Below are 461,373 nucleotides of genomic sequence, written 5' to 3'. Positions count from 1 at the left end.
TCTCAAGGCCAATAGTCGTTTCATCGTTATGAAAAGCAGGCAGGCAATGCAGGAATCGGGCGTCAGGATTGCCCGTTTTTTCAAGCATAGAGGCATTCACCTGATAGGGCGTCATCAGACGTACACGCTCATCCCAGGCCGCTACCGGTTCACCCATGGAGACCCAGACATCGGTATAGATAAAGTCACATTCATGCACCGCTTCTTCTACGGACTGTGTGACGGTGATTCTGGCTCCTGATTTTTCTGCTAATGGCTGGCAGCGTTCGAGCAGTTCCTGGGCAGGGGTATAACCTTCTGGTGCGGCAATTCTGAAGTCAACGCCCATTTTGGCACAACCTACCAGAAGTGAGTTCGCCACATTATTCCGGCCATCGCCTGCATAACAAAGCTTAAGTTTGTTCAGGGGGCGCCCTTTGCCATGTTCCAGCATAGTCAGAAAATCTGCCAGAATCTGAGTCGGGTGCCAGTCATCGGTCAGGCCATTCCAAACCGGGACGCCTGAGTATTCTGCCAGTTCTTCAACATGCTGCTGGGAGTGGCCACGAAACTCAATGCCGTCGTACATTCTTCCCAGAACCCTGGCAGTGTCTTTCACAGATTCTTTACTGCCCATCTGTGAGCCACCGGAAATGTAAGTCACATTGGCACCCTGATCAAAGCTGGCTACTTCAAAGGCACAGCGGGTTCGGGTGGACGCTTTTTCAAAAATCAATGCGATGTTGCGACCCTCAAGAAAACGGGGCTCGTTACCGCTTTTTTTGGCCTGCTTCAGCTGCGCTGACAGATCGAGCAGCGAAGCAATATCCTCTTTAGTGAAATCAAGCAGTTTCAGGAAATGGTGGTTGGGCAGTCTGAAATCCATCGTTTTACTCTTGCTTTTTGGTAGGCGCATGGTTACATGCTAAATGCACTGGTCGTATCTTCCGGTGGCACTCCAGACGTAAAGGTACACGATTCCGGGAGGCAATAGAGTATATGCGCAAAAACCGGATGACACTACGTAGAATTACTATTAATGTTGCTGCTCAAAGTAGATAAGGCTCTCGTAATCAGTAAGTACTTACGTTATGTTTTTCATCTAAAGGATTAAAACCCAAGAGCTTCTATTTCTTCACGAGCAATATTGCGCACCACAAAATGCAAACTACCGCTATGTGCTAAAGAGTAGGAGGTCGTTATTTCCGCGAAGGAGGCTGTCGCAAAGGCGGGAATCATTCAGCTCGAGTTAACAAGCTTGCAGTCATACCTGCTGGCGAGTAAACACTCACTCTTTTATATCAAGGTTCGTTACGAAATTGTCCCCTTCAGAGATCGTGTCGTCACCAGAATATACGCAACTAAACCCTCAGTTCTTCAGGCTTTTTTCAGTCTTGGTTACTCTTTGGAAGCTCGTACCTTGTCAAGGGCATCAAATTCGATGCATCGCCAGTATCCGTTTTTTTCTGTCGGTACACGGAAGGGGTCGACAGATCGTGCTCTTGAGAACCATTTATTCCATTCTTGATCACTGGCCCCCATCATCCTGAGACAATGGGCTTTTTGCGAATAAGCTCCAGCATTTGGAGGGTAATTTTTTATGACGGATTCCACAAACTCAAGCGCCTTGTTAAGGTTATCTTTTCCTGCCGCCGCGCCATCTTTGCTTATCTGCTTACAAGCCAGAGCATAATAGTGGATCGAGGTCGCCAGCAATGTGTTGGCACTTTTCGGATACCCGGCAATCATTTCCATAAACCCTACTTGCCCAATGAATAATTTAAACAGTGCCGATTCACATTCATCCGAACGATATCTTGTATAGCAATGCTGAAGCAGTCTTATAGCCGGTTCCGTTTTGCCAGCCGTTTGCCAGAGTCGCGCCAGAGCCAGGTCAATGTCATGATGCCCGGAAGGTTGCCACAGGCTCTCTTCACTATTATCGGGGTGTTTGCCAGTCATGTTCAGCAGCAGTCTTTCAGCCAGTTCATATTTGCCAAGCGACTGCCAGAGTCGCACCAGAGCCAGGTCAATTTCATAATGCCCAAAGGGCTTGCAAAGGACTTCTTCACCGGCATCAGGGTGCTTGCCAGTCATGTTCAGCAGCAGCCTTTCAGCCCACGCAAATTTGCTTCTTCCCTGCCAGTGTCGTACCAGAGTCAGGTCAATTTCGTGGTGCCCGCAGGGCAGGCACAGAGACAGCTCACTGGCATTGGGGTGCTTGCCGCTCATATTCAGCAGCAGTCTTTCAGCCAGTTCATGCTTCTCCATTACCTGCCAGTGTCGCACCAGAGTCAGGTCAGTGTCATAATTCCCACAGAGCTTGCAGAGGGCCTCGACACTGGCATCAGGATGCTTGCCACTCATGTTCAGCAGGAGTCTTTCAGTCATTTTATATTTGCCCATCAGCTGCCAGTGCCGCGCCAGACAGAGGTTGACATCATGATAAGCACAGGGCTTACACAGGGCATCCTCGGTGTCATCGGGGCGTTTGTTGCTCATGTTTAACAGCAGCTTTTCAGTCAATTGATGTTTGCCCATTATCTGCCAGTGTCGCGACAGGCAAAGGTTAATGTCATGGTGCTCACAGGGAGTACAAAGGATTTCCTCAGAGGCATTGAGGGGCTTGCCACTCATTTGCAGCAGCAGACTTTCAGCCGGTTTATGCTCACCCTTACACTGCCAGAGTCTTACCAGAGAAATATTGACGGTATGAAGGTATTTACTTAGTTTCTTTATGGTGCGAGGAAACGTCGATAACCGCAGCTTTTCAGTCAGCTCTGACTTTAAGTTCTGAAGTAGCGGTTCAACCAGCTCATATTTGTACAACAGCTGCCACTGCCTGGTCAGGCAAATATCAACTTCGTAATTGCGGGAAGGTTTGCACAGCGTCTGCACATTAGCATTGGGCTTTTTGTTACTGAGAGCTAAAAGTCGTGCTTCAGCGTGGAGGTTTCTTCCAAGTAGCTGTTCACAGCGGCTCAGGGTTAGATCAAGGTTATGAATGGTTGACGCCCCGTACTCAGTGAAGGTTCCGGTCAATCTGAGTTCTTCCAGAAGATAACAGGCCTCTTTCAGCTTTTCGTAGGTTTGTTCTTTCAACGATCTTGCAAGCCCTATGACTGAGCTTTGGTAGTGGAATTCACCCAGTACGGCCCTGCCATTTTGTATGATCCTTCGGAACATTCTTTCAACATTGATAAAATTTTTTTCTTTTATTAGTTCATCGAAAGCGCTATCGATCTGTTTTTGAATAGCTTCAGGACAACGGGCATTCGCCCTTGTTTGAAACTCCCGGGGAAAGCGCGATTGGAATACAGTTGTTTGCCGGTTCCTGATATTGGAGGGTCTGTTCCAATGTTCCCAGGCACACTGAGCAGGTTGATTAAACACTAAAGCTTTCGGGTCTATGGCAGATGGACGCTTTGTTGCATTATGGTCAGAACCTGAGGCACGATGCTGTAAAGGTTGCGATATTGTTCCGGTCGCAGTGCTGATTGTTGGTGGTAATCCGTAATTCATAGCAATCTAATCTCTCTGGCTATGCCTCTGAATCTGATGGGCATAAAGGTTCATGTTTATTTACTTGCTCTTTGTGGCTTAACACCTTCTGAAGAGCAGCAGATTCGCAGCTTCGCCAGGACGTATTTTTATTCTTATGTGTCCGGCTGGAGTCAAGTAAGCTGGCTTTATTGAAACAGGCCCGCCATACCTCCTCACTGGCGCCCATCATTCTGAGACAGTGGGCTTTTTGTGAATGAGCGCTTGCATTCAGGGGGTACTTCTCCAAAACTGATTCAACATATTGAAGAGCTTTATTGAGATTATCCTTTCCTGACTTCAGGTCATCATTGATGATCTGTTCACAAGCCAGATTGAAATAATGGATCGAGGTTACCAGCAATGTGTTGGCACTTTCAGGATAATGGCTAATCATCTCCATAAATCCTGTTTGCCCGGCGTACAGACATAACAGAGATAATTGAAATTCATCCGAATGATAAAATTTGCTGCAACGCCAGAGCAGTCTTTCAGCCAGTTCATTTTTGCCCGTCACCTGCCAGATGCATGCCAGGGCCAGGTCAATGTCATGTTGCCCAGAGGGCTTGCACAGGATGTCTTCACTGTCATGGGGGTTCCTGCCACTGATGTTCAACAGCAGCTTTTCAGTCAGTGTATGTTTGCCTATTACCTCCCAGTGTCTTGCCAGAGCGAGGTCAGTGTTATGATGCGCACAAGGTTTGCATAGGTTTTCTTCACTGTCATCGGGATGCTTGTTGCTCATGTTTAGCAGCAACTTTCCGGTCATTTCATGTTTGTCCATCTCTTGCCAGAGTATTGCCAGAGCCAAATTAATCTCATGCTGTGGACAGGGCTTACACAGGCTTTCTTCGCTGCCATCAGGGTGCTTGCCACTCATGTTCAGCAGCAGTCTTTCAGTGCGTTCAGATTTGCCCATCATCTGCCAGACGCGCGCCAGAGCCAGGTCAATGTCACGATGCTCAGAGGGGCTGCACAGTACCTCCTCACTGGCATTGGGATGTTTAACAATCATGCTAAGCAGCAGGTTTTCAGCCCATTCATATTTACCCGTCAATTGCCAGTTTCGAGCCAGAGCCAGGTTTACGGTATGGAGATAGCTGTGCCGTTTTTGTGAAGTGACAGCGGACCGGTTTGAATGCAGCTCTGTAAACAGTGCTTTTCCCATGTTCATCAGAAGTGCTTCAGTCAGCGTGTTTTTTTTCATCAACTGCCACAGTCGGGCATTAGTAATATCTGCGTCAAAATTGCCAGAAGGCGTGCACAGTGCCTGAACATCGGCATCGGACTTCAGGTTCCTCAGCGCTATAAGTCGTGTTTCAGCTTCAAGGTATTTTCCCAGTACCTGTTCACATCGGCTCAGGGTCAGATCAAGGTGATGGATGGTCGAAGCCCTGAACTCGGTAAACGATCCAGTCAACCTGAGTTTTTCCAGAAGAGAGCAGGCTTCCAGCTGTTTTTTTCGGGTTTGCTCTTTTAGCGACCTTGCAAGCCCTATGGTAGCGTTCTGGTAGTCAAATGTGCTTAGTATCTGCTGGTTTTCGTTTAAAATGTTCCGGAATGCTGTTTCTGCATCGATGAATTTTCGTTTTGTCAGTTCTTTGAATGCATCATTGATTCTGCCTTTAATATCCGCAGAGTCTTTTGGCTCGGTCCATTGCGAAAGTGTCTGGGGTATAAGCGTTTGGCATGCCGCTGCCTGTCGGTCTTTAATGTCTGAAAGTTTGACCGAATGCTCATGAACACGCTGAGCATGCGGAATAAATACTGAAGCTTCAGGGTTTAAGGTGTATTTGCTTTTTGTTGTCGAACGGGTTGTTGTCGAACAGGTTGTTGTCGAACTGGCGGCAGCAGCCGAACCAACGGCAGCGCTCGAATGGGCTGCGTTGCTCTTGACTGGCGGTAATCCGTAACTCATAGCAATCAAACTCTGCTGAAAAACTATGCTCTTGGACAGTTAATGGAGATAAAAGTTCATCTTGATCCATTCAGTCTGTGACGTCCCTTATCTTCTGGAGGGCAGCTGATTCCATGATTCGCCAGCAGTCGTTTTTGTCCTTCACTGCACGAAAGGGTTCAAGGAATGTTGATTTTAGGAACAGCTCCCGCCATACAGGCTCTGCTGCACCCATCATTCTCAGGCAGTGTGCTTTTTGCGAAAAAGCGCCTGCACTCGGAGGGTACTTCTCCAATGCTGATTCAACAAGCGCAAGAGCCTTGTTAAGGTTATCGTCTCCTGACTTCGGGCCATCCTTTATTATTTGCCGACAAGCCAGATTGAAATAGTGTAAGGAAGCTGCCAGCAGTTTATTGGCGCTGTCCGGATACAGGGCCATCCTTTCTATAAACACTGATTGTCCAATCGATAAACACAACAGTGCTGATGCACATTCATCCGAACGATACAAGGCGAAGCAACGACTAAGCAGTTTTTCTGCTGACTCATAGTTGCCAGCCTTTTGCCAGGTTCGAGCCAGGGCCAGGTCGAGCTCTTGATTCCCGGAAGGTCTGAACAAGTTGTCCTCACTGTCATTGATGGACTTGCCGCTCATACTCAGCAGCAGTCTTTCACTCCGTTCATGATTACCCGTGACTTGCCAGAGTATTGCCAGCGCCAGATCAATAGCATTTCTGCCAGTGGTCTTGCACAGATTCTCCTCACTGTCGGCGGGGCACTTACCACTCATGTTCAGCAGCAGTTTTTCAGCCAGTTCTTGTTTGCCGATCAGCTGCCAGTGTCGCACCAGAGTCAGATCAATATTACAATGCCCACTGGGCTGGCACAGGGTCTCCTCGTCGTCACCGGGATTCATGCCAGTCATGTTTAGCAGCAGTCTTTCAGCTCGTTCATGTTGGCCTGATATCTGCCAGTGTCGCACCAGAGCCATGTCAGTGTAATAATTCCCACAAGGCTTGCACAGGATCTCCTCACTGTTATCGAGACGCTTGCCACTCATCTTCAGCAGCAGCCTTTCAGTCCGTTTATCTTGGCTCATTATCTGCCAGAGTCGTGCCAGAGCCAGATAAAAATCATATTTTCCAGAGGGCTTTAACGGGATATCCTCACCGTTATCAGGGTGCTTGCCAATCAGGTTCAGCAGCAGTCTTTCAGCCCGTTCGTATTGACCCATCAATTCCCAGAGTAGTGCCAGAGCCAGATCAATATCATTTTTTCCAGAGGGCCTGCAGAGGATCTCCTCACTGTCATCGGGGTGCTTGCGAGTCATGCACAGCAGCATGCTTTCAGCCCATTTGTATTTGCCCATTACCTGCCAGTGTCTTGCCAGAGCGAGATTTACGGTATGAAGGTTTCTACGCAGTGCCTTGACAGTGGGAGCTAGTGAGGTCAATTGCAACCGGGACATCAGCTTTGCTCTCAGTTTTATCAGCAGTGTTTCAGCCAGTGTGTGCTTTTCCATAAGCTGCCATAGTCGTTCATTAGCAATATCAGCGTCAAAATTGTCAGAAGGTTCACACAGGGACAGCTCATCGGCATCAGGCTTTTTGTTTCTCAGTCTCGAAAGTCGTTTTTCAGCATCAATATACTGTCCCAGCGCCTCTTCACATCGGCTCAAGGTCAGGTCAAGGTTATGAATGGTCGAGGCCCCGAAGTCATTGAGCGGTGCTTTCGACCTGAGTTCTTCCAGACAAGAGCAGGCCTCTTTCTGTTTTGAGTAGGTTTGCTCTTTTAGAGACCTTGCAAGTCCAATGACTAAGTTCTGGTGCTCGAATGTACTTAAGCTGCTCTCGTTTTTGTCCAGGATGAGCCGGAAAGCTGCTTCTGCATCTATGAATTTTTTATTTGTCAGTGCTTCGAAAGCCTTGTTGATCGCTTCTGTAATGGCATCAGGACAGGAAACATTCGTCCTTTGCTGAAATGTCCGGGAAGCAAAGGTTTCATCTGCAGTGACCCGCCTGCCAGAAATAGTTGGGAGCCTGTTGGAACGATCATCAATACGTTGAACGCGTTCAGCACGTGGAATGAACACTGGAGCTTCAGGGTTAAGGTTAGAGGTATGCTCTGAACCTGTCGCACGATTCTGTGACGGTTGTGATGTCGTATTGCTTGTGGCGCTGGCTGTTGCTGTAAATCCGTAACTCATGGCAATCAAAACTTCCGGGAAAACTAGGCTCTTGGACAGTTAACGGATATTAAAGTTCCTTGTGATCCATTTGCGCTTTGAGCCCCTGCAGCTTCTGAAGAGCAGTAGCTTCGTTTCTTCGCCAAAACTCAGTTTTACGCACATGCCCACGGTTGATGGCGAGGGAAGTGGCTTTTTTGAAGTATTTCTTCCATTCCTCAACGGTGGCACCCATCATTCTGAGACAATGCGCTTTTTGTGAAAGACCGGCCGCACTGGTGGGGTACTTTTCCAGGAGTGATTCCACAGTCTCAAGGGCTTTACTCAGGTTTTTATTTCCTGACTCCGGTTCATCATTTGTTATCTGTCCACAAGCCAGAGTGAAATAATGGATTGAAGTGGCCAGCAATCTACTTTCACCTTCCGGATAGCGGCTAACCAGTTCCATAAATCCCGGTTGCTCGCAAGATGAGACCAGGAGTGTGAGCTGACACTCCTTGGATTGATATAACTCACTGCAATTTTTAATCAGCCTCTCTGCCAGCCAATGTTTGTCAATCATCTCCCAGACGCGAACCAGAGCCAGATCAATGTCATGACGTCCGCAAGGTTTGCAGAGAATGTCCTCACTGGCATCGGGATGCTTGCCACTCACCTTCAGCAGTAGCTTCTCAGCGAGATGATATTTTTTTGTTGTCTGCCAATATCTCACCAGGGCCAGATCGACAGCATCATGGCCAGAGGGTTGGCACAGAATATCCTCACTGGCATCGGGATGCTTGTTACTCATGTTCAGCAGCAGCTTTCCAGCCCGTTCGTGTTGGTCCGACTCCTGCCAGAGTATCACTAGGGACAGGTCAATCTCAGAGTGCCCGGAGGGTTTGCACAGAATTTCCTCAAGGTTATTGGGGTGTCTGCCACACATACTCAACAGCAGCCTTTCGGCCAATCTGTGTTTGCCCCCATGTTCCCAGTGATACGCCAGAGTTATGTCAATTTTGTAATGCCCACAAGCCTGGCAAAGGAGATATTCACTGGCTTTGGGGTCCTTGCCACTCAGGTTCAGTAGCAGTTTTTCAGTCAGATGATGTTTTCCTGTTACCTCCCAATTTCGTGCCTGAGTCAGATCAATATCAAGCTGTCCAGTGGGTCTGCACAGGGCGCTGTCACTGGCATTGGAGGGCTTGTTACTCATGTTCAATAGCAGTTTTTCAGCCAGGTGATTTTTGCCCGACACCACCCAGTGCACAGCCAGAGCCATGTTAATGTCATGATGCCTGCAGGGTTTGCACAGTATGTCCTCGCTTGCATTGAGGGGCTTACCGCTCATGTTCAGAAGCAGCTTTTCAACCAGTTGATATTTGCCCATTTCCTGCCAGACTATTGCCAGAGTCAGATTCACGTTGCGATTTTCACAAGGCTTGCAGAGCACCTCTACGCTGGCACCCGGGTGTTTGCCACTCATGTTCAGCAGCAGACCTTCAGCCTTTTCGTAATGGCTTTTCCCCTGCCAGAGTCGCACCAGAGCAATTTTTACGATATGGAGGTATTTATCCAGTCTTTCGGTAGTTTCAGTGGAAGTTACAGTGGATTGTCTCAACTTCAGCTCAGTTATCAGCTGTTTTTCCATGTTCAGCAGGAGTGTTTCAGCCAGTGTGTGTTTTTTCATAAGCTGCCATAGTCGTGTACTGGCGATGTCAGCGTTAAAATTGTCAGAAGGCTTGCACAGGGTCTCCTCATCGGCATCCGGCTTGATGTTTCTCAATGCTGTAAGTCGTGCATCAGCATCAGCGTAATGTCGAAGTGCCTGTTCACAGAGACTCAGGGTCAGATCAAGGTCAGGAATGGTCGAAGCCCCGTGCGCAGTGAACCTTCCCTTCAACCTGAGCTCTTTCAGAAGAGAGCAGGCTTCTTTCTGTTTTTCGTGGGTTTGCTCTTTGAGCGACCTTGCAAGTCCTATCGTCAGGTTTTTCCATTCGCGATCACTCAGTTTATTCTTGTCTTCCTTCAAGATGGTCCGAAATGCTTCTTCTGCATTGCTGAATTTTTGTTTGCTCAGCTCTTTAAAGGCGTCATTGATTTTTGCTCTTTTAACACTCTTGGGTGGTGTCGCACTATCGCTTTGCTGAAACGTTTGTAGTGAAGGGTTTTGGCTTGCCTTTGTTTGCCGGTCCCTGATATTTGATCTGTCAGGATATTGGTGACCACGTTGAGCATGCGGACAACGCGGAATAAACGTTGGAACGTTCGTGCGTGCGGAAGATTGGCTCTTTTCGGTCGCATCCCGATCTGAACCTGACGCACGATACCCTGGCGGTTGTATTGTCGAACTGTCCGTGGTGCCGGTGGTTGCTGTTAATCCGTAGCTCATAAGTCACACAACATACTTGTAAAGTTATGCCTTTGGACAGCAAACGAACAAAAAAGTTCATGCTTACCCAGGTACCTGATCAGGTAATTTTTTAGTGAGACCCCTTAACTTCTGAAGAGCAGTGGCTTCGTTGCCTCGCCAAAAATCAGTTTTACTCCTGTAGGCCCGTCCGGGATCAAGGGATTCTGCTCTGTTAAACCATTCCCTCCATTCTTGCTCACTTCTACCCAGCATTCTGAGACAATGCCCTTTTTGTGAATAAGCTCCCGAATTGACAGGGTATTTTTCCAGTGCCGATTCAACAATCTCAAGCGCCTTCATAAGGTGATCGCTGCCTGCCTTTGGGTCATCATTTGTTATATGCTTACAAGCCAGACTGAAATAATGGATTGAGGTAACCAGCAAGGTATTGGCACTTTCCGGATAGCGGCTGATCATTTCCAGAAATCCCGCTTTCCCGGCAGACAAGCCCAACAGGGTTAATTGACATTCATCCGAATGATATAACTCACAGCAACGCCTGGATAGTCTTTCAGCCTCTTCAAATTTGCCCATAACGGTCCATAGTCTTATCAAAGCCAGGTCAATCTGTTGATTCCCGGAAGGCTTGAACAGGCTGTCTTCATCGGCATTGAGGTGCTTGCCACTCATGTTCAGCAGCAGACTTTCAGACAGTTCAAATTTGTTCATATTCTGCCAGAGTCGTGCCCGGGTCAGGTCAATGTTATGATGCCCGAATGGCTTGCACAACTCTTCCGCAATAGCTCCGGGGGGCTTGCCAATCATCTTCAGCATCAGCTGTTCAGACCATTGATATTTGCCCATCATTTGCCAGAGTCTCACCCGAGCCAGGTCAATTTCCAGGTTCCCACAGGGGCTGCACAGGCTGTCTATACTGGCACCGGGATGCTTGCCAGTCATGTTCAGCAGGAGTTTTTCAGCGAGTGTATATTTGCCAACAACCTCCCAATATCGCACCAGAGTCAGATCAATCTCATGGTGCCAGCAAGGCTTGCAAAGTTCTTCCTCGCTGGCATCAGGATGCTTGCCACTCATTTTCAGCAGCAGCTTTTCAGCCAATTGATTGTTGCCTACCTGCTCCCAATACCGCATCAGAGCCAGGTCAGTCAGATAATTCCCACAGGGGGTGCAAAGGGTCTCCTCGTTGGCATCAGGGGGCTTGTTACTCATGTTCAGCAGCAGTTTTTCAGTTCGTTTATGTTTGCCGACAGTCTGCCAAAGTCGCGCCAGGGTCAGATCAAGGTCGAACTGCCCAGAGGGTTTACACAGTTCTTCTTCACTGTTATTGGGGTTCTTGCCACTCACGTTCAGCAACAGCTCTTCAGCCAATTTATATTGGCCCGTCTGCTCCCACTGTCGCACCAAAACAATATTTACGGTACGGAGTTTTTGATGCAGTTTTTCAACAGCTGCAGCGGATTGCTTCTGCTGCAGCTTTTCAGTCAGCCTTGTTTTCATATTTAGCAGGAGTGTTTCAGTCAGCGTGTGTTTTTCCACAAACTGCCAAACTCGTGTAATAGTCATATCAGCGTCAAAATCGTCAGAAGGCTCGCACAGTGCTTTCACATCGGCATCGGGCTTTTTGTTTCTCATTCTTAAAAGTCGTGTTTCTGCATCAAGGTATCGTCCCAGTGCCAGTTCACTTCGGCTCAGGGTCAGGTCAAGGTTATGAATGATCGAGGCCCCGAACTCATTGAGCGGTGCCTTCGATCTGAGCTCTTTCAGAAGGGAACATGCTTCTTCCTGTTTAGCCCGGGTTTGTTCATTCAGAGACCTGGCAAGCCCTATGTGCATCTTTTGGTAGTCGTATTGGCTCAGTATGTCCTGGTCTATGCATAAGATGGATTGAAATGCCACTTCTGCACTTCTGAATTTTTGTGTTTTCAGTGCATCGTAAGCGTCATTTATCCTTTTTACCGTATCATCAGGGTATGTTGGTTTCTCTCTCCATCGATGAAACTTCTGAAGTACATCGGTTTTGCGTTCAGTGGCTTGTCGGTCTCTGATATTTGAGGGGGTGTTCCATTGATCAGCACCCTGATTACGAGGAACAAACGGAGCGGCTTCCGGGTTTAAGGTAAATCGACGTTCTGTTGTTACAGAATCTGCATTCTGTGGCGGTTGCGGTGTCGCACTGGTCGCAGGGTTGGTGATTGGAGGTAGTCCGTAACTCATAGCAATCTAAAATGATTGGAAACTTATGCTCTTGGACGGCAAACGGGTCTGAAAGTTCACTGATATCTATCTGACCTGTGAGGCCAGCACCTTTTGAAGAGCGGTAGATTCGTTGCTTCGCCAAAAATGACTTTTAACCTTATATACCCGAGCGGGGTCAATAGCTTCTGCTCTGCCAAAGCATTCTAGCCATTCTTGCTCACTTCTGCCCTGCATTCTGAGACAATGCGCTTTTTGCGAATAAGCTGCCGCATTGGAAGGGTACTTTTCCAGTAACGATTCAAGAATCTCAAGCGACTTATTAAGGTTATCGTTTCCTGCCTCCGGACCTTCTTTTATTATCTGCTCACAAGCCAGTTTGAAATAGTGGATTGAGGTAGCCAGCAGGGTGTTGGCACTTTCCGGATAGTGACTAATCATTTCCATAAATTCGGGCCACCCGGAAGATAGGGTTAAGAGCATATACTCACATTCATTCGTCTGATACAAATCACGGCAACGCCTGAGCAGCCTTTGAGCCCATTTGTTTCTGCCTATCATTTCCCAGGAGCATACCAGAGCCAGATCAATGTCATGATGACCACAGGGTCTGCACAGGCTTTCCTCACTGTCATTGAGAGATTTGTTACAAATATTCAGCAACAGTCTTTCAGTTTGTTCAGGTTTACCCATCACCTGCCAGAGTCGCGCCCGAGCCATGTCAATATCATAATTTCCACTGGGCCCATACAGGATCTCCTCAATGTCACTGGGGTGCGTGCCAATCATGTTCAACAGCAGTTTTTCAGCTCGTTTATATTTGCCTGTATTCTGCCAGTGTCGTACCAGACTCAGATCAATGACATGCCGCCAGCAGGGCACGCACAGGATCTCTTCTCTGGCATCGGGATGCTTGCCACTCATGTTCAGCAGCAGTTTTTCAGCCAATTTATTTTTGCCGATCTGCTCCCAATATCGCACCAGAGCCAGGTCTGTTTGACCATTCCCACAGGGCTTGCAAAGGGTCTCCCTGTTGGCACCTGGATGCTTGCCACTCATGTTCAACAGCAGTCTTTCAGCTCGTTTATGTCTGCCAATTATCTGCCAGAGCCGTGCCAGAGTCAGATCAAGGTCATGATCTCCACACGACCCGCAGAGGGTCTCCTCGTTGTCATTGGGGTTCTTGCCACTTATATTCAGCAACAGTTTTTCGGCCAGCTCATTTTTGTCCATTGTTTCCCAGATTCGCACCAGAGCCAGATCAATGCTTCGCTGGCCAGTGGGTTTGCACAGAATCTCCTCAGGGTCATCGGGACGCTTGTGACTTGTTTTCAGTAGCAGCTCTTCAGACTGGTGATGTTTGTCCATCAACTGCCAGATTCGTCCCAGAGCCACATTGACGGTATCGAGGTATTTACGCAGTTTTGATGTATCAGGAATGTATGGTTTTGACTGCAGCTCGTTAATCAGCTCTGCTTGTATGTTCATCAGGAGTGCTTCAGCCAGCCTGTGTTTGCCCATAGACTGCCATAGTCGGGCATTAGTAATGTCTGCAGCATAATGGCGAGAAGGTTTGCACAGGACCTCCTCATTGGCATTGCACCTTTTCTCTCTCAGTCTCAAAAGTCGTAGTTCGGCGTCAAAGTGCCTTCCAAGTGCCTCTTCACAGAGGCTCAGGGTCAGATCAAGGTGATAAGTGGTCGAAGCCCCGAAGCTGGTGAATGTTCCATCTAACCTCAGTTCTTCCAGAATAGAGCAGGCTTCTATCTGTTTTTCGAAGGTTTGCTCTTTTAGCGATCTTGCAAGACCGATGGTTATGTTTTGCTTATCGAATGAACTCAGTATGCCCTGGTTTTTGTGTAAGATGATCCGGAATGCTTTTTCTGCCTCTGTGAAATTTTTGTTATTGAGTATTGCGAAAGCATCACTGACCTCTTCCTCAATAGCTTCAGGAGATGAGCTCTTAGTGCCCGGGTGAAAGGTCCGGGGAGTAACCCCCTGGTATTCAGAGGCCTGACGGTCTGAAAGAGTTGAGAGTATGTTCGAACGTTCTTGTACACCTTGATGAAGTCGCCTGCCTGGAATAAACGTTGGCGCTTCCGGATTTAAGGTAAGCCTGCGCCCTGTTGCTGCAGCCGCATCTGAACCTGACGCACCATACTGTGACTGTTGCGATGCCAAAGTGGTCGTTGAGTTCGAACTTGTGGTAGCACTGGTTGTTGGTAATCCGTAACTCATAGCCATTTAAACTCTCTGGAAAACATTACCCCGTCTGCCTGAAGGTGACACCTTCAGGCAGACGGGGTAGTCGTTGGACAGTCAATGGACAAAAAAGTTCATGGCTATCTACTTAACCTGTGAGGCCAGTAACTTTTGCAGAGCAGTGGTTTCGTTGCTTCGCCAAAAATCAGTTTTAACCTTATATGCCCGGCCGGGGTCGATCATTTCTGCTCTGTTAAACCATTCCCTCCATTCTTGCTCACTGCTTCCCAGCATTCTGAGACAATGCGCTTTTTGTGAATAAGCTCCCGCATTGAAAGGGTATTTTTCCAGTGCCGATTCAATAATCTCAAGTGCCTTCATCAGGTTATCGTTTCCTGACTTCGGACCTTTTTCTGCTATCTGTTCACACGCCAGGCTGAAATAATGGATCGAGGTAACCAGCAAGGTATTGGCACTTTCCGGATAGTTGCTAATCATTTCCATAAATCCTGCCTGCCCTGCAGATAAAGCTAACAGCGTATATTCACATTCATTCGTTTGATACATATCACGGCAACGCCTGAGCAGTATTTCAGCCCATTTATGTTTACCTGTCTTTGCCCAGACACATACCAGAGCCAGATCAATGTCATGATGACCAGTGGGCTTGCAGAGGCTTTCTTCACTGACATTGAGGGACTTGCTACTCATGTTTAGCAATAGCCTTTCAGTCCGTTCAGGTTTATCCATGATCTGCCAGAGTCGCGCCCGAGTCAGGTCAAGATCATTATGTCCACTGGGCTCACACAGGATCTCTTCAGTGTTATTGGGTTGCATGCCAATCATGTTCAACAACAGTCTTTCACTCAGGTGATATTTGCCCACAACCTCCCAAAATCGCACCAGAGTCAGATCAATGACATAATTCCAGCAGGGCTTGCACAGAATCTCTTCACTGGCAACGGGATGCTTCCCACTCATGTTCAACAGCAGCTTTTCAGCTAATTTATATTTGCCCGTCAGCTCCCAATGTCGAACCAGAGCCAGGTCAATTTCATGATTCCCAGTGAGCTTGCACAGTTCATCCTCGCTGGCACAAGAGTGCTTTTTACTCATGTTTAGCAGCAGCTTTTCAGCTCTTTGATGTTTGTATAACTTCTGCCAGAGTCGCACCAGAATGAGATCAGTGTCATGATGCCCAGAGGGCTTACACAGGACCTCCTCATCGTCATTGAGGTGCTTACAACTCATGTTTAACAGCAGTTTTTCAGCCAGCTTATTTTTGTCTGTCTGTTCCCAGGTTCGCACCAGAGCCAAGTCAATGCCTTGATGGCCAGTGGGCCTGCACAGAATCTCCTCACTGTCATCGGGATGCTTGCGACTCATGCTCAGCAGCAGTCTCTCAGCCCGTTCACGCTTGTCAAAATCCAGCCAGATAATAACCAGAGCCAGGTCAATGTCTTTACGATCGGAGTGCTTGCAGAGCTTGTCCTCATTGTCATCGGAGCGCTTGCCAATCATTTCGAGAAGAAGCTCTTCAGATTGTTGTTGCTTGTTCATCAACGGCCAGATCCTTCCCAGAGCCAAATTGACGGTATCAAGGTATTTACGCAATCTTGCTGCTTTAGGCGCGTATAGTGTTTTCTGCAGCTCGTTAATCAGCTCTGTCTTTATGTTCAGTAAGAGTGTTTCAGCCAGCGTGTGTTTGCCCATAGACTGCCAGAGTCGGGCATTGGAAATATCTGCGGCATAGTAGCGAGAAGACTTGCACAGCTGGTTCTCATCGGCATTGCGATTTTTTCTTCTCAGTCTCAAAAGTCGTCTTTCGGCTGCAAAGTTCCTTCCAAGTGCCTCTTCACAGCGGCTCAGGGCCAGATCAAGGTTATGAATGGTTGAAGCCCCGAACCTGGTGAATCTTCCATCTAGCCGGAGTTCTTCCAGAATAGAGCAGGCTTCTTTCCGTTTTTCGAAGGTTTGCTCTTTTAACGATTTTGCAAGACCTATGGTTATGTCCTGCTTCTCGGATGAACTCAGTAGGCCCTGGTATTTGTGTAAGATGAGTCGGAATGCTTTTTCTGCCTCTATGAAATCTTTATTATTGAATATTGCGTAAGCCTCATTGATATTTTTCTCAATAGCTTTAGAAGAGGGCCTTTTCGCCACTGGTTGAAACGTCCGGGGAGTACGCCCCCGGTATGCAGTTGCTTGCCGGCCTGAAATATTTGAGGATCTGTTCGACGGTTGATGAACATCTTTTAGAAGTTGGGCTCGCGGAGCAAGAGATTTAGCTTCCCGGTCTGAGGTAGATGGTTGTTTTTTTACCGCATCAGCATATGAACCTGACGCACAATACTGAGACGGTTGCGATGTCACAGTGCCCGGACTGGTCGTGGTGCCCGAACTCGCGGCAGCACTGGTTGTTGTTGGTAATCCGTAACTCATAGCCATTGAAACTCTCTGGAAAATGGGTACCCCGTTTGCCTGAATGTGTTGCCTGTAGACAGAAGAGGTAGTTTTTGGACAGTCAACGGACAAAAAAGTTCAGGGTTATCTATTTAACCTGTGAGGCCTGCACCTTTTGAAGAGCGGTGGTTTCGTTGCTTCGCCAAAAATCAGTTTTACCCCTGTGTGCCCGTCCGGGGTCAAGGGATAAAAAAAAAAAAATAAGACACCCATAAAAAAAATAAGACACCCATTAAATAAATAAGACATTTAAAAACTGTATTCCCAAAAAAGGATCTGAAAACCTATCTTCGAATAGCCTATCAGCGAGCCACACAGGAGCATTCGACGAACAGAGGCTGCTCGAGCCATGTTCAGACGACACAAACTTATTCCGACTTAAAGTCGAGGAGGGATAAAGAGAAAGTGTTTAATTTCTTAACTGACTTCTACGCTAACTTGTCAGATACAACCGCCTGCAGGCGTTTAAACCTCGAAGCCACTTCTGTCCGGCTTCAAGTGCATAAGCCTTCATCGCCTTCAGACGGCCAACTGCCCGATAAAAACGATTATTCCATTGCATGGTTTTCAGCCACTCATCCGGATCAATTTCCAATCTTTCAAGAATCGGAGGGGTGCACGACGGGATGGAACCTTTCTTGTCTGTTCTGACAATGCGACCACTCCAGTCAACCAGTTCCAGATAGTCGTGAAGAAGGTAGGGAAGGGCAACGTCCGTATTCTGGCCCTGCGAACAAAAAGGTTTCAGGGTCAGCGGCTGTTTTTTAGTCTCAGAATGTGTAACCTGCTCCACGCGTTCCTGAATCGACGTGTAGTCTGATGCTTCCGGTGTTTCTACCTTACCAGCCCGAATCGGATTCAAGTCAACGTAGGTCATGCAGGTCAGTAAGGCTGCTTCGTCCAGCAATGCCTGGCTTTTAAAGCGTCCTTCCCAGAAGCGTCCTTTACACTCGTCTTCTTTGTTGGCCTTACGAGCAAGACATTCATTCAGGCAGCGCATAAACCAGCTGATATCCGTTAAACGACGCCGGTATTCCTCAGCATATTCATCAATACGGGCCAATTCAGCGCTGCCCAGTTTGTCAGCGGCCAGATGCCTTTGCACCAGAAGTGGGCCTGCGAACAAGGTCGTCCAACGATGAAGCACTTCATTCCGTGACCAGCCTCTGGCAGATGACTGATTGATGTGCAAAACCACATGATAATGATTCGACATGACAGCGTAAGCGCAGACTTCGATAGCAAAGACAGAAACCAGTTCCCGGAGTTTATCCACCACCCACTGGCGGCGATGCTCGTAACTCTTGCCAGTCAGGTGGTTCTCTCCACAGAGGTAAGCCTGACGAACACATCTTGCCATGCAGTGGTAATAAGGCGTTGAGCCGGGATCAATCAGGGTACTGCGAGCTTGGGCCATGAACTCACCTGTCTGGACAAAAAATCAGTTGTAGGTGAAAAGTAGACCAGGTGGATGGTAAAGCAAATTTATGGGTGTCTTTTTTTCTTCCACTGCGAGCTTGGGCCATGAACTCACCTGTCTGGACAAAAAATCAGTTGTAGGTGAAAAGTAGACCAGGTGGATGGTAAAGCAAATTTATGGGTGTCTTTTTTTCTTTTTTTAAACTTTGAGACTGCGCAACTTCAGCAGAGCAGTGGCTTCGTTGTTTCGCCACAAATCAGTTTTCTCTTTATAAAGCCGACCGGGGTCAAGGGATGCTGCTTTTTCAAACCATTCCCTCCATTCTTGCTCACCTCTGCCCAGCATCCTGAGACAATGCGCTTTTTGCGAATAAGCTCCCGTGTATAGAGGGTACTTTTTCAGTATTGACTCAACAATCTCAAGCGCCTTTTCAAGGCTATCCTTTCCTGACTCCGGGTCGTCATTTGTTATCTGCTTACAAGCCAGGTTGAAATAGTGGATCGAGGTGACCAGCAAGGTATTGGCAGTTTCTGGATAGTTGCCAATCATTTCCATAAATCCTGCTTGCCCCGCAGAAAAACATAACAGCGTATATTCACATTCGTTCGTATGATATAAATCACAGCAACGCCTGAGCAGCCTTCCAGCCCATTCATGTTTGCCCATCATCTCCCAGAGTCGAACCAGAGCCAGGTCAATGTCATGTTGGCCAAAGGGTATGCAAAGGCTTTCTTCACTGTCATTGGCGGACTTGCCACTCATGTTCAGTAGCAGTTTTTCAGCCAGCTCATGTTTTTCCAGTTTTTCCCAGAGTAGCACCAGAGCCAGGTCAATGTCGTTATGGCCACAGGCCCTGCATAGTTCTTGTTCACTGGCACAGGAGGACTTGCCACTCATGTTCAACAGCAGTTTTTCAGACCATTTATATTTGCCCATGACATCCCATTGTCGCACCAGGGTCAGATCAATGACATTTTTCCAGCAAGGCTGAAACAGAATCTCTTCACTGGCACCGGGTTGCTTGCCACTCATGTTCAGCAGTAGTCTTTCAGCCCGTTCATGTTTGCCCATTATCTGCCATAGTCGTGCCAGAGCCAGATCAATGTCATGATGACCAGAGGGTTTGCACAGGCTTTCCTCACTGTCATTGAGGGGCTTGGCACTCATGTTCAGCAGCAGTCTTTCAGCTCGTTCAGTTTTATCCATATCCTGCCAGATTTTCGCCCGAGCCAAGTCAATATCATGATGTCCGCTGGGCTCACACAGGATGTCCTCATCGTCATCGGGGTGCTTGTGAATCATGTTCAACAGCAGTCTTTCACTCAGGCTATGTTTGCCATTAGCCGCCCAATGTCGCACCAGTGTCAGGTCAATTTTACGCTGCCAGCAGGGCTTGCAGAGAATCTCTTCACTGGCATCGGGATGTTTGCCACTCATTTTCAGCAGCAGCTTTTCAGCCAATTTATTTTTGCCTGTCAGTTCCCAATGCCTTACCAGAGTCAGATCAATGTCATGCTTACGGCAGGGTTTGCACAGTTCTTCCTCGCTGGCACCGGGGCGCTTACCACTCATGTTCAGCAGCAGCTTTTCAGCACGGTTATTTTTGCCTTTTATCTGCCACAGTCGTACGAGGGTCAGGTCAGTGTCAAGATGCCCACAGGGCTTGCACAGAGCCTCCTCACTGTCATTGGGATGCTTGCGACTCATGATCAGCAGCAGTTTTTCAGCCGATTCATGTTTATTCATCACTTCCCAGAGTCGCACCAGCGCCATATTTACGCTGTCGAGGTATTTCTGCAGCTTTGGTGCAATTGCAGCGGAGGGTTCTGACTGCAGCCTTTCGATCAGATCTGCTTTGACGTTCAGCAGGAGCCTTTCAGCCTGAGTGTTTTTGCCCATAGACTGCCACAGTCGGGCATTATTAATATCTGCGGGATAATAGCGAGAAGACTTGCACAAGGCTCTCTCATCGGCATTGGGACTTACTCTTCTCAGTTTCAAAAGTCGTGTTTCAGCCTCAAGTTGCTTTCCGAGGGCCTCTTCGCAAAGACTCAGGGTCAGGTCAAGGTTACAAATGGTCGAAGCCCCAAACCAGCTGAGTTTACCTTCCAACCTGAGTTCTTCCAGAAGAGAGCAGGCTTCTATCTGTTTTTCGCGGGTTTGCTCTTTTAGTGATCTTGCAAGCCCTACGGTTGTGTTCTCCTTTTCGAACGTAGTCAGTTCGCCCCAATTGTCGGTTAAGATGATCCGGAATGCTTTTTCTGCACCTATGAAATTTTGATTATTGAGTATTGCGTAAGCACTATCGATCTCTTTTGCAATCAGTTGTGAAGAGGCTTCCCTGACAGCTGGTTGAAACGGACGGGAAGTAGACTTCCGGTTTGCAGTTGCTTGTCGTTCTGAAATATTTGCAGTCCTGTTCGAACGTTTGTGAACACCATGATGATGCGGAGCACCTGGAATAAACGTTCGAGTTCTCCTGTTAAAGGTAAATCCAGTCTCTGTTGTCGCAGGGGTATCAGTACCTGACGCATAATCCTGTTTCGGTTGTGATGCCGTAGTGGTCGAGGTGCCCGAACTTGCGGCGGCACTGGTTGTTGTTAATCCGTAATTCATAACCATTTAAACTCTCTGGAAAGCGGTACGCCTGTCTGAATGTAACAGGTTCAGGCAGTGGGGTAATGGTTGGACAATCAATGGACATAAAAGTTCACGCTCATGTCTGAACCAGTACCTTTTGAAGAGCCGCGTATTCGTTGCTTCGCCAGGCGTCCGTTTTACCCTTATATTTGCGGGCGGAGTCAAGGGCATTGGCTTTTTGAAAGTATTCCCCCCATTCTTCCTCATTTTTCCCCATCATTCTGAGACAGTGCGCTTTTTGTGAATAAGCTCCAGCAGTCGGGGGGTACCTCTCAAGTGTTAATTCCACATGCTCAAGCGCCTTAATGAGGTTTTCCTCTCCTGACTTGGGACTGGCTTCTGATATCTCCTTACACGCCAGTGCAAAATAATGGATTGAGATAACCAACAACTGATTGGCACTTTCCGGATACCTGTTAATCACCTCCATAAAACTTGCTTTCCCGACAGATAAGGACAAATGTGATAATTCACATTCATCGGAATGGTATAAGTCACAGCAACGCTCAATCAGTTTTTCAGCCTGTTTATCTTTGTCGATCATCTGCCAGAGGCGTACCAGAGCCAGATCAATATCATGATTCCCGCAAGGCATGCACAGGCTGTCCTCACTGTCGTTGAGGTGCTTGTTGCTCATGTTCAGCAGCAGCCCTTCAGTTAGATGATGTTTGTTCTCTATCTCCCAATGCAGCGCCAGAGCCAGGTCAATGTCATAGTTTCCACAGGGCCTGCAAAGTTCTTCTATAGCGGCATCGGGGCGCTTGTTACTCATGTTCAGCAGCAGCCTTTCGGCCCGTTGATATTGGCCCATTAGCTCCCAGAGTCGTGCAAGAGCCAGATCAATCTCATGTTTTCCAGAGGGCTTGCACAGGATCTCCTCAGTGTCATCGGGGTGCTTGTAAATGACATTGAGCAAGAGTTTTTCACTCAGTTGATGTTTGCCTGTCTCCTGCCAGAGAAGCGCCAGAGCCAGATTGAATTCGGGGTGCACAGAGGGTGTACAGAGGCTCTCGATACCGTCTTTGGAGTCTTTGCCACTCATGTTGAGCAGCAGTTTTTCAGCCCATTCATATTTACCCATCACCTGCCAGTGTCGTACCAGGTCTATGTCATGATGCCCAGAGGGTTTGCAAAGGGTCTCGATACTTTCATCGAGGTGCTTGCCACCCATGTTCAGCAACAGATCTTCAGCCCGATCATATTGGCACTGCTCTTGCCAGTGCCGTACCAGGGTTATATTTACGCTATCGAGGTAATTATGCAGTTTTTCTACTATGGCAGCGTGTGGATTCGACTGCAGCTTATTAATCAGTCCTGCTTTCATGCCCAACAGCAGTTTTTCTGCCAGCTGGTATTTTCTCATATGCTCCCATAGTCGTGCATTAGCGATATCAGCGTCAAAATAGCCAGAGTGCTGGCAAAGTGTCTCCTCGTTTGCATCGGGCTCTTTGTTTCTCAACCTTAAAAGTCGTGCTTGCGCATCATGGAACCGTCCAAGTGCCTGTTCGCAGAGGCTCATGGTCAGATCAAGGTTACGAATGGTTGAAGCTCCAGACTCGGTGAACGTACCATTCACCCTGAGTTCTTCCAGACGAGTAAGGGCTTCTTTCTTCTTTTCCGAGGTTTGTTCTTTCAGCGATCTTGCAAGCCCTATGACGGTTCTCTGGTGGTCGAATTCATTCAATGGTTCATCTTGCAAGATGGTCTGGAATGCTGCTTCTGCATTTATGTAATCTTGTTTTTTTAATAGTTTGAAAGCGCTATTGATCCTTTTAGCCGTTTCAGGACAGGATTTATTCACCCTTTGGTGGAACGTCCCGGGAGACGGCCACTGGTATGCCTTTGCTCGCCGGTCCAGGATATTTGAGGGTGCGCCCGGATCTTCCTGAACAGGTTGCATCCGTGGAACAAACGCTGGCGCTTTCGGGTTTAACTTAAACGGAGGCTTTGTTGTTTCAGTGGTGGCATTTGAACTTGAGGCACAATATTGCAGCGGCTGAGATCTGGCAACGGTTGCGGTGCACGAAAGGGGCGCGGAACGGGTTGTTGTTGGTAATCCGTAATTCATAGCCTCATTAATTCCCTGAAACTTTCACTTTATGACAGGCAGTGGATGTAATAAAGTACAAGGCCATCTAACCTGTGAGACCTCGTACTATCTCAAGAGCAATGTATTCATTCCTCCGCCAGAAATCAGCTTTCCCCTTTTGGGTTCGGCTGTAGTCAAGGGCTTGCGCTCTAGCAAAACATTCTGTCCATTCTTGCTTACTTCGACCCAGCATCCTGAGACAATGGGCTTTTTGTGAATAAGCTCCGGCATTCGGAGGGTACTTTTGCAACGCTGATTCAACCTGCTCAAACGCCTTTTCAAGGTTATCCTTTGCAGACTCCGGGCCGTCTTTTTTTATCTGGTCACAAGCCAGGGTGAAATAATGGATCGAGGTAGCCACCAGAGTATTGACACTTTCCGGACAGCGGCTGATCATTTCCAGAAATCCCGCTTTCCCGGTAGATAAGCACAACAGGGTTAATTGACATTCATTCGAATGATATAACTCACAGCAACGCCTGGTCAGTCTTTCAGCCTCTTCACATTTGCCTGTAGTGTCCCATAGTCTTACCAAAGTCAGGTCAATCTGTTGATTCCCGGAAGGTTTGCACAGGCTGTCTTCATCGGCATTGAAGTGCTTGCCACTCATGTTCAGCAGCAGCCTTTCAGACAGTTCAAATTTGTTCATTTTCTGCCAGAGTCGCGCCCGAGTCAGGTCAATGTCATGATGCCCAAATGGTTTGCACAGCTCTTCTGCAATAGCTCCGGGGGGCATGCCAATCATGTTCAGCATCAGCTTTTCAGACCATTCATGTTTGCCCATCATTTCCCAGAGTCTCACCAGAGCCAGGTCAATTTCCATGTCCCCACAGGAGCTGCACAGGCTGTGTATATTGGCATTGGGGTGCTTGCCAGACATGTTCAGCAGCAGCTTTTCAGCCAGTTTATATTTGCCCGCCAGCTCCCAATGTCGTGTCAGAGTCAAATCAATTTCACGATTCCCACAGAACTTGCACAGTTCTTCCTCGCTGTCACCGGGGCGCTTTCCACTCATGTTCAGCAGCAGCTTTTCAGCCAGTTTATAGTTGCCCGTCAGTTCATAATGTCGTGCCAGAGCCATATCAATTCCACGATTCCCAGAGAGCTTGCACAGTTCTTCCTCGCTGTCACCGGGGCACTTTCCACTCATGTTCAGCAGCAGTTTTTCTGCCAGCTCTTGTTTGTTCATTACTTCCCAGAGTCGCACCAGAGCCATATCAATTTCACGATTCCCACAGAGCTTGCACAGTTCTTCCTCGCTGTCACCGGGGCGCTTTCCACTCATGTTCAGCAGCAGCTTTTCAGTCAGTTTATATTTGCCCGTCAGCTCCCAATGTCGTGCCAGAGCCATATCAATTTCAAGATTCCCAGAGAGCTTGCACAGTTCTTCCTCGCTGTCACCGGGGCGCTTTCCACTCATGTTCAGAAGCAGTTTTTCTGCTAGCTCTTGTTTGTTCATTACTTCCCAGAGTCGCACCAGAGCCAGGTCAATGTCACGATGGTCAATGGGGTTGCACAGAATCTCCTCACTGTCATCGGGACGCTTGCGACTCATGTTCAGCAGCAGTCTCTCAGCCCGTTGATAGTTACCCCTCACTTGCCAGATTCGCACCAGAGCCAAGTCAATGTCGTTGTGGCTGGTGGAGTTGCACAGAGTCTCCTCACTGTCATCGGGATGCTTTTGGCTCATGCTCAGCAGCAGTCTCTCAGCCTGTTCATATTTACCCTTTGCTTGCCAGACTCGCACCAGAGCCAGGTCAATGTCTTTATGACCAGAGTGCTTGCAGAGCGTGTCTTCACTGTCACCGGAGTGTTTGCCAACCATCTCCAGCAGCACTTCTTCAGCCATTTGATGTTTGTCCATCAACTGCCAGATTCGCCCCAGAGCCAAATTGACGGTATCGAGGTATTTACGCAGTTTTGATGTATCAGGAGAATAGGGATTTGACTGCAGCTTTTTGATCAGTTCTTTTTTTATGTTCAGGAACAGTGTTTCAGCCAGAGTGTATTTGCCCATAGACTGCCACAGTCGGGCATTATTAATATCTGCGTTATAATAGCAAGTAGGTTCGCACAGGGTTTTCTCATCGGCATTGCGGCTTTTTTTTCTCAGTCTCAACAGTCGGGTTTCGGCATCAAAGAGTCTTCCAAGTGCCTCTTCACAGAGGCTCAGGGTAAGATCAAGGTTATAAATGATCGAAGCCCCAAACCTGGTGAATTTTCCATCTAACCTGAGTTCTTCCAGAATAGAGCAGGCTTCCAGCTGTTTTTCGCAGGTTTGCTCTTTTAGCGATCTTGCAAGTCCTATGATCACGTTATGCTTGTCGAACGGATCCGGTATGTCATGCTTGCCGTGTAAGATGACCCGGAATGCTTTTTCTGCATCTATGAAATTTTTATTGTTGAGCATTGTGTAAGCGCTACTGATCTCTTTTTTAAGAGCGTCAGGAGGGTAGGTCTTCGCCTCTGGTTGAAACGTCCGGGGAGTAGGTCTCTGGCATGCAGTTGCTGACCGGTCTGGAATATTTAAGGGTCTGTTCGAATGCTGATGACCACGATGATCTCCATGAGGAAGTTGCGAACGTGGGATAAATGTTTCAGCGTTCGGATTCAAGGTAAATTTTCGCCCTTTTGACGCACCGGTATCTGAACCTGATGCAGAATACTCTGACGGCTGTGATGTCGTGGTGCTTTTAGAACTGGTCGAGGCAATTTTTGTGGGTAATCCGTAGCTCATGGCCAAATGACCTTCCTGGGAACTTACGCTCTTGGACAGTCAATAGACATAAAAGTTCATGCTTATGTCTGAGCAAATACTTTTTGAAGAGCCGCGTATTCGTTGCTTCGCCAGGCGTCCGTTTTACCCCTATATTTTCGGGCGGAGTCAAGGGCATTGGCTTTTTGGAAGTATTCCCCCCATTCTTGCTCATTTTTCCCCATCATTCTGAGACAGTGCGCTTTTTGTGAATAAGCTCCAGCAGTCGGGGGGTACCTCTCAAGTGTTAATTCCACATGCTCAAGCGCCTTAATGAGGTTTTCCTCTCCTGACTTGGGACCGGCTTCTGATATCTCCTTACACGCCAGTGCAAAATAATGGATTGAGATAACCAACAACTGATTGGCACTTTCCGGATACCTGTTAATCACCTCCATAAAGCTTGCTTTCCCGACAGATAAGGACAAATGTGATAATTCACATTCATCGGAATGGTATAAGTCACAGCAACGCTCAATCAGTTTTTCAGCCTGTTTATCTTTGTCGATCATCTGCCAGAGGCGTACCAGAGCCAGATCAATATCATGATTCCCGCAAGGCATGCACAGGCTGTCCTCACTGTCGAAGAGGTGCTTGTTGCTCATGTTCAGCAGCAGCCCTTCAGTTAGATGATGTTTGTTCTCTATCTCCCAATGCAGCGCCAGAGCCAGGTCAATATCATGGTTTCCACAGGGCCTGCAAAGTTCTTCTATAGCGGCATCGGGGCGCTTGTTACTCATGTTCAGCAGCAGTATTTCTGCTTGTTTATGTTTGTTCAACTTCTGCCAGAGTCGAACCAGAGTCAGGTCAATGTCATTATGTCCACAGGGCTGACACAAGGTCTCCTCATTCACATCGGGGTGCCTGACACTCATGCTCAACAGCAGTTTTTCGGACCGTTGATATTGGCCCGTTACCTCCCAGAGTCGTGCAAGAGCCAGATCAATATCATGTTTTCCAGAGGGCGTGAACAGGATCTCCTCAGCGTCATCGGGGTGCTTGTCAATCAGGTTGAGCAACAGTTTTTCACTCAGTTGATGTTTGCCTGTCACCTGCCAGAATTGTGCCAGAGTCAGATCAATTTCATGTTTTCCAAAAGGCGTGCACAGGGTCTCCTCATTGTCATCGGGGCACTTGCCACTCATGGCCAGCATTAGTCTTTCAGCCAGCTCATGTTTACCCTTTACTTCCCAGAGTCGCACCAGGGCCAGGTTCACGTCATTATGACGGGAGGGCTTGCACAGGAGCTCGATACTGTTACCGGGGTACTTGCCACTCATGTTGAGCAGCAGATCTTCAGCCCATTCATATTGGCCTGTCTCTTGCCAGCATCGCGCCAGAGCTATATTGACTTTATGGAGGAAATCTTGCAGTTTTTCTGCAAGCGCTGCGTGCAGGTTCCACTGCAGCCTGTCAATGAGCCCGTATTTCATGCTGTGCAGCAGCTTTTCAGTCAGCTGGTATTTCCTCATAAACTGCCATAGTCGTGCATTAGCCATGTCAGCATCAAAATAATTAGAATGCTGGCAAAGGGTTTCTTCATCAGCACCGGGCTTTTTGTCTCTCAGTTTCAAAAGTCGTGCTTCAGCATCAGGGTTCTTCCCAAGTGTCTGTTCACAGAGACTCAGGGTCAGATCAAGGTTACGAATGGTTGAAGCCCCGAATTCGTTTAACTCTCCAGTCAACCTTAGTTTTTCCAGATGAAAACAGGCTTCTTTTTGCTTTTCACAGGTTTGCTCTCTGAGTGATCTTGCCAGCCCTATGATTGATCTTTGGTAGTCGGATGTTCTCAGTAAGTCCGCGTATTCTTGCAAGATGGCCCGGAATGTGTTTTCCGCGTCAATGAAATTTTGGTTCATCAATAAATCGAAAGCGCTATTGATCTTTTCACTGGCCGCTTCAGGAGATGTCCTCTTCACCGATGGGTGCAATGTCTGGGAAGAAAGTGTCAGGCACGCAGTTGTTTGTCGGCGATTAATAGTTGTGGGTGTGTTCGAAAGTCGATCAACACCAGAAGCACGAGGAATAAACGGTGGAGCTTTCGGGTTTAATTTAAATGGAGGCTTTGCTTCCTCATTGGAGTCAGTAAAGCGATTTTGCGCCGGTTGCGATGTCGTAACGGATGCGCAGTTGTAGGTTGGTGGTAATCCGTCATTCATAGTCATGAAACTTCCTCTGAAACTTGTGCCATTGGACAGTCAACGGATATAAAAGTTCATGCTTATGTCTGAGCCAGTACTTTTTGAAGAGCCGCGTATTCGTTGCTTCGCCAGGTATCCGATTTACCCTTCTGTTTTCGGTTGGAGTCAAGGGCTTGGGCTTTTTGGAAGCATTTCCTCCATTCTTGCTCATTGGCGCCCAGCATTCTGAGACAGTGCGCTTTTTGTGAATAAGCTCCCGCAGTCGGGGGGTACCTCTCAAGTGTTAATTGCACATGCTCAAGCGCCTTAATGAGGTTTTCCTCTCCTGACTTCGGACTGGCTTCTGATATCTGCTTACACGCCATTACAAAATAATGGATTGAGATAAGCAGCAACTTATTGGCACTTTCCGAATACCCGTTAATCACCTCCATAAACTTTGCTTTCCCGGCAGATAAGGACAGATAGGATAATTCACATTCATCCGAATGGTATAATTTACAGCAACGCTCAATCAGTCTTTCAGCCTGTTTACCTTTGTCGATTAGCTCCCAGAGGCGTACCAGAGCCAGATCAATATCATGATTCCCGCAAGGCATGCACAGACTGTCCTCACTGTCGTTGAGGTCCTTGTTGCTCATGTTCAGCAGCAGCCCTTCAGTTAGATGATGTTTATTCACTATCTCCCAATGCAGCGCCAGAGCCAGGTCAATGTCACGGTTGCCACAGGGCCTGCAAAGTTCTTCCATAGCGGCATCGGGGCGCTTGCCACTCATGTTCAGCAGCAGTATTCCTGCTTGTTTATGTTTGTTCAACTTCTGCCAGAGTCGAGCGAGGGTCAGGTCAATGTCATGATGCCCACAGGGCTGACACAAGGACTCCTCTCTCTCATCGGGGTGTTTGAGACTCAGGTTTAACAGCAGTATTTCAGCCCTTTGATATTCGCCCATCTCCTGCCAGAGTCGTACAAGAGCCAGATCAATCTCATGTTTTCCAGAGGCCGTGCACAGGATCTCCTCAGCGTCATCAGGGTGCCTGGAAATCATATTGAGCAGCAGTTTTTCACTCAGTTGAAGTCTGCCTGTCGCATGCCAGAGAAGCGCCAGAGACAGATCGAATTCGGGGTGCTCAGAGGCTGTACAGAGGATCTCGATACTGTCTTTGGAGTCTTTGCCAATCATGTTGAGCAGCAGTTTTTCAGCCCATTCATATTTGCCCATCACCTGCCAGTGTCGTACCAGGTCTATGTCATGATGCCCAGAGGGTTTGCAAAGGGTCTCGATACTTTCATCGAGGTGCTTGCCACCCATGTTCAGCAACAGATCTTCAGCCCGATCATATTGGCACTGCTCTTGCCAGTATCGCACCAGAGCTATATTTACACTATCGAGGTAATTATGCAGCCTTTCCACTATGCCAGCGTGTGGGTCCGACTGCAGCTTTTCAATCAGCCCTGCTTTCATGCCCAACAGCAGTTTTTCAGCCAGCTGGTATTTTCTCATATGCTGCCATAGTCGTGCATTAGCGATATCAACGTCAAAATAGCCAGAGTGCTGGCAAAGTGTCTCCGCGTCTGCATCGGGCTTTTTGTTTCTCAACCTTAAAAGTCGTGCTTGCGCATCATGGAACCGTCCAAGTGCCTGTTCGCAGAGGCTCATGGTCAGATCAAGGTTACGAATGGTTGAAGCTCCAGACTCGGTGAACGTACCATTCACCCTGAGTTCTTCCAGACGAGTAAGGGCTTCTTTCTTCTTTTCCGAGGTTTGTTCTTTCAGCGATCTTGCAAGCCCTATGACGGTTCTCTGGTGATCGAATTCATTCAGTTGTTCATCTTGCAAGATGGTCCGGAATGCTGCTTCTGCATTTATGTAATCTTGTTTTTTTAATAGTTTGAAAGCGCTATCGATCCTTTTAGCCGTTTCAGGACAGGATTTATTCACCCTTTGCTGAAACGTTCGGGGAGACATACACTGGTATGCCTTTGCTCGCCGGTCCAGGATATTTGAGGGTACGCCCGGATCTTTCTGAACAGGTTGATCAGGTTGCATCCGTGGAATAAACGCTGGCGCTTTCGGGTTTAATTTAAACGGAGGCTTTGTTGTTTCAGTGTTAGCATTTGAACCTGAGGCACAATATTGCAGCGGTTGAGGTGTGGCAACGGTTGCGGTGCACGAACGGGTCGCGAAACTGGTTGTTATTGGTAATCCGTAATTCATAGCCTCATTAATTCCCTGAAACTTACACTTTTTGACAGGCAGTGGACGTAATAAAGTACAAGGCCATCTAACCTGTGAGACCTCTTACTATCTCAAGAGCAATGTATTCGTGCCTCCGCCAAAAATCGGCTTTCCCCTTTTGGTTTCGGCTGTAGTCAAGGGCTTGCGCTCTAGCAAAACATTCTCTCCATTGTTGCTTACTTCGACCCAGCATCCTGAGACAATGGGCTTTTTGTGAATAAGCTCCCGCATTCGGAGGGTACTTTTGCAACGCTGATTCAACCTGCTCAAGCGCCTTTTCAAGGTTCTCCTTTGCAGACTCCGGGCCGTCTTTTTTTATCTGGTCACAAGCCAGGGTGAAATAATGGATCGAGGTAGCCACCAGAGTATTGACACTTTCCGGACAGCGGCTGATCATTTCCAGAAATCCCGCTTTCCCGGTAGATAAGCACAACAGGGTTAATTGCCATTCATTCGAATGATATAACTCACAGCAACGCCTGGTCAGTCTTTCAGCCTGTTCACATTTGCCCGTAGTGTCCCATAGTCTTACCAAAGTCAGGTCAATCTGTTGATTCCCGGAAGGTTTGCACAGGCTGTCTTCATCGGCATTGAAGTGCTTGCCACTCATGTTCAGCAGCAGCCTTTCAGACAGTTCAAATTTCTTCATTTCCTGCCAGAGTCGCGCCCGAGTCAGGTCAATGTCATGATGCCCAAATGGTTTGCACAGCTCTTCCACAATAGCTCCGGGGGGCATGCCAATCATGTTCAGCATCAGCTTTTCAGACCATTCATGTTTGCCCATCATTTCCCAGAGTCTCACCCGAGCGAGGTCATTTTCCATGTTCCCACAGGAGCTGCACAGGCTGTCTATACTGGCATTGGGGTGCATGCCACAGATGTTCAGAAGCAGCTTTTCAGCCAGTTTATATCTGCCCGTCAGCTCCCAATGTCGTGCCAGAGCCAAATCAATTTCACGATTCCCAGAGAGCTTGCACAGTTCTTCCTCGCTGTCACCGGGGCGCTTTCCACTCATGTTGAGCAGTAGTTTTTCAGCTCGTATATATTTGTATTTCCTCTGCCAGCGCAGTGCCAGACCGAGATCAATATCATGATGCCCAAAGGGTTCACACAGGAGCTCCTCATTGTCGTCGGGTCTCTTGCCACTTATGTTCAGCAGCAGCTTTTCAGCCAGCTCAAATTTGTCCAATTCTTCCCAGATTCGCACCAGAGCTATGTCAATGGCAGGATCGCCAGTGGGGCGACAGAGAATCTCCTCACTGTCATCGGGATGCTTGCGACTGATGTTCAGCAGCAGCCTCTCAGCCCGCTCATGCTGGCCCAACGCCCGCCAGATAAACGTCAGAGCCAGATCAACGTCTTTACGATCAGATTGCCTGCAGAGTACGTCCTCATGGTCATCGGGGCGCTTGCCAATGATTCCGAGCATCAGGAGTTCAGCCTCTTGATGTTTGTCCATAAACTGCCAGAGTCGCACCAGGGCTATATTGACGGTATCGAGGTATTTACGCAGTTTTGATGTATCAGGAGAATAGGGATTTGACTGCAGCTTTTTAATCAGTTCTTTTTTTATGTTCAGGAACAGTGTTTCAGCCAGAGTGTATTTGCCCATAGACTGCCACAGTCGGGCATTATTAATATCTGCGGCATAATAGCGAGAAGGTTCGCACAGGGTTCTCTCATCGGCATCGAGCCTTTTTTTTCTCAGCCTCAACAGTCGGGTTTCGGCATCAAAGTGTCTTCCAAGTGCCTCTTCACAGAGGCTCAGGGTCAGATCAAGGTTATAAATGGTCGAAGCCCCGAACCTGTTGAGTGTTCCATCTAACCTGAGTTCTTCCAGAATAGAGCAGGCTTCCAACTGTTTTTCGCAGGTTTGCTCTTTTAGCGATCTTGCAAGCCCTACGGTTACGTTCCGCTTTTCGAATGGATCCGGTATGCCATGTATGCTGTTTAAGATGACCCGGAATTTTTTTTCTGCATCAATGAAATTTTGATTGTTGAGCATTGCGAAAGCGCTATTGATCTCTTTTCTAAGGGCTACAGGAGAGTAGGTCTTCGCCTCTGGGTGAAACGTCCGGGGAGTAGGGCGCTGGCATGAAGTTACTGGCCGGTCTTGAATATTTGAGGGTCTGTGCCAATGTTGATGACCACGATGAGGAAGTTGTGAACGTGGAATAAACGTTTCAGCGTTTGGATTTAAGGTAAATTCACGCCCTTTTGCTGCACCGGTATCTGAACCTGACGCACAATATTGAGATAATTGCGATGTCTTAGTGCCCGAACTCGCTGGAGCGTTAGTTGTAGGTGTTGGCCCGTAACTCATAATGATATAGATTCCCTGAAAATCTATGCTAAGTACCTGACCAGTTGGTTTCGCATATTCTGGCGAGTGGATTTTTTCATCCTTCAAGGCGCAACGATGGGCGCGTAGCCATAGCTACGCAACCAGAGTTGGAACGCAGAAGGATGGAAAAAGCCGCCGTCCAGAATATGCGAAACCAACTGGTTAGGTGCTTATTGGACAATCATCAGGCATAAAAGTTCAAGGATGTTTTTTTTATTCTTTGAGATTCGATAACTTCTGGAGGGCAGCGGCTTCCCTGCTTCGCCAAAGATGAGTTTTTGCCCTGTATGCCCGGCTGACGTCGAAGGCTTCCGCTCTATCAAACCATTCCCTCCATTCTTGCTCATTTTTCCCCAGCATTCTGAGACAGTGCGCTTTTTGCGAAAAAGCTCCCGCACTGGGAGGGTATTTCTTCAGTGCCGATTCCACAATTTCCAGAGCCTTATGAAGGTTATCTTGTCCTGACTCTGGACCTGTATCGATTATTTGCTTGCAAGCCAGGTTGAAATAATGGATAGAGGTAGCCAACAGGGTATTGATCGTTTCCGGATAGTGGCTAATCATTTCCATAAATCCTTCTTGCCCGGCAGATTGGCTGAGTAGTGCCTGTTCAAATTCATTCGAATGATATAATTTACAGCCTTGCTTAAGCAGTCTTTCAGCCTGTTCATGTTTGCCTATCCTCCCCCAAAAGCGTGCCAGAGCCATATCAACGTTATGATTGCCAGAGGGTTTGCACAGGCTGTCTTCAGTGTCATTGGCGTGCTTGCTGCTCATGTTCAGTAGCAGGAGTACAGTCCATTCGGGTTTATCCATGATCTCCCAGAGCATCGCCTGAGCCAGATCAAAATCATGATTCCCACAGGGCTTGCAAAGGATCTCCTTACTGCCATCGGGGTCCTTGCCACTCATGTTCAGCAGCAGCCTTTCAGAGAGGTGATATTTGCCCGTGACCTCCCAGTGTCGCATCAGTGTCAGATCAATTTCCTGCTGCCAGCAGGGCTTGCAGAGAATCTCTTCACTGGCACCGGGATGCTTGCCACCCATGTTCAGCAGCAGCCTTTCAGCCAGGTTGTGTCTGCCCTCCATCTGCCAGAATCGAGCCCGGGTCAGGTCAGTGTCACAATGCCCGGAGGGCATGCACATTTCTTCCTCACTGGCACCGGGTCGCGAACCGCACATGTTCAGCAGAAGTTCTGAAGACTGTTTAAATTTGCCCATTATCTGCCAGAGCCGCACCAGGGCCAGGTCAATGTTAGCTTTCCCAAAGGGCTTACACAGAACCTTCACACTGTCATTGGGGTGCTTGCCAATCATGAGTAGCAGCAGTTTTTCAGCCAGCTCATGTTTACGCGTTTCTTCCCAGAGTCGCACCAGAGCCAGGTCAATGTCATGATTCCCGGAAGGTTTGCAGAGAGTGTCCTCACTGTCATCGGGACGTTTGTTACTCATGTTCAGCAGCAGTCTCTCAGACTGTTCATATTTGCCCATTAACCGCCAGAGTACCGACAGAGCCAGGTCAATGTCTTCACACTTGGTGAGCTTGCAGAGAATGTCCATATAGTCATCGGGGTGCTTGCCGCTCATGTCCAGCAAGAGGTCTTCAGCCAGTTGATATTTCTCCATCAGCTGCCAGAGTCGCGCCAGGGCCATATTGACCTTACCGAGGTATTTACGCAGTTTTTGTGCCGCAGGAGAGTCCGGTTTCGACTGCAGCTTTTTAATCAACTCCTCTTTTATTTTCAGGAGGAGTGTTTCAGCCAGCCTGTGTTTGCCCATAGACTGCCACAGTCTGGCATTAGTAATATCTGCAGCATAATAGCCAGAAGGCTTGCACAGGGTCTTCTCATAGGCATTGGTGCTTTTCCGTCTGAGCCTCAAAAGTCGTGTTTCGGCGGCAAAGTGCCATCCAAGTGCCTCTTCACAGAGGCTCAGGTTCAGATCAAGGTTGTGAATGGTCGAAGCGCCAAACTTATTGCATGTTCCATCCAATCTGAGCGCTTCCAGAAGAGAGTAGGCTTCTAACTGTTTTTCGTTGGTCTGTTCTTTCAGCGCTCTTGCAAGCCCTATGGTCGTGTTCTGTTTGTTGAATGGACTCAGATTGCCTTGGTATTTCTTTAAGATGACTCGAAATGCTTTTTCTGCGTCTGTGAAATTTTGATGTCTCAGTATTGCGAAAGCACTATTGATCTCTTTTCTAATAGCTGCAGGAGAGGGGGTCTTTGCCTCTGGATAAAGCGTCCTGGGGGTAGACCTTTGGTAAGCTGATGCCTGCTGGCCTGAAATATTTGAGGATTTGTTCGAATGTTGATGAACACCCTTTGCCAGTTGAGCGCGTGGAGCAAGAGGTTTAGCTTCCCGATTTGGGGCAGATGGCGGCTTTTTTGCCGCATCGGCATAGGAACCTGACGCACAATACCGTGACGGTTGCGATGTCGTAGCAGGCTGGCAGGCAGATGCCTGCCGACCTGAAATATTTGAGGGACTGGTCGAACGTTGATGAACAACTTGTGGAAGTTGAGCCGGTGGATTGAGAGATTTAGCTTGCTGATTTGAACTAGATGGACGTTTTTTTGCCGCATCGGCATAGGAACCTGACGCACAATATGGAGACGAGTGCGATGTCGTAGTGCTCGAACTCACTGGAGCGCTGGTTGTTGGTGTTGGCCCGTAACTCATAATGATGGAGATTCCCTGAAAATCTAGGCTGTTGGACAGTCATCAGTCATAAAGGTTCAAGGGCGTTTTTTATTCTTTGAGATTCGATAACTTCTGAAGGGCAGCGGCTTCCCTGTTTCGCCATAAATGAGTTTTAGCCCTGTATGTCCGGCTGGAGTCAGAGGCTTCCGCTCTATCAAACCATTCCCTCCATTCTTGCTCACTTTTCCCCAGCATTCTGAGACAGTGCGCTTTTTGGGAAAAAGCTCCCGCAATCGGTGGGTACTTTTTCAGTGCCGATTCCACAAATTCCAGAGCCTTATGAAGGTTATCTTGTCCTGACTCAGGGTTATCCTGAATGATCTGCTCACAAGCCAGACTGAAATAATGGATCGATTTAGCCACCAAGGTATTGGCACTTTCCGGATAGTAGCTAACCATTTCCATAAATCCTTCTTGCCCGGTTAATAACTTTAATAGTGTGAGTTCAAATTCATTCGAATGATAAAATTCACAGCCACGCTTAAGCAGCCTTTCAGCCCGTCCAAGTTTGCCGGTATTCTCCCAGCAGCGTGCCAGAGTCAGGTCAATGTCGTGATTGCCAGAGGGCTTGCACAGGCTGTCTTCGTCGTCACCGGGGTGCTTACCACTTATGTTCAGCAGCAGTCTTTCAGTCCGTTCAGGTTTATCCATCATCTCCCAGAGCCGTGCGAGAGCCAGGTAAAGAACATCATGACCACCGGACTTGCCCGGGATCTCCTCACTGTCATTGGGTTGCCAGCCAATCATATTCAACAGCAGTCTTTCAGAAAGTTTATATTTGCCTGTAAGCTGCCAGCATCGCACCAGAGCCAGATCAATGTCATGCTGCCAGCAGGGTTTGCACAGAATCTCTTCACTGGCGTCGGGATGCTTGCGACTCATGTTCAGCAGCAGCTTTTCAGCCAGTGTATATCTGCCCGTCAGCTCCCAAAATCGAACCAGAGCCAGGTCACTTTCACGATTCCCACAGAGCTTGCACAATTCTTCCTCGCTGTCACCGGGGCGCTTTCCACTCATGTTCAGCAGTAGCTTTTCAGTTCGTATATATTTGTATATCCTTTGCCAGAGTAGTGCCAGAGAGAGATCAATGTCATGATGCCCGCAGGGCTTGCACAGTTCTTCCTCGCTGTCACCGGGGCGCTTTCCACTCATGTTCAGCAGTAGCTTTTCAGTTCGTATATATTTGTATTTCCTCTGCCAGATTAGTGCCAGAGAGAGATCAATGTCATGATGCCCACAGGGCTTGCACAGTTCTTCCTCGCTGTCACCGGGGCGCTTTCCACTCATGTTCAGCAGTAGCTTTTCAGCCAGCTCAAGTTTGTTCATTTCATCCCAGGTGCGCATCAGAGCCATGTCAATGGCACGATGGCCAGTGGGGCGACACAGAATCTCTTCACTGTCATCGGGATGCTTGCGACTCATGTTCAGCAGCAGTCTCTCAGCCCGCTTATGCTTGCCCAACGCCCGCCAGATAAACGTCAGAGCCAGATCAACGTCTTTATGATCAGATTGCCTGCAGAGTATGTCCTCATCGTCATCGGGGCGCTTGCCAATGAGGTCGAGCATCAGAAGTTCAGCCTTTTGATGTTTGCCCATCAACTGCCAGAGTCGCATCAGGGCCATGTTGACGGTATCGAGGTGTCTACGCAGTTTTGATGTCGCAGGAGAATAGGGTTTTGACTGCAGGTTTTTAATCAGTTCTGTCTTTAAGTTCAGTAACAATGTTTCAGCCAGAGTGTATTTGCCCATAAGCTGCCAAAGTCGTGCATTACTGATATCTGCGGCATAATAGTGAGAAGGTTCGCACAGGGCTCTCTCATTGGCATTGCGCATTTTTTTTCTCAGTCTCAACAGTCGGGTTTCGGCATCAAGGTGTCTTCCAAGTGCTTCTTCACAGAGGCTCAGGCACAGATCAAGGTTACTAATGGTCGAGGCTCCTAACCTGGTAAGTTTTCCATCTAACCTGAGCTCTTCCAAAATAGAGCAGGCTTCCAGCTGTTTTTCGTGGGTTTGCTCTCTTAGAGATCTTGCAAGCCCTATGGTTGCTTCCTGCTTGTCGAAGCGATTCGGTATGCCATGCATGCCGTTTAAGAGGGTCCGGAATGCTTTTTCTGCATCTATGAAATTTTGATTGTTGAGCATTGCGTAAGCGCTTTTGATCTCTTTTTTAAAAACTTCAGGAGGGCAGGTCTTCGCCTCTGGGTGAAAGGTCCGGAGAGTAGAACTCTGGTCTGCAGTTGCTGGCCTTGAGGGTCTGTTCGAATCTTGATGACCACCATGAGGAAGTTGTGAACGTGGAATAAACGTTTTAGCGTTCGGATTTAAGGTAGATCTACGCCCTTTTGATGCACCGCTATCTGAGCCTGACGCACAGTACCCTGACGGCTGAGATGTCGTAGCAGGCTGGCAGGCAGATGCCTGCCGACCTGAAATATCTGAGGGACTGGTGGAACGTTGATGAACAACTTGTGGAAGTTGAGCCGATTGAGTAAGAGATTTTATTTCCCGATTTGTGGTGGATTGACGGTTTCTTGCCGCATCGGCATAGGAACCTGACGCGCAATATGGAGACGATTGCGATGTCGTACAGCTCGAACTGGCTGGAGCGCTGGTTGTAGGTGTTGGCCCGTAACTCATAATGATGTAGATTCCCTGAAAATCTATGCTAAGTACCTAGGTACTTATTCGACAGTCATCAGTCATAAAGGTTCAAGGATATTTTTTATTCTTTGAGATTCGATAGCTTCTGAAGGGCAGCGGCCTCCCTGTTTCGCCAAAAATGAGTTTTCGCCCTGTATGTCCGGCTGGAGTCAAAGGCTTCCGCTCTATCAAACCATTCCCTCCATTCTTGCTCACTTTTTCCCAGCATTCTGAGACAGTGCGCTTTTTGGGAATAAACTCCCGCACTCGGTGGGTACTTTGTCAGTGCTGATTCCACAAATTCCAGAGCCTTATGAAGGTTATCTTGTCCTGACTCAGGGTTATCCTGAATGATCTGCTCACAAGCCAGGCTGAAATAATGGATCGAGTTAGCCAGCAAGGTATTGGCACTTTCCGGATAGCGGCTAATCATTTCCATAAATCCTTCTTGCCCGACAGATAATTTTAACAGTGTGAGTTCAAATTCATTCGAATGATAGAATTCACAGCCACGCTCAACCAGTCTTTTAGCCCGTCCAAGTTTGCCTGTAATCTCCCAGCAGCGTGCCAGAGTCAGGTCAATGTCATGATTGCCAAAGGGCTTGCACAGGCTGTCTTCGTCGTCACCGGGGTGCCTACCACTTATGTTCAGCAGCAGTCTTTCAGCCCGTTCAGGTTTATCCATCATCACCCAGAGCGTCGCCAGACCCAGATCAATATCATAATTTCCACAAGGCTTGCAAAGGCTCTCCTCACTGCCATCAGGGTCCTTGCCACTCATGTTAAGTAGCAGTCTTTCAGAGAGGTGATATTTGCCCGAGACCTGCCAGTGTCGTACCAGTGTCAGATCAATTTCCAGCTGCCAGCAGGGCTTGCACAGGATCTCTTCACTGGCGCCGGGATGCTTGCGAATCATGTTCAGCAGCAGCTTTTCAGCCAGTTTATATTTGCCCGTCAGCTCCCAATATCGCATCAGAGCCATGTCAATTTCACGATTCCCACAGGGCTTGCACAGTGCTTCCTCGCTGTCGCCGGGGCGCTTTCCACTCATGTTCAGCAGTAGCTTTTCAGTTCGTATATAGTTGCATTTCCTCTGCCAGAGTAGTGCCAGAGTGAGATCAGTGTCATGATGCCCACAGAGCTTGCAAAGTTCTTCCTCGCTGTCACCCGGGCGCTTTCCACTCATGTTCAGCAGTAGCTTTTCAGCCAGCTCAAATTTGTCCATTTCATCCCAGGTTCGCACCAGAGTCATGTCAATGGCACGATGGCCAGTGGGGCTACACAGAATCTCCTCACTGTCATCGGGATGCTTGCGACTCATGTTCAGCAGCAGCCTCTCAGCCCGCTCTTGCTTGCCCAACGCCCGCCAGATAAACGTCAGAGTCAGATCAACGTCTCTATGGTCAGATTGCCTGCAGAGTAGGTCCTCATCGTCATCGGGGCGCTTGCCAATGATGTCGAGCATCAGGAGTTCTGCCTTTTGACGTTTGTCCAGCAACTGCCAGAGTCGCCCCAGGGCCATATTGACGGTATGGAGGTATTTAGGCAGTTGTGCTGTAGCAGGAGAGTAAGGTTTTGACTGCAGGTTTTTAATCAGTTCTGTTTTTATGTTCAGTAATAGTGTTTCAGCCAGAGTGTATTTGCCCATAGACTGCCACAGTCGGGCATTACTAATATCTGCGGCATAATAGCGAGAAGGTTCACACAGGGCTCTCATGTCGGCATCGCGCCATTTTCTTCTCAGTCTCAACAGTCGAGTTTCGGCATCAAGGTGTCTTCCAAGTGCTTCTTCACAAAGGCTCAGGGTCAGATCAAGGTTATTAATGGTCGAAGCCCCGAACCTGGTAAGTTTTTCATCTAACCTGAGTTCTTCCAGAATAGAGCAGGCTTCCATCTGTTTTTCGCAGGTTTGCTCTTTTAGAGATCTTGCAAGCCCTATGGTTGCTTCCTGCTTTTCGCACCGATTCGGTATGCCATGCTTGCCGTTTAAGAGGGCCCGGAATGCTTTTTCTGCATCTGTGAAATTTTGATTGTTGAGCATTGCGAAAGCGCTTTTGATCTTTTTTTTAAGAATTTCAGGAGGGCAGGCCCTCGCCTCTGGGTGAAACTTCAGGGGAGTAGCGCTTTGGTATGCAGTTGCTGGCCAGTCTGGAATATTTGAGGGACTGTTCGAATGTTGATGACCACCATGAGGACGTTGCGAACGTGGAATAAACCTTTCAGCTTTCGGATTTAAGGTAGATCTACGCCCTTTTGATGCACCGGTATCTGAACCTGACGCACAATACTGTGACGGCCGAGATGTCTTAGCAGGCTGGCAGACAGATGCCTGCCGACCCGAAATATTTGAGGGATTGGTCGAATGTTGACGAACACCTCGTGGAAGTTGAGCAGGTTGAGTAAGAGATTTAGTTTCCCGATTAGAGGTAGATAGACGTTTTCTAACCGCATCGGCATAGGAGCCAGACACACAATATTGAGACGATTGCGATGTCGCAGTGCTCGAACTGGCTGGAGCGCTGGTTGTAGGTGTTGGCCCGTAACTCATAATGATGTAGATTCCCTGAAAATCTATGCTCAGTACCTGGCCAGTTGGTTTCGCATATTCTGGCGAGTGGATTTTTTCATCCTTCAAGGCGCAACGACGGGCGCGTAGCCATAGCTACGCAACCAGAGTTGGAACGCAGAAGGATGGAAAAAGCCGCCGTCCAGAATATGCGAAACCAACTGGTTAGGTACTTATTGGACAGTCATCAGTCATAAAGGTTCAAGGAAGTTTTTTTATTCTTTGAGATTCGATAACTTCTGCAGGGCAGCGGCCTCCCTGTTTCGCCAAAAATGAGTTTTCGCCCTGTATGTCCGGCTGGAGTCAAAGGCTTCCGCTCTATCAAACCATTCCCTCCATTCTTGCTCACTTTTTCCCAGCATTCTGAGACAGTGCGCTTTTTGGGAATAAACTCCCGCACTCGGTGGGTACTTTGTCAGTGCTGATTCCACAAATTCCAGAGCCTTATGAAGGTTATCTTGTCCTGACTCAGGGTTATCCTGAATGATCTGCTCACAAGCCAGGCTGAAATAATGGATCGAGTTAGCCAGCAAGGTATTGGCACTTTCCGGATAGCGGCTAATCATTTCCATAAATCCTTCTTGCCCGACAGATAATTTTAACAGTGTGAGTTCAAATTCATTCGAATGATAGAATTCACAGCCACGCTCAACCAGTCTTTTAGCCCGTCCTAGTTTGCCTGTAATCTCCCAGCAGCGTGCCAGAGTCAGGTCAATGTCATGATTGCCAGAGGGCTTGCAAAGGCTGTCTTCGTCGTCATCGGGGTGCTTACCACTCAGGTTCAGCAGCAGTCTTTCAGTCCGTTCAGGTTTTTCCATCATCTCCCAGAGCATCGCCAGAGCCAGATCAAAATCATTGTTTCCACAAGGCTTGCAAAGGCTCTCCTCACTGTCATCGGGGTCCTTGCCACTCATGTTAAGCAGCAGTCTTTCAGAGAGGTGATATTTGCCCAAGGCCTCCCAGTATCGCACCAGTGTCAGATCAATTTCCTGCTGCCAGCAGGGTTTGCACAGGATCTCTTCACTGGCGCCGGGATGCTTGCGACTCATGTTCAGCAGCAGCTTTTCGGCCAGTTTATATTTGCCCACCAGCCCCCAAAATCGCACCAGAGCCAGGTCAATTTCACGATTCCCACAGAGCTTGCACAGTGCTTCCTCGCTGTCACCGGGGCGCTTTCCACTCATGTTAAGCAGTAGCTTTTCAGTTCGTATATAGTTGTATTTCTTCTGCCAGAGTAGTGCCAGAGTGAGATCAGTGTCATGATGCCCACAGGGCTTGCACAGTTCTTCCTCGCTGTCTCCGGGGCGCTTTCCACTCATGTTCAGCAGTAGCTTTTCAGCCAGCTCAAATTTGTCCATTTCATCCCAGGTTCGCACCAGAGTCATGTCAATGGCACGATGGCCAGTGGGGCTACACAGAATCTCCTCACTGTCATCGGGATGCTTGCGACTCATGATCAGCAGCAGCCTCTCAGCCCGTTCATGCTTGCCCAACGCCCGCCAGATAACCGTCAGAGCCAGATCAACGTCTTTATGATCAGATTGCCTGCAGAGTATGTCCTCATCGTCATCGGGGCGCTTGCCAATGATGTCGAGCATCAGAAGTTCTGCCTTTTGATGTTTGTCCAGCAACTGCCAGAGTCGCCCCAGGGCTATATTGACGGTATCGAGGTATTTAGGCAGTTGTGCTATAGCAGGAGAGTAGGGTTTTGACTGCAGGTTTTTAATCAGTTCTGTTTTTATGTTCTGTAACAGTGTTTCAGCCAGAGTGTATTTGCCCATAGACTGCCACAGTCGTGCATGAGTAATATCTGCGTCATAATAGCGGGAAGGTTTGCACAGGGCTTTCTTATCGGCATCGCGCCATTTTCTTCTCAGTCTCAACAGCCGGGTTTCGGCATCAAGGTGTCTTCCAAGTGCTTCTTCACAAAGGCTCAGGGTCAGATCAAGGTTGTTAATGGTCGAAGCCCCGAACCTGTTGAGTGTTCCATCTAACCTGAGTTCTTCCAGAATAGAGCAGGCTTCCATCTGTTTTTCGCAGGTTTGCTCTTTTAGAGATCTTGCAAGCCCTATGGTTGCTTCCTGCTTCTCGAACCGATTCGGTATACCACACTTGCCGTTTAAGATGGTCCGGAATGCTTTTTCTGCATCTATGAAATTTTGATTTTTGAGGATTGCGAAAGTGCTTTTGATCTCTTTTTTAACCGCTCCAGGAGGGCAGGTCTCCGCCTCCGGGTTAAACGTCCGGGGAGTAGAACTCTGGTATGCAGTTGCTGGCCAGTCTGGAGTATTTGAGGGTCTATTCGAATGCTGATGACCATGATGAAGTTGCGAACGTGGAATAAACGTTTCAGCGTTTGGATTTAAGGTAAATTTATGCCCTTTTGATGCACCGGTATCTGAACCTGACGCACAATACCCTGACGGTTGTAGTGTCGTAGCAGGCTGGCAGGCAGATGCCTGCCGACCCGAAATATCTGAGGGATTGGTGGAACGGTGATGAACAACTTGTGGAAGTTGAGCCGGTTGAGTAAGAGATTTAGTTTCCCGGCCTGAGGTAGTTAGAGACTTTTTTGCCGCATCGGCATAGGAACCCGGCGCACAATATTGAGACGATTGCGATGTCCTGATGCTCGAACTCACTGGAGCACTGGTTGTAGGTGTTGGCCCGTAACTCATAATGATGGAGATTCTCTGAAAATCTATGCTGTTGGAAATGTTGGACAGTCATCAGGCATAAAGGTTCAAGGAGGTTTTTTTATTCTTTGGAATTCGACAACTTCTGAAGGGCTGCGGCTTCCCTGTTTCGCCAAAAATGAGTTTTAGACCTGTATGTCCGGCTGGAGTCAAAGGCTCTCGCTCTAGCAAACCATTCCTTCCATTTTTGCTCATTTTTCCCCAGCATTCTGAGACAGTGCGCTTTTTGCGAATAAGCTCCCGCACTTGGTGGGTATTTCTTCAGTGCTGATTCCACAAATTCCAGAGCCTTATGAAGGTTATCTTGCCCTGACTCCGGGGTGTCCTGAATGATCTGCTGACAAGCCAGGCTGAAATAATGGATCGAGTTAGCCAGCAAGGTATTGGCACTTTCCGGATAGTGGCTAATCATTTCCATAAATTCTTCTTGTCCGGTAGAAAACTTTAACAGTGTGAGTTCAAATTCATTCGAATGATAGAATTCACAGCCACGCTCAACCAGATTTATAGCCCGTTCATGTTTGCCTGTAATCTCCCAGCAGCGTGCCAGAATCAGGTCAATGTCATGATTGCCAGAGGGCTTACAAAGGCTGTCTTCGTCGTCATCGGGGTGCTTACCACTTATGTTCAGCAGCAGTCTTTCAGTCCGTTCAGGTTTATCCATATTCTCCCAGAGCACCGCCAGAGCCAGATCAAAATCATGGTTTCCACAAGGCTTGCAAAGGATCTCCTCACTGCCATCAGGGTCCTTGCCACTCATGTTAAGCAGCAGTCTTTCAGAGAGGTGATATTTGCCCAGGACCTCCCAGTATCGCACCAGGGTCAGATCAATTTCCTGCTGCCAGCAGGGCTTGCACAGGATCTCTTCACTGGCGCCGGGATGCTTGTGACTCACGTTCAGCAGCAGCTTTTCAGCCAGTTTATATTTTCCCGTCAGCTCCCAAAATCGCACCAGAGCCAGGTCAATTTCACTATTCCCACAGGGCTTGCACAGTGCTTCCTCGCTGTCACCGGGGCGCTTTCCACTCATGTTCAGCAGTAGCTTTTCAGTTCGCATATATTTGTACATCCTCTGCCAGAATACCGCCAGAGAGAGATCAATGTCATGATGCCCACAGAGCTTGCACAGTTCTTCCTCGCTGTCACCGGGGCGCTTTCCGCTCATGTTCAGCAATAGCTTTTCAGCCAGCTCAAGTTTGTCCATTTCTTCTTCCCAGGTTCGCGCCAGAGCCATGTCAATGGCACGATCGCCAGTGGGTCTACAGAGAATCTCCTCACTGTCATCGGGATGCTTGCGACTCATGTTCAGCAGCAGCCTCTCAGCCCGCTCTCGCTTGCCCAACGCCCGCCAGATAAACGTCAGAGCCAGATCGATGTTTTTATGATCAGATGGCCTGCAGAGTATGTCTTCATCGTCATCGGGGCGCTTGCCAGTGATTTCGAGCATCAGAAGTTCAGCCTTTTGATGTTTGCCAATCAACTGCCAGAGTCGCATCAGGGCCGTATTGACGGTATTGAGGTGATTACGCAGTTTTGATGTAGCGGTAGAGTGGGCTTTTGACTGCAGGTTTTTAATCAGTTCTGTTTTTATGTTCAGTAACAATGTTTCAGACAGAGTGTATTTGCCCGTAGACTGCCACAGTCGGGCATGAGTTATATCTGCGGTATAATAGCGAGAGGGTTCGCACAGGGCTCTCTCATCGGCATCGCGTCTTTTTCTTCTCAGTCTTAACAGTCGGGTTTCGGCATCAAAGTATCTTCCAAGTGCCTCTTCGCAAAGGCTCAGGTTCAGATCAAGGTTACCAATGCTCGAAGCTCCGAACCTGTCGAGTGTTCCATCTAACCTGAGTTCTTCCAGAATAGAGCAGGCTTCCATCTGTTTTTCGCGGGTTTGCTCTTTTAGCGATCTTGCAAGCCCTATGGTTACTGTCTGCTTGTCGAACGGATTCGGTATGCCATGCTTGCTGTGTAAGATGGCCCGGAATGCTTTTTCTGCACCTGTGAAATTATGATTGTCGAGCATTGCTAAAGCGCTTTTGATCTCTTTTTTAAGAGTTTCAGGATGGCAGGTCTTCGCCTCTGGGTGAAAGGTCCGGGGAGTAGAACTCTGGTATGCAGTTGCTGGCCAGTCTGGAGTATTTGAGGGACTGTTCAAATGTTGATGACCACCATGAGGACGTTGCGAACGTGGAATAAACGTTTCAGCGTTTGGATTTAAGGTAAATTTACGCCCTTTTGATGCACCGGTATCTGAACCTGACGCAGAATACCCTGACGGTTGCAATGTCGTAGCAGGCTGGCAGGCAGATGCCTGCCGACCCGAAATATCTGAGGGACAGGTGGAACGTTGATGAACAACTTGTGGAAGTTGAACCGGTTGAGTAAGAGATTTTATTTCCCGATTTGAGGTGGATAGACGTCTTTTTACCGCATCGGCATAGGAACCTGATGCACAATATGGAGACGATTGCGATGTTGAAGTGCTCGAACTGGCTGGAGCGCTGGCTGAAGGTGTTGGCCCGTAACTCATAATGATGTAGATTCCCTGAAAATCTATGCTGCTGACATGTTGGACAGTCATCAGTCATAAAGGTTCAAGGAAGTTTTTTTATTCTTTGGAGTTCGATAACTTCTGAAGGGCAGCGGCCTCCCTGTTTCGCCAAAAATGAGTTTTAGCCCTGTGTGTCCGGCTGGAGTCAAAGGCTCTTGCTCTATCAAACCATTCCTTCCATTCGTGCTCATTTTTCCCCAGCATTCTGAGACAGTGCGCTTTTTGGGAAAAAGCTCCCGCACTCGGAGGGTATTTCTTCAGTGCTGATTCCACAAATTCCAGAGCCTTATGAAGGTTATCTTGTCCTGACTCCGGGTCATCCTGAATGATCTGCTTACAAGCCAGGTTGAAATAATGGACCGAGTTAGCCAGTAAGGTATTGGTACTTTCCGGATAGTGGCTAATCATTTCCATAAATCCTTCTTGCCCGGTAGGTAACTTTAATAGTGTGAGTTCAAATTCAATCGAATGATAGAATTCACAGCCACGCTCAAGCAGTCTTTTAGCCCGTCCAAATTTGCCTGCATTCTCCCAGCAGCGTGCCAGAGTCAGGTCAATCTCATGATTGCCAGAGGGCTTGCACAGGCTGTCTTCGTCGTCACCGGGGTGCTTACCACTCATATTCAGCAGCAGTCTTTCAGTCTGTTCAGGTTTATCCATCATCTCCCAGAGCATCACCAGAGCCAGATCAATATCATGATTTCCACAAGGCTTGCAAAGGATCTCCTCACTATCATCGGGGTCCTTGCCACTCATGTTAAGCAGCAGTCTTTCAGAGAGGCGATATTTGCCCGAGACCTCCCAGTATTGCACCAGTGTCAGATCTATTTCCAGCTGCCAGCAGGGCTTGCACAGAATCTCTTCAGTGGCGCCGGGATGCTTGCGACTCATGTTCAGCAGCAGCTTTTCAGCCAGTTCATATTTGCCCGTCAGCTCCCAAAATCGAACCAGAGCCAGGTCAATTTCACGATTCCCACTGAGCTTGCACAGTGCTTCCTCGCTGTCACCGGAGCGCTTTCCACTCATGTTCAGCAGTAGCTTTTCAGTTCGTATATATTTGAATTTCCTCTCCCAGACCAGTGCCAGAGAGAGATCAATGTCATGATGCCCACAGAGCTTGCACAGTTCTTCCTCGCTGTCACCGGGGCGCTTTCCACTCATGCTCAGCAGTAGCTTTTCAGCCAGCTCAAGTTTGTCCATTTCATCCCAGGTTCGCACCAGAGCCATGTCAATGGCACGATGGCCAGTGGGGCTACACAGAATCTCCTCACTGTCATCGGGATGCTTGCGACTCATGTTCAGCAGCAGCCTCTCAGCCCGCTCACGCTTGCCCAACGCCCGCCAGATAAACGTCAGAGCCAGATCAACGTCTTTATGATCAGATGGCCTGCAGAGTATGTCCTCATCGTCATCGGGGCGCTTGCCAATGATGCCGAGCATCAGAAGTTCAGCCTTTTGATGTTTGTCCATCAACTGCCAGAGTCGCATCAGGGCCATGTTGACGGTATCGAGGTGTTTACGAAGTTTTGATGTAGCAGGAGAATAGGGTTTCGACTGCAGGTTTTTGATCAGTTCTTTTTTTATGTTCAGGAACAGTGTTTCAGCCTGAGTGTATTTGCCCATAAGCTGCCACAGTCGGGCATTACTAATATCTGCGACATAATAGCTAGAGGGTTCGCACAGGGCTCTCTCATCGGCATCGCGCCTTTTTCTTCTCAGTCTCAACAGTCGAGTTTCGGCATCAAGGTGTCTTCCAAGTGCTTCTTCACAGAGGCTCAGGCACAGATCAAGGTTATTAATGGTCGAAGCTCCGAACCTGGTAAGTTTTCCATCTAACCTGAGTTCTTCCAGAATAGAGAAGGCTTCCATCTGTTTTTCGTGGGTTTGCTCTTTTAGAGATCTTGCAAGCCCGATGGTTGCTTCCTGCTTGTCGAACCGATTCGGTATGCCATGTTTGCCGTTTAAGATGGTCCGGAATGCTTTTTCTGCATCTGTGAAATTTTGATTGTTGAGCATTGCGAAAGCGCTATTGATCGCTTTTTTAAGAGCTTCAGGAGGGCATGTCTGAAACGTCCGGGGAGTAGAACTCTGGTATGCAGTTGCTGGCCTTGAGGGTCTGTTCGAATGTTGATGACCACCATGGGGAAGTTGCGAATGTGGAATAAACGTTTCAGTGTTCGGATTTAAGGTAGATCTACGCCCTTTTAACGCATCGGCATAGGAACCTGACGCACAATACCGTGATGGCTGAGATGTCTTGGCAGGCTGGCAGACAGATGCCTGCCGGCCTGAAATATCTGAGGGATTGGTCGAATGTTGACGAACACCTTCTGGAAGTTGAGTTGGTGGATTGAGAGGTTTAACTTCCCGACTTGAATTAGAAGGACGTTTTTTTGCCGCATCGGCATAGGAAACTGGCGCACAATACTGGGACGATTGCGACGTCGTAGTGCTCGAACTGGCTGGAACGCTGGCTATAGGTGTTGGCCCGTAACTCATAATGATGTGGATTCCCTGAAAATCTATGCTTAAGTACCTGGCCAGTTGGTTTCGCATATTCTGGCGAGTGGATTTTTTCATCCTTCAAGGCGCAACGACGGGCGCGTAGCCATAGCTACGCAACCAGAGTTGGAACGCAGAAGGATGGAAAAAGCCGCCGTCCAGAATATGCGAAACCAACTGGTTAGGTACTTATTGGACAGTCATCAGTCATAAAGGTTCAAGGATGTTTTTTTATTCTTTGAGATTCGATAACTTCTGAAGGGCAGCGGCCTCCCTGTTTCGCCAAAAATGAGTTTTAGCCCTCTGTGCCCGTCTGAAGTCAAAGGCTCTCGCTCTATCAAACCATTCCCTCCATTCTTGCTCACTTTTCCCCAGCATTCTGAGACAGTGCGCTTTTTGGGAAAAAGCTCCCGCACTCGGTGGGTATTTTTTCAGTGCCGATTCCACAAATTCCAGAGCCTTATGAAGGTTATCTTGTCCTGACTCCGGGTCATCCTGAATGATCTGCTCACAAGCCAGGCTGAAATAATGGACCGAGTTAGCCAGCAAAGTATTGGCACTTTCCGGATAGCGACTGATCATTTCCATAAATCCTTCTTGCCCGGTAGGTAACTTTAATAGTGAGAGTTCAAATTCAATCGAATGATAGAATTCACAGCCACGCTCAAGCAGTCTTTTAGCCCGTCCAAATTTGCCTGTATTCTCCCAGCAGCGTGCCAGAGTCAGGTCAATCTCATGATTGCCAGAGGGCTTGCACAGGCTGTCTTCGTCGTCACCGGGCTGCTTACCACCCATGTTCAGCAACAGTCTTTCAGTCTGTTCAGGTTTATCCATCATCTCCCAGAGCATCGCCAGCGCCAGATCAATATCATGATTTCCACAAGGCTTGCAAAGGATCTCCTCACTGTCATGGGGGTCCTTGCCACTCATGTTAAGCAGCAGTCTTTCAGAGAGGTGATATTTGCCCGAGATCCCCCAGTGTCGCACCAGTGTCAGATCAATTTCCAGCTGCCAGCAGGGCTTGCACAGGATCTCATCACTGGCGCCGGGATGCTTGCGACTCATGTTCAACAGCAGCTTTTCAGCCAGTTCATATTTGCCCTTCAGTTCCCAAAATCGAACCAGAGCCAGGTTAATTTCGCGATTCTCAGAGAGCTTGCACAGTGCTTCCTCGCCGTCACCGGGGTGCTTTCCACTCATGTTCAGCAGTAGCTTTTCAGTTCGTATATATTTGTATTTCCTCTGCCAGACTAGTGCCAGAGAGAGATCAATGTCATGATGCCCACAGGGCTTGCACAGTTCTTCCTCGCTGTCACCGGGGCGCTTTCCACTCATGTTCAGCAGTAGCTTTTCAGCCAGCTCAAGTTTGTCCATTTCTTCCCAGGTTCGCACCAGAGCCATGTCAATGGCACGATGGCCAGTGGGGCGACACAGAATCTCCTCACTGTCATCGGGATGCTTGCGACTCATGTTCAGCAGCAGCCTCTCAGCGCGCCCACGCTTGCCCAACCCCCGCCAGATAAACGTCAGAGCCAGATCAACGTCTTTATGATCAGATCGTCTGCAGAGGACGTCCTCATCGTCATCGGGGTGCTTGCCAATGATGTCGAGCATCAGAAGTTCAGCCTTTTGATGTTTGTCCATCAACTGCCAGAGTCGCATCAGGGTCATGTTGACGGTATCGAGGTATTTACGCAGTTTTGATATAGCAGGAGAATAGGGTTTTGACTGCAGGTTTTTAGTCAGTTCTGTCTTTAAGTTCAGTAACAATGTTTCAGCCAGAGTGTATTTGCCCATAAGCTGCCACAGTCGTGCATTACTAATATCTGCGGCATAATAGTGAGAAGGTTCGCACAGGACTCTCTCATTGGCATCGCGCATTTTTTTTCTCAGTCTCAACAGTCGGGTTTCGGCATCAAGGTATCTTCCAAGTGCTTCTTCACAGAGGCTCAGGCACAGATCAAGGTGACTAATGGTCGAAGCTCCGAACCTGTTAAGTTTTCCATCTAACCTGAGTTCTTCCAGAATAGAGCAGGCTTCTATCTGTTTTTCGCGGGTTTGCTCATTTAGAGATCTTGCAAGCCCTATGGTTGCTTCCTGCTTGTCGAACCGGTTCGGTATGCCATGTTTGCCGTTTAAGATGGCCCGGAATGCTTTTTCTGCAGCTGTGAAATTTTGATTGTTGAGCATCGCGAAAGCGCTATCGATCGCTTTTTTAAGCGCCTCAGGAGGGCAGGTCTTCGCCTGAAAGGTCCGGGGAGTAGAACTCTGGTATGCAGTTGCTTGCCTTGAGGGTCTGTTCGAATGTTGACGAACACCTTCTGGAAGTTGAGTCGGTGGATTGAGAGGTTTAGCTTGCCGATTTGAGGTAGATGGAGGCTTTTTTGCCGCATCGGCATAGGAAACTGGCGCACAATATTGAGGCGATTGCGATGTCTCAGTGCCCGAACCGGCTGGAGCGCTGGTTGAAGGTGTTGGCCCGTAACTCATAATGATGTAGATTCCTTGAAAATCTATGCTGTTGGACAGTCATCAGTCATAAAGGTTCAAAGAAGTTTTTTTATTCTTTGAGATTGATAACTTCTGAAGGGCAGCGGCTTCCCTGTTTCGCCAAAAATCAGTTTTACTCCTCTGCAATCGGTTGGGGTCAAGGAAGTTGGTTTTTTGGAACCATTGCTTCCATTCTTTCTCGCTGGCACCCATCATTCTGAGACAATGCGCTTTTTGCGAAAAAGCGCCTGCACTCGGGGGGTACTTTTCTAATGCTGATTCAACAAGCTCTAGCGCCTTGTTTAAGTTATCTTTTCCTGACCCCGGGACGTCCTCTGCTATTTGCTCACATGCCAGTCTGAAATAATGGATCGAGCAAGTCAGCAGGGTATTAGCACTCTCCGGATACCTGCTGATCATTGCCAAAAATCCTGCTTGCCCGGCAGATAAGCTCAACAGTGATAATTCACACTCACTCGAAGGGTATAAATCACAGCAGCGTGTGATCAGTTCTTTAGCCCATTCATATTTGCCAATTCTCTGCCAGTGTCGTACCAGTGTCAGATCTATAACATTATTCCCGCAAGGCATGCACAGATGGTCGTCACTGTCATCGGGGTGCTTGTTACTCATGTTAAGCAATAGCCTTTCGGCCAGATAATGTTTGTCCATTAACTCCCAAAGTCGCGCCAGAGCCAGGTCAATGAAATGATTCCCGCAAGGTTTGCACAGGCTGTCTTCGCTGGCATTGGGGTGCTTGCCACTCATGTTCAGTAACAGTCTTTCAGTCAGGTAATATTTGTCCATTGACTCCCAAAGTCGCGCCAGAGCCAGGTCAATGAGATGATTACCGCAAGGTTTGCAGAGGCTGCCTTCATCGGCATCGGGATGCTTGCCACTCACGTTCAGTAACAGCTTTTCAGTCAGGTAATATTTGTCCATTAACTCCCAGTGTCTCGCCAGGGACAGGTCAACGGCATGATTTCCACAGGGCCTGCACAGTTCTTCCTCACAGGCACAAAAGTACTTACCACTCATGTTCAGCAGCAACTTTTCAGACAGTTGATATTTGCTCGTATTTTGCCAGAGTCGCACCCGAGCCAGGTCGATGTCTTGATTCCCGGAAGGTTTGCACAGGGTGTCTTCATCGGCATCGTCTTCATCGGCATTGTCTTCATCGCCATTGTGCTGCATGCCAATCATATTCAGCAGTAGCCTCTCGGACAGTTTATTTTTACCGATACGTAGCCAGAGTCGCACCCGAGCCATATCAATGTCATGATTTCCTGAAGGCCTGCACAGGCTGTCTTCATCGGCATTGGGATGTAGGCCAATCATGTTCAGTAGCAGCCTTTCAGAGCGTTCATGTTTGCCCATTAGCTGCCCGAGTCGGATCCGGGTCAGGTCAATTTCCTGATTCCCACAAGGTTTGCAAAGGCTGTCTTCACTGGCATCCGGGTGCGTGCCGCACAGGTTAAGGAGCAGTCTTTCAGCCAGTTGATATTTGCCCGCCAGCTCCCAATGTCGCACCAGAGTGAGGTCGATAATAGGATGCCCAGAGGGCTTGCAAAGGCTGTCTTCACTGTCATGAGGATGTTTGTGGCTCATGTTTAGCAGCAGTCTTCCAGACAGTTCATGTTTGTCCATATCCTGCCAGAGGCGAACCTGAGCCAGATCAATAATATGATTTCCGGAGGGCTTGCACAGGTAGTCACAACTCTCATCGGGGTGCTTGCCACAAGTGCTCAGCAGCAGTCTTTCAGCCAGCTTATGTTTGCCCATAATGATCCATAGTCTTGCCAGAGCCAGGTCAATGTTATGATCTCCTGTGGGCCTGCAGAGAATGTGCTCAGTGTCCTCAGGATGCTTTTTGCTCATTTTCAGCAGCAGTCTTTCGGCCTGTTTATGTTTACCCATATCCTGCCAGAGACGCACCAGAGCCAGGTTGATGTCATCATGGGCGGAGGGCTTGCAGAGAATGTCCTCACTGTCATCGGGATGTTTGCCCATCATATCCAGCAGCAGGCTCTCAGACAGTTGGAATTTTTCCAGATGCTGCCAGAGTCGAGCCAGAGTCAAATTTACGGTGTGGAGTTTTCTGCGCAAGTTTTTTACATCATATGGATTCAACAGCAGGCTATTAATCAGCCCTGCTCTCATGTTCAGCAGGAGTTTTTCAGACAGCGAGTATTTGTGTAAATGTTGCCATACCAGGGCCATAGTAATATCTGCGTCAAAATTGCCAGAAAGCGCACACAGGGCATTTTCATTATCATTGAGCCTTTTGTGTCTCAACGTCAAAAGTCGTGCTTCTGCGTTCAGTTGCAAACCAATTTTTTCTTCACAAAGGCTCAGGGTCAGATCAAGGTTATGAATGGTTGAAGCCCCAAATGCATTAAGCGGTCCTTTTGATCTGAGTTGTTTCAGAATATTGCAGGCTTCTATCTGTTTGTTAACTGATTGCTCTTTTAGCGACCTTGCAAGCCCTATGATTATGTCTCGATAACCGAACTGGTTTTCTATTCCCTGGTTTTCGCTTAAGAGGGTCCGGAATATTTCTTCTGCTTTTATGAAATTTTGTTTTTTTAGTGCTTCGTAAGCGTTATCAACCTTCATTGCAGTTTCTTTGGAATAATTTTTCCTCCTCTGTTTTTGAAACGTCTGAGGAGGAATGTTCTGGCCTGCAGTCGTTTGTGGGTATCTGACAGATAAGGGTGTGTCCGGACTTTGCTTAACCTGTTCAGAGCGTGGAATAAACGGTTCTGCATTCGGATTTAAGGAAGATTTATTCGCTTCAGGCGTTGCTGCCGGAGCGCTGGAACTGACCGCAGTGCCGGTCGTCGGTGTTGGTCCATATGCCATAGAACTATTACATTTTTGTAAAACGGTGCTCCTTGGACAGCAAACGGACATTAAAGTTCATGGTTGTTCGTCTATATTGAGAGCCTGCAAGGTTTGCACTTTCCGGATAGCGGCTCATCATTTCCATAAATCCTTCTTGCCCGGCAGATGGGCTTAAGTTATCAGGCATATCAGGGGTGTCTGTTTACTCTTTGAGATCCCGTAACTTTTGAAGAGCAGAGGATTCTTTGCTTCGCCAAAAATCAGTTTTACTCCTATGCAATCGGTTGGAGTTAAGGAAGTTGGCTTTTTGGAACCATTGCTTCCATTCTTTCTCGCTGGCACCCATCATTCTGAGACAATGCGCTTTTTGCGAATAAGCGCCTGCACTGGGGGGGTACTTTTCCAATGCCGATTCAACAAGCCCGAGCGCCTTGTTTAAGTTATCTTTTCCTGACCCCGGGACGCCCTCTGTTATTTGCTCACATGCCAGCCTGAAATAATGGATCGAGCAAGTCAGCAGGGTATTAGCATTCTCCGGATACTTGCTGATCATTTCCAAAAATCCTGCTTGCCCGGCAGATAAACTCAACAGTGCTAATTCACACTCACTCGAAGGGTATACATCACAGCAGCGTGTGATCAGTTCTTTAGCCCATTCATATTTGCCGGTTCTCTGCCAGAGTCGAACCAGTGTCTGATCTATAAGATAATTCCCGCAAGGCATGCACAGACGATCGTCACTGTCATCGGGGTGCTTGCTACTCATGTTCAGCAATAGCTTTTCGGCCAGATAATTTTTATCCATGAACTCCCAAAGTCGCGCCAGAGCCAGGTCAATGAAATGATTCCCGCAAGGTTTGCACAGGCTGCCTTCGTCGGCATCGGGGGGCTTGCCACTCATGTTCAGTAACAGCCTTTCAGTCAGGTAATGTTTGTCCATGAACTCCCAAAGTCGTGCCAGGGAGAGGTCAGTGAGATGATTTCCACAGGGCCTGCAGAGTTCCTCCTCACTGGCACATAAGTACTTACCACTCATGTTCAACAGCAGCCTCTCAGACAGTTCATATTTGCTCATATTTTGCCAGAGTCGTACCCGAGCCAGATCAATGTCATGATTCCCGGAAGGTTTGCACAGGGTGTCTTCACCGGCATCGGGCTGCAGGCCAATCATATTCAGCAGCAGCCTCTCGGACAGTTCATCTTTGCCGATAACTTGCCAGACTCGCACCCGGGCCATATCAATGTCATGATTCCCTGAAGGCCTGCACAGGCTGTCTTCATCGGCATTGGGGTGCAGGCCAATCATATTCAGTAGCAGCCTTTCAGACCGTTCATGTTTGCCCATTAGCTGCCCGAGTCGCATCCGGGCCAGATCAATTTCCTGATTCCCACAAGGTTTGCAAAGGCTGTCTTCACTGGCATCCGGGTGCGTGCCACACAGGTTAAGCAGCAGTCTCTCAGCCAGTTGATATTTGCCCTCCAGCTCCCAATGTCGCACCAGAGTGATGTCGATAATAGGATACCCAGAGGGCTTGCACAGGCTGTCCTCACTGTCATGAGGATGCTTGTGGCACAGGTTCAGCAGCAGTCTTCCAGACAGTTCATGTTTGTCTATTTCCTGCCAGAGGCGTACCAGAGCCAGATCAATAACATGATGCCCGGAGGGCTTGCACAGGTAGTCCCAACTCTCATCGGGCTGCTTGCCACAAGTGCTCAGCAGCAATCTTTCAGCCAGCTTATGTTTGCCAATAATTATCCATAATCTTGCCAGAGCCAGGTCAATGTCATGATCCCCAGAGGGTCGGCAGAGAATGACCTCAGTGTCCTCAGGATGCTTTTTGCTCATTTTCAGCAGCAGTGTTTCGGCCTGTTTATGTTTACCCATATCCTGCCAGAGAAACACCAGAGCCAAATTAACGAGATGGAGGTGTCTGTGCAATTTTTGTACATCGTATGGATTCAACAGCAGGCTATTAATCAGCTCTGCTCTCATGTTCAGCAGGAGTTTTTCAGACAGCGAGTATTTGTGTAAATGTTGCCATACCCGGGCCATAGCAATATCTGCGTCAAAATTGCCAGAAAGCGCACACAGGGCATTTTCATTATCATTAAGCCTTTTGTTTCTCAACATCAAAAGTCGTGCTTCCGCGTTCAGTTGCAAACCAATTTTCTCTTCACAAAGGCTCAGGGTAAGATCAAGGTTATGAATAGTCGAAGCCCCAAATGCATTAATCGGTCTTTCTGATCTGAGTTGATTCAGAATATTGCAGGCTTCTATCTGTTTGTTAACCGTTTGCTCTTTTAGCGACCTTGCAAGCCCTATGATTATGTCTTGATAGCCGAACTGACTTTGTATGCCCTGGTTTTCGCTTAAGAGGGTCCGGAATATTTCTTCTGCTTTTATGAAATCTTGTTTTTTTAGTGCTTCGTAGGCCTTACCAACCTTCATTGCAGTTTCATCGGAATAATCTTTTATCCTCTGTTTTTGAAACGTATGAGGAGCGATGTTCTGGACTGCAGTCGTTTGTGGGTATCTGACAGATAAGGGTGCTTCCGGACCTTGCTTAACCTGTTCAGAGCGTGGAATAAAGGGTTCTGCATTCGGGTTTAAGGAAGATTTACTCGCTTGGGGTGTCGTAAATGTCGGAGCGCTGGAACTGACCGTGGCGCTGTTGGTTGATGTTGGTCCGTATGTCATTGCAATACATCTCTGTAAAACGGTGCTCCTTGGACAGCAAACGGACATTAAAGTTCATGGTTGTTCGTCTATATTGAGAGCCTGCAAGGTATTCGCACTTTTCGGATAGCGGCTCATCATACCCATAAATCATTCTTGTCCGGCAGATAGGCCTGAGTCATCAGGCATAAAGATTCAAGGATGTCTGTTTACTCTTTGAGATTCGATAACTTCTGAAGGGCAGCGGCTTCTTTGCTTCGCCAAAAATCAGTTTTACTCCTCTGCAATCGGTTGGGTTCAAGGAAGTTGGCTTTTTGGAACCACTCCTTCCATTCTTTCTCCCTGGCCCCCATCATTCTGAGACAATGCGCTTTTTGCGAACAAGCGCCTGCACTCGGGGAGTACTTTTCCAATGCTGATTCAACAAGCTCGAGCGCCTTGTTTAAGTTATCTTTTCCTGACTCCGGGACGCCCTCTGTTATTTGCTCACATGCCAGCCTGAAATAATGGATCGAGCAAGTCAGCAGGGTATTAGCATTCTCCGGGTGCCTGCTGATCATTTCCAAAAATCCTGCTTGCCCGGCAGATAATCTCAACAGTGCTAATTCACACTCACTCGAAGGGTATACATCACAGCAGCGTGTGATCAGTTCTTTTGCCCATTCATATTTGCCGATTCTCTGCCAGAGTCTTACCAGTGCCAGATCTATATGATGATTCCCGCAAGGCATGCACAGACGATCGTCACTGTCATCGGGGCGCTTGCTACTCATGTTCAGCAATAGCTTTTCGGCCAGATAATTTTTATCCATGAACTCCCAAAGTCGCGCCAGAGACAGGTCTATGAGATGATTCCCGCAAGGTTTGCACAGGCTGCTTTCGTCGGCATTGGGGTGCTTGCCACTCATGTTCAGTAACAGCCTTTCAGTCAGGTAATCTTTGTTCATGAACTCCCAAAGTCGCGCCAGGGACAGGTCAGTGAGATGATTTCCACAGGGCCTGCAGAGTTCCTCCTCACTGGCACATAAGTACTTACCACTCATGTTCAGCAGCAGCCTCTCAGACAGTTCATATTTGCTCTTATCTTGCCAGAGTCGCACCCGAGCCAGATCAATCTCATGATTCCCGGAAGGTTTGCACAGGCTGTCTTCATCGGCATCGGGCTGCAGGCCAATCATATTCAGCAGCAGCCTCTCGGACAGTTCATCTTTGCCGATAACTTGCCAGACTCGCACCCGGGCCATATCAATGTCATGATTCCCTGAAGGCCTGCACAGGCTGTCTTCATCGGCATTGGGGTGCAGGCCAATCATATTCAGTAGCAGCCTTTCAGAGCGTTCATGTTTGCCCATTAGCTGCCCGAGTCGCATCCGGGCCAGATCAATTTCCTGATTCCCACAAGGTTTGCAAAGGCTGTCTTCACTGGCATCCGGGTGTGTGCCACACAGGTTAAGCAGCAGTCTTTCAGCCAGTTGATATTTGCCCTCCAGCTCCCAATGTCGCACCAGAGCGATGTCGATAATAGGATGCCCAGTGGGCTTACACAGGCTGTCTGCACTGTCATGAGGATGCTTGTGGCACATGTTCAGCAGCAGTCTTCCAGACAGTTCATGTTTGTCCATTTCCTGCCAGAGGCGTACCTGAGCCAGATCAATAACATGATGCCCGGAGGGCTTGCAGAGGTAGTCCCAACTCTCATCGGGGTGCTTGCCACAAGTGCTCAGCAGCAGTCTTTCAGCCAGCTTATGTTTGCCCATAATTATCCATAATCTTGCCAGAGTCAGGTCAATGTCATGATCCCCAGAGGGCCGACAGAGAATGTCCTCAGTGTCCTCAGGATGCTTTTTGCTCATTTTCAGCAGCAGTCTTTCGGACTGTTTATGTTTCCCCATATCCTGCCAGAGACGCACCAGAGCCAGGTTGATGTCATCATGGGCGGAGGGCTTGCAGAGAATGTCCTCACTGTCATCGGGATGTTTGCCCATCATTTCCAGCAGCAGGCCCTCAGACAGTTGGAATTTTTGCATAAGCTGCCAGAGTCGAATCAGAGCCAAATTTACGAGATGGAGGTGTCTGCGCAATTTTTCTACATCGTATGGATTCAACAGCAGGCTATTAATCAGCGCTGCTCTTATGCTCAACAGGAGTTTTTCAGACAGCGACCATTTGTGTAAAAATTGCCATATTCGGGCCATGTTAATGTCTGCGTCAAAATTGTCAGAAATCGCACACAGGGCATTTTCATTATCATTGAGCCTTTTGTTTCTCAACATCAAAAGTCGTGCTTCCGCGTTCAGTTGCAAACCAATTTTCTCTTCACAAAGGCTCAGGGTCAGATCAAGGTTATGAATGGTCGAAGCCCCAAATGCATTAAGCGGTCCTTCTGATCTGAGTTGATTCAGAATATTGCAGGCTTCTATCTGTTTGTTAACCGTTTGCTCTTTTAGCGACCTTGCAAGCCCTATGATTATGTCTTGATAGCCGAACTGACTTTGTATGCCCTGGTTTTCGCTTAAGAGGGTCCGGAATATTTCTTCTGCTTTTATGAAATTTTGTTTTTTTAGTGCTTCGTAAGCGTTATTAACCTTCATTGCAGTTTCTTTGGAATAATTTTTTATCCTCTGTTTTTGAAACGTCTGAGGAGTGATGTTCTGGCCTGCAGTCGTTTGTGGGTATCTGACAGATAAGGGTGTGTCCGGACTTTGCTTAACCTGTTCAGAGCGTGGAATAAACGGTTCTGCATTCGGGTTTAAGGAAGATTTACTCGCTTCAGGTGTTGCTGCCGGAACGCTGGAACTGACCGCAGTGCCGGTCGTCGGTGTTGGTCCATATGCCATAGAACTATTACATTTTTGTAAAACTGTGCTCCTTGGACAGCAAACGCTCATTAAAGTTCATGGTTGTTCGTCTATATTGAGAGCCTGCAAGGTTCGCACTTTCCGGATAGCGACTCATCATGTCCATAAATCCTTCTTGCCCGGCAGGCTGGCCTGAGTCATCAGGCATAAAGGTTCAAAAATGTCTGTTTACTCTTTGAGATCCCATAACTTCTGAAGAGCAGCGGATTCTTTGCTTCGCCAAAAATCAGTTTTACTCTTTTGTAATCGGTTGGGGTCAAGGAGGTTGGCTTTTTGGAACCATTCCTTCCATTCTTTCTCGCTGGCACCCATCATTCTGAGACAATGCGCTTTTTGCGAACAAGCGCCTGCACTTGGGGGGAACTTTGCCAATGCTGATTCAACAAGCTCGAGCGCCTTGTTTAAGTTATCTTTTCCTGACCCCGGGACGTCCTCTGTTATTTGCTCACATGCCAGTCTGAAATAATGGATCGAGCAAGTCAGCAGGGTATTGCCATTCTCCGGTTGCCTGCTGATCATTTCCAAAAATCCTGCTTGCCCGGCAGATAATCTCAACAGTGCTAATTCACACTCACTCGAAGAGTATATATCACAGCAGCGTGTGATCAGTTCTTTTGCCCATTCATATTTGCCGATTCTCTGCCAGAGTCGTACCAGTGCCAGATCTATATGATGATACCCGCAAGGCATGCACAGACGATCGTCACTGTCATCGGGATGCTTGCTACTCATGTTCAGCAAGAGTCTTTCAGACAGGTACAGTTTGTCTGTTTCCTCCCAATGTCGCGTTATAGTCAGGTCTAGTTCCAGATTTCCACAGGGGCTGCATCGTTCTTCCTCAGTGGCATAGAGGTGAGTACCTCTCATGTTCAGCAGCAGGCTTTCAGCTAATTTATTTTTTCCCGTTATCTCCCAGAGTCGAACCAGGGCCAGATCAGCTTCATGATTCCCGGAAGGCGTGCAGAGCCTGTCTTCATCGGCATTGGGATGCTTGTGACTTATGTTCAACAGCAGCCTCTCAGACAGTTCATATTTGTTCATATTTTGCCAGATTCGTGCCTGACACACGTCAATGCTATGATTCCCGGAAGGCGAGCAAAGGGTGTCTTCATCGGCATTGGGGGGCTTGCCTCTCATATTCAGTATCAGTCTCTCAGACCATTCATATTTGCCCATCAGCTGCCAGAGTCGCATACGGGTGAGGTCAATTTCCTGATTCTCACCAGGAGTGCAAAGGGTGTCTTCACTGGCATTTGGGTCTATACCACACATGTTGAGCAGCAGTCTTTCAGTGAGGTTATATTTGCCCGCCAGCTCCCAATGTCGTGCCAGAGTGATGTCGATAACATGATTTCCAAAGGGCTTGCACAGGGTGTCTTCACTGTCATCGGGATGCTTGTGGCTCATGTTCAGCAGCAGTCTTTCAGACAGTTCATGTTTGTCCATATCCTGCCAGAGACGCAGCAGAGCCAGATCAATGACATGTTGCCCACATGGCCTGCAAAGGATGTCCGAACTCATACCAAGGTGCTTGCCACTCATATTCAGCAGCAGTCTCTCAGCCCGATCATATCTACCCATCTTCTGCCAAAGCCGCACCAGAGCCAGATCAATTTTACGATGATCAGAGGGGGTGCAAATAATCTCCTCACTGGCATAAGGAGGCTTGTTACTCAGGCTCAGCAGCAGTCTTTCAGATTGATAATTTTTGTCCATCACGTTCCAGAGTCTTGCCAGCGCCAGTTTAATGTCATGATGGCAGGGACGGTGCAGGAACTCCTCACTGCCATTGGGGGCTATACCAATCATGCTCAACAGCAGACCTTCAGCCCATTCATTTTTACCTCTCTCCTGCCAGAATATTGCCAGAGTCATATTAACTGTATGGAGGTTTTTATGCAGTTTTTGTAAGGCGTAAGCGGATCGGACCGACCGTAAATTAATAGTCAACACTGATCGCATGTTAAGCAGGAATGTTTCAGTCAGTGTGTGTTTTTCCATAACCTGCCACAGCTTGCTATTAGCCATATCAGCGTCAAAATTGTCAGAAGGCTGACAGAGGCTCGCCTCATCAGCATCGGGATTTATGTTTCTCAGTCTCAAAAGTCGTGCTTCAGCATCAAGGTACCTTCCAAGTGCCATTTCACATTGACTCAGGGTCAGATCAAGGTTTTTAATGGTTGAAGCCTTGAGCGCGGTGAGCTTTCCTTTCAACCTGAGTTTTTCCAGAAGATCGCAGGCTTCTCTCTTTTTTTCATAAGTTTGCTCTTTTAGCGATCTTGCAAGCCCTATGGTTGTGTTCTGCTCTTCTAACAGGGTCAGCTTGCCCTGGTTTTCGTTTAAGATGGCCCGGAATGTTGCTTCTGCATTTATGAAGTCCTTACCTTTTAATGTATCGAAACCGCTACTGATCTTTTCTTTAATCGCTCGTTGAGTCGCTTCAGGGCGAGAGCTATTTGCTCTTTGGCCAAACCTCCGGGGAGTAAACGTTGGGTATTCAGTCGCTTGTCGGCGCCCGATATCTGGAGGTGTGTTCGTACATTCCTGAACACCTTGAGCACGTGGCATAAACGGTCGAGCTTCCGGGTTTAAGTCAGATTTACGCTTTGGTGCATTATCGGTACTTGAACCTGACGAATAATACCGTGATGGTTGCGATGTCGTAGTGGTACTTGAACTGGCGGCATGGGTTGTTGTTGGTAATCCGTAACTCATAGCAATAGAACATCCAAAGAAATCTATGCCATTCGACAGTAAACAGGCATAAAAGTTCATGGTTATCCAGTCCGGAGTTCTTGATTCCGCTATTTCTCTGGAGTGTGAGTACCTTGCAACTAGCGGAAATTACTCTTGGCAAATACCTGTAATGCAGATTTAACAGCTGCAACTTCCGGATAACGTTCTAATTCCGGAGGACAATAAAATGATAAATGTACCCGAAGCGCGTTAGCCAGTTCATTAACATTGAGTTGCACCAACTGACCACTTTGCAACAAAGGCGCAGCTAAAGAGTGCTCCAGGATCGCCCACCCGTCTTCAAGCAGTAGAGTCAGTAGTACATCATTATTACTCACTAAGCATACATGGGTAGAAATGGAATAAAGTTCAGGATTACTATTATGGTGGTTTTCGCTTAAGTATTGCGTGGCCAGTTCAAGCTCATCCATTTGAATACAATCTCGCTTTGCCAGTGCGTGCTCAGGATGACAATAAAAACCGTGTTCACTGGTACCCAGATTAATAAAACTGAAGGTACGCTCAGGCATGTTTCTAAGCCGGCTTTGCATAATGGCAACACAATGCTGGTTGCTCACTAACGCGTCCAGCGTCTCATCCCGGTTTCGATGCAACCAATGCAGGCGCAACATCGGAAACTGATCCCTGACTGATTGATTAACCACTCTTATCAAGCTATTGGGTACCAGGTTGTCATGGTAAACAATCAGAGATTCAAGTGCCTGTTTGTAGCTGTCGATCATTCGGCGATAGAGAAGATTACTGTTTTTAACCAGCACCTTTGCTTGACGATAGAGGGCATCAGCTTCGTTTGTTGCCACGGCTTTCTTTCCCTCAATGGCAAACAAACGGATTGCAAAACTGTCTTCTAACGCCTTCACTTGCTCACGAATGGTGGTTCTGTCTTTGTGCAGTTTCTTTGCTGCTTTGCTGTAGCTGGCTTCTTCAAACGTGGCGCAAAATGCGGCTAAGTGCTCGTATGAGAACATTTATCTTTCTCCTGCTGCCCATAAAAAATGAATGTAATTGCCCATCATAATGCATTTATCATGGCCGTTTAATATTGCTATTTTTTGCATCTTGCCTTTTGGTGGAGTGGTTAACCCGGGGATGCTCTGCCTTTTTCATTGACGGTTTGTAATATGAAAAATATCTTCAAAGTTTCCGCATTAACTGTGTCCTTATCCATCCTGGCAGGGTGCTCAATCGGAGGGGGTCCAGATGAGTCTGTTACCAGCCCCATCACTGTATTTGTCTCCAATGACATCATTACCCTCTCAGAGACCATTAAAGACAAACCCACCGCCATTGCAGTTCAGGATGGGAAGATTATCAATATCGGCCATCAGGAAGCGTTAATAGAAGCCTACAAAGACGAAAGTAATCTGGTGGTAGATACACAATACATCGATAAAACGATTCTGCCGGGTTTTGTCGAACCTCATATGCATATCTGGATGAGCAGTCTGTTACTGAGTATGGATTTCATCACCCCCGCAGACTGGGCATTCCCCTGGGGGTATGTGAATGGTGTCCAAAATGAGAAAGCCTACTTTGACCAGCTTACTCGACTGGAACAGTCTCTGCCTGAGGACGAACCTCTTATTACCTGGGGATATCACAACTATTTTCATGGTCAGAACATGAGCAAAAAGGCCTTGAATAAGCTCTCCGAAACCCGGCCAATCATTGTATGGCACCGTAGCTTTCACGAGGTTTATTTTAACGATGCTGCCCTTAAGATGCTGGGCTGGAAGGAAACGGATTGGAAGAAAAAACAAATATCCCAGCTTAATTGGGATAAAGGTCATGCCTACGAGACGGGTCTGAAAGCGATCATGAACGAGCTCTTTATGTATTTCTTTGACTCGGGACGATTTGCCAAAGGGGTTAAACGCACCAAAGACTATGTCCATTCAGGTGGTATCACCACGGTGATTGACCCGGGTGTCCTGCTCTCTGCGCAGATGTATAACGAAATGGTGGATGTCTTGACCAATGATACCTTTCCGATGGACTACTGGTTGATCCCGGCAGGCAATTTCACCTACATGCTATCGCAAAATGATGCCGAAAAAGGCAAAGCCATGGCAGAACAACAAACCCGGACCTACAAAGAATCTGACCAAATCAATTGGCTGCCAAAGTACGTCAAATTATTTTCTGACGGGGCAATGTATAGCCAGTTAATGCATATGAAAGATGGCTATACCGATGGCCACAAAGGCGAATGGATCCAAAAACCGGAAGAACTCGAAGACAGCATGAGGCCTTACTGGTACGACGATTACACGGTTATTGTCCATGCAAATGGTGACCTCGGGTTTGAAACCGCTATCGATATTGTTGAAACGCTAAACAATGAAGCGCCCAGAGAAGATCACCGAACCGGATACCACCACCTGGGCTTTACCGGCAAAGACGATATTACCCGAGCCGTTGACCAGGGCGCCAACTTCAGCGTTAATCCTTACTACACCCACATACTGGGTGAGCTTTATAGCGTGCACGGAATCGGGAAAGAGCGGGCGGAAACCATGTCCCGTGGCCAATCGTTCATTGATGCAGGCGGTGTACTTTCCCTACACTCTGATGCACCCATGGCACCGGCGCAGCCACTGAGCCTGGCTTGGGCAGCAGTTAACCGCTTAGGCTTATCCGGCAGTAGAACACTTGGGCCTCTGGAGCGGATCAGTGTCGAAGAAGCACTCAAGGCCATCACTATCAACGCGGCCTATACTGCCCGCTTAGAAAACCAGATTGGCACCATTGATGTCGGGAAGTACGCCAACTTCACTGTATTGGACGAGAGCCCGTTTGAAGTCGATCCGAAAGATCTGAACAAGATCACCGTCTCAGCCACAGTCTACCGGGGAGAGCCTGCGCCGGTTAAACACAGTAATGCCGGTCTGGATATGACCTTTCGCTCCCACAAGGCAGTGAGAGTAATTAATAGGCTTTCAGCCAGAGATGGTTCAGGGGATTTCTGCACCACCAGTATTGAGATGCAGCGCAGTGCGCTGGGAGTGGTAGAGCATTAACTGAACCATAAGGCTCCAATATCACCAGGCTGCTGTACCGGGTGCCCTGCGCGAGCGGGGAAGGGTATTCCCCTGCCTGGTATTTAAGCCGATTTGGCGCAGGCTTAATCGGACAATAGTGGTAATTCAGCGGAAATCGCCATGGAACATTCATGTTTGCGTTTCATATAGAGCTGTGCAGTATTGTCCCAGATGACGTCTGCAAAGATACTTTTGTCAAGGTTGTCGTCTACCTGACATTTTATGGAATAGGCCTCAGAAGGTTTGGCAGTCCCCCATGGAATCTTGTAATAGTCACCATTAGCGCTTCTTGTCCATAAATTCTCTATTAGCGATGTATCATCACTCTCTGTTGATTCGCCAAAGGTGGCTGAAAATAAAAGACCCTCCTCTGAACGCAGAGAAAAAGTGTCGTTCCCATTTACTTTTTTGACAGTCATTGAGCCATAAGATGTATTGTATTTGTCGAAATATTTGAGAACATATTTCATTTTCAATGAATCAGTATGTGCTTTGATTGCCAGATATGAGCCTTTGCTGAGTTCCAGCATCCAGATAGCCTCGGTGTAAACTAATTGAAAGAAGTTAGGCAATGGAATCTTGAAGGCGCTATCAATGTTAATGGTGACCACCAGCATAGCGCAGCTTACTCGTTCCGGTGAGTCTGCCGACGACACGAATTGAAAAGCCTCACCGGCCAGCTCAATAGCCTTGTCCCGGGGAACGGAGCCTTTTATAAAGAATCCCACATACTCACTGCCCACAAAAGAATACCCAGGTTCCGGTTCAACCTTGTCTTTTGATACCGAAGGGGCGCTTGACGGGTTACATTCAGTCGCTGCCCCCGGGTCTTTATGACCCGAACATTCGTCAGCACAGGAGCCACTCACCTGCATGAGCAGAGAGACAAAAGCCAGTGCCAACAACTTGAAGAGCTGATAATAATGATAAAAAGCCAGACGAAACATAATGACAACACCAAAGTAAAATCATGAAGCGAGCTAAAGTCATTAGCGCGTGTAAATTGCTACACTGACCGACAGCTTTAAAGAGTAGACGATGATAAAAGTCAGAAGGTGTAGATTGGGTAAGATTCTTAATCTGCGAATTCGGTGGGGGTATTAGGAAAGGCTGAGGTTGTCGTCTGGTTTTCAGGCTTATGTTTGTTTTGTCAGACCCCGAACCTAAAAAAACAGTGGGTTCGTTGTTAAGTCAATGCCCTATTGACCATAACAAACGTGCAGCCTGTTCACTTGCTTTCAAAAACTACAGTGGGAGTTGGGGTTGAAAGGTTATGAACTGTTGATGTTTATCATGTTACTCATATAGCCTGCCCCTATAATGTGAAACTCTTGTCAGAAAGTGGAAGCAGGCATGTCTTTCTATAACTATTGGGGCAAAGCAGGTAATCAATCTGAAGGTGATAATGCCAGTTATCATTTGTTGGTTTATCACTGTTTGGATGTGGCTGCGGTTGCGAAGGTTTGGTGGCAAGCATCTGCGTCACTCCGCCGTCAGTTTTGTCATCAAAGTGGCCTGCCAGATCAACAGACTCGGGCCTGGCTACTTTTTTTTATTGCCTTACACGACCTGGGCAAATTTGATATCCGTTTTCAATTAAAAGCAAAGGATGTCTGGCGGCAGGTTAATCCTGAGACAAATTGCTTTAAGCCTGACTTTCTTCAAGAAAACATTAATGATTATTATCACGGGCCCGCCGGTGTTTATTGGTTGTATCAAGACTGGCAGGATCGTTTTGCAGGTGAGCAGGATGACAGTTATATTTTTTGTGATGATGACGAAAACGAAAGCTGGCGAGCGTGGTTTAGTTGGCTTGGACCGGTTGCAGGGCATCATGGAACCCTGGCAGATAACTCCGACAAAGATGACTGCAGCTTTGGTTTTTCACCGGGTATGGTCAGTGCCCGGGGGTTGGAATCACTGCAACAGGCTCGACAGGATTGGTTGAAAGCACTTGAGTCTCTATTTTTAAAACCCGCCGGGCTGACACTGGAAGATGACCCGCCAGTTCTGGCTGATGGCACTTTGCTGGCTGGTTTTTGTTCGGTTTCTGACTGGTTGGGTTCAGCCAGTGATGAGGGTGATTTTGAATTTCAAAGCCAGCCGACAGGTGATCTTCAGGAGTGGTTTGAATCGCGTCTGACGATCGCCAGACGTTTGCTTCATCGAGCAGGGATTATTGGTTATCAAACTCGTGACAATCCTACTATTCAGAACTTGCTTGAGAAAGGGTATCAGCCGCGACAAGTTCAGTGTCTGGTGGATCGGTAACTTTCAAGGTAGATGTCGCCTCAACTTATGCAGCTAAATCACAATGCTGCTGATTCTCTGATCGCTCAGGGTTAAGCCACACCTCTACCGGTAATTGCCAGTTTCTGGTTTCACGGCTTCCCCATCGCTCAGGGTGTTGCTCTTTTGCTTTACGGTAAACTCTTTCACGATTCAGAACCTTTTTCTGAGCCTTCCCTGTGTGTCTGTCGTAGGGGGTCTGGAACTTGATGCCACTGTGCTTATGCTCCATGTTGTACCAGTTTACGAACCCATACACCCACTCTCTGGCTGACTCCAGACTGGCGAAGTGATTCGGATACCCGGGACGATATTTCATGGTTCTGAAGCCTGACTCTGAGTATGAGTTATCGTTACTCACGCGTGGCCTGCTGAACGATGTCTGTACACCCAGCTGCTGAAGAGTACTCAGCATGGTCGCCCCTTTCATTGGGCTGCCATTATCGGAGTGCAGAACCAGTGGTTGCTCCTGAAGGCTGATTTTATTCTGCATGAAGGCTTTGCGGATCATCTGAGCAGCCAGATCAGAGGACTCCCTTTCATGGACTTCCCAGGTCACAATCATGCGGCTATAGACGTCCAGAACCAAATAGAGATAATAATATTTACCCCTGATGGGCGACCCCAAGAATGTTATATCCCACGACCAGAGCTGATTCGGTGCCGTAGCCCGATGCGATGTTGGCTTCCGCTTTGAGGGCTTCTGACTGCGACCGCGGTGATGCTGTTGATTATGGGCCTTCAGCACTCGATAAAAGCTTGACTCAGAAGCTATATAAACACCTTCGTCGGCCAGTGTCGGTACAATCTGGCATGGCGACTTACTTTTGAATCGCTCGCTGTTACAGACTTTCAGAATCTCGTTTTGCTCACTCTTGGTTAGTTGGTTGGCAGGCATTGGCCGGTCTGCGTATTGACGCTGATCTTCCCGCACCTGTTCTACATCTTTTTGCCAGCGCTGAACCGTGCGTATCGACAGGTTGAGCGCAGCACAGGCTTTCACTTTACGTGCACCCTGTGAAACAGCTTCCTGGATTAAAGCAACGGCTTCCTTGCGATCAGGGAGAGGAATCAATCGTCCTCGCGCTCCCCCCAGATCGCGTTTGCCTTTTTTGTTAGAACCAACAGTGCTGCGGTTTCAGCAAGTGCTTTGTCTTTGCGTTTGAGTTCTTTTTCCAGTTTCTGGATGCGCTTCTTGTCATCTCGTCTGGCAGCGGCCTGTACCTGACGGGATTCAGCAGGCTTTGTGCTGCCTGCGATAAAATCAGCTTTCCACTGCTGGAGGTCTTCATAGTAGAGACCCTTCTTACGACAGTATTCGGATAGCTCTGTTGTGTTCATGTTGGCGGTTTCCATCAGAACCGCGAACTTGTTTTCAGCACTCCACTGCTGAGGATTCTTACCATCACCGGGCACGACTACACCTTGCGCTTTTGCCTGTTTGCGCCAAGTATACAGGGTCGCATCAGTAATGCCGGTTTCTCTTTTAAGCTGAGCCACGGAAACATTATTTGGCGGCATCATCTTCTGGATAATGGACTCTTTCATTTCTTTGGAATAGCGAGCCATAACAGCCTCTTTCTAAATGCTCTCAGTTATTGAGAGTCATGAATCAAAAGAGGCGACATCTATCCTGACACAGCGGGGATTTAAGTCTGCCTCCATAATTGGCTGATCCACTGGCACGTGAAAGAGTTTGCTTTTAATGCGTTAAGTAAGTAGGCCCCAAAGCGGTGCCCCTTCTTGGTTCGATCATTGGCAAGCCTCTATTCCGGAATTTTTACTCTATCAAAAACCGGCAAAAAATAATGGAAAATATCCATAAAACCCTTTGTTTAGCTATGCTAGACTGGAAAAAAGATCGGCAAAAAGATCGGCAAAAATGACTTCCATAACACCATTTTTACTTCAGGATAGTGCTTCAGGGGAGCTACAAGATGCTGCGGTTGAGCTGATGCAACTTGATGCAGCACTCAATGCCCATATACCTGAATCTCTCAGAGAGTCGCTCAAATTTATGCTTAGAGTTGTAAACTCTTTCTACAGTAACCGCATAGAAGGAAATCCAACTCAGCCAGCAGAAATACTAAAGGCACAATTAAACAAAGAAAAAGATTTAAAAGATGATTTATTTGAAATAAAGCATCATATTGATGTTCAAAAATATTTAAATCAAAAGTCGTTAGATAGAAATGAAATTTGCACTGTTGATTTTTTAAAAGAACTTCACAGATCCTTTTATGAAGGGATGCCTAAGAAATTTCTTGAGATTGACAACGAAGAAACCGGTGAGAAAATCAACATTCAACCTGGTAAGCTTCGCACAAGAGATGTTCATGTAGGAAAACATATTGCTCCCGAATACCAAGAACTCACACGCCTTCTAAACTGGTTTTCGAACGCTTACAGCCCAGATAGGATTTTTGGGACCAACCGCATTTTTGCTGCCGCTGCCTCACACCACAGACTAATGTGGATTCACCCCTTTATGGATGGAAATGGTAGAGTGGGCAGGCTATTCACAGATAACTATATGAAACACTGTGCCAACCTTGGTGGGTATGGTTTGTGGTCGATTAGCCGTGGTTTTGGCAGGGATGTTGACTCTTATTACCAAGCTCTTGCAGCAGCTGACATGGAGCGACAGGGTTCAAGTGATGGCAGAGGGATGCTGTCAGATAGAGGCTTATTAAAATTCACGACCTATTTTATTGAAACCGCATTGGATCAAGTTAAGTTCTTTTATGAACTACTCGACCCTAAACGCTTGGTTGAGCGAGTAGATATTTATTTTGAAATGAGAAACAGGCAGGCTATAACAGGCTTGGATGGTAGCCATCTTCCAAAAATGAGGCCTGAAGTTAAGACAATATATAAAGAACTGCTGACAACAAGAACAGGCGAATTAGAAAGAACTGAGATACAAGGAATGTTCAATCTTGGAGAGAGAACAATAAGAACTATTTTATCTCAAATGGTCGATGAGCGTTTGGTCAGCGCCCCTCCCAGAAAGCCAGTATCTCTCTCTTTGTCTCCAAACTCAGTGGAAATCCTGTTCCCAAGATTGTGGTAAATCATTGCACGTGTTAGCGTAACCGCCGATAAAGTGCTTCTGTTAACCGTACGACCATGGCTAAATGATTGGGCGGTTAGAGCATCTTAGGAATAAAGCAGCCTGTTGCTACTGGCTATGACGCTTAATTGGCACTGGCTGCTAGGAGCCTGACCGAGAATAGACTGCCCTACTGCGGCGGCAGCAAATTGGTCTGAAAATCCGCTTTTGTTCGTCAAATAGCTCGCTATTCTCCTTACAAAACCGAATTTTCATCCTCAATTTTCTGCCGTCCTCGCTACGGGCGCTATTCTCGGTCAGGCTCCTAGCAGCCTGTCGGACTTAAGACTGTCCTACACGGCAACTGCTCCTGCGTTGCTCTAGTTCCTGCATCCATGCAGTCGTGCGGTTGCAATAAATTGGTCTAAAAATCTCTGTTTCTTCGTCAAATAGCTCGCTATTCTCCTCAGAAACAGAGATTTTTATCCTCAATTTCTTGCAATCCTCGCTACGGACGCTTAAGTCCGACAGGCTGCTAGTTCGAGAGGTATGAAAAAGTGTTCCCTGTGCCTGCAGGGGTGGACCGCCATGCCTCTCAGAATGACACGTTTATATTTGCTCTTATGTCATGCACCTTAAAAAGGGCTCTGCTGATTAGCCAGGAGATAGCTTCAACTGCTCCAATTCACATTCATCCAACTGATACAATTCACTGCATCGTTTCAGCAGCCTTTCAGCCAGTTCATGTTTACCCATCACTCGCCAGAGATTGATCAGAGCCAGATCAATGTCACGGTTTTCAGAGGGGATGCACAGAATGTCTTCACTGGCACTGAGTTGCTTGCCGCTCATGTTCAGCAGAAGTCTCTCAGTCTGTTGATGTTTGCCCATCAGTGACCAGAGTCTCACCAGAGCCAGATCAGTGTCACTCTGTTCAGAGGGGGTGCACAGAATGTCTTCACTGGCATTGGCTTGCTTGCCGCTCATGTTGAACAGCAGCCTTTCAGCCAGTTGATATTTGCCCACTAGCCCCCAGTGTCGCACCAGTTTCAGATCGATGTCATGATGCCCGGAGGGTTCGCTGTCTTCACTTGCATTTTCGTGCCTGTCACTCATTTTTAGTAGCAGTCTTTCAGCCTGCTCATATTTGCTCATCACTTGCCATATTCGCACCAGAGCCATATTAACGGTAGGGATGTGCTTACTCAGTCTTTGCACAGAGGGAGCGTGTGGTTTTGACCGCAACCTTCTGGTCAGCTCTGAATTTATGTTCAGAAGAAGTGTTTCAGTCAGTGTGTGTTTGTCCATAGACTGCCAAAGTCGTGCAATAGTAATATCTGCGTTGAAATTCCCTGAAGGTTCGCACAGGGCCCTGTCATTGGCATTGGGCTTTATGTTTCTCAATGCTAACAGTCGTGCTTCAGCGTTAAAGTACTCTCCAAGTGCCTCTTCACAACGACTCAGGGTCAGATCAAGGTTATGAATGGTCGAAGCCCCGAACTCAGTGAATGATCCAGTCAACCTGAGTTCTTCCAGAAGAGAGCAGGCTTCTATCTGTTTTTTGCGGGTTTGCTCTTTTAGTGACCTTGCCAGCCCAATGACTATGTTTTGGTAGTGGAACAGACTCAGTATGTCCTGATCTTCGTTTAATATGATCTGGAACACTTTTTCTGCATTTGTGAAATTTTGTTTTTTTAGTTCTTCGAAAGCTTTATCGATCCTCTCTCTGGTGGCTTCAGGGTAAGAGGGCCTGGCACTTTGCTGGACTCTGGTATTTGAGGATCTGTTCGAATGTTCATGAACACGCTCATTAATTGATGAAGATTCCGGGTTTAAATTGGATCGGCTCTTTTTTGTTGTTTTTGTTGCACTACTGGCCGCAGCGCCAGTTTTTGGTTTTATTACATACCTCATATCAATAGAACTTCCATGGAAAAGTTAATCTGTTGGACAGTAAACGGTTGTGAAAGTTCATGTTTATCTATTTATCTTGTCAGATTTTTTTTCTTATGAGCGGGGTAGCGGATTCGTTGCCTGGTCAAAAATCAGCAAGACAAAAGGCGATGAAGCTCGTTATCACCATGAGTCGGAGGAGCTATAAAACTCATACCTCCAGATAATCAGCGGGGACAGAGGTTCATGTTTGCTTTGTGAGACTTTTCATCTTAGCCAGGGCAACGGCTTCTTTGATTCGCCAATGATCGGTTTTATCTTTATGTTGCCGGATGGGTTCAAGGGATCGGGCTCTACTGAACAATGCTTTCCATACTTGCTCACTGGCACCCATCATTCTGAGACAATGCGCTTTTTGTGACACCGCGCTTGCATTTGTGGGGCTCTTCGCCAATGCTGATTCTACAAGCTCAAGAGCGTGTTTGAGGCTATCACTTCCTGATTCAGGGCCACTCTTTATTATTTGCTCACGTGCCAGGATGAAATAATGGATCGAAGTCAACAACAGTGTGTTGGTATTTTTCGGATACCGGGCAATCATGTCCATAAATCCTGCTTGCCCGAGATGAAAGTTCAAGAGTGACAATTCACATTCAGTTGAATGATAGAGTTGACAACAACTCTCAATCAGTCTCATGGCCTGTTGAGATTTGCCCACTATTTCCCAGTGATGTGCCAGAGTAAGATCAATATCATGATGCCCGGAGGGTTTGCACAGCTCTTCCTCACTGGCATCAGGGCACTTGCCACTCATGTTCAGCAGCAGTCTTTCAGCCCATTTATGTTTATTGCCTTCCATCAGCTCCCAGAGTCGTACCAGAGCCAGATCAGTCTCGTTATTTCCAGAGGGTTTGCACAGGACTTCCTCAGTGGCATCAGAGGGCTTGTTACTCATGTTCAGCAGCAGTCTTTCCGCCCATTCATGTTTGCCATCTATCGTCTCCCATAGGCGTGCCAGAGTCAGGTCAACTTTATGATTTCCAGAGGGCTTGCAAAGGACTTCTGTATCGGCATCAGGGTGCTTGCCACTCATGTTCAGCAACAGTTTTTCACAGCATTTATCCTTGTCCATTATTCGCCAGAGTATTGCCAGAGCCATATCAACAAGATATTTTCCAGAGACCTTGCACAGGACTTCCTCACTGGCATCAGGGTGCTTGCCACTCATGTTCAGCAGCAGTGTTTCAGCCAGTTTATATTTGCCCATCACCTCCCAGTGTCGTGCCAGGGTCATATTGATGTCGTCATTCTCACAGGGGCTGCACAGGACTTCCTCACTGGCATCAGGGTGTTTGCCACTCATGTTCAGCAGTAGCTTTTCAGCCAGTTTATTTTTGTCCATCAACTGCCAGAGTCGCACCAGTGCCAGATCGGTGTCATGCTTGGTGGTCTGACACAGACTGTCCTCATCGGCATTGATGCGCTTGCCACTCATGTTCAGCAGCAGTTTTTCAGCCAGTTTGTATTTGCCCATTATTTCCCAAATTCGCACCAGGGACAGGTTGGTGACATGATCCTCACAGGGCCTGCACAGAGTGTCTTCACTGGCATTGGGGTGCTTGTTACTCATTTCCAGCAGCAGTTTTTCACTCCGTTCATGTTTGCCCTGCGCCTGTAAGAGTCGCACCAGAGCAATATTGGCGTTATGGAGGAATTTACCCAATTTTTTTTTAGCGTTGGCGGATGGGCACGACCGACGCTTTTGAGTCAGCTCTGCCACGACTTTTAGTAGCAGTCCATCGGCCAGCTTGATTTTGTTCATAGTCTCCCATAGCAGGGCCAGGGCAATATCAACGGTGTAGTTGCCAGAGGGCTCACACAGTGCTCTCTCGTTGGCTTGAGGCTTTTTGTTGCTCAGCATTAAAAGTCGTTTTTCAGCCCTGAGGTGCCTCCCCAGCGCCTGTTCGCATTGGCTCAGGGTCAGCTCAAGGTGGGTAACGGTCGACGCTCCGAATGGATAGAATGTTTCATTTGATCTGAGCTCTTCCAGAAGAGAGCAGGCTTCTAACTGTTTTTCGCGGTTTTGTTCTTTTAGCGACCTTGCAAGCCCCAGCAGTACCTCATGTCGCTGGTATTGATTCAGTGACTCCATACAGTTTTTCAAGATGGTACGAAACGCTTTTTCTGCCGTTGCGTATTTGCGGTCTTTGAATTCTTGGTAAGCATTATCAATCATGTCTGAATAAGGGCCAGGACCTTTCTTCTGACTGAGTTGTTGAGACCTCAGGGAAGAAGGTTTCTGGTTTACCGTTGTATGCCGGTCTCTGATATTTGCTGGTGAATTCCAATGTTGCTCAGCACTCTGAACACGTGGAATGAACGCTGGCGCCTCGGGGTTCAATTTAGATTGTGGCTTTGATGTTATGGAATCTGCAAGGGCCGAACTTGTATTGGCTGTGGCGCTGGTTGGAGTTAGTCCGTGATTCATAGCGATATAACTCTCATGGAAACATGCTCTTTGACTGTTCACAGGGACAGAAGTTCATTTTAACTCTGCGCGACCTCGCACCTTCCGAAGAGCTGCGGTTTCTGCACTTCGCCAATGATCGGTTTTATCTTTATGCTCTCGACTGGGTTCAAGGCGACGGGCTCTTTGGAACAATCCTTTCCATACTTGCTGATCGGCGCTCATCATTCTCAGACAGTGCGCTTTTTGCGACACCGCGCCCGCATTTGTGGGACACTTCTGCAATGCTGATTCTGCGAACTCAAGAGCTGTTTTGAGAGTATCTTTTCCTGATTCCGGGCCACCCTCTGTTATCTGCTCACATGCCAGGATGAAATAATGGATCGAAGTCGTCAGCAGTGTATTGGCATTTTTCGGATACCGGGTAATCATTTCCATAAATCCTGCTTGCCCGACATGGAAGTTCAACAGTAACAATTCACATTCAAGCGAATGATAGAGTCCACTGCAACGTTCAATCAGTTTCCTGACCCGTTGAATTTTGCCCACTGCTTTCCAGTGACGCGCCAGAGCCAGATCAATATCATGATTCCCGGAGGGCTTGCACAGGTCTTCCTCACTGGCATCAGGGCTCTTGTTACTCATGTTCAGCAGCAGTCTTTCAGCCCGTTCATGTGTGCTCTCTGTCATCTCCCAGAGTCGCGCCAGAGCCAGATCAATTTCTTTATTTCCACAAGGCTTGCACAGGGCTTCCTCAGTGGCGTCAGGGGGCTTGCCACTCATGTTAAGCAGCAGTCTTTCAGCCCATTCATGTTTGCCATCTGTCATCTCCCAGAGTCGCATCAGAGCCAGGTCAATTTTATGATCTCCTGTGGGCCTGCAAAGGACTTCCGCATTGGCATCAGGGTCCTTGCCACTGATGTTCAGCAACAGTTTTTCACTCCATTCAATGTTGCCCATCACTCGCCAGAGTATTGCCAGAGCCAGATCAATAGCAAACTTTCCAGAGATTTTGCAGAGGTGTTTCTCACTGGCATCAGGGTGCTTGCCACTGACGTTCAGCAGCAGTTTTTCAGCCAGTTTATATTTGCCCATCACCTCCCAGTGTCGTGCCAGGGGCAGATTGAGGTTTTCATGCTCACAGGGGCTGCACAGGACTTCCTCACTGGCTTCAGGATCCTTGCCAGCCATTTTCAGCAGCAGTTTTTCAGCCAGTTTATGTTTGTCCATCAACTGCCAGAGTCGTACCAGTACCAGATCAATGTCATGCTTTGTGGGCTGACACAGACGGTCCTCATTGGCATCGGCGCGCTTGCCACTCATATTCAACAGCAGTTTTTCCGCCAGTTTATATTTGCCCATTACCTCCCATATTTGCACCAGGCTCAGGTTGATGTCCAGATGCTCACAGGGCCTGCATAGAATGTCTTCGCTGGCATTGGGGGGCTTGCCACTCATCTCCAGAAGCAGGTTTTCAGCCCCTTGCTGTTTGCCCATCCGCTCCCAGAGTAGTACCAGAGTCATATTTGCGTCGTGGAGGTATTTGCAAAATTTATTGGCAGCGCGAGCGGATAGACGTGACTGAAGTCTTTGAGTCAGTTCTGCCAGGATTTTCAGTAGCAGTGTTTCAGCCAGTTTGCGTTTGTTCATAATCTCCCATAGCCGGGCCAGTGCAATATCAACGTTATAATCCCCGGAAGGCTGACACAGTGCCCACTCGTTGGCATTGGGCTTTTTGTTGCTCAGAATTAAAAGTCGTGTTTCAGCCTTGAGGTACCTTCCCAGCGTCTGTTCGCATTGGCTCAGGGTCAGCTCAAGGTAGGGTATGGTCGAAGCTCCGGATTGAGAGAATGTTCCATTTGATCTGAGTTCTTCCAGAAGAGAACAGGCTTCTAACTGTTTTTCTTGGGTTTGTTCTTTTAGCGACCTTGCAAGCCCCATCAGTACAGAATGGCGCTGAAATTGACTCAGTGTCTCCTCAGAGTTTTTGAGGAGGGTCCGAAATGCTTTTTCTGCCGTTGTGAATTTGTGTTTTCTGAGTTCTTTGTAAGCATCATCAATCATGCCTGAATAAGCGTTATGATGTTTTTTTCTGTGTTGTTGAAACGTCGGCGTAGAAAGGTCCTGGCTTGCAGTTGCTTGCCGGTCTCTGATATTGGCGGGTGGATTCCAATGTTGCTGAGTACTCTGAGTACGTGGAATAAATGCTGGCGCCTCAGGGTTCAGTGTAGATTTTGGCTTTGATGTTGTGGAATCTGCAGGGCTCGTGCTTGTATCGGCTGTGGTGTTGATTGGGGTTAAACCGTGACTCATAGCTATAACTTCCATGGAAATCTTTGCCTTTGGACAGCGAGCGGACATGAAAGTTCATGGTTATCCGGCCTTTGACTCTTGAATCAGTGCATGGAGGGCATAAATAGTGGTGACAAATAATCCGGGCCGGGTGTCAGGGTAAACAGGTCCTTTTCTCAAAAGGCCTTGAATTGCTTGTGATAATTTGCGTTCATGTTTGCCCCATGGAGCTACGCACTTTTTGAAGAGCACTGGCTTCGATGCTCCGCCAATAATCAGTTTTATTCTTCTGCGCACGGGAGCTGTCGTGGTGTCCTGATTTATCAAACCAATACTTCCATTCTTTCTCACGGGCACCCATCATTCTGAGACAATGGGCTTTTTGTGAAAAAGCGCCTGCATTTGGAGAGTACATCTCTATTATTGCTTGCACTGACCTCAGGGCCTTATTGAGGTTGTCCTGTCCTGACTCCGGGCCATCGTTCATTATCTGCTGACAAGCCAGAATGAAATAATGGATTGAGGTAGCCAACAATGTGTTGGCATTTTCTGGATAACCGGCAATCATTTCCATGAACTCTGCCTGTCGAGCAAGTACGACCAATAGAGTTAATTCGCATTCATTCGAATGATATAATTCATCGCAGCGCCTTAGCAGTTTCTCAGCCTGTTCATATTTACCCGCTCTTTGCCATTGTCTTGCCAGAGCCAGATCGACGTTATGAAGCCCAGAGGGCTTGCACAGGACTTCCTCAGAGGCATCAGGGTGCTTGCCAATCATATTCAGCAGCAGTCTTTCAGCCAGTTTATGATTACCCACCATCTCCCAGCATCGCACCAGAGCCAGGTCAATATCATAATGCCCGGAGGGCTTGCACAGTCTGAACTCATCGTCACCGGGGTGCTTGCCAGCCATTTTCAGCAGCAGTCTTTCAGACTGTTCGTATTCGCCAATCTCCTGCCAAAGTCTTATCAGAGCCAATCCGGTAACATAATGAGCAGAGGTTTTGAAGTGGCTCTCCATACGGCTACCCGGGTTGTTTCTACTCATGTTAAGCAGCAGTCTTTCAGCCAGTTTATATTTGCCCATTGCCTGCCAGTGTCGCGCCAGAGTCAGGTTGATTTCATGATCTTTACAGGGGGTGCAGAGGCTTTCCTCATTGCCATCGGGGTTCTTGCCACTCAAGTTAAGTAGCAGTCTTTCGGCCTGTTCATGTTTTTCCATCACGTGCCACAGACGCACCAGAGCCAGATTAATGTCATCATGTTTACGGGCCTTGCGTGGGGTTTCCTTACTATCATCGGGATGCTCTCCACCCATGTTAAGCAGCAGTCTTTCAGCCAGTTTATATTTGCCCATTACCTGCCAGTGTCGCACCAGAGCCAGGTTGATTTCATGATCTTTACAGGGTTTGCAGAGGCTTTCCTCACTGCCATTGGGGTTCTTGCCACTCATGTTCAGCAATAGTCTTTCACAGGCTTTATGTTTCCCTGTCAGCTGCCAGTTTCGCGCCAGAGCCAAATTGACGATGCGTATATATTTATGCAGTTTGTTGACATCGGAACTGAATGTGTCTGTATGCAAGCTGTCATTCAGCGCTGCTTTCATTTTCAGTAATAGCGTGTCGGTCAACTTGTATTTGCTCATAATCTGCCAGTGTCTGGCTGCAGCAATATCAATTTCGAAATTGCCACCAGGCTCGCACAGGGTTTCCTCATCGTCATCGTGCTTTTTGTTTCTCAGAGCCAATAGCCGTGCTTCAGCCTTAAGGTGTTGCCCAAGTCCCTGTTCACAGCGGCTCAGGGTCAGATCGAGGTTATGAATGCTTGAAGCCCCGAATTCATTGACTGATCCTTTCTGTCTGAGTTGTTCCAAAAGGGAGCATGCTTTTTCCTGTTTTTCACGGCTTTGTTCTTTTAGCGATCTTGCAAGCCCTATGGTTACGTTTTTGTAGTTGAACGGACTCAGCCTTTTTTCTTGCAAGATGGCACTGAATACTGCTTCTGCATCGCTGAAACGTTGGCGATTCAGTGCCGTGAAAGCCTCATCAATCCTTGCTTGAATGGTCAAGGGTGCCTTTTTTTCCCGGGGGTGAAGCCTCTGAGGAGAAAGCCTTGAGTGTGCTTTTGCTTGCCGAACTTTAATATCTGAGGGCGTGTTCCTACGTTGAAGAGCGCATTGAGACGGTTGAGTCCGTGGAATAAATGGAGCAGCCTCCGGATTCAAGGACGATGGGCTCTTTGTTGCCGTCTTATCAGTATCAGAATCTGGCGCGTAATGCTGTGAAGGTCCTGGTATCTCACCGGCCAAAGCGATGGTAGGCGTTAATCCATAACTCATAGCAATCTAATCTTCGTGGAAATCTGTGCTTTTCGACAGTCAATGGACATAAAAGTTCACAGTTATTCAACACGGCTATCTTTATTGGCATGCTTTCCTGGGCATCATGAAAAAAGCTGCTCGTCAGTTTGATCACTTGTTGGTGGGGTTGAAAGCGGACCGGTCAGGAATAATGAATTATTTGAATCTGAAAATGCAGAGAATGGAACTATCATTTATTTTTATGGTCTTAATTTATGGGAAGCAAATTTAATTCTTTCGACAGATTATCAATCCCAAATATCCAATGGATTTTGTCAGTTGCACTATCGCAAATGTCAGGGAAACTGATTCTCTTTAAAGATAAAGTAATTTGAACGATTCATAGTTTAGAAAAAGGAGGTACCTTGAGATGAATATAAATAATCAAGCAGCCGGTCATCCAATTGCTGATCAAGGCACACAGGCAGAACCAGAAACGGGTTCAAGTGTTGGTCAATTCCTGACGAGGTCCGTAAAAAAATTATCCATCAGAAATATTTTCTGGGATGTTGATCAGTATAATAAATACTCCAATGATGGAAAGTTTTATATACAACAACGAATGGCGTTAATCCCTCCATTGACTGTTTCCGCTTTCTGTTTTTCTGTTGCGAAATATATGTCATGTAGTAATTTAGGGATTGCGGTCGCAACCGCAGCTGGGTGGTTAGCTGGCTCTCAGATAAGTCACTCGATCGGGAAAGAGTTTTTTAAGGAACTTGATCGATTAGAATCTGAAGCTATTCGAAATGCAGTAGTTGCTTTTCAACCTCAGCGGGACTACATCGATGAAGACTTAGAGAATCCTCCACCATCCTATGAAGAATGTGTGCCTGATAACACAGTTCGTCAAAGAGTAAATCGCTCTGATGGTTCAAGCTCACAAACAAACGTGGAATAGTGTCCGGAAAAACTGGTCGGAGCGAGAGGATTCGAACCTCCGACCCCCACAACCCCATTGTGGTGCGCTACCAGGCTGCGCTACGCTCCGACTTTCGCTTTGGGGTTTCTGAAAGTGCCCCGCTGACGAAGCCGTATATTAACCTGTCGACCTTATTTTGCAAGGGGTATCTGCGACGGATTCGCTCCAGCCGCGTGTCGGCAGCCCGTCCTCTGCTCAGTGCAGGGTTTCGTCTTTGATGCTATGAAATCTGGCCAGTACTTCGTGCATCATTCTCATTTTCTTCATAATGCCCTCAATCGTGGCTCTCTGGTTTTCAGGTTCCATAATGGGCAGACTTTCAATTTCGTCATTTAATTCGATCAGATAGGGCAGAAAACGGTTAGCGGAGGCACTGAAGCCTGAGTCCTTCTGAAAAATGGCAGAAAAGTTGCCTTTCTCTTGTTTTTGCAGAATCTCCAGCTGTTCATCGGCATTGAGTGCCAATGTGTAGATGTCTTTCAGGGTGAGAGTCAGTTTGGCCTGAATTTCCTGAATAATTGAAGTTGAATTCATGGGTTACTCGATGGGATTAATAATGGCGCAGTATAGGTTAATACTGAGCTCTGTTGTAGTGATTTGCACCTTCAGACCGGGCTCTCTGAAGACTGGCTCTGCAGTTGCTCGTAGAACTTTTCCAGCTCGTCCACATCACAGGCCTCGGCAATTTGCAGAAGGTACTGGCAATAGGTCTGCAAATGTGCTTCTTTGAACTCATCCGTTATGGACGTCAGTTCTTGTATATCACCGAATTCAAGCACCCGGGAGACCTTTCTCAGCAATGCTTTTTTATGAGTCTCATCCAGTTGCGGCAGTTCAGAAACTTCTGCTTTATCGGCGGCTACGCGAGACTTCCTGATATCCAGATTCAAAAGGCTGGCCACTACTTGTAGCAGGTAATTCACCTTGAAGGGTTTGGCCAGCACGCCGTCAAATCCTGCCTGCTTGAGTCTTGTCTGGATGTCAGAGCCTGCGCTGGCGGTCACAGCGATCACTTTCAGGTTTTTCAGCTCGGGATTCAGACGGATATGTTTGAGTGCTTCCATTCCATCCATTTTGGGCATTCTGATGTCCATCATAACCAGCTCCGGTTTCTGGATTTCCAGGCGAGCCAGAGCTTCCAGTCCATCACTGGCCTGCAGGGTTTTGAAGCCGGCTTCTTCCATGATGACTTTAAGCAGGTCACGGTTTATTTCCAGATCATCAACAATCAGTGCGGTGTAGGTCTGATTGTCAGCCAGTATCAGTTCCACCTGGTCGGAAGAAAAAACATTATCGGTATCCAGCGCCGGAACTTCTTTCAACGGGATCGAAAACCTGAAGCTGCTACCCTGGCCGACATGGCTGGTAACAGTCAGGTCATCTCCCATGGCTTTAACCAGGTGGCGACTAATAGCCAGACCCAATCCGGTGCCTCCTGACTTCAGGCTTTCATCCAACTGTCTGAAGGGGTCAAAGATAATTTCAAAATTATCCGGATCAATGCCTACGCCGGTATCTTTCACTGAAAAGCAGAGTCGTTCATCCACCGAATCAATGCGGATTTCAACGGAGCCTTCTTCGGTATATTTAATGGCGTTGCCCAGAAGGTTGGTCAAAATTTGCCTTAGCTTGACATCATCAACTTCTATCCACTCCGGAACCTGCTCATCAATGGTCAATATTAACTGTAAATCTTTATACTCTGCCCTTGGGACAAAAAACTCCCGGGTTTCCAACAGCAACCGTCTGAGGTTAATTGATACCGGGTGCAGGTCCACACCCTGAGTCTCAATTTTAGTAAGATCAAGAATGTCGTTAATCAGGGTTAGCAGATGCTGGCCACACCGCTCAAGAATGGCCAGCTTCCGGTGCTGTCCGGGGTTCAGTCCTCCTGACCGCTGTAACACCTGCGCATAGCCAATGACACCATTCAATGGTGTTCGTAACTCATGACTCATGCACGACAGGAACAGGCTTTTTGAGCGACTGGCGGTAATCGCTTCGTCCCTTGCTCTCAGCAGGGCCAGCTCAATCTGTTTGCTTTCCGTGATATCCCGGATGACAACGTATATAAGAATACCGTCGCGGGTAATCAGTGGATTACTGGTTAACTCTGCTGGAAAGGTGCGCCCACGTCGGTCAACGGCTTCTGTCTCCCGACGAAACAGTTGTGTTCGCTTCCAGGCTCTTTCTAGCAGAGGGCTGATCAAAGGATGGTTCTCCCGGGATTGAGGAGGAACAAGCAGAGAAAGGGGCATATTGATAAGGTCATCGCGAAGGAAGCCCAGTAGTTCGACAGCTCTGGTATTGACCATGACGATAATGCCATCCGGATTCAGGATGATCATGGCATCTGGTGCAGAATCCAGCAAAGCCTTGAATTTAAGGGTATCACTAACCCGTTCAGTGACATCATTGGCCAGTCCTTCAATCACTCTTTGCTGTCCGGAAGTCATGGCGTTCCAGAACAGTTCAATCCTTCGGGACTGTCCCTGTTTATTCTGGATATCCAGTTCAAAAGCTTCTACCGGCTCTCCTCTCAGTGCTTTCTCAAAATTGACTTTGTAGTTGCAATTGCCCGGATCGTGACTCAAAAAGTTCTCCAGTGGGCCGGAAAACTCTTCACTGCGATAGCCCAGGACCGATTTCACCGAACGACTGATATGAACAATTTTGCCGTCAGTGTTGAGCTGGAAATAAAAGTAGCGTCCTTTCAACCCCTGAACGATATGCCCCATATTGTTGGCTCTGGCCTGGTGCAGGGCAAGGTCCCTGGCATCAAGCCACTGAGTCAGTTTTACAAATGAACGGGCCAGGGAGCCGGCTTCGTCCCTGGAATGGGTGTCGGGCAGTTCAACAAGCTTATGATGCTCGATAAAGTTATCCATGCAGGATTTCAGGGTAATCAGGGGGTTGGTGATTTTTTTGGAGGCATAGCAGATGCCACCCAGAATCAAGAGCAGGGAGATCAGCATAATAGCAATGTCCAGCAAGGCTATGTCGAGCACTCCCTGGAGAGCATGTTGTCGACTGACTGAGGTATAGAGCCACCACTGGGAAGAAGACACCGGGGCACCGAAGAACCAGTATTCTTTTTGATACTGAGGGTTTGGCAGCCAGGCCCGGAAGGTCTCGGCCCGCCCGGAATCAATCCACTCCTCGATCTTGTTGCCGAACCCTTCGATACCATAAACTTCACCGGTCTGGCGCAGGTTTTTATGGCCAAAGCGGTTCGCCTGAATGCTGTCGCTGTAGAGGTAGTCACCGCTGCGGTCGACCATATTGAATTTCCAGAGGTTGATCCCGATATTGCGTCCTTCAAACAGCTTTGGATTGATGACATCGTGAACCATACGATTGATATCAACATCCAGTTTAAGCAGATGCCCATCGCCCTTTTGAGAGCTCGGGACAATAAAACTGACCAGTCTCTTGCCGGTTTTGGCATCCCGATAGAGCTTGCTCCAGTAGTCATTCTGTTTGAGCAGCTGCAGCCAGTTGCTGCCCAGTTCGGTGGGCGGCATTGCGGGCAGTTGGGTGGGTTCTGCCTTGTTTTTGCGTTTATTGATACACGCTGAAGTCGCTATATTTTTAGTGTCAATCCAGCAGACTCTGGTCAGGAAGGGGCTGGAAGCGAGAATACTGTGTAGCAACGGGTAGGTCGGGTAGCTTTCAGTCTGTAATAAACGAATCTGGGCTTTAGCCTGGGACATGATCTCCTGAGTGTAGGCATCCAGGGTACGGGCAAAGTGCACAATGTTGTTGCGCATCTGTATCTCTATCTCATGGGAGGACTCCTTGAAAGAGGTATAGATGTGCAAGGCACTCAGCAGGTTATAGAAGAGTGTGACGGGCACTACGGTGAAAAGAATGATTTTTTTTCGAATAGAGGGTTTGACCACGCCCTGCCTCAAGCAAAATCTTAGCAACCTGTTCAGAATAGCCAAGGGAGATGAAGTTGGCGGCTAAATGTTTCGTTTCCATCAACCGTCTGAGACGTTATGCACGACCAGAGTCATAATAATCACCAGCCAGCGAACCCAGTAAATTCCTTCAAGTACACTGGGTGCCCTTGTTGCCATCAGACTTCCATAGTCCCCGGGCAGGTAATCTTCAGGGATCTCAATGCCATCATTGTCAGAGTAATCGCTCCCGAATGCGGACAGGGGAGGCGGGGATTCAGGCTCGGTTTTTATGTCAAGGAGAGAGATAACAGGCTGTTGTTCAGAAGAGGAGTCCTTCGTTTTAAGGCTTACCGCTGGAGCTAATGTCTTCGGTTGCGGTGTTCGCACAACAGGCTGCCAGTGATTGCCAGCGTTTATGAAATTATCTGCGATCAGTGGCGCTTGCAGATTGCCATGGAACAGTGTGATGGTGCCCCGATCATCAAGCCATTCTGCGATCTGCGAGGAGTCATGGCTGGGCACCGGCATCGCCCCAAGGGCGGGGTTGCCAGCCATTGCCGGTATAAACATGGCACCCAGCGGGTTTTGAAAGTTGTGAACGGCAGGAGTAACAATCATGACGTTCAGCGGCGTATTCGCTGCGCGTAGCAAAGGCATCAGAAGGTGTTCTACGACATTGTTATCCCCCCACATATGTTGTCCCGGCTGAATAGGCGTAAGACCCTGAAGCATCTGTAAGCCAGCCTGAGTGGGATTGTCGATGAGATCGTCAAGGGCCTGGGCTCCCAGTCCGAGAAACAAAATATAAGGCGTTAACCTGGAGCCATCCTGATGCCATTGGTTGCTCAGATGCTGAACCAGGTCATTAATCAGTTGTATTTGTTGGGTTTGACCGGCAAAAACCGCTAATTGGTTAATCAGGTCCGCTAACAATAGATCAAGAGCGGTATTGTTACCTGAATGGGTGATCAGCTGATTCAAGAGGGACCATAGTTCATCGCTATCCATGGTGTCGAGTGTGTCCAGGGTCTCCTGGTAGCTCGCAGGCAGATGTTCACGAAGGTGTCTGGGCAGATGGCTCAGGAATCCTTTGAGCGTATTCTTGAGCAGGGGAGTATCATTAAAGAGCAGGTGTCTCAGCTGGAACAGAAGATGATGGCTGATTACATTGTTTTTTAAAGCCAGAAAGATAATGTTTCGAAACAGGCCGGCAATAATTTGAGAATTCATGCCATCAGGTCGGGTTAATACCAGTTTTCTCAGCAGGGCGATGATATGGTCAATGAGCTTACTGGCAGTTTCAGGCCTCATATTCAACAAGTGAACCAGGCTGTTGTAGAGGCAGAAGTGGTCTGGAGCTACGTTTACAGTTTGCCATCGTTGTGATTTCAGGGCATTGACAGCCTCTTGTTCCAGCTGATTCAGGTTCGCCTGTAATGCAGCCTGCCGGGCTCTGAGCCGGGTCAGTTCTGCCAGTGATAATTCCGTGACTCCCCGTTGTTCCAGCTCTATGTATTCATGGGGGGTCAGGGGAAGGTTTTCCGGTTTGGTTCGCTTAAAAGGGTGGAACGACTGCGAAGTCAGGGGGGGGGGTAATTGATCCCGCAACATCTGGTTATCGGTGAGAGTTTTTCTTCTGTCTCTTTTACTTTTGACGGATTCAGGCAGTTTGAGGGTGAACCATCGATCTTCATCGCTAACACTTAAAATCCTGAGGAGATAGTCGTAATTTCTGTTCTCAACAATCCATTGGTTTAATTGTGCAAGGGGGATGCTCACCTGTTTAACCTGACTCAATTTTTCGGACTCGTGAGGACTAGGGCTTGACTGAATCACGATGATTCTGGGCGGTGAGGGTGGAGGTGCGGAGTGATAGGTGGCACCGGATATCGTTTCATCAATAGATGAGGAAAAGTCAATAATCACCAGAGGTTTTGGCTCGCGACTCTGATTTCTATGCTCCATGACTTCCTTGATCGCTTGAATCAGCGTGTCCCTGTGGGTGTAACTTGGAAATTGCACTTTGTCATGGCTGGATATTAGTCTGAGCTCTCTGGCCAGGTAGTGACGTTCATAAACCCGGGGTCTTAAACGCAATCTGACGGTTTCCGGCAGTGGGTAAACCGCAGAAATGGGAAAGGAAGTATTAAGATTATTCAACGCTTTGGCCCAGCTCTGGGATTTCAGTCGGCTATAGGCCTCAGGAAAGGTCGTGGCTTCCGCCTGCACGACGTCCATAGGGTAAACACCCCATTTTTTCATCAGCTCGGCAAGGCCTTTTCGGCTAAGGCTAATGGCCCCGTTTCCTGTTGTCAGTAATTCACTGGCCGGGGACGGCTGTGTCAGCTCTACCCGTTTTGATTGTTGGCTGACAGGAGAACTGCTTCTTTTTACAGGCGCATTGTCCGGTTCATCGATGACCATATAATCCCGTTCCTGCTCTGTGGCAGAAGCGCATTCATCAGTAAACAGAGGAATACGGGGATCGGATAAAATTTCCCGGATGAGTACCTCAAGCAGGGAGTCGTTGGCCAATAGCGGTATTTTATCTTCGAAAGCTTGCTCTCCTAGTGCGCGGTACAGGGTGGCTTGTATTTTTTCTGAATACTTCTGATTGACCTGTTGTATCCACTCATCTTTTTTGATGGTATCAAGCTGTTTCTGCTCGCCTTTTGACAGGGGTGGCTGGTGACGGTTTACCAGGTGCGACCAAAAAAGTTGTTGTAGTTTGCTGAATCCCTTTTTGAAAGCTTTCAGGCTGTCTTCATAAATTTCATTGGCACGAACCGCTTGTAATTCAAATAATTTATTAGCCGGCAAGCCTGGCCATTGATTCCTATGCAGGCTTTGGAGTCGACTTGAGTAAAAGTGGTTGACTCTTCGAATGAGGTAGTCTCTTTCGATTCTTTTTAACTCGCCTTCATGTTTTTTTCTTTGTTCTTGCTCATGCTCGGGTATCCTGCCGACCATGATATGCCAGTTGATAAGTCGGCTTAATTTTGCTTCATCGACCAATGTGCGGTCGGCCGCTACCGAATTGACCAGTGTTCTCAGAAAGTCGCTGGCCACCTTACTGGGCTCACTATCATTCGTCTGATTGGCTTCCAGTTCAGAGAAGCGACTTTCCAGCGCTTTTGAAAAATCATCCCGGTATTTTTTGTCCACGATACGCAACCACCAGTCCTGTTGATAGTCAACGGGTAGATAGAGCTGATGATTGAACTGTTCAGGTCGCATCTCTCTGGTCAGTTTTAAAAGGTAGTGGTGAAGCTTTAGCTTGAGATTATTTCTCGAGCTATTGTTTCGATACTGAATCACACTCTCAGCCGTAATTTCATCGGGATCAAAGAACAGTCGGTCCAATGGCAGTTTACCGGCATCAAACTGTGGAACGGGGCCCTGACGCAGGTAGTCCATATAACGTCGACTGAGTTCCGGGCTGGATTGCCACTCATCCAGAAGCATCACACGCGTTCGGTCTACCAGCTCTGGCATGATCTCATACGCCATATCGCCGGCGTGATAGGCAATGTTTGCCAGCGATTTAACAATCAGCTGTTTGGCATCAGCCCAGTTTTTAATCTTCTCTTGATACCCCTGGTAGGGGTTGTAGCCCAGGATGTAGGTGAGCAATGCAGCTTCAGGGCCGCCATCGAAAAGCAATTGATCAAATAACACTAGAGAGCAGGGATGAAAATCCGTTAGATCAGCCTGAGTGATCACGTCACGAAGGTATAGGTTGTTTCTTTTCCACTCCTTACGGTATGAAAAGCCAACGGCAAAGTTATCGGGTTTGGCATCGCAGCAGATTCTGTGGGCACAATCTTCGTTGCCCAGTTTAACCAGGTTTTTATAGATGGCGGCGATTACAGCATGCAGAATGCGGCTAACCGCTTCTGCGTATCCCATCTCGTGAACTTCACCAATGCTGCCCTGGGATTTGATTGACATGGCAATTTCATCAGGGCCAAAGTCCAGCAAACCTTCGATGAAATTTTGGGCCAGTTCATCTTTTTTCAGGTGACGCTGGATCATGTAGATGGTAAAACCCTCTCTGGCTCTGATCCTCAGAAGCCGGGTGGGCTCGAGGTTGACACCCAATTCCTTGTAAAGCTTCAGTGCTGCTTCGTGGGTTAGCAGAAAATTGTCAGCGTCCCTCTTGTTCGTGTAACCGGGGAAACGTCGCAAAGCCAGGCCGGGCAGAACATCGAGGGTAAAAACAACAGAAAACTGGCCTCTTCCAATCACTCGGGCATCGGCATGTCCTATAGACTTGTATGCTGATGAAACGTCTACGCTCATTTCGTCCTCGACATTAAGGAATTCAGCATGGATATTTTGTTCAAAGACCTGAAGGAACCTCTGATAGTCAACATCTCTGAGTGTGGAAGTATAGGGAGCGCCTGATAATTCTTGCTCAACAGGATTATTGAAAATGCTTCTCGGGTCATAAAAGTGGCTCGCTGTCCTCAGGTCATGGATGCTCTTTTCGTCTTCCTGAGTCTCAAACTCTACGCAGACCTCACAGGTTGAGTTTTGACTGTTGATGTAGTGACAGAAAAAGGTTTGGTCGGGTTTGTGTTCTGGCTTGAGCATGGCTGCAGTGTGAGTTGCATCATAGGGCACAAGAATAAACGTTCTCTGCTTGGGCCTGGGGTCTCCGGTTCTGTGGTTCTGTACCCTCATTCTGACACTGAGCAAAGTCTCATCGTCCAGATTAAACGTAATGGGACTTCCGCTCGCACTCAGTTGCCTGAAGGTAGAAAGTCCCATTCTTTGAAATGGCGGGCCATTGACCAGAGTATGGTTCTGGTAGTCAATGCGCCAGGAAATAAAGTGTTGGCTGCTACCCAAAAATGGGTTGCTTGCAGACAAGGAATGAAGTTCGAAAGCGTCAGGAGACTTGGGTGATCCCAGCAAAGGGCTACCCACAGGAGTAGAACTCAGTTCAGGGTCGATGAGCATATATTCTGTGCGATCAATACGAGAGCGCAGTATATGCACCCGCCAATATTGATTACGGGTGGTAGAGGTCTCTCTCGAACTCTGGGCAATATCTCCCAGCATTTTGAAATAATGTTCATACTTTTTGACCTGTTCGACATTTTCCAGAAGGCTGCCCGAGGAAGCTGAAGCTAACGTCGAAGAGAAAAGAAGGAAAACTACGAATTTGGTATATTTGTTCCAATAATTACGGGACAGAAACAGGTTAAGGAAGAGCACATAAACCGTGATCTTTCCCAGAATAGCCATGGATCCCGAAAATAATTTAGTCAATTTACCGCAGATAGTTCAGTCGTTATTTATTGATGCCTGGCCTTTAGCTTGCCTTTAGAAAGTTTCCCTTCGGTTCTGCTACCTAATGCCACGTGTATCCTTGAACGGTCAAAAATTTATATTTATGAACACTCCAGATTAGACCAGTCTTTCACCGAATAGGATTGTAAATGTTTAATTTATTTTTTGGTTCGTTACTCAAGTGACTTTTTAGCAAACTTTTAAATACTTTAACGAAACTCACGGAATTCTCCGTCCGTAGCTTCTTATCGGGAGCTTAGCCACCTTTGGCAGTCTGGATGGAAATGGTTTATGGAGGACCGAAGCCTGCAAGGGCTTTGAAGAGAGGTTGGAAAGTGTCCCGGATAGTGGTGAGGTGTCAGTGCACCGGGCTTGTCGAAGGTTGTGGCGAAGATTGTGGCACTCTGCTTCAACAAACCTGGCGCGAGCTAACGCCTGGTTGGCACTGGTATATTTTGATGATCAGGTTAACAGACCTGCACGAGCCAGTTGCCAGCGTTTTTGCTGTTCCTGCATGGACGATTTCATCTCTTCATATTGCTTATGAAGCTCTGAGCTTTCCCAGTTCTGTTTCAGCTCCCGGGCTTTGTGTTCAACCCACTTCTGACGAAGTTTGTTCCAGTCATGCCAGGTGCTGCTCACCAGTTCATACTGTTCTTCCAGCTTTTGCAGGGCAATCTGGCATGTCAGTTTCTGGCTGGCATATTTGTACTGCATATCGATCCGGGCTTTTTCAATCCGATAATCACTGACCCGCTTCAGTTTGCCAGTCAGGCCGATTTTCGAGAAGCCGAAGATCAGCCACTTGGTGGGATCAAAATGCCACCAGCGTATGCCGTTGCGGTAATCATACTGAAAAATATGGTGGTAGTTGTGATAACCCTCACCCCAGGTCACCAGAGCCAGGATGCCGTTATCCCGGGCGGTATTTTTATCGGTGTAAGGGCGCTTGCCCCAGATATGAGCCAGAGAGTTGATAAAGAAAGTGAAGTGATGACTCAGCACCAGTCTCAATACCCCGCCCAGAAGAAGCATGGCAATAATATCGCCCATCAGCAATCCTGCCAGTGTTGGTATAAACAGGTTCATCAACAGTACCAGTGGCACATAGTATTTATGCTGCCAGACTACAATGGGGTCTCTTTGCAGGTCCTTGATATTAGAAAAATCACCGGCTTTTGGGTCATAGTCACGAAGCATCCAGCCAATGTGGGAGAACCAGAAACCACGACTTGCAGAGTAGGGGTCTTTGTCGTGATCGTCGACAAAGGCGTGGTGGCGGCGATGACCAGAAGCCCAGTTCATGATGCTGTTCTGAATCGCCATGGCACCCCAGATTGCAAACCAGAGGCGCACTGACCAGTGAGCTTCATAGGCCTTGTGAGACCAGAGGCGATGGTAGCCAGCAGTGATAGCAGTGCCATTAAACATCAGGATTAAGCCGGCAACGATCCATTCACGGAGTTCAAAACCATGGGTAATACCGTACCAGGGAACAAGGGTGACCATGGCAAAAAACGTTAGCGAAAAAAGTAACGTGGTCACCCAAATGCGACGGGGTTTCTCCATTATGCGCTCATAAAGTCTTTGTCTAGGAGTCTTGATTCTCGCACAATGTTGCCAAGCTGTTAAGGCGTAATAGTCGCTGTGATCCCTGGTGCATACTTTTTATTCGTTGGGTTGATCGGTGAGTTGATTAATCAACCAGGCAGCCAGTCTGGCTGTGCGCAGGTCTTGATCAAATTCAGGGTTGTATTCAGCAATATCCATTACCCTGACTTTTGCGCAGTCCTTGATGGTCTGCAGAAGGGTTGCTGTCAGGTCCAGTGGAATGCCCCTTACAGCCGGAGCACTGACCCCCGGAGCCTGGTAAGAGGGAAAGGCATCCAGATCAATGGTTAAATAAACATGATCCACCATAGAGGTGAAACAAGTGAGTTCTTCGATCAGAAAATCGAGGTTATCCCGATGAATCTGATCATCGGTGATGTAAGCCACATTGAGCGCATCGGCCCGTTCGAACAACGCCTGAATGTTACTGCTGCGGCTGATACCAAGACACAGACAGTGAAAATCGAGATTCTGATGCTCGCAGAACTGAGCCATCTGCCAGAAGGGGGTTCCGGAACTGGCGCCTTTCTCTGGCTTTCTCAGATCAAAGTGGGCATTAAAATTGATCACGCCAATATTCAATCCTTTGGGGGTCTTGTGATCCTGGGTCAGAAAGTCTGCCAGACCTTTAAAGCTTCCCCAGGCTATTTCGTGTCCCCCCCCCAGACCAACAGGCAGCAAGCCTTCCATGAGGGCTTTCACCAGTGTTTGACTGAATTGATTCTGTGCACCCTCCAGATCGCCATCCTGACAGTGGACGTTACCCAGCTCATAAAGTCCATCGTCCCGGTTCCAGGGGAGATTGGCGAGGCATTTTCGAATCAGGTCCGGGCCATTGGCGGCACCCACCCTGCCATGATTGCGCCTGACGCCTTCATCACAGGCGAGCCCCAGCAATGCCAGGCCGCTGGAGCCTGAGTGTTCTGAGAAGGGTTTAATCTTCTGGTGCCAGCGTTGTGTCTGCTGCGGGTCGCCATCGTAATCTACCCATCCGTTCCAGATTTCGGGTTCTACAGGTTTTAACTCAGACATGAGAAGTAGGCACTCTTACTGTGAAATACCGCCCCTTAGGGCTTCAGCAGCATTCAGTGATCCGGGGAGGCGGTAATACCGGTTCAAAGCTGTTTTTGTCTCAGGCTCCCGGCATCATCTGGTTTCACCGTTACGAAGCGCGAGCGAAAGTTTTTCTCCGAAGAGGCAGGCTACCAGCACCATGGGTATGTCTGACTCTCGAGGTTTTTCAACTGGAGGGAGTCGTGGTTTGTTCAGAAAATAAAAAGCTACTCGCAATAATGTAGCAACTGTGGCGCTGTTCTCCACTGATTTCGTGCCTTCTTCACGGCTCTCACATTAAACAATCTTCAGGAATTGTAACTTCAAACTCATCTGACACACCCGGATTGTCGGAAGGAGACAGTCGTACATTACTACGGTCATTTTGATTCCTGTCCAAGAATTGCAACTTTATACCAAACGGAACCAATACGAATTCGAAGCGTTTGAGCTTCAACATCGAAGCTTTCGATCTTAATCCGTGTGCTCAGATACCTCCCACCACACCTGTGTGCCATAAAATGCAGATCATCCAGTTTAAAAATGGTTGCCGTCTCACAAGAACATGATTCATAAGATAAGGGAGACGTAACTTTGTAGACCTGGTATGCGTATACAGGTAATGATATAAGAAAAACTGATGCCAAAAAGAGCTTTCTTAAACTCATCTAACACACCTGAATTGCTAGGAGCCTGACCGAGAATAGACTGCCCTACGCGGTAACTGCTCCTGTGTTTCTCTAGCTCCTGCATCCATGCAGTCGTGCGGTTGCGATAAATTGGTCTAAAAATTTCTCGCAATCCTCGCTACGGTCGCTCAAGTTCGACAGCTAGGTTGATGAGCGCCTGGAATGAACGTTTACCTGCCGGATTTCGACGCATGAGCTCTCTGCAGGGTTGCTTTGCTGACTGTAAAAGACTTATGCAAAAAAATAGGCGGTTGCTGTCCATAAACAAGCCGCTAGTGAAGCAGCAAATATTGCCGGAATGATCTGAGACTTAACATGATCCATCAGGTCACAGCCAGTGGTCATCGAGCTTAATATGGTTGTGTCAGATATAGGTGAACATTGATCTCCGAACACACTTCCGTTCAATACTGTGGCGAAACATACCATCATAAACAGCTTTGGATTTGCTAATGACTGTGATTGCGCGATGGCCCAGGCAAGAGGCATGGTAAGGGGGAAGGTGATTGCATAGGTTCCCCAGCTGGTACCCGTTGAAAAGGCAATGACCATAGTCATCAGCTGTAAAATTACCGGCAATAACCAATAGGGAAGCTGCTCGCCGAGTAGCGACACGACATATGATCCTCCGCCAACTTCCTTGCTGATACTGCCAATGATCACCGCAAGCATCAGGATGACCGAAGCAACCACCACACCTTTTAACCCATCACCAAAACCTTCAACGACATGGGTTAATGACATACCTTTAGCGATGGCAATGGAAGCAGAGAGCAATAAAGCGACTCCGAAGGCCCAGTTAACTTTTGGAGTGCCCAGGTAGATGAACGTTAAGACAGCGATAGCAATCAGACTGACCAGAGGAATAATGAATTCCAGAACATTCGGCCTGTAATTTTCGGGGACTTTCGGTGTTTGTAGTTCGGTGGTGCTGAGGGGTGTTGCACCTGGAGCGTCCAGCTGACCGGTTTCCAGAGCCCTTCTATGTGCCTTTTTCATGAGGGAACCGGAAAAACAAGTAATATTCAGACACAGTAAAAGTGTTCCGGTAACGGCCAAAATACTATAAAAGCTGAAAGGCACACTGCTAAAGAAAAAAGCTAAACGATCCGCTTCCGTTGCCAGAAATGATACACCGGGCACAAAAATTAATGCCTGCACGTAAGTAGGCCACGCGTTGAATGCCAGTACAGAAGCAATGGGAGAAGCCGTTGAGTCGACAATGTAACTCATTTCTTCATGGCTGACTTTCGCTTTATCAGCAATCGGACGTATAGTAGTACCTACCAGTACGGTACTTATTGTCCCCCCCTGGAAAAAGAGAACACCCAGTAGCCAGGCGACTATTTTTGCGGAACGTTCACCCTTTACAAAGTGTTTGGTCATAAAGGTGGCAAATGCCTGTGCAGCGCCCGTTTTGGACCAAACCCCCAAGAGGCCGCCAAGAAGCCATAAATACAGCAATAGTATTGATGCAGTGCCTTTTTTAGCCAGGTTGGGAATAATCACTTTGTCAGTCAAATCGTATTGACCGAGCATAATTGCACCAACAATGATGCCACCCAATAAGGCTGTTAGTGGCTCTCTGGTGATCAGGCACAAGGCTATTGTTACTAATCCGGGAAGAAGCGACCAAAAGCCATAATGAAAAGTCGGCTCGAGCAATTCGTGATTGCCTTCATATTTGTGGCTAACATTAACTGCAGCCAAAACCCCTAACACAAAGATTATCAACGCAAAAACATTATAATTCTTCATTGACTATACCTTTTTTGCTAAAAGAGCTCAGATGGATTCAAGCAATAAGTGCAATAGCCTGCTCAGTTTAGACCTTAGCCGGGTTCGTCTATCGAGAAACTTTTCTGGCATAATTTCTGGTGTGGCTCTTGTGTTCAGCTTACAGGGGGCGGCAGAAGCGATCGCTCTGGCCGGTTGCGGAATCGGGTCAATCAGTGCAAGAAACGTCGTGCTGCCGGAGGATCGTCATTTGAGTGGTTTGCAGGCAGCGGCTGCTTCAGCGCGAGAACTCACAGGTTATTGTTCTTCTTCTTCTTCTTCTTCTTTAAACACCGTTATAGCCTGGCCTTCATCACCGGCATAAACAACAACGATTTCTGCAGGCTCATCCGATGTGTTCACTCCGTAATGCCACTCATCTACCATCTCAACCAGCGCATCACCGGCTTTCAAGTTCAGTTGCTTGCCATCAGACAATCGAATCACCGTTAATTCACCTTTAACCAGGTAGCCTGCATTGATAACAGGGTGCTTGTGAATGGGCAGTCTTGAGCGTGGGGCGATGGTAATACGCAGTACACGGACTTCAGGGTTCTCAAGGATGACACTTTTCAGAAGGGTACCATCCCAGCTGCTTGTGCTGTGAGCCAGCACTTCAGTAAAGACTCGCCCAGCAGAAAAAGTGAAAGAACTACCAAGAGTCAGAAATAGAACCGCGCTTCTGAAAACGGTTTTCATTATGATTTTACTCTGGGGAAGTTTAATAATTTTACATCAAATAAAGATGAATTCTGACCTGTTCAGGTGCAGGGGGGGTGGCAGTTTTAATTATCCTTATGCAGGCACAGTAGTCTATTTGTTGATATTGATCAGTGCGATATCGACAGGGGGGGGATTTGTAGCCCTAAGGACATAACTGACAGGCTTATTCAGCCGATATCCTGCCGATCACAAAATTAAAATAACAGATCTCAGTTGGTCAACAGACTGACTTCATCAAGCAGTTCTTTCAGTCGCTCCATTTTTTCCTGACTTAAACCCTCGGTTAGACGGCTATAACTGTTTTCCACCATAGGGGTCATCTCGTCCAACAGTTTCCTGGCTTTAGGAGTAGCTTTGACCAAAATACGTCTATGGTCTTCTGATGATTTGCGGCGGCTGACATAATCCTGTTGCTCAAGACGCTGGATAATGCCTGTCAGACTCGGGCTCAGAATGCAGCAGGCATCAGCCAGCTGTTTGGTCTCCATCTCGTCGGTGTCGTTCAGAACCCGCATCACGCGCCATTGCTGTTCGGTAATGGAGTGTTCTTGCAGCATGGGACGGAAGAAGCTCATGGCAGCCTCTCTGGCCTTAAGCAATTTGAGTGGTAGAGAATCTTCGTACTTGCGCATCGTGTTCAGTTTACAGCTAATAACTATGATTGGCGGATTGTGTGCATCTTGTTCAGGATAATCAAGACAATGATGTAATTAATTACACCGTATTTATCCGTACTCGAAAAAATCTACAGGTAATCATAGTCGTTTCTCTAAAGGGGGGATGTGGCCGGAGTGTTCGCTTTCATGGGGGGTGTCGGAAATATATAGGATTGTACACGTGCGGATGAGTATATTCTGAAGTACAGGCTCCTGGCCTGATAGTGTGAAAAATAATCAATGGGTGTGCAGTTCTGGACGATACTGATATATTGAAGCAGACTTCAGGTCGTTAAATACCTGGGTTTTAGTTTCAATCGGAATCCTGCATATTATATGGGTATCACTCTTTTTGATTGCGCTGACATGACAACAACAAACACCCGGGAGTGCTGATCATGGCAACGGTAGCCTTTATCGGTCTTGGTAATATGGGAGCGCCCATGGCGGCTAATCTGATCAGGGGCGGTCACGATGTGAGTGTATTTGACCTTGTTCCCGAGGCAGTGAGTTCTCTGGCCACTCTGGGAGCGAGAGCAGCAGCCAGTGCAGAGCAGGCATGTTCCGGAGCCGGGTTTGTTATTTCTATGTTGCCCGCCAGTAAGCATGTAGAAAGTCTCTACCTGGATCAGGGTTTGCTGGATTCCGCTCCCACTTCTGCCATTCTTGTCGACACCAGTACCATTGATGCGGACACCGCCAGAAAGTTATCGGCTGCTGCTGCCGGGAGAGGGAGGTCAATGATTGATGCGCCTGTGTCCGGTGGCGTTGCTGGTGCGACTGAAGGTACTCTGTCGTTTATGTGCGGAGCCGCCGACCCTGAAGTGTTTGAAAAGGTGAAACCGATACTTCTGGACATGGGTAAGAATGTTTTTCTGGCCGGTGGACCAGGAGCTGGTCAAGTGGCCAAAGCCTGCAATAACATGTTGTTGTCCATCTCAATGATTGGTACCTCGGAGGCGCTTAATCTTGGAACCAAAAATGGCCTTGACCCAGAGGTACTTTCCAACATCATGCTGGCCAGTTCAGGAAAAAACTGGGTACTGGAGGTTTATAATCCATGTCCTGGTCTGATGGAAAACGCTCCGGCCTCCAGGAATTATGAGCCGGGATTTATGAGCGAGCTGATGTTGAAAGATCTTGGGTTGGCAATGGCGGCTGCCACTAGCAGTGAGGCTATGACCCCTTTGGGTGGCCTTGCTTATGAGCTGTATAACCGCCATGTTTCCGGGGGAATGGGCAAGAAAGATTTTTCCAGTATCTTCCGGGCCATAGAAAGCTTGCAGCCAGAAAGTTAATCACTGGCTGCTGCGGATACCGGATGTTTCAATTTTAATAAGACGCTGCTTGTACAGCCCACCCAGCGCCATTTTAAAGGCACGTTTGCTGGCTCCGAAGACCCGTTTGATTTCAGCAGGATCGGTTTTATCGTTCATAGGAAGAAAACCTCCGGCAACTGCCAGTTTGTCCATAATCTGTTGACTGAGAGAGTCCAGCGCCTGTTGATCAAAGCCGGGCTTTTTCAGACAGAGGTCTATTTTTCCATCCGGTCTGATACGCTTGATATAACCCTGTACTTTATCACCCGGTTTGACTGAGTCGTTTGCTTCCTGGCTGAAAAGCAGTCCCTGGTGTCTGTTATTGATAATGGCCATATAGCCAAGGTCGGTTTTATCGTAAATCAAAAGGGATACAGGTTGGCTGTTCTGGTACTCTCCTGCTGAGCGATCAATGAACTTATGCAGCCTTGAGGATCCTACGATGCGTCTTGTTTCTTCGTCCTGGTAGAGATAGACAACATAGTGTCCACCTTCGCGCATACGGGTTTTTTGTTCACGAAAGGGGACCAGCAGATCCTTGCCCAGATTCCAGTCCAGAAAGGCTCCAATCGGATTGACTTCTTTGACTTTCAGCGCTGCAAACTCACCAACACAGGCCAGTGGTGTTTCTGTCGTTGCGATCAAATGGTCGTCGGAGTCAAGGTAGACAAAGACATCCAGTTCATCTCCAATATTGCAGTCTGCAGGGGCATGCCTTTTGGGTAGCAGGATTTCATCAAACTGTCTGCCATCCAGAAATACGCCGAAGCCTGCTTTACCGACGACTTTCAGGCGATTTTTCTGGCCAACTTTAACGTATTTTCCGGACATATCTGTGCCTTTGAGCGAAAGGTGAGAAGTCAGAGTTTTTTCTCCCAGAACAGGGCGTGTCCGAGCTGTTCATCCAGTTCGAAACCCGAGAAGCCAAGCTTTCGGTAAGCAGCCTGTGCTACATGATTCCCTTCCACAACTTCCAGCGTGATTTTGCAGCACTCTTTTTCTCTGGCGATCTGTTCAATTTTTTCGAAAAGTTTTCTGCAAAGGCTTTGACCTCTGAATGACTCATTAACGACCACATCATGGATATTGATCAGAGGTTTGCAGGCAAAAGTAGAAAATCCTTCCAGACAGTTGGCCAGAGCGGCTGGTTGTCCATCAACCAGACAAAGTACCGAAAATGTGAAAGGACGTTTTGACAGTTCCTGAATCAGATGTTCTCTGGTGAAGCTGCTTAGTGGCATTCCTCCACCCATCGGGTCTCTGGCGTAGTGGTCGAGCAATTCAATAATGGCCTGACCATGATCAGGGTTTGAATAATCGGCTACGAAAATATCGGGCATGAAAATGACTTCTGGTAGATAAAGCTAAACAATCAGGAAAAGTATTCTTGCATAACGGGCCTTGAATGGATAGCAGTCTGACAGGGTTCCGAGTCATCTTATCAAGTAACAGTGAAGAGTAACTTCTGTGGCTTATGGCCCGGAACTTTTTATTCTCTACCGGGTCAAAATTATAACGATTAGCGAGAAATCTAACATGGAGGTTAGAATTATGACCCCTTCCTGTGTAGCCGGGGCAAGCGGATACCCGGCGTCTTTAAGGCCTGAAAATACTGCGCCAAGTCGCGTTGGTGCTATCTGGCGCACCATCACCGGCGCATTCAGATGTGTTGGCTGCACGAGTGATGATGCTGTGTTGCCCGGTAACCAGAGATATTCAGCAAGTCCTCCAACGGATTTGAAGGACAGAGACGTTAAAGGAATATCTTCAAACCCCCTGGATTTACCAGGCACTGATGACCATGCAAAGGCGTTTAAAGAAGTTGTTCGCAGAATTAAGACAGACCAACAATCATTGATCATGGAAAAGGTTAATGCCATTACCAAAGATCATCTCAAACAAATTGTCCAGTGTTGTCGCAAGCCAGAACAAATCACTGATGAACACCTCAGCTTTTTTAAAACTGATACCTTTGCCTATGCAGCGCTTCGTGCATTTCGGGAAAAGAAAATCAGCGGCAATGAATTTGCAACCCTGGTCACCCTGCAGGGCGTTTACCTGGAAGGTATCCGGAATATAAAATCATTTGAAATTGTTCATCACAAGCTGTTTGACGGTAACAGAAACGCTAATGAAGCCAACTGGGGCATCATTGCGCTTTCACTAGAAAGGTCAAAGTGGTTTTTTAACGGTTCTTCTTTTGATGTGAGTTCCATCATCGAGAAAATGAAGCGTTTGCTTGAAAAAGCACCTCCGGTTGAGGCAAGTTTCTGGAGCTGCACGTATCCGGATTCCTCAGATAAAGACAAAGGGCTGCGTACGATGTATAAAGTCCTGTCAAACAGAAGCTTCAACGTTTTATTAGTTGACTGGTGGTGGACTGGTTGGGTGATATGCCCATCCATCACGTTGCGACAGGCTTTTATTGACAGTTTTTGTCAGGAAGAAGCCCATAAAATCAATCCAGTGATCGGGGCCAGTTCGCTTGAAGATATCAGAACCGGCGGGTTGAAAGGTTTCAGAGACATGGCTATTCCGTTTCCTGGTCACCCTTTGCCAAAAACTGCTGACCACATAGTTGCTCAATGGATTCTCGAGTTTATGCAGCATGATTTTTATCATGCAGTGCGAGCCAGTATGTTAAAAAATGCGGATATCCATTTAATCATTGCCATTGCCGATGTTGTGAGAAAGATCAAAGCATCCTTCAACAATGAGTACTACAGGGTAACCCGGCTTTTTCAGCAGCGGGAAGAAGAATTTGAACACTCTATTTCCAACCAGCTACAGAAACAACGAGGCAGAATGAAAAACGATTGGCAGAAGAGTGAAGAGGTGGTCAGTATAAAAAATACACTCGAATATCTGAAACGGACCAGAAAAGCCCTGGGCCAGTTTGCATTTAACCTTGAAGATCTGGATACCCATAAACCAACGTGGGATATAAGTTCGTATAATTATGATAAAGAACGATGCAGAGAGCACTTGTCAAATATTCTGCTTCAATTGAACAGCGGTTCGGGAAAACCCTGGAGTGAGTTACTGAGTGAAACCGATGCTGGTATTGTCGGTCAGTGCATTATTCCGATGATTTCCGGTAATTTGTCTAATCCCCTGGAGTTGTATAATCATTTCTGCCGCAAGATTGATTCGGAAATAAGTTCTGGTTCCAAAAAGCATCTCTCAAAAGAAGAGAAACAGAAATACCTGGCCAGAAGTAAAAAGTTGATTGAACCGCTGAATCCATCGGTTAAACTGGATCAGTCGCAATGGCCAATTTTTCTTCGGGAAACAATGAAAAATGGAGTGCATATTCCAAACTCCGAGCTTGATTAATGAATAAATGAAATTATGCAATTTGTTGATTTTTTTTGATTGAACATACAATCAATTAAAACATCTGGTACGGTCAGCGCCTGACCCAGTGACTTTCATACAGGCAGTTGTTTGGATAGTAAGCGTCTAATGTCGTGCTAAACCCCTTATGGGTATAAATGACAGTGGATTCTGCACATAACAAACGGTTATATTTATATCCCCTATCGATATATTTGATATTTCTGTGATGTTATGGATCTGAGCCTGTACCCGCAATTAATAGCCATGGTCGTTGTTTTCCTGGGAGCTTTGATCCAGGGCATGATTGGTTTTGGTATGGCAGTGGTAGCCGCTCCCATTCTCTTTGTTGTTGCACCGTCTCTGGTGCCGGGCACTCTGATCTGCATGGCAATGTTGCTGTCTCTGTTGACGGTCAGAAAGTATCGGGAGGCACTGGATCTGGCAGAGATGAAGTATGCGGTGGCTGGCAGAGTTCCGGGCTCACTGCTGGGAGCTTATCTTCTGGTAGTGGCCTCCAGAGAGCATATGAGCCTTTTTATAGGTGTGGCTGTTCTTATGGCTGTCATTGTGAGTCTGTTTTCTGTAAAAGTTCGGGCAACCAGGTCCAGTTTGTTTGTTGCCGGTGTTATTTCTGGCATCACGGGTACAACATCATCTATTGGCGGACCTCCGATAGCTCTGGTCATGCAGAATGAAACCGGGGACAAAATTCGGGCCAGCATGTCCATTTATTTTGTTTTCAGCAGTGCGATCTCACTGATATTTTTATCAGCAGGTGGCATGGTGGGGCTCGATGACTTTAAGGATGCCCTGATGCTGGTTCCACCCGTATTGTTGGGGAGTAAAATTGCTTCCCATCTATCTCACCGGATTGATCAAAGAATGATTCGCCATGCCTTGCTGGTTCTTTGCAGCATTGCCGTTGTCAGTGCTATTGCTTCCGGTGTTCGATAATCGATCTTTTCAGGTCATGCAGAGCCTGCGTGCTCTGCTGGTAGCGGCTGGTTGACTTTAGTTTTGGTGTCTATTACGATCCTAGGGATGCGCTGATTTGTCTTGGCTTGCGGGCGCTATAGAAATACCGCTAAAAGAAGGGTTTATGAACGAATTCATGAAAAACCACTCTGTTTAGCACAGGGTGGTTTTTTTTTGCCCTTGAAAAAGAGGTCGTTTAATCGACCTGAAGGCTGAAACTTTCGAGTGGGCAGTAGATACCTGATCAGGTATTTATAACCAGCTCTCACGCAACCCGCCAAGGCAGAAGAACTGATTGAACTCACTGAGTATAACTCAGGCAGTCATGCACTGATTGTATCTGAATCAGGCAGGAGTGATGATGATAGAACTGAAAAACCTTACCAAGGTGTTTAAAGCAGGAGGCAAGGAGGTCAGGGCTCTGGATGACATTAATCTCAGTGTCCCGGAAGGGTCAATCTACGGTGTGATTGGCTCAAGTGGTGCTGGCAAGAGTACGCTGATTCGCTGTGTCAATATGTTGGAGCACCCCAGCTCGGGTCAGGTCATAGTGGACGGTCAGGATCTTACTCATCTGGCCGGAAAGGGCCTGCGCCTGGCTCGTCACAATATAGGGATGATTTTCCAGCACTTCAATCTACTGTCGAGCCGAACGGTTTATCAGAATATTGCTCTGCCACTGGAACTGGCCGGTGCCAGTAAGCCTGAAATAGAAACGGCGGTGGCTCCTCTGCTGGATTTGACCGGTTTGAAAGAAAAGCGGGACAGCTATCCATCCCAGCTTTCAGGAGGGCAGAAACAGAGGGTGGCTATTGCCCGTGCCCTGGCCAGCAAGCCCAGAGTTCTCCTGTGTGATGAAGCTACCTCGGCACTGGATCCTCAGACTACGCGATCGATTCTGGCACTTTTGAAGGATATTAATCGTGAGTTGAAAATCACTGTGTTGATTATTACTCACGAGATGGATGTTGTTAAAACCATTTGTGATCGGGTTGCGATACTAAGTCATGGTCAGCTGATAGAAGAAAATGATGTCGAATCTTTTTTCCTGAATCCAGAAACGGAACTGGCGAGAGAGTTTGTCCGCAGTGCTATCCACGAAAAGCCGGCGGCTGAAGTGGAAAGTCGTTTTCAATCAGAGCCAAAAGAAGGCTCAAGGCCGGTTGTGCGGATTACCTTTGTCGGGCAGCGGGTAGTGGAGCCCCTGATTACCCGGGCGGCGAAGCGGTTTGGTACTGATTTTGTCATTCTGCAAGCTGACATTGAAACCGTTCATGGTAAGTCCATGGGGTTTCTGATGGTAGAAATTATGGGCGAGGAGTCAGACGTTGAGGCTTCCATGAAATTTCTTAAAGACAATGTGCAGGTGGAGGTAGTGGGCTATGTCAGCTGATTCCTGGCTTCTCCTGGGGAAGGCGCTTTGGGAAACCCTTTACATGACAGTAGTTTCTGGCGGACTCAGTTTCCTCTTTGGTATTCCGTTGGGTGTGTTGCTATATATTACCAAGCCCGGACGTATTAAAGAAAATGCAGCTTTAAACTCAGTGCTGGGTGCCGTCGTTAACGCTACACGTTCTGTGCCGTTTATTATACTGCTGGTAGCGATTATTCCTCTGACTCGCCTGCTGGTAGGAACCTCTATCGGGACAACGGCCGCGATTGTGCCGCTGACCCTGGCAGCTATCCCTTTTGTTGCCCGTATTGCTGAAGGTGCTATCAATGAGGTGCCTTCTGGACTGGTGGAGGCAGCCCAATCCATGGGCGCAACGCCTTTGCAGATTGTCAGTCGGGTATTGTTGCCCGAAGCACGTCCCGGGCTGATTAATGGTATGACCATTACTCTGGTGACCCTGGTCAGTTATTCGGCCATGGCGGGAGCCATTGGCGGTGGTGGTCTTGGTGACCTGGGTATCCGCTATGGCTACCAGCGTTTTGATGGCGTCATCATGCTCGCCACTGTGGTGGTGCTTATTGTGCTGGTTCAGTTGATACAGAGCATTGGCGACCGTTTGCAAAATTATTACGACAGAACTCGCTGAGTGTTTGTGAATTAAACCATTGCATGGGACAGGTTGTTTCAGTGCTTTGTCCCGAACTGGTTGAATGGAGAAGTGAAGAATGTTTGCAGTCAATAAATTAAAAGCACTTGCAGGCGCAGTGCTTATGGTCGCCAGTGTCCTGCTGGCGGGGTGTGGCTCTGAGAATTCCCCGGAAGGTCCTTTGAAGGTAGGCGTTATGGCAGGTCCGGAGGCTGACGTTATGAAAGTGGCCGCTGACATTGCTAAAAAAGATCATGGAGTGGATGTTGAATTGGTCGAATTTTCTGATTACGTCTCTCCCAATGTGGCTCTGGCAGATGGTTCTATTGATGCTAATGCCTTCCAGCACAAACCTTATCTGGACAGCATGATTCGTGATCGTGGTTTCAAGCTGGCGGCTGTAGGTAATACTTTTGTGTATCCGATTGGCGCATACTCCAGAAAAATCAAGGATATCAGCGAGCTCAAAGATGGAGCCAAAGTGGCTATTCCAAACGATCCAAGTAATGAAGGCCGTACACTGATCCTGCTGGATAACAAGGGCTTCATTAAACTCAAAGACGTCAGTAATCTTGAAGCGACACCGGCTGATATTGTTGAAAATCCTAAAAACCTTCAGTTCATTGAGTTGGATGCTGCCCAACTGCCTCGCTCTCTGGATGATGTTGACCTGGCTTTCATCAATTCAACCTACTCTGTGCCTGCAGGTCTGCTGCCAGGGCGAGATGCACTGCTGGTTGAAGGTAAGGACTCACCTTATGTCAATCTGATTGTGGCACGTGAGGATAATAAAGGGGATCCTCGCATTCAGACTCTGGTTGAGTCTTACCATACTCCGGCAGTGGAAGAAAAAGCCAGGGAGTTGTTTAAAGGCAGTGCAGTTCCTGGCTGGAAGTAATTTGTTTTCCTCAAAAGATCTTGAGTAGCTTGTGAGAAAGCCCGCTGATTTCAGAGGGCTTTAGCTTGTTTGTTCGGATTTTTAGGGTTGTTCTCTGGGTTATTTGCTCTTGTTTTACGAAAGTTTCCGTGGTGCCTATTCCGCAGGGCGTAAAGTTTGCTAAGATAACCCGTTATTTTCTTGTGTCGGCCCGTCAAGTCAGCGCTGCTCATCCGAATTATGGGATCGAATGAGTAAGCTGGCTCGCTCGGGAGCTCTTTTCCTTTGCATGAGGCGGGGGTACTTCATGGCTGTAGTTGCCAAAAAGTCATCCATGATTTTTTTCTCGGATCCATCTGACCACTACTGTCACAGGGTTCGTATTGTTCTGGCCGAAAAAGGGGTCGCGGTAGATATTCAGGATGTGAACCCTGAAAATCTGCCTCAGGAACTGTCTGATCTCAACCCGTATAATAGTCTTCCAACTCTGGTTGATCGTGAGCTGGTGCTTTATGAGCCGAGCGTCATGATGGAGTATCTGGATGAGCGTTTTCCTCATCCACCACTGTTGCCGGTTTATCCGGTCAGCCGTGCCCAGAGCCGTCTGATGATGCACCGCATCCAGAAAGATTGGTGCAGCCTGGTAGATGCTATTACGGATCCAAAAACCAAAGAGACGCCTGCGGCCCGTGCTCGTAAAGAGCTTCGTGAAAGCCTGTTGTCCGTAGCGCCTATTTTTGCTGAAAAGCCATTCTTTATGAGTGATGAGTTCACCCTGGTGGACTGCTGTGTAGCCCCAATTCTCTGGAGGCTTCCCGCGATGGGCATTGAACTGCCCAAGCAGGGGCAGGCGATCCTGGATTATGCTGAACGTTTGTTCGAGCGCGAATCCTTCAAAGAAAGCCTGTCTGAAATTGAAAAAGAGATGCGTGAAACTCTTTGATTTGAACTAGACCCTGGCAGTCTGGCTGCCAGGGCTAAATAATCTGGCCAAGCAGCCATGAGCTGAGAGTATCTTCGAATCTTTGACTGTCAGACGATTGTTCCAGGCAGCCGATGCTCTTGGCAGATTAGAAGTGTTTTCTCTGTTTCAGGGGCTGTCGCAAAAATGGTGCACTTCGCCGATACGGTGTTAAAAAGTGACCTGCTTTGCTTGCTGCTTTTCGAAACCCTTATCCACGGAGAGGGTCAGGGGACTTCTTCTATAGTGGCTATTGATGGCTCCTGGGTCAGACAGTTGTCGGGAGTTAGTCTGGATGGAGACATATTATGACAATGACCAGCAGTCGCCCTTATATTGCCAGAGCAATCTACGACTGGATTCTTGAAAATGACTGCACCCCATACATTCTGGTGGATACTGCTCGTAAAGGGGTAGAGGTGCCCAGAGAGTATGTTAAGGATAATCAAATAGTCCTCAATATTTCCCCGGCAGCAGTGCGTGCCATGCATATGGGAAATGATGTTATTACCTTTGATGGTCGCTTTGGTGGTGAGGCATTGACCATAGTGGTTCCTGTTGAATCGTTGATGGCCATCTATGCCCGTGAGAACGGTCAGGGTATGGTATTTGAAGTTGAGCCTGTTGCCGAGTCGGAAGAGCATGTGTCTCCTCATTTTGAGCTGGAGGCTGTGTCGGGTCCGGAGTCTCAGGAAGCCTCCGTTGAAAAAGAAGAGCGGTCCGAAAAAACTCCCCGTAAGCCTGGCAAGCCGAATCTGAAAGTTGTTAAGTAAGTCGGGGCTTAAAACTCTGCGGTTTATTTTTTGGTTTGGTTTTTCTGACCAGGCTGGCTTCGCTTTAGCAGGGTGTTCTGGTTATTATTTCCCGGTGTTTGGTAATCGGAATAGTTATACCAGTCGTGCTTTCTAACTCCCGTGATGAGCGTGAGGCGTCATAGCCTTAGCTATGGCGACGTCGCCAACGCAGGATTAAGGCTCAAATCTTCAGCCCAACAGGGAGTTAGAAAGTTCGATTGGTATTAGAAGAGGTGTTGATGAACCTGGCTATTATTAGCGGAAGCCACCGTAAGGAATCCCAGAGTGCTCGTATCAGTCATGTGCTCAAACTGCGTGCACAGGCACTGGCGCTGTTTGATCAGGTAGATATTCTTGATCTGGCAGAAAATCCTCTGCCATTGTGGGATGAGTCCATCTTTTCTGGCAATAAAGAGTGGAAGTCCCTTTTGGCTCCCTGGAAAGCCAGATTAAACGACAGTGATGCGATTATAGTGGTGTCGCCGGAGTGGAATGGCATGGTTCCTTCAGGTCTGAAAAACTTTTTCCTGATCTTCGGGGCGCAGCAGTTAGGACATAAGCCAGGCCTGATCACAGCTGTGTCTGCTGAGCAGGGCGGTTCTTATCCCGTTATGGAGTTGCGCTCAAGCAGCTATAAAAATTGTCGTCTCTGCTACATTCCAGATCACCTTATTGTACGAAATGTGGCTTCTGTTATGACGGGTGAAGATGCAGAAGCTGATCGCCAAATGCAAGAGCGTATGGATTACAGTCTTGTTGTCCTGAAAGAGTATGCACTTGCGTTGAAAGGTGTGCGTGAAAGCGGTGTTATTGATCACAAGACTTTCCGGAACGGTATGTGAGTTTCATTCAGAGTGCGTTCATTGCGCTCTTCCCCCCTCCTCTTCGGTGGTTATTCTCTCGTCTGAAAATGTGCGCTTGATAGGCTGAGAAATCCCGGATTTTTGGTTGCAGGTCTGAAATCCTTTTCTAAGCTATGGTCATGGTTATACAGGAGTGTTTTATGAAGCGCAGCAGTCTGCTTCTCATTCTGGCTATCATCGTTCTCCTGATCGGACGATCAAGCCCTGTTACCAAAGATAGTCGTTCAATTACGACGAAAGACGCTCCTCGTATGAATCTTATGGATTCTTTTTCGGAACTCTGCAGTAGTCTCTTGGTTGAACTCACTAGCCTTTATTCTGCTTGGACGCCCATCTCATAAAGTTTAAAAAAAGCTGCTTGCCGTTATCGCCGGACACTTCAGGGTGAAACTGTACGCCAAGTATCGGGCGGTCATTGATGCTGATCGCTTCTACGTCGTAAAACTCCGACTCTGCCAGGATCCTTGTGTTCGCTCCTGCCTGAATGCCCTCGCAATGATCCTCTTTAAAGAGAGGGAGTGCTGGAAGGTCTTCAAAAAGGCCATGCTTTTCAAGAATAATGATGCTGTCTTGATCTCGTCTTTCCTGTCCCCTGAAGACTTGGCCACCATGTATCAGGGCGATTGCCTGATGACCAAGGCATATACCGAGGGTGGGTGGGAGAGGTTCCCGAAGGAATTCAAATTGTTGCATTAACGCCTCTGTTTTCTCAGGGCTGTCAGTAAACAGGAATGGACCGCCGGAAATAATGACGGCTGTTGCCTGTTTGAAATTGAATTGATTGGCGCTTTTCAAAGCAATAGTTTTGGAAGCTGTACCCAGACTGGAAAGGGTCTTTTTTATCTCGGGAGTTGTGTTACTGCCGCAATCAATAACGATGACCTGGTTGGTTTTGATCTGATTCATCATACTCTCGGGAAATAAGGATGAGCGTTTATCAGGGGCTTTATACCAATTGAACTTTCTAACTCCCTATTGCGCTGAAGATGTCACTGGGAAGAAATAAAGGAAGAGGGAGCAAGGCGCAAGGCTTTCCCCTCATTCGATTACTGAATATATTCAAAGACTTTGACTATTTTCTGAACACCGCCAGTGTTTCTGGCAATATCCACTGCTGCCTGTGCCTGTCTGGGAGTAGTCAGTCCCATCAGGTAGACAGTGCCTTTTTCTGTATTGATCTTGATGCGGTCTGCAGAAACTTCTTCACTCTGGATCAGGTTCGCTTTCACCTTGGTGGTCAGCCAGGAGTCATTGCTCTGTTCAAGCAGGCTGGCATTACTGCCCAGAGTGAGTTCGTTGTAGACCTTGTCAACTTCTTTCACATTCCCGGCGGTTTCTTCTGCAAGGCGCTTAAGTTCATTACTGGATACCTGTCCGATTAAAAGCACGGTGCCATTGAAGCTGACGATTTTAATCCGGCTGTCTTTAAACCGTTCATCGGCTTTATTAATGTTAACGGCGGCTATGGTTTCGATGGTCTGGTCGTCTATCAAGTTGCCCCATGAGCGTTCAGTGGGGTCTGTTCGGATGGGGTCTTCATTGACGCTGCCGACAATGGTCGCACAGCCCCCCAGCAGAAAGAGTGAGCTAGTTAAAATCAGAGCGTTTAAACGCTTCACCTTGTTACCTCCTGGTGGGGGATGAATTAAACGTAGTCAGTCTTATAGTCAAAATAGTCTTTCATCGAGACTTACTCTCCGGAAAACAGGAACTCATCGACCAGGTCACACAGGCAATGAACGACCAGTTTATGAACTTCCCGAATACGTGGAGAGCTATTATCCGGAACCCGGATTTCAATATCTTCCGGATGCAGTAATCTCGCCATATCGCCACCGCTTTTACCCGTCAGGGCAATGACCTGGATATCGCGATCATGAGCGGCCTGAATAGCTTGAACGATATTGGGACAATTGCCCGATGTCGAGATCGCTAAAAGAATGTCGCCTTGTTGCCCCAGTGCCCTGATTTGTTTTGAGAAAACTTCGTGAAAGCTGGTGTCATTAGCGATTGAGCTTAATATCAAATTGTCGGCGCACAGAGACATGGCTGGTAATGAAGGTCTTTCTCGTTCATAACGATTGAGCAGCGCGGAAACAAAATGCTGGGCATCTCCTGCGGAGCCGCCGTTTCCGCAGGCCAGGATTTTTCCTTCGTTAAGAAGGGTTTGCACCATAAGCTCGGATGCCTGGGCGATCAGGGGAGGCAAACAGTCAGCGGCACGAATTTTGGCGTCAATGCTGTCTGAAAAATGTTGTGTAATGCGCTCATGCATGTCTCAAAATCCCGAATAGTTCGACGCCGTGCGTTTCGCAACTGGCATTTTCTTTCGCTATGGGCATTAGAAAACCGTGAAAGCCTCATGAGTTCATGGCTAGCCAGGTACTTAATAGATCAGTTAGTTTACCGTGATTTTTTTTTCATTACCCCTTTTAAATACCATCATCCATTGGGGAAGTTAAGAGCGAGTGATGTTTACGCATTTTATCAGTTGTCAGGTTGCATACAGGTTTAAAAAATACCTTTGATCCATTCTATAGGCTTTTCGGAGTTTGCGTCATCATGGATGGATGCATTTTTGAGCAAAAGTGCATCGAAGCGGCAAAGCCTGTGCTGGTGGTTCGAGTGCAGGGCGAGAAAGTGATTGGCTGCTTTTCTGATTTTATTTTGCTTGCGGTAGGTAATGGACTCGGCAGCTGAACCAAATTGTGACTGTGATCTGAATCGGACTTCTACAAAAACCAGTGTTTCTTTTTCGAGCATGATCAGATCTATCTCTCCTGCTTTGCAGGCATAGTTTCTATTGACCAGCTTCATGCCCCGGGCTTTGAGGTATTCCAAAGCCCGGTTTTCTGCGCAAAGCCCCTTATTATTGAGAAGCTTTAATTGCCAGAACATCAGCTTTCCTTTGAATCGAAACAGGCAGTGCTCTCAGTCGACCATCCCGGAAGATTTGCCAGGAAAGCTCCCTCACCACATGGTGTTTGTTGTTAATGCTAAGCATGCCTGTCAGTCCTTCCAGACGACTGCCTGGCAGACTGGCAAGTTGTTGCAGGCGGGGATACAACTTAAAAGCGTCAGCTCCCATGGCGTAAAGACTGCCATACTGGCCTTTTGAGCTGCTCCAGGTGGCTTTTATATTGGACTCGAGACTGCTTTTCTGGCCAGGCAGGTACCAGGTCATTACAGGGATTCTGAGGTTGTTCAGATCCTGATCTCTGCCAGGGTCGACTCTACCGGAGTATGCGCTGGAAGTGGCATAAACAGGCAGCTTGCCAGCGAACTGGTAAGAGAGGGCAGGCTTGAGCTGGCGAGCTTCCTTGGGGTGGGAAGGCATGTAGATCATGTCAATATCGTGTCTTCTGCGGGGAGTAAAGCCCAGTGGCTCTCTCAGAACTCTGCTCAACTCTTTGGCACGTTTCTGGCTTTCGTCAACCAGCAGCGCCTGACCAGCCAGTTGGCTGAATTCGGTCTTGTTGTTGAATTTAGTAACACCGGCCACCTCGCCACCGAGTTTTGTCCATTCGGACACAAAGCTGTTGGTGGCTCTGTCACCCCATGAAGTCTCCGGGCGAAGTATCAGTACACGATGGTGTCCATCCAGAACGCCGCGACGGGCCACAGCTCTGCCTTCATCTTCGATGGATAGACCGTACTCGAAGAAGCTGTTCTTTTGTCCGGGGTTGCTCCTGCTGTCTTCGAGGTTGTTCAGTGCAAGAATTGTAAGGTTGTCGGGCGTATTTTCTTTTAACAGGCCGACGTTAGTTTTATCCAAAGGACCGATGATCAGTTTGGCACCTTCATTTTTGGCTTGGTTAGCCAGCTCGACAACGTTCTTGCCGTGAGTGTCCAATATGCTCACTTCGGGTAGGGTCTCATCAGCAAGATTCTGGTGATAAGCAGCGAGAAAGCCGTCGCGAATGGCTCTGCCTGCAGAGGCCAGTGGGCCGCTGACAGGAAGAAGAAGAGCAATTTTGTCGGGCTGCTGAGTGTTGGCTGTCTGAAGCGCACTGATGTCTTTCGGCAGGTAGGTTGTTGCAGGGTGGCCAGGCCAGCGAGTTCGCCAGTGGCTCAAGTCGGCCAGTTGCTCGCTCACGGATTTGCCCGGGCGGTAAATCAGGGCAAGTTGCAGCCAGCCTTTCATGGTTTTGTTGTTAGTCTGACTGTCCAGGCTGATCAGGCGCTCTTCAGGTGCGTTAAGCAGGGTTTCCCAGAAGGCGTTGCGGCTTTTGGGTTGTTGGTCGAGTTCACTTATGTTGGACAGCATGCTCCATTCATCCAGCGCTGCAACGTACTCCCCGAAGCGGTTATACGCGCGTGCTTTGAGGATATGGCTTTGATCCAGAAGCCCGGTATTGCTGCTGTTAATGACGACAGCTCGATCCAGCCAGACAAATATTTCCCGGTTCTGCCCTGCCTGCTCAGCAATGCGGGCTCTTGCCACGGCCACTTCTGCTTTCAGAGTCTCGGGTAGCTCTTCATAATTCAGGCTGTCCAGAATGGTTTTTGCTCTGCCCATCTGGTTGTTGATCAATTGCCCGGCGGCCTTGATTTTGAGTCTTGCGCTCTCCGGAAATGAGCTGCGTTCGGCTCGTTCCAGCAGTTGGTCTGCTCCTTCCGGGGCCAGTTCGTGGGTGGGTGCAGGCAGTTCAGCAACTTTGCTGGGCTGCAATGAGCACCCCGTAAGCACTGCGCTGATCAGCAGTGTATTGATGAGAATGCGTTTGGAAAGGTTCTGGCTCATAAAATCGGAGTCAACGACCGAACTGTTTTTGATCTCCCTATTCTACCTCAACAGGGTCATTGCGTCAGCCTGATGGACGTGGTTTGAGAAATCAGTTAGCTAAGGATTCTGTCAACGACGATATGATAAGAGTAAACTCATGGTCGTTTGATTCTTAATACTTCCCTTGCTATGAACGACCTTCATACTGGATAAACTGGCTGGCAGGATATGTCTGAAAGTGCACTTTTTGTTGTTTCGACCCCCATTGGTAATCTCGATGATATGACACCAAGAGCCATTGAGGTGCTGAAGCAGGTGTCAGTGATTGCGGCGGAAGATACCCGACACAGTCGCAAGTTACTCAATCACTTCGGGATCGATACCCCCATGATTCCCTGTCATGAGCATAATGAACGGCATCAGGCAGAGGTGTTGCTGGCTCGATTGCAGCAGGGTGATTCTGTGGCATTAATCAGTGATGCCGGAACGCCCCTGATTTCAGACCCGGGTTTTGTATTGGTGCGAATGGTCAGGGAGCAGGGTATTAAAGTGGTGCCTGTGCCAGGTGCCTGTGCGCTTGTGGCGGCTCTCTCGGTCAGTGGTTTGCCAACAGACAGGTTCTACTTTGAAGGCTTTCTACCGGCCAAATCCTCTGGTAGGAAGAAAAGGCTCGAAGCGCTGGGTGCGATGACCAATACATGGGCTGTGTACGAATCTACACACCGAATTCTGGATAGCCTTGCTGATTTTCGGGAAGTGTTGGGTGGAGACCGGTACGTTGTGTTGGCCAGGGAGTTGACCAAAACATTTGAGACGGTGCTGGCGGGCAAGGTAGAAGCGTTGGAGAAAATACTGCAGGAAGACTCCAATCAGTGTCGTGGCGAGTTTGTGGTTTTGGTAGAGGGGGCTGAGGAGCAGAAGCAAGAGGCTGTTGATCCTGAAACCGCTAAATTACTGCAACGGCTGCTGCAGGAGTTGCCCGCTAAAAAAGCCGCTGCCGTGATTGCTGATGTTTCCGGGTATCGCAAGAAGCAGCTCTATGAGCTGTCACTCGCAATGAAATAAGTTGTAATTGATTCAGATAATAAGTTTGTGAAATGAACGAATTGCAGTGAGGGGAATCATTCGGTAGTATTCGCCGCCTCGAGTTGGCCGGGCAGTCGCTGTCAGTTACTGTTTCAGTATCTGGTGGAGGAAAGTCCGGGCTCCAAAGGGTACGGCGCCAGGTAACGCCTGGGGGGCGAGAGCCTACGGAAAGTGCAGCAGAGAGCAGACCGCCTAAGTCACCATGCGGTGACCGGTAAGGGTGAAAGGGTGTGGTAAGAGCGCACCGCGTGACTGGTAACAGTTCACGGCATGGTAAACCCCGCCTGGAGCAAGACCAAATAGGAATCCTGAAGGTGTGACCCGCACTGGATTCGGGTAGGTTGCTTGAGGTGTCTGGTGACAGGCATCCCAGATGAATGATTGCCCAGACCTGTCTTCAGGTTGGACAGAACCCGGCTTACAGGCCAACTCGAGATTTACTTTTTCTTCCGCTATCCATTACCCGAATCTAACCGGAAACGGCTTTTTCAGGTGTCACTGACCGGTCAGCAGATCGCTGGTGCTTTGGGTATCAAAATCGTCAATTGTCTGAAATTTTTACAATTTTTTTCGGGCGCTTTTCCTGCTTCATGGGCTTAAACAGCTCTCCTCTTCAAGCTGCTCATTTTTATGCACTTTTTTAATGCAGGGCACTGTGTGTGAGGTCTCTGGAGGAGTCAATTATTTGACCCATAAGACAGATTCTGACCTTGACGTGGGTTTTTCAGGTTTCTATAGTGTGCTTCAGTGGAGTAAAGTGGATAAATGTGGAGTTAAGTGTGCATTACGTGGAGAAAAGGGATGTCGGTTAACACGTTTTCTCTTCGGACTGTGGCCTGCCATTCTGGCTGAATTGACTAGAGGGAAGCGGTTTGTTTCGTGGGGTTAATGCCATCAACCTCGATGCCAAAGGGCGTCTTGCAATACCTACCCGTTATCGGCAGGTGTTGAAAGATCGTTGTGAGGGCAGTCTGGTGGCGACCATTGATACCGATGAGCCCTGTCTCCTGATTTATCCACAGGATGAGTGGGAGGCTATTCAGGCAAAGATTGAAGCCCTGCCCAGTTTTCATCCGATGACACGCCGAATACAAAGACTTCTTATTGGTCACGCTACCGACATTGATATGGATGGCAGTGGACGAGTTTTAGTGCCTCCCTTGCTCAGGGATTATGCGGGTATGGATAAGCGCTGCATTTTGCTGGGACAAGGCAAAAAATTTGAACTGTGGGATGAAGCCTGCTGGAACCAGAGACGAGATGATTATCTTCACGAAGCCAGTGGGTCCGCTGAAGTGCCGGCTGAGCTCCAGTCTTTGTCCCTCTGATGGGTATTTGCCCGGACAAGATAGATGACATTGCAAGAGCAATTAGATCAGCATATTACTGTGCTGCTAGAAGAAGCGGTTGAAGCTTTGGTTACAGATCCTGACGGGCTCTATGTCGACGGGACATTTGGTCGTGGCGGTCACAGTCGTGCAGTCCTGGAAAAGCTGTCTGACAGAGGCAGGCTGGTAGGCATCGACAAGGACCCGAGAGCGATCGCTGCAGCCCGGGAGCTGGCTGAAACGGATAGCCGTTTTTCCATTTATCATGGCTCTTTTGCTGATTTGGAAGAGGCCCTTGATGGTCAGAAAGTAGAAGGTGTTTTGCTTGATCTGGGGGTTTCTTCGCCGCAGTTGGACAACGCCGAGCGAGGTTTCAGCTTCATGCAGGATGGTCCGTTGGATATGCGGATGAATACCACGCAGGGAGAAAGTGCAGCTGACTGGATTAATCGTGCGCAAGAGCAAGAAATCAGCAAGGTGATCTGGGAACTCGGCGAAGATCGTTTTTCGCGCAGAATTGCCCGGGCCATCGTCAGGGAAAGGGAAGGAGAGCCTATTACGACCACGAAACGTCTGGCAGGAATTATTGCTTCTGCCAGTCCTTCCAGAGAGAAGAACAAGCATCCGGCTACCCGTGCTTTTCAGGCCATCCGCATCCATATCAATCGCGAACTGGATGATCTGGTGGATTGTCTGGATGCTGCATTGGAAGAGCTCAAACCAGGTGGGCGTCTGGTGGTTATCAGTTTTCACTCACTGGAAGACAGGATTGCCAAAAGGTTTATCAGAAAACAGTCCAGAGGCGATGAGTTGCCGCGCTGGATTCCGGTGACGGAAGATCAGCTTAACAAACGAATGCGGCCCGTCGGTAAAGCGATCAAGCCCGGCGAGCAAGAGGTCAAAGCTAATCCAAGAGCGAGGAGTGCCGTCATGCGAATTGCTGAGAAGCTAATCTGACAAGGCTGTAAAAATGGACAGACAACCGCTGCAGGCTTTGTTTCGCAAATCTGGTTTAGTCAGTGTGATGTTGCTGGCCTGTGTTCTTGTGTCAGGGGTGGCTGTGAGCTTTGTCAAGCATGAAAACAGACTGCTTCACAATGAACTTCAACAGGCGTTTGAGCAGAGAAACAAAGCCCAGGTTGAATGGGGGAAGTTGCTTCTGGAGCACAGTTCCCTGACCAGCCCGGGGCGAGTGGAAAGAATTGCAAGGGATGAATTGAACATGGAAGTGCCTGATGCTGGAAGTATAAAAATGGTGATGCCGTGAAGACTGCAGCAAGACCGGCCAGTGCCAGCAGGAAAAAACAGGCTGGCGAGGAAAAGGCTCTGCCTTACCGCTGGCGAGTAAAGCTTTTGCAGATCTTGTTTATAATGGCTGGCCTGGTGATTGGTTATCGTCTCGTAGATCTTCAGGTTTTAAATCGTCATTTTCTTCAGAGCGAAGGTGATAAACGCGCTGTTCGCCATGAGTCCATACCGGCTCATCGGGGCGTCATATTTGATCGAAACGGTAAGATTTTGGCGGTAAGTGCCCCTGTGATGACCGTATGGGCTGACCCTCAGGACTTGATCAAGGCACCAGAGCACTGGCATAAGCTGGCATTTGCGCTCAAGGTTGATGAAAGCTGGCTGGCAAAAAAGGTAACAAGCAACGCAGCAAAGGAATTTATCTATCTTAAACGTCAGATGACACCGGAGCAGAGTGAGAAAGTCGAAGCTCTGAAAGTGCCCGGCGTGCATATTCTTGACGAACAGCGACGTTACTACCCTATGGGTGAAGTGACGTCGCATCTGGTGGGCATTACCGGTATTGATGATAAAGGTCAGGAAGGGCTGGAGCTGGGATATGATCATTGGTTAACCGGCTCCGAGGGAACTCGCAGGCTGCTGAAAGATCGCCGGGGTCGCCTTGCCAGAGAGGCCGAACTCGTGAAAAGCGCCCAACCCGGTAAGGAATTGATGCTCAGTATTGATTCCAGGCTCCAGTATATGGCTTATCGTGAGCTGAAAAGTGCTGTAGAAAAGGCCAAAGCCACAGCGGGCTCGCTGGTGATGATGGATGTCCAGACCGGAGAGATTCTGGCTATGGTCAATCAGCCGTCCTACAACCCGAATAATCGTACCGGGCTTCAGCCTTACCGAATGAGAAACCGGGTGATGACTGACCTGGTGGAGCCGGGCTCTACTCTCAAGCCTTTTACTGTCGCGGCAGCCATGGAGACCGGCAAGTATGATCGCTATACCCGGATTAAAACCGGCGTTGGCTACATGCGTGTTGGACAAAATGCGGTTAAGGATGTCAGGGGGTTTGGAACCATTGATGTCGAAACTGTTTTGAAAAAGTCCAGCAATATCGGCGTGAGCAAGATGGCACTGGATATCGGTGTCGATAAGGTTGTAGATCTGCTGCGCCGCGTGGGTATCGGGCAGAGCCCGGGAACGGGTTTTCCCGGAGAGAGGGCTGGGTTTCTCCCTTACAAGGATCGCTGGAGCGACATTGAAGTGGCTACCCTGTCCTTTGGTTATGGCTTGACAGTCACGCCATTACAGCTGGCGCAAGCCTATTCTGTGCTGGGGTCTGGTGGCTTACTCAGGCCAGCATCACTGATCAAGCGTGATGTGGCACCTGATGGTGTTCGGGTTATGGATGAAGATGTAGCACACGATGTTATGGAAATGCTTGGCAAAGTGGTGGGTAAAGGAGGGACTGGTTGGCGCGGTGCCGTCAAGTCCTACAATGTGGGTGGCAAAACGGGAACGGTTAAAAAAGTGGGTGGCAGTGGCTACCTTGAAGATCGTTACGTGGGTCTCTTTGCCGGTGTGGCTCCTGTGGGAAATCCTCGCATTGCTACTGTTGTCATTATTGATGACCCGGCTGGTCAGGATTACTACGGTGGCGTCATAGCCGGTCCGGTGTTTTCCAGGGTCAATGGTCAGGCTTTGCGGATGCTGGGTGTCAGACCCAGTGAAGAAAAGGTACTGACAGCTAAAAGACCCGGTCTGGAGCAGACCGGAGTTATGAAAATGAAACAGGATGGAACATGACCTCGTGTCAAATGACGTCTTTAAATGAAGTGCTGGCGGAGCTGAATCATCCTCCACTGGATGAAGACAAGACCCTCACAGGACTGACCCTCGACAGCCGCAAGCTGATCGGGGGTGAGCTGTTTCTGGCTGTGCCAGGGCTGAGTTCTGACGGTCGGGCGTTTATTGGTGCGGCCTTGGAGGCGGGCGCCTCTGCAGTGCTGGTTGATTCAAGTGGGGAGTCATTTTCTGAGACTGAATTTCTGGTCGGTAAACCTGTTATTTTTATCGAAAACTTAAAAACGCACATTAGCTTTCTTGCCGATCGATTCTATCGACAGCCGTCCACAAAGCTGAAGCTGATTGGCGTGACAGGAACCAATGGCAAAACCTCAACCTGTTGGTATGCAGCGCAGCTACTCTCTCTTCTGGGTGAGCCTTGTGCGGTGATGGGAACCCTGGGTAAAGGTCTTCCAACTGAGCTGGAACCCTGTCTGAATACTACTTCAGACCCTGTATCGACACAGGGCTTTATGGCTGAACTGGTGAGCAGAGATGTGTCTTCCATGGCCATGGAGGTTTCTTCTCATGGGCTGCATCAGGGGCGCGCAGATCAATTAGCGTTTGAAGTAGGCGTTTTTACAAATATCAGTCGTGATCATCTTGATTATCACAAAACGATGGACGCTTATGCAAAAGCCAAGGCTCTGCTTTTTGCCAACGGTCGTGTCAAAAAAGCGGTGATTAATCGGGATGATGACTACAGCGAACTGATGCTGTCCAGTTGTTCCGGTGATACTGAAGTTTTTACTTTCTCTACGGCCTCTGATCTGGCGGATATTAAGGCTCGAAATATCCGCCTGGATGCAGGTGGAGTCAAGGCTGATCTTGATACGCCCTGGGGTAAAGGGCAGTTGAGGACGTCTCAGCTGGGTCGTTTCAGTCTCGAAAATCTTTTGGCTGTTATCGGGGCGGTATGCTGTCAGGGCTATTCCCTGGAGCGAGTGCTTGAAAAAGTGCCTCAACTGAGCACGGTGCCGGGGAGAATGCAAAGGTTGGGTGGTGATCAGAAACCGGTGGTTGTGGTGGATTATGCTCATACTCCGGATGCCCTGGTGAGTGTCCTGAAAGCGTTGAGAGAGCACGGCGCTGCAAAATTAATTTGTGTCTTTGGTTGCGGTGGTGATCGTGATCGGGGTAAGAGGCCGCTTATGGCCCGAGCTGCTATCGAGGGTGCAGATGAAGTGGTCGTGACCAGTGATAATCCCAGAAGTGAAGATCCTGAAGAAATAATCAGAGATACACTGACGGGAGTAGATCTGGCAGGTAGGCCAGTGACATCTGTCATCAATCGCGCAGAGGCTATTCGACAGGCTGTCAACAAGGCTGCTGTCGGCGATATTGTTGTTATCGCAGGCAAAGGACACGAGGATTATCAGGAGGTTAACGGCGTCAGGCATCACTTTGATGACAGTGAAGAAGCTGCAAAAGCCTTGAATCTCTGGCAGCCATCAACGTGTTCAGCCAGTGAGAGGGTAATATGATTCGTCCATTTACCCTTTCTGAAATAACCCATGAGCTTCAGGGCATTCTTCTGAGGGGGGATTCTGGTGCTGATACCACTATAACCGGTATAAGCATTGATACCAGAACCCTCGAGCAAGGTAATCTTTTTGTCGCCATCAAGGGCCCTCGGTTTGATGGTCATGCCTATGCGGATCAGGCTGAGGTTGCAGGCGCTGCGGCGGTCGTGGTTCAGGTGCCAGTTCCAGGTCTGGGAATTCCCCAGATTCAGGTCCAGGACACTGATCAGGCACTGGGACGACTGGGGCAGTTTAATCGTGAGTGTTTTCATGGCCCTGTCGTGGCAGTAACAGGAACCTGTGGCAAGACATCGGTCAAAGAGATGCTGGCCTCTGTCTTCGAGCAGGTTGGTAAGGTTCTGGCAACCCGGGGGAATTTAAATAACGCTTATGGTGTGCCTCTGACCCTGTTCAGGCTGGAAGCAGATCAGCAGCATGCAGTGATTGAGTTAGGAACCAGTTCCCCTGGAGAGATTGATTACATCACTCGCCTGACCGAACCGGATGTTGCCATCATTACCAATGCCTCAGAGAACCATCTCAAAGATTTGTTAACGCTTGAGGGCGTTATTCATGAGAAGGGTTTTATTCTCGACGGTCTCAAAAAAAATGGTATTGCCGTACTGAATTTAGATGATCCCAGCTTTCAACGCTGGAAACAGAGGGCTTTGAGACAGCCTGATCGAAAAGTGTTGTCCTTCAGTCTGAATAAGCGAGAAGCCGATGTGTTTGCCTCAGAGGTGTCTTCAACGTCTGAAGGTATGAGCTTCAGGCTGCATATTGTAAGGGAAGGGGTTGAAAAACAGTCGATCGTCAATTTGTCTTTCTGGGGAAAACATCAGGTTCAGAATGCCTGTTGTGTGGCCGCAGCAGCGTCTGCCGTCGGACTAGGGCTGGACATTATTGTCAGTGGACTGGAAAATGCCCGGCCTTATCAACAAAGAGGGACTCGTTACCCCCTGTCGGAGGGCCTTCTGGTCATCGACGAAAGTTATAACGCCAGTCCGATTGCCACTCTCGCTGCCATCGACCAGCTGGCAGACTGCGAGGGTAAAACCATCATGGTACTGGGAGACATGCTGGATCTTGGTGAGGTGAGTGAAGCCCGGCATGTTGATGTAGGTGAGTATGCTGCTACCCGGCATATTGATTGTTTTGCTGCCTATGGTGAGGCGACTGTCGCCTCTGTTGATGCATTCAGTCGTGAACTTCGCGGGGCTCAACGAGGCATGAAGGCAAAACATTTAAATGATAAAGAGGCTCTCTCGAACTGGGTAAAAAGTCGGATACAGGCGTTCAGAGAGCAACAGGCGGATTGTCCCATCACGGTTCTCGTCAAGGGATCGAATGGAATGAAAATGTTGGATGTAGTCAGATCCCTGGTGGGATCAGAATTTAAGGGAGAGCGCTGCTGATGCTGCTCTGGCTTGCGGAATTTCTAACGCAATACTATCACGGCTTTGCCGTTTTTAAATACCTCACACTCAGAGCTATTCTGGGTGTGCTTACTGCATTGGGAATGGGGCTCTGTCTCGGGCCCTATATGATTCGTCGGCTGAGCTACCACCAGATTGGTCAGGCAGTGCGTGATGATGGTCCACAATCTCACCTCAGCAAGGCTGGAACCCCGACTATGGGTGGGGCATTGATTCTGGTTTGTATTGCAGTCAGTACGCTACTATGGGCCAATCTGAGCAATCGCTATATCTGGGTAGTTTTACTGGTAACAGCGGTATTCGGAATTGTTGGCTGGGTGGACGACTACCGTAAGGTGGTGGAAAAAAATTCAAGGGGCCTGCCAGCGCGCTGGAAGTTTTTCTGGCAGTCGGTCGCTGGATTGGGAGCAGCTGTCTTCCTTTACGCTACGGCTAATTCACCGGTAGAGACCAGTCTGATTGTACCTTTCTTCAAAAATATCGTCATTGATCTTGGGCCCTTTTTTATTGTACTGGCTTACCTGACCATTGTCGGTTGCAGTAATGCTGTGAATCTGACAGATGGTCTGGATGGTCTGGCGATCATGCCTACCGTTCTGGTGGCTTCTGCACTGGCAGTTTTTGCTTATGCCAGCGGTCATGTGAATTTTGCCCAGTACCTGCTCATTCCTTTTGTGCCTGGCTCGGGAGAGTTGGTGGTTTTTTGTGCCGCTATCGGTGGCGCGGGTCTGGCGTTTCTCTGGTTTAATACCTATCCCGCACAGGTTTTTATGGGGGATGTAGGTGCTTTGGCTCTCGGAGCAGCATTAGGTGTACTGGCGGTCATTGTGCGTCAGGAAATTGTGCTGGTCATTATGGGGGGGGTTTTTGTGATGGAGACGGTATCGGTGATTCTCCAGGTGGCTTCGTTCAAGCTCACCGGGCGCAGAATATTCCGTATGGCTCCACTGCACCATCATTTTGAATTGAAGGGTTGGCCTGAGCCCCGGGTGATTGTCCGCTTCTGGATTATTACCCTGATTCTGGTCCTGATTGGTCTTGCGTCACTGAAGATTCGTTAACACACTTTGCTCGGGAAAAAAATCCGCGTGTCAGCACTGATAAGCTCAAATCGTACAAGGGTAGTCGTAGGACTCGGCAAGACCGGAATGTCCTGTGTGCGATATCTTGCTGAAAGACAACGCCCATTTAAAGTGATGGATACCCGGAATAACCCGCCAGGTATAGACGAACTCAAAACTGCTTTTCCGAATGTTCCTGTCCATCTGGGTGGATTGAACACTCAGTGGCTGAATGGAGCCGATGAGTTGATTCTCAGTCCCGGTATTGCTCTGGCTACTCCTGAGATTGCTGAGGCTGTAAGTAGAGGTGTTGAAGCCGTTGGTGATATTGAGCTGTTCTGTCGCGAGGTGAATAAACCTGTCGTTGCCATAACTGGCTCTAACGGCAAGAGCACGGTCACAACTCTGCTGGGAGAGATGGCTCAAGAGGCCGGTTTGGGTGTTGCTGTGGGTGGCAATATTGGTACTCCAGCTCTTGAGCTTCTTGAGAAAGAAAATGTCGATCTCTATATCCTGGAATTGTCCAGCTTCCAGCTGGAAACCACTCATTCTTTACGTGCAGCCGCCGCGACGGTACTGAATATCAGTCCTGATCATATGGATCGTTATGAGACCATGATGGACTACCATAAGGCAAAGCAGCGTATATACCGTGGTTGTATACATGCGGTATACAACAAGCAGGATGCTCTGACTGTGCCTCTTCTTCCCCAGGCTACTCCCGCAACAGCGTTTACTTCCGGCAAGCCTGATTTACACGACTATGGCCTGATCGGGGATGAAGAAGGTATGTGGCTTTGTAAAGGTGTCGAAAGACTCATCAATACAGCGGTCATGAAGTTGCCGGGTCGTCACAATCAATTGAATGCACTGGCTGCCCTGGCCCTGGGTGAGTCAGTGGGTATCCCGATGACACCCATGCTGAAGACTCTGAGCCGCTTCACAGGTCTTTCTCATCGATGCCAATGGGTAGCGGAAAAAAACGGTGTGGTCTGGATTAATGATTCCAAAGCCACCAATGTCGGTGCATCGGTTGCGGCCATTGAAGGTCTGGGTGAGACCCTGACCGGAAAAATTGTTCTCATTGCCGGTGGGGACGGCAAGGGGGCAGATTTTAATCAGCTGAAACAGCCATTACAAAAGTTTGGTCGTGAGCTTGTGCTGATAGGGCGTGACGCACCTGATATCGATAAAGCCGTCAATGGCGTTATCCCGGTTCAATATGCTGAGGGTCTTGCTGCTGCAATAGATCGTGCCTTCGAGGTCAGTGAAAGCGGTGATGCTGTCCTGCTGGCTCCCGCTTGTGCCAGTTTTGATATGTTCGAAAGTTTCGAGCAGCGTGGCGATAGCTTTATGACTCTGGTCAGGGAGCGTCTTGCATGACTCTACACCAGAAGTTTCTCAGCGAAATAAGATCGCCTTTTACAGGCCGCCGTGGCAGTGTTCTTGATCTGCCGCTGCTGGGTGCTGTGCTGGGACTTCTTGTGATTGGTTTGATTATGGTCAGTTCCGCTTCTATGGAAGTGGCGGGCAGTCTTTATTCCAATCCGTTTTATATCCTCATCAAGCAGGCTTTTTTTGTTTTCGTCGGACTGTCGCTGATGGGTGTCATTTTGATGGTTCCGGTGACAACTATTGAGAAATACAGCTGGCTTTCACTTTTTGGTGGTCTGGGGCTGCTGCTGGCTGTGTTGGTTGTGGGTCGGGAGGTCAATGGCAGTGTTCGCTGGATTCCTCTGGGCTTTTTCAATCTGCAGGCATCAGAAGCGGCCAAATTGATGATTGTCGTTTACCTTGCGGCCTACCTGGTGCGTCGGTTGGAGGAAGTCAGAACCAGATGGACAGGCTTTTTCAAGCCTATGACTATTCTTTTTGTCTCATCTCTACTGTTGCTGATGGAGCCAGACCTTGGAGCGCTTGTGGTGTTGATGGGCGCTTCCATGGGAATGATTTTTCTGGCAGGCGCCAGACTCTGGCAATTCGTTATTCTGTTCCTGGTGCTGGTTGGGTCTATTGCCGCCCTGATTGTTTTTGAACCTTATCGCATGGCACGCCTGGCTTCTTATATGGACCCCTGGGCCAATGCTTTTGGTAGTGGCTATCAGTTGACTCAGTCCCTGATTGCTTTTGGGCGAGGTGAATGGTTTGGTGAGGGATTGGGTAATAGTCTGCAAAAGCTGTTCTATTTACCGGAAGCTCATACAGATTTTGTCTTTGCCGTTCTGGCTGAAGAGTTTGGTGTCCTTGGAGCAGTCTCTGTCCTGACTCTGATTCTGTTTATTTCCTGTCGAGCGCTGCAAATCGGTTACCGGGCAGAAGCAAAAAAACTACTGTTTCATGGCTACGTTGCATATGGAATCGGCTTGTTGTATAGCAGTCAGGCGTTGATCAATATTGCTGTAAATACCGGGTTGCTGCCCACAAAAGGTTTGGCGTTGCCTCTGATCAGTTATGGGGGTAGTAGCCTGTTGATAAACTGCCTGGCTTTTGGATTGTTGCTGCGGATTGATTATGAACGACGGCAGTTTAATGTCACAACAGATAATAAAAGCAGGGGAGTGTCATGAGTACTACTGACAAACCTACTGTTTTAATAATGGCGGGTGGTACCGGTGGGCATATTTTCCCGGCGCTGGCCACTGCCAGAGAACTTGAGAGGCGTGGCTACACTATTCACTGGTTGGGTACGGCCAACAGTATGGAAGCTGAACTGGTGCCGCGCCACGGATTTGAAATCAGCTTTATCCCGGTCACCGGATTGAGAGGTAAAGGCTTGAGCTTTTTACTAAAAGCGCCCTGGAAGCTCGCTGTTTCACTGTTTCGTGCCTTGAAAGTGATTCGAAGCTGCAAGCCTGTGTGTGTTCTGGGAATGGGTGGCTTTGCAACAGGACCGGGTGGGGTGGCCGCACGTTTGTCGGGTGTTCCCCTGGTGGTTCACGAGCAGAATGCGATTGCAGGCTTCACGAACAAGGTTTTATCAAGAGTTGCCCGCAAAGTATTGTTGGCTTTTCCCGGTGCTTTTGGTCCAGAGAGTGGCTCTGGCAAATTTATTCTGACCGGTAATCCGGTGAGAGCCGATATTGCAAATCCGGATTTACCTTCCCAACTGAATGGCAGGGCTCTAAGGCTGTTGGTGGTTGGTGGCAGTAGTGGCGCTGTAGCCATCAACGAGCTGGTTCCAAAAGTACTCACCCGGTTTAAAGGTCGCTTCGAGGTTTGGCATCAAACTGGCAGAAATAATCTCGATGCTACCCGTGAGTCTTATCGTGCTTTGGGTGTGGAGGGGCGCGTAGAACCCTTTATCGATGATATGGCTGGTGCCTATGAGTGGGCTGATCTGGTGATTTGTCGCTCTGGAGCCCTCACCGTTTCAGAGCTGGCGATGGCCCGAAGAGCGGCCCTGCTGGTGCCTTATCCCCATGCTGTTGATGATCATCAAACGGTCAATGGTCAGTACCTGGTTAATCAGGGGGCCGCCATGATGGTGCAGCAGAAAGAACTGAGCGAAACCTGTCTGATCAATATGTTAGAGAATTTTGTGGGCAATCCTGAGCAGCTGGTGACTATGGCCAGGGCTGCAGGCAGTGTCGCCAGGCCTATGGCGGCTGTGGAAGTAGTTGATCATTGTCTGGAGGTGGCTCATGCCCGCTAATAAGCCTATTTTTCCTGTGGCTCCTATACCTGAAATGCGTCGTATAAAAAATATTCATTTTGTTGGCATAGGTGGTTCGGGCATGTGCGGCATCGCAGAAGTGCTTAAGAACCAGGGGTATCAGATCTCTGGATCAGATATTCAACGCTCACCGGTAACCCAACGTTTGGAAGATCAGGGAATTAAAGTCTTTATTGGTCATAAAGCTGCGAATGTTGAGGGGGCGGATGTAGTGGTCACTTCTACAGCAGTCGCTTCGGAGAATCCGGAAGTGGTTACGGCAAGAGAGCTGCGTGTACCCGTAGTCCCCAGAGCTGAGATGCTGGCGGAACTGATGCGCTACCGTCATGGTATCGCAGTGGCAGGCACCCACGGCAAGACTACCACGACCAGTCTGTTGGCCTCGGTGTTGGGTTATGGTGGTCTGGATCCTACTTTTGTGATTGGCGGTCGTCTGAATTCAGCCGGTACCAATGCCAAGCTGGGAGGCAGTCGCTACCTCGTGGCAGAAGCGGATGAGTCAGATGCATCTTTCCTGCATCTGCAACCGATGGTTTCTATTGTCACCAACATTGATGCAGATCATATGGCTACCTATGAAGGAAGCTTTGACAAGTTAAAGAAAACCTTTGTGAGTTTTCTTCACAACCTGCCATTTTATGGTCTGGCTGTGGTCTGTACAGACTGCCCTGTGGTAAAAGAACTGTTACCATTAATTAAACGACAAGTTATTACTTATGGTGAAAGTGAGGGGGCCGATTTCCGGGCTGTTAATATTCAGCAAAAGGGTATGAAGACCTCTTTTGAGCTGGAGCGGAAATCTAAAGGCAATAAAAAGGTAAAAGTTGAGCTGAATATTCCAGGTCGTCACAATGTTCTCAATGCACTTGCCACTTTTATAGTTGCATCGGATGAAGGAATGCCTGATGAAGTGATCTGTGAAGGACTCAGGCAGTTCCAGGGTGTTGGCAGACGATTCCAGGTGCAGGGGTACTTTCAGACTGAGTCTGCCCAGATGATGCTCGTTGATGATTATGGGCACCACCCGACAGAGGTGGCGGCAACGATCAAGGCTATCCGCGCTGGATGGCCAGACAGGCGGCTGGTTATGGTTTATCAGCCACACCGCTATTCGAGAACCCGGGATCTTTACGAAGATTTCGTTGAGGTGCTGTCCCAGGTGGATGTCTTACTTTTGATGGAAGTCTATCCGGCAGGAGAAGAGCCGATTCCGGGTGCAGATACACGAAGCCTCTGTCGAAGTATTCGTCAAAGAGGCCAGCTGGAGCCTATCTTTATCTCCAGTCCTGATGAAGTTAGTACTGTTTTGCAAGGTGTTGTTGAAGACAATGACCTGGTTTTGACCCAGGGGGCCGGAGATATCGGTGCTTTGGCTGTGAGACTGACAACAGAGCTGGGTGAAAAACTGGACGATATAATTCAGGACGGAAAGGTAGCTTAAAGATGTATAGCCAGGACCAGGGTCAAGTTGCCATTGATGCAGACAGTTATGAGCTAAAAAGAGTATTCGGTAAAGTCGCGGTATTACTGGGTGGTTGTTCAGCTGAGCGGGAAGTAAGTCTTGCATCCGGTAAACGAATCTTTGAAGCCCTGAAAACCAGTGGCATAGATTGTTGTCTTATTGATCCAATCGAGGGGCTGGTCTCACAGCTGGTGGAACAGAAGCCTGATCGCGTTTTTATTGCTTTGCATGGTCCCCGCGGTGAGGATGGTACGGTGCAGGGACTGCTTGATCAAATGGATATTCCTTATGCGGGCAGTGACATTATGTCTTCAGCATTGGCCATGGACAAATACAGAAGCAAACTGCTCTGGCAAGCGGTTGGTTTACCCACCCCGGACTTTATGCTGATTGAGCAGGCTGAAAACCTTGATTGCTGTGCAGAGATATTGCCGGCTTTTGTAAAGCCCAGTCTGGAAGGCTCCAGCGTGGGGATTACCAGGGTTGATCGGGAGCAGGATCTGCTGCCAGCCTGGGAGCAGGCTTCAAAATACGGTGGTTCTGTGCTGGTGGAACAGTTTATTGATGGTCCTGAATATACGGTCGCGATTCTGAATAGTCAGCCCTTGCCTGCTATTCGAATCGAATCGGCAGAGTCTTTTTATGACTATGACGCTAAATATGTTTCAGGAAATACTCAATACCACTTACCCAGTGGTCTGTCTGAAAGCAAGGAGCAAGAACTTCAGGCTCTGGCACTGACCGCTTTTGAAACGCTGGGCTGCTCTGGCTGGGGTCGAGTCGACTTTATGCAGGACGAAAGAGGACGCTTCTGGCTACTTGAGGCAAATACCGTACCTGGTATGACTGAAACGAGTCTTGTTCCTATGGCCGGAAAGTCAGTGGGTTTGAGTTTTGAAGCATTGGTTCTGGAGATTCTGAAGTCGTCCCTGATACCGGCTCGTCAGAAAGAGGCTGGAATAAAGAGAAGCAAAGAGCTTGTTCAAACTGAATCAGAAGCCACCTGACGACTCTGGCAGGCGCGGTCGTGGGGCAAGTCGGGGAATAGAGAAAAAGCTGGCTCGGCCTGGATCGTGGAGACGCTGGTCAGGATTGACTGCCATCTGTGTTCTGGCCGTGTCTTTGCTCTGGATTTGGCCGACATTGATGATGTGGGTTAATCAGCCGATAGCACGGGTGGAAGTGCGTTCTACGTTCAATTATCTGGAACGTGGTGATGTTGAAAAACAGCTGGCCCCCTGGTTGGTCAATCGGTTTTTTTACCTTGACCTGGAAGAGATGAGAAGGGCTGTCCTGGATATGCCCTGGGTAAGGGAAGCCAGTCTGCGACGTGAGTGGCCGGATACTCTGATCGTCAGTCTGGAAGAGCGAAAACCGATTGCCCGTTGGCAGGATGACGGTTTGATTGATGAAGACGGAGAAGTTTTCAGACCGGGATCTCTGGAGGCCTTCAGTAAGCTGCCAAAGCTGTCAGGGGTGGAGGATCGTTCTCAGGATGTAATGCAGCAATACCTGGCGTTTAGTCAGGTGATCAGGCCCCTGGGAGTTGCCGTTAGAGAGTTGCGGCTCAGTACAACGGATTCCTGGTGGCTGAAAGTAGATCACGTTGATGTCAATCTCGGGCGTGATCGCAGAATGGAAAGATTGCAGCGTTTTATCAGGTTGTATTATGCAAGGCTCGATGATCGCTGGCAGGATGTAAAGCGCGTTGACTTGCGCTATTTGAATGGGGCTTCGGTGGCCTGGAAATAGTCATGAAAACGTCATTATGCGTTTTCGTGGCAACACTGGAGTAGTGGGTTCGGCGCACTGACTATTTTGGTCAGAGTGGTTTGGGATGATAGATGCCATGACAGCGGCAGATAACGGAAATTTAATAGTCGGACTCGACATTGGAACTTCCAAAGTTGTAGCGATCGTCGGTGAGATAACCGCAGATGGCCAGCTGGAAGTGATCGGGATCGGCTCACATACCTCACGGGGTCTGAAGCGTGGTGTTGTTGTCAATATTGACTCTACAGTCCATGCCATAAAAAGGGCTGTGGAAGAGGCTGAGTTGATGGCCGGTTGTCAGATTCACTCCGTTTACGCCGGCATCGCAGGTAATCATATACGCAGCCTGAACTCCCACGGAATTGTTGCTATCAGGGAGAGAGAGGTTACCAGTGCCGATATTGACAGGGTGATTGATGCCGCCCAGGCTGTTGCTATTCCGGCAGATCAGCGAATTCTTCATATTTTGCCTCAGGAATATGTGATTGATACCCAGGAAGGTGTGAAGGAACCATTGGGCATGTCAGGAGTGCGTCTGGAAGCGAAAGTGCATCTGGTGACCTGTGCTGTCAATGCAGCGCAGAATATTGAGAACTGTATTAAACGATGTGGTCTTGAAGTAGACGACATTATTCTGGAGCAGTTGGCTTCGAGCTATTCAGTGCTTTCAGAAGATGAGAAAGAGCTCGGTGTGTGCATGGTTGATATTGGAGGTGGCACCACCGATATTGCTATCTTCACTGAGGGAGCCATACGACATACGGCAGTTATTCCTATAGCGGGTGATCAGGTCACCAATGATATTGCCATGGCTCTGAGAACACCCACTCAGCATGCTGAAGAACTTAAGATCAAATATGCCTGCGCTCTTACCCAACTGGCGCGTGCTGAAGATATGATCAAGGTTCCGAGTGTTGGAGACAGGGCAGCCAGAGAGCTGTCTCGACAGTCGCTGGCAGAGGTGGTTGAGCCAAGGTACGACGAGCTGTTTACACTGATTCAGGCGGAATTGAGACGAAGTGGTTTTGAAGATCTCATTCCGGCCGGTATCGTGCTGACGGGTGGTACGTCCAAAATGGAGGGTGCCGTAGATCTGGCAGAAGAAATTTTTCACATGCCGGTCAGGCTCGGCATGCCTCAGGCCATTCAGGGGTTGACAGATGTCGTTTGTAATCCTATTTATGCAACAGGTGTCGGCCTGCTTCACTATGGTTTGAAAGCTCAACAGGAAGGGCGAAGGGAAACGGCCAGTTTCAGCAGACAGGAAGAAAGTCTGTTCAATCGGCTTAAAAAATGGTTTCAAGGTCAATTCTGATTGAGGGTTGGTTAGCAATCAACAGAATTAATCCTGCAGAAGGCAATGGCTGATTGTCATTGGCTAAACAGGAGCACACTGCATGCAGGGTGTTCCTGCAGGAAAGTGATTGAAGTTTAATGGCATTTAATATTCAGAAAATATCCTGTTTACGGTGACAGAAAGGAGAGAGCCATGTTTGAACTGGTGGATAATGTTCCGCAGGAAGCGGTGATAAAGGTTGTAGGCGTAGGTGGCGGTGGCGGTAATGCAGTCTGCCACATGTTGAACAGTCGGCTGGAAGGTGTTGAGTTTATCTGTGCTAATACGGATGCCCAGGCTCTGAAAAAACAGCACCTTCAGGCTCATACCCATCTGCAACTGGGAGCCAATATTACTCGTGGCCTCGGGGCTGGAGCAAATCCGGAGGTCGGTCGTGATGCAGCGATGGAAGACAGAGACCGTATTTCTGAAGTGTTGGCGGGCTCTGACATGGTTTTCATCACTGCCGGTATGGGAGGAGGTACAGGTACCGGTGCTGCTCCGGTTGTGGCTGAAATTGCCAGAGAGATGGGGGCTCTGACCGTAGCGGTGGTGACCAAGCCGTTTTCTTTTGAAGGTCGCCGCAGAATGACAGTGGCTGAAGAGGGGCTGAATCAGTTAAAAGAGAGCGTAGACTCCCTGGTCTGTATTCCTAATGAGAATCTTCTGCCTGTTTTGGGTCGTGATGTCAGTTTGCTGAACGCTTTTGGTGCAGCAAATGACGTACTGCTGGGCGCAGTTCAGGGTATTTCAGAATTGATTACCCGTGACGGCCTGATTAATGTTGACTTTGCTGACGTCCGGACTGTTATGTCTGAAATGGGCATGGCTATGATGGGTACAGGTTCAGCCACAGGCAGCAACAGAGCGATTGAAGCGGCCGAGCGAGCTATCCGAAGTCCTCTCCTGGAAGACGTCAACCTTCAGGGGGCTCGCGGAGTGTTGGTTAATATTACTGCTGGTCTCGATCTTTCTGTGGGTGAATTTCATGAAGTGGGTGACACTGTTCGTGAATTTGCTTCCGATAATGCCACCACTGTAGTAGGTACAGTTATCGATCCGGAAATGACGGATGAATTAAGAGTGACTGTTGTTGCCACTGGTCTGGGAGACAGTGACGAAAAGCAGGAACAGTCCCTTAAGGTGGTTGATGGTTCCAAGCCAAGGGCGACCCGTCCAGACGGTACCCTGAACCTCAAGGAGCTTGATATTCCTCCTCATGTTCGCAAGAAAGCAGCTGAACAGCCCGAGGTAGAGGAAGCTGAAAAGCCCCGCAGGCAAGCACCATCAACTGACAATGTGGATTACCTGGATGTACCGGCGTTTTTGCGCCGACAGGCTGATTGAATCAATGACCGGTTGTGTCATGTGTAACTTTTGTTACAATGAGTCGTTGCATTCAAATAACAGGGGCCTTTGAGGTCGCGGAATAGCGTTATCATGATCAGACAGCGTACCCTGAAAAATATTATTCGAGCTACGGGAGTGGGGTTACATTCCGGTGAAAAGGTCTATTTGACTCTTAAGCCGGCTCCCGTCGATACCGGCATTATCTTCTGTCGCACAGATCTTGATCCTGTGTTGGAAATTCCTGCTCGTGCAGAAAATGTCGGAGAAACTACCCTGTGTACCTCTTTGCAGAAAGACGGTGTTCGGGTAGACACCGTTGAACACCTGCTTTCGGCAATGGCTGGTCTGGGAATCGACAATGCCTATGTCGAATTGAGCGCCCATGAAGTTCCGATCATGGACGGTAGTGCGGGACCTTTTGTTTTCCTGATCCAGTCTGCTGGTATTCAGGAGCAGGAGGCAGCCAAGAAATTTATTCGTATCAAGAAAGAAGTGACCGTCACTGATGGTGAGAAAACAGCTACTTTCAAGCCTTATGACGGCTTCAAAGTCAGTTTTACTATCTATTTTGACCACCCTGTTTTCAAAGGTCGTTCACAGACCTCTGAGATTGATTTTTCCAGTACTTCTTTCGTAAAAGAAGTCAGCCGTGCCCGTACCTTCGGATTCATGCGTGACGTTGAGTATCTGCGTTCACAGAATCTGGCTTTGGGAGGCAGTGTTGACAACGTTGTAGTGGTTGATGACTACCGTATTCTTAACGAAGACGGATTGCGCTACCATGATGAGCTGGTTAAACACAAGATTCTGGACGCCATCGGTGATCTGTACCTATTAGGTAATAGTCTGGTTGGCCAGTTCGTTGGCTACAAGTCCGGACACGAATTAAACAATAAGCTGGTCCGTTCTCTGCTGGAGAATGAAAAAGCCTGGGAAGTAGTGACATTTGAGGATACTGAAGTGGCACCGATTTCCTACCTTAAGCCGGCTGCGGTTACTGCTTAACTCATATAGTCACCTTTCATTGAAGGTCGCAGAAGCGACCTTTTTTGGAATCTATGCTGGTTAAATGAGGCATCTGGTTTTTAAAGATTTACCTGAATCTGAAAACCATCAAGAGTGAAGAAAACAAGAATGTGGGAGAACGACAGCAAAGTGACTTTTTTACCAGGGTCAAATATTGCTGACATGGTTGTGTCGATTCTTCATGACTGAATAGCGCTATCCTGTTTCAAGACAGGATGTGGATATGACGCTCTATCGCCTTTTGCATTGAAGCCCGGGTGATGAGCAGTTATTTCCATGATAATGAGTTAATAAGGTTGAATCATTGGGAGTACAGGGCTTCCTAGAATGAAAGTCATTGTTGTAAAGCAAGATCACTCTCGAACACAATCGTTCAGAGTCACAAGCAAGCGGCTGGCACTGGCTGCTTTTTCGGCGGTTTTTCTCTGCATGATGCTGGGTGGAGGTATTACCTATCTTTTCCTCAATTCGAAATCTGGCGTTGTCCTGACTGAAGAGGGCCTGCAAGAATGGCGGACAGTCCTGAGCGGACAGAGAAAAGAAGTTGAAAATGTTCGTCTTGCTGCAGAACGTCAAATTGATGCCCTGACCATTCGTCTGGCAGAGTTACAAGGGCGGATTACCCGACTGGATGCTGTTGGCGAGAGACTAACCATTGCTGCGAAACTGGATGATGGCGAGTTTTTCTTCGATGAAGTGCCAGCTATTGGTGGCCCGGAAGCGCTGCCTTCCAATGAATCTATCTATTCAATGCCCCCGCTTATTGATGCTATTGATCAACTTTCTGAGCAGATAGACAGCAGAGAGCAGCAGTTTGATATTCTGACCAGCCTGGTCTCTAACAGGACCATGAGTAATGATGTCTTTGTGGCAGGGCTTCCTGTCAAGAAAGGTTGGCTTTCTTCTCGTTTTGGTCAGAGAGCAGATCCTTTTACCGGAAAATTATCCTGGCATTCAGGTATTGATATGGCCGCTGTAAATGGTTCTGACATTATTGCTGTGGCTGCCGGTGTCGTGACCTGGTCAGGTGATCGCTCTGGCTATGGGCTTATGGTTGAGGTTAACCATGTTAATGGCTATGTGACACGATATGCGCACAATTATTCCAACGAAGTCAAGGTGGGCGACATCGTTACTCGAGGTCAGGTTATTGCTAAAGTAGGAAGCACAGGTCGTTCAACAGGGCCGCATGTTCACTTTGAAGTCATTCGCAATGGTAAGCATGTGGATCCACAGCGCTACATTTATCGGGCAAGCAAGTGATCTTTCCTGACAAGAACAAAGCGCTCCTCATATTGCTGGTATTTCCGATCCTTTTTCATGACTTGTTTTTTCGATGAATCTCACTGCCCGATTATTCAGTGCTGATCCTGCGAGTTGTCAGCGAAAAAGTAGCGCTCTTCCCTTGAAAGACTTCTTTCCAGTCCCTATATCCTTTACTGATGAGTGTAAATGTCTGTAAGGTTTGGATTTTTCTGCCTTTAATCCAGATTGTTGCAAACGTCTGGCGTTGACGTCAGTCAATAAAAAACCATCTTAAGCTTTACGTTTATGGCTTATAAAACATTAAGGGCCAGATTTATAGCTAATATGGATGAGACTTTTGTGTGATTGTCATAGAATATTTGGCTGTTCTTAAGCTTGTCTGCCCACCCGGGATTGTCGGCAAGAGAGGCAGCCCCGGAATCAGAGTGAGACTGTAACCAATCTATGTTAGCTTCGTTAGTCAAAAAAATTATCGGCAGCCGGAATGATCGCCAGCTGAAACGCATGGGCAAGCTGGTCAAACAGATCAATGCTCTGGAAGATCAACTGTCTGGTCTCAATGATGAAGAGCTCAGGGGGCGGACTCAGTCCCTCAAGGATCGCTATCAGCAAGGCGAAAATCTTGATGACTTGCTGCCCGAGGCCTTTGCTGTCGTCAGAGAGGGCAGTAAACGCAGCATGGGCATGAGACATTTTGATGTCCAGCTGATCGGTGGCATTACTCTTCACGAAGGTCGCATCGCCGAGATGAGAACCGGTGAAGGTAAGACACTGATGGCGACACTGCCTGTTTACCTGAATGCCATCACAGGTAAGGGTGTTCATGTTGTTACCGTTAATGACTATCTTGCTCGTCGAGACGCCCAGTGGATGAGTGCTCTTTATGAGTTTCTTGGCCTGACAGTCGGAGTAGTCGTTCCCCAGCAGTCTCCTGAAGAGAAAAGGGCTGCTTATCAAGCTGACATTACCTACGGAACCAACAATGAGTTTGGCTTCGATTATCTTCGTGACAATATGGCGTTTCGCAAGGAAGATAAGTTTCAGCGTGAATTGCACTATGCTGTTGTCGACGAAGTGGACTCCATCCTGATTGATGAAGCCCGAACGCCACTCATTATTTCCGGTCCGGCGGAAGATTCCTCTGAACTCTACAAACAGATGAACAAACTGGCTCCTCAGCTGAAAAAACAGGAAGAAGAACTCGGAGAAGGTGAAGAGCCAACCGGTCATTACCTGCTGGATGAAAAGACCCGTCAGGTTGAGCTGACCGAGATCGGCCATTTGTTTATTGAAGAGCAATTGCAGAAGCTGGGACTCCTGCCTGAAGGAGAGAGTCTCTATTCTGCCCATAACCTGAATATGCTTCATCATGTGAATGCAGCGTTGAAAGCTCATGTCCTGTTCATGCGAAATGTTGAGTACATTGTGGCCGACGGCGAAGTGCTGCTGGTTGATGAACACACGGGAAGAACCATGCCGGGCCGTCGTCTCTCTGAAGGTCTGCATCAGGCACTGGAGGCTAAGGAAGGACTGAATATTCAGGCTGAGAGTCAGACCCTGGCCTCGACAACCTTCCAGAACTACTTCCGACTCTACGAAAAGCTTTCTGGTATGACCGGTACAGCGGATACAGAAGCTTTCGAGCTTCGCCAGATTTATGGTCTGGACGTTATTGTTGTCCCGACCCATAAACCAATGGTACGTGAGGATGGTAACGATCTGGTTTATCTGACCATTGAAGAAAAGTACGAAGCGATCATTGCAGACATCAAGGAAACCGTTCAGCAAGGGCGTCCTGTTTTGGTGGGTACTGCATCTATTGACGCTTCCGAACTCTTGTCCAATGCCTTGAATAAGGCCAGGATCCCTCACAATGTTCTTAACGCCAAATTTCACGAGAAGGAGGCCGAGATCATTGCCCAGGCGGGGCGTCCGGGTGCTATTACCATTGCTACCAACATGGCGGGTCGTGGAACTGACATAACCTTGGGTGGTAGCTGGGAGGCCGAGCTATCAGCCGTTAAAAATCCAGATCAGCAGCAGGAAGACCAGATCAAGTCTGAATGGCAGAAGCGCCACAAGGCCGTTCTGGCAGCCGGTGGTCTGCATATTATCGGTACTGAGCGTCATGAATCCCGCCGTATCGATAATCAGCTGCGTGGCCGGTCCGGTCGTCAGGGGGACCCGGGTTCTTCCCGTTTTTACCTGTCTCTGGAAGATAACCTGATGCGTATCTTTGCCTCTGACCGGGTGAAGAACTTTATGAAAGCACTGGGTATGGAAAAAGGTGAAGCTATCGAGCACCGAATGGTGACCAATGCGATTGAAAAAGCCCAGCGCAAGGTTGAGGGTCGTAACTTCGATATTCGAAAGCAGTTGCTGGAATATGATGACGTCGCCAATGATCAGCGCAGAGTGGTCTACAAACAGCGTGATGAGCTTCTGAATTCTGAAAACGTGCAATCCAGCATTGATAGCATGAGATCTGAAGTGGTCAACGATGTCATTTCCCAGCACATCCCACGCGAGAGTCTTGAAGAGCAATGGGATGTGAAAGGTCTCGAGCAGAAGCTTGGGGCTGAACTGGCTATCCATTTGCCGATCCAGAAGTGGCTGGATGAAGATGACAAGCTGGAAGAAGAAGGTCTGAGAGAGAAGATTCTGGCTGAGGTCATCTCCAACTACAAGCAGAAAGAAGAACTGGCGGGTGGCGAGTCCCTGAGGAACTTCGAGAAACATATCCTGTTGCGTGTACTGGATGACAAGTGGAAAGAACACCTTGCGACCATGGATCACCTGCGTCAGGGCATCCACTTAAGAGGTTATGCCCAGAAGAACCCCAAGCAGGAATACAAACGTGAAGCCTTTGAGTTGTTCCAGTCCATGCTGGAAGATATCAAAACGGACACCATTCGTATCCTTTCTCATGTTCAGGTTCAGCAGGATGACAAAACCGAGGAAATGGAGGAGCAGCGTCGTCAGGAACTGATTCGTCGTATGCAGTTTCAGCATGAGCAGGCGCATGTTATGGAAGATCATTCAGGGAAAGAAGGTGAACTGCCAGAAGGTGTAACCGAACCTTTCGTTCGAGAAAGTCGCAAAGTCGGCCGAAATGAACCCTGTCCCTGTGGCTCCGGCAAGAAGTATAAACAGTGTCACGGTAAAATAGTTTGATATTGACCCGTTATTTTAAAGAAAACAGGCCGCTTCGCGGCCTGTTTTCTTTTATGGACTGTTTTAAACCGGCTGATTTATCGATGCATTGGGGTATAATTAATTTTTACTATCATTCGGCCAGTTAAGAAGTCCAATGGAGCAACTTGTTTTAAAGCCCATTTCCCGCGTGCAAGGGGAAGTCTCTATTCCTGGCTCAAAAAGCCTGTCCAACCGTATTTTACTGCTTGCTGCACTGGCAGAGGGTACAACCACCATCACCAATCTTCTGGATAGCGATGACGTTCGCTATATGCTGAAGGCTCTGAAAGCAATGGGTGTCCAGTATCGACTGTCAGATAACAATACAGTTTGCAAAGTCATCGGACTGGCTGGCCCGCTCGGTTCTGGTGAAAGCCTGACTCTGTTTTTGGGAAACGCCGGCACTGCCATGAGGCCATTGACGGCAGCCTTGTGCCTGGGGCAAGGAGAATACACCCTGACGGGTGAACCCCGAATGTATGAGCGACCTATCGGCGATCTGACTTCCTGTCTTGAGCAGGCCGGTGCAAACATCGAGTACCTGGGTGAGAAAAACTTTCCACCTCTGAAAGTCCTTGGTTCGGGCCTGAAGGGAGGAGAAGTCAGCATCAGGGGAGATATCTCCAGTCAGTTTCTGACAGCAATGCTCATGGCAGCACCATTAGCATCAGATAAAACGGTCATCACGATTGAAGGTGAACTGGTTTCCAAACCCTATATCGATATCACTCTCTCGGTTATGGAGCGCTTTGGTGTTAATGTCCAGAATAATGAATACCAGAACTTTGTCGTAGAAGGGGGGCAGGCTTACCGATCCCCGGGTGAAATTATGGTAGAAGGAGATGCTTCCTCGGCTTCTTACTTTCTGGCAGCTGCAGCAATCGGAGGTAAGCTGAAAGTTCATGGAACCGGTAATGCCAGTGTGCAGGGCGATGCCCGATTTGCTGAAGTACTGGAGCAAATGGGCGCTAAAGTCACCTGGAGTGACAACTGGATTGAAGTAGAAAAAGGTGAGCTTAAAGGTGTGGATATTGATCTGAACCATATCCCAGACGCAGCCATGACCATTGCTACTACTGCTCTGTTTGCCAGGGGCCAGACGGCTATTCGAAATATTTACAACTGGCGGGTCAAAGAGACTGACCGGCTTTCAGCGATGGCGACCGAGCTTCGTAAAGTGGGAGCTGAAGTTGAAGAAGGTGAAGATTACATTGTGATTAATCCCCCTGAGCAGATTCAGTCTGCAGTCATTGATACCTATGATGATCACAGAATGGCCATGTGTTTTTCCCTGGCGGCATTCGGTGGCAGTCCAATTACCATCAATGATCCTGGCTGCACCTCAAAGACCTTCCCGACTTATTTTGAGATATTTGAAAAAATCGTTGGATAATGAATAACAAAATGTAAATGGTTAGCTATAAGTGTATTTCGCATAGGGTCAGTTGAATCAATGCTCTCTGGCCCGATTCTCTGTGTCCGTTATCAGGATTATTCAACCCGGGGGGTAGCCGGGTTGAAGGGATGGCGTGGGCAGCGAATTGGAATGAAAAAAGAGGAGATGGAGAAACCATGGCAGTAGGATCAGGAAGCTGGCCGGAAATGCATCCAGTAAAAGGCTTTCGTCTGGGGACAGCAGAGGCAGGTATCAGGAAGCAGGATCGTAAGGATCTTGTGATTATGAACTGGGATCAGGGTGCTTCTGTTGCCGGTGTTTTCACTCTAAACCGTTTTTGTGCTGCTCCGGTCCATCTGGCCAGGCGTCGCATTAACCGTTTGCCTGAGTATTTTGTTATTAATACTGGCAATGCTAATGCGGGTACCGGTGAACAGGGAATGGCGGATGCCACCGAGGTCTGTCGTGCATTGGCTGAATTTGCCAGGGTGCAGGAAGATCAGGTGCTGCCTTTTTCAACCGGTGTGATTGGCGAGCCTCTCCCTGTTGGCAAAATTGTTTCTGGCCTGCCCACTGCTTTCTCGGATTTGAGTGAAGATGGCTGGCACAGAGCCGGAGAAGGCATACTGACGACCGATACCCGCCCCAAAGGTGCCAGCCGACAGTTTGAAGTTGACGGTAAACGTTACACGGTAACGGGAATCAGCAAAGGGTCGGGCATGATCAAGCCGAATATGGCCACCATGCTGGCTTTTATGGCCACAGATGTTTCCGTAGATGAGACTGTTTTACAAAGCCTTCTGTCTGATGCTGTTAATTTGTCGTTCAATAGAATTTCAGTAGATGGTGATACTTCCACCAATGATTGCTGCATGCTGGTAGCCACGGGCAAGGCCGGAAATGAATCCATAATGCAGTCTCAGGGGCCTTTGTACCAAGCTCTGAAAGAGGCTGTTGAAGAGGTAGCTATGACACTCGCACAGGCTATTGTCAGAGATGGAGAAGGCGCTACCAAGTTTGTAACCATTCAGGTTGAACAGGCGAGCAGTGTCGTTGATGCCCTTGAAGTTGCTTATACCATTGCCCACTCTCCACTCGTCAAGACTGCATTATTTGCCAGTGATCCGAACTGGGGCAGGATTCTTGCTGCGGTGGGAAGAGCTGAGATCGAAGAGCTAAAGATTGATAAGGTTTCCATCTGGCTAGACGACGTTTGCATTGTGCAAGATGGGGGTGTTGCCTGCTCTTACACCGAAGCGGAAGGTGAGCGTGTAATGAATCAGGAAGAGATACTGATCCGTGTTCAGCTGGGGGCAGGTACTATCACGGAAACACTCTGGACTACTGATCTTTCCCATGAGTATGTTCGAATCAATGCTGAATATCGAACTTGAAAACAGGGCAGTAGGTGATGTCTTCAGAAAATCAGGCGGGTGTCAGGAAGGTGGTGCATGTTGCGGTGGCAGTTATTCGCGGGGATGATGGACGAATTCTTATAGCACGGCGACCGAATGATAAGCACATGGGTGGCTACTGGGAGTTTCCGGGTGGCAAGGTGGAAGAGGGAGAGTTCGTTACGGCAGCCTTGAATCGTGAACTTAAGGAAGAACTGGATGTTGAGGCAAATCAGTTCCGAAAGTTGATTTCGATTCGGCATGATTACCTGGACAGGTCTGTCTGTCTCGATACCTGGTGGGCGAACGATATCATTGGCCAGCCTCGTGGTAATGAGGGTCAGGAGATCCGATGGGTCGATCTGAAAGAGTTACCCGAGCTGAACTTTCCTCCGGCTAATGGTCCCATCGTTACGGCAGTCCTGTTACCAAATCGCTATATGATCACCGGTAAGTTTGATGTGGCTGCTGAGCTTCTGGAAAAAGTGAGTTACCAGCTTGAGCAGGGAGTAGAGCTGATACAGTTTCGGGCTCCATGGCTGGATAAAGGAACCTATCAGCATTTAGCCAGAGAGCTGCATCACCTTTGTCGGGAAACCGGGGCCAGCTTGCTTCTTAAAGGTGAGCCTGAACTACTGGCCAATAGCTGGTGTGACGGTATCCATCTTACCTCGAAACAGCTTCAGCAGGAGGGTGTTGATTGGCGAAGTGCTTCTCGTTCTGGTCAGTGGCTGGCAGCTTCCTGTCATAATCAGGAACAAATCGATCGGGCGGTATCACTGGGTGTCGATTTTGTAACACTCTCTCCGGTTATGTCGACACAGACGCATCCGGGCTGTGAAACCTTAGGAATGGAAAAAGCTGCAGAGCTGACAGAGCGTTGCCCATTGCCTGTGTTCTGGTTGGGGGGGATGCAGCTTGCTGATCAGGAGCAGTTCATAGACCGGGGAGCCCAGGGGTTGGCTGCCATCGGTGCTTTCTGGTCGCAAACTTATTGAGGCCGTATACTAGTCTTAATTTAAGATTAAAGACTTCTTGCAGGGAAGCAAATGTCTCACTCTAATATCGGACCTGGTGGCAACAAATCAACATCAGTTTTGCCCGCTGATTCAACATTCCAATCCCCGTCAACTGCTGGCAGTGACTCACTGGGTAGAACAGTAGGTTCACTGGGGAATCTGCCTGGTACCGAAGGGCTGGATGAAGAGGCCTCAATGCTGGGGCAGCGTCCTGTTCAGGATCGGGCGGTTGCTTATTTCGAAGAGACCGGGCAGGTTGGCAGAAATATTCTTCCATCCATTAATGACAGGCCCTTTGGTGAATATTGGGAGGAGCTCCCCGGACAGGTCTACCGGGGAGTTGTTGATCACCGGTTCATGCGGATCAAAACAGATTCGAGAGGGGCCGGGAGAGAATCAGATTCTACTAAAGCTGGAAAAAAGGAAGAGTTTTGGCATGTCAAAACACTCGGGTATGAATCGGGTGCTGAAAAGTTTAAACGGTTGCTGCAAAAAGTGATCCACCTGATCACTGGAAAATCTTACAAAGCCCGTTTTTATGATGATCGAAAAGTGTTGGCCCAAAGGGAGTGCCTTGCTGCCGAAGCCTACAAACAAGTGATGGGTTACGGGCAAGAGTACATTCATCGCTACAGTCTGGACGAAAAAAATCAGGATCATTGTGTAGCTTCTAAAGACCTGAAAGGCTTCTACCCTGGCAATACCTTCTTTCAACAAACATTATTCCCTTCTATTTGTCAGTTTACTGATGATCATAACCCGGTTACCAATCTTGTCATGAGGCGATTTCTTCTGGGCGATCAGGACTATCTGAAACTTGATAATTACCTCTTCAAGCATGCCGAAGATGACGAGCTGCTGACTGGTAAGTTAGTCAGTATTGATTTCGGTATGTCCTTTTATAATCGATTTTCCCTCCCCAGGAACTGTTCCATTGATGAATTTAGCCAGAGGCTTTTGCGTCCTTCAAAATTGCACAGGTTTCAATATCGAGGTAAGAAGACACTATTGACAATGGTTGAGCAGATGCCGCCAGAGCAAGTGGGAAGATCGATAAAGTTAGCTTTGGAGAGAATTACCAGACTGTCGGATCAGCAGTTGAGCGAGCTGGCTGAACATATGCACCAGCCAGAGCTTCGTGAGGTAATGTATCAAGTCCTCAAGTTCAAACGCTCTCAGGCAGAAGCCCTGTTGAACCTGAGATCCTGGCCTGTGAAACCAGGAGCTGGTGGGGGCTCATCAGTGCTTTAAATGGTCATCAATGTCGCTGGTCATCAGATCATCGAAAGCAGGGTTTCCGGGTATCGAACGCTCTTCATTCGCCCAGGCTCCAAGATCAATCAGCTTGCATCGTTGGGAGCAGAAGGGTCGAAACCCGTTTTCTTTCTTCCATTCTACTTTTTTGCCGCATTTCGGGCACTTCACAGTTGTTGGCATTGAATTACTAAACCAGAAGGTGGAGTGGCCTCCTGCTGGAAGCCACAGGGAATTACTGTTTGTTCCCGGGAGGTTGGGGAGCAACCGGGGTCTGCGCTTTCTGCTTTTCAATACCTGAATCACCCAGCAGGCCAAAGGTCACGGTATAAAGCAGCGAGGGATCGACATCACCGAAGGACTGGTAGCCGATGAATTCACCCTGTTCATTGAGTAGATTCGAATTCGGGAAATTCAGCTTTAAGACCTCAAGGGTTTCATTCGCGGGCTCTATCAGGCCCAGTCGCTGATAACCTTCCACCATGATACCCAGTGCGGGTTCTACCGCCGGGGTCTTCTGCATATTTTCAACAACATACTTGCCACGGTTCACAGCCGCTACATAGGCTTTGCGTTTCAGGTAGTAATTGGCTGCATGAATCTCATAATCAGCCAGACGATTTCTCAGGGCTACCATCCGCTGACGGGCATCTGGTGCGTATTTGCTGTCCGGGTAGCGCGTCAGCAATTCACGAAACTCATTGAAGGATTGGCGAGCCTGACCAGGATCACGCTTTGTGTTGTCTAATGGCAGGTAGCGCTCGATGAGACCCATGGAGGCCGTGTTAGAAGCCAGACCTTTCATATAATAGGCATAGTCTGCATTGGGGTGCTGCGGGTGCAGGCGAAGGAAACGATCCGCTGCTGCTCTGGCGGCTTCAGGCTCTACATTCATGAAATAGGCATAAACCAGGTCCAGCTGAGCCTGTTCTGCAAAAGAGCCGAAGGGGTAGCGTGACTCCAGTGTCCGCAGATACTCTACAGCCTTTGTATAACTCTGGTTATTCAGGGACTGGTTGGCCATCTGGTAGAGTTCGGCCTCAGTCAGGGATTCCGGAAGCGTCTTTTTTTCGGGGCTTGATGAGCATCCTGCCAGAACCACCGCAGCAAGGATCAGAAATATCAGGCGCGAATATGTGGTTTTCAGTATTGTCATGGTATTTACAGTTTCCGTACTCCGGCATGATTGTGAGGAAATAGGGTGTACAGGCCTCCCCTGAACTTATAACAGGGAGGCAGGCCGATAAAGTTTTGAGCATAGCTCAGCCAGACCTGATGATGTGATAAACTACCCGCCTTTGATCAACTAATTTAAACACAGTCCGCTGTAAAACGAAAAGAAACTGGTTCTATTAATAATCATTCAACTGCTTTCGGGAGGTTGGAGATTTTTATTAACCTGTTCCGTTGCAGCATCTGGCCTTCGGCGGCTGAGATTTTTTGTCCGGGAGCAGGGTCGGGAATAATGCCCGCTCAGGCTCCTGTTACTTGAGAAGTAGTTAATGAGTGAGCGGATCAATCAGCAGGTCGTCGTACCTGATGAACTTGGGAGCAAGAGACTGGACCAGATTGCAGCCAGCTGCTTTCCGGACTTTTCCAGGGCACGCCTTCAGGAGTGGATCAAGAATGGCGATCTGCGAGTGGATGGCCAGAAGAAAAAGCCTAAAGACAAGCTGGTCGGTGGCGAGAAGCTGACTCTCAGCGTTGAAGTCGATGATGAAGAACGTTGGGAACCTGAAGATATTCCATTGAATATCATTTACGAAGATGATGTCATCCTGGTCATTAATAAACCGGTGGGACTGGTAGTTCATCCTGCGGCAGGAAATTACTCAGGTACCTTGTTGAATGGCTTGTTATATCATTATCCGGAGATAGCCTCTGTACCCAGGGCCGGAATCGTGCACCGTCTGGATAAAGATACTTCAGGACTGATGGTGGTAGCCAAAACTCTGGCCGCTCATACTGATCTGGTGGCTCAGCTTCAGGACCGAAGTGTCAGTCGAGAGTATGAGGCCGTGACTCAAGGTGTTATGACGGCGGGCGGGACGGTTAATGAACCCATTGCCCGTCACCCGACCCATCGTCTTCGTATGGCGGTGGTGCCCGGTGGCAAAGCCTCTGTAACTCATTACCGGGTTCTGAAGAAGTTTAATGCTCATACCCATGTCCGCTGTAAACTGGAAACGGGCAGAACTCACCAGATCAGAGTGCATATGAGCTATATTCGCTTCCCGCTGGTAGGGGATGATCTGTATGCTGGCCGTCTGAGAATTCCCAAGGGGTGTTCTGCCATCCTGGAAGAGACTCTGAGGAGCTTCAAACATCAGGCGCTTCACGCCAGAAAGCTGGGTCTTATGCACCCGGTGTCCGATGACTACATGGAGTGGGAAGCGCCCTTACCGGATGACTTTTCAGCGCTTCTGGAAGTATTAAAAGAAGATGTTAAAGAGTCCTGAGCAGGATTTGCTGTTTTATGAGTGAACTCATGCTCCCAGGGCGTTGCAATAGAGAGAACTGAACATGTCTGAAGATCGTTACCTGCTCCCGGACTGGTCTGCGCCAGAAGGTGTCAGGGCTTTTGTCACCCTCAGAACCGGCGGGTACAGTCAGGGAGCTTTCAGCAGCTTCAATCTGGGGCTGCGGTCTGGTGATGATCCTGATGTGGTAGCAAAAAACAGAGCATTGCTCGACGACCATTATCAATGGCGGTACAGGCCGCAGTGGCTCAAACAGGTTCATGGTACTGATGTAATAACGGCCCAGCCGGATAACTCAGAAAGAGAAGGTGATGCGGTTTGGACAGATAAGCAGGGGTTGCCCTGTGTCGTCTTAACTGCAGATTGTCTTCCGGTTATTTTTTGCAACTCGTCCGGCACCCGTGTTGCCGTTTCTCACGCCGGTTGGAAAGGGCTTCAGGCTGGTGTACTGGAAGCCACAGTTAAAGCTATGGGCGATGAGCCTGGCCAGGTGATGGCCTGGTTGGGTCCAGCTATCAGTCAGTCTCATTTTGAAGTGGGACCTGAAGTTCGCGACGCTTTCCTGAATTCTGATCCGCAAATGGAAACGGCTTTTATTCCCGGTCAGGGTGATCGCTGGTATGGGGATCTCTATGAACTGGCAAGGCTTCGGTTACATAAATTGGGTGTAACAGAAGTCAGTGGCGGCAATTTCTGTACTTATAAGGAAAATGACCGTTGGTTCTCTTACCGAAGGGATGGCGTCCAGTCCGGACGTTTAGCCACAGCGGTCTGGATTGAATAAGCAGGAAGAGCTCTCAATGAGAGTTCTTCCTGTCATTGACAGCTAGCTGTAATAGCGCTGCCTCAGTCCTTCAAATAAATTGGCCAGATCAGGCGCTGGTGCAGGTGACTCTGCGGGAGCGCTTTCTGACCAGGATCTGTGGATATGATTGGCATCATCATTCTGCTTATAAACTCTCTTCAGGTAGTGGTTGTAGTTTCTGCTGGCAACAGTGTCTACATGATACCAGTGGGCTTTCGTTCGACTATGAGTGATATCCAGCAGCACATAGCCTTTCTCGCTCTGGTTGGTCCATTTAAGGTTTGGCAGAGCACCGTCAAGGGCCGCTGACGCTATTTTGGCAAGACCCGTCTTTTCAGAAAATCCGGATGTAACTGCGGGGGTTCCAAATTCTCCACCCAGTGCGCCAAAACCTGAAATCCGTCCGTAGTGAGGGAAGCGCGGTTCAGGTGCCAGATCAAATGCCCACGAGCTGTGAGTATCACCGGTCAGTACCATCAAGTTATTAATGCCCTGATTTTGAATATGATCAAACAGACGCTGTCGGGATGCCTGATAACCATCCCATTGATCCATAAGGATAGGAAGGTCCGGATTGAGAGTGAGCTGTGACATCATGACCTGCTGTCCCAGTGCCCGCCAGCGAACCCCTTCATTCATGGATTGACTTAAGCCATTATGCAACCATTGTTCCTGATCTGCTCCCAACAGGCTTCTTGATGGATCTTTAGCGGCTTTGGCATTCAATGGCAGAGCCTGCCGGTCTCTGCCAGTCAGTCGGGTATCCAGCATAAAGAGATCCATCAGGTCACCAAAGCGGAACCTTCGATAAATGGTTCTTTGTCCAAACTGGTCAACAATACCACTCTCTCTGATAGGCATCCATTCAAAGTAAGCCTGAATTGAATCATTGCGGCGTGATTCCCAGGCTCCTTCACCCAGGTTATGGTTTTGAGCTCCACCTTGCCATGAGTCATTGGCGGATTCATGATCGTCCCAGACGCAGATGAAAGGATGCTGACGGTGAACTTCCTGCAAATCCGGATCGGATCGATACTGGGCGTAGCGTTGTCGGTAGTCCTGAAGTACTGTTATTTCTTTCGCAGGAATCGGGTTCCGGCCAAGGCCGTTGTTTGTCCCATAACCACCAGGACCATACTCATAGATGTAGTCTCCAAGGTGCAGTACGGCATCCAAATCAGGTCTTCGGGCTATTTCCCGGTAGACGTTAAAGTAGCCCGCCGGGTAGTTGGAGCAGGAGCAGAATGCCAGTCGCAGACTGTTCAGGTGGCCTTCTGGCAAGGTTCGTGTTCTGGCCACCGGCGAAGGTTTTCCATTGGAAAAGAATCGGTAGTAGTAAACAGTGCCAGACACCAGACTGTCTGCATCAACCTTAACGGTGTAGTCAACATGTGGTCCGGTAACGCCTTCGCCGGACCGGACTATCTGGTTCATCTGCGGGTCAAGGGCCATTGCCCAGGAATAGGGAACGATAGCCTGTTGAAAGTCCGGGTCTGCATCGGGTGTGATCCGGGTCCAGAGGATCACTCTATCAGCCAGAGGATCGCCACTGGCTACTCCGTGCTGAAAAGGTTGGTGGCTGCTCGCAAACGTCTTGAGCAACGGCAATGTAGCAATCCCCAGGGCGGCTCCCTGAAAGAAACGTCTTCTTGTTATAGCCATATTCAATCCATGACAGGTGTTTTTTAAAATTGTCATGGCAGGATAAAAGCGCAATGTGTCAGTATGAAGAAGGTTTGTTGACAAAGTCTGAGAAAGAGCAAAAATCAAAATGGGTTGTTAATCAAAAACCAAAGCCGTTGATCTGATCTGTTGTCGAATGTCTGTTTCGAGTGATTCATGGCTGACGAGATTTCGAAGCAGGGCTGGCTTAAAAAATGAAACTCACTGCGATCTGCATTGGTAAAACAAAGCGTCATAAAATACGTGGCCACGATGTCACAACGGCTTACCTGAAGTCTGAAGTGCGGGGTTCGGTAAAGGTTCATGCCAGTGGTATTGAGGGCAATGAGGTGGCAGTTCATAACGATCACATCTACGCCGTTTTAACAACCACTTATGATTACTGGAAAGATCGTCTGGGTGGCAACGATGAAGACTGGCCAAAGGGTCGTTTTGCCGAAAATCTTATCATAGACGGACTGGACGAGGTCGCCCCCAGCCGACCCAGAAGTGCCTACATGCACGAGACTCTGGCGGTCGGAGACAGCTTGCGCGTGTCATCTCCCCTGGGTCAGTTTACCCTTGCTCGTGGCAACCCAAAACCTGTCGTTTTGTTTGCGGGCGGGATTGGCTTGACCCCGCTTCTGGCCATGCTGAAAGCACACACTTCTGTCAAAAACTACCCACCTGTATTTTTCTTTCACGCCGTTCAGGATGGCCTTCATCATGCTCTGCTGTTCAAGACCCGGTTCTGAAAAGGTCACAATCACGCTGCCCTTGAACACAGACAATGGTTTTGATCCTGTTGAAGACTGATGGCAACCTGTCTCGACGTCCAGCTATACCGGTTTGGGTTCAGCGATAGAGCTCTTGATATTTTTTAATTATTCCTGATCGATAGTCAACCGAGTATACCCTGAACTTATCTGAAGAGGTGCTGTAGGCGGCCTCTGGACAATAGGAAAAGCCTGCCAGTGCGCCATCCTGGTCAAATATTGCAACAGTGTTATTGAAGTACCAGTGCCGCAAACTTGCAGGCAGGTGATTGTTCAGGGAGAGTATGTAGGATTGTCTGGTGATGTTAGGTTTTAACCAACGCTTTTGCCATTGCCAGTGAACATCATTCCAGTCTCCGGTCATTGCAAGACACTTCCAGAGAGGCGTCCACCAGATTGGGGTTGCCTGTTTGGAAACTTTGGCAATGCTTTTATTTTCCGGGTGCTCTTCTAAAATGATCGTTACTATCTGTTTCTCATCAATGTTTTTTTTTAGGCTTCTACCTGATTGCCAGTCATGTTGATTGAAACCTTCCCAATAACTGAGTTCCTGCGGGCTTCTGTAGATGGTGTAATTGCCAAATCCACCGTGTTTTGCGCAAGGAACTGAAGTGGTGACCTCTTTCTCTCCTGTTACAACGCCAAGACAAAAGCCGGTCGAAGAAAAGCCATCGTAAATGACAACGAGACTATCTTCCGGGTTGGGGGAGGTTGCCATTGCCTGAAAAGAAAGGGCGAATAGAAATGAAGATGTCAGAAAAAACCTTGCATACAACGGATTAGATGGGACTGGCTGACGTTCTTTATTGTTTGGGTTCCATAACTTTTTCATAATATTGAAGACTATCTCGGATTAAATCAAAACCTCTCAATCTAGCAGACATCAGGATATTAGCCAGTTCACGGGGGGCAGGAAAGCCAGCTCTTGAAAAGATCGATTCTGCCGCAATATAGGATTACAGAAGCAGCCCTATCGGCAAGTAATAAAACGCGGGAGAACTCACTATGCGAGCAGACAGACTGACCAGTAAGCTGCAGTCCGCATTGTCAGATGCTCAGTCACTGGCTGTGGGTAAGGATCACAATCAGATAGAACCTGTCCACCTGTTAATGGCGCTGCTTAATCAGCGGGGTGGTTCTATCAAGCCTCTTTTGAGTCAAGTGGGCTTTAATTTGCAGCAGCTGGCTGATGAGCTCGAGAAGCTGCTTGATCAGGTTTCAGTCATTAATAATCCAACCGGCGATATTCAACCGTCACAGGAAACCATTCGCTTGCTTAATCTGGCCGATAAACAGGCTCAGAAAAGGGGGGATCAGTTTATTTCCAGTGAAACTGTCCTTCTGGTGATGATGGACGGGAGTTCGTCAGTTTCCCGTGTCCTGAAAGGGCAGGGGGTGAGTCAGCAGGCTCTGGAAAATGCCATCAACAATCTCAGGGGAGGCGAATCCGTCAATGATCCCAATGCTGAAGATAATCGCAATGCTCTGGCCACCTACACCATTGATCTAACTGAGCGTGCTGAAGCAGGCAAGCTGGACCCTGTCATTGGCCGGGACGATGAGATAAGACGCATTGTTCAGGTGCTGCAACGCCGTACCAAAAATAATCCGGTGATTATTGGCGAGCCCGGTATTGGTAAAACTGCCATTGTGGAAGGGCTGGCTCAAAGAATTATCAATGGTGAAGTGCCTGACGGTATCAAGGGTAAAAGGCTTTTGTCGCTTGATATGGGGTCGTTGATTGCCGGGGCCAAATTCAGGGGTGAATTCGAGGAGCGCCTGAAGTCGGTACTCAATGAGCTGTCCAAACAGGAAGGGCAGATCATCCTGTTTATTGATGAGCTCCACACTATGGTAGGTGCCGGTAAGGCAGAAGGTGCCATGGACGCCGGTAATATGCTTAAACCCGCTCTGGCCCGGGGTGAACTCCATTGTGTTGGAGCGACGACACTGGATGAATACCGGCAATATATCGAAAAAGACGCAGCGCTGGAGCGTCGATTCCAGAAAGTACTGGTGGATGAGCCTACAGAAGAAGACACTATTGCTATCTTGCGTGGTCTGAAAGAGCGTTATGAGGCCCACCACGGTGTTGACATTACCGACCCGGCCATTGTCGCTGCCGTAAAACTCTCCCAGCGCTACATCACTGACAGGCAACTGCCCGATAAGGCCATCGATCTGATTGATGAGTCAGCCAGTCGTATACGGATGGAGATGGATTCCAAGCCAGAAGAAATGGATCGCCTGGAGCGTCGTCTGATTCAACTGAAAATCGAACGGGAAGCACTTAAAAAAGAAGACGACAACGCATCCAAAGAGAGGCTGGTACTCTTGGATACAGAAGTGGGCCGCCTTGAGAGAGAGTACTCAGACCTTGAAGACATTTGGAAGGCCGAGAAAGTCGTCCTTCAGGGGTCTCAGAAGTTACGGGAGGAGCGTGAGCAATTACTCATTGCCCTGGAAGCTGCACAGCGTTCTGGTGATCTCGCCAAAATGTCAGAAATTCAGTATGGCCAGCTTCCCGAGCTGGAAAAGAAGCTGGCTGAAGCGGATGCTGCCAAGTCAGGTGGAGAAACCAAGCTGCTTCGCAACCGGGTCACGGATGAAGAAATTGCTGAAGTGGTCTCTCGCTGGACTGGAATACCTGTTTCCAAAATGCTGGAAGGTGAGCGTGAAAAGCTCTTGAAGATGGAAGACGCACTTCATGGTCGTGTAATTGGTCAAGACGAAGCAGTAGTTGCTGTTTCTAACGCTGTACGCCGCTCAAGAGCAGGCCTGGCCGATCCCAACCGACCTAATGGCTCCTTCATGTTTCTTGGGCCAACCGGTGTGGGTAAGACAGAACTTTGCAAAGCGCTGGCGGCATTTCTGTTTGATACAGAAGACGCTATTGTTCGCATCGATATGTCCGAGTTTATGGAAAAACACTCTGTTGCCCGCCTGCTGGGAGCGCCTCCCGGCTACGTGGGGTATGAAGAAGGGGGTTATCTGACAGAGGCTGTTCGCCGTAAACCCTATTCGGTGGTGTTGATGGATGAAGTAGAAAAGGCTCACCCGGACGTTTTCAATATTCTCTTGCAGGTATTGGAGGATGGTCGTTTAACTGATGGCCAGGGAAGAACGGTAGACTTTAAAAATACTGTGATTGTCATGACTTCCAACCTCGGCTCTGATGTTATTCAGACCATGCAGGGTGAAGATTTTGAAGCATTGAAATCAACGCTTATAGATGTAGTGGGAGCTCACTTCAGGCCTGAATTTGTCAACCGTGTCGATGAGCTGGTGGTCTTTCATCCCCTGACAGAGAGGCAGATAGAAGGCATTGCGGCTATTCAGTTAAGCCGACTGAACAAACGTCTTGCGGAAAATAGTCTGTCCCTGGAAGTTTCTGATGAAGCAATGAAAAAACTGGCTGAAGTGGGCTTTGATCCTGTGTACGGAGCCCGTCCGTTGAAACGGGCCATACAGCGCAGTATCGAGAATCCTCTGGCAGAATCCATACTGTCAGGTCAGTACTCTCCCGGTGATGTCATCAAGGCAATACTTACAGAGGGTGAGATTACGTTTGAGTAATGCTCTTCAGTCGAGGCCGCTATCCAGCGGCTTCCTTTTTTTGTTATTCCTTCAGGGTTAACCCCTCTGCGTGTAGCAGTCTGGGGATAGTTAGCTCATTAACTTTCGTAGATGCGCCTATTGCCATAAAGTGAGACAAGTGTGCATAATTACAGGGGCTAAGCCACCTGTTTTGTCTGTTCATCACTGTGTCATGAAATAGCATCAGGATACAGATAAAACGTACTCTCTTATGAGGTATACATGTATCCCGTTGTTGTCTCAGACCTTGATGGTACCCTTCTTAATGACCAGCACCAGCTGGCACCTCGCACCAAAGAAGTTATTCGTCGTTTAAGCAATCAGGGAATCCGTTTTGTTTTTGCCACGGGCAGACATTACCTGGATGTTGAAGAGATAAGAGCACAGCTGGACATCGATATGTTCACCATTACTTCTAATGGCGCACGAGCACACAACCCCAAGGGAGAGACGATTGTCAGTCATGATCTTAATCCCAGGTTTATTCAGCCCTTAATTGCGCTTGGCCGTCAATACAGTGATACCGTTTTTTTGAGTGTGTACAGCGAAGATAAGTGGTATGTCGAGCAGCATCATGAAAGCTTGTTGGAGTTTCATAAAGACACAGGCTTCAGCTACACTGTGCAGGATCTGGATACGATTCCTGTCGACAAGATTATCAAAGTGTTCTTTGTAGCCAAAAAGCACGATGAGTTGCTTGATCTTGAGCGGGATATTCATGAAACCTTTGGTGACTCGGTGAATATGGCTTTCTCTCTGGATACCTGCCTTGAAATCATGGCGCCAGCGGTGAGCAAAGGTGCAGCTCTGGAAGAAGTCATGAAACTCAAAGGTCTGGAGCCCAAAGACGCAGTAGCTTTTGGTGACGGCATGAACGACGTTGAGATGTTACAGGTGGTAGGCAAAGGACTGGTTATGGGGAATGCGACAGAGCGTTTGAAAGCGAAACTGCCTGATCATCAGGTGATTGGCCAATGCAATGATGATGCTGTGGCTCAATACCTCGAAAATCATTACCTGAATTGAGTTGCGAACAAGCTCACCGGTGTCCCGGTGAGCATTAATCAATGCCTTTACGAAATTCTTTCGAAACAGCCAAAAAGCACTGAAAATCATTATCAAAAGTCATGTTTTGGCTAGCTCTGACTGGAATCTCAAGTTCCACTTGTGATATTGCGGTAAATGCTCAAATTGTGTTCATTTCTAACGCGAGCAAATTTCTCGAACGATTTAAATATCCCGGAGTCAGGTAAATCTGAGTTTCTTGTCTAGAATAATTTCTTCATTTCTATTTCAAGCTCAGGTATCTCATGACTTTTGTTTTTATTGTGCCTATCTTGCTTTTGTCGTGTAGTAGTCAGGCTTCAGTTCCTCTCGCTTCATCTTTCGTTTCCGGCGACAGTGTCGAAGCAATTCTTGCTTCTTTCTTACCTGATCCCATTCGTCTACCAAAATCTGACGTTGCCCAGCTGTTGCTGTTACAAAAGGGTAAAAAAGGCTCGATAATCAGTTTGCCTGTCTCTGAAAGGGATCGGCTGCAGCCGAATAAAGGTACAACGTTTACTGGCTATCCATTCGAATTAAACCGTTATGGCAATGAAAACAAGGAACAGTCTAAAACCGGGGGTAAATCTCCGCCACCGCAGCAAGAGCAACAAAGCAAAAAGCAAAGCGAGAAAGGGCAGGGCGGTTCTGGCTCTTCTGGCTCATCAGGCTCTGGTGCCGCATCAGCATCAGCTTCCGGTAACGATGAGAGTCATGCCAGGCATCTTGAAAAACTGAAAGAAATCCTCAAAGCCGCTGAAAAGTCATTGAAAACAATGGATCAGAAAAAAAATATTGATGAGTTTCATGCAGAATTGAAAAGATTGTATGCGGAATCCCCCGATATTTTGAAGGAGAAGGGCTCCCTGGAGAGTGGTGAACACCGTTGGAAAGCGATTTTGAGGTTGCTTAAGCTTCATTTTCCCAACAAGATGGAAAAAGGTGAAATGTCACACGTTTTACTTGAATATCCTGGTCTAGCGAGCCTGCCAGAAGAAGTGATCAGATTTTTTGCCAGACAGAAGCTGACAGAACCTGCATTAGCTGAAAGTTTGCCCAAACAGTTGTTAGTTGACAGCATTGTGGATGCTGCCAGCCCGTCAATCCTGAGGTATATACAAGCTCATCTGGGCTACCCCTATTGTCTTCAGCAGCTGATTGGGCTATTTATAACCCAGCTGTCTTTAGTGGCAACGGGTGAATCTAAAGAGTTTATTTTTCAGGATCATACAGGGGGGCAAGTTAGTGTTTTTTCTATCCGGAAAAATGCTAAAGGACGTTATCGTGTTTTTGTCGTTGATGGTTTAAGTGTTGTTAAGCGTTGCTACGAAGATCAGGTCTATTCATCTCTACCACATTTTGTCATTTTCGCTTTGGCACTGGCTTTAAAATATCATGGCTTTACTGATTCCCGATTTTACTTCCTGTCTCAACGTCAGGCTGGTGACTTTGGCTCTGAATCATTCATGCTGCACGACCTGGAAACATTGTTGCAATCCCCTATGGTGACTGGTAACGGTTATTATGCGGATAAAGAACCTATTCCTAATGACAAAGTAGCCATGTTTTCGTTGCAAATAACATTTGACGAGAGTGCTGAGCAACTCGGTCGATTGCGAGTCAATGGGGAGATTAAGTATTTTACGGACACAGCAGATAAACCTGAACTTAATGCACATGACCTAAGCACCCTTATTATTATGTCGTTGCAAACCTGGGTTACAATGGGGCTGGAACCAGATTTGTTTAAATTTTATCAGTTGCGTCAGTTTCCTCAGAGGTTTGCACATCTGACCCAAGGGCAGCAGCGACTAAAGCGATTGCTTGAGAAATTCCCTGAAGAACGGCAAAAAGAGGTGGAACAGGTAGTTGATGAAACACGGGGCTTGTTGTCTGGCGATGATGGAGTCTGCAATAACAATGCTAATCTGGCTGCTACCCTGCTGTGGATGAAAATGAACATTGAGTTGCTGGAAATGAACAACCGTCCCGGGCAGGAAGAATAAACAAGATATCCGTAAGTTCACCATCATCGGTTATGATCAATTTCATAGCATGAAATTAACTCAACCTTCGTGATTTGTTCAAGTAGTTGCCATAAGCAGCTCTCACAAAAAATCCGGTACCGCTTCACCTGCCACTCAGGTGTCCAAAGTCGTCTTTTAGCTAACTCTGAGACTGGACATCTCAGATTCTGCTTGTGATAGTGGGATAAATACTCAAATTGTACTCATTTTTAACCTGAGTGAATTTTTCGAACGATTTAAATATCATGGAGTCAGCAAAATCTGAGTTTCTTTTCTAGAATGATCCTTTTATCTTTACTTGAAGCTCCGGTATTTTATGACTATCGTCTTTATTCTGCCTGTCCTGCTTTTGTCGTGTAGTAGTCAGGCTTCAGTTCCTCTCACGTCATCATTCGTTTCCGGCGACCGTGTCGATGCAATTCTTTCTTCTTTCTTACCTGATCCCATTCGTCTACCAAAATCTAACGTTGCTACTCTGTTGCTGTTAAAAAAGAGTAAAAAAGGCTCAATAATCAGTTTGCCTGTCTCTGAAAGGGATGGGTTGCAGCCGAATAAAGGTACGACGTTTACTGGCTATCCATTCCAATTAAACCGTTATGGCAACGAAAACAAGGAACAGTCTAAAACCGACGGTAAATCTTCGCCACCGCAGCAAAAGCAACAAAGCAAAAAGCAAAGCGATAAAGGGCAGGGCTCTTCTGGCTCCTCAGGCTCCGGTGCTGCATCAGCATCAGCATCAGCTTCCGGTAACGATGAGAGTCGTGTCAGGCATCTTGAAAAACTGAAAGAAATCCTCAAAGCCGCTGAAAAGTCATTGAAAACAATGGATCAGAAAAAAAATATTGATGGCTTTATTGCAGAATTGAAAAGATTGTATTCGGCATCCCCTGATCTTCTCGAGGAAAAGGGGTCACTGGTGAGCAGGAAATACAGCTGGAAAGCGATTCTGAGGTTGCTTAAGCATCATTTTTCCGACAAGCTGGAAGAAGGTGAAATGTCGCACGTTTTACTCGAATATCCCGATATTGAGGGCCAGCCAGAAGAATTAATCAGATTACTTGCCAGAGAAGTGCTCCCGGAAACTGAATTACCTCAGGAGGTGCCCAAAGAGACGTTAGTTCACTTCATTGTGAATTCTGTCAATCCGATAACTCTATGGTATATGCAAACTCATCTGGGCCATCCTCAGTGTCTTCAACAGCTGCTTAGGTTATTTATAACCCAGCTACCGCTAATGGCAAAAGGTGAATCTAAAAAGTTTATTTTTCAGGACCATACGAGTCACATTAACGTTTTTTTTATCCGGAAAAATGCTAAAGGGCGTTATCGTGTTTTTGTCGTTGATAGTTTAAGTGTTTTTAAGCGCTACGACGAAGGTCAAATTTATTCGCCCCTGGCACATTTTGTCACTTCAGTTTTGGCACTGGCGTTAAAATATCATGGCTTTACTGATTCCCGGTTTTACTTCCTGCCTGAACGTCAAGGTCCTAACCTTGGCAGTGAGTCATTCATGTTGCACGACCTGAAAACGTTGTTGGAATTCCCCATGTTGGCTGGTAACGGTTATTATTCGGACAAAGAACCTCTTACTAATGACAATATGTTCAGGTTTTTTTTGAACATAACGTATGATCCGGAAGGTGAGCAACTCGGTCGATTGCGAATCAATGGGGAGATTAAGTCATTTACGGACACAGCAGATAAACCTGCAATTGCTACACATGACCTGAACACCCTTATTCTTATGTCGCTCCATACCTGGACTACAACGGGTCTGGAACCAGATTTGTTTAAATTTTATCAGCTGCTTCAGTTTCCCCAGAGGTTTGCACATCTGACCCAAGGGCAGGAGCGACTGAAGCGATTGCTTGAGAAATTCCCTGAAGAACGACAAAAAGAGGTTGACCAGGTAGTTGATGAAACACGGGGCTTGTTGTCCGTCAGAGGTGGAATCTGCAATAACAACACTAATCTGGCCGCTATTCTGCTGTGGATGAAAATGAATATTGAGTTACTGGATATGAACCCTCCTGGGCAGGAAAAATAAAAAAGATTTCAGGAAATTCGCCATCAATGGCAATGATCAATTTTATACCATGAAATTAACTCAGCCTTGATGACTTGTTTGAGCGGTTGCCATAATCAACTCTCTCAAAAAATCCGGTAACGCTTCACCTGCCACTCAGGTGTCCAAAGTCGTCTTTTAGCTAACTCTGAGACTGGACATCTCAGATTCCGCTGGTGATAGTGGGGTAAATACTCAAATTGTACTCATTTTTAACCTGAATGAATTTCTCGAACGATTTAAATATCATGGAGTCTGCAAAATCTGAGTTTCTTTTCTAGAATGATCTTTTTATCTTTTCTTGAAGCTCCGGTATTTTATGACTATCGTTTTTATTCTGCCTGTCCTGCTTTTGTCGTGTAGTAGTCAGGCTTCAGTTCCTCTCACTTCATCATTCGTTTCCGGCTACAGCATCGATGCAATTCTTTCTTCTTTCTTGCCTCCCATTCGTCTACCAAAATCTAACGTTGCCCCGCTGTTGCTGTTACATAAGAGGAAAAAAGGTTCGATAATCAGTTTGCCTATCTCAGAAAGGGGTTGGCTGCAGCCGAATAAAGGTACGACGTTTACTGGCTATCCATTCCAATTAAACCGTTATAGCAACGAAAACAAGGAACAGTCTAAAACCGACGGTAAATCTCCACCACCGCAGCAAGAGCAACAAAGCAAAAAGCAAAGCGATAAAGGGCAAGGCAGTTCTGGCTCTTCAGGTTCCTCAGGCTCTGGTGCTGCATCAGCATCGGCTTCCGGTAACGATGAGGGTCATGTCAGGCATCTTGAAAAACTGAAAGAAATACTCAAGGCTGCTGAAAAGTCATTGAAAACAATGGATCAGAAAAAAAATATTGATGACTTTAATGCAGAATTGGAAAGACTGTATGCCAAATCCCCCAATCTTTTGAAGGAGAAGGGTTCCCTGGAGAGCGCTGGATACCGTTGGAAAGCGATTCTGAGTCTGCTTAAGCATCATTTTCCGGGGAAGCTGGAAAAAGGTGAAATGCTACACGTTTTAATTGAATACCCCAAGCTAGAAAGCCTGCCAGAAAATTTAATCAGATTATTTGCCGGACGTGCGTTTCCGCAGCTTGTTTTACCTGAAGGGATGCCCAAAGAGTTATTAATTGACACGATTCTGGATGTTGCTAGCCCGTTAACTCTGAAGCTTATGCAAACTTACATTGGCTTCCCTCAGTGTCTTCACCAACTGGTTGGGTTGTTTATAACCCAGCTGCCATTGATGGCAATAGGTGAGACTAAAAACTTTATTTTTCAGGAGCAAACAGGCCATGTTAACGTTTTTTCTATTCGAAAAAATACTGAAGGGCGTCATCGCGTTTTTGTGGTTGATAGTTTAAGTGTTTTTAAGCGTTACTACGAAGATCAAGTTTATTCGAACTTGGCGCATTTTGTCACTTTAGCTTTAACACTGGCGTTAAAATATCATGGTTTTACTGACTCCCGGTTTTATTTCCTGCCTGAGCGTCAGGCGAGTGGCTTTGGCTGTGAGTCATTCATGCTACACGATCTCGCAACATTGTTGGAAGCCCCCATGTTAGCTGGTAACGGTTATTATGCGGACAAAGCCCCCCTTAGTAATGACAATATGGTGAAGTTTTTTTTGCAAATAATGTATCAGGTGGATGCCGAACAACTTGGTCGATTGCGACTCAATGGGGAGATTAAATATTTTACAGACGCAGCAGATAAACCGGCATTTGATACCCATGACCTGAACATCCTTATTATTATGGCGCTCCGGGCTTGGGAGGTGTCTGGGCTGGAACCGGATTTGTTTAAATTTTATCAGTTGCTTCAGTTTCCCCAGAGGTTTGCACACCTGACCCAAGGGCAGCAGCGTCTAAAACGGTTGCTTGAGAAATTCCCTGAAGAACGACAAAAAGAGGTGGACCAGGTAGTTGATGCAACACGGGGCTTGTTGTCCGGCAATGGGGGAGTCTGCAATAGCAACATTAACCTGGCTGCTACTCTGCTGTGGATGAAAATGAATATTGAGTTGCTGGAAATCAACCAGCCCGGGCAGGAAGAGTAAACGGAATATCCGGAATTTCGCCATCAACGACTATTCACATCATGAGATTAACTCAGCCCTGATAATTTGGTCGAGTGGTTGCCATAAGCCACTCTCTCAAAATTCCGGAAACGATTTATAAGCCTCTTTATAACCAGCCGCCCAGATCCTTCCAGCGGTTGACGATAGAGCAAAATAGCTCGGCAGTTTTCTCTGTGTCATAACGGGCAGAGTGGGCTTCACCCTTGTCGAAATGAATCTCTGCGGCCTCGCAGGCTCTGGCCAGCACGGTCTGCCCGTATGCCAGTCCGGACAGGGTGGCTGTATCAAAGCAGGAGAAGGGATGAAAAGGGTTGCGTTTGATATCACAGCGCTCTGCTGCGGCCATCAGAAAGCCAAGGTCAAATGATGCATTATGACCCACCAGCACTGCCCGGTTACAACCCTGTTTTTTAACTTCCTTGCGCACTGTTTTGAAGATACCGTTCAGTGCCTGCTCTTCTTCTGTGGCAATGCGAAGCGGGTGGAAGGGATCAATACCGATAAACTCTATCGCCGCCTGTTCAATATTGGCGCCTTCAAATGGTTTGATATGGAAAGACTGAGGCTTACCGGGGTGCACATAGCCGCTTTCATCCATTTCAATGACCACAGCTGCAATTTCCAGCAGGGCATCGGTGGCGGAATTGAAACCTCCGGTTTCTACATCCACCACAACAGGCAAAAAACCACGAAAGCGGTTGGCCATCAAATGGCTATCATCGACCACGGAATCTCCTTAATTCATTCAGAGTCAGTGGAAAGTCAGCCTTCTGAGGGCTGACTTTCCGGTCTTCAGTGTTAGTCCTGGGTTTGTAAACGCCAGTTCAGGGTTTCGCCTGCACGCAGAGGAATCACCTGATTGTCGCCCAGGGGGATAGACTCTGGCAATTGCCATTCTTCTTTAATCAGGGTTACAGAAGCCTGGTTTCTGGGTAGACCGTAAAAATCCGGACCAAAGTGGCTGGCAAATCCTTCCAGTTTATCCAGTGCATTCATGCTCTCAAAGGCTTCAGCATACAATTCCAGAGCTGCCGGTGCGGTATAGCAACCTGCACAGCCACAGGAGGTTTCTTTTGCATCTACCGTATGAGGTGCAGAGTCGGTGCCAAGGAAAAATTTCGGATTGCCACTGGTTGCGGCTTCCAGTAAGGCCTGCTGGTGGCTATTACGCTTCAGGATTGGCAGGCAGTAATAATGGGGGCGAATGCCTCCTGCCAGCATATCGTTGCGATTGTAAAGCAGGTGGTGTGCAGTAATCGTGGCGGCGACATTGCTGTGGCTGCTTTTGACAAATTCGACCGCATCAGCGGTGGTGATGTGTTCCATGACCACTTTCAGGTCAGGGTGCCGAAGAGTAATGTCTCGCAGGTAACGATCAATGAAAACTTTTTCACGATCGAAGATATCAATGTCTTTGTCAGTGACTTCAGCATGTACCAGCAGCAGCAGGCCAACCTCAGCCATGGTCTTCAGACTTTCCTCAATATTGTTGATATCAGTGACACCTGAGTCAGAGTTGGTGGTCGCTCCGGCTGGATAGAGCTTCAGAGCTTTGACATCGCCTCTGGCCTTGGCTTCACGAACCATTTCGGGGGTGGTGTTATCCGTCAGGTAAAGTGTCATCAGTGGTTCAAACTGACTACCAGCAGGCGCATGCTCAAGGATTCGGGCCTTGTAAGCGGCAGCATCATCGGCGTCCAGTACCGGTGGACGCAGATTAGGCATGACAATAGCCCGGGTAAAGTTTCTGGCTGCTGAACGCACTGTTTCAGCCAGGGCTGCGTCGTCTCTCAGGTGGATATGCCAGTCATCAGGACGTGTCAGGGAGAGCTTTTCTTTCGCTATGGGCATTTGCGTCATCTTCTGAAGAGTACCTGTTCCGGAAAAGAAAGGTTGACTGCTAAGTAGCAACAGTTTAATCGTGTTTTTATCTTGAGTCCGCTAAATACAGCACGGGATGATCAAAAAAGCACGTGAATAAAATGGAGTAGATTGGAGAGTTCAGGAGACCCCCTTCACCGGGCTAGCATCGTATCTAAAATCATGCAGGCTTGGTAGTAATATTTGCCGTTCAGAGCATGCCCTTCGATCAATTTGCAGGACTTCAAAGGCGTTGATTTTCAGTTGTTTGCACATTTTCGGTCTTTATCAGTTCAGGTGAAGTGCTTTTGAGATTCCCCGGTCTGGAAAATAGGGAAGCATTCGAGAATAATGGTGTCCGCTCTGTGGCTATCGGAAGTCGGTTGGGTAATTTCCACATCGGGCTTTCAGAGTTAAGAGGTAGCCATAAAAAATGGGAATATTGAATTAATATGTAGATTTTTTGAATAAATATTGATTTTCAATTTTGGATCATCAATACTCTTCAATCAATCAGGTTTACCGTATCGGGAATTGGGAGTGCACGGTGAAAGAGATCAAAAAAGTGGTACTGGCCTATTCGGGTGGACTGGATACCTCAGTCATTGCCAAATGGCTGGAAGATACTTATCAGTGCGAAGTTGTTACATTTACTGCGGATCTGGGTCAGGGTGAAGAAGTTGAGCCTGCCAGGGCCAAAGCAGAGGCACTGGGCATCAAAGAGATCTATATCGAAGATTTGCGTGAAGAGTTTGTTCGGGATTTTGTGTTTCCGATGTTCCGGGCCAATACCATCTATGAAGGCGAGTACCTGCTGGGTACTTCTATTGCCCGTCCTCTTATTTCCAAGCGTTTGATTGAAATTGCCAATGAGACGGGAGCCGATGCTATCTCCCACGGTGCTACCGGCAAGGGTAATGACCAGGTGCGTTTTGAACTGGGCGCTTATGCTCTGAAGCCAGGTGTACAGGTAATAGCTCCGTGGCGTGAGTGGGATCTGAATTCCCGTGAAAAACTGCTGGCCTATTGTGAAGAGCACGGTATACAGGTTGAAAAGAAGAAAGGTAAGTCTCCTTATTCTATGGATGCCAACTTGCTGCACATTTCATACGAAGGTGGCATCCTGGAAGATCCATGGGCTGAAGCCGAAGAGGATATGTGGCGCTGGAGTGTAGCTCCGGAAAATGCCCCGGATCAGCCACTGTATCTTGAGCTGACCTATAAGAAAGGTGATATCGTTGCCATCGATGGTCAGGAAATGACGCCCGCAACCGTTTTGACTTACCTGAACAAGGTGGGTGGAGAGAATGGTGTGGGTCGTCTGGACATCGTTGAGAATCGTTATGTCGGTATGAAGTCCCGTGGTTGCTACGAGACTCCGGGTGGAACCATCATGCTGAAAGCCCACAGGGCGATTGAGTCCATTACTCTTGATCGTGAAGTGGCACACCTGAAAGACGAACTGATGCCCAGGTATGCGAAACTGATTTACAACGGCTACTGGTGGTCTCCCGAGCGTGAGATGCTTCAGAAGATGATTGATGAAAGTCAGGGTTGCGTGAATGGTGTCGTACGTTTGAAACTCTATAAAGGTAATGTAACGGTTGTTGGTCGTCAGTCTGATGATTCCCTGTTTGATGAGAATATTGCCACCTTTGAAGATGATGCCGGTGCTTATGATCAGGCAGATGCTGAAGGCTTTATCAAGCTGAATGCATTGAGGCTGAGAATTGCTGCCAATAAGGGGCGTAATCCTGGTTAATTGAGTGAGTAAAATGTTGCTTTTTGAACTCAGTTCATCACCCGCCCCCTACTTCGGGTGTCCTAAAGCTTTCTAAAGCTTTGGTTCCCATGCCCCAGAGGCTGTCGCAAGAGTGCGAGCAAGGCTGAGACAAGGCAAAAAGTGGCAAAAAAGCGCAGTTTACAGCGAGTAAATGAGCATTTTGAGCCACTTTTTAACGCGGTATCAGCGAAGCGCGGCACTTTTGCGACAGCCTCGAAAGGGCTAGATCAGGCCGTTACTTGTGCATTTTACCTTCTGGATTGCTGAATTCATCGTTATTGAACACATCAACATGTTTGCGTTTTCGATGCATTCTTTTATGACAACAAAGTGCTTGAGCATTGTCACAGATCTTTCCGCATGGTCGCAGTTGGCCATCTTTCCCAATCATCTTTTCGTAACAGGTTTGTTGCCCGGTGTGCTCTCTTCTTTTATGATCCGACAGGGCTTTAGGATTCTTGCAGACCGTCCCGCATAGCTGAGGCTGGCCATCCTTCCTGATCACTTTTACGTCACAGGTTTTTTGCCCGGTGTGTTTTATTTTTTTGTGATACAGGAGGGCTACAGCATTCATGCAGACCGTTGCACATGGCTGCAGCTGACCATCCTCCCCGGGCACTGCTACGTCACAGGTTTTTTGTCCGCTGTGATATCCGGCTTTGTGATCTGACAGGGCTTTAACGTTCTTGAAGATCTTTCCGCATGGTCGCGTCTGGCCATCCTCTCCGACCAGGATTTCGGCACAGGTTTTTTGCCCGGTATGGCGTCTTCTTTTGTGTTCTGACAAGACCTGAACACTTTTGCAGACCGTCCCGCATGGCTGCGGCTGGCCATCTTCCCCGACCATGGTTACGTCACAGATTTTTTGCACGCTGTGGTTTCTTTTTTTGTGACCCCGCAGGGAGCGAGCATGTATGCAGACCTTACCGCACGGCTGGGGCTGACCATCCTTTCCAGCCACGATCGCGTCACAGATTTTTTGCTGATAGTCGTATTTGTTTCTGTGACCCGATGAGTCTTGAGGGTTTTTGCAGACCGTCCCACAGGAATCAGGCTGGCCGTTCTCTCCGACCAGGGTTTCGCCACAGGTTTGTTGCCCGGTATGGTGACTTCTTTTGTGATCTGACAAGACTTGAACACTTTTACAGAGCGTCCCGCACGGCTGCGGCTGGCCATCTTCCCCGACCAGGGTTACGTCACAGGTTTTTTCCACGCGGTGGTATGTTCTTTTGTGTTCCCGCAGGGAGCGAGCATGTAACAAGACTCTTCCGCATGGCTGCAGCTGACCATCCTCTACGGCCACGATCGTGTCACAGATTTGTTGCCCAGAGTGGCATCTGTTTTTGTGTTCCGACAGGTCTTGAGCGTTCTTGCAGACCGTCCCGCATGGACCAGGCTGGCCATCCTCCCTGACCAGGGTCACGTCACAGGTTTTTTGCCCGGTGTGAAATTTGCTTTTGTGAGTCGACAGAGTTGGAGAGTTTTTGAAGATCTTTGCACATGGCCGCAGATAACCATCCTCTGAGGCCACGATCTTGTTACAGATGAATTGCCTGTGGTGGTGCTTGCTTTTGTGACCCGACAGAGCCTTTTGGCAATGGGCAGTGGCTTCGAGAGCAAGGCAATCATTCTCTGGTATTGCCAGATCATCACTGACTGGTCCGGTAGATGCATTTGTATAGGCAGCCCCTGCGCTCATTGAGTCTAAAGCGAACCCATCCAGGGCGACCCCGTCTATAGGGTTGCAGTTATTAGCCGGGTTGACATCAATGTCATGCGCCTCTGCCTTAAATACTTTATCAGAATCAAATACTGGAGTGTCAGGGCAATTACCCAATAACCTGAAAATTGAGTTGTTTTGAGAATATGTAGTGTTTGGAGGATCAAAATAGTCCATGCAAATAAAACAGTATCCATTGACCAAATGAGAGCAAAAGCTATTTTCGGCTATCGAAACTTCTTCGATATCCAGCGTCCGTTCTGCGCGCCCCCCGGGATCGGATAATGGTCGGAATTGACAAACGCCATGACAGGGATGGATGAAACAATTTAAACCCAAAGTATGTGAGTCTTGATGAGGGCCTCGGTTACCGCCCCGATAGTCAGTATTCTGAGGGGCAATAAAAGAGCCTGCAGTGCGGGTGTTGGCTTGCGGAGCTTGCTGGTTGGACGATTCTGACGGCTGGTATTGATGTTGGTCGTGTCCGGAGCCAAACGTTACAGTAATGGCCTGATGCGGATGATCATGACTCGGCGCTTGTTGTTCTATGGCGTTAAACAGTGGTGAATCGGCGCTCCAATAGCTTTGCAAAAGCCAATCGACTAATGCAAGCACTTCTGGAGATAGCCGTGAAAAAGGGGATCTCAAGGGAGTCTTTTTGATGGTCAGGATCAGTTTGTAATCAACCAACATATGAGTGGCGAAAAGCAATGGCCAGGAAATCGACTCAATAAGGGGCGTTTTTACCCCATCACCATCGGGTCTCTGTGGTTTGTCATCGGGCGGTGAACCTGCTTCTGCATAGCCGCTTGAGTCGGTGATGTCTGATGATGAGCTGTGCCGTTCAAGCTTTATAGAGAGGCTCTGTTTTTGAAAGCCTGTATGCTGTTCAAACTCGACCAGCAAAGGTTTTGTCAGTGGTTTGGCCTGACAGATGGCAGGCAATGACAGGAACAGCAAAAATGGTGCTACAAAGAGTGGGTGTTTAATAATTCTATCCTTGCTATCCGGTTTCAGGAAGAAAAAATAGATCACCCTATGAAATAGAGTGTTGCAAAAAACCAGGTTCACATGCTCCAGCTCCGGGGCTCTGGGTTTCTCTCAAGTTGTCGATACAGGTTATTCTTTTCTACATTTCTCAAATTCACTTTTTGCAAATTGATAACCGGGAGCATCAGGAGCATAATAGAGTTCATTAAATAAGTCTTCGGTTTTAATCCTTGCTGACTCCCCAGACGTCCAGTGACCTTCAAATCTATCTTCACTGCCAGTTTGTGTTACTGTGAATAACACCTTACCCCTGTAGTAGACGAGATACCAAGTATCGCTATAGCCATCATGGATTGAGTAGTTACAATTTGAGTCAGTCACTTCCGGACCTTGTGAAATATCGGAAGGGTCAAGATGTTCAAGTAATTCAATGGCATTCCTGAATACCTGAATATCCGGGGTAGGGGATTCGACTTTATAATGCGCATCGTTTTCAATGAGAATAGTTATTAACGTATTCATGTGCTCTATGATTTCTGAAACAATGTCATCTGCTGTTGTGTTTGATTCATCAATTTCGATGTCAGGCACGGCGTTAGCAAGTGACTCAGAATACTCGTCTACTTCCTGTAACCTGTTTTTTTTCGCCTTTTGTCCTGTCGAACTTTCTGTGGAACTCAGCTTCTCTTCCTCACTACTATTGGATGCCTGTCGGAGTTTACAAACGCCATGACAGGAATCGACGTAACACTCCAAACCTAAAGTATGCTGGTCTTGTTCAGGGTCTTCTTTATCTTTGTTACATAAAGACGACAATAGTCTTTTGATAGAACCTGTAACATGGCGGGTTGCCCCTTGGGCTTGCCGACCCGATGATTCTGATGGTGGGTTTTGTTGGTTGCTTTGTTGTTTGTTTTGTCCTGGGAGCGTCATAGTGGTGATCGTAAACGGGTCATCCCGACTCAGTTGATCCATTGGGTTAAACAGCAATGAATCGGGGGTCCAATAGCTTTTTAAAAGCCAGCCGACAGCGACAAACACTTCTTCAGGTATCCATGAATAAGTTTTGCCCCTCAGGGCAGGGTTCCTGGTGTTCAGGGCCCATTCGTATGCAACCAGCACGTTAGAGGCGTAAAGCAATGGCCATGAAATAGACTCAATAAAGGTCATTGGTAGCCCGTAAACGCCAAGTTTGTGTGGTTTGTCATCAGGCGGCAAAAAAACTGCGTAGACATTTGTGTCGGGAAGGTGCTTCCGATTGTCCGGCAATGAAATAAGGCTGCGCTTAACAGAAAAGCTCTGAGTGTTCTGTTTATGCTCGACAACAAAATGTCTTATTAACGACTCTGCCTGACAGATGGTAGACAAAGGCGAAAGCAACAACATCAGTGCAGCAAAGAACGTTTGTTTCAATGTTCGATCCATGTGTTACTGGTTTTATAGTTGGAAATTCCTGCTGTGTTGTCCATTGCAACGCTTTGGAATAGAGCTGTCTTGATCATCAGCCTTCTTATGCACCTGAACATTCACAGGAGTTGTTTGCAGTTTACCTGACTGCTCTGTTTTTTCCTTTGTTCCTCAAATTCCCTTTTTGCAGATTGGTAACCCGGGCCATCAGGTGCATAATATAATTCATTAAATAAGACTTCGGTTTTAATGCTTACTGAAATCCCACATGTAAGAGCAGATGAAAAGCTTGTTTTATTTGCAGTGCGTATTATAGCGAACAGCATCTTGCCTCTGTAATAGACGTGATAATAAGCATAGCCATCGATATCGTCATCGCTATCGCTATCACCATAGGCATGATTGAGGTGATAGGCATTATAGAAATCAATCTCTGGATAGAGACTAAACGGTTCCAAGTCTGTTGAAATATCGGAAGGGTCAAGTAATTCAAGTATCTCGATGGCATTCTCAAATGTCTGAATATCCGGAGAAGGGGAATTCGCGTTGGCATGCACATCGTTTAACGTGTGATTAAATATTAATCGATTAATGTGCTTTATGATTTGTGAGACAAGCACACCTGCTTTGCTCGCGACTTTTGCGACAGCCTCATGGGTCTCTGGTTTAAGGGGATGTTCAGCTAGCTCACTACTATTGGATGATTGTCGGAGTTTACAAACACCATGACAGGAATTGACGAAACAATCTAAACCCAACGTATGCTGGTCTTGTTCAGGGCTCTCATTACCATCGTTAGAGCCAGACGACAGGGTGTTGGTGACAGAGCCTCTGACATGGCTGGTTGTCCCTGAGGCTTGCTGGCCAGATGATTCTGATGGCGGATTTTGTTTGTTGCTTTGTTGTTGGTCACTTTGTTGTTTGTTTTCTCCGGGGAGCGTCATAGTGTTGATCGTAAACGGATCATCCCGACTCAGTTGATCCCTCGGGTTAAACAGCAATGAATCGGGGTTCCAGTAACTTTTTAAAAGCCAGCCGACAGCGACAAATACTTCTTCAGGTATCCATGAATAAGGTTTGCCTCTCAGGGCAGGGTCCCTGGTGGTCTGGATCAGTTCGTATGCAAGCAGCACGTTGGTGGCGTAAAGTAATGGCCAGGAAATGGACTCAATAAAGGTCATTGGTAGCCCGTAACCCCCAGCTTTGTGTGGTTTGTCATCAGGCGGCAATAAAACTGTATAGCCTTTTGTGTCGGGAAGGTGCTTCCGATTGTCCAGCAACGAATTCAGGCTGCGCGTAACAGAAAAGCTCTGAGTGCTCTGTTTATGCTCGACAGCAAAACGTCTTCTTAACGAGTCTGCCTGACAGGTGGCAGACAAAGAGAAAAGCAGCAACAGGAATTTCGCAAAAAACGATCGTTTCATTATTCGATTCGTACATTACTGATTTTGGAATAAGGAAAGGTAGAGCAGGGCAGTGGCAATTCAAGAAAGTAAGTGTGTTTTGCCGTCAAAAACTAAATTCAGACATCACCGTTGTAAAAGTCTTTCTGAGCTTTGGTGACTTTTTTCAGATAGTTTCTTGATTCCTGTCTGGGGTGTTTGCGGGTGAGAGACCAATACGCTTCTTCTGGTTCCATCTCATTGAGGATTTCTATAGCCCGGGTGCGATTGGAATGGAAGGTTTTCAAAACATTGCCTGTTCCACCGTTGTAGGCAGAGATAATAGCGTAATGCTTTACCAGTGGATCTCTGACATTTTTCAGATAGCGGGTTTCAAGAAGGTGCAGATAAGCGGTGCCTGCATCAATATTGTTAAACGGGTTGAAAAGATAGTGTCTGCTGGGCTGTCCACTGCGACGTTTGACCAGCTTGAAAACATCTCTTCCTGCCGTTGATGGGATAATCTGCATAAGACCGTAGGCATTAGCATGGCTCACCGCGTAGGGGTTGAAACTGCTCTCTGTCCTCATGATCGCATAGATCAAACTTTCCTTAATCTTGTATCTTTGCGACATCTGTCGAACGATACCGGCGTATTGATACTGTCTTTTGATCATATGGTCGCCAACCAGATCAAGATCAACAGAGTAAACGGTACCCTTGCTGCTGGCACGAGTGGTTAACTGATGGTCGATCAGGTAGTCGGCAAACTGACTGGCCCGCCACTCCCAGCGTATGGGCTGCCCCTGATGGTCCACGACCTGTCCATAAAGCATGGGCTCTTCCCCGATGGGGACGGCTTTGTCGCTGAACAGGTCAACTTCATCAGGATTGTAAGGCGTCAGCAGGGTGACAATAATCGCTTGTTTCAGGTCTTCTCTATCCAGCGTTTCAACGTGAACCTTGCCCTGTTCGAAGTTAACAAATACCCGGGTGCGGTAATGGTTGGTGTATTTGACGTATTCCTTCCTGCTGGCACTTTTTTCGTCACCCCAGTTAACACGGGCCTCTGTTGACAGAATCCTGACCAGGGCTTCAAAGGCGATTACATCTTTCTGGATACTCTTGACGGCCTTAACCGTTGAGTAGACTTCAGCTGCAGGTCCACCCAACTCTCGAACCACAACATCAGTCGCATAGTTAACAGCTGAATGACTGGAGCAGCCTGAAAGCAGAGGGAACATCAGGCAGAGGGCAGCTATTCTCTGAGTCTTTTTGCTAGAGGTATCGGAAGGTTTTTCAGGATTGTCTGGCATTGACTGGTTCACTTCCCTGTGTTTTTTCCTTATCCCTGAAGTCCCCGGGATGCGCTTTTGTTCTGGATCATTTCGATTTTGTAGCCATCGGGGTCTTCTACAAAGGCGATCTCTGTCGTTCCGCCCTTGACCGGACCCGGTTCACGGGTGATCTTGCCACCGTTGGCACGGATGCTCTCACAGGTTGCATAGATATCATCAAAGCCAATGGCTATATGACCAAAACCCGTACCAGGGTCATAGTCACTGGTACCCCAGTTATACGTCAGTTCAATAACGGCCTGTTCTGATTCATCGGCATAGCCAACAAAAGCCAGAGTGTATTTGTATTGCTCGTTATCGTGCTTTCGAAGCAGTTTCATACCCAGGATATCAGTATAAAAAGCAATGGAGCGATCAAGGTCGCCCACTCGAAGCATAGTGTGGAGAAGTCTCACGGAAAGCTCCTGACATTGAGGTAAAGGAGTGTTGCAACAGAAGCCGCCATTTTATCGGAAACCCGAAGCAACAGACAGCGGGTTCGTTATATCCGTAACACAAAACCAGATAGTCTTTTATGAAGCCTTTGTATCGGGACTGGCTGAGATCCCCCGCAAGATCTATTTGGATGGCTTGGGAGTAATTCCTTTAATCGTTTTGCCATCCAGTTCACCACCTTTGAACTGAATCAGATAGTCTGAGCCGTTTTCTTTCTGATGCAGTTGCACAAGAACATAATCCCAGTCTTTGGCAAACCAGATCCAGGTCTCGCGGTCTTTATCTTCGCGAACCACTTTTACACGGGTCGTATTGAGTGGGCCGGCGGGTGTATTCAGTATTTCATCGGCTTCAATCACAAACCGCCTTTCGTAGACTTCATCATCCTCAACAATCGGGTAAACCAGCTCTTTTTTTCCAGCCTTCAAGTCCAGCCGAAGTTGAAGCTGGTATGAGAGAGGGTCCTGGGCGCCAGATTTAAATGAGATCTTTGATTGTTTCTCAGCCTGCTGCCAGGAGGCTTCCATGGATTTCCAGTCAAATCGGGCAGTTTTAGCCGGTTTGCTACCTATTCCCTTTCGCTCGTACTGGTAATCCTGGGGAAGTGCCTGACCCTTTTGTAGATTGAAGCGACTGGTTTCATCCAGACTGATGGAAGCAATGATGACCGATGCACTGGCCCCAAAATCCAGAACCCACTGGTCGCCCTCTTTTTTCAGACTGCGTGTACCTGAGCCACTGATACCGGAAACTTCCGCTTTATACTCCGCTGTGAATGGCTTTAACGTAGCTTCTGTGGGTTGTGCAATGGAAGGAGTGCTGGCGATCAAAAGGCCAGAAGCCAAAATGGCTGAGACGGTCTTGAAAGGGGTCATCAGGATAATTCCTTTTTAAGGGAATACCTCCTGCCAGGAACAGCGAGGTATTCACAGCTTATGGCCACTCATCAATGAAACCGTTTTTAATGCTCGAATCAACAAGAAAAGTCTAAAACGGAATCAGTTTGCCGTGGCGATACTTTTTTCAGATATACGATATCCTTGAGGGCCAAGCGGCTTTTTGTCAAGTAATATGGCATCGTTCTGGATTGTTATCCGGCCAGAAACAATCCAGTCTATAGCCTTGGGATAAAGGTGGTGTTCCATGACCTTGACTCTCTGTTCAAGCGTCTTCGCTGTATCAACATCAGTGATATCCAGCGTCGCCTGCATCACAACAGAACCACTGTCCAACTCTTCCGTGACATAGTGAACCGATGTTCCATGCTCTTTGTCACCGGCATCCAGTGCTGACTGATAGGTATTCAAACCTTTATGCCTGGGGAGCAGGGAAGGGTGTATATTGATCAGTTTTCCCTGATAGCGCTTAACAAAAGCACGGCTGAGTATGCGCATATAGCCTGCAAGTACAACCAGGTCAGGTTTAAACTCATCAATACGTTGCACCAGCTCAAGATCAAATGATTCCCGGCTTGAGAAACCTTTGTGGTCAAGGCTAAAGGTGTCAAGCTCCGCTTTCCGGGCTCTCTCCAGGCCATAGGCATCAGGACGGTTGCTGAGCACCCCGACCACCTGATAGCAATACTGTTTCTGCTGATCAAGAATGGCCTGTAAAGTGGTACCACTGCCCGATAGCAATACGACGACTCGATGGTTATCCGTCATTTCCGCTCTCAAGATTTTTATCTGCTTTGGTAAAAGGCTTGAAGAACACTAGCAGCCTGTCGGACTTAAGACTGTCCTACTGCGGTCGCGATAAATTGGTCTAAAAATTCCTGCTCCCTCGTCAAATAGCTCGCTATTCTCCTCGGAATCAGAAATTTTTATCCTCAATTTCTCGCAATCCTCGCTACGGACGCTCAAGTCCGACAGGCTGCTAGGAGCCTGACCGAGAATAGACTGCCCTACTGCGGCGGCAGCAAATTGGTCTGAAAATCCGCTTTTGTTCGTCAAATAGCTCGCTATTCTCCTCACAAAACCGAATTTTCATCCTCAATTTTCTGCCGTCCTCGCTACGGGCGCTATTCTCGGTCAGGCTCCTAGGAAAATGTTGATCAAGCCTTTTTTACCTTAACGGTAAACGACTTTGTCACCAGAACCTGATTCCATATGACCGATGATGAAGGCCTCTTCACCCAGTTCATTCAGTCTGGCTACGGCCTGTTCAGCCTGTAATTGAGGAACACAGACCACCATGCCAACACCGCAGTTGAAGGTCAGGTACATTTCTGACTGGGCAATGTTGCCCGCTTGCTGCAGATGTTTGAAAACTTCCGGGATTTCCCAGCTTTTGGTGTTAATGACGGCGACACAGCCTTCAGGAATAACCCTTGGCAGGTTTTCAGTCAGACCGCCGCCGGTAATATGTGCCATGGCATGGACTGGCAGTTCTTTCTGGAGCTGTAGTAAGGGTTTGACGTAGATTCGGGTTGGAGCCATCAGGGCTTCAGTCAGTGGCTTGCCATCAACTTCACTGCTCAGGTCTGACTGGCTGACTTCCAGAACCTTGCGGATCAGGGAGTATCCGTTAGAGTGCGGGCCGCTGGATTTCAGGCCAATCAGAGCATCGCCGGCGGCAACTTTGCTGCCATCAATGATATTGGACTTTTCAACGACACCAGTGCAGAAGCCCGCCAGGTCATAGTCTTCGCCCTGATACATACCGGGCATTTCTGCGGTCTCACCACCAATAAGTGCGCAGCCAGCTTGTTCACAGCCTGCACCAATACCGGTAACGACCTGCTCAGCAACGTCAACATTGAGTTTTCCGGTTGCGTAGTAATCCAGGAAGAACAGGGGCTCGGCACCAGAAACCAGCAGGTCGTTGACGCACATGGCCACCAGATCAATACCAATGGTATCGTGCCTGCCCAGATCCATAGCCAGTTTCAGCTTGGTGCCTACACCATCAGTGCCGGCAACCAGAACCGGCTCTTTATAACCTGATGGTATCTGGCACAGGGCACCGAAGCCTCCCAGGCCGCCCATGACTTCGGGACGTGAGGTGGCTTTGGCTACATGCTTGATGCGATCTACCAGGGCGTTGCCTGCCTGGATGTCGACACCTGCGTCTTTATAGCTCAGGGAAGAAACAGGGGAATTTGTATCGCGGTCGCTTTTGCTCATCGGAGATGTATCCGCACCGTGGAATCTAAAGTGGATTGATCAGAGCGCGCATTCTAACGTAACCCGAAAAATTCATAAAGCCGCCTGCTATTGCTCAGGTTTTATGGTCGGCCTCCTGATGTTTAAGAAAGATTTTCTACAAAACCGGAAAGTTATGGCAAAATGAAGGGATAATCGGCTCCGGGCGTTTCGTCTGGGTAATTAGTACTCTTTACAAAGATAAGCAGTCTTGTCGGAAGTCGCTGTCATCTGTAAACCGGCCTTTGGCTGTATTGATGTTTATGACGGTTTGTTCACGAAGAGTGCCTGTTTTTGATTCCGGACATTATGTATAAAACATGCAAGCTGGAACGATTGTTCCCTCTTTCCAGACTGATATTCACCCTTCTTTTGGCCCTGTTGTCTATTCAGCTGCCTGCTGCAGAGATGAACGGACTTTATCGTGTCGGCGTACCTGTCACCAGTCAGGGGAATGAGGAAAGGGAAGCAGCCATTAAGCAGGCTCTGTCTGAGGTCCTGGTTAAAGTAACCGGGCAGCGCAGTACCCTCAGTAATGAGGCGGTGTTACAGTCACTTAAGAATGCCTCTGCGCTGGTTCGGAGTTTTGGTTATGAACGCCGTGATACCGAGTCAGGACAGCAACTTTTTCTTCAGGTGCGTTTTAATGAAGCGGCAGTTAATCGACTGCTGCGAGAAAATGATTTGGGGATCTGGGGTTCCAACCGACCAGATACCATTGTCTGGTTAGCCATTGAAAAGCAGGGAGGCAGGCAGATTCTGAGAGAATTGGCAGACTCACCTCTGGTGAATAATCTGGAGCATGTTATGGCTGCCCGCTCATTGCCTGTGACTCTCCCTCTTATGGACTTTGAAGACAGTGCTGCGATTTCTGATGTTGATGTCTGGGGACTGTTTTCGGACAAGTTGGCTCAGGCGTCAAGAAGATATGGCTCTGAGGCTGTATTAGGGGGGCGTCTGAGTGAAGTGCGCGGACGCTATAATGGCCGCCTGGTTCTTCTCTTCAAAAATCAGCAGTTTGATGCCACAGTCCAGGACCTCTCTGCAGAAGGACTGGCTCTGGCTATTGCTGATCTTATTGGTAATTCCCTCTCCCGGCACTATGCAGTCATCTCTGGTGGCAGCAGTGTCAATCCGATGCTGGAAGTGGAGGGTATTGACAGCACACAGGACTATGCAGGATTAATTAAATACCTGAAAGGTTTGACGGCGGTGAGGGATGTGATGGCAGTCAAGGTCGGCGGTAATAAAATTCAATTGGAGCTGTTAATTGATGGTACGCTTAGTCAATTATCGGATGCTATTGCCCTGGGACGAAAGATGAGAGCGACTGGTACTGATGAGGTCAACCAGACGTTGCAATACCGTTGGCTGGGAGGCTGACAGGAAGTCAGATATTAAATTCCGGAGTGCGTTTTTTGCATGCACCCTGCAAGGCGAGTTGCAATAGAAGGAAGAAAATGACCAGACAGCAACAGTGGATGCTAGCAGGCATCGTATTGGTTGGCGTAGTGCTGATTAATTTTGTCGGGGCGGTCATGACACCCTTTGCGATCAGTGCTGTGCTTGCCTATTTAGGCGATCCGCTGGTTGATCGTTTGGAAAGACTGAAGCTCTCCCGGTCACTTTCGGTGGCACTGGTTTTTCTGGTGATTTTTACTTTTCTGGTACTGATGCTGCTCATTCTGGTACCGGCATTATTCCAGCAAGTTAAAACCCTTATGCAGTTGCTTCCGGTCTGGGAAGAGTGGCTCAGAATCAATGCCATCCCAAAACTGGTTGAATACACTGGTCTGGACCCTGAGTGGTTTGATATCAGTCATCTGGTCAAGGCGATGGCGGGTGAGTGGCAAAAAGCTGGTGGGCTTCTGGCTCAGCTGGGTCGTTCAGTCACCAGCTCGAGTCTGGCAGTAATAGGTTTTCTTGTGAATCTGTTCCTGGTTCCGGTTGTGACTTTTTACCTCTTGCGCGACTGGGATCATATGATGGAACATATCCGTCTGATGCTACCTGTCAACCTTGAACCTATTGTGGTTGAACTGGCCAGTGAATGCGATGAAGTCTTGGGTGCTTTCCTCAAGGGTCAACTTATGGTCATGCTGGCCCTGGGGTTGATCTACGGTATAGGACTCTGGGCGGTAGGCCTGCAGTTTGCGTTGTTGATCGGACTACTGGCGGGGCTGGTCAGTATCATTCCTTACATGGGGTTTGTGGTTGGTTTCACCACAGCCATCATAGTGGCTATTTTTCAATTTGACAGCTACCTGCCGTTACTTTTGGTGACCGGTGTGTTTGCCCTGGGACAGGCTCTTGAGGGGTGGGTGTTGACACCTTATCTGGTGGGTGACCGGATTGGTTTGCATCCGGTGGCTGTAATCTTTGCGCTGATGGCAGGTGGGCAGATTCTGGGCTTCGTCGGGATGCTAATAGCACTGCCATTAGCAGCCATTATTATGGTACTCTTGCGTCATCTGCATCGAAATTATAAGGCGAGCCACCTGTATAATGCTGGTGAGCCGAGGGAGTAAGGTGATCTATGCCCGCAGCGAACAGAAATTCATTTTGCCATGCCATTCAGACGAGGGATAAGTGAAATGATTTTGTTGCAGCTGTCTCTTGCAGATTCAATCAACCCGCTGAAGCTGGCATTTTTCAATACAAATGCTGCAACAGAGGGTTCGGAATGTCTATCCATTGTTAAGGTTGAGCGGCATTTCCCGCTCAAGGCTATTTAATGTCGTATATGAGCCAGCCTGTGCAATTACCGCTCAGTGTTCAGATCAGGGACGATGCCACCTTTGAAAATTTTTTCAGCGGAGATAATGCTGCGCTGGTCAACATTCTGGATATGGATCAGCGGGTCAGTGGGATAGACTCAGAACAGTTTATCTATCTCTACGGAGCTCCCGGCGTTGGTTGCAGTCATCTTCTTCAGGCTGCCTGTCATCAGGTTGATCGCAGAAAAGGTCGTAGTATCTATCTGCCTATGAAAGAGCTTGTTCACTATCCTTCAAAGCTGCTGGAGGGCATGGAAAGACTGCAACTGGTGTGTGTTGATGATGTGAATGCTGTAGCAGGCATACCAGAGTGGGAAGAAGGTCTTTTTGATCTGTTCAATCGCCTCAGGGATTCCCGGACTCGCCTGCTGGTGGCGGCTGATTGCCCACCCAAAAGACTTTCTATCCTGTTGCCTGACCTGGTCTCGAGACTAAGCTGGGGCCTGGTATTTCAGGTTCAGCCTCTCAGCGACAGGGACAAAGTGTCGGCATTGCAGCTTCGGGCTCACCTGCGCGGGCTGGATATGAATGAAGATGTGGCCCGGTATATCATATACCGCAGTAACAGGGATATGGGGCATTTATTCAAGATGCTGCAAAAGCTGGACAGTGCTTCATTGAGGGCCAAAAGGAAGTTGACCATACCCTTCGTCAAACAAGTCATGAATTGGTAATCAAGAGAAGAAGTATGCAAACCCAGAAGCCGGCTATCCGGTTTGTGCTCTTTGTCGTTGTTATTCTGGCCATTCTGCTGTTTCTGATTTCAGTGATGCTAATGGTTCCTGGTCGGTATACAGACCAGCTGCTCCAGCAAATAGAAAATCAAACCGGGGTTGAAGTCCTTCCCGTTAAGAAAGAGTACTCTTTCTTATCCGGTAAATTCCTGCTCACCAATCCGGAGCTCAGAATCTCGCCCGGAATTACTCTTAAGTCAGAATCTATGGTTGTCAATGTTGCCTGGACTTCCCTGTGGAAACAAGCCATTGACCTGGATCGAATCGACTTTAAAAAGCCCGGAATTTTTATTGATCTGGCGATCATCGGTCAGAAACCACCCATGCCCAACCTTTATCAATTTCTCAGGGAAACGGAGCAGTTTGTTTTCGAAGACGGATCGATGAGGGTCGTGAACTCCGAACAGACCGGTTCCAGTAAAGTGGTCAGTATTGATTTCAGTAAAATGGAGCTGAAAACCTATCGTCCTGATCAAATAGATGTTGAAGTTGTCAGGGATTCAAGTCACATCAAGTGGTCACTGGGTGGTATTATTGATTTAAAGAAACTGGCACTGTCTGGTCAGTTATCCATTGATGAGCTTCCACTGGCTGATGTTGTCAGCCAGAACTTTCTTGAATGTTCAAATTGTTCGCTGGAAGGCCGCCTTTCGACAGACTTATCTGTTGAATGGTCCGAGGATCACGGGGTGGAACTGACTGGCACGGCGAAAGTGCTGGAGGGTGAATATCGTGATTTGAACTCCGGTCTTGATCTGGGCTGGAAAGAATTATTTGCAGAGGGCTTCCAATTCAGATCCCGGAAAGCTTTTGTCGAAGACCTTTCATTCAGGGGTGGCTTGTTGACGATCAATGGCAGTCCTTTGGAGCAAGTCGCAAAAACGCTTAATCGTTCATTATCCGCTGATGGTTCTGTACCATTCACCGTAAAAAATATCGAATTCAATGGCGCTGTCCAGTCATCCCAAAAGCAGAATCGTAAACTATTCAGTAACAGTCGGGTGGAGCTGGCAGTGATGAATCCGGAACAATTCACCTTTCAGCTCAATGGGCAATGGCTTGAGCGTGTTCCACTCTCTATGAAAGGCAGTGTCGATCTGAAGAATGCAGTAACCTCGAGACTTAACATTGCTGCCAGGGATGTGGATTTGTCTTTGCTGCCTGTTTCAGATCGGTCTGTTGCCGGATATGATCTGGCCGGAAGTCGTGTTAACCTTAATCTTACTTCCTCTGCAGGAGGAGGCAGCAAGGGCAAGTTGACTTTTTCAAAGCTTACAGGCAAGCCTGTCAAGCCTGAGCTGGATATCAATCACGTGAAAGCTTTGATGGCTAACCCTCAGTCCATCATTTCCATAGACGTTACGAATCGCGACGAGCTGTCGCCGCAGGTTGCGGCAGCGGAAGCTACGAGGGAGGCATGGGAGCGTGTGCTGGAACAGCCCCTGCAGTACCTTTCCAGCCAGGCCGGTATCAAGCCAATTTTATCCGGTGATATACAGATGCCGTCGGGTAAGGCTGTGTTGACAGAAAACGACAAAACACAATTGAAGGGCTGGGGTCGAGTGCTCAGAATAAGGCCTGAACTCAGTCTGTCTCTGAAAGCAATAGCCAGCAAGAATAAAGATTGGCCCAGTCTCTCCAGGGCAGAGCTTGAGTCCGATCTGGTTGAACTCTATTCGGCCATCCATCAAACAAAGCCGGGAGAGGTGACAGAGATTCCGGCTGACGTCAGAGGGCATTTGATTGAGCAAATGTATCTCAGGGCCCACAATCGAAAATTACCCGAAGTGGGTGATGCCAGTCAGAGCAAGCGTATCAAAGAGGCAGAGCAATGGCTGTTGATAAACTGGCCAGCGAATCAGGAAAAAATGAATAAGCTGGCCACTGACCGTCTTAATCTGGTTTATGATTTTCTGCGGAATGAAGGTGTCAGCGAGAAACGTATCATCAGCAGTCCACCCTCAACGGTGGAAGAGGCCGGTTCAGCCATCGAAGTTCAGCTGTCCTATTAGAATCGGTTGACGAAAAATAAAGCTCTTGCCAACGCAGGAGCTTTTTTTTGAGAAGAAAAAGGTCGGTCTTTCTGGGAAAGGTTCAGTCAGCGGGCTGATTGTTTAACTGCCCCTGCCAGCGGGTAAACATCATGGCAGATACAAACAGCGCACTGCTGAATGCGGTAATCAGCCATCCATGTATGGAGTTTTTGATAAACCAGGCGTCAAGCACACCGCTGATAAAGTAAAAACAGAGAATGAAGCATAACCAGGCCGATGCCCTTGGCTGTCGCCTGATCAACCCGTAAAGAGGTAGCAACAGTGGAACAATCGTGAAAGACGCAATCATCCATAGCGAATTTTGAGGTGGGTGCAGCCAGAGCACTTTTGCGATCTGCGAAGCTAGCAGGCAGAAGTAGAGTAGCAGGCTCAGCCGATAGCATAGCCTGGCTTTTTGATTCAGGTCCACGATTAAAGGATCTCCAGAACGGATTCTGGCGGGCGACCGACACGCGCCCGACCGTTGCTTACGACGATGGGTCTTTCAATCATTTTGGGGTAGGCAATCATTTTTGCAATTTGCTGCTGCTCTGAAAGTTCCTGGCCTTTGATGTGGTCCTTGTACTCCTGTTCGCCCTTGCGCATCAGTTCTTCGGGGCTCTTACCGAGTTGTTTCAGAATGTCAGTCAAAGCGGCTTCGCTGGGCGGGGTATCCAGGTAAAGCACTACCTCAGGGCTGATACCTTTTGCTTCGATCAGGGCCAAAGTCTGTCTGGACTTTGAGCAGCGGGGGTTATGGTAAATCGTAACGCTCATATGGCTTTGCTCTCGAACTATTTTCATAACAGGCAGTTGTTTCGACAGGCTGGTGCCTGAAGTATTATTTCTGTGATGGGAAGATTATCGTTGAATGGGGTTCGGTGCAATTGAAGTCATGTAGCCCGCAAATATTCTGTAAATTCACACACTTCTAACCAAATCAACCCTATAATTCTCCACCGATTACTGTCAGAGCTGGCTGGTGGGCGCAGATCTAACAATAAACCCTTTCCAAGAGTGCCACACCCGAAGAGCGGAGTGAAAAAATTAATGCTGCGGTTGAGGGGATACTGAATGGCTTTCCTCCGGGGCATAAGAACTGATAGGCTTCTCTGAGCTGGAGCCTGGCTAAAAATCCTCGGGTCAGGCTCTTTTCAATATCAGGGATTCGTTATGCCAGACTCGCTTTTTTCCACTTCTTCACAGGCTCAATATGTTCAGTGGCTCCGTGCCTATTTCCTGTCTGTCTCTGATACTTTCTTTAAGCACCGTTGCCTCAATAACGCCGCTGCTCTGACTTATACGACACTGTTTGCTGTGGTGCCGATGATGACGGTTACTTATAGCATGTTATCGGCTATTCCTTCTTTCCAGGGGGTTGGCGAGATGGTTCAGAGTTTTATATTCAGTCACTTTGTTCCGACAGCGGGCGAGCAGATCCAATCTTATCTTTCCAGCTTTTCCCAGCAGGCCCGAAAGTTGACTGGCTTGGGCGTTGCCTTCCTGGTGGTCACGGCATTCATGATGCTCAGGACCATTGATGGTGCCATTAATCAGATCTGGCAGGTAGACAGGGTTCGCCGGGGAATTGCCGGCTTCCTGCTCTACTGGGCGATTCTGAGCATGGGGCCCTTCCTGCTCGGTGTTGGTTTTGTGCTGACATCTTATCTGGCGTCCCTTAAGCTGATAGCTGATACCACTGCCTATCTTGGGGTTGATCAGTGGCTCTTACGTTTAACTCCCATTCTGTTGAGCAGCATTGTTTTTACTTTACTCTATATGGCTGTACCCAATCGATATGTACCTTTTCGTCACGCTTTTACAGGAGCGCTGATCGTAGCTTTTTTGCTTGAAATGGCAAAGAGTGGTTTTGCTCTGTTTATTACTCTGTCACCGTCGTATCAATTGATCTATGGTGCTTTTGCGGCCGTTCCCGTGTTCCTGCTTTGGATTTATTTAAGTTGGATACTGGTTCTTTTTGGTGCCGTACTGGTCAGGAGTTTCGCTTTATCCAACCAGACCCGGAACGAGGCGCTTCCACCTTTAATGGGTGTTCTGGTGATCCTGAACGGATTTAATGAGCAGTTTCAAAAAGGATTGAGTTTCAAGCTCGAACAGCTGCACCAGTCGGGATGGAATCTCTCTCTTGAGGATTGGGAGCTTTACACCAGCTGCCTGTTGGAGGAGGGAGTGGTCAGTAAAAATGATCTGGGTGAAATGATACTGGCCAGGGATCTCAGACATCTGGAACTCAATAACCTTTGCCAGCAGCTCCCCTGGTCATATCCATCGGATCAGCAGCTGGAGTCTGTTGTGACTCAGGATAAGCCTGTATGGTATGGTCAACTGGTTGATCGACTGAAACAGTTGAATGAACAGCAGCGGGTTGTACTCGATTGCCCTTTGGATGACCTCTTTACTGAATCCTGAAAATACTGACCTCAGTCAAAATTTCATTTAATGAATGTGATCGTTTAGGTTCCATGCACAGCCGCAAGCTGATCATCAGGCTTTCGTAACAGGTGTTACCAGTCTTGCCCGTTGTTTTGAATCCTTGATGTCTGTTATTGCCATTATTTTTGTGTTGCAGTCTCGCTCCAACAGGCTTCCGTGCGACTTTATGAGATATTCCAGCTAGAATCAGAACAAACTCATCACAGGGTCTGAGGCTAATGCGACAATTTTTTTTCCGCTTCTTTCCGTTGGTACTGACCACTCTGTTTCTGTCTGCCTGCTCTAAACCGGATTTGACAGATACTCAGGGAAAAGGCGTTTTTCTCAAAGATGATAAGGGTCGGTGGACTGCTATAAACATCTGGGCCCACTGGTGTGGGCCCTGTCGTGAAGAGATTCCGGAGCTGAATGCCCTGGCCAGTGACGGAAAGGTTCAGGTTCTGGGGTATGATTTTGATGACAGTCAGGGAAAAGAACTGATAAAAAAAGCCAGAAATATGGGTATTCGGTTTCCTGTTATTACCGAGAGTCCATTGGTGTTGCTGGAGACCAGAAGTCCTCAGGTATTGCCTGCGACCATGATTGTTAATCCACAGGGAAAACTGATAGAAATATTGTATGGGCCTCAGACAAAGGAAAGCCTTGAAGAGAGCATCCGGGTATTGATGAATATGGTTGATGAAAATGGCTAATCAGTGCAGACGTGCAAAGGTTGAGGGGAGGGTGCAGGGCGTCTGGTATCGCGGCTCAACCCAGCAAGAGGCCAGAAAGCTGGGGATTACCGGATGGGCAAAGAATTTGCCAGACGGGAGGGTTGAAGTTTTAATGTGTGGTGAAGAGAGAGAGCTGGACAAGCTGGAAGCCTGGCTGCAAAGCGGTCCTCCCATGGCTCGAGTTACTGGCGTTAGTGTTTCCCTCGAACCTGAACAGGAGTTTTCCGAATTTACTACGGGCTGATCAGGTGCCGACATAGTTTTATGAAGTACATCTCAGTCATTGCGCCAGTGACGATCCCAGTTTTTATACACTCGCTCCGGGTACCAGGTTTTGCCAAGGCTGCCATTGTAACGGGCTAATGCCCGGGTCAGGTTGCCTTTTTCCTTTTCCAGATAATAACTGAGAATATGGCTACCATATTTCAGGTTGGTCTCTACGTCGGTCAGGTTATCTTGTGGGCGGCCAATGACGTCTTTCCAGAATGGCATAACCTGCATAAGGCCCTGGGCTCCGGCAGAAGAAACAGCAAATCGGTCAAAAGAGGATTCTGTCTGAATTAATGCCAGCACCAGTTCGGGGGAGAGTTTAGCGGCAGTGGCCTTTTTGTGAATTTTTTTGAGCAGCTCCAGGCGCTGTCGAGGACTCTGATGTTTCATGAACGGCGTTAGCCGGCTGGACATATCGACCAGCCAGACTTCTGCCTCGAAACGATCTGAAAAGCTCTCAGTGCTGCTGAGAGCCTCTTCAAGATAGATCCGAAGCCCTTCATCCACTTTTTGCTGACTCCAGCCGGTTGTCGGAGTCAACAAAAGTGCGAGGGTGAAACCTGTAATCAGGCTGTTTTTATTATAAAACGACGGCCGTTTGATAAACGGTTCAGGCCAGACGTTCCTTAAGAAAGTCGGAAATTTCACTGAGTGCCACGTCTTCGCGATCTGCTGCCCTGCGATATTTGTATTCTACCTGACCGTTTGCCAGCCCTCTATCACTCAGGACCACCCGGTGTGGAATACCGATCAGTTCCATGTCGGCAAACTTGACGCCCGGACTGGCTTTACGATCATCCAGAAGGACGTCGTAGCCCGCTTCAGTCAGTTCCTTATAGAGGTTCTCGGCGGCTTCCCGAACGGCTTCAGACTTCTCAATCTTCAGACCAATAATGGCGATCTGGAAAGGCGCAATGCTTGCGGGCCAGATGATTCCCCGATCGTCATGATTTTGCTCAATGGCGGCTGCGACGACCCGGGAAACGCCCAGCCCGTAGCAACCCATTGCCATAGTCACGGCTTTTCCGTTTTCATCCAGAACGGTCGCGTTCATTGACTCAGAGTATTTGGTGCCCAGTTGGAAAATATGGCCCACTTCGATGCCGCGCTTGATTTCCAGGGTGCCCTTACCGCATGGGCTGGGATCGCCTTCTACAATATTTCTCAAATCGGCGATGCGGTCGAAAGATGCGTCTCTCTCCCAGTTGATACCTAATTGATGTTTGCCATCTGTGTTGGCGCCAGCCCCAAAGTCAGACATGACCGCAACTGTGCGGTCAACAATACATGGGATACTGATGCCAACAGGGCCCAGAGAGCCGGGTCCGGCTCCCATGACGGGCTTGATCTCTTCTTCTGTTGCAAAGCGCAGAGGTGCTGCAACTTCAGGCAGTTTTTCCGCTTTTATTTCATTCAGTTCATGATCACCACGAACCATCAGGGCAACAAAGTCCGCTTCTGATTCTTCGTCTGCTGCAACAATCAGAGTCTTGACCGTCTTCTCAATGGGTAGATCAAATTGCGCAACCAGGTCTGCAATGGTTTTTGCTTCGGGGGTATCGACCAGGCGTATTTCTTCAGACGGAGCTGCTCTCTCGTGAGAAGGTGCCAGAGCTTCTGCTTTTTCAATGTTGGCTGCGTATTCGCTCTGGTTGCTGAAGACGATGGCGTCTTCTCCAGATTCGGCCAGGACATGGATTTCGTGTGAGGCGCTGCCACCGATGGAGCCCGTATCCGCTTCTACAGCCCTGAAATTGAGGCCCAGACGAGTAAAGATACGGTTGTAGGTATCGTGCATGTTTTCGTATTCACGACCGAGGCATTGGTCATTGGAATGGAATGAATAGGCATCCTTCATAATGAACTCTCGACCACGCATCAGGCCAAAACGGGGGCGGATTTCATCACGGAATTTGGTTTGGATCTGGTACAAATTCATGGGCAGCTGTTTGTAGCTGCTGATAGTGTCTCGAACCATATCGGTGATGACTTCTTCATGAGTAGGACCAATGACGAAATCGCGCTGATGACGGTCTTTAAATCTAAGCAGTTCGGGGCCAAATTGATCCCAACGTCCGGTTTCCTGCCAGAGTTCAGCCGGTTGCACGGCAGGCAGCAGGACTTCCTGTGCGCCAGAGCGGTTCATCTCTTCACGAACAATGTTCTCTACCTTCTGGAGAACGCGCAGACCCATCGGCATCCAGCTGTAGAGACCGGATGCCAGTTTACGGATCATGCCTGCTCGCAGCATCAGCTGATGGCTGACGACGACGGCATCAGAAGGTGTTTCCTTGAGGGTGGAGATCAAGGATTGACTAGTACGCATGTGCTCAGTTATCCGATTATCAAAACGCAAAAGTGGCATATTACTACGGTTGTGCAGAGACGTCATGGCTACTGAGTGAATCACAGTCGAATTTCACCGGCAGGTTAGCTATAGTGCTGCAAATTATTACTGGCAACTCGGCTTAATCGGAGTAATTATGAGCGAATTTCAGCTGGATAAGAGGCTGGATAAGGACTGCTTTGTCATGGGGGATCTGCCCCTCTGCCGGGTTTTGCTGATGAATGACAGTCAGTATCCCTGGTTTATTCTGGTACCCAGGGTGGCAGGGGTTTATGAAGCTTTTCATCTTGATGAAGAGCAGCAGCTACAGCTGGCCTGTGAGTCGTCATTGACGGCAGCCATTCTGAATGATGTCTTTGAGGCGGATAAAATGAATGTAGCGTCTCTGGGTAATGTTGTGAAACAGTTGCATGTTCATCATATTGTCCGTTATGAAAGTGATGTTGCTTGGCCAAACCCTGTTTGGGGCAGGTTGCCAGCCAAGCCATACGGGCAGGCGCAGGTCGCTGAGATCAAAAAGAAGCTGGAATCATTGTTCAGCTGCTTTGAATCAGTGGGGGGAGTGAAATGAAAGAGGAATTGATTGAGCTGCAGACCCAGCTCAGTTTTCAGGAAGATACCGTTGCCCAGCTTAATGAGGTGGTCACCCGTCAGCAGCAGGAAATTGATCGTTTGAAGCAGGAAATGATTCAGCTGCAGAAGCAATTAATGGCTATGGCCAGCTCTCGGTTGGAAGAACAGAAGGAGACTGCTCCTCCTCATTATTAATAAGGGTCAGAAGCCTTAACGGGGCCGGAAAGAGCCCCATTCATTAAAAGTATTGATGTTAGCGGCCTTTGGGTGCAGCAATCACGTCTTCTGCCTGCAGTCCCTTATCTTTTTCCACCACGATAAATTCTACCCTTTGCCCTTCAGACAGTGTCCGATGACCCTCTCCACGTATCGTGCGGTAGTGGACGAAGACATCTTCACCACTATCCCGGGTAATAAAGCCGAAGCCCTTTGAAACGTTGAACCACTTGACGGTGCCTGTTTCTCTATCGGAATCTACGATTTCCATTGGGCTTGTGGGGTTGAAGGATCTCAGGTTGATTACGACGTGCAGCAGAACCCCGGCAACGAGGAGTAGTGAGGATGGAATCTCAGGTGTCTGGTGAGAAAATATTGCCCAGCCACTGAGTGCAGTCGCTGCAATCAGCATAACTGAAGCCATTGCCTGCAAAAAGGATTTCTTGCCACGATAGACTGTCAGATAGCAGCCAAGGCAGAGGTGAATCAGTGCGGCAGTGAGCAGCAGCATGGTAGCTGAGGCGATAGCCAGTGCGCCACCCAGCAGCACATTGAGGACAGACCCCTCCACAATTAATGCTGCCAGTGAAAGGATGCCTAAGATCATGTGGATAAATTTAAGATGTTTCAAGTGCTGAGTCCTTTTGGTTGTTATGAGTGTGACTGTAAAAATATGTCGATTTCAGGCATTACTGCATTAAAAAGCGCCTTAAACCGGTAAAACATCAATAAAGCTCCTTGCTGCAAGCTCTCTATGAAGTGACTGCCTCCCGAAATTATGGGAATGCTTTGAAATCAGTAATGCGGTCAATTCAGCGCGCAAACAAACGGGCAACAAAAAGCCACAGCGTAACACTGCTGTATGGATTAATGTAACGTCATTGTGCCTCTATCTCAAACTCTTTCTATGCCCCTTATATAGAGGGCTATGGCAATGCTTAAAAGGGTGCAAAAAAGACTACCACTGTAAAAAATCACTTGTTATAGTGATTTCAGATGTTTCAAAAGTCTGGTTTTGCAGGCTCTCTGAGGTTAGGGAAGTTTAATGTCCGATTTTTCGGACTTGCCTCGTGAAACATTAAATCAGCCTGGTGAAGTGGCAGATCACAATCCGCTGGTGCGGAAGGTAACCTACAGGGAAAATCCATCAGGAGAGTAATTGTATGGCAGCGAAGAAAGCCACAGCTATCAAGGATAAGTACAGTAAAACCCAGATTCTTGCTGATATTTCAGAGAGTACCGGTTTGAGTCGGAAAGAAGTGGGCGCTGTGCTGGAAGAGTTGGGAATACTGGTAGAGCGTCATATCAAGAAGCGGGGCTGTGGCGAGTTCACTCTTCCGGGACTGCTCAAGATCGTGACCAGGAAAAAACCTGCTCAGAAAGCCAAGAAAGGCGTACCCAATCCATTCAAGCCTGGCGAGTTAATGGATGTGCCCGCCAAGCCCGCCAGTATTCAGGTCAAGGTGCGTCCTTTGAAAAAGCTCAAGGAATACGCCGCTTCGTGATGACGCTGGTGTTGACTCTTTGAGTTCTTCTCAGTCCTTCAAGGGAGGTATTCAGCCTCCCTTTTTAGTGTCTGATGTATTTGTTTAGCAATGATTGCCTTTTGATGGGGTGCTGTTTAAGTCGGTTTGCTGCTTTCGGCAATAAAAAAGCCCCTGCATGTGCAGAGGCTTCATAAGGTTGCTCTTCTGATGGTTAGATCAGAATACAGCGACGTTGTACTTCAGGATGACTCGTGTGTCGGTCTTGACAACATCGTCTGCACCTTTGGCTTCAACAGTATTGTTTGCGTATCTCAGGCGGGCAGTCAGACCCTCAACCTGAGGAATTGCATAATTGATGTCCAGGTTGTATTCAGTTTCGTCCTCAGACTTAACTTCACCCATGACGTAAATACCCTTGACACTCAGGCCGTCAACGACGCCTTCAAAATCATATCCTGCAGAGAAGCCCCAGGCTTTTTGGCCATTGCTGTTGAAGTCAGAGATCTGGATAGAGTTATAGCCAAAGTAACCGGTGTCATCGTCACCGCCAGCCCAGCCAATTTTGTATGCGCCCAAGTCTGTGCTTTCAACTTTTGTGTACGCAATGCCAAAGTCGGCATGGCCTACACCAGCGGCCACTTTCAGTCCATAAGTGTACTGACTCTTGTCTCCAGTCGCTGGCTTGCTGTCGCCAGTAAGTTCGACTTGCCCGTACTGACCAGCCACACCCACTTCAACACCTTCAACTTCTGTAGAGAAGCTGGCTTCGCCCAAGTATTTCTTGGCATAGTTGCTCTGGCTGGCATAGTCTGCGCTTAATTCCAGACCGTTACCAAAGTCGTAGGCGCCACCCAGTGTCATTACTGCTTCACTGTCGTCGCCTACCTCGTAATCTTCAAAGCCTGACTCGGTTTTACCATTGCCTTTCGTAATCCAGGCTGTATGAGCAGACAAGCCGGATAAGGTGATGTCTGCATAGAAACCTTCGCTCAGGCTTGGCAGAACACGGCTATCAGAGTCGTTGACCAGAGGTGTGTCCAGGAACATGCGTCCATATTTCGCTACACCCATGTCAGCAAGATTGAATTTAATTGCGTAGGATGTTTTGCCGTAGCTGTGGGAATCGCCATTGCCGTCAACCCTTAGCAGGCCGGGATTTTTAAGGCTCTCATCAATGAGATCGATGTTAGAGGCGCCCAATTTCAGAGAGTAGTAAGCACCCAAGTCCAACCCAACGATGTTCTCAAAATACCCAGACGAGAAGTCAAGACGAACACCCTGCGCCCACTGAGAATTAGCGTAATCCACAGTGTCGCCACTTTTGGTTGGTTCTTTGTCAGCGGTTTTGGCTTGATAGAAGTTGCGCAACTCCAGGTTCAGGCTTGATTCGTCCAGGAAGGCGTTAGCCTGAGCAGAGGTAGCCATAAAAATGGCAGCACTCAGTGCACTGATTTGTGCGAGTTTCATTAGTGTTCAGCTCCTTGCTGCATTCGATGTGTGTTCTAGCCCTGGTTTCAAAAATCCTTGTACTGCTCGGACGGAATGTACTGCGAAACCTCCCCATAGGGCTAAGAGTGATTCTTATACAATCCTTAACAGGATGCAACAGGGTTTAGAAAAATCTCACATCTTTTGTACAAGCGTTTAGCGGGGCCGCATCCTTGTATGATAAAGCTATCCAGCAATCCCGCCCCAATAAGGCACCGACTGTATAACCGACATCGAGGTGAGTAACAGTCATGTCCTCGTACTCATAGAAGTGCCGCAGAACCGGACATGAACAGAGTCTTGCTCAATTCTGGCAACGCCTATGATATTTTCCAGACCTAATATGCCACAACTATCTCCATCAGCCGACTTGCCAGCTAAACGAATGACAACATCAGAGCAGCACTCATCGTAGTTATAACGACAAGTTTCAAACGTAAGAAGACATGAAACTTGAAATTATCAGGCCCAGCCCTTTTTGATTAAGTGTTTAGGCAATATGAGTACTTGAGTAAAACAGCGATCTGATATTTTGCAAATCATCTTAATGAATAAAAATTAGTTCTTTTAATTTCTTTTTGTTGGTTTGACAGGATTAATGAATGAAAGTCAGAAAAAAATGAATGTTTATAATGAATTGAGATCATTTGTTTTTCAGGGATGAAATATGAACAGCTTGCAGCAAAATGCTGAAGCAGGAAAAGACCTTTGGCTGACTTATTTAAGACGGGGCGGAACGATACGTGAATTAAGAGGGCTGGATCAGGGGCAGATGGAAGCCATCTATCAGCTTGGATTCAGTCATTTTGGTATTGGTCACTACGCAGAAGCTCTTAAAGTCTTCCGTTATCTGGCTCTTCTGGATCATCGCAGTTCTCGTTACTATTTGGGAATAGGGCTGGCGCTTCATCATTTAAACCAGGATGCAGCTGCAATCCCCGCACTGAGTTATGCCGAAAGGTTGGATAATGAAGATCCTCGTCCTTCAATTTGTATGACGGAGTGCTTTATTCGTCTGAAAAATCGAAAATTGGCGGTGAAAGCACTATCAAATGCAGCGAAAATTCTGAAATCATCCAAAGGGTGGGAAGAAGAGCGAAAGCAGGCCAAACAACTAAAGCACTATCTTATAGAACCTTCAGGGAGGAAGTGACTATGAATCCAGTCGATCCCAATTCCGGAATATCCCAGACTCCTGTGCAACAGAGTGGGCAGGTATCTCAAACTCCAGCACAGGCGCAGGTGAGCCAGGGATTCAGTAATTCGAATTCGATTTCCAGCTCGCAAAATAGCAATAGCGGTCAGGCGGTCAGTGTCAGTCCAGATCAGCCAGGCGTCTCCAATGCCGACAGTCGTGACTTTCTCCAAAAAGCTTTTGACGCCAGACTGGATGGCTTCAGGGCAGCAGTGCATGAATTCAATCGTCGCTTCAATGCTGAGGATATAGATATTAGTGACACTCAGTCACTCATTCTTATTGTTAAAGGGATGATCAGTGATGCTCAGGCTATGGTGAGTGCTGCTTCTATCGATCAGAATTTCAGCAATCGGGTCTATCAGCAAAGCAGGAGGGAGGATAGTGCAGTCAATGCCCTTAATCTGAGAGAAACTATTCGATCCAGAACCAGGGATTTAAATGACATAGCGGCTCAGCGGGAAGTCTATGCAGAACTCCTGGCCAGCAAAAATCTTCATAAAACCCTGAAAGAGGCTGAATTGGCCAGTGCTCAGTCTAATCAAGCCGGTAACAATAGCAGCGGTGGTCAAATAAACCGGTTGATGAATGAAATTACAGCGCTCGAGTATCAAATTGCAGGTGTTGCCACAGAAATCAGTGCTCTGAGTCAGCAGATGAAGACATTGGAAGCCAGTAATACCGCAGATCATGCCGCATTACTCAAAGCTAACAGGCAGCTGAATACAGTGACCTCAGAGTTTGTGCGTGTTAACAGTCTGCTGGGGCGAATTCGTCAGCGGTTCGATCCTGCTGCTATGAAAACCGGTGAAGAAGGTGTGCAAGCCGTAAAAGAGCTCGAACAGAGGGCTCAGAAAGAGCAGGTAAGGGAGTTCAGAAGAAGGGAGCAGAACGAGGACGGAGTAAAGTCGCTGGATAAAGAGCACAAAGAAGGTGAAATCCGGTCAGAGGATGACCGGATTGAGCTTGAGGAGGGTGCTAACCAGTTTCTTGCCACTGAGGATCTGGAGACTCTGCAACAGGTATTCTCTCCCTCTGACCCTGCAGAGCTGAGAAGTGCTGTTCAGCTCCTTGACGATAAACCTCAGGCAAGAACCTCTCCTGCAGTGGAAGAAGGGTTCGCTATTGCTTTGCATAGCGTCCCCTCAGAAAAGGCGCTGGAGGATGCAGTCAACCCTGCAGCGGAGACTCACCGGGGTGATAATCTCAGTTTTGAAGGTGCAAGCAGTCCTCAGGTTTTTGCCCGCCTCTGGATGGAATCAAAGCTGGAAGAAGGTCAGGAAACTCAGGATGTGAAAGAAGATCATCTCGATGAAGTGGCTGAGAATGTGGATGCTCAACGCAAGAGTGTTGCTGAGCATCTGCAGGATTTTGAGTCGATTCTACTGGAAGTCGCTGAGTCGCTGGAAAAGCAGCAGGAGGCAGCTGTTCAAATCAGCAAAAGTAATCGAGTTTGAGAGCAACGGGGAGGGGCTCCCTTCCTCGTCTTTCGTAAAGTCTGCACAGTCATCGAAAATATCCCTGATCCCGTCTCTATTTTCTGATTATTGGTCTGGACACTATCTGGTGAAAATCAAGGGTTCAGGTATAATGCCCCAGTTCTGACAATGGCAAACAAAGGATAGACAGATTCAATGCCGATCTACGAATATCAGTGCGGAAGTTGCGGTGGTGTGCAGGAAGTGATTCAGGCGTTCAGCGATGCACCTCTGACTGACTGTGGTGTCTGTGGTGAGCCTGAATTGAAAAAACTGTTGAGTGCCCCGGCCTTCAGGCTGAAAGGTGGCGGCTGGTATGAGACAGACTTCAAGAGTGGCAATAAGAAGAATCTGTCCTGCAATGATAATCAGGGCCCTGCCAAGGGCTCGGGCGGCACTGCAGCCGCCAGTGAATAATTCGGTCATTTGAGTGCTGAGGTTGTGCTTCACCCGGAGTGACTCAAAACCATAAATTCAGGCACAAAATTTCAGATGATTCTGTGCTGAACCTGAACAGCCCCCCAGTTTCGAGGTATGTTATGCGCAGCCATTATTGCGGCGAACTGAATCTCTCCCATGACGGGCATGAGGTTACCCTGTGTGGATGGGTACACCGACGTCGCGACCATGGTGGTGTGATCTTCCTGGATATGCGTGACCGTGAAGGTATCGCCCAGGTTGTTATTGATCCTGACACCGAAGAGGCGTTTGCTCTCGCTGATAAAGCACGCAGTGAATATGTGCTGAAAATCACCGGATTTGTACGCCCCCGTCCCCAAGGCACTGTAAACACCAATATGGGCACCGGTGAAATTGAGGTGTTGGGTAAGCAGGTAGAAATCCTGAATGAAGCCCAGACACCGCCTTTCCAGATCGAAGGCTACACCGATGTAGGTGAAGAAGTTCGTCTGAAAAACCGTGTTATTGACCTGCGTCGTCCGGAAATGCAGGAAAAAATGATCCTTCGCAGCAAGCTGACCAGTGCTGTTCGCAGCTTTATGGATGAGCAGGGTTATCTGGATGTTGAAACCCCTGTTCTGACCCGTGCGACCCCGGAAGGTGCCCGCGATTACCTGGTACCCAGTCGAACTCACGAAGGTAAGTTCTTTGCGCTGCCACAGTCTCCCCAGCTGTTCAAGCAAATGCTGATGGTGGCAGGTTTTGATCGTTACTATCAAATTGTAAAATGCTTCCGTGACGAAGATCTGCGTGCTGACCGTCAACCAGAATTTACTCAGATCGATATCGAAACCTCCTTCATGGACGAGTCCAGGATCATGGGTATGGCTGAAGACCTGGTTAAGACCACTTTTAAAAAGGTAGGTGGTGTTGAACTGGGTGAATTCCCGCACATGACTTTTGCACAAGCCATGAACCTTTATGGTTCTGATAAGCCAGACCTGCGTATCCCTCTGGAGCTGGTGGACGTTGCTGATCTGATGGCCGGAGTTGAATTCAAGGTCTTCAAAGGACCGGCTGAAGATCCGAAGGGGCGTGTAGCCGCACTGAAAGTACCCGGTGGAGCTGAACTTTCCCGTAAGCAGATTGATGACTACACCCGGTTTGTCAGCATCTACGGTGCCAAGGGTCTGGCCTGGATCAAGGTTAACGAAATCGAAAACGGCGCAAACGGTCTTCAGTCTCCGATCATCAAGTTCCTGGGCGACGATGTCACCATGAAGATTATGAAGCGTCTGGATGCCAGCAATGGCGATATCGTCTTCTTTGGTGCAGACAAAGAGAAGGTAGTCAACGAAGCTCTGGGTGCATTGCGTTGTAAGGTCGGTGCTGACCTGAATTTGTATACGAAAGAGTGGGCGCCACTGTGGGTTGTTGACTTTCCAATGTTTGAAGAAACAGACAACGGTGAACTGACCGCGCTGCACCATCCATTCACAGCGCCAACGACTTCACCTGAAGAGCTTGAAGCAAATCCTGCTGAAGCGCTTTCCCGTGCCTATGACATGGTTATCAATGGCTATGAAGTCGGTGGTGGTTCTGTTCGTATTCACAACCAGGAAATGCAGCAGACAGTATTTCGTATCCTGAAAATTGAGGAAGAAGAGCAGCAGGAAAAGTTTGGCTTCCTGCTGGACGCTCTTAAATACGGTGCGCCTCCCCATGGTGGTCTGGCGTTTGGGCTTGACCGTCTGGTTATGCTGCTGTGCGGGACCGATAATATTCGTGACGTTATTGCCTTCCCGAAAACTCAGTCCGCAGCCTGTCTGCTGACTCAGGCTCCGGGCGAAGTGGATGCTACCCAGCTACGCGATCTGAATATCCGTATTCGTCGTGATCCGGCGTCTGCAACCAGTCACTGAGCGTCTGCGGCTGTTCCAGAAAACGTCTGCGACCATTTTATAAATTGCTGAGGCCGGTTTTTACCGGCCTGTTCAAGAAGAGATAAAGGGTATTTTCTATGGCAGGTCATAGTAAATGGGCCAATATCAAACACCGTAAGGCGGCTCAGGACGCCAAGCGTGGCAAAATCTTCACCAAGATCATTCGTGAGTTGGTGGTGGCGGCCAAGCAGGGCGGTGGGAATATCGAGGATAACCCCAAGCTGCGTCAGGTGGTTGACAAGGCTCTGGGTGCCAATATGACCCGTGACACCGTCAACAGGGCGATTGCTCGTGGTGCCGGTGGTGATGACGATTCCAACATGGAAGAAGTGACCTACGAAGGTTATGGTGCTGGCGGTATCGCGGTGCTGGTGGAATGTCTGACAGACAACCGTAACCGTACCGTTGCAGAAGTACGCCATGCTTTCTCCAAGCATGGTGGTAATCTGGGTACTGACGGTTCTGTAGCCTACCTGTTTGAGCGTAAGGGGCAAATCTTCTTCGAACCGGGTCTGGATGAAGACACTGTTATGGAAGCCGCTCTGGAAGCCGGTGCTGAAGATGTACTGACTAACGACGATGGCTCCATTGAAGTGGTCACTGAGTGGACTGAGTTCATGGCGGTAAAAGAAGCCATTGAAGCTGCAGGTTTGAAACCAGCGGGCGGCGAAGTAGCGATGATCGCTTCTACCCGGACTGAACTGGACAAAGACGGTGCGGAAAAAATCATGAAGCTGGTGGATCGCCTCGAAGACCTGGACGATGTGCAAAATGTTTACACTAACGCTGACATTCCTGCCGAAGTGATGGCGCAGCTGGACTAAGTTGTTCTGTCGGTATGAAGGGCCTCGATAACGAAAGTGTCGGGGTTTTTTTGTTTCTGTTCCGGAGATACCAGCCCGGCTGGAATATCTGTGAACGCCCAGACATTGAAGCCTACCAGCAGCATAAACAATAGAATAATGATGCCTGTGATAATCATTAATGTTTTTAGCAGGTCGGACATTAATCGTTTCCGGATCATCTTGTGGAGTAAAACAGTCTTGAGCAAGAACAATGATCTTTGCGGTTCTCGCCACGAAAGTATTACCAGAGAAATACTAAGCTGCTTCTATCGTTACTCACAGGCAAATTTGGTAATTCAGTGTTCTTGAATTGTAAGTTTCTGATACCCACCGGCACCGCTGGTATATTGTATGGGTGTACAGTATCCTTTTGACATAACCATGACTTTGAACCCTCGCCTGTCAGATTTTTTTGGCAGAAGCTGTCACACTCATTGACCCCGGGGGGCATCAAACGCTGTCATTGAAAATAGCGACATCTGACTTGAGAATACATTCTGAATGGCCATCCTGATGGGGATAGATCCGGGCTCAAGAATTACCGGCTATGGATTAATTGAAGAAGTAGGCAATAAAACACATTATGTGGCGTCCGGTTGTATTCGCATCCGGGAGGCGCCTCTACCTGAGCGCTTGCAGCAGATTTATGAAGGCATCAGCACTTTGATCGAACGTTACATCCCGCAGTCCGTTGGTGTGGAGCAAGTGTTTATGTCCAGAAATGCTGATTCGGCACTGAAACTGGGTCAGGCCAGGGCTGCGGCCATTGTGGCTGTGGTTAATCACAATATTGAGGTGTCGGAATACTCTGCCCGGCAGGTCAAGCAGGCTGTGGTTGGTAAAGGCTCTGCGGATAAGTACCAGGTAAAGCACATGGTGAAGTCGATCCTTGACTTGAATGATACCCCTCAGGCCGATGCTGCGGACGCTCTGGCGGTTGCTCTTTGTCATGCTCATACTCGTTCCAGTCTGGTCAGGATGGCGGGTGCTACGGGTACTCGACGTCGTCGTCTTACGGGGCAGTCTTAGTTTGGGTGGACACAAAGGTGAAAGGAAGCAATGCAAAACACCAGATCCAGGATCTGTTGTGGCGTGTAGATTTTCTTCAGTTCTTTCCAGTTCTCCGGACTTATGATCTGTTCTTTGTAGAGTTCTTCAGTGGTTTTCAGTAACAGGCGTTGTTTGTTGTCCCAGCCCGGTGCCAGATGGCCACGGGAAACCATTTGTACATCACTGGCTTTCAGTCCCGTATCCAGTGCACATTGAGCAATATCCGGGATCAGGTGTCTGGTATTGCAAATGTACGCACTTCTCAGGGCAACCAGAGCGCGATCTCTCATCGGGAGGCTGCTGTAGCCTTGTATATAACTGATGAAGCTGCGAGCAGGCTTATCAAGCTCAGGTGAGTTTGCCGGGCGTCCCGGGAAATCTTCCTTTAACAAAGATTTTTGTGACTTGATGAAAGGGATGGGAATAGGGCCACCGGATACAGCTGGGTGGTATTCACTGGCCAGGCCAGCCTCGGGCAGGATCTGCCAGAGTGATCCCAGAAATGTGCGAAGTTTCTTCAAGGGGGCAGCTCCTTCAGATCATCGAATTGAACTTCTCTTAGTGATTAGAGAGTGACAATTCTCAGGAGTTCTACGCCCTCGTCGTATTGTTAGGCGTTCTGACCTTATAGTCAGAAAATAAAAGATTTGGAAAACAGGATGATTGGAAGAATTCGGGGCCTTCTGGCTGACAAACAGCCCCCTCATTTGCTGATAGAGACCCATGGTATCGGGTATGAAGTGGAAGCTCCGATGTCGGTTTTTTATAAACTGCCGGACGTTGGTCAGGAGGTCGTGTTATATACCCACTTTGTAGTGCGCGAAGATGCTCAGCTCCTATACGGTTTTAGCAATCGTGATGAGCGGGAGTTGTTTAGAACTCTGATCAAGGTCAATGGGGTTGGTCCCAAGCTCGGACTGACCCTGTTGTCCGGTATAGAAGCTGATGCTTTTGTGCGCTGTGTGCAGGAAGGTGATAGTGCCACTTTGGTGAAGTTGCCGGGTGTGGGTAAAAAAACAGCCGAGCGGCTGATTGTTGAAATGAAAGATAAGCTGGATCGTTGGCAGTCAGCACCTCTGCTGGAAGGTAAGCCTCTGGTTGCCGGTGGCGAAATGGCTGCCGAAGCAAAAGATATTGAACAGGAAGCCGTCAGTGCTCTGGTGGCTCTGGGTTATAAACCCCAGGAAGCCGGCAAAGTCATTGGTAAGTTGCTCAAGGATGGCATGACCAGTGAAGAGCTGATTCGTCAGGCTCTGAAAAGTATGATCTGATAACACCGCGTCTTATTTAAAAGGTGAGACGATTGAGCCTCACCTGCTTGTCTGCTTTGTAGTTTACCGGATGAACTTCCTGACCGAGTCAACGCAGATGGCTGCCGTTGCCAGCCAGATAAAGCTATAGCTGAGCCACTGCTGTAAGGTGAAGACTTCTCCGAGAACGGTGACAGCCACCACAAATATCAAAGCAGGCTCCAGGTAGCTCAACAGGCCAAACAAACTGACAGACAGATGCCTGGAGGCGTTGATGTAGCAGATCAGTGACAGGCTGCAGAGTAGCCCCAGACCTGGCAGCAGATACCAAAGAGTGACGGAATGGGTCAGGTTTTGCATAAAACTCTGATCACTCATCAGTATGAAAATACCGGCCGGAAGGAACAACAGGTGCTCAAAAAGCAGAGCTGGCAAGGTATCGACCTGCAAAGGTTTACGGATGATGAAATACACCGGATAAAGTCCGGCCACTGCCAGGCTGACCCAGGGTAATGAGCCCTGTTGCCAAATCATGGCAAGCACGCCTAATGACGCGGACCCCATGGCAAAGTAATGAGCCTTGTTCAGTCTCTCGTTAAATACCAGCTTGCCGGTTAATGCCAGGGTGAGTGGCAGCAAAAAATAGCCAAGGGAGAGATCCTGTGTTTTATCATTCACGGGGCCCCAGACAAACAGCCACCACTGAAAGCCAACAATCAAACCACCCAAGGATAGCATCAGCACAGTTTTCCGGCAGAGAAAAACCGCCCTGAAGCCCCGGAGCCGGTCCATGCGATAGCAGACCATTGTCAGGCAGAGAGCGCTGAAAATGACCCTGTTCCAGAACAGGGTATTTCCGGACAGCTTAATAAACTGTACATAAATGGGCACAAGCCCGAACATCACGGAGGCCATGACCGAGTTAGTCAGGCCTTTTCCAGAAACCAAATGTGTATTCATTCTGAGTACTTCCTTTAATCAGAATTTAAAACAGAGAGTATAGGAGTCCGATGACTCCGAAGTTTAAAAGGTAATGCACCCCCGGGCAGCTAAGTGCTCGCAAGTGCTCTTTTTACGTTCAGAGTGCTTGGACGATTAAATGTAGCGTTTTGTTCCCAAAGCTGGATTATTTTTTTAACAGACTGGAGATGGTACGCTGAGAGTAATGGTAGACGAGCTAGAACATGATTGAAGCAGATCGATTGATATCCTCCTCAGAACGCCCTCTGGAAGAGGTGCTGGATCGGGCTATTCGCCCGGTAAAACTGGCTGATTATGTGGGACAGCCAAAAGTCAGGGAGCAGATGGAAATTTTTATCCAGGCTGCAAGACTTCGTAATGATGCCCTTGATCATACCCTTATATTCGGACCTCCGGGGCTGGGTAAAACCACGCTTTCCCACATCCTTGCCAATGAGATGGGCAGCAATATTCGAACGACTTCTGGCCCGGTGCTGGAAAAAGCGGGTGACCTGGCAGCTCTTCTGACCAATCTTGAGCCCAATGACATTCTGTTTATTGATGAAATTCACCGCCTCAGTCCGGTAGTGGAAGAAGTATTGTATCCGGCGATGGAAGATTATCAGCTGGACATCATGATCGGTGAAGGCCCTGCTGCGCGATCTATCAAGCTGGACCTGCCTCCCTTTACCTTGGTGGGAGCGACAACCAGGGCGGGTCTGCTGACGTCTCCGCTCCGGGATCGTTTTGGTATTGTACAGAGGCTGGAGTTTTATAATATTGAGGACCTGACTTATATCGTAGAACGTTCTGCCGGAATTCTCGGGGTGGGGATTGATAAGGAAGGTGCAGGAGAGATTGCCCGACGCTCCAGAGGAACGCCCAGAATTGCCAACCGATTGCTGAGAAGGGTGCGTGATTTTGCCGAAGTAAAGGGGAATGGTGTGATCCACAAGGAGACGGCCGATGCCGCATTGAATATGCTGGATGTTGATGCCAGCGGTTTTGATCATATGGACAGACGGCTGCTGTTGGCCATGATCGAAAAGTTTGATGGTGGGCCGGTCGGGGTAGACAGTCTGGCGGCTGCCATCAGTGAGGAGAGGGATACCATCGAAGATGTCCTGGAGCCTTATCTTATTCAACAGGGCTATATGATGAGAACCCCCAGAGGGCGGATGGTCACCAAGCACGCATACTTGCATTTTGGGCTTGACTACCGGATAGAAGAATAAGTCTTTCCGGTTTAATATCTGGATCGTTCTTTTGAAAAACGAGTGGCTAAGGAAACGCTGATGCTCATGAGAATTTTAGGAATCTACTGTCTATTTGTTCTGTCGCTCACTGCTCTGAGTGGTTGTCAGACTATTACTACGGAAGCGACGCCAATGCGTCCAGGGTTCTACTCTGCACCTTTCTCTGTCTCGGCGGCAAGTTGCTCGCAGGTGCTTCATGGTTCCAGCCAGCTGCCGATTGATCTGTATCATGCCGGAGTCTGCTTCGAGCAGGGAGTGGGTACAACAGCTTCCTTAGCCCAGGCTGTTGAGCGTTACTCCATGGCGGCTCGATGGGGGATTCCGGAAGCCACCCAAGCCTTGAAACGTTTGCACAAACCCGTTCCAGCTCCTGATTTGCTGCAACGCAGAACAGAGCAGGAACAACGCCTGAACAAGCAGAGACTGGATGAGGAAAAACTCAATAAAGGCTCCTATCCTCCGCCTCATAATTTCCCTCATTGTGGTCGTTCATCGTGTTATTAACTTGCCAGGGTATCGGCGTCTCTGGCAGTCTCTGATCTGGTTTAATGTTATGTGTACTGCTCTGTGACTGATACCTTTTCTATTCCCATTCGAGTCTATTATGAAGATACCGATGCCGGCGGCATCGTATATCACGTCAATTACCTGAAGTTTATGGAGCGAGCCAGAACCGAATATCTGCGAACTACCGGTTATGACCACCAGAAGTTGTTGAAGGAAAAGAAGCAGCTGGTAGTGGTTGATGCTTCTGTTCAGTTCAAACACATTGCCCGGTTGGATGACTCTCTTAACGTGACTGTCGCAGTTGAAAGTATGGGTAAAGCCAGGATGGTTTTTCTGCAACAGTGTTTTCGTGAAGGTCTTTTGATATGTGAAGGTCGGTTTGTGGTGGCTTGCCTGAACAGTCAGAGCAGAAAGCCCACAGCGATTACAGAATCCTTACGGAATAAATTAAGTCCTGACAGCAATTCGCCCTGAGATTGGTGGTACTATCCATAACTGCCTGTTTATCATGAAAATGCAGTCACAGCGTCTGGCCCGATTCCAGAATGATTGTCGATGATCATTTCTCTAACAAGTATTAATCAAATTAAAAGCGAGGTTTTCAGTGGCAGATAGCATGTCCATTTGGTCACTGGTAGGCAATGCCAGTTGGATCGTTTTACTGGTGCTGATACTGCTGGTGGTGGCATCTGTTGTTTCCTGGGTGATGATCGTTCAGCGTGGCGTACTCATTCGTTCCGCTCAACGCAATATGACGGCCTTTGAAGATCGCTTCTGGTCGGGGATGGATCTGACCCAGCTCTATAAAGAGCTGGACAAAGAAGAAGACCTGGGTGGTCTGGAATTGGTTTTCCGTTCAGGCTTTAGTGAGTTTTCCCGCATGCGTTCTCAGGGTACTGGAGAGGCTGATGCTGTCATGGAAGCCACACAGAGAGCCATGAGAGTGGCCATCTCCCGTGAGCAGGAAAAACTGGAAACGCATCTGCCCTTTCTGGCCAGTGTCGGTTCGACCTGTCCTTATGTTGGTCTGTTCGGTACCGTAGTCGGCATTATGAACTCTTTCCGTGGGCTGGCAAATGTGCAGCAGGCCACTCTGGCATCGGTTGCTCCTGGTATTGCTGAAGCCCTGATGACGACAGCGGTTGGTCTGGTAGCTGCGATTCCTGCGGTGGTAGCTTATAACCGTTACGCATCCAGAGTGGAAGCTCTGCTGTCGAACTACGAGACCTTTGCGGATGAATTTTCCAGTATTCTTCATCGCAAGGTTCACAGTCGTCACAGTGCAGGCTAAGGGAGCGAGTAAAAAAATCATGGCTCGATCCAGAACCCGGCGCAAGCCGATGTCAGAAATCAACATGGTGCCGTTTATCGACATCATGATGGTCATGCTGGTGGCCTTTATGGTCAGTGCCCCGATGCTGACTCAGGGGGTAAAGGTAGAACTTCCGAAGGCAACCAGTAATCCGATGCCACTGCCTGATGATGCCAAGACTCTGATTATCTCTGTCCAGTCCGATGGCAAGTTCTTTATTGATCTGGGCGGTCATCAGGAAAGTGCCAAAGGAATGGATGAAATCAGTGAGAAGGTAGGTAAGGTTCTTTCTGCCAGTCCCGAGACCCGGGTGTTGATAAAGGGGGATCGTAAAGTTGACTATGGCTCAGTGGTTGAGCTGATGGCCAGATTACAGGGAGTAGGTGTTAATGATGTGGGATTGATTACAGATCCTGCGTTGCTCAATGAACGGACGAAGCGCTGATGATAGAAAGTGTTATCCCCTGGTTTGACTGTCAGTCAGAACAAATCATGATCATGGTGTTGTGGAACGCAGGGCTGTAATGAAGAAAATTCCATTGATCGGTGCTTTATTGAATCATAAGCTTTTTCAGGGTTACGGGTTTGCAGTGGTGTTTTCCTTACTGCTGCACGTTCTGATACTGGGTCTGGTGTCCTGGGACTGGTCAACTGCAGATGAGTTGAGGATTGTAGCGCCAAAAAGTATCAAAGCCAGTGTCGTTGAAATTGCCCAGCCAAAGCCAATACCGCCAGCGCCCAAGCCTGTTGTAGACAACTCGGCACAAAAAGCTCGTGAGCTTGCTGCTCAGAAGCGCAAAGAAGAAGCCCGCCGACAGGCAGAAATTAAAAAACAGAAAGAGCTGGCTCTGAAAAAAGAGCATGCAGCCAAAGAGAAAGCAAAAAAGGAAAAAGCAGCTCGTAAAGAACAAGAGCGACAGCAGCGTCTGGCTGAAGAAAACAGGAAGAAAAAGCAACAGGAAGCGTTACTCAGACAGCTTGAGCAGGAGCGGGTTGCCCGTGAACAGGCTCAGGCAGTTGCTGCCGAGCAGGCAGAACAAGAGGCTGGAGAAGTAGCTTACTACTCCGAACTGCTGAAAAACCTTATTGCCCGGAACTGGAACCGACCGCCCAGTGCCCGTAACAATATGGTGGCTCTGGTTCAGCTCAGTCTGTCGCCTTTTGGTGACTTGCTGGAAGTAAGGTTGCTTGAAGGCAGTGGTAATGATGCCTATGATCGTTCTGTCGTACAGGCGATACAGAGGGCGGCGCCTTTTCCTGAATTGAAAAAGCTGGAACGGCGTGTGTTCGATAATAAATTCAAGCGCATTAACTTTAGGTTCAGGCCAGAGGATCTGGTGAGATGAAGCAACAACTGCAATGGTTTTCTGCCGGATTGTCGGGCAGCTTTAAAAGTAAGCAGACTGTCTTCAGGGAAGACACCTGTCGTCGTGTTTACCTATTAATCTCTTCTGCAATATTTTCATGGTTCCGAAGTAGGAGCGTTTTGGTCTCATCTCTGTTTGTTGCCCTGCTGTTATCAATGCAGAGTGCTCAGGCCATTCTCACAATCGAAGTAACCCAGGGTAATGACAAGGCCGTCAAGGTGGCAGTACCACCCTTCAGCTGGAATGGTAAGAAAATTCTGCCCGAAGATATGGCTTCTGTTGTAGAAGATAACCTTCATTTCAGCGGCCTGTTTGCAGCTTTGCCCAGAAAGGATATGCTCAGCTTTCCATCCAGTGCCAAAGATGTTGTTTACCGTGACTGGAATATACTGGGTGCTTCCTACCTGGTTACCGGAGAGGTTAAACAGGAAGGCAATACGTTTGAAGTGGACTATCAGCTGTTTGATATTGTTCGCCAGAAAAGCATTATGAAAGGCAGGGTTCGAGGCGATGAAAGTCAGCTGCGCGGGTTGGCTCATCATATCAGTGATGCGATATACGAAAAGATCACCGGTATTCCCGGCGATTTCTCGACCCGAATCATGTATGTCACTGCTGATCGTAAAAGTGCTGAACATACGGATTACAGTCTAAACTATGCCGATGCCGATGGTCAGCGCCAGCGCGAGATACTTCGTTCAAGAGAGCCTATACTGTCACCGAGCTGGTCACCCGACGGCAGTCGTGTTGCCTATGCTTCTTTTGAAACCGGTCGTCCGGCTATCTATATTCAGGAACTGGCTACCGGTAAACGTCAGAAGATAACTGACTTCAAAGGGTTGAACAGCTCTCCGGTATTTTCTCCTGATGGCAGGCAGTTGGCACTGGTTCTGTCCAAGGAGCAGAATCCGGACATTTATGTGATGGATCTGGCCACTGACAAACTCAGTCAGATTACATCACATTTCTCGATTGATACTGAGCCAGACTGGATGCCAGATGGGAAAAGTCTGATCTTTACATCTAACCGGGGAGGCAGTGCCCAGATTTATCAGATCGGTCTTGACAGGTTGTCGAACGGTACTGTGGTTGCTGAAGGCAAACCTAAACGGCTGACGTTTACTGGTAAATTCAATGCCCGTGCTAAAGTATTCCCTGATGGTAAATCTCTGGCACTAGTCCATAAAGGTCAGGGAGCCACAGAATTTAACATCGCCATTCTGGATCTTGATACTGGACGACTGCGTCAGCTTACGTCTGCCCGGTTGGAAGATTCGCCCAGTGTTTCCCCTGGGGGCCGTCGTCTAATCTATGCGGTATCGGGAGGCAAAAACGGGGAGCTTGGCATTGTTACAGCGGATGGTCGGGTAAAATATCGCTTGCCATCGGCGGAGGGTGATGTCAGAGAGCCGGTTTGGGGGCCATCAATAGCTACACAGCGCTAAATCGGGTTGGATTGGTTCGCTGGAGTCAGTCGAACTTGGCATTCGAGCATAAAATTCAGTAGAGTGAGCCAGCTCTTCAAATGGTCTTGTGCGAATAGTTAATTTATTCAATCAAATTCATCTGTAGCGCTGGACGCTCTTTCCGGATTTCAGGCCGAAGAAGTTGCAAGTTCAGCTGACCCCCTTGGTATTCGGGCTAGTCCGGAGTCTGCAGTTCTGATACTGTACTGCATCAATCAATACATTGATTTTGATTTACCAACATTGAACGAACAATTGGAGCTTGTCATGCGTTTTGCCAATTTTGTCAAAGCCACCGCACTCACTGCCACTGCACTCTGGCTGGCTGGTTGTGCCTCTACAGGTGGTCAGAGTACTTCTGATGTTGAATCTAACACTGACTTCGCGACTGAAGAAGTTGTGATTGAAACCTTCCCTGCTTATAGCCCTGCTGTTCAAGCCGTAATTGATAGCGGTGAGATTCAGGCTACCCCTGAAGAGATCGAACAATTGCTGGCGCATAAAACTTATCACTTTGCTTTTGACAGCTCTAAGCTGAAAGAGAGCGATTATAAGGCTCTGGACGTACAGGCTATTTATCTGAATTCCTCTGAAGGCCGTGGCAAGAAAATCACCATTCAGGGTAATACGGATGAGCGCGGAACTCGCACATATAACCTGGCTCTGGGCGAGCGTCGTGCTAATGCAGTTAAGAACTACCTGGTCAGCAAGGGTGTATCTCCAAGCCGCATTGAAGTGATTAGCTTTGGTTTTGAGAAGCCTCTGGACCCGGCTCACAATGCAACTGCCTGGGCTATGAACCGTCGTGCTCACATTGTGATCAACTGATGGCCATAGTTTTAGAAAAATATTGATTTCATAATGCAGCCATGGCCCATTCACTGGTGCAAAGCCCTTGGGTGGGCAGCATTTCAGACTCATGGCTGCCCGACAGGGAATGAGACTGAATGCCTCTGAAACGATCTGTTTGCTCTGCTTTTGTTGTTGTCGGCCTGGCCTCTTATGTTCAGGCAGAGGTGCCGGTGGTGGACTCCCAGCCTTCTGGAAATGCTTATTCTGTCAAGAGTTCACAAACTCGTGAATCGACTTCAGTGGCATCATCGGCAGGAGGTACTGCCCACTTATTGAACCTGGTGGATGAGCTTCGTCAGGAGACCATGACCCTCAGAGGGCAGTTGGAAGAGCAGGCTTATCAGATCAGGCAGCTGCAGAAAGAGAACCGGGAGCGTTACCTGGATCTTGATCAGCGCATTTCTCGTCTGGGTGACTCTTCTGGTGAGGCGCCTGCTGCCGCAGGAGGCGCTTCAAACTCCCCGGTGACTTTACCTGCTATCGGTAACAAGCCTTCAGTGTCTGAGACTGGTGCCCGCGAGGAAGCTGCTTATCAGGCTGCTTTCTCCCTGATCAAGGACAAGCGTTTTGATGAGGCTATTACGGCCTTGAAAAAGTTGTTGAAAGACTATCCCAAAGGTCAGTTTTCGGATAATGCCCAATACTGGTTAGGTGAAGTTCAGATGGCTCAGGGCAAATACAAGGAAGCTCTGGGCGACTTTCAGTCTCTGATTGACAATTATCCGGACAGTCCGAAAGTATCTGACGCTACCTACAAGCTGGGTCGTATTCTTGATTTGCAAGGCGAAAAAGACGCTGCCAGGAAACACCTTGAATCAGTGATCAGTCAATACCCCGGCAGTGCTGCTGCCCGATTGTCAGATACCTATCTCAGGAATATGTCCGATTCCTGATTAATTCTGCCTGCCTCCGGGTGGGCGTCGACTCTGTTTGGGTATTTCATCCATTTCCTGTTTTCTCCCTTGAGGGGATCTTGCATTCTGCTCGGGCAGTTAAACCAAAATTGACTTAAGTAGGATGGGCTCCTAGTATTGCCGACCTGAATGTCTGGTGAGAGCTCAATGACTGCTGATACCCTCAGAATTACTGAAATTTTTCACTCCCTGCAGGGAGAGTCCCGTACCTCGGGCCTGCCTACAGTGTTTGTCCGTCTGACGGGCTGTCCACTTCGTTGTGTCTGGTGTGATACCGAGTACTCATTTCACGGTGGCACCCGTATGTCTCTCGACGAGATCATAAAGGAGGTAGACGACTATGGCGCTAAATATGTCTGTGTAACAGGCGGTGAACCTCTTGGGCAGCCAAATTGTCTGCCTCTGCTTGAGCAGCTGGTAGACAAAGGCTATGAAGTATCACTGGAAACCAGTGGTGCTCTGGATGTTTCCCTGGTGGATGAGCGAGTGGTCAAAGTGCTCGACCTCAAGCCACCGGCATCTGGTGAAAGTCACAGGAATCTGTACGAGAATATTGAACACCTTACCGCTAATGACCAGGTTAAGTTCGTCATTGCCAATCGGGAAGATTATGAGTGGTCGGTCAGTAAAATGTTGCAGTACAACCTTGCGGGCCGGGTGTCAGATGTACTGTTTTCTCCCGTCAACGACCAGTTGGCTCCTGATCGGCTGGCTGACTGGATCATCTCAGACAAGCTTCCGGTTCGGTTTCAGGTGCAATTACATCGCGTGATCTGGGGCGACAAAGCCGGTGTTTGAGTCAAAATCCTAATCAGGTAGGCTGCAAGCTATTTAAGTTAACTCGTAAGCGTTTTATAACAGTCTGGTCAGCGCTGGATCGTCGATTGTCGCGAGCGTCGCTGTAACCCTCGACTTGGCCGCATTTATAGAAAAGCAGGCCATGAGCGAAGAAAAATAGGAATAAAGAGCATGACAAAAAAAGCAGTCATTTTACTGTCCGGTGGTCTGGATTCTTCCACAGTACTCGCCATTGCCAGAGATCAGGGATATGAGTGCTATACCGTCAGCTTTGATTACGGTCAGCGACACAGAGCAGAACTCGAAGCCTCTATTCGTGTTTCTGAGGCATTGGGTGCCAGGGATCATAAAACCCTGAAACTGGACTTGCGTGATCTTGGTGGCTCTGCTTTGACAGATGATGATATTGATGTCCCTGAGGATCTGGGCGAGGGTATCCCTGTAACTTATGTACCAGCACGAAATACTGTATTTCTTTCTCTGGCACTGGGTTGGGCTGAAATTCTCGGTGCCCGGGACATTTTCATTGGCGCTAATGATGTAGATTATTCCGGCTATCCGGATTGTCGTCCTGAGTACCTCGAGGCTTTCGAGAAAATGGCTAACCTGGCCACCAAAGCGGGAGTTGAAGGGGATCACTTTCATATCCGCGCTCCACTGCTGGAGCTGACCAAGGCTGAGATCATAAAGGAAGGCAGTCGTCTGGGGGTTGATTACGGGATGACCGTTTCTTGTTATCAGGCTGACGAACAAGGTCGCGCCTGTGGTGTCTGTGACAGCTGCCGCTATCGTAAAAAGGGCTTTGCCGAAGCCTCTGTCGCCGACCCAACGCCTTATGTAGAATCTTGAGTGATCCAACCTGACCGCTGAACGTTTGCAGGTCTGTTCAAGTTCATACTGTCGTTCTCAAGCCAGTCCTGAGTACGGCAGTCAGGAGATCTATTGCATCTTGAACAGTTTTTCAGGCACTCTGAAGAAGATAACATCAGTGCTTCTTGGCTTGGGAAAATTGGCACCATTATCGCCAACCAGAACCAGTAGCCTGCTGTCGTCAGTCCCGTGAGGTCCAATCGTCACCCCTTCGATATTGATTCTTTTAAAGTCCGGGAAGGTTTTTTCAAAATCCCGGGTGCTCAGCAGAAGCTTCTTTCTCAGTAAGGGCAGAGACGTATTAGCAGTCTCTTTCGGTTGCTCTTCTGGACAGGTGCATTTATTGCCCTGGGTTGGGGGAAGAGGGTTATCCAGATCAACCAGATAAACTTCCGTGTATGTATAGTTTACGGTTTTTCTGTCGGCTTTCCTGATGAAATTTTTTTCGATGACAAGAAACTGGTGATTGTTGACGGCCTGGGCGTCGCTGATGCTCTGTACAATGACGTCTACCTCGGGGTTGTAAAGCTCTGCAGGAACAGAAGTGGGCTGATAGTGGTATTGAATGTCTGGTTTCACAGAAGCTGAAACCTGATGGACCGCTTCAGCCATTGAGAAACGCAATACCCGACCAGGTACAGGGCCTTTATGATGTTGTTCATCCTGAAGAATCCCCTGTTCAGATATAGCAAGATAATCAGGGGTTCCCGGAAGGTGGATGACAGTTTCGAAGCCCCGGTTTCGCTTGACCCCCTTTTTATTGGGGTCTTCACTGTGCCAGTTGAACTGAGTGTCATAGATGCCGGGTACCCAGTGAGGTATCTTCCAGTCAAAGCGCCAGCCGATATTGGAAAATTCTCTGGGGTATTGGTATGCGCCCAGAAGAGATCCGTCTCTTCCTACTTTCAGAAGAGAGCTGTGAATATTCCATCCAGGGAATCGAATCCAGGGGCAGACCAGGTTGAACAGAAAGGTCGCGTTTTGTTCCGAAGCGACCAGAAAAGCACTGTCGCCAAGAAAGTCAAAGCCTTCTGTATCAATATGCCCATGGGTTGTCCAAAAAACAGAGTCATTAGGTTCAATGACAACTTCTCTGACCCGTCTGCCAGACTCTTGCAAGAAAGTACCTTTGCTTTTTGGAATGCCTTTCCTGGTAATCAGGGTTTCTTCCGGGATGAGATAGTATCGGGGCAAGCCGTTTTTGTTGTAATAGTTGGGAATGGCCCCGGTATCATCTGAAAGCAGAATGAATTGATTGTAGGCTTTGTCGTAACGGATGGAAGAAATTCCCAGGATTGGCTGATCTTCACTGTAATCCAGCTTTTTACTGCCGAGAAGCATTACTCCGTTCTGGCTGGCAATGGCAGCTTCAGAGGATAACAAAGCGTAGGTAAAAAAAAGGGAGAGAGGCCATAATCCTTTGGATGACATGAGGCTACCTTAGTTAAAGGAGGTTTATAGAAACTGGTATAATCCTAGTCTAAATTCAGGACGTTACCGGAGGGTCAACTGGTCAGTTTTAGTGGAATACTTCAGGGTTGGAATCATTCGCAGATGAGTATTCAGTGACTAAACAGATGCGTTAGCGCCTGATACCTGACAGGCAGGGAAGGCTGAAGAAAAAACTTGCAAGATTTAACCGACTGAGTAATATGGCGCCGCGTCGGGTCGTTGGCTCAGTTGGTAGAGCAGTTGGCTTTTAACCAATTGGTCGTAGGTTCGAATCCTACACGACCCACCAACTCCTCTTCTCTTTTTCCCGGCTGTCTGAATCTTTCATTTGTGTTAAAATCGCGTGGATTTGCCTAATAATGTCTTCTAGAGACTTTCAGAACAATTTTTATGAGTGTACTTAGTGATAGAGCATTTGTTCAGGAGCATCTCGGTAGCGCACCCGTTCAGGGCCTGGACGAAGCAAAAGAGCAAGCACTGAAGCAGAAAGTGCGAGAGCTTCTGGAACAGGAAAACGCTGTTCTTGTTGCTCATTATTACACTGACCCTGTCGTTCAGGCGCTGGCCGAAGAAACCGGTGGTTATGTAGCGGACTCCCTGGAAATGGCTCGCTTTGGACGTGATCACTTTGCGGATACTCTGGTCGTTGCTGGCGTTCGCTTTATGGGTGAGACTTCCAAGATTCTCAGCCCTCAAAAACGTGTTCTGATGCCAACGCTGGAGGCAGAGTGCTCTCTTGATCTTGGTTGTCCGGTCGATGAGTTTTCGGCTTTTTGTGATCAGCACCCCGATCGTGAAGTGGTTGTCTATGCCAATACATCTGCGGCGGTAAAAGCACGGGCTGACTGGGTTGTGACTTCCAGTTGTGCTGTGGACATCGTTGAGCATCTGATGGATCAGGGCAAAAAAATCATCTGGGGGCCGGATAAATATCTGGGCAGTTACATCCAAAAGAACACCGGGGCAGACATGCTGCTCTGGAACAGTAGCTGTATCGTTCATGAAGAGTTCAAGGCCAGGGGTATTGAAGACCTCAAACGGGTTTACCCGGATGCTGCGATTCTTGTGCACCCTGAATCACCAGACTCTGTTGTCCAGGTGGCAGACGTCGTTGGTTCTACCAGCCAATTGCTGAAAGCCTCTCAGGAAATGCCAAACTCAACCTTTATCGTGGCAACGGATCGAGGTATTTTCTACAAAATGCAACAGGCTTCCCCAGACAAGTCTTTTGTAGAAGCTCCAACTGCGGGTAGCGGTGCTACCTGCAAGAGTTGTGCCCATTGTCCGTGGATGGCAATGAACTCTCTGGAAGCACTGGTTCAGTGTCTGGAAAAACCAGGCAAGTTGAATCTGGTGAATGTCGATGATGAGTTGCGAGAGAAGTCTCTGATACCTCTGAATCGTATGCTCGACTTCACGGCATCACTATCAGCCTGAGGTATGGCCGCCGACAATGACGGCCTTTTCTGATCAGCTTTTTTCAAGTTTCTTACGATATTCGAATATGTCGTTTAACTTTTTGTCGATCTTGGCTCTCAGGGCGTAATTATCTCCCACCATTTTTCGAGCAAACTGAAGGTGCTTGATGGCATCGTCAAGATTGCCTGTTAAGAAGAAGTACTCTGCCCGAGCCTGGTGTAAGCCCAGAATGTCATCGGACTGACCCTGGGCTTCCGCCAGTTCATACCAGATATCCGGGTCGTCGGGTCGACTGCGACTCAGTTTCAGAAGAAGGTCTCTGGCTTCGCTGAATTTTTTTGCCTGAATCAAAATATCCGCTTTGGTCGCCATCAACGGATAGTTATCCAGATGAATTGAAAGCGCCGCATCCAGTCGTTTAATCGCTTCATCGGATTTTCCGGTAACTGATTCGAGTCTGGCCTGAGCCATAATCAAATGCAGGTTGCGAGGGTGTTTCTTCAGTAGCGCAGTCAGTTCTTTTTCTGCTGTTTTGTAATCTCGTGCTTCAATGCTCGCCAGTGCAAGACCATAGCGGGTAATGTCTTCCGAGCTGGTATGACTGGACTCCAGCTCCTTCTGTAACTGATGTGCGTAACGGGCCGGATCTTCGGTGCTGAGTACGAACAGTCTCATTCGAATTAAAGAATAATCAAGGCTGCTGCCCTGGGAACCCTTGGAAGGCAATTGTGCAGCTCTGGCTCTGGAGTCTGAAATACGGTTGTCGGTAACAGGGTGCGTCAGTAGAAACTCCGGAGGTCTGCTTTGATAACGCCTGGACTTGTTCATGTTCTCAAATATTTCAGGCATGGCCTGAGGATCAAAGCCCGCCTTGGCAAGAGTCAGAATGCCAATATTGTCTGCTTCGCGCTCAAATTGTCTGCTGAAGCGCAAACGACTGGACTGGATGCCGGCCATCGTTGTTGATAGTGCTGCGGCACCTACTTCAGTTCCTGCTGTTGCCATCAGGACAACCGATGCAAGAACAGCGGCAGCGGTCGGCAGGCTCTTGTTTTTGGCGTCTTCAACATTTCGGGCGTAATGGCGCTGGCTCAGGTGTGCTAATTCGTGAGCGAGTACGGCAGCAAATTGAGCTTCTGTGTCCGCGTTGAAGAACAGTCCGGAGTTGACGCCGATGATTCCGCCCGGTGCTGCAAAAGCGTTCAATACGCTACTGTCTATCACTATGGTGTTTAATCGGTGATCTTTAATCTCACTGAATTCAGCCAGGCGATAGGTGAGTCTTTCGAGGTATTCCTTGACCTCGGGGTCACTCACCGTACGGGTTCGGCTACGTATATATTTCAGATAAGTCTGTCCCAGCTCATACTCCTGTTGAGGCGAGACGACTGCGGAGGTGCTGTCCCCCAGTCTGGGCAGTTCAATTGGGGCCGCGCTTACCACTGCGGAAGAAGTTCCGAGCCAGGTGCTTAGCAGGGCTGCCATCAGGAAACCCGGTTGCTTCATAGAATATCCATACTCGTATAATCTGCGGTACACTGTATCGTCATAGAGGTGCTGGCTCAAACAGCCGTGAAAAAAAACATAGTATTTTACGGCCTCCTTACCTTTCGGGTGAGGCCGGTAGTGCGTTTATCATGACTGGCAACTTCTGGCGATGGAAAGAGCAGTCATCTCTCTATTCTACAGGTCAGCGACGTTTGCACCAGAGCCTTTTAGTGAGAGTCGGGTGGGGTAACAGCTTGCCTGCCGTTTTTGGGCAAGTGTATGCATGGCACTTGGAAACATTTTTACACTGTAAGCGCTTTACTGGTTTATTAATTATCAGTCAGTGCAGCATAACATTGGCAGCAGAGTTCCTGTACAGCTGAATTTCAGCTTCGCTGAGGGAGAATGAGTTTCATTATGATAGAAGTGGATGTTGAACTGGATCTGAAGGGAATGAGTTGTCCGCTCCCTCTGCTCAAAGCCAAGCAGGCGCTCAGTAAAATGGATCAGGGCGAAGTGTTGCGGATTCAGGCCACAGATCCGGGCTCGGTTCGGGATTTTGCCAGCTTTGCCTGCATCAGTGGTCATAAACTGTTGGCCAGTGATGAAGCTTCAGGGGTATTTATCTTTACTCTCGAGCATAAATAAGATCGGATTGTTAATATCCCGAGCCTGACTGACAATAGACAACCTGGTCAGTTTTCTGAGTAAGTCATAAGGAAGAAAATATGCTGGATATCATCAGGGATTGGCTGAACCGTTACCTGTCAGATCATGAGGCTCTGGTGCTGCTGTTGATGCTGGTGACCGGGTTTTTGGTCATCATCTTTATGGGGAATATGTTGGCCCCGCTGCTGGCGGCAATGGTATTGGCCTTTTTGATGCAAGGTGTGGTGAACTTACTCGAAAAATGGGGGGTACCCCATCTCCTGGCCGTCAGCCTCATTTTCACTCTCTTTATGGCGGTTCTGCTTATTTCAATATTCCTGTTGATTCCATTGATCTGGCAGCAAGTCACCGGCTTACTGAATGAGCTGCCGAATATGGTGAGGCAGGGACAGATGATTCTGAAAGAATTGCCAGAGCTCTATCCAGCCTTTATTTCGGAATCCCAGACAGCGGCTCTCAGTAGTGCTATCAATATGCATCTGGCCAAGTTCGGACCCTGGGCGTTGTCGTTCTCTATCTCCAGGTTGCCTGGTGCCCTGGGTATCCTGGTTTATCTGATTCTGGTGCCCATCCTGGTATTCTTTTTTCTTAAGGATAAAACTGAACTGCTCGGCTGGATTGGTAACCGCTTACCTATGCGGCGTCGCCTGATTATTCAGGTGGCGGACGAAATGAATGACCAGATTGCCAACTACATACGGGGTAAGGTTATTGAAATTTTGATTGTTGGTGGAGTCAGTTTTGTGGCTTTTGCCTGGCTGGGGTTGAACTATGCCGTTCTGCTGTCTGTGCTGGTGGGCTTTTCAGTAGTGGTTCCCTATATCGGTGCTACTGTGGTTACCATTCCTATTGCCCTGATTGGTCTGTTTCAATGGGGTGTGGGACATGAGTTCATGATGCTGATGATTGTGTACGGCATCATTCAGGCTCTGGATGGCAATGTTCTGGTTCCCCTGCTGTTTTCCGAGGCGGTTAACCTGCACCCGGTTGCTATTATTGTTGCGGTTCTGGTGTTTGGGGGAGTCTGGGGCTTCTGGGGAATATTCTTTGCTATTCCGCTGGCGACCCTGCTAAAGGCAGTGATGAATGCCTGGCCCAGTGTGCATGATGTGGAAAAGGTCAGCTAGCCTTTCATCAATACAACGAAACCGGTCCATCTGATTATCATTGGAATATTTCTTTGAGGGCCATCACGGATAGATGGCCCGTTTGTATGATTAACCCAGTGCCTGAGTAGCCTGTAGAACGTCTTCTACATGGTTTTTGATCCGCACCTTACGCCACTCATGTTGCAGGGTGCCCTCACGATCAATGAGGAACGTGCTGCGCTCAATTCCCATGTACTCTTTGCCGTACATATTCTTTAACTTGATGACATCAAACAGTTTGCAGAGTTCTTCGTCCGGATCGGAGATCAGCTCGAACGGGAACTCATGTTTAGCCTTGAAATTTTCGTGAGATTTCAGGCTGTCACGGGAGACACCGAAAATCAGGGTGTCAGCTTCCTGAAATTCCTGGAACAGATCCCGGAAAGTCTGGCCTTCACTGATGCAGCCCGGAGTGTTGTCTTTGGGGTAGAAATAGATGACGACCTTCTTGCCTTTCAGTTCTGACAGGGTGACGGTGGTGTTATTGGTTGCCTGGGCGGTGAATTCCGTAACGGGTTGGCCTAGGGTAAAACTCATTGTTCTTCCTTCGATTCTCTTGTCTTTGATAGTAAGTCTGAATAGTAAACGGTTGTCTCTGCTTCAGCTGGCTTTAATAGATGTCAGAATTTTATATTCAGCCACAAAAACGGCCAGATCAACAGATTGTTTTCAGATGCAGCGAACCTGTAGCATAGTGCGAATGACTGACAATGGTCTATAAAGCTGGACTGAGTCGGGCAGAATGTCAACGCTGCTCTTGTTAATGCCGGTGCGCGTCAGTAACATTATGCACAGCTTATGACTGATCTCTTGGAGTGGATAGATGATTACCGGTAGCCTTGTAGCGCTTGTGACCCCGATGCAGGACGATGGAGAGCCGGACTGGGAACGTCTCCAGAAACTGGTTGAATTTCATATAGAGGAAGGTACTGATGGCATCGTGGCAGTGGGTACTACCGGAGAATCTGCTACTCTGACCGTGCAAGAACACTGCGAAGTGATTAAACGGATTGTCAGACAGGTTAGTGGCCGTATTCCGGTGATTGCCGGTACCGGAGGAAATTCTACCCAGGAAGCTGTTTTATTGACAGCAGAGGCAAAAATCCTGGGAGCTGATGCCTGCCTGCTGGTGACTCCTTATTACAACAAGCCAACCCAGGAAGGTTTGTACCTGCATTATAAAACCATTGCTGACTCTGTGGCCATTCCTCAGATTCTCTATAATGTACCCGGTCGTACCGCCGTGGATATGTTGCCTGAAACTGTGGCGCGTCTTTCCGGTCACGAAAATATCGTGGGTATAAAAGAAGCCACCGGCATTGTCGAGCGTGGCATCGAGATTCGTGAACTGTGCGGTAATGACTTTGCTATATACTCCGGTGATGACGCTACCGGCATGGAGATGATGTTGCAGGGCGCTAACGGTGTTATTTCTGTAACCAATAATCTGGCTCCTCGGAAAATGCATGAAATGTGTGTAGCGGCTCTTAATGGAGATCGCGCTACAGCCGAGGCGATTAACGCTAAACTGGACGGATTGCATCAGAATCTGTTTGTTGAGGCGAATCCGATTCCTGTGAAATGGGCGTTGTCGGAAATGGGACTGATTGGAGAGGGCATACGCCTGCCACTGACGCCCTTGTCCGAAGGTTGCCACCCGGTTCTACGTGAAGCCTTGAAGCAGGCTGAACTGATTTAATTATTCAAGGGACCAGGCGTTGAGCCTGATCCCGGCACCTGATTATGACTGAACCCGGGAAACGAAGGTATCATCCGGGGGATTGTTATGGAGCTTTTCAGAATGGAGATCGTATGTCGCGAGTGATGAAAACCTTGCCGGTTATGGCCTGTGCTCTGGCACTGGCAGGTTGTTCCAATCCATTCGGCAAGGAGGGTTATTTCCGGGATAAATCCGGTGATTATACTCAGGCACGGGTGACCAGGTCGCTGGAAATACCTGAGCAAATGAATGCAGAGCCCATGGTGGAATCCTTGTCTATTCCGCCCATTTCTGCGGACCACTCGCAACTGGAATCCGATTTTGATGTGCCCAGACCTGACCAGCGCCTGACTCAGGAAGCAGGTGGCGTCTATACCATCGAAAGGGCAGGTGATGAAGAGTGGTTGCTGGTGGGGCATTCGCCCGGTGAAGTCTGGCCAAAAGTTCTGGCTTTCCTGGAAGAAAACAACATTCCGGCCAGATCCCGGGATGTCAAACAGGGCGTTCTTGAAACAGAGTGGACTGATCTGGGCAAAGACCCGGAAAAAGGTTATGTCTCCCGTGCCTTCAGTAAGTTGATGGGTGCTGAGGTGACCGGTCCTGTTGAAGATCGTTTCCAGTTCGAAGTGCGCCAGGGTGTGAAACCAGATTCCTCTGAGGTGCGTTTGAAGATCAAGTCTCGCGCCGTTCCTGAAGAAGGCCAGAGAATCACCACTGAGCCAGGGTGGAACAACTTTGCTGGGCGCAGTCAGAAGATGGTTGACAGTATATTGAATGAACTGCTGCTGTTCATGGTGCGTGATGGCAGTGAAAAATCCGTCTCTTATCTGGCTCAGGATCTGAATCTGGGCAACCAGGCTGTTATGGAGCAGGACGGTGCTGGTAATCCGCTACTGAGAATGGATCAGCTCTCCTATGCCCGTAGCTGGTCTGCTGTTGATGCTGCACTGCAACAGGCTGGGGTGGATGTGACCGATAAGAACCGCTCCGCAGGTATTTTCTACCTGCAGGTAGATCCTGAAGGAGTGGTCAAAAAAGACAAAGAATCCAGTGGCTGGTTCAGTGGTTGGTTTGGCGGCGATGAAAAGAAAGAGGCACCCAAGGATGTTCTGTTAATGAGAGTTTCAGAATTGAATGGGGTCGTCAGGGTCTCGGTAGAAAAGGATGCCAATACCTCAGCACCTGCCGAGATCAGTCGTAAGTTGCTGAATCTTGTGAAGGAAAACCTCAAATAGGGTAGAATCGCATTGTAAAAGCCAGTCTCCATGACTGGCTTTTTTGTTTTGTTTGCCAGGCAACGAAACAGTTCCATGGAGCGGCTCCTGTTCGCTTCAGTTGATTGTCCATTAGTAGAATGCAGGATGTTGGCAATGAGCTTTGCTGATAAAGTACTGGCCGTAAATAACGACCTTCCTATTCGAACAGAGCTTCCCGTGCACTCAGGTAAGGTCCGCTCTGTTTATTGGTTGACAGAGGCGGACAGCCGTCGTCTGATCAGGGAAAAGGGCTATGATGTAGCCGGTGATACGCCTCTGGCTATCATGGTGATTTCTGACCGGATGAGTGCCTTTGACTGCATCTGGAAGGGTGAAGGAAACATGCAGGGTGTACCCGGAAAAGGGGCTGCCCTGAATGCGATCTCCAATCACTGGTTCAAATTGTTCAGGGAATCGGGGCTGGCTGACAGCCACATACTGGATATTCCCCATCCCTTCGTCTGGATCGTTCAAAAAGCCCGGCCAGTGATGATTGAAGCGATCTGTCGTCAATACATTACAGGATCCATGTGGCGTGCCTACAGCAAGGGTGAGCGTGATTTCTGTGGTATCCGGCTTCCGGATGGTCTTGAGAAGGATCAGAAATTACCGGAGTTGCTGATAACACCTTCCACCAAGGGTATTCTGAAAGGGATTCCCGGTGTGCCGGAGGTGGATGATGTTAATATCACTCGTGCTGACCTTGAGGCAAATTACAGGTCTTTTAACTTTCACAAGCCCGAAGATATTGATCGTTATGAAAGGCTTCTTAAAGAAGGCTTTGATGTCATTTCCGAAGCCCTTGGCAAGCTGGATCAGGTGTTTGTGGATACCAAGTTTGAGTTTGGGTATGTCGCCACTGCCAGTGGTCAGGACAGGCTAATTTACATGGATGAAGTAGGAACACCGGATTCATCCAGAATCTGGGACGGTGCGTCATACAGAGTGGGTAAGGTGGTGGAAAACTCCAAGGAAGGTTTTCGCCAACAGTTGCTGAATTATTTTCCTGACCCTGACATTCTGCTCAACAAGGACAGAATGCACGAGCGACGGGCCCTGGCCGAAGAAAACGAGCTGCCTCAATCCATTATGATGGCTGTATCCAGAACCTATCTGGATATTGCTGAGCGCATTACAGGCGAGCCTGTTCAACTCTCAGACAGCCCCAAAGCCGAAATTGTAGCCATTCTCAAGGATCAATATGGTTTGATTGATTAAAGGTTTTAGTCGGGCGTTCTTCAGTCGTTTGAGCCGGTTGACGGGGGTTGGCCGCTTAATAGCGATTGGTTATTAGCGAAAACCTGCGGTATGACGGTAATTTGCCCTCTTTTTTCAATAGATGATCTGAATAAGGCTTACGTCATCTGTTTTTTATGCACAAATGTCAAGCCCTTGACGTCAAAAAAACGCATCGGGTCTAAGTAATTGATTTTATAAGGATGAGTTGTAACTTGTTGAAAATTAAAGAAAAATAATTGATCAAAAAGTGATCGATTTGTATGTGAGGCAGTAAGAATCAGTCTTTCTGAATGATTTGGCAGGTTCTTCCACAAAGTTATCCACAGATTTTGTGGGTAAGATTGCAGTAATGCTTCACTAACAAGTCATATGAGCTGCCTTTAACGCCCTTTATGACAACTTTTTATTAAAGAATGCTGCACTCCTGACGAGGCGGCTAGAGAATCTGAGTATGAACGAATTGCCGAATATTGTTGATCTGACAGAAGAAAATGTTCGAGAAGTATTAGTTGAACAGTCGGCCCAGCGACCGGTGCTACTGGATATCTGGGCTGAGTGGTGTGAGCCCTGCAAAAGTCAGCTACCGATTCTGGCCAATCTGGTAGAGAGCTATCAGGGTAAGTTTTTGTTGGCCAAACTGGATGCAGATCAACCTCTGGGTCAGCAGTTAATGGCTCAGCTGGGTGTCCGCAGTGTCCCGACACTGGTTTTCTTCCATCAGGGACAACCTGTGCAGGTGTTGTCCGGTTTACAGACTGAGGTGGCTCTGAAAGAAGTGCTGGATCCTTTGACAATGAGCCCTGTGGAGCGTATACGTTTGCAGGTCGATCAGTTGATTGACGAGGGGCAGCACGAGCAGGCGCTGCTGCTGTTGCAGCAGATTTTACAGGAAGAGCCCGAAAATCAGGCGCTTCAGGTACTTCAGGTTAACCTTCTGCTGGAACTGGATCGTGTTGACGATGCCAAAGCCTTGATGGCTGCACTGCCTGCCGATGCCGCAGGCATTGCCCAGCCCAGGGCGAAGCTGGCTTTCTATGAGATGGTGGTCCGGGCACCGCAAATGGCAGAACTGGAAGCTCGCCTTCATGATGATGAAAACGATCATGAGGCTCGTTATCAGCTTGCTATCCGTCAGGTGATTGCCGATGACAATGAGCAGGCCCTGGAAAACCTTCTTTTGATTGTCAGAACAGACCGTGCCTTCCGTGAAGACGGAGCCAGACTGTTAATGTTGAAGGTTTTTGATCAGTTGGGGGCTGGAGACCCACTGGCCAAGCTTTATCGTGGCAAGCTGTTTGGGTTGATGCATTGACGGATTAGTGAGTTGGTATGAGTTGGGCTTCCTGTGAAGGGAAGCCCGGTGGCGGGTTTTCTTACCTGAACCGTCGCTTAAGATTCAGTTGTCCCTTCTGTAAGTCCGCCTAGCGCCTCTGCCAGGTCATTGATCAGCTTTCTCAGGGAAAGGCTCATGACTGCGAAATCGGCATCGAATTGTTCCGCCGCAGTTTCTGCTTCTACTTCGTCCAGTTGATCCTGGATCACTTCAGTGAACTTCAGCTTTCGTACAATCAGATCATCACTGAGCACAAAAGTTTGTGCTTCATCCCATTGCAGGGACAATTTGCTCACCTGCATGCCGCCCTCCAGGTGAGCCTGAATTTCTTCTGTGATCAATGCCTGCCGACGGACATTGATTTGCCCACCCTCATCACCAGGCTCTCGCAGGTCGCATTCGTCACCCAGAATAAAGGGGGCTGGGACAGCAGGGTTTTCTGAAAGCCATTGTGTCATGGACGCTGAGGGCAGGTTCTTTAAGGGGGGGTTAATAACCGGCAGGCTACCGAGGCATTCTCTCAGACAGCTGGTCAGTTCTTCTGCTTTCTTGAAAGAAGAAGCGTCCACAACCAGCCAGCCCTCTCTTGTATCCATGTAAGCGAACGTTTTCTGATGTTTGGTGAAAGCTCTGGGCAGCAGCTCCATCATAATGTCGTCCTTGAGCGCTTTTTTTTCCTTACTGAACACTTCCCGTTGTTCTTCCTGTTCTATCGTTTCTATTTTTTCTTCCAGGGCATCTTTGATAACACTGGCGGGAAGAATCTTTTCCTCTTTCTTGGCGCAGATCATGACAAAATCACCACTGGTGTGAGTCAGCATATCTCCATGGCGACCCAAAGGTGGCACCCAGCCATAAGAGCTGATGTCCTGACTGTTGCAGCCACGAAAGCGTTTTTCAGAGAGCTTTTCTTCCAGCTCTTCACTGTTCCATGCAATGGGTTTGGTGAAACGATAGAAAATCAGGTTTTTAAACCACATGATTGAGTCCATGCAAAATTGAGTGCCTGCATTATACGCATCAGGCTTACGCTAAGTGAGAGAATGTGTGTTGTTTTCGGTATTGAGTATTCATAAAGCTGCTTTAACCGGGAAGGTTTCTCGTAGCCTCAATATCCTTTTGCAATGCTATGTTATCGATACTTATAAAAAAAGTGTCTAAAGGCGGTTGCGTGAGGTTCGGTTCGCTGCTTATAATGCGCCGCGTTGTTGAGAGACACACGGCCATGACCGAAGGGTGATTAGCTCAGCTGGGAGAGCATCTGCCTTACAAGCAGAGGGTCGGCGGTTCGATCCCGTCATCACCCACCACTTTGAATGTTAAGACGCAAAGTGGCAGGTTAATTGAGCTGTATAGCGGACCGGTAGTTCAGTTGGTTAGAATGCCGGCCTGTCACGCCGGAGGTCGCGGGTTCGAGTCCCGTCCGGTCCGCCATCTGATTCAGGATGCAGTAGTCGATGATTTCTTTTTCATTACTTCTCTCAATCAGGACTTGAACGACAAATGTCTTCATGTATAGTCGGTACCGACTCGTCAGCCAGGGGTCGTTAAAAAATACTTTGGGTGATTAGCTCAGCTGGGAGAGCATCTGCCTTACAAGCAGAGGGTCGGCGGTTCGATCCCGTCATCACCCACCAGTTTTTATAGAGAGCAGTGATTAAATGTGCTCTTTATTAAATGAATGCGGACCGGTAGTTCAGTTGGTTAGAATGCCGGCCTGTCACGCCGGAGGTCGCGGGTTCGAGTCCCGTCCGGTCCGCCAGGTTTCTTGATTGAAAGCAAAGATTGTACGACAGGCGCAATCGATCTCTGAAGCGAAAAGCTTCAGATCAGGGTGATTAGCTCAGCTGGGAGAGCATCTGCCTTACAAGCAGAGGGTCGGCGGTTCGATCCCGTCATCACCCACCAGATTTATAGAGAACAGTGATTAAATACTGTTCTTTATTAAAAAGAATGCGGACCGGTAGTTCAGTTGGTTAGAATGCCGGCCTGTCACGCCGGAGGTCGCGGGTTCGAGTCCCGTCCGGTCCGCCAGGTTTCTTGATTGAAAGCAAAGATTGCACGACAGGCGCAATCGATTTCTGAAGCCAAAAGCTTCAGATCAGGGTGATTAGCTCAGCTGGGAGAGCATCTGCCTTACAAGCAGAGGGTCGGCGGTTCGATCCCGTCATCACCCACCAGATTTATAGAGAGCAGTGATTAAATACTGTTCTCTATTAAAAAGAACGCGGACCGGTAGTTCAGTTGGTTAGAATGCCGGCCTGTCACGCCGGAGGTCGCGGGTTCGAGTCCCGTCCGGTCCGCCATATTCAAGAACCTAGTGATTTTTGTCGCTAGGTTTTTTTCGTTGTTTAGCCCTAAAAAATACGGTTTTTTCACTCCTGCCTGAGTTTTCATCCCCCACCTTTAGCCGGACAGCTTATCTTTCGGGACTCTGGGGTTCTCCAAGCGTTTATGCAGCTTGGCTTTGAACTGTTCTCTCACCGTGGAGTTGAGTTTCTGCCACTCTTTCCACGCCAGTGCAGAAAAATCCAGCTCATAGGTCATCAATATTTACCCGAATCCGCTCATCATTTTTGCGTTCTTCGACGATGGCAGCGAGTTCCAGGTCGTCCAAAGCATCGAGCATGGCTTCATAAACATGGGCTGGTACTGCATAAAACACGGGTTGATTGCGATTCAGGATGGCCACGGTTTCACCATTGGCTTCTTTCAGAACGGCCATCGGGTTCTTTTTTAGTTCGGATATCCCAGCACTGACGTCAGCGAGAATAGGATGGACTGAGGCCATAGCAAGCTCCTTTTACGGTTCATTAAAAGATCAAATAATAGACCTATTAATAGATTTCTTCAAAGGTTGTTTAAATGGTTAATAGCCTGTCAGTCAAAAGCCCATATTTTGAAGGCTTCTTCAAAGGGCTGAGACCAGACACTCCCCTGACAGTTTCCGAATGGGCTGATCAAAAGCGGATTCTTCCAGCAAAAGCCACCAAAGAAGCAGGACGCTGGCGAACTTCCCGCACACCGTACCTGAAAGAGATCATGGATTGTCTCTCACCATCGTCACCTGTTGAGCAGGTGGTATTTATGAAAGGTGCCCAGGTGGGCGGCACTGAATGTGGCAATAACTGGCTGGGCTATGTGATCGATCATACCCCCGGTCCAATGATGTATGTGCTGCCCACACTGGATATGGCCAAGCGGACATCGAAGCAGCGCATTGCTCCGATGATCGATGAAATGCCTGATCTTCGGGAGAAGGTAAAAGATCCACGGAGCCGTGACAGTGGCAATACATTGCTGACCAAAGAGTTTCCCAATGGTGTGCTGATCTTTACCGGAGCCAACTCAGCGGCAGGGTTGCGCTCGATGCCTGCCCGCTTTCTGTTTATGGATGAGGTGGATGCCTACGACGATGACGTGGATGGCGAAGGCAGTCCTATCAATCTGGCGATCAAGCGAACAGCCACTTTTAGCCGTAACCGTAAAATATTGATGGTCAGTACGCCCAATATTGCAGAAACCAGCAAGATTGAAGCGGCTTATGAAAGCAGTGATAAACGACGCTATCTGGTTCCCTGCAATAGCTGTGGACACTACCAACCGATCGTCTGGGCCCAGATCATCTTTGATAACCATGACCCGGCAACCACTCGGTTTGAGTGTGTACAGTGTGGCCACAAGCATTATGAAAAAGACAAACCTAAACTGCTCACTAATGGCCATTGGCAGGCTGAAACTGAAAAGAGTAGCAAGGTAGCCGGTTTTCACCTGAGTTCGCTCTACAGCCCTAATGGCTGGTACAGCTGGCAAAATGCGGTAGAGGACTTTCTTGCCGCCAAAAGTAACTCGGTACAATTCAAGGACTGGACCAATACGGTACTTGGTGAGACATGGACGGAAAGAGGTGGAACGGTAGAGCATACCTTGCTCTACCAGTGACGGGAACATTACCCGGCAGAGCTGTCCTGGTGGGTGGAGATGCTGACGGTTGGCTTTGATGTCCAGGATGAGCGTTTTGAGTTTGAAGTGACGGGTTGGGGAGCTGGAGAGGAAAGCTGGTCTATTGATTATTTGCGGCTTTATGGTGACTTATCCCGTCAGCCAATATGGGATGCCCTGGCGGATATGCTGTATAAAACTTACACCCGGCAGGATGGCACCAAAATGAATGTAGCTCAGTTCTGCATAGACTCTGGTGGTCACTACACCGATGAGGTGTACGCTTTCTGTCGTAAGCAAGGAGCCGATTGGGCAATTCCAGTTAAGGGTTCATCTCTGGCTGGCAAACCTATCGCCACATTTCCCAAAACGAAAAAACAAGAAAGGGGTTTACCTGACATTGGTTGGCACCGATACTGCTATCCGTGAGCTATTCACCACTGGGCAACGCTTCACTCCAGAAGCCCGAAATATCAGCTTCAGTGAAACCCGGTTTGATATTGCCCCAAGCAATGCCCATCTTTCGTTTGCTGACTTGCAGCTACACATTGAAGTCGTCGTTTAATAGCAATCCAATGCCATCTGCTCCAGCGTCGCCAAGTCAACCATTTCAAGCGCTGCCATATTGGTCGCAGCCAGGTAAACCGGCGGGGCAACACCTGCCTTATGAGCCTCCACCCAGCGACTTACGCACAGACACCAACGGTCACCGGCTTTCAGGCCGGGAAAGCCAAACGCAGGATTAGGTGTGATGAGGTCGTTACCTTTGGACAGGGAAAATTGCAGGAACTCATCGGTCATCCGGGCGCAGACCGTATGACTGCCGGAGTCCTGTGGACAGGTATGGCAATATCCGTTCCGAAAGAAGCCAGTCATTGGACTCTGACAACAAACCTCTAACTGTCTACCAAGCACATTGAGCTGTTCAAACAGCATTTCTAACATGTAAAACCCTCCCGTGATTAACCCATGGCCTACAAGATAGGAGAAAAACCATGTCTAGGATAGATCGTAGTTTTATTGGTGCCGGAAGCATCTACCTCAAACCTGCCGATGGCAGCGCGCCTCTGCTGCCCGTTGGTAACGTCAGCGAGTTCAAGTTCAGTTTTGAAGAAGATAAAAAGGAACTGAAAAACTACCTGGGCGGTGGCGGTAACCGAAACACTATCAGCCGGATCTCGTCTATTTCTGCCAGCCTCACTGCCCACGACTTTACGGCAGTTACCGATGAACCCCACACGTCTTTTGGTGTGGCTGATGAACTGATCCCGTTCGATAAAATGCCTGACCTGACCAAGACCATTACGGTTAAGGACAGTCTGAGTACCACTTTGGTAGTAGGCGTTGACTACACACTGACCAAAAGCCGGGATCAAAGTCATTGCAGGCTCTAAAATGGCAACTTAGAAGTTGCCGCCGTCTTCTATTATCGAGTATCTCAATATTTTCTATGCATGTCCCCGGTTTGATATAACTTTTGGATCATCCGAATCAACACTGGTAACGGTTAAAATCAATGATTCCTGAAGGTAGCAAGGTTATAAATAGATTACAGCCAACAACGGCAACAGGACTAGCCAGGCCCAGCTCAGGGGTGGATTGTGACTGTGTTAGTGGGCAGAAGGCTTTTATTCAGGAGGTAAAGGGGTCTGCGCCGGATTTAATGCATCATTAGGTGGTGGTTTGAGCACATCAGGCACCAAGGCTCAACTCAGGTTTTCGTAAATTTATAATTACCAGCCATTGTTTATTCCTCCCCCCAAACTGAAACTGTCATCGTATGAAGAACTAAAAGAGTCATGCGTATCCGTACCATACAGGCTTCCACCTACATCAATGCCGCCAATGCTGTCGTCCATCATCGGTAAACCCGTGGCAGGATTTATGGTAGGGCCTCTGGAAAAAACGTCATCATTAAAGCTATGCATGGATGAGGAGTCAATGGCGTTATCGTTCTCAAACAAAGAAGACGACAATGAATCTAAGCTGCTATGAGCAAACGAGTCATCGTCAAAACCACTGTCTCTGACTGAACGATCGAAGCCACTGCTACTACCTGAAAAATCAGTTCCTTCTGTAGGTGAATCAGCCATTTTATAGAGCAGCGCACTGGCAATGCCGCCTAAAATCAGCGCCACAGGTCCGCCAAGGATCAACAATGCCACATTCACCAAAATCAGGAATTTCTTGTTTTTCATTTTTTATTTTCCCTCTACGCTGCTTCGTATTCACGGTGATGCCTTTCTATAAGTGCCTCTATTTGCTTATGTTCATCTCTGGTCATGCTGATTTGTTCGTTTTTTGGCAGATTTTTGATCCACGACTCCAGGTTTTCCAGCTTAACCACGTCGGTTTGCGGGTTGTCCGGACTCATTGCCGGATAGATTACCGCATTTTTATGGGCATAGATTACCACCGTTTTTATTGGCCATTTGTTCATATCATGATCTGTCAGCAACCTTTTGAATAACCCCCGGGTTCTAATGACCTGCTTTGAAGCATTTTTATAATCGTAGGTTGAACCGTTGGTTTTGATCTGCCTCCACATCGGCGTGTTGTCACAAAAAATCTGGCCAGAGTGATATTTGACCTCTGCCATAATAAAACCGACTCCTGGCACACTTATGACAAAATCAATCTCAAAATTCTTACCAGCATAAAAAATATTCTGGCTACCAATAAAGCCATAGATCACTTTTCCCTTTAACTCCGAGAGCACTGCTCTTACTTTGGCCTCGCCAAAGTTTCCGGCATCTTTGTGATCGTTAAACGGCGTTTTAATCTCTTCAAACTCAGACTCTACTGTGACTTGTGATGCTGGTAAGTCTGAGCTACTTCTATCGTAGCCATGCTTAGGATGATAATCACTAACATCATAATTTTGCTGACTGCTTTGGTTTTGTTCAATCTCGTCAGGTGCAATTTTCTTGTCCATCTTTGAGAAAAATGTCCTGAAGAAAGATACAATGGCTTTTGCCGCAGCAACAATAAGAAATAGCCACATGAAGGCGCCAAGGTACAGAGTAAGCAGCATAGAGCCTAGAGAGTCTTGAGCAATAACAGCTACAAATAAAACAAACAAAAAGCCGAACAAGCCAAATTTTAACAGTCCTTTCATAAGCTACCTCGTCAGGCTCCCTATAAGAATTGGTTGACAGAGCCTCCTTAACCATAATCAATCAAGTCAGGTTGTTTTATCAAGTAGAGTTTCAAACCGCTGGCTTCAAGCAATAAATGCAACAGAGCCCTTAATAAGGGTCAGCCTGCCGTGAAACTTTTTGTATTTATTTAGTATGTTGAGATAAAAGATACTGCGCCGGGTCCGGCGCAGTTAGAGAGACTTGTACGCAGGCTCCCTTTCCAAGTCTTTCAACGTGCGATTATCATCTGTTCTCCAGGCAGTTAAACCATTGGTGCTTTGACCTCTGATTATGGCGGCAGCTGCACTGGGGCTGGTGAATTCATAGTCCTCAGTAAAAATATAACAGCTGTCATCAAGAGCCAGTATGCCTTTTTCAATGAGCTTTGATCTAAGCTTGATTATTCTTTCTGGGCAGGAGTCAACCGCTTGCTCTACCGCTTGAGACCCTTGGAAAATAGTGAACCCGCCTTCTGATCGCTTTCCTGTTGCTGTGAGCTTTCCTTTCACTTTGCATAAGAGTATCTGGTTAGAAGCATCAGAAGGTTTGTCAGGGTTAAGAAGCTTGGGTTTTTCAGGAGAAAGGCTGGTGGATGTTAGGTGGTGAATGCCCAGTACGGGTAATAATTGCAGCATCCTTTCTATGTAAACATCCATCTCAGCACGATCGGCTTCAGGCAGTGAAGAACCACTGGAGGCACTGTTCATCACAACCACTCGCTTGCTGTTGTGGGCCTGTTGGATCAGCTTTCCTTCAATGTAACGAATATGAGCTTTGGTCAGGTTATCGTCTTTGCTGACGAACGCTGATGTATGAACCCAGTAGTCCTTATTTTCATTTTTGGCGTGCTGCTTAAGACGACTGGAAACGTCCTCTGCTTCACCAATGTAGATCACAGGCTCGTTTGAATCTGCATCAATACCAGAGAGCAGATAAACTCCCGGACTTTTAAGTTCTGGGCGGCTCAGAAAGTCATCAAGATCACTGCGGGGGCCAGCAATGGCCTTGCCGGTCCAGTTTGAGATCTCTGCGGTACGAAGGCCTGTTGGGCTGCCCTTGACGAGGAAGAGTTTGATTGTGGCTGGTTGCATAAGCTTAATCGAGAGGTCATTTTAAACCGGTGATTTCAAGTCTTTGTTTGCCGGAGGTAACAATACCAAAAGTAAACAATTGGATTCTACTGTCATCAATCACGGTAGCACGTGATATGTCGTACAAGCGGTTGTTTGAGCAGAATTCTCAGCTACCAACTCCCAGAGCCTATACCCAGAAAAAACGAGGTCAGCCCAAAAACAAAAAATAACCCAGTCAAAAGACAGTATTTGATGACATACCCAAAGGTCAGCTCCTGATCGGCAAGCCTGATGATGCCACCAATGATAAGTTTAAAGGCAAAGTAACACCCAGAGAGAAAGAATCCCCAGGCGAGTAAATTAAACATCAATTCCAAATCCATAATAAAAGTTCCTTACAGCAGCCGACGGTTATTTTTCTTCAATAACGCCACATATGATTTCTGAGAACAGATTCCCGACCTGTTTCTTTCAATGGTTGTAAGCAATATCAAGAGCGCTCATGCATAACATTTGGTTATTATTGATTTCTGTCTATCCAAGTAAAGTTATCCTGAATAAGCTTCTGCTCACCCGACCAACGATAAGCCACCAGTCTTCCCCCAGGGCGTGCAACGCTGTAGTCAACACAGGCAACCTGGTCACTCATTGGCCCGGGCTGTCCACTCATCCAGTAATGCCCGACAAATAACGGTACTGTATCCGTGTAGCGATAACTTTGTTCGGGCAGTGGAGTGTTCGGCAATTCTGCTTGTCCTGTCCCGATGGTTGCATTTGACCAATGAATCGCTTGTTCATCCCACCAGCGAATGCGGGCAGCGGTTCGCAGATTTCCTTTTTTATCTCTGAAACTAACGCCTGGTGGTAGTTCCAGCTCTACCCCTTTCAATAGGTACTCTATTGCATGGTAGAGCGGGTGTGATTTATCAGAAGCTGGAACATAAGCATCCGGTGTCAGGCAGTTATTTTCATCGAGAAAGGGGGCGACAATAGGAAAGCTGGTGTGATGCCATACTGCATGGATGATTCTTAACTGAAATAATTGGACACCCTTATATTTGACAAACTAACATTTTTTATTTTTTTCCTTTATATGGACGTCCTATTTTTTTCACTTAACTCTTGCCAGTGGGTGGCAAGGGTCAAAAAATCAACAGAGCAGGGGAACTTAACACCTTTCAGGCTCACATCCCGTGCTGTGAGATAGAAATCGTAAAATTGAACGTTGCGCTCGTTTCGGCTCATTGACGTGGCATTTGATGTTGTTGACTGGGATGAAGATTTTATAACTTTGAACGTTGGTACGCTATACACCAACTACTGATATTTCAGTGGATCTATTTATAAAAATTTGAAATATGGCTGTTATCAGAAAATTCTGCAAACGGTTCCCCACCCACCGCCATACATAAAAACGATTATCTTTGGGTAGTCGTTTTTTTTATTCACAGATGGCCAGGTTTCAGGCGAAAAAAAAGCTAGTACTGAACCAGCTTTTTTGGAAGCGGAACGTGCTTTTTGTCAAAAGCGACGACCGCCTTCACGATTACCACCAAAGCCACGACGAGCGCCGCCGTTGTTGTTGCGGGGACGTTCGGTTGCGATACTGACGCGGATGCTGCGACCCGCCACATCCTGACCATCCAGAGCAAGAGCTGCTTCTGCAGCATCTGCGGAACTGAAAGTTACGAAAGCAAAGCCACGAGAACGACCGGTTTCACGATCAAGGATAATTTTCGCCTCCTCGATTTCGCCGAAGGCACCAAAAGCCTCTTCCAGATCTTGTTCTGTTGCGGCGAAGGCCAGGTTACCAACGAACAGTTTGTTTGCCATTTTTCCTCTATCTCCGGGGACGCTGTAGCTGCTTTTCTGCGACCTTTCAAAGCACCAAGTGTCGTTGGAGACACTGTCTTTTCGGGTATCAGGTAAGAGTACAATGTTTAAGTGAGATTCCATTGTAGCACGTAGATCAGTGGAATGAAGGCTTGTTATATTTATTATTTATTACTGATATCGTTTGTATCACTGGCATATTGCGCCATCTTCGTTTACTCAGAGTTAAACCAGAAGAGCAAACAGGGTTATGTGTTTTTTAAATCTTATTGGTAATAGTGTACCTGTTGAAAGAATAAATACTTATCTCGTAGGTAATTGCCCTATTGCTGTTGATATCCTTCGCCTTGATCAAGTTGATCCGCTAATCAGCGGTAACAAGTGGTTCAAGCTTAAATACTTTCTCATTGAAGCGCATTCAAGAAAGATCAGAACACTTTTAAGTTTTGGTGGCGCCTGGTCTAATCATCTTCATGCTATGGCGGCCGCAGGTTATCGGTCTGGCTTTCAGACAATAGGCATTATTCGCGGTGAGAAACCGGCTAAACCTTCTGCCATGTTGCAGGATGCAGAACGCTGGGGTATGAGACTGATCTATGTCAGTCGTGCTGATTATAAGAAGCGATACGAGACTGAGTATCAGCAGGCGCTTTTAAAACAACTGTCGCTCTCTCTGGATCAGCTGATGATTGTTCCCGAAGGAGGCTCGGGCGAAGAGGGTGTCAGGGGATGTGAGGATATTCTTGACGCAGGCTCCATCCGGGCTTCGGAATATGATGAGATCTGGCTCGCCTGTGGTACCGGAGCCACCATGGCCGGCATTATTCGCAGTGCAGGCAGTGACACCCGCGTGAGGGGGGTTGCCGTGCTCAGGGGAGCAGGCTTTCTGAAGGATGATATTCAGCAGTATCTCTCCCCGGCCGCAACACGATGGAATCTTGAGCTCGATTACCATTGTGGCGGCTATGGCAAAACCACCCCCGGTCTTATTCAGTTTATTCTGGAATTCGAGCGGGAAACCGGAGTCCCTCTGGACCCGGTTTATACGGGTAAACTATTTTTCGCTCTGAAAAAGATGGCCCAATCGGGAGGGCTGTCGGGGATCAGCAGGCTGCTACTCATTCATACCGGCGGCCTCCAGGGGCGTCGTGGCTTCAGGGAGTGGGCTACTTGAATTTATTAATCAGCGAGCCCACGGTATCGGTTATCCCCGAAGGAAGAGCCGAACTTAACAGCCCGGCGGCTTTGCCACTGGGGCTAGCCTTGAGATAATCGATCAGTATGGTTGAAAACTTCGAAATCATCTCGTCCTTCAGACCCAGTTTTGTAAACTGCTGACTCAGGGTGTCGAAATTGCCCAGTAAACTGGAACTGCTTAACAGCGACGATGAGTTTTTGTCATGGGTCACTTCCGGAGCTGCCTTTAATAAGTCCGATGTTTCCGGTAGAGCTTCCTTGATTACACTGAAGTCTTCTTTTGATAATTGGGAGTTGGCTAACTGAAGAAGGGCGCCTGCACCTCCTTCGGCCTGGAACTTGCTGACATTTAGTTGGCTGGTCAGGGTATCAATCAACCCCATGGCATGACTTGCCGGTGATTGCAGAACAAAAAGAGTGGCAAGAATGAAGAACAGCTTACTGCAGAAACGGTTGATGAAGAAGCTCCGGCGTTTCATAAAACAATACCCTATTAGCAAAAGTAATCCTTTTAATTATTTATCAATGCCGATAAATAGTTGTTACAAATTGTTATATAAAAATGATTGGTTAACAAGAGTCGTTTATATTTTGGCGGCTATTCTCGCCCTGGCTTCCCAGTCATCGGGCACCACAAAAAAACGACTGTTTTCACACAGTTCACCCTCTTTTTTATGGCATCGAACCACCATTTGAGGGCGGGCACTGTTGGATAGTTGCAGTTGCAGGCGCTTGATCAGTTCGTCTCCGGAGAGATGAGTCGCTGTATCAGACAGGCCTCTGTAGGACGATAGCCAGAGCGATTTTGGCAGAGGCAGGTAGCAGACTTCGCCTTCCTCGAGTTCCAGCCAGGACGACAGCTGATTAAAGGGTAGCCAGTGTCCTCTCGGATGATAAACAGAGCAATCTTCCGGGGGTGGGCAGATGCCTGTGACCGGATAAAAAAGGTATCCCTGAAAAAGTATTTCCGTCTCTATCCCTGAGATATCCAGAGCGTTGAGTGCACGTTGTCCAGCCAGCGTCTGTGAAAGCGTAATCTGATGGTGCAACATATGGTTGAGCTTCTTGTCCATGCGGTCGTGCAGACCTGGTCCAATCCAGTGGTGCCACGGGCTGGCCGAGTGAGTGTGGGAGGGAAGACCCAGGTAGTACTTGACGGCGAGTTCCCGGTGAATAAAAACCTCGTCCTTGAGGGACTTGAGAATCAGGTCGAACTCACCCAGTGTCTGGTGATTATTCTGAATCTGAAGATTGCAGGCAATCAGCTGATAGTTTTCTGAATGTCTGAGGATGTATTGCCAGAGTGATTCATAATAGATACCCAGCAGATGACTCCGTCGCTGACGCAGAATCTCTACTAGCTCTGAATAGCCAGAGCCTGTAATCTGGGCATTATGCACCGGGCAGGTTGCCGGGCAGATAAACCTCGCATCATAATCAGGGTTAATGATGGAAGGGCTGCTGAGTAACCATTGCACATCCCGGGCTATCTGCTGATGAGAGAGGCGAATCATTTTTGGCAGTTCATGGTGTCCGAACGATGGCTTTGAATAATAAAATGATGGCTGATCATTGCCGACTGTGAGAAGCCGACAGGTGATGAATAAGAGTAACAGATTCAAATCAGTGTGTTTACATTCAAAGGATAACAACGGTCACCCAATCCTGGGTGTGGTGTCATCCAGGCAGGATAAATTCACCAACGATAAGTGATTTAGACCGATGGAAGAATTCAAGCAGGTTGGGATTACCGGGCGTCAGGGTAAGGCCCATATCGAAGACACCTTGAAGCGTCTGACCGATTTTCTGCAGTTGCAGGGAGTGACTGTATCTCTGGATGAGCAATTGTCGGGCCTTTTGCCGGGGCATGGTTTTCAGGTCTGCGACCGGGCGAGCATGGGTAAAACCTGTGATCTGGTGGTAGTCATCGGAGGTGACGGCAGTTTATTAGGAGCAGGCAGAGAGCTTTCTGTCCATGATGTTCCGGTAGTGGGTGTCAACCTTGGACGTTTGGGCTTTCTGACCGATGTTTCACCCGATGAGCTGGAAACCTGTATTGGCGAAATGCTCAATGGCCATTACCGAATGGAGAAGCGGTTTCTGCTGGAAGCCAAGGTTGAGCGCCAGGGTCAAACCATTGGTTGTGGCGATGCTCTCAATGATGTGGTGCTGCATCCGGGGGTGTCCACCAAGATCATAGAGTTTGAATTGTTTATTGAAGACCAGTTTGTCTATCGCCAGCGTTCTGACGGTCTGATTATGGCAACGCCTACAGGCTCAACAGCTTATGCTCTGTCGGGTGGTGGACCCATCATGCATCCAAAGCTGGATGCTATTGTGCTGGTCCCCATGTATCCTCATATGTTGACTAACCGGCCCCTGGTTGTGGATGGTAACAGTCAGTTGAAGCTTGTGATTCATGAAGGCAATGAAATCCATCCACGCATCAGCTTTGACGGGCAGGTGGATATCGAGCTGATGCCTGATGATGTCATCCTGATTCGTAAAAAGAAGCAAAGTCTGAGATTGTTGCATCCTTTAAATCACAATTTTTACGAAGCCTGTCGATCCAAATTAAGATGGTATCCCAATGAGGATGCAGAGTGACATTTTTGTCTACAATTACCTGTTTGAGCATTACAAGAGTTGACTATGTATAGGGCGCTTGAGCTTTCTGCACATAAGGATTTGAGTGCATTGTCCTACTTTCTTTACCGGCAGGGAGTGCCCCACAGAATTACCGAGGAATCCGGGAAACAGGTACTGTGGACCCAGAATGAGCAGCAGGGAGAAGCGGTAGAAAAGTTTTACCGAGACTGGCAATCCGGAGAACTTGAGCTGGAAGTGGCGCCTCCCCGAAGAGGACCTGAAGTGGGAAACTTTTTCAAAAACATTCCCTGGAAACGCTTTCCCTTCACCTTCCTGATTCTTGCGATTTGTCTGGTGGTGGCTGTCCTGACTCATCTGGGCGAGAATATTCAGGCTATTTCCAGTTTCACCTTCGTAGACTTCAAGCTAGCTAATGGCTACATCTATTATGCCACTCTGGAACATACTCTGGAGAGTCATCAATACTGGCGTCTGATCACTCCGATCTTCATTCATTTCGGGATTCTGCATCTGGTGTTCAATGCCCTGATGTTCTATGTGCTGGGTGGCAGAATCGAAATGCATCAGGGCGGTATCCATCTGCTGGGGCTGGTTTTGCTGACCGGGGTTCTGTCAAATTTTGCCCAATATGCCATGTCAGAGGGGTCTGTGCTGTTTGGTGGCCTTTCCGGTGTGGTGTACGGTCTGATGGGTTACAGCATGGTACGTGAAAGGCTTGACAAAAGTTTTTATATGGGACTGCCACCGGCGATCTACGGCTTTATGCTTGTCTGGCTGGTGATTGGTTATACCGGTGTTCTGGGGCCATTGCTGGGACAGATGGCAAACGCTGCACACCTCGGAGGACTGGTATCCGGGGCTTTATTGGGTGGGCTGGCCGCTTTGATGTTCAAGTCCAGAATTAAGACTTAATGGTTAAGGAGGGGGCTGGCCTGGGTGCTGTCGGTTGCCGTCGGCAGAGCTCGAATGCAGAAGGCTGGTGAAAGAAGCTGCAGGTTCGATGATTGTTTCTGATACCTCCCCGAAATAAGTCGTTTGCGAGGAACTGATACCCAGGGTCTCGTTATAAGAATCTGCCAAGTCCTGCTGTGCCTCCATGCCCGCTACAAAATCCGGTGATTGTGCCAATGATGACAGGTCCCCTCTGCAAAGTGGGCAGGACCATCGTGTTTCTGCCGTCCTCGCTACGGGGTCGCCTAGACGGGCGCTATTCTCGGTCTAGTGATCATAACTGACCCAGACTTTAATCTTGCTGCTATCGCTATTGTCAATCCATAACAATCCGTCTGGATCTGCATCTTCGCCTATCGTTGCATAGGGATCCTGATGCAAATCTTTAAACCACAAAAGTTGGGCTGATCTTCCAAAATGATTTTCACTTTTTACCTTGAACAGCACGGAAGCCCAAGACCTGTCACAGATCCCCGTATCAACGTAATGAATATTCATAGTTTGTCCGTTCTCATAACCCGGAACCGTCTGCACAGAGGCCGGTGAGACATAATCAACGCATGCATCCGATGGATCCTGCACTGGCTTAGCTATGTAAACATCTTTATCGGTCCCGATTTTCTGTAAGAATTCTATGTGCCCGAAACCATCGGAAGAAGCATCCGGGGAAGAGAGTAAGAACACAGCTACCAATAGCGCGGGCAGAAAGCTTTGGCTTGTCTTTTGCTTCAACATAATCGAACCTACTGCCGTATAACGACAGTGAGTATTCTAGGACACTCTGGTGTTTTTGCTAGCAGCCTGACCGAGAATAGACCGCCCTACTGCGGCGGCAGCAAATTGGTCTGAAAATACGCTTTTGTTCGTCAAATAGCTCGCTATTCTCCTCACAAAACCGAATTTTCATCCTCAATTTTCTGCCGTCCTCGCTACGGGCGCTATTCTCGGTCAGGCTCCTAGTGCAGCTAAGCTCTGATATCCATACACCCCTCGTTCCCACGCAACAGAGGGTGTCGCAAAAGCCTGGTTCCCCTCCCGTCATTTCCGGCCTCACTCCCGTCATTCCCGCGAAGGCGGGAATCCACACAGACTCACCACCAGAACCATACTGCCCGGTGCCCCCCTGGCCTTTTCATCCGCGAGAAGGCAGAGACCCGCTGTTGGCGCTGGATTCCCGCCTTCGCGGGAATGACGACCTCAGAGTATCGGAACGAGTGGGCTGTATGGATATCAAGGCTTGGCTGCACTAGCAGCCTGACCGGCAATGTATTCAGATTATGCTTTATGGAAAAGACCCGATCCGGAGAACCTGTCCCCTGATGCGGTGCAAACTCGACAATAAAACGTCTTGTCAGCTTTTCGGCCTGACAAATAACAGACAGCGAAAGCAGCAATAATAGAAGCACCGTAGAAAGTGTTTTTACCATCATTATCCAGACATCTTTTCTTTCTGTTTGTGCAAAGTAGACTAACAACAAGAACAAGTGTTTATTTCTGTCAAAAACCAAAGGTTGCAGCAGGTAAAAGTTTGTTGAGAATAAAATGGCAGGTACCTTGGCGTCATCAAAGGCTATTCTTGATCACGCATTGAATAATAAATTTGGGACAAACAATGAGTGAACTATTAATCTACCAGGCTGGTAACGGCAATATACAAGTCAAGCTTTCCGAGAAAACCGTCTGGCTAAGCCTGAATCAGATGGCAGACCTGTTTGATAGAGATAAATCGGTGATTTCGCGCCATTTGCGTAATATTTTTCATGATGAGGAACTGGTACGTGAGCAAGTAGTTGCAAAAAATGCAACAACTGCCAACGACGGTAAAACGTATCAGGTGGAGTATTACAATCTCGATGCCATTATTTCTATTGGTTATAGAGTCAACTCTAAAAAAGGCACTCAGTTCAGGCAGTGGGCTACAAAAGCTCTGAATGATCACCTTACTCACGGTTTCTCCATCAACCAGCAACGTTTTGAAGAAAACGCCAAAGAGTTGGAAGCTGCTTTAGCGCTGATTCGCAAAGCAGCAGCAACGCCGGAACTGGAAGCAGAGGCGGGCAGGGGGCTGGTTGAAATTGTCAGCCGGTATACTCAGACCTTTCTCTGGCTGCAACGCTACGATGAGGGCTTATTGAACGAACCGGCAGGTCAAACCGGCGGCACCCTGGTCGGTGAGCATCAGGCCATGGCATCATTACATGAACTGAAAAAGCAATTAATTCAGCGAGGCGAGGCCACAGAGCTGTTTGCAAAAAACAGGGATGATGGTTTGGGCGCATTATTGGGAAATCTTGAGCAGACGACTTTCGGTGAACCTGCCTACCCAACCGTAGAGAGCAAAGCAGCGCACTTGCTCTATTTTGTGGTAAAAAACCACCCGTTTGTGGATGGTAACAAGCGCAGCGGTGCTTTCCTGTTTGTAGACTTTCTGTATCGCAATGGTCGCCTTATGAACGAGGAAGACCAACCAGTGATTAACGACACAGGTCTTGCAGCGTTGACTCTGTTGGTTGCAGAGTCAGACCCGAAACAAAAAGATACCCTGATACGCTTGATTATGAACATGCTGACTCCTGAGGCAGCCTGACTATAAATGACTTCACTTGCAACTGAATTTGTCAATGCTCCACGCTGCTCCAACAGTTCTGGAACAGGATGAAAAGAATCCATCATGGCCTTTTTCATCCGGCGCTGTTCTCTGTTCCTTCAGATATAATTGAATCGTCGTTTTTATTCTTTGCTCATAAATTCCAGATGTCTGGAATGCACATCCAGATGGGTCTCCCGTATCGTTTTATCCAGTTCTTCGTCTGACATAAACTGTTCGGAGAATCCCGGCATCACCGGGTCCAGATGAAGTTTTGCACACGCCTTGAACTGTCTTATCAGATCTCTCGGGTTTTCATCGCCCATGGCGACACGAATAGTGGTCAGAAAAATGCCCGCCTCTCTCTGGGCGGATTCGTCCATTTCTGAATGAGACGTTAAGGCCGGACAGAGTACCAAAGTATTGCTCTGACCAAGGCTGACCATATGACCAAAAGCCGGTTCCAGGGCATCAAAGAAACGGATGAAAGCTTCTCTGGGAATCCGGGCTTTCTCCATATCAATACTGAACAGCGGGCTGGGCAGGCCGAGATAGAGCTGCTGTTCCCGCAAGTCTGAGTTAGGGTGGCTGCTCAGGGCATGGCTGTTGACCTGGATCTGGTCGTGGGCATTAAGATAGTGACTGAACACCAGAGTATTAATGCACTTGGATAGCATTCGGTTTTCCAGGGTTTTCAGACCATTGATAATGTCCAGAGATTTATCGGCATCCAGGAAAGCGCCCTTGATGTAGTACACGTCCCAGAACAGGGTTTCATGCCAGCTTACGCCTTCATGCTCAGTGTTCTTGGGCAGGAACATACGACGGCTTTCAGCAACGATACCACCTGCAGTGGCGCTGCCAGAGCCGGAGATGTCTTTGGTGTAACTGTGGATGACCCAGTCAGGTCGCTTGCTCTTGTCCTTATTGCGCAGTGGGCGATGAAGGAAGGGCGTGGCCAGAGTTGAATCGAGAGCCACCAGATAACCTTTCTCATGACTTTTTTTACAGATGCTGGCGACATCAATCACATTGCCGTGGGGATTGCAGGGGGATTCCAGATAAACCAGGATTTTTTTGCCATCTTTCAGGACTGACTTATATTTCTCTTCGACCTGCTTGAGTTTCTCACTGAATGCTTCGCCAGAAAATCCGTCAAACCATTCCAGCTTGACGGCCATGCGGTCAGGGCGGGCATAGAAATCCTGCATCAGCTGGAAAGTACCGCCATAAACATTGCGGGAACTGAGCAGAATGTCGCCATGCCTGAGCTGGTTTGCCAGCAGGGCATCAATCGCAGCCATACCGCTGTTGAAGTTCCAGGTCATGTAGTCACCGGCATTTTCTCCTGCTTCCAGAGCGGTCAGGGTGTTGGCCAGAGAGATCGATGTCGGGTTGAGCAGGCGGCTGTAAATCGGGTGAGTGCTTTCCTTGCCGTTAAAGGCATCTTCGACCCACTCGGTACAGGCATAGAGATAAGTGGCAGTCTTTACCACGGCGGGCGTGGCCGAGAACAGGGCGCCGACATTGGCAAACAGAGGGTAGTCACCTTTGACAACCCGGCTGCTGACATCCATTCCCAGGGCATGATAATCCTGCTTCATGCTGGGTTGCAGCATGTCGATCAGCTTGGCCAGCTGGAAACAGAGAAACTTTTTGGCATTAAAGTGGCTGATTTTGTCCGACTCAGGCAGTGAGGCTATGGCCTGACAAAGGCTCTCGAACTGGCTGATATCGGAACCTGCCTGGTAAAGACTGCTGGCGGCACTGAGTAAAGATTGGCCAAAGGGCGTGTCAGGTTGAATACCAAAATGTTGAAGCTGCTCAGCGGCCAGTGCATCGGCATCCTGAGCCCGGGTAGTGTTGCGAATGGGTGACAAACGCTGCATAACAGGAATCTGGTTAGTCATGAGTGTGTCCTCTTTATTAAGAAAATGCCCCGACTTCGTGATACAGAGCTAGTGGCACTTTCCACTTAAGGCTTTTTTTATCGGGAATTACAGCAAACATCCCGGTAAGGTGATGCAGACTGCGTTTTTTCGCTTGTGGCGATTTGATAGTATTATCCTTCCATATTTGTTTTGCCTTGTAACGGGCTAAAAAGCCTGAAAGGCAAAATTCTTTTCCTGGATTGCTAACTGTCCACCAGGAACTATTCAGATGAGGATAAGTGGATTTGATGCAGCTTAAAGACTTTCTGGCCCAGATGACGCCAGAAATTTACCAGAACATGAAAAAGTCGCTGGAGCTGAGCCGCTGGCCCAATGGTGACATGCTGACACCGGACCAGAGAGAAGGCATCCTGGAGGCTCTGATCGCCTGGGAGCACGGCAACCTGCCTGAAGAAGAGCGCATTGGTTACATGCCTGTGAATTGCAAAAGTGCATCCGGACAGGATGCGTCTGAAACCACCATTCTGCGCTTTAAAGACTGAGGTATAGAACTTGACTCAACCTCTGAGTGGCGCACTGCGCAAAATGGAATCGCTACTGAAAGAAGGCCAGCCGGTGGAGTACCAGCTGCCTTTGGGCGATGATCGACTGCCCCTGAATGAACTGATGGGAAAAAAACTGACCCTTGAATACCAGGGCGAGATCAACTGCTGCCACTGTGGCCGCAAGACCAGGAAAAGTTTCAGTCAGGGCTTCTGTTATCCCTGTTTCAAAAAGCTGCCCCAGTGTGACAGCTGTATTATGAGCCCCGAAAAGTGTCATTATCATGAAGGCACCTGTCGGGATGCCGCCTGGGGTGAAAAGTTCTGCATGACCGATCATGTCGTCTATCTCGCCAACTCCTCGGGTCTGAAGGTCGGTATCACCCGCGCAACTCAGGTACCCACCCGCTGGGTGGATCAGGGGGCGACCCAGGCCCTGCCTTTTGTCAGAGTCTCTACACGACAGCAGTCTGGTTTAATCGAAACCCTGTTCAAGGCCTTTGTGAATGATCGAACAAACTGGCGTGCCATGTTGAAAGGGACGGCAGAACCTCTGGATCTCAAAACACAGGCCAGTGATCTGCTGGAGATGAACGCTTCACGGCTGGAAGCGCTTCAGGAACAGTTTGGATTACAGGCCATAACACCGGTGGCCGATCCGGAAGTCGTTGATATTTGCTATCCCGTCGAGCAATATCCTGTCAAAGTGACTTCTATGTCCTTTGATAAAAAACCGCTTATTGAAGGCGTACTGCTGGGCATCAAGGGGCAATACCTGATCCTTGATACCGGTGTCATCAATATTCGTAAGCACACTTCTTATCAAGTCAACGTATCAGTTGCAGCCTGATCGGCATGGAGAGGAAACATACCTCTCTCCCTATTGAGCCAAAAGCTCTAACAACAAAAGCACGGCCATGGTAAAGGAAGGTTGAAAATGAAAGACGCCCAACCCAGAGCTATTTACCTGAAAGATTATCAGGCTCCGGATTATTGGATTGACACCACCGACCTGACCTTCGACCTGTTCGAAGATCACGCACTGGTGACCTCGGTACTCGGCTTGCGCCGAAATGAAGATCGTGGACAAGATACCCCCGACCTGACTCTGGTTGGTATCGACCTGGAGCTGGTCAGTGTCTTTATTGACGGTTCCGAACTGACCTCTGATCAGTACATCCTCGGTTCTGAAAGCCTGACTGTACCGGTCACCCGTCTCTCATTCTCTCTGACGGTTGTGACCCGTATTCGTCCTCAGGAAAACACTTCTCTGGAAGGACTGTATAAATCCAACGGCATGTTCTGCACCCAATGCGAAGCAGAAGGCTTCCGCAAAATTACCTACTATCTGGATCGTCCGGATGTTATGTCCAAATTCACTACCAAGGTGATTGCCGACAGAGGCCGTTACCCGGTACTGCTGTCCAATGGTAATGATATTGCCCGTGGCGAGTTTGAAGGTGGACGACACTGGGTGACCTGGAAAGACCCGTTCAAAAAGCCCAGCTATCTGTTTGCCCTGGTAGGCGGTGATCTGGAAATGGTGGAAGATAGTTTCACCACCATGAACGGCAGGGAAGTAGCACTGCGTATTTTCACCGAGTCTCACAATATCGACAAATGCGACCACGCCATGCTTTCTCTGAAAAAGTCCATGAAGTGGGACGAAGAGGTGTATGGTCGTGAATACGATCTGGATATCTTCATGATCGTAGCGGTAGATCATTTCAACATGGGGGCGATGGAAAACAAGGGTTTGAACATTTTCAATTCTTCCTGCGTACTGGCAAGCCCCGATACGGCCACTGACGCCAGTTACCAGCGTATAGAAGCGATTGTTGCCCATGAGTATTTCCATAATTGGTCTGGCAACAGAGTCACCTGTCGTGACTGGTTTCAGCTGAGCCTTAAAGAAGGCTTCACTGTATTCCGTGACGCTGAATTCTCAGCAGATATGAATTCACGGGGCGTCAAGCGGATTGCAGACGCTGCGATAATGAAGACGGCACAGTTTGCTGAAGATGCAGGCCCCATGGCTCATCCTATACGTCCGCAGTCATTTATCGAGATCTCCAACTTTTACACCCTGACCGTTTACGAAAAGGGTTGTGAAGTGGTTCGGATGATTCAGACCATTGTCGGTGAACACCATTTCCGCAAAGGTTCAGACCTGTACTTCGAACGTTTTGACGGTAAAGCAGCGACCTGTGAAGACTTTGTAAAAGCCATGGAAGAGGCTTCCGGTGTCGACCTCAGCCAGTTCCGTCATTGGTATAACCAGGCGGGAACGCCGGTTGTTACCGTGACCGACAGTTTTGATCAGGCGTCAGGTCGGTACCTTCTGACAATAGCTCAGAGTTGTCCGGCCACTCCGGGTCAGGAGACTAAACTGCCTTTTCATATTCCCGTGGCTGTTGCCTTGCTGGACAAGGATGGCAAAGCCCTGCCACTGAACGAAGCTGGTGAGACTGAACGGGTTCTGCATGTTACAGCGGCTGAAGACACCTGGACATTTGAAGGACTGACTGAAAAGCCATTGCCTTCTATTTTAAGAAACTTCTCTGCGCCCGTTCGTGTCAAATACGATTACCGTCGTGAAGATCTGGTTTTCCTGATGAAGTACGACAGCGATAGTTACAATCGTTGGGATGCAGGTCAGCGTCTGGCCACTGCGGTTATTGAAGATCTGGTCGACGGACAGCTGAAGGACAAAGAAACCGCGATTGATTCAAGGCTGGTTGATGCTTTCGGTGTCGTGCTCGCCGATGAAGAGCTGGACAAAGCGGTTAAAGCAGAAATGTTGAAACTGCCCTCTGAAGCGAGTCTGGCTGAGCAGGCGGAAGAAATTCACCCTCTGCAGATCTGTGAATCCAGAAGTCGTGTTCGCAAAGCCATTGCCGAGGCTCACAAAGATAAACTGCTGGAGCTTTATCAAACTCTGCACCTGAAGGGTGAGTATCGCCCGCAAGCCGGAGATATTGCCAAACGTACCCTGAGAAATATCTGCCTCGGCTACCTGGTTGAACTGGAAGACGACAGTCTGCAACAACTGGCTGAAGATCAGTACAAGAATGCCAGCAATATGACCGACCTGCGTGCAGCCATGGGCGCCGTCATTAATTCCAGTTTTCAGAGTCGGGAAACCATTGATTCTCTGCTCAATGACTATCTGGATCGTTATAAAGATGACGCAGTGGTCATGGACAGCTGGTTTATGCTGCAAAGCAGCAGCCCGTCTCTGGGCACTCTGGAGCATCTAAGGTCACTTCAGGAGCATGAATCTTTTGACCGCACCAGCCCGAATAAGCTGAGAGCATTATTGGGCGGATTTACCAGCGGGAATATGAAGCAGTTCCACTCAGGCACAGGCGAAGGCTATGAGTTCCTGGCAGACTGGATCATTACCCTGGACAAGCAGAACCCGCAAATCGCTTCTCGTCTGATGACGCCATTGACACGCTGGAAGAAATACCAGCCAGCTATAAGGGAGCGCATGAGGAAAGCGCTGGAGCGAATCAAGGCAGTGCCTGATCTTTCTGCCGATATTTATGAAGTAGTCACCAAGAGTCTGTAATCTCTGCCTCTTTCTACCCTGCTGTTATGTTGGAAGCAGGGTAGAACCCATTTAACAGACACCCTGCCTGCGACAACAACCCTTACTTTTTCCTGAACAGAGCAACAGCTGCGGAACTTATTAGCACTTTAGTACTCTAAATATATAGTGAGCAAATGGATTATGGTAATTAAAAAAAGAGTGGAGGCACGTAATGGATCAAATCAAACTGGGTGTTCAGTCGGCACTTTCACATTCATGGCACAATCATTCAGAATCCTTGATGCCAGTCAGGGCCTTAACATCCCTTGTTAATGGCATCAAGGCATATTTTGGTGGTTATTGTGTCAGCGCTTTGCACTGTATCACCACAAAACTGATGAAAGAACACCCTGATGCTTGGTTTACTAAAGCACTCCATAAACCATTAAGTGCTTATGATATTAACATCCCGCTAGCCTGCGAGAGATCAACTCACTATGTTAAAAACAAGGTAAATCAATTGCACGATCAAGGGCGAAGTCTTCAGGTTAAACTTGCTTTCCAGGAGGATGGCAGCACTGTTCCAATCCCCATGTATAACTCCGATAATTCCCAGTTACCTATAAACCTTAATTGTAAAGTCCGTCGCTCTGATAATGACACCATAGCACCAGGGGAAAAGATAGCCTGCCGTCATTTCGCTTCGGCTTATGCCAGAAGAGTGTTTGGTCGGCGGAAGGATTTTGAAATAATAAACACCCCTGAAAAAATACAGTCAACTTTTGCAAATACACCTGATCTTCCACTTGAAGAAGATGATTTTCGTCCAGATGGATTAGCAGAAGGCGCAATGACTGATAATCTCTATTTTGCTGATGGATATTATTTCCATAAGGAAAATTTTTCTGAGGCTCTTACGAGGCTGGTAAAAAAGTACTGGAATATGTCGGTTGGCAATGAAAAGAATTTTATTTTTAAAACACGAGACGATGGAGCAATTGGTCACTCAATGGCCATTAGACTAAAGAAGCAGGATGGATGCATGAAAGTTATTTTTTACGACCCTAACGCTACACTCATGCACAGAACATTCCTTCTCTCGGAACCCGATCTGGCCGCACACATTAACGGCGAAGATCTTCTAAGTTATTGTTTCTCGGTTGGGGCACTTATTAATATTGATGATGGGAAGAAATCTTTTGATGAATGTGATGTTCAGTGCTTTGGTGCCGCACCCATCAAGTTGCCTCATCTTTTAGTAATAGCAACCGCGCATGTTAATCATCCCGAAGTAATAGCACGGTGGGACTGGTTTCAAGCAATGATGCAAAGGCTATCCAGTAAAAACCTCAAGCAGGATCAGACCGCCGAGAACCTTGGCCCTTTTGATAGCGGTTACCCCGGCCCCTCCCGGTCATGACAGCAATCTGTCTTACTATAGCGGGCGAAGGCTATGAATACCTGGCAGACTCGATCATTACCCAGAACAAACAGAACCCGCAAACCGAGACTCCTTTGACACACTGGAAGAAATACCAGCGTATCCTGCCTACAACAGCAAACTTTACTTTTTCCTGAATTGAGCAACAGCTGCGGAATTTATTAGCACTTTAGTGCTCTAAATATATAGTGAGAAAATGGATTATGGTAATTAAAAAAGGGGGGGATCACGCAATGGATCAAATCAAATTAGGTGTTCTGTCGGCACTTTCACATTCGTGGCACAATCATTCAGAATCCTTGATGTCAGTCAGGGCTATAACATCCCTTGTTAATGGCATCAAGGCATGTTTTGGTGGTTATTCTGTCAGCATTTTGCACTCTACCAACACAAAACTGATGAAAGAGCATCCTGATGCATGGTTTACTAAAGCACTCCATAAACCATTAAGTGCTTATAATATTAACATCCCGCTAGCCTGCGAGGGATCAACTCACTATGTTAAAAACAAGGTAAATCAGCTGCATGATCAAGGGCGAAGTCTTCAGGTTAAACTTGCCTTCCAGGAGGATGGTATTAGTGTTCCAATCCCCATCTATGACTCCGACAATTCCCAGTTCCCCACAAACCTTAATTTTCAAGTCCATCGCTCTGATAATGACACCATAGCACCAGGGAAAGAGATAGCCTGCCGTCATTTCGCTTGGGCTTATGCCAGAAGAGTCTTTGGTCGGCGGAAGGATTTTGAAATAATAAATACCCCAGAAAAAATACAGTTAACCTTTGCAAATACAGCTGATGATCCATTAAGAGAGTCATACTATCTTCCAGTTAGATTGGCAGATGGTCAAATGACTAAGAGAGCCTGTTTTGCTGACTTGTATTATTTTCATAAAGGCAAGTTTGCAGAAGCTCTTACAGGGCTGGTAGAAAAGTACTGGAATATGTCGGACAGTGATGAAAAGAATTTTTTTTTCCGTTCCCGAGAACATGGAAGATTTTCTCACTCAATGGCCCTGAGATTAAAGAAGCAGAATGGATGCATGAAGGTTATTTTTTACGACCCTAACGCCACACTCAGGCACAAAACATTCCTTCTCTCGGAACCAGGTTTGGCTGCATATATCGCCGGTGAAGATCTTCAAGCCAGCTTCCTCTCTTATGGAGTGCTTATGAATATTGATGATAGGAAGAAATCTTATGATGAAAGTGATATCCGGAGTTTTGGTGGCTCACTGAAGAGTAATCATTTAATGATAGATCCTGGGCATGAGACTCATGCTGTATTAAGGGGATAGTGGAAATAAGTATTCGGAAAATAGTACTTTTGTTTCAGATAAGTAACTATACAGGCACTTGATATTATCCAAAGATTTATAAGGTAATTATAAATTTTTTGGCGATTTATAGAGGTTTGTTTTGAGTTGGGTTTCAGGTAAACACTGGGTGTTATTTAATTTTTCATTTAATTTGAACTTACTGGCAAGTTTGAACTCTAACCAACTGGTTAGGTACTTATAGGTTTAAGAAAATTGATCATGATTGTTGATAATGAAAGGAATATCATGAAATGGATCAGATTAATCTTGGTGTTCAGTCGGCACTTTCACATTCCTGGCACAGACATTCAAAATCCTTACTGCCAGTCAGGGCCATAACATCCCTTGTTAATGGCATTAAGGCATGTTTTGGTGGTTATTCTGTCAATGCTTTGCGTTGTCTTACCACAAAGCTGATGAAAGAACACCCTGATGCATGGTTTACTAAAGCACTCCACAAACCATTAAGTGCTTACAACATTAACATCCCGTTAGCCTGCCAGAGATCAACTTGCTATGTTGCCAACAAGATAAAACAACTGCATGAAAAAGGGCGAAGCCTTCAGGTTAAACTTGTTTTCAAACAGGATGGTTCTATAGTTCCAATTCCTATGTATAACTCTGATGATTCCTGGTTTCGAAAAAACCTCAATGGTCAATTCTGCCGGTCTGACAATGACATTAGAGCACCTGGAGAAAAAATAGTCTGCCGACATTTTGCCTGGGCTTATGGCAAAAATGTATTTGGCCGTGGGAAAGATACTTTTGAAAGAATAAATACCTCAGAAAAAATACAGTCAACCTTTGCAAATACATCTAATTTTCCATACGAAGTAGTAAACTACTCTAAATATGGAATATTTGCTGATGGATATTATTTCCTTGAGGGAAAGTTTTCTGAGGCTCTTACAGGGCTGGTAAAAAAATATTGGAATATGTCGGCTGGCGCTGAAAAGAACTTTTATTTTCGTTCACAAAACGATGGCACAATTGACCACGCAATGGCCTTGAGATTAAAGAAACAGGATGGATGCATGAAGGTTATTTTTTATGACCCTAACGCTACACTCATGCACAGAACAATCCTTCTCTCGGAGCCAGATTTGGCTGCACACATTACCGGCGACGATCTTCAAACCAGCTTCCTCTCTCACGGAGCACTGATTAATATTGATGATTTTAAGAGATTTTCTAATCAATGTGATGTTCAGTGCTTTGGTGCCTCGCCCAATGTGATGAGTCGTCATATACAAATAGCAATTGGACATTATCCCGAAATACCACGGTGGAAAATGGGTGGCTTTAGATAGATCACTCTGCAGGTAATGCACCCAATCACCTGAGTTAATTCGTGGTGATCGGGTGTCACCCGGTTAAGCTTCTTCAGATCAGAATAAGAAACTATCGGTATCCAAATCCCCAGAGGGAATTTCTGACCTGCTTTCACTAACAGGGCGTTGAGAGCTGGGCGTGATACAATCTGGGACTGCAGTTTCTCCCCGGCTATTGGAATGAAAATCGTCGACAGTATCAACCTCCCACCTCTCAAAAGCTCCCATCCGAGATGATTGATTAAATGCTAAAAATTTTTCAGAAGGGGTTGTTTCGAATAACTTCTTATATTCAAAACCCTTTTTTTCCAGCTCCTGTTTCAATCTATCCCAGCTAAAAGATTTAGTAGATGGATCGAAAATGGTGCGAAGAGGCACGGAGTTATGTTCGTCATTGATGAAAATAGCGTTGTATTTCCATAAATCATAATGATAGATGTATAGATCTGTGCTGAGGTCAAAAATGGCTGGATGCGTTTTTTTCAGGCTGATAAATAATAAATCGGTTCGCATGTCTTCCAGAAGATTTGTGAAAGCAGCTTCTGGAGTTTTCGCTTTGTTAATATCTTCAGCCCAATAGGAGAATTCGCCCTCGGGCTCGTTGGGTTTGAGCTGCATAAAAAGCACAATCGCTGGTTTCTCGTGAAGGTGTACTAATCGGGTTGTTACGCAATATTTTTCATCATAATGCACATGAGTGGCTTTGTACTTTTTTTCAGCAAATGACTCACGGAGCCATTCAATAATTGGAGCATGGTTGTTCTCCAGAAAGTTTTCTGCCGCTTGATATGGGAAAGTTGCAAGAGGATAAGGGCAGAGCGCTTTCTTGCCGGAGCTAATCGAGGCATTGGCACCTACCACAGAACAAAGGTTTTCAGCGCATTCCAGTGGCAAATCTTCTCTTAATGATGTGCTATTTTGGTAAATTTTAATCGTTGAAGGACTGGCATGATCCCTGCAATCAGGACAGGACTGTTTGTTTAATTTAGTAACGCATTCTGAATGGTACACATGGAAGCATGGCAACAAGGATAATGGTTTGATTTCAGTATTGGTGAAAAGATCCAGGCATATACTGCACTTACCTTGAAGAGCAGCTTCTACTCGCCGAGATGACTTTGTAGCTTGAAGTTGGTGCCCCTTAAAGTTTGCATTATTAGCTGGAGACGTTGATTCCGAAGTATGGGCTTTAGTCTCAGGCATAGCGTATTTGGGCTCTGTGCCAGTGCTGATGTTATTCATGTTGTACCTCACTTATCTAATTGGTTAATTTTATGACTATTTTCACAAGAAAAAGTTCCTAACCGGGCATACAGAAGGTTTCGTTCTAATGGAGGTATGGCCGACAGTTGGGGGGGGGGGCATGCAGCCAAAATGCTTCTAACTGGCTGTTTTCGTTGATGAAAAATACAATTTTTCTTTTTTGAGGCAGTGTGTCGAAGAAAAGGTCATCAAACGGTTCCAAAGAACTGTGACCGTCAGTGATGATGGCACGGCGAAAATCAGTAGCCTGCAGACCGATGGATCATGGAAACTAAAAGCCAACATTCTCCACCAGGATAAGGTTCTCTCTGCCAGCTTCAGTGCCGATGCTTGCCATGTGGTGACCGCCAGTATCAATGGTGTCGTAAAAATTTATGGCCTGCAGGCCAATGGCTCATGGCTGCAAAAAGCCGCCATTCAAAAAAAGACAGAATTCACCGCAGCCAGCTTCAGCGCCGATAGCCGCAATGTGGTGACCGTCAGTCGAGATAACAAGGTGAGAATCACTGAACTACGCAAGAAGGATTGATGGTTGAATGAGCGTAGACAACTTTTTCGTATGTAAACGCAGAATCTTTATATTGTGCTTCCTTATATTCTTTATTGCGAAAAACTGTGCTGTTGGATAATAAGCTTCTTGAAACTAGATTTCCTGATTTTTCTTGGGGGGAGTGGTGATTGTATTTTGAGTTTTTTAATGGAACTTTTATTTCAAAATCGAATCCAATTTACAGCATCAATTTTGAATGCCCTCTTTAACCGGGGAGATAGTAACTCAGGAGAAACCCAGCATGGACTCTAACGCTAACATTTCCAGCACAGTCGCTTCACTCTCGCTACAGCCTGTGGACACTCCAATAGAGAGCGAGCCATCGGGTGTTAGTGCGGGCAGATCCATCGCTCTACCTGATAAGGACATTGAGAAAACAGTTTCATTGCACTCTTTGCCCGAAGAATTACAAATTAAAATTTTTCGTTTGTTGGAGTTTCGGGATATTATCGGTTTACAACAGGTATCTACTCACTTTAACAATCTTATTAAAGACGATCATTCCTTGGAAAAGGCATGGTATCGCCGGTTTTCTTTACAACACCAGGATCAATTAAAGAAAATCCTTCCGACAAAGGATAAAGAACAACTCCGTAATTGGCTGCGACCCTTTACGAAAGATGAAGCGTTAGTTGAATCACTCATCAATCACCGGGAGAAAGTTTATTTTCCTGCTTTGTTCCATTTCAACAAAGCTAGACTGATGTCTCAATACAAAAAGTATTATTTGGATACACAAGCGGTCATTGCTCATAATGGCAGTCCGAACCGAATCGAATTTAGCACCGATGGCCGCCATTGGGTCACCAGCAGTATAAATGGCGAGGTGAAAATCATTGCTCAGAAGGGCGATGGGTCTTGGGAGCAAAGACTCACCCTTTCCCATGAAAACGGTCTCATATCAGCCGTCTTTAGTGCCAATGGCAAGCACTTGGTGACCATCAGTGTCGATGAAACGGCGAAAATCTGTAGTCAGGGTGATGATGGGCGATGGGAAGAAAAACTCACCATTTCCCATTCACATTACAGTTGGTCCTACTCAGCCACCTTCAGTGCCGATGGTCGTCATTTGGTGGTTGCCAGTGACTTTACTGCGGCGAAAATCTATGGTCAGGAAGTCGATGGATCATGGGTAGAAAAACTGACTCTTGCCCATAACTTGAGCATCAGCTCAGTCACCTTCAGCGCCGATAGTCGCCGAGTAGTGACGGCCAGTCTTGATAAAACTGCGAAAATCTACGTTCAGAAGAGTGATGGTTCATGGGAAGAAGAAACGACTATTTACCATGATGAAACTGTCCAATCCGCCATCTTTAGTGCGGATGACCAGCATGTGTTGACTGTCGGTCAAGATTACAAGGCAAAAATCCTCAGCCAGAAGCTCAATGGATCATGGGTAGATAAAGTCACCATTTCCCATGACCGACTGATCAACTCGGCCACTTTCAGCACCGATGGTTACCGAGTGGTAACGGCCAGTGAGGATAGTACGGTGAAAATCTATGGTCTGAAGACCGATGGAGCATGGGAAGAAGAAGCTAATATTTTCCATGATCACTGGGTCAACTCAGCCAGCTTTAGCACTAACGGCCGCCATGTGGTGACCACCGATCGTAATAACACGGTGAAAATCTACGGTCATAAGGACGATGGATCATGGGAAGAAAAGCTCACTATTTTCCATGATGAAAATATTATCTCAGTCATCTTCAGCCCCGATGGTTGCCATGTCCTAAGCAGCTGTAAGTATGGTACCAGGAAAATCTCTGGCAGGAAGGCTGATGGATCATGGGTCGAAAAAGCCATCATTTGCTATGGAGATTCTTTTCGCCCAGCCGTTTTCAGTACCGATGGCCGCCATTTGCTTACTACCCATTTAGATGGAACGGCAAAGATTCATGGTCAGGAGATTGATGGATCATGGGTCGTAAAAGCCATCCTTTCCCATGATTGTTCGATCGAATTAGCCACTTTCAGCACCGATGGTAACCATGTATTGACTTTCAGTAGTGATAATAGAGTGCGAATTAATAAACTACGGATGAGTGAATGATTGATTACTGTGACAAATAAAAGGGGCGCCATTCTGGTTGTGAAAGACAAAAAGACAAGCCTTCCTACAGAGGATAAAGAACAACCCCGTAATTGGCTGCAACCGCGTACGAAGTCTGCGTTTTTTACCCACTTTGACCTAACTCCTCAATCTCTTCTTTTATTTCTTGAAGCTTATCTGTTAGTCCTAATTCAGTAAATGAGTTTATAACCTCAGTATTCTCATTAAGTATTTTCAACACCATGAGCAAGACCTTCTTTAAGTCTTCATTCAAACCTTTGTTTCTTTGCAAACCCTCAAGAGTTCTATCAAGTACACCACCTGGCCCGGTAAATGGGGAATCGCTAGCAAAAGTACTTAAAAGATTAGACGGAGTATTGCCAACGCCGGCTTCTACCAAGTTCCATAATTGCCCTAAATATATATCTTTCGGATCTATCGGGTTAGGTTGACCTTCACTTAAAAGCACTGCTCTCATCATTCTAACTGACGCAATCATTGTTGAAAGCCTGGATGATTCACAAGCATCCAAAAGCATTGTATGACTAGCTTCGCTTTTTTTAAATGATATCGTTAAAGCTTTGTCATTCAATGAGATGAGGCGAGTAGCAGTTGAGAGGACTGTTGCCCTTGAATAACAAGAAAGTAAACATATTAATAACACTAAAATCGTATTTGTGAGTCTCATACTAAATTAGTCTCAAATTTACATTACGATGAAAAAGTAGCATTGGATACGTGGAAAAGCAAAGCACCTGAATCAAATTCACCGTTTGCGTCCTTATCTCGATTTTTAGTAGTTATTGGGCCTTATCCCCAGCCTGTCGAAGCGAAGAATAAATAAGGAGATAAATCAAAAATAGAAAAAGTCTGGTCACGCAAAAATTTTATAAATTAGAAACTAATTTATAATTCATCTTGCTTAAGATTCACCGCAACGGCTCAAACTTTTACTTTGGTAATAGCGGCAAACTCAATAAAGCGTTGAAAAACGACTGCATAGGTTTTAAAAGACACACAATGTCATCTCACCAAAGTTATTCAGTAAAAATGATGAAGTATAAGACCAAAAAAATGAATCAAACAGTCAAAATAAACGACTACAATAATTTAACTCACAAAACCATAATTGAACTGTACTTATGAGCCTTCAAAGCCTTGATTCGCCCAACAGCACGATAGAATCGATTATTGCAACTCATGATTCTTAGTCATTCGTCTGCATCGATTGCAAGCCTTTTCAGAACAGGAGTATGCATTCTGATATAGAGCCTTTTCCGTCTTTTCTTACCGCTCTTCCACTCCAATCGACCGTTTCCGGGTAATCATGAAGAATTTAACATCCTTCTCCATCTGAATACGGTGTTCCAAAACCCGGTTCCCACGCTGAAACATGGGAGCCAGAATTTTGCGACAGCCTCGATTCAGGTGGGGGAGAATGGCAATCAGCACTTAACTCCAATTAATGAACTTTTATTTCGAAATCTACTCTTAAGTACTCAACCATACGAAATCATATTTTCTGACTTATTGTTCAGGCACTCGCGGCAACTGCTCCTGCGTTGCTCTAGCTCCTGCATCCATGCAGTCGTGCTGCGTTGCAACTCTGGTCACATAGTTTGCTATGTTCCCGTCGTTGCGCCTTGCAGAGCACCTGCCCAATAAGCCAGAAATATTCGATTCCGTATGGCTGAGTACTTATTAATTGCATCAGTTTTGAAAGCTCTTTTTTAATTGATTGAAAGTTCTAACATAGGAGAAACCAGGTTTGGATTCTATGAATAGTGAATCCGGCGTAGCCGGTTCAGTCTTGCTGTCAGATGGTTACGCTCGATTGGAGGGAAAATCATCAGGTGTCAGTAAAGTTAGATCCATCGCTGTACCCGACAAAGAAATACAGAAAACTGCTTCATTGCACGATTTACCCGAGGAATTAACCGTCAAAATTATTCGTTTGTTGGAACTTCGGGATATTGTCCGCTTGCAACAGGTATCGACTCACTTACACAGGGTAATTAACGACAATCATGCTCTGGCAAAGGCATGGTTTCAGCGGTTTTCTTTACCGCACCAATATCAATTAAAGACAAGCCTTCCTTCAGAAGATAAAAAACAACTCCGTCTTTGGTTGAGGCCGTTTACGAAGGATGAAGCGTTAGTCGAATCACTCATAAAATGCCGAAAGAAAGTTTATTTTCCTGCTTTGTTTTATTTCGCCAAAACTGGGCTAATGTCTCAATGTAAAATATTTGATTTAGAGAAAAAAGCTACCATTGCCCACTATGACCGTGTCAGATCGGCCAACTTCAGCGCGGATAGCCGTCATGTGGTGACCGCCAGTAACGACAAAAAGGCGATAATCTATGGCCAGAATGACAATAAGCGATTATGGGTAAAAGAAGCCACCATTTCCCACGATGGTGACGTCAACTCAGCCATATTCAGTGCCGATGGCCGCCACGTGTTGACGATCAGTAAGGATCGCACGGCGAAAATCTATGGGCAGGGAGTCGGTGGGTCATGGGTACATAAACTCACCATTTCCCATAATGGTTTCGTCATCTCAGCCTCTTTCAGCCCGGATGGTCTGCACTTGATAACCGGCAGTATCGACCGCACGGCAAAAATTATTAGCCAGAAGGATGATGGATCATGGGAAGAAAAGCTCATCATTTCCCATAATTACCGGGTCGACTCTGTCACATTCAGCTCTGACAGCCGTCGTGTGATGACCGGCAGTTTCGATAACACGGCGAAAATTTATGGTAAGAGGACTGATGGATCATGGGAGGAAGAAGCCTTCATTATCCATGATCACTGGATCCAGTTAGTCGCTTTTAGCGCTGATGGTAGCCATGCGCTAACCGCCGGTGATGATCACAAGGTGAAAATCCACCACCTGGAAGAGAATGGATCATGGTTAGAAAAAGTGACCATTTCCCATGATAACTACGTGGAGTCAGCTACCTTCAGCGTCGATGGCCATCATCTGGTGACGGGCAGTTTGGATAACACGGCGAAAATCTATGGTGAGAAGACTGATGGCTCATGGGAACAAGAAGCCATTATTTCCCATAATCACTGGGTTGCATCAGCCAACTTAACTGCCAATGGCCGCCATGTGGTGACCGTCGGTAGAGATTACAAGGTCAAAATCCATAGCCGGCAGGTCAATGGATCATGGGTAGAAAAGCTCACCCTGTCCCATAATGATTGGATCAACTCAGCCACCTTCAGCCCTGATGACCGCCATGTGGTGACCGCCAGTATGGATGGCACGGTGAAAATCTGTGGCCTTAAGATCAATGGATCATGGGAAGAGAAACGCACCTTTTTCTGTAATGATTGGGTCAACTCTGCCACCTTTAGCCCCGATGGTTGCCATGTGGTAACCGCCAGTGATGACTGCACGGTGAGAATCATTGGCCAGCAAACTGATGGATCATGGGTCGTAAAAGCCATCCTTTCTCATAAACGTTCAATCAAATCAGCCACTTTCAGCGCCGATGGTAACCATGTATTAACTATCAGTAGGGATAATAAAGTGCGAATTATTAAACTACGGATGAGTGAGTGATGGTTTCCTGTGACAAATAAAAGGGGCGCCATTCTGCATGTGCTGAAAGACAGAAACTCAGGACAGCATTTTATGAACTTTTATTTCAAAATCGACTCTAATTTGCTTCATCAATTTTGAACCTCCTTATCAATCTTCGGTAACACTAACCAGGAAAAATCAGTGATGGAAGCTGCAAATAATAAATCCAGCATGGTCGGTTATTCCTCGGCCCTAACCAAGTTCGCGCGTTCGGCACCCGAACCATCGGGTTACACTGCGGGCAGGTCTGTCGCTGCAGCTGAAAAAGAAATAAAGAAAACACCCTCATTGAACGATTTGCCCGAGGAATTAACCATCAAAATTATTCGCTTGTTGGAACTTCGGGATATTGCCCGTTTGCAACAGGTATCGACTCACTTACACAGGGTTATTAAAGATAATCATGTTCTGGCAAAGGCATGGTATCAGCGGTTTTCTACACCGCATCAATATCAATTAAAGACCAGCCTTCCTGCAGCAGATAAAAAACAACTCCGTTGTTGGCTGAGGCCGTTTACGAAGGATGAAGCGTTAGTCGAATCACTCATAAAATACCGAAAGAAAAGTTATTTTCCTGCTTTGTTTCATTTCACCAGAACCGGACTGATGTCTCGATGTAAAACATTTAATTTAGAGAAAAAAGCTACCATTACCCACGATGACTTTGTCAGTTCAGCAAGCTTCAGCGCCGATGGCCTTCATGCGTTGACCGCCAGTAACGACAAAAAGGCGAAAATCTATGGCCAAAAGGACGATGAATCATGGATAAAAAAAGCCACCATAGCTCACGCCTTTCAAGTCACCTCAGCCAAATTCACTGCCGATAGCCGCCATGTGTTGACCGCCAGTGTTAACACTTCGAACATCTATGGTCAGGGAGTTGGTGGGTCATGGGTACATAAACTCACCATTTCCCATAATGGTTTGATCTGCTCTGCCTCCTTCAGCCCTGATGGTCGCCATGTGGTAACTGGCAGTTGCGACCACACGGCGAAAATCATTAGCCAGAAGGATGACGGATCATGGGAAGAAAGGCTCACCCTTTCCCATAATCACTGGGTCAACTCTGTCTTCAGCACCGATAGCCGTCATGTGATGACCATCAGTTTCGATCACACTGCGAAAATCTTCGCACAGAGAGACGATGGATCCTGGGAAGAAAAAATCATCATTCATCATAATGGCTTGATCCAGTCAGCTACCTTTAGCGCGGATGGTCACCATGTGGTGACCGTCAGTGGTGATCACAAGGCGAAAATCCACCATTTGGAAGAGAATGGATCATGGTTAGAAAAAGTGACCATTTCCCATGATCAGCGTGTGAACTCAGTTGACTTCAGCGCCGATGGGCAACATCTGGTGACGGCCAGTTTGGATAACACGGCGAAAATCTATGGTGAGAAGACTGATGGCTCATGGGAGCGAGAAGCCACTATTTCCCACGATGACTGGGTCTTAACAGCCAACTTAACTGCTAATGGCCGCCATGTGCTGACCTTGGGTGGAGATAACAAGGTCAAAATTCATAGCCGACAGGTTGATGGATCATGGAAAGAAAATGTCACCATTTTCCATGATGACTCTATCAACTCAGCCGCTTTCAGCCCTGATGGTCAGCATCTGGTGACCGCCAGTAATGATCGCACGGTGAGAATTTATGGCCTGAAGGTCGATGGATCATGGGAAGAAAAACGTACCTTTTACCACAATGATTCTGTCAACTCTGCCACCTTCAGCTCCGATGGTCGCCATGTACTAACTGCCAGCGATGACTGCACGGCGAGAATCATTGGCCAGCACACTGATGGGTTATGGGTCGTAAAAGCCATGTTTTCCCATAAACGTTCAATCAAATCAGCCACTTTCAGCGCCGATGGTTACCATGTATTAACTATCAGTAGCGATAATAAAGTGCGAATTATTACACTACGGATGATTGATGATTGTGACAAATAAAAGGGGCGCCATTCTGCATGTGCTTAAAGACAGAAACTTTTAAGTCCATGTTTTGAACTTTTATTTCAAATCCAACTCTAATTTTCTCCATCAATTTTGAACCTCCTTGTTTATCGACGGCAAGACTAGTCCAGAGAAAATCAGGTATGCATAGCGCAAATAACAACTCCGGCGTCGTTGGATTTTCCTTGCCTCCAACCAAGCTCACACGATCGGGCGGAGAACCTTCTGGTGACGGAGCGGGCAGGTCTATCGCTGTCGTTGAAAAAGAAATAAAGAAAACTGCTTCATTGCACGATTTGCCCGAGGAATTAACCGTCAAAATTATTCGTTTGTTGGAACTTCGGGATATTGTCCGCTTGCAACAGGTATCGACTCACTTACACAGGGTAATTAACGACAATCATGCTCTGGCAAAGGCATGGTTTCAGCGGTTTTCTCCACCTCACCAATATCAATTAAAGACAAGCCTTCCTTCAGAAGATAAAAAACAACTCCGTCTTTGGCTGAGGCCGTTTACGGAGGATGAAGCGTTAGTCGAATCGCTCATAAAATACCGAAAGCAAGCTTATTTTCCTGCTTTGTTTCATTTCGCCAAAACTGGACTTATGTCTCAATGTAAAATATTTAATTCAGAGAAAAAAACGACCATTGCCCATCGTGATATTGTCAGATCAGCCAACTTCAGCGCCGATAGTCGTCATGTGGTGACTGCCAGTGACGACAGAAAGGCGAAAATCTATAGCCAGAATGACAAGGGAAAATGGGTAGAAAAAGCAACTATTGCTCACAATTTTGATGTCAACTCAGCCACCTTCAGTGTCGATAGCCGTCATGTGGTGACTCTCAGTTTCGATCATACGTCGAAAATCTATGGTCAGGGAGTCGATGGGGCATGGGTACATAAACTCACCATTTCCCATAATAATTTCATCAACTCAGCTTTCTTCAGCCCTGATGGTCGTCATGTGGTAACCGCCAGTGACGACCACACAGCGAAAATTATCAGTCAGAAGGATGATAGATCCTGGGAAGAAAAGCTCACCCTATCCCATAATGATTGGGTCAACTATGCCACCTTCAGCGCCGATAGCCGTCATGTGTTGACCGTCAGTGCCGATCACACTGCGAAAATCCTCCACCTGCGGGACGATGGATCATGGGAAGAAAAAGTCACCATCTCCCATGATCATTGGATCAGATCAGCCACCTTTAGTCCTGATGGTAGCTATGCGGTGACCGTCGGTGATGATCGCAAGGCGAAAATCCACCACCTGGAAGAGAATGGATCATGGTTAGAAAAAGTGACCATTTCCCATGATGACTTTGTGCAGTCAGCTACCTTCAGCGACGATGGCCATCATTTGGTGACTGCCAGTTTGGATAACACGGCGAAAATCTATGGTGAGAAGACTGATGGCTCATGGGAACGAGAAGCTACTATTTCCCATGTTTACTGGGTCACTTCAGCCGCCTTCAGTTCTGATGTCTGCCATGTGGTGACCGCCAGTGAAGATAAGAAGGTCAAAATCCATAGCCAGCAGGACAATGGATCATGGAAAGAAAATGTCACCATTTCCCATGATGGCACTGTCAACTCAGTCACCTTCAGCCCTGATGACCGCCATCTGCTAACCGCCAGCAACGATGGCGCGGTGAGAATCTTCGGCCTGAAGGACGGATCTTGGGAAGAAAAACGTACCTTTTACCACAATGATTCTGTCAACTCAGCCACCTTTAGCCCTGATGGCCGCCATGTGGTAACTGCCAGTGACGATTGCACTGCGAGAATCATTGGCCAGCACACTGATGGATCATGGGTCGTAAAAGCCATCCTTTCCCATAAATGTCCGATCATATCAGCCACTTTCAGCGCCGATGGTAACCATGTATTGACTATCAGTAGGTATAATAAAGTGCGAATTATTAAACTATGGATGAGTGAATGATTCTTTGCTGTGATAAATAAACGGGGCGCCATTCTGCATGTCTCAAAGACAGAAACTCAGGACACCACTTTTTGAACTTTTATTTCAAAACCGACTCTAATTTGCTTCATCAATTTTGAGCCTCCTTATCAATCGTCGGTTACTCTAATTCAGGGAAAATCAGTGATGGATGCTGCAAATAATAAATCCAGCATGGTCGGTTATTCCTCGCCCACAATCAAGTTTGCGCGATCGGCATTAGAACTATCGGGTTACAGTGTGGGCAGGTCTGTCGCTGTCGCTGAAAAAGAAATAAAGAAAACACCCTCATTGCACGATTTGCCCGAGGAATTAACCCTCAAAATTATTCGCTTGTTGGAGCTCAGGGATATTGCCCGTTTGCAACAGGTATCTACCCATTTACACAGGGTTATTAAAGACAACCATGCTCTTGCAAAGGCATGGTATCAGAGGTTTTCTTTGCCACACCAATATCAATTAAAGACGAGCCTTCCTTCAGAAGATAAAAAACAACTTCGTCTTTGGCTGAGGCCGTTTACGGAGGATGAAGCGTTAGTCGAATCACTCATAAAATACCGAAAGAAAGTTTATTTTCCTGCTTTGTTCTATTTCACCAGAGCTGGACTGATGTCTCGATGTAAAACATTTGATTTAGAGAATAAAGCAACCATTGCCAACCGTAACCGTATCAGATCAGCCAACTTCAGCGCCGATAGCCGTCATCTGGTGACCGCCAGTAACGACAGAAAGGCGAAAATCTATGGTCAGAATGATAATAAGCGATTATGGGTAAAAGAAGCCGTCATTTCCCACCATGGTCACGTCACCTCAGCCACATTCAGTGCCGATGGCTACCATGTGGTGACCGTCAGTGTGGATAACACGTCGAAAATCTATGGTCAGGAAGTCGGTGGGGTATGGTTGCATAAACTCACCCTTTCCCATAATGGTTTTATCGGCTTAGCCTCCTTCAGTCCTGATGGTCGCCATTTGGTAACTTGCAGCGACGACTTCACGGCAAAAATTATTAGCCAGGAGGATGATGGATCATGGGAAGAAAAACTCATCCTTTCCCATAATAATTGGGTCACATCTGTCGCATTCAGCTCGGATAGTCGTCATTTGATCACTGCCAGTTTTGATAACACGGCAAAAATCTATGGTGAGAAGACTGATGGTTCATGGCAAGAAGAAGCCTCCATTACCCATGATCACTGGGTCTTATCAGCCACCTTCTCTGCCAATGGCCGCCATGCGGTGACCGTCGGTGGTGATTACAAGGCGAAAATCCACCATCTGGAAGAGAACGGATCATGGTTAGAAAAAGTGACCATCTTCCATGATTACCGTTTGCAATCAGCTACCTTCAGCGCTGATGGCCACCGTATGGTGACGGCCAGTTTCGATAGGACGGCGAAAATCTATGGCGAGAAGACTGATGGATCATGGGAACATGAAGCCACCATTACCTATAATCACTGGGTCGAATCAGCCAGGTTAACGGCCAAAGGCCACCATGTGGTGACCGTAGCCAGAAATGGCAAGGTCAAAATTCATAGTCGGCAGGTCAATGGATCATGGCAAGAAAATGCCACCATTTCCCATGATGGCACCGTCAACTCCGCCGCCTTCAGCCCTGATGATCGTCATTTGCTGACCGCCAGTAACGATGGCACATTGATAATCTTCGGCCTTGAGCTCAATGGATTGTGGAAAGAAAAGCGCACCATTTCCCATGATGGTCCGATCAACTCTGCCACCTTTAGCCCTGATGGTCGCTATGTGGTAACCGCCAGTGATGACTGCACGGCGAGAATTATTGGCCAGCACACTGATGGATCATGGGTCGTAAAAGCCATACTTTCCCACAAACGCTCGATCAAATCAGCCACTTTCAGCGCCGATGGTAACCATGTATTGACCATCAGCAGCGATAATGAAGTGCGAATTAATAAACTGCGGACGAGTGAATGATGGTTGACTGTGGCAATTTATTTCGCAACCGACTCTAATTTACTCCACGTAACACCGTGAAAATCTTTGGCCGGAAAGACGATGGACTATGGGAAGAAAAGCTCACCATTTCCCATGATGGCCGTGACATCTCAGCCATCTTCAGTGCCGATGGCCGCTACCTACTGAGCACTCATATAAACGGAACGGCAAAAATCCATGGTCAGGAGATTGATGGATCCTGGAGCGAAAAAGTCATTATTTCCCATGATGAATCGATCATATCAGTCGGCTTTAGCGCTGGTAGCCAATACGTCATTACGATCACGAAAAATAACAACGTGCATTTTAATAAATTATTGATGAAGCTGGATTAAAACAATAATTGATTGTTTGCTGTGAGAAATTAAAGGGACTCAATCCTGCCTGTGCTGAAAGACTGAAAGTTTATTAGTTGCATTTAAGACCCTCTAATGAACTTTTACTTCAAAACCGAGTCTGATCAACCGTATCAATCTTTAATGATCTTTTTACAGGAAGAATATTAACAAAGGAGAAATCAGATTTGGATCCTACGAATAATAAATCCAGTATGGCTGGTTCGCTCTCGCTGTTAATCAATCGCACTCAGTTGGGGGAAGAACTATCTGGTATTAGTGCGGATAGATCCGTCACTATACCTGAAAAGGAAAAAAACAAAAAATCTTTATTGCTCTATTTTCCTTTCGAAATAACAATCAAAATTATTCGTTTGCTGGAGTTTCGAGATGTTACCCGCTTACAGCAAGTTTGTACTCACTTTAACAATGTCATTAAAAACGATTATGCTCTGGAAAAGGCATGGTATCGTCGGCTTTCTTCACCACATCAATATCAATTAAAGAAGATTCTTCCTATAAAGGATAAAGAGCAACTCTGTAATTGGTTGCGACCGTTTACGAAGGATCAAGCGTTAGTCAATTCACTTGTAGAACAGCGAGAGAGAGCTTATTTTCCTGCTCTCTGCCATTTCACCAAAGCTCGACTGATGTCTCAATACAAAAAGTATTATTTAGTTACAGAGGCTGTCTTTGCTCATCATAGCCAGGTGTACTTTGACACCTACAGCATCGATGGTCGCCATTTGTTGACCGCCAGTAGAGATGGTGAGGTGAAGATCATTAGTCAGAAGGTTAATGGGTCATGGCAGTGTACGCTCTCCTGTTTCCATGGAGACGATATCAGATTAGCCAGCTTTAGTGCCGATGGCAGCCATTTGGTGTTTGGCAATTACAGAGATGATAGGTTGAAAATCTTTGGTCAGGGAGACGATGGATCATGGAAAGAAAAGCTCACCATTTTCCATGATGATTGGTTCGAATTTGCCGTCTTAAGTGCCGATGGTAGTCATTTGGTGACTGATGTTTTCGGAAAGGGGGTAAAAATCTATAGTCAGGAAGACGATGGATCATGGGCAGAAAAAGTCACTATCTGCAATGTCTCATTGGTCAAAGCAGCCACCTTCAGCGCCGATGGTCGCTTACTGTTGACGGCCAACTGTGATAAAACCGCGAAAATCTATTGTCAGAAGACCGATGGCTCATGGGAAGAACAAACCACCATTCGCCATCATGACTTTCTCAAGTCGGCCATTTTTAGTGCTGATGACCGCCACGTGTTGACCCTCGGTGGTCATTACAAGGCGAAAATCCATGGCCAGAAGGTCGATGGATCATGGGTAGAAAAAGTCACCATTTCCCATAAACGATTGGTCAACTCAGCCACCTTTAGCGCCGATGGTTGTCGAGTGGTGACGGCCAGTGACGATGAAACTGCGAAAATCTTCGGTCAGAAGACCGATGGCTCATGGCAAGAGGAAGCCTCAATTTCCCATGATTACGGCGTCAGATCAGCCACTTTTAGCCACAATGGCCGCCATGTGGTGACCATCAGTCTTAACAAGGCGAAAATCTGCGGCCAGAAGGACGGTGGATCTTGGGAAGAAAAGCTCACCATTTCCCATGATGGCAATATTATCTCAGCCATCTTCAGCCCGGATGGTTGCCATGTGTTAACCAGATGCAGAGATGGTACCAAGAAAATATCTGGCAAGAAGGTTGATGGATCATGGGTCGAAAAAGCCATCATTTCCCGTGATAATCCGTTTAACCCAGCTATCTTCAGCCCCGATGGCCGCTTAGTGCTGACCACCTGCAAAGATGGAACAGCAAGGATCTATGGTCAGGAAATTGATGGATCATGGAGCGAAAAAGTTATTATTTCCCATAATGATTGGATCACAAGAGTCGGCTTTATGGCTGGTGGCGACTACGTGGTGACGATCACTAGCGATCACATAGTGCGAATTAATAAGTTAAGAATGAAGTTGGATTCAAGCAATAATTGATCGTTGACTGTGGCAAATAAAAGGGACGCCATTCTGCATGCGGCGAAAGACAGAAACTTCGTTAATTGTACGTAAGACCCTGTTTTGAACTTTTATTTCGCAACCGACTCTAATTTACTCCATCAATTTAAAAAGTCCTTGTTAATCGAGGGGAGGACTCATTAAGGAGAAGCCAGATATGGATATCAAGACTAGCAACTCAGGCATGACCGGTTCGCCATTGCCCTCAACCAAGGTGGCACGGTTCGGCGGAGAACGATCTGATTTTGGTGCTGGCAGCTCCATCGTTGCAGCTGACAAAGAATTAAAGGAAACAGCTTCATTACTCGATTTGCCCGAGGAGTTAACCATCAAAATTATTCGCTTGTTGGAGTTTCGGGATATTGTACGTTTACGGAAGGTCAGTACTTACTTTAACAGGGTTATTAAAAATGATTATGCTCTGGAGAAAGCATGGTATCAGCGGTTTACTGCTCAAGACCAAGATCAATTAAAGACAATCCTTTCTGTAGAGGATAAAAAACAACTTTGTCTTTGGCTACCGCTGCAGCCCTTTACAAGTAATCAAGCATTAGTCAACTCACTTATAAAGAAACGAAAGATTTCTTATTTTCCTGCTCTGTTTTATTTCACCAAAGCTCGACTGATGTCTGAATGCAAAACATTTAAAGCAGTTACAAAAGCGATTATTGACCATGATTACTCGGTCACGTCAACCCGCGTCAGCCCTGATGGTTCCCACATTGTGACAGCCAGCTTCGATAATACAGCGAAAATTTATAGTCAGAAGACCAATGGATCATGGGTAGAAAAAGCCATTATTTCCCATGATGGCTGTGTCTACTTTGCCATCTTCAGCCCCGATAGCTGCCAGGTGGTGACCGCCGGACGCGATGGTCAGGTAAAAATCCATGATCTGAAGGCTGATGGGTCATGTGTACATAAACTCACTATTTTCCATAATGCTACGATCAGCACAGTTGACATCAGTCCCGATAGTCGTCACCTGGTGGTCGGCAGTTGGGATCATACTGCGAAAATTTGCAGTCAGAATGACGATGGATCCTGGGAAGAAAAACTGACCATTTTGCATGATCATAGGCTCTTCCTGGTCACCTTCAGTGCCGATTGCCGTCATCTAGTGACCGTCAGTATGGATAAAAAGGCGAAAATCTATGGTCAGAAGACCGATGGGTCATGGGAGGAAGAAGCTACCATTTCTCATAAAGATATTATCTACCAGGCCAGCTTTAGCAACGATAGCCGTCTTGTGGTGACCGCAGGCAGTGGCAAGGAGGTAAAAATCCATAGCCAGAAGGCTGATGGTCAATGGGAAAAAGAAGTCATCATTTTGCATGACGAATGGGTCTACTCAGCCAACTTCAGCGGCGATTCTCGCCGCGTGGTGACCGGCAGCAGAGACGGCACAGCAAAAATTTTTCGTCGGAAGGACAATGGCTCGTGGGAACAAGAAGCCACCATTTTCCACGATCGTTGTATCGAGTCGGCCATCTTTAGCCCTGATGACCACCATGTAGTGACCGCCAGTGACGATAACACCGCAAAAATCTTTAGTCTGAAGGACGATGATGAATCATGGGAAAAAAAGCTCATCATTTGCCATGATAAAGCTGTTACCTCAGCCATCTTCAGCCCCGATAGCCGTCATGTGGTGACCGCCAGTAAAGACGGCAAGGCGAAAATCTGTGGTCAGAAGGCTGACGGATCATGGGTCGAAAAAACCACCATTTCCCATGAATGTGTGGTCGATTCAGTCAGCTTCAGCGCCGATGGCTGCCAAGTGCTGACTACCAGTAAAGATGGAACGGCAAAAGTCTATGGTCTCAGGAAGAATGGATCATGGGTCGAAAAAGTCATCATCTCTGGCAAACGTCCGATCAAATCAGCCAAATTCAGCGCCGATGGACATCACCTTGTGACCAATTCGTACGATAATAAGGTGCGAATTATTAAACTACAGAAGAATAAATGATTGTCTGTGTGCTGTGACAAATAAAAGCGGCGTCATTCTGCATGTATTGATATACAGAAACTTTTTAAGAGCATTTTTTGAACTTTTATTTCAAAATCGATTCTAAGCTACTTCATCAACTTTGAGCGTCCTTGTTTTTGCGGCGTTACTAACTTTGGAAAAACCAGATATGCTTTATGATGTTAATAAATCAGGCATAGTCGGTTCCTCCTCGACTCCAACCAAGCTCGCGCGATTAGAGGGAGAGTCACCTGGTGTCAGTGTGGCTAGATCCGTCACTATACCTGACAGAGAAATTAAGAAAACAGTTTTATTGCACGATTTGCCCGAGGAATTAACTATCAAAATTATTCGCTTGTTGGAACTTCGGGATGTTGCCCGTTTACAACAGGTATCGACTCAAATAAACAGGGTTATTAAAAGCGATCATTCTCTGGCAAAGGCATGGTATGAAAGGTTTCCTTCTTTACATCAATATCAACTTAAGAAAATCCTTCCTGCCAATGATAAAGAACAACTTCGTAGTTGGCTGCGACCATTTACGAAGGATGAAACGTTAATTGAATCACTCATAAAAAGCCGTAAGAGCGTTTATTTTTCTGCTTTGTTCCATTTCACCAGAACTGGACTTATGTCTCGATGTAAAACATTTAATATAGGTACAAAAGACACCATTTCAAATAATTGGGTCATTTCAGAAACCATCAGCGCGGATGGCCGCCATTTGGTAGCGTTCTTCGACTGTGATCATAAAAAGGTACAAGTATATGGTCAGGAGGTCGATGGGTCATGGCTAGGAAAAGTGACCATTTCCCATGATGACTGGATCGACTCAGTCACCTTCAGTGAAGACGGTAGCCATGTGGTGACCCTCAGCAGTTTGGCTAAAAAGGTGAAAATCCACGGTCAGAAAGCCGGTGGTTCATGGGAAGAAAAAGCCACCATTGCTCATGATGAATACATCAACTCAGCCTCTTTCAGCCCGGATGTCTGCTATCTGGTAACCGCCAGTAACGATAACACGGCAAAAGTCTATGGTCAGAGCGGCGATGGCTCATGGCAACAAAAACTCACCATTTCCCACAACGATTGGATCAACTCAGTCTGTTTCAGTGCAGATAGCCACCATCTGGTGACCGTTAGTTGCGATAACACGGCAAAAATTTATGGTCTGAAGTTCGATGGGTCATGGGGAGAAGTAGCCATCATTTCCCATACTGGTTGGGTCTCTTTAGCCACCTTTAGCCCCGATAACCGCCATCTGGTGACCGTCGGCGATGATTTTATGGCCAAAATTCACTGTTTGAAGGACGATGGATCATGGGAAGAAAAAGCTATCATTTCCCACGATACCTGGGTTAACTCGGTCACTTTCAGTGCTGATGGTTGCAAAGTGGTGACCACCAGTAACGATTACACAGCGAAAATCTTTGGTCTCAAGACGGGCGGGTCATGGGAAGAAGAAGTTACCGTTAATCACGATCACGAGGTCACCTCAGCCACCTTCAGCCCCAATGGCTGCTATGTAATTACCATCAGTAACGATCACATGGTGAAAATCTGTGGTCTGAAGGTTGATGCTGTATGGGAAGAAAAAGCCACCATTTCCCATGATGACTTTATCAAGTCAGCGATCTTCAGCGCCGATGGACGCAGTGTGGTGACCGCCAGTATAGATGGAACGGCAAAAATCTATGGTTTGAAGGCCGATGGATCATGGTGGGAAGAAGTCACCATTTTCCATACCTCTTCGGTCAACTCAGTCGCCTTTAGCCCTGATGGCCGTCATGTGGTGACCGCCAGTAAAGATCGAACAGCAAAAATCTATGGTCAGGAAATTGATGGATCATGGGTCAAAAAAGCCATCATTACAGAGAATGGTTCGATTGACTCAGCCACTTTTAGCGCTGACAGTCACCATGTAATGACTACCCGTTCTTTTGCACCCGTTGACCAGCTGTTGAAGAAGTATACGTTCACTGCTTTTCCAGGATCCATAAGCCCGCCCTGTAGGGGACAATTTCGGGACGTTACAAATAAAAGGGACGCCATTGTGCATGCGCTGAACTTTAATGGCACTTAAGACAATGTCATGAACTTTTATTTAAAAACCGAGTCTGATTTGCTGACTTAATTTTTAACGCCCTTTTTAATCCGGGGAAAATGCTTACCAGGAGTCACAAGGTTTGGAAGCTACCGATAATAAATCCACCAGGTTTGGTTCACTCTCGCCGTCAACTAATCGTGATCAACCGGAGGAGGAGGGATTATCCGGTGTCAGCGCAGGCAGGTCCGTCGCTATACCTGATAAGAGAAAAACGAAAAAATCTTTATTTTTCGATTTACCTATTGAAACAACCAATAAAATTATTGGTTTGTTGGAGTTTCGAGATGTTACCCGCTTACAGCAGGTTTGTAATTACTTTAACTGGGCTGTTAAAAACGATCATGCACTGGAAAGGGCCTGGTACCGCCGGTTTCCTATACCACACCAGGATCAATTAAAGAAAATCCTTGCTACAAAGAATAAAGAACAACTCCGTCATTGGCTGCGACCGTTTACCAGGGATGAAGCGTTCGTTAAATCACTCGTAAATGATCGAGAGAAAGTTTATTTTCCCGCTCTCTTTTATTTCACCAAAGCCCGGCTGATGTCTGAATACAAAACCTATAATGCAGTCGGAGAAGTCGAGATTACCCATGAAATCGGTGTGTATTCAGTCACCTTCAGTGCCGATGGCAGCCGCCTGATGACCGAGGGAGGCGATGGCGTGAAAATCTACGGCCAAAAGGCCAATGGATCATGGGAAAGAGAAATCTTCATTCCCCACGAAGACAATGTTGAATTGGCCATCTTATGCGACGATGGCCGCCACCTGGCGATCGCCACTTTTGATTATAGGGTAAAAATCTATGGTCAAGTCGATGGGGTATGGGCACAGAAACTCGCCATTTCCCATGATGACGATTGCTCCTCAGTTGCTTTCAGTGCCGATGGCCGCCATTTAGTGACCTCCGGCCATGATAAGACGGCGAAAATTTGTGTTCAGGGAGACGATGGGACATGGGAAGAAAAACTCACTATTTCCCATGATGAATGGGTTGTCTCAGCCACCTTCAGCGCCGATAGTCGCCATTTGGTGACCGCCAGTTGCGACAAGACTGCAAAAATCTATGGTCAGAAGGACGATGGATCCTGGGAAGAAGAAGTCACCATTTTCCATGACGCTAGTATCATATCAGCCGACTTCAGCCCCGATAACTGCCATGTTGTGGCTGTCGGTGTCGATTACAAGGTGAAAATCGTTTACGGATCATGGGGAACAGAAGCCTCCATTGACCATGATGACAGGGTGCGCTCAGCCACCTTTAGTCCCGATAGCCGCCATTTGGCAACGACCGATATGTTTAAAACGGCGAAAATCTGCGGTCAAAAGGACGATGGGTCATGGCAGGAAGAAGGCATCATTACCCATAAGGACTATGTCAAGTCAGCTGTCTTTAGCCCCAATGGCCGCCATGTGGTAACCGCCAGTTGGGACAAGACTGCAAAAATCTACGGTCAGAACGACGACGGATCATGGGAAGAAAAGTGCACTATCCGCCATGGTGACCGTGTCCTCACAGCCATCTTCAGCCCCGATGGTCGCCATGTGGTGACGGCCAGTCTCGATCACACGGCGAAAATCTACGGTCTGAAGACTGACGGATCCTGGATCGAAAAGGCCACTATTTCCCATCTGGGTGCTGTCAAATCAGCCATCTTCAGCGCCGATGGACGCCTTGTGGTGACCACCAGTTCGGATGGTAAGGCAAAAATCTATGGTCAGAATACTTTTGAATCCTGGGTAGAAAAAGCCATCGTTACCCATAGACATAAAGAATCGACCGAAGTAAATCGCCTTAGCGCCAGTGGCCACCATCTGGTGGCACCCCTTAACGATAACTGTGTGATCATTTATAAACTGTCGATGAATGATTGACTGTTTGCTTTCAGAAGTAAAAGGGACGCCATTGTGCCTGTGCTGAAATGCAGAAAAATTTTTAAGACCTTGTTTTGAACTTTTATTTCAAAATTGATTCTAATCTACTTCATCAATTTTGAGCGTCCCTGTATTTTGGGGCATTACTTACTTTGGAAAAACCAGATATGCTTTATGCTGCTAAAGAATCAGGCATAGTCGGTTCATCCTCGACCCCAACCAAGCTCGCACGATTAAAGGCAGAGTCGCCTGGTGTCAGTGTGGGTAGATCCGTCACTATACCTGACAGAGAAATCAAGCAAACAGTTTTATTGCACGATTTGCCCGAGGAATTAACCATTAAAATTATTCGCTTGTTGGAACTTCGGGATATTGCCCGTTTACAACAGGTATCGACTCACATAAACAGGGTTATTAAAAACGATCATGCTCTGGCTAAGGCATGGTATGAAAGGTTTCCTTCATTACATCAAGATCAACTTAAGAAAATCCTTCCCGCCAATGATAAAGAACAACTTCGCAGTTGGCTGCGACCATTTACGAAGGATGAAACGTTAATTGAATCACTCATAAAAAGCCGGAAGAGCGTTTATTTTTCTGCTTTGTTCCATTTCACCAGAACTGGACTCATGTCTCGCTGTAGAACATTTAATTTAGTTACAAAAAACACCACTTCAAATAGTTGGGTCATTTCAGAAGCCTTTAGCGCCAGTGGCTGTCATCTGGTGGCGTACGGCTGTGATCATAAAAAGATGAGAGTCTATAGCCGGGAGGCCGATGGGTCTTGGGTAAGAAAAGTAACCATTTCCCATGATGACTTGATCGACTCAGTCTCCTTCAGTGCAGATGGCAGCCATGTGATGACCCTCAGCAGTTCGGATGGCAAGGTGAAAATACATGGTCATAAAGCCGATGGCTCATGGGAAGAAAAAACTACCATTTCCCATGATGACTACACCAACTCAGCCTCTTTCAGCCCGGATGGCTGCTATCTGGTAACCGCCAGTAACGATAACACGGCAAAAGTCTATGGTCAGAGCGGCGATGGCTCATGGGAACAAAAACTCACCATTTCCCATAATGATTGGATCTACTCAGTCTGTTTTAGTGCCGATAGTCACCATTTGGCGACTATCAGTTGCGATAACACAGCAAAAATTTATGGTCAGAAGACAGATGGATCATGGGGAAAAGAAGCCACCATTTCCCATGGTAAATGGGTCACCTCTGCCTGCTTTAGCCCCGATGACCGCCATGTGGTGACCGTCGGCGATGATAACATTGCGAAAATCTTCAGCTTTCAGCTCGATGGATCATGGGAAGAAAAGGTCGCAGTTTCCCACGATCTCTGGATCAGCTCGGTCACATTCAGTGCTGATAGTCGCAGAATGGTGACCACCAGTAACGATTGCACAGCGAAAATCTTTGGTCTCAAGACGGGTGAGACATGGGAAGAAGAAGTTACCATCAACCACGATCACAGGGTTAACTCAGCCAGCTTCAGCCCCAATGGCTGCCATGTAATCACCGTCAGTAACGATAACAAGGTGAAAATCTGTGGTCTGAAGGTTGATGGATTATGGGAAGAAAAAGCCATCATTTCTCATGATGACTTAATCAACTCAGCCACCTTCAGCGCCGATGGACGCAGTGTGGTGACCGCCAGTAAAGATGGAACGGCAAAAATCTATGGTCTGAAGGCCGATGGGTCATGGAGGGAAGAAGTCACCATTTTCCATGCTTCCTCGGTCAACTCAGCCTCCTTTAGCCCCGATAGTCGCCACGTGGTGACCGCCAGTAAAGATCGGGCAGCAATAATCTATGGTCAGCAGATTGATGGATCATGGGTCAAAAAAGCCATCATTGTACAGAATGGTTCAATTGACTCAGCTGCTTTTAGCGCTGACGGTCACCATGTAGTGACTACCCGTTCTTTTGCACCTGTTGACCAGCTGCTGAAGAAGTATACGTTCAGTGCTTTTCCGGGATCCATAAGCCCGCCACCTTTGTAGGGGACAATTTCGGGACAAAGCTTGATATGAAAGGCTGAATAGGTGGCCGATAGCAGGTACTATGCAAGCCCGGTACCTAAAGCAGTCACCTTTCGTGCAATACACCCATTTACTGGCAATTTTGTTCAGGCTGTTAATGTAACGCTGCGCTCATTAAGTCCAACGTTATTTTGTGCTCACTTTCCAAGCCAGAACTAGTACACTTTGTTAAAAAAAGCTCATCATTTTTCAACAAATTGTAGAATTTTGATAAAAAATCTTTTGCCTTTTCGCTGATTTCTTTATCTTCCAGCTTGTCTATGTCAGAAAAAGTTACAGTTTGGCAGTCATCATATACTTCTCCTGTTTCATGAAATGGAAAGTAACCCACTCCTTCACAAAGAGATATTAACTGATCTAAATTCTGCTCCTCATGTTGCAAAGAACATTCAGGCACACGGCGAAGCAGTCGTTCTTTCATTTTTCTTGCATAGAACTTTTTTGAAGAAACTGCTCTTGGCTGCTCTCTGGCAAGTAATGAAGCGCGGTATAGATCTAGCATCTCGAGATTTCTATTCAACACGGAATGAGAAAAAGTGTATAAGACCTGTCCAGTTAGTCGAAACTCTTTTAAATGTAACTCATCAATGAGGGTGGTCAGACTGTTGAACGCATTATAGAGCGGTGATGCATTGGCATTATATGTGTAAAAAACAGAAATAATAAAAATAATTCGAGTGATTGCAATGGCTCTGTGATTTTTCATGTGCTTCAGGTTTCTTTACTTTGAAAACTAACCCTGAAAGGTAGCACTTTTTTATTATTCTGCAGGAAGACAATAGCGCTGAAGTCAGCACTAAGTACTCAGCCATACGAAAAGTCCACCATTGCCTGGCTCTCAGGGTCAACTCAGCCAGCTTCAGCACCGATGGAGACACCATTGGGCATGCGCTGAATGACTGAAGCTTCTTGAATGGCACTTAAGGTAATGTCAGGAACTTTTATTTCAAAACCGAGTCTGATTTACTGTCTTAATTTTTAACGCCCTTTTTAATCCGGGGAGAATGCTTACCAGGAGGAATAAGGTTTGGAAGCTACGGATAATAAATCCACAATGGTCGGTTCACTTTGGCCGTCAACCAGTCGCGCTCAATCGAAGGGAGAATTATCGGGTGTCAGTGCGGGTAGGTCCATCGCCATACCTGTAAAGAAAGAAACGGAAAAAAATTTATTTTTTAATTTGCCTTTAGAAGTAACAACACGAATTATTCGCTCGTTGGAGGTTCGGGATGTTGCCTGCTTACAGCAGGTTTGTCATTACTTTAACGGTATTATTAAAAACGATCATGAACTGGAAAGGGCCTGGTATCGACAGTTTTCCTCACCACATCGATATCAATTAAACAAAATTCTTCCTGCAAAGGATAAAGAACAACTTCGTAATTGGCTGAGACCGTTTACGAAGGATGAAGCGTTAATCGAATCAGTCATAACACAACGAGAGCAAGTTTATTTTCCTGATCTATTCTATTTCACCAAAGCTCGACTGGTGTCTGAATGCACAAGGTTTAAAGTAGATAGAGAAATCTTCATTAGCCATTATGAAGATGTATTCTCAGCCATCTTTAGCGCCAATGGAACCCGCTTGGTGACTGGCGGTAGCCATGGGGCGAAAATCTGTGGTCAGAAGGCCAATGGGTTTTGGGAAGAAGAAATCTTTATTTCCCATGTCACCAATGTCAGATCAGCCACCTTCAGTGCAGATGGTCGCCATGTGGCGACCGCCAGCAAAGATCGAACGGCAAAAATCTATGGTCAGGTCGATGGGTCATGGGAAGCGAAACTTACCATTTCCCATGATGATTGGGTTAACTCAGCCACCTTCAGCGCCGATAGTCGCCATTTGGTGACCGCCAGTATGGATACAACGGCGAAAATCTGCGTTCAGGGAGCCGATGGATCATGGGAAGAAAAACTCACCATCTCCCATGATGGTTCTGTCAACACAGCCAGCTTCAGTCCGGATGGCTGCTATGTGGTGACGGCCAGTGACGATAACACGGCCAAAATCTATTGTCAGAGGACTGATGGATCATGGGTAGAAAGAGCCAACATTTTTCATGATAAGTTTGTCCTCTCAGCCACCTTCAGCCCCGATAGCCGCCATGTGGTGACTGTTGGTTACGATCACAAGGTGAAAATCGTCTATGGATCATGGGCGTCAGAAGTCTCCATTGATCATGATGATACGGTCACATCAGCCACTTTTAGTGCTGATAGCCGCCATCTGGTAACGGCCAGTTACGATAAAACGGCGAAAATCTTTGGTCAGAAGATCGATGGCTCATGGGAAGAAGAAACCGTTATTTTCCATGATGACCGTGTTAACTCAGCCGCGTTCAGTCCTAAAGGCCGCTATGTAGTCACGGCAAGTGACGACAAAACAGCGAAAATTCATGGTCAGAAGGGCGACGGATCATGGGAAGAAAAGCGCATTATTTATCATGATGACCGTGTCCTCTCGGCCATTTTCAGCCCCGATGGCCGCCATGTGGTGACGGCCAGTCTCGATTACACGGCGAAAATCTATGGTCTGAAGACTGACGGATCTTGGGTCGAAAAGGCCATCATTCCCCATCTAAGTTTTGTCGAATCAGCCACTTTCAGTGCTGATGGCTGCCTTGTGGTGACCACCAGCTCAGATGGGAAGGCAAAAATCTATGGTCAGAATACTTTTGGATCCTGGGTAGAAAAAGCCATCGTTACCCATAGACATAGAGATTCGACCAAATTAAATCGCCTTAGCACCAATGGCCACCATCTGGTGGCGCCCTTTGACGATAACAGCGTGATGATTTATAAGCTTTCGATGAATGATTGACTGTTTGCTTTTAGAAATAAAAGGAACGCCATTTTGCATGTGCTGAAATACAGAAACTTTTTAAGACCCTGTTTTGAACTTTTATTTCAAATTAGATTCTAATTTTCTTTATCAATTTTGAACGTCTTTGTTTATCGGGGCGGTACTAACTCAGGAAAATTCAGAGATGCTTTCTGATGCTAATAACTCAGGCTCAGTCGATTCATTCTCGACCCCAAACAATCTCGCACAATCAGAGGGAGAGTCATCGGGTGTCAGTGTGGGTAGAACCGTGGCTGTAGCAGATACAAACCTTAAGAAAACCGTTTTATTGCACGATTTGCCCGAAGAATTAACCATCAAAATTATCCGCTTGTTGGAATTTCGGGATATTGCCCGTTTACAACAGGTGTCGACTCACTTAAACAGGGTTATTAAAAACGATCATGCTCTGGCAAAGGAATGGTATCAACGGTTTCCTTCAGCACATCAATATCAACTTAAGAAAATCCTTCTAAACACAGATAAAGAACAACTTCGTAACTGGCTGCGACCGTTTACGAAGGATGAAGCGTTAATTGAATCAATCATAGAAAAGCGAGAGAACGTTCATTTTTCTGCTTTGTTCCATTTCACCAAAACTGTACTGATGTCTCAATGTAAGACATTCAATTTAGATACAAAAGCGACCATTTCAAAATATTGGGTTTTTTCAAAAGCCTTCAGCGACGATGGCCGCCATGTTTTGGCGACCAATTGTGATAATAAGAAGGCGAAATTGTATGGGCAGGAGGTCGACGGTTCATGGGCAGAAAAAGCGATCTTTCCCCAAGATTACTGGATCATGTCAGCCACCTTTAGCGGAGATGGTAGTCATCTGGTGACCTTCAGTGGTTTTGAAAACATGGTGAAAATCCATGGACAGATAGCCGATGGCTCATGGGAAGAAAAAGCTACCTTTTCCCATGATGAATGTCTCAACTCAGCCTCCTTCAGCCCAGACGGATGCTATGTGGTAACCGCCAGTAACGATAACACGGCAAAAATCTACGGTCAGAGCGTCGATGGCTCATGGGACCATAAACTCACTCTTTCCCATAGTGGTTGGATCAACTCAGCCTGTTTCAGTGCCGATAGCCAGCATCTTGTGACTGTTGGTTGCGACAACATGGCAAAAATTTATGGTCAGAAGACCGATGGAACCTGGAGAGAAGAAACCACTGTTTTCCATAATAATTGGGTCACCTCAGCCACCTTTAGTCCCGATGACCGCCATTTGGTGACCGTCAGCAATGATAGTAGGGCCAAAATCCTCAGCTTCGAGGTCGATGGATCATGGGAAGAGAAAGTCACCATTTCCCACGATCGCTGGATCAGCTCGGTCACTTTCAGTGCTGATAGTCGCAGAGTGGTGACCAACAGTAACGATTACACAGCAAAAATCTTTGGTCTCAAGACGGGTGGTTCATGGGAAGAAGAAGCCACCATTTCTCACCATCTCAGGGTCGAATCGGCCACCTTCAGCCTCGATGGCTGCTATGTAATGACTGTCGGTGACGATGACGTGGCGAAAATCTGTGGTCCGAAGGCTGATGGATCATGGGAAGAAAAAATCACCATTTCCCATAATGACATTATCGAATCAGCCACCTTCAGTGCCGATGGACGCCGTGTGGTGACTGCCAGCAGAGATGGAACGGCAAAAATCTATGGTCTCAAGATCGATGGATCATGGAGAGAAGAAGCCATCATTTCCCAGGATAACTGGATCAACTCAGCCTCCTTCAGCTCCGATGGCCGCCATGTGGTGACCGCCAGTATTAATGGAACAGCCATAATCCATAGTCAGCAGGTTGATGGATCATGGGTCGAAAAAGCCATCATGATACAGAACACTAAGATTCACTCAGCTACTTTTAGCGCTGACAGTCACCATGTGCTGACCACCAGTACTTTTGCACCCATCGACCAGCTGCTGAAGAAGTATACGTTCAGTGCTTTTCCACGATCCATAAGCCCGCCGCCACCTTGATCACTTTTCTTGAAACTTCGAACAGGGTTTTATAGCAATCGAACTTTTATTTCAAAATTGACTCAAAGTTCCTGCGTCAAATTCGAACGTCCTTTTCAATCGAGGGTAATACTAACTCAGGGTAAATCAGGTATGGATAGTGTAAATAATAAATCCGGCATGGTTGGTCCATGCTCGCCTCCAACCAAGCTCCTGCGATCGGAGCGAGAACCCTCTGTTGTCAGTGCGGGCAGGTCTGTTACTGTAGCTGACGAAGCAATAAAGAAAACAGCTTCATTACAGGATTTGCCCGAGGAATTAACCATCAAAATTTTTCGCTTGTTGGAGTTTCGGGATATTGCCCGTTTACAACAGGTCTCGACTCACTTTTATGGGGTTATTAAACGCAATCATGTTCTGGCAAAGGTCTGGTATCAACGGTTTTCTTCACCAGATCAATTTCAATTAAAGACAATCCTGCCTGTAAAGGATAAAAAACGACTCCGTCACTGGCTGCGACCATTTACTGAGGATAAAGCGTTAGTCAAATCACTCATAAAAAAACGGAAGAAAACTTATTTTCCTGCGCTGTTCTATTTCACCAAAGCCCGACTGATGTCTGAATGCGAAACCTTCAGAGTAGTTAAAAAAGTTACCATTACCCACGATATCTGGGTCAACTCAGCCACTTTCAGCTCTAATGGCCGCCATATTGTCACGGCCAGTCTTGATAACACGGCGAAAATATATGGCCAGAAGGACGACGGGAAATGGGTAAAAGAAAGGACTATTATGCATGATCACTTTGTCGACTCAGCCACCTTCAGTGCAGATAGCAGTCATCTGGTGACCGTCAGTGGTTGGGATAATAAGTTGAAAATCCATAGCCAGAAGGCCAATGGGTCATGGGAAGAAAAAGCCACCATTTCTCATGGTGACTATATCAACTCAGTGACCTTCAGCCCCGATAGTTGCCATCTGGTGACCAGCAGTCAGGATAATACGGCGAAAATCTGTGGGCAAAAGGACGATGGATCATGGGAAGAAAAAATCACCATTTTGCATGATAACTGGCTCAACCCGCCCACCTTCAGCCCCGATGGCCGTCATCTGGTGACTATGAGTAGAGATAAAAAGGCGAAAATCTATGGTCAGAAGACCGATGGATCATGGGTAGAAGAAACCACCCTTTCCCTTGATCACAATGTCTACTTAGCCAGCTTTAGTGCTGATAGCCGTCTAGTGGTGACCGCCGGTACAGGCAACAAGGTACAAATCCATAGCCTGGGGGCTGATGGTTCATGGCAAAAAGAAGTCAATATTTTGCATGATCGCTGGGTCACTTCAGCCAATTTCAGCTCCGATGGTTGCCGTGTGGTGACCGCCAGCAGAGATGGCAAGGCAAAAATCTGTGGTCAGAGATTCAACGGCTCATGGGAAAAAGAAGTCACCATTTTGCATGATAATTGGGTCAACTCAGCCTGCTTTAGTCCCGATGACCGCCATGTGGTGACTGCCAGTAAGGATCGCAAGGCGAAAATCTGTAGTCAGAAGGACGATGGAGTCTGGGAAAAAAAGCTCAGCATTTCCCATAATGACGATGTCATCTCTGCCACCTTCAGCCCCGATAGCCGCCATGTGGTGACTGCCAGTATGGATGGCAAGGCGAAAATCTGCGGTCAGAAGACTGACGGATCATGGGTCGAAAAAGCCATCATTTCCCATAGAGATGGGGTCAAATCAGCTACCTTTAGTGACGATGGCTGTCATGTACTGACCGTCAGTCGGGATGGAACAGCAAAAATCTATGGCCACAAGACCGATGGATCATGGGTCGAAAAAGTCATTATTTCCCGCAAAAGCCGGATCAACTCAGTTACTTTCAGTGCCGATGGATACCACTTTGTAACCGTATCTGACGATAACAAAGTGCGAATTAATAAATTAAAGAGGGATAAATGATTGTTTGTTTGCTGTGACAAATAAAGGGTATGCCATTCTGCATTCGCTGAAAGATAGAAACTTAAGACCCTGTCAGGAACTTTTATTTCAAAGCCGCCTCTAATTGTTTTTATCAATTTAGAACCTCTTTGTTAAGAGGGTGTCGCAAAACTCTAACAACTCGTTCCCACGCTCTGCTTGGGAATGCATACCTCCCCTGAAAAGCGGACTCTGCAGCGCGAGATGGGTATGGGTTCCCACGCTGGAGCATGGGAACCAGAGTTTTGCTACACCCTCTTAATCGAGGGGAGATAATAGCTCAGGGGAAATCAGATATGCATTCTGAGTTTAGTCACTCCGGCATATCCGGCTCGTACTCGCTACCGGCCAATCTGGCAAGACCGGAGGGTGAAGAATCTGCTGTCATGGCCTGCAGGTCTGTCACTTTACCTGACACAGAAATAAAGAAAACCGCTTCATTGCAAGGTTTGCCCGAGGAAATAACCGTCAAAATTATTCGCTTGTTGGAACTTCGGGATATTGCCCGACTGCAACAGGTGTCGAGTCACTTGTACAGGGTTATTAAAAACGATCATGCTCTGGCAAAGGCATGGTATCAACGGTTTTCTTCACCACATCAATATCAACTAAAGAAAATCCTTCCTGCACAGGATAAAGAACAACTTCGTAATTGGCTGCGGCCGTTTACGAAGGACGAAGCCTTAGTAAAATCACTCATAAAATATCGAAAGACAGTTTGTTTTCCTGCTTTGTTCCATTTCACCAGAACTGGATTGATGTCTCGATGTAAAACATTCCATTTGGATACAAAAGCTACCATTGCACATAATATTGGGGTCTCATCAGCCGTCTTTAGCACCGATGGCCGCCATCTGGTGACGGCCAGTTACGACGACACGGCGAAAATATATGACCAGGAGGACGATGGTAAATGGGTAGAAAGAATCACCATTTTTCATAATCATTTTGTCGGTTCTGCCACTTTTAGTGCAGATGACCGCCACGTGTTGACCGTCTGCGGTTGGGATAACAAGGTGAAAATCCATGGTAAGAAAGCCGATGGGTCCTGGGAAGAAAAAACCACCATTTCCCATGAAGACTTCGTCGTGTCAGCTACCTTCAGCCCGGATGGCTGCTATGTAGTGACCGCCAGCAACGATAACACGGCAAAAATCTATGGTCTGGGCGTTGATGGGTCATGGGAGCAAAAACTCACCATTTCCCATAATCACCAGATCAACTCAGCCACCTTCAGCGCTGATAGCTTTCATGTAGTAACCGCCAGCTACGATATGACGTCAAAAATCCTTAGCCGACAGACTGATGGGTCATGGCAAGAAAAAGCCATCATTTCCCATGATAGCTGGATCGAATCAGCCACTTTTAGCGCCGATGACCGTCATTTGGCGACCATGAGTCGCGCTTTCGAGGTGAAAATCCACAGCCAGGAGAACGATGGATTATGGCAAGAAAAACTCACTATTTCCCACGCTCGCTGGGTCAGCTCAGTCATATTCAGTCCTGATGCCAGCCGTCTGTTGACCGCCAGTTGGGATAAGACGGCGAAAATCTTTGGTCTGAAGGCCGATGGGTCATGGAGAGAAGAAACCACCATTTCCCACAGTCTCGGTGTCCATTCAGCCGCCTTTAGTCCCGATGGCAGCTACACAGTAACCGTCAGTGCAGATAAAACGGCGAAAATCTGTGGTCCAAAGGATGATGGATCATGGGAAGAAAAAGTCACCATTTCCCATCCTAACTCAATCATCTCAGCCACCTTCAGTGCCGATGGACGCAGTGTGGTGACCGCCAGCAAAGATGGAACGGCAAAAATCTATGGCCTGAAGCCCGATGGATCATGGCAGGAAGAAGTCACCCTCTCCCATGATTCCCGGATCAATACAGCCTCCTTTAGTCCCGATGGTCGCCATGTGTTGACTGCCACTCGCGATGGTTCGGTAAAAATCTATGGTCAGGAGATGGATGGATCATGGGTCGAAAAAGCCATCATTTTCCATGACGGTTCGATTGACTCAGCCAGCTTTAGCTCTGATGGCCATCATGTGGTGACCACCTGTACCGATGGCCGGGTGCAAATTTATAGGCTAGGGGCGTCTGATTCAGGAGAAACCAGACATGCATCCTAATGCTGACAACTTTGGCGTAGTCGATTCAACCTCGCTACCACCTGTGAGCACTTCATTGGGGGAAGAACCGTCGGGTGTCAATGCGGGCAGGTCCGTCACTGTGCCTGAAAAAGAAATAGAGAAAACCGCTTTATTGCACGATTTGCCCGAGGAATTAACCCTCAAAATTTTTCGCTTTTTGGAACTTCGGGATATCATCAGTTTGCAACAGGTATCTACACACTTAAACAGGTTTATTAAAAACGAACATGTTCTGGAAAAGACATGGTATCGCCGGTTTTCTTTACCTCATCAATATCAATTGAAGAAAAGCCTTCCCGTAAAGGATAAAGAACAGCTCCGAAATTGGCTGAGACCGTTTACGAAGGATCAAACGTTAGTCGAATCACTCATAGAACACCGAGAGGCCGTTTATTTTCCTGCCCTTTTCCATTTCGCCAAAGCCCGACTGATGTCTCAATGCGAAAAGTATAATGTCGATACAGAGGACGTTATTGCTCATGAAGACAGGGTGAACTCAGCCACCTTCAGCGCCGATGGTAGCCACCTGGTGACGGCCAGTGACGATGCAACGGCGATAATCTATGGTCAGAGGGCCAATGGATCATGGGTAAAAAAAGGCATCATTTGCCATCAAAACATTGTCAAATCTGCCATCTTCAGCGCCGATGGCTGCCATCTGGTGACTGTCAGTTGGGATTGTAGGGCAAAAATCTATAGTCAAATCGATGGGACATGGGAAGAGAAGCTCACCATTTCCCATGATGATTTCTTCTCAGTCACCTTCAGTGCCGGTGGCCGCCATTTGGTGACCACCAGTGAGGATAACACGGCGAAACTCTGTGTTTTGGGAGACGATGGTACATGGGAAGAAAAACTCACCATTTCCCATGATGATTGGGTCAGCTTTGCTGCCTTCAGCGCCGATAGTCGTCATTTGCTGACCGCCAGTTTTGATAACACAGCAAGAATCTATAGTCAGGAAGCTGATGGGTCATGGGTAAAAAAAATCATCATTTTCCATGACCAACGGATCAACACAGTTACCTTCAGTGCCGATAGTCACCGTGTGGTGACAGCCTCTAACGATGGCACAGTGAAAATCTATGGTCAAAAGGACGATGGCTCATGGGAAGAAGAAACCATCATTTCCCATGATCACCATGTCAACTCAGCTACCTTTAGTGCCGATGACCGCCATGTGGTTACGGCCAGTGAAGATAACACGGCGAAAATCTGTGGTCTGAAGGACGATGGATCATGGGGAGAAGAAACAGTCATTTCCCATAATCGCTATGTCAACTCAGCCGCCTTCAGCCCCAACAGCTGCCATGTGTTGACGACCAGTCACGATAACACGGCGAAAATCTTTAGTAAGAAAGACGACGAATCATGGGAAGAAAAACGCACTATTTCCCATGATAACTATGTCAGCTCTGCCACCTTCAGCCCCGATAGTCGCCATTTGGTGACGGCCAGTAACGATGGCATGGCGAGAATCTATGGTCTGAAGACTGACGGATCCTGGGTCGAAAAGGCCATCATTTCTCATTTGAGTGCCGTCAAATCAGCCACCTTTAGCGCCGATGGCCGCCTTGTGGTGACCACCAGTACAGATGGAAAGGCAAAAATTTATGGTCAGGATATTAATGGATTATGGGTAGAAAAAGCCGTTGTTGCCCATAGAGGTTTGGCCCAATCAACTGTCCTCAGTGCCAATGGCCACCATTTGGTCTCACCCTTTCCACATAACTATTTGAGAATTTATAAGCTATCTATGAATACTTGATTATTGGCTGTGATAACAAAAGGAACGCCATTGCGCATGTGCTGAAAGGCAGAAATTTCTTTAGTGGCACTTAGCAACCTACTTATGAACTTTTATTTCAAAGCCGACTCTAAGTACCTAACCAGTTGGTTTCGCATATTCTGGACGGCGGCTTTTTCCATCCTTCTGCGTTCCAACTCTGGTTGCGTAGCTATGGCTACGCGCCCGTCGTTGCGCCTTGAAGGATGAAAAAATCCACTCGCCAGAATATGCGAAACCAACTGGCCAGGTACTTAACTGACTTCATCAATTTTGAATGTCTTTGCTTATCGGAGAGGTGAAGACTTAAGAGAAACCAGATATGTATTCTGACGTTAATCATTCCGACATAGTCGGTTCACCTTCGCTACCACCTCTGAGCAGTTCATTGGAGGAAGAACCGTCGGGTGTCAATGCGGGCAGGTCCGTCACTGTGCCTGAAAAAGAAATAGAGAAAACCGCTTTATTGCACGATTTGCCCGAGGAATTAACCCTCAAAATTTTTCGCTTTTTGGAACTTCGGGATATCATCAGTTTGCAACAGGTATCTACACACTTAAACAGGTTTATTAAAAACGAATATGTTCTGGAAAAGACGTGGTATCGCCGGTTTTCTTCACCACATCAATATCAATTGAAAAAAAGCCTTCCTGTAAAGGATAAAGAACAGCTCCGAAATTGGCTGCGACCGTTTACGAAGGATCAGGGATTAGTCGAATCACTCATAAAACACCGAAAGGCCGTTTATTTTCCTGCCCTGTTTCATTTTGCAAAAGCCCGACTGATGTCTCAATACGAAAAGTATAATGTCGATACAGAGGCCGTTATTGCTCATGAAGACAGGTTGAACTCAGCCAACTTCAGCCCCGATGGCAGCCACCTGGTGACGGCCAGTGACGATGCAACGGCGATAATCTATGGCCAGAGGACTGATGGAACATGGGCAAAAAAAGGCGTCATTTCTCATCAAGGTGGTGTCAGATCTGCCATCTTCAGTGCTGATGGCCGCCATGTGGTGACCGCCAGTTGGGATCACACAGCAAAAATTTATGGTCAAGTCGATGGGGCGTGGGAAGAGATGCTCATTATTTCCCATGATAACGATGTTACTTCAATTATCTTCAGTGCTGATGGCTGCCATTTGGTGACCGCCAGTAAGGATAAAACGGCGAAAATCATTGTCCTGGAAGACGATGGGTCATGGGAAGAAAAACTCACCATTTGCCATAGTGGTTGGGTCCACTTAGCCAGCTTCAGCGACGATAGTCGTCATTTGGTGACTGTCAGTTACGATAACACGGCAAAAATCTTCTGCCTGCGGGACGATGGATCATGGGAAGAAAAAGTCACCATCTCTCATAATTATTTGATCAGATCAGCCGCCTTTAGCGCGGATAGTAGCTGTGTGGTGACGGCCTCTATCGATGAAACAGTGAAAATCTATGGTCAAAAGATCGATGGCTCTTGGGAAGAAGAATCCATAATTTCCCATGACCACTGGGTCAACTCAGCTACCTTCAGTGCTGATAGCCGCCATTTGGTTACGGCCAGTAACGATAAAACGGGAAAAATCTGTGTTCACAGGGACGATGGATCCTGGGGAGAAGTAGCTGCCATTTCCCATAAGGGCAATGTTGACTCAGCCGCCTTCAGCCCCGATGGCCGTCATGTGGTGACAACAAGTAGCGATAAAACGGCGAAAATCTTAAGTAAGAAGGACGACGGATTATGGGAAGAAAAACGCACCATTTCCCATGGTTACGGTATCAGGTCAGCCACCTTCAGCCCCGATGACTGTCATGTGGTGACTGCCGGTAACGATGGCAAGGCGAAAATCTATGGTCTGAAGACTGACGGATGCTGGGTCGAAAAGGCCATCATTTCCCATGAAGCTTCACTCAAAACAGCCACCTTTAGTGTCGATGGCTGCCTTGTGATTACCACCAGTATGGATGGAACGGCAAAAATTTATGGTCAGTGGGCTAATGGGTCATGGATAGAAAAAGCCGTTGTTACCCATAGAGGTATGGCCAAAACTGTCCTCAGTGCCGATGGCTACCATTTGGTTTCACCTTTTCTCTTTGACAATTTGAGAATTTATAAACTATCGATGAAGAACTGATTGTTTGCTGTGATCAATAAACGAACGCCATTGCGTATGTGCTGAAAGGCAGAAATTTCTTTTAGTGGTATCTAACAACACTCTGTGAACTTTTATTTCAAAGCCGACTCTAAGTACCTAACCAGTTGGTTTCGCCTATTCTGGACGGCGGCTTTTTCCATCCTTCTGCGTTCCAACTCTGGTTGCGTAGCTATGGCTACGAGCCCGTCGTTGCGCCTTGAAGGATGAAAAAATCCACTCGCCAGAATATGCGAAACCAACTGGCCAGGTACTTAACTGACTTCATCAATTTTGAATGTCTTTGCTTATCGGAGAGGTGAAGACTTAAGAGAAACCAGATATGTATTCTGACGTTAATCATTCCGACATAGTCGGTTCACCTTCGCTACCACCTGTGAGCATTTCATTGGAGGAAGAACCATCGGGTGTCAATGCGGGCAGGTTCGTCACTGTGCCTGAAAAAGAAATAGAGAAAACCGCTTTATTGCACGATTTGCCCGAGGAATTAACCCTCAAAATTTTTCGCTTTTTGGAACTTCGGGATATCATCAGTTTGCAACAGGTATCAACACACTTAAACAGGTTTATTAAAAACGAATATGTTCTGGAAAAGACGTGGTATCGCCGGTTTTCTTTACCACATCAATATCAATTGAAAAAAAGCCTTCCTGTAAAGGATAAAGAACAGCTCCGAAATTGGCTGAGACCGTTTACGAAGGATCAAGCGTTAATCGAATCACTCATAAAACACCGAAAGGCCGTTTATTTTCCTGCCCTTTTCCATTTCGTCAAAGCCCGACTGATGTCGCAATGCGAAAAGTATAATGTCGATACAGAGGCCGTTATTACTCATAAAGACATCGTGAACTCAGCCACCTTCAGCGCCGATGGTAGCCATCTGGTGACGGCCAGTGACGATGCAACGGCGATAATCTATGGTCAGAGGGCCAATGGCTCATGGGTAAAAAAAGGCATCATTTGCCATCAAAACATTGTCAAATCTGCCATCTTCAGCGCCGATGGCTGCCATCTGGTGACTGTCAGTTGGGATTGTACGGCAAAAATCTATAGTCAAATCGATGGGACATGGGAAGAGAAGCTCACCATTTCCCATGATGACGCTATCACCTCAGTCAACTTCAGTGCCCTTGGCCGCCATTTGGTGACCGCCAGTAAGGATAATACGACGAAAATCTGTTTTCAGGGAGACGATGGGTCATGGGAAGAAAAACTCACCATTTTCCAGGACGATTGGGTCCGCTGTGCCGCCTTCAGCGCCAATGGTAGTCATTTGTTGACCGCTGATCACAATAACACGGCGAGAATCCACGATCAGGAAGTCGATGGATCATGGGCAAAAAAAATCACTATTTTTCATGACCTACGGATCAACTCAGTCACTTTCAGTGCCGATAGTCACCGTGTGGTGACAGCTTCCACAGATGGCACAGTGAAAGTCTATGGTCAAAAGGACGATGGCTCATGGGAAGAAGAAATCATCATTTCCCATGATGAGAAGGTCAACTCAGCTACCTTTAGTACCGATAGCCGCCATTTGGTAACGGCCAGTGAAGACAGCACAGCGAAAATCTGTGGTCTGAAGGACGATGGATCATGGGGAGAAGAAGCTTTCATTTCCCATAGGAGCTATGTCAATTCAGCCGCCTTAAGCCCCAATGGCAATCATGTGGTGACGACAAGTCACGATAACATAGCGAAAATCTGTAGTAAGAAGGGCGACGGATCATGGGAAGAAAAACGCACTATTTCCCATGATAACTATGTCAGCTCTGCCACCTTCAGCCCCGATAGCCGCCATTTGGTGACGGCCAGTAACGATGGCATGGCGAGAATCTATGGTCTGAAGACTGATGGATCCTGGGTCAAAAAGGCCATCATTTCCCATCTGAGTGTTGTCACATCAGCCACCTTTAGCGCCGATGGCCGCCTTGTGGTGACTACCAGTACAGACAGAACGGTAAAAATTTATGGTCAGGATAGTAGTGGATTATGGGTAGAAAAAGCCGTTGTTGACCATAAAGGTTCGCCCAAATCAACTGCCCTCAGTGCCAATGGCCACCATTTGGTTTCGCCCTTTCGCCATAACAAATTGAGAATTTATAAGCTATCTATGAATACTTGATTATTGGCTGTGATCAATAAAAGGGACGCCATTGCGCGTGTGCTGAAAAGCAAAAATTTTTTGGTGACACTTACAACCTGTTATGAACTTTTATTTCAAAGCCGACTCTAATTGACTTCATCAATTTTGAAATTCTTTGTTAATCGGGGGGGGATAGTCAATCAGGAGAAACCAGATATGTATTCTGAGGTTAATCATTCCGACATAGCCGGTTCACCTTTGCTACCAGATGTAAGCACTTCATTGGCGAAAGAACTAACGGGTGTCAGTGCGGGTGGCAGGTCCGTTGCTGTGCCTGAAAAAGAAATGGAGAAAACCGCTTTATTGCACGATTTGCCCGAGGAATTAACCCTCAAAATTTTTCGCTTTTTGGAACTTCGGGATATTGTCAGTTTGCAGCGGGTATCTAAACACTTAAACAGGTTTATTAAAAGCGAACATGTTCTGGAAAAGACATGGTATCGCCGGTTTTCTTTATCACATCAATATCAATTGAAAAAAAGCCTTCCTGTAAAGGATAAAGAACAGCTCCGAAATTGGCTGCGACCGTTTACGAAGGATCAAGCGTTAATTGAATCACTCATAAAACACCGAAAGGCCGTTTATTTTCCTGCCCTGTTTCATTTCGCAAAAGCCCGACTGATGTCTCAATACGAAAAATATAATGTCGATACAGAGGCCGTTATTGCTCATGAAGGCAGGGTGAACTCAGCCACCTTCAGCCCCGATGGTAGCCACCTGGTGACGGCCAGTGAGGATGCAACGGCGATAATCTATGGCCAGGGGACTGATGGAACATGGGCAAAAAAAGGCGTCATTTCTCATCAGGGTGGTGTCAGATCTGCCATCTTCAGTGCCGATGGCCGCCATGTGGTGACCGCCAGTTGGGATCACACAGCAAAAATTTATGGTCAAGTCGACGGGACGTGGGAAGAGATGCTCACCATTTCCCATGATAACGATGTTACTTCAATTATCTTCAGTGTTGATGGCTGCCATTTGGTGACCGCCAGTAAGGATAAAACGGCGAAAATCTTTGCGCTGGAAGACGATGGGTCATGGGAAGAAAAACTCACCATTTGCCATGGTGCTTGGGTCCACCTGGCCACCTTCAGCGACGATAGTCGTTATTTGGTGACTGCCAGTTACGACAACACAGCAAAAATCTTCTGCCTGCGGGACGATGGATCATGGGAAGAAAAAGTCACCATCTCCCATAATTGTTTGATCAGATCAGCCGCCTTTAGCGCTGATAGTAGCTGTGTGGTGACGGCCTCTAACGATCACACAGCGAAAATCTTTGGTCAAAAGATCGATGGCTCTTGGGAAGAAGAATCCATCATTTCCCATGATCAATGGGTCAACTCAGCTACCTTTAGTGCTGATAGCCGCCATTTGGTAACGGCCAGTGAGGATAACACGGCGAAAATCTTTGGTCTGAAGGACGATGGATCCTGGGGAGAAGAAACTGTCATTTCCCATAAGGGCAATGTTGGCTCAGCCACCTTCAGCTCCGATGGCCGTCATGTGGTGACAGCAAGTAGCGATGAAACGGCGAAAATCTTTAGTATGAAGGACGACGGATTATGGGAAGAAAAACGCACCATTTCCCATGAATACGGTATCAGGTCAGCCACCTTCAGCCCCGATAACCGTCATGTGGTGACCGCCTGTAGCGATGGCATGGCGAAAATCTATGGTCTGAAGACTGACGGATCCTGGGTCAAAAAGGCCGTTATTTCCCATGTAGGTTCACTCAAAACAGCTACTTTCAGTGCTGATGGCGGCCTTGTTTTGACCACCAGTCTGGATGGAACGGCAAAAATTTATGGTCATTGGGCTAATGGTTCATGGGTAGAAAAAGCCGTTGTTACCTATTTAGGTTCTGTCAAATCAACTGCCCTCAGTACCAATGGCCACCATTTGGCTTCGCCCTTTCACCTTGGCGAATTGAGAATTTATAAGCTATCGATGAATCATTGATTGTTTGCTGTGATCAATAAAAGGGACACCATTGCGCATGTGCTGAAAGGCAGAAATTTCTTTGGTGGTAATTAACAACCTATTATGAACTTTTATTTCAAAGCCGACTCTAATCGTTTTCATCAATTTTGAATGTCTTTACTAACCGGGAAGTGTGAAAACTTAAGAGAAAACAGATATGTATTCTGACGTTAATCATTCCGACATGGCCGGTACACCTTCGCTATCACCTGTAAGCACTTCACCAGGGAAAGAACCACCGGGTGTCAATGCGGGCAGGTCCGTCACTGTGCCTGAAAAAGAAACAGAGAAAACAGCTTTATTACACGATTTGCCCGAGGAATTAACCCTCAAAATTTTTCGCTTTTTAAAGCTTCGGGATATTGTCAGTTTGCAACAGGTATCTACACACTTAAACAGGTTTATTAAAAACGAACATGTTCTGGAAAAGACATGGTATCGCCGGTTTTCTTTATCACACCAATATCAATTGAAAAAAAGCCTTCCTTTAGAGAATAAAGAACTGCTCCGAAATTGGCTGCGACCGTTTACGAGAGATCAAGCGTTAGTCGAATCACTTATAACACACCGAGAGGCTGTTTACTTTCCTGCCCTTTTCCATTTCACCAAAGCCCGACTGATGTCTCAATGCGAAAAGTATAATGTCGATACAGAGGCCGTCATTGCTCATAAAGACAGGGTGAATTCAGCCACCTTCAGCGCCGATGGTAGCCAACTGGTGACGGCCAGTAACGATGCAACGGCGAAAATCTATGGTCAGAGGGCCAATGGATCATGGGCAAAAAAAGGCGTCATTTATCATCAAGACGGTGTCGGATTTGCCATCTTCAGTGCCGATGGCCGCCATGTGATAACCGTCAGCTGGGATTGTGCGGCAAAAATCCATAGTCAAATCGATGGGACATGGACAGAGAAACTTGGCATTTTCCATGATGGCAGTTTCTCCTCAGTCACCTTCAGTGCCGATGGCCGTCATTTGGTGACCGTCAGTGAGGATAACACGGCGAAAATCTGTGTTCAGGGAGACGATTGGGCATGGGAAGAAAGACTCACCATTTCCCATGATACCCGGGTCCACTTTGTCACCTTCAGCGCCGATAGTCGTCATTTGGTGATCGCCAGTCACGATAACACAGCAGGAATCTATGGTCAGGAAGCTGATGGATCGTGGGTAAAAAAAATCACCATTTCCCATGACCGACTGATCCAATCAGCCACCTTCAGCGTCGATAGTCACCGTTTGGTGACAGCCTCTGACGATGGCAAAGCGAAAATCCATGGTCAAAAGGACGATGGCTTATGGGAAGAAGAAACCATCATTTCCCATGATTGCCTTGTCAACTCAGCTAACTTCAGTGCCGATGAACGCCATTTGGTTATGGCCTGTGTGGATAACACGGCGAAAATCTTTGGTCTGAAGGACGATGGATCATGGGGAGAGGAAGCCATCATTTCCCATAATAGCTATGTCAACTCAGCCGCTTTCAGCCCCAATGGCAGCCATGTGGTGACGACAAGTTTCGATAAAACGGCGAAAATCTTTAGTAAGAAGGATGACGAATCATGGGAAGAAAAACGCACTATTTCCCATGATCACTATGTCCGCTCAGCCACCTTCAGCCCCGATAGCCGCCATTTGGTGACCGCCAGTCACGATGGCATGGCGAGAATCTATGGTCTGAAGACTGACGGATCCTGGGTTGAAAAGGCCATTATTTTTCATCTGGATGTTGTCATTTCAGCCACCTTTGGCGCCGATGGCCGCCATGTGGTGACCACCAGTACAGATGAAACGGCAAAAATTTATGGCCAGATGACCGATGGATTATGGGTAGAAAAAGCCGTTGTTGCCCATAGAGGTTTGGCCAAATCAACTGCCCTCAGTGCCAATGGCCATCATATGGTTTCGCCCTTTCGCCATAATAAATTGAGAATTTATAAGCTATCGATGAATCATTGATTGTTTGCTGTGATCTATAAAAGGGATGCCATTGCGCATGTGCTGAAAGGCAGAAATTTCTTTTAGTGGCATCTAACAACATACTGTGAATTTTTATTTCAAAGCCGACTCTAACTGACTTCATCAATTTTGAATGTCTTTGCTCATCGGAGAGGTGAAGACTTAAGAGAAAACAGATATGTATTCTGACGTTAATCATTCCGACATAGCCGGTTCACCTTCGCTACCACCTGTGAGCATTTCATTGGAGGAAGAACCATCGGGTGTCAGTGCGGGCATATCCGTCGCTGTGCCTGAAAAAGAAATAGAGAAAACCGCTTTATTGCACGATTTGCCCGAGGAATTAACCCTCAAAATTTTTCGCTTTTTGAAGCTTCGGGATATTGTCAGTTTGCAACAGGTGTCTACACACTTAAACAGGTTTATTAAAAACGAACATGTTCTGGAAAAGACATGGTATCGCCGGTTTTCTTTACCTCACCAATATCAATTGAAGAAAAGCCTTCCTGTAGAGGATAAAGAACAGCTCCGAAATTGGCTGCTACCGTTTACGAAGGATCAAGCGTTAGTCGAATCACTCATAAAACAGCGAAAGGCCGTTTATTTTCCTGCTCTCTTTCATTTCGCCAAAGCCCGACTTATGTCTCAATGCGAAAAGTATAATGTCGATGCAGAAGCCGTTATTGTTCATCAAGACAATGTGAACACAGCGACCTTCAGCGCTGATGGTAGCCACCTGGTGACGGCCAGTGACGATGCAACAGCGATAATCTACGGCCAGAGGGCCAATGGTTCATGGGAAGAAGAAACCATCATTTCCCATAACCGCGATATCGTATCAGCCCTCTTTAGTGCCGATGGCCGCCATGTGGTGACCGAAAGTGTCGTTGGAACGGCAAAAATCCATGGTCAGGTCGAGGGATCATGGGCAGAGAAACTGAGCATTTTCCATGATGGCAGTTTCTCCTCAGTCACCTTCAGTGCCGATAACCGCCATCTGGTGACCGCCAGTTCGGATAACACGGCGAAAATCTGTGCTCAGGGAGACGATGGGTCATGGGAAGAAAAACTCACCATTTTCCATGATGGCTGGGTCGAATTTGCCATCTTCAGTGCCGATAGTCGTCATTTGTTGACCGCCAGCTACGATCACACAGCAAGAATCTATGGTCAGGAAGTTGATGGATCATGGGTAAAAAAAATCACCATTTCCCATGACCGACTGATCCAATCAGTCACCTTCAGCGCTGATGGTCGCCGTGTGGTGACGACCTCTACCGATGGCACAGCGAAAATCTATGGTCAAAAGAACGATGGCTCATGGGAAGAAGAAATCATCATTTCCCATGATGACAGGGTCAACTCAGCTACCTTTGGTGCTGATAGTCGCCATTTGGTAACGGCCAGTGAGGATAACACGGCGAAAATCTATGGTCTGAAGGACGATGGATCATGGGGAGAAGAAGCCAGCATTTCCCATAATCGCAATGTCGATTCAGCCGTATTCAGCCCCAATGGCAGCCATGTGGTGACAACAAGTTATGATGACACGGCGAAAATCTATGGTAAGAAGGACGACGGATCATGGGAAGAAAAGCGCACCATTTACCACGGTCACGGTGTCATCTCAGCCACCTTCAGCCCCGATGACCGTCACCTGGTGACCGCCGGTTTTGATGGCAAAGCGAAAATCTATGGTCTGAAGGCTGACGGATCCTGGGTAGAGAATGCCATCATTTCCCATGAGGCTTCACTCAAAACAGCCATCTTCAGTGCCGATGGTCGCCTGGTGGTGACCACCAGTAAAGATGGGACGGCAAAAATTTATGGCCAGATGACCAATGGATTATGGGTAGAAAAAGCCGTTGTTACCCATGAAGGTACGGCTGAATCAACTGCCCTCAGCGCCAATGGCCACCATCTGGTTTCGCCCTTTCGCCATAATAAATTGAGAATTTATAAGCTATCGATGAATCATTGATTGTTTGCTGTGATCTATAAAAGGGATGCCATTGCGCATGTGCTGAAAGGCAGAAATTTCTTTTAGTGGCATCTAACAACATACTGTGAACTTTTATTTCAAAGCCGACTCTAAGTACCTAACGAGTTGGTTTCGCATATTCTGGACGGCGGCTTTTTCCATCCTTCTGCGTTCCAATTCTGGTTGCGTAGCTATCGCTACGCGCCCGTCGTTGCGCCTTGAAGGATGAAAAAATCCACTCGCCAGAATATGCGAAACCAACTGGCCAGGTACTTATACCAATCGTGCTTTCTAACTCCCGTGATGAGCATGGAGATTTGAGCACTAAGACAAGGCGACGATCGGCAACGCAGGATTAAGGCTCAAATCTTCAGCGCAATAGGGAGTTAGAAAGTTCGATTGGTATTAACTGACTTCATCAATTTTGAATGTCTTTGCTCATCGGAGAGGTGAAGACTTAAGAGAAAACAGATATGTATTCTGACGTTAATCATTCCGACATAGCCGGTTCACCTTCGCTACCACCTGTGAGCATTTCATCGGAGGAAGAACCATCGGGTGTCAGTGCGGGCAGATCCGTCGCTGTGACTGAAAAAGAAATAGAGAAAACCCCTTTATTACACGATTTGCCCGAGGAATTAACCCTAAAAATTTTTCGCTTTTTGGAGCTTCGCGATATCATCAGTTTGCAACAGGTCTCTGCACACTTAAACAGGTTTATTAAAAACGAATATGTTCTGGAAAAGACATGGTATCGCCGGTTTTCTTTACCTCACCAATATCAATTGAAGAAAAGCCTTCCTGTAGAGGATAAAGAACAGCTCCAAAATTGGCTGCGACCGTTTACGAAGGATCAAGCGTTAGTCGAATCACTCATAAAACACCGAAAGGCCGTTTATTTTCCTGCTCTCTTTCATTTCGCCAAAGCCCGACTTATGTCTCAATGTGAAAAGTATAATGTCGATGCAGAAGCCGTTATTGTTCATCAAGACAAGGTGAACTCAGCCACCTTCAGCGCTGATGGTAGCCACCTGGTGACGGCCAGTGACGATGCAACGGCGATAATCTACGGCCAGAAGGCCAATGGATCATGGGAAGAAGAAACCATCATTTCCCATAACCGCGATATCGTATCAGCCCTCTTTAGTGCCGATGGCCGCCATGTGGTGACTGAAAGTGTCGTTGGAACGGCAAAAATCTATGGTCAGGTCGATGGATCATGGGCAGAGAAACTGAGCATTTTCCATGATGGCAGTTTCTTCTCAGTCACCTTCAGTGTTGATAGCCGCTATCTGGTGACCGCCAGTACGGATAACACGGCGAAAATCTGTGCTCAGGGAGACGATGGGTCATGGGAAGAAAAACTCACCATTTTCCATGATGGCTGGGTCGAATTTGCCGTCTTCAGTGCCGATAGTCGTCATTTGGTGACCGCCAGCTACGATCACACAGCAAGAATCTATGGTCAGGAAGTTGATGGATCATGGGTAAAAAAAATCACCATTTCCCATGACCGACTGATCCAATCAGTCACCTTCAGCGCTGATGGCCGCCGTGTGGCGTCGACCTCTTCCGATGGCACAGCGAAAATCTATGGTCAAAAGAACGATGGCTCATGGGAAGAAGAAACCATTATTTCCCATGATTACCATGTCAACTCAGCTAACTTCAGTGCCGATAGCCGCCATTTGGTTACGGCCAGTATCGATAAAACGGCGAAAATCTGTAGTCTGAAGGACGATGGATCATGGGGAGAAGAAGCCATCATTTCCCATAATCGCAATGTCGATTCAGCCGTATTCAGCCCCAATGGCAGCCATGTGGTGACGACAAGTTATGATGACACGGCGAAAATCTATGGTAAGAAGGACGACGGATCATGGGAAGAAAAACGCACCATTTACCACGGTCACCGTGTCATCTCAGCCACCTTCAGCCCCGATGACCGTCACCTGGTGACCGCCGGTTTTGATGGCAAAGCGAAAATCTATGGTCTGAAGGCTGACGGATCCTGGGTAGAGAATGCCATCATTTCCCATGAGGCTTCACTCAAAACAGCCATCTTCAGCGCCGATGGTCGCCTGGTGGTGACCACCAGTAAAGATGGAACGGCAAAAATTTATGGCCAGATGACCAATGGATTATGGGTAGAAAAAGCCGTTGTTACCCATGAAGGTACGGCTGAATCAACTGCCCTCAGCGCCAATGGCCACCATCTGGTTTCGCCTTTTCCCGATAATATTTTGACGATTTATAAGCTATCGATGAAGGATTGATTGTTTGCTGTGATCAATAAAGGGACGCCATTGCGGGTGTGCTGAAAAGCAGAAATTTCTTTAGTGGCACTTTACAACCTATTATGAACTCTTATTTCAAAGCTGACTCTAAGTACTCAACCATACGAAATCATATTTTCTGACTCATTGTTCAGGCACTCGCGGCAACTGCTCCTGCGTTGCTCTAGCTCCTGCATCCATGCAGTCGTGCTGCGTTGCAACTCTGGTCACATAGCTTGCTATGTTCCCGTCGTTGCGCCTTGCAGAGCACCTGCCCAATAAGCCAGAAATATTCGATTCCGTATGGTTGAGTACTTAACAGACTTCATCAATTTTGAATGCCTTTACTCATCGGGGGGTGAAGGCTTAAGAGATACCAGATATGTATTCTGACATTAATCATTCCGACATAGCCGGTTCACCTTCGCTACCAGCTGTAAGCACTTCATTGGCGCAAGAACCATCGGCTGTCGGTGCGGGCAGGTCCGTCGCTGTTGTTGACAAAGAAATAGAGAAAACAGTTTTATTACACGATTTGCCCGAGGAATTAACCCTCAAAATTTTTCGCTTTTTGGAACTTCGGGATATTGTCAGTTTGCAACAGGTATCTACTCACTTAAACAGGTTTATTAAAAACGAACATGTTCTGGAAAGGACATGGTATGGCCGGTTTTCTTTATCACATCAATATCAATTGAAAAAAAGCCTTCCTGTAGAGGATAAAGAACATCTTCGAAATTGGCTGCGACCGTTTACGAGAGATCAGGCGTTAGTTGAATCACTCATAACACACCGAGAGGCCGTTTATTTTCCTGCCCTTTTCCATTTCGCCAAAGCCCGACTGATGTCTCAATACGAAACGTATAATGTCGATATAGAGGCCGTTATTGCTCATGACGATAAGGTGAACTCAGCCACCTTCAGCGCCGATGGTAGGCACCTGGTGACGGCCAGTGACGACGCAACGGCGATAATCTATGGCCAGAGGACTGATGGAACATGGGAAAAAAAAGGCGTCATTTCCCATGACGATGTTGTCAAATCAGCCCTCTTTAGTGTTGATGGCCGCCAACTGGTGACCGCCAGTAAGGATAACACGGCGAAAATCTGTGTTCAGGGAGACGATGGGTCATGGGAAGAAAAACTCACCATTGTCCATGATGCCCGGGTCCACTTTGCCGCCTTCAGCGCCGATGCCAGCCATTTGGTGACCGCCAGTGTCAATAACACAGCAAGAATCTATGGTCAGGAAGTCGATGGATCATGGGTAAAAAAAATCACCATTTTTCATCACCAACGGATCAACTCAGTCACCTTCAGTGCCAATAGTCGCCGTGTGGTGACAGCCTCCAACGATGGCACAGTGAAAATCTATGGTCAAAAGACCGATGGTTCATGGGAAGAGGAAACCGTCATTTCTCATGATCATAAGGTCAACTCAGCTGCCTTTAGTGCCGATGGCCGCCATTTGGTAACGGCCAGTGAAGATAACACAGCGAAAATCTACGGTCTGAAGGACGATGGATCATGGGGAGAAGAAGCTGTCATTTCCCATAGGAGCTATATCAGCTCAGCTGCCTTAAGCCCCAATGGCAGCCATGTGGTGACGACAAGTTACGATTACACGGCGAAAATCAACAGTAAGAAAGACGACGGATCATGGGAAGAAAAACGCACTATTTCCCATGATGACTACGTCAGCTCAGCCACCTTCAGCCCCGATAGCCGCCATTTGGTGACGGCCAGTGACGATGGCATGGCGAAAATCTATGGTCTGAAGACTGACGGATCCTGGGTCGAAAAGACCATCATTTCCCATCTGGGTGTTGTCACATCAGCCATTTTTAGCGCCGATGGCCAGCTTTTGATGACCGCCAGTTGGGATCGTACGGCAAAAATTTATGGTCAGTATATTAATGGATTATGGGTAGAAAAAGCCGTTGTTGCCCATAGAAGTTTGGCCAAATCAACCGCCCTCAGTGGCAATGGCCACCATTTGGTTTTGCCCTCTCTCCATAACATTTTGATGATTTATAAGCTATCGATGAAGCATTGATTGTTTGCTGTGATCAATAAAAGGAACGCCATTGCGCATGTGCTGAAAGGCAGAAATTTCTTTAGTGGCACTTTACAACCTATTATGAACTTTTATTTCAAAGCCGACTCTAAGTACTCAACCATACGAAATCATATTTTCTGACTTATTGTTCAGGCACTCGCGGCAACTGCTCCTGCGTTGCTCGAGCTCCTGCATCCATGCAGTCGTGATGCGTTGCAACTCTGGTCACATAGCTTGCTATGTTCCCGTCGTTGCGCCTTGCAGAGCACCTGCCCAATAAGCCAGAAATATTCGATTCCGTATGGTTGAGTACTTAACAGACTTCATTCATTTTGAATGTCTTTGCTCATCGGGGGGGGGGAAGACTTAAGAGAAACCAGATATGTATTCTGACGTTAATCATTCCGACATAGCCGGTTCACCTTCGCTACCAGCTGTAAGCACTTCATTGGCGCAAGAACCATCGGCTGTCGGTGCAGGCAGGTCCGTCGCTGTTGTTGACAAAGAAATAGAGAAAACAGTTTTATTACACGATTTGCCCGAGGAATTAACCCTCAAAATTTTTCGCTTTTTGGAACTTCGGGATATTGTCAGTTTGCAACAGGTATCTACTCACTTAAACAGGTTTATTAAAAACGAACATGTTCTGGAAAGGACATGGTATCGCCGGTTTTCTTTACCACACCAATATCAATTGCAAAAAAGCCTTCCTGTAGAGGATAAAGAACACCTTCGAAATTGGCTGCAACCGTTTACGAGAGATCAAGCGTTAGTTGAATCACTCATAACACACCGAGAGGCCGTTTATTTTCCTGCCCTTTTCCATTTCGCCAAAGCCCGACTGATGTCTCAATACGAAAAGTATAATGTCGATACAGAAGCCGTTATTGCTCATAATAACTGGGTGAAATCAGCCACCTTCAGCACAGATGGTAGCCACCTGGTGACGGCCAGTAGCGATGCAACTGCGCTTATCTATGGCCAGAGTGCCAATGGATCATGGGAAAAAAAAGGCATCATTTTCCATCAAGAGGGCGTCAGATCTGCCATCTTCAGCCCCGATGGTCGCCATGTGATGACCTGCAGTTGGGATTTTACGGCAAAAATCTATGGTCAAGTCGATGGGACCTGGGTGGAGAAACTCACTATTTCCCATGATCATTGGCTCAACTCAGCCACCTTCAGCGCCGATAGCAGCCATCTGGTGACCGCCAGTAATGATGAATCGGCGAAAATCTGCGTTCAGGGAGACGATGGCACATGGGAAGAAAAGCTCACCATTTCCCATGATGATAGGGTCAAATTGGCTGCCTTCAGCGCCGATGGCCGTCATTTGGTGACCACCAGTCACGATAACACGGCAAGAATCTATGGTAAGGAAGTCGATGGATCATGGGTAAAAAAAATCACCATTTTTCATGACCAACGGATCAACTCAATCACCTTCAGTGCTGAAAGTCGCCGTGTGGTGACAGCCTCTGAGGATGGCACAGTGAAAATCTATGGTCAAAAGACCGATGGCTCATGGGAAGAAGAAACCATCATTTCCCATGATGACTGTGTCAATTCAGCCACCTTTAGTACCGATGGCCGCCATGTGGTGACGGCCAGTAAAGATGACACAGCGAAAATCTGTGGTCTGAAGGACGATGGGTCATGGGGAGAAGAAGCGATCATATCTCACAATTCCTATGTCAACTTAGCCGCCTTCAGCCCCAATGACCGCTATGTAGTGACGGCAAGTTACACTAGAGCGAAAATCTGTATTAAGAAGGACGACGGGTCATGGGAAGAAAAACGCACTATTTACCATCGTGACTCTATACGCTCAGCCACCTTCAGCCCCGATAGCCGCCATTTGGTGACGGCCAGTGACGATCGCATGGCAAAAATCTATGGTCTGAAGACTGACGGAACCTGGGTAGAAAAGACCATCATTTCCCATCTGGGTATTGTCATATCAGCCACCTTTAGTGCCGATGGCCGCCTTGTGGTGACTACCAGTACAGACAGAACGGTAAAAATTTATGGTCAGGATATTAATGGATTATGGGTAGAAAAAGCCGTTGTTGACCAAATAGGGTTGCCCAATTTAACTGCCCTCAGCGCCAATGGTCACCATCTGGTTTCGCCCTTTTCCCATAACGTTTTGACGATTTATAAGCTATCGATGAAGCATTGATTGTTTGCTGTGATCAATAAAAGGGACACCATTGCGTATGTGCTGAAAGGCAGAAATTTCTTTAGTGGTTCTTAACAACCTATTATGAACTTTTATTTCAAAGCCGACTCTAACTGACTTCATCAATATTGAAATTCCTTGCTAATCGGTGGGAATAATCAACCAAGAGAAACCAGATGTATTCTGATGTTAATTATTCCGACATAGCAGGTTCCCCTTCGATACCAGCTGTAAGCACTTCATTGGCGAAAGAACCGTCGGGAGTCAGTGCGGGCAGGTCCGTTGCTGTGCCTGAAAAAGAAATAGAGAAAACAGCTTTATTACACGATTTGCCTGAGGAAATAACCCTCAAAGTTTTTCGTTTTCTGGAGCTTCGGGATATTGTCAGTTTGCAGCGGGTATCTACTTACTTAAACAGGTTTATTAAAAACGAACATGTTCTGGAAAGGACATGGTATCGCCGGTTTTCTTTACCACACCAGTATCAATTGAAAAAAAGCCTTCTTGTAGAGGATAAAGAACATCTTCGAAATTGGCTGCGACCGTTTACGAGAGATCAAGCGTTAGTTGAATCACTCATAAAGCACCGAAAGGCCGTTTATTTTCCTGCCCTTTTCCATTTCGCCAAAGCCCGACTGATGTCTCAATACGAAAAGTATAATGTCGATACAGAGGCCGTTATTGCTCATAGTGGCCAGGTGAAACCAGCCACCTTCAGCCCCGATGGCAGCCACCTGGTGACGGCCAGTGAGGACGCAACTGCGCTTATCTATGGCCAGAGTGCCAATGGATCATGGGAAAAAAAAGGCATCATTTCCGATCAAGAGGGCGTCAGATCTGCCATCTTCAGCCCCGATGGTCGCCATGTGATGACCTTCAGTTGGGATTTTACGGCAAAAATCTATGGTCAAGTTGATGGGACTTGGGTGGAGAAACTCACTATTTCCCATGATGATTGGATCAACTCAGCCACCTTCAGCGCCGATAGCAGCTACCTGGTGACGGCCAGTGACGATGCAACGGCGAAAATCTGTGTTCAGGGAGACAATGGGTCATGGGAAGAAAAACTTACCACTTACCATGATGATTGGGTCAACTTAGCCAACTTCAGCCCCGATAGTAGCCATCTGGCGACCACCAGTTACGATTACACGGCAAAAATTTATGGTCGGGGAGTCGATGGATCATGGGAAGAAAAATTCACCATTTTCCATGGCCTGTGGATCAACACAGTCAACTTCAGTGCCGATGGCCGTCATCTGGTGACTGCCAGTGACGATGGCACAGCGAAAATCTATGGTCAAAAGACCGATGGCTCATGGGAAGAAGAAACCATCATTTCCCATGATGACTGTGTCAACTCAGCCACCTTTAGTGCCGATGGCCGCCGTGTGGTGACGGCCAGTAAAGATAACACTGCGAAAATCTGTGGTCTGAAGGACGATGGGTTATGGGGAGAAGAAGCCATCATATCTCTTAATTGCTGTGTCAACTTAGCCGCTTTCAGCCCCAATGACCGCCATGTAGTGACGGCAAGTTTCACCAGAGCGAAAATCTATAGTAAGACGGACGACGGATCATGGGAGGAAAAACGCACTATTTCCCATCGTGACTCTATCCACGTAGCCACCTTCAGCCCCGATAGCCGCCACTTGGTGACGGCCAGTGACGATCGCACGGCGAAAATCTATGGTCTGAAGACTGACGGATCCTGGGTTGAAAAAACCATCATTTCCCATCTGGATATTGTCTTGTCGGCCACCTTTAGCGCCGATGGTCGCCTTGTGGTGACCAGCAGTACAGATAGAACGGCAAACATTTATGGTCAGGATATTAACGGATTATGGGTAAAAAAAGCCTTTGTTGAGCAGACATGTTTTCCCACATCAACTGCCCTCAGTGCCAATGGCCATCATTTGGTTTCGCGCTTTCGCCATGACAAATATAGAATTTATAAGCTATCGATGAATCATTGATTGTTTGCTGTGGTCAATAAAAGGAACACCATTGCGCATGTGCTGAAAGGCAGAAATTTCTTTGCTGGCATTCAATAACATAGTATGAACTTTTATTTCAAATCCGAGTCAAACTCACTTTATCAATATTGAATATCTTTGCTCATCAGAGGGTGTCGCAAAACTTCAACAGCTCGTTCTCACGCTCTGAAGTCGTCATTCCCGCGAAGGCGGGAATCCAGCGCCAACGGTGGATCTCTGCCTTCTCGGGGATGACAAGGCCAGGGGGACACTGGGCAGTATGGTTCTGGTGGAGAGTCAGTGTGGATTCCCGCCTTCGCGGGAATGACGAGAATGAAGCCGGGAATGACGAGAATGAAGCCGGGAATGACGAGAATGAAGCCGGCAATGACGGGAGTCAGCGCGTTCCCACGCCGGAGAGAGTTTTGCGACACCCTCTCTGCGCGGGAATGCATACCTCCCCTGAAAAGCGGACTCTGCAGCTCAAGATAGGTATGGGTTCCCACGCTGGGACCCACAGGGCCTAAAAGCATGGGAACCAGAGTTTTGCGACAGCCTCATCAGGGGGAGGGTGAAAACTTAGGAGAAACCAGATATGTATTCTGAGGTTAATCATTCCGACATAGTCGGTTCGCCTTCGCTAACAACTATGAGCACTTCATTGGGAGAAGAATCATCAGGTGTCAGTGCAGGCAGGTCCGTCACTGTGCCTGACAAAGAAATAAAGAGAACAACTTCACTGCACGATTTGCCCGAAGAAATAATCATCAAAATTGCGCGCTTGCTGGAATTTCAGGATATCGTCAGTTTACAACAGGTATCTACTCACACACACACTGCCATTAAAAACGATCCTGTACTGGAAAAGGCATGGTATTGCCGGTTTTCTTCACCACATCAGTACCAACTAAAGAACATTCTTCCTGTAGAGGATAAAGAACAGCTCCGAAATTGGTTGCGACCGTTTACGAAGGATGAAACGTTAGTCGAATCAATATTAGAACACCGAAGTTATGATTATTTTCCTGCTCTGTTTTATTTCACCAAAGCTCGACTGATGTCTCAATGCAAGATGTTTAATGTAGATACAAAAGTGATCCTTAACCATTCTGGTTTTTGGGGTGGTGTGTTCTCAGCCACCTTCAGCGCCGATGGCAGCCACCTGATAACGAGGTGCGCAGACGGAAAGGCCAGAATTTACCATAACAATGGATCATGGGATAGAAAAGCCATTATTCCCCATAGAGATGAGATCGTGTCAGCCATCTTCAGCGCTGATGATCGCTACGCAATGACCGTCAGTTTCGATAAAACGGCAAAAATCTATGGTCAGGTCGACGATGGGTCATGGGAAAAGAAACTCACTATTTCCCATGGTGATTGGCTCAACTCAGCCAACTTCAGCGCCGATAGTCGCCATTTTGTGACTGCCAGTAAGGACCAAACGGTGAAAATCTGTGTTCAGGGAGATGATGGATCATGGGAAGAAAAACTCACTATTTCCCATGATAATTGCTTTGACTTAGCCATCTTCAGTGCCGATAGTAGCCATCTGGTGACCACCAGTTACGACGATTACACAGCAAAAATTTATGGTCGGGGAGTCGATGGATCATGGGAAGAAAAATTCACCATTTTCCATAGCCTGTGGATCAACACAGTCAACTTCAGTGCCGATGGCCGTCATCTGGTGACTGCCAGTGACGATGGCACAGCGATAATTTATGGTCAAAAGGCTGATGGCTCATGGGAAGAAGAAACCATCATTTCCCATGATCACAGGGTCAAGTCAGCCATATTCAGTGACGATGGCCACCATGTGGTGACCGCAAGTAAGGATCATACGGCAAAAATCTATGGACAGAAGAGCGACGGCTCATGGGAAGAAAAGTGCACTATTAACCATGGTCGCCATATCCTCTCAGCCAACTTTAGCCCCGATGGCCGCCATGTTTTGACCGCAAGCAAAGATCATACGGCAAAAATCTATGGCCAGAAGAGTGATGGTTCATGGGAAGAAAAGTGCACTATTAACCATGGTCGCCGTGTCCTCTCAGCCAACTTCAGCCCCGATGGCTGCCATCTGGTGACGGCCAGTAAAGATGGCACAGCGAAAATCTATGGTCTGAAGACTGACGGATCCTGGGTCGAAAAGGCCATCATTTCCCATGAAGCTTCACTCAAAACAGCCACCTTTAGTGTCGATGGCTGCCTTGTGATTACCACCAGTATGGATGGAACGGCAAAAATTTATGGTCAGTGGGCTAATGGGTCATGGATAGAAAAAGCCGTTGTTACCCATAGAGGTATGGCCGAAACTGTCCTCAGTGCCGATGGCTACCATTTGGTTTCACCTTTTCTCTTTGACAATTTGAGAATTTATAAACTATCGATGAAGAACTGATTGTTTGCTGAGATCAATAAAGGGACACCATTCTGAATATACTGAAAGGCAGAAGTTTTTTTTAGTAGCAATTAACAACCTATTATGAACTTTTATTTCAAAGCCGACTCTAATTGACTTCATCAATTTTGAATATCTTTGCTCATCAGGGGCAGGGTGAAGACTTAAGAGAAACCAGAGATGTATTCTGAAGTTAATCATTCCGACATAGCCGCTTCACCTTCACTTCCATCTGTGAGCACTTCATTGGGGGAAGAACCCTCAGGCGTCAGTGCAGGCAGGTCCGTCACTGTGCCTGACAAAGAAATAAAGAAATCAACTTCATTGCACGATTTACCCGGGGAAATAATCATCAAAATTGCGCGTTTGTTGGAATTTCGGGATATCGTCAGTTTACAACAGGTATCTACTCACACATACACTGCCATTAAAAACGATCCTGTACTGGAAAAGGCATGGTATTGCCGGTTTTCTTCACTGCACCAATATCAACTAAAGAAAATTCTTCCTGCAGAGGATAAAGAACAGCTCCGTAATTGGCTGCGACCGTTTACGAAGGATGAAACGTTAGTCGAATCAATAATAGAACACCGAAGTTATGATTATTTTCCTGCACTGTTTTATTTCACCAAAGCTCGACTGATGTCTCAATGCAAAACGTTTGATGTAGATACTGAAGTCATCATTGAACATGATGACTCTGTGAAATCAGCCAATTTCAGCGCCGATAGTCGTCATGTCGTGACCGCCAGTTATGACAAAACGGCAAAAATCTTTAGCCAGATGGCCAATGGATCATGGGAAGAAAAAGTGATCATTCCTCATAATTATTGGGTTAAAGCGGCCACTTTCAGCCCCGATGGCCGCCACGTCGTGACCGTCAGTTGGGATAACACGTCAAAAATCTATGGTCAGGGAGTCGATGGGCTATGGAAACATAAACTCACCATTACCCATGATGGTTTGATCGCATCAGCCACCTTTAGCTCTGATGGTCTCCATGTGGTAACCGCCAGTGACGACTGTAAGGCAAAAATTATTAGCCAGATGGCTGATGGATCCTGGGAAGAAAAACTCACCATTTCCCATGATGAATTCGTCAAGTTTGCCATTTTTAGCCCCGGTAGCCGTTTTATGATGACCGTCAGTTACGATCACACGGCGAAAATTTTTTGCCAGGGAGACGATGGAGCATGGAAAGAAAAAATGACTATTTTTCATGATTACTGGATCCTTTTAGCCACTTTTAGCGCCGATGAAGGCCGTTTGGTGATCGTTAGTTGCGACAGCAAGGTGAAAATCTATGACCAGATGGCCGATGGATCATGGGAAGAAAAAGTTACCTTTTTCCATAATCACTGTATCAACTCAGCCACCTTCAGCGCCGATGGCTGCCATTTTTTGACTGCCAGTGAAGATAATACAGCGAAAATCTGTGATGAAAAGGCCGACGGCTCTTGGAAAGAAACCATCATTTCCCACGATGACGAAGTCAACTCAGCCACCTTCAGCCCCGCTGGCGATCATCTGCTGACGGTCAGTAGAGATGGCAAAGTGAAAATCTATTGTCTGGAGGCCGATGAATCATTGGAACATAAAACCACCCTTTCCCATGGTAGCGATGTCGTCTCAGCCCTCTTCAGTGCCGATGGTCGTCATGTTGTGACCGCCAGTGAAGATGGCACAGCGAAAATCTCTGGCAGGAAGTCTGACGGTTCATGGGTTGAGAAAGCCATCATTTTCCATAAAGCTTCGGTCACCTCGGCCACCTTCAGCGCTGACGGCCGCCATGTGTTGACCACCGGTGAAGATGGAACGGCAAAAATTTATGGTCAGGAGACTGATATGTCCTGGGTAGAAAAAGTCATCATTTCCCATAATCATTCGATTAGATCGGCCACCTTTAGCGACGATGGCCACCACGTGATGACCCTCTGTAGTGATAACAAGGTGCGAATTGACAGGCTACGGGGGAATGATTTAATCGGGGTTAAAAACTTAAGAGAAACCAGATATGTTTTCTGACGTTAATCATTCCGACATAGCCGGTTCACCTTCGCTACCAACTGTGAGCACTTCATTGGGAGAAGAACCATCGGGTGTCAGTGCAGGCAGGTCCGTCACTGTACCTGACAAAGAAATAAAGAAAACAATTTCATTGCACGATTTGCCCGAGGAAATAATCGTCAAAATTGCGCGTTTGCTGGAGTTTCGGGATATCGTCAGTTTACAACAGGTATCTACTCACACATACACTGCCATTAAAAACGATCCTGTACTGGAAAAGGCATGGTATCGCCGGTTTTCTTCACTGCATCAATATCAACTAAAGAAAATTCTACCTATAGAGGATAAAGAACAGCTCCGTAATTGGCTGCTACCTTTTACGAAGGATGAAGCGTTAGTCGAATCAACAATAGAACACCGAAGTTATGATTATTTTCCTGCTCTGTTTTATTTCACCAAAGCTCGACTGATGTCTCAATGTAAAACGTTTAATGTTGATACAGAAGTTATTGTTTACCATGGTGATTTTGTCAACTCAGCTGCCTTTAGCCCCGATAGCAGTCATTTGGTGACCGCCAGTGTCGATCAAACGGCAAAAGTCTGTTGTCAGAAGGCCAATGGAACCTGGGTAGAACAAGCCAAAATTTCTCATGATTTTTTTGTCGACTCGGCGAACTTCAGTGCCGATGGCCGTCATCTGGTGACCGTCAGTTGGGATTATACGTTGAAAATTCATAGTCAGGACGATGATGGATCATGGCAAGAAAAAGCCACCATTCCCCATGATCCCTGGATCAACTTAGCCACCTTCAGCCTGGATAGCTGCTATCTGGTGACCGCTACCAGGGATAACAAGGCAAAAGTCTATGGTCAGGGTGTCGATGGGTCATGGAAAGAAAAACTCAGCATTTCCCATAATAACTCGGTCATCTCAGCCGCCTTCAGCGCCGATAGCCGCCATGTAGTGACCACCAGTTACGATAGCACGGCAATAATCTATGGGCAGAAGACCGATGGATCATGGCAAGAAGAAACCACCATTTTCCATAATCGCTTTGTCAAGTCAGCCATCTTTAGCCCCGATGATCGCCATGTGTTGACCGTCGATGATGATTACAAGGCAAAAATCCACGGCCAGGAGGACGATGGATCATGGCAGCAAAAAGCCACTATTTGCCATAAGGGGGGAGTCAACTCAGCCACCTTCAGCGTCTCCGATGGTCGCCATGTGGTGACCGCCAGTAAAGATGGTACAGCGAAAATTTATGGTCAGAAGACCAATGGCTCATGGGAAGAAGAAGCCACCATTTACCACGATCACTGGGTCACCTCAGCCACCTTCAGCGCCAACGGCTACCATGTGCTGACGGCCAGTGACGATAACACGGCAAAAATTTATGGCCAGAAGGGCGGTGGGGTATGGGAAGAAAAACTCATTATTTTCCATGATGGCGATGTCATCTCAGCCATCTTCAGCCCCGATGGCTGCCACGTGTTAACCTCCAGTAAAGATGGCACGGAGAAAATCTGTAGCAGGAAGGCTGATGGATCATGGACTGAAAAAGCCATCATTTCCCATAAAGATTGGCTCATGCCAGCCACTTTCAGTGCCGATGGTCGCTATCTGCTGACCACCTGTAAAGATGGAACGGCAAAAATCCATGGTCTGGAGCTTGATGGATCATGGGTCGAAAAAGTCTTCATTTGCCATGATGATCCGATCATATCAGCCACCTTTAGTACTAATGGCCTCTATGTGGTGACGAGCTTTAGCAAACACGTGATTGTTAATAAACTTCAGATGCATCATTGACTGCCTTGTTGTGACAAATAAAAGAGAGACCATTCTGCATGGTCTGAAAGACAGAAGTTTCGATAACTGCAATTAACACCCTGTAATGAACTTTTATTTCCAAACCGACTCTAACTGGTCACATCAATTTTCCAACTTCTCTGTTAATTAAAATGGACTAACTCAGGAGCAGCCAGACGTGCATTCCAGTAATAACCTCGGAGTAATTGATTCACCCTTACGGCCACCTGTGAGCACTCCATTGGAGAGAGAACCATCGGGTGCCAGTGCCGGCAGGTCCATCACCATACCTGACAAAGAAGCCGGGAAGACAGCTTTATTGCAGGATTTGCCCGAGGAAATAACCATCAAAATTATTCGCTTGTTGGCGTTTCGGGATATTGTCCGTTTACAGCAGGTATCTACTCATTTACACGGGGTTATCAAAAGCGATCATGCTCTGGCGAAGGCCTGGTATCAACGCTTTTCTTTATCACATCAAAATCAACTAGAGAAAATTCTTCCTGCTGAAGATAAAGAACAACTTCGTCATTGGCTGCGACCGTTTACGAAGGATAAAGCGTTAGTCGAAGCAATCATAGAGCGCCGGGATAGGCATTACTTTGCTGCTCTATTCTATTTCACCAAAGCTCGACTGATGTCTCAATGCAAAATATTTAACGTAGATACAGAACTCGTTATTGATCATGATTACTTTGTCAGTTCAGCCAGATTCAGCACCGATGGACGCTATATGGTGACCAGCAGTTTTGATAACACGGCAAAAATCTTTGGCCAGGAGGATGATGGATCATGGGATCAAAAAGCCATCATTGAACATGAAGGTTCAGTCGAGTCAGCGAGATTCAGCCCTGAGGGTAGCCATGTGGTGACCGCCAGCAATGATGGCACAGCGAAAATCTATGTCCAGAAGGACAATGGATTATGGGAAGAAACGATCACCATAACCCATGATGATCAGGTTGACTCAGCCATATTTAGTCCCGATGGGTGCCATGTGTTGACATTCGGTGACGATAACAAAGTAAAAATCTGCAGTCAGGGTTTCGGTGGTTCATGGGAAGAAAAACTTATCATTTCTCATGAAGCTAAAATCAACACAGTCAGATTCAGTCGCGATAGCCGTCGTGTGGTGACAGCCAGTGACGACTATGATGCGAAAATCTTCGCTCAGCAGGATGATAAATCATGGAAACTTCAAGCCACCATTTCTCATGATAACGATGTCAACTTTGCCAGGTTTATTGACGATGGCCGCCTTGTGCTGACCGTCACTGAAGATGATGAGGTGAAAATCCATGCCCAGGTGGCCGATGGGTTATGGGTAGAAAAAGTCACCATTTTCCACAGTGGTGCAGTCAACGCAGTGAGCACCGGTGATGGCCTTGTGGTGACGGCCAGTAGCGATAACACGGCGATAATCTTCGGCCAGAAGAGCGATGGATCATGGGAACAAAAAGCGATCATTTCCCATGGTTGTCAAGTCAGGTCAGCCGATTTCAGTCCCGATGCCCGCCATGTGGTAACCGCCAGTTTTGACAACACGGCGAAAATCTATGGCCAGAAGGCCGATGGATCATGGGAAGAAAAAGTGACCATTCCCCATGATGACTGGGTTACAGAAGCCTCTTTCAGCCCCGATGGCCGTCATGTGGTGACGGCCAGTGTAGAGGGCGTATGCACACTCTTTGATAAGAATAAAGGCGGCACGGCGAAAATCTATGGTATCAAAGCTGATGGATCCTGGGTCGAAAAAGCCATCATTTTCCATAAGCTTTCGGTCACCTCAGCTACCTTCAGCGACGATGGCTGCCTTGTGCTGACCACCAGTAACGATGGAACGGCAAAAATCTATGGTCAGCAGACCGATGAATTATGGGTCGAAAAAGCGATCATTTCCCATGAAGATCCAATCAAATTAGCCACCTTCAGCACCGATGGACACCATGTACTGACTACCAGTAGTGGTAATAAAGTGCGAATTAATAAATTGCAGATGAATGATTGTTTGCTGTGACGAATAAAGGGGATGCCTTGTAAATGTGCTGAAAGTCAGAAACTTTGTTATTTGCACTTAACAACATGTTATGAACTTTTATTTTAAAAACACTTCTAAGTTACATATCAATTTTAAATGTCCTGAAATAGTCATTTAGGAGAAACCAGAAGTGGATTCTACAACTAATAAATCCGACATGGTTGGTTCATCCTTACCCCCAACCAAGCACGCACGATTGGGGGAAGAACCATCGGGTGCCAGTTTGGGTAGATCCATCGCTATACCTGATACCGAGATAAAGAAAACAGTCTTATTGCAGGATTTACCCGAGGAGTTAACCCTCAAAATTATTCGCTTGCTGGAGTTTCGGGATATTACCCGTTTACAGCAGGTATCTACTTACTTATACAAGGTTGTTAAAAGCAATCATGCTCTGGCAGAGGTCTGGTATCACCGCTTTACTCCAGAGCACCGATATCAACTAAAGAAAGCCCTTCCTGCAGAGGATGAAGAACAACTCCATAACAGGCTACGACCGTTCACGAAGGATGAAGCATTAGTCAAATCACTTATAGAACTCCGGGAGAGTACTCATTTTCCTGCACTATTCTATTTCACCAGAGCACGACTGATGTCTCAGTGTGAAACGTTTAATTTGGAGCCAAAAGCCACCATTGTTCATCGTTGTTATGTTGCCTCAGCCAAATTCAGTGCCAATGCCCGCTATCTGCTGACGGCCAGTTATGATGGAACGGCAAAAGTCTACGGTCAGAAGGCTAATGGAACATGGGAAGAAAAACTCACCATTTCTCATGAGGATGAGGTTCATTCAGCTACGTTCAGCCCCGATAGTCGTCATCTTGTGACCGCCAGTAGAGATAATACGGCGAAAATTTATAGTCAGAAGGCTGATGGATCATGGGACAAAAAAGCCGTCATTTCCCATAAAAATACAGTCACCTCAGCCACCTTCAGCCCAGATAGTCGCTATGTGGTGACTGCCAGTTACAGTGGCAAAGCGAAAATCTATGGTCAGAAGAGCAATGGCTCATGGGAAGAAGAAGCTATCATTAACCATCATCACTATGTCAACACCGCCACTTTCAGCTCTGATAGCCTTTATGTGGTGACCTCCAGTAGTGATAAAACGGCAAAAATCTTCGGCAAGTTGGATGATGGATCATGGGAAGAAAAAGTCACCATTTGCCATAATCGCTGGGTAGTGTCAGCCATCTTTAGCCCCGATAACCGTTATCTGTTGACCATCGGTCTCGATAACAGGGTGAAAATCGTTTATGGATCATGGGAGTCAGAAGTCACCATTGATCATGATGACACTGTCAACACAGCCATCTTTAGTGCTGATAGCCGCCATGTGTTGACAGCCAGTGACGATAACACGGTGCAGATCTATTGTCGGAAGGACGATGGATCATGGGGAAAAGAAGACGAAGACATCATTTCCCATGGTGACCATGTCAACACAGCGGCCTTCAGCCCCAATGGCCGCTACCTGGTGACGGCCAGTGATGATGACATTGCGCTAATCTGTGGTCAGAAAGACGACGGATCATGGGAAGTAGAGCGTACTATTAATCATGATGGCGCTGTCATCTTAGCCATTTTCAGCCCCGATGGTCGCCATGTGGTGACGGCATGTGTGGATGGCTCGGTGAAAATCTATGGTCAGAAGGCTGACGGAGTATGGGTCGAAAAAGCCAACTTTTCCCATAAAGGTCCGGTCATCTCAGCCACCTTCAGCCCCGATGGTTGCAATTTGTTGACCGCCAGTGAAGACAGCAACACGGTGAGAATCTTTGGCCAGAAGGCTGACGGATCATGGGTCGAAAAAGCCACCATTGTTCATGATTATCGGATCATTTCCGCCACCTTCAGTGGCGATTGTAGCCATGTGGTAACCGTCTGTTGTGGTAACAAGGTCCAAATTAATAAACTTTGCATGAATGATTCATTGCTTTCACTCACGCGGTCAGAATCACCACCCTGCCGACAAGAGTTTTCAGAACTCAGAAATACTCCCTAGCCCGGATAAAGACTGTTAAGGCCATTGTTTGGCTCGCTGTTCTTTTGCTCTTTACGCAGTTGCGTACACAACATTATCAGCTCCCTTGTATCGAGCTTTTGTTCATGACCTGAATAGAGACTGGCTTCAAGCTGGTTGAACGAAGCCACTAATGGATCACTGTTGAGTTTTTTCAAACACCTGTCCATGGTCGACAATCCTGAGTTGCCAGACAGAGCTTGAACCCATTCAATAAAACATCGGCGGATCTGAATCAGGTCATTGGCATTGCAGGCATTTTCAAATTTTTGCCAGGCTTCTTTCTCATTGAATCCCTGAGGCTCAGTGGTGGCAGAAGACTCAATCGTCGGCTTTCGGGAAGACCGGCATCGCCATAATGCCAATAAAGTGATCAGCCAGAGTAATCCAAACAAGGCAGATAAAGAAGGCCAAAGCCAGCCTGGTCCCTGGGTGGTGAGATTAGCAACCACAGGTGGACAAACTGTTTCTTCATTCTTTTCGGTAGTCCGGGTTGGAATGTCTGGAGTCGTTGTTAATACTTCGCCGTTTTCCGACGGCAGCACGGTAATGGTTTTGGCAGGAATGGTAGCGACTTTCTCGGTCCGGGTTTTGGTATCAAACCATTGATAATGCACCGGAGGGAGTTCAATTTTTCCGGGACGGGTTGGAATCAGGGCAATAGCTTCTATTCGGCTGCCAATAACACCCGAGTCAGTCGCCTTGTCATCGGTCGCAGACTTGTCCGGGTAAGCATTGATGCCGTCGAGTCTGGGCATGCTAATGGCGGGCAACTGAACACCGGTGAGTCCTTCAGCTTCCACAACAATGGTTCGAGTGATGGCGTCGCCCACTTTGACCTTGTCCAGTGGTGCACTCCAGCCATCGGTCAGGGTCAGTTTTCGAGCAGGCAGCCAGACCGTACCTTTAAAGCTGTCTGGTTGTGGCCGGACATTGAGGGTGATTTCAGCAGATCGGGCTGCAACGGGCTTGCCACTCATTGAAAAAATACTGCCAAAAGTATCCCGGCGGTCTGGCATGGTGGCTGAAAAAGTCAGGCCCGGAATGTCCATCGGACCTGGTTTTTGCGGATGAATCGAGAAGTTCAGTTCAAAGACACCGTATCGGGTACCGTCCATAACCGTATCATAGTTCCGGGTTTCCCCCAGTTGTTGCACAATAGCACCGTCGATATTTACGGGTGAAAGTCGACGGTCGTCGTAAAGCTGGACCCGATAGTAAATCTTCAGGGTCAGGATCACCTCTTCCTGAACATAAGGTGTTTCATTACTGATTTCAGTTCGGATGAAAACCGGGCCGATCCCTCCTGATCCGGCTTTTTGTTCAGTGGGCGTGTTGGATACTTCCAATCGAATAGCTTTTGAAGTCATACCTTCTAATTGCAGGCTGGGTATCAGCAAACGACCGGACTTTTTAGGTGACAGCGTGATAATCCAGTCACGCCAGGATTCATTTTTACCGTTAATAATTCGAACCTGACGACTTTGGCGGGTCCCCAGTATGTCAAAGTCATTTTCCAAGGGTGACAAATCGGGGGCAGCACTGGTATCACTGTCTGTTCTGAGGGTGAGTTCCAGAGTCTCGTATTCTGCCAGATGAGTCCGGTCAACAGAGGCAGTCAGTGCAGCCATCCCCTGTGCAGTGAGAAACAACCCTGTCAGCAGGATCAGTACTTTACTGAGTTTGAAAAAAATTGACTTCACCATGACTGCTCCTGTTGTCTTTTTTGCTCTCTCTGTTGTTGAAGGAATTTGCGCCTGAGTAGGCCACCGGGGTCGTCCGGTATGGTTTTTAACCAATTTTCAATGGCTTGCTGGTCCGGGCTGGTGGTTTGCTGTTCTTCAGGATATCGCAGTGCTTGCTGCGCCTGATCACCCTGTTCCTGAGGCTCTCCGGCACTGGCTTGTTGTTGCTTGCTCTCAGCTGGATTCTGTTGTTCAGACTCCTGATCCTGCTGACCAGAGTATGAGCGTTCTTTCTGATCTTCCTGTTGCTGTTGGCCTGGCTGGGATTGAGAAGATTGTTCTTGTTCCTTATTCTGTTGACCAGAGTTCTGCTGTTGCTGATTTTCCTGACCCTTGTCGGAACTTTGTTGTTGATTATCAGAGTTCTGTTGCGGGTTCTGTTGACTCTGACCCTGCTGGCTCTGATCTTTTTGCTGATTCTGCTGATTCTGCTGATTCTGCTGATTCTGCTGATTCTGCTGATTCTGCTGATTCTGCTGATTCTGCTGATTCTGCTGATTCTGCTGATTCTGCTGATTCTGCTGATTCTGCTGATTCTGCTGATTCTGCTGATTCTGCTGATTCTGCTGATTCTGCTGATTCTGCTGATTCTGCTGATTCTGCTGATTCTGCTGATTCTGCTGATTCTGCTGATTCTGTTGATTCTGTTGATTCTGCTGTTGGTTGTTGTTCTGGCCCTGTTGCTGTTGCTGCTTTATCAGTTCTTCAATCAGCTTTTTATTGGCGGCGGCATCTTCCATGGCAGGGTTTAGCTCAAGGGCTCTGTTGTAGGCTGCTACCGCTTCATCGAGTTTACCGGCTCGGGAAAGAGCATTGCCCTGATTGTAAAAGCCGTCAGCGGTATCGGAACGGGCAAACTCAGTGGCTGCTTCTTCGTACATACCTGCCTGATAGAGAGCTTCAGCTTTCCAGTCCGGTTGGGTGAATTTTTCAGCGGCCTGTTCGGGCTTTTTGTTGTTGAGTTCTTCCATAGCCTGTTGGTTGCTGTTTTGCCAGAGACTATGCCATTCCAAAGCTTGTGCCGGGGGCGAGGGGAGTATCGCTGCCACCAGAAAGATAGTTAACCAGCCTTTTCTGAAACCGGCCATTGCCAGAGGCAAAATCAGCAGTACTAACCAGAAGCCGACATCCTGCCATTGGTCAAACTGACTCTCAACTCTGACTGAGTTGTCATTCAGTCCCGCTTTTGGCAGAACGGCTTGCAAATCACTATCATCCAGAGTCATGTCGGCATAAACGCCACCCGTCGATTGTGCAAGCTGACGCAGTTGCTGACGTTCCTTCTTCGGAATAATAATGGTGCCTTGTTTGTCTTTAAGGAAGCCGCCTTCGGGCAGGCTGATGGGAGCGCCTTCCTCGCTGCCAATGCCCAGAATTGAGAGAGTGCTGCCGCTATCCTTCAGCAGTGAGCGTATCTCGCTGACCTGCGTATCTGGAACCTGGTCGGTAATCAGGAGGATATCGCCCGCTTCTCCTGCCCCCTGCTTGAGTAATTCAACGGCCTCCTCAAGGCCCTTCAGGGCATTATCTCCCTGTTCCGGCATGATCTGGGGGCTCAGCGCCGGAACCAGATTGGCTAAAGTACGATTGTCGTCTGTTAAGGGCGCCGCAGTGTGGGCTGAGCCTGCGTAGGCCACCAGAGCTGAAAGCCCGTCTTTACGCATTTTAAACAGGTCCAGCAGTTTGTAACGAACTCTGGAAAGTCGATTGGGTGTAACGTCTTCAGCATACATTTTGTGTGACATATCCACCACGACTACCATGGGTTGAAGGCTCTTGTTGACAGGAGTGGGGATTTTTTGCCAGGTTGGGCCTGCCAGTGTCAGGACGGCCAGTATCCAGCCTGCCAGAAGCAGGTAGACCGGGAGTCGGCTCTGTTTCTTACTGCGACCCTGTAAAAGGTGTTGCAACAATTCAGGGGCGATAACCCGTTTCCAGTCTCCGGACTGCAGCTGTTGACGCCAGAGAGCGATCAGCAGAATCAGACACGGGATGAAGGCCAGCAACCACAGTGGGCGTAGAAAATGGAATTGACTGATAAACGCATTCACTGGCGATTCCTCCCTGTCTGGCTAATAGATGCTTCAGGAAAGACTCTCAGTGTTGCCATAATCAGGCTGAGAATCAGGGCCAGTGCCAGAGGCCAGAAAAACAGCGCTATGCTGGGCCTGAAGCGTTCTTTGTTCTGCTTTACAGGCTCCAGGTTGTCGAGTTCGTCGTATATTTTTTCAAGCCCTTCGGTATTTTTTGCCCGGAAATACTGTCCACCCGTGAGCTCTGCAATTTCTTTCAGGGTTTTTTCGTCCAGGTCTTCAGAAGGGTTGATCCGACGTGCGCCAATGGATGAACCAAAGAGGCCTGGCTGAATCATTTCATCCGCTCCCAGGCCAATGGTATAAATGCGAATGTTTTCTGAAGCGGCCAGCTTTGCAGCCTGAACAGGCGTAATCTCTCCAGCAGTGTTGGCACCATCGGTCATTAGTATCAGAATCCTGCTGTCCTGGGGGCGTTTACGAAGATGCTTTACTGCCAGACCCAGGGCATCACCAATGGCGGTTTTGTTGCCTGCCATGCCAATCGTAGATTCATCCATGAGGGTGCCAATGGTTTTCAGGTCAAAGGTAAGAGGTGCCTGCAGGTAGGCCTGGGTTCCAAATAGAATCAGCCCAAGTCGGTCCCCTTTGCGTTGGTCAATAAAGTCGTTGAGGACGTGTTTGGTCACCACCAGACGATTCACTGCCTGGCCATTCAGTTCCATGTCGGCGATTTCCATACTGCCGGAGAGGTCGACGGCGATCATCAAGTCTCTTCCTGATCTCTCTATTTGAACCGTTTCTCCCAGCCAGACCGGTCTTGAAGCGGCGAGCACCAGCAGCATCCAGATCAGCCAGGGGATCAGGCTCTGCCAACGCTTAAGTGTTTCCCGGTGCTCAGAATGCTCACCGGCAATATCGGCCAGATCTCGATAAAAAGGGACCCTTAAAGCTGCACCAGCGGCACGGGGGGCGGGGCTTACAAAACGATAAACCAGCCAGGGCAGGGGGGCGGCCAGTAACATCCAGGGCCATTGCAACTCAAGCATGGTGTTTCCTGATCCAGCGGACTGTCAGTTTATGGAGCTGGTTCACATCAACCTCTGATTTGTCTTTCGCGGTGGACGTTTCTTTTTCTGTGGACATTTCGTTTGCCACAGGCATTTTTTGAAAACGGGCGTCGCCCAGAGACTGTCCGGGTTCCCCGCTGAATGCAAGGATGCCACTCTTTCGGGAGAGAAACTCCAGCCAGGGGGTCCCGTGAAGAGAAGCAACCTTTTCGGCCGGGTAGGCATGCAGTGCTGTCTGTTTTAGTAAACGGTTACAGTCGTTGGCAAACTGTAGCGAATTCTGGTGATTCTGATAGGCGCTGAAAATAATATGGGCCTGTTTGCGTGCCTGCCTGCGGTAACGATTTCGACGAATGTAGCGAACCACAAATAAGGTCGTCAGGGTGACAACCACTATTATCAAAACTGCGGATAGCCACCAGCCGGGAGCCAGCGGCCAGAAACTGACCGGGTCGGGTAGACGATTGGGTCGGAGTTGATCCAGAGGATTGGGTGTCATACCGACCTCCGGGGGGTTATACGGGAGCCAAACCAGGCTTGAAGTTGAGAGCCGGTATCCTGGTCAGCCCCAAGCTCCAGTAGCGGCACCTTGAGACTGGCAAGCTGGTTTTTCAGAGAGTTCTGAAAACGATGATGCCGGGATCGGTATTCCTGGCGAAGGTGTCTGGAGCGGGTGTTGATGGTTTGCTGATGCATGCCATTGGTAATGTCGTAGCGTCCGGGTGTGGGTAACTCAGATTCCAGCGGATCTGTCACTTGTATGGCCATTAACTCACAATGCCCTGAAAGCCGGGAAAGATGGCGAAAGCCTTCTTCGCCAAGCTGCTGAAAATCACTGATTACGAAAATATGAGTACCCGGATGAGCCACCCTGCGAGCGTGTCGCAATGCTCTGCCCAGATAGTTGTCCTGTGGTTGGTGAGAGATGGTTTCAGCCTTCAGGCTTTTATTATGATGTTCAAGCTTGTTGAGCAGGTGCATCAGGGTTTTTTTGGAACGCTTGGGACGAATCTCACTGAGTCCCTGCTCATCAAAAATTAAACCTCCGATACGGTCACTGTGCTGGAGCGCGGCCCAGGCCAGCAAAGCACCGGCTTCGACAGCAGTGACAGACTTGAAGTTCAACTGACTGCCAAAAAACATCGAATGACTCTGGTCAACCAGAACCAGAACCGGGCGTTCTCGTTCTTCCCTGAAGAGTTTGGTATGAGGTTTCATCCTGCGGGCTGTGACGCGCCAGTCAATAGACCGGATGTCGTCACCAGGTTGATAAGCCCGCACTTCCTCGAAGTCGATTCCTCTGCCTTTGAAAGGCGAATAGCCTGTACCTGCCAGCAAACTGCGGGCATGGCTTTGACGGAAAATGGCCAGTTCCCTGGCCTGAAAACGCAGGCCGACCAGTTCTTTTAGTTGCGAGTATGCTCCACTCATTCTTTGCTCCTGGCTCAGGCAACAGGAACCAGATTCAGTAACTGATCAATGATGTGATCAGCGTCTTTTCCTTCGGCCTCTGCCTCAAAACTCAGCAGAAGACGGTGCCGAAGGACATCGTGGGCAACCGCCTGTACGTCATCCGGGCTGACAAAATCCCTGTCGTTCAGCCAGGCTCTGGCGCGGGCACAGCGATCCAGGGCAATCGTACCACGGGGACTGGCACCGTAATCGAGGTATTCACCCAGACGATCATTGTAGAGGGCCGGGTGACGGGTGGCATTGATCAGCTGAACGATGTATTCCTCAACCACAGGCTCCATGTGAACGGCCAGGGTTTCCTGTCTCGCGGCCAGAACGTCAGCCTGGCTCACGGGCGTAACCGGTTTTACCGGAGACTGCTTCATGGCTTCACCGCGGGCGAGCCTGAGAATCTGCCGCTCGGACTCTACATCGGGGTAACTGACCCGGACGTGCATCAGGAAGCGGTCCAGCTGGGCTTCCGGTAGAGGGTAAGTACCTTCCTGTTCAATCGGGTTCTGAGTGGCCATAACCATGAATACTTTAGGGAGTGGATAGGTTTTTCGACCCACGCTGACCTGGCGCTCAGCCATGGCTTCCAGCAAAGCGGATTGGACTTTGGCCGGAGAGCGATTGATCTCATCGGCCAACACCAGATTCTGAAAGATAGGACCAGGCTGGAAGTGGAAGCTGCCGTCTTCAGGGGTATAAATATCGGTACCGGTAACGTCTGCCGGCAGCAGGTCCGGTGTGAACTGGATACGGTGGAATCCAGCCTCCAGACCGTCGGCCAGGGCCTTGACGGCCCGGGTTTTTGCCAGGCCCGGGGCGCCTTCGACCAACAAGTGTCCATCGGCCAGCAGGGTGATCAATAAACGGTCTACCAGATGCTCCTGTCCGATAATACTGTTACACAGGTACTGCCTGAGTTCATTCAATACTGAATTGTTAGACATAGAATCTTGAATCCCGGATAGCTTCTGGCGGCTGAGCGGTGGACATGCCTGACAGCTGCCTGTGATTATATGAGTTCGTTACCGTATCCGAACAGCGACAACAGATATCTTATTCATCTTGCTTTTATAAGATGCCTCTAGGAGCCTGACCGAGAATAGACTGCCCTACTGCGGCGGCAGCAAATTGGTCTGTAAATCCGCTTTTGTTCGTCAAATAGCTCGCTATTCTCCTCACAAAACCGAATTTTCATCCTCAATTTTCTGCCGTCCTCGCTACGGGCGCTATTCTCGGTCAGCCTCCTAGGAGCCTGACCGAGAATAGACTGCCCTACTGCGGCGGCAGCAAATTGGTCTGTAAATCCGCTTTTGTTCGTCAAATAGCTCGCTATTCTCCTCACAAAACCGAATTTTCATCCTTAATTTTCTGACGTCCTCGCTACGGGCGCTATTCTCGGTCAGGCTCCTAGTAAGGCTTTGATAGTGTTAGCCGGTTCGGTTCACCCTGTTCTACCTGTTGCATTTGGTTTCATCGTTGGGTCCAGCCAGCATTCTCCATGTTGAAAGTCCGGTTGGGCAAAGCCCACGGTCTTTACCTACAGTCAGGTAGAGAATTTGTAATATAGGTTCAGTAGCCGCTCAGGTCTAGTCGTCCATGGGAAGCTGTCCGTTATCTGACAACTTCTTTTCGAATTCTGGACAGAGAGACTCAAGACTCTTTTATAAGAGTGCAAAGGCCGATAAGTTAGTAACAGGTCGGGTGAATTCACTTTAGACAGCGTCTTTCCCTGAAAAGTTTCCTTTCAGGCTATAAACCTGTTCATTGTGCCCATCCCTGCCAAAAGATTTCTCGAACGGAACCGCTATTATTCAGAAGCTGTTGACATAGTCATTATCAGGCTGACAAGGATGTCAACGGGCCTTGGCAATACATTTTTCTTAACCGGAGATGCCAGCATGGGTCATCACGAGACTTTGGAACGAAAGGAGTATTTGGACAAAATTATTGAGGAGTTAAGCCCCCAGATACCCGAACAGCAGAAAGAAGCTCTTCGTGAGTTTGTATATCAGTACTATTTCATGGATATCCGACGGGAGTTGAACAAATGCCGGCGTCGGGACCTTCTGGGTTCAACCCTTTCGTTCTGGAAGTTTATCCAGCACCATGATCCTGAGCGTCCGGAAATAGAGGTATTGAATCCGGATTATCCCCATCACGGCTGGCACTCAACCCATACCATACTCAGACTGATTCACCGGGATATGCCTTTCCTGGTGGACTCCCTCAGAATGAAATTGAATGAGCGTGGCCTGACCATACATAACCTGCGCAATACCGTCATTCATAACCGCAGGGACAGCCAGTTTAACCTGGTGTTCGATATGAACACCGAGGCCACGGTTCACAGGGAAGCGATTATCTTCGTAGAGATTGATCGCCAGGATAATGAAGAAGAGCTTGAGGTCATCGCCGAGCAGGTGGCCGCAGTGATGGCTGATGTGGCCAGGGTGGTTGAAGACTACAGGTCTATTTCGAGTCGTGTCGAACAGTTGGCAAGCTCTATGGTCGGGGGGCAGGCAGAGCAGGTTAAGGAGTTTCTGAACTGGCTGTTAAACAACAACTTCACGTTTCTTGGTTACGAAGAGCTCAAAGTGTCAGAAAGTGAAGGTCAGCGACAGATTATTCGTCCTTCCGATTCATTGTTGGGACTTTTGAGAACCACCCACAAGGGGGAAATCGGTCAGCTCGAACTGGAACCTTTTGTAGAAAAAGATTTCTTTGAACAGAAAGACTGGCTTTCCTTCTCCAAGGCAGCCGTTCGATCCAGCGTTCATCGTCCCGCCTATCCTGACTTCATTACTGTGAGGCAATTTGCAGAGGACGGTTCGGTAGTGGGTGAAGCCAGGATTGTCGGGCTGTATACCTCTCCGGTTTATCGTCAGAGTCCTTTCTCGATACCTTATATCAATCACAAGGCCCGTGAGGTTATTGAGCGCTCCGGACTGGATCCAAAGAGCCATCATGGCAAGGATCTGGAACAGGTTCTGGAAGTTTTCCCCCGTGATGAACTGTTTCAGACACCCAGAGAGCAACTGTTCACCACGGCAATGTCTATCCTCAGGATTCAGGAGCGCAAGAAGATCCGGATCTATATCCGTCAGGATCCTTATGGCACTTTTTGTTCCGCACTGGTGTTTGTCCCCCGAGATGTCTATAGCACCAGCCTGCGGCTCAAGATGGAAGAGATTCTCTGCCAGCGGCTCTGTGCGGTTGACTCGGAGTTCACCACGTATTTTTCCGAGTCTGTTCTGGCCAGGGTGCATTTTATATTCAAGCTGCGTGGGCGAATTGAGTATGATCTGGAGGCGATCAATGATGAGCTGACCCTGGCCACCCGCTCCTGGATTGATGAGTTTCGTTCAGCGCTTCTGGAATCCAATGGCGAAGCCAAGGGCAATCAGCTGGTTGCCAGATATGCCTCAGGATTTTCTGCCGGTTACAAAGAGGCATTTTCGCCAGAGTCAGCGGTTGTTGATGTTGAACACTTTGAGCGCATCAATGAAAAATCATCACTGTCTATGGGATTCTACCGCTCTCTGGACGATGAGCCTGGCCGTATTCATTTCAAGCTGTATCACTATATCGAACCACTGCCACTGGCTGACCAGATCCCGATTATTGAGAACCTGGGGCTGAGGGTGCTGGCTGAGTATCCCTACCTGATTCGCAAGAGCGATGGTCAGCTCATCTGGATTCATGACTTCCTGTTGTGCTATGACCCACAAAAGTCGATGGATATCCAGAAAGTTGACAAGACCTTCAAGGAGGCATTTGAAAAGGTCTGGTTCGGGGAAGCTGAGAATGACCGGTTTAATCTGCTGGTGCTGGCTTGTGGTATGAGCTGGCGTCAGGTAGCCATGCTGCGATCCTATTCCCGGTACATCAAACAGATTCGGATGGGGTTCAGTCAAACTTATATTGCTGAAACCTTATGCAACAATATAGAAATTACTCGCATGCTGGTGGCGTTGTTCGAAACACGCTTTAACCCAGAGTTGTCTCTGTCCAACTCCCAACGGCTTGGACGACAGCAGCAGATTCAGCAAGGGATTCTTGAGACTCTGGATCAGGTGACGGTGCTCACTGAAGACCAGATTGTTCGCCGTTTTCAGAGTGTGATCATGGCCACCCTGAGAACCAATTTCTACCAGCTTGATTCTGATGGTAATACAAAGTCGTATATTTCCTATAAATTGTCACCACGGGAAATTCCTGATATTCCAAAGCCGACGCCACTTTACGAAATTTTTGTTTACTCGCCCAGGGTAGAAGGTATCCACCTCCGGGGTGGCAAAGTCGCGCGGGGAGGGCTGCGATGGTCTGACCGGGTGGAAGATTACCGGACTGAGGTTCTGGGTCTGGTCAAGGCTCAGCAGGTCAAAAATGCCCTGATTGTTCCGGTGGGTGCCAAAGGAGGTTTTGTTGCCAAACAGCTGCCGGTAGATGGTCATCGCGAAGCCATCATGGAAGAAGGGGTGGCCTGTTATCAGACGTTTATTCGTGCTTTGTTGGATATCACTGATAATCTTTCTGAATCCGATGTTATCCATCCGAAGTCTGTCGTATTTTATGACGATGATGATACTTACCTAGTGGTGGCAGCTGATAAGGGAACCGCCACTTTCTCAGACGTTGCCAATGAGATTGCTCACGAATACGACTTCTGGCTGGGCGATGCTTTTGCCTCCGGAGGCAGTGTCGGTTATGACCATAAGAAAATGGGTATTACCGCCAAAGGGGCCTGGGTTTCGGTACAGCGTCATTTCCGTGAGCGGGGAGTGAATGTTCAGGAAGATCCCATCTCGGTCATTGGCGTCGGGGATATGTCCGGGGATGTTTTTGGTAACGGTATGCTCTCTTCTGAAACGTTGGAAATGGTCGCTGCCTTCAACCATCAACACATATTTGTGGATCCAAACCCTGATGTAAATCGCAGTTATCTTGAACGGCTGAGGTTATTTAATCTTCCCCGTTCCAGCTGGCAGGATTATGACAAGTCTCTGATTTCCAGGGGCGGTGGGATCTTCTCCCGCAACGCCAAGTCCGTAACCATTTCAAACGAAATGAAGGAGCGCTTTGATATCAAAGCAGGCCGAATGACGCCTAATGAATTGATACGTTCGCTGTTAAGGGCTCCCGTCGATTTGATCTGGAATGGTGGTATTGGCACCTATGTGAAAGCCATTAATGAAAGTCATGCCGATGTCGGTGACAAGGCCAATGACCCACTGCGTATCAACGGCTGTGAGCTCAGGGCCAAAGTGGTAGGTGAAGGTGGTAATCTGGGTCTCAGCCAGTTGGGAAGGGTTGAGTATTCCCTGCAGGGTGGCGCACTGAATACAGACTTTATTGATAATTCTGGTGGGGTTGACTGCTCTGACCACGAAGTAAATATCAAGATTCTTCTCAACGATATTGTCGCCAGTGGTGACATGACCGTGAAACAGCGCAATGCATTACTGGAACGCATGACCGACGATGTTTCCAGACTGGTTCTTTCCAATAACTATCGCCAAACTCAGGCGCTTTCCCTGGCAGAATTAGAAGTCCGTAATCGCATGGATGAATACCGACGCTTCATGGAGTACCTGGAAGGGGAAGGCAAACTTGACCGGTCTATTGAGTTCCTGCCTGATAATGAAGCCCTTGCAGAACGGTTGTCAGCGGGTCAGGGGTTAACCCGTCCGGAATTGTCGTTGTTGATCTCATACAGTAAAGCGGACCTCAAGGAAGCACTGATCAGTTCGGATGTGATTGATGAGCCCTACATGACCCGTGAGTTGCATACCTCTTTCCCTGATACTCTGGTAGAAAAGTTTTCAGAACAGATTGATCAACACCGTCTGAGAAGGGAAATTGTAGCAACCCAGACAGCCAATCATATGATTGACATGATGGGGATCACTCACGTGCTCAGGGTTCATCAGACCACCGGTGCCAGTGCGGCGGAGATTGCCCGGGCCTTTATGGTCAGTCGGGAGGTTTTCGGTATCTCTGATTACTGGCAGGCCATCGAAAATATGGATAACCAGATTCCCAGCAGTCTGCAGCAGCAAATGATGGTGTCGCTGATCAAACTGACCCGTCGTGCCAGCCGCTGGTTTATCCAGCTCAAACGTCAGGATCTGGTAGCAGCAGAGTGTATTGAACATTTTGGTCCACTGATCAGTAGCTTTATCGAGTCGTTTACTGAATACCTCAGTGAGTCCGAGAGAGAAGAGCTGGATAGCAAAATGGCTGAGATGAACAGTCATCAGGTGCCAAAAAATCTGGCCAAAGTCGTTTGTAGCCTGAGACACCTGTTGAGTGCCCTGTCAATTATTCAGGCCGCCGATCAGACCGGGCAACCTATAGAAAAGGTCGCCCGGACTTACTTTGCAGTGGGTGAGCGGCTGGAGCTGAACTGGTACAGCGTACAGTTGGGCAATATAGAGGTGACCAATCACTGGCAGTCATTAGCCCGTAATAGTATTCGTGACGAGTTGACCTGGCAGCAGATCGCTTTGACGGTTGCATTACTCAATACCGGCAGTGAAGAGGAAGACCTTACTCTGAAGCTGGATGAATGGATGGTGCAGCACCAGGGGCTGGTGGCTCGCTGGCAGGCTATGTTATCCGAAATTCGTAATGCCAGTGTGCACGAAATGGTGATGTTTACTGTGGCCAATCGGGAGCTGATGGGGCTGGCTCAGGCGAGCAGCCTACCGGTACAAACTATTAAGTGAATGATTAAGTGAGACCTATACCAGAAATATTATTTTATCGTCGTGTATGATCTATCACTCAGACATGGAGGCCAGGAGCAGTGAATATAGAAGGCACGGGTGGACCAGGATCGGGTTCTCAGTTCGCTGATTTAATGAAAAATGTCTCAGAGCTTGAGGCGATTCATAAAAAAGGAGGAGTGGGCCGGATTGAAGTGACTGAATGTCCTGAGACAACAGAGCAGGGCTCTTTGACGACTTTCAGAGGGAGAAAGGTTGTCAAGGTTAAACCCCGTAAGAACCTGTTCAAAAGGCTGCTTGACTTTTTTACTCTCAGAAAGTCAGTAAGAGAGATCAGAGCCATACAAAAAAGAGATGCCGAGGCTGTGTTGCACGACCAGGTCTTGATGGCGCTTCGTGACAAACATCTGGATACACAGGATAGAAACCGTCTTATCAATGCTGTTGCCACTGGTGTTATCCCCGGGTTCAGCCAAGAGGAGAGGCAAGGGATGAGAGAAAAAACTCTCAGCCACCTCGAAAGCCTCAACGTGTTTCAGGGACCTGAATCCATAGGAATGATGCTCAATGAGGCAGAAGACGGAGTAAAAGCCTTTCCAAAACTGATTGACACCATTTCGTCCGTCTCTCTCTATGATGCCCGCGAGGCTATTAAAGGTTATTACACGACTTTGCTCCTTGCCCCTGAGCGAATACCGGTTAACAGCAGACTGCATCAGGATATTGCCAAGCTGGAAGAGCATTTTAAAGTTACCCGCCAGTTAGATGGCTTTCGGCATTTGGTCAATGAGGTCATTGAGGAGGTTATACACTCTTTGCCTGAACGCCTGTCAGACGATGAATATTCGCAGTTATTGGCTAACTGGAGTCACTTTCCTGATACAAACCGTGACAGGGCCCTGGCTAGAGTTATCGATAAAACGTTCACTAATGTCACCCGCAAAGAACCTTCTATTCACGGCCACCCACGAGAGTTGGTGCAGGAGAAAACTGCTCGCTTTATTGACGCAATGCGCCGTGATCCTGAACTCGAATCGCGATTCGGTCTTGACAGGATTCAGCAGTTGATCATGCAGTTAGCTCAAGATAAAGCTCAGGTGACAGCGGAGCTGGAGCGTTTGAGTGATGAAGTAACCCGGTTAGATGTAGAAGCCATCAGAGAACGCTTGAAAGCTGGTGAGGCGTTGACCAGAGAAGAAAGAGAGCTGATAGCGGAATCAAGACGTGTACTGCTGGATATTCAGTTGACGGCGGGCAGGCGGTGGGACATGGCAATGCTCCTGCAGCCTGACATCTGGATAGCTCAGGAGGAGGAACACGAAAAACTATTGAAGATTCAGGAAATCGGTACTCTGAGGGGAGAAGAGGTTGATCTGGCGCAGCTCGACTGGCTGATCAGGCAGCATGATGAGGCCAGAACTCATCCTCGGGTAGCTATTGAAGGAGCCGGCCCCACAGGGCTGACGTTGGCCTTGTCACAGTTCGAAGCCGGTGCCAATGTTGCCATCTTTGAGAAGAGAAGTACTGAATACGACAGAGTTCAGGTGGTCAGGCTGGACCCCAAATGGTTGGATATGCTGAAGTTTTATCTGGGTGAGCATTATTACGAGCTTTTTGGTGCAGGTGAAGAAAGCAAGGGCATCATTCGTCCCGATGGCTTTGGCGAGATAACCATTCATCGGTTAGAGGAAGCATTACACGATCGACTGACTGAGCTGATGGGCAGGAATTATGATAAGACCAGTGAGACTGACCAGCCTCTCAGTCTGGAAAGAATGGCTGCCTATGAGCTTGAAGAGGTAGAGTCGGGGGAGGAGGGTTTCAAAGTCAGGGCTCGTTATAATCCCGAATATGATGTGGCGCAACGGGGCAGGGCAAAAGATCACACTCCGGAGGAAGCGGTCAAGTATCGGCCTGTAGATATACTGATCTGTGCTGGAGGTAAAAACACCCAGCTGCGAGGCAAGTTCATGGAGGACAAAGTGCTTGTCCGTGCCGAGCCTTACGGTGTCTGTAGCTGGGAAGGTAAAAAAGGTGCAGAGTTACCCAGCCAGAAGCTGGACAGGTTTCAGGATTTCAGGGAGATGGTGGTTTTTGACAAGGAATTTCATGAGCACTTCAGGGAGAGCCTTTCCAAAGAGCTGCTTCTTTTATCAGAACCTGCTGACTCAATAAAGGGTGTCGTCGACCCTAAGGATCTGCTGGAGCTTGAGTTCAAGACTATGAATCGGGTTATGCAGACTCGCTGTTTTGAGAACAAGAATCTGGTTTACATTGGCATGGAGTTGCCAAAGCACTTTGGTCAGTATTGTAAAAAACTGGAGGGGAAAATTAAGCGGAATCTGTCGGTCAGTGTGACTCCGGGATCGGGTATTATTAATCCGGAAGAGGCTGATAAACAGGCTGAGAAAAAAGCCAGAGAGGCTGTCAAGGCAGTTCAAAAAGCCTGGTTCCAGGCGGTTGCCCATTATTACGGAATCGACGACTCCAGATCACTGGGCGCTACATCGGACAAAATCAATCACAAGTTTGCTTCGGCCTTTTCGGTGCAGCAACACAGGGTTGAGAAAAGTGTTGTAACCAGGCAGGCAGACGGACATGAATTAACAGTAACAGTAGCCGGTGATGCCGCAGTCAGCCCTCATTTTATGAGTTACAGTGGGCTGACCGGAGCCAGAGAACATGTTTTGCAATTGCAGGAATTTACCCAAAAAACGGCCAATGATGTCAATCCTTCTGATAGGTTGCTGCACCGGGAAGAGCTTGAGCAAAGGCAGCGGAGAACCGCTGACTTTGTGATTCAGCGAGGCAAAGCGTTCCTGGGTCGCAACTGAAGACCTGATTTTGACGGTTGCATTGATCAATAACGGAATTATTTGTTCATCGTTGTATTTGTTTAATCACTCAGGCAGGGAGGCCTGTAACTATGAGCGTTGGAGGTGCAGGTGGACGAACACAAGCGAGTTCTCAGTACGCTGATTTAATGGACAATGTTGGGAAGCTTGAGACGTTTTGCAGACAACGAAAAACAGCCCGGCTTGAAGTGATTAGCGAGTCGGGGGCACCAGGGCAGGACACTTCCGCTAGTTTCAGGGGGAGAAAGGTCATCAGTGTCAAACCCCGTGGAAACCTCTTCAAAAGGCTGATTGCCTTTTTTTCTCCTACTCGCAGCGCAAAAGCGCAAAGGGCCCGTGAGCGTGAAGCAAAGGTTTTGTTGCATGACCAGGTGATGAAGGCTATTGAGGGTGGGGAGCTTAGTAAACAGGACAGAAAACGTCTGGTAGATGATGTGTCTGGTGGGGTTATTCCGGGTTTCAGCCGTTCGGAAAGAGAAAGCATACGGGGTAGAATTCTCCACGCTGTTTTGAGGTCTGAGAACATAAACACGATGCTCAGTGAGGCGGAAGAGGGAATAAAATCCCTGCCAGCACTGATCGACAAGATTCCAGCGGTATCTCTACACGATGCTCGTGAGGCCGTTAAAGGCATCTATAAGGCTTCACTCCTCAAACCAGGTCGAATATCGAATGACAGCAGATTGCAGCAGGATCTTGGCAGGTTGGAGCGGCATTTTGCTGATAGTGCTCAATCAGGGGATTTTCGGTGTCTGGTCGAAGAGGTGATTCGGGAAACGCTTCATTCGTTGCCCGAACGGCTGTCACAGGATGAGTATGACGATTTATTGTCTATCTGGGGTGAGGAATCAAATAGTTTTATAATTCCAGACCATGAGTTGCCCCTCCGCACAGTGGTAAAACAAATATTTTTGAGTGCTGCAAGCGCAGAGTCTTCCATTCACAGCGACCCACGAAATTTAGTACTGGAAAAAGACTACCGTCTTATTCAAGACCTGAAGCGTTATCCGAAACTGAAAATTGAAGTCAATCGTCGCAGCGAATTTTCTTATCTGAAGCGACAGTTATCTGCGGATAAAGCCAAGGTGAGAAAAGCATTGAATCAACTGAGTGCTGAAGTCACCAGGTTAGATGTAGATAACATCAGAGAACGCCTGAAAGCCGGTGAAAACCTGACCAAAGAAGAGGGGCAGCTGATAGCAGAATCACGACGAGCACTGTTGGATATCCAGTTGACAGCGGGCAGACGATGGGAACTGAGCATACTCTCGCAGCCTGAACAATGGCCAGGTCAGCAGGACACTCTCACCAAGCTGTTAAAGATTCAGGAAATCGGCACTTTGAGGGGGCAGGAGATTGATCTGGCGCAGCTCGACTGGTTGATTAAGCAGCATGATGATGCCAGAACTCACCCCCGGGTAGCGATTGAAGGGGCGGGTCCCACCGGGTTGGCTCTGGCCTTGTCACAATTCGAAGCCGGTGCCGATGTTTCCGTCTTTGATAACAGAAGTACTGAATACGACAAGGGTCAGGTGGTCAGGCTGGATCTCAAATGGATGGATATGCTGAAGTTTTATCTGGGTGAGCACTACTATGAGCTCTTTGGTGAAGGTGAGGAAAGCAAGGGCATTGTTCGTTCCGATGGTCTTGGCGAGATAGCGATTCAGCATCTGGAAGAAGTCTTGCAGGATCGATTGAACGAGTTGCGGCAAAGGAATAATCAAACCCATGAGGGTGACGGGCCTGCCAGTCTGGAAAGGATGACTGCTTTTGAGCTGGAGGGCGTTGAGTCGGGAGAGCAGGGCTACAAGGTCAGAGCACGTTATAACCCTGCTTATGACGCGGCGCAACAGGCCGGGGCAAAGCATGACACCCTTGAGGAAGCGGTTGTGCACCGACCTGTGGATATGATCATTTGTGCCAGCGGGAAAAATAGCAGGCTTGGAAACAAGTTCCTGAAGGATGGCATGGGCAACTATGGCAGGTCATACACTGCCTGCAGCTGGGAAGGTAAACAGGGTGAGGAATTACCCAACCAGGAGCTGAATACCTTTCAGGATTTCAGGAAGACGGTGGTCTTCAACAAAGATTTTCATCAGCACTTCAAGGAACAGCTTTACCAGGAGTTGCAGATGTTAAAAGAGTCTGATGACCCCATAAGGAACGTCGTCTTCCGAAAGGACCTGGAAGAATTGGAGCGCCGGACACTGGATCAGGGTATGCAGACCCGCTGTTTAGAGAGCAAGAATCTGGTTTACATTGGTATGGAGTTGCCAGATCCCTTAAATCAGTATTGTCACAAACTGAAGCGAGACATCAGGGATCAGTTACTGAAGAGTTCGACTTCAGGATCGGGTCCCGGCAATTCAGAAGAGGCTTATCAACGGGCTACAAAAAAAGCCCTGGAGAGTGTCAAAAAGGTGGTTCACAAAGCCTGGTTGCAGGCGGTTGCCCACTATCATGGAATTGATCAGTCCGGGTCAATAGGGGCTACATCGGACAAAATCAATCACCAGTTTACTTCAGTCTTGTTTGCGCGGCATCAACGGCGCGAGCAAAATTTTGCGATCAGTGAAGCCCATGGACACCAGTTGGCGGTGACGGCAGCTGGTGAAACTGCAGTCGGTGATCATTTCATGCTTGACAGTGGACTGAGCGGTGCCAGAGAAAATGTTCTGAGTCTGCAGGACTTTACCCATAAAACGGCCAAACATACCGATCCCTTTGATCCAGACTTGCATCGGGCAGAGCTTGAAACCAGGCACCGCAGAATCACTGACGATGTCAGTGAGCACGCCCGGGTATTTCTCAGGTGAAGGCCCGGGTTGATTCTCCGGGCAGGGCAATAACAGCCTGATCAATAATCAGAGCCTGCTCTTCTTCGGTCATATTCTGAAAATCAGGGTTCTCTTTCAGTTGCTGTCGGAAACGGGCAACCCTGAGCCTTTCAACGTCTTGCATGGTCCGACCCTGATCTTCCAGCCGGTTGGCCAGTGCTGTACTCATCTGTTTAAGGTTGACTTTTCGACCCTTGCCAAAGTCGTCCTCAACGCTTTTTGCGGCCGTGTGAACCGCCAGCTGCAGTCGCTCCAGCGCCGCCGATGAAATGTCCTTCTCCAGACGATTATGCAACTCACTCATGACATGGTTTTTGATGGTCAGCAGGTCATCACGACTGAGAGATCGGTGCGAAACACTACCATCCTCGTCTAAAACCCTTTTGACCGGTCTGCCAAGAGCAGCCATTTTCAGCAAATAGTGACCCCTTATCGTTTGCCTCAAAGTGTCTTCCAGAGTCTTCTCAATGGCTGGCAGGGTGGTGCCGGGGGTGGGGGTACCACAATGGCGGTTGATGGCCAGAGGAATCTCCAGTAATTGATCCTGAATGTAATAACCAATGCCACGGCTGATCTCCGGAGGATGAAGCCCCAATTCCCTGAGTTTTCTTCTGAAGGTGTTAAAGGCTTTGTGATCTTTGGTCAGGGTATCGATCCTGTCTTTATAGCTTTGGAGGATCATCAGGGCTTTCTGGTTTTTCAGAATGCTTTCTGCCAGTTCTTTCCTGGAGTCAGCTAATTCGCTGACTTCCATTTCCACCCCGGCGTTAACGCTATCAACCAGATGTTTGTCCTCTTCGGTTTGACACCATGGCTGCCAGTAAGTATTGGCTACTTCGGCGGTGATGGTTTCCCGCAGGTATTGCTTGAACGAGCTCTGGGCGGTCATTTTAGCCATCATCCGTTTTGATGATTCCATGCAATGCGCTTCAATACGGGCTCTTTCATCGGAGCCTTCCGGCAACAGCATCTGGTAATAGTGAAGGCCGTCTTTGTACGTATAAACCAGGGCTTCGACATGATCCAGAGAGTTAGATAGTCGACTGATGACGCTGCCGACAGTCAATGTCGTGACAATCAGTTCGAAGCTGGAGGCGACTATGGGCCATAATGCCGCACTCAGAAGGCTCCCGTAGAAAGCGCCTCCGGCTATCAGGGCTCCGGTTGTGACTGAGCCACCCAGAACGACCAGGCATTTGGCACCTTCAGCGGCGAGCCGACTAAAGGCTCCGGCTTCCTTTTTGTTGTAGGCATGGATGGCTTCTGTCAGTCGGTTGTAACGGACTCGAAAGGGGTTGAAGTAGATGTTACAGAAGCTTTTGGCCAGACCGCCCTCTTTAGAAACGCCTCTGGCAATCTGTGCCAGCTGATCCGTGGGGCTGGATGTGTTGGCAAAGGCTGGTCCATAGTTGATCAAACGATTCAGGACTCGAACCTGACGACCATCCAGTTGATTGACGCCTTCACGGATCGCAACGGCTCCCGTTGCATGAGTTGTTGCGGTAGCAACCGCTCCAGCCAGTCCGCCAACGGTCCAGCCCATTACGCCACCTGCGGGTCCGGCAATCAGGGCGCCTGCTGTCAGTCCGAGAAGATTACCCAGTCTGGAACCTGCCGTATGATTGGCAAGGTCGGCAAAGAAGTTCAGGGCGATAGAGCCTTTCAGGGCCAGGTCTGATACCTGCAGCAGAAATTGGAACCGTTTTAACAATGCCGCCTGTTCAGGGTGGTTGGCATAGCTGTCTGTAGGGTCGAATGTTTCATTAACGGCTTTATCGCCTGCAAAGCAGGAGGCTGCTGATTCAGCCGACATTCTTGCCTGAAGTTGTGAAACCAGTCCTGAATTGTCGGCGCCCACCAGTATTTTTAACTGCTCAATAGTCTGGACAGAGTCTCCGACCAGACGACGGAACATTCGTGGATGGCTCTGGGCGATTGCCACTACGCCCGAAAGTGTCTCACAGGCCTGCTTTTCCAACTCTGTGTAACTGCCTTGTACTCCGGTCAGTACACTCCAGGCACTGCCTTTACCGCTGTACCAGTCCTGAAGCGTGGTCGCGGTGGGCTGCACAATATTGGACACTCGGTTAATAATACCAGTGGTAGAACCGGGAATGGCCTCGCAGGTTTTCAGAAGCTCTTCACTGAACGAGTAGCCAACGGCTTTCAGATCTTTAAGGTGCTGAAGTTCGGCCAGTTTGTCATCAAAGGATTTTCTATGAGGCCAGATGATCTGATACCCCACCGCCATCATCGCTTCTTCGCCCGAATTGACGGGCCTGACCGGGGCAGTTTCCTGCAGTGCCTGATCCATCACTTTCAGTAGTTGCAGGTTTTCCTGATAATCACCGGAACTCATAACGGGAGGCATTTGAGGGTGTTCTATCAAGGCTCTGGTCTCTGCCATCAACTGCTCTTCCTGAGCCAGCCTGAGGTCATGATGTTTCTGCTGATAAGCGACTATGGATGAGTAGCTTGGGTTTTTATGATAAGCCTGCAGGTGATCACTGTATTGCTGGATGGCGTGATACAGCTTTATTTCTGCATCGTCCTTATGCCTGCAGTTATTCAGCTTGTGCATGAGATGCCGGGTGGCAGGGGGCTTGAGCATAAAGATCCGTTCTGAAACTGGAATTTCCAGCTCCAGTTTCATAAAACGAACCAGTTGAATGGCGTGATGGAAATGCTCTAACTGTGTCAGCATGTCAGCAGGTATTTCCTCATGCTTTTCCATCGCCAGCATATGGCCAACCTGCTGCTCTGTTTCATTCAGCTCGTCGATGGAGAGTTCCGATAACTCTATCGACATTAAGTGTTGGTAGCGCTGTTCGAAGTAGAGCTTTCGGCATTCCATTTCCAGAAAGTCCTGAACCTCTTTATGATCGGGGTTTTCAATGAAGTCCGTCAGTTTTTCGGGCGTGCAGGGCATCTCGGCAAGGCACTTGAGACGGTTTGATAATAACTGCAGTTGCTGACGACTTTGCCACAGTCCGGAGCGCATCTTGTTTCGTGCTTCATTAATATCAGTGCTGCAACGATCCAGCAGCAGTTCGTGAACAACTTGTGGTATTTTCCAAATCATTGTCCCGGTTAACTGTGAGCGGTTGTTCCAGTCACCGGGTGGTGGAAAATAGAGTCCCTTCAGGGCTTTTTGAGCGTTCATTTTTTTCAAGGTTCCGGCAGCTGGGTTGGCGCCGGCATTCTCTGGTTTGAAGGGGTCGGTCTTTACCTTTTGCACGAAGCACTCTTGAAGCCCATGGTAAAAAGGTGTCTTGCCATGCTGTGTTTCAAATTCAAGTAACTTTTCAAGCAGAGCATGGTAATCATGAGCTGCTAACAGGTCGAATAAAGCCTCCAGCTGCTTTCTGGCTTCCGGTCTGCTGGAGGTGATGCCCCACCAGTTTTTTTCTATGTCCTTAGCCAGTGCCAGCAATCTCTGTTGTAACAGGGCAAAACCGCTTTGCGGGCACTCATCCAGAATCCGTTCGAGAATGCCATAGGGATGCAACATAGAGATGACTTCAGCAGCCATACCTTCTTGTCTGAACCTGTCCAGCAAGTCGGGATACTCACGAATCAGGGTTTCCCGGTCGTGAGCCGAGAATTGCCAGTGATCCTTTTGGGGGATGGGAGGGGGATTTGCAGTTTCCGCCATTCTGGTATCGTAATCTTTCATCCAGTCCGGGTTGTCGTCGGCATCCTCAAAGACTTCATTCTCGTCATCAATATCAGGCGCAGAAATGGACGTTTTTCCGATGAATGCGGTGGGGTTAGATTGAGTGACCTGGTGTTCAGAGAGAGGTCTGGAGAAAGGTATAGCATTGCTTCCGGCCTCCTGACGGGGAATATAGGTTCCTGCATCCGCCAGAGGGTTCTGCGCAGGGCTCAGGCAAGAGTGAGTCTTGTCTGGGCAACCTGTGCTTTTTGGAACACTTCCCATCAATACTTCTAACATATCTGGCCTCCTGCCAATATCAGTTAAATGGGTCCCTTATTAAGTAAGACCCTCGGAATGGCAGAAAATTTCCATTTTGGTCAGAATAACTGTCCGTCTTGTTAGTGCCAGTCAATTCGGAATTATAAAAAACCCTGCGACACTGGTTTTCAAAATGAAGCTGCGTATAATTTCGCAGGTTTATCTACATTATCCGGGGCTTTTCATGTACCAACTGGGCCGAAAGTTGTTATTTTGTCTCTCTGCTGAAAATGCACACGATGTGGCACTAGAGATGATAGGTGCGGGCCAGCGGCTTGGCCTGACCGGTGCTTTTGTGCCATCTGTGCCTTCCCGTCCCAGGGAAGTTATGGGGCTGACCTTTGAAAACCCTGTCGGCCTGGCAGCAGGTCTTGATAAAAATGCAGATTGCATTGATGGTCTGGGCAGTCTGGGTTTTGGTCATATTGAGCTGGGCACCGTGACACCCCGCCCTCAACCCGGCAATCCAAAGCCCCGGTGCTTCCGGATTCCAGAGCGTCAGGCGCTGATCAATCGTATGGGGTTCAACAACAAAGGGGTTGATCACCTGGTTGAAAATGTCCGCAGGTGTCATTACCAGGGCATCATTGGCATTAACATCGGTAAAAACTTTGATACTCCAGTAGAAAACGCTGAAAGTGATTATCTGACTTGCCTGCGAAAAGTGTATCCCCATGCCAGCTACATCACGGTTAATCTCTCATCCCCTAACACTCCGGGGCTGCGTAAATTGCAGTTTGGTGATGCCCTGAAAAGTCTGCTGGATGCCCTGAAAAAAGAGCAGGCTTTATTGACCGACAAATACGGTCGCAGGGTTCCGGTAGCGATCAAAATTGCACCGGACATGAATGAAGATGAAATTGCTGACATCGCCCGTGAACTGGTTTCCTATGAGATGGACGGGGTTATAGCGACCAATACCACCTTGTCGAGGGATGCTGTTGAGGGTTTGGCCAACGCCGATGAACAGGGTGGGCTCAGTGGTGCGCCGTTAAGCGATCGCTCGACAGAAGTGATTAAACTCTTGTCTTGCGAACTGTCCGGAAAACTGCCTGTTATTGGTGTGGGCGGTGTCATGGATGCCAGAACCGCAGCGGACAAGATCAAAGCAGGGGCCAGCCTGGTTCAGCTCTATTCAGGTTTCATTTACAGAGGTCCTTCCCTGATTCGTGAAGCGGCAGAGGCCGTTTATTCTTGTGATCATGGTTGAAACACTTTTAAGCAGGCTCTGACTCAGGGATATGCTTCTGCGTTCATGGTTGTTGCACGAGATGAAAGAAGCCCCGGAGATCCGGGGCTTATATGGGCTTTAACAATAGGGTAACTTATAGAAAGGAGGCATTACTGGCCCGTTGCAGGCCGGAAATGCCAATCAAGCCATCCCAGTTGTCTACGCGACCCTCGCGCCAGCCCGTTAGCCAGGCCTGGCGAAGTTGGGGGTCCGTATGTGGGCAGATATCCTTCGAACGTCCAGACGCACCTGTCCGATATCCTTTGGTAAAGGCTCTGTCTGTCATATCCCTTTTTTGTCTTTTCATCATGTGGTACTGCCTCTTGCTGATTCGTTTATCAATGCCTCCCTGGCACCCTGTTACAGCACTTGGAATATTCCCCGATCCGGTCTGTTGTGATAACTCCGGAAGCCCACCAGGTCATATGCAAGTTGCATGCAACGAGGGAACTGGGAAAAAACCAGAGAGCAAACATACAGGGAAAGTCTACGGTCTAATTTCTAACGAAGTTTGAACAGGCTGTCGAGAAATCAATCCTAATAAGTATTGAGTTTTTAAATTATTTTGGAATATAAGTTATGAATACGCCTCTTACTGAGCGTTCTCTGGAACTCTTCGCCAGCTGCCCCAAGGGGCTGGAAATTCTGCTGGCCAGAGAGTTGACGGATCTGGGTGCTGAATCTGTCCGGGAAACTGTCGCTGGTGTGAGTTTCAAGGGCAGTCTTGAGGTTGCTTATCGCAGTTGTCTCTGGTCCAGACTGGCAAGCCGGATTTTACTGCGGCTGGGTGAGATCCGATCCGAGAATAAAGACAGCCTGTATCAGGGTGTCAGAACGTTTGAGTGGGATGATCATCTCGACAACCAGAGCAGTTTTCGGGTCGACTTCAACGGCTCCACGCCAGATATTAATCACACCCGATTCGGTGCCCAGGTCGTTAAAGACGCCATCGTTGACCAGTTAAGAGATGACCATGGCTGGCGGCCCTCTGTCAATGCCACTAACCCCGATATAAGAGTCAATGTTCATGCCAGGGGAAAAACAGCGTTTGTGTCGATTGACCTGTCAGGTCAGAGTTTGCATCAACGGGGCTATCGTCAGGAATCAGGTGAAGCGCCTCTGAAGGAAAATCTGGCAGCGGCCATTCTGATAAGGGCTGGCTGGCCTGAAATGGCGGCACAGGGCAAACCGTTAATGGACCCCATGTGCGGCGCCGGTACTCTGTTAATAGAAGGTGCCATGATGGCGGCTGATATTGCCCCCGGTCTGCTCCGGACCCGTTTCGGTTTTGACCGTTGGATGGGGCATGTGCCAAAGGTGTGGATGAACGTGCTGGAGGAAGCCAGGGAGCGTCGGCAACAGGGGCTGGCTACCCTGAGTTCGGATATTACTGGCTTTGAAGGTCTGGGTTCTGTTGCTCATCGTGCCAAATCCAACCTGGAAAGGGTAGGGCTGTCGAAAAGGGTCAGGATACGACAGCAGGAGCTCAAGGATTTGGCGATGGATTCTGACGTAGATGCCGGATTGGTGGTTTGTAATCCTCCCTACGGTGAACGTATGGGCGATGAAGCCAGTCTGGTCTACCTCTACAAACATCTGGGTGAAAAACTGAAGGAGCATTGCCCGGGTTGGCAAGCAGGCATATTCACTGGTACGCCCAGTCTGGTGAAAAATCTCGGAATGGGGCCAAGAAAGAGTTATTCACTCTTTAACGGTGCACTGCCCTGTAAGCTCTTTCTTTATGATATTCGCAGCCGTGAAGCGAGAGAGGCCGTTGCAGAAAAACAGGAACGGAATCAACCAGAGGCCAGAACGGTTACCTATATTTCTGAAGGGGCTAACATGTTTGCCAATCGTTTGAAGAAGAATTTCAGACAGATGAGCAAATGGGCCAGAAAAAACAACATTGACTGTTATCGCCTCTATGATGCCGACATGCCGGAATACGCTGTAGCGGTAGATGTGTATCGTGATTGGGTGCATGTTCAGGAGTATGCAGCGCCTAAATCCATCAACGAAGAAAAAGCTCAGGAGCGGTTAATCGAAGCTCTGGCAGTGACGCCTGAGGTGCTGAATATACCGGATGAAAATATTGTCCTCAAACGACGTGAGCGGCAATCAGGTTCCAGTCAATATGTAAGACAAGACGAACAGAAACAGATGATGGAAGTTGAAGAGGGCGGATGTCGTTTATTGGTTAATCTGCATGATTATCTGGATACGGGTCTGTTTCTGGATCACCGACTGATGAGAATGAGACTGCAGAAAGAAGCGGCGGGCAAACGTTTCCTCAACCTGTTCTGTTATACCGCCACAGCAACCGTTCATGCCGCCATGGGGGGAGCCGTGTCTTCTACCAGTGTCGATCTTTCCAATACCTATCTCGACTGGGGTAAAAAGAATCTGGCCCTGAACGGTCTGAGCGAGCGGCGTCACCGAATGGAGCGGGAAGATTGCCTGAAATGGTTGGAAAAAGATATCAGCGAGTATGATCTGATTTTTATGGACCCTCCCACCTTCTCCAACTCCAGGAAGCTAAAAGATGTTTTTGATGTTCAGAAAGACCATTTCAGGTTAATTGAACTGGCAGTAAAGAGGCTGAGTAAGGGGGGGGTTCTCTATTTCTCAAACAATTTTAGAAAATTCAAACTGGATGAGCGTGTTGAGTCAGAATTTGTTGTCGAAGAGATCACCCATCAAACCATTGATCGTGATTTTCAACGCCGAAAAGGTATTCATCGAAGCTGGAAGATTTTGGAAAAGTAAATCGCACTGATATTTGGCAAAAACGCCGTGATCCCGCAGTTTGCCTGAGATGGTTGGTAAAAGATATCAGTGAGTATGAGCTGATTTTTATGGACCTCCCCGCTTTTTCCAACTCTAGAAAACTTAAAGGTGTTTTTGATATTCAGGAAGATCATTTCAGGTTAATCAGGTGGTAGTAAATCAGAGCTATAATTTCCGGTACGATGCAGACGACAACAGGGTATGAGGCTTCATACCCTGACTGCCTGGTTAACTCATCAGTAGGTGAGAAGTATGAAGCTGATTTCCAGACTGGCAGGGTCAACGATTCTTGCGCTCGCGTTCGGAAGTGTTCACGCACTGGACAGGTATATTTACTTTATAAGAAATTATGATTCCGATCATAGCGTGTCCTACTCTTTCAGGGCTGGGTCAGACAGTTCTTGCATGTACGGGGTATATAATCCGAAGACTGACTCAATGCCACCCGATTACTTAAACATCAGCAAACTTGGCCTCCATTATAAGAATGTCATACTTACAGAATGTTCCACTGGCGATAAACCGCGATATCAGGATATCGTCATATCCCGGGACACCCCGCCCAAGGCAACCGCTGTCGTTAGGTGGCATATGCCAGCATGTGATGACAGCACATGTGAACCCTATGCCAAGACGAAATCTGATCCTGCCAACCTATTAAAGTGTCCCTTTGACCATTACGGACATAGCACTGATGTAATGCTCGTTGTGGGTCAGAATATGGCCGGTTCAGGTGGCAGTTGCAGGCACGACAATTTTCGTGAATGACATTGGAAGAGGTCACTCGTCAACTCATCAGTAGGAGAGAAGTATGAAGCTGATTTCCAGACTAGCAGGGTCAATGATTCTTGCACTTGCGTTCGGAAGTGTTCACGCACTGGATCAATTTATTTATTTTATAAGAAATTATGATTCCGATCATAGCGCGTCCTACTCTTTCAGGGCTGGGTCAGACAGTCATTGCATGTACGGGGTATATAATCCGAAGACTGACTCAATGCCTCCCCATTACTTAAACATCAGCAAACTTGGCCTACATTATAAGAGTGACGTGCGTACAGAATGTTACAAAAGTGAAAAACCGCGATATCAGGATATCGTCGTATCCCGGGATACCCCTCCCAAGGCAACCGCAGTCGTTAGATGGTATATGCCAACCTGTGACGGATGTGGACCCTATGCTGAGAAGAGATCTGATCCTGCCAACCTGGTAAAGTGTCCCTTTGATTATTACGGAGATACCATTGATGTAATGGGCGTTGTAGGTCAGGATGTGCCCGGTTCAGGTGGCAGTTGCAGGCACGACAATTTTCGGGAATGAAAGCGTAACAGTTTATGGTTGACTTATAACTGAGGGCTCTCTGAAGGTGGTGTTCTCTGTTCTTCAAACCATTGATTTTGATTTTCAACGCCAAAGATGTGTTCGTCGAAGCGAGAAGATTATGTAAAAAGTCATCGGTAAAAGCCATCAGTATGCCAGCCAAGTATGCTATGGGTATGGCCCTGACATCAGGGAGCTTTTTTCTGATTCCTCTGGCTTCCCTGTTTGCCAGCGCTAAGGGGTTGGTTGCTTCTGGATTGTTGGTACTTATCCGGCTCAGGCGCTGGGGGAGCTTCTGATTAGTGGTCTTGGCCTGGCGATGGTGGCTCAGCTGGTGCCTGAGCGTATGCATGGTTTTATTATGGGGGCCTGGTTTCTGACGACTTCTGCAGCCTCTGCAGTGGCTGGTTATGTGGCGAGTTTGACCGCTGTTGATTCCGTTCAGTCGGCGACCGCACTGGTTACTCTGCCGATTTACAGCCATTTCTTCGAAGTTATGGGTGTGATTTCAGCAGTGGTTGCCCTGATCATGTTTCTGACGACACCTAAACTGAACAGGTTGATGAATCCGGTAGAAAAAAGTCAGGAGAAATTGGCAACGGCCAGATTGTTCTGACATTTTAGTGTTATGAAAAGGGGGCTGTTTAGGTGGAGTGCGGAAGATATTGTTGATCATTACCAAAGTTTTAGACAAACCTATTTTTCAATGAAAAGGAGAATAAAAAAGAAGCTTTGTTCTACAGTGCCATGATAAGACTGGTGATAAGTCTTCGATAACTGCTGAAGATAGTCAAAAAATTGTGTAAAACGATAGTGCATGATTATTGCTATCCATCTGGAAAGATTGATAAACCCACAAGATAAAAGCCAGACGAAATTGGCAATAGCCTGATTATGAAGACCTTTTGGTGTTATAAAAAGACGACTGTTTAAACACGGTCGCCTTTTTTGGTGGTTTGCTCTGCTCAGGGCTGTCTGACAGCCGAATCAGTGGCAACAGCGGTTGGCTCGGCTTTTTGGAAGTTGGGGTGAACAACTGCTCGCAGAACGGTTTTATCTTCAAAATATATGGTCATGTCCTGGTACTTCCACTTGGTAATTGCGGGTTTTCCAACCGTTTCAGATATTTCAGGTGCTCCCAGACGATCCTTGACGGACTCCATGCTTTGACCTCTTTCCGGCAACAGAACTGTACTGCGAAGTTCAGCCGACTGACTGCCAACGGGCACCGCAATGGTGTCACCGGTTTCTGCTGCAAAAGCATTCTGGTTGAAACTGACAAGACCCAATAAGGTCATGGATAGGCCTAATGACGGTATTGATAACAGATGTTTCATGACAGGCATACTTTCTCGCTACTTTCTTATTCTCATGGGTTGGCTGCAACAGCTCTGCAGCCCCGGTTATCGTTGTGGGAGACTGTCGCTTTTGCAAGGAAATGCAAACAGCCTTATTGTACCGGGCCGTTGGGGTTATAATAGCGAACTTCGCAACTATTGACGCCTCATAAATTCTAAATGTTCAGACCATTACCGTTTTTTGTCGGCCTCAGATATACCCGGGCCAAACGAAGGAATCACTTCATTTCCTTTATTTCACTCATGTCGATGGTTGGGCTGACCCTGGGGGTCTGTGTACTGATTATTGTCATGTCAGTCATGAACGGTTTTGACCGGGAACTGAAACAGCGCATTCTGGGTATGGTTCCCCATGCCACCATTACGTCAGCATCGGGCGGTATGCAAGACTGGCAGAATATTCTGGAACAGGTCTCCGGACAGGATGGGATTGTTGCTGCAGCTCCTTTTGTGGATGGTCAGGGGATGCTGACCAGTGGCAGCCAGGTTCGTGGGGCCATGGTTTACGGGATTGATCCGGCCTACGAAGAGCAGGTTTCAATTGTTAATCAGCATATGGAGCAGGGATCTCTCGACAACCTGAAACCCGGAAGGTTTGGCATAGTGCTGGGTGAAATCATGGCCCAGTCTCTGGGGGTCACAACCGGTGACAAGGTGACCATGGTTCTACCCGAGGCGAATGTGAACCTTGCCGGTGTTTTCCCCAGACTCAAGCGTTTCACTGTGGTCGGTATCTTTTCGGTAGGTGCTGAAGTGGACGGCAGTCTGGCTTATATCAACATTCAGGATGCTGCACGATTCATGAGAGTCCCTGAAGGTGTTGAAGGCATTCGGCTGAAAATGGAAAATCTGTTTGCTGCACCCAAACTGGCCTGGGATGTAGCTATTCAGCTGCCCGGTCGTTACTACGTGCAGGACTGGACTCGAACCCAGGGGCAACTGTTTCAGGCGATCCAGATGGAAAAAACCATGGTGGGCCTGCTGTTGACGTTGATTGTTGCGGTAGCGGCATTCAATATCGTCTCTACTCTGGTGATGGTGGTGACTGACAAGCAATCAGATATCGCTATTCTGAGAACACTGGGCGCCAGTCCGAAAACTATCATGGGTATCTTTATGGTACAGGGCTCTCTCATTGGTGTTGTGGGCACATTACTGGGGGTTGTACTCGGTATTATTGCTGCCTTGAACGTTTCTGAAATTATTTCAGCTCTTGAGTCCTCACTGGGTATCCAGTTCCTCAGTCCGGACGTTTATTTTATCAGTTATCTGCCTTCTGAATTGCAGTGGCGCGATGTTGCTGTCATCAGTATTGCAGGTCTGTCCATGAGTTTCCTGGCTACTCTGTATCCTGCCTGGAGAGCGTCTAAAACCCGGCCAGCAGAGGCACTTCGTTATGACTGAGTCCGTAAAAGTAATATTGGAGTGCAGGGCACTTGCCAAAAGTTTTGATGAAGGCCCTGAAAAGCTGGAAGTATTGAAAGACCTGAATCTGGTAGTCGCTCCCTCTGAAAGGTTAGCGGTGGTGGGCAGTTCCGGTTCAGGGAAGACGACATTACTGCAACTGCTGGCCGGACTGGATCGTCCTACTTCCGGTGAAATCAGAGTCTGCGGCTATGATCTGTCGACGATGAAAGAGGCCCGGCAGAATGAGCTGAGAAATCGCCACCTCGGTTTTGTGTACCAGTTTCATCATCTGTTACCCGAGTTCACCGCCCTGGAAAATGTCTCTATGCCTTTGCTGCTAAGAAAGAAAATGCCCATCAGGCAGATTAAGGAGAGAGCAGAACGGCTTTTGGAGGCAGTGGGGTTGCTGGCAAGGGCCAAACATAAGCCCGCAGAATTATCCGGTGGCGAGCGCCAGCGTGTAGCCATTGCCAGAGCCCTGGTCACCGAACCTGATCTGGTGTTTATGGATGAACCAACGGGTAACCTTGATCCTAACACTGCCGAAAAAGTACACGGTTTAATGGCGACTCTCAGCAGGGAGTTCAAGACCAGTTTTATTGTGGTAACCCATGACACGAGTCTGGCCAGGCAGATGGATCGGGTGTTTCGACTGGAGTCTGGCAGGTTGATTATGGATTCTTAAGCCTGCCGAAGCTGCAAAAACGCTATGCTCACTGGCATGGTTAATGAGGCTTTGATAGCATGGGCATGCGGCAATATTGCGGTTTGCCCCATGCATCTGCTACTGCACAGGGTGTGCAGGTTATCTCGATACTGAGTACTTTCTTTCGATATTGTTGTCTATTAATCTCTTTTTTTATTCCCAATTGGTAGAGACCTATGCTTTCCTATTTGCTGGCTGGTGACCACGGTATTCCTCTGACTCTGATTGAAACTTCAGATTATGATCGTTGGTTTGATGAGCAGTCAGAGCCTCTTCAGAACTGGCTGACCTGCACAGACTACAAAGGAAAAGGCATCAGTCTGATCCCCGGTGAAGAAGGTGTCATGGGGCAGGTCATTGTGGGGGTTGAAGATCTCTCCAGTCACTTTATCTGCGGTGATCTGGTCAATCAGCTGCCAGCCGGAGACTACAAACTTCAGGGGGATGAAAACCTGCTCAAACTGGCTGCATTCAGCTGGGGACTGGGTGCCTATCAGTTTAACCGCTACAAAAAAACTGATCAGAAAGAGTGTCCAAGGTTGATTCTGCCGAGCCAGGCTCAGGTTGAAGAAGCTGAAAAGTATGTTAAAGCGGTGGCTAGCGTTCGTGATCTGGTAAACACCCCGGCAGGTGATATGATGCCTGAGCATTTGGGCGAGGCAGTGGCAAAGCTGGCTGAAGAGTTCGGTGGCAAAGTCAGTCAGATTGTAGGTGATGAGCTGTTGGCCCAAAATTACCCCACCATTCATGCGGTAGGCCGTGCCAGTAGCCATGCGCCACGACTTATCGATATGACCTGGGGTGACGAGAAGCATCCATTGATTACTCTGGTGGGTAAGGGCGTCTGCTTCGACAGTGGTGGTCTGGACATGAAAGGCTCAGCGGGTATGCGCTTGATGAAAAAAGATATGGGCGGTGCCGCTCACGTCATTGGACTGGCGCGTTTGATTATGGACTTCAATCTGCCTGTTCGTCTGAGAATGCTGATTCCAGCCGTAGAAAATGCGGTTGCCGGCAATGCCCTGCGTCCCGGCGATGTTGTGAAAACCCGCCAGGGTCTGACAGTAGAAATTCACAACACCGATGCAGAAGGTCGTCTGGTTTTGTGTGAGGCTCTGACCGAGGCCAGTGCCGAAAATCCTGAAATGATTGTCGATTTCGCCACGCTGACTGGCGCCTGCCGTATAGCCCTGGGTACTGAAGTGGGTGGCTTTTATACCGACGATACGGCTTTGGCGTGTGAACTGATGCAGGCAGGTGATAAAACGGAGGACCCGGTCTGGCGCCTGCCGTTGCACAAGGGCTACAAATACATGCTTAAAAGCGAAATCGCTGACATGACCAACTGTGCCAGGGAGCCTTATGGGGGTTCTATTACTGCGGCACTCTACCTGCAGGATTTTGTCGGCAAGGACATTCCCTGGGTTCACTTTGATATCATGGCCTGGAATATTCGTAATCAGCCAGGTCGTCCTGTAGGTGGAGAAGCTTTCGGGGTTCGTGCCATGTTTGAAGTACTGCTGGATCGCTACGGCCATTAATCTGACTGTTTGTCCCGTCCTGCAATCAATTGATTCAGGACGGGATAGCGGACGAGGTAATCTGTATTTTTGCAAGGCGAGGCTATCTGCCAGGCTGCCTTCTGCCAGCAGGCGATCAGTAGGAACCCTTCCAGACTGCCTCCCGGAGAATAAGCAACAAGATACAGTGCGCTAGCCCCTGACTTTGGCACGGGTTGCCCGGCCAGGGCGACGCCCGGCAGTGCCCAGGCAACAATCTTCGATAAGCAGGTGTGGCAAGATCGATCATGTTATTGCTTCTGTCAGGTGCTCAATCGTTCATTCTACAAGTCAATTTCTTCTGAGCGTATAGATTTCTGGAATGCTAATTTATCTGTATTTAACCAAGCTGTTGATTCACAATTCCATCCCGGAATACAAAAATCTTCTGTGCAATGCACAGCATCAAACTCGGTAGCTACTCGTTCCCAGTCGATATAATCATCATTTTCTGCATGGGGGAAGTTTTTCACTAAATTTTCATATTTTTCAAAGGAATCAATCTTTAATATTTTTGCCGTTTCTGAAACTTTAAACTGAGCAGCATCGTTTCCTAACCAGAATCTCAAACTATTTTCTCTACACCACTCTATCCAGGCAGTTGTACATTTGCTGCTTGTGGCGTCTTTTTTTAGAGTGGAGGTCCAAAAAGCATTATCAGGTTTATCTGATGGTATTCTCAGCCACAATGGGATTGCGTTATTTTTAGTGATAGAAGAACTAAGTATGTGTCCGTTTTTTACTTTTGCCACTTTTCTGGTGGTGATTAATCTTTGCAAATCAAAGTATTCATTACCTCTGGGTATAAACACCTGAGATGAATGATAATCTTCAGACGTCGTAACTTGACTGGTTGCAGCACAGGCTTGAAAGTTTGTTGACCCAAAGGGCTGGATAGGGGCTGAATTCACAGTATATTCCTTTCATGTTTTCTTTCTAGAGTGCTCATTCATCATAAAGTTCATAACAATCTTGTTAGCGCATCTAACGTATGCTTCCAGTTCGTTCAGGTGCTTCGCCTTCATCACCCGACGCCCCTCTGGCTCAGGTTTGAATTGAGCGTTGAATTTGAAACCAGTGTAAGAATGAAGACGATCGTGCTATAACCCCAATGTCTGAGCCCATCACGCAAAGTAAATACCAAATCTTTGTAACTTTCACTAAGTCGGTAAAACTGGAAATTGTCATGGTCTGGCGAAAAAAAGTGACCTCTCTGGCCGACCGAACCTTCAGGGAGTTTGTCAAGGAAAGGTGCGCCAAAAAGCCCTGATGCTTTCTAAGTGATCCAAATTCGCCAATCATCCGTAATAGCTCTAATATTGAGTTTTGAGACCTTACTTAATCACCGCAAGAAGGTGTTTTGTATGTTAAGAGTACTCTATCGTCTGCCTGACCTCGCCTTCGCCCAAAAGCTGAACGACCTTGCCGAAGCTGAAGGGGTCTCTCACAATCGAATCCACATCGCTCACAAAGATCATCTGGCGACGCAGAAAAAGCATTTGAATGATCTGTCCTTTATCGAAGAATACGACACGGTTCGTTCAGGTGAGAGAGGTTTTCTCATTGGTATCCTGCTGACAGTACTGACCGGCCTTGCGGTCCATGAATTAATGGCGGCGCATCCGGTTGCCCCGGTGGTCACTTTTTTCGCATGCATGGTGGTACTGGGTTACTCGACTTGGCTGGGGGGGTTGATTGGCGCTTCCAGTGACAACTTCAGGCTCCAGCCTTTCCATGATCACCTTGAACAGGGTGGCTCTGTAGTCATGCTGGATGTTGAATCCAATTCTGTTTCTAAACTGATGCGCGTCATCGCAATTCACATTCCTGAGGCGGAACCGGCTGGCAGTAGCCAAAGGCTGGACAACCCCTTCATGGGATCCTGGTTACTCAGAAAACATTCGTGAGGCAAGGTTATGAATCTGAAAACACTGACTGCCGTTGTTCGCCAAAAGCAGACGCATCTGGAGCTGATTTCGGCTGAAGGTGACATCTATTTGTGCCGGATTAACGACAGGGAATGGCTTACCGAGCGTGCAGAAAATAAGCCCAAAGTCTTTCACAGCATTTTCGAGGCCAAATACACTTTAGGCAAGGATCTGTCGGATCAACTGGATATGGTGATGTTTTCAGCCTATGACGAAATGATCAGCTCAGGCGATTCCGGTGAAGGTAAAACTATCCGTCATGGGCTTTTAAAAATTGATCGATAGCCCGACACCATTGATCGCTTGATCGATCAGGCAACAGGTTCTGATCTCGTAAGTTGAGTCTGAATTCCACAACTGAGCGCCATTCCGTGGAGCCGGGATCAGGGCCGTGTCCCATGCCATCGCCTGTGGGTACTCTCGACTCTGCATACTCATACCAGCTTTCGGTACACATCGACTTTTCTTCTGGTCGACCATGATAAGAACACCCCGTCAGAAACAAGCCGATGACTAGCCCTGCCAGAAGATTGTGAGACTGCATCGCCTGCCCTCCTCCGTTTATTGAATCCCCGCTAAAAACCCCGTAATCATCACCGAGGACGTGAAGGCGGGGATCTGAGCCAGGCTTGCAAAGCAAGCCTCTGGAGCTATTCTACAATGGTCGTCTCTTCAGAGACGATAGCATTCTCCAATTTAAAAGCCTAAGCATCGATCGACCTTTGCAGAATTAATCAAGGTTCGCAGAAGAGAAAATGTCCGTTTTAGTCGATCAGACCTGCTTCACGTGCCTGGGCAGTGAGGGGCTCGCGGAAATCCGGATGAGAGATGGCAATCAGGGCTGCAGTACGGTCTTTGAGGGGTTTGTTGTGCACGTCGGCAACACCGTACTCTGTGACAATGAACATAGCGTCACTGCGTGGTGTGGTCACCGGTGTTCCGGCGGGCAGGGTCAGTTGAATGCGGGATTCCAGGCCGTTTTTGCCTTTGAAGACAGACGACAGGGCGATAAAGGACTTACCACCTTTGGACATGCCAGCGCCGCGAACAAAATCAAGCTGACCACCTGTGCATGAAATCTGGTTCAGACCAACACCTTCAGCCGCAATCTGGCCGGTCAGGTCGCACATCAAAGCTCCGTTGATGGAAATGAAATTATCCTGTTTAGCTATTTCTTCCGGCCTGTTCAGCGTTGACAGGGGCATGACATGGGTGTCGTCGTTGTTATCCAGAAAATCCAGAAGGTCCCGACTTCCTACAGCCAGTCCGTAAACCAGTTTGTTTTTGTCAATGGTTTTATTGCTGTTATCAATAGCGCCAATTTTAATCAGGTGCAGCAGGGAGTCTGTCATCATTTCCGAATGCACGCCCAGATTCTTTTTGTTTTCCAAACCATAGGCAACCGCATCTGAGAGTCCGCCAAAACCGATCTGAATGGTGTCTCCATCATTAATGTAAGGCAGAATGTGGCTCGCAATACTCTGTTCCAGTTCGCTTGGCTGGGCCTGTGGCGCGAAGGGCAGTTCGTGATTGCATTCAACCAGTTTGTCAATCTGGTCTACATGAACAAAGTTACTTTCACCTTTAAGATAGGGTACCTGGTCGTTAACAACCACGATCACCTTTTCGGCATTTTCGACCACGCTGTCGCCTAACAGGGCACCGATATGACCCAGACTCATAAAGCCATTTTCATCAGGTCGGGAAACTTCCATCAACAGAACATTCGGCTTCATGATGTTTTTCATAAAGCTCTGCGTCTGGGAAAAATGCACAGAATTAATCTTTATATTGCCATGAGGTCCCAGAAATTTTCTCTCCAGTGGCCCGGTAAATAAACAGTTGTAATTGATGTGGCCTTTAAATTCTGCCTTGAGAAAATCAAAAGGAAACATTAATAGTGCGCCGAACAATTCAACGTCTTTCAATTCATCTTTACGATGACAAAGCTGTTTAAGAACCGGGATAGCAACACCATTGGCACCACCAATCCAAACCCTGTCCCCGGACTGGATTTCATTTGCCGCACTTTCCAGGGGTGACCATTTACGATCGTAGGTTGATTGCCAGTTTTTGATATCAAATTGAGCAGTCATAGTGACTCCTTTTTTATTTGCACAGAGTGACCCGCCCCGAAAATATCTGTAACTCAGGGTCTTGTCTGGTAACGTTGAGGTCTTCACTTTACATCAATGTTCCATCAAAAACTTGGCAGAGTGCGCCATGTACTTGTTTGTTACCGACTGTCAATAAAGGGTTTGATTTGAGCCATATTTCGTACCGTTTTATTTTTAAACGTTGAAGGATTGGACATTGTGGTACTTCCTTGGCGACAAACCTGTCCAGCTTTTAAACGCTCTGGAAAAACTGCTCAAATCGCCAAACCCTAACTCATAGGCGACAGTGGAAAGGGGCGTATCGCCGGACTCAATCAGGGCAATCGCTTTTTCATGGCGTATTTTGTTAACCAGTTCCCGGTAACTCAGCCCCAGCTCTGTCAGTTTTCTCTGGAATGTACGACTGCTCATATTCATCAGGCTTGCCATTTCACCAGTCGTTGGCGGTATAAGCGGGCTCAACTCCAGGAGTGAGCGACTGACTTTTAAAACAAGGTTGCTTTTTTCGATCATTAACAGCTTTTTCTGAACCAGTGACTCATTTGCCTGAAGCAGCTCTGGGTCAGAGGTGCGCAGAGGCTGATCCAGTGCATCAACACTGAATTCTATGCGAAACTGAGACATGGAGAATTTCAGAGTACTTTCCAATTTCCCCTCAAGTCTTTTGTGGTATGTCGGTTGTTCAAATGGCAGGTGTATCGTGATTTTGGCTTCATTGTCCCAGCGTATTACCCTGGTAACAGCTGAAACCAGGGCCATCATGCCATGTGTGGTCAGGTTGACCTGTTTATCGAGAGCGTCACTGTCAATTAATAATAATGTGGCTGTCCCGGCTTTTTCATTGAAGATGATTCGGGTAGTTGTCGTGACCAATGATTGATACATCTCCAGTTTTTCAATTCGTTGCCTGAGTGATGCAGCACTCCATAAGACGATACCCAGCGACTTGATATCAAGCGGTTGGAGTGAAAGCCCCAGATCGACCGGTAACAGCGGGTTATCAGTTTGCTCCACGGCCCAGTAGAGCAGCCTGCGAGCGCCATCAACCGGGACTGGCCTGTCGCAGTATGACCAGCTTTCAAGAGGAATATTGAAATGCTCGGGAGGTAATGGATCCACCCCATGTTTCTGTAATTGCAGATTAATCAGGTCAAACCAGCGTCCACTGACCGTTCCGCGGTATTTATTAATCACTTCCGATGATGAATCGTTAAAAGACATTTTACGGTACATAAATTTCCGGTTCGTTGAAGAGGTGTGCTGTTAAACGTGCAAACTTGATGGATTAAACTTTCAACCTGGTCTGGGGGGCGACTGGCAGTCCAGCGACGAAAGGCGCATGAAGTTCCGGCGTGTTTGCCATTGTGGTAATGTTTGCATCACTGTCGTTCGGCACTTTTAATGCCTGTTTCAGATTATACCGCTCAAAAAGAGACTTGAAACGGATACTTTCGTGATTCAAACAACGAGCTAACTTCCTTTGGCTGTGATTGCTTTTTCGGCAGAAGACAGTGTCAGAGAGCGAATATACCTATTGTTCATGTGATTTACTGATTAATGTCTCGAGGGAAACCCTTCCCATTACCGTTCAATCCACAATGACGTGTCATCCCGGACTCTCTATCCTCACTGCTGAGTTCAATAAATGAACAGGAAAAAAGCTTTAAAGGCCAATAAACGATGGGTAAAGCTGATTTTTATCCCACGCATAAAGATCAACAGGGTCAGGGGCAAAGTGACTCAATGCCTCCACTGAAATGACCACTGAGCCAGCTGGCGGAAAAGTAATAGTGAACTTACTCTGTAGAATAACGGTCTAAATATATAACTTATATCAATAATGCAGAGGGCCTGATCCATTAGTTTTGGGCACTTGATTTGTGTGAACTGCTTATAAAATGATCGCCCGATAGGTGATTTCCGTTATATCCAGGGGCCTTTCAGACGAGGGGAATGGTACGGAAAGATTGATGAGCAAACAGCCAAAAGCCGGGAGCTCAGCCTTTCCCCGATCGTCAACTGATTGTCTGAAAGGGCGTCAATTTCATTATAAATAAAGTGGGGTATGGTATGGGTGAAACTCAATCTCTATTCGAACGCATGGCCAGCACGAGCCTGGTTCTGAGGATAATCGCAGGTATTGTAATGGGGGCAGGCCTTGGGGTCGTCGCTCCTGATACCGCTATCTCTTTCTCTTTGCTGGGTTCTCTGTTCGTTGGTTCCCTCAAAGCAATAGCACCTGTTCTGGTCTTTGTACTAGTGGTGGCTTCTATTGCCAACCAGAAGAAAGGTCAGCACACCAACATGAGGCCCATCATCAGCCTCTACCTGATCGGCACCCTGGCGGCCTCTCTGACGGCCGTTGCCATGAGCTTTGCTTTTCCGGTTACTCTCACTCTGGTCACTAATGAAGCCAGTGCCAACCCGCCCCAGGGCATTGGTGAAGTTCTGAACACCCTGTTGTTCAACATTGTCCAGAATCCCGTTGAAGCTCTGATGACCGGTAATTTTATCGGTATTCTGACATGGGCTATCGCACTGGGGCTTGCTCTGCATCGTGCTTCTGATAGCACCAAGCGTTTTATTCATGACCTTTCCGATGCGGTATCCAACGTCGTTCGGTTTGTTATCCAGCTGGCACCTTTTGGTATCTTCGGTCTGGTCGCCAACACCATAGCCCAGACTGGTTTCTCTGCTCTGGCTGAGTACGGGCAGCTGTTGATGGTTCTGATCGGTTGTATGCTGATTATTGCGCTGGTCGTGAACCCGCTGATCGTGTTCGCCAAACTCAGGCGCAACCCATACCCACTGATTTTCCAATGCCTGCGTGAAAGTGGTGTAACCGCATTTTTCACCCGTAGCTCCGCCGCTAACATTCCAGTGAACATGGAGCTTTGCAAAAAGTTGAACCTGCATGAGGATACATACTCTGTATCCATTCCTCTGGGAGCGACCATCAACATGGCGGGCGCTGCCATCACCATCACTGTAATGACTCTTGCTGCTGTCAATACTCTGGGTATCCAGGTGGACATGCCAACGGCTCTGATTCTGAGCCTGATTGCTGCTGTGTCTGCCTGCGGCGCCTCAGGTGTGGCAGGTGGCTCTTTGCTGCTGATTCCTCTGGCTTGCAGCCTGTTCGGCATCTCTGCTGATGTGGCTATGCAGGTTGTTGCCGTTGGTTTTATCATCGGTGTTATCCAGGATTCTGCTGAAACGGCATTGAACAGTTCAACCGACGTTTTGTTCACTGCTGCAGCCTGTATCTCTGCTGAAGAGAATGGTCAGGCTGTCGATGTCATCCGGCAAGCTAATGCCTGAGACTGAAGTATTTTTCAGTACTTAAAAAAAACCGCCAGCTGATTCTGGCGGTTTTTGTATTGGTTGAAGCAATCAGGAATCCCTGAGGTCGAACCGGTCAAGATCCATCACTTTCAGCCAGGCGGCAGCGAAGTCGTGAACAAACTTCTCACCGGCGTCGTCCGAACCATAGACTTCGGCTACTGCACGGAGTTCGGAGTTTGAACCAAAAATCAGATCTACCCGGGTTGCGCTCCACTGACTGGCCCCGGTTTTACGATCGTGTCCTTCAAAAATATTTTCATCCACCGATGTAGCTTTCCACTCAGTGTCCATATTCAGCAGATTGATAAAGAAATCATTGCTCAGGGCATCTGATTTAGAGGTGAAAACCCCATGCTGACTCTGGTCACTGTTGGTATTCAGAACACGCATGCCAGCAACAAGTACCGTCATTTCAGGGATAGTCAGGGTCAACAGCTGAGCCTTGTCGATTAAAAGTGCTTCCGCAGGAACATCCATAGTATTTTTTTGATAGTTTCTGAAGCCGTCCGCTAGAGGCTCCAGTAGCCGGAAGCTCTGAACATCCGTTTGCTGCTGTAAAGCATCCATACGACCAGGGTTGAATTTCAGGTCAATAGTGTAGCCTGCATTTTTAGCAGACTGTTCAACAGCGGCACAACCACCCAGGACAATCAGGTCGGCCAGGGAAATCTTTTTGTTACCTGATTGAGAACCATTGAACGCTTGCTGGATATCTTCAAGCTGCTGCAGAACGCGAGTAAGTTGTTCTGGCCTGTTGACCTCCCAACTTTTCTGGGGCTCCAGCCGGATTCTGGCGCCATTGGCGCCACCACGCATATCCGAGCCTCTGAAGGTTGAGGCAGAAGCCCAGGCGGTTGATACCAGTTCACTGATTGAGAGAGTAGAACCCAGAATCTGTTGCTTGAGCACAGCCTGATCCTCCCTATTGATCAGTTCATGATCAACAGAAGGAATGGGGTCTTGCCAGATCATTACTTCGCTGGGCACTTCCGGACCCAGGTAGCGTGAAATGGGTCCCATGTCCCGATGAGTCAGCTTAAACCAGGCTCGGGCAAAGGCATCGGCAAACTGATCCGGATGTTCATAAAAGTTTCTGGATATCTTTTCATAAGCTGCGTCAAAACGAAGTGACAGATCGGTAGTCAGCATGGTGGGCTGATGACGTTTTGTTGGATCATGGGCATCAGGAATAGTGTCTTCACTGTCTTTGGCCACCCATTGATAGGCTCCGGCCGGACTTTTGGTCAGTTCCCATTCGTGTTGGAACAGATTTTCAAAATACAGGTTGCTCCACTGGGTTGGCTGGCTGGTCCAGGTCACTTCCGGACCACCCGTAATGGTATCGCCGGCTTTTCCAGATCCATGGCTGCTGCTCCATCCCAGTCCCTGCTCGGTTATGTCTGCTGCTTCGGGTTCAGGACCGACCAGAGATGGGTCACCCGCCCCGTGACACTTGCCAAAAGTATGGCCACCTGCAATCAGGGCAACGGTCTCCTCATCGTCCATCGCCATGCGTGCAAAAGTACTCCGGATTTCCATAGCAGCAGCTTTTGGGTCAGGATTGCCATTAGGACCTTCGGGGTTAACATAGATCAGGCCCATCTCGACGGCGGCCAGTGGCTTTTCCAGATTACGTTCACCGATGTGGCGCTCGTCTCCCAGCCAGGTTTTCTCGTTGCCCCAGTAAATATCTTTTTCTGATTCCCAGATATCTACTCGCCCGCCGGCAAAGCCAAAGGTTTTAAAGCCCATTGTTTCCAGAGCCACATTACCTGTCAGAATCAGCAGGTCAGCCCAGGACAGTTTTCGGCCGTATTTCTGTTTAACAGGCCAGAGCAAACGACGGGCCTTGTCGAGATTGGCATTATCTGGCCAACTGTTAAGGGGGGCAAAACGCTGGCTACCCGTTCCTGCACCACCACGGCCATCAAGATTGCGATAGGTTCCGGCACTGTGCCAGGCCATCCGGACAAAGAGAGGACCATAATGACCAAAGTCGGCGGGCCACCAGGACTGGGAGTCGGTCATCAGTGATGTGAGGTCGGTCTTGACCGCCCCGAAATCCAGGCTGTTGAACTCAGCCGCATAATCGAAATGCGCACCCATCGGGTTTGAAGCACCACCGTGTTGACGCAGAATTTCCAGATTTAATCGATTGGGCCACCAATCCTGGTTGGAAGTACCACTGCCAGCGGCATGATGCATAATCGGACATTGATTAACAGACATACAAAGCCTCCGATTCGTTCCTGTAGAAACGCAGAACAAACTTCTTAAGGTCAAGGTAGCCGCTCAGAAAGTGTCAGAGAGGTCGCCTGACTAGGAGCCTGACCGAGAATAGACTGCCCTACTGCGGTGGCAGCAAATTGGTCTGAAAATCCGCTTTTGTTCGTCAAATAGCTCGCTATTCTCCTCACAAAACCGAATTTTCATCCTCAATTTTCTGCCGTCCTCGCTACGGGCGCTATTCTCGGTCAGGCTCCTAGGACGAGGCCACCCAGATGCAGTCGGACTTAAGTCAAAAGGATCGGATGATTGTGAAGTTTAAGAGCCATTGGCTGTGTAAGCAAATGAAACAGTGACTTCATTTGAGTAAGGTTTTAGTCTCAGTCAATCACTGCTTCAATAAGTTCCGGATCAATGATCAAAGTCCCTGAGCAAGCTGAACTGACCGAGGCATGAAACTTTGCGATCAAACGACCAGATGGTTTTGCATCGAAGCCCGTAAGTACTCAACCATAGGAAATCATATTTTCTGACTCATTGCTCAGGTGCTCGCGGCAACTGCTCCTGCGTTGCTCTGGCTCCTGCATCCATACAAAGTCCATCTGTCTTGCAGTTTTCTCAGCAAGTTCCTGACTGTGCAGCAAACTCACCAGGGAAAGACTCATATCGATTCCGGCGGTAATACCGGCTGATGTCATAATAGAGCCGTCTTTTACCCAGCGCTGGTCTGAGACCACATCCAGTTTTGGATAATGTTGCCTGAGGTCAGGAATATCTTCCCAGTGCGTAGTGACTTTCTGATCGGTCAGAATACCCGCTTCGGCCAGGATAAAAGCGCCAGTACAAACGGATGTTGTCATGTGTGCACTGGCTGAAAAAGTTCGAAGCCAGTCCAGTACCTGAGGCTTTTTCAATTCAGCATGATGGACACCGCCAACCACCATCAGTAAGTCAACAGGGGGGTGATTGTAGAACCCATAGTCAGGGTTCACGCTGTATCCGGCTCGGGCAGTAACGGTTTCACCAGTCTCTCCTATCAGAAAGACATTAAAAGGCTCGCCGTCTGCACAGACCCGGCTGGCTGTTGAAAACACTTCATAAGGACCGGAAAAATCCAGTACTTCTGCATTGTCGTATATATAGATGGCAATGTTCATGGATTCTTATTCTTGATTTGAGTGCTATTCAGTTTCTCGAATATAAAGAAACCCGGCCAGCGAGACAAGCGATAAAGCAGAGAAATATGTCTCGGAGAATTTCGAACCCCTCGCAGCACTCAAAGTCACTGACTTCAAAGCCCATCTTTTGTCACCAGATTTTTGTCTGAATTTCGGCTCAAAAAGGACATCAGTTGTTCTAAATTCGGATTTGCGAACAGGGTAAACAGGACGCGTTCACAGGATTCCCCTGCAACCAGACTCATCTTGTTCACTTTGTGTTCCGACCAGAGGTTCTCGAAAAAAAAGCAGCCACTTTCTGGATAGGAATACGTTTTGACCGTTTCAGGAATGTAGCTTGGCGTATAAAAAAACTTAGAATAAAGTCTGGAAAAAAACGTTTCTTGTGCGCGTTCAGCAAAAGACAGCTCTCCGCCGGAGTATGTACCGTTTTCCTGCTCGCATGGCGAAACGACTGTTAACATTGATAAACTGGTCCAGTCATAATGCCAACCCAGATGCGATATTTCCGGGAAGTCTGAATTGAGCGTATATTTTAGTATGCTGGCGTGAAATGGCACTCTCTGATCGGACCAATTGCCTAGTTGAGCCATTTTTTCCAGGCTGGAACAGGTGAAATCAGCCACTGATTCAGTGACATTTTTTTTCTCAAGATAGGCTCTCACCTGATCTTCGTCAGCTAATTTACAAGACCTGTCAAATGCGATAACGGGTGCCAGCATTTCACCTGAACAAAATGCCCCGAGCACTGGCACATTATAGCGATCCTTGTGGGGACTGCTGTCCAGGAAATTTGGGTAGTATTTCATTTCTTTTTCATGGGCCAGATACTCTAATCTGTTATCGGCAAAGGCATCAAAGCTTCTGGCTTCTTTTGCGTCCTTGTATACCTTAAGCATTAAGTTTTTATCTAAAAAGTTATCGTATCTGGCAATAAACCGGCCACTAAATGTTGGTTGAGTGGTATCCCCTGTCTCTTGACCGATTTTAGCGCGCCATTGGTCGAGCAGTCTGTTATTGTTTCCTGGCTGAATCCATGCTTCTCTCATCATCAAGTCCTCCTTGAAAAATTAAATGGTCAACCTCTCTAACTTGGTACAAAAGTTCTGATCATTCTTTAAATTAGACATTGGCAGTTATGAAAAAGTTCCATGCTGATTTCAACGGCATCTTGCATCTCTTCCATGGGCTCGCCCTGATGGGACTCAGAAAATGCAATTGATATAAAAAAACCGGCATCGGGGTCGGTTGTGAGAGGCACTGATGTTTACCCACGACAAGGGTAAACACCAGGCAGATGTTGGCGCCGCCAAAGCCGAATCTTTTGGAGATAGGTTGTCATTTCCCGATCATCATGACCGGGGCTCAGGTTAAAACAAGCATTCAGTAGTAGTTGACTAAATTTAAATGGTTATAATATAACATAACAATTCAGGGCGTACTCAACCGCATATTCACTTGGACCGGAACTATCCGTCATGACTCAACTACCCGTCACTGTGCTGTCAGGCTTTCTTGGCGCAGGAAAAACCACTGTACTGAGCCACATTCTTAACAACCGTCAAGGTAAAAAAGTGGCCGTTATCGTTAACGATATGAGCGAAATCAATATCGATGCAGCACAGGTAAAAAACGAAGTCTCACTGAGTCACCAGGAGGAGAAGCTGGTGGAGATGAGTAATGGCTGTATTTGTTGTACCTTGCGCGAAGATCTGTTGCTGGAGATCAACAAACTGGCACAGGAGGCACGTTTTGATTACCTGGTGATTGAATCCACCGGCATTTCCGAGCCTTTACCCGTCGCTGAAACCTTTACCTTTGCTGATGAAAAGGGTGAATCACTGTCTGATGTCGCCACGCTGGATACAATGATCACTGTGGTAGATGCGGTGAACTTCCTCAAGGATTATGACGAGGCGAAATACCTTCAGGAAACCGGGGAGTCTTTAGGTGAAGAGGATGAACGCAGTGTCGCTGATTTATTGGTAGATCAGGTTGAGTTCGCCGATATACTACTAATCAGCAAAACCGATTTGATAGAACAACCCGAACTGGAACGTTTGACTGCGATTCTGAAAACACTCAATACCAATGCCCGAATCATTCCCATTGCTCATGGTCAGGTAAATGTTGACGAAGTATTAAACACTGGGCTGTTTGACTTTGAGCGCGCACAATCAGCGCCAGGCTGGCTTAAGGAAATGCGCGGGGAACATTTGCCGGAAACCGAAGAATACGGCATTGGAAGTTTTAGTTACACCGCCCGCCGACCCTTTCATCCAGAAAAGTTTTACCAGTTTCTCCACTCGGCAAGAGACTATGGAAAACTGATTCGATCCAAAGGCTACTTTTGGTTGGCCTCCCGTCCGGAATTTGCAGGCCAATGGAGTCAGGCTGGCGGTATTGCACGTTATGGTTTCGCAGGGATGTTTTGGAAAGCTGTCCCGAAAGAGAACTGGCCCACCGATGAAGATTCCCTCGCCTCCATCAAGAGTAACTGGGTAGAACCTTTCGGCGATATGCGTCAGGAGCTTGTTTTCATTGGTCAGGGTTTGGATCAACACGCCATCACTAAAGCCCTCGACTATTGCCTGTTAACAGAAGACGAGGTTCTCAAAGGTAAAGAGTACTGGGCAAGTTTGAGTGATCCTTTTCCTGGTTGGGGAGAAAGTCAATGAAGACAACATCACTGGGACAATGCACGTTGACTGAAGATCAGATCAAACAGGCTGCAGAGTCTGACTACATGAATACTGAGCAACTGGATTTCTTCAAGCACCAACTGTTACTGCTTCACGAATCGACAGAAGCTCGGATTCAGGAAGCCAAAAGTCAAATGGCCAGCCCACCGGAATTGAACGATGACAGTGATAGAGCATCCTGGGAAGAAGAGTGCAGTACTTCGTTGCGGATTTTAGATCGAGAACAAAAATTGCTGTCCAAGATCAGACAGTCACTGGAGCGTATACGATCAGGTACCTATGGTTACTGTCTTGAATCAGACGAGCCTATAGGAATCCCCCGCCTTCTGGCAAGACCCACAGCTGAATACTGTGCTGAAGTGAAAGCCCGGATGGAATACAGGGAACAGTCATACCGGGACTGAAGGTGTCAGTTATTGAAATAAGCTGCCGTAAAGATTCAACAAGAACGTTGATTTCATGCCATCAGGACATGGATTGGAGAAGACAGTAATCCGACCTATAGTGATTGCAGTACAATTCTATTTCATTCATACGGAGGCTGGGATCGAATATGCTTTCTATTGAAATGGGCAGGAAAGACGGCATTGCTCTTCTGGAACCTCATGGACCTCTTTCAAAAGAGGATTTTATTTCTGCCGCTCGACAAATTGATCCTTTGATTGAAGAGAGAGGAGGGCTGGCCGGGTTGATTATCCATACTGATCACTTTCCCGGCTGGGAATCCTTTGGTGCACTGGTCAGCCACATCCGGTTTGTGAAAAACCATCACAAACATCTGAGAAAAATTGCCATTGTGACGGATGCAAAAGAGATGGGGGCAAGGGAAAAAATGGCCAGCCACTTTATTGCCGCAAAAATCAGGCACTTCAAATACGAGCAGCTGGAGGCGGCAAAGCTCTGGATTCAGGAAGAGGATTGAGTTGTAAGTGAGCAGGCTGATTTCCTTGAGCATTGCACTTCAGAGGTGTTAGGGCATTTGATTTTTAGCCACGGTATTTGTGAAGGACTTCAACAATTTCCACCTGGTAGTCAAGGTACCAGAGTGCTTTGCCTTTTTTTTGGGCTATCAGGTGTTCGGGGTTGTTCTTCCAGGCATGGATGCTGTTTTTGTCTGGCCAGTATGAGATGGCCAGCTCCTGATCACCTTCAGTAGAGGCTATAAACTCAATACAACCGTATTCATCCAGGGCCAGCTCACGCATGCGCTGGGCCAATTCAAGGTACTCTTGATCCAATTGTTTGACTGTAGCTCTGAAAATGACAGCGTACATGGTCGTTCCCTGATTGGAGTTTTTGAAGACTCCTGAAGTGAATGGGCATTATTAACAGAGAGCACTGCAGAAGAGGCCAGGCATTCAGTGGACATTGCAACAAATCCCGGAATAGCTTCCTGTTTAGAGCACTTTTGTTTTATTAAGCGACATTGTACCAGTGTTTTTTATCGAAAGGTATAATTAGTAGCTCTCAGGAGGCTGAGCCCTTCAGGCTGGCAGGGCCTGAAAATCAGGCCCTGAGAGGTTATTAACGGTTGGCTGTTTTTTGTTTTGTCTGAATTTGAACCAGATCCACCAGAACCATTCCAGCTTCCTTGATAAAGGCGTCTGTTTCTTTCTTTTTCTTTTTGATTTCTGAAGAAGATTCTTCCTGCTCGGCTGCTTCCAGTTCATCCAGATTGTTTAACAGGGGTTCCCCTTTGGCCTTTCTTAGCCGGTTCTCAATAGCCAGCCTCTGGCTACGCATGGTCTGGATTTCGTGCTTGCGCTTTGCTTCGTTCAGCGACACTTTTTCCTGATTTTCGTAGCGGGACAGGTACTCCTTCATTTCGTTCAGATAGACGAAATCCGGGTCCTCATCTGTTCGCTTGCGGTGCTTATCATCGAGAGGTTGCAGATAAGGTTTCATATCTGAATACTTTCTGTAAGGGATTGGCTTGATGGTGTCCCAGGGCAGGGCGTCAGGCAGTTTGCTTTCGCCGATATCACGTCCGTCATAGAGTGATGGAAAGGCAATGTCGGGCAGCACACCCTGGTTCTGGGTGCTCTGACCGGAAATACGGTAGAACTTGGCCAGGGTCAGTTTCAGCTGTCCATGGTTAAGCGGCTGAATGCTTTGAACGGTACCCTTTCCGTAAGTCTGACCACCAATCACCAGTGCCCGTCCATAGTCTTGCATGGCACCGGCAAAGATTTCTGAAGCGGAAGCACTCAGGCGGTCAACCACAACGGCCATGGGGCCACTGAAGACCTGGGTTGGGTCCGGGTCCTGCTGACGCTCGGTACGACCTCTGCTGTCCCGAACCAGAACTGTTGGGCCCTGATCAATAAACAGGCCAGTCAGCTCATTGGCTTCCTGCAAAGAGCCACCACCATTGCCACGAAGGTCTATGATCAGGCCGTCCAGGTTTTCTTTCTTGAGCTTTTCAAGCAGCTTGCGCACGTCGCGCGTCGTGCTCTTGTAGTTGGGATCACCGGACTGAGCGGCTTTGAAGTCTATGTAAAAGGTAGGAATTTCGATAACCCCTATACGCTTGTTTTTATTATTCTGTTTAAATTCCAGAATGTGACTTTTCGCGTCTTGTTCTTCCAGCTTGACCTTGTCACGAATAATTTCGTAAATACGGGTGTTGCTGCTTTTGCTGGACCCCGGAATAACTTCCAGTCTGACCAGGGTTTTCTTTTTACCACGGATCAGTTTAACCACATCATCCAGACGCATTCCTACGACATCTTCCAAGGCGCCTTTCTGGCCCTGGCCTACGCTGATGATTTTATCGCCGGGCTTCAGCTTGCCTGCTTTATCGGCAGGACCACCGGGAACTATGCTGACCACTTTTGTGTATTCATCCTCGGCAGACAGCACTGCACCAATACCTTCCAGAGAAAGGCTCATATTAATGTCAAAGTTCTCGGCAGTCTGAGGCGAAAAATACTGGGTATGGGGATCGAAAATCCCGGTGAAAGAATTAATGTAGGTCTGGAAAACGTCTTCACTTTTACTCTGATGCAATCGGCGTAAGAGGTTGGTGTTACGTCGTTTCAATTGATCTGCAATTTCTTCATCGGTTTTGTTGTTCAGCTTTAAGGTCAGTACGCTGTCCTTGAACTGCTTTTTCCAGAGGTCACGCTGGGCCTTTTTATTGGCCAGCCAGGGCTGCTCCTTGCGGTCAACAATCAGGTCTTCGTTCTTTTTCAGGTTCAATTTGTCGACTCCCTGCTTGACCTGAGCCAACATGTAGCGGGCACGTTCTTCTGCCCTGACTGTGTAGCGATTGAATATTTCAAAAGCAGGTTTCAGGTCGCCGCTCTTGAGTGAGCTGTCGAGCTTTTCTTTGTAGGGGGCAAACTGATCAATATCGCTTTGCAGGAAGAAGCTGCGGTTGGGGTCCAGACGATCGAGATAGCGCTGAAATACTTTTTCACCACTCTCTTTGTCCAGCTCAATTTTACGGTAATGGTTACGTGACAGCAGTTGCACCACATTAACACTGGCAATGGCCTGCTGCAGGCTGGGCTTAAGTTCTTCAACCGGGCGCTCAAGATTCTGGTCAGTGGCAAAAACCGAGCTGGTGGTTAAACAGAGCGCGGTGAACAGGGCAAAAAAAACCGATGGTATTTTCCTGGCGTTTAGCAGGGTCGGTATCATGGATTGTGAAGCTCCGTGTCGTTTTTCGATATCGGGTGTGCCGCCTCGGCTCATGAAGGATTACGTCCTTATTACAGAGTGCCTAAGACGACGTTCATCGACTATAGGACACTCCATCCCACTGTGCCTGAAACACTTGTACCAAAATATTCAGAACGTTCGTTACAGCCTATTTTGCACCGGAAATAGTCCAGAGCCTGTCAAAGCTTTGTTACCGGGTGATACTGCGTTTGGCGCATTTGGCACTGCTGGCTCCCAGACAGTTGGTCCATAGACCCATCCCAAAGCATTGGTTGACCTCTATTTTTAAGTTACCAGTGCTTTGGGGGCTTTCTCAATCAGTTTTCTTTTGTGATTGTGAATATCCCCTGAGACATAATACAGTCTATAACTGAATGCAGCCAGTCAGTGGACTGTCAGAGTCGCTTCAGGTTGGTAAACCCTCATTCAATGAAGCTCGATAATGGAGGTATTTTCATGATACCTGTATCGGCTTGATCAACGAGGATTGAGTAAAGATGCAAGAGAGCAAAAACTTTCACGGACTTATGGCTATTGACAAGGCATTGCAATGGCGATCTTTTCCCGATAAGCCTCCGGGTAAAGATCAGGTAAAAGTTCGCGTAGTGGCCGCAGGTCTTAACCGTGCCGACCTGTCGCAACAGGCCGGAACTTACAATCCACCAGAAGGTGTAACGCCCGTTATGGGACTGGAATGCTCCGGGATTATTGAGACGGTTGGAGCCAATGTCAGCCAGTGGTTGCCGGGTCAGCAGGTGTGTGCGTTGTTGCCGGGTGGAGGACTGGCGACCAGCGTAGTGTGTGATCAGCGGCTGTTGCTGCCGGTTCCCGGGTCGCTGAGCCTCGTGCAGGCAGGTGGCATTGTTGAGGTTTACACAACCGCCTGGCTAAACCTGTTTCATCGTGGCAAGGTCAAAGCCGGAGACAAGGTTCTGCTGATGGCGGGTGCCAGCGGTGTGGGTACTGCAGTTCTTCAATTATGCGACCATTTTGGCATTGATGTAACGGTAGTGGTCGGCAGTGATGAGAAGCTGCAATTCTGCAGAGAGCTGGGAGCAAAAAATGGCCTGAACAGACATAGGCAGGATTGGCAAGTTCTTAATGCCTTTGGCCCCTTTGATATGGTGTTGGATTGCTGTGCCGGAGACTGGCTGGAAAGATACCTGCCTTTAATGAATAACGGCGGAAGAATTGTCACTATAGGTTTAATGGCAGGCCGAAAAGCACAATTGGATATGGGGCTGTTGTTAATGAAAAGAATTCAGGTGATGGGATCAACCCTGCGCTTTCTGCCAATTACCGAAAAAGAAAGGTTGTTAACCGAATTAGTGGAAAAGGTTTGGCCTTTATTTGCTCTGGGCCAATTAAAACCGATTATTGATACGGTTCTTCCCATAGAGCAATATCAGAAAGCGTATGATTTAATGGCATCCAATAAAACAACAGGCAAGGTGATTCTTTCCTTGCCTGCGTAATGATTTTGAGTCGCTTTAAAACAGTCATAAAGGCCTATGATTATTCTGCTTTGGGCTTTGGAAGGCGCTCGGCAGAATGTATCAGTTATAGCCGAGCTCAAAGCATTCGTTGCCTTCAGGCTTGCTGGCTGGCAGCTGGCTGCTGTTTTTCATCAGAGGCTTCAGGTTTTTTGGGTAGGCAGTTGCATTGTATGCGCGAACCTGTGGGCGAATAGTGGTTTTCCGACTTTTAAATGGCGCAGAGTAGTGATGTTTCATAGTCTTTCCTGACCGTGCTGGCTTTTGCATGGATACCATTTAAGAATAACAGCAACTCAATCATTCGGTTAGTCTGAATTTGTACTTAAGTGAGAGTTTCAATTGCAGTTTGCAACGCTGTGTTATTAAAACGTTGCAAACTGTTGGAGGCGTCAAATTCTGGTGAGTTATACCAATCTTGCTTTCTAACTCCTGTGATGAGCATGGAGATTTGAGCCTTAAGACCAGGAGGTGTGAGGAGTCATAGCCTTAGCTGTGGCGACGATCGCCAACGCAGGATTAAGGCTCAAATCTTCAGCTCAATGGGGAGTTAGAAAGTTTGATTGGTATTAAACAGCTGTTTGATTCAACGCTGGAAAGATACTGGCATAGAAGTAATCTATGCCAGTACTGTATGTGCACAAAGATAGGTGGTGGCTCTGACTGTCAGGAGCTTTCAGGAAGCTGAACGTTGACTTCCAGGGTGGAGCAGTCACCATCTTTGTCCAGTCGGACGGAGATGGTGTTTTCAGCTACCTGAAAATACTTTTCTACGACTTTCAGTATGTCCTGTCTCATGGCCGGAAGAAAATCGTGGCCAGAACGGTTCAGTCTTTCGTGAGCAACCAGTATCTGAAGACGTTCTTTGGCCACTGATGCACTGCCTTCGGATTTGCTGGATTTAAAAAATTGCAGCAGACTCATGCACGACTCCCAAAAACTTTCTGGAGAAAGCCTTTTTTCGGAGGTTCAATAAACCGGTGGGGTAATTCAGCGCCCAGAAAACGAGCGACCATATCATTGTATGCCTGGCCGGCATCGGTGGTCTGCTGATGAATAACCGGAACACCGTGATTTGATGCCTTCAGTACGTCTTTGGATTCAGGAACAACGGCCAGCAAAGGGATGGCAAGGATTTCCTGAACGTCTTCAACATTAAGCATATCGCCCATTTCTACCCTCGTCGGGTTATAACGGGTCAGCAACAGATGCTCTTTAACAGGATCAAGCTTTTTTTCAGCTCGCCGGGATTTGCTTTGCAAAATACCCAGAATCCGGTCTGAATCCCTGACGGAAGAAACCTCGGGGTTCGTCGTTATGATAGCTTCGTCTGCGAAGTACAAGGCCATGAGCGCACCATGCTCAATGCCGGCAGGTGAGTCGCAGATAATGTATTCAAAATCTTTTGCCAGCTCGTCAAAAATTGCTTCAAGGCCTTCGAGAGTCAGTGCTTCTTTGTCCCGGGTCTGTGATGCCGGTAATACGCTCAGATTTTCAGTGTGCTTGTCTTTAATCAGCGCCTGATGAAGAGCTGCTTCGCCATTAATAACGTTCACAAGATCATAAACGACTCTGCGCTCACATCCCATGATAAGATCGAGATTTCGCAGCCCGACATCGAAATCAATCACGACGGTTCTGTGTCCTTTCATGGCCAGACCCGTGGCAAATGAAGCGCTGGTTGTGGTTTTACCAACACCGCCTTTTCCTGACGTTACAACAATTATGCGTGCCAAGTTCAAATCCTGTGAATAGTAAGTGGTGGTTAATGTTCAAGTATTTATTAAAGCCTGCTGATGTGCAAGTGATCCTCAGTAAGCCTTATTAAGACAGACTTACCCCAGTGGCGGCTCCAGGATGATTCTTCCGTCTGATCGGTGAGCTTGTACTGACCGCTGATGGAAATCAGTTCGGCTTCGAATCGATGGCAGAAAATTCTTGCCTCAGGATTGCCATTAACCCCGGCAAGCGCCTTGCCTCTTAAAAGTCCGTAGACGTGTATGTGCCCGCCAGCCAGTAATTCTGCACCCGGACTGACCTGTGATAGTACAACCAGGTCGCCCGGGGCATAGACTTGCTGACCAGAGCGAACAGGTTGATCGATAATTTTTGTTTCTGAGTCTGAGGTGGCTGAGGTTTCTTCTTTTTGCTCAAAGCGAGCTGGCTCATGACGTTCGACCGGCATCGGTTGACCGTTCTGTTGCATCATGACCACATTTTTCTCTGACTTTGTCTTCTGAAAGGGTAGCCAGGCTATGCCTGCACGCTCCGCCGTATATCTGAACTGCTCGCTGCCACGGACGGCTACCAGAATCATACCGGACTCCCTTAGTCGCCCGGCAATAGCCCTCAGATCAGAGGCATCAATGGTTGCTTGTAACTTCTCCAGGGCCAGTACCACCGGTGTCTCCTGAAAGAAGTGGGGGGCTTTTTCCGACATCGCCTGCAACTGCCTGCTAAAGCTGATCAGACAGCTGTTGTGCAATTCAAGCGTAGTCAGCGTATAAATGCCGCCTTTGAGCTGGAATGCGGCTTTTGATGGCTTTGAGGTCAGAGTTGAATTCATGGCGGCCATGTTATTTACGGAAGTTAGGTCAGCAATGTTCTTGCTGTATCTGACGGATAATAGGAAAAAGTTACAATGCCTTTCATTTTCTGGCCTATCGCTCCGCATTGCTTGTCAGGCTACGATCAAAAGCAATATTTCTCAAGTCATTTTACAAGCTAGCCCCTGAGAAACATGACCTCGGTCCCGGCAGCTGAGATAATAGTGCCGGACAAGGGCAGGCTGATGCTTCGCTGATTATGCAAGTTTATTGAAACAGGGTTTCTGGTGAATAGATGAAGTCGGATGAATTAAGTAACACTACGGAAGCCGATCGCTTTCAGTGGTCCTACCTGAAACCAAAGTTCTGGCCAGTATGGCTGGGACTGGGGTTCACCGCTCTGGTGGCATTGCTTCCTTATTCTGTCATGGTGCTCCTCGGGCGTCTGGTAGGTCGTCTTTTATTGCGTTTTGGTGGTAGCAGGGTGCGTATTACCCGGGTCAATCTGGAAAAGTGTTTTCCCCACATAAGTGAGGCGGAAAGGGACGCCCTGTTGCAGAAAAACTTTGAGTCGGTTGGCATCGGTCTGATGGAAGTCATCATGGCCTGGTGGTGGCCAAGAAAGCGACTTGAACGACTGGTGACCTATAAAGGTCTTGAAAATCTCAATTCAGAGACTGGCCAGGGTAACCTTTTGTTGATTCTGCATTTTACAACCATAGAAATATCGGGCGCTCTGATTACGCTAAGGCACAGTGTCGACGCGACCTATCGTGAACACAAGAATCCTGTTTTTGAATACATGCAGAGAAGGCAACGTCTGCGTTATGACCGGGGGAGTCGTCTGTTAGGCCGAAGGGATGTAAGAGGTATGCTGAGATCCCTGAGACAGGGAAAAACCGTCTGGTACTCTCCCGATCAGGATTATGGTCCCAAGCAAAGTGTTTTTGCTCCTTTCTTTGGTGTTCAGACCGCATCGGTGACTGGCACTTCCAGAATGACCAAAATGGGTAAGGCCAGAGTGGTGCCCATGGTGGTCACCCGAAAACCGGGTTCCGAGGGCTATGTTCTTGAGGTGTTTGAGGCCTGGAAAGACTTCCCCCGGGGCGATGATCTTCAGGATGCGATCCGGGTCAATCAATTTGTAGAAGAGCAGGTAAAGAAAAACCCGGATCAGTATATGTGGTTGCATCGCCGATTCAAGACCCGGCCTGAGGGTGAGGTGGGTTTTTATAAAAAGTAATTGCTATGATCTGATGGCTTCTGGGTCTGAAACCATTTTTGGCTTAATCATAATTAATCACTATTTTTCATAATTAATAATATTTAATTAAAAGTGAGGTTGTCATGGCTCAAAAAGACACGAAGGTACTAACTGCCCACGTGCCAATACCTTTGGCTGAAAAAGTGGAACTGCTCGCACAGAGACCTGAGCGATCACGTGGGTGGATCATCAAGCAAGCTCTTTCCGCCTGGATTGACCAGCAAGAAGAGCGTGACAGGCTAACCCGGGAAGCGCTGTCAGACGTAGACGCAAATGCTGTTATTGATCATCAGGCTGTGCAAGAGTGGGCAGAAAGTCTTGGGACTGATAACCCCTTGCCGGTTCCACCCTAGTGGAAATTAAGTGGACGAGCAAAGCCCTTTCTGATTTGTCGTGGCTGTACGATTTTTTAGCTCTGGTAAATAATCAGGCTGCGGCTAAAACGGTTCAGTCTTTGACATCCTGTCCAGACAGTCTGCTGGAAACCCCAAGGCTTGGTGAACGGCTTGAAACCTTTGGGCCTAGAAAAGTCAGAAAGATACTTATAGGGCAATATGAAATACGCTATGAAATCCAGAACTCAACCATTTATATTTTGAGGCTCTGGCATACTCGTGAAGATCGATAGAAGCAGTAACCTGTTGTTACCTTATAAACAGGACAAAAAAGACACAACAACCAATGGCACTGAACACGAAAAAAATCGCGCCAGTGCCCTATGCGTTGTTAACCGGCGATCATCAATCGCAAACCATCCAGCCTGAGCATCGCTTTCTGAAGACATTGATGACCCAGGGCGGCACGCAGTTTGAGGTGTTCAATCTCTTCATCACGTACGTTCGGGTTCACTGCTTTCAGGGCAGCCAGCCGCTTGATCTCTTCCGTAACATGGCTCAGCAGGTTTTTGCAGGCTTCGGTCACAATCGGGTTAACCTGTTCCTTCGCCGCTTGCTCTGCTCTGGCCAGCATGGTCAGAATTGGCTCCCGTTGCGCTTTCACCAGTTTCTTCGCCATACCTTTTTTGACGGGCTGAAGTTGGGCGTTCAGGGTGTCGAAGGCCACTTTTTCCGAGAGGTTGTTCATGCCGGGATCGATCAGGCAGCGAATCGGTGTTGCAGGCAGGTACCGATCCAGCTGCAGTTTTTTCTCCCCTGTGGCTCCAAGGACATAGATCGCTTCCAGCAGCATGGTGCCTGGTTTCAGTGCCTTGTTTTTTAACAGAGCTACCGAGGTATTGCCCATTTCACTGGTGAGCAGCATGTCCATGCTTTCACGAACCATGGGGTGCTCCCAGGTGAGGAAGTGCATGTCTTCCCGGGAAAGAGCCATATCCCGATCAAAGGTGACGGTCATGCCATCAGCCGGAAGGCCCGGGAAGGAGGTCACCATATGGCTGCCCGGGCGCACAACGAGGCAATGTTTGGAATGATCTTCTGACTCGACGCCAAATCCTTCAAACAGCTTTTCCATATAGCGCTTGAGCTGCCTGGGTTCTTCCTGTGCTTCGATGTCGTTAATCAGATCTTCATTGGAGAGGGTGCCACGGGAGTTGATTTCCAGCAGGCGATCCCGACCATTGTGAAGGTGTTTATTCATTTTTGCATTGAGATCTGCGGTTTCTTCGATCAATGGTTGAATGTCTGCCAGTGTCGTTTTCTTTTCAGGCGCCAGTGCTTCAGTGAATGCTTTACCCAACTTTTCAAAGACCATGCTGCCAGACGGACAGGTATCGGCGAAGGCATTCAGGCCCTGATCGTACCAATGAAACATTAATTCCTGTCCGGTGCCCTCTATAAAGGGAACATGGATTTTGATGGTCTCGGTCTGGCCAATGCGGTCGAGTCGTCCAATACGCTGTTCCAGCAGATCCGGGTGAGCAGGCAGATCAAAGAGCACCAGGTGGTGGGCAAACTGGAAGTTGCGACCTTCACTGCCAATTTCGGAGCAGACCAGAACCTGGGCACCGTATTCCTCATCAGCAAACCATGCAGCCGCTCGATCCCGCTCTACGATAGTCATGTTCTCGTGGAACACTGCCGTGGGTATGCCAGACAGAATTCTGAGAGCGTCCTCAAGATCCAGAGCGGTATTGGCATTGGCACAGATCACCAGCACTTTCTGTTTTTTAAGCAGCTTCAGCAGGTTAATCAGCCAGTCGATGCGTGGGTCTACCTTCCACCAGGGGTCCATATCATCAACACAGATATGGGATTGGTAAGCCAGTTCGGGGTAGAGCGAACCACGGGCTTCGGTTTCTTCTTCCTGGGCAATCTGATAAAGCTCGGGCAGCTTCTGGGCGTATCCCTGAACAACACGGCCGGGGAATCCTCCCACCGCTGCACGGGTATTTCTGAACAGAACCCGGCCAGTACCATGGCGGTCCAGGAGGGTTTTTAGTAGCTGTTCGCGGGCCGTTTCTTTTTGTTCAGAAGAGCCATTATTGATCAGGTCGATCAGAGGCTGACAATCGTGACCCAGGAAACCGGTCAGGTGCTGACAGGCGACTTCCGGCAGGTGGTTATTTTCCAGCAGCTCCTGAACCGCTTCGGCCACAGGCTCATAGTTTTTTTCCTCTTCCTGATAGGTCACCAGATCGTGGAAACGATCAGGGTCCAGCAGACGGAGCCGGGCAAAGTGACTTTCGGGTCCCATCTGTTCAGGTGTTGCTGTCAACAGCAGTAGGCCGGGAATTTGTGACGACAATGTTTCCACAACCTGATATTCACGGCTGGGGTTTTCTTCTGACCAGACCAGATGGTGAGCTTCGTCGACGATCAATAGATCCCAGTCGACCTCAAGAGCTTGCTGAAAACGATGTTCGGACTGGCTCAGGAAGTCTAGGCTGCAGAGAATCAGTTGCCCTGTGTTGAACGGGTTTTCATCTTCAATCGCACGGCAACGCTCTTCATCAAACAGTCCGAAGTGCAGATTGAAACGACGCAGCATTTCAACCAGCCACTGATGCTGAAGTGTTTCCGGTACCAGAATCAATACCCGACTGGCTCGTTCAGTGATCAGTTGCTGATGCAGGATGAGACCGGCTTCAATGGTTTTACCCATGCCGACTTCGTCAGCCAGCATCACTCTGGGAGCATGACGTCCAGACACTTCACGCGCTATATGCAGCTGATGAGGTATCAGGCTGGTACGGGCACCGAGCAGCCCTCTCACAGGAGAGCTGAGTAGTCGACAATTGTTCAACAGAGTTTTGTATCGCAGGGAAAAGTTGCTGTTTTGGTCTATTTGACCCGCCAGCATTCTGTCCTGCGGCTTGTTGAAATGAATAAAGTTGCCCAGTTCCGATTCGGGAAGCTCTTTGGGCTTACCGTCGGGAAGAACGCCTCTATACAGTAGCAGACCATTCTCTTCGATGACTTCTGTCACCGTCATGGTCCAGCCCTCGTGACTTTCTATCTTGTCACCAGGATTAAATTGTACCCTTGATAGCGGGCAGTTATTAATGGAGTAGAGCCGGGTTTCACCGGTGGTGGGGAACAATAGGGTTACCATGCGACTATCGAAAGTCAGAACGGTACCCAGCCCTTGTTCAGTTTCGGTGTCACTGATCCAGCGCTGTCCAGGAACGAAGCTCGTCATGTCGTGACTACATACCTTGCCAGACAAAAAGGCCGATATATTAGCGGAATTCGCTGTATTAGCAACCAGTACAAGTGCTACTTGGCGGGTTGCTTCACTAGTGTCTTGGTCTGATTACGGGAAAAATGACCTTTAGAACCGCTGTTTTTGGTAAAAAAAAGGGTTTCTCTATCAGGAATGAAAGAAAGACTTTTTTTCACAAAGAGCTATTTTAAAGCTGAATCTGAAGTGAGTCAGAGGGAAATGGATGATTGTTTTTACCCATGCTCTTTATTCCTGATTCGTTCTAAATGGGAGGGGATAAAAAAGGGTTTGTGGCAGAGCGGATCAGGGCTTTCCGCTCTTGGTTATCGGATATTGGCAGGCCAGCTCAGGCCGAAGTCTGATCCTCATTTGGGTCATTGTCTTGCTCAGCAGTCTGGCCTATCTCGAGCACCAGGTCCGGTTTGCCTTTAAAGGCTTTGGCGAAGGCTTCCTTGTTTTTGGCGAACATCAGGCCGATCTCTTCTGCCAGTTGCTCATCAATTTCAAAGTGATCTTCCAGCAGGCTGGTGATATTCCCGGCCAGTTCCAACATGCGATCGTATTCTTCAGCGGCTTTTTTATCTGTAAACATGCTTCCGTCCCGGTCAACTCGCCACATGGGGGTAATAGACATGGGCCTCTCCTGTCAGGTGTGGTTTAGATATAACTGTATATAAGTACAGTTAATCTGTCCAGTGAGAACCCGGTCAGGGCCAGCATGGAAACTCATTAAAGCATATTCAGGGTATCACCAAGAACTCCAACTCGATGGCTGGAGCTCAGATAACATCAGCGATGCCTGTTCTTTTTGAAAGCACCAGGCTTTTTGTGAGGCGAGGGCCGCTTCTTGTTGATAGCAGGTTTACCACGGGTGCCTCTGGTTTTCAGGCCGGTTTTGGTGTGTCTCGGATCGACTCTGCGAGTTGGTGTGTTGGGTGCGGGTGATAGCTGAACGGCTGCCGCCAGTTCGTCGATGTCAGTTTTTTCTACTTCTTCCCATTGACCCATGCGCAGGTGGTCAGGAATGATGACATTGGCAAAACGAACTCGTTTCAAGCGGCTTACTGTCAAATCCTGTGATTCCCAGAGTCTGCGCACTTCACGGTTACGGCCTTCCAGAAGGCAGACATGAAACCAGCGGTTGATACCCGAACCGCCTGAGTCAACAATATCGGTGAAACGGGCAGGGCCATCTTCCAGCTCGACGCCATCGAAGAGGTTTTTAACTTTCTGCTCTGTTGTATTACCCATCACTCGAACAGCGTATTCACGTTCAACCTGGTAAGAAGGGTGCATCAAGCGACTGGCCAACTCACCATCGGTGGTGAACAGCATCAGTCCGGAAGTATTGATATCCAGACGGCCAATGGCAATCCAGCGTTCGCCCTGAAGTCTGGGCAGTTTGTCAAAAACGGTCGGGCGGCCTTCCGGGTCGTGGCGGCTGCAAATCTCGCCTTCCGGCTTGTTGTAGGCGATGACACGACGGATTCCGGAAGCATAGGTTTCCAGTTTGACCGGGCGGCCGTCGACAGCAATCTTGTCTTCAGCTGAGGCTCGGTCGCCGAGGCTGGCCTGTTCTCCGTTGACGGAGATTCGACCTTCGCTGATCCAGCGTTCCATCTCACGGCGCGAGCCCAGGCCGGCGCCCGCCAGGATTTTTTGCAATTTCTCACCCTGGGGAGGAGTGGTTTCAGTTGTCATGGTATTTACGGCTATGCCGCTCTGTTTCTCAATCAAAGGGGCCAAAGTATAGCGATTCAGGATAGGTTAAGACAGCGTGGATTTCCGTGGCTGTTCCATCGGGTCATCAGGCATTGCTCAGGGGTTAGTTATTTCGTTTGATATTTCCACGGGTGTTTCTGCTTCGGAAGCAGGCTCTTCTTCAAAGGATGGATTTGTCGCCTGGTGTGCGACTTGATCCTCTTCAGCGAAAAGTCCTACCGACGAATCCGATATATGGGTGTCCTGTTCAGCTTCCTGTTCAGCCTCCTGCTCAACCAACGGTTGTTCAGGTTCTGGTTCATCGATGTTCTTTTTACGGATCAGATCGTCAAAGTTATCTGGCAGATCAGCTTCCAGTTCATCCAGTTCGGCAAATAGCTCATCAGAGGATTGCTCTTCCACCTCAGTGTCCTCCTGAACTTCAGAGTCCTCTGTCGCTGATCTGCTCTGATCGTTAGCTTCTGCCAGTTCCCGGGCTGCTTCTTCCAGATTACGAATCTCGGACAGGGGGGGCAGTTCATTGAGATTTTCCAGATTAAAATAATCCAGAAATTGGCGGGTAGTGGCAAACATGGCCGGACGCCCCGGGACATCCCGGTGACCTACCACCCGAACCCATTCGCGGTCCTGAAGGGTTCGTATAATGTTGCTGCTGACGGCCACCCCGCGAATGTCTTCGATTTCCCCCCGGGTGATGGGCTGCCGGTAGGCGATCAGGGCCAGGGTTTCCAGCAGTGCTCGTGTATAGCGCTGTGGTTTTTCTTCCCAGAGTCTGCCAACCCAGGGTGACAATTCCTGTCTGACCTGGAAGCGGTATCCCGATGCCACTTTTTTGAGTTCAAAGCCCCGTCCTTCACAGGCTTCAGAGATAGCTACCAGAGCCTCACGAATCTGGTTGTCATCCGGGCGCTCTTCCTCAGAGTAAAGGTCTTCGGGGAACAGTGCGGCCAGCTTTTCTTCAGTCAGGGGTTTCTGGCTGGCCAGCAGGGCTCCTTCCAGGATACGTTGCAGTTGTTCTGCTTCCATCAGTCAATCCGAGCCTTTACGTGAATAGGGCCAAAAGGTTCATTCTGAATGAGTTCGATCAGGGATTCCTTGATGAGTTCCATCACCGCCATAAAAGTAACGACAACGCCGAGTTTGCCTTCCTCAAGCCGGAACAGGGCAACAAAGGGAGTGAAACGCTCAGAGGTCAGCATGGAGAGAACTTCACTCATCCGTTCACGGGTGGACAGGGCTTCCTGTTCAACCTGGTGACTGACGTACATTTCTGAGCGGCGGAGTATTTCTCCCATGGCCAGCATGATCTCTTTGAGATCCACTGTCGGGTGGGGGCGTTCCTTTTCCAGGTCGGGTGGGGCCGCACTGGCTTCATGCAGATCCCGGGTCATTCTTGGCATTTGATCAATATCTTCTGCGGCTTTCTTGAAGCGCTCATATTCCTGCAGTCGACGAATCAGCTCGGCACGAGGATCTTCTTCCTCGTCTTCGTCCTCAGAGACCCGGGGCAGCAGCATTCGTGATTTGATTTCGGCCAGTGTCGCGGCCATGACAAGGTATTCAGCTGCCAGCTCAAATTGTCCTGATTCCATCAATTCTACATACTGCATGTATTGCTCTGTAATGACTGCCACCTGAATGTTCAGGATGTCCATGTTGTTGCGCTTGATCAGGTAGAGCAGCAGGTCAAGAGGCCCTTCAAAGGCTTCCAGAAAAACTTGCAGGGCATCCGGTGGGATGTAAAGGTCGTCAGGCAACTTGGCCATGGGCTGACCCATAACCCGTATCTGGTGTTCAATGAGTTCAGGCTCAGAGTCCGATTGAGCTGGCGTTGTCAGCTCTTCAGGGGGTTGTTCTCCGGGCTCAGCCACGGTTTCCGTGGAGGTCATTGATGCTTCACCCTGTTTCGAATCCTCTAACTGAAAAAAAGCAGTTTGACCGACAAACGGTAAAACTGCTTTTTATGATGATCAGGCTCGAAGAACCTGACCTGTAGTTTGTAATAGCTGATACTTCACTGAAACACAGTGTTCAACGATAGTCCAGTCCTATGGCTTCCCGAACCTCCCTGAGGGTGTCCTGGGCTTCGTCCCGGGTCTTTTCGGTCCCTTCGGCGATGATACTTTTTACGACATCGGGATTGTTTTCCAGTTCCCTGGCTTCTGAACGAATGGGCTCCAGTTCAGCCTGTACCGCTTCGATCAGGGGCTTTTTGCAGTCAAGGCAGCCGATACCTGCTGAGCGACAGCCTTCCTGAACCCAGTCTCTGCGTTGTTGATCTGAATAGACCTGATGCAGTTGCCAGACCGGACATTTTTCCGGCTCGCCCGGATCATTCCTGCGAATGCGAGCCGGGTCTGTAGGCATCTTTTTCAGTTTTGACGCAATACTGTCCTGGTCTTCCCTGAGGCCGATGGTATTGCCGCAGGACTTGGACATTTTCTGACCATCCAGACCCGGCATGCGGGGCTGTTCAGTCAGCAAAGCCTGAGGTTCCGGCAAGATAACCTTACCTGTCCCTTCCAGATAGCCAAACAGTCTTTCCTGGTCGCCCAGGGTGATATTGCTCTGTTCTTTGAGCAGCGCCTTGGCCGTGGCAAGAGCTTCGTCATCCCCGTGTTCAAGGTAGGCGCGACGGAGCTTGCGGTAGAGGTTGGCAGTTTTTCTGCCCATTTTGCCGATAGCGGCCTCGGCATTATCCTCAAAGCCGGGCTCCCGACCATAAAGGTGGTTAAAGCGTCTGGCGATTTCCCGGGTAATCTCCACGTGGGCTTCCTGGTCAGCACCGACAGGAACCAGACCTGCACGGTAGGCAAGGATATCGGCGCTTTGCAGGAGTGGATAGCCAAGAAAGCCGAAGGTAGAGAGATCCCTTTCCTTCAGTTTTTCCTGCTGATCCTTGTAGCTGGGCACTCTTTCCAGCCAAGAGAGCGGGGTAATCATGGAGAGCAGCAGATTCAGTTCTGCATGCTCCGGAACTCTGGATTGTATGAACAGGGTGGCCGAACCGGGATTGATGCCAGTCGCCAGCCAGTCAATGACCATGTCCCAGACTGAATCTTCGAGTTTTTCCGGCTCTTCATAGTGAGTGGTCAGCGCGTGCCAGTCAGCTACGAAGAAAAAACATTCATACTCATGTTGCAGCCGAAGCCAGTTTTTTAATACCCCATGATAATGGCCAAGATGTAATCGGCCAGTAGGTCGCATGCCAGATAGAACACGCGACTGTGAGTCTACAGCGCTCAAGAGGCTCTCCCGTTAGAATCCTGAGTGAACAGGGTACGACAGTTTGCACGACGGTAAAAGCGTGTTTTTGCCAGCAGTGAATAAATCAGCCATGGTGACTGAAACAAATTTTTGTCGCCCCCGAAGATGAAAAATGTTTCACAGTAAAAAAATCTGTCATGAAGTCGGATTTCTCTAGCAGCCTGTCGGACTTAAGCGTCCGTAGCGAGGATTGCAAGAAATTGAGGATAAAAATCTCTGTTTCTGAGGAGAATAGCGAGCTATTTGACGAAGAAACAGGGATTTTTAGACCAATTTGCTGCCGCCGCACGACTGCATGGATGCAGGAGCTAGAGCAACGCAGGAGCAGTTGCCGCGTAGGACAGTCTTAAGTCCGACAGGCTGATAGCAACAGATTAGTGCATTGGATCGGATTCAGTTGAGAAACGGTTCCGGATTGCCTTTACCTTTGCGTAGGACTTCAGGCGTTTCTGCCAGCAAACTGATCACGGTGGTTGGTTCCATACCTCGATAACCTCCATCAATGACCAGGTCCAGCTGGTTTTCAAGTGTTTCACGAATGTCGTATGGGTCCAGCATGGGTTCATTGTCACCTGGTAACTGCAGAGTACTGCTCATTAAGGGCGCGTCCAGTTCATTGAGCAGGGCGCTTACAATACTGCACTCTGGTACTCGTAAACCCAGGGTTTTTCTCTTGGGATGCATCAGGCGGCGAGGCACTTCACGGGTGCCTTTGAGAATGAAAGTGTAAGGGCCGGGTGTATGGTGTTTCAGTAGACGGTATTGAACATTGTCGACCTGAGCGTAGGTGGCCAGTTCAGAGAGATCTCTGCACACCAGTGTGAAGTTATGCTTTTCGTCCAATCGACGAATCTGGCGAATGCGCTCAACCGCTTTCTTGTCACCGATCAGGCAGCCCAGGGCATAGGCTGAGTCAGTAGGGTAGGCAATCACCCCTCCAGCCCTCAGAATTTCTGCGGCCTGGCGAATCAGACGAAGCTGTGGCGTCTCGGGGTGGATCTGGAAAAACTGACTCATGGCTGTTGTATACATGGAACCTGCACCTATTGAACCGTCTTTTGGATACTGTGTTCAAAGGGATGTCGACAGGTTGCCATTCTCTTGCAGTAAAATTGGAGTGCGCATCATACCACCGAAGCAAGCCGGTGCAACGTTTGCGTTCAATTCGGGACGATACTAAGGGCTTTGGTTTAGTGATAAGGTTTCACGATCCTCAGTAAGCTGCGCAAGGGTTATGAGGAAGAAAAGTATAGATTTATGGGTATAAAATGATTTTTGTTTTCAGAAGAGTAGTAATAAGTACTTTCAGTATTAATGAGCTTTTTATCAAAATCGGTGTTTTTAAAAGAGTATGCAGAATCTTTTCTGCGGTCAGTGATGCGAAACTGGTGACGCCCTTTGTTTAATAGTTGCAACTCGTAAATAACGCCTTCCTTGCTATCAAATATTAAATTGGTATGTCTTTTTTTATTGCCCGGAAAAGTTTGTTTAACAGGAATGCTTTTTTCAGCAAGATATTTTTCAGCAAAATCAAAAAATTGCCAGTGTCTCTCATCCGTTCAACAATGCCACCAACAATAAATGTCTGTCTATCTTTAACGGGTGCGAACTGGGTTATTTTCGCAAGCATGAAGTCAAAAGAGGGCTTGCACATATCGTTTTGCAAAAAATGAGTCATTATGGCCGTTTGCGTTTTTTGATCCCAGAAGACTTCAGTATGACAATCATTAACACATGTTGTCGTTAAAAATCTTGGTTGCCCGGGCTTTGAAAGTGATGTCAATGCAGTTTGAAACATGGCTACATGCATACAAGTGTGTTCGTATTCATTTGCTGATACTGACAAGCGGGCAATGGGTAAAGAGTCGACAATGACACCGTCAATAATGTTTTCATCAAGCCGGTGGCTTTTCAATAGAGTGGGGGTCATTCTATTGCTTCCTGAATATTTGAAGGGCAGTAAACAGTGAAGAGGGATTATTTTTTTAATTTCTCTATCAGATGTGATTTTAAATTCAGTGAATAAATGGTCTTCATCAGTTGAGGGTTCAATCAGTAGCTAGCTATGGCGGAGTTGATATTAAATATTGCAATCTTCTAAAACATTAATAACTCTTGGGTTGAAACAAGTGGGTGTCTCTACCTCTTTTAGTTTTAACTGCTCAGAAGTCAGCTTTGAGATTTCTTCGTTTTCTGAGGGATATTGCCTGGTTGATAAAGTATTAGTAAAATATTGAGCATCCATGCTAGGTAACCTCTTCCTGAACTAATTATTATGGCAGAAAATATTAGAAATAGTTCATAACACATATGTTACTCTTTCTTACTTTTTCATAAGTACCGACATATGTGGCTTTTGTGGGATTAAAAAGAAGAAACATGAAAATAGCCTTTTTCCTCGGTTTGTATAAGCTTGAATTTTGAGAGTACTGGGCTGAAGTGTGTTTTGATATCGTTATATCTTGGATGAGAATACTCTAATTCAGAATTATTAGTTTCAATCATTCCAATTTTTTTGATATAAAACTGTCTCGCACTGCCCTCAGGGTTAAGTTTAACAGTTGTAATATTTCTTTTAATTGCAACATCAATGGCGCAGCGCATAAGAAATTGACCAGCTCCACGACCTTTATATTCATCCTGAGTAGCCAGCATTTTCACAAACAAAGATTTTTTGTTATCTTGCATAGATATAAAAGCTATAAGATTAGATGTTTGAGAATCTAATAACTCAATAATGACCAAATTGCATGCCCTGTCAGAAAGCCTTTTGTTAGAAAGTTTTTCGAATTCTTCTTTCATCTCTTCTATTGGGTCAATGGGAGTAATTTCTTTTAGAGAAGAAAAATACATTGGTAAATATGGGAGGTCTGAGCAATTACATATCACTTTAACCTTGAAGCCCATAAAAGCTGAAGCTTCTTTTAAAGTAGGAGAAATACTAATCTTAGGCTTATTCTGAACGCTTGCTGAATCTATCATTCCATGAATCATAGGAAGACTCCTTTTTAAATACAGAAATTAGACATTCCTAAACCTTGGTAGTTCAATTTTGCCGTAGTGTGTTTCCGAGAGTGCCACATAACCCAGGGATAGAACTCACACGGACATACAGGTTCCGGTAATTCTTGACCAGCGCCATGAAATTGAGTTGCGCGTTGGGGTATTCTGAACAGATGGCCTGCACGTGTCTTCACTGAGTGCCGAAACAATCTGTATCACGGCCAGGAAAAAAGCAACAAAAATACCCAGCCCATAATAATAGTTGGCCGTTTTTTTAAGGGGCGTTGACGGTGTGCTCATGGTTAACCTATTGCATTATAACCAGGCGCTAGCTTACCGAAAAACACCGAACCGTTCATCCGCACAACCACCTGCCCTCCAGCGGTTGCAAAAGATAGTCTTCGGTCGTGTACCCGCCACTGTCCAGGGGATGGCTGACCTTGTTCAGTATCGATACGGGTTCGACGAGCTCCGGCCACTAATGAAGCGTTGCCCGGCAGGCCAATAAAGATTATTCAGCCCTTAGTCACTCAAATATATGGATTTTCCCCGAAAATGGAGCACTCGGCTACCAGGGCCAAGTTCTGACGGCAGACTGACTTTTCCGATGTTTTACTTTTGCAGTAGCCTGTGGAATGTGTGAATGAGTTAAGAAAATGTTAATTGCAGTTAAGAAAATTTGAACTTTTATTACTATGCAGGTTCTAAGTCACATGGTGAAATGTTGATTCTTTTGACAATCGATAGTAGTTGGTGACTTTGGAGAAATAAAACATGGATGTAACAAGAAACAGTAACAGTATTGCAGGTTCACTCTTACCAGAACCTAAGCGAACTCGAATGAAAGGAGGGTCTTCTTGTGTCAGTGCAGGAAGATCTACCACAATAGTACCCGAAAAAAAACAAGATATTTACATGGATGTCAGTGCCTTTCGCGATAATGCATTTAATGTGGAACGTGTGAAAGTTAATGATAGGGAGTGCTCAATTTGTACTGATCCCATTAAATGGTCGAGGTTATTGCAAACCCCCTGTGATCATCTTTTTCACCTGAGGTGCTTTAATGAGTGGCTGAAAACCAGTCTGGCAGACGGTCGGGTTGAAAACTGCCCTTCGTGCCCGGAAGAATTTAATGGCCTGGGCGAAAAGCTGAACGAATTTGAAAAACTGTTGAATGAGTTTGGTGATTGCAATTCTTTAGCTGTTGCAAATAGGGCGATTTACGATCGGAGTATAAAGGAAACACTTAAAGCAGAAGTAAGTTATGAAACCTTAATTCATTATATCCAGCTTTGCAGGTATAACAGCCAGGAAACAAGTGTATCAGAGGCTGTCAATGTTTTAGGAAAAACAATGCTTCCAGTGACAGTATCCAGTGTTGCTCACAAATCCTGGATCAACTCAGCCAGCCTTGGCCCTGATGGCCGCCATATGATCACCGCCAGTGACGATGGAACGGCGAAAATCCACGGTGTGAAGGCCGACCAATCATGGGCGCAAGAAGCCATCATTGTTCATGATGATGTTGTCAACTCAGCCAGCTTCAGCCCTGATGGCAGCTATGTATTAACTGCCAGCATGGATCATACGGCGAAAATCTATGGCCAGAAGGATGATGAATTATGGGTAGAAGAATTCGTCATTACCCATGGTGATGGTGTCAACTCGGCCAGCTTCAGCCCCAATGGCTGCCATCTAGTCACCGCCAGTATGGATCATACTGCGAGAATCTATGGCCAGAAGGATGACAAATCATGGGTAGAAGAAGCCATCATTGCTCATGACGATGTTGTCAACTCAGCCACCTTCAGTCCCGACAGTTGCCATGTACTGACCGTTGGTGAGGATCATACGGCAAAAATCTATGGGCGAGCGGACGATGGATCATGGGAGCCAAAAATGTTCATTAACCATAATGATTCGATCAGTTCAGCCACCTTTAGTACTGATGGACGCCATGTGGTCAGTGTCGGTAACGATAATACGGTGAAAATCCATGGTCTGCAGGCGGATAAATCATGGAAAACAGAAATCGTCATTGTCCATGATAACTCTGTCAACTCTGCCAGCTTAAGCCCGGATGGCCGCTATCTGGTGACAGCTGGTGATGATCATAAGGCAAGAATCTATGGCCGGGAAGACGATGGAACATGGAAAATAAAAGCGATCATTTCCCACGAAAAAAGTGTTATCTCAGCCGTCTTTAGCCCAGATAGTAGCCGTGTGGCGACCGTTGGTAGAGATGACAAGGTGCAAATCACTGGTAAGAGGACCGATGGATCATGGTGGAAAGAAACGACCATTCATCATAATAATTCGATCAGATCAGCCACCTTCAATGCCGATGGCGATCATTTGCTGACTGCCAGTTTTGATCGCAGAGCTCAAATCATTGGTCGGAAGGCTGACGGATCATGGCAACGAAAAGCCACCGTTTCCCATTCTGAAAAGATCTTATCGGCCAGCTTTAGCAACGATAGTCGCCATGTGGTGACCAGAAGTTCCGGTCACTTAGCAAAAGTTACCGAACTATGGAGGGATGGTTAATTGAGCAAGGGAGCGTGAGAATCAGTGTTTTCTGGCACTCAGGCATTAGTAAATTATCTACCAGTTCTCCCAGACGGGCAGAGCACCCTTGGGAAGTTCTGGCGCTCTGCCCAGTTCTACCCAAGGTTTGGCGGGGGTATGAAAGTCACTGGCTCTTGAGGCTCTGAGTTCAAAGTCCTGGCAAAGGCTTGCCAGTGCTTCCCGCTGTCCGGGAGGTTGTTGGCAGCCACTGACTTCCAGGGCATGGCCGCCAGCCAGTTTGAAGTCTTTGACCAGAGCTCTGAGCTTGGTGCGGGTCATTTTGTATTTTCCGGGGTGAGCTAACACAGCCGTACCATTCAGGGCTCTGATCCAGGCTACGGCCTGACCCATGGGAGGCCAGAAGGCCTTCAAGTTGCCTATTTTCTGGTGCGACAGATGCCTGTCAAAAGCTGCTTGCATCTCTTTGACGTAGCCTTTTTCAATCAGCCATTGGGCGAAATGAGGTCGGCCTGTCTGGATATTTTCTCTGGATAAAACAAAGCCGTCAGGCGATTGTTTCTGCCGGTTCAATGCCAGATCAATGACTTCATTCATCAAAGTGTCAGCGCTGATCTTCAGTTTCAGTTGTTTCATCAGACGGCTGGCGATCATCAGAGATCGTTGCTTTCTGGCGGAGCACTGGTGATGGATGATTCGTTCAAGATCCGGGTTCGACAGGGAAAAGTTAAGGCCGACAATATGGATTTCCATGGCAGACCAGGTGGTTGATAATTCCGTCCCGGTGATCAGCCTGGGGCCAGAGAGTGTTTTATTGGAGAGAAACTGGTGTGCAGCCACCGAATCATGGTCCGTAATAGCCAGTATATCGACACCTTTATCACGTGCTCGTTCATAAACTTCCAGTGGTCCCATGGAACCATCGGATGCGGTGGTGTGACAATGGAGGTCGACATTCAGGGTCATTGCGATACAAATAAGTAGTAACTGTCTGTACACTCTACCACCAATGGAACTGTAAAGGCTTTTAAAAAGTTGGCAGGGTGGAGTCGACCAGACATGGCAATGCAGCCGTTCCATAGTAAACTACAGGATGATTTAACGAGCTCTGAACTTGGTTAGTGAGAAACCCTGAGCGAAATATCGAAGTAAATCACAAGGTAACCCGACTGGTTTAATATGAAGCAACTGATTGATTTTATTCCACTTATTATCTTTTTTACGGTCTACAAGATGGACCCCAGAATGGTGGATGTAGCCGGATATTCCCTTGAGGTCGGAGGTGCTATCAGTGGCACTTTCTTCCTGATCATTGCCTCTGTCATTGTTTATGGTGGCAGCTTTATCAAGAACAAAACCCTTGAAAAGAGCCAGGTGATTACGCTTATGGCCGTGGTTTTATTCGGTGGCATGACCCTGGCCTTTCAGGACGAAAACTTCCTGAAATGGAAAGCGCCGATTGTAAACTGGATCTTTGCTGCCGCCTTTCTGGGCAGTCAGTTTGTTGGCCAGAAAAGCCTGGTTCAGAGAATGATGGAGCATGCCATCAGCCTGCCGGATGAGATCTGGATTCGTATGAATCTGAGCTGGGTTGTATTCTTTGCACTACTGGGTGCCGCTAACCTTTATGTGGCTTTCACCTTCCACGAGTTCTGGGTTGACTTTAAGGTGTTTGGTAGCCTGATTCTTACTTTTGTCTTTGTTGTCTTGCAGTTTCTGGTCATCTCGAGACATATACAGGCTGAGGAAAAATAAATGCTTTACGCAGTCATCAGTGAAGATGTTGACAATAGTCTGTCTCTGCGCAAGACAGCCAGACCTGCTCACCTGGAAAGGCTTGAGGTATTGAAGTCTCAGGGGCGTCTGATCCTGGCAGGCCCCTGTCCTGCTATCGACAGTAACGATCCGGGCGAAGCCGGATTCAGTGGCAGTATTGTTATTGCTGAATTTGACAGCCTCGAAGCCGCACAATCCTGGGCTGATGATGATCCCTACGTGGCCGCCGGTGTTTATCATTCTGTAAGTGTGAAGCCATTCAAGCGAGTACTGCCCTGATTTTCCTTCCGGAAGTCTGTCATTTTTATAATTAAGTTTTGCAGGATGCTGCCCTGTTCGAATAATTCTGATAACAGGGCAGCCTGGTTAAGAGAGAAAACGTGAAACAAACCTTACCCAAACTGTTTTTATCACTCACCGGTTTAGTAATGCTGGGTTCAATGGTTCAGGCTGAACCAGTACAGGCTGAAACACGTTATGTTACGGATGTCGTTTATGTGCCAATGCGGTCAGGGCCTGGTAATCAATACCGGATTTTGCACCGGGGCCTGAAAACAGGGCTGAAAATGACTGTTCTCGAAGCTGACGCCGGAGAAGGGTTCAGCAAGGTCAGAATGGCCGATGGATCAGAAGGTTATATCCCCCGTCAGTACCTGGTGGCCGAGCAGCCTGCCAGAGAGCGTTTGCCAAAAGTGCTGGCAAACGTTTCGCGGCTGAGCAAAGAAAATACGGCTCTGAAGTCTGAGCTATCTGCCACTGAGAATGAGCTGAAAAGTGTAAAAGGTTCTCTTCAGGAAACTGCAGGATTGCTGGATGACAAAACCTCTCAGTTTATTGCCCTGAGAGAAGCCACCGCCGACCCTCAGGCACTGGATCGTCGGAACAAACAATTGATGGAAGAAAATTTGCAGCTGAAAAACCGGATTGAGGTGGTTGAGGCTGAAAATAACCAGCTGATTCGCAGCAGCACTATGCGTTGGTACCTCTATGGGGGTGGTACGATAATCATAGGGATTCTGCTGGGGCTGTTCCTGCCAATGATCCGATTCCGCAAAAAGCCGGCGTCAGACTGGATTTAAATGTCGTAAATATTTGAAAAGGGCTCTGGTTGATCGTCAGAGCCTCACTTTGATCGGAGTAACATAAATCAACGGTCGTTGTGGCCGAGATTCCGTTCCGGATCTATCAGGTCACGAACTTTCTGTTTGATCTGCTTGGGCTGAGGAAAGCCGCCGTCCTGTTTTCTCTCCCAGATCTGTTCACCGTTCAGGGTGATGATAAAGATACCACCTGTTCCGGGCTTCAGTCTCACCTCCCCCAGGTCAGTACTGAACGTACTGAGCAGTTCCTGAGCTAGCCAGGCAGAGCGAAGCAGCCACTGACACTGGCTACAATATTCTATTTCTATAATGGGTTTTTCTGTCACAGTCTACTGCCTTGGAGGGGTTGGGTGAGTGATGGATTTTTTTTATTTTTTTGATTGAGCCCCTTGTTCCTGTCTGACTTGTTCAGAGGGTTCGGGAAGCTACTTCAAATCCTACCATGAGTTTATCAACCGGGCATGGTTAAAAGGCATTTTTTACTCAGCAGGCTGCTGATAGAATCAGCCCGTTAATGCAGTGAAGGAAGGGCCATGACGGTCATTGTAAATCCCGATATTGAACAATATTGCCATGACATTACCGGCGGTGAATCGTCACTTCTGAAAGAGCTGGCCCAGGCGACGGAGGACCGGACCCGCTACCCGGGAAACATGTCAGGAAGAATGGTGGGACAAACCTTGAAACTGCTGGTGGCCCTGAGCAATAGCAAAAGAGTGTTGGAAATTGGCATGTTCACCGGCTACGCGGCTTTATCCATGGCAGAAGCACTGCCAGAGGATGGGGAAATTTATTGTTGTGAGACCAACCCGCGAGCCATTGCTATTGCAGAGGAGTTCTTTGATCGATCACTTCATTCTCATAAGTTGAAAGTACTGTTTGGCAAAGCGTTGGAAACCATCCCTAGCATTGAGGGCGAGCTCGACTTTGTTTTCATTGATGCCGACAAGAAAAAGTACTTTGAATACCTGGAGCTTATACTCCCCATGCTCAAGCAGGGGGGGCTTATTGTCATTGACGATGCCCTCTGGAAAGGTGGTGTTTTGAATCCTCAGGATGAGCGGGACGAGGTGATTGCAGAGCTTAACCGTTATCTGTCTTCCAGAGAGGATCTGGATAATGTTCTCTTACCTGTCAGGCATGGTCTTCATGTGGTACGGAAGATCTGATTTTTATCATTCTTTTGCAATTCTCTTAATTCTGACCTGGGGCATTAGTCCAACTCACTATTTGCAAAGAAAGATATGTTCTAGACGATCCATTGCGTACCGGGAACTTCATCACCTATAGTTCGACTGAATCAAGACATAAGTGTTAAAGAAGAAACATTTCGGGGGAAGTCAATGGATCTGGAGACCATAAACCGTGAGCTTGCCGAGCGCTCGCCACAAGAGATAATCCGCTGGGCTCTGCAAAAGGCCGTTAAGCCGCTGGTTACCACCAACTTTGGTCCCCATGAGGCTGCCATTCTGCATATGGCTACCCGAATTCAACCTGATTTGCCGGTTATCTGGATTGATTCAGGCTACGGGACGCATGCTACGTACCGCTTCGCCCGGGGTTTAATCCAGAAGCTGGAGTTGAACATTCAGATTTATCATCCAGAGTACAGTCGTGCTTACCGCGATGCCATTATGGGCGGTGTGCCGGAGGTGGATACGCCTGCTCATGACGAATTTACCCGTCAGGTCAAACTGGAGCCTTTTGGACGGGCCATGCAGAGCTTCTCTCCGGACTATTGGTTAACGGCCATCAGGAAAGACCAGACCGCTTTTCGTCAGGGGCTAGAGGTCGTCAGTGAAACCAAAGATGGTTATTACCGGGTGGCCCCTCTGTTGAACTGGTCAGAGCTGGATGTTGAAGAGTATCTGGTCATGAACGACCTTCCTATTGAAGAAGATTATTACGACCCTACCAAAGTGATTGGTAACCGGGAGTGTGGGCTGCACACCTCGGTGTCCTGAATCGTTAAGGGGAATAAAGGGCTGGCTGCCTGATGTTTCTGACAGGCAGCCATGTTGGTGGATTTTACTGCTCTTTGTTGGTTAGCTTGTCCAGACCACGGTTGTAGAATTCCAACCAGTCATCCAGAACCGCTTTGACATCTTCCTTGGTGACTTCATCATTATCCGATTGCTTATTGATTCCTTTACGCAGCACTTCACCCTCGAGCTTGCCCGTTTCGCCGTCTCTCAGTTGTACTTCCAAATAGAGGGCTACTATGTAATCCAGTCGGTCGGTGGCTGTTTTGATCAGTGTTCTGGCAACGGCGACGGGGAGAACGAATTGTCTGGGTCTGAGGTCCTGCATTTCTGACACAATGCCGGTAATGGCAGGCTGAATGACCAGGACGCCCGGTCCCGGCTTTTCTGCCAGCATCCCACGCTGCTTCAGACCTTCTCTGAAACCATTGTTCAGGTAGTCAGCGACTTTAGTAGCTACTTCCCGCTGGGCATCATTGGTTGCATTGTAATTCGGGAACAGATTAACGGGTTCAACATAGACCTTTTTATACTTTTTCAGATCACCACTGACCCAGCGCATGGCAGTATCGTCATCAAAAGCAGTCAGTCTTTCATAGTTTTCCAGATAGCCGCTGAAGGGTTGTTCTTCAGTATCAATTTTTTGCTGCGTTGAACAGGCTGTTAGAAACAAGGCGCTGACCAGCATAAAGGGCAGGGCAAAAAGTCGGCGAGTTTTTTTATAAGCTGTCATGGTTTGTGTCGTCGTTTGATTAAGGTATTTGCTTTAACTGAGGTAGAGTGTCTATCAATGTTTGTCTGCTGAAAAGTATGATTTACCGAGATAATCATTGCACTACAGTGTATAACGCAGTGATGAGCTGAACTGATGCCAATAATCGAGACAAGAAAGGAGGGTGGTGCGAGCTGCTGCTAAAAAAGTCCCCCTGATGCGGTTCTGAGGGGTTCCGGTGCATCCATTACTCTGGGCCAACGGTGACTCTTGTGGCAACTTTGTTCTTTCTCTTCTGTTACGACATAAAGCCGGGTAAAAGGGCCATCAGTAGCGATCAGCCCTTGTATAAACTGTTGGTTTTCCAGGAGAAACCAATGACTTTCGCCTGCTTCATCTTTTTCCATAAAGGCATCGACACTTATTTTGACGGGTTTGGGGCTAAACCGATTCCAAATACCCTTTTTAATGGATTCCAGTCTTGCCCAACCTCCTTGTGGTGTGTGACCAGGCTGACCCTCACGGCGTCCCCAGGGAACCAGAATCTGCTGGCCCTGCCGACTCAATACCGGCAAACGGGCTTTGGGATTTGGGAAAAAGGTTTTGATGGTCTGGCCATCCAACTCGAACTGAACACCGCCGCACACGTCCTGGGGCTCTCCATTACCAATTGTGAAATGCCTCTCATCCATGAAGGTGGCAAAACTTACTTTTAGCGGCCTGCTCTGGCTGTGGCCGTTTGAGAGAGTTCAGTGCTTGCTGCCGCCTTTGCAATCCGGACTGACAGGAGCCAGGCCCTTACGCTCGTACCACTCACCGGGGGTATAAGTATGAAGGGCCAGAGCATGAATGCCCCCTTGCATCTCATCAGACAGAATTTTGTAAATCAGCTGATGGCGTTTAACCGGCATCTGCTCCTCAAACGACTGGCTAACCAAAACCACTTTAAAATGAGATTCAGAGCCCGGCGGCACATTGTGCATATGGCTTTCATTGAATATTTCAAAGTGTTCAAGCTCCAGGGCAGTGGTCAGTTTGTCACTGACACGATCTTGCATAGTCATACTTCCATTTCCACCTTTTAAATCATGCTTGGACGATCAGATATATGATTTTAGATTAACAGGAAGACGCGAGGGTTGCGAAGAGAAAAGTGGATCAGAAAAATTCACTGTTCAAGGCCGTGTAGTTGATACCTGGGCGCTGTGAGCAAGATTCCTCAATAGGTTTACAGAATGATGCCTCACCGGCACAAATAACTCTAATCGATGAAGCTTCTGGTAAAGCCGAGTCCAGCCATTGCCCATAATCCTGTCTTCCGGTTGTCAGGGCATAACTGAACTGATCCATTTGTGAAAGTGCTTCCAATAGCGCTATACCGAAGTGATCGTTGCTGCTATACGCCTCGTGGATCAGATGAATTCTAAGTTGTGATGAGGACCCGGTATTGTGCAAAGCTTCACGGACATAAGCCAGTATGGGGGCCAGTGCCACTTCCTGAGCGATCAGTATCTGGTCAGGGATATCCAGCAGGCTTCCACATAGATTGATTCCGCAGGGGCTGCTGATGCTGATTTTCTGTCCTGTTTCGGCAAAGTCGTGCGCCCATGTGCTGAAAGGATCTGCCACCTTGCGCTGGACCTGGATGACCATCGTTTGATCCATTGATGGCACTGAGGCCAGATAGCACTCTTTCTTAAGCCGCAGCTCTGTATCAATACAGACATGCTGGCCGGGAAAATAGTTCATCGGATGCCTGGGGGCGAGAGTCAGAGCCACAACGGTAGGGCATAAGAACTGTTTTCCGGTAATGATGGCCTGGGTGTGGCTCCTGCTGGGCAGGGAGACAGTCATATCATTTTCAGGCAGACACTGGCAGGCAAGAAAATACCCCTCACGAACTTTTTCACTGCTCAGCCCAGCCTGGCTCCGCTCGCTGAGATGACCTGTGTCAGCTTTCATCAGGCAGGCATGACAGATACCTGAACGACAGGAGAAAGGTATTTTTTCACCCTTTGCCAGTAAGGAGTCCAGCAGGTTTTGGTTTTTATCGACCGGGTAGGCCCGGTTAGACAGTGTGATAACAGGCATGGTGGTATCTTACCTTAATGCTTTTTATTACGGAAACACCCATGTTTTTCGTGGGTGCTGTTGTATTTAAGCAATAACGAACTTGTTGTGTCCCCGTGTCCCATCAAATTATAACAAGATCTTCGAATATAGATCGCCTGAGGGTAGTGTGGGAAAAATACTGTTATATAGAGGAAAATAAAGTGCATCTGTAACGATGCAGTTTGCTCAACCTAAAAGTATGCAAACCAAAAAATAGGAAAAATAGCTAATAGCCTATTGGTTATTAATGGCTTTATGACAAACTGAAAGGTTTGGGTATACTCAAATGAGTTTATTCTCCCTTGCTTAGAGGGTGTCGCAAAACTCTCTCCGGCGTGGGAACGCGTTGACTCCCGTCATTGCCAGCTTCATTCTCGTCATTCCCGGCTTCATTCTCGTCATTCCCGCGAAGGCGGGAATCCACACTGACTCTCCACCAGAACCATACTGCCCGGTGTCCCCCTGACCTTGTCATCCCCGAGAAGGCAGAGATCCACCGTTGGCGATGGATTCCCGCCTTCGCGGGAATGACGACTTCAGAGCGTGAGAACGAGCTGTTGAAGTTTTGCGACACCCTCCTTAGGAGCCTGACCGAGAATAGCGCCCGTAGCGAGGACGGCAGAAAATTGAGGATGAAAATTCGGTTTTGTGAGGAGAATAGCGAGCTATTTGACGAACAAAAGCGGATTTTCAGACCAATTTGCTGTCGCCGCAGTAGGGCAGACTATTCTCGGTCAGGCTCCTTAGGGGGGAGACGCGTCTGAGTGTCATAACTAATGTCACTCGTTTGACTGCTAATAACTGTTAGTCGCTAAAAGTGCTCTCGTCCACTATAGATGTAGACTAAATAACCCATAGAGTTTAAAGTAACATGAGCTACAGTCGCACTTAGTAAACCATAATGTTTAGTAAATTGTCCTCTTACGAATGAGTTGATCATTGATATCAGGACTTGTGCCATTAATGGGTTCTTGTTGGCAAGGTGTAAAAGTCCAAATGCTGTGGACTTGATGATGTTACTCATAATAAATATTTTTTTATCATGATGGTTGTTACTTAAAGTAAATATTTTTTCATCAAACTTGGTGCTACTGTTAGTTGCCAATTCTATAGAGTAATTGATTAAAGGGAGTAACAAACCATTAAATATAGCCTCTTCAATGATAGCTCCTGTAACAGCCTCTACAAATGTTAATTTTCCATCGTATGGGTCATGTACTAATGACAGAGGGCGTAAAATGCAAAAATACAAAATTCGATACTGTGTAAAATGTATTGCACCTAATAATAATCCATAATAAATTTGCTTATCAATATTATACCTCTTTATAAAACCGACTATTTTGTAAGGCTCTTTATCTTCAGTATTCACTGAATCTGAATCTGTGAGGCTCATATTTGTTACTGCGTGTAAAGTGCTCAATTCATCCTCTGTTTTTAGGAGAGGTGCATCCGACTTTGTAAGAACGACCGTTATATTAGACTCTTTATCTTCAATAGTTACTGAATCTGTGAGGGTCATATTAACTAATGCGTGCAAAGTGCTCAATTCATCCTCATTTTTTGGGAGAGGGGCTGACTTTGCATATTGAGTTACTAGTGAACAACATATTGCGATTATTAAAGTATATTTTTTCATTGTACTTACTCCCTAAAAAAAAAGCACAGATGCTAACAAATGATTCCAGTTTCTTCGGAGACTTCGTCCATCCACATGTCTCGCCTTCGGGAAGTGGCTGAAGCAGGCTTTATAAACCTCGATCAACATGCTCATCTGACTTAAAATTATCTGTATTTAAAGTAAACTTTTTCCATATCATTGCAGTCAGGGTTTTCTATAGCGCTGCTTGAGCTATCCCTAATATTTTTATTTTGTTCTCTTTAAGAGGATCGATTTGATCGTTAATAATTGGTTAGACTGTTCTGTTGCCAAAGAGTTCAATGAATAGTAACAACTGTGTTAGGAATACTAACTGTTCGCGACCAGTAAAAATAAAAATACCAGCAGGGTGATTGAAGTGCCTACCGCTTCTCTGTTGGGATAACTGTTTATTTATCGCATAAAATGTCAGGCAAATGGCTTGGCACAAAGCTGTATTCATTACTGCTCCAAAGACTCAAAGAATCTGGGGTTCGTATGGCGATCAGTGGGATTACCCTTCCAAATGCTTCCAGCGTCAAGCTCCATGAGAAGCTTGGAATGGTAAAATTAGCACACTTTGAAAAAGTTGGTTTTAAATTTAACCAATGGCTTGATGTTGGGTACTGGCAGATAGATCTGAACGCATACTAAAGGTTCCAAAAGACTGAGAAGTTGGGATAGCCCCAAGTGAATTTATTATTCCTGATTCAGAGGGTATAAACTGCATGAGTGTAATATCCAATATCAATTACTGGGGTTCTGATAGCTGTTAGGCTTGGCACTACCTATTGCAATATGGGCACCTTCCAGAGCCATGTTGTGCCCATTGACGCAGGCATAAGGTACAAAAATAATGCCTATGACAGCCAGCCATCGAAACTTTTCCTACGATCATGTTTTTATGGCAAATAGCGCACTCTCCTAGAAAAAAATCTTCAAACAACGCATCAATTGTCATGATAAGAAAAATATGTTCAAGCTGTTTAAAAGCTAATTTTATGGTATATGCAAGCCATCCTTCAGGCTGAAAAGATAATTTTTCTTTAAATTCGAAAACTAAAGTTTCATTAGAGAAGTTCAGTTGGTTGCTTTTTATTTGCAAAGTATCAGTTTGAGTATTACATATAGAATAAGAAAAGATGTCGGACTCTATCCGTTGTATTTTTGCTACAACAAACTCTTCACTAATTGAAAAGTCAATCCCTTTGGCTCTGTTAAAATTGCTGCTTGAAGCCAGAAAATCATAGTTGCCATCTAAAAAAATGACTAACTCACCGACCACTTCTTCTGACAGTACACTTAGTGGAGTTGAAGAAAAAATATTACAATCAATATATTTGTTGCAACAAAGTTCAAGCCAATAATAGCTGTCAGAATTTAATTTGGGGAAAAAAATATCAAAGAATATTTTATCGTTTTTGCTAATTTGTGTTAACTCTCCTAAAATATGTATTTCGTCGTCTATTATGGAGGAGGTGAATATAATGCTGTTAACACCACGACTTAGTAATGGTTTTGATATATTCTGTAGAGCACTGTTTTTTGATAAGCTCGAAAGCTCTATTTTAAAAGCAGGGGAACCATTAATTTTACGTGTTTTTATTTTAGGAATATCACTATCACCTGAGGCTGTTCTATCTTCTAAAATATCATAAATAAAATTCGCAGGTATAATTGCAAGCGAAAATCTTAAAAGCCAACGAGTTATTCTATCATCAGCTCTTCGATGTAAATAAAATTTATAGTAGTTTCTGTATCCCATTGCTAATACTGATGACAAACGAAAGATACCTCTTGGACTTATGTAATAATCCACTCTTAGGGTAGACATTAAGCTCAAAAAAGATTCATTTCTAGCGGCAGAACTCACCTTGAACAGCCAAAATAAAGCTTCGCGAAAAGTATCAAGGCTGAACAAGATGAGTATCGCAAATAGTAGACTAGTTGAAAAAAACTGCTGACGTGTTTCGACCGGTCTGAACTCCTCAGCATGGCGGAGCAGCTTGGTTTTACTATACGACAGCGAGATATCCGCCCCTTGGACTTTATCCTTTCACTGATTGCTGCCCTCGCTGGTGATGGAAGCTGCGATACTCAAGCCGATCTCCACCGAAAATTTAATGAGTTGACGGGGCTGAATGTCTCCTATCGTTCCTGGGCAAATCAAGCTAAAAAAGACGCGATGCCTGCTCTTGTCCTCTGGCTATGGTTGCAGTGTCTGGAAATCTTTTCGCGCAAAGTCATGGCGTTTGATGAGGACAGTCCATTTTCAGAGTTTGAGCACATTCTGATTCATGACGGCTCATCGCAAGCTGTCTACGATGCCCTAAAGGAAACATTTCCCGGCAGGTTCTCAACGGTCAGTCCTGCTGCTGTCGAACTTCATACGACAATGGATCTTCTTACCAACAATCTGGTGCGCGTGCAGCTCACTGAAGATACCCGTTCAGAAAGAGACTGTCTGCCACCACTGCCAACCTCCATGGCCAATATCCTGATGCTGATCGATGCCGGTTATTTTGAGTTGGAACGCTTTGCTGCCATTGATGATCGGGAGGGGTCTTTTATCTGCAAGGCACCTCAGAGTATCAACCCGACGATACTCAGCGCAGTACGGGAGGATGGCAAAAATCTCAATCGCTACAAAGGGAAAAAACTTAAGGAGGTGTTGTCTGGCTTCCCTAAAGATCAATGCCTCGACCTGGATGTAGAATGGCCAGGATTCAAAGCCTGGCCATATCGTTTGGTTGTCCGCTGGAATGACAGGAAACTGAAATGGGTATTCGTTGTAAGCAACCTTAACCGGGTTGAGTTCACCCTGAGTGAAGTACTTCAGGCCTATCGTCTACGATGGCAAATAGAGCTTATCTTCAAAGAGATCAAGTCCTATTCAGGGTGGCATCGTTTTAACACTAAATCAGCGACACTGGTGTTTAGCCTGATTCTGATGTCCTTCGTGGTTGTGACGTTGAAAAGGTATCTTGCCCATGCTGCTCAGGCGAACCTCTACGAAAGTGGAGCCATTGAAGAAATCTCGACGCATAAGGCGATGAAAAGTGGAACCCGGCTGTTTGGTAATGTCATTTTATCCCTGATGAATGCAGGAAAGTCTCTGCTCTCACATACAAGGAAGCTGCTGGACTTCTGGGCAGATAATGCGAGACGTGAACACCCTGCACGAGATGGTTGTTCGGGGCGTACAAGATTAGGACTTTGTGCTGTGGGTGGGGCTTAATGTCTACCCTAAGATAATCCACTGGTATATAGATGTAGTAATACAATGACTCTTGAAAAGTGTGATACCAAAAATTTTGATCTTCCATAGTTACTTCACTCTCATCATGTCCTTCATAATTCGAGAAGCAAGCTGATGAGAGACATAAGATTGTGATGGATAGTAAAATTAGCCTCGTCCAAGATTCAAATTTATTCTTCAATTAAGGACCTTCATTTAATCGGACAGAATTAGAATGCTACGAATGTACCGAAGTAGATTCAAGAATGGTGTATTCGTATGTGCCAAGATTTTTTATTTCTAAAGTCCCCTGACCAGATAAAGTCAGATAGGGGATCAGAAAGGTTGCTTGATATCTATTGGTTATTTTCTTGCCTCTGCGAAAGCCGGATTCCTTGAAATTTTGATACGAGGATGAGGGCAGTGACCACAAATCAGACTCTGTTGAGCCCTGAGCCAACATACCGACTCCTGTAGCATGTTTGGAGATAAGTGACATTAACCTATTTCCTGCTTCGGCTTGATCGAAGCTACTCGCAACCTGGCCTGGTGCGGACAAAAAATCAAAACTAAGGAGAGCTGTTCCATCATTCAAAATGACAATAAAACCAATGTTTTCAATCTGGTCAACAAGGCCATCGGGATCAGCTGAAAACTGAATAACGTAAACTTTACTTATAATTCTCTCTTTGAGATTTTTATCAACTCTCAGGGTGGTTTCAGACATGGAAGTAGCCAGTTGTAAATATTGATCAACATTCTCAGGCCTGGTGTGGCCAAGAATTTGTCGAGTTTTTGTACTACCTGTACTATCTGTATAGGTGAAAGTGTTTGGCCCAATGACTTCTACGGTCGCCCAAGTCAAGGAACAGAAAGAAAATATAAAAAATAGTAAAAGATACAGTGTATTAAACATGATCTTACTCCTATAAAAATATTTTTAGTATTTTGTGGCTGCAAAGTACAACAGGTAAAGCATTGCAATATAGTCATAATCCCGCAAACTAACAAATGTTTCCAAAGGAATGCGCTGATGCGCAGCACTTGAACCAGAGGTTATGTGCTATTATAAGTGGCCAATTGGTCATCATGGATCAGCCAGAATGTTTCTGTCTGGTAGTAAATCAGGTAACAAACGATGCTTTTCTCTAGTCTTTTTGCAAGAAGATTCTTTACACTTACGCTTGGGTTTACAGTAATCAATGCTTGTGCAGATGGTGATTTTGTTGATAGCACCACCGAATATAGCATTGTTATTAATGAAATATATGACGAAATTGTCGTCGCACATCGGCAAGGGGATAATTGCCACCTTATTATTTCACATACTCTTGGTCCCTCACTTAATCAACAGCCACCACAACCAAGTGCTGCAATTATCTTTCCTGAGTCTTTTTACAGTCAAAGTCCACATTTTGTTGCAGAGCTCTGGCCGCCTTCTTACTCCTCAACTCCGGATCGCTTGTTCTCTCCTTCTTTAGAGGAAGGGGTAATGGCTCTTGATGCTCTTCAGATGCTTACGCACGAGAATTTAATTCAAATGGCCGCTGGGGCTGGCCAACAATCTGGTTTCGCAATCGCTCTCCCGATAGGGCCTATTGAAATTGAAATTGAAAACCGGAATCAGTTATATGTGATTGATCCAATACTTCATGATCCAATAGTCACTACTTGCGGAAGCACTGCTTCATCCAGCACTGAAAATAAACCAGCACCAGAAGAACAACCAGCTTCCGACAGAAGCGCCAACAAGGAGACCTCGCGATCAAAGCGGAAAAGAAAAGCGCCTTCTGCCAACACATTGGCTGAGACCACCCCTCGACCGCCACCTGCAGAAGAAGGACCCTCCAATCCAGCCGCTGCCTCTGAAAGCTCCGCTACGGATGAGCAGGATCATTACCAATTTCGTATCACAGGGCATATTAATCTGGGCATCGAAGTCCCACGTACATCAAGAGCAAAGAACAACAGGAAGAGAAAAGATACGGTTGATGTTCCAGTAACAATGCTTGTCAGCACCAACACAACAGAAGGCACAGTCGAGATAGACTCTCTTTCATCCAGAAACTCAAAATATGCAATTAATATATCTCGCAAACCGTCGCAAGCCAGCTCGTCAGCCAAGGCATTACCAGATAAAAGCCTCCGGGAAGTTTGGGAGATAATACAAAGGCGGGCAATACAAAGAATCATAGGTGAGCTTGAGGGCCCACAAATTTATGGTGTAAGGCAGATAATAAATTCCTCACCACCATCAGACGCCAAAACAGTACCGTGGATTCCAAAAATAAATTTACAGGTAATCGATCAAGCTGATTCCAAGGTCCCATCAGTAGATATGTACATAGAATCCAGCCCCTGACTTCACTAGGAGCCTGACCGAGAATAGCGCCCGTCTAGGCGACCCCGTAGCGAGGACGGCAGAAAATTGAGGATGAAAATTCGGTTTTGTGAGGATTGCGCCTTGCAAGCGCGTAAAATCTTGTGGCCTGAAATGGTCATCGCGGTAAAGCTGTGGTCGGCAGCCGTGTACCGAGTCTTGCGTGGTAGAAGGTAACGACTACTGCGAAGCGTAGACAGGGTGATAACAGGCCGTAACGTCTGCTAAGGGATAATTAGCCCCGAAATTGAACGTGGTTGAAGTAGCTGACCTTCTTTCTCAATGGGGAAAGCGGAAGTCGGGAGCTCCGCTAATGACAAGGCATCCCGACTGCTTCCGGGGTTCGTACCCACGGCATGTTATCGAATGATTTTACGTGAACAAGGGAGATCCTGAACGTTCAGGCGGAGCCTGTAGGGTCCGACGAGCCTGTAAAGCAAGAACGACTTGATGACGTTCAGGAAGTCAGACCAGCTGATAGTACTCCGAGGCGGGGAGAGCCCGTCACATGGGGAAGCGGCTGGCGGTATTTGAGCCTTTCCAGGGAAACATGGGCTCCACATCTGAGGGAGTTACGGTCTTTTACGCAGTGAGAAGGTAAACCAGCCATGGCAACGGGACTGGAGAGGGTAGCAGCGAAAGCCCGGAGTTATCCGAAACTTCGCTTTACAAGTCTGGCACATCATATTACCCCGGCGAGCCTGTGTATGAATCTGAACAAGATTCCACACAACACATCGCCCGGAGTCGATGGGCTGACTGTCGAAGAGACAAAGAAAGACTTTAAGCGGTGGTTGGAACAGACACTGACGTCTATCCATCGGCAAGGCTACAAGGCACCGCCGGTCAAAAGGGCATGGATACCCAAGCCGGGAAAAAAGGAAAAGCGCCCTCTGGGTGTTCCCTGCATCAATGACCGGGCTTTGCAGCGAAGTGTTGCTGATGTGCTGAATGCTATTTATGAGCAGGACTTTTTTGCCCTGTTCCATGGGTGGCAGGCCACGACTGGGAGCGCACCATGCCCTGTCCACTTTTAACGAGGTGGTTTCAGGCCGAAAGGTCAGCTGGGTGCTGGAAGCGGACTTGAAGAACTTCTTTGGGAGTCTTGACCATGGATGGCTGCTTCGTTTTGTGGAACACCGGGTCGGTGATCCCAGAATCCTGAACCTTATACGGCGCTGGTTGAAAGCCGGGGTGATGGAGGCCGGGGAGTTGCAAGAGTGTGAAGAAGGTACGCCTCAGGGTGGGCCGATCAGCGTAGTTCTGAGCAACCTGTACCTGCATTATGTACTTGACCTCTGGTTCGAGTGCATGGTCAAGCCTCGGCTAAAAGGCGAGGCATGGCTGATCAGGTACATTGATGACTTTGTGGTGTGTTTTCAGTATCGCAGTGATGCGGAGCGGTTCATGAATGTGCTGCCACAGCGACTGGAGAAGTTTGCGTTGAAACTGGAGCGGGATAAAACCCGGTTAGTCAGGTTCGGACGTTTTGCCAGTCGTGGGGGAAGACGACCGGAAACGGTTTACTTCCTTGGCTTTACGCACTACTGCACAAGGAATCTGAAAGGAAACTTCATGGTGGGAAGGAGAACGGAAAAATCCCGCCTAAGACGCAGCATAGCCAAACTGAAGGAACTGCTGAGACGAATACGCCATGAACCGCTGCACGAACAAGTGACAGCGATCAATCGACGGTTGAGAGGGCATTATGCGTATTACGGTCTGGGAGGAAACTTCCGAAGTATGGAGAAGCTTTACCGGTTTGTTGACCGCTACTGGTACAAGATGCTGTGTAGCCGATGCCGGAAAGGCAAGATTCCATGGGAAAAGTACCATAACCTCAAGCAGCTTCTGCCGCTACAGAAACCGAGGATAATGCTGCCTTTTATGGCAATGAAATCCATGGCTGTGCTGTGAGTCAAATATCGAAGAGCCCGGTGCGGGAAATCCGCACGCCGGGATCTGAGGGGGTTGGAGCTACAATTGGTAGCTCCTTCTACCCGGTGAATAGCGAGCTATTTGACGAACAAAAGCGGATTTTCAGACCAATTTGCTGCCACCGCAGTAGGGCAGTCTATTCTCGGTCAGGCTCCTAGGTGCGATGTTGCGATGGTGCGGTGTTGAATCAGCTATTTGATCGCTTCGATATAAGGCCAGAATCCAATAGCTCTCTCGGGTGTTGCCAGATCAGATCCTTATTTATTCAGTGAAATCCATAAATACGCATTTTTTCAAGATTGTCGGGATTTATTTTCTGTTTCAAGTTCTTCCAACAATATAAAAGTAAGCTGTATGCTTCTGCATTTTCAGAGTTACAAGTTATAGCTATCACTGCTGAATTTACTGCAGAGTTTACAGTCGATTGATTTATTCCCCTATCTTCTCTGTTTGTAAAAAATAAATAATAATAATGAATTGCATCGTTATGGTTGCCCATCAAAGAGTGAACAAATGAAAGTTCATAGTAAATTTGCAAATTTCTGAGATTTGTTGGGTGGGAAAACTTTGTTTTTACCAGGCATGTATTTAAAGTGCTCAACGCTTGTCCTAGTTTTCCCATATTTCTTAAAGCTACTGCGTGGGCATACAAAAAGAATAAATCATCTTTATGTTCTGAAAATTTACAGAGGTAATCAATATCACGCCATAAGGCTGAAAACCTTCCTTCTTTCCTTGCTCGTTCAAGCAATCTTCTCAAATGATAATGTAGAGATGTGTTGTGTTTATTATTTGTACTGATTCCAGAGCTGATATTTTTTCCAATTGCCATTCTGGCGACAGAGTCTTCTCCCCTTAGGCAACCAGTTGGTAAAAGTTGTAATGAAATTTGAAAACCACAATTAGGGCAAAAGTTGCTTGCTGCATTAATTTCAAATTTACAATTATTGCATCCTACTGACCAAGCTTGACCTGTAATGATGACTGGTATCAAAGTTATAAATAAATATCGCATAACGAAATACTAACGTGAAAACTTCGATAATTTGGCAAACTTTTCTGATCTGCACATTTAAGGTAGCCAAATGATAGCTGTCAGGTGAAAAGGTGCAAGTATCATTTTCCATTTGTGAGTTCAGAGTTTCTGGTTATTGGTTTGAGAACGATCAATCAGAACTGATAATGAATACTATCTCTGTCGTTTAGATCAAGGTCTCAGAAGGCCGGACAGGTGTCTTTCAGTAAGAAGAACTTAATGACTTTTTATGTTCTCAGCAGTGGTAACAATCTCTGCTTCTGTGCAGAAATAAATCATGCTCTGGTCTCGACGTGGTCCAAGTTTTTCAGATTTGTACCCTGTCAGGCTTGAAACAGTGCAGCTGACAACTAACAGCCGACTGGGTATTATGACTCCCGATGGAAGATAAGGTAGACCTCTGAGTCGGTAACCGATTCAATTCCAAAATATCAGCCTATTGCACTTGTCGTTTTTTTCCAGTCTGCTCTGTTCTGAAGAGAAATCTGCTTTGCAATGCTGTTGTGTTTTTTACTTTTTTGCGTATTAACCGAGAGCATTATTCAGTTGTGGCTCGTGTTATCAGGTATTGTCTGTCGTTTTGTTTCGGTAATCCGTGACAAAAAGTGATAGATCCTGTTTTCAATCCATGTCTTCTGATGCAAAGCATTGATATACTGGCAGGACAAATGAGGAGGGGAAGCTCATGGGAAACCGATAAAACTGTCGTGTTTCGAAGGGTTCTTCATTGATGTTCTGATCTATATGACAGAGGTTTCTGTTCAGATCAGAACCAAACAACAGAGCCGGGGAACCGGCCAGGGTCCTGAAGGCTGTTCTTCAGAGATCGCAATAGATTGAAGCTTGCAAATCCGGGGTCTGTTGGAGCTGTGCTTTGAGTCCGACAGGTTTCTGGACCGAACATGGGAGTTGGGGAGCGCAATGTCACTAATTCGTGAAGAGGATCTGATTGAGAGCGTAGCTGACGCTCTGCAATTTATCTCCTGTTATCATCCACTGGACTTTATTCACGCTGTTCATGATGCCTGGAAAAAAGAGCCCTCCAAGGCTGCCAAAGACGCCATGGCCCAGATTCTGATTAATTCCAGAATGTGTGCAATGGGCAAGCGACCTATTTGTCAGGATACCGGTATTGTTACGGTCTTCCTGAAGATCGGTATGAATGTCCGCTTCGAAAGTGACCGAAGTGTCGAGGATATGGTGAATGAAGGTGTTCGCCGTGCCTATACGCATCCGGAAAATGTTCTGCGTGCCTCTGTTCTGGAAGATCCGGCAGGTGCCCGCAAAAACACTAAAGACAACACACCTGCTGTCATTCACATGACTCTCGTGCCCGGAGATACTGTTGATGTCCAGGTGGCAGCCAAAGGTGGTGGTTCCGAGAACAAGTCCAAGCTCGCCATGCTTAACCCCTCTGATGATATTGTTGAGTGGGTCAGGAAAACCGTACCGACGATGGGTGCGGGCTGGTGTCCTCCGGGCATGTTGGGTATTGGTATTGGTGGAACAGCTGAAAAAGCCATGGTGCTTGCCAAGGAATCTCTGATGGACCCCATTGATATCCATGAACTCAGAGAGCGTGGACCCAGTAACCGGGTTGAAGAGCTGCGTTTGGAGATCATGGATGCTGTCAACAGTCTGGGTATTGGTGCACAGGGTCTGGGTGGTCTCACCACGGTGCTTGATATCAAGATCAAGGACTATCCTACTCATGCCGCCTCTCTGCCCGTGGCGATGATTCCAAACTGTGCTGCCACACGACATGCGCACTTTGTACTGGACGGCAATGGCCCTGTTATTCAGGAAGCTCCGAGCCTGGATGATTACCCTGAAGTCGCTCTGGATATGAGTGAAGGGGTGCGCAAGGTTAATGTTGACGATATCTCCAAAGAAGAGACCAAGAGCTGGAAGCCGGGCGACACAGTATTGCTGTCAGGAAAAATTCTGACCGGTCGTGATGCTGCCCATAAGCGCATGGTTGACATGATGTCCCGTGGCGAAGAGTTGCCTGTTGATCTGAAAGGTCGTTTTATCTACTACGTAGGACCTGTTGATCCGGTTCGTGACGAAGTGGTGGGTCCGGCAGGTCCAACCACTTCTACTCGTATGGACAAATTTACCCGTACTATGCTGGAGCAGACCGGTCTGGCTGGAATGATTGGCAAGGCTGAACGGGGTGACGCTGCGATTGAGGCGATCAAGGATAACGAATCTGTCTATCTGATTGCTGTAGGTGGAGCCGCTTACCTGGTTTCCCAGGCTGTCAAGAAAGCAGAAGTCGTTGCTTTCCCTGAACTGGGTATGGAAGCTATCTACGAGTTTGAGGTTAAGGATATGCCTGTGACCGTAGCAGTCGATCACACGGGTAATTCTGTCCACAAAACCGGACCACAAATCTGGAAACAAAAGATAGAAGAGCAGGTTCTGGATATTAAATAAGTTTCCAAGAGCCTGTATCGGGTCAGCCTCTCGGGGCTGGTCCGGCTTTATTCGCTAGTTTATTCAACTGTTACCTCTTTTTTGATGGCCTTTTTTCTCCTTTAGTGGGTTCTTGTAGCGCTCCTTCCTGCCTGATTAAATGGACATAAACACTGCCAAAATCTGGATATTCGGCGAGATATAATCAGGCTTCTATAATCAGTTTATTAGAACAGGCAGTAAGGACGCACCAATGGTTGACGATTCTGATCAGGGTCAGGAGCCCGCCTCCGGCCGGAACAATCCTGAAAATACTGAGTTTCTTTTTTTCTGGCAAAACCTTTTTGCAAGGATTAGACGCTTTGTCTCAGACAGGCAAGATGTTATCAGGATGGATTCTGATGCCAGAATCGTCCGGTCTAATCTATTGAACCTCCAGATTGAAGGTCGATTCGAGCATTTCTGGATTGCAGAGCATCCGGAGGAGGTTGTAGAAGACAATCAATGTGAGTCGATCGTTGATGATGAGCTGTTTTCAGAGTTACTGGCTATTGAAGAGGAGTGGATACGCTTGCAGCAGTTCAGGGATCAATTTCGGAAAAACACTGATTAGATGCCCCCACAGGAATATTGTTAGTCAGACTGACGCTCTGGTTAGTTCTTAATCAGTTTTATCGAATAAGCATAAAGCCCCGTACTTTGAGGACGGGGATGTAAGCTCGGCTTGCAAAGCAAGCCCCTTGTGCTGGTTTCCTATCCGTAAGGTGCTTTTAGCGATTACGCTACCTGACAGGAAAAGTAATAAAGGCATATCAACAGCCCCTGAGAGACTCGTAAAAAGGCCTGGCTGCTATTCGCACCCAGGCTTTTTATGTTTTCAGAACTCAATAAAATATAAACTCAACAGCTACCGGATTCACAGAGCCCGAATCGCTTTGAGCTGTTCATCGAGCCGTTCTCTAGCAGCCAGCGCTTCTGTCAACTTTTCGCGTTCCTTTGCAACTACTTCAGGTTTGGCGTTGTTGATGAACTTCTCGTTGGCCAGTTTGCCTTCAAAGCGCTGAACTTCTTTATTCAGTCGTTCAACTTCTCTGCTCAGACGAGCTAGTTCCTTGTCTTTGTCGATCAGGCCCGCAATAGGCACCAGAACTTCCATCTTGCCGACCAGTTGAGTCGTCGACATAGGTGCTTCCTCGTCAGAGCCCAGAAGACGAATGTCTGACAATTTCGCCAGAGACTTCAGAAAAGCGCTGTTTTCATCAAGGCGACGTTGGTCGTCAGAAGAGAGGTTGCGCAGCAGAACATTGAGTTCACGGCTGGGGCCAATATTCAGTTCAGCACGAATATTACGGATACCGGTAATGAAGCCTTTCAGCCATTCGATGTCTTGCTCGGCAGTTTCGTCCAGCTTGCTTTCGTCCAGAGTCGGGTAACTCTGCAGCATCAGGGTTTCACCTTCAACGCCAGCTTCTTGCTTGATGTTCTGCCAGATCTCTTCAGTAATAAACGGCATGAATGGGTGAGCCAGACGCATAATGGTTTCCAGAACCCGGACCAGTGTTCGACGGGTACCCCGCTTCAGGGCTTCGGAAGCATTTTCACTCCATAGAACAGGCTTGGACAGTTCCAGGTACCAGGCACAGTATTCATTCCAGATGAAGTCGTACAGATTCTGGGAAGCGTGATCCAGACGGAAGTCTGCCAGATTCTTTTCAAGCTGGGCTTCAAGACGTTGCAGCCGGGAAATAATCCACTTGTCCGCCAGAGTCAGCTCAACGTCGGTATTGCTCTGACCACAGTCTTCACCCTTGGTGTTCATCTGAACATAGTTGGCTGCATTCCAGATCTTGTTACAGAAGTTTCGGTAACCTTCCAGGCGCTTCATATCCCAGTTGATGTCACGGCCGGTGGAAGCCAGTGAATATAGGGTGTAACGCAGGGCATCCGTACCGTGCGCCGCGATACCTTCAGAGAAGGTTTTACGGGTTCGTTTTTCAATTTTTGCCGCCAGCTGTGGCTGCATCATATTGCCGGTGCGTTTTGCAACCAGATCTTCCAGGCCGATGCCGTCGATCATATCCAGCGGGTCCAGTACGTTACCTTTGGACTTGGACATCTTGTCGCCATTCTCATCTCGAATCAGACCGGTCATGTAGATATACTTGAACGGTACCTGGGGGTTGCCGTCTTCATCTTTGATGAAATGCATGGTCATCATGATCATCCTGGCAACCCAGAAGAAAATGATGTCAAAACCGGACACCAGAACATCTGTCGGGTGGAAGGTTTTCAGGCGCCCGGTGTTTTCAGGCCAGCCCAGGGTGGCAAAAGTCCAGAGGGCAGAAGAGAACCAGGTATCCAGTACGTCGTCTTCCTGTTTAAGGCTGACTTCGGCCGGGATGTTGTTTTCCTGTCGTACGTCTTCTTCACTGCGGCCTACATAAACATTGCCCTCTTCATCGTACCAGGCAGGAATGCGGTGGCCCCACCAGAGCTGGCGGGAAATACACCAGTCCTGAATGTCCTGCATCCAGGAGAAATACATGTTTTCGTATTGTTTGGGGACAAACTGAATGCGGCCATCTTTGACGGCTTCAATGGCGGGTTTTGCCATAGGCCCGGCACGGACAAACCACTGGTCCGTCAGCAGAGGTTCAATAACAACGTCAGAACGGTCACCGTAAGGCACCATCAGTTCGTGATCTTTAACTTCTTCCAGCAGCCCGACCGCTTCAAAGTCGGCGATAATGGCCTTACGAGCAGCAAAACGCTCCATGCCACGGTATTTCTCGGGGATGGGGGCTTCCATGTCGTGATTGCTGGAACCATCAATGTTGAAAACTTCACCCTGTTCACTGATATGACCTTCCAGAGTCATGACATTAATCATGGGCAGACCGCAGCGCTTGCCGACCTCGTTATCGTTGAAGTCGTGAGCCGGAGTGATTTTTACACAACCTGTGCCTTTTTCCATGTCAGCATGTTCATCGGCAACGATAGGAATACGACGGTTGACCAGTGGCAGGATAATGTCTTTTCCGATCAGGGCCTTGTAGCGCTCGTCTGCGGCATTAACGGCAACACCTGTGTCACCCAGCATGGTTTCGGGACGGGTTGTGGCTACGACAATGTAGTTTTTGCCTTCAGCGGTTTTTTCGCCGTCAGCCAGAGGATAACGCAGGTGCCACATGTGCCCTTTGATTTCCTTGTTCAGCACTTCCAGGTCAGAGATGGCGGTATGAAGTTTGGGGTCCCAGTTGACCAGGCGCTTGCCACGATAGATCAGATCGTCTTCATAAAGGCGAACGAAGACTTCCTGAACGGCTTTGTAGAAGCCTTTATCCATGGTGAAACGTTCATTGTTCCAGTCAACAGAGGCTCCAAGACGACGCAGCTGACGGGTGATGTGACCGCCGGAATCTTCTTTCCATTCCCAGATCTTGTCGGTAAAAGCTTCACGGCCATAATCGTGACGTGTCTTGCCTTCTTCCGCCTGGACTTTACGCTCTACCACCATCTGTGTGGCAATACCGGCATGGTCAGTACCCACCTGCCAAAGAGTATTGCTGCCTTTCATGCGCTGGTAACGAATCAGGGCGTCCATAATGGAGTCCTGAAAAGCGTGACCCATGTGCAGACTGCCGGTGACATTGGGCGGTGGAATCATGATGGAGTAGGGAGAACCTTCGCCGGAGGGGGCAAAGTAGCCTTTTTCTTCCCAAGTCTGATACCAGCTGCGCTCAATCGCGTGAGGGTTAAACGTTTTTTCCATAACTACAGAGTTCTGACAGGTTCTGATCTAAACGACGCAGTATACACGGAACCGACAGGGCAGTGTTAATAGGAGAAGCCACCTGTCTGAATGATATCGGACGTTAATCCGATAGACCGTCGGGCATCTGATCGAGAAGGTGATCCAGATAGTTGTTAAGCTCACGGTTCAGCTGAGCCTCGACCCTGACCAGCTCTTCATCGATGATCTCCTGAATCAGCAGTCGGGCCTGTTTGCGTAGCCGGGTTTTCAGTTCAGACTCCGTGACACCGGGGTTAAGCAGGGGGCTTAGAATAGGCGGTTCCTGCGAGTTATTCTGTTGATAATCACCGGTGACATTCAGAACTGTGACGGTCTGTCTGGCCCCTTCATGCTCAGCAAGGTCGGTAAGAACAGGAATGTGTTGGTTGAGATGATCATTGCGGTCTATCTCTTCCTTCAGTAGGCTTTTTAATCTTTCCTGTTCATTCAGCAGACCTTTCGTTTTTTTCTGACTCATATTTTCTACCTGCTCATTTTTTTTGCCAGCGGATGGCTTTTTGCCAGCTAATGGCTTCAATCCCGGATTTGATGGGTTTCCGGCTGGATGCCATCCGCAACATAAGTCCTGAATTTTTCACGGAGAACCTCAACCGGGCCCGGACTCTGGTCAACAATTTCACAAGTTCGGACAAAATTTTTGTAAAAGTTCGGAATTTGGCTGGACAGATTGATCAGCAGGGTGTTGTCGTGCAACGATTCCGGTGGTTTATATCCCAGCGTGATTGGCGCTATTACTGCTTCGCTGTTGATGATCTGGTGTGGCAGAAAACTGTCCTCACGCCACTCCCAGAGCAGTCGGTCCAGAGTTTCGCACTGGATGTCATTATCCGTATGAATATGTACAGGCATACCACTCCGCCATGCCTTGTCGGTCAGTCGACAGGCGAACTTTTTAACGGCTTGGGCAGACTGCTGTTGCAGTAAATAGAAGGTAACTCGAGACATGACGTTGAGTGTAATGGGAAATGATGCTGGTTTAAAGGTCGTTAACTGTCAACGCTTGGGTTAGCTGCGCGCCGAAGGCGCGTCGGGTGGAGCCCTTAAGGACGGAGCCTACTCCACCACTTGTCAGGTAGCCTGGTTATTGGCGGGAAAGGAAGGTCTGGAGCATTTCTTTGATTTCACTGATTTCAGAGCCTTGCCGGTCAACTTTCTGTTCGAGGCCGTCAAAACGGACTTTAACCTCATGAACCTCATGTTCGAGGCCGGCAAACCGCTGATTAACTTCATGTCTGAATTGACTGTGTTCTTTTTCTTGCTGGTCAAACCTTTGGTGCATTTCACCACGGGTCTGACCCAAACCATCAACTACGTCAGTCAAGGTGTTGCGAATATGATTAATCTCTGTCGGCTGAGGCTTTGCTCTTGTATTCACTGGCATAACTCCAATCAATATGAGTGAATGACACAGATTAGCAGAGATTTACGGCAAGACACCTGACAGCGGCTTCACGAATGTTGCGTTGATGATTTTCGGAAACAGGGGTTGTGAGCCTCCAAAGATCCACAACCCTGAGAATATTACAGCTGGTTCAGCAGATATTGAATCAGCATGGGTACAGGGCGACCGGTAGCGCCTTTGGCTTTACCGGAGTTCCATCCCGTTCCGGCGATGTCCAGATGAGCCCACGGGTAGCTTTCTGTAAAGCGCGCCAGGAAGCAGGCCGCAGTGATGGTGCCAGCCGCACGGCCACCGATGTTGGCCATATCAGCAAAGTTGGAATCCAGCTGGGCCTGATACTCTTCACCCATTGGCAGCTGCCAGGCCAGATCGGAAGCGTCTTTGGAAGCTTTCAGCAGTGCTTCGGTCAGCTCATCATTGTTGCTCAGAAGACCGGTGGTGTGGTGACCCAGTGCAATGACACAGGCACCTGTGAGAGTGGCAACATCGATCACTGCTTTTGGCTTGTAACGCTCGGCGTAAGTCAGAGCATCGCAGAGTACCAGTCGGCCTTCGGCGTCAGTATTAAGGATTTCAATGGTCTGGCCCGACATTGAAGTGACGATGTCTCCCGGACGGGTAGCGTTGCCACTGGGCATATTCTCGGCGGCGGCAACCATGCCTACAACGTTGATGGGCAGGTTCAATGCCAGAATGGTCTGCATGGCGCCAAAAATGCTGGCTGCACCACACATGTCGAATTTCATCTCGTCCATGGCTGCACCGGGCTTCAGGGAAATACCACCGGTATCGAAGGTAATGCCTTTGCCCAGAAGTACAACGGGCTTCTCACCGCGCTTGCCACCTTTGTAGTCCATCAGGATCAATTTGGATTCCTGGTCTGAACCCTGGCCTACGGAAAGTAGGGAGTTCATACCCAGATCGGACATCTGTTTTTCACCCAAAATCTTGGCAGTCATCCTGGCATGGGATTTTGCCAGAGCTTTAGCCTGATCTGCCAGATAAGTCGGGTGGCAGATATTGCCCGGCAGGTTGCCCAGAGTACGAGCCAGGTTACGACCTTCACCAATGGCTTGACTTTCAGCAATAGCTTGATTCAGAGATTTTGCCTGCTTGCGATCAGCCAGAAAGGTGACCTTCTTCAGTACCAGTGCATCGGCGCTTTTACTCTTGAATTCGTCGAACTGGTAGAACGCATATACAATGGCTTCTACCAGCTGACGTACTTTCCAGCTATGGTCCTTGCCGTGCACATTGATATCTTCCAGGGATACCAGGGCGTCTTTGACAGAGGTAGCTTTCAGTTCACCAGCAACGGCTCTGGCCAGTTTGATGAATTCACTTTCCTTGAGGGCGGCTTTTCCTTCGCCGGTCGCACAGAGCAGAATCCGCTCAGAGGGCAATTCCGGAACATGCTGGAGCAACAGGGTCTGACCTGCCTTGTACTTGAGGTCGCCTCGTTTAAGGATGCTGTTGATGGCACCCTTGCTGGCTTCGTTTACGGCTGCGGCTGCGGCGGTAAGCTCTTTCTTCTGCACACCCAATACCAGGCAGGCAGTTTTCTGCTTCTCTACCGCTCCGCTTTTTACGATAAATTGCATGGTTGCTCCCATAGGACACTTGTCCGGTTCTAACTCTCGGGGATGACCCGATTTCCTGTTAATCTTTCTGACAAATTCCTGATAAATACTCCTAATCGGGCTTGTGGCTCTGGTAACCAGGAGTCGGGATTTCGAGGGAACCGACGGACACCTGAGTCAGCCCTGAATGCCCCTGGGGGACACACCCTTTTTTAGCAAAAGGCACGTAAATGACGAGACTTCTTTCATCCGGGCTATAAACTCGAAGAGGTTTGTTGGATAATTGTCAGATCGGGTATTTGAACAGAGCTTGCACGAGAAGTGAATTCCCGCAAGGCTTTCAGAGATAGATTTTAGTCCGTTTATTGTATCAATGTGTCGACAACTGATTTTTCGGGCAGAAAAATCATGTTTTGATGGTCGACAAATGGTCAGGATTACTGTCTGTCTTGAAGCGTCATACTTACCGGAACTCTCGGGTAAGTGAGTTTTACTTTTATGAACTATCGGAAACAGTAACTCAAGATCATGCCTTCGATCCTTTTTCGATACCTGGCCAAAGAAATGCTCAAGGTCACATTTGCTGTGACCGGCGTTGTGCTCCTGATTATCATGAGTGGCCGTTTTGTGAACTATCTTGCGCAGGCTGCCAATGGCACGCTGAACGCCGATATCCTTTTTGCCATTATGGGCTACAGAATGCCCGAATTCCTGGTAATGATTATTCCCCTGGGGCTGTTTCTGGGCATTATCATGGCATATGGCAGGCTCTATGTAGAAAATGAAATGACGGTTATGGGGGCCTGTGGTGTCAGTCAGGGCCATCTGCTGCGCATGACCATGATTCCGGCGCTGGGCGTTATGCTAGTGGTGGCTCTTCTAAGTATTCTGGTCGCCCCCTGGGGGATAAAGAAGGTAGAAACCATTCTTCATCAGCAGGATTCCATGACTGAGTTCGACACCCTGGTACCGGGTCGTTTTCAAAAGTTTGAGGGGGCAAATCGGGTTACTTACACCGAATCGCTGACGGATGACAATCAACAGATGGAGAAGGTGTTTATTGCTCACCAGTCATCCGGGCGGGGCAGTTCAGAGATGTCTCTGGTGCTGGCAGAGCGTGGTCGTATATCTACCACAGAGGAAGCCGGTCAGCGCTATCTTATCCTGAGTGATGGTTATCGCTACGATCTGACACCCGGTGGCAAAAAAGTCAGGGTGACTCAGTATGGAACCTATGGCGTCCGAATGGAAGAGAATGCAGTCGCAGATGAAATCAGCAAAGAGCAGGCGCTGCCGACTTCTACATTGTTAGGCTCTGATAATCCCACCTATATAGCTGAGTTGCAGTGGCGTATCTCACTGCCATTATTGATTCCAATTATTGTGTTGCTGGCTGTACCGCTCTCAAAAGTGAGCCCCAGACAAGGACGCTTCGTCAAACTCTTGCCCGGTGTATTGCTCTATCTGCTGTATCTGGCGTTACTGATTTCAACCCGTGGAATGGTTGATGATGGTCGCCTTTCTCCAAAGGTCGGTGTCTGGTGGGTGCATGGGGTTTATCTGCTGCTTGGATTGGTCGTTTATTTTCAGGAGCCTTTGCGGGTCATGATTGCCAAAAGGAAAGTTGCTCATGCGTAAGCTGGACCGTTACATCGCATGGAACGTATTGGCTTCCATGGTCGTGGTGCTTTTGATTCTGGTGGCGCTGGAATCCATGTTCGCGTTTTTGGGCGAGCTGGATAATATTCGTGGCAATTATCAGATGGTGGATGCGGTCGTCTATATTTTGCTTCTCATCCCCAAGAAGATTTATGAGTTCATCCCGGTGTCAGCCTTGATTGGATGTCTTGCTGGCCTCGGCAGTATGGCCTCAAACAGCGAGCTGGTGGTCATGAGAGCCGCAGGTGTTTCGCTGTGGCGGATGGTCTGGTCTGTGATGAAGCCGGCCCTGGTGCTGATTTTCATAGGCATCGTATTGGGTGAATATGTGGCGCCCGCCACAGAGCAGATTGCTGAAAGCCGGAAGAATATCGCCCGATCCCACAATGGCGAGTATTCCGGAGAAGGGGTCTGGCATCGTGAAGGCAATGAATTTATGTATTTTAATGCCGTTGAGCCAAATGGTGTGCTCTACGGTGTGAGTCGATATGTTTTTGATGATGATATGAGACTCAAGGAGAGTTCGTTTGCCAGAAGGGCGATCTATCAACAGGACCACTGGCTGCTTGAGGATGTCACCCTCAGTCGTATGGAAGGCGATAAAGTCGTTTCAGAAACAGTGAATACAGAGCCCTGGGATACCAACCTGACAACAACGCTTTTGAAAGTGGTGGTGGTTAAGCCCGATGGCTTGTCTATATCAGGCCTGAATACTTATACCCGTTATCTGGAAGAGCAGGGACTGGATACGGGTGAATATGCGCTGGCGTTCTGGACAAAAGCACTGCAACCCTTGTCTATTTTCTCCCTGGTGCTGGTGGGAATCTCTTTTGTCTTTGGTCCTCTGCGCTCGGTCAGTATGGGGCTGAGAATCTTTTCGGGCGTGATTACCGGGGTTGTATTTATGATTGTGCAGAACCTGCTGGGGCCTTCCAGCCTGGTGTTTGGTTTTCCGCCAGTCTTCTCTGTTCTGCTGCCGGTTCTGATCTGTATTGGTATAGGGTCATTGTTGCTACACCGGGCTGCCTGATGACAGAGTGCTGTCTTATTTCGGAAGATGGCTGGCTGTATTGAGAGAGTATGAATGGTGTTAAATCCAGGTGCCTGAGGCAGTCATTGAGCTAACATAGGCTGACTGCCTGTGATTTATCCGGTCAGGACTTTTGTTTAGGAATATACAGCGTTCTGGATCGGGACAAGCGATCTTGCCAGCTGAGATGTTCCCGATCCCAGAGACACCAGAAGACTCCCAGTCCGCAGAGTAACAGGGCAGGGATAGCGGTCAGTGTGCGAATCAGACATTGGCCGATAGAGATATAACCTCCTTCCCGATCCACAATCTGAATATTCCAGGCCTGCATGCCCAGTGTCTGGCCACGACGAGTCCAGAAAAAGGCAAAGAAGCTGAAAATACTCAGAAAAAGCGCAGCGTAAAAGAAAGGTCCGCCAATGGATTGTCCGTTCTCTGTCATGGCCTTGAGTTCTTCAGCGCCATATACCTTCATCTGAATGCCCAGGTTGATAAAACCCACCAGAAACATAATGGCCAAAACCAGAAAACTGTCGTAGATCATGGCAGCCAGTCGCCGCCAAACGGGTGCGGGTTGAGCCTGCTTCTTTTGAGATGTGCCTGACATAAAAACTCCTGTAACAGGCTGCGGAGTTTATCAGTTTCTATCTTGTTGGGCAGCTATGGCATAACAGGATTCAACCAGTGCCAATTAAGTTCCGGGTGTGTTATTGATCATAAGGGCTTTATAACGAGTTGGAGGTTTTGTGCATCTTGCCTGTCAATCAAACAGTGAACCCTGTTGATCCGGTAAGCCACCTTCGAGATCTAGTAGCTTTTGTTTAGCCGGTTTACCGCCGGCATAACCTTGAAGTTCACCGTTGCTGGCAATAACCCGGTGGCAAGGAATCAGTATTGAAATGCCGTTTGCACCATTGGCATTGGCTACGGCTCTCAGGGCGTTCCTGTCTCCCATGGATTCTGCCAGTCCGGCATAGGTGGTGGTCTCTCCATAGGGAATATCCATAAGAGCTTGCCAAACCTGCTTTTGAAAGGCAGTGCCAACCAGAAGCAGAGGCACTGAAAAGCTATTCCGCTCTTTACGAAAATACGCTTCCAACTGCTGTCGGGTGAGTGCCATCACTTCGTTGTCCTGCTCGACATACTCTGCTTTGAGCCCATTTCTGACACGCGCGTCAACTTGCAATCTTTTCTTTCGATAGCGCCAGTCACACAGGCAGAGCTGCTGGTCATAGGTGCCCAGCATCAGCTCACCAACGGGGGATTTGTAGTATTGGATGTTGATGGTGTTCATGGTGAAGGTTTATAACATATTTTGAGCTGAGGTTGTTTGGTTGAGGTGGAAAATATGTCACTGGCTTGCTCCTATGCTTCGCACTGGAGTATATACATCCCGATAAGCGGACCCCGAAACTCAAGACAAAGTGCTGGTTTCCAGGTCTGGAACCAAAGGGCCTGAAGGCGAGGAAACCAGGATTTTTTGGTAGCCTCCATACCATGGGAACAAGCTAAAAAACTGGGTGCATAATATTCGCCAAGAAAATTAATTCCCTGGAAGTTACTGCTAGGAGCCTGACCGAGAATAGACTGCCCTACTGCGGCGCCAGCAAATTGGTCTGTAAATCCGCTTTTGTTCGTCAAATAGCTCGCTATTCTCCTCACAAAACCGAATTTTCATCCTCAATTTTCTGCCGTCCTCGCTACGGGCGCTATTCTCGGTCAGGCTCCTAGAATGTTGAGGCTGTGTAGATGTGCAGAATTGTGTTTTAAATATATAGAGGAAATACACGCTACTGGCCCGTTGTAGAATGTTTACGGGCTTATTCGGGAGTGAATTATGATTAAAGAAGATTATTTAAAGCATATTGAAGTTGATCAGGCAAAACGTTTTGGAAAACCTTGTATAAAAGGGACCCGAATAACGGTTACAGACATACTGGAAATGCTGGCAAGTGGTATGACGCAAGCAGAAATACTTGATGAACACCCTAATCTTCTGGCTGAACATATTAAGGCTGCATTGCTCTACGCAGCCAATCAACTATCTGGTGCCGCCTGATGCTATTGTTGGATGAAACCCTTTCACCAAAACTTGTTGCCAGAATCAATGATACATACCCCGGAAGCTTGCATGTTTTGGATTCAAAGCTGGATAACTCACCTGATATTGAAATCTGGTGTTATGCAAAAAAACAGCAGTTAACCATTGTCACCAAAGACAAAGATTTTCTTCGCTATGCAATTCAGTATGGCCATCCACCAAAATTGGTTTATCTGACAACAGGAAATGCAAAACTGGCTGTTATAGAAGCCATTCTTTTAGAAAATGAAGCGATCATAAAATCATTTGCCACATTGGACAAAGAAGGTGTCTTGAAAATGGGCTAGTGATACAAAAGTTTAGCCACTACCTTACAGGTAAATTATCATGCTACATAGATTCTGCTTCAGCTCCCACTTAAGAGCGACGCATTGTAGGTCTGTCGTGCGCAGGACTGACTTTGTCATGCCAAAGGTCATATCCACCTGAAGCAGAATCTTTGACTGCACTTTTTACCCCCCCCCATATCTTCTCTATCTTTTGGCCCGTATCCAAGCTCCTGTCTGAGAGTGCATTTGGGACTAAGAGAGTGAAAATTATAAGACCGGCCTCAACTTGCTGAATTTATTAATTACAAACAGCTCTCAATTATTTGAAGTCAGTCTTATCATGTCGTTCAGGCAACTGTTCCTCGGGTTCTCCCCAGGTTCTGTTGACCATCTTGCCGCGTTTAACTGCGGGTCGTGAAGCCATCTGTTCTGCCCAGCGTTTAACGTTTTTATAAGAGTCCACGCTCAAAAACTCTGCCGCGTTGTACAGCTGACCCAAGACCAAAGCACCGTACCAGGGCCAGATAGCGATATCGGCGATGGAGTATTCATTGCCTGCGATATAATTGTTTTTCGCCAGTTGCTTATCCAGTACATCCAGCTGGCGTTTTACTTCCATGGTGTAACGATTAATCGGGTATTCAAATTTCTCGGGTGCATAGGTATAAAAATGGCCAAAGCCTCCACCTAAAAAGGGTGCACTGCCCATCTGCCAGAATAACCAGGACATGATTTCTGCACGACCCTCTTTTTGCGGCAAAAATTCGCCAAACTTTTCTGCCAGGTGAACCAGAATGGCACCGGATTCAAAAATACGAACCGGCTTCTCGCCACTGTTATCGATCAATGCCGGAATCTTCGAATTGGGGTTGATATCGACAAACCCGCTACCGAATTGCTCCCCTTCCATGATCTTGATTGGATAAGCATCATATTCGGCTTTATCAATGCCTTTCTCTAACAACTCTTCGAACATGATGGTGACTTTTACTCCGTTGGGAGTGGCTAGTGAGTAAAGCTGGAAACGATGCTCTCCCCTGGGCAGTTCTTTATCGTGTGTTTTACCAGATACCGGACGATTGATATTGGCAAATTGACCGCCGGATTCATCGTCCCAGGTCCAGACCGCCGGAGGGGTGTATTTGTCTTGTTCGCTCATGTTCTAAATCCTCAGATTAGTGGACCCATACTAGCTTTGAATGCTTTTCTTGAACAGACAGTGCAGCGGATAAGGCTATTTCACAGAGTGAGCAGGGGTTATACCGCAATTTGTCGGTTGCTGCCCGGGAATTGGAATTTTTTTTCGTTCTCATTGTCAAAAGGTAAAAAGGACATTTTGATAAGGGTGCGCATATATGGATGTAACAGGCAAAAATACCAATACCATGACCGGATCTGGCCTAATTTCCAAAGCCAGTGATAGTGAAGGAATAGGGAATTATAAATCGCTCTCAGTAAGATCCACTGAAGGCAACGAGAGACTCTTCAATCCTGGCAATGTTGTATCTGGCAACACCGGAGTATCTGGAACCGGATTTCAACGCATTGACAGCTCGTTTAATCTTACCGACTGTAATGTCAGTCATCCCAAGCCTTGCAGCCCGAAAACCATCGGTATAGAAGGTGGGGCAGAAGACAACCACAAAGTAGCACCCGGTTCTGGCCATGGTCAGGTAAAGCAAAAAAAGTTGCTGGAATTACTTACTTCAGAAAATGTTAACGAACAATGTGTAAAAGAAGAATTAGAGAAACTTGTCCAACAATTTGATAAATTACATGTCGGTATCAGTTTAATGGATGAAGTCAATGAGCTGAAAAAAGAGATTAAGGAATATATTGATACGGGTACTTGCAGCTACATAGGGAAAGAATTTGAAACTATAAATGATGCTCAATCAAGAAAAAAAATAGCGGATAAAATTAAAAAAATAGTACGGGATATCGCTATTTGGTCGGGGGTCGAAAAAGACAATCTGAAAGTGCTCACCTATATTATTGAACAAGGGGTTCCTATCGAAAGAAAAACTGGCTGTATTGATCTTGATCCTGAGTCTACTGTATACCTCCCTTTTGACACGATGAGAAAGCTGGTAGATAACTGCAAGCCAGACTTTCCAGATCTGTTATTTGTCAAGGGTATTTTTGCTGATGCTGATCCTCGCTTTGACGTTCTTTCCGAGGAGATTTTAACTTCCAGATACATTAAAGATGAATTATTTCAGCAGGCAATCGCACAATCAATACCAACGGTTTCATTTAGAAGGTTAATGATTTTTTTTAACTACCTTCGTCGTAAATGTAATGCCAGAGACATGATTAAAGACCTTAATAGGCATAGTTTCGAAAATCACCGCATTACCAATTGTCACAGGATGGAAAGATACAGTAAAAGCATAATAATGGTATTTGTTCTTGAAGCCATGGCTCAACAATCACAAAAAGAAGCAAAGGAAGAAGTCTGTAATCTTATTGGATCATTTTATCAGGATGAGCAGCAGATGATTGCAATGATTGCACTTTTGGGAGGACTGCACCAATGCTCCGAACTATTGACTGAAATGGGTATTACCGTCTCCAGGCAGGCGTTTAAAAAAGCCTCGGTTAATCTTGAAAATTCTCCTTTTCTTATGGCTAAAGAGGCGGGTCTGACGAATGAACGACTGTTTGCCAATACAGTGAATCGAATAGCTCCGTTTTTATGGTCCTTGCCCAATAAATTCGGGCTATATCTGCACCAGGAACACTGGCTTTTAGATAAAAAATCACTGTCGTTTATTCATCTTGTCATGGATCAATTGTCGATTTGTCAGGAGGGGAGTTATGAATCGAAAAATGGTTTAGCGCCGAAGCATGGAGCAGCATTGGTTCCGGGAGATGTAAGCCTGTGGGCAGCAAAAATTTTTAAGGGAATGAGTGATGCTACTTTGACAAACAGTGCAGGTCTTTTACAGGAAGATGCCCGCTATAGTGAGACATGGAACATCTTAATCAGCCAGGTTAAATGCTGCAATGGTCTGGCCCGTTCCGATGATTTCAAGAAATTCATGGACTGGCTTTTGATGGATGGTTTGTCATGGGTACGGGGGGAATCGAAATACCGTGAGAAAGAGGCACCCTTTACAACCAGACTGAAAAGTTACCGACCGGACTTGTGGCCGGACCCGGGTAATGAGGATTCGACAACATCACCGGCATTATGTGATCAACTTGAAACATATAGCAATCGTGTCACTAACTTACATTTTAACTTCATTGAATCATTTCTACGGCTTGCCCCTCCAGGCCATCGAATTTATGTTCTAAATAACTGGTTAAACAATCCTGATTGCGCAAAGCAGCGGGAAACCCTGTTTTGCAGATCTGTTCATCCCCTCAATACTATGGGAAGTCCTAACATTTGGCAGTTGTTGTTATCACTGGATAAAGATTATCAGCCACAGGGAAATCAGTTTGAACATGATTGGCAAAAACTGGACAATCCACAGCAATGGACAGCGCCCCCTCCGATAACATCGTTAATAGGCAAGTCTATCGAGGTGTATGGGCGTACGCTCGTCATTCAGCGAACGGACGGTGACTGGGATTATCTGAAATTTCTCAGTGATACGGAAAAGCCTGAAGAACTGGCAAAAGAGGGTAATAAAATCAGCCTGATGGCAACCATAGCCAGCCAGCATGGTTTGAAAAGTTCAATTCCCGATGTGGTCGGCAGATATCGCTGGGAAAATGTGCAGACTGGTCTGACGACATTAATACCTCCCACCATAAAGACCAAACTGGAGGAAAAGTGTCGCTACATTGATGACAAGACAGGTTATTGTCTACATCTGAAATCAACCAAAGATGCGCCTTATCATTTATACCCTTATGTTCTTGATCCAGTAACAAAGGCGGATCAGATTTTCGAGGGACTCTATAAGTATGCACACGATTGCGGCGTTTTATTCAGTTGCGGATTATATGTTCCAGAGGTAATGGCGGCTGACCATGATTCTGTGACGAACCGAAAGCACCATGTGCTTTCGTCTTATGTGAATGCCTCTAGCGAGGGGAGGATGCTCCAGTGGAAAAAAGCCTCAGAACATCCCAATGTGGGTCCCGTAGGCATGCGGGACTCCGGTGATACGAAAAGTATGCATGAGCTGGGTGAAGATTATTTTTTCTCCAGCAGGTGTCAGAAATTTCTTGATTTTGAAAAATCAGAGGATCGGGCCAAGGTGGCCTTTTCTGAACTGGCAAAAAATGCCCAGGGGCTGGTATTGCAGTATGCTCTCTGTTTTCAAATACAGTTCGACTCTGGCAATAGAGAGTCCACACTCAATCATGAGCATAAAATAAAGGTAATGCTGGCTACCCTGTTTCACAAGGCGTTTCCCCGATTCACAGAAGAGTGCACGGTTCAGGCCATGGACGAAGATGGGTTGCTGTCCCAGGCTGTTAGAGAGATTGTCTACTGGTGTAGTCATGACGCCAGATTCGTTAACGATATCAAACATAACGTTATACCGAAATCGACCTACCCAGACTGTCCAGAAACGACCAATATCTTTGATTATTGCACATTGGAACCTCGTGAGCTGGTCCCCGGTGTTGGTTTTGTTACACGGGATAACCAGCCAAACCTTGGCGTTTCTTTTGGTGTCAATCCATTGGTTACGCTGAATGCAGTGATTGTAAAGCTACTGGCCAGGGGCGCTCTGACCTCTCTGTGAGTTTAATCTTTTCAGGATAAACTCACCACTGGATTAATGAGTGCTGATATCGTAGCCCCATACCAGCTTTGAAGGCTTTTCTTGAACAGAGAGTGAAGCGGATAAGGCTATTTCACAGAGGAAACCGGGGTTATACCGCAATTGTCGGTTGTGGCCCGGGAATTGGAATTTTTTTTCGTTCTCATTGTCAAAAGGTACAAAGGACATTTTGATAAGGGTGCGCATATATGGATGTAACAGGCAAAAATACCAATACCATGACTGGATCTGGCCTAATTTCCGAAGCCAGTGATAGTGAAGGAATAGGGAATTATAAATCGCTGACAGTAAGATCCACTGAAGGCAAAGAGAGACGCTTCAATCCTGCCAATGTTGTATCTGGCAACACCGGAGTATCTGGGCCCCGATTTCAACGCATTGACAACTCACCTGATCTTACCGACTACAGTGTCAGTCATTCCACAGTTTACAGTCCGAAAAACATCGATATAGAAGTTGGGGCCGAAGGCAACCAGAAAGTAGCCCCCAGCTCTGGTCATGGTCAGCTAGAGCAAGCAAAGTTGCTGGAATTACTGACTTCAGAACATGATAAAGAAGAATGTGTAAAAGACGAATTTGAGAAACTTTTCCAACAATTTGATAAATTACATGTCAATATCAGTCTAATGGATAAAGTTAATGAGCTGAAAAGAGAGGTTAAAGAATACTTTGATAATGATACTTACATCGTTGGCAGGTATAAATTTGAAATTACAAGCGGTATTGAATCAAGGAAAAAAATAGCGGTTGATGTTCAAACAATAGCACGGGATATTGCTACATGGGCCGGGGTCGAAAAAAACAATCTGAAAGTACTTACCTATATTATTGAGCAAGGGTTCCCCATCAATCCTCTATCCAGCTGTCTTGATTTTGACCTTGAAACTACCGTATACCTCCCTTTTGATACGATGAGAAAGCTGGTCGATAACTGCGAAGATCATTGCCCGGACCTGTTATTTGTCAAGGGTGCTTTTTCTGATCCGGACTCTCGCTTTGACCTTCTTTCAGAGGAGATTCTAAATTCCCGATCCATTGATGGTATGTTATTTCAGGAAGTAATTGCACAATCAATACCAAAGGTTTCATTGGCCAGATTAATGATTTTCTTTAATTACCTCCGTCGTGGATGCAATAGCAGAAACATAATCAGAGACTTGAATGAACATCAATTTCGATACCACCGATTTACTACTAGAAGAGAGATTCACAGATACAAAAAAAACATAATAATGGTGTTTGTTATTGAAGCTATTGCACAACAATCACAAAAAGAAGCCCGCAAACTTATTGTTTCATTTTCTCAGGAAGAACAGAAGCTGATTGCAATGATTGCTGTTTTAGGAGGACTTTACCAATGCTCCGAGTTATTGACTGAAATGGGTGTTACCGTCTCCAGGCAGGCGTTTAAAGACGTATCGGTTAATCTTAATAAATCTCCTTTTCTTATGGCCAAAGAGGCTGGTTTGACCAATGAGCGCTTGTTTGTCAATACAGTCAATCGAATAGCTCCGTTTTTATGGACCTTGCCCGACCAATTCGGAATGCAGATGCACGAGGAACACCTGTATTCAGAGAAGGATGAGCTGCCATTTATCCATCTTGTCATGGAACAAATGTCCATTTGCCATAAGGGGAGTTATGGATCGGAAAATGGGTTATGGGCGTATCATGGGAAATCTTTGGATCTGAGAGATGTAAGCTTGTGGGCAGCAAAAATCTTTAAGGGAATTAATGATACTATTTTGGCAAACAGTGCAGGTCTTTTACAGGAAGATGTCCAGTATAGTCAGACATGGAACACCCTTATCAGCCAGGTCAAATGCTGCAATGGCCTCACCCATCCTGATGATTTCAGGAAATTCATGGACTGGCTTTTGCTGGATGGCCTGTCATGGGTTCGATCGGAATTGCGCTACCGTGAGGCTGAGGCAAAGTTTACAACCAGGCTGAAAAGTTACCGTCCAGACCTGTGGCCGGACCCGGGCAATGAGGCTTCGGCAACACCACCAAGATCATATGCATATACTCAACTTGTAACGTACACCACTGGCGTCACTAACTTACATTTTGACATCATTGAATCATTTCTGCGGCTTGCTCCTCCAGGCCATCGAATCCATGTGCTAAATAACTGGTTAAACAATCCTGATTGTGCAAAACAGCGGGAAGCCTTGTTTTGCAGAACTGCTTACCCCCTCAATGTTGTGGGAAGTCCTAACATTTGGCAGTTACTGTTATCACTGGATAAAGATTATCAGCCACAGGAAAATCAGTATGATAATGATTGGCAAAAACTGGACAATCCGCAGCAGTGGTCAGACCCTCCCCCGACAGCATCGTTGATGGGTCAATCTATCGAGGTGTGCGGGCGAACGCTGGTCATTCAGCGAACGGATGGTGGCTGGGATTATCTGAAATTTCTCAGCGATACAGAAAAACCGGAAGAACTGGCAAAAGAGGGTAATAAAATCAGCCTGATGGCAACCATAGCCAGCCAGCATGGCTTGAAAAGCTCAATTCCTGAAGTGGTCGGCAGATATCGCTGGGAAAATGTGCAGACTGACCTGACGACATTAATATCTCCCACCATAAAGGCAAAACTGGAGGAAAAGTGTCGCTACATTGATGACAAGACAGGTTATTGTCTTCATCTGAAATCAACCAAAGATGCGCCTTATCATTTATACCCTTATTTGCTTGATCCAGTAACAAAGGCGGATCAGATTTTCGAGGGACTCTATAAGTATGCCCATGATTGCGGTGTTTTATTCAGTTGCGGATTATATACCCCAGAGGTAATGGCGGCTGACCATGATTCAGTGACGAACCGGAAGCACCATGTTCTTTCCTCTTATGTCGATGCCTCCAGCGAGGGGAGGATGCTTCAGTGGAAAAAAGCGTCAGAACATCCCAATGTGGGTCCAGTGGGTATGCGGGATTCCGGTGATACGAAAAGTATGCATGAGCTGGGTGAAGATTATTTTTTTTCCAGCAGATGTCAGAAATTTCTTGATTTTGAAAAGTCAGAGGATCGGGCCAAGGTGGCCTTTTCTGAACTGGCAAAAAATGCCCAAGGGCTGGTATTGCAATATGCTCTCTGTTTTCAAAATCAGTTCGACTCTGGCAATAGGGAGTCCACACTTAATCATGAGCATAAAATAAAGGCGATTCTTGTTACTCTGTTTCAGAAGGCGTTTCCCCGATTCACAGAAGAGTGTGCGGCTCAGGCAATGGATGAAGATGGTCTGCTGTCACAGGCTGTCAGAGAGGTTATCTACTGGTGCGGTTATGACGGCAGATTTGTTAACGACATTAAACATAATGTTATACCGAAGTTGACCTACCCAGACTGTCCTGAAACGACCAATATCTTTGATTTCTTCATATTTGAACCTCGTGAGCTGGTCCCCGGTGTTGGTTTTGTTACGCGGGATAACCAGCCAAACCTTGGCATTTCTTTTGGTGTCAATCCATTGGTTACGCTGAATGCAGTGATTGTAAAGCTACTGGTCAGGGGAGCTCTGACCTCTCTGTGAGTTAATCTTTCAGGATAAACTTACCACCGGATTAATGAGTGCTGCTATCAGTAGCCCCATACCAGTTTTGAATGTTTTTCTTGAAAGAGGGAACAGGGGTTATATCGCAATTGTCGGTTGTGGCCCGGGAATTGGAATTTTTTTTCGTTCTCATTGTCAAAAGTAGAAAGGACATTTTGATAAGGTTGCGCAAATATGGATGTAACAGAAAAAAATACCAATACCATGACCGGATCTGGCCTAATTTCCGAGGTCAGTGATAGTGAAGGAATAGGGAACTATAAATCGCTGACAGTAAGACCCACTGAAGGCAAAGAGATATACTTCAATCCTGCCAATGTTGTATCTGGCAACACCGGAGTATCTGGGCCCCAATTTCAACGCATTGACAACTCACCTGATCTTGCCGGCTACAGTGTCAGTCATTCCACACTTCACAGTTCGAAAAACATCGATATAGAAGTTGGGGCCGAAGGCAACCAGAAAGGAGCCCCCAGCTCTGTACATGGTCAGCTAGAGCAAAAAAAGTTGCTGGAATTACTGACTTCAGAACATGATAAAGAAGAATGTGTAAAAGAAGAATTTGAGAAGCTTTTCCAACAATTTGATAAATTACATGTCAATATCAGTCTAATGGATAAAGTTAATGAGCTGAAAAGAGAGGTTAAAGAATATTTTGATAATGATACTTACATCGTTAACAGGAATAAATCGGAAATTACAAGCGGTATCGAATCAAGGAAAAAAATAGCGGTTGATGTTCAAACAATAGCACGGGATATTGCTATTTGGGCCGGGGTCGAAAAAAACAATCTGAAAGTACTTAGCTATATTATTGAGCAAGGGTTCCCCATCAATCCTCTATCCAGCAGTCTTGATTTTGACCGTGAAACTACCGTATACCTCCCTTTTGATACGATGATAAAGCTGGTCGATAACTGCGAAGATCATTGCCCGGACCTGTTGTTTGTCAAGGGTGCTTTTGCTGATCCGGACTCTCGCTTTGACCTTCTTTCCGAGGAGATTCTAAATTCCCGATCCATTGATGGTATGTTATTTCAGGAAGTAATTGCACAATCAATACCAAAGGTTTCATTGGCCAGGTTAATGATTTTCTTTAAGTACCTCCGCCGTGGATGCAATACCAGAATGATGGTTAGAGACCTGAATGAGCATCAATTTCGATTCCACCGAATTTCTAATAGGAGACAGATTCACAGATACAAAAAAAGCATGATAATGGTATTTGTTCTTGAAGCTATTGCACAACAATCGCAAAAAGAAGCCCGCAAACTTATTGTTTCATTTTGTCAGGAAGAACAGAAGCTGATTGCAATGATTGCTGTATTGGGAGGACTTCACCAATGCTCCGAATTATTGACTGAAATGGGTGTTACCGTCTCTATACAGGCGTTCAAAGACGCATCGGTTAATCTTAATAAATCTCCTTTTCTTATGGCCAAAGAAGCTGGTTTGACCAATGAACGATTGTTTGTCAATACGGTAAATCGAGTAGCTCCGTTTTTATGGACCTTGCCCAATGAATCCGGAATGCAGATGCACGAGGAAGAGCTGAATTCAGAGAAGTATGAGCTGCCATTTATCCATCTTGTCATGGAACAAATACCCATTTGCCATAAGGGGAGTTATGGATCGGAAAATGGATTATGTGCGGATCATGGGAAATATTTGGATCTGAAATATGTAAGCCTGTGGGCGGCAAAAATTTTTACCCTAATGAATGATACCGTTTCGGTAAACAGTGTAGGTCTTTTACAGAAAGATGATCATTATAGTGATAGATGGAACACCCTGATTAGCCAGGTCAAATGCTGCAATGGCCTCAACCATGCCAATGATTTCAGGAAATTCATGGATTGGCTTTTGATGGATGGCCTGTCATGGATTCGATCGGATTCGTACTTCCGTGAGTGTGATGCAAAGTTTACAACCAGGCTGAAAAGTTACCGTCCGGACCTGTGGCCGGACCCAGGCAATGAGGCTTCGGCAAGACCACCAAGTTCATCTGCATATAATCGATTTGTAGCGTACACCGGCGTCACTTACTTACATTTTAATATCATTGAACTATTTCTACGGCTTGCCCCTCCAGGCCATCGAATTTACGTGCTAAATAACTGGTTAAACCATCCTGATTGCGAAAAACAGCGGGAAACCCTGTTTTGCAGATCTGTTCATCCCCTCAATACTATGGGAAGTCCTAACATTTGGCAGTTGTTGTTATCACTGGATAAAGATTATCAGCCACAGGAAAATCAGTTTGATAATGATTGGCAAAAACTGGACAATTCGCAGCAGTGGTCAGACCCTCCCCCGACAGCATCATTGATGGGTCAATCTATCGAGGTGTGCGGGCGAACGCTGGTCATTCAGCGAACGGATGGCGGCTGGGATTATTTGAAATTTCTCAGTGATACGGAAAAGCCGGAAGAACTGGCAAAAGAGGGTAATAAAATCAGCCTGATGGCAACCATAGCTAGCCAGCATGGCTTGAAAAGCTCAATTCCTGAAGTGGTCGGCAGATATCGCTGGGAAAATGTGCAGACTGATCTGGCGACATTAATTTCTCCCACCATAAAGGCAAAACTGGAGGAAAAGTGTCGCTACATTGATGACAAGACAGGTTATTGTCTGCACCTGAAATCAACCAAAGATGCGCCTTATCATTTATACCCTTATGTGCTTGATCCAGTAACAAAGGCGGATCAGATTTTCGAGGGACTCTATAAGTATGCCCATGATTGCGGTGTGTTATTCAGTTGCGGATTATATGCCCCAGAGGTAATGGCGGCTGACCATGATTCAGTGACGAACCGAAAGCACTATGTTCTTTCCTCTTATGTCGATGCCTCTAGCGAGGGTAGGATGCTTCAGTGGAAAAAAGCGTCAGAACATCCCAATGTGGGTCCCGTAGGCATGCGGGATTCTGGTGATACGAAAAGTATGCATGAGCTGGGTGAAGATTATTTTTTCTCCACCAGGTGTCAGAAATTTCTTGATTTTGAAAAATCAGAGGATCGGGCCAAGGTGGCTTTTTCTGAACTGGCAAAAAATGCCCAGGGGCTGGTATTGCAATATGCTCTCTGTTTTCAAAAACAGTTCGACTCTGGCAATAGGGAATCCACAGTCAATCATGAGCATAAAATAAAGGCGATTCTGGCTACTCTGTTTCACAAGGCGTTTCCCCAATTCACAGAAGAGTCCATAGGGCAGGCCATGGATGAGAATGGGTTGCTGTCACAGGCTGTTAGAGAGCTTATCTACTGGTGTGGTCATGACGCCAGATTCGTTAACGATATAAAACAGAACGTTATACCGAAATCAACCTACCCAGACTGTCCAGAAACGACCAATATCTTTGATTTCCACATAATGGAATCTCGTGAGCTGGTCCCCGGCGTTGGCTTCGCTACAAGGGATAATCAGCCAAACCTTGGCATTTCTTTTGGTGTCAATCCATTGGTTACGCTGAATGCAGTGATTGTAACTGCCTTTCACCACCCCGATTGATATTTGCCTAAAATCTGTTGTCAAAGAAATAAACAGACATTCAGGTGCACCAACATGCCTCAAGCTCAATACCAGTCTAAGAACCTCAACCACCTTGGCTTGGTTGCCGCTATGTGTCGGGAGTTAAAGATAGCCGAATACATTGATGCCCGTATCACAAATGACTCCGATGTTCGTAATGTCACTATTGGACAAGCTGTAGTTGCAATGATCATCAATGGCTTGGGCTTTACGGGGCAAACTCTGTACATGCTCCCTGAGTTTTTTGAGGATAAGCCGATTGACCGCCTTATCGGGGAAGATATACAGGCTGAACACTTGAACGACAAGGTACTTGGTCGGGCTCTCGACAGTTTGTACGACGCTGGTGTTAGCGACTTGTATCTCAATCTGGCCGTCAAGGTCGTCAATCATCTGAAACTTCCTTGCAAGGCATTAAATCTGGATGGCACCAGCTTTCATGTGGATGGAGTCTATAACAGTCATGACAATCCAGACGACTTAAATTGTATTCATATCTGCCAAGGTTACAGCCGTGACCACCGGCCTGACCTGAATCAGGTAGTCTTGCAGTTAATGACTGAAAATCAGGCGGGCATCCCTGTGTTTATGGCCCCTGCCAGCGGTAATGTAAACGACAAAACCTGTTTTCAGGAAATTATCAAAAATCATCTGTCATGTTTTAAGGCCGCTTTGAATAGCCGCTATCTGGTTGCTGATGCTGCCATGTATGTTGCAGAAACCCTTCAGTTGCTTGATGAGCAAAAGCAGCTGTTTATCTCCCGGGTGCCCCTGAACATCAAGGAGGCAAAGGAGCTGGTCTGCAAAGCGCCAACCATGTCGCTGGTGCCTGTTGAAGGCTATGAAGATTACTACTCAGCTGAAGTGCCTTCCTGCTACGGAGGGGTTCAGCAACGATGGTTCCTGTTTCTCAACAAAAAGCGCGGGCTTAGTGAACGGAAAACATTGACCCGAAAGATGCAAAAGCAGTCACTGAAAGAGGCCCGTGATCTGGAGAAGCTGAGCAAAAAGGCCTTTTTGTGCCGGGACGATGCATTGAAGGCTTTTGCCTTGTGGCAGAAACAATCGAGACTTTGCCAAAGCGAAACAGAGCCAGAGGTTATCCGTAAACCCTGCTATTCGGGCAAAGGAAGACCATCGCCGGATAGCAAGCCTGATCACTTCGAGTACTTTGTGCAGGCTGAGTGCTTTGTTTCCTGCGAGAAAAGGGAGCATGCAGAAGCCTCACTGGGTTGTTTTATCCTAAGCACCAATGAACTGGATAAAAATAGTTTGAATGCCTCTGAGCTGCTGTCTACTTATAAGTCGCAACAAAAAGTTGAAGGCGGCTTTCGGTTCCTGAAGAGCCCGGACTTTCTGGTCTCTTCGCTCTATCTGAAGAAAGCGGAACGTATTGAAGCCCTGTTAATGGTGATGACTCTATGCCTGATGGTCTATGCTGCTATCCAGCACAGAATCAGGCAGGAACTGAAAAAGCAAAGTCGTGTATTTCCAGACCAGAAAAAAAAGCCCTGCCAGAACCCAACAGCAAGATGGGTATTTTTCTGTTTCCAGGGGCTTAGTGTATTAACGGTCAATAATCAGGAGGAACATGTGATTGGCTTGAAGGAAAGGCAGTGGACGATCATTCAAATTTTGGGCATTTTTTACGAGTCCATGTATTCCTGATAGGGGTGGTGAAAGGCGGTTGTAAAGCTACTGGCCAAAGGAGCCCTGAGTTCTCTGTGAGTTCAATCTTTCAGGATAAACTCATTAGTGCATTACTGAGTGCTCCTATCAGTACAGAAGCCCCACACCAGCTTTGAATATCTTTCGCGAATAGATATTAAAGCAGATGAAACTACTGCATGGATCGAATGCCCAAACGGAAACTATCTTCAGCTGCCGGTATCATTCCCGTCTTTGATGATCGTCAGAGTAATATAGCCCAAGTCGACACCGAACTTGGTCATGATGGATTCATTGATGATGACTTTATCGCTGACCAGGTACATTTTGTCGTCTATCGACACTTCGAGAGGTTCACCCTTGTAGAAGATGTTCAGTACATACGCCATAAATAAGGCATTGCCAGATGTTTTCACAGGCACGGCTTCTTTAACGTCTCCTGCACTGGCCAGGTAGCTGCCCTTGCCATCCGGTGTGAATGTCCAGATACGTTTTTGTTTTTCACCGTCGTCAAAAATAAAATCCTCATCCAGAGTGCCAATCCCCTCTTCGTCCCAGCTCCCTGTCATGGTGGCGTTAAAGTAGCGTATTACCTCGCCGCTTCGATTCTTCAGAATCCCGTGGGCTGTCAGAGGACCATTGAAAAACTCCGGTAATGAGAGAGTGGGTTGGTTATCTTGATATTGGCTGATATCGACGGAGCTGCAGCCAAATAAAAACAGAACCATCAGCAGAGTGCTAATTCGCAACATAACTAATCTCTTGGTTTTTAATAGGTGTATGGAATTGATAGCGAATAGTGACGTCTTGATAATCACCGTTCTTATCGCTGATATTAGAGCGGCCAGAGAAAATCATCAGCTTTTGGCTTTGCTTGTCATAGCTGAGTGTAAGTGACGACGAGAGCATGCGATATAACCAGCTGTCTGCGGCAATATTGAAGCAAATATGAGTCTTTTTCAGGTCTTTCTTGCATTCAACTGTTTTTATGCGGAGATCGATTTTTCGTTGGTGGCTTGGTATCAGGTATTGAATCACTGTTTCTTTTTCTGCTATGAGGGCGTCCCAGTTTAAACGAATGTAGTGATCGAAGCCGGCATCGATCACCAGGTCAGGGGAAAAGGCAATGTCTGATTGTTGAGTGTCTGCACCGAAGCTTGTTCTGTAAGAAACTTTGATTGCATCGTCCACGAACTCGGTTTTGATCAGTTCTCCATTACGCTGATTTGTCTGGATGATATCAGGCGCAATATAGCTATCGCTGTAGTCGATGGTTTTGCTGGCGAAAATACTTCCGTCAGTCTCTTTATAAACAACATGATGAGACAGGAAGTCCGGGAATGTGTGCTCTTCAGTGTATGCCAGTTGTTGTGTTCCCGAATGATATGCATACCCGATAACTGCCGGATGATCTGCTTGAGCGAACGGAGAGAGTAGTAGAACCGGGCTGAATATAATGATCGATTTTGGGGTTAAAGACGCTAGCATAAGGATTGTTCCTGTTTTCTTGTTGTATGGCCAATCAGAGTCAATAAAACAGCCCAGACCAAGCCTTCCAGCAGCAGTAGCCTTTCCATGGGGATCAAAAGCTGAGCCCCTGATAATTTAATGCCTGCCCAATAACTGAATGGCACAACCAGCAAGCCCACCAATGGAGGTAACCAGAAGGTCTTAAATACCCAACTCATCGAATGTTTAAGAGTAGTCGCGAACGCAACCCACAAAACGCATAGCCAGATAGGAATAAGAAAATGATCAGTACTCTGATACTCAATCCATCCTGCATTCATAATTAAAGTGTCAGCAACGATACCAACGACTGGTACGGCAAAGATCAGTCGTAACTCCTGTGCGTCCGGTTTCATTAGCGTGAAGTGCATAACAAGCAAGAAGAGTAATGCCAATAGCGCATACAGATTGTCACCTTGCACAGCAATAAACCAAACCAGCTGAAACAACACGGCGTTAAGGACTAATAAACGCTTGCTTACTTTAGCCATAATATATTGACCCTGCCTGCATCAATCGCCGCTCCGGTAACCCATATAACTTCACTCCTTGTCGTGCCTGCCAGCCAATGTATTGTTATGCCTTTTTCTACGTATAGGCGTGGTGAATGGATCACGAAAAATATAAGACAGCCATAAATAGGCACTGCTACCTACCCTTCAATAGAGAATACTGGCACAATGTCGCTCAATAGAATGTATTCACTCAAGCAGGAAGCTATTGAGCCAAAGGGATAAGTGCTCTTCAGCTGTCTCGGGGAGGTCCCCGTGCGGTAGCGTGCCTGTTATATTTTGCACAAAGGACTCTTTACTGCGTGGCCACCACGGTTTAGCACATGAGTGTAGATCTGGGTTGTCTTCAGGTCTTTGTGTCCAAGAAGCTCCTGAACCGTTCGAATATCGTAGCCATCATCAAGCAAATGCGTGGCAAAAGAATGTCTGAAAGTATGGCAGCTTCCTTTCTTTTCTATACCGGATAACTCAATGGCTCGTTTTACTGCTCGTTGCAAAGTACTGTCATCAATATGATGGCGTCGCTCATGTCCATCCCTTGGATCGATTGAACGCTTGTGAGAACAAAATAGATACTGCCAATGAAGGCTTTTTGCTTCAGATGGGTATTTTTTTGCCAGAGAATCCGGCATCCATACTTCACCAAAACCGGCCTCTTTATCCATGATATGGAGAAGGCGAACCTCGCTTATGCGAGCTTTTAGCTCAGGAATAAGCTGGTCTGGCAAGATGGTTACCCGGTCCTTATTGCCTTTACCACTGCGAACAATAATGGCCATACGGTTGAAATCAATGTCCTTAATACGCAGGCGAAGGCACTCCATTAGCCGCAACCCGGAACCATACATCAGTTGAACCGGTAACTTGTGTGTAGGGCTGATCACTGTGAAAATTGCATTCACTTCATGTCGTTCAAACACCACAGGAATCTTTGTGGCCTTTTTGGCTTTGACCAGATTGCTGACATCCCCCAAAGGTCTACCTAAAACTTGTTTGTATAAAAAGTTCAGAGCATTCAATGCCTGGTTTTGTGTTGAAGTCGCAACCCGACGCTGAACGGCAAGATAAGTCAAAAATTGTCTGACATGATCAGGCCCTAAATACTGAGGATGCTTCATGTGTTGATAACGAATGAAGTACTTGATCCAATAACAATAGGACTGTTCAGTTTTATAGCTATAGCGCTTCACTCTGAGGGTGTTGCGTACATCAGTCATAAAAGGAGATGGCATGGTAAACTCAAAAGCTGTTTATTTGTACAGTATTATTGAAGAAAATACCAAAAATGCAAATAACTCACTTGCGTCCTATTCGGGGCGGTATGTAAAATGGCCCATAGTCTGTTGATAATTAATGATTTTTTGACAGATTGAAAAGTCGGGATATATCTCAAGCGAGTTAATATTTCTTGATTTAGGGGGATATGCCGCGTGTGAGTGTAATATCTAATATCACTTGCTTGAGATCTAATAGCTGTTATGGCTCTCAGTGCAATATCAAACTATTCAAATTAAATAAGTGTTAATAGCAAGTATATTCAGTAACAAGAATATAATTTTTTATTTAAATCTTGAAGCCTTAATAAATGTCATAAGTTATCAAGTTAAGTTTATGTATTAAAAGCCAGCTATTTTCTTGTATCTGAAGCAAAGTTGGCATTTTAATATACGTATTATTGTACTCAAATGAATTTGTTATCGGATATTTATTATAGGTAAAAATACTGTGTCAATTCTATTCGGATTCTTACTATCCTTCTTGATCCCTTTATTTTTGGCCAAAGAATATAAAATGTTAACCATGTTTTTAAGTCTTATTGTATTCCATACTCTTTGTTTTTTATATATTTATTATAATCTGGGGCCAGCTAATGGCTACTTAATTGCTTTTGTACAAATACCTTCAGCTTTTATCTCTATTTTTGGAATGTTGTTAGGGCATGTTTCAAAAAGAAACTACTTTGCTGAGAAAGGTGAAACCAATAAACACGAGCCATAACAAGTGCGTGGAATACGTTCCGCCCTTTCAGGGCGCCACCCGACGCGCCTACGGCGCGCGGTTCACGCAGGCGTTAGGCCGCTACCTCGTTATCCGGTTTTGCTGCCAAGTAAGTGTTGCAGGCGAAGTTGATTGCATGGCAAGCGAACAGGTAATGGAAAGTGTATTCCTCGAAATCCCAGCTCCAGTCACAGCTGTCAACACCACTAATATTCAGAGAGCGCATAAAATCGACAGCGCCGTACTCGTCTTCTTCGGTGCTTTCGAGAGCTTCAAGGGCTTCCTGAACTTCTTCCTTATCAACGTAATCTGCACACTCTTCTGAAAGGAGCGGCTCTAGCTTTTCTTTGATGTATTTTTCGAACTTCTCGAAATTGAACTCTCTATACCCACCGCCAAAAAGCGTTTCGGCTTTTATTTTTTCACTCCAGTAACTGGGGTTAACTCCTTCTCCTTTGAAGAAATACATCATGTCTTCGATACGACTGAAAACAAATGTCCCCATATCGCCGGAAATGCAAAGATGATTCGGCCAAGTGGTAATGAAGAAATGTCCATCCCATCTACCATTATTTGTGAATTTCAAATAGCGATGGAGACCGTTATCGAGGATTACTTCCATTTTGTAATCCCGATCATTTAAATATTTCTCAGCCTGCTCGTAGTTATTCATTGTTTTACCTGTAGTTTGTTCGTTATCGCAGCCTAACAACCCGCTCAACAGGGACGCACATACTGTGCGCCCGTCAGCTTTGCGGTTAGGTGCTGTATTTAGCCTTGGTGACAACCACCTTTCCATCATCATTTGTAAAGCCTTCCAGCTCACAGCCATAGTCTCCATCTTTGCTGCCGGGATCAGTACCGATAGTCCTTGGCTTTATCTCATCACCAATCCACAGGAAGTCTTCTCTCTTTTTATTGCCATGTCCAGCACAAAGGAACACGTCTTGATCTGCCATGTATTGAGCCACTACAGGGGCAGACTGGTAAGACTTCAGCATTCCGCTATAGAAGGCGTGGTTTGTATATTTCTGGCTCCAGTCAATACTCATAGTTCTCTCCAAGAGATCGTGCCATGCACCTAACAAACGCTTCCAATTCGTTCCATTCCGCTGCGCTCCATTCCACCGGATGCGCCTGTCGGCGCACCGTTGAAGCTGAGGGTTAGCAGGCAGCAATAATAGAGAGTTTCTGGTTGTGAAAAGACCAGTTTTCAAAAAGAGTTTTTGGGTTCACTGTCTATGGTGGGTTTCGAGTTAGAACCTCCCAGCAAAAAGACACTGTTACACTAACTTTTCAGTAGTTCTCAGCAGTTCATGTCTGCTGGTGTGAAGTCTGTCGCTGAAAAATCTGCGGTGTATCGTTGGGCATGTCAGCGTTGGTTTTCAGTTTATCGGTACTTTTTGCTCAGTGGCCCTATGCCAGTTCAAAGTTGCATCAGCTTCTTTATCGCCTGGAAGCTTTTAAATATCAGAGATTGTGCGCTTCAATCAGTTCAGCAAGAAAGCTGCTAAACCTCTGCATCATTCACCATTTGCCCTTGCGGGTGGGCTGCCATGCTAACAAGTTGCTGGTGTCGCCCCTGAAGGGGCTGGGTCACCGCTGTGCGGCGCCCCACAGCATGGCGTTAGCAGGCAGCAATAATAGAGAGTTTCTGGTTGTGAAAAGACCAGTTTTCAAAAAGAGTTTTTGGGTTCACTGTCTATGGTGGGTTTCGAGTTAGAACCTCCCAGCAAAAAGACACTGTTACACTAACTTTTCAGTAGTTCTCAGCAGTTCATGTCTGCTGGTGTGAAGTCTGTCGCTGAAAAATCTGCGGTGTATCGTTGGGCATGTCAGCGTTGGTTTTCAGTTTATCGGTACTTTTTGCTCAGTGGCCCTATGTCAGTTCAAAGTTGCATCAGCTTCTTTATCGCCTGGAAGCTTTTAAATATCAGAGATTGTGCGCTTCAATCAGTTCAGCAAGAAAGCTGCTAAACCTCTACATCATTCACCATTTGCCCTTGCGGGTGGGCTGCCATGCTAACAAGTTGCTGGTGTCGCCCCTAAAGGGGCTGGGACACCGCTGTGCGGCGCCCCACAGCATGGCGTTAGGCGCCACTTCCAGTATCGAGTATATTATGAATAAGTTGTATTTTTTGGATGGTGATAAAGAATTAGTTACCGAAATCTTAGTTATGGCTGATTATGAAGTATCAACTTGGGATCATGAAGGAGCTGCTTTCTGCATGTCAGAATTGGACGTCTCAAAAGAGTTGCTAGATATGATTGAAAAATGGGAAAGGGATTATTTATTAATCCCAAAATATCCAAATGAAACCAATATTAAATTTGATGAAGAAAAATTTAATCAAGACGGGCTTAATATTTCAATAATGATCAAAGATTTTGTGGGAGATTCGGTGAAGGTATTTTATTCGGATTTACGAGGCAATAAAATTGAAATAGAAAGAGCTAGCTTTTAGATAAAGGTCTTTAACTCTCATTATTGAGTATTCAGTAATGTATGTTATTTTTTGTTCAATATTTGCATTTGTTGCAATTCAGTTAGGTTTGTTTGCTGAAAGTCAGCGGGGAATTTTCGGTAAAGAGTCTGGAAACCTATTGTTAGGTGTTGAGTTTGCTCTTTTATTTTTGACATGTCTGGTTGCATTTCTGTTCATTACACAGAAAAAAAAGTTGGGCATAGCAGTTGGGTTATTGTCGTTCTCATTGCTATTTGCTTTTTTAGGTTGGTTTGTTTTACCACAAAATTCTTGGGAAAGAGCATACGATAGAGTCTATGAATGGGAGCAAGTCATAGATAACTATAACTTTAAGTTGCGTTATTCAAATCGTTCAAACGAAGAAGTATCTCTTCATTTGAGAAGGTTAAATGAAGAACTAAATGCAAGGCAGCTAGAATTACAGGCAGCTGAAGTAAGGTTCAACGGTGAGCCTGAATATTTTCAGTCAAAGACTATTTCGTGGTTCTTATGGTTCGATGCACTGATATTTGCATTAGCTGCTGCGTTCTCATTCCAGCGCCTAACAAATGCTTCCAGTTCGTTCCGGGGCTAAAGCCCCTCCACCCGACGCGCCTGCGACGCGCGGCTGAAGCAGGCGTTAGCTGCACTCAGTACAACATTTCACATTACATTCAAAATTCACAAATTATGAAACTTGTTCTCAACGAAAAGCCAAACAAAGAAGATATTTCAGAAATACGAAATGCATTGAAAGAGTATAATCGCCCCTATCTTGAAGGTGTAAAGGATGAAGATGTAGTTTGCTACTACGATGGAATTGATGACAAAAAAATAGCTGGAATTTCGGGACGTATTAAAGGCAGATGGCTTTCAGTTGATTACCTTTGGGTATCAGAATCACAAAAAGGAAAAGGGCTTGGGTCTAAGTTACTTTTAGAGCTTGAGTCTCATGCCAGAAAGCAAGGGTGCCATTCTGTTATGCTTCATACTGCGAGTTTTCAAGCTGAACCATTCTACAAGAAACATGGTTATGAAACGCGAATGATTCTAGATAACTATGCAGATAATACAGATGTGTATTACATGACCAAAAAATTGTAACTGGTAAATATAATATTTTTTCAGAGAAAGACCTTGGCATATCATCAAAGTAAGCATACGAAATATTCTTAAGTAATGAGCTATAAAGTTGAGTTAGTCCCAGCTGTAACTGAGGACAAAGAAACAGTAAAAGGGCTGTTTCATTACTATATCTATGAAATGTCTGATTTCTTAAACCTATCTCCTTCACAGAGTGGGAAGTTTGAGTTTCCCCAAGGCATCATAGATAGTTATTGGAGTAGTGATGACCATTTCCCCTTTCTAGTTTTATGTAATGGAGAAATAGCAGGATTTTCACTTTTAAGAAGGTATCCACCAGATAAGTCTTGGTTCGATATAGGTCAATTTTTTGTCCTAAAAAAATTCAAGGGCCAAGGTGTTGGAAGGAAAGCCTTTGAACTTTCAGTTTCTAAGTTTCCCGGGCGGTGGATAACACGAGTATTAACTAAAAACAAAAAAGCATTAGCTTTTTGGACTTCTGTTATAGGAAAAACTACAAAGAACAACTTCGTCCTTAAGAGGGAAGTTGACGTAGACTTAGAGATGGATTTCTTCCGGTATACCATAACCAGCAGCTAACAAGTGGTTCCAAGGGACGCCTACGGCGCCCCTGAACCAGGCGTTAGGTGGCTTAGTCGGCGTCTATATCCAAGTCGAAGTCGGCCAGAGTTTCATAGTCACAAAGGTTTATCGCTTTGATTATTCGTTTAGCCAGATCGACTCTATCCTTTTCCAAGGCTTCTTCGATAAGCCCTAGCCTCTTAATTTCGTGATCTATCGACCATGCAGTGATAGCCCAAGGCTTGCCATCTGGTGATTCGAAATAGTTTCTTATTCTAGCCTTCTCCGCCTCAAACGCTTTTTGGTCGTTCACTGTGTAAACAATAGTTAAATGTGTGTCTTTTATTTCCATGTCTTTAATCCTGTCTTTAATCCTGTGTTTATCGCCACCTAACAACACGCCAGTCTGGGACACACATACTGTGCGCCCGTCAGCTTTGAGGTTAGCCGGCAGCAGTATGAAAGTTTTTTCTATTTTTCCAATAGATGAGTCACGAACCAAAATCTACGCCAGCAATCAGTCTGGTCAATTCCAGTTTTGAGTAATTCTCAGTAATGCATGTCTGTAGATTCTGTGTCAGTCGATGAAAAATCTGCGGTGTCTTGTTGGGCATGTCAGCGTGGGTTCACGGTGTTTATGAGTATTTGGTCCGGCGCACTAAACCAGTTAAAAGTTGTATCAGCATTGGCGTTGCCTGCAAGTTTTCCAGCGGTAACTTTTATGCACTTCAATCGGTGCAGCAGGTGCAGGTTTTACTGAAACTCCTCTGCATCTATCAACATTGTCCCAGGCGGCAGGGCTGCCGGGCTAACAAATACAGGCAAAGGGATGGCTCACTGCGTTCGCCACCCTTGCTGCCAGCGTTAGGTGCTGCCAAATATCCAACACCGAGTTGTATGAGAATAAAAACAGATAGAACAGTGATTGAAGTCCTTGGCAAAGAAGAGTCCGAGTTAATGCTGAAATATCACTTAGAAAATAAAGAGCATCTTGAACAGTGGGAACCAACGAGAAAACACGACTATTTTACGTTGCATAATTTTTCACAAATGCTCAGTGATAATCACAGGTTTCTTGACAATAAAACAGCAGTTAAACTTGCGGCTTTAACTCCCGACAGAAATGAGATTATTGGCGTTTGTAACTTCACAAACATTGTCTTTGGCCCATTTCAAGCCTGCAATCTAGGGTATTCCATTGCTGCAAAACATCAAGGTAAAGGGTTAATGACGGAGATTTTAACTTCAGCAATTGATCAAATATTTCGTGAGTTCAATCTCCACAGGATTATGGCAAACTATATTCCAACAAACGCCAGAAGTGCAGCCGTATTGAATAAGTTGGGCTTTGAGCGTGAGGGACTTGCAAAGTCGTATTTACAGATTGCGGGTAAATGGCAAGATCATATTCTCACATCTAAAATAAACCCTCAGCACTAGGCACCTAACAAGTTGCTGGTGTCGCCCCTAAAGGGGCTGGGACGCCGCCTGCGGCGGCGCCCCACAGCATGGCGTTAGCAGGCAGCAATAATAGAGAGTTTCTGGTTGTGAAAAGACCGGTTTTCAAAAAGAGCTTTTGGGTTCACTATCTATGGTGGGTTTCGAGTTAGAACCTCCCAGCAAAAAGACACTGTTACACTAACTTTTCAGTAGTTCTCAGCAGTTCATGTCTGCTGGTGTGAAGTCTGTCGCTGAAAAATCTGCGGTGTATCGTTGGGCATGTCAGCGTTGGTTTTCAGTTTATCGGTACTTTTTGCTCAGTGGCCCTATGCCAGTTCAAAGTTGCATCAGCTTCTTTATCGCCTGGAAGCTTTTAAATATCAGAGATTGTGCGCTTCAATCAGTTCAGCAAGAAAGCTGCTAATCCTCTGCATCATTCACCATTTGCCCTTGCGGATGGGCTGCCATGCTAACAAGTTGCTGGTGTCGCCCTTAAAGGGGCAGGGACGCCGCTGTGCGGCGCCCCACAGCATGGCGTTAGGTGTCTTTAATCTTTTCATTAATCTTTTCAATCTTATGTAGTTCAGTTTGTAATAACTCACACCAGACCACGCAAGGATTATTAGTTTTTGAAAATTGATACCAAGGCCCGTATGTCCCGATATAAAACAGCTCATGCTGTCCTTTAAACCTGTATCTTTCGCCCAGCTTCATTTCCACGTCCAGTTCCTATAATGTGCTCACCTAACAACTCGCTCGGCTGGGACTGCTACGCAGCCCGTCAGCTATGCGGTTAGCAGGCAGCAATAGTAGAGAGTTTCTGGTTGTGAAAAGACCAGTTTTCAAAAAGAGTTTTTGGGTTCACTATCTATGGTGGGTTTCGAGTTAGAACCTCCCAGCAAAAAGACACTGTTACACTAACTTTTCAGTAGTTCTCAGCAGTTCATGTCTGCTGGTGTGAAGTCTGTCGCTGAAAAATCTGCGGTGTATCGTTGGGCATGTCAGCGTTGGTTTTCAGTTTATCGGTACTTTTTGCTCAGTGGCCCTATGCCAGTTCAAAGTTGCATCAGCTTCTTTATCGCCTGGAAGCTTTTAAATATCAGAGATTGTGCGCTTCAATCAGTTCAGCAAGAAAGCTGCTAATCCTCTGCATCATTCACCATTTGCCCTTGCGGGTGGGCTGCCATGCTAACAAGTTGCTGGTGTCGCCCCTAAAGGGGCTGGGACGCCGCTGTGCGGCGCCCCACAGCATGGCGTTAGCAGGCAGCAATAATAGAGAGTTTCTGGTTGTGAAAAGACCAGTTTTCAAAAAGAGTTTTTGGGTTCACTATCTATGGTGGGTTTCGAGTTAGAACCTCCCAGCAAAAAGACACTGTTACACTAACTTTTCAGTAGTTCTCAGCAGTTCATGTCTGCTGGTGTGAAGTCTGTCGCTGAAAAATCTGCGGTGTATCGTTGGGCATGTCAGCGTTGGTTTTCAGTTTATCGGTACTTTTTGCTCAGTGGCCCTATGCCAGTTCAAAGTTGCATCAGCTTCTTTATCGCCTGGAAGCTTTTAAATATCAGAGATTGTGCGCTTCAATCAGTTCAGCAAGAAAGCTGCTAATCCTCTGCATCATTCACCATTTGCCCTTGCGGGTGGGCTGCCATGCTAACAAGTTGCTGGTGTCGCCCCTAAAGGGGCTGGGACGCCGCTGTGCGGCGCCCCACAGCATGGCGTTAGCAGGCAGCAATAATAGAGAGTTTCTGGTTGTGAAAAGACCAGTTTTCAAAAAGAGCTTTTGGGTTCACTGTCTATGGTGGGTTTCGAGTTAGAACCTCCCAGCAAAAAGACACTGTTACACTAACTTTTCAGTAGTTCTCAGCAGTTCATGTCTGCTGGTGTGAAGTCTGTCGCTGAAAAATCTGCGGTGTATCGTTGGGCATGTCAGCGTTGGTTTTCAGTTTATCGGTACTTTTTGCTCAGTGGCCCTATGCCAGTTCAAAGTTGCATCAGCTTCTTTATCGCCTGGAAGCTTTTAAATATCAGAGATTGTGCGCTTCAATCAGTTCAGCAAGAAAGCTGCTAATCCTCTGCATCATTCACCATTTGCCCTTGCGGGTGGGCTGCCATGCTAACAAGTTGCTGGTGTCGCCCCTAAAGGGGCTGGGACGCCGCTGTGCGGCGCCCCACAGCATGGCGTTAGGCCGCTTCATTAAGCATCGTACATAAGTAAGCGTTCAAGCAGGGTATAGACTCCCCCTACTTATCGAGATCGGATTTTAACGGATTGGCCCCGAATTTCTCTTTCCAGATTCGTGGGATTAGCTCCCGGATATCTCGAGCCGGATGGTAACTGATGCGCTGAAGCACATCGACGAAGTACTTGTATGGATCAATGCCTGCAAGAAGACAACTGACGATTAACGTCTGGAACACGGCAACATTGTCTGCTCCTTCTTCTGTCCAGCAAAAAAGCCAGTTTTTTCTCCCCATCGGGATACACCTGAGACTTCGCTCCAGGTGATTCGTATCAATGGCGACATCCGGATTATCCAGATAAAGCCGTAGCTCTTTTTCCCGTTTGTTCACGTAGCCAAGAGCCTTGCTCAATGGGTTGCTTTTCACCAGATTCAGGCGACGAAGTTGTTCTTCATGCCAGTTAAAGAACTGATCAACCAGTGGCTTGCCATTCTGTTGGCGGTATTCCCGCTTTGCTTCGCCTTGCAGCTCAGCTTTGCGGATTTCGTCTTCGACTTGATAGATCGCACCTATGCAGTCCAGCGCCTCTTTTGCGGCTTCTGGCTCGACCTCTTGTGACTTAACGAAGTATCTCCTGCTATGTGTCCAGCACTGGGCATGGATGATTTTGGGGTATTTCATGCACAGGCGGTCGTATTCCGAATAACCATCGGTCAGCAAGACCCCCTTATACTCTTTCAGATAAGGTTCTACGACCCTGCCAGAACGAGTGGTGGAGAAAGTAAAAGCTATCTCATTCTGGTCTCCGTAAAAACACCAGAAGTAGCCTCTTTGCATCTTGCCCTTGCTTTTACGGCCCGCTTTTCCGGGCGTTTCATCCAGAGTGAGGACACGACTTTCCAGACAGCTGTTGAGCACTTCGTCAGCGATGGGTTTGAGTAAGTGCCCGGCACGCTGCTCAAGATGTGTCAGGGTTCCACGGCTGATAGTAATACCACTGGACTCAAGTTTCTGATGCTGGCGGTAAAGCGGTGCGTGAAAGCGGTACTTCTCTACCAGCAGACCTGCGATAAAGCTGACATCGGCAAAGCTGCGATCAAATAATCCTGATGGTGCGGCTACCGTTGTTAGCGTCTGGCTGGGCTTATGGCGAACGACTTCGCGCTGATATTTCAGGATGACATAGCTGGCAGGGCGCTGCGCCAGCCGATAGGTGTACTTGTAGTCAATGATTTCGTACTGGTCTGCGTCTTCACCCTTCATTTCTGCAGCAGGCATCGGGATGAGTTCAACCGGTACATCTTCAGTAAAGCGCAGCCCCTGATCGGTCACACAGTCTTCAGGGCGATTCTTTTTCCGCCGTTCGTAAGTGATGGTTTCTGTGGGAGTTTCCTGCTCTTCAGGCTTGTCCTGAAGGATTTCTCCCAGCGCCAGCTGGTCCGGATTCTCAATCAGGCGCTTTTCGGATTTTTCACCAAATAGCTGATGTTTAAACCAGGCCAGCTGATGTTTAAGAGAAGCTATTTCCTGATCACGCTCCGACAGCAAGACCAGGATCTGCTGGAGCAGGTCCTGGTCAGTGGTGCCGGGGGTCGAAACAGGTAATTTCATGGCGGTTAAAGATAGACCTTTGACTCTCCTTTTGTGTAACGGGACGGTTGATGTTTGTAGCGTTTATATTGCTGAACGCAGCGGGTATCAATGCCTTCAAGGATGAGCTTCAGATCTGTCCACGCCATTGTTTGCTTGATGGATTTGCCTGCATGAGTATGAAACTGACCCTGTTCCAGTCGTTTGCTCCAGATACAGTATCCACTGCGATCAAAATACAGCACCTTGCACTGGGTTTGTTTGCGGTTGATGAAGACAAACAGCTGGCCGCTGAGTGGGTCTTCTTCAAGTTTGTTTCTCACCAGGGCAGACAGGCCGTCGTAGGATTTACGCATGTCGGTGGGCCGGTTGTAGAGCCAGATCCGAACCTGAGATTCTGGAAAAAACATGATCAGCGACGCATACGAAGAATAACACCACCGGGCAGCTCAAGTTCCAACTGCCAGTTTAAGCTGGCTGGAGGTTCAGTCAGCCCGTTTGGGACTTCAACCCATTCCGGGGCAGAAGCCTGAGCGATATCAAAGGAGTCAGTGTTGTCGTTATCCCTGAGTTTGCGCTTCCAGTTTGTGAATGTTGCCAGGCTTATGTTTTGAGTTTGGCAAAAAGCTTTCTGGCTCAAGCCACTGGCTATTTGCTGATCAATGATCTGTTGCCACTGCTCAGGGTTGAGACGGGTAAAGGGTTTTGTCAGTTGCTTCACGTTAGGTATCTCCTGCGTTGTTTGCAGGGGAAAGGCTGGCAGTCAGGTTGTGATTTTTGAAGACGTCCTCAAATGAGCGGTTACGTACATAACTCATCTTACAGAACACATTCAGTGGAAAAATCAATAACAGATCAAAAATGGAATTATGCGCATCTGACATTTATGACAGGTGCTAGGCCCTTTGATGGCGTGGAGATGATTCTAGAAAATATGGTTTCAAACTTAAGAAGTGTAACGGCTCATCCTGATGGTTCTTATAGTGAAACTAAAAACACTATTGCAAGAAATGCTATCAGTGACACAGCAATAATTATGTCTTACTCACTTCTTGAAGGCTTTTTCTCTGAAGAATATGCATTTTATATAAAGAAAGAAAAACCAAAAAAATTAAGTGCAATGATAAACGAACTCCTTCATACACATAGTATATCTATCAAAGAGTGGCGGGAACGAAGGAAAAAGGTAGATATGGTTCGAGAACTGAGAAATGCTGTAGCTCACAATAATGGTATCTTAGAAAAAAATATTAATATTGAGAAATATGAGAACGTATTCGGGGAAAATATTTTCTCAGTAAGTGAAAAGTATCCTCGTCTTTCAGTAGATGGTTCTCTTTCTCTTGTCAGAGAATTTCGAAGCATTGCAAATGAATATGCAGAAGCAGTGTTCACGCAGCCTAACAAGTAAATCCAGGTGACGCCTACGGCGCACCTGATTTAGGCGTTAGCAGGCAGCAATAATAGAGAGTTTCTGGTTGTGAAAAGACCAGTTTTCAAAAAGAGTTTTTGGGTTCACTGTCTATGGTGGGTTTCGAGTTAGAACCTCCCAGCAAAAAGACACTGTTACACTAACTTTTCAGTAGTTCTCAGCAATTCATGTCTGCTGGTGTGAAGTCTGTCGCTGAAAAATCTGCGGTGTATCGTTGGGCATGTCAGCGTTGGTTTTCAGTTTATCGGTACTTTTTGCTCAGTGGCCCTATGCCAGTTCAAAGTTGCATCAGCTTCTTTATCGCCTGGAAGCTTTTAAATATCAGAGATTGTGCGCTTCAATCAGTTCAGCAAGAAAGCTGCTAATCCTCTGCATCATTCACCATTTGCCCTTGCGGGTGGGCTGCCATGCTAACAAGTTGCTGGTGTCGCCCCTAAAGGGGCTGGGACGCCGCTGTGCGGCGCCCCACAGCATGGCGTTAGCAGGCAGCAATAATAGAGAGTTACTGGTTGTGAAAAGACCAGTTTTCAAAAAGAGCTTTTGGGATCACTGTCTATGGTGGGTTTCGAGTTAGAACCTCCCAGCAAAAAGACACTGTTACACTAACTTTTCAGTAGTTCTCAGCAGTTCATGTCTGCTGGTGTGAAGTCTGTCGCTGAAAAATCTGCGGTGTATCGTTGGGCATGTCAGCGTTGGTTTTCAGTTTATCGGTACTTTTTGCTCAGTGGCCCTATGCCAGTTCAAAGTTGCATCAGCTTCTTTATTGCCTGGAAGCTTTTAAATATCAGAGATTGTGCGCTTCAATCAGTTCAGCAAGAAAGCTGCTAATCCTCTGCATCATTCACCATTTGCCCTTGCGGGTGGGCTGCCATGCTAACAAGTTGCTGGTGTCGCCCCTAAAGGGGCTGGGACGCCGCTGTGCGGCGCCCCACAGCATGGCGTTAAATGGCTCAATATAGAAATGGAGTTCACATGCCTAATTGGCTAGCAGTATTTTTGACAGTCCTTGCACTATCAAAGAGGACTCAATGGGCTATTACTCTTGGCATAGTATTTTTCATTGGAATTAATCTTCTTGGAGGTTATTTTGTTGGTAATCTTTCACTTGAAGGACAGTTCGTTGGAATCGAGAACATAATAAGAGACAAGCTATTAAAACGATATGATAAATTTGCCCTGGTTGCTTTAGTCTCATTTTGGATAGTTGCATATAAATGCTACCAGAAAGATAAGAAAAGATTTTGGTAAATTATTCGAGGATCATATGATGCTAGGAGCGTTTACAATATTCATAGTTCATATAATAATGATTTATGGATATTCTATCATGGTCGTTAAAATCAAAAATCCATACCTAATGCTTGTGGCAGCAATGGCTTTTCTGTCATATTTTGCACTAATGAGCTTTGATCTTGAAAAGTACGCTTCAGTACTTGGTTTTTACGCAAGTGAATTAGGAAATTTGCTAGGGGTGGTTCTAGCCGTAGTTACTGGTGGGCTAGCTTCAATAGCTCTATCAGAGATTCGAAACCGCCATTTAACAAAGGGCTCAAGTTCGCTCCGGGGCTAAAGCCCCTCCGCCCGACGCGCCTTCGGCGCGCGGCTTAGCCCGGCTTTAGCAGGCAGCAATAATAGAGAGTTTCTGGTTGTGAAAAGACCAGTTTTCAAAAAGAGCTTTTGGGTTCACTGTCTATGGTGGGTTTCGAGTTAGAACCTCCCAGCAAAAAGACACTGTTACACTAACTTTTCAGTAGTTCTCAGCAGTTCATGTCTGCTGGTGTGAAGTCTGTCGCTGAAAAATCTGCGGTGTATCGTTGGGCATGTCAGCGTTGGTTTTCAGTTTATCGGTACTTTTTGCTCAGTGGCCCTATGCCAGTTCAAAGTTGCATCAGCTTCTTTATCGCCTGGAAGCTTTTAAATATCAGAGATTGTGCGCTTCAATCAGTTCAGCAAGAAAGCTGCTAATCCTCTGCATCATTCACCATTTGCCCTTGCGGGTGGGCTGCCATGCTAACAAGTTGCTGGTGTCGCCCCTAAAGGGGCTGGGACGCCGCTGTGCGGCGCCCCACAGCATGGCGTTATGCCGCGTGGGAGAGTTTAGGCACTAAGAAATCGGGCTAAATTCTTTTCGAGTTTGGGCTGTAATATCTGCAACTGGTATTGTCAGTATTGCGCGGGAGAGCGGGTATTTTCACTGCATAGGGCCCCAAGTTTCCGGCTTCCCACTATCGCGCATTTACACCCAATTCGGGCTTTTACAAACATCTGGTTAATCAGCTACTGTTCAAAATCGTGCTCCAAAGCTCAGGTGCAAAGGGCTCAGGCATTCCTTCAAATCTGGCCAATTTCCCATCATTCAGTCATTTTTTGCATTTTCAACGCATCGCGCAGAAGTTATAGTGTTTGTCTTAATTTTAGCTGTTCAGGCAGTATATCGTGGCGCCGCATAACAAGGCGCTGCAACCGACTGTCAAACCTGTCTCTCGTTTTGCTTGCGCAAAACTAGCACCATGTTTGCCAGCGGCTGAGCGTGGCGTTAGCCGGCAGCAGTATGAAAGTTTTTTCTATTTTTCCAATGGATGAATCACGAACCAAAATTTACGCCAGCAACCAGTCTGGTCAATTCCAGTTCTGAGTAATTCTCAGTAATGCATGTCTGTAGATTCTGTGTCAGTCGATGAAAAATCTGCGGTGTCTTGTTGGGCATGTCAGCGTGGGTTCACGGTGTTTATGAGTATTTGGTCCGGCGCACTAAACCAGTTAAAAGTTGTATCAGCATTGGCCTTGCCTGCAAGTTTTCCAGCGGTAACTTTTATGCACTTCAATCGGTGCAGCAGGTGCAGGTTTTACTGAAACTCCTCTGCATCTATCAACATTGTCCCAGGCGGCAGGGCTGCCGGGCTAACAAATACAGGCAAAGGGATGGCTCACTGCGTTCGCCACCCTTGCTGCCAGCGTTAACTCTACATTCGAAGTCTAAAAAAAGGAATTTACGTGAGCACTTTAGTTGAGGCATTCAATCTATCAAATCAGGATCTTGTCCTTTTGTGGACTTGCCCGCTTATTGCTAGCATCTCAAGTTTAATTCGAGCCTGGACTAGTGAGCTTGATCTAACCAAACCACCAGCTTTTGAAGCGGCTCCTGTCGAATTGCCTGAAGCGAGAACAAAACAGACTAAGGAAAATAGCCGTGCAAGAGGTTATTGGGTGGGCGGTATGTTTCTAGCCGGGCTAGGAATAGGCTTCGGTTTAGCGTTTCTGTTTTTGGGCTCAATTCAACCGACTCCCGGTGCCGTTGGTCGCATATGGTTTCTATCCCTTATTCTGGGCTTCACAACGCCGGTAGTACTTAAGAAAATCGATGGCAAGGTTAGCAAAGCATTGGATGAGGGCATCGATAAAACTTAAATCCCGAGTTAACAAAGCAATCTACCGGACATCCACTGCGTCGCTTAAAGTGTGCTTAAATAGCACACTTTAACCAACTCCGTTCCTACCGGTAATTGCGGCGTTATGTTTTCAAAGTAAACCTATGACTACAATCGTAAAAATAATTGGTGCGCTGGCAATCATTGCTGCTGCATCAGGCCTCTGGATGACTTTCTTTACAGAGCTTTCTGGTCCAGGTGGCAAAACTGCGTTAGCAAGTATGTACACATTCCAATTAATCATTAGTTCGTTTCTAATTTATGGAGCACACCTTAAAAAAGTAGGCAGTGATCTTGCTCAAAAAGTATATCCGTCAAGCATTGCAGCCATGGCGTTATATACAGCATTTGCTTATCGGTGGTTTAGCCATGGAATATAAACATAACAAGGCCAGCCAGCATCGCTCCCTGCGGTCGCTGGACCTCGTTTCACTCGGCCGCTGCTGGCGGCGTTAGCTGCGTTCAACCATCGAGTTTTTATGCTTAACGGAAAAAATATCAAATTACGTGTGATACGAGAGCAAGACATAGATCAATTAGCAGAGTTATCTGGAAATATTGAAAGCCTTGGCGAATATCTACCCACATTAATGGTTTCTGCGGCAGACTTGAGGAAAGAGCTTCATAAAAGTGGATTCCTTTCAGAATCATTATCGAAATTTATCATTGCAGATAAACACGAAAATATTATCGGCTCTACTTGGGCCTTTAAATCAGTTCCATACTTCGATGCCTTAGAGGTCGGATACCACATATTCAGTAAAGAAGATCGTGGAAAAGGTTTTGCTACAGAAGCGCTCCTTTTGCTCACTAACTATCTATTTCAATCAAAACAAGTAAACCGGATTGAATTGCGTATTTCAACGAAAAATATCGCCTCAGAGAAGGTCGCGAAAAATGTTGGTTTTGTACACGAAGGAACCAATAGAGAAGCTGCTTTTTCCATGGGCAAACTTCACGACATGCATATATATGCACTCATTCGTAGTGAGTGGCTGGCCAACCATGCAAGCAGCTAACAAGTTGCTGGTGTCGCCCCTAAAGGGGCTGGGACGCCTACGGCGCCCCACAGCATGGCGTTAGATTCACTCTTCAACTTCAGAGTGCTTCATAGCTTCAATGCTCTTTAGAAACTCATCTCCCTTCTTTCGTATTTCAGTCCTTCGCTTTTTGGCTAATTCAAGAAAAGGCTGGAATGCAAATGAAACCACATGAAACAGAGTTCCTGTATTTTCATATTCCCCATGCTCTTCGCTCAAGGCATAAAATCGCCAATCGTGTCCGACTTTTGAAAGCTGGACTTCCTCACAGTATTCATGCAAAAACCAAAGCATGGCGGAAAGATCAAAACCCGCATAAGTTCCTGACATTATTTATTCTCCAGTTCTGTGCAATCGTAAATCTAACAACACGCTCAACAGGGACAACTACGTTGCCCGTCAGCTTTGGGGTTAAATTTCTCCAACCATCAATATCGAGTTGTATAAATGGTAGAAAATCCAAAAGTATTTATTTCATACTCTCATGACAATGAAGAGCATAAGGAATGGGTTTGCAGGCTTGCAACTGAACTGATGGGTAAAGGTATTGAAACCTTGCTTGATCAGTGGGATTTAGAGCTGGGAGCTAACCTTCCAAAGTTTATGGAACACGGTCTTACTGACTCGGATCGTGTTCTTGTTATATGTACTGATCCCTATATTGACAAGTCAAATGAGGGTGTTGGTGGCGTAGGTTATGAAAACAATATTTTAACCGCCAGCCTGCTAATGAATCAGCAAACCACGAAGTTCATTCCTGTGGTTAGGAATGTTACAAAAGCAATGAAAACACCTATTTGCTTAGCAAGTCGGATGTATATTGATTTTTCTGATGATAATGAATTTGAGAACTCTCTTAATCAACTGATTCATGAAGTTTACGGCCTAAAAATCAAGCCAAAACCAAAACTTGGTGAAAATCCGTTTAAAAAAAAAGACCCTAGACCAACCTTAAACGAGTCAAGTACATCATTCTTTTCGATGCGGTTTAGTTCAGCGTTTCCTGGCGTGAGAGGTGTTGAGTGGTTTGATGGAGAAAACGCAGCGAAAAGACTGGAAATTCTTTTAAAAGAGCCTCTCGACTTCTCGAATGCCACACCTATTTGGTGGTGGGGTTATGGTGATCTTCACATTAAAAAATTCAAAGTTATAAGTGATAACTTTGTACGTATGGACATAGATGAGCTTAAGATTAAGAAAATTGCCGCTGTCAACAAAGGCTCATACTATCAATCATTCGTCTATGTTGAAGCTGAAGCGATGGAGCCAACAGGGCTCTACAATACAGAACACCTTGAAGATTCAAGAGAACAGTTAGGGTATTGTTCAGAAGAGTTCGCCATCTTCAAAGATCGATTGATCTCTAGGGCTGATTATGATGATGGAGCAACAGTAATTGATAATGTTCCAGTAGAGCTTAACGGTGAGGCTGAACTGAGATGTCGGTATATCACTCCTTACAATTTTATTATTGCGCCTCAAGCATCGCCTATAAATAATCACCATTTTGATCGTCAGCGTAGAGTTTACCTCAAAGCCATAATGCAAGACTCAAGTCAAATCGATGATCTTGCAGATATAGTTATCAAACTCCCAAAAAATCGAGACTGAAATTTAACGAATAAGGATAGATTGCGCCCAGCCGCAATCTTATCCTGTTGTTGCACAAGCCCAGGTTGAATTCTGGTAAGAAAGGTCTATTGAAGTTTACTTATCTGGCGGACCTTGAATCAAAACGTTTTTTCTGAACGCTATTTATTCAGGATGAGTGTCTCCAGACCACTGCATTACGGTAGTCTTGGATATGTCGGATCTGTCTGGCTGAGCTTACATTTTCTCCTTGCTTGTGAATGGCGGTGTTTGTTGATGTGACAATAGCTCAGGTCGGTTTCAGGAAACTGAACGCAATGTGTTTCATAGACTCACCGCAACGCCTGCATGTGAATTTCGGGCGAATGACGGGTTCGACTGCTTTCACCATCACATTTAAAACCAGTTGCACCAGTGATAATTGTTTTTTTGCGTTACTGTGTAAAAATCCGTAATCCCGCGATCGTCGAAGTCGCCTGGGTAATACATGTTTCAGTACCAGCCACAGGAAGTCTTCTCCTGGCAGGGTTCGCTTCTCCTTTTTGCCTGTTTCACTGTTGAGGTAAGAAAAGGTCACCTTTCCTCGTTTGCTGGTCAGGATGTTGTTGTCACTGATCACGCCTCGGTACAGATAGCGGGATAGATATTCAAGTGCTGGTAATCCTTTGCCTACCCGTTTGCAATTGACGACCCACTCATTGGGCAGCCTTGTTTTCAGGCTCGGAGATAGTAGTCCCTGTTCGTCCAGGGCGCGAAGGAGTTTGGCTCGAAAGACCATGGCCAGGTTCTTGCCATTGAACAAATAGTTGCCTGTGAGTTTGCGCCACTCTTTTCGTCGGGTATTGATGCCGCCACCTGGCACGACAAAGTGTATATGGGGATGGTAATCCAGCCGTCGGCTATGAGTGTGCAGAACGCCGGTCATTCCCAGGTCTGCATCCAGTTTTTTGGAATTGCTGCCAAATTCTTTCAGGGTGTCAGCTGCCGTTCTGAACAGTAAATCGTACACCTGTCGTTGATGTTGCCACGCCAGGTTTCGAAGTTGCGCTGGCAAGGTGAAGGTCACCATAAAGTATTCAACGGGCAGTAGTTTCTGTCTTTGCCGCTGCAGCCACTCGCTGGTATCGGTGTTCTGGCAGCGGTTGCAGTGGCGATGCCCGCAGGACATGGGCTTTTGATCCCGTGTCCCGCAGCCGTTGCATTCCAGCAAGGTCATACCGGCTGCCGACGTTCGACAGTGCTGTATCGCTTGCAGTGCTTTGATATGGCCAGGTAAAAGACATTGACTGTATTTTTCCAGAAACCGATCACCGTATTGCGCTGCTATATGGGAAAGCTTCATTGATCATCTCCTTTCAGCTTGAGTTCATTGATCAGATGATTCATCACTTTCCTGGTATTAAGTTGGGCGGTTTCTGTTAATTGGGTATAGATAGCGGTGGTTTTTGGGCACATGTGCCCGAGCAGTGTCTGAATAGCCCTGAGACTTAAACCCTGTTCAAGAAGGTGCGTGGCAAAGCTGTGTCGTAAACTGTGAGGGCTGACCTTTTTATTAATCCTGCATTCTTCAACCAGCTGTCTCATGGCTTTCTGGGTGCAGGAACGGCTCATGGGCTGAGTCGCCCGGTGCCGTTGCTGTGCGCTCTGGCCTTCAGGAAAAAGAAACTTTGGGTTTCGGTGAGTGGCCCAATAGCGGCGCAGGGCCTTAAGTGTTCGACTGGGAAGATCAACATAGCGATCCTTGCCGCCTTTGCAGTTGCGCAAATGGGCTCTCATGAGTTCGGAATCAATGTCGGCAATGGTCAGGTTCAGGCCTTCGGCCAGCCTTAAGCCCATGCTGTAAAGTGTCAACAGAATGGTGTAATAGCGCAGTTTCCGTGCAGTATTGAGCAGTCGTTCTACCTCTGCAGGCGTCAGGATAACGGGCAGTCGCTTGACGGTCGGTGGTTTGATGATTTCAACAAAGTCCCAGTGTTTGCCCAGAACATGTTTCCAGAAAAACTGCAGGCCATTACGATCGGTTTTGACCGTGCTCCAGGAATGGCTTTCCACCAGGGCGGCAAAATAGGTTTTTAAATCCTCAGGGCTGAGTCTGTCAGGACAACGATCAAAGAAGGTTGCCAGCCGCCGAATTGGTCTGCTGTATAGATCAATGGTTGATTTTCTTTTGCCCTGAAGTTTCAGGGTGGTGATGTGTTTTTGATACAGTTTGTCAAACCGGATTTGCTCAGAACGTTCCATGTTGCTTCCTTATATAAGCCGCGCCGGAGTGGTACGGATATCAGGAAGTATTGGCAATGTTGGGGTGGCTGGGATGAACGGTATTTTTTTGCCGCGTTAGCGGCTTGGTTCAACAATTGCATCCAGGGGACGCCTACGGCGCCCCTGACGCAGGCGTTATGTTGCAGCAGGCAAGCTCATCACAAGTTTCAGGGAACTATTTCTTGCGATAGTTATCAAATATGATAACCTTTGTGTATGAAGTGGCGAATCACGTTTTACAGCAAGAAGATAGAGGAAGAGACACTGAGCTTTCCTGAAGGAATCTTGGCTAACTTCATCCATATAGCTGAAATGATTGAAGAATATGGTCCTGCACTCGGTAAACCATACACAGCTCCGATGGGTGATGGTCTCTTCGAAATTAGAGCAAAAGGCAAAGAAGGCATAGGTCGTTCTCTGTTTTGTCAGATAAAGGGGCAAGAGGTAGTCATCCTCAACTCCTTCATTAAGAAAACTCAGAAAACATCCAAGAAAGAGCTGGATCTTGCCAAAAAGAGGATGAAGGAGGTCAAAAAATGACAAGACCAACATTTTCTGATTTTAAGAAGAAGGCTCTCAAAAATCCAAATGTGAGAGCAGAGTACGAAGAGTTAGAGCTTGCCTATCAATTACGGAAACAGCTTATAGCACTTCGTAAAGAAGCAGGGTTAACCCAAGAAGAAATGGCGGAAATTTTGCATACGCAAAAGAGTAATATATCCCGCTTGGAGAATGTTAATTCAAAAACTTCTCCAAAATTGTCAACCATCGAAGATTATGCAAAAGCAATTGGGTACAAAGTAAAAATTAGTTTTGTCCCACAAGCTGCAACATAACGAATAAGGATAGATTGCGCCCAGCCGCAATCTTATCCTGTTGTTGCACAAGCCCAGGTTGAATTCTGGTAAGAAAGGTCTATTGAAGTTTACTTATCTGGCGGACCTTGAATCAAAACGTTTTTTCTGAACGCTATTTATTCAGGATGAGTGTCTCCAGACCACTGCATTACGGTAGTCTTGGATATGTCGGATCTGTCTGGCTGAGCTTACATTTTCTCCTTGCTTGTGAATGGCGGTGTTTGTTGATGTGACAATAGCTCAGGTCGGTTTCAGGAAACTGAACGCAATGTGTTTCATAGACTCACCGCAACGCCTGCATGTGAATTTCGGGCGAATGACGGGTTCGACTGCTTTCACCATCACATTTAAAACCAGTTGCACCAGTGATAATTGTTTTTTTGCGTTACTGTGTAAAAATCCGTAATCCCGCGATCGTCGAAGTCGCCTGGGTAATACATGTTTCAGTACCAGCCACAGGAAGTCTTCTCCTGGCAGGGTTCGCTTCTCCTTTTTGCCTGTTTCACTGTTGAGGTAAGAAAAGGTCACCTTTCCTCGTTTGCTGGTCAGGATGTTGTTGTCACTGATCACGCCTCGGTACAGATAGCGGGATAGATATTCAAGTGCTGGTAATCCTTTGCCTACCCGTTTGCAATTGACGACCCACTCATTGGGCAGCCTTGTTTTCAGGCTCGGAGATAGTAGTCCCTGTTCGTCCAGGGCGCGAAGGAGTTTGGCTCGAAAGACCATGGCCAGGTTCTTGCCATTGAACAAATAGTTGCCTGTGAGTTTGCGCCACTCTTTTCGTCGGGTATTGATGCCGCCACCTGGCACGACAAAGTGTATATGGGGATGGTAATCCAGCCGTCGGCTATGAGTGTGCAGAACGCCGGTCATTCCCAGGTCTGCATCCAGTTTTTTGGAATTGCTGCCAAATTCTTTCAGGGTGTCAGCTGCCGTTCTGAACAGTAAATCGTACACCTGTCGTTGATGTTGCCACGCCAGGTTTCGAAGTTGCGCTGGCAAGGTGAAGGTCACCATAAAGTATTCAACGGGCAGTAGTTTCTGTCTTTGCCGCTGCAGCCACTCGCTGGTATCGGTGTTCTGGCAGCGGTTGCAGTGGCGATGCCCGCAGGACATGGGCTTTTGATCCCGTGTCCCGCAGCCGTTGCATTCCAGCAAGGTCATACCGGCTGCCGACGTTCGACAGTGCTGTATCGCTTGCAGTGCTTTGATATGGCCAGGTAAAAGACATTGACTGTATTTTTCCAGAAACCGATCACCGTATTGCGCTGCTATATGGGAAAGCTTCATTGATCATCTCCTTTCAGCTTGAGTTCATTGATCAGATGATTCATCACTTTCCTGGTATTAAGTTGGGCGGTTTCTGTTAATTGGGTATAGATAGCGGTGGTTTTTGGGCACATGTGCCCGAGCAGTGTCTGAATAGCCCTGAGACTTAAACCCTGTTCAAGAAGGTGCGTGGCAAAGCTGTGTCGTAAACTGTGAGGGCTGACCTTTTTATTAATCCTGCATTCTTCAACCAGCTGTCTCATGGCTTTCTGGGTGCAGGAACGGCTCATGGGCTGAGTCGCCCGGTGCCGTTGCTGTGCGCTCTGGCCTTCAGGAAAAAGAAACTTTGGGTTTCGGTGAGTGGCCCAATAGCGGCGCAGGGCCTTAAGTGTTCGACTGGGAAGATCAACATAGCGATCCTTGCCGCCTTTGCAGTTGCGCAAATGGGCTCTCATGAGTTCGGAATCAATGTCGGCAATGGTCAGGTTCAGGCCTTCGGCCAGCCTTAAGCCCATGCTGTAAAGTGTCAACAGAATGGTGTAATAGCGCAGTTTCCGTGCAGTATTGAGCAGTCGTTCTACCTCTGCAGGCGTCAGGATAACGGGCAGTCGCTTGACGGTCGGTGGTTTGATGATTTCAACAAAGTCCCAGTGTTTGCCCAGAACATGTTTCCAGAAAAACTGCAGGCCATTACGATCGGTTTTGACCGTGCTCCAGGAATGGCTTTCCACCAGGGCGGCAAAATAGGTTTTTAAATCCTCAGGGCTGAGTCTGTCAGGACAACGATCAAAGAAGGTTGCCAGCCGCCGAATTGGTCTGCTGTATAGATCAATGGTTGATTTTCTTTTGCCCTGAAGTTTCAGGGTGGTGATGTGTTTTTGATACAGTTTGTCAAACCGGATTTGCTCAGAACGTTCCATGTTGCTTCCTTATATAAGCCGCGCCGGAGTGGTACGGATATCAGGAAGTATTGGCAATGTTGGGGTGGCTGGGATGAACGGTATTTTTTTGCCGCGTTAGCGGCTTGGTTCAACAATTGCATCCAGGGGACGCCTACGGCGCCCCTGACGCAGGCGTTATGTTGCAGCAGGCAAGCTCATCACAAGTTTCAGGGAACTATTTCTTGCGATAGTTATCAAATATGATAACCTTTGTGTATGAAGTGGCGAATCACGTTTTACAGCAAGAAGATAGAGGAAGAGACACTGAGCTTTCCTGAAGGAATCTTGGCTAACTTCATCCATATAGCTGAAATGATTGAAGAATATGGTCCTGCACTCGGTAAACCATACACAGCTCCGATGGGTGATGGTCTCTTCGAAATTAGAGCAAAAGGCAAAGAAGGCATAGGTCGTTCTCTGTTTTGTCAGATAAAGGGGCAAGAGGTAGTCATCCTCAACTCCTTCATTAAGAAAACTCAGAAAACATCCAAGAAAGAGCTGGATCTTGCCAAAAAGAGGATGAAGGAGGTCAAAAAATGACAAGACCAACATTTTCTGATTTTAAGAAGAAGGCTCTCAAAAATCCAAATGTGAGAGCAGAGTACGAAGAGTTAGAGCTTGCCTATCAATTACGGAAACAGCTTATAGCACTTCGTAAAGAAGCAGGGTTAACCCAAGAAGAAATGGCGGAAATTTTGCATACGCAAAAGAGTAATATATCCCGCTTGGAGAATGTTAATTCAAAAACTTCTCCAAAATTGTCAACCATCGAAGATTATGCAAAAGCAATTGGGTACAAAGTAAAAATTAGTTTTGTCCCACAAGCTGCAACATAACGAATAAGGATAGATTGCGCCCAGCCGCAATCTTATCCTGTTGTTGCACAAGCCCAGGTTGAATTCTGGTAAGAAAGGTCTATTGAAGTTTACTTATCTGGCGGACCTTGAATCAAAACGTTTTTTCTGAACGCTATTTATTCAGGATGAGTGTCTCCAGACCACTGCATTACGGTAGTCTTGGATATGTCGGATCTGTCTGGCTGAGCTTACATTTTCTCCTTGCTTGTGAATGGCGGTGTTTGTTGATGTGACAATAGCTCAGGTCGGTTTCAGGAAACTGAACGCAATGTGTTTCATAGACTCACCGCAACGCCTGCATGTGAATTTCGGGCGAATGACGGGTTCGACTGCTTTCACCATCACATTTAAAACCAGTTGCACCAGTGATAATTGTTTTTTTGCGTTACTGTGTAAAAATCCGTAATCCCGCGATCGTCGAAGTCGCCTGGGTAATACATGTTTCAGTACCAGCCACAGGAAGTCTTCTCCTGGCAGGGTTCGCTTCTCCTTTTTGCCTGTTTCACTGTTGAGGTAAGAAAAGGTCACCTTTCCTCGTTTGCTGGTCAGGATGTTGTTGTCACTGATCACGCCTCGGTACAGATAGCGGGATAGATATTCAAGTGCTGGTAATCCTTTGCCTACCCGTTTGCAATTGACGACCCACTCATTGGGCAGCCTTGTTTTCAGGCTCGGAGATAGTAGTCCCTGTTCGTCCAGGGCGCGAAGGAGTTTGGCTCGAAAGACCATGGCCAGGTTCTTGCCATTGAACAAATAGTTGCCTGTGAGTTTGCGCCACTCTTTTCGTCGGGTATTGATGCCGCCACCTGGCACGACAAAGTGTATATGGGGATGGTAATCCAGCCGTCGGCTATGAGTGTGCAGAACGCCGGTCATTCCCAGGTCTGCATCCAGTTTTTTGGAATTGCTGCCAAATTCTTTCAGGGTGTCAGCTGCCGTTCTGAACAGTAAATCGTACACCTGTCGTTGATGTTGCCACGCCAGGTTTCGAAGTTGCGCTGGCAAGGTGAAGGTCACCATAAAGTATTCAACGGGCAGTAGTTTCTGTCTTTGCCGCTGCAGCCACTCGCTGGTATCGGTGTTCTGGCAGCGGTTGCAGTGGCGATGCCCGCAGGACATGGGCTTTTGATCCCGTGTCCCGCAGCCGTTGCATTCCAGCAAGGTCATACCGGCTGCCGACGTTCGACAGTGCTGTATCGCTTGCAGTGCTTTGATATGGCCAGGTAAAAGACATTGACTGTATTTTTCCAGAAACCGATCACCGTATTGCGCTGCTATATGGGAAAGCTTCATTGATCATCTCCTTTCAGCTTGAGTTCATTGATCAGATGATTCATCACTTTCCTGGTATTAAGTTGGGCGGTTTCTGTTAATTGGGTATAGATAGCGGTGGTTTTTGGGCACATGTGCCCGAGCATGAGTTCGGAATCAATGTCGGCAATGGTCAGGTTCAGGCCTTCGGCCAGCCTTAAGCCCATGCTGTAAAGTGTCAACAGAATGGTGTAATAGCGCAGTTTCCGTGCAGTATTGAGCAGTCGTTCTACCTCTGCAGGCGTCAGGATAACGGGCAGTCGCTTGACGGTCGGTGGTTTGATGATTTCAACAAAGTCCCAGTGTTTGCCCAGAACATGTTTCCAGAAAAACTGCAGGCCATTACGATCGGTTTTGACCGTGCTCCAGGAATGGCTTTCCACCAGGGCGGCAAAATAGGTTTTTAAATCCTCAGGGCTGAGTCTGTCAGGACAACGATCAAAGAAGGTTGCCAGCCGCCGAATTGGTCTGCTGTATAGATCAATGGTTGATTTTCTTTTGCCCTGAAGTTTCAGTGTGGTGATGTGTTTTTGATACAGTTTGTCAAACCGGATTTGCTCAGAACGTTCCATGTTGCTTCCTTATATAAGCCGCGCCGGAGTGGTGCGGATATCAGGAAGTATTGGCAATGTTGGGGTGGCTGGGATGAACGGTATTTTTTTGCCGCGTTAGCGGCTTGGTTCAACAAAGCAATCAAGTTCGTCCCGGCCTTCGGCCTCCACCTGACCTCGCCTGTGGCTCAGCGGCTTATTGCGGCGTTATGCCTCAAATCACAAAAACAAATAAGCATGTCTCGACGTGAGGATGTAGATCAGCTGATCTAGCTCGCTAAGCAAAATCGTAGCTATTGCTAACCCCAGAGCCGAAGCAGAAAGAGTTAGATTTAAAATCATTTTTAGATCTTTTTCTATCATTAAAAGTACATCTGAAATTTCGATTGAAAGCGAACTCATTTTTACAATGTAATTAATATTTTCTCCTATAAGAATTGTTGCTTTTCTAATTAACTCAGGTGAATTTGCTACTGTAACACCTGCTAAATATCCAATAGATCCACCGAGGGCGGCTAATAAAGCATTTGCTGTTGTAATTGTGTTGTAATAACTATCACTTCGATTTATTAAAGTGGGCAAAAATAAGCAGGCGAAAGCAAGACCTACGTACTGCTTATAATCAGTTAGTTTTGATGTGAAGTTCTCAATCACTCCAATATCGTAAAATTCATTGTTAGCAGAGACGTTAATAGAATTTATAGTTATCAGAATACTGAATAAATAAATTTTTAGCTGTGTCTTCATACCAACTTTCAACCTTCGAAAATATATCGAAGTATAGGCATAACAAAAATTTCCAGGGGACTGCGCCTGCGGCGCATGCCCAGAACATGTTTCCAGAAAAACTGCAGGCCATTACGATCGGTTTTGACTGTGCTCCAGGAGTGGCTTTCCACCAGGGCGGCAAAATAGGTTTTTAAATCCTCAGGGCTGAGTCTGTCAGGACAACGATCAAAGAAGGTTTCCAGCCGCCCAATTGGCCTGCTGTATAGATCAATGGTTGATTTTCTTTTGCCCTGAAGTTTCAGGGTGGTGATGTGTTTTTGATACAGTTTGTCAAACCGGATTTGCTCAGAACGTTCCATGCTGCTTCCTTATATAAGCCGCGCCGGAGTGGTACGGATATCAGGAAGTATTGGCAATGTTGGGGTGGCTGGGATGAACGGTATTTTTTTGCCGCGTTAGCGGCTATTGGTAATGTTTTAAGCTGCCCTCAAAAAATCGTTTCATTGTATACCCTTCTGGAGGAGACACTTGATTCTCGCCTTGTGGGTATATATTAATAATCAAGTCTGTTTCATTAGCAGATTCTGTAAATACCAAATCATCTGTTAAATAGTTCTCAGTATTAGCAGTTAATTGTAATAAAGGAATTTGTATTGCTTGGCTGCCTGCGAGCCCTGTCAAAATATTCTGATCAAGATAATTCAAAAAATCACTCGAGAAAAATAATATAAGTGGATGAACTCCTGGGATTTGACAGCCAGATTGATAAAGCAGGTTGTCTTGATTTAGATGAGAAAAAACCACTTGCCAATCCATCATGTCAATAGCTGGCGTTCTTAACAATAAACTAGGTGCGTTAGCGAATGATAAAGTAAAATTCTTAGAATATTCGCGTTCAGCAGTCATACTCATAATTCCTGTCCTGTACAAAGAACGCGAAAAATTCTCTAGAGCTGTAAAGAAGGAATGTGTCCCCAGCCTGCCCCTTACTGTATCTGATAGTAATGATCTGACAATAATTTTATCGGGGACTATATTTCTAGTCCTAGATGCTTGATGATTATATTTGGCTGTGATTTCAAGTACTGGTATTTTGTCAGATTTAATGATTATTCTTTCAAATGCTGCTTCAGGTTTTAGTACAATAAAAAGCAGTAAGGTTAATGTGCAAAGCCTAAAATATTTCATTTCGTTTTGAAAACGCCATAACAAGAAGTAGGTTTTAATATAGTTCATACTTAAATAGCTGCCATATTAGTTATAAAGTAATTCTCGTTCAGAATAACCGCCGCATAACGAATAAGGACAGATTGCGCGCATATTCGCTACTCCTGAAATAATGTTGAAGTGGTTGTAGTATTCCACAGCTCTAACACTTTACACGCCTTGAGACGTGTAAATGTTAATTTTTACTAACTGTGTAGGCTCAGGCAGACAGTGAACTGAATATTCCTTTAAGTATTATATTAAACGAATTTCAAAGGCGAAGTTTGCGAACAGCATCGATCATGTTTATATCTTGAACAAGTAAACGACAGTGGAAGTCAGGGGTGCCAAGGGATTTAGTTCTGCTTTTTTTATACTCTCGCAAACATTTTTAGCTATGAATTTATGTAATCAGTTATATACCTTTACAAGCTCTGGTACTAAAGGGGAATATTTTTTCCTTGCCAACTTACACGACCCTAGATCGTATAAGTAGCGGGATCTGCTGGTAGTATTCACGTACTCAGAGTGTAAGTATTGGCATGAAGTGATAGCTTCGTTTATCTTATGCCTAAACTCAGAGTTCAATTCGTAGTAGATAAGCTTATGAAAACCGCTCGGGTATTTGCTTTACTTGCCAGCTTATCGACTGCTACAGACAGTTTCGCTGTACAGTTTCAAGATGAGGAGCAGACAATAAGTTGGGCGAAAACCCTATCAATTTGGGGACTCTATACTGGCATATTTTGTCACTGTTATCTTGCTACAGACGGGCTCGATGAACAACATAGAGGAATAAATATTGGTTTTCTCTACACTCCTGTAACTCTTGGAACAATTGGCTACAACATCGGGTGTCTAATAGACTACCTTGCTGAATAGAGAGTAATAAAAAAACGGTAATCTTCACAAAGAACAATGAACGACAAGCAAGCATGTTGGAAAAGAAGCGATTCTAAAGCAAAGTACTTCCTAACTGGTTAACGCAGATAACGAATAAGGATAGATTGTGCCCAGCCGCAATCTTATCCTGTTGTTGCACAAGCCCGGGTTGAATTCTGGTAAGGAAGGTCTACTGAAGTTTACTTTTCTGGCGGACCTTGAATCAAAACGTTTTTTCTGAACGCTATTTATTCAGGATGAGTGTCTCCAGACCACTGCATTACGGTAGTCTTGGATATGTCGGATCTGGGAAGTCTTCTCCTGTGTCAACAGAATGGTGTAATCGGGCAGTTTCCGTGCAGTGTTGAGCAGTCGTTCTACCTCTGCAGGCGTCAGGATAACAGGCAGTCGCTTGACGGTCGGTGGTTTGATGATTTCAACAAAGTCCCAGTGTTTGCCCAGAACATGTTTCCAGAAAAACTGCAGGCCATTACGATCGGTTTTGACCGTGCTCCAGGAATGGCTTTCCACCAGGGCGGCAAAACAGGTTTTTAAATCCTCAGGGCTGAGTCTGTCAGGACAACGATCAAAGAAGGTTGCCAGCCGCCGAATTGGCCTGCTGTATAGATCAATGGTTGACTTTCTTTTGCCCTGAAGCTTCAGGGTGGTGATGTGTTTTTGATACAGTTTGTCAAACCGGATTTGCTCAGAACGTTCCATGTTGCTTCCTTATATAAGCCCCGCCGGAGTGGTGCGGATATCAGGAAGTATTGGCAATGTTGGGGTGGCTGGGATGAACGGTATTTTTTTGCCGCGTTAGCGGCTTGGTTCAACAAGAGCATCCATCGGCGCCAGCGGCACAGCCCCTGATTTTAGCGTTATGTGCTTCTGGTAAACCTATAGCTGATCAAAATATTTCAGTGGGTTATAATCAGTTGAGCTATTGAACTCAGGATTAATAAATGCCTACTATATCAATGTTTTATGGTCTGATTGTTCGAATGTATTACTTCGATAATCAGAAACACAATATGCCTCACATTCATGTTTTTTATCAGAATTTTGAGGCAATTATCGAAATTCCTACAGGCAAAATACTTGAAGGAAATCTCCCTAAGAACAAGCAAAAACTTGTTGATGCCTGGATAGAAATTCATAAAGAAAGTCTCATGGCTAACTGGGATTTAGCAATAAATGGAGACTCAGTATTCAAAATTGATCCCTTAAAATAGGTGTAAATATGAATCCTGCGGTGAAATCAGTACAAGCTTTAGAGAATTACAAACTCCATATTGAGTTTGAGAATGATGAAGTCAAAGAGTTTGACGTTTCTCCATACTTGGAAAAAGGTATTTTTGTAGAACTTAAAGATATTAATTACTTTAAGCAGGTAAGAGTTTCATTTGGTTCTATAGAATGGCCCAATGAGCAAGACTTCAGCAAAGATACTCTGTATCTTCTTAGCGTAACAATTCAGCCTTCCTCTCAAAGGCATTAATCGGCCACGCACATAACGAATAAGGATAGATTGCGCTCAGCCGCAATCTTATCCTGTTGTTGCACAAGCCCGGGTTGAATTCTGGTAAGGAAGGTCTACTGAAGTTTACTTTTCTGGCGGACCTTGAATCAAAACGTTTTTTCTGAACGCTATTTATTCAGGATGAGTGTCTCTAGACCACTGCATTACGGAAGTCTTGGATATGTCGGATCTGGGAAGTCTTCTCCTGTGTCAACAGAATGGTGTAATAGCGAAGTTTCCGTGCAGTATTGAGCAGTCGTTCTACCTCTGCAGGCGTCAGGATAACAGGCAGTCGCTTGACGGTCGGTGGTTTGATGATTTCAACAAAGTCCCAGTGTTTGCCCAGAACATGTTTCCAGAAAAACTGCAGGCCATTACGATCGGTTTTGACCGTGCTCCAATGGCTTTCCACCAGGGCGGCAAAACAGGTTTTTAAATCCTCAGGGCTGAGTCTGTCAGGACAACGATCAAAGAAGGTTGCCATCTGCTAACTATATTCGAGACACCCACGGGTATTGTCAGCTTCGCCAGTAAAACTCGTGGTGAAATACACCAAAGGTTCGATCAGCAAGAGAAACGTTTTGACTGTCAAGAAAGAGAGATTGCTGCACTGAAAGCAGACAGTGTAAGTACTCAGCCATACAGAATCGAATATTTCTGGCTTATTTGGCAGGTGCTCTGCAAGGCGCGACGACGGGAACATAGCAAGCTATGTGACCAGAATTGCAACGCAGTCAGAGTGCCTGAACAATAAGTCAGAAAATATGATTTCGTATGGTTGAGTACTTAGTGTTGAAAGCTGACAATGCGGAAATCAAAGAAGCCTTAAAGATCATTCTGTCCAGGGTTCCTGGGTAACCGCCGCATAACAGGCAAGTGAACGAGATAAGCTCGTTAAGCAAGAAGTTATGTGCCATAGGAAACGAGAGCAATCAATATGAACCGCCACTTCAGGTTAGTATTCAAAATCATGTTCGGTGTCTTGGCACTGGCTTTGATCCTGGGTGTTTTGATTTCAATAGTTGCACCATACTTTTTCTCGGTAGACGAAGTATATAATTGTCTGGATACAGGTGGTAGCTTTAATTACGATACATGTGTCTGTGATTATGAAAATAACCACCAGTTCAAGGCAGATCATCAATGCAAGTAACCATACAAAGACGGTTATCCGGGGCAATTTACTTCCTGTTAATCTCAGGGGCACTACGAGTAAATGGATTTGCGAGTTAGAACGACGTAGGAACTAAAGTCGAGTCATTGATCGGTTAACCGTTAACTCAAGAAGATTTATCTGTCTAGTGGTGAACAACTGGACAGAAAGATGAAAAATGATACTGTTAAGATATAAATGATTCGAATTTTAATAGATGGTGGTGTTTCAGGTTTTTGTGAAAGGAAAATACCTGAGGTCGCTCTCAATAAAGTATCAGTATGAACCTGGAAGGGGATATTTTCTTTGCAATTACCTTCTCTACAGGATACTCAGGCGCAGTCAAATTAATACACAAGGTAAACATGGATATTTCAGGAAAAAAACGATCTTCAATTAATACAATAGATGAATCTCTATCTGATAAAAAACTGAAAAACGGGTGTGATGAGAAGCCCAAGGAAAAAGTAATTCCTGATAAAAAGGCTGAACCAGATTATGGATTAGCACTGAAAGACAGGAAGATTAACGAAATATTTTCACTTGCTAGAGAAAAAAATAAAACTCTTTGTATTACACCAGAAAATCTATCTGAAAGAGGAGTAGTTATAGGCAATGAAGATGATCAGGAGTTAATGTTGAAAGTTGCAAATCTGATTTTCATGGCAATGAATAATACAGATAATCCTTTGTATACATATTCATCAGGAGGGAATACAGTAACAGCCAGAGATGAAGCTCATAGGATAAAGTCTCAGAACTCACTAGAATCTTATGATGAATTAGATCTTTTTATTATGCTTCATTCTGATGGAAAAAGACTAGATACAATGACATTAGTTTGCCATGAAGAACTTAATAGCACCTTTGAAAAGTATGGTGTTGTAATTCTAAATGGACTGAATCCAGATAAACATTCTACTTTAATGCTTGGCTGTGGTCATAAGAATGATCATTATAATCATTACGGTGTAGATACTTTAGATATAAGGGCACGTATTAAACCAGATGTTTTGTTACAATGGGGAGATAAAAGAGCAACTGAATATCTTAGTAGTCTCAATAAATATAAAGAAATTGTTGATGAAGGGCCTTTGTTTTTATTTATGAAATACTCTGATGAATATTTTTCAGCAGTAAGGTCATGTTTGGTTGCAAATGGTAAATTACGACTGCCAAGCTCTAACCTCGATGAAAGTAAAATTCCATTAGACTTTATAAAAGAAGATGTTTCGAAGAGAAATGATTTTGGTTCACGTCATTTTTGTACTACCTATATTTACTCCCCTCGTTGATAACGTCTAGCAAGTGATTAGGCTGCCAGCAGCTGATTATTTGCTGCTTGGGGGAAACAGTGAACCTCGACTCTGACCATTTAATATGAGTTCGTTGTTTAATATTTTGTTATGAAGTTTAACATTCTTGAGATTAATGCTAATGTCATCGGGAGGAGCGGATAACAGAGCCTTCCAGCTGACCCTACCCCTCCGTTTTGATTCATATACCTGGAATAACAGAACCTTGATATCTGACAGCAGTCCGATATGAAGTTGTTAAAGAAAATGACTCCTCTGCTTATAAAATACAAAGATCGTTATTCATCCGATGAATTTTCAAGGTTCTCAATCTACAGGTACTCATGTGAAGAGAAAGCTGCCCCATAATTTGATGTTATACTTTTTTCAATATTAGTTTTCGGTAATTTGTAATTTATCCATGTTAGGTTCACGCGAACGGTTCACTATTTTAAAGATTAAAATGGAAACGTGACGGAGTTCTTCGTTACCGGCATGAAGTAGGTAAAATAGGAACTGCCTTAGAGAATCAAGAGACAAGTTCGTGTCAAAGCCTCTTTCCTGGTCAATTCCATGAATTTGTACGACTGGCAAGGCAGCGAATGTATTCTGCAAAATGTTTATGTGCAACATAATAAATGGGTTGTCTTCTGTATAAAATGCAATAAATACTTGATTGTTTTGTAAGACTGCATTCATCAAAGTATCTAAAGAGTTATCAAAAACGGGTTGTTCTGATGTAATATCCGGAGGCCAAATACCACAAAAACCGAGCTCTTCACAGAGTTTGGCCAATCTCTGATTATTAGTAAGTTGCCTGTTTCTGGAAAGATTGGCCCAAGTCAGAGCAAAACGCCTTAATAAAAAATAACTGGAATCACTAATGAAATTTAGCTCAGTATGTTTTCGCTGGTTCACTCCAAAATCTTTTAGCAGTACTTCAAGTGTATTTCTTAGTTTAACGATTGGCGTTTGCAAATGGTCTGTTGTCATAAGCTGACCGGACCCGCTGTATCGGGTAGTCTCATCAGGGGGTGGATTTGAAGTAGTAGAGGCTAAAGCCATTTGTTGAGTTTGCGGGGCTTCCTGAACTTGCGGGGTTGGTGGGGCTTGTTGGATTGGAAGGATTTGCGGGATTGTTGGCGTTTGCGGGATTGCTGGCATTTGCGGGATTGCTGGCATTTGCGAGATTGTTGGCATTTGCTGGATTGATGGCATTTGCGGGATAGGCGTGATTTGGGGGATTGTTGGCATCTGCGTTTGAACAGATGTTTGGTGGGCCAGAAATGGAATGACTCGCAAAGAATTCAGAGCTGGTAAGCCTGCCCCTTTACAAGAAAAACTAAAATCGCGTGTTTCAATATTGAGTTCTAGATTTCCCATAGGAGAAGCCATTCTATTCTGAACGAACAGGGGGCAGAATGGGTATGTGCATCCATATCGTCCCATTGTAAAACTCATTGGGTAGCAACAATGAGGGCAGTCTATAGCGAGAACTTTAACAGAATAAAGAAGCATGAAAAAAACAACACATTCAATGTACTTTAGCTTTACAATAGTATCCATAAAAATGAGGCTCTGTGATTAGTATTTGCATATATTAGCACTTGAATTTTCACATAAGGGTTATTTTAAGTTTTGTTACTTCAATAGTTGTGAATAACAAAAAAAACCAGAGTTTTTTGCTCTCGCAGTGCCCCTGAGTTACGATGTAAGCGAGTTTTTTCTCTTTTGCCAGTGGTGAGTGACCGCTAATACCTATGTCAGCATTTTGTCCGATCAAAACCATTTCTGAGTAGCTCTTAGCAGATTACGTCCGTAAGTTACGAGCTGCTCAAATAACAGTCGTAGGTGTAGCGATGGGCGTTTGTATCCGATTGCTGTGGGTATTTGATCTGGTACTTTATTTCAGTTTAAAAGCTGCATCAGTATTGTCACCAAGGCTTCAACAGGCAAAGTTCAGGATTAATAAAAAGTACAGAAGCAATGATTGCAGGTTATGTGTTTCAATCAACATTATCCCTGACATTGGGGTTCCCACCACTTGATAAGTATCTGTCCTTATGTGTATTGTCGCTGAGACGGACAACAAAACTGATGATTATCAGCAGGAAGATTGTAAGTACTCAGCCATATGGAATCGAATATTTCCGGCTTATTGGGCAGGTGCTCTGCAAGGCGCAACGACGGGAACATAGCAAGCTATGTGACCAGAGTTGCAACGCAGTCAGAGTGCCTGAACAATAAGTCAGAAAATATGATTTCGTATGGTTGAATACTT

353 protein-coding genes, 10 tRNA genes, 1 other RNA gene and 1 pseudogene (1 of these 365 running past the window's edge) are annotated in these 461,373 nt (G+C 47.3%); 197 read left to right on the top strand and 168 right to left on the bottom strand.

Annotated features, from left to right (window positions below; all coding sequences use genetic code 11):
* The 29 genes from argF to ACO6VG_RS23735 form a co-directional block, all read right to left on the bottom strand.
* A protein-coding gene (argF, locus tag ACO6VG_RS23875; protein WP_422475944.1) for an ornithine carbamoyltransferase crosses the window boundary here: on the bottom strand, positions 1-865 show its 5' portion. 137 nt of this gene lie to the left of the window's left edge; only the first 865 of its 1,002 coding nucleotides appear in the window; its start codon is at positions 863-865; the stop codon falls past the left edge of the window.
* A 512-nt stretch (positions 866-1,377) separates the two neighbouring features.
* Positions 1,378-3,501 (bottom strand): hypothetical protein, encoded by a 2,124-nt coding sequence (locus ACO6VG_RS23870; protein WP_422475942.1) that lies wholly within the window; start codon positions 3,499-3,501, stop codon positions 1,378-1,380.
* A gap of 19 nt (positions 3,502-3,520) precedes the next feature.
* Positions 3,521-5,437 (bottom strand): hypothetical protein, encoded by a 1,917-nt coding sequence (locus ACO6VG_RS23865; RefSeq protein ID WP_422475940.1) that lies wholly within the window; start codon positions 5,435-5,437, stop codon positions 3,521-3,523.
* A 70-nt stretch (positions 5,438-5,507) separates the two neighbouring features.
* On the bottom strand, positions 5,508-7,622 hold the full coding sequence (locus ACO6VG_RS23860) for a hypothetical protein (protein WP_422411087.1): 2,115 nt from the start codon (positions 7,620-7,622) through the stop codon (positions 5,508-5,510).
* Between the two features lie 49 nt (positions 7,623-7,671).
* Entirely contained in the window at positions 7,672-9,972 is a 2,301-nt protein-coding gene (locus ACO6VG_RS23855) for a hypothetical protein (RefSeq protein ID WP_422134594.1), read from the bottom strand.
* 63 nt (positions 9,973-10,035) lie between these two features.
* The gene (locus ACO6VG_RS23850) at positions 10,036-12,168 is read right to left on the bottom strand and encodes a tetratricopeptide repeat protein (protein ID WP_422475938.1); all 2,133 of its coding nucleotides are present in this window, start codon (positions 12,166-12,168) and stop codon (positions 10,036-10,038) included.
* A 66-nt stretch (positions 12,169-12,234) separates the two neighbouring features.
* Positions 12,235-14,385 (bottom strand): tetratricopeptide repeat protein, encoded by a 2,151-nt coding sequence (locus ACO6VG_RS23845; RefSeq protein WP_422475936.1) that lies wholly within the window; start codon positions 14,383-14,385, stop codon positions 12,235-12,237.
* 108 nt (positions 14,386-14,493) lie between these two features.
* The gene (locus tag ACO6VG_RS23840) at positions 14,494-16,791 is read right to left on the bottom strand and encodes a hypothetical protein (RefSeq protein WP_422134591.1); all 2,298 of its coding nucleotides are present in this window, start codon (positions 16,789-16,791) and stop codon (positions 14,494-14,496) included.
* 454 nt (positions 16,792-17,245) lie between these two features.
* Positions 17,246-18,229, bottom strand: coding sequence for a transposase (locus ACO6VG_RS23835; RefSeq protein WP_422475934.1), 984 nt, complete (start codon positions 18,227-18,229; stop codon positions 17,246-17,248).
* A gap of 201 nt (positions 18,230-18,430) precedes the next feature.
* Complete coding sequence (locus ACO6VG_RS23830) at positions 18,431-20,848, bottom strand: hypothetical protein (RefSeq protein ID WP_422475932.1); 2,418 nt, start codon at positions 20,846-20,848, stop codon at positions 18,431-18,433.
* 100 nt (positions 20,849-20,948) lie between these two features.
* A complete protein-coding gene (locus ACO6VG_RS23825) occupies positions 20,949-22,940 on the bottom strand; it encodes a hypothetical protein (RefSeq protein WP_422475930.1) in 1,992 nt (663 codons plus the stop codon).
* Between the two features lie 67 nt (positions 22,941-23,007).
* Positions 23,008-25,698 (bottom strand): tetratricopeptide repeat protein, encoded by a 2,691-nt coding sequence (locus ACO6VG_RS23820; RefSeq protein WP_422134587.1) that lies wholly within the window; start codon positions 25,696-25,698, stop codon positions 23,008-23,010.
* A gap of 62 nt (positions 25,699-25,760) precedes the next feature.
* On the bottom strand, positions 25,761-27,881 hold the full coding sequence (locus ACO6VG_RS23815; protein WP_422475927.1) for a tetratricopeptide repeat protein: 2,121 nt from the start codon (positions 27,879-27,881) through the stop codon (positions 25,761-25,763).
* A gap of 56 nt (positions 27,882-27,937) precedes the next feature.
* The gene (locus ACO6VG_RS23810; RefSeq protein ID WP_422475925.1) at positions 27,938-30,073 is read right to left on the bottom strand and encodes a hypothetical protein; all 2,136 of its coding nucleotides are present in this window, start codon (positions 30,071-30,073) and stop codon (positions 27,938-27,940) included.
* Positions 30,074-30,140: 67 nt separating this feature from the next.
* Positions 30,141-32,417 carry a tetratricopeptide repeat protein gene (locus ACO6VG_RS23805; protein WP_422134584.1) on the bottom strand — a complete coding sequence of 759 codons (2,277 nt, stop codon included), beginning with the start codon at positions 32,415-32,417 and terminating at the stop codon, positions 30,141-30,143.
* Between the two features lie 234 nt (positions 32,418-32,651).
* Positions 32,652-35,117, bottom strand: coding sequence for a hypothetical protein (locus ACO6VG_RS23800; RefSeq protein WP_422475923.1), 2,466 nt, complete (start codon positions 35,115-35,117; stop codon positions 32,652-32,654).
* 69 nt (positions 35,118-35,186) lie between these two features.
* Positions 35,187-37,280 (bottom strand): hypothetical protein, encoded by a 2,094-nt coding sequence (locus ACO6VG_RS23795; RefSeq protein WP_422475921.1) that lies wholly within the window; start codon positions 37,278-37,280, stop codon positions 35,187-35,189.
* A 580-nt stretch (positions 37,281-37,860) separates the two neighbouring features.
* The gene (locus tag ACO6VG_RS23790; RefSeq protein WP_422475919.1) at positions 37,861-39,819 is read right to left on the bottom strand and encodes a tetratricopeptide repeat protein; all 1,959 of its coding nucleotides are present in this window, start codon (positions 39,817-39,819) and stop codon (positions 37,861-37,863) included.
* Positions 39,820-40,559: 740 nt separating this feature from the next.
* Entirely contained in the window at positions 40,560-43,022 is a 2,463-nt protein-coding gene (locus ACO6VG_RS23785; RefSeq protein ID WP_422475917.1) for a tetratricopeptide repeat protein, read from the bottom strand.
* Between the two features lie 79 nt (positions 43,023-43,101).
* Positions 43,102-45,570 (bottom strand): tetratricopeptide repeat protein, encoded by a 2,469-nt coding sequence (locus tag ACO6VG_RS23780; RefSeq protein ID WP_422475915.1) that lies wholly within the window; start codon positions 45,568-45,570, stop codon positions 43,102-43,104.
* A gap of 78 nt (positions 45,571-45,648) precedes the next feature.
* Positions 45,649-48,090 (bottom strand): hypothetical protein, encoded by a 2,442-nt coding sequence (locus tag ACO6VG_RS23775; protein ID WP_422475913.1) that lies wholly within the window; start codon positions 48,088-48,090, stop codon positions 45,649-45,651.
* Positions 48,091-48,324: 234 nt separating this feature from the next.
* Positions 48,325-50,583 carry a hypothetical protein gene (locus ACO6VG_RS23770; RefSeq protein ID WP_422475911.1) on the bottom strand — a complete coding sequence of 753 codons (2,259 nt, stop codon included), beginning with the start codon at positions 50,581-50,583 and terminating at the stop codon, positions 48,325-48,327.
* 42 nt (positions 50,584-50,625) lie between these two features.
* Positions 50,626-53,445 (bottom strand): hypothetical protein, encoded by a 2,820-nt coding sequence (locus ACO6VG_RS23765; protein ID WP_422475909.1) that lies wholly within the window; start codon positions 53,443-53,445, stop codon positions 50,626-50,628.
* Positions 53,446-53,452: 7 nt separating this feature from the next.
* Complete coding sequence (locus ACO6VG_RS23760; RefSeq protein WP_422134575.1) at positions 53,453-53,614, bottom strand: hypothetical protein; 162 nt, start codon at positions 53,612-53,614, stop codon at positions 53,453-53,455.
* A gap of 15 nt (positions 53,615-53,629) precedes the next feature.
* The gene (locus ACO6VG_RS23755) at positions 53,630-56,125 is read right to left on the bottom strand and encodes a PABP-interacting PAM2 motif-containing protein (protein WP_422475907.1); all 2,496 of its coding nucleotides are present in this window, start codon (positions 56,123-56,125) and stop codon (positions 53,630-53,632) included.
* 188 nt (positions 56,126-56,313) lie between these two features.
* Positions 56,314-58,941, bottom strand: a complete 2,628-nt coding sequence (locus ACO6VG_RS23750; protein ID WP_422475905.1) for a PABP-interacting PAM2 motif-containing protein — start codon at positions 58,939-58,941, stop codon at positions 56,314-56,316.
* A gap of 7 nt (positions 58,942-58,948) precedes the next feature.
* Positions 58,949-59,110 carry a hypothetical protein gene (locus ACO6VG_RS23745; RefSeq protein WP_422134572.1) on the bottom strand — a complete coding sequence of 54 codons (162 nt, stop codon included), beginning with the start codon at positions 59,108-59,110 and terminating at the stop codon, positions 58,949-58,951.
* Positions 59,111-59,130: 20 nt separating this feature from the next.
* Positions 59,131-61,677, bottom strand: a complete 2,547-nt coding sequence (locus ACO6VG_RS23740; RefSeq protein WP_422475903.1) for a hypothetical protein — start codon at positions 61,675-61,677, stop codon at positions 59,131-59,133.
* Positions 61,678-61,796: 119 nt separating this feature from the next.
* On the bottom strand, positions 61,797-62,687 hold the full coding sequence (locus ACO6VG_RS23735; protein WP_422134570.1) for a LysR family transcriptional regulator: 891 nt from the start codon (positions 62,685-62,687) through the stop codon (positions 61,797-61,799).
* Positions 62,688-62,840: 153 nt separating this feature from the next.
* On the opposite strand from ACO6VG_RS23735, the gene ACO6VG_RS23730 reads away from it, so the two are divergent.
* Entirely contained in the window at positions 62,841-64,739 is a 1,899-nt protein-coding gene (locus tag ACO6VG_RS23730) for an amidohydrolase (RefSeq protein ID WP_422475901.1), read from the top strand.
* Positions 64,740-64,843: 104 nt separating this feature from the next.
* On the opposite strand, the gene ACO6VG_RS23725 is transcribed toward ACO6VG_RS23730, so the two are convergent.
* Positions 64,844-65,707, bottom strand: a complete 864-nt coding sequence (locus tag ACO6VG_RS23725; protein ID WP_422134568.1) for a hypothetical protein — start codon at positions 65,705-65,707, stop codon at positions 64,844-64,846.
* Between the two features lie 406 nt (positions 65,708-66,113).
* Between ACO6VG_RS23725 and ACO6VG_RS23720 the strand changes: the two genes are divergently transcribed.
* Positions 66,114-67,031, top strand: a complete 918-nt coding sequence (locus ACO6VG_RS23720) for a CRISPR-associated endonuclease Cas3'' (protein WP_422475899.1) — start codon at positions 66,114-66,116, stop codon at positions 67,029-67,031.
* A gap of 25 nt (positions 67,032-67,056) precedes the next feature.
* Here the strand turns inward: ACO6VG_RS23720 and ACO6VG_RS23715 are convergent.
* Positions 67,057-68,618 (bottom strand): IS3 family transposase gene (locus ACO6VG_RS23715; RefSeq protein ID WP_422475897.1). Its coding sequence is split into 2 segments (ribosomal slippage): positions 67,057-68,156 and positions 68,156-68,618, totalling 1,563 coding nucleotides; the frame shifts between segments, so codons are not numbered across the junction.
* A gap of 313 nt (positions 68,619-68,931) precedes the next feature.
* On the opposite strand from ACO6VG_RS23715, the gene ACO6VG_RS23710 reads away from it, so the two are divergent.
* Positions 68,932-70,122, top strand: coding sequence for a Fic family protein (locus tag ACO6VG_RS23710; RefSeq protein ID WP_422475895.1), 1,191 nt, complete (start codon positions 68,932-68,934; stop codon positions 70,120-70,122).
* Positions 70,123-70,755: 633 nt separating this feature from the next.
* Here the strand turns inward: ACO6VG_RS23710 and ACO6VG_RS23705 are convergent.
* From ACO6VG_RS23705 to ACO6VG_RS23690, 4 genes are all read right to left on the bottom strand, one after another.
* On the bottom strand, positions 70,756-72,015 hold the full coding sequence (locus ACO6VG_RS23705; protein ID WP_422475893.1) for a hypothetical protein: 1,260 nt from the start codon (positions 72,013-72,015) through the stop codon (positions 70,756-70,758).
* 223 nt (positions 72,016-72,238) lie between these two features.
* Complete coding sequence (locus ACO6VG_RS23700) at positions 72,239-74,482, bottom strand: PABP-interacting PAM2 motif-containing protein (protein WP_422475891.1); 2,244 nt, start codon at positions 74,480-74,482, stop codon at positions 72,239-72,241.
* A 54-nt stretch (positions 74,483-74,536) separates the two neighbouring features.
* Complete coding sequence (locus ACO6VG_RS23695) at positions 74,537-76,774, bottom strand: hypothetical protein (RefSeq protein WP_422134554.1); 2,238 nt, start codon at positions 76,772-76,774, stop codon at positions 74,537-74,539.
* A 190-nt stretch (positions 76,775-76,964) separates the two neighbouring features.
* Positions 76,965-78,824: a tetratricopeptide repeat protein gene (locus ACO6VG_RS23690; RefSeq protein ID WP_422475889.1), complete on the bottom strand. Its 1,860-nt coding sequence runs from the start codon at positions 78,822-78,824 to the stop codon at positions 76,965-76,967.
* Positions 78,825-79,485: 661 nt separating this feature from the next.
* Here ACO6VG_RS23690 and ACO6VG_RS23685 point away from each other — a divergent pair.
* Positions 79,486-80,016 (top strand): hypothetical protein, encoded by a 531-nt coding sequence (locus tag ACO6VG_RS23685; RefSeq protein ID WP_422134552.1) that lies wholly within the window; start codon positions 79,486-79,488, stop codon positions 80,014-80,016.
* A gap of 13 nt (positions 80,017-80,029) precedes the next feature.
* Here the strand turns inward: ACO6VG_RS23685 and ACO6VG_RS23680 are convergent.
* The 9 genes from ACO6VG_RS23680 to hpaR all read right to left on the bottom strand — a co-directional run bounded on the left by ACO6VG_RS23680 (position 80,030) and on the right by hpaR (position 95,724).
* A tRNA-Pro gene (locus ACO6VG_RS23680) sits at positions 80,030-80,106 on the bottom strand.
* 126 nt (positions 80,107-80,232) lie between these two features.
* Complete coding sequence (locus ACO6VG_RS23675; RefSeq protein WP_422134551.1) at positions 80,233-80,571, bottom strand: hypothetical protein; 339 nt, start codon at positions 80,569-80,571, stop codon at positions 80,233-80,235.
* A 71-nt stretch (positions 80,572-80,642) separates the two neighbouring features.
* Positions 80,643-83,939, bottom strand: a complete 3,297-nt coding sequence (locus ACO6VG_RS23670; RefSeq protein ID WP_422134550.1) for a PAS domain S-box protein — start codon at positions 83,937-83,939, stop codon at positions 80,643-80,645.
* Between the two features lie 81 nt (positions 83,940-84,020).
* A complete protein-coding gene (locus tag ACO6VG_RS23665) occupies positions 84,021-89,219 on the bottom strand; it encodes a hypothetical protein (protein WP_422451460.1) in 5,199 nt (1,732 codons plus the stop codon).
* A 483-nt stretch (positions 89,220-89,702) separates the two neighbouring features.
* Positions 89,703-90,809, bottom strand: coding sequence for an acyl-CoA desaturase (locus ACO6VG_RS23660; RefSeq protein WP_422134548.1), 1,107 nt, complete (start codon positions 90,807-90,809; stop codon positions 89,703-89,705).
* Between the two features lie 99 nt (positions 90,810-90,908).
* Positions 90,909-91,883, bottom strand: coding sequence for a formimidoylglutamase (gene hutG, locus ACO6VG_RS23655; RefSeq protein ID WP_422134547.1), 975 nt, complete (start codon positions 91,881-91,883; stop codon positions 90,909-90,911).
* Between the two features lie 941 nt (positions 91,884-92,824).
* Positions 92,825-94,351, bottom strand: coding sequence for a Na+/H+ antiporter NhaC family protein (locus tag ACO6VG_RS23650; RefSeq protein ID WP_422475887.1), 1,527 nt, complete (start codon positions 94,349-94,351; stop codon positions 92,825-92,827).
* 276 nt (positions 94,352-94,627) lie between these two features.
* Positions 94,628-95,068: a cupin domain-containing protein gene (locus ACO6VG_RS23645; RefSeq protein ID WP_422475885.1), complete on the bottom strand. Its 441-nt coding sequence runs from the start codon at positions 95,066-95,068 to the stop codon at positions 94,628-94,630.
* A gap of 233 nt (positions 95,069-95,301) precedes the next feature.
* Positions 95,302-95,724, bottom strand: coding sequence for a homoprotocatechuate degradation operon regulator HpaR (gene hpaR, locus ACO6VG_RS23640; protein ID WP_422134544.1), 423 nt, complete (start codon positions 95,722-95,724; stop codon positions 95,302-95,304).
* A gap of 422 nt (positions 95,725-96,146) precedes the next feature.
* Between hpaR and mmsB the strand changes: the two genes are divergently transcribed.
* Complete coding sequence (gene mmsB / locus ACO6VG_RS23635; RefSeq protein WP_422138491.1) at positions 96,147-97,046, top strand: 3-hydroxyisobutyrate dehydrogenase; 900 nt, start codon at positions 96,147-96,149, stop codon at positions 97,044-97,046.
* Here mmsB and ACO6VG_RS23630 read toward each other — a convergent pair whose 3' ends face one another.
* On the bottom strand, positions 97,047-97,898 hold the full coding sequence (locus tag ACO6VG_RS23630; protein WP_422451464.1) for a S1 RNA-binding domain-containing protein: 852 nt from the start codon (positions 97,896-97,898) through the stop codon (positions 97,047-97,049). It lies immediately after the preceding gene.
* Positions 97,899-97,927: 29 nt separating this feature from the next.
* Complete coding sequence (locus ACO6VG_RS23625) at positions 97,928-98,407, bottom strand: GNAT family N-acetyltransferase (protein WP_422138489.1); 480 nt, start codon at positions 98,405-98,407, stop codon at positions 97,928-97,930.
* A 211-nt stretch (positions 98,408-98,618) separates the two neighbouring features.
* Here ACO6VG_RS23625 and ACO6VG_RS23620 point away from each other — a divergent pair, with 211 nt between their 5' ends.
* The 8 genes from ACO6VG_RS23620 to ACO6VG_RS23585 all read left to right on the top strand — a co-directional run bounded on the left by ACO6VG_RS23620 (position 98,619) and on the right by ACO6VG_RS23585 (position 106,894).
* Entirely contained in the window at positions 98,619-100,403 is a 1,785-nt protein-coding gene (locus ACO6VG_RS23620) for a hypothetical protein (RefSeq protein ID WP_422475883.1), read from the top strand.
* A gap of 234 nt (positions 100,404-100,637) precedes the next feature.
* The gene (locus tag ACO6VG_RS23615; protein WP_422475881.1) at positions 100,638-101,360 is read left to right on the top strand and encodes a sulfite exporter TauE/SafE family protein; all 723 of its coding nucleotides are present in this window, start codon (positions 100,638-100,640) and stop codon (positions 101,358-101,360) included.
* Positions 101,361-101,742: 382 nt separating this feature from the next.
* The gene (locus ACO6VG_RS23610) at positions 101,743-102,774 is read left to right on the top strand and encodes a methionine ABC transporter ATP-binding protein (protein ID WP_422137127.1); all 1,032 of its coding nucleotides are present in this window, start codon (positions 101,743-101,745) and stop codon (positions 102,772-102,774) included.
* A complete protein-coding gene (locus ACO6VG_RS23605; RefSeq protein WP_422134538.1) occupies positions 102,764-103,420 on the top strand; it encodes a methionine ABC transporter permease in 657 nt (218 codons plus the stop codon). Before ACO6VG_RS23610 ends, ACO6VG_RS23605 begins: the two co-directional genes overlap by 11 nt.
* A gap of 79 nt (positions 103,421-103,499) precedes the next feature.
* Positions 103,500-104,318 carry a MetQ/NlpA family ABC transporter substrate-binding protein gene (locus ACO6VG_RS23600; RefSeq protein ID WP_422138486.1) on the top strand — a complete coding sequence of 273 codons (819 nt, stop codon included), beginning with the start codon at positions 103,500-103,502 and terminating at the stop codon, positions 104,316-104,318.
* Between the two features lie 286 nt (positions 104,319-104,604).
* A complete protein-coding gene (locus ACO6VG_RS23595; RefSeq protein ID WP_422134536.1) occupies positions 104,605-105,240 on the top strand; it encodes a glutathione S-transferase N-terminal domain-containing protein in 636 nt (211 codons plus the stop codon).
* Between the two features lie 326 nt (positions 105,241-105,566).
* A complete protein-coding gene (locus ACO6VG_RS23590) occupies positions 105,567-106,031 on the top strand; it encodes a ClpXP protease specificity-enhancing factor (protein ID WP_422134535.1) in 465 nt (154 codons plus the stop codon).
* 260 nt (positions 106,032-106,291) lie between these two features.
* Positions 106,292-106,894: an NADPH-dependent FMN reductase gene (locus ACO6VG_RS23585; protein WP_422134534.1), complete on the top strand. Its 603-nt coding sequence runs from the start codon at positions 106,292-106,294 to the stop codon at positions 106,892-106,894.
* A gap of 327 nt (positions 106,895-107,221) precedes the next feature.
* Here ACO6VG_RS23585 and ACO6VG_RS23580 read toward each other — a convergent pair whose 3' ends face one another.
* The 5 genes from ACO6VG_RS23580 to ACO6VG_RS23560 form a co-directional block, all read right to left on the bottom strand.
* On the bottom strand, positions 107,222-107,821 hold the full coding sequence (locus ACO6VG_RS23580) for a glutamine amidotransferase-related protein (RefSeq protein ID WP_422441899.1): 600 nt from the start codon (positions 107,819-107,821) through the stop codon (positions 107,222-107,224).
* A 140-nt stretch (positions 107,822-107,961) separates the two neighbouring features.
* Complete coding sequence (locus tag ACO6VG_RS23575) at positions 107,962-108,534, bottom strand: BON domain-containing protein (RefSeq protein ID WP_422134532.1); 573 nt, start codon at positions 108,532-108,534, stop codon at positions 107,962-107,964.
* Positions 108,535-108,605: 71 nt separating this feature from the next.
* Positions 108,606-109,190, bottom strand: a complete 585-nt coding sequence (locus ACO6VG_RS23570) for a phosphoheptose isomerase (protein ID WP_422134531.1) — start codon at positions 109,188-109,190, stop codon at positions 108,606-108,608.
* Positions 109,191-109,426: 236 nt separating this feature from the next.
* Positions 109,427-109,813, bottom strand: a complete 387-nt coding sequence (locus tag ACO6VG_RS23565) for a YraN family protein (protein ID WP_422134530.1) — start codon at positions 109,811-109,813, stop codon at positions 109,427-109,429.
* Entirely contained in the window at positions 109,785-111,659 is a 1,875-nt protein-coding gene (locus ACO6VG_RS23560) for a penicillin-binding protein activator (protein WP_422134529.1), read from the bottom strand. The genes ACO6VG_RS23565 and ACO6VG_RS23560 overlap by 29 nt, the downstream gene beginning before the upstream one ends.
* Positions 111,660-111,869: 210 nt before the next feature.
* On the opposite strand from ACO6VG_RS23560, the gene rsmI reads away from it, so the two are divergent.
* The 24 genes from rsmI to ACO6VG_RS23440 all read left to right on the top strand — a co-directional run bounded on the left by rsmI (position 111,870) and on the right by ACO6VG_RS23440 (position 141,300).
* On the top strand, positions 111,870-112,706 hold the full coding sequence (gene rsmI, locus ACO6VG_RS23555; protein WP_422409359.1) for a 16S rRNA (cytidine(1402)-2'-O)-methyltransferase: 837 nt from the start codon (positions 111,870-111,872) through the stop codon (positions 112,704-112,706).
* Between the two features lie 79 nt (positions 112,707-112,785).
* An RNA gene (gene rnpB / locus ACO6VG_RS23550) (RNase P RNA component class A) lies at positions 112,786-113,164 on the top strand.
* A gap of 435 nt (positions 113,165-113,599) precedes the next feature.
* Positions 113,600-114,055 carry a division/cell wall cluster transcriptional repressor MraZ gene (gene mraZ / locus ACO6VG_RS23545; RefSeq protein WP_422134527.1) on the top strand — a complete coding sequence of 152 codons (456 nt, stop codon included), beginning with the start codon at positions 113,600-113,602 and terminating at the stop codon, positions 114,053-114,055.
* A 24-nt stretch (positions 114,056-114,079) separates the two neighbouring features.
* Positions 114,080-115,012 (top strand): 16S rRNA (cytosine(1402)-N(4))-methyltransferase RsmH, encoded by a 933-nt coding sequence (rsmH, locus tag ACO6VG_RS23540; protein ID WP_422409357.1) that lies wholly within the window; start codon positions 114,080-114,082, stop codon positions 115,010-115,012.
* Between the two features lie 13 nt (positions 115,013-115,025).
* The gene (gene ftsL / locus ACO6VG_RS23535; RefSeq protein WP_422134525.1) at positions 115,026-115,322 is read left to right on the top strand and encodes a cell division protein FtsL; all 297 of its coding nucleotides are present in this window, start codon (positions 115,026-115,028) and stop codon (positions 115,320-115,322) included.
* Entirely contained in the window at positions 115,319-117,100 is a 1,782-nt protein-coding gene (locus tag ACO6VG_RS23530; protein ID WP_422134524.1) for a peptidoglycan D,D-transpeptidase FtsI family protein, read from the top strand. The genes ftsL and ACO6VG_RS23530 overlap by 4 nt, the downstream gene beginning before the upstream one ends.
* An 11-nt stretch (positions 117,101-117,111) precedes the next feature.
* The gene (locus ACO6VG_RS23525; RefSeq protein WP_422134523.1) at positions 117,112-118,623 is read left to right on the top strand and encodes a UDP-N-acetylmuramoyl-L-alanyl-D-glutamate--2,6-diaminopimelate ligase; all 1,512 of its coding nucleotides are present in this window, start codon (positions 117,112-117,114) and stop codon (positions 118,621-118,623) included.
* Positions 118,620-120,077 carry a UDP-N-acetylmuramoyl-tripeptide--D-alanyl-D-alanine ligase gene (locus ACO6VG_RS23520; protein ID WP_422134522.1) on the top strand — a complete coding sequence of 486 codons (1,458 nt, stop codon included), beginning with the start codon at positions 118,620-118,622 and terminating at the stop codon, positions 120,075-120,077. The genes ACO6VG_RS23525 and ACO6VG_RS23520 overlap by 4 nt, the downstream gene beginning before the upstream one ends.
* On the top strand, positions 120,077-121,159 hold the full coding sequence (mraY, locus tag ACO6VG_RS23515) for a phospho-N-acetylmuramoyl-pentapeptide-transferase (RefSeq protein WP_422134521.1): 1,083 nt from the start codon (positions 120,077-120,079) through the stop codon (positions 121,157-121,159). The genes ACO6VG_RS23520 and mraY overlap by 1 nt, the downstream gene beginning before the upstream one ends.
* Positions 121,160-121,186: 27 nt before the next feature.
* Positions 121,187-122,542: a UDP-N-acetylmuramoyl-L-alanine--D-glutamate ligase gene (gene murD / locus ACO6VG_RS23510; protein ID WP_422134520.1), complete on the top strand. Its 1,356-nt coding sequence runs from the start codon at positions 121,187-121,189 to the stop codon at positions 122,540-122,542.
* Positions 122,539-123,726, top strand: a complete 1,188-nt coding sequence (gene ftsW, locus ACO6VG_RS23505; protein WP_422475878.1) for a putative lipid II flippase FtsW — start codon at positions 122,539-122,541, stop codon at positions 123,724-123,726. The genes murD and ftsW overlap by 4 nt, the downstream gene beginning before the upstream one ends.
* A complete protein-coding gene (gene murG / locus ACO6VG_RS23500; RefSeq protein WP_422134518.1) occupies positions 123,723-124,811 on the top strand; it encodes an undecaprenyldiphospho-muramoylpentapeptide beta-N-acetylglucosaminyltransferase in 1,089 nt (362 codons plus the stop codon). The genes ftsW and murG overlap by 4 nt, the downstream gene beginning before the upstream one ends.
* The gene (gene murC, locus ACO6VG_RS23495) at positions 124,801-126,273 is read left to right on the top strand and encodes a UDP-N-acetylmuramate--L-alanine ligase (RefSeq protein ID WP_422134517.1); all 1,473 of its coding nucleotides are present in this window, start codon (positions 124,801-124,803) and stop codon (positions 126,271-126,273) included. The genes murG and murC overlap by 11 nt, the downstream gene beginning before the upstream one ends.
* A gap of 2 nt (positions 126,274-126,275) precedes the next feature.
* On the top strand, positions 126,276-127,301 hold the full coding sequence (locus tag ACO6VG_RS23490; RefSeq protein WP_422134516.1) for a D-alanine--D-alanine ligase: 1,026 nt from the start codon (positions 126,276-126,278) through the stop codon (positions 127,299-127,301).
* On the top strand, positions 127,273-128,046 hold the full coding sequence (locus tag ACO6VG_RS23485) for a cell division protein FtsQ/DivIB (protein WP_422134515.1): 774 nt from the start codon (positions 127,273-127,275) through the stop codon (positions 128,044-128,046). The genes ACO6VG_RS23490 and ACO6VG_RS23485 overlap by 29 nt, the downstream gene beginning before the upstream one ends.
* A gap of 97 nt (positions 128,047-128,143) precedes the next feature.
* The gene (gene ftsA / locus ACO6VG_RS23480; protein ID WP_422137126.1) at positions 128,144-129,382 is read left to right on the top strand and encodes a cell division protein FtsA; all 1,239 of its coding nucleotides are present in this window, start codon (positions 128,144-128,146) and stop codon (positions 129,380-129,382) included.
* A 174-nt stretch (positions 129,383-129,556) separates the two neighbouring features.
* Positions 129,557-130,750 carry a cell division protein FtsZ gene (ftsZ, locus tag ACO6VG_RS23475; RefSeq protein WP_422134514.1) on the top strand — a complete coding sequence of 398 codons (1,194 nt, stop codon included), beginning with the start codon at positions 129,557-129,559 and terminating at the stop codon, positions 130,748-130,750.
* A gap of 93 nt (positions 130,751-130,843) precedes the next feature.
* Positions 130,844-131,758 carry a UDP-3-O-acyl-N-acetylglucosamine deacetylase gene (lpxC, locus tag ACO6VG_RS23470; RefSeq protein ID WP_422475875.1) on the top strand — a complete coding sequence of 305 codons (915 nt, stop codon included), beginning with the start codon at positions 130,844-130,846 and terminating at the stop codon, positions 131,756-131,758.
* Positions 131,759-132,106: 348 nt separating this feature from the next.
* Positions 132,107-133,042: a M23 family metallopeptidase gene (locus ACO6VG_RS23465; RefSeq protein WP_422134512.1), complete on the top strand. Its 936-nt coding sequence runs from the start codon at positions 132,107-132,109 to the stop codon at positions 133,040-133,042.
* Positions 133,043-133,489: 447 nt separating this feature from the next.
* Positions 133,490-136,219: a preprotein translocase subunit SecA gene (secA, locus tag ACO6VG_RS23460; RefSeq protein ID WP_422134511.1), complete on the top strand. Its 2,730-nt coding sequence runs from the start codon at positions 133,490-133,492 to the stop codon at positions 136,217-136,219.
* 136 nt (positions 136,220-136,355) lie between these two features.
* Positions 136,356-137,633, top strand: coding sequence for a 3-phosphoshikimate 1-carboxyvinyltransferase (aroA, locus tag ACO6VG_RS23455; RefSeq protein WP_422138475.1), 1,278 nt, complete (start codon positions 136,356-136,358; stop codon positions 137,631-137,633).
* Positions 137,634-137,812: 179 nt separating this feature from the next.
* Positions 137,813-139,030: a bifunctional glutamate N-acetyltransferase/amino-acid acetyltransferase ArgJ gene (argJ, locus tag ACO6VG_RS23450; protein WP_422138474.1), complete on the top strand. Its 1,218-nt coding sequence runs from the start codon at positions 137,813-137,815 to the stop codon at positions 139,028-139,030.
* A gap of 17 nt (positions 139,031-139,047) precedes the next feature.
* Positions 139,048-140,028, top strand: a complete 981-nt coding sequence (locus ACO6VG_RS23445) for a Nudix family hydrolase (protein ID WP_422475873.1) — start codon at positions 139,048-139,050, stop codon at positions 140,026-140,028.
* A 51-nt stretch (positions 140,029-140,079) separates the two neighbouring features.
* Positions 140,080-141,300: a hypothetical protein gene (locus ACO6VG_RS23440; protein ID WP_422138472.1), complete on the top strand. Its 1,221-nt coding sequence runs from the start codon at positions 140,080-140,082 to the stop codon at positions 141,298-141,300.
* On the opposite strand, the gene yacG is transcribed toward ACO6VG_RS23440, so the two are convergent.
* Complete coding sequence (gene yacG / locus ACO6VG_RS23435; RefSeq protein WP_422134506.1) at positions 141,289-141,486, bottom strand: DNA gyrase inhibitor YacG; 198 nt, start codon at positions 141,484-141,486, stop codon at positions 141,289-141,291. The two genes, ACO6VG_RS23440 and yacG, sit on opposite strands and share 12 nt — an antisense overlap.
* 52 nt (positions 141,487-141,538) lie before the next feature.
* Complete coding sequence (locus ACO6VG_RS23430) at positions 141,539-142,459, bottom strand: outer membrane protein assembly factor BamD (RefSeq protein ID WP_422134505.1); 921 nt, start codon at positions 142,457-142,459, stop codon at positions 141,539-141,541.
* A gap of 346 nt (positions 142,460-142,805) precedes the next feature.
* Here ACO6VG_RS23430 and rluD point away from each other — a divergent pair, with 346 nt between their 5' ends.
* Together rluD and pgeF are read left to right on the top strand one after the other, a co-directional pair.
* Positions 142,806-143,762: a 23S rRNA pseudouridine(1911/1915/1917) synthase RluD gene (rluD, locus tag ACO6VG_RS23425; protein ID WP_422475871.1), complete on the top strand. Its 957-nt coding sequence runs from the start codon at positions 142,806-142,808 to the stop codon at positions 143,760-143,762.
* A gap of 64 nt (positions 143,763-143,826) precedes the next feature.
* Positions 143,827-144,567 carry a peptidoglycan editing factor PgeF gene (gene pgeF, locus ACO6VG_RS23420; RefSeq protein ID WP_422138470.1) on the top strand — a complete coding sequence of 247 codons (741 nt, stop codon included), beginning with the start codon at positions 143,827-143,829 and terminating at the stop codon, positions 144,565-144,567.
* Between the two features lie 42 nt (positions 144,568-144,609).
* Here the strand turns inward: pgeF and ACO6VG_RS23415 are convergent, their stop codons facing one another.
* Positions 144,610-146,250: an alkaline phosphatase D family protein gene (locus ACO6VG_RS23415; RefSeq protein WP_422134502.1), complete on the bottom strand. Its 1,641-nt coding sequence runs from the start codon at positions 146,248-146,250 to the stop codon at positions 144,610-144,612.
* Positions 146,251-146,465: 215 nt separating this feature from the next.
* Between ACO6VG_RS23415 and ACO6VG_RS23410 the strand changes: the two genes are divergently transcribed.
* On the top strand, positions 146,466-147,005 hold the full coding sequence (locus tag ACO6VG_RS23410) for an MOSC domain-containing protein (RefSeq protein ID WP_422475869.1): 540 nt from the start codon (positions 146,466-146,468) through the stop codon (positions 147,003-147,005).
* Between the two features lie 100 nt (positions 147,006-147,105).
* Here the strand turns inward: ACO6VG_RS23410 and ACO6VG_RS23405 are convergent, their stop codons facing one another.
* Positions 147,106-147,858 carry a hypothetical protein gene (locus tag ACO6VG_RS23405; RefSeq protein WP_422138469.1) on the bottom strand — a complete coding sequence of 251 codons (753 nt, stop codon included), beginning with the start codon at positions 147,856-147,858 and terminating at the stop codon, positions 147,106-147,108.
* A gap of 173 nt (positions 147,859-148,031) precedes the next feature.
* Here ACO6VG_RS23405 and clpB point away from each other — a divergent pair, with 173 nt between their 5' ends.
* The 5 genes from clpB to ACO6VG_RS23380 all read left to right on the top strand — a co-directional run bounded on the left by clpB (position 148,032) and on the right by ACO6VG_RS23380 (position 157,809).
* Complete coding sequence (clpB, locus tag ACO6VG_RS23400; RefSeq protein ID WP_422138468.1) at positions 148,032-150,602, top strand: ATP-dependent chaperone ClpB; 2,571 nt, start codon at positions 148,032-148,034, stop codon at positions 150,600-150,602.
* Between the two features lie 243 nt (positions 150,603-150,845).
* Positions 150,846-151,649, top strand: coding sequence for a Cof-type HAD-IIB family hydrolase (locus ACO6VG_RS23395; protein ID WP_422138467.1), 804 nt, complete (start codon positions 150,846-150,848; stop codon positions 151,647-151,649).
* Positions 151,650-151,933: 284 nt separating this feature from the next.
* The gene (locus ACO6VG_RS23390) at positions 151,934-153,673 is read left to right on the top strand and encodes a hypothetical protein (RefSeq protein WP_422134497.1); all 1,740 of its coding nucleotides are present in this window, start codon (positions 151,934-151,936) and stop codon (positions 153,671-153,673) included.
* 337 nt (positions 153,674-154,010) lie between these two features.
* The gene (locus ACO6VG_RS23385; protein WP_422475867.1) at positions 154,011-155,741 is read left to right on the top strand and encodes a hypothetical protein; all 1,731 of its coding nucleotides are present in this window, start codon (positions 154,011-154,013) and stop codon (positions 155,739-155,741) included.
* 835 nt (positions 155,742-156,576) lie between these two features.
* Positions 156,577-157,809, top strand: a complete 1,233-nt coding sequence (locus ACO6VG_RS23380; protein WP_422134495.1) for a hypothetical protein — start codon at positions 156,577-156,579, stop codon at positions 157,807-157,809.
* A 127-nt stretch (positions 157,810-157,936) separates the two neighbouring features.
* Here the strand turns inward: ACO6VG_RS23380 and rnt are convergent, their stop codons facing one another.
* Both rnt and pyrC read right to left on the bottom strand, forming a co-directional pair.
* Positions 157,937-158,536 (bottom strand): ribonuclease T, encoded by a 600-nt coding sequence (gene rnt, locus ACO6VG_RS23375; RefSeq protein ID WP_317146564.1) that lies wholly within the window; start codon positions 158,534-158,536, stop codon positions 157,937-157,939.
* 92 nt (positions 158,537-158,628) lie between these two features.
* Entirely contained in the window at positions 158,629-159,681 is a 1,053-nt protein-coding gene (gene pyrC, locus ACO6VG_RS23370) for a dihydroorotase (RefSeq protein ID WP_422134494.1), read from the bottom strand.
* Positions 159,682-160,237: 556 nt separating this feature from the next.
* Here pyrC and ACO6VG_RS23365 point away from each other — a divergent pair.
* Complete coding sequence (locus tag ACO6VG_RS23365) at positions 160,238-161,452, top strand: argininosuccinate synthase (protein ID WP_422475865.1); 1,215 nt, start codon at positions 160,238-160,240, stop codon at positions 161,450-161,452.
* A gap of 256 nt (positions 161,453-161,708) precedes the next feature.
* On the opposite strand, the gene ACO6VG_RS23360 is transcribed toward ACO6VG_RS23365, so the two are convergent.
* The 8 genes from ACO6VG_RS23360 to purM all read right to left on the bottom strand — a co-directional run bounded on the left by ACO6VG_RS23360 (position 161,709) and on the right by purM (position 171,890).
* Entirely contained in the window at positions 161,709-164,264 is a 2,556-nt protein-coding gene (locus ACO6VG_RS23360) for a hypothetical protein (RefSeq protein WP_422475863.1), read from the bottom strand.
* 48 nt (positions 164,265-164,312) lie between these two features.
* Entirely contained in the window at positions 164,313-165,608 is a 1,296-nt protein-coding gene (locus tag ACO6VG_RS23355; protein WP_422134491.1) for a hypothetical protein, read from the bottom strand.
* Positions 165,609-165,709: 101 nt separating this feature from the next.
* Positions 165,710-167,014 carry a hypothetical protein gene (locus ACO6VG_RS23350; protein WP_422134490.1) on the bottom strand — a complete coding sequence of 435 codons (1,305 nt, stop codon included), beginning with the start codon at positions 167,012-167,014 and terminating at the stop codon, positions 165,710-165,712.
* Between the two features lie 98 nt (positions 167,015-167,112).
* Entirely contained in the window at positions 167,113-168,288 is a 1,176-nt protein-coding gene (gene mltC, locus ACO6VG_RS23345) for a membrane-bound lytic murein transglycosylase MltC (protein ID WP_422138462.1), read from the bottom strand.
* Positions 168,289-168,317: 29 nt separating this feature from the next.
* Complete coding sequence (gene gloA / locus ACO6VG_RS23340; protein ID WP_422134488.1) at positions 168,318-168,725, bottom strand: lactoylglutathione lyase; 408 nt, start codon at positions 168,723-168,725, stop codon at positions 168,318-168,320.
* 162 nt (positions 168,726-168,887) lie between these two features.
* Entirely contained in the window at positions 168,888-169,640 is a 753-nt protein-coding gene (locus ACO6VG_RS23335; RefSeq protein ID WP_422134487.1) for a DUF3108 domain-containing protein, read from the bottom strand.
* Positions 169,641-169,763: 123 nt separating this feature from the next.
* Entirely contained in the window at positions 169,764-170,429 is a 666-nt protein-coding gene (purN, locus tag ACO6VG_RS23330) for a phosphoribosylglycinamide formyltransferase (RefSeq protein ID WP_422475861.1), read from the bottom strand.
* 405 nt (positions 170,430-170,834) lie between these two features.
* Positions 170,835-171,890, bottom strand: coding sequence for a phosphoribosylformylglycinamidine cyclo-ligase (gene purM, locus ACO6VG_RS23325; RefSeq protein WP_422475859.1), 1,056 nt, complete (start codon positions 171,888-171,890; stop codon positions 170,835-170,837).
* Between the two features lie 327 nt (positions 171,891-172,217).
* On the opposite strand from purM, the gene ACO6VG_RS23320 reads away from it, so the two are divergent.
* The 5 genes from ACO6VG_RS23320 (at position 172,218) to ACO6VG_RS23300 (ending at position 177,431) form a co-directional block, all read left to right on the top strand.
* On the top strand, positions 172,218-173,291 hold the full coding sequence (locus ACO6VG_RS23320; RefSeq protein ID WP_422475857.1) for a DUF2066 domain-containing protein: 1,074 nt from the start codon (positions 172,218-172,220) through the stop codon (positions 173,289-173,291).
* Positions 173,292-173,368: 77 nt separating this feature from the next.
* Positions 173,369-174,436 carry an AI-2E family transporter gene (locus tag ACO6VG_RS23315; protein ID WP_422134483.1) on the top strand — a complete coding sequence of 356 codons (1,068 nt, stop codon included), beginning with the start codon at positions 173,369-173,371 and terminating at the stop codon, positions 174,434-174,436.
* A 66-nt stretch (positions 174,437-174,502) separates the two neighbouring features.
* A complete protein-coding gene (locus ACO6VG_RS23310; RefSeq protein ID WP_422134482.1) occupies positions 174,503-174,643 on the top strand; it encodes a hypothetical protein in 141 nt (46 codons plus the stop codon).
* A complete protein-coding gene (hda, locus tag ACO6VG_RS23305; protein WP_422411389.1) occupies positions 174,643-175,359 on the top strand; it encodes a DnaA regulatory inactivator Hda in 717 nt (238 codons plus the stop codon). Before ACO6VG_RS23310 ends, hda begins: the two co-directional genes overlap by 1 nt.
* A 14-nt stretch (positions 175,360-175,373) precedes the next feature.
* Complete coding sequence (locus ACO6VG_RS23300) at positions 175,374-177,431, top strand: hypothetical protein (protein WP_422134480.1); 2,058 nt, start codon at positions 175,374-175,376, stop codon at positions 177,429-177,431.
* A gap of 82 nt (positions 177,432-177,513) precedes the next feature.
* Here the strand turns inward: ACO6VG_RS23300 and ACO6VG_RS23295 are convergent, their stop codons facing one another.
* Together ACO6VG_RS23295 and arsC are read right to left on the bottom strand one after the other, a co-directional pair.
* Complete coding sequence (locus ACO6VG_RS23295; protein ID WP_422134479.1) at positions 177,514-177,882, bottom strand: DUF2069 domain-containing protein; 369 nt, start codon at positions 177,880-177,882, stop codon at positions 177,514-177,516.
* Positions 177,883-177,884: 2 nt separating this feature from the next.
* Positions 177,885-178,229, bottom strand: a complete 345-nt coding sequence (gene arsC / locus ACO6VG_RS23290) for an arsenate reductase (glutaredoxin) (protein ID WP_422134478.1) — start codon at positions 178,227-178,229, stop codon at positions 177,885-177,887.
* 396 nt (positions 178,230-178,625) lie between these two features.
* Between arsC and ACO6VG_RS23285 the strand changes: the two genes are divergently transcribed.
* The 3 genes from ACO6VG_RS23285 to ACO6VG_RS23275 all read left to right on the top strand — a co-directional run bounded on the left by ACO6VG_RS23285 (position 178,626) and on the right by ACO6VG_RS23275 (position 180,863).
* Positions 178,626-179,882 (top strand): YihY family inner membrane protein, encoded by a 1,257-nt coding sequence (locus tag ACO6VG_RS23285; protein ID WP_422134477.1) that lies wholly within the window; start codon positions 178,626-178,628, stop codon positions 179,880-179,882.
* Between the two features lie 242 nt (positions 179,883-180,124).
* Positions 180,125-180,598, top strand: coding sequence for a TlpA family protein disulfide reductase (locus ACO6VG_RS23280; RefSeq protein WP_422134476.1), 474 nt, complete (start codon positions 180,125-180,127; stop codon positions 180,596-180,598).
* Positions 180,591-180,863, top strand: coding sequence for an acylphosphatase (locus ACO6VG_RS23275; protein ID WP_422475855.1), 273 nt, complete (start codon positions 180,591-180,593; stop codon positions 180,861-180,863). The genes ACO6VG_RS23280 and ACO6VG_RS23275 overlap by 8 nt, the downstream gene beginning before the upstream one ends.
* 32 nt (positions 180,864-180,895) lie before the next feature.
* Here the strand turns inward: ACO6VG_RS23275 and ACO6VG_RS23270 are convergent, their stop codons facing one another.
* Positions 180,896-181,396, bottom strand: coding sequence for a lytic transglycosylase domain-containing protein (locus ACO6VG_RS23270; RefSeq protein WP_422134474.1), 501 nt, complete (start codon positions 181,394-181,396; stop codon positions 180,896-180,898).
* Positions 181,397-181,499: 103 nt separating this feature from the next.
* Positions 181,500-183,215, bottom strand: coding sequence for a proline--tRNA ligase (locus ACO6VG_RS23265; protein ID WP_422134473.1), 1,716 nt, complete (start codon positions 183,213-183,215; stop codon positions 181,500-181,502).
* 157 nt (positions 183,216-183,372) lie between these two features.
* Here ACO6VG_RS23265 and ACO6VG_RS23260 point away from each other — a divergent pair, with 157 nt between their 5' ends.
* Positions 183,373-183,807 (top strand): HIT domain-containing protein, encoded by a 435-nt coding sequence (locus ACO6VG_RS23260; protein WP_422475853.1) that lies wholly within the window; start codon positions 183,373-183,375, stop codon positions 183,805-183,807.
* On the top strand, positions 183,804-184,004 hold the full coding sequence (locus tag ACO6VG_RS23255) for a SlyX family protein (RefSeq protein ID WP_422475851.1): 201 nt from the start codon (positions 183,804-183,806) through the stop codon (positions 184,002-184,004). Before ACO6VG_RS23260 ends, ACO6VG_RS23255 begins: the two co-directional genes overlap by 4 nt.
* 58 nt (positions 184,005-184,062) lie before the next feature.
* Here ACO6VG_RS23255 and ACO6VG_RS23250 read toward each other — a convergent pair whose 3' ends face one another.
* A complete protein-coding gene (locus tag ACO6VG_RS23250) occupies positions 184,063-184,656 on the bottom strand; it encodes a cold-shock protein (RefSeq protein WP_422134470.1) in 594 nt (197 codons plus the stop codon).
* Between the two features lie 532 nt (positions 184,657-185,188).
* Here ACO6VG_RS23250 and ACO6VG_RS23245 point away from each other — a divergent pair.
* Positions 185,189-185,530: an HU family DNA-binding protein gene (locus tag ACO6VG_RS23245; protein ID WP_317142335.1), complete on the top strand. Its 342-nt coding sequence runs from the start codon at positions 185,189-185,191 to the stop codon at positions 185,528-185,530.
* 198 nt (positions 185,531-185,728) lie between these two features.
* On the opposite strand, the gene ACO6VG_RS23240 is transcribed toward ACO6VG_RS23245, so the two are convergent.
* On the bottom strand, positions 185,729-186,979 hold the full coding sequence (locus ACO6VG_RS23240; RefSeq protein ID WP_422475849.1) for an OprD family outer membrane porin: 1,251 nt from the start codon (positions 186,977-186,979) through the stop codon (positions 185,729-185,731).
* 688 nt (positions 186,980-187,667) lie between these two features.
* Here ACO6VG_RS23240 and ACO6VG_RS23235 point away from each other — a divergent pair.
* From ACO6VG_RS23235 to ACO6VG_RS23215, 5 genes are all read left to right on the top strand, one after another.
* Positions 187,668-188,153: a hypothetical protein gene (locus ACO6VG_RS23235; protein ID WP_422411400.1), complete on the top strand. Its 486-nt coding sequence runs from the start codon at positions 187,668-187,670 to the stop codon at positions 188,151-188,153.
* A 2-nt stretch (positions 188,154-188,155) separates the two neighbouring features.
* Entirely contained in the window at positions 188,156-189,652 is a 1,497-nt protein-coding gene (locus ACO6VG_RS23230) for a hypothetical protein (protein ID WP_422475847.1), read from the top strand.
* 177 nt (positions 189,653-189,829) lie between these two features.
* Positions 189,830-190,090, top strand: a complete 261-nt coding sequence (locus ACO6VG_RS23225; RefSeq protein ID WP_422138452.1) for an FmdB family zinc ribbon protein — start codon at positions 189,830-189,832, stop codon at positions 190,088-190,090.
* Between the two features lie 122 nt (positions 190,091-190,212).
* Positions 190,213-191,994, top strand: a complete 1,782-nt coding sequence (aspS, locus tag ACO6VG_RS23220; protein WP_422475845.1) for an aspartate--tRNA ligase — start codon at positions 190,213-190,215, stop codon at positions 191,992-191,994.
* Between the two features lie 98 nt (positions 191,995-192,092).
* Positions 192,093-192,839 carry a YebC/PmpR family DNA-binding transcriptional regulator gene (locus ACO6VG_RS23215; protein ID WP_422475843.1) on the top strand — a complete coding sequence of 249 codons (747 nt, stop codon included), beginning with the start codon at positions 192,093-192,095 and terminating at the stop codon, positions 192,837-192,839.
* Here ACO6VG_RS23215 and ACO6VG_RS23210 read toward each other — a convergent pair.
* Positions 192,836-193,021: a hypothetical protein gene (locus tag ACO6VG_RS23210; RefSeq protein ID WP_422138450.1), complete on the bottom strand. Its 186-nt coding sequence runs from the start codon at positions 193,019-193,021 to the stop codon at positions 192,836-192,838. The two genes, ACO6VG_RS23215 and ACO6VG_RS23210, sit on opposite strands and share 4 nt — an antisense overlap.
* A gap of 340 nt (positions 193,022-193,361) precedes the next feature.
* Between ACO6VG_RS23210 and ruvC the strand changes: the two genes are divergently transcribed.
* Positions 193,362-193,889: a crossover junction endodeoxyribonuclease RuvC gene (ruvC, locus tag ACO6VG_RS23205; RefSeq protein ID WP_317142327.1), complete on the top strand. Its 528-nt coding sequence runs from the start codon at positions 193,362-193,364 to the stop codon at positions 193,887-193,889.
* On the opposite strand, the gene ACO6VG_RS23200 is transcribed toward ruvC, so the two are convergent.
* Positions 193,886-194,431: a carboxymuconolactone decarboxylase family protein gene (locus ACO6VG_RS23200; RefSeq protein WP_422134462.1), complete on the bottom strand. Its 546-nt coding sequence runs from the start codon at positions 194,429-194,431 to the stop codon at positions 193,886-193,888. The genes ruvC and ACO6VG_RS23200 overlap by 4 nt on opposite strands.
* A 138-nt stretch (positions 194,432-194,569) precedes the next feature.
* Between ACO6VG_RS23200 and ruvA the strand changes: the two genes are divergently transcribed.
* Entirely contained in the window at positions 194,570-195,181 is a 612-nt protein-coding gene (gene ruvA / locus ACO6VG_RS23195) for a Holliday junction branch migration protein RuvA (RefSeq protein WP_422134461.1), read from the top strand.
* 63 nt (positions 195,182-195,244) lie between these two features.
* Here the strand turns inward: ruvA and rarD are convergent, their stop codons facing one another.
* Complete coding sequence (gene rarD / locus ACO6VG_RS23190) at positions 195,245-196,120, bottom strand: EamA family transporter RarD (protein ID WP_422134460.1); 876 nt, start codon at positions 196,118-196,120, stop codon at positions 195,245-195,247.
* Between the two features lie 224 nt (positions 196,121-196,344).
* Between rarD and ruvB the strand changes: the two genes are divergently transcribed.
* The 11 genes from ruvB (at position 196,345) to queC (ending at position 205,441) form a co-directional block, all read left to right on the top strand.
* A complete protein-coding gene (gene ruvB / locus ACO6VG_RS23185; protein WP_422134459.1) occupies positions 196,345-197,355 on the top strand; it encodes a Holliday junction branch migration DNA helicase RuvB in 1,011 nt (336 codons plus the stop codon).
* Between the two features lie 60 nt (positions 197,356-197,415).
* On the top strand, positions 197,416-197,880 hold the full coding sequence (locus ACO6VG_RS23180) for a hypothetical protein (protein ID WP_422475841.1): 465 nt from the start codon (positions 197,416-197,418) through the stop codon (positions 197,878-197,880).
* A 63-nt stretch (positions 197,881-197,943) separates the two neighbouring features.
* Positions 197,944-198,357 (top strand): tol-pal system-associated acyl-CoA thioesterase, encoded by a 414-nt coding sequence (gene ybgC, locus ACO6VG_RS23175; protein WP_422134457.1) that lies wholly within the window; start codon positions 197,944-197,946, stop codon positions 198,355-198,357.
* A 142-nt stretch (positions 198,358-198,499) separates the two neighbouring features.
* Positions 198,500-199,174: a protein TolQ gene (gene tolQ, locus ACO6VG_RS23170; RefSeq protein WP_422134456.1), complete on the top strand. Its 675-nt coding sequence runs from the start codon at positions 198,500-198,502 to the stop codon at positions 199,172-199,174.
* 19 nt (positions 199,175-199,193) lie between these two features.
* Positions 199,194-199,640 (top strand): protein TolR, encoded by a 447-nt coding sequence (tolR, locus tag ACO6VG_RS23165; protein WP_422134455.1) that lies wholly within the window; start codon positions 199,194-199,196, stop codon positions 199,638-199,640.
* A gap of 79 nt (positions 199,641-199,719) precedes the next feature.
* A complete protein-coding gene (locus ACO6VG_RS23160; RefSeq protein ID WP_422134454.1) occupies positions 199,720-200,541 on the top strand; it encodes an energy transducer TonB in 822 nt (273 codons plus the stop codon).
* Positions 200,538-202,007 (top strand): Tol-Pal system beta propeller repeat protein TolB, encoded by a 1,470-nt coding sequence (tolB, locus tag ACO6VG_RS23155; protein ID WP_422134453.1) that lies wholly within the window; start codon positions 200,538-200,540, stop codon positions 202,005-202,007. Before ACO6VG_RS23160 ends, tolB begins: the two co-directional genes overlap by 4 nt.
* 288 nt (positions 202,008-202,295) lie before the next feature.
* Positions 202,296-202,856 carry an OmpA family protein gene (locus ACO6VG_RS23150; protein WP_422134452.1) on the top strand — a complete coding sequence of 187 codons (561 nt, stop codon included), beginning with the start codon at positions 202,296-202,298 and terminating at the stop codon, positions 202,854-202,856.
* 119 nt (positions 202,857-202,975) lie between these two features.
* Entirely contained in the window at positions 202,976-203,773 is a 798-nt protein-coding gene (gene ybgF, locus ACO6VG_RS23145) for a tol-pal system protein YbgF (RefSeq protein WP_422138446.1), read from the top strand.
* Between the two features lie 168 nt (positions 203,774-203,941).
* Positions 203,942-204,592 carry a 7-carboxy-7-deazaguanine synthase QueE gene (gene queE, locus ACO6VG_RS23140; protein ID WP_422134450.1) on the top strand — a complete coding sequence of 217 codons (651 nt, stop codon included), beginning with the start codon at positions 203,942-203,944 and terminating at the stop codon, positions 204,590-204,592.
* 171 nt (positions 204,593-204,763) lie between these two features.
* Positions 204,764-205,441 carry a 7-cyano-7-deazaguanine synthase QueC gene (queC, locus tag ACO6VG_RS23135; RefSeq protein ID WP_422134449.1) on the top strand — a complete coding sequence of 226 codons (678 nt, stop codon included), beginning with the start codon at positions 204,764-204,766 and terminating at the stop codon, positions 205,439-205,441.
* A gap of 90 nt (positions 205,442-205,531) precedes the next feature.
* Here the strand turns inward: queC and ACO6VG_RS23130 are convergent, their stop codons facing one another.
* Positions 205,532-206,893 carry an esterase-like activity of phytase family protein gene (locus tag ACO6VG_RS23130; protein ID WP_422134448.1) on the bottom strand — a complete coding sequence of 454 codons (1,362 nt, stop codon included), beginning with the start codon at positions 206,891-206,893 and terminating at the stop codon, positions 205,532-205,534.
* Between the two features lie 234 nt (positions 206,894-207,127).
* Here ACO6VG_RS23130 and ACO6VG_RS23125 point away from each other — a divergent pair.
* Both ACO6VG_RS23125 and nadA read left to right on the top strand, forming a co-directional pair.
* A tRNA-Lys gene (locus ACO6VG_RS23125) sits at positions 207,128-207,203 on the top strand.
* A gap of 101 nt (positions 207,204-207,304) precedes the next feature.
* Positions 207,305-208,351: a quinolinate synthase NadA gene (gene nadA / locus ACO6VG_RS23120; RefSeq protein WP_422134447.1), complete on the top strand. Its 1,047-nt coding sequence runs from the start codon at positions 207,305-207,307 to the stop codon at positions 208,349-208,351.
* A gap of 33 nt (positions 208,352-208,384) precedes the next feature.
* Here nadA and ACO6VG_RS23115 read toward each other — a convergent pair whose 3' ends face one another.
* Positions 208,385-209,839 carry a M48 family metalloprotease gene (locus ACO6VG_RS23115; RefSeq protein WP_422138443.1) on the bottom strand — a complete coding sequence of 485 codons (1,455 nt, stop codon included), beginning with the start codon at positions 209,837-209,839 and terminating at the stop codon, positions 208,385-208,387.
* A 387-nt stretch (positions 209,840-210,226) separates the two neighbouring features.
* Between ACO6VG_RS23115 and ACO6VG_RS23110 the strand changes: the two genes are divergently transcribed.
* Both ACO6VG_RS23110 and ACO6VG_RS23105 read left to right on the top strand, forming a co-directional pair.
* Positions 210,227-210,469: a sulfurtransferase TusA family protein gene (locus tag ACO6VG_RS23110; RefSeq protein WP_422134445.1), complete on the top strand. Its 243-nt coding sequence runs from the start codon at positions 210,227-210,229 to the stop codon at positions 210,467-210,469.
* A gap of 80 nt (positions 210,470-210,549) precedes the next feature.
* Complete coding sequence (locus ACO6VG_RS23105) at positions 210,550-211,617, top strand: AI-2E family transporter (protein WP_422134444.1); 1,068 nt, start codon at positions 210,550-210,552, stop codon at positions 211,615-211,617.
* 90 nt (positions 211,618-211,707) lie between these two features.
* Here ACO6VG_RS23105 and ACO6VG_RS23100 read toward each other — a convergent pair whose 3' ends face one another.
* The gene (locus ACO6VG_RS23100; protein ID WP_422134443.1) at positions 211,708-212,175 is read right to left on the bottom strand and encodes a peroxiredoxin; all 468 of its coding nucleotides are present in this window, start codon (positions 212,173-212,175) and stop codon (positions 211,708-211,710) included.
* A 286-nt stretch (positions 212,176-212,461) separates the two neighbouring features.
* On the opposite strand from ACO6VG_RS23100, the gene dapA reads away from it, so the two are divergent.
* From dapA to ACO6VG_RS23080, 4 genes are all read left to right on the top strand, one after another.
* Complete coding sequence (gene dapA / locus ACO6VG_RS23095) at positions 212,462-213,337, top strand: 4-hydroxy-tetrahydrodipicolinate synthase (RefSeq protein ID WP_422138442.1); 876 nt, start codon at positions 212,462-212,464, stop codon at positions 213,335-213,337.
* Between the two features lie 113 nt (positions 213,338-213,450).
* Positions 213,451-214,593: an outer membrane protein assembly factor BamC gene (gene bamC, locus ACO6VG_RS23090; RefSeq protein ID WP_422138441.1), complete on the top strand. Its 1,143-nt coding sequence runs from the start codon at positions 213,451-213,453 to the stop codon at positions 214,591-214,593.
* A 135-nt stretch (positions 214,594-214,728) separates the two neighbouring features.
* The gene (locus tag ACO6VG_RS23085) at positions 214,729-215,832 is read left to right on the top strand and encodes a phosphoribosylaminoimidazolesuccinocarboxamide synthase (RefSeq protein WP_422138440.1); all 1,104 of its coding nucleotides are present in this window, start codon (positions 214,729-214,731) and stop codon (positions 215,830-215,832) included.
* Between the two features lie 472 nt (positions 215,833-216,304).
* Positions 216,305-217,165: a tetratricopeptide repeat protein gene (locus ACO6VG_RS23080; protein ID WP_422475838.1), complete on the top strand. Its 861-nt coding sequence runs from the start codon at positions 216,305-216,307 to the stop codon at positions 217,163-217,165.
* Positions 217,166-217,242: 77 nt separating this feature from the next.
* Here ACO6VG_RS23080 and rdgC read toward each other — a convergent pair whose 3' ends face one another.
* A complete protein-coding gene (gene rdgC, locus ACO6VG_RS23075) occupies positions 217,243-218,166 on the bottom strand; it encodes a recombination-associated protein RdgC (protein ID WP_422138438.1) in 924 nt (307 codons plus the stop codon).
* A gap of 254 nt (positions 218,167-218,420) precedes the next feature.
* On the opposite strand from rdgC, the gene ACO6VG_RS23070 reads away from it, so the two are divergent.
* The 8 genes from ACO6VG_RS23070 to ACO6VG_RS23035 all read left to right on the top strand — a co-directional run bounded on the left by ACO6VG_RS23070 (position 218,421) and on the right by ACO6VG_RS23035 (position 219,492).
* A tRNA-Val gene (locus ACO6VG_RS23070) sits at positions 218,421-218,496 on the top strand.
* A 47-nt stretch (positions 218,497-218,543) separates the two neighbouring features.
* Positions 218,544-218,620: transfer RNA gene (locus ACO6VG_RS23065), tRNA-Asp, on the top strand.
* A 127-nt stretch (positions 218,621-218,747) separates the two neighbouring features.
* A tRNA-Val gene (locus tag ACO6VG_RS23060) sits at positions 218,748-218,823 on the top strand.
* A 48-nt stretch (positions 218,824-218,871) separates the two neighbouring features.
* Positions 218,872-218,948, top strand: a tRNA-Asp gene (locus tag ACO6VG_RS23055).
* A gap of 70 nt (positions 218,949-219,018) precedes the next feature.
* Positions 219,019-219,094: transfer RNA gene (locus ACO6VG_RS23050), tRNA-Val, on the top strand.
* A 49-nt stretch (positions 219,095-219,143) separates the two neighbouring features.
* A tRNA-Asp gene (locus ACO6VG_RS23045) sits at positions 219,144-219,220 on the top strand.
* 70 nt (positions 219,221-219,290) lie between these two features.
* A tRNA-Val gene (locus ACO6VG_RS23040) sits at positions 219,291-219,366 on the top strand.
* Positions 219,367-219,415: 49 nt separating this feature from the next.
* Positions 219,416-219,492 (top strand) — tRNA-Asp (locus tag ACO6VG_RS23035).
* 100 nt (positions 219,493-219,592) lie between these two features.
* On the opposite strand, the gene ACO6VG_RS23030 is transcribed toward ACO6VG_RS23035, so the two are convergent.
* Positions 219,593-219,733: a type II toxin-antitoxin system RelE family toxin gene (locus ACO6VG_RS23030; RefSeq protein ID WP_422451477.1), complete on the bottom strand. Its 141-nt coding sequence runs from the start codon at positions 219,731-219,733 to the stop codon at positions 219,593-219,595.
* Positions 219,723-219,977: a type II toxin-antitoxin system Phd/YefM family antitoxin gene (locus ACO6VG_RS23025; protein WP_163373296.1), complete on the bottom strand. Its 255-nt coding sequence runs from the start codon at positions 219,975-219,977 to the stop codon at positions 219,723-219,725. Before ACO6VG_RS23025 ends, ACO6VG_RS23030 begins: the two co-directional genes overlap by 11 nt.
* A 74-nt stretch (positions 219,978-220,051) precedes the next feature.
* Between ACO6VG_RS23025 and ACO6VG_RS23020 the strand changes: the two are divergent.
* Positions 220,052-221,557, top strand: a pseudogene (locus ACO6VG_RS23020) (phage terminase large subunit family protein).
* Complete coding sequence (locus ACO6VG_RS23015; protein WP_422134436.1) at positions 221,529-221,693, top strand: hypothetical protein; 165 nt, start codon at positions 221,529-221,531, stop codon at positions 221,691-221,693. The pseudogene ACO6VG_RS23020 and the gene ACO6VG_RS23015 overlap by 29 nt, the downstream one beginning before the upstream one ends.
* Here the strand turns inward: ACO6VG_RS23015 and ACO6VG_RS23010 are convergent.
* On the bottom strand, positions 221,690-222,073 hold the full coding sequence (locus ACO6VG_RS23010; RefSeq protein WP_422134435.1) for a DUF2237 family protein: 384 nt from the start codon (positions 222,071-222,073) through the stop codon (positions 221,690-221,692). The two genes, ACO6VG_RS23015 and ACO6VG_RS23010, sit on opposite strands and share 4 nt — an antisense overlap.
* Before the next feature lie 50 nt (positions 222,074-222,123).
* Between ACO6VG_RS23010 and ACO6VG_RS23005 the strand changes: the two genes are divergently transcribed.
* Entirely contained in the window at positions 222,124-222,522 is a 399-nt protein-coding gene (locus ACO6VG_RS23005; protein WP_422134434.1) for a hypothetical protein, read from the top strand.
* A gap of 339 nt (positions 222,523-222,861) precedes the next feature.
* Here the strand turns inward: ACO6VG_RS23005 and ACO6VG_RS23000 are convergent, their stop codons facing one another.
* The 6 genes from ACO6VG_RS23000 to ACO6VG_RS22975 all read right to left on the bottom strand — a co-directional run bounded on the left by ACO6VG_RS23000 (position 222,862) and on the right by ACO6VG_RS22975 (position 227,297).
* Positions 222,862-223,326 (bottom strand): hypothetical protein, encoded by a 465-nt coding sequence (locus ACO6VG_RS23000; protein WP_422134433.1) that lies wholly within the window; start codon positions 223,324-223,326, stop codon positions 222,862-222,864.
* Positions 223,327-223,340: 14 nt separating this feature from the next.
* Positions 223,341-224,246 carry a nuclease-related domain-containing protein gene (locus ACO6VG_RS22995; protein WP_422134432.1) on the bottom strand — a complete coding sequence of 302 codons (906 nt, stop codon included), beginning with the start codon at positions 224,244-224,246 and terminating at the stop codon, positions 223,341-223,343.
* 213 nt (positions 224,247-224,459) lie between these two features.
* Positions 224,460-225,359, bottom strand: a complete 900-nt coding sequence (locus ACO6VG_RS22990) for a GIY-YIG nuclease family protein (protein ID WP_422475835.1) — start codon at positions 225,357-225,359, stop codon at positions 224,460-224,462.
* Positions 225,360-225,511: 152 nt separating this feature from the next.
* Positions 225,512-225,724 (bottom strand): hypothetical protein, encoded by a 213-nt coding sequence (locus tag ACO6VG_RS22985; protein WP_422134430.1) that lies wholly within the window; start codon positions 225,722-225,724, stop codon positions 225,512-225,514.
* 137 nt (positions 225,725-225,861) lie between these two features.
* Entirely contained in the window at positions 225,862-226,230 is a 369-nt protein-coding gene (locus ACO6VG_RS22980; RefSeq protein WP_422134429.1) for a hypothetical protein, read from the bottom strand.
* Between the two features lie 632 nt (positions 226,231-226,862).
* Entirely contained in the window at positions 226,863-227,297 is a 435-nt protein-coding gene (locus ACO6VG_RS22975; RefSeq protein WP_422134428.1) for an RNA recognition motif domain-containing protein, read from the bottom strand.
* 127 nt (positions 227,298-227,424) lie between these two features.
* Here ACO6VG_RS22975 and ACO6VG_RS22970 point away from each other — a divergent pair, with 127 nt between their 5' ends.
* Complete coding sequence (locus ACO6VG_RS22970; protein ID WP_422412292.1) at positions 227,425-228,348, top strand: 1-aminocyclopropane-1-carboxylate deaminase/D-cysteine desulfhydrase; 924 nt, start codon at positions 227,425-227,427, stop codon at positions 228,346-228,348.
* Here the strand turns inward: ACO6VG_RS22970 and ACO6VG_RS22965 are convergent.
* Positions 228,341-228,850: a DUF2780 domain-containing protein gene (locus ACO6VG_RS22965; protein WP_422138435.1), complete on the bottom strand. Its 510-nt coding sequence runs from the start codon at positions 228,848-228,850 to the stop codon at positions 228,341-228,343. The two genes, ACO6VG_RS22970 and ACO6VG_RS22965, sit on opposite strands and share 8 nt — an antisense overlap.
* A gap of 105 nt (positions 228,851-228,955) precedes the next feature.
* The gene (locus ACO6VG_RS22960) at positions 228,956-229,885 is read right to left on the bottom strand and encodes a DUF1853 family protein (RefSeq protein ID WP_422412294.1); all 930 of its coding nucleotides are present in this window, start codon (positions 229,883-229,885) and stop codon (positions 228,956-228,958) included.
* Between the two features lie 208 nt (positions 229,886-230,093).
* On the opposite strand from ACO6VG_RS22960, the gene ACO6VG_RS22955 reads away from it, so the two are divergent.
* Complete coding sequence (locus ACO6VG_RS22955; RefSeq protein ID WP_422134424.1) at positions 230,094-230,978, top strand: NAD(+) kinase; 885 nt, start codon at positions 230,094-230,096, stop codon at positions 230,976-230,978.
* 45 nt (positions 230,979-231,023) lie between these two features.
* A complete protein-coding gene (locus ACO6VG_RS22950) occupies positions 231,024-231,893 on the top strand; it encodes a rhomboid family intramembrane serine protease (protein ID WP_422134423.1) in 870 nt (289 codons plus the stop codon).
* Positions 231,894-232,199: 306 nt separating this feature from the next.
* On the opposite strand, the gene ACO6VG_RS22945 is transcribed toward ACO6VG_RS22950, so the two are convergent.
* Entirely contained in the window at positions 232,200-232,667 is a 468-nt protein-coding gene (locus ACO6VG_RS22945) for a hypothetical protein (protein ID WP_422451488.1), read from the bottom strand.
* 275 nt (positions 232,668-232,942) lie between these two features.
* On the opposite strand from ACO6VG_RS22945, the gene ACO6VG_RS22940 reads away from it, so the two are divergent.
* The gene (locus tag ACO6VG_RS22940) at positions 232,943-233,182 is read left to right on the top strand and encodes a hypothetical protein (protein WP_422134421.1); all 240 of its coding nucleotides are present in this window, start codon (positions 232,943-232,945) and stop codon (positions 233,180-233,182) included.
* A gap of 362 nt (positions 233,183-233,544) precedes the next feature.
* The gene (rhuM, locus tag ACO6VG_RS22935; RefSeq protein WP_422475833.1) at positions 233,545-234,519 is read left to right on the top strand and encodes a RhuM family protein; all 975 of its coding nucleotides are present in this window, start codon (positions 233,545-233,547) and stop codon (positions 234,517-234,519) included.
* 143 nt (positions 234,520-234,662) lie between these two features.
* On the opposite strand, the gene ACO6VG_RS22930 is transcribed toward rhuM, so the two are convergent.
* The gene (locus ACO6VG_RS22930) at positions 234,663-236,429 is read right to left on the bottom strand and encodes a trans-sulfuration enzyme family protein (protein ID WP_422475831.1); all 1,767 of its coding nucleotides are present in this window, start codon (positions 236,427-236,429) and stop codon (positions 234,663-234,665) included.
* A gap of 269 nt (positions 236,430-236,698) precedes the next feature.
* Between ACO6VG_RS22930 and ACO6VG_RS22925 the strand changes: the two genes are divergently transcribed.
* The 6 genes from ACO6VG_RS22925 (at position 236,699) to ACO6VG_RS22900 (ending at position 244,558) form a co-directional block, all read left to right on the top strand.
* On the top strand, positions 236,699-236,953 hold the full coding sequence (locus ACO6VG_RS22925; protein WP_422475829.1) for a DUF1315 family protein: 255 nt from the start codon (positions 236,699-236,701) through the stop codon (positions 236,951-236,953).
* Positions 236,954-236,963: 10 nt separating this feature from the next.
* Complete coding sequence (locus ACO6VG_RS22920) at positions 236,964-237,803, top strand: DUF2797 domain-containing protein (RefSeq protein ID WP_422475827.1); 840 nt, start codon at positions 236,964-236,966, stop codon at positions 237,801-237,803.
* Between the two features lie 87 nt (positions 237,804-237,890).
* Complete coding sequence (gene pepN, locus ACO6VG_RS22915; RefSeq protein WP_422475825.1) at positions 237,891-240,527, top strand: aminopeptidase N; 2,637 nt, start codon at positions 237,891-237,893, stop codon at positions 240,525-240,527.
* Positions 240,528-240,720: 193 nt separating this feature from the next.
* Positions 240,721-241,908, top strand: a complete 1,188-nt coding sequence (locus ACO6VG_RS22910) for a hypothetical protein (protein ID WP_422475823.1) — start codon at positions 240,721-240,723, stop codon at positions 241,906-241,908.
* A gap of 254 nt (positions 241,909-242,162) precedes the next feature.
* A complete protein-coding gene (locus tag ACO6VG_RS22905; RefSeq protein ID WP_422138427.1) occupies positions 242,163-243,227 on the top strand; it encodes a ShET2/EspL2 family type III secretion system effector toxin in 1,065 nt (354 codons plus the stop codon).
* 272 nt (positions 243,228-243,499) lie between these two features.
* Positions 243,500-244,558: a ShET2/EspL2 family type III secretion system effector toxin gene (locus ACO6VG_RS22900; RefSeq protein WP_422475821.1), complete on the top strand. Its 1,059-nt coding sequence runs from the start codon at positions 243,500-243,502 to the stop codon at positions 244,556-244,558.
* A gap of 78 nt (positions 244,559-244,636) precedes the next feature.
* On the opposite strand, the gene ACO6VG_RS22895 is transcribed toward ACO6VG_RS22900, so the two are convergent.
* On the bottom strand, positions 244,637-245,821 hold the full coding sequence (locus ACO6VG_RS22895) for an RING finger domain-containing protein (RefSeq protein WP_422475819.1): 1,185 nt from the start codon (positions 245,819-245,821) through the stop codon (positions 244,637-244,639).
* Positions 245,822-246,050: 229 nt separating this feature from the next.
* On the opposite strand from ACO6VG_RS22895, the gene ACO6VG_RS22890 reads away from it, so the two are divergent.
* A complete protein-coding gene (locus ACO6VG_RS22890) occupies positions 246,051-246,371 on the top strand; it encodes a hypothetical protein (protein ID WP_422475817.1) in 321 nt (106 codons plus the stop codon).
* Between the two features lie 262 nt (positions 246,372-246,633).
* Positions 246,634-248,445, top strand: coding sequence for an F-box/WD repeat-containing protein (locus ACO6VG_RS22885; RefSeq protein ID WP_422475815.1), 1,812 nt, complete (start codon positions 246,634-246,636; stop codon positions 248,443-248,445).
* A gap of 124 nt (positions 248,446-248,569) precedes the next feature.
* Here the strand turns inward: ACO6VG_RS22885 and ACO6VG_RS22880 are convergent, their stop codons facing one another.
* Positions 248,570-249,133 (bottom strand): hypothetical protein, encoded by a 564-nt coding sequence (locus tag ACO6VG_RS22880; protein WP_422134409.1) that lies wholly within the window; start codon positions 249,131-249,133, stop codon positions 248,570-248,572.
* 1,089 nt (positions 249,134-250,222) lie between these two features.
* Here ACO6VG_RS22880 and ACO6VG_RS22875 point away from each other — a divergent pair.
* The 10 genes from ACO6VG_RS22875 (at position 250,223) to ACO6VG_RS22830 (ending at position 268,275) form a co-directional block, all read left to right on the top strand.
* Entirely contained in the window at positions 250,223-252,022 is a 1,800-nt protein-coding gene (locus tag ACO6VG_RS22875; RefSeq protein ID WP_422476324.1) for an F-box/WD repeat-containing protein, read from the top strand.
* A 165-nt stretch (positions 252,023-252,187) separates the two neighbouring features.
* Complete coding sequence (locus ACO6VG_RS22870) at positions 252,188-253,999, top strand: F-box/WD repeat-containing protein (RefSeq protein ID WP_422134408.1); 1,812 nt, start codon at positions 252,188-252,190, stop codon at positions 253,997-253,999.
* A gap of 188 nt (positions 254,000-254,187) precedes the next feature.
* A complete protein-coding gene (locus tag ACO6VG_RS22865) occupies positions 254,188-255,948 on the top strand; it encodes an F-box/WD repeat-containing protein (protein WP_422475812.1) in 1,761 nt (586 codons plus the stop codon).
* Between the two features lie 165 nt (positions 255,949-256,113).
* The gene (locus ACO6VG_RS22860) at positions 256,114-257,922 is read left to right on the top strand and encodes an F-box/WD repeat-containing protein (RefSeq protein WP_422475810.1); all 1,809 of its coding nucleotides are present in this window, start codon (positions 256,114-256,116) and stop codon (positions 257,920-257,922) included.
* Positions 257,923-257,978: 56 nt separating this feature from the next.
* A complete protein-coding gene (locus tag ACO6VG_RS22855; RefSeq protein WP_422134405.1) occupies positions 257,979-258,278 on the top strand; it encodes a hypothetical protein in 300 nt (99 codons plus the stop codon).
* Positions 258,279-258,466: 188 nt separating this feature from the next.
* On the top strand, positions 258,467-260,287 hold the full coding sequence (locus tag ACO6VG_RS22850; RefSeq protein WP_422475808.1) for an F-box/WD repeat-containing protein: 1,821 nt from the start codon (positions 258,467-258,469) through the stop codon (positions 260,285-260,287).
* Positions 260,288-260,465: 178 nt separating this feature from the next.
* Positions 260,466-262,280 (top strand): F-box/WD repeat-containing protein, encoded by a 1,815-nt coding sequence (locus ACO6VG_RS22845; protein ID WP_422475806.1) that lies wholly within the window; start codon positions 260,466-260,468, stop codon positions 262,278-262,280.
* Positions 262,281-262,449: 169 nt separating this feature from the next.
* Complete coding sequence (locus ACO6VG_RS22840) at positions 262,450-264,363, top strand: F-box/WD repeat-containing protein (RefSeq protein ID WP_422475804.1); 1,914 nt, start codon at positions 262,450-262,452, stop codon at positions 264,361-264,363.
* A 103-nt stretch (positions 264,364-264,466) separates the two neighbouring features.
* Positions 264,467-266,263 (top strand): WD40 repeat domain-containing protein, encoded by a 1,797-nt coding sequence (locus ACO6VG_RS22835; RefSeq protein WP_422475802.1) that lies wholly within the window; start codon positions 264,467-264,469, stop codon positions 266,261-266,263.
* 167 nt (positions 266,264-266,430) lie between these two features.
* On the top strand, positions 266,431-268,275 hold the full coding sequence (locus ACO6VG_RS22830; RefSeq protein ID WP_422475800.1) for an F-box/WD repeat-containing protein: 1,845 nt from the start codon (positions 266,431-266,433) through the stop codon (positions 268,273-268,275).
* A 133-nt stretch (positions 268,276-268,408) separates the two neighbouring features.
* Here ACO6VG_RS22830 and ACO6VG_RS22825 read toward each other — a convergent pair whose 3' ends face one another.
* The gene (locus ACO6VG_RS22825; protein ID WP_422134399.1) at positions 268,409-269,020 is read right to left on the bottom strand and encodes a hypothetical protein; all 612 of its coding nucleotides are present in this window, start codon (positions 269,018-269,020) and stop codon (positions 268,409-268,411) included.
* A gap of 321 nt (positions 269,021-269,341) precedes the next feature.
* Here ACO6VG_RS22825 and ACO6VG_RS22820 point away from each other — a divergent pair, with 321 nt between their 5' ends.
* The 14 genes from ACO6VG_RS22820 (at position 269,342) to ACO6VG_RS22755 (ending at position 297,744) form a co-directional block, all read left to right on the top strand.
* A complete protein-coding gene (locus ACO6VG_RS22820) occupies positions 269,342-271,135 on the top strand; it encodes an F-box/WD repeat-containing protein (RefSeq protein ID WP_422134398.1) in 1,794 nt (597 codons plus the stop codon).
* A 166-nt stretch (positions 271,136-271,301) separates the two neighbouring features.
* Positions 271,302-273,146: an F-box/WD repeat-containing protein gene (locus tag ACO6VG_RS22815; RefSeq protein ID WP_422138417.1), complete on the top strand. Its 1,845-nt coding sequence runs from the start codon at positions 271,302-271,304 to the stop codon at positions 273,144-273,146.
* Between the two features lie 132 nt (positions 273,147-273,278).
* Complete coding sequence (locus ACO6VG_RS22810; RefSeq protein WP_422475797.1) at positions 273,279-275,087, top strand: F-box/WD repeat-containing protein; 1,809 nt, start codon at positions 273,279-273,281, stop codon at positions 275,085-275,087.
* Between the two features lie 314 nt (positions 275,088-275,401).
* Positions 275,402-277,234 (top strand): F-box/WD repeat-containing protein, encoded by a 1,833-nt coding sequence (locus ACO6VG_RS22805; RefSeq protein WP_422134395.1) that lies wholly within the window; start codon positions 275,402-275,404, stop codon positions 277,232-277,234.
* Positions 277,224-279,023 (top strand): F-box/WD repeat-containing protein, encoded by a 1,800-nt coding sequence (locus ACO6VG_RS22800; RefSeq protein ID WP_422475794.1) that lies wholly within the window; start codon positions 277,224-277,226, stop codon positions 279,021-279,023. The genes ACO6VG_RS22805 and ACO6VG_RS22800 overlap by 11 nt, the downstream gene beginning before the upstream one ends.
* Before the next feature lie 340 nt (positions 279,024-279,363).
* Positions 279,364-281,163, top strand: coding sequence for an F-box/WD repeat-containing protein (locus ACO6VG_RS22795; protein ID WP_422475792.1), 1,800 nt, complete (start codon positions 279,364-279,366; stop codon positions 281,161-281,163).
* A gap of 340 nt (positions 281,164-281,503) precedes the next feature.
* The gene (locus tag ACO6VG_RS22790; RefSeq protein WP_422138412.1) at positions 281,504-283,306 is read left to right on the top strand and encodes an F-box/WD repeat-containing protein; all 1,803 of its coding nucleotides are present in this window, start codon (positions 281,504-281,506) and stop codon (positions 283,304-283,306) included.
* A 177-nt stretch (positions 283,307-283,483) separates the two neighbouring features.
* Entirely contained in the window at positions 283,484-285,289 is a 1,806-nt protein-coding gene (locus ACO6VG_RS22785; RefSeq protein ID WP_422475790.1) for an F-box/WD repeat-containing protein, read from the top strand.
* A 178-nt stretch (positions 285,290-285,467) separates the two neighbouring features.
* Complete coding sequence (locus ACO6VG_RS22780) at positions 285,468-287,270, top strand: F-box/WD repeat-containing protein (RefSeq protein ID WP_422475788.1); 1,803 nt, start codon at positions 285,468-285,470, stop codon at positions 287,268-287,270.
* Positions 287,271-287,448: 178 nt separating this feature from the next.
* Positions 287,449-289,251: an F-box/WD repeat-containing protein gene (locus ACO6VG_RS22775; protein ID WP_422475786.1), complete on the top strand. Its 1,803-nt coding sequence runs from the start codon at positions 287,449-287,451 to the stop codon at positions 289,249-289,251.
* 473 nt (positions 289,252-289,724) lie between these two features.
* The gene (locus ACO6VG_RS22770; protein WP_422475784.1) at positions 289,725-291,527 is read left to right on the top strand and encodes an F-box/WD repeat-containing protein; all 1,803 of its coding nucleotides are present in this window, start codon (positions 289,725-289,727) and stop codon (positions 291,525-291,527) included.
* Positions 291,528-291,909: 382 nt separating this feature from the next.
* Positions 291,910-293,583, top strand: a complete 1,674-nt coding sequence (locus ACO6VG_RS22765; RefSeq protein WP_422412739.1) for an F-box/WD repeat-containing protein — start codon at positions 291,910-291,912, stop codon at positions 293,581-293,583.
* A 385-nt stretch (positions 293,584-293,968) separates the two neighbouring features.
* Positions 293,969-295,768, top strand: coding sequence for an F-box/WD repeat-containing protein (locus ACO6VG_RS22760; protein ID WP_422475782.1), 1,800 nt, complete (start codon positions 293,969-293,971; stop codon positions 295,766-295,768).
* Positions 295,769-295,944: 176 nt separating this feature from the next.
* A complete protein-coding gene (locus ACO6VG_RS22755) occupies positions 295,945-297,744 on the top strand; it encodes an F-box/WD repeat-containing protein (RefSeq protein ID WP_422475780.1) in 1,800 nt (599 codons plus the stop codon).
* Positions 297,745-297,923: 179 nt separating this feature from the next.
* On the opposite strand, the gene ACO6VG_RS22750 is transcribed toward ACO6VG_RS22755, so the two are convergent.
* Positions 297,924-298,178 (bottom strand): hypothetical protein, encoded by a 255-nt coding sequence (locus ACO6VG_RS22750; RefSeq protein ID WP_422475778.1) that lies wholly within the window; start codon positions 298,176-298,178, stop codon positions 297,924-297,926.
* Between the two features lie 161 nt (positions 298,179-298,339).
* On the opposite strand from ACO6VG_RS22750, the gene ACO6VG_RS22745 reads away from it, so the two are divergent.
* The 5 genes from ACO6VG_RS22745 (at position 298,340) to ACO6VG_RS22725 (ending at position 308,011) form a co-directional block, all read left to right on the top strand.
* A complete protein-coding gene (locus ACO6VG_RS22745; protein ID WP_422475776.1) occupies positions 298,340-300,148 on the top strand; it encodes an F-box/WD repeat-containing protein in 1,809 nt (602 codons plus the stop codon).
* Between the two features lie 180 nt (positions 300,149-300,328).
* A complete protein-coding gene (locus ACO6VG_RS22740) occupies positions 300,329-302,173 on the top strand; it encodes an F-box/WD repeat-containing protein (protein WP_422475774.1) in 1,845 nt (614 codons plus the stop codon).
* Entirely contained in the window at positions 302,163-303,968 is a 1,806-nt protein-coding gene (locus ACO6VG_RS22735) for an F-box protein (protein ID WP_422475772.1), read from the top strand. Before ACO6VG_RS22740 ends, ACO6VG_RS22735 begins: the two co-directional genes overlap by 11 nt.
* Before the next feature lie 178 nt (positions 303,969-304,146).
* A complete protein-coding gene (locus tag ACO6VG_RS22730) occupies positions 304,147-305,985 on the top strand; it encodes an F-box-like domain-containing protein (protein ID WP_422475770.1) in 1,839 nt (612 codons plus the stop codon).
* A gap of 151 nt (positions 305,986-306,136) precedes the next feature.
* Complete coding sequence (locus tag ACO6VG_RS22725) at positions 306,137-308,011, top strand: F-box/WD repeat-containing protein (RefSeq protein WP_422475768.1); 1,875 nt, start codon at positions 306,137-306,139, stop codon at positions 308,009-308,011.
* On the opposite strand, the gene ACO6VG_RS22720 is transcribed toward ACO6VG_RS22725, so the two are convergent.
* From ACO6VG_RS22720 to ACO6VG_RS22695, 6 genes are read right to left on the bottom strand one after another with little or no spacing between them, the layout of a single operon-like run.
* Positions 308,008-309,735, bottom strand: coding sequence for a BatD family protein (locus ACO6VG_RS22720; protein ID WP_422475766.1), 1,728 nt, complete (start codon positions 309,733-309,735; stop codon positions 308,008-308,010). The two genes, ACO6VG_RS22725 and ACO6VG_RS22720, sit on opposite strands and share 4 nt — an antisense overlap.
* Complete coding sequence (locus ACO6VG_RS22715) at positions 309,729-311,825, bottom strand: VWA domain-containing protein (protein WP_422475764.1); 2,097 nt, start codon at positions 311,823-311,825, stop codon at positions 309,729-309,731. The genes ACO6VG_RS22720 and ACO6VG_RS22715 overlap by 7 nt, the downstream gene beginning before the upstream one ends.
* Positions 311,822-312,856, bottom strand: a complete 1,035-nt coding sequence (locus ACO6VG_RS22710) for a vWA domain-containing protein (RefSeq protein WP_422138400.1) — start codon at positions 312,854-312,856, stop codon at positions 311,822-311,824. Before ACO6VG_RS22710 ends, ACO6VG_RS22715 begins: the two co-directional genes overlap by 4 nt.
* The gene (locus ACO6VG_RS22705; protein WP_422134375.1) at positions 312,849-313,376 is read right to left on the bottom strand and encodes a DUF4381 domain-containing protein; all 528 of its coding nucleotides are present in this window, start codon (positions 313,374-313,376) and stop codon (positions 312,849-312,851) included. The genes ACO6VG_RS22710 and ACO6VG_RS22705 overlap by 8 nt, the downstream gene beginning before the upstream one ends.
* Positions 313,373-314,308, bottom strand: coding sequence for a DUF58 domain-containing protein (locus ACO6VG_RS22700; RefSeq protein ID WP_422475762.1), 936 nt, complete (start codon positions 314,306-314,308; stop codon positions 313,373-313,375). Before ACO6VG_RS22700 ends, ACO6VG_RS22705 begins: the two co-directional genes overlap by 4 nt.
* Positions 314,309-314,322: 14 nt before the next feature.
* Positions 314,323-315,285, bottom strand: a complete 963-nt coding sequence (locus ACO6VG_RS22695; RefSeq protein WP_422475760.1) for an AAA family ATPase — start codon at positions 315,283-315,285, stop codon at positions 314,323-314,325.
* A gap of 906 nt (positions 315,286-316,191) precedes the next feature.
* On the opposite strand from ACO6VG_RS22695, the gene ACO6VG_RS22690 reads away from it, so the two are divergent.
* The 3 genes from ACO6VG_RS22690 (at position 316,192) to ACO6VG_RS22680 (ending at position 326,740) form a co-directional block, all read left to right on the top strand.
* Positions 316,192-321,069 (top strand): NAD-glutamate dehydrogenase, encoded by a 4,878-nt coding sequence (locus ACO6VG_RS22690; RefSeq protein ID WP_422475758.1) that lies wholly within the window; start codon positions 316,192-316,194, stop codon positions 321,067-321,069.
* Between the two features lie 134 nt (positions 321,070-321,203).
* Positions 321,204-323,903, top strand: a complete 2,700-nt coding sequence (locus ACO6VG_RS22685; RefSeq protein WP_422134371.1) for a hypothetical protein — start codon at positions 321,204-321,206, stop codon at positions 323,901-323,903.
* A gap of 92 nt (positions 323,904-323,995) precedes the next feature.
* Positions 323,996-326,740 (top strand): hypothetical protein, encoded by a 2,745-nt coding sequence (locus tag ACO6VG_RS22680; protein WP_422475756.1) that lies wholly within the window; start codon positions 323,996-323,998, stop codon positions 326,738-326,740.
* Here the strand turns inward: ACO6VG_RS22680 and ACO6VG_RS22675 are convergent.
* The gene (locus ACO6VG_RS22675) at positions 326,733-330,716 is read right to left on the bottom strand and encodes a hypothetical protein (RefSeq protein ID WP_422475754.1); all 3,984 of its coding nucleotides are present in this window, start codon (positions 330,714-330,716) and stop codon (positions 326,733-326,735) included. The two genes, ACO6VG_RS22680 and ACO6VG_RS22675, sit on opposite strands and share 8 nt — an antisense overlap.
* A gap of 154 nt (positions 330,717-330,870) precedes the next feature.
* Here ACO6VG_RS22675 and ACO6VG_RS22670 point away from each other — a divergent pair, with 154 nt between their 5' ends.
* Positions 330,871-331,947, top strand: coding sequence for a quinone-dependent dihydroorotate dehydrogenase (locus ACO6VG_RS22670; RefSeq protein ID WP_422134368.1), 1,077 nt, complete (start codon positions 330,871-330,873; stop codon positions 331,945-331,947).
* Between the two features lie 115 nt (positions 331,948-332,062).
* Here ACO6VG_RS22670 and rmf read toward each other — a convergent pair whose 3' ends face one another.
* On the bottom strand, positions 332,063-332,275 hold the full coding sequence (gene rmf / locus ACO6VG_RS22665; protein ID WP_257281103.1) for a ribosome modulation factor: 213 nt from the start codon (positions 332,273-332,275) through the stop codon (positions 332,063-332,065).
* A 272-nt stretch (positions 332,276-332,547) separates the two neighbouring features.
* Between rmf and rlmKL the strand changes: the two genes are divergently transcribed.
* From rlmKL to ACO6VG_RS22645, 4 genes are all read left to right on the top strand, one after another.
* Complete coding sequence (rlmKL, locus tag ACO6VG_RS22660) at positions 332,548-334,734, top strand: bifunctional 23S rRNA (guanine(2069)-N(7))-methyltransferase RlmK/23S rRNA (guanine(2445)-N(2))-methyltransferase RlmL (protein WP_422475752.1); 2,187 nt, start codon at positions 332,548-332,550, stop codon at positions 334,732-334,734.
* A 1,072-nt stretch (positions 334,735-335,806) separates the two neighbouring features.
* The gene (locus tag ACO6VG_RS22655) at positions 335,807-336,076 is read left to right on the top strand and encodes a hypothetical protein (protein ID WP_422410268.1); all 270 of its coding nucleotides are present in this window, start codon (positions 335,807-335,809) and stop codon (positions 336,074-336,076) included.
* Positions 336,077-336,153: 77 nt separating this feature from the next.
* The gene (locus tag ACO6VG_RS22650) at positions 336,154-336,375 is read left to right on the top strand and encodes a hypothetical protein (RefSeq protein WP_422410270.1); all 222 of its coding nucleotides are present in this window, start codon (positions 336,154-336,156) and stop codon (positions 336,373-336,375) included.
* Complete coding sequence (locus ACO6VG_RS22645) at positions 336,333-336,692, top strand: hypothetical protein (RefSeq protein WP_422441974.1); 360 nt, start codon at positions 336,333-336,335, stop codon at positions 336,690-336,692. Before ACO6VG_RS22650 ends, ACO6VG_RS22645 begins: the two co-directional genes overlap by 43 nt.
* 349 nt (positions 336,693-337,041) lie before the next feature.
* On the opposite strand, the gene ACO6VG_RS22640 is transcribed toward ACO6VG_RS22645, so the two are convergent.
* Entirely contained in the window at positions 337,042-337,413 is a 372-nt protein-coding gene (locus ACO6VG_RS22640) for a hypothetical protein (RefSeq protein WP_422475750.1), read from the bottom strand.
* Positions 337,414-337,593: 180 nt separating this feature from the next.
* Between ACO6VG_RS22640 and ACO6VG_RS22635 the strand changes: the two genes are divergently transcribed.
* The 3 genes from ACO6VG_RS22635 (at position 337,594) to ACO6VG_RS22625 (ending at position 341,088) form a co-directional block, all read left to right on the top strand.
* Positions 337,594-338,838: a lipoprotein-releasing ABC transporter permease subunit gene (locus ACO6VG_RS22635; protein ID WP_422138389.1), complete on the top strand. Its 1,245-nt coding sequence runs from the start codon at positions 337,594-337,596 to the stop codon at positions 338,836-338,838.
* On the top strand, positions 338,831-339,526 hold the full coding sequence (locus ACO6VG_RS22630; protein ID WP_422475748.1) for an ABC transporter ATP-binding protein: 696 nt from the start codon (positions 338,831-338,833) through the stop codon (positions 339,524-339,526). The genes ACO6VG_RS22635 and ACO6VG_RS22630 overlap by 8 nt, the downstream gene beginning before the upstream one ends.
* A gap of 197 nt (positions 339,527-339,723) precedes the next feature.
* The gene (locus ACO6VG_RS22625; protein WP_422134361.1) at positions 339,724-341,088 is read left to right on the top strand and encodes a leucyl aminopeptidase family protein; all 1,365 of its coding nucleotides are present in this window, start codon (positions 339,724-339,726) and stop codon (positions 341,086-341,088) included.
* 302 nt (positions 341,089-341,390) lie between these two features.
* On the opposite strand, the gene ACO6VG_RS22620 is transcribed toward ACO6VG_RS22625, so the two are convergent.
* The gene (locus ACO6VG_RS22620; protein WP_422475746.1) at positions 341,391-342,017 is read right to left on the bottom strand and encodes a hypothetical protein; all 627 of its coding nucleotides are present in this window, start codon (positions 342,015-342,017) and stop codon (positions 341,391-341,393) included.
* Positions 342,018-342,470: 453 nt separating this feature from the next.
* Here ACO6VG_RS22620 and ACO6VG_RS22615 point away from each other — a divergent pair, with 453 nt between their 5' ends.
* Both ACO6VG_RS22615 and ACO6VG_RS22610 read left to right on the top strand, forming a co-directional pair.
* A complete protein-coding gene (locus tag ACO6VG_RS22615; protein WP_422134358.1) occupies positions 342,471-343,013 on the top strand; it encodes a hypothetical protein in 543 nt (180 codons plus the stop codon).
* A 9-nt stretch (positions 343,014-343,022) separates the two neighbouring features.
* Positions 343,023-343,319: a DUF6482 family protein gene (locus ACO6VG_RS22610; protein WP_422134357.1), complete on the top strand. Its 297-nt coding sequence runs from the start codon at positions 343,023-343,025 to the stop codon at positions 343,317-343,319.
* On the opposite strand, the gene ACO6VG_RS22605 is transcribed toward ACO6VG_RS22610, so the two are convergent.
* From ACO6VG_RS22605 to ACO6VG_RS22595, 3 genes are all read right to left on the bottom strand, one after another.
* Positions 343,302-343,514, bottom strand: coding sequence for a hypothetical protein (locus ACO6VG_RS22605; RefSeq protein ID WP_422134356.1), 213 nt, complete (start codon positions 343,512-343,514; stop codon positions 343,302-343,304). The two genes, ACO6VG_RS22610 and ACO6VG_RS22605, sit on opposite strands and share 18 nt — an antisense overlap.
* A 284-nt stretch (positions 343,515-343,798) precedes the next feature.
* Entirely contained in the window at positions 343,799-345,130 is a 1,332-nt protein-coding gene (locus ACO6VG_RS22600; RefSeq protein WP_422134355.1) for an acetyl-CoA hydrolase/transferase family protein, read from the bottom strand.
* A gap of 195 nt (positions 345,131-345,325) precedes the next feature.
* A complete protein-coding gene (locus ACO6VG_RS22595; protein WP_422475744.1) occupies positions 345,326-346,372 on the bottom strand; it encodes a helix-turn-helix domain-containing protein in 1,047 nt (348 codons plus the stop codon).
* An 849-nt stretch (positions 346,373-347,221) separates the two neighbouring features.
* Here ACO6VG_RS22595 and sstT point away from each other — a divergent pair.
* Entirely contained in the window at positions 347,222-348,472 is a 1,251-nt protein-coding gene (sstT, locus tag ACO6VG_RS22590; RefSeq protein ID WP_422134353.1) for a serine/threonine transporter SstT, read from the top strand.
* Between the two features lie 72 nt (positions 348,473-348,544).
* On the opposite strand, the gene katG is transcribed toward sstT, so the two are convergent.
* The 3 genes from katG to ACO6VG_RS22575 form a co-directional block, all read right to left on the bottom strand.
* Positions 348,545-350,725: a catalase/peroxidase HPI gene (katG, locus tag ACO6VG_RS22585; protein WP_422410276.1), complete on the bottom strand. Its 2,181-nt coding sequence runs from the start codon at positions 350,723-350,725 to the stop codon at positions 348,545-348,547.
* Between the two features lie 503 nt (positions 350,726-351,228).
* Positions 351,229-351,879, bottom strand: a complete 651-nt coding sequence (locus tag ACO6VG_RS22580; RefSeq protein WP_422134351.1) for a DJ-1/PfpI family protein — start codon at positions 351,877-351,879, stop codon at positions 351,229-351,231.
* 134 nt (positions 351,880-352,013) lie between these two features.
* Positions 352,014-352,952: a hypothetical protein gene (locus ACO6VG_RS22575; RefSeq protein ID WP_422410280.1), complete on the bottom strand. Its 939-nt coding sequence runs from the start codon at positions 352,950-352,952 to the stop codon at positions 352,014-352,016.
* Between the two features lie 426 nt (positions 352,953-353,378).
* Here ACO6VG_RS22575 and zigA point away from each other — a divergent pair, with 426 nt between their 5' ends.
* The 3 genes from zigA (at position 353,379) to ACO6VG_RS22560 (ending at position 355,524) form a co-directional block, all read left to right on the top strand.
* Positions 353,379-354,578 carry a zinc metallochaperone GTPase ZigA gene (gene zigA / locus ACO6VG_RS22570; protein WP_422410282.1) on the top strand — a complete coding sequence of 400 codons (1,200 nt, stop codon included), beginning with the start codon at positions 353,379-353,381 and terminating at the stop codon, positions 354,576-354,578.
* A complete protein-coding gene (locus ACO6VG_RS22565; protein ID WP_422134348.1) occupies positions 354,575-355,006 on the top strand; it encodes a TraR/DksA family transcriptional regulator in 432 nt (143 codons plus the stop codon). Before zigA ends, ACO6VG_RS22565 begins: the two co-directional genes overlap by 4 nt.
* 149 nt (positions 355,007-355,155) lie before the next feature.
* Positions 355,156-355,524 (top strand): STAS/SEC14 domain-containing protein, encoded by a 369-nt coding sequence (locus tag ACO6VG_RS22560; protein ID WP_422134347.1) that lies wholly within the window; start codon positions 355,156-355,158, stop codon positions 355,522-355,524.
* 64 nt (positions 355,525-355,588) lie between these two features.
* Here ACO6VG_RS22560 and ACO6VG_RS22555 read toward each other — a convergent pair whose 3' ends face one another.
* Both ACO6VG_RS22555 and ACO6VG_RS22550 read right to left on the bottom strand, forming a co-directional pair.
* Positions 355,589-355,876 carry an antibiotic biosynthesis monooxygenase family protein gene (locus ACO6VG_RS22555; RefSeq protein ID WP_422138380.1) on the bottom strand — a complete coding sequence of 96 codons (288 nt, stop codon included), beginning with the start codon at positions 355,874-355,876 and terminating at the stop codon, positions 355,589-355,591.
* Between the two features lie 250 nt (positions 355,877-356,126).
* Positions 356,127-358,301, bottom strand: a complete 2,175-nt coding sequence (locus tag ACO6VG_RS22550; RefSeq protein WP_422451547.1) for a carboxy terminal-processing peptidase — start codon at positions 358,299-358,301, stop codon at positions 356,127-356,129.
* 464 nt (positions 358,302-358,765) lie between these two features.
* Here ACO6VG_RS22550 and ACO6VG_RS22545 point away from each other — a divergent pair, with 464 nt between their 5' ends.
* On the top strand, positions 358,766-359,743 hold the full coding sequence (locus ACO6VG_RS22545) for an NAD(P)H-quinone oxidoreductase (protein WP_422134342.1): 978 nt from the start codon (positions 358,766-358,768) through the stop codon (positions 359,741-359,743).
* Between the two features lie 81 nt (positions 359,744-359,824).
* Here ACO6VG_RS22545 and ACO6VG_RS22540 read toward each other — a convergent pair whose 3' ends face one another.
* From ACO6VG_RS22540 to minC, 4 genes are all read right to left on the bottom strand, one after another.
* A complete protein-coding gene (locus ACO6VG_RS22540) occupies positions 359,825-360,001 on the bottom strand; it encodes a hypothetical protein (RefSeq protein ID WP_422134341.1) in 177 nt (58 codons plus the stop codon).
* 426 nt (positions 360,002-360,427) lie between these two features.
* Entirely contained in the window at positions 360,428-360,685 is a 258-nt protein-coding gene (minE, locus tag ACO6VG_RS22535) for a cell division topological specificity factor MinE (protein WP_422134340.1), read from the bottom strand.
* Positions 360,682-361,497: a septum site-determining protein MinD gene (minD, locus tag ACO6VG_RS22530; protein ID WP_317142193.1), complete on the bottom strand. Its 816-nt coding sequence runs from the start codon at positions 361,495-361,497 to the stop codon at positions 360,682-360,684. The genes minE and minD overlap by 4 nt, the downstream gene beginning before the upstream one ends.
* Positions 361,498-361,544: 47 nt before the next feature.
* The gene (gene minC, locus ACO6VG_RS22525) at positions 361,545-362,327 is read right to left on the bottom strand and encodes a septum site-determining protein MinC (protein WP_422134339.1); all 783 of its coding nucleotides are present in this window, start codon (positions 362,325-362,327) and stop codon (positions 361,545-361,547) included.
* Between the two features lie 275 nt (positions 362,328-362,602).
* On the opposite strand from minC, the gene lpxL reads away from it, so the two are divergent.
* The 3 genes from lpxL (at position 362,603) to ACO6VG_RS22510 (ending at position 364,199) form a co-directional block, all read left to right on the top strand.
* A complete protein-coding gene (lpxL, locus tag ACO6VG_RS22520; protein ID WP_422134338.1) occupies positions 362,603-363,550 on the top strand; it encodes an LpxL/LpxP family Kdo(2)-lipid IV(A) lauroyl/palmitoleoyl acyltransferase in 948 nt (315 codons plus the stop codon).
* Positions 363,551-363,654: 104 nt separating this feature from the next.
* The gene (locus ACO6VG_RS22515) at positions 363,655-363,924 is read left to right on the top strand and encodes a CopG family ribbon-helix-helix protein (protein WP_422475741.1); all 270 of its coding nucleotides are present in this window, start codon (positions 363,655-363,657) and stop codon (positions 363,922-363,924) included.
* The gene (locus tag ACO6VG_RS22510) at positions 363,924-364,199 is read left to right on the top strand and encodes a type II toxin-antitoxin system RelE/ParE family toxin (RefSeq protein WP_422138371.1); all 276 of its coding nucleotides are present in this window, start codon (positions 363,924-363,926) and stop codon (positions 364,197-364,199) included. The genes ACO6VG_RS22515 and ACO6VG_RS22510 overlap by 1 nt, the downstream gene beginning before the upstream one ends.
* Before the next feature lie 98 nt (positions 364,200-364,297).
* Here ACO6VG_RS22510 and rapA read toward each other — a convergent pair whose 3' ends face one another.
* From rapA to ACO6VG_RS22460, 10 genes are all read right to left on the bottom strand, one after another.
* Complete coding sequence (gene rapA / locus ACO6VG_RS22505; protein WP_422475739.1) at positions 364,298-367,168, bottom strand: RNA polymerase-associated protein RapA; 2,871 nt, start codon at positions 367,166-367,168, stop codon at positions 364,298-364,300.
* 370 nt (positions 367,169-367,538) lie between these two features.
* A complete protein-coding gene (locus tag ACO6VG_RS22500; protein ID WP_422134334.1) occupies positions 367,539-367,826 on the bottom strand; it encodes a YebG family protein in 288 nt (95 codons plus the stop codon).
* Positions 367,827-367,981: 155 nt separating this feature from the next.
* Positions 367,982-368,893 (bottom strand): 23S rRNA pseudouridine(2605) synthase RluB, encoded by a 912-nt coding sequence (gene rluB, locus ACO6VG_RS22495; protein ID WP_422138369.1) that lies wholly within the window; start codon positions 368,891-368,893, stop codon positions 367,982-367,984.
* Between the two features lie 117 nt (positions 368,894-369,010).
* On the bottom strand, positions 369,011-369,940 hold the full coding sequence (scpB, locus tag ACO6VG_RS22490; protein ID WP_422475737.1) for an SMC-Scp complex subunit ScpB: 930 nt from the start codon (positions 369,938-369,940) through the stop codon (positions 369,011-369,013).
* The gene (locus ACO6VG_RS22485) at positions 369,940-370,803 is read right to left on the bottom strand and encodes a segregation and condensation protein A (RefSeq protein WP_422134331.1); all 864 of its coding nucleotides are present in this window, start codon (positions 370,801-370,803) and stop codon (positions 369,940-369,942) included. The genes scpB and ACO6VG_RS22485 overlap by 1 nt, the downstream gene beginning before the upstream one ends.
* Before the next feature lie 142 nt (positions 370,804-370,945).
* The gene (locus ACO6VG_RS22480) at positions 370,946-372,160 is read right to left on the bottom strand and encodes a tryptophan--tRNA ligase (RefSeq protein WP_422134330.1); all 1,215 of its coding nucleotides are present in this window, start codon (positions 372,158-372,160) and stop codon (positions 370,946-370,948) included.
* A gap of 414 nt (positions 372,161-372,574) precedes the next feature.
* On the bottom strand, positions 372,575-373,198 hold the full coding sequence (locus ACO6VG_RS22475) for an L-threonylcarbamoyladenylate synthase (protein WP_422137123.1): 624 nt from the start codon (positions 373,196-373,198) through the stop codon (positions 372,575-372,577).
* A gap of 430 nt (positions 373,199-373,628) precedes the next feature.
* Positions 373,629-374,111, bottom strand: coding sequence for a hypothetical protein (locus ACO6VG_RS22470; protein WP_422134329.1), 483 nt, complete (start codon positions 374,109-374,111; stop codon positions 373,629-373,631).
* Between the two features lie 434 nt (positions 374,112-374,545).
* On the bottom strand, positions 374,546-375,175 hold the full coding sequence (locus tag ACO6VG_RS22465; protein ID WP_422134328.1) for a GNAT family N-acetyltransferase: 630 nt from the start codon (positions 375,173-375,175) through the stop codon (positions 374,546-374,548).
* A gap of 105 nt (positions 375,176-375,280) precedes the next feature.
* Complete coding sequence (locus ACO6VG_RS22460) at positions 375,281-375,484, bottom strand: hypothetical protein (RefSeq protein WP_422475735.1); 204 nt, start codon at positions 375,482-375,484, stop codon at positions 375,281-375,283.
* A 474-nt stretch (positions 375,485-375,958) separates the two neighbouring features.
* Between ACO6VG_RS22460 and ACO6VG_RS22455 the strand changes: the two genes are divergently transcribed.
* Entirely contained in the window at positions 375,959-377,731 is a 1,773-nt protein-coding gene (locus ACO6VG_RS22455; protein ID WP_422410302.1) for an RING finger domain-containing protein, read from the top strand.
* A gap of 57 nt (positions 377,732-377,788) precedes the next feature.
* On the opposite strand, the gene ACO6VG_RS22450 is transcribed toward ACO6VG_RS22455, so the two are convergent.
* The gene (locus ACO6VG_RS22450; RefSeq protein ID WP_422134326.1) at positions 377,789-378,709 is read right to left on the bottom strand and encodes a PHP domain-containing protein; all 921 of its coding nucleotides are present in this window, start codon (positions 378,707-378,709) and stop codon (positions 377,789-377,791) included.
* Positions 378,710-378,889: 180 nt separating this feature from the next.
* Here ACO6VG_RS22450 and ispZ point away from each other — a divergent pair, with 180 nt between their 5' ends.
* The 3 genes from ispZ to ACO6VG_RS22435 all read left to right on the top strand — a co-directional run bounded on the left by ispZ (position 378,890) and on the right by ACO6VG_RS22435 (position 380,565).
* Positions 378,890-379,465 carry a septation protein IspZ gene (gene ispZ / locus ACO6VG_RS22445; protein ID WP_422134325.1) on the top strand — a complete coding sequence of 192 codons (576 nt, stop codon included), beginning with the start codon at positions 378,890-378,892 and terminating at the stop codon, positions 379,463-379,465.
* On the top strand, positions 379,466-379,765 hold the full coding sequence (locus ACO6VG_RS22440; protein ID WP_422134324.1) for a YciI family protein: 300 nt from the start codon (positions 379,466-379,468) through the stop codon (positions 379,763-379,765).
* Positions 379,766-379,866: 101 nt separating this feature from the next.
* Positions 379,867-380,565, top strand: a complete 699-nt coding sequence (locus ACO6VG_RS22435; protein WP_422134323.1) for a TIGR04211 family SH3 domain-containing protein — start codon at positions 379,867-379,869, stop codon at positions 380,563-380,565.
* Between the two features lie 68 nt (positions 380,566-380,633).
* Here the strand turns inward: ACO6VG_RS22435 and ACO6VG_RS22430 are convergent, their stop codons facing one another.
* On the bottom strand, positions 380,634-380,912 hold the full coding sequence (locus tag ACO6VG_RS22430) for a SelT/SelW/SelH family protein (protein ID WP_422134322.1): 279 nt from the start codon (positions 380,910-380,912) through the stop codon (positions 380,634-380,636).
* A gap of 207 nt (positions 380,913-381,119) precedes the next feature.
* On the opposite strand from ACO6VG_RS22430, the gene ACO6VG_RS22425 reads away from it, so the two are divergent.
* The gene (locus ACO6VG_RS22425) at positions 381,120-381,755 is read left to right on the top strand and encodes an O-methyltransferase (RefSeq protein WP_422134321.1); all 636 of its coding nucleotides are present in this window, start codon (positions 381,120-381,122) and stop codon (positions 381,753-381,755) included.
* Between the two features lie 174 nt (positions 381,756-381,929).
* On the top strand, positions 381,930-382,550 hold the full coding sequence (locus tag ACO6VG_RS22420; RefSeq protein ID WP_422134320.1) for a phosphoadenosine phosphosulfate reductase family protein: 621 nt from the start codon (positions 381,930-381,932) through the stop codon (positions 382,548-382,550).
* A 64-nt stretch (positions 382,551-382,614) separates the two neighbouring features.
* Here ACO6VG_RS22420 and ACO6VG_RS22415 read toward each other — a convergent pair whose 3' ends face one another.
* From ACO6VG_RS22415 to ACO6VG_RS22395, 5 genes are all read right to left on the bottom strand, one after another.
* The gene (locus ACO6VG_RS22415) at positions 382,615-383,301 is read right to left on the bottom strand and encodes a DUF3313 domain-containing protein (protein WP_422134319.1); all 687 of its coding nucleotides are present in this window, start codon (positions 383,299-383,301) and stop codon (positions 382,615-382,617) included.
* 179 nt (positions 383,302-383,480) lie between these two features.
* Entirely contained in the window at positions 383,481-383,972 is a 492-nt protein-coding gene (locus ACO6VG_RS22410; RefSeq protein WP_422475733.1) for a hypothetical protein, read from the bottom strand.
* A 57-nt stretch (positions 383,973-384,029) separates the two neighbouring features.
* A complete protein-coding gene (locus tag ACO6VG_RS22405; RefSeq protein WP_422134317.1) occupies positions 384,030-384,344 on the bottom strand; it encodes a BolA family protein in 315 nt (104 codons plus the stop codon).
* Between the two features lie 94 nt (positions 384,345-384,438).
* The gene (locus ACO6VG_RS22400; protein ID WP_422138363.1) at positions 384,439-385,371 is read right to left on the bottom strand and encodes a 2Fe-2S iron-sulfur cluster-binding protein; all 933 of its coding nucleotides are present in this window, start codon (positions 385,369-385,371) and stop codon (positions 384,439-384,441) included.
* Between the two features lie 832 nt (positions 385,372-386,203).
* Positions 386,204-387,031 (bottom strand): type II CAAX prenyl endopeptidase Rce1 family protein, encoded by an 828-nt coding sequence (locus ACO6VG_RS22395; protein ID WP_422475730.1) that lies wholly within the window; start codon positions 387,029-387,031, stop codon positions 386,204-386,206.
* A 402-nt stretch (positions 387,032-387,433) separates the two neighbouring features.
* Between ACO6VG_RS22395 and ACO6VG_RS22390 the strand changes: the two genes are divergently transcribed.
* Positions 387,434-387,685 carry a GNAT family N-acetyltransferase gene (locus ACO6VG_RS22390; protein WP_422476322.1) on the top strand — a complete coding sequence of 84 codons (252 nt, stop codon included), beginning with the start codon at positions 387,434-387,436 and terminating at the stop codon, positions 387,683-387,685.
* A 130-nt stretch (positions 387,686-387,815) separates the two neighbouring features.
* On the opposite strand, the gene ACO6VG_RS22385 is transcribed toward ACO6VG_RS22390, so the two are convergent.
* Positions 387,816-388,952 (bottom strand): RING finger protein, encoded by a 1,137-nt coding sequence (locus ACO6VG_RS22385; protein ID WP_422475728.1) that lies wholly within the window; start codon positions 388,950-388,952, stop codon positions 387,816-387,818.
* 36 nt (positions 388,953-388,988) lie between these two features.
* Between ACO6VG_RS22385 and ACO6VG_RS22380 the strand changes: the two genes are divergently transcribed.
* Complete coding sequence (locus tag ACO6VG_RS22380) at positions 388,989-390,269, top strand: IS4 family transposase (RefSeq protein ID WP_422476263.1); 1,281 nt, start codon at positions 388,989-388,991, stop codon at positions 390,267-390,269.
* A gap of 238 nt (positions 390,270-390,507) precedes the next feature.
* Here ACO6VG_RS22380 and ACO6VG_RS22375 read toward each other — a convergent pair whose 3' ends face one another.
* Positions 390,508-391,185, bottom strand: coding sequence for a hypothetical protein (locus ACO6VG_RS22375; RefSeq protein WP_422134313.1), 678 nt, complete (start codon positions 391,183-391,185; stop codon positions 390,508-390,510).
* Between the two features lie 222 nt (positions 391,186-391,407).
* Between ACO6VG_RS22375 and ACO6VG_RS22370 the strand changes: the two genes are divergently transcribed.
* From ACO6VG_RS22370 to ACO6VG_RS22360, 3 genes are all read left to right on the top strand, one after another.
* Positions 391,408-392,631, top strand: a complete 1,224-nt coding sequence (locus ACO6VG_RS22370) for a hypothetical protein (RefSeq protein ID WP_422134312.1) — start codon at positions 391,408-391,410, stop codon at positions 392,629-392,631.
* 626 nt (positions 392,632-393,257) lie between these two features.
* Positions 393,258-393,686: a hypothetical protein gene (locus ACO6VG_RS22365; protein ID WP_422139188.1), complete on the top strand. Its 429-nt coding sequence runs from the start codon at positions 393,258-393,260 to the stop codon at positions 393,684-393,686.
* The gene (locus tag ACO6VG_RS22360; RefSeq protein ID WP_422139187.1) at positions 393,610-394,566 is read left to right on the top strand and encodes a reverse transcriptase domain-containing protein; all 957 of its coding nucleotides are present in this window, start codon (positions 393,610-393,612) and stop codon (positions 394,564-394,566) included. Before ACO6VG_RS22365 ends, ACO6VG_RS22360 begins: the two co-directional genes overlap by 77 nt.
* 286 nt (positions 394,567-394,852) lie before the next feature.
* On the opposite strand, the gene ACO6VG_RS22355 is transcribed toward ACO6VG_RS22360, so the two are convergent.
* Positions 394,853-395,602 carry a hypothetical protein gene (locus tag ACO6VG_RS22355; RefSeq protein ID WP_422134311.1) on the bottom strand — a complete coding sequence of 250 codons (750 nt, stop codon included), beginning with the start codon at positions 395,600-395,602 and terminating at the stop codon, positions 394,853-394,855.
* 942 nt (positions 395,603-396,544) lie between these two features.
* Between ACO6VG_RS22355 and ACO6VG_RS22350 the strand changes: the two genes are divergently transcribed.
* Positions 396,545-398,062, top strand: coding sequence for a fumarate hydratase (locus ACO6VG_RS22350; RefSeq protein ID WP_422134310.1), 1,518 nt, complete (start codon positions 396,545-396,547; stop codon positions 398,060-398,062).
* 232 nt (positions 398,063-398,294) lie between these two features.
* Positions 398,295-398,654, top strand: coding sequence for a hypothetical protein (locus ACO6VG_RS22345; protein WP_422134309.1), 360 nt, complete (start codon positions 398,295-398,297; stop codon positions 398,652-398,654).
* 303 nt (positions 398,655-398,957) lie between these two features.
* Here ACO6VG_RS22345 and ACO6VG_RS22340 read toward each other — a convergent pair whose 3' ends face one another.
* The 5 genes from ACO6VG_RS22340 to ACO6VG_RS22320 all read right to left on the bottom strand — a co-directional run bounded on the left by ACO6VG_RS22340 (position 398,958) and on the right by ACO6VG_RS22320 (position 404,858).
* Entirely contained in the window at positions 398,958-401,813 is a 2,856-nt protein-coding gene (locus tag ACO6VG_RS22340; protein WP_422475726.1) for a valine--tRNA ligase, read from the bottom strand.
* A gap of 103 nt (positions 401,814-401,916) precedes the next feature.
* The gene (locus ACO6VG_RS22335) at positions 401,917-402,312 is read right to left on the bottom strand and encodes a hypothetical protein (RefSeq protein WP_422134307.1); all 396 of its coding nucleotides are present in this window, start codon (positions 402,310-402,312) and stop codon (positions 401,917-401,919) included.
* A gap of 56 nt (positions 402,313-402,368) precedes the next feature.
* Positions 402,369-402,800, bottom strand: coding sequence for a DNA polymerase III subunit chi (locus tag ACO6VG_RS22330; protein WP_422134306.1), 432 nt, complete (start codon positions 402,798-402,800; stop codon positions 402,369-402,371).
* A 136-nt stretch (positions 402,801-402,936) separates the two neighbouring features.
* A complete protein-coding gene (locus tag ACO6VG_RS22325) occupies positions 402,937-403,230 on the bottom strand; it encodes a hypothetical protein (RefSeq protein WP_422134305.1) in 294 nt (97 codons plus the stop codon).
* Between the two features lie 146 nt (positions 403,231-403,376).
* The gene (locus ACO6VG_RS22320; RefSeq protein WP_422134304.1) at positions 403,377-404,858 is read right to left on the bottom strand and encodes a leucyl aminopeptidase; all 1,482 of its coding nucleotides are present in this window, start codon (positions 404,856-404,858) and stop codon (positions 403,377-403,379) included.
* A 507-nt stretch (positions 404,859-405,365) separates the two neighbouring features.
* Between ACO6VG_RS22320 and lptF the strand changes: the two genes are divergently transcribed.
* Together lptF and lptG are read left to right on the top strand one after the other, a co-directional pair.
* Positions 405,366-406,475 (top strand): LPS export ABC transporter permease LptF, encoded by a 1,110-nt coding sequence (lptF, locus tag ACO6VG_RS22315; protein WP_422134303.1) that lies wholly within the window; start codon positions 405,366-405,368, stop codon positions 406,473-406,475.
* A complete protein-coding gene (gene lptG / locus ACO6VG_RS22310; RefSeq protein ID WP_422134302.1) occupies positions 406,468-407,526 on the top strand; it encodes an LPS export ABC transporter permease LptG in 1,059 nt (352 codons plus the stop codon). Before lptF ends, lptG begins: the two co-directional genes overlap by 8 nt.
* Before the next feature lie 124 nt (positions 407,527-407,650).
* Here the strand turns inward: lptG and ACO6VG_RS22305 are convergent, their stop codons facing one another.
* Together ACO6VG_RS22305 and ACO6VG_RS22300 are read right to left on the bottom strand one after the other, a co-directional pair.
* Complete coding sequence (locus tag ACO6VG_RS22305; RefSeq protein ID WP_422134301.1) at positions 407,651-408,133, bottom strand: RDD family protein; 483 nt, start codon at positions 408,131-408,133, stop codon at positions 407,651-407,653.
* A gap of 153 nt (positions 408,134-408,286) precedes the next feature.
* Positions 408,287-408,820 (bottom strand): methylated-DNA--[protein]-cysteine S-methyltransferase, encoded by a 534-nt coding sequence (locus ACO6VG_RS22300; RefSeq protein WP_422138353.1) that lies wholly within the window; start codon positions 408,818-408,820, stop codon positions 408,287-408,289.
* A gap of 543 nt (positions 408,821-409,363) precedes the next feature.
* Here ACO6VG_RS22300 and ACO6VG_RS22295 point away from each other — a divergent pair.
* Positions 409,364-409,585: a DUF433 domain-containing protein gene (locus ACO6VG_RS22295; RefSeq protein ID WP_422134298.1), complete on the top strand. Its 222-nt coding sequence runs from the start codon at positions 409,364-409,366 to the stop codon at positions 409,583-409,585.
* Complete coding sequence (locus ACO6VG_RS22290) at positions 409,585-409,914, top strand: DUF5615 family PIN-like protein (RefSeq protein ID WP_422138352.1); 330 nt, start codon at positions 409,585-409,587, stop codon at positions 409,912-409,914. The genes ACO6VG_RS22295 and ACO6VG_RS22290 overlap by 1 nt, the downstream gene beginning before the upstream one ends.
* Before the next feature lie 301 nt (positions 409,915-410,215).
* Here ACO6VG_RS22290 and yghU read toward each other — a convergent pair whose 3' ends face one another.
* A complete protein-coding gene (gene yghU / locus ACO6VG_RS22285; RefSeq protein ID WP_422134296.1) occupies positions 410,216-411,055 on the bottom strand; it encodes a glutathione-dependent disulfide-bond oxidoreductase in 840 nt (279 codons plus the stop codon).
* A gap of 196 nt (positions 411,056-411,251) precedes the next feature.
* Here yghU and ACO6VG_RS22280 point away from each other — a divergent pair, with 196 nt between their 5' ends.
* From ACO6VG_RS22280 to ACO6VG_RS22265, 4 genes are all read left to right on the top strand, one after another.
* The gene (locus ACO6VG_RS22280) at positions 411,252-414,608 is read left to right on the top strand and encodes a hypothetical protein (protein ID WP_422475723.1); all 3,357 of its coding nucleotides are present in this window, start codon (positions 411,252-411,254) and stop codon (positions 414,606-414,608) included.
* A gap of 227 nt (positions 414,609-414,835) precedes the next feature.
* On the top strand, positions 414,836-418,186 hold the full coding sequence (locus ACO6VG_RS22275; RefSeq protein WP_422475721.1) for a hypothetical protein: 3,351 nt from the start codon (positions 414,836-414,838) through the stop codon (positions 418,184-418,186).
* A gap of 195 nt (positions 418,187-418,381) precedes the next feature.
* Positions 418,382-421,717, top strand: a complete 3,336-nt coding sequence (locus ACO6VG_RS22270; protein ID WP_422475719.1) for a hypothetical protein — start codon at positions 418,382-418,384, stop codon at positions 421,715-421,717.
* Positions 421,718-421,771: 54 nt separating this feature from the next.
* Complete coding sequence (locus tag ACO6VG_RS22265) at positions 421,772-423,406, top strand: IS1634 family transposase (protein WP_422472526.1); 1,635 nt, start codon at positions 421,772-421,774, stop codon at positions 423,404-423,406.
* 209 nt (positions 423,407-423,615) lie between these two features.
* Here ACO6VG_RS22265 and ACO6VG_RS22260 read toward each other — a convergent pair whose 3' ends face one another.
* The 6 genes from ACO6VG_RS22260 to ACO6VG_RS22235 form a co-directional block, all read right to left on the bottom strand.
* Positions 423,616-424,158, bottom strand: a complete 543-nt coding sequence (locus tag ACO6VG_RS22260; protein WP_422138347.1) for a DUF3833 domain-containing protein — start codon at positions 424,156-424,158, stop codon at positions 423,616-423,618.
* Positions 424,145-424,894 carry a hypothetical protein gene (locus ACO6VG_RS22255; RefSeq protein WP_422138346.1) on the bottom strand — a complete coding sequence of 250 codons (750 nt, stop codon included), beginning with the start codon at positions 424,892-424,894 and terminating at the stop codon, positions 424,145-424,147. The genes ACO6VG_RS22260 and ACO6VG_RS22255 overlap by 14 nt, the downstream gene beginning before the upstream one ends.
* Positions 424,888-425,406, bottom strand: coding sequence for a DUF2878 domain-containing protein (locus ACO6VG_RS22250; protein ID WP_422451570.1), 519 nt, complete (start codon positions 425,404-425,406; stop codon positions 424,888-424,890). Before ACO6VG_RS22250 ends, ACO6VG_RS22255 begins: the two co-directional genes overlap by 7 nt.
* Before the next feature lie 293 nt (positions 425,407-425,699).
* The gene (locus ACO6VG_RS22245; RefSeq protein ID WP_422475717.1) at positions 425,700-426,659 is read right to left on the bottom strand and encodes an integron integrase; all 960 of its coding nucleotides are present in this window, start codon (positions 426,657-426,659) and stop codon (positions 425,700-425,702) included.
* Positions 426,660-427,498: 839 nt separating this feature from the next.
* Positions 427,499-428,251, bottom strand: coding sequence for a hypothetical protein (locus ACO6VG_RS22240; RefSeq protein WP_422475715.1), 753 nt, complete (start codon positions 428,249-428,251; stop codon positions 427,499-427,501).
* Positions 428,184-428,477 carry a hypothetical protein gene (locus ACO6VG_RS22235; RefSeq protein WP_422475713.1) on the bottom strand — a complete coding sequence of 98 codons (294 nt, stop codon included), beginning with the start codon at positions 428,475-428,477 and terminating at the stop codon, positions 428,184-428,186. Before ACO6VG_RS22235 ends, ACO6VG_RS22240 begins: the two co-directional genes overlap by 68 nt.
* Before the next feature lie 780 nt (positions 428,478-429,257).
* On the opposite strand from ACO6VG_RS22235, the gene ACO6VG_RS22230 reads away from it, so the two are divergent.
* The 4 genes from ACO6VG_RS22230 to ACO6VG_RS22215 all read left to right on the top strand — a co-directional run bounded on the left by ACO6VG_RS22230 (position 429,258) and on the right by ACO6VG_RS22215 (position 431,573).
* On the top strand, positions 429,258-429,890 hold the full coding sequence (locus ACO6VG_RS22230) for a hypothetical protein (protein ID WP_422475711.1): 633 nt from the start codon (positions 429,258-429,260) through the stop codon (positions 429,888-429,890).
* 37 nt (positions 429,891-429,927) lie between these two features.
* The gene (locus ACO6VG_RS22225) at positions 429,928-430,485 is read left to right on the top strand and encodes a hypothetical protein (RefSeq protein WP_422134280.1); all 558 of its coding nucleotides are present in this window, start codon (positions 429,928-429,930) and stop codon (positions 430,483-430,485) included.
* 95 nt (positions 430,486-430,580) lie between these two features.
* Entirely contained in the window at positions 430,581-430,994 is a 414-nt protein-coding gene (locus tag ACO6VG_RS22220; protein ID WP_422475709.1) for a GNAT family N-acetyltransferase, read from the top strand.
* Positions 430,995-431,069: 75 nt separating this feature from the next.
* Positions 431,070-431,573, top strand: a complete 504-nt coding sequence (locus tag ACO6VG_RS22215) for a GNAT family N-acetyltransferase (protein WP_422475707.1) — start codon at positions 431,070-431,072, stop codon at positions 431,571-431,573.
* A gap of 52 nt (positions 431,574-431,625) precedes the next feature.
* On the opposite strand, the gene ACO6VG_RS22210 is transcribed toward ACO6VG_RS22215, so the two are convergent.
* Positions 431,626-432,057 (bottom strand): hypothetical protein, encoded by a 432-nt coding sequence (locus tag ACO6VG_RS22210; RefSeq protein ID WP_422475705.1) that lies wholly within the window; start codon positions 432,055-432,057, stop codon positions 431,626-431,628.
* Positions 432,058-432,167: 110 nt separating this feature from the next.
* Here ACO6VG_RS22210 and ACO6VG_RS22205 point away from each other — a divergent pair, with 110 nt between their 5' ends.
* Positions 432,168-432,995, top strand: a complete 828-nt coding sequence (locus ACO6VG_RS22205; RefSeq protein WP_422475703.1) for a GNAT family N-acetyltransferase — start codon at positions 432,168-432,170, stop codon at positions 432,993-432,995.
* A gap of 2,242 nt (positions 432,996-435,237) precedes the next feature.
* Here ACO6VG_RS22205 and tnpC read toward each other — a convergent pair.
* Genes tnpC through tnpA form a run of 3 tightly spaced genes read right to left on the bottom strand, consistent with a single transcriptional unit; the run spans position 435,238 to position 437,488 of the window.
* Positions 435,238-436,788, bottom strand: coding sequence for an IS66 family transposase (gene tnpC / locus ACO6VG_RS22200; RefSeq protein ID WP_422472703.1), 1,551 nt, complete (start codon positions 436,786-436,788; stop codon positions 435,238-435,240).
* Between the two features lie 5 nt (positions 436,789-436,793).
* Positions 436,794-437,177 carry an IS66 family insertion sequence element accessory protein TnpB gene (gene tnpB, locus ACO6VG_RS22195; protein WP_422452200.1) on the bottom strand — a complete coding sequence of 128 codons (384 nt, stop codon included), beginning with the start codon at positions 437,175-437,177 and terminating at the stop codon, positions 436,794-436,796.
* Positions 437,178-437,179: 2 nt separating this feature from the next.
* Positions 437,180-437,488, bottom strand: coding sequence for an IS66 family insertion sequence element accessory protein TnpA (gene tnpA / locus ACO6VG_RS22190; protein ID WP_422452199.1), 309 nt, complete (start codon positions 437,486-437,488; stop codon positions 437,180-437,182).
* Positions 437,489-437,560: 72 nt separating this feature from the next.
* Between tnpA and ACO6VG_RS22185 the strand changes: the two genes are divergently transcribed.
* The 6 genes from ACO6VG_RS22185 (at position 437,561) to ACO6VG_RS22160 (ending at position 442,646) form a co-directional block, all read left to right on the top strand.
* Positions 437,561-438,178, top strand: a complete 618-nt coding sequence (locus tag ACO6VG_RS22185) for a hypothetical protein (RefSeq protein ID WP_422475701.1) — start codon at positions 437,561-437,563, stop codon at positions 438,176-438,178.
* Positions 438,179-439,144: 966 nt separating this feature from the next.
* A complete protein-coding gene (locus ACO6VG_RS22180; RefSeq protein ID WP_422475699.1) occupies positions 439,145-439,447 on the top strand; it encodes a hypothetical protein in 303 nt (100 codons plus the stop codon).
* Positions 439,448-439,466: 19 nt separating this feature from the next.
* Positions 439,467-439,769, top strand: a complete 303-nt coding sequence (locus ACO6VG_RS22175; RefSeq protein ID WP_422475697.1) for a hypothetical protein — start codon at positions 439,467-439,469, stop codon at positions 439,767-439,769.
* A gap of 1,424 nt (positions 439,770-441,193) precedes the next feature.
* Positions 441,194-441,607 (top strand): hypothetical protein, encoded by a 414-nt coding sequence (locus ACO6VG_RS22170; protein WP_422414034.1) that lies wholly within the window; start codon positions 441,194-441,196, stop codon positions 441,605-441,607.
* Positions 441,608-441,731: 124 nt separating this feature from the next.
* Entirely contained in the window at positions 441,732-442,007 is a 276-nt protein-coding gene (locus tag ACO6VG_RS22165; protein ID WP_422133982.1) for a hypothetical protein, read from the top strand.
* Positions 442,008-442,106: 99 nt separating this feature from the next.
* Complete coding sequence (locus ACO6VG_RS22160; RefSeq protein ID WP_422414032.1) at positions 442,107-442,646, top strand: GNAT family N-acetyltransferase; 540 nt, start codon at positions 442,107-442,109, stop codon at positions 442,644-442,646.
* 66 nt (positions 442,647-442,712) lie between these two features.
* Here the strand turns inward: ACO6VG_RS22160 and ACO6VG_RS22155 are convergent, their stop codons facing one another.
* Complete coding sequence (locus ACO6VG_RS22155; RefSeq protein ID WP_422414030.1) at positions 442,713-442,997, bottom strand: hypothetical protein; 285 nt, start codon at positions 442,995-442,997, stop codon at positions 442,713-442,715.
* A 117-nt stretch (positions 442,998-443,114) separates the two neighbouring features.
* Here ACO6VG_RS22155 and ACO6VG_RS22150 point away from each other — a divergent pair, with 117 nt between their 5' ends.
* Complete coding sequence (locus tag ACO6VG_RS22150) at positions 443,115-444,278, top strand: toll/interleukin-1 receptor domain-containing protein (protein ID WP_422414028.1); 1,164 nt, start codon at positions 443,115-443,117, stop codon at positions 444,276-444,278.
* A 268-nt stretch (positions 444,279-444,546) separates the two neighbouring features.
* On the opposite strand, the gene ACO6VG_RS22145 is transcribed toward ACO6VG_RS22150, so the two are convergent.
* Positions 444,547-445,599, bottom strand: a complete 1,053-nt coding sequence (locus tag ACO6VG_RS22145) for an IS91 family transposase (RefSeq protein WP_422441873.1) — start codon at positions 445,597-445,599, stop codon at positions 444,547-444,549.
* Positions 445,596-446,498, bottom strand: a complete 903-nt coding sequence (locus ACO6VG_RS22140; protein WP_422475695.1) for a site-specific integrase — start codon at positions 446,496-446,498, stop codon at positions 445,596-445,598. The genes ACO6VG_RS22145 and ACO6VG_RS22140 overlap by 4 nt, the downstream gene beginning before the upstream one ends.
* 237 nt (positions 446,499-446,735) lie before the next feature.
* Here ACO6VG_RS22140 and ACO6VG_RS22135 point away from each other — a divergent pair, with 237 nt between their 5' ends.
* Together ACO6VG_RS22135 and ACO6VG_RS22130 are read left to right on the top strand one after the other, a co-directional pair.
* On the top strand, positions 446,736-447,059 hold the full coding sequence (locus ACO6VG_RS22135) for a type II toxin-antitoxin system RelE/ParE family toxin (protein WP_422414166.1): 324 nt from the start codon (positions 446,736-446,738) through the stop codon (positions 447,057-447,059).
* Positions 447,056-447,355 carry a helix-turn-helix domain-containing protein gene (locus tag ACO6VG_RS22130; RefSeq protein ID WP_422475693.1) on the top strand — a complete coding sequence of 100 codons (300 nt, stop codon included), beginning with the start codon at positions 447,056-447,058 and terminating at the stop codon, positions 447,353-447,355. Before ACO6VG_RS22135 ends, ACO6VG_RS22130 begins: the two co-directional genes overlap by 4 nt.
* A gap of 261 nt (positions 447,356-447,616) precedes the next feature.
* On the opposite strand, the gene ACO6VG_RS22125 is transcribed toward ACO6VG_RS22130, so the two are convergent.
* Positions 447,617-448,669 carry an IS91 family transposase gene (locus tag ACO6VG_RS22125; protein WP_422441873.1) on the bottom strand — a complete coding sequence of 351 codons (1,053 nt, stop codon included), beginning with the start codon at positions 448,667-448,669 and terminating at the stop codon, positions 447,617-447,619.
* The gene (locus ACO6VG_RS22120; protein ID WP_422475695.1) at positions 448,666-449,568 is read right to left on the bottom strand and encodes a site-specific integrase; all 903 of its coding nucleotides are present in this window, start codon (positions 449,566-449,568) and stop codon (positions 448,666-448,668) included. The genes ACO6VG_RS22125 and ACO6VG_RS22120 overlap by 4 nt, the downstream gene beginning before the upstream one ends.
* Before the next feature lie 237 nt (positions 449,569-449,805).
* Here ACO6VG_RS22120 and ACO6VG_RS22115 point away from each other — a divergent pair, with 237 nt between their 5' ends.
* Together ACO6VG_RS22115 and ACO6VG_RS22110 are read left to right on the top strand one after the other, a co-directional pair.
* Positions 449,806-450,129: a type II toxin-antitoxin system RelE/ParE family toxin gene (locus tag ACO6VG_RS22115; RefSeq protein ID WP_422414166.1), complete on the top strand. Its 324-nt coding sequence runs from the start codon at positions 449,806-449,808 to the stop codon at positions 450,127-450,129.
* Positions 450,126-450,425: a helix-turn-helix domain-containing protein gene (locus ACO6VG_RS22110; protein ID WP_422475693.1), complete on the top strand. Its 300-nt coding sequence runs from the start codon at positions 450,126-450,128 to the stop codon at positions 450,423-450,425. The genes ACO6VG_RS22115 and ACO6VG_RS22110 overlap by 4 nt, the downstream gene beginning before the upstream one ends.
* A gap of 261 nt (positions 450,426-450,686) precedes the next feature.
* On the opposite strand, the gene ACO6VG_RS22105 is transcribed toward ACO6VG_RS22110, so the two are convergent.
* The 6 genes from ACO6VG_RS22105 to ACO6VG_RS22080 form a co-directional block, all read right to left on the bottom strand.
* Positions 450,687-451,739 carry an IS91 family transposase gene (locus tag ACO6VG_RS22105; protein WP_422441873.1) on the bottom strand — a complete coding sequence of 351 codons (1,053 nt, stop codon included), beginning with the start codon at positions 451,737-451,739 and terminating at the stop codon, positions 450,687-450,689.
* A complete protein-coding gene (locus tag ACO6VG_RS22100; protein ID WP_422475691.1) occupies positions 451,736-452,329 on the bottom strand; it encodes a tyrosine-type recombinase/integrase in 594 nt (197 codons plus the stop codon). The genes ACO6VG_RS22105 and ACO6VG_RS22100 overlap by 4 nt, the downstream gene beginning before the upstream one ends.
* A gap of 198 nt (positions 452,330-452,527) precedes the next feature.
* Positions 452,528-453,055, bottom strand: a complete 528-nt coding sequence (locus tag ACO6VG_RS22095) for a hypothetical protein (RefSeq protein ID WP_422134271.1) — start codon at positions 453,053-453,055, stop codon at positions 452,528-452,530.
* An 8-nt stretch (positions 453,056-453,063) separates the two neighbouring features.
* Complete coding sequence (locus ACO6VG_RS22090) at positions 453,064-453,396, bottom strand: phage integrase N-terminal SAM-like domain-containing protein (protein ID WP_422475689.1); 333 nt, start codon at positions 453,394-453,396, stop codon at positions 453,064-453,066.
* Positions 453,397-453,499: 103 nt separating this feature from the next.
* Positions 453,500-454,273: a hypothetical protein gene (locus ACO6VG_RS22085; protein WP_422134269.1), complete on the bottom strand. Its 774-nt coding sequence runs from the start codon at positions 454,271-454,273 to the stop codon at positions 453,500-453,502.
* 1,104 nt (positions 454,274-455,377) lie between these two features.
* Entirely contained in the window at positions 455,378-455,845 is a 468-nt protein-coding gene (locus ACO6VG_RS22080) for a site-specific integrase (protein ID WP_422138324.1), read from the bottom strand.
* Positions 455,846-456,087: 242 nt separating this feature from the next.
* Here ACO6VG_RS22080 and dhiT point away from each other — a divergent pair, with 242 nt between their 5' ends.
* On the top strand, positions 456,088-456,357 hold the full coding sequence (gene dhiT, locus ACO6VG_RS22075; protein WP_422134267.1) for a type II toxin-antitoxin system toxin DhiT: 270 nt from the start codon (positions 456,088-456,090) through the stop codon (positions 456,355-456,357).
* 8 nt (positions 456,358-456,365) lie between these two features.
* Positions 456,366-456,623 carry a DUF2442 domain-containing protein gene (locus ACO6VG_RS22070; RefSeq protein ID WP_422134266.1) on the top strand — a complete coding sequence of 86 codons (258 nt, stop codon included), beginning with the start codon at positions 456,366-456,368 and terminating at the stop codon, positions 456,621-456,623.
* 172 nt (positions 456,624-456,795) lie between these two features.
* Here the strand turns inward: ACO6VG_RS22070 and ACO6VG_RS22065 are convergent, their stop codons facing one another.
* Entirely contained in the window at positions 456,796-457,128 is a 333-nt protein-coding gene (locus ACO6VG_RS22065) for a phage integrase N-terminal SAM-like domain-containing protein (RefSeq protein WP_422134265.1), read from the bottom strand.
* A gap of 950 nt (positions 457,129-458,078) precedes the next feature.
* Between ACO6VG_RS22065 and ACO6VG_RS22060 the strand changes: the two genes are divergently transcribed.
* Positions 458,079-459,092, top strand: coding sequence for a hypothetical protein (locus ACO6VG_RS22060; RefSeq protein WP_422134264.1), 1,014 nt, complete (start codon positions 458,079-458,081; stop codon positions 459,090-459,092).
* 393 nt (positions 459,093-459,485) lie between these two features.
* On the opposite strand, the gene ACO6VG_RS22055 is transcribed toward ACO6VG_RS22060, so the two are convergent.
* Positions 459,486-460,487: a hypothetical protein gene (locus ACO6VG_RS22055; protein WP_422475687.1), complete on the bottom strand. Its 1,002-nt coding sequence runs from the start codon at positions 460,485-460,487 to the stop codon at positions 459,486-459,488.
* Between the last annotated feature and the right edge of the window lie 886 nt (positions 460,488-461,373).

It is taken from the genome of Endozoicomonas sp. ALB032 (assembly GCF_049310125.1).
Classification (GTDB): domain Bacteria; phylum Pseudomonadota; class Gammaproteobacteria; order Pseudomonadales; family Endozoicomonadaceae; genus Endozoicomonas_A.
The sequence above is the reverse complement of the archived record's forward strand: the minus strand, read 5'-3'. Positions and strand labels throughout refer to the sequence as shown.

Excerpts from the sequence above, each read along its gene's own strand:
- ACO6VG_RS23870 (WP_422475942.1), bottom strand. The coding sequence starts at position 3,501 with ATGAATTACGGATTACCACCAACAATCAGCACTGCGACCGGAACAATA.
- ACO6VG_RS23865 (WP_422475940.1), bottom strand. The coding sequence starts at position 5,437 with ATGAGTTACGGATTACCGCCAGTCAAGAGCAACGCAGCCCATTCGAGC.
- ACO6VG_RS23860 (WP_422411087.1), bottom strand. The coding sequence starts at position 7,622 with ATGAGTTACGGATTTACAGCAACAGCCAGCGCCACAAGCAATACGACA.
- ACO6VG_RS23855 (WP_422134594.1), bottom strand. The coding sequence starts at position 9,972 with ATGAGCTACGGATTAACAGCAACCACCGGCACCACGGACAGTTCGACA.
- ACO6VG_RS23850 (WP_422475938.1), bottom strand. The coding sequence starts at position 12,168 with ATGAGTTACGGACTACCTCCAATCACCAACCCTGCGACCAGTGCGACA.
- ACO6VG_RS23845 (WP_422475936.1), bottom strand. The coding sequence starts at position 14,385 with ATGAGTTACGGATTACCAACAACCAGTGCTACCACAAGTTCGAACTCA.
- ACO6VG_RS23840 (WP_422134591.1), bottom strand. The coding sequence starts at position 16,791 with ATGAGTTACGGATTACCAACAACAACCAGTGCTGCCGCGAGTTCGGGC.
- ACO6VG_RS23835 (WP_422475934.1), bottom strand. The coding sequence starts at position 18,229 with ATGGCCCAAGCTCGCAGTACCCTGATTGATCCCGGCTCAACGCCTTAT.
- ACO6VG_RS23830 (WP_422475932.1), bottom strand. The coding sequence starts at position 20,848 with ATGAATTACGGATTAACAACAACCAGTGCCGCCGCAAGTTCGGGCACC.
- ACO6VG_RS23825 (WP_422475930.1), bottom strand. The coding sequence starts at position 22,940 with ATGAATTACGGATTACCAACAACAACCCGTTCCGCGCCCCTTTCGTGC.
- ACO6VG_RS23820 (WP_422134587.1), bottom strand. The coding sequence starts at position 25,698 with ATGAGCTACGGATTACCCACAAAAATTGCCTCGACCAGTTCTAAAAGC.
- ACO6VG_RS23815 (WP_422475927.1), bottom strand. The coding sequence starts at position 27,881 with ATGACTATGAATGACGGATTACCACCAACCTACAACTGCGCATCCGTT.
- ACO6VG_RS23810 (WP_422475925.1), bottom strand. The coding sequence starts at position 30,073 with ATGAATTACGGATTACCAATAACAACCAGTTTCGCGACCCGTTCGTGC.
- ACO6VG_RS23805 (WP_422134584.1), bottom strand. The coding sequence starts at position 32,417 with ATGAGTTACGGGCCAACACCTACAACTAACGCTCCAGCGAGTTCGGGC.
- ACO6VG_RS23800 (WP_422475923.1), bottom strand. The coding sequence starts at position 35,117 with ATGAGTTACGGGCCAACACCAACAACCAGCGCTCCAGTGAGTTCGAGC.
- ACO6VG_RS23795 (WP_422475921.1), bottom strand. The coding sequence starts at position 37,280 with ATGCTCAACAATCAAAATTTCATAGATGCAGAAAAAGCATTCCGGACC.
- ACO6VG_RS23790 (WP_422475919.1), bottom strand. The coding sequence starts at position 39,819 with ATGCTCAACAATCAAAATTTCACAGATGCAGAAAAAGCATTCCGGGCC.
- ACO6VG_RS23785 (WP_422475917.1), bottom strand. The coding sequence starts at position 43,022 with ATGAGTTACGGGCCAACACCTACAACCAGTGCTCCAGTGAGTTCGAGC.
- ACO6VG_RS23780 (WP_422475915.1), bottom strand. The coding sequence starts at position 45,570 with ATGAGTTACGGGCCAACACCTTCAGCCAGCGCTCCAGCCAGTTCGAGC.
- ACO6VG_RS23775 (WP_422475913.1), bottom strand. The coding sequence starts at position 48,090 with ATGAGTTACGGGCCAACACCTATAGCCAGCGTTCCAGCCAGTTCGAGC.
- ACO6VG_RS23770 (WP_422475911.1), bottom strand. The coding sequence starts at position 50,583 with ATGAGTTACGGGCCAACACCTTCAACCAGCGCTCCAGCCGGTTCGGGC.
- ACO6VG_RS23765 (WP_422475909.1), bottom strand. The coding sequence starts at position 53,445 with ATGGCATATGGACCAACACCGACGACCGGCACTGCGGTCAGTTCCAGC.
- ACO6VG_RS23760 (WP_422134575.1), bottom strand. The coding sequence starts at position 53,614 with ATGCCTGATAACTTAAGCCCATCTGCCGGGCAAGAAGGATTTATGGAA.
- ACO6VG_RS23755 (WP_422475907.1), bottom strand. The coding sequence starts at position 56,125 with ATGACATACGGACCAACATCAACCAACAGCGCCACGGTCAGTTCCAGC.
- ACO6VG_RS23750 (WP_422475905.1), bottom strand. The coding sequence starts at position 58,941 with ATGGCATATGGACCAACACCGACGACCGGCACTGCGGTCAGTTCCAGC.
- ACO6VG_RS23745 (WP_422134572.1), bottom strand. The coding sequence starts at position 59,110 with ATGCCTGATGACTCAGGCCAGCCTGCCGGGCAAGAAGGATTTATGGAC.
- ACO6VG_RS23740 (WP_422475903.1), bottom strand. The coding sequence starts at position 61,677 with ATGAGTTACGGATTACCAACAACAACCCATGCCGCCAGTTCAAGTACC.
- ACO6VG_RS23735 (WP_422134570.1), bottom strand. The coding sequence starts at position 62,687 with ATGTTCTCATACGAGCACTTAGCCGCATTTTGCGCCACGTTTGAAGAA.
- ACO6VG_RS23730 (WP_422475901.1), top strand. The coding sequence starts at position 62,841 with ATGAAAAATATCTTCAAAGTTTCCGCATTAACTGTGTCCTTATCCATC.
- ACO6VG_RS23725 (WP_422134568.1), bottom strand. The coding sequence starts at position 65,707 with ATGTTTCGTCTGGCTTTTTATCATTATTATCAGCTCTTCAAGTTGTTG.
- ACO6VG_RS23720 (WP_422475899.1), top strand. The coding sequence starts at position 66,114 with ATGTCTTTCTATAACTATTGGGGCAAAGCAGGTAATCAATCTGAAGGT.
- ACO6VG_RS23710 (WP_422475895.1), top strand. The coding sequence starts at position 68,932 with ATGACTTCCATAACACCATTTTTACTTCAGGATAGTGCTTCAGGGGAG.
- ACO6VG_RS23705 (WP_422475893.1), bottom strand. The coding sequence starts at position 72,015 with ATGAGGTATGTAATAAAACCAAAAACTGGCGCTGCGGCCAGTAGTGCA.
- ACO6VG_RS23700 (WP_422475891.1), bottom strand. The coding sequence starts at position 74,482 with ATGAATCACGGACTAACTCCAACCAGCGCCACAGCCAATACAAGTTCG.
- ACO6VG_RS23695 (WP_422134554.1), bottom strand. The coding sequence starts at position 76,774 with ATGAGTCACGGTTTAACCCCAATCAACACCACAGCCGATACAAGCACG.
- ACO6VG_RS23685 (WP_422134552.1), top strand. The coding sequence starts at position 79,486 with ATGAATATAAATAATCAAGCAGCCGGTCATCCAATTGCTGATCAAGGC.
- ACO6VG_RS23675 (WP_422134551.1), bottom strand. The coding sequence starts at position 80,571 with ATGAATTCAACTTCAATTATTCAGGAAATTCAGGCCAAACTGACTCTC.
- ACO6VG_RS23660 (WP_422134548.1), bottom strand. The coding sequence starts at position 90,809 with ATGGAGAAACCCCGTCGCATTTGGGTGACCACGTTACTTTTTTCGCTA.
- hutG (WP_422134547.1), bottom strand. The coding sequence starts at position 91,883 with ATGTCTGAGTTAAAACCTGTAGAACCCGAAATCTGGAACGGATGGGTA.
- ACO6VG_RS23650 (WP_422475887.1), bottom strand. The coding sequence starts at position 94,351 with ATGAAGAATTATAATGTTTTTGCGTTGATAATCTTTGTGTTAGGGGTT.
- ACO6VG_RS23645 (WP_422475885.1), bottom strand. The coding sequence starts at position 95,068 with ATGAAAACCGTTTTCAGAAGCGCGGTTCTATTTCTGACTCTTGGTAGT.
- hpaR (WP_422134544.1), bottom strand. The coding sequence starts at position 95,724 with ATGCGCAAGTACGAAGATTCTCTACCACTCAAATTGCTTAAGGCCAGA.
- mmsB (WP_422138491.1), top strand. The coding sequence starts at position 96,147 with ATGGCAACGGTAGCCTTTATCGGTCTTGGTAATATGGGAGCGCCCATG.
- ACO6VG_RS23630 (WP_422451464.1), bottom strand. The coding sequence starts at position 97,898 with ATGTCCGGAAAATACGTTAAAGTTGGCCAGAAAAATCGCCTGAAAGTC.
- ACO6VG_RS23625 (WP_422138489.1), bottom strand. The coding sequence starts at position 98,407 with ATGCCCGATATTTTCGTAGCCGATTATTCAAACCCTGATCATGGTCAG.
- ACO6VG_RS23620 (WP_422475883.1), top strand. The coding sequence starts at position 98,619 with ATGACCCCTTCCTGTGTAGCCGGGGCAAGCGGATACCCGGCGTCTTTA.
- ACO6VG_RS23615 (WP_422475881.1), top strand. The coding sequence starts at position 100,638 with ATGGATCTGAGCCTGTACCCGCAATTAATAGCCATGGTCGTTGTTTTC.
- ACO6VG_RS23610 (WP_422137127.1), top strand. The coding sequence starts at position 101,743 with ATGATAGAACTGAAAAACCTTACCAAGGTGTTTAAAGCAGGAGGCAAG.
- ACO6VG_RS23605 (WP_422134538.1), top strand. The coding sequence starts at position 102,764 with ATGTCAGCTGATTCCTGGCTTCTCCTGGGGAAGGCGCTTTGGGAAACC.
- ACO6VG_RS23600 (WP_422138486.1), top strand. The coding sequence starts at position 103,500 with ATGTTTGCAGTCAATAAATTAAAAGCACTTGCAGGCGCAGTGCTTATG.
- ACO6VG_RS23595 (WP_422134536.1), top strand. The coding sequence starts at position 104,605 with ATGGCTGTAGTTGCCAAAAAGTCATCCATGATTTTTTTCTCGGATCCA.
- ACO6VG_RS23590 (WP_422134535.1), top strand. The coding sequence starts at position 105,567 with ATGACAATGACCAGCAGTCGCCCTTATATTGCCAGAGCAATCTACGAC.
- ACO6VG_RS23585 (WP_422134534.1), top strand. The coding sequence starts at position 106,292 with ATGAACCTGGCTATTATTAGCGGAAGCCACCGTAAGGAATCCCAGAGT.
- ACO6VG_RS23580 (WP_422441899.1), bottom strand. The coding sequence starts at position 107,821 with ATGAATCAGATCAAAACCAACCAGGTCATCGTTATTGATTGCGGCAGT.
- ACO6VG_RS23570 (WP_422134531.1), bottom strand. The coding sequence starts at position 109,190 with ATGCATGAGCGCATTACACAACATTTTTCAGACAGCATTGACGCCAAA.
- ACO6VG_RS23565 (WP_422134530.1), bottom strand. The coding sequence starts at position 109,813 with ATGTTCTGGCAATTAAAGCTTCTCAATAATAAGGGGCTTTGCGCAGAA.
- ACO6VG_RS23560 (WP_422134529.1), bottom strand. The coding sequence starts at position 111,659 with ATGAGCCAGAACCTTTCCAAACGCATTCTCATCAATACACTGCTGATC.
- rsmI (WP_422409359.1), top strand. The coding sequence starts at position 111,870 with ATGTCTGAAAGTGCACTTTTTGTTGTTTCGACCCCCATTGGTAATCTC.
- rsmH (WP_422409357.1), top strand. The coding sequence starts at position 114,080 with ATGACATTGCAAGAGCAATTAGATCAGCATATTACTGTGCTGCTAGAA.
- ftsL (WP_422134525.1), top strand. The coding sequence starts at position 115,026 with ATGGACAGACAACCGCTGCAGGCTTTGTTTCGCAAATCTGGTTTAGTC.
- ACO6VG_RS23525 (WP_422134523.1), top strand. The coding sequence starts at position 117,112 with ATGACGTCTTTAAATGAAGTGCTGGCGGAGCTGAATCATCCTCCACTG.
- ACO6VG_RS23520 (WP_422134522.1), top strand. The coding sequence starts at position 118,620 with ATGATTCGTCCATTTACCCTTTCTGAAATAACCCATGAGCTTCAGGGC.
- mraY (WP_422134521.1), top strand. The coding sequence starts at position 120,077 with ATGCTGCTCTGGCTTGCGGAATTTCTAACGCAATACTATCACGGCTTT.
- ftsW (WP_422475878.1), top strand. The coding sequence starts at position 122,539 with ATGACTCTACACCAGAAGTTTCTCAGCGAAATAAGATCGCCTTTTACA.
- murG (WP_422134518.1), top strand. The coding sequence starts at position 123,723 with ATGAGTACTACTGACAAACCTACTGTTTTAATAATGGCGGGTGGTACC.
- murC (WP_422134517.1), top strand. The coding sequence starts at position 124,801 with ATGCCCGCTAATAAGCCTATTTTTCCTGTGGCTCCTATACCTGAAATG.
- ACO6VG_RS23490 (WP_422134516.1), top strand. The coding sequence starts at position 126,276 with ATGTATAGCCAGGACCAGGGTCAAGTTGCCATTGATGCAGACAGTTAT.
- ftsA (WP_422137126.1), top strand. The coding sequence starts at position 128,144 with ATGACAGCGGCAGATAACGGAAATTTAATAGTCGGACTCGACATTGGA.
- ftsZ (WP_422134514.1), top strand. The coding sequence starts at position 129,557 with ATGTTTGAACTGGTGGATAATGTTCCGCAGGAAGCGGTGATAAAGGTT.
- lpxC (WP_422475875.1), top strand. The coding sequence starts at position 130,844 with ATGATCAGACAGCGTACCCTGAAAAATATTATTCGAGCTACGGGAGTG.
- ACO6VG_RS23465 (WP_422134512.1), top strand. The coding sequence starts at position 132,107 with ATGAAAGTCATTGTTGTAAAGCAAGATCACTCTCGAACACAATCGTTC.
- secA (WP_422134511.1), top strand. The coding sequence starts at position 133,490 with ATGTTAGCTTCGTTAGTCAAAAAAATTATCGGCAGCCGGAATGATCGC.
- aroA (WP_422138475.1), top strand. The coding sequence starts at position 136,356 with ATGGAGCAACTTGTTTTAAAGCCCATTTCCCGCGTGCAAGGGGAAGTC.
- argJ (WP_422138474.1), top strand. The coding sequence starts at position 137,813 with ATGGCAGTAGGATCAGGAAGCTGGCCGGAAATGCATCCAGTAAAAGGC.
- ACO6VG_RS23445 (WP_422475873.1), top strand. The coding sequence starts at position 139,048 with ATGTCTTCAGAAAATCAGGCGGGTGTCAGGAAGGTGGTGCATGTTGCG.
- ACO6VG_RS23440 (WP_422138472.1), top strand. The coding sequence starts at position 140,080 with ATGTCTCACTCTAATATCGGACCTGGTGGCAACAAATCAACATCAGTT.
- yacG (WP_422134506.1), bottom strand. The coding sequence starts at position 141,486 with ATGCCAACAACTGTGAAGTGCCCGAAATGCGGCAAAAAAGTAGAATGG.
- ACO6VG_RS23430 (WP_422134505.1), bottom strand. The coding sequence starts at position 142,459 with ATGACAATACTGAAAACCACATATTCGCGCCTGATATTTCTGATCCTT.
- rluD (WP_422475871.1), top strand. The coding sequence starts at position 142,806 with ATGAGTGAGCGGATCAATCAGCAGGTCGTCGTACCTGATGAACTTGGG.
- pgeF (WP_422138470.1), top strand. The coding sequence starts at position 143,827 with ATGTCTGAAGATCGTTACCTGCTCCCGGACTGGTCTGCGCCAGAAGGT.
- ACO6VG_RS23415 (WP_422134502.1), bottom strand. The coding sequence starts at position 146,250 with ATGGCTATAACAAGAAGACGTTTCTTTCAGGGAGCCGCCCTGGGGATT.
- ACO6VG_RS23410 (WP_422475869.1), top strand. The coding sequence starts at position 146,466 with ATGAAACTCACTGCGATCTGCATTGGTAAAACAAAGCGTCATAAAATA.
- ACO6VG_RS23405 (WP_422138469.1), bottom strand. The coding sequence starts at position 147,858 with ATGAAAAAGTTATGGAACCCAAACAATAAAGAACGTCAGCCAGTCCCA.
- clpB (WP_422138468.1), top strand. The coding sequence starts at position 148,032 with ATGCGAGCAGACAGACTGACCAGTAAGCTGCAGTCCGCATTGTCAGAT.
- ACO6VG_RS23395 (WP_422138467.1), top strand. The coding sequence starts at position 150,846 with ATGTATCCCGTTGTTGTCTCAGACCTTGATGGTACCCTTCTTAATGAC.
- ACO6VG_RS23390 (WP_422134497.1), top strand. The coding sequence starts at position 151,934 with ATGACTTTTGTTTTTATTGTGCCTATCTTGCTTTTGTCGTGTAGTAGT.
- ACO6VG_RS23385 (WP_422475867.1), top strand. The coding sequence starts at position 154,011 with ATGACTATCGTCTTTATTCTGCCTGTCCTGCTTTTGTCGTGTAGTAGT.
- rnt (WP_317146564.1), bottom strand. The coding sequence starts at position 158,536 with ATGGCCAACCGCTTTCGTGGTTTTTTGCCTGTTGTGGTGGATGTAGAA.
- pyrC (WP_422134494.1), bottom strand. The coding sequence starts at position 159,681 with ATGCCCATAGCGAAAGAAAAGCTCTCCCTGACACGTCCTGATGACTGG.
- ACO6VG_RS23355 (WP_422134491.1), bottom strand. The coding sequence starts at position 165,608 with ATGGATCGAACATTGAAACAAACGTTCTTTGCTGCACTGATGTTGTTG.
- ACO6VG_RS23350 (WP_422134490.1), bottom strand. The coding sequence starts at position 167,014 with ATGAAACGATCGTTTTTTGCGAAATTCCTGTTGCTGCTTTTCTCTTTG.
- mltC (WP_422138462.1), bottom strand. The coding sequence starts at position 168,288 with ATGCCAGACAATCCTGAAAAACCTTCCGATACCTCTAGCAAAAAGACT.
- ACO6VG_RS23335 (WP_422134487.1), bottom strand. The coding sequence starts at position 169,640 with ATGACCCCTTTCAAGACCGTCTCAGCCATTTTGGCTTCTGGCCTTTTG.
- purN (WP_422475861.1), bottom strand. The coding sequence starts at position 170,429 with ATGACGGATAACCATCGAGTCGTCGTATTGCTATCGGGCAGTGGTACC.
- purM (WP_422475859.1), bottom strand. The coding sequence starts at position 171,890 with ATGAGCAAAAGCGACCGCGATACAAATTCCCCTGTTTCTTCCCTGAGC.
- ACO6VG_RS23320 (WP_422475857.1), top strand. The coding sequence starts at position 172,218 with ATGTATAAAACATGCAAGCTGGAACGATTGTTCCCTCTTTCCAGACTG.
- ACO6VG_RS23315 (WP_422134483.1), top strand. The coding sequence starts at position 173,369 with ATGACCAGACAGCAACAGTGGATGCTAGCAGGCATCGTATTGGTTGGC.
- ACO6VG_RS23310 (WP_422134482.1), top strand. The coding sequence starts at position 174,503 with ATGATTTTGTTGCAGCTGTCTCTTGCAGATTCAATCAACCCGCTGAAG.
- hda (WP_422411389.1), top strand. The coding sequence starts at position 174,643 with ATGTCGTATATGAGCCAGCCTGTGCAATTACCGCTCAGTGTTCAGATC.
- ACO6VG_RS23300 (WP_422134480.1), top strand. The coding sequence starts at position 175,374 with ATGCAAACCCAGAAGCCGGCTATCCGGTTTGTGCTCTTTGTCGTTGTT.
- arsC (WP_422134478.1), bottom strand. The coding sequence starts at position 178,229 with ATGAGCGTTACGATTTACCATAACCCCCGCTGCTCAAAGTCCAGACAG.
- ACO6VG_RS23285 (WP_422134477.1), top strand. The coding sequence starts at position 178,626 with ATGCCAGACTCGCTTTTTTCCACTTCTTCACAGGCTCAATATGTTCAG.
- ACO6VG_RS23280 (WP_422134476.1), top strand. The coding sequence starts at position 180,125 with ATGCGACAATTTTTTTTCCGCTTCTTTCCGTTGGTACTGACCACTCTG.
- ACO6VG_RS23275 (WP_422475855.1), top strand. The coding sequence starts at position 180,591 with ATGGCTAATCAGTGCAGACGTGCAAAGGTTGAGGGGAGGGTGCAGGGC.
- ACO6VG_RS23265 (WP_422134473.1), bottom strand. The coding sequence starts at position 183,215 with ATGCGTACTAGTCAATCCTTGATCTCCACCCTCAAGGAAACACCTTCT.
- ACO6VG_RS23260 (WP_422475853.1), top strand. The coding sequence starts at position 183,373 with ATGAGCGAATTTCAGCTGGATAAGAGGCTGGATAAGGACTGCTTTGTC.
- ACO6VG_RS23255 (WP_422475851.1), top strand. The coding sequence starts at position 183,804 with ATGAAAGAGGAATTGATTGAGCTGCAGACCCAGCTCAGTTTTCAGGAA.
- ACO6VG_RS23245 (WP_317142335.1), top strand. The coding sequence starts at position 185,189 with ATGGCAGCGAAGAAAGCCACAGCTATCAAGGATAAGTACAGTAAAACC.
- ACO6VG_RS23240 (WP_422475849.1), bottom strand. The coding sequence starts at position 186,979 with ATGAAACTCGCACAAATCAGTGCACTGAGTGCTGCCATTTTTATGGCT.
- ACO6VG_RS23235 (WP_422411400.1), top strand. The coding sequence starts at position 187,668 with ATGAACAGCTTGCAGCAAAATGCTGAAGCAGGAAAAGACCTTTGGCTG.
- ACO6VG_RS23230 (WP_422475847.1), top strand. The coding sequence starts at position 188,156 with ATGAATCCAGTCGATCCCAATTCCGGAATATCCCAGACTCCTGTGCAA.
- ACO6VG_RS23225 (WP_422138452.1), top strand. The coding sequence starts at position 189,830 with ATGCCGATCTACGAATATCAGTGCGGAAGTTGCGGTGGTGTGCAGGAA.
- aspS (WP_422475845.1), top strand. The coding sequence starts at position 190,213 with ATGCGCAGCCATTATTGCGGCGAACTGAATCTCTCCCATGACGGGCAT.
- ACO6VG_RS23215 (WP_422475843.1), top strand. The coding sequence starts at position 192,093 with ATGGCAGGTCATAGTAAATGGGCCAATATCAAACACCGTAAGGCGGCT.
- ACO6VG_RS23210 (WP_422138450.1), bottom strand. The coding sequence starts at position 193,021 with ATGTCCGACCTGCTAAAAACATTAATGATTATCACAGGCATCATTATT.
- ruvC (WP_317142327.1), top strand. The coding sequence starts at position 193,362 with ATGGCCATCCTGATGGGGATAGATCCGGGCTCAAGAATTACCGGCTAT.
- ruvA (WP_422134461.1), top strand. The coding sequence starts at position 194,570 with ATGATTGGAAGAATTCGGGGCCTTCTGGCTGACAAACAGCCCCCTCAT.
- rarD (WP_422134460.1), bottom strand. The coding sequence starts at position 196,120 with ATGAATACACATTTGGTTTCTGGAAAAGGCCTGACTAACTCGGTCATG.
- ruvB (WP_422134459.1), top strand. The coding sequence starts at position 196,345 with ATGATTGAAGCAGATCGATTGATATCCTCCTCAGAACGCCCTCTGGAA.
- ACO6VG_RS23180 (WP_422475841.1), top strand. The coding sequence starts at position 197,416 with ATGCTCATGAGAATTTTAGGAATCTACTGTCTATTTGTTCTGTCGCTC.
- tolQ (WP_422134456.1), top strand. The coding sequence starts at position 198,500 with ATGTCCATTTGGTCACTGGTAGGCAATGCCAGTTGGATCGTTTTACTG.
- tolR (WP_422134455.1), top strand. The coding sequence starts at position 199,194 with ATGGCTCGATCCAGAACCCGGCGCAAGCCGATGTCAGAAATCAACATG.
- ACO6VG_RS23160 (WP_422134454.1), top strand. The coding sequence starts at position 199,720 with ATGAAGAAAATTCCATTGATCGGTGCTTTATTGAATCATAAGCTTTTT.
- tolB (WP_422134453.1), top strand. The coding sequence starts at position 200,538 with ATGAAGCAACAACTGCAATGGTTTTCTGCCGGATTGTCGGGCAGCTTT.
- ACO6VG_RS23150 (WP_422134452.1), top strand. The coding sequence starts at position 202,296 with ATGCGTTTTGCCAATTTTGTCAAAGCCACCGCACTCACTGCCACTGCA.
- ybgF (WP_422138446.1), top strand. The coding sequence starts at position 202,976 with ATGCCTCTGAAACGATCTGTTTGCTCTGCTTTTGTTGTTGTCGGCCTG.
- queE (WP_422134450.1), top strand. The coding sequence starts at position 203,942 with ATGACTGCTGATACCCTCAGAATTACTGAAATTTTTCACTCCCTGCAG.
- queC (WP_422134449.1), top strand. The coding sequence starts at position 204,764 with ATGACAAAAAAAGCAGTCATTTTACTGTCCGGTGGTCTGGATTCTTCC.
- ACO6VG_RS23130 (WP_422134448.1), bottom strand. The coding sequence starts at position 206,893 with ATGTCATCCAAAGGATTATGGCCTCTCTCCCTTTTTTTTACCTACGCT.
- nadA (WP_422134447.1), top strand. The coding sequence starts at position 207,305 with ATGAGTGTACTTAGTGATAGAGCATTTGTTCAGGAGCATCTCGGTAGC.
- ACO6VG_RS23115 (WP_422138443.1), bottom strand. The coding sequence starts at position 209,839 with ATGAAGCAACCGGGTTTCCTGATGGCAGCCCTGCTAAGCACCTGGCTC.
- ACO6VG_RS23110 (WP_422134445.1), top strand. The coding sequence starts at position 210,227 with ATGAGTTTCATTATGATAGAAGTGGATGTTGAACTGGATCTGAAGGGA.
- ACO6VG_RS23105 (WP_422134444.1), top strand. The coding sequence starts at position 210,550 with ATGCTGGATATCATCAGGGATTGGCTGAACCGTTACCTGTCAGATCAT.
- ACO6VG_RS23100 (WP_422134443.1), bottom strand. The coding sequence starts at position 212,175 with ATGAGTTTTACCCTAGGCCAACCCGTTACGGAATTCACCGCCCAGGCA.
- dapA (WP_422138442.1), top strand. The coding sequence starts at position 212,462 with ATGATTACCGGTAGCCTTGTAGCGCTTGTGACCCCGATGCAGGACGAT.
- bamC (WP_422138441.1), top strand. The coding sequence starts at position 213,451 with ATGTCGCGAGTGATGAAAACCTTGCCGGTTATGGCCTGTGCTCTGGCA.
- ACO6VG_RS23085 (WP_422138440.1), top strand. The coding sequence starts at position 214,729 with ATGAGCTTTGCTGATAAAGTACTGGCCGTAAATAACGACCTTCCTATT.
- ACO6VG_RS23080 (WP_422475838.1), top strand. The coding sequence starts at position 216,305 with ATGAACGAATTGCCGAATATTGTTGATCTGACAGAAGAAAATGTTCGA.
- rdgC (WP_422138438.1), bottom strand. The coding sequence starts at position 218,166 with ATGTGGTTTAAAAACCTGATTTTCTATCGTTTCACCAAACCCATTGCA.
- ACO6VG_RS23030 (WP_422451477.1), bottom strand. The coding sequence starts at position 219,733 with ATGACCTATGAGCTGGATTTTTCTGCACTGGCGTGGAAAGAGTGGCAG.
- ACO6VG_RS23025 (WP_163373296.1), bottom strand. The coding sequence starts at position 219,977 with ATGGCCTCAGTCCATCCTATTCTCGCTGACGTCAGTGCTGGGATATCC.
- ACO6VG_RS23010 (WP_422134435.1), bottom strand. The coding sequence starts at position 222,073 with ATGTTAGAAATGCTGTTTGAACAGCTCAATGTGCTTGGTAGACAGTTA.
- ACO6VG_RS23005 (WP_422134434.1), top strand. The coding sequence starts at position 222,124 with ATGTCTAGGATAGATCGTAGTTTTATTGGTGCCGGAAGCATCTACCTC.
- ACO6VG_RS23000 (WP_422134433.1), bottom strand. The coding sequence starts at position 223,326 with ATGAAAAACAAGAAATTCCTGATTTTGGTGAATGTGGCATTGTTGATC.
- ACO6VG_RS22995 (WP_422134432.1), bottom strand. The coding sequence starts at position 224,246 with ATGAAAGGACTGTTAAAATTTGGCTTGTTCGGCTTTTTGTTTGTTTTA.
- ACO6VG_RS22990 (WP_422475835.1), bottom strand. The coding sequence starts at position 225,359 with ATGCAACCAGCCACAATCAAACTCTTCCTCGTCAAGGGCAGCCCAACA.
- ACO6VG_RS22985 (WP_422134430.1), bottom strand. The coding sequence starts at position 225,724 with ATGGATTTGGAATTGATGTTTAATTTACTCGCCTGGGGATTCTTTCTC.
- ACO6VG_RS22975 (WP_422134428.1), bottom strand. The coding sequence starts at position 227,297 with ATGGAATCTCACTTAAACATTGTACTCTTACCTGATACCCGAAAAGAC.
- ACO6VG_RS22970 (WP_422412292.1), top strand. The coding sequence starts at position 227,425 with ATGTGTTTTTTAAATCTTATTGGTAATAGTGTACCTGTTGAAAGAATA.
- ACO6VG_RS22965 (WP_422138435.1), bottom strand. The coding sequence starts at position 228,850 with ATGAAACGCCGGAGCTTCTTCATCAACCGTTTCTGCAGTAAGCTGTTC.
- ACO6VG_RS22960 (WP_422412294.1), bottom strand. The coding sequence starts at position 229,885 with ATGATTCGCCTCTCTCATCAGCAGATAGCCCGGGATGTGCAATGGTTA.
- ACO6VG_RS22955 (WP_422134424.1), top strand. The coding sequence starts at position 230,094 with ATGGAAGAATTCAAGCAGGTTGGGATTACCGGGCGTCAGGGTAAGGCC.
- ACO6VG_RS22950 (WP_422134423.1), top strand. The coding sequence starts at position 231,024 with ATGTATAGGGCGCTTGAGCTTTCTGCACATAAGGATTTGAGTGCATTG.
- ACO6VG_RS22945 (WP_422451488.1), bottom strand. The coding sequence starts at position 232,667 with ATGTTGAAGCAAAAGACAAGCCAAAGCTTTCTGCCCGCGCTATTGGTA.
- rhuM (WP_422475833.1), top strand. The coding sequence starts at position 233,545 with ATGAGTGAACTATTAATCTACCAGGCTGGTAACGGCAATATACAAGTC.
- ACO6VG_RS22930 (WP_422475831.1), bottom strand. The coding sequence starts at position 236,429 with ATGACTAACCAGATTCCTGTTATGCAGCGTTTGTCACCCATTCGCAAC.
- ACO6VG_RS22925 (WP_422475829.1), top strand. The coding sequence starts at position 236,699 with ATGCAGCTTAAAGACTTTCTGGCCCAGATGACGCCAGAAATTTACCAG.
- pepN (WP_422475825.1), top strand. The coding sequence starts at position 237,891 with ATGAAAGACGCCCAACCCAGAGCTATTTACCTGAAAGATTATCAGGCT.
- ACO6VG_RS22910 (WP_422475823.1), top strand. The coding sequence starts at position 240,721 with ATGGATCAAATCAAACTGGGTGTTCAGTCGGCACTTTCACATTCATGG.
- ACO6VG_RS22905 (WP_422138427.1), top strand. The coding sequence starts at position 242,163 with ATGGATCAAATCAAATTAGGTGTTCTGTCGGCACTTTCACATTCGTGG.
- ACO6VG_RS22900 (WP_422475821.1), top strand. The coding sequence starts at position 243,500 with ATGGATCAGATTAATCTTGGTGTTCAGTCGGCACTTTCACATTCCTGG.
- ACO6VG_RS22895 (WP_422475819.1), bottom strand. The coding sequence starts at position 245,821 with ATGAATAACATCAGCACTGGCACAGAGCCCAAATACGCTATGCCTGAG.
- ACO6VG_RS22885 (WP_422475815.1), top strand. The coding sequence starts at position 246,634 with ATGGACTCTAACGCTAACATTTCCAGCACAGTCGCTTCACTCTCGCTA.
- ACO6VG_RS22880 (WP_422134409.1), bottom strand. The coding sequence starts at position 249,133 with ATGAGACTCACAAATACGATTTTAGTGTTATTAATATGTTTACTTTCT.
- ACO6VG_RS22875 (WP_422476324.1), top strand. The coding sequence starts at position 250,223 with ATGAATAGTGAATCCGGCGTAGCCGGTTCAGTCTTGCTGTCAGATGGT.
- ACO6VG_RS22870 (WP_422134408.1), top strand. The coding sequence starts at position 252,188 with ATGGAAGCTGCAAATAATAAATCCAGCATGGTCGGTTATTCCTCGGCC.
- ACO6VG_RS22860 (WP_422475810.1), top strand. The coding sequence starts at position 256,114 with ATGGATGCTGCAAATAATAAATCCAGCATGGTCGGTTATTCCTCGCCC.
- ACO6VG_RS22845 (WP_422475806.1), top strand. The coding sequence starts at position 260,466 with ATGGATATCAAGACTAGCAACTCAGGCATGACCGGTTCGCCATTGCCC.
- ACO6VG_RS22840 (WP_422475804.1), top strand. The coding sequence starts at position 262,450 with ATGCTTTATGATGTTAATAAATCAGGCATAGTCGGTTCCTCCTCGACT.
- ACO6VG_RS22830 (WP_422475800.1), top strand. The coding sequence starts at position 266,431 with ATGCTTTATGCTGCTAAAGAATCAGGCATAGTCGGTTCATCCTCGACC.
- ACO6VG_RS22825 (WP_422134399.1), bottom strand. The coding sequence starts at position 269,020 with ATGAAAAATCACAGAGCCATTGCAATCACTCGAATTATTTTTATTATT.
- ACO6VG_RS22815 (WP_422138417.1), top strand. The coding sequence starts at position 271,302 with ATGCTTTCTGATGCTAATAACTCAGGCTCAGTCGATTCATTCTCGACC.
- ACO6VG_RS22810 (WP_422475797.1), top strand. The coding sequence starts at position 273,279 with ATGGATAGTGTAAATAATAAATCCGGCATGGTTGGTCCATGCTCGCCT.
- ACO6VG_RS22805 (WP_422134395.1), top strand. The coding sequence starts at position 275,402 with ATGCATTCTGAGTTTAGTCACTCCGGCATATCCGGCTCGTACTCGCTA.
- ACO6VG_RS22800 (WP_422475794.1), top strand. The coding sequence starts at position 277,224 with ATGCATCCTAATGCTGACAACTTTGGCGTAGTCGATTCAACCTCGCTA.
- ACO6VG_RS22795 (WP_422475792.1), top strand. The coding sequence starts at position 279,364 with ATGTATTCTGACGTTAATCATTCCGACATAGTCGGTTCACCTTCGCTA.
- ACO6VG_RS22790 (WP_422138412.1), top strand. The coding sequence starts at position 281,504 with ATGTATTCTGACGTTAATCATTCCGACATAGTCGGTTCACCTTCGCTA.
- ACO6VG_RS22785 (WP_422475790.1), top strand. The coding sequence starts at position 283,484 with ATGTATTCTGAGGTTAATCATTCCGACATAGCCGGTTCACCTTTGCTA.
- ACO6VG_RS22780 (WP_422475788.1), top strand. The coding sequence starts at position 285,468 with ATGTATTCTGACGTTAATCATTCCGACATGGCCGGTACACCTTCGCTA.
- ACO6VG_RS22775 (WP_422475786.1), top strand. The coding sequence starts at position 287,449 with ATGTATTCTGACGTTAATCATTCCGACATAGCCGGTTCACCTTCGCTA.
- ACO6VG_RS22770 (WP_422475784.1), top strand. The coding sequence starts at position 289,725 with ATGTATTCTGACGTTAATCATTCCGACATAGCCGGTTCACCTTCGCTA.
- ACO6VG_RS22765 (WP_422412739.1), top strand. The coding sequence starts at position 291,910 with ATGTATTCTGACATTAATCATTCCGACATAGCCGGTTCACCTTCGCTA.
- ACO6VG_RS22760 (WP_422475782.1), top strand. The coding sequence starts at position 293,969 with ATGTATTCTGACGTTAATCATTCCGACATAGCCGGTTCACCTTCGCTA.
- ACO6VG_RS22755 (WP_422475780.1), top strand. The coding sequence starts at position 295,945 with ATGTATTCTGATGTTAATTATTCCGACATAGCAGGTTCCCCTTCGATA.
- ACO6VG_RS22745 (WP_422475776.1), top strand. The coding sequence starts at position 298,340 with ATGTATTCTGAGGTTAATCATTCCGACATAGTCGGTTCGCCTTCGCTA.
- ACO6VG_RS22740 (WP_422475774.1), top strand. The coding sequence starts at position 300,329 with ATGTATTCTGAAGTTAATCATTCCGACATAGCCGCTTCACCTTCACTT.
- ACO6VG_RS22735 (WP_422475772.1), top strand. The coding sequence starts at position 302,163 with ATGTTTTCTGACGTTAATCATTCCGACATAGCCGGTTCACCTTCGCTA.
- ACO6VG_RS22720 (WP_422475766.1), bottom strand. The coding sequence starts at position 309,735 with ATGGTGAAGTCAATTTTTTTCAAACTCAGTAAAGTACTGATCCTGCTG.
- ACO6VG_RS22710 (WP_422138400.1), bottom strand. The coding sequence starts at position 312,856 with ATGCTTGAGTTGCAATGGCCCTGGATGTTACTGGCCGCCCCCCTGCCC.
- ACO6VG_RS22705 (WP_422134375.1), bottom strand. The coding sequence starts at position 313,376 with ATGACACCCAATCCTCTGGATCAACTCCGACCCAATCGTCTACCCGAC.
- ACO6VG_RS22700 (WP_422475762.1), bottom strand. The coding sequence starts at position 314,308 with ATGAGTGGAGCATACTCGCAACTAAAAGAACTGGTCGGCCTGCGTTTT.
- ACO6VG_RS22695 (WP_422475760.1), bottom strand. The coding sequence starts at position 315,285 with ATGTCTAACAATTCAGTATTGAATGAACTCAGGCAGTACCTGTGTAAC.
- ACO6VG_RS22690 (WP_422475758.1), top strand. The coding sequence starts at position 316,192 with ATGTCAACGGGCCTTGGCAATACATTTTTCTTAACCGGAGATGCCAGC.
- ACO6VG_RS22685 (WP_422134371.1), top strand. The coding sequence starts at position 321,204 with ATGAAAAATGTCTCAGAGCTTGAGGCGATTCATAAAAAAGGAGGAGTG.
- ACO6VG_RS22680 (WP_422475756.1), top strand. The coding sequence starts at position 323,996 with ATGAGCGTTGGAGGTGCAGGTGGACGAACACAAGCGAGTTCTCAGTAC.
- ACO6VG_RS22675 (WP_422475754.1), bottom strand. The coding sequence starts at position 330,716 with ATGTTAGAAGTATTGATGGGAAGTGTTCCAAAAAGCACAGGTTGCCCA.
- ACO6VG_RS22670 (WP_422134368.1), top strand. The coding sequence starts at position 330,871 with ATGAAGCTGCGTATAATTTCGCAGGTTTATCTACATTATCCGGGGCTT.
- rmf (WP_257281103.1), bottom strand. The coding sequence starts at position 332,275 with ATGAAAAGACAAAAAAGGGATATGACAGACAGAGCCTTTACCAAAGGA.
- rlmKL (WP_422475752.1), top strand. The coding sequence starts at position 332,548 with ATGAATACGCCTCTTACTGAGCGTTCTCTGGAACTCTTCGCCAGCTGC.
- ACO6VG_RS22640 (WP_422475750.1), bottom strand. The coding sequence starts at position 337,413 with ATGAAACATCTGTTATCAATACCGTCATTAGGCCTATCCATGACCTTA.
- ACO6VG_RS22635 (WP_422138389.1), top strand. The coding sequence starts at position 337,594 with ATGTTCAGACCATTACCGTTTTTTGTCGGCCTCAGATATACCCGGGCC.
- ACO6VG_RS22630 (WP_422475748.1), top strand. The coding sequence starts at position 338,831 with ATGACTGAGTCCGTAAAAGTAATATTGGAGTGCAGGGCACTTGCCAAA.
- ACO6VG_RS22625 (WP_422134361.1), top strand. The coding sequence starts at position 339,724 with ATGCTTTCCTATTTGCTGGCTGGTGACCACGGTATTCCTCTGACTCTG.
- ACO6VG_RS22615 (WP_422134358.1), top strand. The coding sequence starts at position 342,471 with ATGTTAAGAGTACTCTATCGTCTGCCTGACCTCGCCTTCGCCCAAAAG.
- ACO6VG_RS22610 (WP_422134357.1), top strand. The coding sequence starts at position 343,023 with ATGAATCTGAAAACACTGACTGCCGTTGTTCGCCAAAAGCAGACGCAT.
- ACO6VG_RS22605 (WP_422134356.1), bottom strand. The coding sequence starts at position 343,514 with ATGGTCGACCAGAAGAAAAGTCGATGTGTACCGAAAGCTGGTATGAGT.
- ACO6VG_RS22600 (WP_422134355.1), bottom strand. The coding sequence starts at position 345,130 with ATGACTGCTCAATTTGATATCAAAAACTGGCAATCAACCTACGATCGT.
- ACO6VG_RS22595 (WP_422475744.1), bottom strand. The coding sequence starts at position 346,372 with ATGTCTTTTAACGATTCATCATCGGAAGTGATTAATAAATACCGCGGA.
- sstT (WP_422134353.1), top strand. The coding sequence starts at position 347,222 with ATGGGTGAAACTCAATCTCTATTCGAACGCATGGCCAGCACGAGCCTG.
- katG (WP_422410276.1), bottom strand. The coding sequence starts at position 350,725 with ATGTCTGTTAATCAATGTCCGATTATGCATCATGCCGCTGGCAGTGGT.
- ACO6VG_RS22580 (WP_422134351.1), bottom strand. The coding sequence starts at position 351,879 with ATGAACATTGCCATCTATATATACGACAATGCAGAAGTACTGGATTTT.
- ACO6VG_RS22575 (WP_422410280.1), bottom strand. The coding sequence starts at position 352,952 with ATGATGAGAGAAGCATGGATTCAGCCAGGAAACAATAACAGACTGCTC.
- zigA (WP_422410282.1), top strand. The coding sequence starts at position 353,379 with ATGACTCAACTACCCGTCACTGTGCTGTCAGGCTTTCTTGGCGCAGGA.
- ACO6VG_RS22565 (WP_422134348.1), top strand. The coding sequence starts at position 354,575 with ATGAAGACAACATCACTGGGACAATGCACGTTGACTGAAGATCAGATC.
- ACO6VG_RS22560 (WP_422134347.1), top strand. The coding sequence starts at position 355,156 with ATGCTTTCTATTGAAATGGGCAGGAAAGACGGCATTGCTCTTCTGGAA.
- ACO6VG_RS22555 (WP_422138380.1), bottom strand. The coding sequence starts at position 355,876 with ATGTACGCTGTCATTTTCAGAGCTACAGTCAAACAATTGGATCAAGAG.
- ACO6VG_RS22550 (WP_422451547.1), bottom strand. The coding sequence starts at position 358,301 with ATGAGCCGAGGCGGCACACCCGATATCGAAAAACGACACGGAGCTTCA.
- ACO6VG_RS22545 (WP_422134342.1), top strand. The coding sequence starts at position 358,766 with ATGCAAGAGAGCAAAAACTTTCACGGACTTATGGCTATTGACAAGGCA.
- ACO6VG_RS22540 (WP_422134341.1), bottom strand. The coding sequence starts at position 360,001 with ATGAAACATCACTACTCTGCGCCATTTAAAAGTCGGAAAACCACTATT.
- minE (WP_422134340.1), bottom strand. The coding sequence starts at position 360,685 with ATGAGTCTGCTGCAATTTTTTAAATCCAGCAAATCCGAAGGCAGTGCA.
- minC (WP_422134339.1), bottom strand. The coding sequence starts at position 362,327 with ATGAATTCAACTCTGACCTCAAAGCCATCAAAAGCCGCATTCCAGCTC.
- lpxL (WP_422134338.1), top strand. The coding sequence starts at position 362,603 with ATGAAGTCGGATGAATTAAGTAACACTACGGAAGCCGATCGCTTTCAG.
- ACO6VG_RS22515 (WP_422475741.1), top strand. The coding sequence starts at position 363,655 with ATGGCTCAAAAAGACACGAAGGTACTAACTGCCCACGTGCCAATACCT.
- rapA (WP_422475739.1), bottom strand. The coding sequence starts at position 367,168 with ATGACGAGCTTCGTTCCTGGACAGCGCTGGATCAGTGACACCGAAACT.
- ACO6VG_RS22500 (WP_422134334.1), bottom strand. The coding sequence starts at position 367,826 with ATGTCTATTACCCCCATGTGGCGAGTTGACCGGGACGGAAGCATGTTT.
- rluB (WP_422138369.1), bottom strand. The coding sequence starts at position 368,893 with ATGACAACTGAAACCACTCCTCCCCAGGGTGAGAAATTGCAAAAAATC.
- scpB (WP_422475737.1), bottom strand. The coding sequence starts at position 369,940 with ATGGAAGCAGAACAACTGCAACGTATCCTGGAAGGAGCCCTGCTGGCC.
- ACO6VG_RS22485 (WP_422134331.1), bottom strand. The coding sequence starts at position 370,803 with ATGACCTCCACGGAAACCGTGGCTGAGCCCGGAGAACAACCCCCTGAA.
- ACO6VG_RS22475 (WP_422137123.1), bottom strand. The coding sequence starts at position 373,198 with ATGAGTCAGTTTTTCCAGATCCACCCCGAGACGCCACAGCTTCGTCTG.
- ACO6VG_RS22470 (WP_422134329.1), bottom strand. The coding sequence starts at position 374,111 with ATGACCCCCACTCTATTGAAAAGCCACCGGCTTGATGAAAACATTATT.
- ACO6VG_RS22465 (WP_422134328.1), bottom strand. The coding sequence starts at position 375,175 with ATGATTCATGGAATGATAGATTCAGCAAGCGTTCAGAATAAGCCTAAG.
- ACO6VG_RS22460 (WP_422475735.1), bottom strand. The coding sequence starts at position 375,484 with ATGAGCACACCGTCAACGCCCCTTAAAAAAACGGCCAACTATTATTAT.
- ACO6VG_RS22455 (WP_422410302.1), top strand. The coding sequence starts at position 375,959 with ATGGATGTAACAAGAAACAGTAACAGTATTGCAGGTTCACTCTTACCA.
- ispZ (WP_422134325.1), top strand. The coding sequence starts at position 378,890 with ATGAAGCAACTGATTGATTTTATTCCACTTATTATCTTTTTTACGGTC.
- ACO6VG_RS22440 (WP_422134324.1), top strand. The coding sequence starts at position 379,466 with ATGCTTTACGCAGTCATCAGTGAAGATGTTGACAATAGTCTGTCTCTG.
- ACO6VG_RS22425 (WP_422134321.1), top strand. The coding sequence starts at position 381,120 with ATGACGGTCATTGTAAATCCCGATATTGAACAATATTGCCATGACATT.
- ACO6VG_RS22420 (WP_422134320.1), top strand. The coding sequence starts at position 381,930 with ATGGATCTGGAGACCATAAACCGTGAGCTTGCCGAGCGCTCGCCACAA.
- ACO6VG_RS22415 (WP_422134319.1), bottom strand. The coding sequence starts at position 383,301 with ATGACAGCTTATAAAAAAACTCGCCGACTTTTTGCCCTGCCCTTTATG.
- ACO6VG_RS22410 (WP_422475733.1), bottom strand. The coding sequence starts at position 383,972 with ATGGATGAGAGGCATTTCACAATTGGTAATGGAGAGCCCCAGGACGTG.
- ACO6VG_RS22405 (WP_422134317.1), bottom strand. The coding sequence starts at position 384,344 with ATGACTATGCAAGATCGTGTCAGTGACAAACTGACCACTGCCCTGGAG.
- ACO6VG_RS22400 (WP_422138363.1), bottom strand. The coding sequence starts at position 385,371 with ATGCCTGTTATCACACTGTCTAACCGGGCCTACCCGGTCGATAAAAAC.
- ACO6VG_RS22395 (WP_422475730.1), bottom strand. The coding sequence starts at position 387,031 with ATGAAAAAATATACTTTAATAATCGCAATATGTTGTTCACTAGTAACT.
- ACO6VG_RS22375 (WP_422134313.1), bottom strand. The coding sequence starts at position 391,185 with ATGTTTAATACACTGTATCTTTTACTATTTTTTATATTTTCTTTCTGT.
- ACO6VG_RS22370 (WP_422134312.1), top strand. The coding sequence starts at position 391,408 with ATGCTTTTCTCTAGTCTTTTTGCAAGAAGATTCTTTACACTTACGCTT.
- ACO6VG_RS22365 (WP_422139188.1), top strand. The coding sequence starts at position 393,258 with ATGGCAACGGGACTGGAGAGGGTAGCAGCGAAAGCCCGGAGTTATCCG.
- ACO6VG_RS22360 (WP_422139187.1), top strand. The coding sequence starts at position 393,610 with ATGAGCAGGACTTTTTTGCCCTGTTCCATGGGTGGCAGGCCACGACTG.
- ACO6VG_RS22355 (WP_422134311.1), bottom strand. The coding sequence starts at position 395,602 with ATGCGATATTTATTTATAACTTTGATACCAGTCATCATTACAGGTCAA.
- ACO6VG_RS22350 (WP_422134310.1), top strand. The coding sequence starts at position 396,545 with ATGTCACTAATTCGTGAAGAGGATCTGATTGAGAGCGTAGCTGACGCT.
- ACO6VG_RS22345 (WP_422134309.1), top strand. The coding sequence starts at position 398,295 with ATGGTTGACGATTCTGATCAGGGTCAGGAGCCCGCCTCCGGCCGGAAC.
- ACO6VG_RS22340 (WP_422475726.1), bottom strand. The coding sequence starts at position 401,813 with ATGGAAAAAACGTTTAACCCTCACGCGATTGAGCGCAGCTGGTATCAG.
- ACO6VG_RS22335 (WP_422134307.1), bottom strand. The coding sequence starts at position 402,312 with ATGAGTCAGAAAAAAACGAAAGGTCTGCTGAATGAACAGGAAAGATTA.
- ACO6VG_RS22330 (WP_422134306.1), bottom strand. The coding sequence starts at position 402,800 with ATGTCTCGAGTTACCTTCTATTTACTGCAACAGCAGTCTGCCCAAGCC.
- ACO6VG_RS22320 (WP_422134304.1), bottom strand. The coding sequence starts at position 404,858 with ATGCAATTTATCGTAAAAAGCGGAGCGGTAGAGAAGCAGAAAACTGCC.
- lptF (WP_422134303.1), top strand. The coding sequence starts at position 405,366 with ATGCCTTCGATCCTTTTTCGATACCTGGCCAAAGAAATGCTCAAGGTC.
- lptG (WP_422134302.1), top strand. The coding sequence starts at position 406,468 with ATGCGTAAGCTGGACCGTTACATCGCATGGAACGTATTGGCTTCCATG.
- ACO6VG_RS22305 (WP_422134301.1), bottom strand. The coding sequence starts at position 408,133 with ATGTCAGGCACATCTCAAAAGAAGCAGGCTCAACCCGCACCCGTTTGG.
- ACO6VG_RS22300 (WP_422138353.1), bottom strand. The coding sequence starts at position 408,820 with ATGAACACCATCAACATCCAATACTACAAATCCCCCGTTGGTGAGCTG.
- ACO6VG_RS22295 (WP_422134298.1), top strand. The coding sequence starts at position 409,364 with ATGATTAAAGAAGATTATTTAAAGCATATTGAAGTTGATCAGGCAAAA.
- ACO6VG_RS22290 (WP_422138352.1), top strand. The coding sequence starts at position 409,585 with ATGCTATTGTTGGATGAAACCCTTTCACCAAAACTTGTTGCCAGAATC.
- yghU (WP_422134296.1), bottom strand. The coding sequence starts at position 411,055 with ATGAGCGAACAAGACAAATACACCCCTCCGGCGGTCTGGACCTGGGAC.
- ACO6VG_RS22280 (WP_422475723.1), top strand. The coding sequence starts at position 411,252 with ATGGATGTAACAGGCAAAAATACCAATACCATGACCGGATCTGGCCTA.
- ACO6VG_RS22275 (WP_422475721.1), top strand. The coding sequence starts at position 414,836 with ATGGATGTAACAGGCAAAAATACCAATACCATGACTGGATCTGGCCTA.
- ACO6VG_RS22270 (WP_422475719.1), top strand. The coding sequence starts at position 418,382 with ATGGATGTAACAGAAAAAAATACCAATACCATGACCGGATCTGGCCTA.
- ACO6VG_RS22265 (WP_422472526.1), top strand. The coding sequence starts at position 421,772 with ATGCCTCAAGCTCAATACCAGTCTAAGAACCTCAACCACCTTGGCTTG.
- ACO6VG_RS22260 (WP_422138347.1), bottom strand. The coding sequence starts at position 424,158 with ATGTTGCGAATTAGCACTCTGCTGATGGTTCTGTTTTTATTTGGCTGC.
- ACO6VG_RS22255 (WP_422138346.1), bottom strand. The coding sequence starts at position 424,894 with ATGCTAGCGTCTTTAACCCCAAAATCGATCATTATATTCAGCCCGGTT.
- ACO6VG_RS22250 (WP_422451570.1), bottom strand. The coding sequence starts at position 425,406 with ATGGCTAAAGTAAGCAAGCGTTTATTAGTCCTTAACGCCGTGTTGTTT.
- ACO6VG_RS22245 (WP_422475717.1), bottom strand. The coding sequence starts at position 426,659 with ATGCCATCTCCTTTTATGACTGATGTACGCAACACCCTCAGAGTGAAG.
- ACO6VG_RS22235 (WP_422475713.1), bottom strand. The coding sequence starts at position 428,477 with ATGAGTATTGACTGGAGCCAGAAATATACAAACCACGCCTTCTATAGC.
- ACO6VG_RS22230 (WP_422475711.1), top strand. The coding sequence starts at position 429,258 with ATGTCAGCGTTGGTTTTCAGTTTATCGGTACTTTTTGCTCAGTGGCCC.
- ACO6VG_RS22225 (WP_422134280.1), top strand. The coding sequence starts at position 429,928 with ATGTATGTTATTTTTTGTTCAATATTTGCATTTGTTGCAATTCAGTTA.
- ACO6VG_RS22220 (WP_422475709.1), top strand. The coding sequence starts at position 430,581 with ATGAAACTTGTTCTCAACGAAAAGCCAAACAAAGAAGATATTTCAGAA.
- ACO6VG_RS22215 (WP_422475707.1), top strand. The coding sequence starts at position 431,070 with ATGAGCTATAAAGTTGAGTTAGTCCCAGCTGTAACTGAGGACAAAGAA.
- ACO6VG_RS22205 (WP_422475703.1), top strand. The coding sequence starts at position 432,168 with ATGTCAGCGTGGGTTCACGGTGTTTATGAGTATTTGGTCCGGCGCACT.
- tnpC (WP_422472703.1), bottom strand. The coding sequence starts at position 436,788 with ATGAAATTACCTGTTTCGACCCCCGGCACCACTGACCAGGACCTGCTC.
- tnpB (WP_422452200.1), bottom strand. The coding sequence starts at position 437,177 with ATGTTTTTTCCAGAATCTCAGGTTCGGATCTGGCTCTACAACCGGCCC.
- ACO6VG_RS22185 (WP_422475701.1), top strand. The coding sequence starts at position 437,561 with ATGAGCGGTTACGTACATAACTCATCTTACAGAACACATTCAGTGGAA.
- ACO6VG_RS22180 (WP_422475699.1), top strand. The coding sequence starts at position 439,145 with ATGGCTCAATATAGAAATGGAGTTCACATGCCTAATTGGCTAGCAGTA.
- ACO6VG_RS22175 (WP_422475697.1), top strand. The coding sequence starts at position 439,467 with ATGCTAGGAGCGTTTACAATATTCATAGTTCATATAATAATGATTTAT.
- ACO6VG_RS22165 (WP_422133982.1), top strand. The coding sequence starts at position 441,732 with ATGACTACAATCGTAAAAATAATTGGTGCGCTGGCAATCATTGCTGCT.
- ACO6VG_RS22160 (WP_422414032.1), top strand. The coding sequence starts at position 442,107 with ATGCTTAACGGAAAAAATATCAAATTACGTGTGATACGAGAGCAAGAC.
- ACO6VG_RS22155 (WP_422414030.1), bottom strand. The coding sequence starts at position 442,997 with ATGTCAGGAACTTATGCGGGTTTTGATCTTTCCGCCATGCTTTGGTTT.
- ACO6VG_RS22150 (WP_422414028.1), top strand. The coding sequence starts at position 443,115 with ATGGTAGAAAATCCAAAAGTATTTATTTCATACTCTCATGACAATGAA.
- ACO6VG_RS22145 (WP_422441873.1), bottom strand. The coding sequence starts at position 445,599 with ATGAAGCTTTCCCATATAGCAGCGCAATACGGTGATCGGTTTCTGGAA.
- ACO6VG_RS22140 (WP_422475695.1), bottom strand. The coding sequence starts at position 446,498 with ATGGAACGTTCTGAGCAAATCCGGTTTGACAAACTGTATCAAAAACAC.
- ACO6VG_RS22135 (WP_422414166.1), top strand. The coding sequence starts at position 446,736 with ATGAAGTGGCGAATCACGTTTTACAGCAAGAAGATAGAGGAAGAGACA.
- ACO6VG_RS22130 (WP_422475693.1), top strand. The coding sequence starts at position 447,056 with ATGACAAGACCAACATTTTCTGATTTTAAGAAGAAGGCTCTCAAAAAT.
- ACO6VG_RS22125 (WP_422441873.1), bottom strand. The coding sequence starts at position 448,669 with ATGAAGCTTTCCCATATAGCAGCGCAATACGGTGATCGGTTTCTGGAA.
- ACO6VG_RS22120 (WP_422475695.1), bottom strand. The coding sequence starts at position 449,568 with ATGGAACGTTCTGAGCAAATCCGGTTTGACAAACTGTATCAAAAACAC.
- ACO6VG_RS22115 (WP_422414166.1), top strand. The coding sequence starts at position 449,806 with ATGAAGTGGCGAATCACGTTTTACAGCAAGAAGATAGAGGAAGAGACA.
- ACO6VG_RS22110 (WP_422475693.1), top strand. The coding sequence starts at position 450,126 with ATGACAAGACCAACATTTTCTGATTTTAAGAAGAAGGCTCTCAAAAAT.
- ACO6VG_RS22105 (WP_422441873.1), bottom strand. The coding sequence starts at position 451,739 with ATGAAGCTTTCCCATATAGCAGCGCAATACGGTGATCGGTTTCTGGAA.
- ACO6VG_RS22100 (WP_422475691.1), bottom strand. The coding sequence starts at position 452,329 with ATGGAACGTTCTGAGCAAATCCGGTTTGACAAACTGTATCAAAAACAC.
- ACO6VG_RS22095 (WP_422134271.1), bottom strand. The coding sequence starts at position 453,055 with ATGAAGACACAGCTAAAAATTTATTTATTCAGTATTCTGATAACTATA.
- ACO6VG_RS22090 (WP_422475689.1), bottom strand. The coding sequence starts at position 453,396 with ATGGAACGTTCTGAGCAAATCCGGTTTGACAAACTGTATCAAAAACAC.
- ACO6VG_RS22085 (WP_422134269.1), bottom strand. The coding sequence starts at position 454,273 with ATGAACTATATTAAAACCTACTTCTTGTTATGGCGTTTTCAAAACGAA.
- ACO6VG_RS22080 (WP_422138324.1), bottom strand. The coding sequence starts at position 455,845 with ATGGAACGTTCTGAGCAAATCCGGTTTGACAAACTGTATCAAAAACAC.
- dhiT (WP_422134267.1), top strand. The coding sequence starts at position 456,088 with ATGCCTACTATATCAATGTTTTATGGTCTGATTGTTCGAATGTATTAC.
- ACO6VG_RS22070 (WP_422134266.1), top strand. The coding sequence starts at position 456,366 with ATGAATCCTGCGGTGAAATCAGTACAAGCTTTAGAGAATTACAAACTC.
- ACO6VG_RS22065 (WP_422134265.1), bottom strand. The coding sequence starts at position 457,128 with ATGGCAACCTTCTTTGATCGTTGTCCTGACAGACTCAGCCCTGAGGAT.
- ACO6VG_RS22060 (WP_422134264.1), top strand. The coding sequence starts at position 458,079 with ATGAACCTGGAAGGGGATATTTTCTTTGCAATTACCTTCTCTACAGGA.
- ACO6VG_RS22055 (WP_422475687.1), bottom strand. The coding sequence starts at position 460,487 with ATGGCTTCTCCTATGGGAAATCTAGAACTCAATATTGAAACACGCGAT.